The organism is Imperialibacter sp. (assembly GCF_048007035.1).
In the GTDB taxonomy this organism is placed as follows: Bacteria; Bacteroidota; Bacteroidia; order Cytophagales; family Cyclobacteriaceae; genus Imperialibacter.
Genome location: NZ_CP180355.1, coordinates 3422501 through 3883873, shown reverse-complemented (window position 1 = coordinate 3883873; position 461373 = coordinate 3422501). Strand labels below are relative to the sequence as shown.

Annotated in this window: 392 protein-coding genes, 2 tRNA genes, 2 rRNA genes and 5 pseudogenes (2 of these 401 only partly in view); 175 read left to right on the top strand and 226 right to left on the bottom strand. The window is 45.8% G+C overall.

The window, feature by feature from the left end:
- Positions 1-968, top strand: a protein-coding gene (locus ACMVP2_RS16740; protein ID WP_416864116.1) for an IS3 family transposase whose coding sequence is annotated in 2 segments (ribosomal slippage) — positions 1-142 and positions 142-968 — 1080 coding nt in all (it extends 111 nt beyond the left edge of the window). Because the reading frame shifts where the segments join, the coding sequence is not laid out codon by codon here.
- A gap of 132 nt (positions 969-1100) precedes the next feature.
- On the opposite strand, the gene ACMVP2_RS16735 is transcribed toward ACMVP2_RS16740, so the two are convergent.
- The 12 genes from ACMVP2_RS16735 to ACMVP2_RS16680 all read right to left on the bottom strand — a co-directional run bounded on the left by ACMVP2_RS16735 (position 1101) and on the right by ACMVP2_RS16680 (position 9310).
- Entirely contained in the window at positions 1101-1616 is a 516-nt protein-coding gene (locus tag ACMVP2_RS16735) for a hypothetical protein (protein WP_416864286.1), read from the bottom strand.
- 495 nt (positions 1617-2111) lie between these two features.
- The gene (locus ACMVP2_RS16730) at positions 2112-3038 is read right to left on the bottom strand and encodes a hypothetical protein (protein WP_416864285.1); all 927 of its coding nucleotides are present in this window, start codon (positions 3036-3038) and stop codon (positions 2112-2114) included.
- A 161-nt stretch (positions 3039-3199) separates the two neighbouring features.
- Complete coding sequence (locus ACMVP2_RS16725; RefSeq protein ID WP_416864284.1) at positions 3200-3829, bottom strand: NAD(P)H-dependent oxidoreductase; 630 nt, start codon at positions 3827-3829, stop codon at positions 3200-3202.
- 5 nt (positions 3830-3834) lie between these two features.
- Positions 3835-4281, bottom strand: a complete 447-nt coding sequence (locus tag ACMVP2_RS16720) for a DMT family transporter (protein WP_350097211.1) — start codon at positions 4279-4281, stop codon at positions 3835-3837.
- A 4-nt stretch (positions 4282-4285) separates the two neighbouring features.
- Positions 4286-5263, bottom strand: a complete 978-nt coding sequence (locus tag ACMVP2_RS16715; protein WP_416864283.1) for a cyclase family protein — start codon at positions 5261-5263, stop codon at positions 4286-4288.
- Between the two features lie 158 nt (positions 5264-5421).
- Complete coding sequence (locus ACMVP2_RS16710) at positions 5422-5724, bottom strand: helix-turn-helix domain-containing protein (RefSeq protein ID WP_416864282.1); 303 nt, start codon at positions 5722-5724, stop codon at positions 5422-5424.
- A complete protein-coding gene (locus ACMVP2_RS16705) occupies positions 5708-6049 on the bottom strand; it encodes a type II toxin-antitoxin system RelE/ParE family toxin (protein ID WP_416864281.1) in 342 nt (113 codons plus the stop codon). The genes ACMVP2_RS16710 and ACMVP2_RS16705 overlap by 17 nt, the downstream gene beginning before the upstream one ends.
- 108 nt (positions 6050-6157) lie before the next feature.
- Entirely contained in the window at positions 6158-6736 is a 579-nt protein-coding gene (locus ACMVP2_RS16700) for a Crp/Fnr family transcriptional regulator (RefSeq protein ID WP_416864280.1), read from the bottom strand.
- A 48-nt stretch (positions 6737-6784) separates the two neighbouring features.
- Positions 6785-7324: a hypothetical protein gene (locus ACMVP2_RS16695; RefSeq protein WP_416864279.1), complete on the bottom strand. Its 540-nt coding sequence runs from the start codon at positions 7322-7324 to the stop codon at positions 6785-6787.
- Positions 7317-7784, bottom strand: coding sequence for an N-acetyltransferase (locus tag ACMVP2_RS16690; protein ID WP_416864278.1), 468 nt, complete (start codon positions 7782-7784; stop codon positions 7317-7319). Before ACMVP2_RS16690 ends, ACMVP2_RS16695 begins: the two co-directional genes overlap by 8 nt.
- 106 nt (positions 7785-7890) lie before the next feature.
- Entirely contained in the window at positions 7891-9024 is a 1134-nt protein-coding gene (locus ACMVP2_RS16685) for a Gfo/Idh/MocA family protein (protein WP_416864277.1), read from the bottom strand.
- Between the two features lie 34 nt (positions 9025-9058).
- Positions 9059-9310 carry a hypothetical protein gene (locus tag ACMVP2_RS16680; RefSeq protein ID WP_416864276.1) on the bottom strand — a complete coding sequence of 84 codons (252 nt, stop codon included), beginning with the start codon at positions 9308-9310 and terminating at the stop codon, positions 9059-9061.
- 232 nt (positions 9311-9542) lie between these two features.
- Between ACMVP2_RS16680 and ACMVP2_RS16675 the strand changes: the two genes are divergently transcribed.
- Positions 9543-10127, top strand: coding sequence for a porin family protein (locus tag ACMVP2_RS16675; RefSeq protein ID WP_416864275.1), 585 nt, complete (start codon positions 9543-9545; stop codon positions 10125-10127).
- 81 nt (positions 10128-10208) lie between these two features.
- Positions 10209-10382, top strand: a complete 174-nt coding sequence (locus ACMVP2_RS16670; RefSeq protein WP_193217767.1) for a hypothetical protein — start codon at positions 10209-10211, stop codon at positions 10380-10382.
- A gap of 8 nt (positions 10383-10390) precedes the next feature.
- Here ACMVP2_RS16670 and ACMVP2_RS16665 read toward each other — a convergent pair whose 3' ends face one another.
- Positions 10391-10858, bottom strand: coding sequence for a nuclear transport factor 2 family protein (locus tag ACMVP2_RS16665; RefSeq protein WP_416864274.1), 468 nt, complete (start codon positions 10856-10858; stop codon positions 10391-10393).
- 192 nt (positions 10859-11050) lie between these two features.
- Between ACMVP2_RS16665 and ACMVP2_RS16660 the strand changes: the two genes are divergently transcribed.
- Positions 11051-11629 carry a Crp/Fnr family transcriptional regulator gene (locus tag ACMVP2_RS16660; protein WP_416864273.1) on the top strand — a complete coding sequence of 193 codons (579 nt, stop codon included), beginning with the start codon at positions 11051-11053 and terminating at the stop codon, positions 11627-11629.
- 138 nt (positions 11630-11767) lie between these two features.
- Here the strand turns inward: ACMVP2_RS16660 and ACMVP2_RS16655 are convergent, their stop codons facing one another.
- The 10 genes from ACMVP2_RS16655 to ung form a co-directional block, all read right to left on the bottom strand.
- Positions 11768-12727: an NAD(P)-dependent alcohol dehydrogenase gene (locus ACMVP2_RS16655; protein ID WP_416864272.1), complete on the bottom strand. Its 960-nt coding sequence runs from the start codon at positions 12725-12727 to the stop codon at positions 11768-11770.
- A gap of 39 nt (positions 12728-12766) precedes the next feature.
- The gene (locus tag ACMVP2_RS16650) at positions 12767-13459 is read right to left on the bottom strand and encodes a DUF4386 domain-containing protein (protein WP_416864271.1); all 693 of its coding nucleotides are present in this window, start codon (positions 13457-13459) and stop codon (positions 12767-12769) included.
- A gap of 94 nt (positions 13460-13553) precedes the next feature.
- The gene (locus ACMVP2_RS16645; protein WP_416864270.1) at positions 13554-13925 is read right to left on the bottom strand and encodes a DUF6567 family protein; all 372 of its coding nucleotides are present in this window, start codon (positions 13923-13925) and stop codon (positions 13554-13556) included.
- Positions 13926-14182: 257 nt separating this feature from the next.
- Positions 14183-15127, bottom strand: a complete 945-nt coding sequence (locus tag ACMVP2_RS16640) for a DUF4249 domain-containing protein (protein WP_416864269.1) — start codon at positions 15125-15127, stop codon at positions 14183-14185.
- 12 nt (positions 15128-15139) lie between these two features.
- Entirely contained in the window at positions 15140-17536 is a 2397-nt protein-coding gene (locus ACMVP2_RS16635) for a TonB-dependent receptor (protein ID WP_416864268.1), read from the bottom strand.
- A 222-nt stretch (positions 17537-17758) separates the two neighbouring features.
- Positions 17759-18154: an STAS/SEC14 domain-containing protein gene (locus ACMVP2_RS16630; protein ID WP_339794940.1), complete on the bottom strand. Its 396-nt coding sequence runs from the start codon at positions 18152-18154 to the stop codon at positions 17759-17761.
- Positions 18155-18163: 9 nt separating this feature from the next.
- Positions 18164-19258, bottom strand: a complete 1095-nt coding sequence (locus ACMVP2_RS16625; protein WP_416864267.1) for a glycoside hydrolase family 43 protein — start codon at positions 19256-19258, stop codon at positions 18164-18166.
- A 96-nt stretch (positions 19259-19354) separates the two neighbouring features.
- Positions 19355-19657 (bottom strand): type II toxin-antitoxin system RelE/ParE family toxin, encoded by a 303-nt coding sequence (locus tag ACMVP2_RS16620; protein WP_416864266.1) that lies wholly within the window; start codon positions 19655-19657, stop codon positions 19355-19357.
- Positions 19645-19827 (bottom strand): hypothetical protein, encoded by a 183-nt coding sequence (locus ACMVP2_RS16615; protein WP_416864265.1) that lies wholly within the window; start codon positions 19825-19827, stop codon positions 19645-19647. The genes ACMVP2_RS16620 and ACMVP2_RS16615 overlap by 13 nt, the downstream gene beginning before the upstream one ends.
- Before the next feature lie 63 nt (positions 19828-19890).
- A complete protein-coding gene (ung, locus tag ACMVP2_RS16610) occupies positions 19891-20553 on the bottom strand; it encodes a uracil-DNA glycosylase (protein ID WP_416864264.1) in 663 nt (220 codons plus the stop codon).
- Between the two features lie 91 nt (positions 20554-20644).
- Between ung and apaG the strand changes: the two genes are divergently transcribed.
- Together apaG and ACMVP2_RS16600 are read left to right on the top strand one after the other, a co-directional pair.
- Positions 20645-21031: a Co2+/Mg2+ efflux protein ApaG gene (apaG, locus tag ACMVP2_RS16605; RefSeq protein ID WP_151997133.1), complete on the top strand. Its 387-nt coding sequence runs from the start codon at positions 20645-20647 to the stop codon at positions 21029-21031.
- Between the two features lie 3 nt (positions 21032-21034).
- Positions 21035-21826: an O-methyltransferase gene (locus ACMVP2_RS16600; RefSeq protein WP_416864263.1), complete on the top strand. Its 792-nt coding sequence runs from the start codon at positions 21035-21037 to the stop codon at positions 21824-21826.
- A gap of 8 nt (positions 21827-21834) precedes the next feature.
- On the opposite strand, the gene ACMVP2_RS16595 is transcribed toward ACMVP2_RS16600, so the two are convergent.
- Positions 21835-22428 carry a methyltransferase domain-containing protein gene (locus tag ACMVP2_RS16595; protein ID WP_416864262.1) on the bottom strand — a complete coding sequence of 198 codons (594 nt, stop codon included), beginning with the start codon at positions 22426-22428 and terminating at the stop codon, positions 21835-21837.
- 98 nt (positions 22429-22526) lie between these two features.
- Between ACMVP2_RS16595 and ACMVP2_RS16590 the strand changes: the two genes are divergently transcribed.
- The 4 genes from ACMVP2_RS16590 (at position 22527) to rplI (ending at position 24629) form a co-directional block, all read left to right on the top strand.
- Positions 22527-23429 carry a chromosome segregation protein SMC gene (locus tag ACMVP2_RS16590; protein WP_339793215.1) on the top strand — a complete coding sequence of 301 codons (903 nt, stop codon included), beginning with the start codon at positions 22527-22529 and terminating at the stop codon, positions 23427-23429.
- 132 nt (positions 23430-23561) lie between these two features.
- Positions 23562-23921 (top strand): 30S ribosomal protein S6, encoded by a 360-nt coding sequence (gene rpsF / locus ACMVP2_RS16585; protein ID WP_339793216.1) that lies wholly within the window; start codon positions 23562-23564, stop codon positions 23919-23921.
- Complete coding sequence (gene rpsR / locus ACMVP2_RS16580; protein WP_151997139.1) at positions 23918-24172, top strand: 30S ribosomal protein S18; 255 nt, start codon at positions 23918-23920, stop codon at positions 24170-24172. The genes rpsF and rpsR overlap by 4 nt, the downstream gene beginning before the upstream one ends.
- 13 nt (positions 24173-24185) lie before the next feature.
- Positions 24186-24629, top strand: coding sequence for a 50S ribosomal protein L9 (gene rplI / locus ACMVP2_RS16575; protein WP_416864261.1), 444 nt, complete (start codon positions 24186-24188; stop codon positions 24627-24629).
- 297 nt (positions 24630-24926) lie between these two features.
- Here rplI and ACMVP2_RS16570 read toward each other — a convergent pair whose 3' ends face one another.
- The gene (locus ACMVP2_RS16570; RefSeq protein ID WP_416864260.1) at positions 24927-25154 is read right to left on the bottom strand and encodes a DUF433 domain-containing protein; all 228 of its coding nucleotides are present in this window, start codon (positions 25152-25154) and stop codon (positions 24927-24929) included.
- A gap of 88 nt (positions 25155-25242) precedes the next feature.
- On the opposite strand from ACMVP2_RS16570, the gene ACMVP2_RS16565 reads away from it, so the two are divergent.
- The 5 genes from ACMVP2_RS16565 to ACMVP2_RS16545 are packed head-to-tail and all read left to right on the top strand — an operon-like array spanning position 25243 to position 32316.
- Positions 25243-26205 (top strand): GSCFA domain-containing protein, encoded by a 963-nt coding sequence (locus tag ACMVP2_RS16565; protein WP_416864259.1) that lies wholly within the window; start codon positions 25243-25245, stop codon positions 26203-26205.
- On the top strand, positions 26202-28232 hold the full coding sequence (locus tag ACMVP2_RS16560) for a thioredoxin domain-containing protein (RefSeq protein WP_416864258.1): 2031 nt from the start codon (positions 26202-26204) through the stop codon (positions 28230-28232). Before ACMVP2_RS16565 ends, ACMVP2_RS16560 begins: the two co-directional genes overlap by 4 nt.
- A gap of 34 nt (positions 28233-28266) precedes the next feature.
- Positions 28267-30756 carry a replication restart helicase PriA gene (gene priA / locus ACMVP2_RS16555; RefSeq protein ID WP_416864257.1) on the top strand — a complete coding sequence of 830 codons (2490 nt, stop codon included), beginning with the start codon at positions 28267-28269 and terminating at the stop codon, positions 30754-30756.
- A gap of 2 nt (positions 30757-30758) precedes the next feature.
- Entirely contained in the window at positions 30759-31499 is a 741-nt protein-coding gene (locus ACMVP2_RS16550; protein ID WP_416864256.1) for a hypothetical protein, read from the top strand.
- Positions 31486-32316, top strand: a complete 831-nt coding sequence (locus ACMVP2_RS16545) for a DUF6048 family protein (RefSeq protein ID WP_416864255.1) — start codon at positions 31486-31488, stop codon at positions 32314-32316. The genes ACMVP2_RS16550 and ACMVP2_RS16545 overlap by 14 nt, the downstream gene beginning before the upstream one ends.
- On the opposite strand, the gene surE is transcribed toward ACMVP2_RS16545, so the two are convergent.
- From surE to dnaG, 4 genes are all read right to left on the bottom strand, one after another.
- Entirely contained in the window at positions 32313-33089 is a 777-nt protein-coding gene (surE, locus tag ACMVP2_RS16540) for a 5'/3'-nucleotidase SurE (RefSeq protein ID WP_339793226.1), read from the bottom strand. The genes ACMVP2_RS16545 and surE overlap by 4 nt on opposite strands.
- A gap of 6 nt (positions 33090-33095) precedes the next feature.
- Positions 33096-33725: a hypothetical protein gene (locus ACMVP2_RS16535; RefSeq protein WP_416864254.1), complete on the bottom strand. Its 630-nt coding sequence runs from the start codon at positions 33723-33725 to the stop codon at positions 33096-33098.
- Between the two features lie 35 nt (positions 33726-33760).
- Positions 33761-34981 carry a bifunctional 3,4-dihydroxy-2-butanone-4-phosphate synthase/GTP cyclohydrolase II gene (locus ACMVP2_RS16530; RefSeq protein WP_416864253.1) on the bottom strand — a complete coding sequence of 407 codons (1221 nt, stop codon included), beginning with the start codon at positions 34979-34981 and terminating at the stop codon, positions 33761-33763.
- A gap of 120 nt (positions 34982-35101) precedes the next feature.
- Positions 35102-37066, bottom strand: coding sequence for a DNA primase (gene dnaG / locus ACMVP2_RS16525; protein WP_416864252.1), 1965 nt, complete (start codon positions 37064-37066; stop codon positions 35102-35104).
- 159 nt (positions 37067-37225) lie between these two features.
- On the opposite strand from dnaG, the gene ACMVP2_RS16520 reads away from it, so the two are divergent.
- From ACMVP2_RS16520 to ACMVP2_RS16470, 11 genes are all read left to right on the top strand, one after another.
- A complete protein-coding gene (locus ACMVP2_RS16520; RefSeq protein WP_416864251.1) occupies positions 37226-37885 on the top strand; it encodes a DUF6962 family protein in 660 nt (219 codons plus the stop codon).
- A 128-nt stretch (positions 37886-38013) separates the two neighbouring features.
- On the top strand, positions 38014-39111 hold the full coding sequence (locus ACMVP2_RS16515; protein ID WP_416864250.1) for an Mrp/NBP35 family ATP-binding protein: 1098 nt from the start codon (positions 38014-38016) through the stop codon (positions 39109-39111).
- 3 nt (positions 39112-39114) lie between these two features.
- Entirely contained in the window at positions 39115-39381 is a 267-nt protein-coding gene (locus ACMVP2_RS16510; RefSeq protein WP_317489984.1) for a NifU family protein, read from the top strand.
- A gap of 59 nt (positions 39382-39440) precedes the next feature.
- The gene (locus ACMVP2_RS16505; RefSeq protein WP_416864249.1) at positions 39441-42470 is read left to right on the top strand and encodes a M43 family zinc metalloprotease; all 3030 of its coding nucleotides are present in this window, start codon (positions 39441-39443) and stop codon (positions 42468-42470) included.
- A gap of 67 nt (positions 42471-42537) precedes the next feature.
- Positions 42538-45225, top strand: a complete 2688-nt coding sequence (locus tag ACMVP2_RS16500) for a D-alanine--D-alanine ligase family protein (protein ID WP_416864248.1) — start codon at positions 42538-42540, stop codon at positions 45223-45225.
- 15 nt (positions 45226-45240) lie between these two features.
- On the top strand, positions 45241-46071 hold the full coding sequence (locus tag ACMVP2_RS16495) for a PASTA domain-containing protein (RefSeq protein ID WP_339793234.1): 831 nt from the start codon (positions 45241-45243) through the stop codon (positions 46069-46071).
- On the top strand, positions 46071-47975 hold the full coding sequence (locus tag ACMVP2_RS16490; RefSeq protein ID WP_416864247.1) for a T9SS type A sorting domain-containing protein: 1905 nt from the start codon (positions 46071-46073) through the stop codon (positions 47973-47975). The genes ACMVP2_RS16495 and ACMVP2_RS16490 overlap by 1 nt, the downstream gene beginning before the upstream one ends.
- Positions 47976-47983: 8 nt before the next feature.
- Positions 47984-48295, top strand: a complete 312-nt coding sequence (locus ACMVP2_RS16485) for a rhodanese-like domain-containing protein (RefSeq protein ID WP_339790843.1) — start codon at positions 47984-47986, stop codon at positions 48293-48295.
- Between the two features lie 569 nt (positions 48296-48864).
- Positions 48865-49785, top strand: a complete 921-nt coding sequence (locus ACMVP2_RS16480; protein WP_339790845.1) for a hypothetical protein — start codon at positions 48865-48867, stop codon at positions 49783-49785.
- A gap of 2 nt (positions 49786-49787) precedes the next feature.
- Positions 49788-50240 (top strand): hypothetical protein, encoded by a 453-nt coding sequence (locus tag ACMVP2_RS16475; protein WP_339790847.1) that lies wholly within the window; start codon positions 49788-49790, stop codon positions 50238-50240.
- A 106-nt stretch (positions 50241-50346) separates the two neighbouring features.
- Positions 50347-50787, top strand: a complete 441-nt coding sequence (locus tag ACMVP2_RS16470; RefSeq protein WP_339790849.1) for a hypothetical protein — start codon at positions 50347-50349, stop codon at positions 50785-50787.
- A gap of 131 nt (positions 50788-50918) precedes the next feature.
- Here ACMVP2_RS16470 and ACMVP2_RS16465 read toward each other — a convergent pair whose 3' ends face one another.
- Together ACMVP2_RS16465 and ACMVP2_RS16460 are read right to left on the bottom strand one after the other, a co-directional pair.
- Positions 50919-52142: a site-2 protease family protein gene (locus tag ACMVP2_RS16465; RefSeq protein WP_416864246.1), complete on the bottom strand. Its 1224-nt coding sequence runs from the start codon at positions 52140-52142 to the stop codon at positions 50919-50921.
- A gap of 3 nt (positions 52143-52145) precedes the next feature.
- Entirely contained in the window at positions 52146-52763 is a 618-nt protein-coding gene (locus ACMVP2_RS16460) for an HAD family hydrolase (protein ID WP_416864245.1), read from the bottom strand.
- 146 nt (positions 52764-52909) lie between these two features.
- On the opposite strand from ACMVP2_RS16460, the gene ACMVP2_RS16455 reads away from it, so the two are divergent.
- From ACMVP2_RS16455 to ACMVP2_RS16445, 3 genes are all read left to right on the top strand, one after another.
- Positions 52910-52983: transfer RNA gene (locus tag ACMVP2_RS16455), tRNA-Ile, on the top strand.
- Positions 52984-54035: 1052 nt separating this feature from the next.
- Positions 54036-55505 carry a hypothetical protein gene (locus ACMVP2_RS16450; RefSeq protein ID WP_339790855.1) on the top strand — a complete coding sequence of 490 codons (1470 nt, stop codon included), beginning with the start codon at positions 54036-54038 and terminating at the stop codon, positions 55503-55505.
- A 2-nt stretch (positions 55506-55507) separates the two neighbouring features.
- Positions 55508-56116, top strand: coding sequence for a hypothetical protein (locus ACMVP2_RS16445; protein WP_339790857.1), 609 nt, complete (start codon positions 55508-55510; stop codon positions 56114-56116).
- A gap of 221 nt (positions 56117-56337) precedes the next feature.
- On the opposite strand, the pseudogene ACMVP2_RS16440 reads toward ACMVP2_RS16445, so the two are convergent.
- A pseudogene (locus ACMVP2_RS16440) lies at positions 56338-56496 on the bottom strand (helix-turn-helix domain-containing protein); the annotation flags it as partial.
- 336 nt (positions 56497-56832) lie between these two features.
- On the opposite strand from ACMVP2_RS16440, the gene ACMVP2_RS16435 reads away from it, so the two are divergent.
- Positions 56833-57339 (top strand): hypothetical protein, encoded by a 507-nt coding sequence (locus ACMVP2_RS16435; protein ID WP_339790859.1) that lies wholly within the window; start codon positions 56833-56835, stop codon positions 57337-57339.
- A gap of 52 nt (positions 57340-57391) precedes the next feature.
- Here the strand turns inward: ACMVP2_RS16435 and ACMVP2_RS16430 are convergent, their stop codons facing one another.
- Positions 57392-58084: a hypothetical protein gene (locus tag ACMVP2_RS16430; RefSeq protein ID WP_339790861.1), complete on the bottom strand. Its 693-nt coding sequence runs from the start codon at positions 58082-58084 to the stop codon at positions 57392-57394.
- A 1286-nt stretch (positions 58085-59370) separates the two neighbouring features.
- On the bottom strand, positions 59371-59586 hold the full coding sequence (locus ACMVP2_RS16425; protein ID WP_339790863.1) for a helix-turn-helix transcriptional regulator: 216 nt from the start codon (positions 59584-59586) through the stop codon (positions 59371-59373).
- Between the two features lie 105 nt (positions 59587-59691).
- Between ACMVP2_RS16425 and ACMVP2_RS16420 the strand changes: the two genes are divergently transcribed.
- From ACMVP2_RS16420 to ACMVP2_RS16405, 4 genes are all read left to right on the top strand, one after another.
- On the top strand, positions 59692-59964 hold the full coding sequence (locus tag ACMVP2_RS16420) for a hypothetical protein (protein WP_339790865.1): 273 nt from the start codon (positions 59692-59694) through the stop codon (positions 59962-59964).
- 39 nt (positions 59965-60003) lie between these two features.
- On the top strand, positions 60004-60276 hold the full coding sequence (locus ACMVP2_RS16415) for a hypothetical protein (RefSeq protein WP_339790867.1): 273 nt from the start codon (positions 60004-60006) through the stop codon (positions 60274-60276).
- A gap of 168 nt (positions 60277-60444) precedes the next feature.
- A complete protein-coding gene (locus ACMVP2_RS16410) occupies positions 60445-61203 on the top strand; it encodes a metallophosphoesterase (protein WP_339790869.1) in 759 nt (252 codons plus the stop codon).
- Between the two features lie 90 nt (positions 61204-61293).
- Positions 61294-61758 (top strand): hypothetical protein, encoded by a 465-nt coding sequence (locus ACMVP2_RS16405; protein WP_339790871.1) that lies wholly within the window; start codon positions 61294-61296, stop codon positions 61756-61758.
- A gap of 442 nt (positions 61759-62200) precedes the next feature.
- Here ACMVP2_RS16405 and ACMVP2_RS16400 read toward each other — a convergent pair whose 3' ends face one another.
- The gene (locus ACMVP2_RS16400; protein ID WP_339790873.1) at positions 62201-62707 is read right to left on the bottom strand and encodes a hypothetical protein; all 507 of its coding nucleotides are present in this window, start codon (positions 62705-62707) and stop codon (positions 62201-62203) included.
- A gap of 114 nt (positions 62708-62821) precedes the next feature.
- Between ACMVP2_RS16400 and ACMVP2_RS16395 the strand changes: the two genes are divergently transcribed.
- The gene (locus tag ACMVP2_RS16395; protein WP_339790875.1) at positions 62822-63133 is read left to right on the top strand and encodes a helix-turn-helix transcriptional regulator; all 312 of its coding nucleotides are present in this window, start codon (positions 62822-62824) and stop codon (positions 63131-63133) included.
- On the top strand, positions 63117-64433 hold the full coding sequence (locus ACMVP2_RS16390) for a type II toxin-antitoxin system HipA family toxin (RefSeq protein WP_339790877.1): 1317 nt from the start codon (positions 63117-63119) through the stop codon (positions 64431-64433). Before ACMVP2_RS16395 ends, ACMVP2_RS16390 begins: the two co-directional genes overlap by 17 nt.
- Positions 64434-64479: 46 nt before the next feature.
- Here the strand turns inward: ACMVP2_RS16390 and ACMVP2_RS16385 are convergent, their stop codons facing one another.
- Both ACMVP2_RS16385 and ACMVP2_RS16380 read right to left on the bottom strand, forming a co-directional pair.
- Positions 64480-65037, bottom strand: a complete 558-nt coding sequence (locus tag ACMVP2_RS16385; protein WP_339790879.1) for a hypothetical protein — start codon at positions 65035-65037, stop codon at positions 64480-64482.
- 10 nt (positions 65038-65047) lie between these two features.
- On the bottom strand, positions 65048-66874 hold the full coding sequence (locus tag ACMVP2_RS16380) for a M12 family metallo-peptidase (RefSeq protein ID WP_339790881.1): 1827 nt from the start codon (positions 66872-66874) through the stop codon (positions 65048-65050).
- Between the two features lie 653 nt (positions 66875-67527).
- Here ACMVP2_RS16380 and ACMVP2_RS16375 point away from each other — a divergent pair.
- The 5 genes from ACMVP2_RS16375 (at position 67528) to ACMVP2_RS16355 (ending at position 73100) form a co-directional block, all read left to right on the top strand.
- Complete coding sequence (locus ACMVP2_RS16375) at positions 67528-67998, top strand: hypothetical protein (RefSeq protein WP_339790883.1); 471 nt, start codon at positions 67528-67530, stop codon at positions 67996-67998.
- Between the two features lie 98 nt (positions 67999-68096).
- Positions 68097-68684, top strand: a complete 588-nt coding sequence (locus ACMVP2_RS16370; protein ID WP_339790885.1) for a hypothetical protein — start codon at positions 68097-68099, stop codon at positions 68682-68684.
- Between the two features lie 534 nt (positions 68685-69218).
- Positions 69219-69785, top strand: coding sequence for a hypothetical protein (locus tag ACMVP2_RS16365; RefSeq protein ID WP_339790887.1), 567 nt, complete (start codon positions 69219-69221; stop codon positions 69783-69785).
- A gap of 17 nt (positions 69786-69802) precedes the next feature.
- Positions 69803-71950, top strand: coding sequence for a T9SS type A sorting domain-containing protein (locus tag ACMVP2_RS16360; RefSeq protein WP_339790889.1), 2148 nt, complete (start codon positions 69803-69805; stop codon positions 71948-71950).
- Between the two features lie 274 nt (positions 71951-72224).
- A complete protein-coding gene (locus tag ACMVP2_RS16355; RefSeq protein ID WP_339790891.1) occupies positions 72225-73100 on the top strand; it encodes an NmrA family NAD(P)-binding protein in 876 nt (291 codons plus the stop codon).
- Here ACMVP2_RS16355 and ACMVP2_RS16350 read toward each other — a convergent pair.
- Together ACMVP2_RS16350 and ACMVP2_RS16345 are read right to left on the bottom strand one after the other, a co-directional pair.
- Complete coding sequence (locus tag ACMVP2_RS16350; RefSeq protein WP_339790893.1) at positions 73097-74002, bottom strand: polysaccharide deacetylase family protein; 906 nt, start codon at positions 74000-74002, stop codon at positions 73097-73099. The two genes, ACMVP2_RS16355 and ACMVP2_RS16350, sit on opposite strands and share 4 nt — an antisense overlap.
- Before the next feature lie 25 nt (positions 74003-74027).
- Positions 74028-74738, bottom strand: coding sequence for a 3-keto-disaccharide hydrolase (locus ACMVP2_RS16345; protein WP_416864244.1), 711 nt, complete (start codon positions 74736-74738; stop codon positions 74028-74030).
- A gap of 599 nt (positions 74739-75337) precedes the next feature.
- On the opposite strand from ACMVP2_RS16345, the gene ACMVP2_RS16340 reads away from it, so the two are divergent.
- The 4 genes from ACMVP2_RS16340 to ACMVP2_RS16325 all read left to right on the top strand — a co-directional run bounded on the left by ACMVP2_RS16340 (position 75338) and on the right by ACMVP2_RS16325 (position 77967).
- The gene (locus tag ACMVP2_RS16340; protein WP_339790897.1) at positions 75338-76096 is read left to right on the top strand and encodes a metallophosphoesterase; all 759 of its coding nucleotides are present in this window, start codon (positions 75338-75340) and stop codon (positions 76094-76096) included.
- Between the two features lie 151 nt (positions 76097-76247).
- On the top strand, positions 76248-76922 hold the full coding sequence (locus ACMVP2_RS16335; protein WP_339790899.1) for a PAS domain-containing sensor histidine kinase: 675 nt from the start codon (positions 76248-76250) through the stop codon (positions 76920-76922).
- A gap of 72 nt (positions 76923-76994) precedes the next feature.
- Positions 76995-77333: a sensor histidine kinase gene (locus tag ACMVP2_RS16330; protein WP_339790901.1), complete on the top strand. Its 339-nt coding sequence runs from the start codon at positions 76995-76997 to the stop codon at positions 77331-77333.
- A gap of 349 nt (positions 77334-77682) precedes the next feature.
- Positions 77683-77967 (top strand): helix-turn-helix transcriptional regulator, encoded by a 285-nt coding sequence (locus ACMVP2_RS16325; protein ID WP_339790968.1) that lies wholly within the window; start codon positions 77683-77685, stop codon positions 77965-77967.
- Positions 77968-78281: 314 nt separating this feature from the next.
- On the opposite strand, the gene ACMVP2_RS16320 is transcribed toward ACMVP2_RS16325, so the two are convergent.
- From ACMVP2_RS16320 to ACMVP2_RS16310, 3 genes are all read right to left on the bottom strand, one after another.
- On the bottom strand, positions 78282-79028 hold the full coding sequence (locus ACMVP2_RS16320) for a nucleotidyl transferase AbiEii/AbiGii toxin family protein (RefSeq protein ID WP_339790903.1): 747 nt from the start codon (positions 79026-79028) through the stop codon (positions 78282-78284).
- Positions 79006-79374, bottom strand: a complete 369-nt coding sequence (locus ACMVP2_RS16315) for a hypothetical protein (protein ID WP_339815636.1) — start codon at positions 79372-79374, stop codon at positions 79006-79008. The genes ACMVP2_RS16320 and ACMVP2_RS16315 overlap by 23 nt, the downstream gene beginning before the upstream one ends.
- A gap of 557 nt (positions 79375-79931) precedes the next feature.
- The gene (locus tag ACMVP2_RS16310; protein ID WP_339790907.1) at positions 79932-80297 is read right to left on the bottom strand and encodes a hypothetical protein; all 366 of its coding nucleotides are present in this window, start codon (positions 80295-80297) and stop codon (positions 79932-79934) included.
- Positions 80298-80791: 494 nt separating this feature from the next.
- On the opposite strand from ACMVP2_RS16310, the gene ACMVP2_RS16305 reads away from it, so the two are divergent.
- Positions 80792-81283 carry a hypothetical protein gene (locus tag ACMVP2_RS16305; protein WP_339790910.1) on the top strand — a complete coding sequence of 164 codons (492 nt, stop codon included), beginning with the start codon at positions 80792-80794 and terminating at the stop codon, positions 81281-81283.
- A gap of 169 nt (positions 81284-81452) precedes the next feature.
- Here ACMVP2_RS16305 and ACMVP2_RS16300 read toward each other — a convergent pair whose 3' ends face one another.
- The 83 genes from ACMVP2_RS16300 to ACMVP2_RS15890 all read right to left on the bottom strand — a co-directional run bounded on the left by ACMVP2_RS16300 (position 81453) and on the right by ACMVP2_RS15890 (position 163675).
- On the bottom strand, positions 81453-82502 hold the full coding sequence (locus ACMVP2_RS16300) for a DUF5677 domain-containing protein (protein ID WP_339790912.1): 1050 nt from the start codon (positions 82500-82502) through the stop codon (positions 81453-81455).
- 266 nt (positions 82503-82768) lie between these two features.
- Positions 82769-83005: a hypothetical protein gene (locus ACMVP2_RS16295; protein WP_339790914.1), complete on the bottom strand. Its 237-nt coding sequence runs from the start codon at positions 83003-83005 to the stop codon at positions 82769-82771.
- A complete protein-coding gene (locus ACMVP2_RS16290) occupies positions 83002-83277 on the bottom strand; it encodes a hypothetical protein (RefSeq protein ID WP_339790916.1) in 276 nt (91 codons plus the stop codon). Before ACMVP2_RS16290 ends, ACMVP2_RS16295 begins: the two co-directional genes overlap by 4 nt.
- Before the next feature lie 188 nt (positions 83278-83465).
- A complete protein-coding gene (locus ACMVP2_RS16285) occupies positions 83466-84446 on the bottom strand; it encodes a nucleotidyl transferase AbiEii/AbiGii toxin family protein (protein WP_339790918.1) in 981 nt (326 codons plus the stop codon).
- Positions 84443-85171 (bottom strand): DUF6088 family protein, encoded by a 729-nt coding sequence (locus tag ACMVP2_RS16280; protein WP_339790920.1) that lies wholly within the window; start codon positions 85169-85171, stop codon positions 84443-84445. The genes ACMVP2_RS16285 and ACMVP2_RS16280 overlap by 4 nt, the downstream gene beginning before the upstream one ends.
- A 447-nt stretch (positions 85172-85618) precedes the next feature.
- Positions 85619-85957 carry a hypothetical protein gene (locus ACMVP2_RS16275; RefSeq protein WP_339790922.1) on the bottom strand — a complete coding sequence of 113 codons (339 nt, stop codon included), beginning with the start codon at positions 85955-85957 and terminating at the stop codon, positions 85619-85621.
- A complete protein-coding gene (locus ACMVP2_RS16270) occupies positions 85954-86772 on the bottom strand; it encodes a ParA family protein (protein ID WP_339790924.1) in 819 nt (272 codons plus the stop codon). The genes ACMVP2_RS16275 and ACMVP2_RS16270 overlap by 4 nt, the downstream gene beginning before the upstream one ends.
- Before the next feature lie 158 nt (positions 86773-86930).
- The gene (locus ACMVP2_RS16265) at positions 86931-87758 is read right to left on the bottom strand and encodes a DUF5712 family protein (protein ID WP_339790927.1); all 828 of its coding nucleotides are present in this window, start codon (positions 87756-87758) and stop codon (positions 86931-86933) included.
- Positions 87755-88321, bottom strand: coding sequence for a BfmA/BtgA family mobilization protein (locus ACMVP2_RS16260; protein ID WP_339790929.1), 567 nt, complete (start codon positions 88319-88321; stop codon positions 87755-87757). Before ACMVP2_RS16260 ends, ACMVP2_RS16265 begins: the two co-directional genes overlap by 4 nt.
- A 226-nt stretch (positions 88322-88547) precedes the next feature.
- Complete coding sequence (locus ACMVP2_RS16255) at positions 88548-88739, bottom strand: hypothetical protein (RefSeq protein WP_339790931.1); 192 nt, start codon at positions 88737-88739, stop codon at positions 88548-88550.
- Positions 88740-88741: 2 nt separating this feature from the next.
- A complete protein-coding gene (locus ACMVP2_RS16250; RefSeq protein ID WP_339790933.1) occupies positions 88742-89014 on the bottom strand; it encodes a helix-turn-helix domain-containing protein in 273 nt (90 codons plus the stop codon).
- Positions 89015-90863: 1849 nt separating this feature from the next.
- Complete coding sequence (locus ACMVP2_RS16245) at positions 90864-91349, bottom strand: heavy metal-associated domain-containing protein (RefSeq protein ID WP_339790935.1); 486 nt, start codon at positions 91347-91349, stop codon at positions 90864-90866.
- Between the two features lie 18 nt (positions 91350-91367).
- Positions 91368-92204: a hypothetical protein gene (locus tag ACMVP2_RS16240; protein ID WP_339790937.1), complete on the bottom strand. Its 837-nt coding sequence runs from the start codon at positions 92202-92204 to the stop codon at positions 91368-91370.
- Positions 92205-92214: 10 nt separating this feature from the next.
- The gene (locus ACMVP2_RS16235; RefSeq protein ID WP_339790939.1) at positions 92215-92619 is read right to left on the bottom strand and encodes a hypothetical protein; all 405 of its coding nucleotides are present in this window, start codon (positions 92617-92619) and stop codon (positions 92215-92217) included.
- 11 nt (positions 92620-92630) lie between these two features.
- Positions 92631-92984, bottom strand: coding sequence for a heavy metal-associated domain-containing protein (locus ACMVP2_RS16230; protein ID WP_339790941.1), 354 nt, complete (start codon positions 92982-92984; stop codon positions 92631-92633).
- A 460-nt stretch (positions 92985-93444) separates the two neighbouring features.
- Complete coding sequence (locus ACMVP2_RS16225; protein ID WP_339790943.1) at positions 93445-93627, bottom strand: hypothetical protein; 183 nt, start codon at positions 93625-93627, stop codon at positions 93445-93447.
- 80 nt (positions 93628-93707) lie between these two features.
- Positions 93708-93980 (bottom strand): thioredoxin family protein, encoded by a 273-nt coding sequence (locus ACMVP2_RS16220; protein WP_339815637.1) that lies wholly within the window; start codon positions 93978-93980, stop codon positions 93708-93710.
- A 66-nt stretch (positions 93981-94046) separates the two neighbouring features.
- On the bottom strand, positions 94047-94427 hold the full coding sequence (locus ACMVP2_RS16215; protein WP_339790947.1) for a metal-sensitive transcriptional regulator: 381 nt from the start codon (positions 94425-94427) through the stop codon (positions 94047-94049).
- A 292-nt stretch (positions 94428-94719) separates the two neighbouring features.
- The gene (merA, locus tag ACMVP2_RS16210) at positions 94720-96390 is read right to left on the bottom strand and encodes a mercury(II) reductase (protein ID WP_339815638.1); all 1671 of its coding nucleotides are present in this window, start codon (positions 96388-96390) and stop codon (positions 94720-94722) included.
- Between the two features lie 3 nt (positions 96391-96393).
- On the bottom strand, positions 96394-96600 hold the full coding sequence (locus ACMVP2_RS16205; protein ID WP_339790951.1) for a heavy-metal-associated domain-containing protein: 207 nt from the start codon (positions 96598-96600) through the stop codon (positions 96394-96396).
- A gap of 133 nt (positions 96601-96733) precedes the next feature.
- Positions 96734-97372, bottom strand: coding sequence for a mercuric transport protein MerTP (gene merTP / locus ACMVP2_RS16200; protein WP_339790953.1), 639 nt, complete (start codon positions 97370-97372; stop codon positions 96734-96736).
- Positions 97373-97449: 77 nt separating this feature from the next.
- Positions 97450-97824: a metalloregulator ArsR/SmtB family transcription factor gene (locus tag ACMVP2_RS16195; RefSeq protein ID WP_339790955.1), complete on the bottom strand. Its 375-nt coding sequence runs from the start codon at positions 97822-97824 to the stop codon at positions 97450-97452.
- Between the two features lie 406 nt (positions 97825-98230).
- A complete protein-coding gene (locus ACMVP2_RS16190; protein ID WP_339790957.1) occupies positions 98231-100729 on the bottom strand; it encodes a heavy metal translocating P-type ATPase in 2499 nt (832 codons plus the stop codon).
- Between the two features lie 14 nt (positions 100730-100743).
- Complete coding sequence (locus tag ACMVP2_RS16185; RefSeq protein ID WP_339790959.1) at positions 100744-101388, bottom strand: cation transporter; 645 nt, start codon at positions 101386-101388, stop codon at positions 100744-100746.
- Between the two features lie 11 nt (positions 101389-101399).
- Positions 101400-101816 (bottom strand): Fur family transcriptional regulator, encoded by a 417-nt coding sequence (locus ACMVP2_RS16180; protein ID WP_339790961.1) that lies wholly within the window; start codon positions 101814-101816, stop codon positions 101400-101402.
- 165 nt (positions 101817-101981) lie between these two features.
- A complete protein-coding gene (locus ACMVP2_RS16175) occupies positions 101982-103175 on the bottom strand; it encodes an efflux RND transporter periplasmic adaptor subunit (RefSeq protein ID WP_339790963.1) in 1194 nt (397 codons plus the stop codon).
- A 24-nt stretch (positions 103176-103199) separates the two neighbouring features.
- Positions 103200-107621 carry a CusA/CzcA family heavy metal efflux RND transporter gene (locus tag ACMVP2_RS16170; protein WP_339815570.1) on the bottom strand — a complete coding sequence of 1474 codons (4422 nt, stop codon included), beginning with the start codon at positions 107619-107621 and terminating at the stop codon, positions 103200-103202.
- Between the two features lie 317 nt (positions 107622-107938).
- Positions 107939-108259 (bottom strand): DUF6660 family protein, encoded by a 321-nt coding sequence (locus tag ACMVP2_RS16165; RefSeq protein ID WP_339795345.1) that lies wholly within the window; start codon positions 108257-108259, stop codon positions 107939-107941.
- Between the two features lie 193 nt (positions 108260-108452).
- The gene (locus ACMVP2_RS16160) at positions 108453-110468 is read right to left on the bottom strand and encodes a copper-translocating P-type ATPase (protein ID WP_339815569.1); all 2016 of its coding nucleotides are present in this window, start codon (positions 110466-110468) and stop codon (positions 108453-108455) included.
- Between the two features lie 22 nt (positions 110469-110490).
- A complete protein-coding gene (locus tag ACMVP2_RS16155) occupies positions 110491-111096 on the bottom strand; it encodes a DUF2911 domain-containing protein (RefSeq protein ID WP_339815568.1) in 606 nt (201 codons plus the stop codon).
- 48 nt (positions 111097-111144) lie between these two features.
- Positions 111145-113514, bottom strand: a complete 2370-nt coding sequence (locus tag ACMVP2_RS16150) for a multicopper oxidase domain-containing protein (protein WP_416864243.1) — start codon at positions 113512-113514, stop codon at positions 111145-111147.
- Between the two features lie 26 nt (positions 113515-113540).
- Positions 113541-114191, bottom strand: a complete 651-nt coding sequence (locus ACMVP2_RS16145; RefSeq protein WP_339795151.1) for a class I SAM-dependent methyltransferase — start codon at positions 114189-114191, stop codon at positions 113541-113543.
- A complete protein-coding gene (locus ACMVP2_RS16140) occupies positions 114191-114646 on the bottom strand; it encodes a nuclear transport factor 2 family protein (RefSeq protein ID WP_339795153.1) in 456 nt (151 codons plus the stop codon). Before ACMVP2_RS16140 ends, ACMVP2_RS16145 begins: the two co-directional genes overlap by 1 nt.
- 20 nt (positions 114647-114666) lie before the next feature.
- The gene (locus ACMVP2_RS16135) at positions 114667-115410 is read right to left on the bottom strand and encodes a hypothetical protein (protein ID WP_339795155.1); all 744 of its coding nucleotides are present in this window, start codon (positions 115408-115410) and stop codon (positions 114667-114669) included.
- A 28-nt stretch (positions 115411-115438) separates the two neighbouring features.
- Positions 115439-115894, bottom strand: coding sequence for a DUF2231 domain-containing protein (locus ACMVP2_RS16130; protein ID WP_339795158.1), 456 nt, complete (start codon positions 115892-115894; stop codon positions 115439-115441).
- Between the two features lie 77 nt (positions 115895-115971).
- A complete protein-coding gene (locus ACMVP2_RS16125; RefSeq protein ID WP_339795160.1) occupies positions 115972-116403 on the bottom strand; it encodes a nuclear transport factor 2 family protein in 432 nt (143 codons plus the stop codon).
- A 294-nt stretch (positions 116404-116697) separates the two neighbouring features.
- Positions 116698-117069 carry a hypothetical protein gene (locus ACMVP2_RS16120; protein ID WP_339795162.1) on the bottom strand — a complete coding sequence of 124 codons (372 nt, stop codon included), beginning with the start codon at positions 117067-117069 and terminating at the stop codon, positions 116698-116700.
- Between the two features lie 150 nt (positions 117070-117219).
- Positions 117220-118653 carry a multicopper oxidase family protein gene (locus ACMVP2_RS16115; RefSeq protein ID WP_416864242.1) on the bottom strand — a complete coding sequence of 478 codons (1434 nt, stop codon included), beginning with the start codon at positions 118651-118653 and terminating at the stop codon, positions 117220-117222.
- A 245-nt stretch (positions 118654-118898) separates the two neighbouring features.
- The gene (locus ACMVP2_RS16110) at positions 118899-119402 is read right to left on the bottom strand and encodes a DUF3347 domain-containing protein (RefSeq protein ID WP_339815565.1); all 504 of its coding nucleotides are present in this window, start codon (positions 119400-119402) and stop codon (positions 118899-118901) included.
- Between the two features lie 143 nt (positions 119403-119545).
- Complete coding sequence (locus ACMVP2_RS16105) at positions 119546-120034, bottom strand: HYC_CC_PP family protein (protein ID WP_416864241.1); 489 nt, start codon at positions 120032-120034, stop codon at positions 119546-119548.
- 145 nt (positions 120035-120179) lie between these two features.
- Positions 120180-120623, bottom strand: a complete 444-nt coding sequence (locus ACMVP2_RS16100; RefSeq protein WP_339790050.1) for a hypothetical protein — start codon at positions 120621-120623, stop codon at positions 120180-120182.
- A gap of 100 nt (positions 120624-120723) precedes the next feature.
- A complete protein-coding gene (locus ACMVP2_RS16095; protein ID WP_339790053.1) occupies positions 120724-121179 on the bottom strand; it encodes a 5-fold beta-flower protein in 456 nt (151 codons plus the stop codon).
- Positions 121180-121263: 84 nt separating this feature from the next.
- Positions 121264-121764, bottom strand: coding sequence for a DUF3347 domain-containing protein (locus ACMVP2_RS16090; RefSeq protein ID WP_339790055.1), 501 nt, complete (start codon positions 121762-121764; stop codon positions 121264-121266).
- Positions 121765-121796: 32 nt separating this feature from the next.
- On the bottom strand, positions 121797-122597 hold the full coding sequence (locus ACMVP2_RS16085; RefSeq protein ID WP_339790058.1) for a prohibitin family protein: 801 nt from the start codon (positions 122595-122597) through the stop codon (positions 121797-121799).
- Between the two features lie 320 nt (positions 122598-122917).
- Positions 122918-124747 (bottom strand): efflux RND transporter periplasmic adaptor subunit, encoded by a 1830-nt coding sequence (locus ACMVP2_RS16080; protein WP_416864240.1) that lies wholly within the window; start codon positions 124745-124747, stop codon positions 122918-122920.
- A gap of 34 nt (positions 124748-124781) precedes the next feature.
- On the bottom strand, positions 124782-126047 hold the full coding sequence (locus ACMVP2_RS16075) for a TolC family protein (RefSeq protein WP_339790063.1): 1266 nt from the start codon (positions 126045-126047) through the stop codon (positions 124782-124784).
- Positions 126048-126051: 4 nt separating this feature from the next.
- Positions 126052-129876 carry an efflux RND transporter permease subunit gene (locus ACMVP2_RS16070; RefSeq protein ID WP_339790066.1) on the bottom strand — a complete coding sequence of 1275 codons (3825 nt, stop codon included), beginning with the start codon at positions 129874-129876 and terminating at the stop codon, positions 126052-126054.
- Positions 129877-129975: 99 nt separating this feature from the next.
- The gene (locus ACMVP2_RS16065) at positions 129976-130422 is read right to left on the bottom strand and encodes an HYC_CC_PP family protein (RefSeq protein ID WP_339790069.1); all 447 of its coding nucleotides are present in this window, start codon (positions 130420-130422) and stop codon (positions 129976-129978) included.
- Between the two features lie 222 nt (positions 130423-130644).
- On the bottom strand, positions 130645-131910 hold the full coding sequence (locus ACMVP2_RS16060; RefSeq protein WP_339790071.1) for a hypothetical protein: 1266 nt from the start codon (positions 131908-131910) through the stop codon (positions 130645-130647).
- Between the two features lie 1018 nt (positions 131911-132928).
- Positions 132929-133981: a class I fructose-bisphosphate aldolase gene (locus tag ACMVP2_RS16055; RefSeq protein WP_339790073.1), complete on the bottom strand. Its 1053-nt coding sequence runs from the start codon at positions 133979-133981 to the stop codon at positions 132929-132931.
- Positions 133982-134097: 116 nt separating this feature from the next.
- Positions 134098-135333 carry an MFS transporter gene (locus tag ACMVP2_RS16050; RefSeq protein WP_339790075.1) on the bottom strand — a complete coding sequence of 412 codons (1236 nt, stop codon included), beginning with the start codon at positions 135331-135333 and terminating at the stop codon, positions 134098-134100.
- Complete coding sequence (locus ACMVP2_RS16045; protein ID WP_339790078.1) at positions 135333-137486, bottom strand: copper-translocating P-type ATPase; 2154 nt, start codon at positions 137484-137486, stop codon at positions 135333-135335. The genes ACMVP2_RS16050 and ACMVP2_RS16045 overlap by 1 nt, the downstream gene beginning before the upstream one ends.
- An 11-nt stretch (positions 137487-137497) precedes the next feature.
- Positions 137498-138229: a PPK2 family polyphosphate kinase gene (locus tag ACMVP2_RS16040; protein WP_339790081.1), complete on the bottom strand. Its 732-nt coding sequence runs from the start codon at positions 138227-138229 to the stop codon at positions 137498-137500.
- A gap of 3 nt (positions 138230-138232) precedes the next feature.
- Positions 138233-138865 carry a hypothetical protein gene (locus ACMVP2_RS16035; RefSeq protein WP_339790084.1) on the bottom strand — a complete coding sequence of 211 codons (633 nt, stop codon included), beginning with the start codon at positions 138863-138865 and terminating at the stop codon, positions 138233-138235.
- 43 nt (positions 138866-138908) lie between these two features.
- Positions 138909-139805, bottom strand: coding sequence for a ribose-phosphate pyrophosphokinase (locus ACMVP2_RS16030; protein ID WP_339790087.1), 897 nt, complete (start codon positions 139803-139805; stop codon positions 138909-138911).
- Between the two features lie 4 nt (positions 139806-139809).
- Complete coding sequence (locus ACMVP2_RS16025; protein WP_339790089.1) at positions 139810-141330, bottom strand: thymidine phosphorylase family protein; 1521 nt, start codon at positions 141328-141330, stop codon at positions 139810-139812.
- On the bottom strand, positions 141330-142700 hold the full coding sequence (locus ACMVP2_RS16020) for an MBL fold metallo-hydrolase (protein WP_339790091.1): 1371 nt from the start codon (positions 142698-142700) through the stop codon (positions 141330-141332). The genes ACMVP2_RS16025 and ACMVP2_RS16020 overlap by 1 nt, the downstream gene beginning before the upstream one ends.
- 19 nt (positions 142701-142719) lie before the next feature.
- Positions 142720-143574, bottom strand: a complete 855-nt coding sequence (locus tag ACMVP2_RS16015; RefSeq protein WP_339790093.1) for a restriction endonuclease — start codon at positions 143572-143574, stop codon at positions 142720-142722.
- A 111-nt stretch (positions 143575-143685) separates the two neighbouring features.
- On the bottom strand, positions 143686-144228 hold the full coding sequence (locus tag ACMVP2_RS16010) for a hypothetical protein (RefSeq protein ID WP_339790096.1): 543 nt from the start codon (positions 144226-144228) through the stop codon (positions 143686-143688).
- 11 nt (positions 144229-144239) lie between these two features.
- Positions 144240-145604, bottom strand: coding sequence for a dicarboxylate/amino acid:cation symporter (locus ACMVP2_RS16005; RefSeq protein ID WP_339790098.1), 1365 nt, complete (start codon positions 145602-145604; stop codon positions 144240-144242).
- On the bottom strand, positions 145604-146623 hold the full coding sequence (locus ACMVP2_RS16000) for a type II glyceraldehyde-3-phosphate dehydrogenase (protein ID WP_416868205.1): 1020 nt from the start codon (positions 146621-146623) through the stop codon (positions 145604-145606). Before ACMVP2_RS16000 ends, ACMVP2_RS16005 begins: the two co-directional genes overlap by 1 nt.
- Before the next feature lies 1 nt (position 146624).
- On the bottom strand, positions 146625-147182 hold the full coding sequence (locus tag ACMVP2_RS15995; protein WP_339790104.1) for an ion channel: 558 nt from the start codon (positions 147180-147182) through the stop codon (positions 146625-146627).
- 10 nt (positions 147183-147192) lie between these two features.
- The gene (gene nhaA / locus ACMVP2_RS15990; protein ID WP_339790106.1) at positions 147193-148521 is read right to left on the bottom strand and encodes a Na+/H+ antiporter NhaA; all 1329 of its coding nucleotides are present in this window, start codon (positions 148519-148521) and stop codon (positions 147193-147195) included.
- Positions 148518-149846, bottom strand: a complete 1329-nt coding sequence (locus tag ACMVP2_RS15985; protein WP_339790108.1) for an NAD(P)/FAD-dependent oxidoreductase — start codon at positions 149844-149846, stop codon at positions 148518-148520. The genes nhaA and ACMVP2_RS15985 overlap by 4 nt, the downstream gene beginning before the upstream one ends.
- A complete protein-coding gene (locus ACMVP2_RS15980) occupies positions 149839-150558 on the bottom strand; it encodes a lycopene cyclase domain-containing protein (protein WP_339790110.1) in 720 nt (239 codons plus the stop codon). Before ACMVP2_RS15980 ends, ACMVP2_RS15985 begins: the two co-directional genes overlap by 8 nt.
- A 10-nt stretch (positions 150559-150568) precedes the next feature.
- Positions 150569-150850, bottom strand: a complete 282-nt coding sequence (locus ACMVP2_RS15975) for a DUF5676 family membrane protein (RefSeq protein WP_339790113.1) — start codon at positions 150848-150850, stop codon at positions 150569-150571.
- A gap of 232 nt (positions 150851-151082) precedes the next feature.
- A complete protein-coding gene (locus tag ACMVP2_RS15970) occupies positions 151083-151571 on the bottom strand; it encodes a hypothetical protein (protein WP_339790115.1) in 489 nt (162 codons plus the stop codon).
- Between the two features lie 4 nt (positions 151572-151575).
- Positions 151576-152409, bottom strand: coding sequence for a universal stress protein (locus ACMVP2_RS15965; RefSeq protein WP_339790117.1), 834 nt, complete (start codon positions 152407-152409; stop codon positions 151576-151578).
- On the bottom strand, positions 152406-152750 hold the full coding sequence (locus tag ACMVP2_RS15960) for a P-II family nitrogen regulator (RefSeq protein ID WP_339790121.1): 345 nt from the start codon (positions 152748-152750) through the stop codon (positions 152406-152408). The genes ACMVP2_RS15965 and ACMVP2_RS15960 overlap by 4 nt, the downstream gene beginning before the upstream one ends.
- Positions 152747-152959, bottom strand: coding sequence for an SHOCT domain-containing protein (locus ACMVP2_RS15955; RefSeq protein WP_339790123.1), 213 nt, complete (start codon positions 152957-152959; stop codon positions 152747-152749). The genes ACMVP2_RS15960 and ACMVP2_RS15955 overlap by 4 nt, the downstream gene beginning before the upstream one ends.
- 151 nt (positions 152960-153110) lie before the next feature.
- Positions 153111-153473, bottom strand: a complete 363-nt coding sequence (locus tag ACMVP2_RS15950) for a DUF302 domain-containing protein (protein WP_339790126.1) — start codon at positions 153471-153473, stop codon at positions 153111-153113.
- A 35-nt stretch (positions 153474-153508) separates the two neighbouring features.
- Entirely contained in the window at positions 153509-154090 is a 582-nt protein-coding gene (locus tag ACMVP2_RS15945; RefSeq protein WP_339790129.1) for a hypothetical protein, read from the bottom strand.
- Positions 154091-154287: 197 nt separating this feature from the next.
- Entirely contained in the window at positions 154288-154632 is a 345-nt protein-coding gene (locus tag ACMVP2_RS15940) for a cytochrome c (RefSeq protein WP_339790132.1), read from the bottom strand.
- A complete protein-coding gene (locus ACMVP2_RS15935) occupies positions 154632-154943 on the bottom strand; it encodes a hypothetical protein (protein WP_339790134.1) in 312 nt (103 codons plus the stop codon). The genes ACMVP2_RS15940 and ACMVP2_RS15935 overlap by 1 nt, the downstream gene beginning before the upstream one ends.
- An 11-nt stretch (positions 154944-154954) precedes the next feature.
- Entirely contained in the window at positions 154955-156124 is a 1170-nt protein-coding gene (locus ACMVP2_RS15930) for a hypothetical protein (RefSeq protein WP_339790137.1), read from the bottom strand.
- A 12-nt stretch (positions 156125-156136) separates the two neighbouring features.
- Positions 156137-156580, bottom strand: a complete 444-nt coding sequence (locus ACMVP2_RS15925; protein ID WP_339790140.1) for a cytochrome c — start codon at positions 156578-156580, stop codon at positions 156137-156139.
- A 182-nt stretch (positions 156581-156762) separates the two neighbouring features.
- A complete protein-coding gene (locus tag ACMVP2_RS15920; protein ID WP_339790144.1) occupies positions 156763-157125 on the bottom strand; it encodes a hypothetical protein in 363 nt (120 codons plus the stop codon).
- A 245-nt stretch (positions 157126-157370) separates the two neighbouring features.
- Positions 157371-159467 carry a glycogen debranching protein GlgX gene (glgX, locus tag ACMVP2_RS15915; RefSeq protein ID WP_339790147.1) on the bottom strand — a complete coding sequence of 699 codons (2097 nt, stop codon included), beginning with the start codon at positions 159465-159467 and terminating at the stop codon, positions 157371-157373.
- Positions 159454-160068, bottom strand: coding sequence for a DUF4136 domain-containing protein (locus tag ACMVP2_RS15910; RefSeq protein ID WP_339790150.1), 615 nt, complete (start codon positions 160066-160068; stop codon positions 159454-159456). Before ACMVP2_RS15910 ends, glgX begins: the two co-directional genes overlap by 14 nt.
- 181 nt (positions 160069-160249) lie before the next feature.
- Entirely contained in the window at positions 160250-160828 is a 579-nt protein-coding gene (locus ACMVP2_RS15905) for a hypothetical protein (protein WP_339790152.1), read from the bottom strand.
- A gap of 508 nt (positions 160829-161336) precedes the next feature.
- Complete coding sequence (locus ACMVP2_RS15900; protein WP_339790155.1) at positions 161337-162086, bottom strand: AraC family transcriptional regulator; 750 nt, start codon at positions 162084-162086, stop codon at positions 161337-161339.
- Positions 162087-162164: 78 nt separating this feature from the next.
- A complete protein-coding gene (locus tag ACMVP2_RS15895) occupies positions 162165-162680 on the bottom strand; it encodes a hypothetical protein (RefSeq protein WP_339790158.1) in 516 nt (171 codons plus the stop codon).
- Between the two features lie 488 nt (positions 162681-163168).
- The gene (locus ACMVP2_RS15890; protein ID WP_339790161.1) at positions 163169-163675 is read right to left on the bottom strand and encodes a hypothetical protein; all 507 of its coding nucleotides are present in this window, start codon (positions 163673-163675) and stop codon (positions 163169-163171) included.
- Between the two features lie 522 nt (positions 163676-164197).
- Here ACMVP2_RS15890 and ACMVP2_RS15885 point away from each other — a divergent pair.
- The 7 genes and pseudogenes from ACMVP2_RS15885 to ACMVP2_RS15855 all read left to right on the top strand — a co-directional run.
- Positions 164198-164341 (top strand): annotated as a pseudogene (locus ACMVP2_RS15885) (hypothetical protein); the annotation flags it as partial.
- 137 nt (positions 164342-164478) lie between these two features.
- Complete coding sequence (tnpB, locus tag ACMVP2_RS15880; RefSeq protein ID WP_339790163.1) at positions 164479-164736, top strand: IS66 family insertion sequence element accessory protein TnpB; 258 nt, start codon at positions 164479-164481, stop codon at positions 164734-164736.
- 304 nt (positions 164737-165040) lie between these two features.
- Complete coding sequence (locus ACMVP2_RS15875) at positions 165041-165190, top strand: hypothetical protein (RefSeq protein ID WP_339790166.1); 150 nt, start codon at positions 165041-165043, stop codon at positions 165188-165190.
- A 63-nt stretch (positions 165191-165253) separates the two neighbouring features.
- On the top strand, positions 165254-165610 hold the full coding sequence (locus tag ACMVP2_RS15870; protein WP_416864239.1) for a transposase: 357 nt from the start codon (positions 165254-165256) through the stop codon (positions 165608-165610).
- Positions 165611-165656: 46 nt separating this feature from the next.
- Positions 165657-166106, top strand: coding sequence for an IS66 family transposase (locus ACMVP2_RS15865; RefSeq protein WP_339790172.1), 450 nt, complete (start codon positions 165657-165659; stop codon positions 166104-166106).
- Positions 166040-166206, top strand: a pseudogene (locus ACMVP2_RS15860) (IS66 family transposase); the annotation flags it as partial. The gene ACMVP2_RS15865 and the pseudogene ACMVP2_RS15860, both read left to right, overlap by 67 nt.
- A 60-nt stretch (positions 166207-166266) precedes the next feature.
- Positions 166267-166434 (top strand): transposase domain-containing protein, encoded by a 168-nt coding sequence (locus ACMVP2_RS15855; protein ID WP_339815572.1) that lies wholly within the window; start codon positions 166267-166269, stop codon positions 166432-166434.
- Between the two features lie 191 nt (positions 166435-166625).
- On the opposite strand, the gene ACMVP2_RS15850 is transcribed toward ACMVP2_RS15855, so the two are convergent.
- Positions 166626-167864, bottom strand: a complete 1239-nt coding sequence (locus ACMVP2_RS15850) for a site-specific integrase (RefSeq protein WP_339790175.1) — start codon at positions 167862-167864, stop codon at positions 166626-166628.
- A gap of 1113 nt (positions 167865-168977) precedes the next feature.
- Between ACMVP2_RS15850 and ACMVP2_RS15845 the strand changes: the two genes are divergently transcribed.
- Positions 168978-177746, top strand: a complete 8769-nt coding sequence (locus tag ACMVP2_RS15845) for a beta strand repeat-containing protein (protein WP_416864238.1) — start codon at positions 168978-168980, stop codon at positions 177744-177746.
- Complete coding sequence (locus ACMVP2_RS15840) at positions 177743-178336, top strand: T9SS type A sorting domain-containing protein (protein WP_416864237.1); 594 nt, start codon at positions 177743-177745, stop codon at positions 178334-178336. The genes ACMVP2_RS15845 and ACMVP2_RS15840 overlap by 4 nt, the downstream gene beginning before the upstream one ends.
- Positions 178337-178400: 64 nt before the next feature.
- Here ACMVP2_RS15840 and ACMVP2_RS15835 read toward each other — a convergent pair whose 3' ends face one another.
- The 6 genes from ACMVP2_RS15835 to ACMVP2_RS15810 form a co-directional block, all read right to left on the bottom strand.
- The gene (locus tag ACMVP2_RS15835; protein ID WP_416864236.1) at positions 178401-179741 is read right to left on the bottom strand and encodes a TolC family protein; all 1341 of its coding nucleotides are present in this window, start codon (positions 179739-179741) and stop codon (positions 178401-178403) included.
- A 4-nt stretch (positions 179742-179745) separates the two neighbouring features.
- Complete coding sequence (locus ACMVP2_RS15830; protein WP_416864235.1) at positions 179746-182844, bottom strand: efflux RND transporter permease subunit; 3099 nt, start codon at positions 182842-182844, stop codon at positions 179746-179748.
- Positions 182845-182852: 8 nt separating this feature from the next.
- On the bottom strand, positions 182853-183908 hold the full coding sequence (locus ACMVP2_RS15825; protein WP_416864234.1) for an efflux RND transporter periplasmic adaptor subunit: 1056 nt from the start codon (positions 183906-183908) through the stop codon (positions 182853-182855).
- A gap of 154 nt (positions 183909-184062) precedes the next feature.
- Entirely contained in the window at positions 184063-185487 is a 1425-nt protein-coding gene (locus ACMVP2_RS15820; RefSeq protein ID WP_416864233.1) for an MFS transporter, read from the bottom strand.
- Positions 185488-185633: 146 nt separating this feature from the next.
- Entirely contained in the window at positions 185634-186206 is a 573-nt protein-coding gene (locus tag ACMVP2_RS15815) for a helix-turn-helix domain-containing protein (protein ID WP_416864232.1), read from the bottom strand.
- A gap of 101 nt (positions 186207-186307) precedes the next feature.
- Entirely contained in the window at positions 186308-186841 is a 534-nt protein-coding gene (locus ACMVP2_RS15810; RefSeq protein WP_416864231.1) for a helix-turn-helix domain-containing protein, read from the bottom strand.
- A 402-nt stretch (positions 186842-187243) separates the two neighbouring features.
- Here ACMVP2_RS15810 and ACMVP2_RS15805 point away from each other — a divergent pair, with 402 nt between their 5' ends.
- A complete protein-coding gene (locus tag ACMVP2_RS15805; protein ID WP_416864230.1) occupies positions 187244-189118 on the top strand; it encodes a family 16 glycoside hydrolase in 1875 nt (624 codons plus the stop codon).
- An 18-nt stretch (positions 189119-189136) separates the two neighbouring features.
- A complete protein-coding gene (locus tag ACMVP2_RS15800) occupies positions 189137-191059 on the top strand; it encodes a DUF7133 domain-containing protein (RefSeq protein WP_416864229.1) in 1923 nt (640 codons plus the stop codon).
- 57 nt (positions 191060-191116) lie between these two features.
- Here ACMVP2_RS15800 and ACMVP2_RS15795 read toward each other — a convergent pair whose 3' ends face one another.
- Complete coding sequence (locus tag ACMVP2_RS15795) at positions 191117-191575, bottom strand: ankyrin repeat domain-containing protein (protein ID WP_416864228.1); 459 nt, start codon at positions 191573-191575, stop codon at positions 191117-191119.
- Positions 191576-191764: 189 nt separating this feature from the next.
- Between ACMVP2_RS15795 and ACMVP2_RS15790 the strand changes: the two genes are divergently transcribed.
- Complete coding sequence (locus ACMVP2_RS15790; protein WP_416864227.1) at positions 191765-192709, top strand: LysR substrate-binding domain-containing protein; 945 nt, start codon at positions 191765-191767, stop codon at positions 192707-192709.
- Positions 192710-192718: 9 nt separating this feature from the next.
- Positions 192719-192958 (top strand): CBU_0592 family membrane protein, encoded by a 240-nt coding sequence (locus tag ACMVP2_RS15785; RefSeq protein ID WP_416864226.1) that lies wholly within the window; start codon positions 192719-192721, stop codon positions 192956-192958.
- Positions 192959-192982: 24 nt separating this feature from the next.
- Here ACMVP2_RS15785 and ACMVP2_RS15780 read toward each other — a convergent pair whose 3' ends face one another.
- Positions 192983-194233 carry a TAXI family TRAP transporter solute-binding subunit gene (locus ACMVP2_RS15780; RefSeq protein WP_416864225.1) on the bottom strand — a complete coding sequence of 417 codons (1251 nt, stop codon included), beginning with the start codon at positions 194231-194233 and terminating at the stop codon, positions 192983-192985.
- A 167-nt stretch (positions 194234-194400) separates the two neighbouring features.
- The gene (locus tag ACMVP2_RS15775; RefSeq protein WP_416864224.1) at positions 194401-194838 is read right to left on the bottom strand and encodes a thioredoxin family protein; all 438 of its coding nucleotides are present in this window, start codon (positions 194836-194838) and stop codon (positions 194401-194403) included.
- A 522-nt stretch (positions 194839-195360) separates the two neighbouring features.
- On the opposite strand from ACMVP2_RS15775, the gene ACMVP2_RS15770 reads away from it, so the two are divergent.
- The 11 genes and pseudogenes from ACMVP2_RS15770 (at position 195361) to ACMVP2_RS15720 (ending at position 204651) form a co-directional block, all read left to right on the top strand.
- Entirely contained in the window at positions 195361-195969 is a 609-nt protein-coding gene (locus tag ACMVP2_RS15770) for a sigma-70 family RNA polymerase sigma factor (protein ID WP_416864223.1), read from the top strand.
- 26 nt (positions 195970-195995) lie between these two features.
- Positions 195996-196253, top strand: a complete 258-nt coding sequence (locus tag ACMVP2_RS15765) for a zf-HC2 domain-containing protein (RefSeq protein WP_416864222.1) — start codon at positions 195996-195998, stop codon at positions 196251-196253.
- Positions 196254-196364: 111 nt separating this feature from the next.
- Entirely contained in the window at positions 196365-196838 is a 474-nt protein-coding gene (locus tag ACMVP2_RS15760) for an OB-fold protein (RefSeq protein WP_416864221.1), read from the top strand.
- 28 nt (positions 196839-196866) lie between these two features.
- Complete coding sequence (locus ACMVP2_RS15755; protein ID WP_416864220.1) at positions 196867-197430, top strand: YceI family protein; 564 nt, start codon at positions 196867-196869, stop codon at positions 197428-197430.
- A gap of 122 nt (positions 197431-197552) precedes the next feature.
- Positions 197553-198059, top strand: a complete 507-nt coding sequence (locus ACMVP2_RS15750; protein WP_416864219.1) for a hypothetical protein — start codon at positions 197553-197555, stop codon at positions 198057-198059.
- 1 nt (position 198060) lies between these two features.
- Positions 198061-199011 (top strand): annotated as a pseudogene (locus ACMVP2_RS15745) (DUF6695 family protein).
- Positions 199012-199043: 32 nt separating this feature from the next.
- Positions 199044-201320 (top strand): efflux RND transporter permease subunit, encoded by a 2277-nt coding sequence (locus ACMVP2_RS15740; RefSeq protein WP_416864218.1) that lies wholly within the window; start codon positions 199044-199046, stop codon positions 201318-201320.
- Between the two features lie 75 nt (positions 201321-201395).
- Positions 201396-201758, top strand: coding sequence for a DoxX family protein (locus ACMVP2_RS15735; protein WP_416864217.1), 363 nt, complete (start codon positions 201396-201398; stop codon positions 201756-201758).
- Positions 201759-202039: 281 nt separating this feature from the next.
- Complete coding sequence (locus tag ACMVP2_RS15730; protein ID WP_416864216.1) at positions 202040-202483, top strand: YHS domain-containing (seleno)protein; 444 nt, start codon at positions 202040-202042, stop codon at positions 202481-202483.
- Positions 202484-202619: 136 nt separating this feature from the next.
- Positions 202620-203834 (top strand): alpha/beta fold hydrolase, encoded by a 1215-nt coding sequence (locus ACMVP2_RS15725; RefSeq protein ID WP_416864215.1) that lies wholly within the window; start codon positions 202620-202622, stop codon positions 203832-203834.
- Positions 203835-204045: 211 nt separating this feature from the next.
- Positions 204046-204651, top strand: a complete 606-nt coding sequence (locus ACMVP2_RS15720; RefSeq protein WP_416864214.1) for a DapH/DapD/GlmU-related protein — start codon at positions 204046-204048, stop codon at positions 204649-204651.
- A gap of 129 nt (positions 204652-204780) precedes the next feature.
- Here the strand turns inward: ACMVP2_RS15720 and ACMVP2_RS15715 are convergent, their stop codons facing one another.
- The 4 genes from ACMVP2_RS15715 to ACMVP2_RS15700 form a co-directional block, all read right to left on the bottom strand.
- The gene (locus tag ACMVP2_RS15715; RefSeq protein WP_416864213.1) at positions 204781-205986 is read right to left on the bottom strand and encodes a hypothetical protein; all 1206 of its coding nucleotides are present in this window, start codon (positions 205984-205986) and stop codon (positions 204781-204783) included.
- Between the two features lie 26 nt (positions 205987-206012).
- Positions 206013-206984: a Kelch repeat-containing protein gene (locus ACMVP2_RS15710; RefSeq protein WP_416864212.1), complete on the bottom strand. Its 972-nt coding sequence runs from the start codon at positions 206982-206984 to the stop codon at positions 206013-206015.
- Positions 206985-207422: 438 nt separating this feature from the next.
- Positions 207423-208745, bottom strand: coding sequence for a DUF4270 family protein (locus ACMVP2_RS15705; protein WP_416864211.1), 1323 nt, complete (start codon positions 208743-208745; stop codon positions 207423-207425).
- Positions 208746-208896: 151 nt separating this feature from the next.
- Complete coding sequence (locus tag ACMVP2_RS15700) at positions 208897-209586, bottom strand: carboxypeptidase regulatory-like domain-containing protein (RefSeq protein ID WP_416864210.1); 690 nt, start codon at positions 209584-209586, stop codon at positions 208897-208899.
- Positions 209587-209839: 253 nt separating this feature from the next.
- On the opposite strand from ACMVP2_RS15700, the gene ACMVP2_RS15695 reads away from it, so the two are divergent.
- Together ACMVP2_RS15695 and ACMVP2_RS15690 are read left to right on the top strand one after the other, a co-directional pair.
- Entirely contained in the window at positions 209840-210973 is a 1134-nt protein-coding gene (locus ACMVP2_RS15695) for a sensor histidine kinase (RefSeq protein ID WP_416864209.1), read from the top strand.
- Positions 210970-211686, top strand: coding sequence for a LytR/AlgR family response regulator transcription factor (locus ACMVP2_RS15690; protein ID WP_416864208.1), 717 nt, complete (start codon positions 210970-210972; stop codon positions 211684-211686). Before ACMVP2_RS15695 ends, ACMVP2_RS15690 begins: the two co-directional genes overlap by 4 nt.
- A gap of 2 nt (positions 211687-211688) precedes the next feature.
- Here ACMVP2_RS15690 and ACMVP2_RS15685 read toward each other — a convergent pair whose 3' ends face one another.
- Both ACMVP2_RS15685 and ACMVP2_RS15680 read right to left on the bottom strand, forming a co-directional pair.
- Positions 211689-213878 carry a PQQ-binding-like beta-propeller repeat protein gene (locus ACMVP2_RS15685; RefSeq protein ID WP_416864207.1) on the bottom strand — a complete coding sequence of 730 codons (2190 nt, stop codon included), beginning with the start codon at positions 213876-213878 and terminating at the stop codon, positions 211689-211691.
- Between the two features lie 60 nt (positions 213879-213938).
- A complete protein-coding gene (locus ACMVP2_RS15680; protein WP_416864206.1) occupies positions 213939-215366 on the bottom strand; it encodes a redoxin domain-containing protein in 1428 nt (475 codons plus the stop codon).
- A 122-nt stretch (positions 215367-215488) separates the two neighbouring features.
- On the opposite strand from ACMVP2_RS15680, the gene ACMVP2_RS15675 reads away from it, so the two are divergent.
- The gene (locus ACMVP2_RS15675; RefSeq protein ID WP_416864205.1) at positions 215489-215938 is read left to right on the top strand and encodes a 3-oxoacyl-ACP synthase; all 450 of its coding nucleotides are present in this window, start codon (positions 215489-215491) and stop codon (positions 215936-215938) included.
- A gap of 1 nt (position 215939) precedes the next feature.
- On the opposite strand, the gene ACMVP2_RS15670 is transcribed toward ACMVP2_RS15675, so the two are convergent.
- Together ACMVP2_RS15670 and ACMVP2_RS15665 are read right to left on the bottom strand one after the other, a co-directional pair.
- The gene (locus ACMVP2_RS15670) at positions 215940-219035 is read right to left on the bottom strand and encodes an ATP-binding cassette domain-containing protein (protein WP_416864204.1); all 3096 of its coding nucleotides are present in this window, start codon (positions 219033-219035) and stop codon (positions 215940-215942) included.
- A gap of 34 nt (positions 219036-219069) precedes the next feature.
- Entirely contained in the window at positions 219070-219879 is an 810-nt protein-coding gene (locus ACMVP2_RS15665) for a hypothetical protein (protein ID WP_317489847.1), read from the bottom strand.
- Between the two features lie 158 nt (positions 219880-220037).
- On the opposite strand from ACMVP2_RS15665, the gene ACMVP2_RS15660 reads away from it, so the two are divergent.
- Together ACMVP2_RS15660 and ACMVP2_RS15655 are read left to right on the top strand one after the other, a co-directional pair.
- The gene (locus tag ACMVP2_RS15660; RefSeq protein ID WP_416864203.1) at positions 220038-220730 is read left to right on the top strand and encodes a hypothetical protein; all 693 of its coding nucleotides are present in this window, start codon (positions 220038-220040) and stop codon (positions 220728-220730) included.
- Between the two features lie 18 nt (positions 220731-220748).
- Positions 220749-222146: a GH1 family beta-glucosidase gene (locus ACMVP2_RS15655; protein ID WP_416864202.1), complete on the top strand. Its 1398-nt coding sequence runs from the start codon at positions 220749-220751 to the stop codon at positions 222144-222146.
- Positions 222147-222218: 72 nt separating this feature from the next.
- On the opposite strand, the gene ACMVP2_RS15650 is transcribed toward ACMVP2_RS15655, so the two are convergent.
- Both ACMVP2_RS15650 and ACMVP2_RS15645 read right to left on the bottom strand, forming a co-directional pair.
- A complete protein-coding gene (locus tag ACMVP2_RS15650) occupies positions 222219-222611 on the bottom strand; it encodes a type II toxin-antitoxin system VapC family toxin (protein ID WP_151997191.1) in 393 nt (130 codons plus the stop codon).
- On the bottom strand, positions 222593-222823 hold the full coding sequence (locus tag ACMVP2_RS15645; RefSeq protein WP_416864201.1) for a hypothetical protein: 231 nt from the start codon (positions 222821-222823) through the stop codon (positions 222593-222595). Before ACMVP2_RS15645 ends, ACMVP2_RS15650 begins: the two co-directional genes overlap by 19 nt.
- Positions 222824-222918: 95 nt before the next feature.
- On the opposite strand from ACMVP2_RS15645, the gene ACMVP2_RS15640 reads away from it, so the two are divergent.
- Together ACMVP2_RS15640 and ACMVP2_RS15635 are read left to right on the top strand one after the other, a co-directional pair.
- A complete protein-coding gene (locus ACMVP2_RS15640; RefSeq protein WP_416864200.1) occupies positions 222919-224640 on the top strand; it encodes a M28 family peptidase in 1722 nt (573 codons plus the stop codon).
- An 81-nt stretch (positions 224641-224721) separates the two neighbouring features.
- Positions 224722-225288 carry a hypothetical protein gene (locus ACMVP2_RS15635; RefSeq protein WP_416864199.1) on the top strand — a complete coding sequence of 189 codons (567 nt, stop codon included), beginning with the start codon at positions 224722-224724 and terminating at the stop codon, positions 225286-225288.
- Between the two features lie 4 nt (positions 225289-225292).
- Here ACMVP2_RS15635 and ACMVP2_RS15630 read toward each other — a convergent pair whose 3' ends face one another.
- Positions 225293-225682: a DUF983 domain-containing protein gene (locus ACMVP2_RS15630; protein WP_416864198.1), complete on the bottom strand. Its 390-nt coding sequence runs from the start codon at positions 225680-225682 to the stop codon at positions 225293-225295.
- A 207-nt stretch (positions 225683-225889) separates the two neighbouring features.
- On the opposite strand from ACMVP2_RS15630, the gene ACMVP2_RS15625 reads away from it, so the two are divergent.
- Positions 225890-227608, top strand: a complete 1719-nt coding sequence (locus tag ACMVP2_RS15625) for a PQQ-dependent sugar dehydrogenase (protein WP_416864197.1) — start codon at positions 225890-225892, stop codon at positions 227606-227608.
- A 334-nt stretch (positions 227609-227942) separates the two neighbouring features.
- Positions 227943-228971: a sialidase family protein gene (locus ACMVP2_RS15620; protein WP_416864196.1), complete on the top strand. Its 1029-nt coding sequence runs from the start codon at positions 227943-227945 to the stop codon at positions 228969-228971.
- 476 nt (positions 228972-229447) lie between these two features.
- On the opposite strand, the gene ACMVP2_RS15615 is transcribed toward ACMVP2_RS15620, so the two are convergent.
- Positions 229448-230416: a Kelch repeat-containing protein gene (locus tag ACMVP2_RS15615; protein WP_416864195.1), complete on the bottom strand. Its 969-nt coding sequence runs from the start codon at positions 230414-230416 to the stop codon at positions 229448-229450.
- Positions 230417-230833: 417 nt separating this feature from the next.
- Here ACMVP2_RS15615 and msrB point away from each other — a divergent pair, with 417 nt between their 5' ends.
- From msrB to ACMVP2_RS15595, 4 genes are all read left to right on the top strand, one after another.
- Positions 230834-231124 (top strand): peptide-methionine (R)-S-oxide reductase MsrB, encoded by a 291-nt coding sequence (msrB, locus tag ACMVP2_RS15610; RefSeq protein ID WP_416864194.1) that lies wholly within the window; start codon positions 230834-230836, stop codon positions 231122-231124.
- A 214-nt stretch (positions 231125-231338) separates the two neighbouring features.
- Positions 231339-231734 (top strand): RNA-binding protein, encoded by a 396-nt coding sequence (locus ACMVP2_RS15605; protein ID WP_339794926.1) that lies wholly within the window; start codon positions 231339-231341, stop codon positions 231732-231734.
- A 142-nt stretch (positions 231735-231876) separates the two neighbouring features.
- Positions 231877-232794, top strand: coding sequence for a class I SAM-dependent methyltransferase (locus tag ACMVP2_RS15600; protein ID WP_416864193.1), 918 nt, complete (start codon positions 231877-231879; stop codon positions 232792-232794).
- A 51-nt stretch (positions 232795-232845) separates the two neighbouring features.
- Positions 232846-233316 (top strand): hypothetical protein, encoded by a 471-nt coding sequence (locus ACMVP2_RS15595; RefSeq protein WP_339794922.1) that lies wholly within the window; start codon positions 232846-232848, stop codon positions 233314-233316.
- Between the two features lie 6 nt (positions 233317-233322).
- Here the strand turns inward: ACMVP2_RS15595 and ACMVP2_RS15590 are convergent, their stop codons facing one another.
- The 7 genes from ACMVP2_RS15590 to ACMVP2_RS15560 form a co-directional block, all read right to left on the bottom strand.
- Positions 233323-235716 carry an ABC transporter permease gene (locus tag ACMVP2_RS15590; RefSeq protein ID WP_416864192.1) on the bottom strand — a complete coding sequence of 798 codons (2394 nt, stop codon included), beginning with the start codon at positions 235714-235716 and terminating at the stop codon, positions 233323-233325.
- Positions 235717-235788: 72 nt separating this feature from the next.
- A complete protein-coding gene (locus ACMVP2_RS15585; protein WP_416864191.1) occupies positions 235789-237141 on the bottom strand; it encodes a glucoamylase family protein in 1353 nt (450 codons plus the stop codon).
- A 6-nt stretch (positions 237142-237147) separates the two neighbouring features.
- Positions 237148-239145, bottom strand: coding sequence for a glucoamylase family protein (locus tag ACMVP2_RS15580; RefSeq protein ID WP_416864190.1), 1998 nt, complete (start codon positions 239143-239145; stop codon positions 237148-237150).
- 82 nt (positions 239146-239227) lie between these two features.
- Positions 239228-240499 (bottom strand): Ig-like domain-containing protein, encoded by a 1272-nt coding sequence (locus ACMVP2_RS15575; RefSeq protein WP_416864189.1) that lies wholly within the window; start codon positions 240497-240499, stop codon positions 239228-239230.
- A gap of 43 nt (positions 240500-240542) precedes the next feature.
- A complete protein-coding gene (locus ACMVP2_RS15570; RefSeq protein WP_416864188.1) occupies positions 240543-242057 on the bottom strand; it encodes a RagB/SusD family nutrient uptake outer membrane protein in 1515 nt (504 codons plus the stop codon).
- Complete coding sequence (locus ACMVP2_RS15565; protein ID WP_416864187.1) at positions 242057-245095, bottom strand: SusC/RagA family TonB-linked outer membrane protein; 3039 nt, start codon at positions 245093-245095, stop codon at positions 242057-242059. Before ACMVP2_RS15565 ends, ACMVP2_RS15570 begins: the two co-directional genes overlap by 1 nt.
- Before the next feature lie 240 nt (positions 245096-245335).
- On the bottom strand, positions 245336-247168 hold the full coding sequence (locus ACMVP2_RS15560; protein ID WP_416864186.1) for a 7TM diverse intracellular signaling domain-containing protein: 1833 nt from the start codon (positions 247166-247168) through the stop codon (positions 245336-245338).
- Between the two features lie 111 nt (positions 247169-247279).
- Here ACMVP2_RS15560 and ACMVP2_RS15555 point away from each other — a divergent pair, with 111 nt between their 5' ends.
- Positions 247280-247567 carry a YciI family protein gene (locus ACMVP2_RS15555; RefSeq protein WP_317489826.1) on the top strand — a complete coding sequence of 96 codons (288 nt, stop codon included), beginning with the start codon at positions 247280-247282 and terminating at the stop codon, positions 247565-247567.
- Between the two features lies 1 nt (position 247568).
- On the opposite strand, the gene ACMVP2_RS15550 is transcribed toward ACMVP2_RS15555, so the two are convergent.
- Complete coding sequence (locus ACMVP2_RS15550; protein ID WP_416864185.1) at positions 247569-248492, bottom strand: S1C family serine protease; 924 nt, start codon at positions 248490-248492, stop codon at positions 247569-247571.
- Positions 248493-248609: 117 nt separating this feature from the next.
- Positions 248610-248834: a hypothetical protein gene (locus tag ACMVP2_RS15545; RefSeq protein ID WP_317489824.1), complete on the bottom strand. Its 225-nt coding sequence runs from the start codon at positions 248832-248834 to the stop codon at positions 248610-248612.
- Between the two features lie 143 nt (positions 248835-248977).
- Between ACMVP2_RS15545 and ACMVP2_RS15540 the strand changes: the two genes are divergently transcribed.
- The 5 genes from ACMVP2_RS15540 to ACMVP2_RS15520 all read left to right on the top strand — a co-directional run bounded on the left by ACMVP2_RS15540 (position 248978) and on the right by ACMVP2_RS15520 (position 257348).
- Entirely contained in the window at positions 248978-249889 is a 912-nt protein-coding gene (locus ACMVP2_RS15540; protein WP_416864184.1) for a hypothetical protein, read from the top strand.
- Positions 249890-249993: 104 nt separating this feature from the next.
- Positions 249994-253032 carry an ATP-binding cassette domain-containing protein gene (locus ACMVP2_RS15535; protein ID WP_416864183.1) on the top strand — a complete coding sequence of 1013 codons (3039 nt, stop codon included), beginning with the start codon at positions 249994-249996 and terminating at the stop codon, positions 253030-253032.
- Positions 253029-255827 carry a prolyl oligopeptidase family serine peptidase gene (locus ACMVP2_RS15530; RefSeq protein ID WP_416864182.1) on the top strand — a complete coding sequence of 933 codons (2799 nt, stop codon included), beginning with the start codon at positions 253029-253031 and terminating at the stop codon, positions 255825-255827. The genes ACMVP2_RS15535 and ACMVP2_RS15530 overlap by 4 nt, the downstream gene beginning before the upstream one ends.
- A 4-nt stretch (positions 255828-255831) precedes the next feature.
- A complete protein-coding gene (locus ACMVP2_RS15525; protein ID WP_416864181.1) occupies positions 255832-256599 on the top strand; it encodes a YdcF family protein in 768 nt (255 codons plus the stop codon).
- A 350-nt stretch (positions 256600-256949) separates the two neighbouring features.
- Positions 256950-257348 carry a response regulator gene (locus tag ACMVP2_RS15520; RefSeq protein ID WP_416864180.1) on the top strand — a complete coding sequence of 133 codons (399 nt, stop codon included), beginning with the start codon at positions 256950-256952 and terminating at the stop codon, positions 257346-257348.
- 29 nt (positions 257349-257377) lie between these two features.
- Here the strand turns inward: ACMVP2_RS15520 and ACMVP2_RS15515 are convergent, their stop codons facing one another.
- From ACMVP2_RS15515 to ACMVP2_RS15500, 4 genes are all read right to left on the bottom strand, one after another.
- Positions 257378-257788: a DUF6691 family protein gene (locus tag ACMVP2_RS15515; RefSeq protein WP_416864179.1), complete on the bottom strand. Its 411-nt coding sequence runs from the start codon at positions 257786-257788 to the stop codon at positions 257378-257380.
- Between the two features lie 130 nt (positions 257789-257918).
- The gene (locus ACMVP2_RS15510; RefSeq protein ID WP_339793925.1) at positions 257919-258476 is read right to left on the bottom strand and encodes a YeeE/YedE family protein; all 558 of its coding nucleotides are present in this window, start codon (positions 258474-258476) and stop codon (positions 257919-257921) included.
- Between the two features lie 132 nt (positions 258477-258608).
- Positions 258609-259403 (bottom strand): sulfite exporter TauE/SafE family protein, encoded by a 795-nt coding sequence (locus ACMVP2_RS15505; RefSeq protein ID WP_339793923.1) that lies wholly within the window; start codon positions 259401-259403, stop codon positions 258609-258611.
- Positions 259404-259615: 212 nt separating this feature from the next.
- Positions 259616-260164 (bottom strand): thioredoxin family protein, encoded by a 549-nt coding sequence (locus ACMVP2_RS15500; RefSeq protein WP_339793921.1) that lies wholly within the window; start codon positions 260162-260164, stop codon positions 259616-259618.
- 302 nt (positions 260165-260466) lie between these two features.
- Between ACMVP2_RS15500 and ACMVP2_RS15495 the strand changes: the two genes are divergently transcribed.
- A complete protein-coding gene (locus ACMVP2_RS15495) occupies positions 260467-261369 on the top strand; it encodes a YybH family protein (RefSeq protein ID WP_416864178.1) in 903 nt (300 codons plus the stop codon).
- Positions 261370-261379: 10 nt separating this feature from the next.
- Here ACMVP2_RS15495 and ACMVP2_RS15490 read toward each other — a convergent pair whose 3' ends face one another.
- The 4 genes from ACMVP2_RS15490 to ACMVP2_RS15475 all read right to left on the bottom strand — a co-directional run bounded on the left by ACMVP2_RS15490 (position 261380) and on the right by ACMVP2_RS15475 (position 264387).
- Entirely contained in the window at positions 261380-261883 is a 504-nt protein-coding gene (locus ACMVP2_RS15490; RefSeq protein ID WP_416864177.1) for a hypothetical protein, read from the bottom strand.
- An 81-nt stretch (positions 261884-261964) separates the two neighbouring features.
- The gene (locus ACMVP2_RS15485) at positions 261965-263242 is read right to left on the bottom strand and encodes an amidohydrolase family protein (RefSeq protein ID WP_416868204.1); all 1278 of its coding nucleotides are present in this window, start codon (positions 263240-263242) and stop codon (positions 261965-261967) included.
- Positions 263243-263460: 218 nt separating this feature from the next.
- On the bottom strand, positions 263461-263958 hold the full coding sequence (locus tag ACMVP2_RS15480; protein ID WP_416864176.1) for a hypothetical protein: 498 nt from the start codon (positions 263956-263958) through the stop codon (positions 263461-263463).
- A gap of 84 nt (positions 263959-264042) precedes the next feature.
- The gene (locus tag ACMVP2_RS15475) at positions 264043-264387 is read right to left on the bottom strand and encodes a hypothetical protein (RefSeq protein ID WP_416864175.1); all 345 of its coding nucleotides are present in this window, start codon (positions 264385-264387) and stop codon (positions 264043-264045) included.
- 479 nt (positions 264388-264866) lie between these two features.
- Between ACMVP2_RS15475 and ACMVP2_RS15470 the strand changes: the two genes are divergently transcribed.
- From ACMVP2_RS15470 to ACMVP2_RS15460, 3 genes are all read left to right on the top strand, one after another.
- Complete coding sequence (locus ACMVP2_RS15470; protein WP_416864174.1) at positions 264867-265631, top strand: SDR family NAD(P)-dependent oxidoreductase; 765 nt, start codon at positions 264867-264869, stop codon at positions 265629-265631.
- Positions 265632-265807: 176 nt separating this feature from the next.
- Positions 265808-266602 carry a cupin domain-containing protein gene (locus ACMVP2_RS15465; RefSeq protein WP_416864173.1) on the top strand — a complete coding sequence of 265 codons (795 nt, stop codon included), beginning with the start codon at positions 265808-265810 and terminating at the stop codon, positions 266600-266602.
- Positions 266603-266695: 93 nt separating this feature from the next.
- Positions 266696-267034 carry a cupin domain-containing protein gene (locus ACMVP2_RS15460; protein ID WP_416864172.1) on the top strand — a complete coding sequence of 113 codons (339 nt, stop codon included), beginning with the start codon at positions 266696-266698 and terminating at the stop codon, positions 267032-267034.
- 70 nt (positions 267035-267104) lie between these two features.
- Here ACMVP2_RS15460 and ACMVP2_RS15455 read toward each other — a convergent pair whose 3' ends face one another.
- Positions 267105-268817: a M56 family metallopeptidase gene (locus ACMVP2_RS15455; RefSeq protein WP_416864171.1), complete on the bottom strand. Its 1713-nt coding sequence runs from the start codon at positions 268815-268817 to the stop codon at positions 267105-267107.
- The gene (locus tag ACMVP2_RS15450; RefSeq protein ID WP_339793902.1) at positions 268810-269184 is read right to left on the bottom strand and encodes a BlaI/MecI/CopY family transcriptional regulator; all 375 of its coding nucleotides are present in this window, start codon (positions 269182-269184) and stop codon (positions 268810-268812) included. Before ACMVP2_RS15450 ends, ACMVP2_RS15455 begins: the two co-directional genes overlap by 8 nt.
- Positions 269185-269439: 255 nt before the next feature.
- On the opposite strand from ACMVP2_RS15450, the gene ACMVP2_RS15445 reads away from it, so the two are divergent.
- The 7 genes from ACMVP2_RS15445 to ACMVP2_RS15415 all read left to right on the top strand — a co-directional run bounded on the left by ACMVP2_RS15445 (position 269440) and on the right by ACMVP2_RS15415 (position 275006).
- Positions 269440-269862 (top strand): hypothetical protein, encoded by a 423-nt coding sequence (locus tag ACMVP2_RS15445; RefSeq protein ID WP_416864170.1) that lies wholly within the window; start codon positions 269440-269442, stop codon positions 269860-269862.
- A 136-nt stretch (positions 269863-269998) separates the two neighbouring features.
- The gene (locus ACMVP2_RS15440; RefSeq protein ID WP_416864169.1) at positions 269999-270994 is read left to right on the top strand and encodes an NAD(P)-dependent alcohol dehydrogenase; all 996 of its coding nucleotides are present in this window, start codon (positions 269999-270001) and stop codon (positions 270992-270994) included.
- The gene (locus ACMVP2_RS15435; RefSeq protein ID WP_416864168.1) at positions 270991-271962 is read left to right on the top strand and encodes an NAD(P)-dependent alcohol dehydrogenase; all 972 of its coding nucleotides are present in this window, start codon (positions 270991-270993) and stop codon (positions 271960-271962) included. The genes ACMVP2_RS15440 and ACMVP2_RS15435 overlap by 4 nt, the downstream gene beginning before the upstream one ends.
- Before the next feature lie 127 nt (positions 271963-272089).
- Entirely contained in the window at positions 272090-272626 is a 537-nt protein-coding gene (locus tag ACMVP2_RS15430) for a MepB family protein (RefSeq protein ID WP_416864167.1), read from the top strand.
- Between the two features lie 51 nt (positions 272627-272677).
- On the top strand, positions 272678-273157 hold the full coding sequence (locus ACMVP2_RS15425; RefSeq protein ID WP_416864166.1) for a GNAT family N-acetyltransferase: 480 nt from the start codon (positions 272678-272680) through the stop codon (positions 273155-273157).
- Positions 273158-273273: 116 nt separating this feature from the next.
- Positions 273274-273846, top strand: coding sequence for a pentapeptide repeat-containing protein (locus tag ACMVP2_RS15420; RefSeq protein WP_416864165.1), 573 nt, complete (start codon positions 273274-273276; stop codon positions 273844-273846).
- 56 nt (positions 273847-273902) lie between these two features.
- The gene (locus tag ACMVP2_RS15415; RefSeq protein WP_416864164.1) at positions 273903-275006 is read left to right on the top strand and encodes a serine hydrolase domain-containing protein; all 1104 of its coding nucleotides are present in this window, start codon (positions 273903-273905) and stop codon (positions 275004-275006) included.
- Between the two features lie 15 nt (positions 275007-275021).
- On the opposite strand, the gene ACMVP2_RS15410 is transcribed toward ACMVP2_RS15415, so the two are convergent.
- Both ACMVP2_RS15410 and ACMVP2_RS15405 read right to left on the bottom strand, forming a co-directional pair.
- A complete protein-coding gene (locus ACMVP2_RS15410; protein WP_416864163.1) occupies positions 275022-277631 on the bottom strand; it encodes an ABC transporter permease in 2610 nt (869 codons plus the stop codon).
- Complete coding sequence (locus ACMVP2_RS15405; protein WP_339786547.1) at positions 277628-277954, bottom strand: PadR family transcriptional regulator; 327 nt, start codon at positions 277952-277954, stop codon at positions 277628-277630. Before ACMVP2_RS15405 ends, ACMVP2_RS15410 begins: the two co-directional genes overlap by 4 nt.
- Before the next feature lie 202 nt (positions 277955-278156).
- Here ACMVP2_RS15405 and ACMVP2_RS15400 point away from each other — a divergent pair, with 202 nt between their 5' ends.
- Together ACMVP2_RS15400 and ACMVP2_RS15395 are read left to right on the top strand one after the other, a co-directional pair.
- Entirely contained in the window at positions 278157-278339 is a 183-nt protein-coding gene (locus tag ACMVP2_RS15400) for a hypothetical protein (RefSeq protein ID WP_151997242.1), read from the top strand.
- Positions 278340-278386: 47 nt separating this feature from the next.
- On the top strand, positions 278387-278746 hold the full coding sequence (locus ACMVP2_RS15395; protein WP_416864162.1) for a DUF4180 domain-containing protein: 360 nt from the start codon (positions 278387-278389) through the stop codon (positions 278744-278746).
- A gap of 16 nt (positions 278747-278762) precedes the next feature.
- On the opposite strand, the gene ACMVP2_RS15390 is transcribed toward ACMVP2_RS15395, so the two are convergent.
- Positions 278763-280220, bottom strand: a complete 1458-nt coding sequence (locus ACMVP2_RS15390; RefSeq protein WP_416864161.1) for an amidohydrolase family protein — start codon at positions 280218-280220, stop codon at positions 278763-278765.
- A gap of 663 nt (positions 280221-280883) precedes the next feature.
- On the opposite strand from ACMVP2_RS15390, the gene ACMVP2_RS15385 reads away from it, so the two are divergent.
- Together ACMVP2_RS15385 and ACMVP2_RS15380 are read left to right on the top strand one after the other, a co-directional pair.
- Positions 280884-281603: a protein-tyrosine-phosphatase gene (locus tag ACMVP2_RS15385; protein WP_416864160.1), complete on the top strand. Its 720-nt coding sequence runs from the start codon at positions 280884-280886 to the stop codon at positions 281601-281603.
- 146 nt (positions 281604-281749) lie between these two features.
- Positions 281750-282685 carry an NAD-dependent epimerase/dehydratase family protein gene (locus ACMVP2_RS15380; RefSeq protein ID WP_339786566.1) on the top strand — a complete coding sequence of 312 codons (936 nt, stop codon included), beginning with the start codon at positions 281750-281752 and terminating at the stop codon, positions 282683-282685.
- Positions 282686-282690: 5 nt separating this feature from the next.
- Here the strand turns inward: ACMVP2_RS15380 and ACMVP2_RS15375 are convergent, their stop codons facing one another.
- On the bottom strand, positions 282691-284613 hold the full coding sequence (locus ACMVP2_RS15375) for an IGHMBP2 family helicase (protein ID WP_416864159.1): 1923 nt from the start codon (positions 284611-284613) through the stop codon (positions 282691-282693).
- A gap of 228 nt (positions 284614-284841) precedes the next feature.
- Here ACMVP2_RS15375 and ACMVP2_RS15370 point away from each other — a divergent pair, with 228 nt between their 5' ends.
- Complete coding sequence (locus ACMVP2_RS15370; RefSeq protein WP_416864158.1) at positions 284842-286458, top strand: hypothetical protein; 1617 nt, start codon at positions 284842-284844, stop codon at positions 286456-286458.
- A gap of 40 nt (positions 286459-286498) precedes the next feature.
- Here ACMVP2_RS15370 and ACMVP2_RS15365 read toward each other — a convergent pair whose 3' ends face one another.
- On the bottom strand, positions 286499-288667 hold the full coding sequence (locus ACMVP2_RS15365) for a molybdopterin cofactor-binding domain-containing protein (RefSeq protein WP_416864157.1): 2169 nt from the start codon (positions 288665-288667) through the stop codon (positions 286499-286501).
- Positions 288668-288672: 5 nt separating this feature from the next.
- Positions 288673-289140: a (2Fe-2S)-binding protein gene (locus ACMVP2_RS15360; protein WP_416864156.1), complete on the bottom strand. Its 468-nt coding sequence runs from the start codon at positions 289138-289140 to the stop codon at positions 288673-288675.
- A gap of 187 nt (positions 289141-289327) precedes the next feature.
- Here ACMVP2_RS15360 and ACMVP2_RS15355 point away from each other — a divergent pair, with 187 nt between their 5' ends.
- Together ACMVP2_RS15355 and ACMVP2_RS15350 are read left to right on the top strand one after the other, a co-directional pair.
- On the top strand, positions 289328-289729 hold the full coding sequence (locus ACMVP2_RS15355; RefSeq protein ID WP_416864155.1) for a hypothetical protein: 402 nt from the start codon (positions 289328-289330) through the stop codon (positions 289727-289729).
- A 4-nt stretch (positions 289730-289733) separates the two neighbouring features.
- On the top strand, positions 289734-289943 hold the full coding sequence (locus ACMVP2_RS15350) for a helix-turn-helix transcriptional regulator (RefSeq protein WP_416864154.1): 210 nt from the start codon (positions 289734-289736) through the stop codon (positions 289941-289943).
- A 53-nt stretch (positions 289944-289996) separates the two neighbouring features.
- Here ACMVP2_RS15350 and ACMVP2_RS15345 read toward each other — a convergent pair whose 3' ends face one another.
- A complete protein-coding gene (locus tag ACMVP2_RS15345) occupies positions 289997-290395 on the bottom strand; it encodes a TerB family tellurite resistance protein (RefSeq protein WP_151997251.1) in 399 nt (132 codons plus the stop codon).
- Positions 290396-290606: 211 nt separating this feature from the next.
- On the opposite strand from ACMVP2_RS15345, the gene ACMVP2_RS15340 reads away from it, so the two are divergent.
- The 6 genes from ACMVP2_RS15340 to ACMVP2_RS15315 all read left to right on the top strand — a co-directional run bounded on the left by ACMVP2_RS15340 (position 290607) and on the right by ACMVP2_RS15315 (position 295162).
- A complete protein-coding gene (locus ACMVP2_RS15340) occupies positions 290607-291209 on the top strand; it encodes an ACP phosphodiesterase (RefSeq protein WP_416864153.1) in 603 nt (200 codons plus the stop codon).
- Positions 291210-291218: 9 nt separating this feature from the next.
- A complete protein-coding gene (locus ACMVP2_RS15335) occupies positions 291219-291659 on the top strand; it encodes a hypothetical protein (protein WP_416864152.1) in 441 nt (146 codons plus the stop codon).
- Complete coding sequence (crcB, locus tag ACMVP2_RS15330; protein WP_416864151.1) at positions 291656-292024, top strand: fluoride efflux transporter CrcB; 369 nt, start codon at positions 291656-291658, stop codon at positions 292022-292024. Before ACMVP2_RS15335 ends, crcB begins: the two co-directional genes overlap by 4 nt.
- Positions 292025-292133: 109 nt before the next feature.
- Positions 292134-293180, top strand: a complete 1047-nt coding sequence (locus ACMVP2_RS15325) for a hypothetical protein (protein ID WP_416864150.1) — start codon at positions 292134-292136, stop codon at positions 293178-293180.
- Positions 293181-293183: 3 nt separating this feature from the next.
- Positions 293184-294059: an HAD-IIA family hydrolase gene (locus tag ACMVP2_RS15320; RefSeq protein WP_416864149.1), complete on the top strand. Its 876-nt coding sequence runs from the start codon at positions 293184-293186 to the stop codon at positions 294057-294059.
- Between the two features lie 56 nt (positions 294060-294115).
- Positions 294116-295162 carry an MBL fold metallo-hydrolase gene (locus tag ACMVP2_RS15315; RefSeq protein WP_416864148.1) on the top strand — a complete coding sequence of 349 codons (1047 nt, stop codon included), beginning with the start codon at positions 294116-294118 and terminating at the stop codon, positions 295160-295162.
- A 67-nt stretch (positions 295163-295229) separates the two neighbouring features.
- Here the strand turns inward: ACMVP2_RS15315 and ACMVP2_RS15310 are convergent, their stop codons facing one another.
- From ACMVP2_RS15310 to ACMVP2_RS15300, 3 genes are all read right to left on the bottom strand, one after another.
- A complete protein-coding gene (locus ACMVP2_RS15310; protein ID WP_416864147.1) occupies positions 295230-298325 on the bottom strand; it encodes a WD40/YVTN/BNR-like repeat-containing protein in 3096 nt (1031 codons plus the stop codon).
- Positions 298326-298387: 62 nt separating this feature from the next.
- Positions 298388-299113, bottom strand: a complete 726-nt coding sequence (locus tag ACMVP2_RS15305) for a hypothetical protein (RefSeq protein WP_339786591.1) — start codon at positions 299111-299113, stop codon at positions 298388-298390.
- Between the two features lie 153 nt (positions 299114-299266).
- Entirely contained in the window at positions 299267-301681 is a 2415-nt protein-coding gene (locus tag ACMVP2_RS15300) for a TonB-dependent receptor (RefSeq protein ID WP_416864146.1), read from the bottom strand.
- 549 nt (positions 301682-302230) lie between these two features.
- On the opposite strand from ACMVP2_RS15300, the gene ACMVP2_RS15295 reads away from it, so the two are divergent.
- Positions 302231-303226, top strand: coding sequence for a helix-turn-helix transcriptional regulator (locus ACMVP2_RS15295; protein ID WP_339786596.1), 996 nt, complete (start codon positions 302231-302233; stop codon positions 303224-303226).
- Between the two features lie 51 nt (positions 303227-303277).
- Here ACMVP2_RS15295 and ACMVP2_RS15290 read toward each other — a convergent pair whose 3' ends face one another.
- Positions 303278-303607 carry a HesB/IscA family protein gene (locus ACMVP2_RS15290; RefSeq protein WP_151997262.1) on the bottom strand — a complete coding sequence of 110 codons (330 nt, stop codon included), beginning with the start codon at positions 303605-303607 and terminating at the stop codon, positions 303278-303280.
- A gap of 4 nt (positions 303608-303611) precedes the next feature.
- Complete coding sequence (locus ACMVP2_RS15285; RefSeq protein WP_151997263.1) at positions 303612-304022, bottom strand: hypothetical protein; 411 nt, start codon at positions 304020-304022, stop codon at positions 303612-303614.
- 155 nt (positions 304023-304177) lie between these two features.
- On the opposite strand from ACMVP2_RS15285, the gene mce reads away from it, so the two are divergent.
- Genes mce through ACMVP2_RS15270 form a run of 3 tightly spaced genes read left to right on the top strand, consistent with a single transcriptional unit; the run spans position 304178 to position 306205 of the window.
- Positions 304178-304579 carry a methylmalonyl-CoA epimerase gene (gene mce / locus ACMVP2_RS15280; RefSeq protein ID WP_317489779.1) on the top strand — a complete coding sequence of 134 codons (402 nt, stop codon included), beginning with the start codon at positions 304178-304180 and terminating at the stop codon, positions 304577-304579.
- Positions 304580-304581: 2 nt separating this feature from the next.
- Complete coding sequence (gene thiL, locus ACMVP2_RS15275; protein WP_339786602.1) at positions 304582-305616, top strand: thiamine-phosphate kinase; 1035 nt, start codon at positions 304582-304584, stop codon at positions 305614-305616.
- Positions 305617-305653: 37 nt separating this feature from the next.
- The gene (locus tag ACMVP2_RS15270) at positions 305654-306205 is read left to right on the top strand and encodes a Uma2 family endonuclease (protein WP_416864145.1); all 552 of its coding nucleotides are present in this window, start codon (positions 305654-305656) and stop codon (positions 306203-306205) included.
- 70 nt (positions 306206-306275) lie between these two features.
- Here the strand turns inward: ACMVP2_RS15270 and ACMVP2_RS15265 are convergent, their stop codons facing one another.
- Positions 306276-307232 (bottom strand): 3-keto-disaccharide hydrolase, encoded by a 957-nt coding sequence (locus ACMVP2_RS15265; protein ID WP_416864144.1) that lies wholly within the window; start codon positions 307230-307232, stop codon positions 306276-306278.
- 203 nt (positions 307233-307435) lie between these two features.
- Between ACMVP2_RS15265 and ACMVP2_RS15260 the strand changes: the two genes are divergently transcribed.
- Positions 307436-307750 (top strand): nucleotidyltransferase family protein, encoded by a 315-nt coding sequence (locus tag ACMVP2_RS15260; RefSeq protein WP_339786610.1) that lies wholly within the window; start codon positions 307436-307438, stop codon positions 307748-307750.
- On the top strand, positions 307750-308094 hold the full coding sequence (locus tag ACMVP2_RS15255) for a DUF86 domain-containing protein (protein ID WP_416864143.1): 345 nt from the start codon (positions 307750-307752) through the stop codon (positions 308092-308094). The genes ACMVP2_RS15260 and ACMVP2_RS15255 overlap by 1 nt, the downstream gene beginning before the upstream one ends.
- Positions 308095-308138: 44 nt before the next feature.
- Here ACMVP2_RS15255 and ACMVP2_RS15250 read toward each other — a convergent pair whose 3' ends face one another.
- A complete protein-coding gene (locus ACMVP2_RS15250; protein ID WP_416864142.1) occupies positions 308139-311018 on the bottom strand; it encodes a PVC-type heme-binding CxxCH protein in 2880 nt (959 codons plus the stop codon).
- Positions 311019-311198: 180 nt separating this feature from the next.
- Between ACMVP2_RS15250 and ACMVP2_RS15245 the strand changes: the two genes are divergently transcribed.
- Entirely contained in the window at positions 311199-312011 is an 813-nt protein-coding gene (locus tag ACMVP2_RS15245) for a LytTR family DNA-binding domain-containing protein (RefSeq protein WP_339815046.1), read from the top strand.
- Between the two features lie 78 nt (positions 312012-312089).
- Positions 312090-313301: an intradiol ring-cleavage dioxygenase gene (locus ACMVP2_RS15240; protein ID WP_416864141.1), complete on the top strand. Its 1212-nt coding sequence runs from the start codon at positions 312090-312092 to the stop codon at positions 313299-313301.
- Positions 313302-313462: 161 nt separating this feature from the next.
- Here the strand turns inward: ACMVP2_RS15240 and ACMVP2_RS15235 are convergent, their stop codons facing one another.
- Both ACMVP2_RS15235 and ACMVP2_RS15230 read right to left on the bottom strand, forming a co-directional pair.
- Entirely contained in the window at positions 313463-314782 is a 1320-nt protein-coding gene (locus ACMVP2_RS15235) for a TonB family protein (RefSeq protein ID WP_416864140.1), read from the bottom strand.
- Positions 314775-315152: a BlaI/MecI/CopY family transcriptional regulator gene (locus ACMVP2_RS15230; RefSeq protein WP_416864139.1), complete on the bottom strand. Its 378-nt coding sequence runs from the start codon at positions 315150-315152 to the stop codon at positions 314775-314777. The genes ACMVP2_RS15235 and ACMVP2_RS15230 overlap by 8 nt, the downstream gene beginning before the upstream one ends.
- A 188-nt stretch (positions 315153-315340) precedes the next feature.
- Between ACMVP2_RS15230 and ACMVP2_RS15225 the strand changes: the two genes are divergently transcribed.
- Together ACMVP2_RS15225 and ACMVP2_RS15220 are read left to right on the top strand one after the other, a co-directional pair.
- Positions 315341-315808 (top strand): hypothetical protein, encoded by a 468-nt coding sequence (locus ACMVP2_RS15225; protein WP_317489770.1) that lies wholly within the window; start codon positions 315341-315343, stop codon positions 315806-315808.
- A gap of 60 nt (positions 315809-315868) precedes the next feature.
- Positions 315869-317143 carry a M14 family metallopeptidase gene (locus ACMVP2_RS15220; RefSeq protein WP_416864138.1) on the top strand — a complete coding sequence of 425 codons (1275 nt, stop codon included), beginning with the start codon at positions 315869-315871 and terminating at the stop codon, positions 317141-317143.
- Here ACMVP2_RS15220 and ACMVP2_RS15215 read toward each other — a convergent pair.
- The gene (locus ACMVP2_RS15215; RefSeq protein ID WP_339786635.1) at positions 317140-317502 is read right to left on the bottom strand and encodes a hypothetical protein; all 363 of its coding nucleotides are present in this window, start codon (positions 317500-317502) and stop codon (positions 317140-317142) included. The two genes, ACMVP2_RS15220 and ACMVP2_RS15215, sit on opposite strands and share 4 nt — an antisense overlap.
- 220 nt (positions 317503-317722) lie before the next feature.
- On the opposite strand from ACMVP2_RS15215, the gene ACMVP2_RS15210 reads away from it, so the two are divergent.
- Positions 317723-318766 carry a Fic family protein gene (locus ACMVP2_RS15210; protein ID WP_416864137.1) on the top strand — a complete coding sequence of 348 codons (1044 nt, stop codon included), beginning with the start codon at positions 317723-317725 and terminating at the stop codon, positions 318764-318766.
- Between the two features lie 28 nt (positions 318767-318794).
- Here ACMVP2_RS15210 and rlmD read toward each other — a convergent pair whose 3' ends face one another.
- Positions 318795-320195 carry a 23S rRNA (uracil(1939)-C(5))-methyltransferase RlmD gene (gene rlmD / locus ACMVP2_RS15205; protein ID WP_416864136.1) on the bottom strand — a complete coding sequence of 467 codons (1401 nt, stop codon included), beginning with the start codon at positions 320193-320195 and terminating at the stop codon, positions 318795-318797.
- Between the two features lie 62 nt (positions 320196-320257).
- A complete protein-coding gene (locus tag ACMVP2_RS15200; protein WP_416864135.1) occupies positions 320258-322504 on the bottom strand; it encodes a DPP IV N-terminal domain-containing protein in 2247 nt (748 codons plus the stop codon).
- A 179-nt stretch (positions 322505-322683) separates the two neighbouring features.
- Between ACMVP2_RS15200 and ACMVP2_RS15195 the strand changes: the two genes are divergently transcribed.
- Positions 322684-322908: a hypothetical protein gene (locus ACMVP2_RS15195; protein ID WP_416864134.1), complete on the top strand. Its 225-nt coding sequence runs from the start codon at positions 322684-322686 to the stop codon at positions 322906-322908.
- A 114-nt stretch (positions 322909-323022) separates the two neighbouring features.
- Positions 323023-325602, top strand: coding sequence for a gliding motility-associated C-terminal domain-containing protein (locus ACMVP2_RS15190; protein ID WP_416864133.1), 2580 nt, complete (start codon positions 323023-323025; stop codon positions 325600-325602).
- Here the strand turns inward: ACMVP2_RS15190 and ACMVP2_RS15185 are convergent, their stop codons facing one another.
- The gene (locus ACMVP2_RS15185) at positions 325603-328137 is read right to left on the bottom strand and encodes a DUF5686 and carboxypeptidase regulatory-like domain-containing protein (protein ID WP_416864132.1); all 2535 of its coding nucleotides are present in this window, start codon (positions 328135-328137) and stop codon (positions 325603-325605) included.
- Positions 328124-329284: a trans-sulfuration enzyme family protein gene (locus ACMVP2_RS15180; RefSeq protein WP_416864131.1), complete on the bottom strand. Its 1161-nt coding sequence runs from the start codon at positions 329282-329284 to the stop codon at positions 328124-328126. The genes ACMVP2_RS15185 and ACMVP2_RS15180 overlap by 14 nt, the downstream gene beginning before the upstream one ends.
- Before the next feature lie 308 nt (positions 329285-329592).
- On the opposite strand from ACMVP2_RS15180, the gene ACMVP2_RS15175 reads away from it, so the two are divergent.
- On the top strand, positions 329593-329940 hold the full coding sequence (locus ACMVP2_RS15175) for a helix-turn-helix domain-containing protein (RefSeq protein ID WP_416864130.1): 348 nt from the start codon (positions 329593-329595) through the stop codon (positions 329938-329940).
- Positions 329940-331235, top strand: coding sequence for a type II toxin-antitoxin system HipA family toxin (locus ACMVP2_RS15170; protein WP_416864129.1), 1296 nt, complete (start codon positions 329940-329942; stop codon positions 331233-331235). The genes ACMVP2_RS15175 and ACMVP2_RS15170 overlap by 1 nt, the downstream gene beginning before the upstream one ends.
- Before the next feature lie 12 nt (positions 331236-331247).
- Here ACMVP2_RS15170 and ACMVP2_RS15165 read toward each other — a convergent pair whose 3' ends face one another.
- On the bottom strand, positions 331248-331949 hold the full coding sequence (locus ACMVP2_RS15165) for a hypothetical protein (RefSeq protein WP_416864128.1): 702 nt from the start codon (positions 331947-331949) through the stop codon (positions 331248-331250).
- A gap of 108 nt (positions 331950-332057) precedes the next feature.
- Between ACMVP2_RS15165 and ACMVP2_RS15160 the strand changes: the two genes are divergently transcribed.
- From ACMVP2_RS15160 to ACMVP2_RS15135, 6 genes are all read left to right on the top strand, one after another.
- A complete protein-coding gene (locus ACMVP2_RS15160; RefSeq protein WP_416864127.1) occupies positions 332058-332264 on the top strand; it encodes a hypothetical protein in 207 nt (68 codons plus the stop codon).
- Between the two features lies 1 nt (position 332265).
- Positions 332266-333654 carry a sodium:solute symporter family protein gene (locus ACMVP2_RS15155; protein WP_416864126.1) on the top strand — a complete coding sequence of 463 codons (1389 nt, stop codon included), beginning with the start codon at positions 332266-332268 and terminating at the stop codon, positions 333652-333654.
- A gap of 100 nt (positions 333655-333754) precedes the next feature.
- Positions 333755-335116, top strand: coding sequence for a glycosyl hydrolase (locus tag ACMVP2_RS15150; RefSeq protein ID WP_416864125.1), 1362 nt, complete (start codon positions 333755-333757; stop codon positions 335114-335116).
- Between the two features lie 5 nt (positions 335117-335121).
- Positions 335122-336567: an NADH:flavin oxidoreductase gene (locus ACMVP2_RS15145; protein ID WP_416864124.1), complete on the top strand. Its 1446-nt coding sequence runs from the start codon at positions 335122-335124 to the stop codon at positions 336565-336567.
- A gap of 1 nt (position 336568) precedes the next feature.
- A complete protein-coding gene (locus ACMVP2_RS15140) occupies positions 336569-337345 on the top strand; it encodes a 3-ketoacyl-ACP reductase (RefSeq protein WP_416864123.1) in 777 nt (258 codons plus the stop codon).
- Between the two features lie 113 nt (positions 337346-337458).
- The gene (locus ACMVP2_RS15135) at positions 337459-338172 is read left to right on the top strand and encodes a 3-keto-disaccharide hydrolase (RefSeq protein ID WP_416864122.1); all 714 of its coding nucleotides are present in this window, start codon (positions 337459-337461) and stop codon (positions 338170-338172) included.
- On the opposite strand, the gene ACMVP2_RS15130 is transcribed toward ACMVP2_RS15135, so the two are convergent.
- The 6 genes and pseudogenes from ACMVP2_RS15130 to ACMVP2_RS15105 form a co-directional block, all read right to left on the bottom strand.
- On the bottom strand, positions 338169-339323 hold the full coding sequence (locus ACMVP2_RS15130; protein ID WP_416864121.1) for an RNA-binding domain-containing protein: 1155 nt from the start codon (positions 339321-339323) through the stop codon (positions 338169-338171). The two genes, ACMVP2_RS15135 and ACMVP2_RS15130, sit on opposite strands and share 4 nt — an antisense overlap.
- A 22-nt stretch (positions 339324-339345) precedes the next feature.
- The gene (locus ACMVP2_RS15125; RefSeq protein ID WP_416864120.1) at positions 339346-342114 is read right to left on the bottom strand and encodes a COR domain-containing protein; all 2769 of its coding nucleotides are present in this window, start codon (positions 342112-342114) and stop codon (positions 339346-339348) included.
- A 179-nt stretch (positions 342115-342293) separates the two neighbouring features.
- Entirely contained in the window at positions 342294-343469 is a 1176-nt protein-coding gene (locus tag ACMVP2_RS15120) for an FG-GAP repeat domain-containing protein (protein ID WP_416864119.1), read from the bottom strand.
- Between the two features lie 247 nt (positions 343470-343716).
- Positions 343717-346824 carry a PVC-type heme-binding CxxCH protein gene (locus ACMVP2_RS15115; protein ID WP_416864118.1) on the bottom strand — a complete coding sequence of 1036 codons (3108 nt, stop codon included), beginning with the start codon at positions 346822-346824 and terminating at the stop codon, positions 343717-343719.
- A gap of 175 nt (positions 346825-346999) precedes the next feature.
- Complete coding sequence (locus ACMVP2_RS15110) at positions 347000-348082, bottom strand: hypothetical protein (RefSeq protein ID WP_416868235.1); 1083 nt, start codon at positions 348080-348082, stop codon at positions 347000-347002.
- Positions 348083-348269: 187 nt separating this feature from the next.
- Positions 348270-349400, bottom strand: a pseudogene (locus tag ACMVP2_RS15105) (MBOAT family O-acyltransferase); the annotation flags it as partial.
- A 238-nt stretch (positions 349401-349638) separates the two neighbouring features.
- On the opposite strand from ACMVP2_RS15105, the gene ACMVP2_RS15100 reads away from it, so the two are divergent.
- The 4 genes from ACMVP2_RS15100 (at position 349639) to ACMVP2_RS15085 (ending at position 352441) form a co-directional block, all read left to right on the top strand.
- Positions 349639-349836 carry an acyl carrier protein gene (locus ACMVP2_RS15100; protein WP_416864117.1) on the top strand — a complete coding sequence of 66 codons (198 nt, stop codon included), beginning with the start codon at positions 349639-349641 and terminating at the stop codon, positions 349834-349836.
- 51 nt (positions 349837-349887) lie between these two features.
- Positions 349888-350966 (top strand): IS3 family transposase gene (locus ACMVP2_RS15095; RefSeq protein ID WP_416864116.1). Its coding sequence is split into 2 segments (ribosomal slippage): positions 349888-350140 and positions 350140-350966, totalling 1080 coding nucleotides; the frame shifts between segments, so codons are not numbered across the junction.
- Positions 350963-351223, top strand: coding sequence for a hypothetical protein (locus ACMVP2_RS15090; RefSeq protein WP_416864115.1), 261 nt, complete (start codon positions 350963-350965; stop codon positions 351221-351223). Before ACMVP2_RS15095 ends, ACMVP2_RS15090 begins: the two co-directional genes overlap by 4 nt.
- Before the next feature lie 3 nt (positions 351224-351226).
- Positions 351227-352441 carry a cytochrome P450 gene (locus tag ACMVP2_RS15085; RefSeq protein WP_416864114.1) on the top strand — a complete coding sequence of 405 codons (1215 nt, stop codon included), beginning with the start codon at positions 351227-351229 and terminating at the stop codon, positions 352439-352441.
- 185 nt (positions 352442-352626) lie between these two features.
- On the opposite strand, the gene ACMVP2_RS15080 is transcribed toward ACMVP2_RS15085, so the two are convergent.
- The 6 genes from ACMVP2_RS15080 to ACMVP2_RS15055 all read right to left on the bottom strand — a co-directional run bounded on the left by ACMVP2_RS15080 (position 352627) and on the right by ACMVP2_RS15055 (position 372839).
- Positions 352627-354159: a LuxR C-terminal-related transcriptional regulator gene (locus ACMVP2_RS15080; RefSeq protein WP_416864113.1), complete on the bottom strand. Its 1533-nt coding sequence runs from the start codon at positions 354157-354159 to the stop codon at positions 352627-352629.
- 156 nt (positions 354160-354315) lie between these two features.
- The gene (locus ACMVP2_RS15075) at positions 354316-360174 is read right to left on the bottom strand and encodes an Ig-like domain-containing protein (RefSeq protein ID WP_416864112.1); all 5859 of its coding nucleotides are present in this window, start codon (positions 360172-360174) and stop codon (positions 354316-354318) included.
- Positions 360175-360304: 130 nt separating this feature from the next.
- Positions 360305-361876, bottom strand: a complete 1572-nt coding sequence (locus ACMVP2_RS15070; protein ID WP_416864111.1) for a tetratricopeptide repeat protein — start codon at positions 361874-361876, stop codon at positions 360305-360307.
- Positions 361877-362102: 226 nt separating this feature from the next.
- Positions 362103-363305 carry a sialidase family protein gene (locus ACMVP2_RS15065; protein WP_416864110.1) on the bottom strand — a complete coding sequence of 401 codons (1203 nt, stop codon included), beginning with the start codon at positions 363303-363305 and terminating at the stop codon, positions 362103-362105.
- Between the two features lie 278 nt (positions 363306-363583).
- Positions 363584-371974, bottom strand: coding sequence for an MBG domain-containing protein (locus ACMVP2_RS15060; RefSeq protein ID WP_416864109.1), 8391 nt, complete (start codon positions 371972-371974; stop codon positions 363584-363586).
- 121 nt (positions 371975-372095) lie between these two features.
- Positions 372096-372839, bottom strand: a complete 744-nt coding sequence (locus tag ACMVP2_RS15055) for a hypothetical protein (protein ID WP_416864108.1) — start codon at positions 372837-372839, stop codon at positions 372096-372098.
- A gap of 99 nt (positions 372840-372938) precedes the next feature.
- Between ACMVP2_RS15055 and ACMVP2_RS15050 the strand changes: the two genes are divergently transcribed.
- Positions 372939-373011, top strand: a tRNA-Lys gene (locus ACMVP2_RS15050).
- 73 nt (positions 373012-373084) lie between these two features.
- Here ACMVP2_RS15050 and ACMVP2_RS15045 read toward each other — a convergent pair.
- The gene (locus ACMVP2_RS15045; RefSeq protein WP_416864107.1) at positions 373085-373888 is read right to left on the bottom strand and encodes a hypothetical protein; all 804 of its coding nucleotides are present in this window, start codon (positions 373886-373888) and stop codon (positions 373085-373087) included.
- Between the two features lie 3 nt (positions 373889-373891).
- Positions 373892-374113 carry a hypothetical protein gene (locus tag ACMVP2_RS15040; RefSeq protein WP_339786718.1) on the bottom strand — a complete coding sequence of 74 codons (222 nt, stop codon included), beginning with the start codon at positions 374111-374113 and terminating at the stop codon, positions 373892-373894.
- Positions 374114-374404: 291 nt separating this feature from the next.
- Between ACMVP2_RS15040 and ACMVP2_RS15035 the strand changes: the two genes are divergently transcribed.
- From ACMVP2_RS15035 to ACMVP2_RS15025, 3 genes are all read left to right on the top strand, one after another.
- Positions 374405-376990: a DUF7133 domain-containing protein gene (locus ACMVP2_RS15035; protein ID WP_416864106.1), complete on the top strand. Its 2586-nt coding sequence runs from the start codon at positions 374405-374407 to the stop codon at positions 376988-376990.
- Between the two features lie 27 nt (positions 376991-377017).
- The gene (locus ACMVP2_RS15030) at positions 377018-378127 is read left to right on the top strand and encodes a sugar phosphate isomerase/epimerase family protein (protein ID WP_416864105.1); all 1110 of its coding nucleotides are present in this window, start codon (positions 377018-377020) and stop codon (positions 378125-378127) included.
- 145 nt (positions 378128-378272) lie between these two features.
- Positions 378273-379058 carry a 3-oxoacyl-ACP reductase family protein gene (locus ACMVP2_RS15025; RefSeq protein ID WP_339786726.1) on the top strand — a complete coding sequence of 262 codons (786 nt, stop codon included), beginning with the start codon at positions 378273-378275 and terminating at the stop codon, positions 379056-379058.
- Between the two features lie 50 nt (positions 379059-379108).
- On the opposite strand, the gene ACMVP2_RS15020 is transcribed toward ACMVP2_RS15025, so the two are convergent.
- Together ACMVP2_RS15020 and ACMVP2_RS15015 are read right to left on the bottom strand one after the other, a co-directional pair.
- A complete protein-coding gene (locus ACMVP2_RS15020) occupies positions 379109-380437 on the bottom strand; it encodes a GntP family permease (protein WP_416864104.1) in 1329 nt (442 codons plus the stop codon).
- Between the two features lie 83 nt (positions 380438-380520).
- Positions 380521-381927 carry a purine-cytosine permease family protein gene (locus ACMVP2_RS15015; RefSeq protein WP_416864103.1) on the bottom strand — a complete coding sequence of 469 codons (1407 nt, stop codon included), beginning with the start codon at positions 381925-381927 and terminating at the stop codon, positions 380521-380523.
- Positions 381928-382257: 330 nt separating this feature from the next.
- Between ACMVP2_RS15015 and ACMVP2_RS15010 the strand changes: the two genes are divergently transcribed.
- The 4 genes from ACMVP2_RS15010 to ACMVP2_RS14995 all read left to right on the top strand — a co-directional run bounded on the left by ACMVP2_RS15010 (position 382258) and on the right by ACMVP2_RS14995 (position 394552).
- On the top strand, positions 382258-385698 hold the full coding sequence (locus ACMVP2_RS15010) for a ThuA domain-containing protein (RefSeq protein ID WP_416864102.1): 3441 nt from the start codon (positions 382258-382260) through the stop codon (positions 385696-385698).
- A gap of 396 nt (positions 385699-386094) precedes the next feature.
- Positions 386095-391431: a tandem-95 repeat protein gene (locus tag ACMVP2_RS15005; protein ID WP_416864101.1), complete on the top strand. Its 5337-nt coding sequence runs from the start codon at positions 386095-386097 to the stop codon at positions 391429-391431.
- Complete coding sequence (locus ACMVP2_RS15000) at positions 391432-392346, top strand: type IX secretion system membrane protein PorP/SprF (RefSeq protein ID WP_416864100.1); 915 nt, start codon at positions 391432-391434, stop codon at positions 392344-392346.
- Between the two features lies 1 nt (position 392347).
- Entirely contained in the window at positions 392348-394552 is a 2205-nt protein-coding gene (locus ACMVP2_RS14995) for a carboxypeptidase regulatory-like domain-containing protein (protein WP_416864099.1), read from the top strand.
- A 5-nt stretch (positions 394553-394557) separates the two neighbouring features.
- Here the strand turns inward: ACMVP2_RS14995 and ACMVP2_RS14990 are convergent, their stop codons facing one another.
- From ACMVP2_RS14990 to ACMVP2_RS14975, 4 genes are all read right to left on the bottom strand, one after another.
- Entirely contained in the window at positions 394558-394896 is a 339-nt protein-coding gene (locus ACMVP2_RS14990; protein ID WP_416864098.1) for an FKBP-type peptidyl-prolyl cis-trans isomerase, read from the bottom strand.
- 5 nt (positions 394897-394901) lie between these two features.
- Positions 394902-397535 carry a GH116 family glycosyl hydrolase gene (locus ACMVP2_RS14985; RefSeq protein WP_416864097.1) on the bottom strand — a complete coding sequence of 878 codons (2634 nt, stop codon included), beginning with the start codon at positions 397533-397535 and terminating at the stop codon, positions 394902-394904.
- Between the two features lie 122 nt (positions 397536-397657).
- Positions 397658-398620, bottom strand: a complete 963-nt coding sequence (locus ACMVP2_RS14980) for a D-2-hydroxyacid dehydrogenase (RefSeq protein WP_416864096.1) — start codon at positions 398618-398620, stop codon at positions 397658-397660.
- Positions 398621-398707: 87 nt separating this feature from the next.
- On the bottom strand, positions 398708-402601 hold the full coding sequence (locus tag ACMVP2_RS14975; RefSeq protein ID WP_416864095.1) for a PVC-type heme-binding CxxCH protein: 3894 nt from the start codon (positions 402599-402601) through the stop codon (positions 398708-398710).
- Between the two features lie 166 nt (positions 402602-402767).
- Between ACMVP2_RS14975 and ACMVP2_RS14970 the strand changes: the two genes are divergently transcribed.
- Positions 402768-403736 (top strand): phytanoyl-CoA dioxygenase family protein, encoded by a 969-nt coding sequence (locus tag ACMVP2_RS14970; protein WP_416864094.1) that lies wholly within the window; start codon positions 402768-402770, stop codon positions 403734-403736.
- A 15-nt stretch (positions 403737-403751) separates the two neighbouring features.
- Here the strand turns inward: ACMVP2_RS14970 and ACMVP2_RS14965 are convergent, their stop codons facing one another.
- The 3 genes from ACMVP2_RS14965 to ACMVP2_RS14955 are packed head-to-tail and all read right to left on the bottom strand — an operon-like array spanning position 403752 to position 405821.
- Positions 403752-404093, bottom strand: a complete 342-nt coding sequence (locus ACMVP2_RS14965) for a hypothetical protein (RefSeq protein WP_416864093.1) — start codon at positions 404091-404093, stop codon at positions 403752-403754.
- The gene (locus ACMVP2_RS14960) at positions 404090-404737 is read right to left on the bottom strand and encodes an alpha/beta fold hydrolase (RefSeq protein ID WP_416864092.1); all 648 of its coding nucleotides are present in this window, start codon (positions 404735-404737) and stop codon (positions 404090-404092) included. Before ACMVP2_RS14960 ends, ACMVP2_RS14965 begins: the two co-directional genes overlap by 4 nt.
- Before the next feature lie 52 nt (positions 404738-404789).
- Complete coding sequence (locus ACMVP2_RS14955; RefSeq protein ID WP_416864091.1) at positions 404790-405821, bottom strand: GntR family transcriptional regulator; 1032 nt, start codon at positions 405819-405821, stop codon at positions 404790-404792.
- Positions 405822-406062: 241 nt separating this feature from the next.
- Between ACMVP2_RS14955 and ACMVP2_RS14950 the strand changes: the two genes are divergently transcribed.
- From ACMVP2_RS14950 to ACMVP2_RS14920, 7 genes are all read left to right on the top strand, one after another.
- Positions 406063-408171 (top strand): bifunctional aldolase/short-chain dehydrogenase, encoded by a 2109-nt coding sequence (locus tag ACMVP2_RS14950; protein ID WP_416864090.1) that lies wholly within the window; start codon positions 406063-406065, stop codon positions 408169-408171.
- A gap of 89 nt (positions 408172-408260) precedes the next feature.
- Positions 408261-409553: a TIM barrel protein gene (locus ACMVP2_RS14945; protein ID WP_416864089.1), complete on the top strand. Its 1293-nt coding sequence runs from the start codon at positions 408261-408263 to the stop codon at positions 409551-409553.
- 1 nt (position 409554) lies between these two features.
- Positions 409555-410937: an FGGY-family carbohydrate kinase gene (locus tag ACMVP2_RS14940; protein WP_416864088.1), complete on the top strand. Its 1383-nt coding sequence runs from the start codon at positions 409555-409557 to the stop codon at positions 410935-410937.
- A gap of 223 nt (positions 410938-411160) precedes the next feature.
- Positions 411161-411901, top strand: coding sequence for a (Fe-S)-binding protein (locus tag ACMVP2_RS14935; RefSeq protein ID WP_416864087.1), 741 nt, complete (start codon positions 411161-411163; stop codon positions 411899-411901).
- Positions 411898-413262 (top strand): lactate utilization protein B, encoded by a 1365-nt coding sequence (locus ACMVP2_RS14930; RefSeq protein ID WP_416864086.1) that lies wholly within the window; start codon positions 411898-411900, stop codon positions 413260-413262. The genes ACMVP2_RS14935 and ACMVP2_RS14930 overlap by 4 nt, the downstream gene beginning before the upstream one ends.
- Positions 413259-413834 carry a LutC/YkgG family protein gene (locus tag ACMVP2_RS14925; protein WP_416864085.1) on the top strand — a complete coding sequence of 192 codons (576 nt, stop codon included), beginning with the start codon at positions 413259-413261 and terminating at the stop codon, positions 413832-413834. Before ACMVP2_RS14930 ends, ACMVP2_RS14925 begins: the two co-directional genes overlap by 4 nt.
- Before the next feature lie 81 nt (positions 413835-413915).
- Positions 413916-416534: a COR domain-containing protein gene (locus ACMVP2_RS14920; protein ID WP_416864084.1), complete on the top strand. Its 2619-nt coding sequence runs from the start codon at positions 413916-413918 to the stop codon at positions 416532-416534.
- A gap of 141 nt (positions 416535-416675) precedes the next feature.
- Here the strand turns inward: ACMVP2_RS14920 and ACMVP2_RS14915 are convergent, their stop codons facing one another.
- On the bottom strand, positions 416676-418133 hold the full coding sequence (locus ACMVP2_RS14915) for an aldo/keto reductase (RefSeq protein ID WP_416864083.1): 1458 nt from the start codon (positions 418131-418133) through the stop codon (positions 416676-416678).
- Between the two features lie 8 nt (positions 418134-418141).
- Complete coding sequence (locus ACMVP2_RS14910; RefSeq protein WP_416864082.1) at positions 418142-419638, bottom strand: APC family permease; 1497 nt, start codon at positions 419636-419638, stop codon at positions 418142-418144.
- A 319-nt stretch (positions 419639-419957) separates the two neighbouring features.
- Between ACMVP2_RS14910 and ACMVP2_RS14905 the strand changes: the two genes are divergently transcribed.
- Together ACMVP2_RS14905 and ACMVP2_RS14900 are read left to right on the top strand one after the other, a co-directional pair.
- Complete coding sequence (locus ACMVP2_RS14905) at positions 419958-420452, top strand: methylglyoxal synthase (RefSeq protein ID WP_317488151.1); 495 nt, start codon at positions 419958-419960, stop codon at positions 420450-420452.
- A gap of 101 nt (positions 420453-420553) precedes the next feature.
- The gene (locus ACMVP2_RS14900) at positions 420554-422032 is read left to right on the top strand and encodes a xylulokinase (RefSeq protein WP_416864081.1); all 1479 of its coding nucleotides are present in this window, start codon (positions 420554-420556) and stop codon (positions 422030-422032) included.
- A gap of 54 nt (positions 422033-422086) precedes the next feature.
- Here the strand turns inward: ACMVP2_RS14900 and ACMVP2_RS14895 are convergent, their stop codons facing one another.
- The gene (locus tag ACMVP2_RS14895) at positions 422087-423601 is read right to left on the bottom strand and encodes a hypothetical protein (RefSeq protein ID WP_416864080.1); all 1515 of its coding nucleotides are present in this window, start codon (positions 423599-423601) and stop codon (positions 422087-422089) included.
- Between the two features lie 280 nt (positions 423602-423881).
- Here ACMVP2_RS14895 and xylA point away from each other — a divergent pair, with 280 nt between their 5' ends.
- Positions 423882-425210: a xylose isomerase gene (gene xylA / locus ACMVP2_RS14890; protein ID WP_339791921.1), complete on the top strand. Its 1329-nt coding sequence runs from the start codon at positions 423882-423884 to the stop codon at positions 425208-425210.
- 106 nt (positions 425211-425316) lie between these two features.
- On the top strand, positions 425317-426402 hold the full coding sequence (locus tag ACMVP2_RS14885; protein ID WP_416864079.1) for an aldose epimerase family protein: 1086 nt from the start codon (positions 425317-425319) through the stop codon (positions 426400-426402).
- 90 nt (positions 426403-426492) lie between these two features.
- On the opposite strand, the gene ACMVP2_RS14880 is transcribed toward ACMVP2_RS14885, so the two are convergent.
- The 3 genes from ACMVP2_RS14880 to ACMVP2_RS14870 all read right to left on the bottom strand — a co-directional run bounded on the left by ACMVP2_RS14880 (position 426493) and on the right by ACMVP2_RS14870 (position 428459).
- The gene (locus tag ACMVP2_RS14880; protein ID WP_416864078.1) at positions 426493-426957 is read right to left on the bottom strand and encodes an RES family NAD+ phosphorylase; all 465 of its coding nucleotides are present in this window, start codon (positions 426955-426957) and stop codon (positions 426493-426495) included.
- The gene (locus ACMVP2_RS14875) at positions 426958-427449 is read right to left on the bottom strand and encodes an antitoxin Xre/MbcA/ParS toxin-binding domain-containing protein (protein ID WP_416864077.1); all 492 of its coding nucleotides are present in this window, start codon (positions 427447-427449) and stop codon (positions 426958-426960) included.
- 137 nt (positions 427450-427586) lie between these two features.
- The gene (locus tag ACMVP2_RS14870) at positions 427587-428459 is read right to left on the bottom strand and encodes an AraC family transcriptional regulator (protein WP_317488158.1); all 873 of its coding nucleotides are present in this window, start codon (positions 428457-428459) and stop codon (positions 427587-427589) included.
- Positions 428460-428714: 255 nt separating this feature from the next.
- Here ACMVP2_RS14870 and ACMVP2_RS14865 point away from each other — a divergent pair, with 255 nt between their 5' ends.
- The 3 genes from ACMVP2_RS14865 to ACMVP2_RS14855 all read left to right on the top strand — a co-directional run bounded on the left by ACMVP2_RS14865 (position 428715) and on the right by ACMVP2_RS14855 (position 434435).
- The gene (locus ACMVP2_RS14865) at positions 428715-432191 is read left to right on the top strand and encodes a PVC-type heme-binding CxxCH protein (RefSeq protein WP_416864076.1); all 3477 of its coding nucleotides are present in this window, start codon (positions 428715-428717) and stop codon (positions 432189-432191) included.
- Positions 432192-432343: 152 nt separating this feature from the next.
- A complete protein-coding gene (locus ACMVP2_RS14860) occupies positions 432344-433195 on the top strand; it encodes a sugar phosphate isomerase/epimerase family protein (RefSeq protein ID WP_416864075.1) in 852 nt (283 codons plus the stop codon).
- Positions 433196-433319: 124 nt separating this feature from the next.
- On the top strand, positions 433320-434435 hold the full coding sequence (locus ACMVP2_RS14855; protein WP_416864074.1) for a Gfo/Idh/MocA family oxidoreductase: 1116 nt from the start codon (positions 433320-433322) through the stop codon (positions 434433-434435).
- Positions 434436-434504: 69 nt separating this feature from the next.
- Here ACMVP2_RS14855 and ACMVP2_RS14850 read toward each other — a convergent pair whose 3' ends face one another.
- From ACMVP2_RS14850 to ACMVP2_RS14835, 4 genes are read right to left on the bottom strand one after another with little or no spacing between them, the layout of a single operon-like run.
- Complete coding sequence (locus ACMVP2_RS14850) at positions 434505-435698, bottom strand: hypothetical protein (protein ID WP_416864073.1); 1194 nt, start codon at positions 435696-435698, stop codon at positions 434505-434507.
- Between the two features lie 2 nt (positions 435699-435700).
- Entirely contained in the window at positions 435701-436573 is an 873-nt protein-coding gene (locus ACMVP2_RS14845) for an outer membrane beta-barrel protein (protein ID WP_416864072.1), read from the bottom strand.
- Positions 436545-438245 carry a DUF1501 domain-containing protein gene (locus tag ACMVP2_RS14840; protein ID WP_416864071.1) on the bottom strand — a complete coding sequence of 567 codons (1701 nt, stop codon included), beginning with the start codon at positions 438243-438245 and terminating at the stop codon, positions 436545-436547. The genes ACMVP2_RS14845 and ACMVP2_RS14840 overlap by 29 nt, the downstream gene beginning before the upstream one ends.
- A gap of 2 nt (positions 438246-438247) precedes the next feature.
- Positions 438248-440026: a DUF1800 domain-containing protein gene (locus tag ACMVP2_RS14835; protein ID WP_416864070.1), complete on the bottom strand. Its 1779-nt coding sequence runs from the start codon at positions 440024-440026 to the stop codon at positions 438248-438250.
- Positions 440027-440296: 270 nt separating this feature from the next.
- Here ACMVP2_RS14835 and ACMVP2_RS14830 point away from each other — a divergent pair, with 270 nt between their 5' ends.
- From ACMVP2_RS14830 to ACMVP2_RS14770, 13 genes are all read left to right on the top strand, one after another.
- Entirely contained in the window at positions 440297-441913 is a 1617-nt protein-coding gene (locus tag ACMVP2_RS14830) for a sodium:solute symporter (RefSeq protein WP_416864069.1), read from the top strand.
- A gap of 119 nt (positions 441914-442032) precedes the next feature.
- Positions 442033-443346: an L-fucose:H+ symporter permease gene (gene fucP / locus ACMVP2_RS14825; protein WP_416864068.1), complete on the top strand. Its 1314-nt coding sequence runs from the start codon at positions 442033-442035 to the stop codon at positions 443344-443346.
- Between the two features lie 10 nt (positions 443347-443356).
- Positions 443357-443710, top strand: a complete 354-nt coding sequence (locus tag ACMVP2_RS14820; RefSeq protein WP_416864067.1) for an L-rhamnose mutarotase — start codon at positions 443357-443359, stop codon at positions 443708-443710.
- On the top strand, positions 443703-444467 hold the full coding sequence (locus tag ACMVP2_RS14815) for an SDR family NAD(P)-dependent oxidoreductase (RefSeq protein ID WP_416864066.1): 765 nt from the start codon (positions 443703-443705) through the stop codon (positions 444465-444467). Before ACMVP2_RS14820 ends, ACMVP2_RS14815 begins: the two co-directional genes overlap by 8 nt.
- A 4-nt stretch (positions 444468-444471) precedes the next feature.
- Positions 444472-445326 (top strand): fumarylacetoacetate hydrolase family protein, encoded by an 855-nt coding sequence (locus ACMVP2_RS14810; protein WP_416864065.1) that lies wholly within the window; start codon positions 444472-444474, stop codon positions 445324-445326.
- Between the two features lie 12 nt (positions 445327-445338).
- Positions 445339-446172 (top strand): amidohydrolase family protein, encoded by an 834-nt coding sequence (locus tag ACMVP2_RS14805; protein ID WP_416864064.1) that lies wholly within the window; start codon positions 445339-445341, stop codon positions 446170-446172.
- A 10-nt stretch (positions 446173-446182) separates the two neighbouring features.
- Complete coding sequence (locus ACMVP2_RS14800) at positions 446183-446962, top strand: SDR family oxidoreductase (RefSeq protein WP_416864063.1); 780 nt, start codon at positions 446183-446185, stop codon at positions 446960-446962.
- A gap of 100 nt (positions 446963-447062) precedes the next feature.
- Positions 447063-448073, top strand: coding sequence for a zinc-binding alcohol dehydrogenase family protein (locus ACMVP2_RS14795; RefSeq protein WP_416864062.1), 1011 nt, complete (start codon positions 447063-447065; stop codon positions 448071-448073).
- Positions 448074-448140: 67 nt separating this feature from the next.
- Entirely contained in the window at positions 448141-449622 is a 1482-nt protein-coding gene (locus ACMVP2_RS14790) for a tagaturonate reductase (RefSeq protein WP_416864061.1), read from the top strand.
- Between the two features lie 9 nt (positions 449623-449631).
- The gene (locus ACMVP2_RS14785; RefSeq protein WP_416864060.1) at positions 449632-451284 is read left to right on the top strand and encodes a UxaA family hydrolase; all 1653 of its coding nucleotides are present in this window, start codon (positions 449632-449634) and stop codon (positions 451282-451284) included.
- 84 nt (positions 451285-451368) lie between these two features.
- A complete protein-coding gene (locus tag ACMVP2_RS14780; protein WP_317488176.1) occupies positions 451369-452409 on the top strand; it encodes a sugar kinase in 1041 nt (346 codons plus the stop codon).
- A gap of 66 nt (positions 452410-452475) precedes the next feature.
- Positions 452476-453132 (top strand): bifunctional 4-hydroxy-2-oxoglutarate aldolase/2-dehydro-3-deoxy-phosphogluconate aldolase, encoded by a 657-nt coding sequence (locus ACMVP2_RS14775; RefSeq protein WP_151999555.1) that lies wholly within the window; start codon positions 452476-452478, stop codon positions 453130-453132.
- Between the two features lie 27 nt (positions 453133-453159).
- Positions 453160-454917: a glycoside hydrolase family 9 protein gene (locus ACMVP2_RS14770; RefSeq protein ID WP_416864059.1), complete on the top strand. Its 1758-nt coding sequence runs from the start codon at positions 453160-453162 to the stop codon at positions 454915-454917.
- 46 nt (positions 454918-454963) lie between these two features.
- On the opposite strand, the gene ACMVP2_RS14765 is transcribed toward ACMVP2_RS14770, so the two are convergent.
- Together ACMVP2_RS14765 and ACMVP2_RS14760 are read right to left on the bottom strand one after the other, a co-directional pair.
- Positions 454964-456586 carry a sulfatase gene (locus ACMVP2_RS14765; RefSeq protein ID WP_416868186.1) on the bottom strand — a complete coding sequence of 541 codons (1623 nt, stop codon included), beginning with the start codon at positions 456584-456586 and terminating at the stop codon, positions 454964-454966.
- A gap of 87 nt (positions 456587-456673) precedes the next feature.
- A complete protein-coding gene (locus tag ACMVP2_RS14760) occupies positions 456674-459121 on the bottom strand; it encodes an ABC transporter permease (protein WP_416868185.1) in 2448 nt (815 codons plus the stop codon).
- 251 nt (positions 459122-459372) lie between these two features.
- Here ACMVP2_RS14760 and ygiD point away from each other — a divergent pair, with 251 nt between their 5' ends.
- The gene (gene ygiD / locus ACMVP2_RS14755; protein WP_416868184.1) at positions 459373-460197 is read left to right on the top strand and encodes a 4,5-DOPA dioxygenase extradiol; all 825 of its coding nucleotides are present in this window, start codon (positions 459373-459375) and stop codon (positions 460195-460197) included.
- A 7-nt stretch (positions 460198-460204) separates the two neighbouring features.
- Here the strand turns inward: ygiD and ACMVP2_RS14750 are convergent, their stop codons facing one another.
- From ACMVP2_RS14750 to ACMVP2_RS14740, 3 genes are all read right to left on the bottom strand, one after another.
- Entirely contained in the window at positions 460205-460360 is a 156-nt protein-coding gene (locus ACMVP2_RS14750; RefSeq protein ID WP_416868183.1) for a zinc ribbon domain-containing protein, read from the bottom strand.
- Positions 460361-460671: 311 nt separating this feature from the next.
- Positions 460672-460783, bottom strand: a 5S ribosomal RNA gene (rrf, locus tag ACMVP2_RS14745).
- A gap of 143 nt (positions 460784-460926) precedes the next feature.
- Positions 460927-461373, bottom strand: a 23S ribosomal RNA gene (locus tag ACMVP2_RS14740); it runs 2454 nt beyond the window's last position.

Here is a 461373-nt window from a genome sequence, read left to right as displayed (position 1 = left end):
TTTTATAAATGGCGTCAACGTTATGGAGGCATGGAACCCAGTGATGTAAAGAAGATGAAGGATCTTCAGGAAGAGAATGCACGCTTGAAGCGCATGTTTGCTGACCTTAGCCTGGTGCATGAGGCTTTGAAAGATGCTGTTTCAAAAAAGCTCTGACGCTTGATGAAAAAGGCGTACTGGTTCAGTTCATGGTCGAAGCGCATGGAGTGAGTCGGCGTCAAGCGTGTAAAGCAGTGAGTATGCCGAGAAGCACATACAGCTATGTACCCAAATTTAGGGATGACGGTGCGGTGATAAGAGAGCTGGAAGAACTGGTGAACAAGCACCCTTCGATAGGTTTTTGGCAATCCTATTACAGGATCAGGAAGAAAGGCTATGTATGGAATCACAAGCGTGTTTACCGAGTCTATACCGGGCTGCATCTTAATATTCGCCGCAGGTATAAAAAGCGGATTCCAGCCAGGGTAAAACAAGCTTTGTATAGGCCAGAAGGTATCAATCAGGTTTGGTCTGTAGACTTCATGAATGATAGTTTATGGGATGGTCGAAGGTTCAGGCTTTTGAATGTGATGGATGACTATAACCGGGAAGTACTAGCACTGGAAGCCGACACATCACTTCCAGCATCCAGGGTAATCAGAGTGCTAGAATACCTGAAAGAGTTCCGGGGCCTACCTAAAATGATCAGAGTGGATAATGGCCCCGAGTTTATCTCCAATCAGTTGGATCAATGGTGTCGGGGTCATCAGATCAACCTTACCTTCATCCAGCCTGGTAAGCCTATGCAAAATGGCTATGTCGAGCGATGTAACGGCAGCATTAGGAAAGAGTTACTAAATGCCAACGTCTTCCATAACCTCACAGAGGTGAGATATAAGATTGAAGAATGGCTCGATGATTACAACCGATACCGCCCCCATGAGTCACTTGGGTATCGATCTCCTGTCGAGCTATTACAAACAATATGAATACTATTTTTCCTTTTCAGCCGATGATCATTACCAAGGTGAATGCGCACAGCCTGTCAAGACCGGTTGATGCCATTGAAAATAAACAAAAATCAACCGCCTGCTTGGTCTTGACTGGCTGCCAGCAGGCACCTATTTTTGATCAGCCGGTGAAACGGAAAAGTCAACTTTTGAGTGGTCCAATTTTAGGGGGAGCTTACAGTAGAAGTAATTGAGTTCAATGAGTTTGAAGCTAGCTTCATTTAAATAGAAGATAGAATCATCTTTCTCACGATTCTTGTAACCTAATTTGATACCTCGAAGCTTAATAGTGAAATATTTGAGGCCGTACTCATAGAAATTGGAAGCCACAGTCATTCCTTTGTATGAATAATTGCAAAAATCTACGAGAATCAAATCCTTAGGGGAAATAGTTTCTGTTACCGTGATTCTATTGAGAATATTGTGCTCGTATTGGTGACTCCAATGCGCAAATTTATTATCCAACCTTTCCAGATCATTAAAGTAAATCTTAATCATCAGCTCTTCTGGCCAATTTAGTATGAGTTCGGCCTCATATTCATTGGTTACCGGCTCACTTTTTACGGGGTAGTACTTATCTAATTCGGGAATATCGAGTTTGATTCTGAAAAGTATTTTTTCTTCCATAATTGAATAATTCTAGTCGATAGTAGTTCTAAAGAGCATTACTGCTTTTGTCAACACAAAAACTGCACATCCAGATTTTAAGGCTCAGACCACATTTTTCCCTTAACAAATGAAGATAGTAAAAATGTATACAGCTGTGTTGGATTTCCAAGATGTTGGGTTGAGGTGCCCGTACGTTGCCTGCATTCCCACAGAGCTAATTTTCGACTTTTAAACTTGTAAAATACAAATATTATGAAGCTATTCAATACTAGCCTACTCCGCACCTTCCTCAACTAAAACCGCTTACTTAACTGTCATAACAAGGGTCGTCTCGAAACATGGCTACAATGAATTCCCATTGTAGCCATAATTGCCCTTCAACCTAGCTATGTTTCAGTCGTTTGCTGCGCTGCAAAGAAAAGGGGGGTATTTGAGAGAGAAAGGAACGAATGGCAACCGCTGCCTTCATTATATGCGAAATTTCCGCATAACAGGAAGCGCTAAGCAACTCGTTTATCGTTCAGAAAACCTGTTGACAGCAATCCGCTTGAAAGCATCGGGCTGTGTGGCCCATAGGTGCAATATTCCTTCGTTGTCCACTTGCAAGCCAGCAGCAGCACCAAAACTCACACCGCTTTTACAGTAAAAGGCTTTGGTAAGCACTTTTTCCATGAAGGGATCAAACGGCCCAGCCTTACTCACAAGGATTAAATCGGCGTAGTTACCATCGGTAATTTTGTAAAATCCAATGGCATAAATGGCCTCCTCACCCCTGATCAGGTTGATGGACTGGTAGCTCCCCCAATCGTCAGGAGCAGCAAAACTGTAGATAATGCTCCGGTCTACCCCGTTGGGGTCGAAGCGATAGAAATCCCAATAGCGGCTGTCCCAATTGCTGACCACTATCAGGTAGTCATTCTCTAGTGCCAGTATCCCCGTTGCACCGGAGGTTTTCAGCTGAGGCACTCCCTCCCTATCGATGGTAACGACTGGCTGGTCTTCGTAAAGGCCTTCGCCTTGGTAGTTGTACAATTGCACCTTTGACACGGTTTTCTTCACATTGTCTTCGATGCCCACACCGAGGTACTTGTCAGTCAGCTGAATGCCCCCAGCATGCCGGAGCGGCTCCTTCATCAATGGAATAAGCTTCTCGGTCTGACGTGAAGCCAGATCAGCCTGCAAAATATAGGCCTGCTTCAATGAGCTGCCCGACATCAGCAGCTTTTCAGCTCCGTCTTGCACCATTACCTGCACACCCTGCAAATGCCCGGACTTAGTGGGCACATCAATGTCATTCGCCAGCACAATGACCTCGGGTTCTGCGCTCAGCGCTTCAAAGGCAGCAGGCACATCTTTTACTTGCTGGGCCTGGCCAACGATTGGTTGCACGCTGATGAAAGCAAGCAGAAAGAACGGTTTCGCTAAATTATTGCTAAGCATACGAGTGTTGACTTCAAACAATTCACCAAGATGGCACTAATACAAAAATAACACACATCGCTGCGTGTTATTCTTGTTTTAAGAATTGTTCGTTGGATGAAAAGCAGAACACCGTGGGCACATTCAGCCTAAGCGCTTACACCCTCCTGATCATCAATCCTTCAAGCCATCTGGAACAATTCCTCCATCGACTTTCTTACTTTCTGCCGTTCCTGGGTCTCGTCTTTATCAGAGCGATAACCTACCGGCGCAATGACTGAGGCATTCAGTCCCAGTTCATCAAGGCCCAGGAGCCGGTTGTAGGCCTGCTTATCAAACCCCTCCATCGGGCAGGCATCGATCTTCAGCTCTGCACAAGCCATCAGCAAGTTGTTCAAAGCGAGGTAAGTCTGCTTCTCAGACCAGCTCTTTCGCTCTTCCGTGGGCATGCCAGCAATGGTCTTCTTGATAAATTCGCCGTACTGCTTCAGGCCGTCATCGCTTTTCCCCTGCAATTCAATGATCCGCCGGATATAGCTATCCACATGCTGGTCGTAGTTGCGGGTGTAGTTGCAAAAAACGAAAAGGTGAGAGGCATCTGTTATCTGGCTTTGGTTCCAGGAAGACTTCCTGAGCTCCTCTCTGATGTCATCGTTTTCGATGATGAGCACTTTGTAGAGCTGCAAACCATACGAGGACACCGAAAGCCTGATCGCTTCCTTCAGGAATGCCAGGTCGTGAGCGCTCACCTTCTTTTCGGGGTCAAATATTTTGGTGGCATAACGCCAGTTAAGTTTATCTATTAAGTTCATCTTATTTACGATTTTACAAGTACTACGCCGGCAATCATGACAAGCATACCGGCGATCTTTTTTATTGATACGGGCTCCAGTGGCATACCAAACCAACCAAAATGACTGGCGACAGCAGCGAAAATGACCTGGCCTGTGAGGCTGAAGGTGACTGCGGTAGAGATACCCACCCTCGGAATAACATAGTAAAACAGCGAGACGGCGATGAAGCTAAAAACGCCGCCTGCAAACCACATGTAGGCAGGAATCTGCCTCAGCTCACCGGCTGTCGGAAGCTGCCGTACAGTGGCTACTACTACCAGCAGCGTAACACTTGCACTCATCACCAGGGCGATGCCTGTAGCCACAAGTGAGTTGTTGAGCATGACACCGAGGCGGGAATTGATACCGCCCTGGATCACGACCATAATACCCACCGAAAACGAAAGGAGGAGTAATACAGGATTATTCATGGCTCTACTGCTTTGTCTGAATAGGAAATGCCACCGGACGCATGGGCGAAGCACTTGCCCCTCGCAGCTTCAGCGAGGCTGCAATAAAGACGAACTCATACACTTCGTTGGCCGAGAGCTCTTCCAGGAACATCTGTTCTATAAACATGGCCCCTTTTTCTGCCAGCAGGTACGTGTGCACAGGCACCCAGTTGTCGGTTCGCTCAGGTGGAAAAGCCTCGAAGCTCAGGTTGTCGGCGCCCAGCAGCATGATGTTCATTTCTTCCACCAGCCATTTCACAGCATCGAGGCTGATGCCAGGGTAGTTGTCGAGATAGTCAGCAGCATTTTCATAGTGCTGTGCCTGACCAGTGCGAATCAACACGACGTCGCCTTTTTGCAGCCGGACGTTCTGCTTCTTCAACACAAGCTGCAAGTCAGCGGCACTGATGCGGTAGTTTTTGGGAAGTGGCCCTTTGGCAGCTGCCACATCCAGCAGCACACCCCGGGCAATGATCGGCGGTATGGTTTCGGCACCCGTCTTTTTCCAGCCTTTGTCGCCAAGGTGTTCTTCAGGGGTGAAACCATTCCAGATCTTGCCATTCAGCCCAAAATGGTTCAGCGCATCAATGTGCGTACCCATGTGGGTGTACATGGATATGGCATCGCCGGTGTAGCTTACCTTTTGGTTCATGGCCTCCCCCAAACCATTAGGATTATCGACAACCGTACCGTGGGGTGTATGCGTGAGCCAGTACTGATAACCGGGATCGCCCAACGAATGGAAGCTCGGCATGCCAACGAAATAATCGACGCTGAGGTCGTAAACCTTGCCCGACACAATCTGCGAAAGCACCTGCAGTTGCGACGCCTCTGTCATCATGTTAAGGGTACCTATTTCATCGTCGGGGCCCCAGGGACTTTCACCAACTGCTTCTTTTTGCTGTGCCGTTGCGGCCGTAATGGTGAGCAGCGTGACCAAAATGAATGTTGTTGTTTTCATGACTTTAACTTTTTCTTACAAAGTTGGGCGTCATGAAAGCCGGTTGCCTTAAGGTATCTTAAGAACGACCCATCAACTCAAATTCTTTCTGAGGGCACTGCTCTTCGGGATGTTTCGCAGGGCATCCCAAGGAGATTCAAATGAATCCCGTTATAGATTTACAGCTTTATGGAAACGTCAACTTGTCCACCAAGACCGAGCTCCACAATTTTCTTTAAGGTCGATAGCCGAACCTCCTTTATATTGTTTTCAATTTTTGAAATATATGACTTAGTAGTTCCTACTTTTCGAGCAAGTTCTTCCTGAGTCAGCCCCTTTTCAAGTCTAGCCTCGTGGATTAGTGCTCCGATTTTAAAATTTTCGTAGCCTTCTTCCAGGTCATCTCGCTTCGGCGTGCCAACCTCACCAAAATGCTTATTCTTGAATTGATCAAGGGTCATTATATTACTTTTCTTGCTCATACTCTTGCTTAATTTTCAATGCCTTTTCGATCTCAGCCCTGGGGGTCTTTTGAGTTTTCTTCTGAAAACCGTTCATTAACACCACTAACTGTCCACCATCGAAGAAACAAAAGATTCTATAAATATTGCTTCCAGTTTGAACCCTCACTTCATACAGCCCGTCAGTTCCTTTGATGTGCTTCAGGTAAGTTTCAGAAATGCCTTTAATCTCTTCTATCAAGTTAATTGTCCAGATAATTTTCTTCTGAACTTTATCACTTTGCTTTAGAAAGAAGGATTCGAAATAATCTTTGTAGAAGATGACCTTTCTAACTTTGCTATCCACGTAGCAAATGTATCAAAAGTTTCACTTTAGTACAACTTCGCATCACGCCTCTGTCCGCATAGTTGCTCTGTCAGGCAGATCAAGCATGCACCTGACTGAACTTCCCCATCAACTCAAATTCTTCCTGATAGCACTTAAAAACTCGGGCGTTATTTTCAGGTAGGAGGCCACCATGTATTGGGGAACCCGCTGCTCGATGTCGCGGTATTTGGAGCGAAACTCCACATACCGTTCTTCGGCGGTTTTACTCATGGAGTTGATGGTGCGATCCTGCAGAGCCACATAGGCAGTTTCGAATTTCATTCTGAAAAATCGCTCGACAGCGGGCACCTCGTCATAAAGCTTGTTCAGGGTGTCTCTGTGAATTTGAAGAAGCACGCTGTCGTCGATGGCCTGAATAAACTGCCTGGCGGGCGTTTGAGTGAGGTAACTATACAAGTCGTTGATCCACCAGCCTTCGATACCAAACTGGATAATGTGCTCCTTCGTCTCCTCGTCCATGTAGTAGCTCCTGAGGCAGCCTTCGGCTATGAACCGCATGTGCGAAGAAGTTTCGCCTTTGAAGAGAAGCATCTCCTTCTTCTTTAAGGCCACTTCCTTAAAACTTTGTTTTACCAATTCCGCCTCGTTCTCCGTCAGCGGAATGGTTTCCTGCAGGTGATGTATGAGTTTATCGGATGCATCCACTTTTTATCCCGTTTTGATGCCTTGCCACAAACCTGGAGCCACTAGCTATCACACTTTGGCCAGTTTGCTGATCTTTACATGTTTCTCCACGTCAGGCCGCCATTTGTCCTGGCTGGCTATCACATCGCATATTTTCTCTTGAAAGTAAACCTGATGCCATGTTCTTTTGTGAAATTGACACACATGCTCGTATGTTTTTTCAGCATGTATCATTAGCCTTAACAGGAACTCTTCGTTTGGCTCCCGGTGGTTATTCAAAATCTGACTCAGCAAAACAGGAGTGACGTCAATGTCTTTCGCAAAACTATTTCTTCTGCTATAGATCGAATCGATGTATGAGGTTAAAAATTCGGTAAAAGCACTATGCGTGTGATAGACTGGCTCTTTAATGTATTCGTCCATTTTCAGCTTTAGCTGCAATAACTTCGCCTTGACGATTTGATCGGCCGACAGGTTTTTCATTCTCTGCAACCTGGCCTCCATTAATGCCTTGCCGTCGTCCAGTCTGTCTTTCTTTGAAGAATACCGTGAATCAACGCCATACTCTGCCCCTTCAATTTCCTTTATCTCCTTTTTTCTGCTAGTCATGGTCGTATGTCTCAATCAAATTGAAAATTTCCAATATCTCGATACTCAAAGTCAGACCCGTTACATTCATGCCGAATTTATCTATGTTGTGGCGAGCAATTAATCCGTTTGGCTTTAACGACACGCAAGCAAGCTCACCGTATTCTCTTACAGCAATTTTTGAAATAAACGTCAGTAGGTTGCCAGCAATGTTTTCAAATTTCTTGCTACTCCCTTTATTTTCTTTTGAAACGGTCAGCAGCCTAATACGCAACCTCCACTCTTCTGGAATTCTCTCTATAGAAACAAGGCCAAGTATATCTCTCGTGTTGGCTATTCTCAGCTTATACATCTCGAATTCCTTTTCTTGCTTCCAATCAAAGAAATACCTCGCCTTCGTCAGACTTGCGAAGTCACGATCGTCAACAGGCTCAATCTCTACCTTGTGGCTCGCTCCTGTTCCAGTATCAATTACTACCACAAATTAAAAATACGGAAAGTTTCCTAAAAACGTAAAGTTATTTACAAAAGTATCCGTTTTTAGGAAACAAACAGGTTGACTGCTAAGGGTATGCGAGTTGCCAGTGCTATTTCGTAATCACCAGCTTCTTCGCCTGATCCTGCGCTTTGAGTGCCAGCTCGGTGGCCAGGAAAACGTGGGCTTGTGGCAACGCCGTTTCGGTGCGGTTGAGCACATCATCCACAAACAGCTTACCAAATGGCAGCTCCACATCATTGCAGTCGATGTACCTGGTTTCTTTATGCGTTACCAAGTAGAGGTGGTTGCCCCCTTCGTGACCAGAAGCGATGTCAATATTTTTTCGTATTTCGATATAGCCTTCTGTTCCCAATATGGTCAAGCGCCCATCGCCCCAGGAGCCCAAGCCGTCAGGTGTAAACCAGTCGACCCGTACGTAGCCGGCGCCACCGTTACCTTTTACCATGGCATCACCAAAATCCTCAAACTGCGGGTACTGCGGATAGTGGTTGTTGCCTACCTGAGAGGCCACCACTTCGGCTGTGGTAGACCCTGTGAAGAAGAGGAACTGATCGAACTGATGTGATCCTATGTCGGTGATGATACCACCGTAGTACTTTTTATCAAAAAACCACTCTGGTCGGTTTGTGAGACCGATCCGATGAGGCCCCATGCCTATGGTTTGGATCACCTTGCCAATGGCACCTGACTGCACCAGCTCTCCAGCCTTCACAGTAGCCCTGTTCTCAAGCCTTTCGCTGAACATGATGTCATAGATGCGGCCTGTTGCCTTCTGCACCTTGCGTACTTCGGCCAACTGAGCAAGGGTGGTGATGCCCGGCTTATCGACCAGGTAGTCTTTACCGGCTTTCATTACCTCCACTCCCAGCGGCGCTCTGTCCACCGGGATGCCGGCGCTCAACACCACCTGTATCGACTTATCTTCAAGTATTTCTTTCTGGCTTTTAGCCAGTTTTGCTTCGGGGTATCTTTTCGAGAAGGCTGCCACCAACTCTGGCTCCGGAGCATAGAATGAAACAAGCTCGCCTCCTCCTCTTTTTACAGCTTCGGTCATGCCATAAATATGACCATGGTTCATACCTATGACCGAAAATCTGATCCTGGGTTTGTCCTGCATCATGGCCAGGGCGCTTTTTGGAAAAGAAGAAAGGAGGGCAACGCCGGTCGCTGCTGAGGCAGTGTTTTTAATGAACTGGCGACGACTGGATTGAGGATGTGTCATGTTGTAGTAGGGATTGTAGTTAAACAGGTATCGGTTACAATGACATAGACGATTTTAAAGCGATAAATCCTGACAAGCCATTGAACTTATGATAATAATACCGAAAAGAACCCAAACCGATAAGATATCCCACATGACTGGCTGCCCAACTATAAGCTATCTGTCCAAACCAAAATCGCCTTCGCCCACAAACGACCTTGCCGATCAGCGTCCTATGAAGGGCGTCATCCATGATATCGCCAACGGCAATGTAATCGCTGGTAATTTCCACTAACGTATGGGACATGGCAAAATTTCGAACACATTCAAAAGGTTGTGATACCTCTTCTCCAAATTCCCTGGAATGTGCTGACCATTTAACGCCAAGACCTCACCTTTCAACGCCGGGTGCCCCATCCGTGATATATGTAACTAATAGTTCCCCTTGTGCAACAATCCCATGGGCCATTGTGGTGAACTTTGCACTCACTTTGATGATCTACCATAATGTAATGGCGGACTCCACTCCCAAGAAAAATATGAAATCTTTTTTATTCGCACTTATTGCCCTTTTTCTCCTAACTGTTTCCACCCAGGCACAACACGTAAATATTGGCATAAAAGGCGGCCTGAACGCCTACACCATCCAGGGCGACAATAGCGGCAACTTCGACCCCAAACTCAGTTTCAATGTTGGTCTGCTGGGTCATATCCATATGGATAAGCAATTTGCACTTCAGCCAGAGGTGGTTTTTTCCGGACAAGGCACTCAATACAAAAGCGGTGGCAGCGATGTGAAGCTCAACCTGAACTATGTGAATATCCCGCTACTCTTTCAATACATGTTCGACAATGGCTTCAGACTGGAAGCAGGCCCGCAGTTGGGGATTTTGGCAAGTGCCAAGTCGGAAGTTGGCGACGGCAGCACGGATGTAAAAAACAATTACAAAAACACTGACATAGGCTTGGTTGTAGGCATGAGCTATGTGAAACCTTCCACCGGCTTTGGGTATGACCTCCGCTACGTTCACGGCCTAACGGACATCAGCGAGAACAATGCATCCAACTCTTTCAACAGAGGCTTACAATTCGGTATATTCTATCTCTTTCAACACAGATCATAAGATAAGGACAGGGTAATAGTCCGACTATTGCCCTATTCCTTTTTTTTCATGCAACCTTCCAATCTTAAAAAAACACCCAACATGAAAGCACCTTCAGCTCCTAAGAAAATTACCTGGATTATTGGTTTGATCAGCGGCATCCTTGGCATTATTGGTCACTACGCCCATGTACAGATTTTGAGTGAATACAATTACACCTTGCTGTTAGTGGGTTTTCTGGTGCTGGCCGCCGGAACGACTTTCAGAGAGATTTAAGTGCACAACTACCAATACTCGTAGATCCTGGCAATTTTTCCATCTCTGAACTCGAACAGGGTCATTTGGGGCTCGCCTTCTACTGCCTTTCCATCCTTTTTAGTAACAAAGCTTTTGCTCACGGCAATGGCGTTGAGCCCCACTATTTTGTTATGGATTTTGATATCAACGACACTCCCATCGTAGCCTCCGTTTTTCTGGTTACGCTGATAGCCTTCGTAGAGATCCTGCCTTGAATAAGTGCCTCCGTAGTGAGGGTGGATGTACTCGAAGTCGGCTGTTAAGAGATCAAAAATATTGTCGATGTCCTTTGGCCGGGAATTGGCTTGAAAAACCTTCAGGTTGAGTTCGTAGTACTTTTTGAGCACCACATTCAGTGAATCTTCATGAGTGAGTTGGGTTGATTGTGCACTGACTGTGCCTGCCACCAACATCGTAAAGAGGAACTGAAAAACGCATTTAGCTCTTTTTGTCATTTGTGAAATCATTGAGTTATAACCAAAACTAATTTTTGTCTGTACAATAAGTTGTTAATTCATTTGAGGAAAAGCCGGAACAACAGTCCAATGTTAACTTTTAGGACTGCTAAAGCGTAGATAGTTTTTATCTTTAACATATCATTAACAAAGGCATGCTCTGGCCGCCTGCTATTAACCAAACCAGAAGCCATGGTAAAGTACATCTCCGAAATGATCGGTCAGCACATGACCCTCACCGAAGAAGAAACCGAGGTACTCAACGACTGCATTCCTATTCGTAACTTCAAAAAAGGCACAATACTACTGAGAGAAGGCCAAATCGCCACTGAATGCTATTTCAACATCAAAGGCTGCGTAAGGCACTATTACCTTTCTGATGGTGAGGAAAAAACTACCCAATTCTATACCGAAGAGCAGTCAATTGCCTCCATGAACAGCTACCTCAACAAAGTGCCCGCCAACCACTATCTGGAGTGCGTGGAAGACACTACCCTGGCTGTGTTCGGCTACGAAAAAGAAAAGGAGCTGTACCGAAAGCACCCAAAGTTTGAATCGCTTTGCAGACTTTCGATGGAGGATGACTTTGGCAAGCAGCAGGAAATGCTGGCTAACTACATCATCCAAAGCCCCGAAGAGCGCTACCTTAATCTTCTCGAAACCAGGCCAGGCCTGTTGAACCGGGTACCTCAGTATCACCTGGCCAGCTATCTGGGTGTGAAACCGGAGTCGCTGAGCAGGATCAGGAAGCGGGTGGCGGAGAAGAGGTAGCATTCTTTTCGACTAAACGATCCCCTGGCCGACCTGGAGCAATCTAACAGATCGCTGCTGGGAACAGGCAGATTGCCACAGTCGCTCGGGCGACTCCTCACACAATTCAAATACAATCGACTCCTTCGCAATCACCGGTCAACTAACCTGTATCACGATCTTTCCAAACGGGTGCCCTTCTTCCATGTAGCTGATGGCTTTTGCAACATCCGCCAGCGGATAGCTTCGCTCAACTACCGGTCTCACTTCTCCCGCATCAACCATCTGCCTGATTGCCTCGAGGTCTTTCCTGTTGGCACTGGCCAGCATATTGATTATTTTCTTGCCTTCGGCGATGGCAATCCATGGCCCTAGAAACATAGCTCCGGGTGAAAAGGCAGTTGTTACGTACCTGCCATGCTTGTTAAGCACTCGCTTCAGCGCTGATACCGAATGATTGCCCACGACGTCAAAAATGAGGTCGTAGCGCTCGCCACCCTTTGTGAAGTCAGCCAGTTTGTAGTCAATGGTGTGGTCTGCACCCAGAATCTTCGCCAGCTCCGTCTTGCCGGTGCTGGCTACAGCAGTCACTTCTGCGCCAAAAGCTTTGGCTATCTGCACAGCAAAGGTGCCTACGCCGCCGGAAGCCCCGTTGATCAGCACCTTCTTTCCGGGACTGATCTGCCCCTTGTCACGAAGCCCCTGCAGGGCAGTAACAGCCGCCATCGGCAAAGCGGCGGCTTCTCCGAACAAGGCATTTGATGGCATGTGCGCCAGCGCTTTTTCGGAAACTGCTACGTATGCAGCAAATGCGCCAAAGCCGTAAGCCGACAGGTCACCAAACACTTTATCTCCAGGCCTGAAATAGCTCACACCTTTGCCAACGGTTTCAACCTCCCCGGCCATATCGGCGCCAAGGATGTTGTTCTTGGGCTTGAAAAACCCAGCCATCATTCGAACTGGAAACGGCTGCCCTCTCAACAGGTGCTTGTCTGCCGCATTCACGGAGGCTGCGTGCACTTTTACCAGCACCTCACCGGGGCCCGGCATGGGTTTTTGTACGTCCTTCAGTTCTAACACATCGGGCGACCCATATCGTTGATATACAATTGCATTCATTTTAAATAATGTTTTGAGTTTTTGACCTTGTTTCTAACATCAGGCTACGATGGCCTTCGATGTCATCTTTCTGACTGACACACCCTTGATCAGCAGCCACAGACAGAGTGACATTTCTGCCAGTACTGCCGGCCCCACCACTATATTATCGAAGAGCTCTTCATGTCCCGGAGCCAGAAAATTGCCGAAGCTGTTAATTAGGTAGCCCAAAGCGGCGATGATGATCATAGTCCCCAACCAGGCAGGAAAGCCATCGGATTTAATGATCAGGTAGCCAAGCAATACACAATGAAGGCCAAAGAATGCCCCTGCAATCAGGTAGCCGACCGTGTGCACATTGAGAAAAAACAGCGCCAAAGCGTTGAGCTGATCAGGGCTGAATACCGCCAGATAGTCGGAGCCATCGAGTAGCTGCAGGGCCATGTAGTGGTTGAGCAGGTTCACACTGGCGATGGCCGGATGGGCCAGCAACCGGAGTAGCGCTGCTGTGAGCGAAAGGGTTTTATTCACTGGCTTAAGCAGCTGATACAGCAGCACGGACACCACCAAATCACACAGGAAGGCCACGAGGTCGGCAGCAAAGCCGAGACGGAACAGCCCTTCAGCAGCTACAATGTTTTTAGCGGTCGCCGCAGCATCGCCCGGCACCATTACACCAGCACGCACATAGCCTTCGCTGAAACCGGCAGTAACGAAAATGATCAGATAAAGGAATCCGGCGATCCTAGTCATTTTTTTATTTGAGTTCATGGTTCAATTTTGTTGTTGTTGAAAAAAATGGGCGGGCTGCCTGAATCAAACAGCACCTACCCTTTTTAGCTTTTGACTATCTGTTGAATTCAACCACGTGGCCGCTAACGGTAATGGTTCGCTTCAAAAAGAATGGAGGCACACCGCCAACATGCTCTTCTGTAAGCAAATTCACCAGCGCTCTGGGACCGTCGATCAACCCTGCCGACTTCACCATTTCGGCGTACGCTTCGTTGTACATCTGCTGTCTTTTTCTTCCACCGATCAGCACCCAGTACTTTGCCTCAGCACTACCGCTGACACTGCTGATCACCTTAAAATTATTCTCCTTGAGATGCACCTGAGTGGAGCTTTGGTTTTGGTTGCGCATGATAGCCCTGCCAGCCCCACAAGAGCTGATAACCACTATCATGATCATTACTGCGATTGTTGAAATTGACTTTTTCATCTTCTTCTTTGTTTTGAGTTTTTGAAATTGATTTAACTGTTTTTCGTTTTTGAATACTCAAAATTAGAATGGTGAAAAACCGATTTCATTGACTTTAGTTAAGAAGAGAGAATACTTGTTTTTTTTTCAAAAGAGTGCCTGGAAAATAAATGAGCAACCCCTTTGAAAGGGATTGCTCGTTAACTAAAGCAACCAGCCTGACAGGGTCTGAACCCTATTAAAAATGAATCGTCAGTCGCCCCAGAGGAGAACCTTCACTATTTTCCAGCGTCCGCCTTCGCCTCGTCTGCAATTTGCCGGGTGATTCTACCACCTCCGGAGCTAACAGCCGACACATTGAAGAAACCCGCTACGTTGGTGTTCGAATTTTCATCGGTACTCTTCACGTTTGTGATCACATTGGCCAGGGGAGTAGCAAACAGCTCAGAGAAACCTCCCGGCCTGTTGGTCTGCAGAATGACGCCTGACAGATATTCAAACGTCACAGGGTCAATCGAGTGAATCTCCACATACAGCGAGTCACCTATTTCGTAAGGCGGGTGGTAATAGTTTTTTCTGTCGGGCAGCGGGTCCAACGGGTTCACAAAGTCACGGCGGATAACCTGATGGAATACTTCTCCATCCACCGACTGGCTTGGCGACAAGCCCGCATCGAAAGCAATATTGATCTCTGACGGTTTGCCCAGGTAGTGACCATTTTTCCACGCCTTGATCCAGTACGCATCGCCGGGCCCCACCGGATCGGTTGCCACAAACTCTGCAGAGTAGTACGATTCCAGTATATTGAAGTCCTTGGAATTGTACTTGTACAATATGGTATCCACTTCAGGCACACGCCCGAGCGTCGACAGCGCCTCAAATGTCTCACCGGCATAGGTAACCGCCAGTTTGTAAGTATGGCCTGCTTCGCCCAGCGGGGCATCGGCAGGATCCCAGTAGTAGGCATCGGCACCTTCCTGAAAGTTGTAAACGATTCCTGTGTTAAGGTCTTCCACCGTTACCAGCACTCCAGGCGTCAGGCTTGGGTAAGAGTTATCGAAATACGGCTGCGATCGTGACACCATCACTTTCTGTCTTTCCATTTTCTGAGTAAGCCAGGCGTCTATCACCAGTATTTCCTCAGCTTCCTTGAGCTCCGGCTGAATGGCGGTTTCGCAGCCAAAACCAAGAGCGATTAATGCTATGTATATGATCTTTTTCATTGTTGTTGAGTGTTAAAATTTGAAGTTGTAAGTAACGGCGGGAATCAGTGTACCTATGAGAGAAAGCTGCTTAGCAACCGTTTGCTGTGGAGCATCTCCCATTTGTCTGTCCCTGCCCTGAGAAAAGTAGATGCTGAAAGGGTTCTTTCTGGCGTACAGGTTGTACACGGAGAAAACGATGTGGTCATTGCCTGACCGGTTCTTTTTGCCCCTCCACACATTGTTGATGGTGAGTGACGCATCCAGCCTGTGGTAGTTTGGAATTCGGAAGTTGTTTCTCTCACTTCCGCTCACGTAGGGAATGACGTAACCTGCCGACATGTAACGATCGGTAGGAAACGTGGTCGGCGTGCCAGACATGAAGCTAAAGTTGGCGGAAAGGGAAACCCGTTCAGTCAGGTCGTAGAAGCCAGCCACCTTCAGGTTGTGGCGCTGATCGAAGCGGGTAGCGTACCAGTTGCCCTCGTGATTCGTACGGTCGTTTCCAAAATTGATCCCGTCCACCTTCAGCTCCGATTTGCCAAGTGTGTAGCTCACCCAGCCGGTCAGCCTCCCGGCATTTTTCTTCACATAAAGCTCCAGGCCATAAGCCCTGCCAACGCCGGAAAGCAGCTGAGAAGCAATGAATTCGTTGATAAACAGCTCAGCTCCATCAATGTAGTCGACCTGGTTTTTGTTCCACTTGTAGTACACTTCGGCAGAGGTCTCGAAACGCTTTCCGCCAATGTTCCTGAAGTAGCCCATGGCCACCTGATTACCCATTTGCGGGGCAATGTTGTTATCCGACGGTTGCCAGATGTCAATTGGCGTAGAAGCCGTCGTGTTAGATATCTGGTGGATATACTGGCTCATGCGGTTGTAGCTGGCCTTCACGGAGCTCGACTCTGAAAGCTGATACCTCAGCGATGCCCTCGGCTCAACGTTTTGATAAGAAACGATCGACTCCCAGTCGTCCTTTTCTGTAACTGATAGCAACGGTTTCTCCACACCTGCCAGGGTGTCGCCATAAGTCATTAGGCTACCACCAAGGTTGTTGAAGTAGCTGAATCGCACTCCGTATTGAGCAAACAGTTTCTTACTAAGCTTCTGGTCATTGCTGAGATAAACGGCTGTTTCCAGGGCTTTGCGTCTGTCGAGGCTGATATCTGTTCTGATGCCATTGTTCACTGTCGAGGCATTGGCTGGTTCGAAGCCGTACAAAATAGCTTCCCCTCCAAAGGTTAGCTCATTGTTCACATTCAGAAACCAGTTGAACTCCGGCTTGAAATTCCATGTGCTTACTTCGGCGGCCCAATCGAACTTATCCAGTTTGTTGGTGCCAAAGCTGAAACCATAATCGTAGTTGCTGTAAAAAGCCGAGATGTTGGAAAAGAGCTTGTTGCCATACAGGTGATTCCAGCGTACCGTGGCCGTACGATTGCCCCAGTCAAAACCCTGTGATTCGTCAAACGAAAAAACGTCACGCCCCAGGTAGCCGGAAACGTACACACGGTTTTTATCATTGATGTTAAAATTGGTTTTGGCAGTGAGGTCGTAGAAATACATACCTGCGCCGTCAGACAGCATATTGGTAAAAGGCCGCACCAGCACATCGGCATACGACCGCCGACCCGCAATAATGAAGGAAGACTTATCCTTTTTAATTGGCCCTTCCACCGCTAGTCTGCTAAACACGGTACCAACACCTCCGGCTACATCATAGTCTTTGTTGTTGCCTTCTTTCATACGGATATCCAGAATGGATGACAAACGACCACCGTAGCGGGTGGGTATGCCGCCTTTGTACAGCTTCACATCTTTCACAGCGTCAGGATTGAACACGGAAAAGAAACCAAACAAGTGTGACGACTGGTACACCGGAGCTTCGTCAAGCAACACAAGGTTTTGCCCGACGCTTCCTCCACGCACATTGAAACCAGCAGTGCCCTCGCCTACAGAACTGACACCAGGCAGCAACTGAATACTCTTGAGCACGTCCACCTCCCCGGCAAATGCCGGTAGCTTTTCAATGGCCTTCATTTCCAGCTCAATCGTACTCATTTCAATACTGGCCACATTTTCATCAATGGCCTCGCTGGTAATCACCACAGTTTCCAGTTCTGCGTCAGCCGACCGCAGTTCCAAATCCAGTCTGATATCCTGGGTCAGGTCAATTACCTTGTGTGTGTTGCCGTAACCAACATAGCTAACATCCAGGTTGTAGCTACCCTCCGCCAGCGTAATGGAATAAAAGCCATAGACGTTGGCTGTGGTGCCGCCCGATATCTCTCTGACAAAAACATTGGCGCCGATAAGGGCCTCACCATTGCTTTCATCTTTAAGGTATCCACTGATCGTGAATTGCTTTGCCTGACCAAAGGCGGTCAGGGCTAGCAGGAGACATAGTGCTCCGGTAAAGATTGCTTTCATAGTTCTTATTGTTTTGAGTTTGATGAGGCAAAACAAGTCACCCCAATGATGTGTTTCATTGACTTTAGTTAAGAAGCGCCAGCGCACATCAATAAACTCTCAACTCAAAAGAAAAATAAGTGTGGGTAAAAGTCGGGATTGAAAAAAGTTACAGCTTTTGTAAATGGAAGATTACAGGTTCCCGGAAACTGATGCCATTCAGGAAACGACCCAGGCAAAAAGTCATTTTGTTACCTTCTTCAACCACTTTTTCGCCTTTTCCGCATCCGTAAAACTTTTCATCGGAATGGGCGGTTTGCTCATGCTGAACAGCAGGTTCATAATGAACCTCGACAGGCCGGGTTTCGACACCATGGCCATGGCCGTATAGATCTCTGGCAGCATCTCTCTGGAAAACTTTTGCGTTTCCATGTCAGGAACAGGAGAGTTTTTGAGGTAAATGAGTAGTGGCACAGGTTTGCTATGAGCAATGTCTTTTACCAGTTCCACATTCCCTCTGATCAACTCCACCGTCCGTTTGATGCTTTTGGAAAGCGAAATAAGTATCTCTCCTTCAAACCAGTAGGTGGCGATTTCTCCTTCCCACGTAGGTCTGTCGGTGGGTATCTTTACTTCCATTAGCTGATTTTATTTTTTGGTATAAGGATCAATGGTAACGATGCTTCCATCGGGCCGGTGGGTCAGCTCAGTGACTTTGATGTTTCTTAAATGGGTTTGCCCGCCAGAAAGGGTACTATCATGGTAAAGCAGATACCATTTACCATCAACCTCCACAATCGAATGGTGGTTGGTCCAGCCAATTACAGGATTAAGCACAACGCCCTGGTAGGTAAACGGTCCGTAGGGATTGTCGCCCGTAGCATAGCAGATAAAATGGGTGTCGCCTGTAGAATAGGAGAAGTAGTATTTGCCGTTGTACTTGTGCACCCAGGCCGCTTCAAAAAACCTGCGATTGTTATCCTCTGCAAGCAATGGAGCTCCATTTTCATCCAGAATATCCACCTGTCTCACCTCTTCGGCGAAGCCCAACATATCATTATTCATTTTAGCCACCCTGGGCCTGATAGCTGGCTGGTCGCCGGCAGGAAAGGAGTCGTAGGGCACGTATTCGCCTGTCTCCCAGCGCTGTAATTGCCCACCCCAGATGCCGCCAAAATACATATAGGAGCTTCCATCGGCATCGGTAAATACTGCCGGGTCGATGCTGTAGCTGCCTTCAATAGGCTGATCCATTGGAGTAAATGGCCCTTCGGGTGTAGCGGCAACTGCCACTCCTATCCTAAACACGTCTTCTTTGTCTTTGGCAGGAAAGTAAAAAAAGTACTTCCCATCCTTGAGAGCAGCATCCGGCGCCCACATTTGTCGGCCTGCCCACGGAACATTGTCGATATGGAGCGCTATACCGTGATCTGTTACTGGCCCTCCAATTTTATCAAGGGAATAGACATGATAATCCACCATGCCAAAGTGGTCGCCGTCGTCATTGGCAGGAATGCCAGCATCAAAGTCGTGCGAGGGATAAATGTAAACCTTTCCATTGAAGACATGTGCCGACGGATCAGCTGTGTAGAGGTCAGTGACAAGCGGTTGGGAAATGGCCCCCAGGCTGTCTTCCTTAGTCTCCGTTTCTGACGATGTTGAAGTAGGCTTTTGATCGCAAGCGCTGACACAAACAACTGCACAAAACACAAGGTACTGATTGAGTTTGGTATGTAGTTTCATTCTGTAGGTATTAGGCTGGTGAAGTCAATTTATAAAATTTTCTTTTTCAAATTGTCACCAATCAACTTGGGTTTGCGGGCCAGAACTCCGAAAAAGCTAATCAAAAATAGAGATGTCAGACAAAGGCCTCAATCCATTATGAACAGCAAGAATGTCAATTTTATCCTCTGTGAGGATGGTATAAATGATCCGATAGGATTTATAAATTAGCTCTCTGATTGCCGGGTTGTCTATCTCAGGAACTACTCTCCCAATCTGAGGAAACTGTATTAAAATTTCTGCCTTCTCAAATATTTGATCTGTCAGTTGTTCCGCATATCTAAGTGACCTGGGTTCAAAATGCTCCCTCAATTCATGAATATTCTCAATCGCTTCTCTTGTCCAGTTTACTTTGACCATTGCTTAAGCATTTCCTTGGCCTCCTTTGAGGAATACACCTCCCCCTCCCTGGATTGCTTTAAACCGGCTTCTATCTTTTGGAGCAAAATCAACTTGTCCATCAGTTCATCAATTGAAAACTGATCTGGCATATCCTTTAAGCTTGTTATTACTTGATCCTTGGTTATCATTTCTGCTCCTTTGATTCAATATACAAAAATAGTTTTTAGAAAGGTTCAAACCTTACCCGAGAGTCACCAGTCAACTTCCCTTAACCCCTTCGATTTCAGGTACTCATTCGTTTTACTAAAAGGCTTGCTACCAAAAAAACCACTGTGAGCTGAAAAGGGTGACGGATGCGGTGATTCTATCACATAATGTTTCGACTTGTCAATAACAGCCCCCTTGCGCTGCGCATAAGCTCCCCATAAAATAAAAACCAAATTTTCCTTTTCAACCGAAACCGTCTTTATCACTTCGTCAGTAAAAGTTTCCCACCCCCGATTCTGATGCGATCCCGGGCTGCTGGCCCTTACCGTTAAAGTAGCATTGAGCAACAACACCCCCTGATCGGCCCAGCGCTCCAGATTGCCCGAAGGAGGAATATCCTTTCCAAGGTCGTTGGCCAGTTCTTTAAAAATGTTGACCAGCGACGGCGGCATTTTAATGCCGTCCTTTACCGAAAAACACAAGCCATTGGCCTGATTTGCGCCATGATATGGATCCTGGCCAATGATCACCACCTTTGCCTGATCAAAAGGACAGTGGGCAAATGCACTGAAAATTTCTTTGCCTGGAGGGTAAACAATATGCTTTGAATATTCATCTTTTACGAAAGAAGTAAGGTCGACGAAATAGCTTTTGTCAAATTCAGGTAACAATTTCTTCTTCCAGCTTTCTTCAATTTTTACATCCATGAATCATTTTTTTGATTTTCTTTGTATCTTAATAGCCTCCTGGCAACAACCAACCCTAATATAGGCATCCGCATTTAAGTCTTACAATTTCATGGTAACTGAAATTACAGAAGGGGTAAAAGTGAGCGTCATCACAGAATATCAGCCGGAATATTCCAATCCGAAGCAGATGCACTTTGTGTTTACTTACAAGATTACCATAGAAAATTGCGGAGACAATACCATACAGCTTTTGCGCCGCCACTGGTACATCCACGACCTCAACACGCAAGTGAGGGAAGTGGAAGGCGAAGGCGTGGTGGGCCAGCAGCCAATTCTGGAACCCGGCGAAACACATCAGTACGTAAGCGGATGCAACCTCCGATCGGGCGTTGGCAAAATGCTGGGCTCCTACCTCATGGAAAAAGTACTCGACGGTAAAAAATTCCAGGTGAAGATTCCCGAGTTCACCATGGTGGTGCCTTATAAACTCAATTGATTCTTGTCGCTTTCCAGAAGGCTTTATCCTGCAAAAGCATATTTTTCTTACTGGCTCAATGCTGTTGACGAGCAGTCTTTGCACAGTCCCTTTCTTTTCAAGTTTTATAATGAGGTACTAAAACCGAAAAGCCCATCTGCGCATTTCGAGCCTATTGAAAAGCTGCGAAGGGCTTTACTAAGAGACAAAAGACTCATCGACTTGCAAGACCCGGGAGCGGGCTCACTCATCAGTCGCTCGCAACAACGAACAGTAGGCAGCATAGCGAAACACAGCCTGTCGTCGCCAGCCTTTTGTTCCTTTTTATACCGGCTGGCAGAATTTCAGCAACCCGAACACAGCCTGGAAATTGGCACTTCTCTGGGCATTTCGGCTGCTTATATAAACAAGGCTTCTTCAGGACAATTAACCACCATTGAAGGAAGCCCGGCCATTGCCGCCATGGCTAGAGAGACTTTTGATCGGCTGGCCTGCCAAAACATAAAGCTTATAGAAGGTAGGGCACAGGAAACGCTCATGCCTTTTATTCAAACCACACCAAAACTGGACCTGGTCTTCATAGATGCGCATCACAGCGAAGAAGCCACACTTTCATTCTTTGAGACTTTGCAGGGGAGCCTGCACCAGCAAAGCATCGTCGTAGTCGGAGACATTCACTGGTCGGCGGGCATGGAGCGAGCCTGGCGGCAGCTAACCCAGCATGAATCGGTGACACTGTCGGTTGATATTTTTCATGCCGGCATACTTTTCTTCAACCCTGATTTGAGGAAAGAGACAGAGGTACTATGGTGCTAAACTGACCTCTAAGAAATGGTTTCCTTTTTTGTCAAATGGATAAACAGCTCCCTGCCAGCCCTGGGTGGAATTGAATTGTAACAGGCCTCAAATACCTTAAAATCAAACAGTGGCTCAAAATACGCCCTGTACTCCGCAGCATTGCCCCCAAAAGGTGGGCGGTCGCTATTGAGCGGGTCGTCAAACAAAACACCCACGAGCTTACCTCCCGACTTCAATAGTCCATGCATTTTCCCGGCATACCTTTGCCTCAGTGACGGATCGATTGCGCAAAAGAAAGTCTGCTCGACAATAATATCGTATTGGCCGTTATGGTCAAAAAAATCCCCCTCTATTAGCTGCTCTTGCGGCAAATCAGGTACTCTTTGACGAAGGTTGTTAAGCGGTTCACGACTCAAATCGATAACAAAAACGTTTTGGAAGCCTGTTTTGAAAAGGTATTCGGCTTCGTAGCTATTTCCCGCTCCAGGGATCAGAATCCTGGTTTGCTTGTCGGTGAGCTGATCAAAATAGGCCTTGAGAGGTGTGGTAATAGCACCGGCATCCCATCCAGTTGCCCCATCCCGGTATCTTTTAGTCCAAAAATCGGCATCCAAATTCATAAACTAGCTGTAATGACGGCAATTAACATTGTTTTAAGACATTAGTTCCCTAATTTTGCGGCTGTTTTGACATTCTGCACAAGTAATAGACCAATACCATGAGTGAAGGAGGAAGTAATAATAGAAAGCAGCAATCAATCGTCATAGCCCTGGCTATCCTTTTGTTGCTGGCTTTAGTGAAGATAGGTATCGACTACAGCACCAATAAATCGCTCACGGCAGACAATATGGCGAAGCAGGAGGAGCTTACCGAAACATATTTCAGTCTTGATTCGGTATCATCTGAGCTCGATAAACGCATCCAAACCATTACCGAACTGGGTGGTGAGATAGACACGCTTTTGAAAGTGAAAGAGCAGCTGGAGAAAGAAAAAGAGGCCATAAGAACCCGAAGCAACAGAGAAATTGGGCAGCTAAAAGCCAGGGTGGAAGGTTACCGTGAGCTGCTGGTGGCACAGGACGAAGAGATTACCAAGCTAAGGGCCATCAATGAGAAGCTTTTAACGGAGAACACAGGTCTGAAAGAAGAGAAAAATGAGCTGACAGCTTCCATAAGAGACCTCAATCAGTCCAAAAACAAGCTTGAAGAAAAAGTAGCCCTTGCCTCTCAACTGAAGGTGGAAAACATGGTAATAGCCGCTGTCAATAGCAGGGGGAAAGAAACTATCGGCGAGTTTAAAAATCGTCAGATAGAATCGATCAAAGTCACTTTCAATATAGCTGAAAACAAAGTGGCACCCGTAGACGGCAAGGATGTGCTGGTGCGCATAGTGGCTCCTGATGGAAACGTGCTTTTCGACGTTACGAGAGGATCAGGAACTTTTATGTTCGACAATCGTGAGATGTACTTCACAGCCAAGCAGGAGATTCTTTTCGACAACACCCGCCAAAAACTGTCCTTTCTTTACAACAAAGGCAGTGAATATGCGCTGGGCATTCACAAAGTGGAAGTGTACACTGACGGTTACCTGATGGGCGCAGGCTCTTTTACGGTAAAATAAGCCGTAACATCTCCACTACATTTCGAGTACGACAACACATAATCAGGGGGCCTGTCAACTTATCCGACGGCTCCTTGTCAATTACGATTCGATTACATACCTTTGCAGCCCATTTAATTAATAAGTTATACAATGCTTAACAATTACGAGACAGTATTCATTTTAACTCCCGTTTTGTCTGATACTCAGATGAAGGATGCTGTTGACAAATTCAAAGCCGTGGCGACCGAAAATGGTGCCGACATGGTCAATGAAGAAAATTGGGGCTTGAAAAAGCTGGCGTATCCGATCCAGCACAAAACCACAGGTTTCTATCACTATTTTGAATTTAAAGCAGCTCCTGGGGTTGTGGCAGCACTTGAAACCGAGTTCCGCCGTGACGAAAAAGTTATGCGTTTCCTTACCGTTGCGTTGAACAAAGACGCAGTCGAGTACAACAACAAGCGTAGGAAAGGCGAATTCAACAAAAAAGATAAGGAGGTCGCAGCATGACACTGATGAACGAGCCCATCAACAGGGACATCCAGAAAATCAAGAAGTATTGCCGTTTCAAGAAAAACGGAATCAAATACATCGATTACAAGGATGCTAACTTCCTGTTGAAATTTGTAAACGAACAAGGTAAAATTCTTCCAAGAAGACTAACAGGCACCAGCCTTAAGTTCCAGAAGAAAGTAGCCCAGGCGGTAAAAAGAGCAAGACACATTGCTATTCTACCGTACGTAACTGATTCATTGAAGTAAACCACCGAGGATCATGGAAATTATACTAAAAGAAGACGTAAAAGGCGTTGGCTACAAAAACGATACAGTTTCTGTAAAGCCAGGGTTTGGACGTAACTACCTGATTCCTCAGGGATTGGCCATTATCGCCAATAACTCCAATAAGAAGCAAGTTGAAGAAAACATCCGCCAGGCTGCTCACAAAGCAGAGAAGATCATTCAGGACGCTCGGGCGCTTGCTGCATCTATCGGCGAGTTGGTTGTAACTATCAACACCAAAGCTGGCGAAAGCGGCAAAATATTTGGTGCTGTTACAGCTCTTCAAATTTCTGACGCTCTTAAAGACAAAGGATTTGAAGTGGATCGTAAGAGAATCACTTTCAAAGAAGCTGTGAAGAACGTTGGTGAGCACACAGTACTACTTGATCTTCACAAGAATGTGAAGCACGAGATCACTGTGAATGTTGTCGGTGAATAATCCGAATACAAGATCATAAAGAAAAGGCGCTCTCAAGGCGCCTTTTTTATGCTTAAAACGTCACGACCGAGTAAATTTTTTACCTATCTCTATTCTTCGGGGATCGAATATTTAATCTCGGCTAGTAAATAAAAAAGCAAAACTGGTTCAATGCGTCCCGCTTGGACCTTTTGCTTTTTTATAACGCTATTAATTTGTATTCTTTAAACCTGCCCTTTTTAATATCCGCACTGTAGAAAAATTCAATCGGAAGGTATTTCAGAATTCTATGAGAGATATTCTGATCGAACAAGAATTTCATTGGGACACCTGATAAATCCTATTCTCCCTATCAGCTGCGTAACTTAAGGCTGCATATATATCCGTTTCTGTCAGTTCGTCGAAGTCAGCTAGTATTTCCTGAACAGTCATACCGGAGGCAAGCCAGCCAAGAATATCATTAACAGTAATACGCATTCCACGGATGCACGGCTTGCCTCCTCTCTTCCCTGGTTCAATTGTAATAATTTGTTTGTAGTCAGTCACAACTAAAGTATTAACAGATTAAATCTACAAAAATTCATGCATCTTAAATAACGATGCTTCTCCATACGTTATTTACTTATTTTGCGACATGTTTCGCACCGAAATTAGCATAACGCCACATCAGCATTTAATCACCCATCAGGATTCGATCCTGACCATAGGCTCCTGCTTTGCTGATGTCATGGGCAATCGCATGGCTGAAAGCAAGTTTTCAGTCGACATCAATCCATTTGGCACCGTTTACAACCCTGTCTCCATTTTCAAGCTACTTTCGCAAGCTGCAAGCAACACCAGTTTTACAAAAGAAGGAATCGTTGAAAGTCAGGGCATTTACCAGCACTTCGACCTGCATTCAAAGTTTGGGAAAGGAACCAAAGAAGAACTCCAGGCAGAGGTGCAACAGCTTGAGCAAAAAGCCACCAAAGCCCTCGCTGATGCAAAATGGCTCATCATTACTTTAGGCACGGCCGTAGTATACGAACGCTCAGGGGAAATAGTGGCGAATTGTCACAAAGTGCCTGCCAGCCAATTTTCAAAAAGGATATTGTCGGTTAAAGAGGTGATCAGAGCCTACGAAAATGTGCGGAACCAGCTTTTTCAGGTTAATCCTGACGTCCAAATGATAGTCACAGTTAGCCCCGTACGACATGTCAAAGACACACTGGTCGTCAACAGTCAAAGTAAGTCCATCCTGCGGGTGGCGGTGGCTGAAATGACCGCATTCCCTGAGGTTAGCTACTTTCCCTCCTACGAGATCATGATGGACGACCTGCGAGACTATCGCTTCTACGAGAAGGACATGATCCACCCCAACGAAACAGCGCACGACTATATCTGGGAAAAGTTCTCCGGGGTTTACTTCGATGAGCCCACCAGGCAGCTGATTCTTAAGTGGCAGAAGTTGAAAAAAAACCTTGAACACAAGCCTTTTCACCCGGCTTCGGCACACCATCAGGTTTTTTTGAAAAAGACACTGGAAGAAATGGAACAATTGAGTAGCCAATTGAATTTAGAACAAGAGATACAAGCCCTGAAAAAGGAAATTCTATGACCAAAGGCCCGCAGCCCAACAAGCTGATCAGTGAAACAAGCCCCTACTTGCTACAACATGCCTACAACCCCGTCGACTGGCATCCATGGGGAGAAGAAGCGCTGAACAAGGCACTGAAAGAAGACAAGCCTATTATTCTCAGTATCGGTTACTCTGCCTGCCATTGGTGTCACGTGATGGAACATGAGTCGTTTGAAAACGAAGCCATCGCCCAGCTCATGAACGACCATTATGTGTGCATCAAAGTCGACCGGGAGGAACGGCCCGATGTGGACCAGGTGTACATGGACGCCGTGCAAGCCATGGGACTGAACGGCGGCTGGCCCCTCAATGTGTTTCTTACGCCGGAGCAAAAGCCCTTCTATGGAGGCACTTACTTCCCTGCCAAAAACTGGGCTGGCCTGCTCGAGAATGTAGCTGAGGCATTTAGTAAACAGAGGCAAGAACTCGAAGACTCAGCTGAGAAGTTCGCTGACCACCTTGGTGGTAGTGTGCTGGAGCAGTTCAGCCTTTCTTCGCCGGAAAGCAGCTTTTCTCTTGCGGAAATCAGTTCTGCAGCTGGCAGATTGCTCCCAAAGTTTGATACCATTTGGGGAGGCCTGCAAAAAGCACCAAAGTTCCCCATGCCCAGCATTTGGCTGTTCCTGCTGCGTCATGGGCATGCTACCAACAGCCAGCAACTGGTTGATCACGTGCATTTCACACTCATCAAAATGGCTCAGGGGGGCATCTACGATCAGGCCGGCGGTGGCTTTGCTCGCTACTCGGTGGATGGCGAATGGTTTGCTCCTCACTTTGAGAAAATGCTGTACGATAACGCCCAGCTCCTCAGCTTGTATTCGGAAGCCTATCAGGTAACGGAAAATCCGCTGTTCAAAGAGGTGGTGTACCAAACGGTGAAATGGCTGGAGCGGGAAATGCTTCTCGAAGAAGGTGGCTTCTACGCTGCCCTCGATGCCGACAGTGAGGGCGTGGAAGGCAAGTTCTACACCTGGACGCAACCTGAGTTTGAGGCAATAGCAGGCGATCAAAAGCAATTCATCAAAGACTACTACAATATCTCAGACAGTGGCAACTGGGAACACGGTAGAAATATCCTGTTTGTTACCGCCCCTCTGGAAGCAGTGGCCAAGCGACATCAATTACCAATGGCACAGGCCAAGCAGGCTGTGGCTGCCTTCAACAAGCGGGCTATGCAAGTAAGGGCTTCTAGAATAAGACCTGGACTTGACGACAAGATCCTCACCGGATGGAACGGGCTTTTGATCAAAGGGCTGGCAGATGCGGCCATCGTTTTCAAAGAAGAAAGGTTTAGTAAGCTGGCGACCAACTGCGCTTCGTTTATCAAAGGCAAGGCGTGGAACAACGGCGTACTGCATCGTACCTACAAAAATGGTCAGGCCAAACTTTATGGCTATCTGGAAGACTATGCAGCTACCATCGACGGCCTCATCAAGCTGTATGAGGCCAGCTTTGATCGGGAATGGCTACAGTTTGCCTATTTGTTGTCCGAACAAGTAATGGATGGGTTCTTCGATACGGAAGAGCGGCTTTTTTATTACACCTCAAGCAAGGGCGAAAAGCTCATCGCCCGAAAGAAGGAAGTATTTGACAACGTTATCCCTTCCACCAATTCGATGATGGCGCACAACCTGCACAAGCTGGGGCTTTACTTTGAAAACAATCAATACCTCACACTCGCTGAGGAAATGACCGCAAGGTTAAAGTCGTTGATACTCACGGAACCAGATTACCTCACCAACTGGGCCATGATGGCAGGTCAGCTGGCCAAGCCAACGGCGGAAATTGCCATAGTGGGGCCAGGTGCATTTGAATCGGCAGCAGCATTGAAACAAACCTACCTGCCTAACAAAGTGGTGGCTGCCTCAGAAACGGAAACGGACGCACTGCCTATGCTGGCTGGCAAAAAGGTAGTGAAAGAAAAGTCTACGGTTTACGTTTGCTATAACCGAGCCTGCCAGCGACCGGTGGGCACGATAAAAGAAGCTCTTGCCCTGATAGTATAATCAGTGGCTAAAATTTCGTTTTTTTGTCTGATTGATGAGTAACACAAAGCTATCCTTCGCCGACATCCTCCTTCCTGTGCCTATCCCGAGGTTGTTTACCTACGAGGTAACGGCGGAGCATATTGATAAAGCCGAGCCTGGCAGGAGGGTGATTGTGCCTTTTGGACAAAAGAAAGTTCTAACGGGGGTTATCGTTCAGATTCATGGCACCAAACCACAAAATTACGATGCTCGTGAAATTCTGGATATACTGGATGACCAGCCGGCAATTGTAGATCAGCAACTCCAACTCATTCAGTGGATGGCAAGCTACTACATGTGCACGCCTGGTGAAGTACTCAACGCCGCCCTTCCGTCCGGACTAAAACTCAGCAGCAAGTCGATGGTGCAGAAACACCCGGACTTCGATCCCGATGATGGAGCCCACACCTATTCCGACTCAGAGTGGAAGGTGGTTGAAGCGCTGGAAGAAAAAGAACACCTGAGTTATGATGAGATTTCGCAGATCACCGGCGTTAAAAACATCTATCACCTCATCAAATCGCTATCAGCCAAAGGAGCCATCCTGATTTTTGAGCAGCTCATTGAAAAGTACAAGCCGAAAAAAGAAAGGCGGGTGCGGCTGCAGGCATCCCTGGAGAATGACCTATTGGCGCTGGAAGCACTCTTTCAAAAGCTCGAAAAGAAAGAAAAACAACTTGAGCTGGTAATGAAATACCTGAGAGAAGTGCCTGTGAATGAGCTGAAAGACAGAAACCAGCTGGGAGTTTCCAAAGGGGAATTCCTTGCATCAGGCCTTTCGACTTCGTCGCTTGGCACTTTAGTAAAAAATGGGGTTTTCGAAGAATTTGATAAGGTAATTTCAAGATTTGGTGAGCCAAAAAAGAAGGAAGCGGTTATTCCTGAGCTAACCTCATTGCAGGAAGAGAAACTATCCGAAATCCATGGCCTCTTCGAGAAAAAATCGACGGTGCTGCTCCATGGTGTTACCGGGAGTGGAAAAACGGAGATCTACATTCGCCTGCTCCAGCAAGTGCTGGACGAAGGAGCTCAGGCGCTTTATCTGCTTCCGGAAATTGCCCTAACAGCTCAAATTCTTCGCCGCTTGAAAAAGGTCTTCGGCGACAAAATCGGCATTTATCATTCCAAGTACTCCGACAACGAACGGGTCGAAGTTTGGAACGGCGTGCTTTCCGGCCGATTCCCGATTGTCGTGGGTGTGCGGTCATCAGTTTTCCTGCCCTTCAACAACCTTTCTCTTATCATTATCGATGAGGAGCATGAGTCGTCGTACAAGCAATATGACCCGGCGCCCCGCTACCACGCCCGAGACACAGCCATTATGCTGGGGCAGATTCACCATGCCAAAATCCTGTTAGGCTCCGCTACGCCGTCTGTTGAGAGCTACTACAACGCCGTGTATGAAAAGTACGGACTGGTAACATTGGAAACCCGGTTTGGTGAAGTGCAAATGCCTGAAACTGCACTCATTGACCTGAAAGATGAGCGAAAGAAAAAACGAATGCACGGCGACCTGTCGCCGGGGTTGCTGCAAGCCATTGAGCAAACCCTGGAAGAAAATAAACAAGTCATCCTCTTTCAGAACAGGAGAGGCTATGCGCCCTATCTTCACTGCGAAGACTGTGCCCACATACCCAAGTGTGCTAACTGCTCGGTGAGCTTAACGTATCACATGTACCGGCAGGAGCTGCTCTGCCACTACTGTGGTTTCCGTGAACCCCTTCCGTCGCATTGTGAGGCGTGCGGTTCGGCCAAAATAAAAACGATTGGTTTCGGTACGGAAAAACTGGAAGACGACTTAAAGGTGTTGCTTCCCACCGGCCGCATCAGCCGAATGGACTACGACACGACCCGCACGAGAAGTACTTACGAACAGCTCATCGAAAACTTTGAAAATGGCGAAATCGATGTGCTGGTAGGTACGCAAATGATCACCAAAGGTCTTGATTTTGACCACGTGGAGCTTGTAGGCATTTTGGACATCGACCGCATCATTCATTTTCCCGATTTTCGTTCTCATGAGCGGGCCTTTCAAATGATGACACAAGTAAGCGGCCGGGCTGGCCGGCGATCGAACAATGGAAAAGTGATCATTCAGACCAACAACCCGGAGCAGCCTGTCTTTCATTTAGTACGAACCAACGACTATAAGCGATTCTACCAGATGGAGATTTTGGAGCGGGAAAGCTTTCACTACCCACCATTTGTGCGAATGATAAAGGTGCTTTTCCGAAACCAGGACAAACAACTGGTTTGGGAAACCGCCAACCACTATTTAAAAAGTATTCAAACTTCGTTGGGAGGCCACAGAATACTTGGCCCCCAGGAACCGTTAATAGCAAGAATACGAAATCAATACCATCAGGAAATTACCATCAAGCTGGAAAAAGGAGGCATTTCTATCCCCAAGGCCAAAGAATTCCTGACTCAAAAGATGGAAGAATTGCAACAGGATAAAATATTCCGGCAGACATCCGTTATTTTTGATGTCGATCCGCAGTAGCTATGAAGCTGGGCAAAAACATAAACCATTGGCAAATTCTTTTTTTCCTATTGACAGGCCTCTTGCTGTGGTCTTGTCTTGGCGAGGTAGAGCCCTATGAAAAAGAGCCAGCGGTAAAAGTCAGGTTTTTCAACATTGACAGTCTGCAAAAAATTAATTCGGCCATTGCAGCAATCGACACTGCTGTGAAACATTTAACTGCGGAAAAGACAGCCCTTACTACTCAGCTTTCGGCACTCAACACCTCGCTAACTTCCCTCAACAAGCAAATTACTGAAGGCAACAATGATTTGATTCCGGAAAGAGATTCAGTGCAGGCAGCGATCACAGAAGCCAGGGCCAGGCAAACGGAGATTACGACAGAACAAGCCGCCCTTGCGGCAGCAAAGACACCACTCACTAAAACAGCTGCAGCTATTAACAAGGGCACAATTTTGATTACCAGCATCTCGGCCAATGGCAACAAAGTTTCGTATTCAGATAGTGCCAATACTTTCAGTCTACCGCTGAATATGAACACTACCAGTCAAGTATATTATTTCGAAATCGCAGGCAAAGTGGATAGTATGGAGCTTACTTATTCGTTTGTTGAAGACCTTACGGCCAAGAGCTACACCAGGCTTATTGGCACCAACATTGAAAGAACCGACGACAAGTTTTCATTTGACAGTGTGAAAGTATACTGCAAAGCATTACCTGATCCTTGCCTGAGCACAAAAACTACCATCAATGTCTATTTCTAAGGCTGCCATATTGTTGTTATTTGTGCTGGTCAGCCTGTCGGCTTACGGCCAGGATATTGGCAGGCCAAAACCACCAAGAACACGGGTGAATCCGGAAGGTCTGGCTGATACAACCAAAACCGCCAAACCGAATCCTCCCGCCATTGATGGTGAAGACGATGAAGAAGAGGAGCCTAAACCCGCCAAAATAAAGGACACCACCAACTATCCGTTTCTAACGGAGCTGCACCTCCTCCTCGACTATGGGAAGCTGCTTACTTTGCCCACTCCTTTCGAAAGCAAAGCCGAGGGTGGCATACAGGCAGTGTTTGAAAACAGGTATGTGGGCAGCATCAGCTATGGCTATGGCAACATCAACCCAACGGGAGCCTACAAAAACTCTGACTACAACGCCACTGGCACGTATATAAAACCTGGCCTGTTCTACCAATTAGCCATCAATCCTAAAAATAAATTACTGCTGGGAGCTCAATATGGAATGGCGTCTTTTGAAGATTCAGGCGTTACCACCATAGAAAGTGCCTCTGGTTTATTTGAACCATACGAAAGAGCTTTTGCACGTGGTGGCCTTAAGGCAAGCTGGCTGGAGCTTTCCATTCAATCGGAAGGAAACTTCAGAGGCAATTTTTGGCTGGGGTTCAGGGCATCTTACCGGCATTTGATCAGCATTGATAACCCTGGCGATCCGGATGTACTCATTGTGCCAGGCTACGGAAAAACGGTTGGTAGTGGAGTACCTGCTGTGAACCTGTTTTTGAAGTACAAGCTTAACTTCTTCCACCCTCCGGTAGTAGTTGTGCCTGAATCAGAAGATTAGAAATCCCATTCGTCGTTAAGGATAGGCAATGCATGGTGGGCAGTCAGGTCGTACTGGCAAGGCACAATAGAAATGTAATTGTTGGCAATGGCCCATTCGTCGTTGTCCTCACCCTTGTCGAAGTTCACAAAGTTTCCCGCCATCCAGAAATACTGACGACCGTACGGATCGTGACGCAAATCAAATTCCTCCTGCCATTTGGCGTTGGCCTGACGGCACATTTTGATGCCTTTTATCGCTTCGTTTCTCTTTGGTGGAATATTCACATTCAACGCCACACCCTTCGGAATCCCTTTTTCAAGGGCCTGCCTTGCTATTTTTAGAATGAATTCGTCCACATGAGAAAAATCTGCTTCCTGTGAATAATCACATAGCGAGAACCCGATGGCCGGCAATCCTTCCATGGCTGCCTCTATGGCCGCCGACATGGTGCCGGAATACAGCACACTAATGGACGTATTGCTTCCATGATTGATCCCGCTTACTACCAGGTCCGGGCGAATATCTTTCAATATATAGTGCTTGCCAATTTTCACGCAGTCGGCAGGTGTGCCGCTGCATTTATAAGCCTTTACATCGCCAAAAATATCGTCCGTATCCAGCCTCAAGGTGTCACCGATGGTGATGGCATGCCCCATCCCTGATTGTGGGCTATCGGGTGCTACCACAATTACCTCACCAAGTGTTTTCATCAGTTCTACCAGTTTCCTGATGCCACGACTGGTTATTCCATCGTCGTTGGAAACGAGAATGAGGGGTTTCTTTTTTGCCATTGTTAATTATTTCACTGAATTGTAAAAAGCTACGATACGCACAAGATCCCGGATTTTATCTGGCGATAAACGATTCTTTTTCATGAACGGCTTTACTTCCGACCACCTGTCACGCATAGCATCCTGAAGCTCAGGTTTTTTCCCGTTGTACAGTCTGATATTACCTTTTTTATCAAGGAAATAGAAACTATAGTCAAGTCTTTGCCTTGTTTGGTTATAGCCACTAAAAGAATAACTCTGCACCGACGGTACGGTTTCCTGAATAATTGACTCTCTGGTCAGCAAGGACAGCTCTCCTTCGTACAGCAGCTCGAAAAGCATCGGCACCTTGTAGTCGTAGTTAACTGCATACGGCAGCGAATAAAACTGCCTGTAGTTTTCGGTTGTCTTGTCGTAAAATTCTATGTAGAGAATTTTGCGGCTGGAGAAGGTGTTGATCCGATCCCGGTTTCTTACCTGCACTAAATCGTTAGGCAGGTCGTATTTGATCTCCCCTCTCAGGGTGTCGGCATCGTCATTCACTATCCAGCCATCGTGCCAATACTCAGAAGGAAAATATTGGGCATAGGATGAACCACTTGCTAAAAGAGAAAATAAAAAAAATAAAAAAACCGAGTACTTTCCCATCCTCCTCATACTACAATATTACATTTCCCAGGCAAAACGACCCACTATTTCTCTTTCAAAATCATATGACCCATTTTGTCCCGTTTGGTTGTGAGGTACTTCTCATTAAACTCGTTAGGAGCCACCTCAATTGCCAGATTGTCCACAATTTCCAGGCCATATCCCAGCAAACCCGCTCTTTTCTTGGGGTTGTTCGTGATCAACCTTAGTTTGCTGATACCAAGATCTCGCAGTATCTGTGCACCCACGCCATAATCTCTTTCATCCATTTTATACCCCAGGTGAAGGTTAGCTTCTACGGTATCCATTCCTTCCTCCTGAAGCTTGTAGGCTCTCAGTTTTGCTTCCAGTCCTATCCCACGACCTTCCTGGTTCATGTACAACACAACGCCTTTACCTTCCTTCTCCACCATTGTCATGGCGTTATGAAGCTGCTCACCACAATCACACCTGTGAGAGCCAAAGATATCGCCTGTAACGCAGGAAGAGTGCACCCTTACCAGGACCGGCTCCCCTGGCTCCCAGGTTCCCTTCACGAGTGCTAAATGCTGCTCGCCTGTATTTTTTTGCTTATACGCATGAAGCTGAAAGCTGCCATATTCTGTAGGCATTTTCACATCTACCAGTTTTTCGATCAGAGACTCCTTTTCAAGGCGGTAAGTGATCAGGTCTTTGATAGAGACAAGTTTAAGATTAAACTTTTCGGCTACTTTTTTCAGGTCCGGAAGGCGGGCCATTGAGCCATCCTCATTCATGATTTCAACCAACACGCCAGCAGGGTAAAGCCCTGCTAACCTGGCAAAGTCGATAGCAGCTTCTGTGTGGCCTGAACGGCGCAGAACACCACCTTTTCTGGCCTTAAGTGGGAAAATGTGACCGGGTTTGCCAAATTCTTCCGGCGCTGCATTGGGGTCAACCAGGGCCTGAATAGTCACCGACCTGTCTTTGGCCGAAATGCCAGTCGTTACTCCCCTCCCTCTCAGATCGACAGAAACAGTGAAAGGAGTTTCATGAAGGGCGGTGTTTTTACCAACCATCAGTTCCAGCCCCAGCTCTTCGCATCGTTCCTCCACTAAGGGCACACAAATCAACCCCCTGCCATGCGTAGCCATGAAATTGATAATTTCAGGGGTGACAGTTTCAGCAGCACATATAAAATCGCCTTCGTTTTCTCTGTCCTCATCGTCAACTACGATGATGATCTCTCCTCTTTTTATCGCCTCAATGGCGTCTTCTATTTTGTCGAGTTGTATTTCTTCTTGCATTGTGCTAATTGCACCCTCCTTTGGGGTGTCTACTGTTTTTTTAACACTCTTAAAATCAAAAGTATTCCGCAAAGGTTCATTTAAATATGCATACTGACAAATAAGAACCTCTCCAAGGCCTTAACCGACGGTGACAACACCAAGGATTCCAGCTAAACCCATTTCTACCTTCTTGAGTGCCTCATGGTGCTCCATTATCTCCACTTGCTCGGCCTCAGTTTCTACAGTTTTCAATTTGTCAAGATTCTCTTTGATCACTGCCCTGACTGTCCGAAGCTTAAGCCTGACAATATTGGCATAGGTAGCACCTTTCAGGTCGTTTCTTTCACTGTTTACTTTGATGTCGAACTTCTCAGTCCAATGATGGCTCACCTCATGCCGCTCAGTAATCAAATCGATCACTTCCTTCTTCATTGGTTCGGTGCCATGCTTCAACACATAGTCCGCATCTATCACGTCTCCATCTACCAGCTTGTTCTTAAACATATCAAGGATTTGCGCATACACAGGGTGACTGAAATGCACCTCGTCTGTTTCATGCAGAAAGTAATCGGCGAGCAGCTGATCTACTTCCTCGGTTCCCTTTATCACGAATTGACCATAATTGAGCAAAAGCCTCAGGCTTTCCCTTTCCTGAATCATTTTTGGATCAACCTCCGGCTTTGCGAGCGTTGAAATAGTCGCATCAGGTGAGCTCTCGGGTGCTGAACCGGAGCTGTCGAGGTCGAGCCGCTGCCTGGTTTGCTGCCGTTCCCTCTCCTTTTGCTGCTGCTGCCCCTGCTCGATGAGCATTTTGTTCATCTCAGCAACAATCACAGCCTCATCCATGTCCATTAGCTGGCTGCACTCCCTGGCAAAAACAAGCCGCTTAATGGCGTCAGGTATCTTCGCAATGCTACCCACAATCTCCCTGATGGTGCCTGCCTTTTTTATAGGGTCGCTGCCGGCATCCTTTAGGTACAGATGTGTTTTGAAGGCAATAAAATCTTCGCTGTTCTTTTCCAGGAAAGCTTTGAATGCAGAAGCACCAAGCTGCTGAGAGTAGCTGTCGGGGTCTTCTCCCTCTGGGAAAACGACCGCTCTCACATTGAGCCCTTCTTCGAGCAGCATATCAATGCCTCGCATACTCGCTTTGATTCCCGCAACGTCACCGTCAAAAAGTGTAGTGACATTCTGCGTAAAGCGGCTGATGAGTTTGATATGCTCACGGGTCAATGAGGTACCCGACGAGGCCACTACATTCTTAACACCGGCCTGGTGCATCGAAATAACGTCGGTGTAGCCTTCCACCAGATAGCAATTGTCGTCGTTCCGAATACCCTGCTTAGCCTGGAACATCCCAAAAAGGACATTGCTTTTATGGTAGACCGGTGACTCGGGGGAGTTAATGTACTTGGGTTGATTATCCGCCTTTTTCAGTATCCTGGCGCCAAATCCTATGACCTTGCCCGACGGATTATGAATTGGAAACATGACCCTACCCCGGAAGCGGTCATATTTTTTACCGTCGTCTTTGGCGAGAACCAAGCCCGCCTTTTCCATCATCTCCTCAGTGAAGCCATTTTTGGAGGCATACTTCATGAAGCCGTCCCACTTGTCGTGGCTATAGCCCAGGTCAAAGGCCTTGATGGTTTCGTCCGAGAAACCTCTTTCTTTAAAGTAGCTTAAGCCAATGGCCTGCCCTTCATCATCTTCCCACAAAAGCTGCTTATAATACCCTTTGGCATGATCGAGTAAGATCAGCAGGCTTTCTTTTTCATTGAATTCTTTGATCTGGTCGGGTGTGGCCTCCTCTTCTTCTACTTCAATGCCATATTTGTTGGCCAGGTGCTTGAGTGCCTCTACATATCCAAGGCCCTCAATATCCATGATAAAAGAAATGGCGTCGCCACCTTTCCCACACCCAAAACACTTGTAAATCCCCTTATTGGGAGCTACCGAAAAGCTGGGCGACTTCTCATCATGAAAGGGGCAGCAGGCCCAAAAGTTTTGGCCCTTTTTCTTCAGCGAAACATAGTCGGACACCACCTCCTGGATGTCCATCCGGGATTGTATTTCTGTTATGATGTGGTCGCTGATGCGCATGGGGGTTCGAAGTTACGAAGTAAATCCGACTCCGGTAAAGCCGTCAGGCCCAAAGTTGATGATCAATCCGTGTCTGGCGATACTTTCGGGTAAAAGGCATTGCTCCGTTTATCAAAGAGGGTGAAAACCTATTTTGAAAAAGATACTACTTTTGCCCGGATGGAGAAGATTACTGTAGAATGGGGCGGCCTGATCATTATGGAGCCGATGGCGATTGTTTGGAACTGGCTGATTACCATTTTTGGTGTGGTGGCTTATTTTAAGCTGCGTAAAAACACCTCTCCTCCATACAAAAACTGGAGTTTATTCTTCCTCATCCTTGGCATTTCAGGATTTTTCGGCGGACTTGGGCACGGGCTTTTCTACTACTGGGGGCTCACCGGAAAAATACTTCCCTGGACAACCGGCATCTTGTCAGTCTACTTTGCCGAAAGAGGCATTTACGCCTTTATCCCCGCCGAAAAAGAGGTTTGGAAAAAGAGACTACAGCTATTTTCCCTTTTGAAAATGATCATCATGCTGGCGGGCATGGCCTTCGTCTCCTTTGACTTTTCGTGGACAAAGAACAACTCAATTATTGGCCTTACCCTCATTGTGGGTCTGGGTGGCTACCTCCTGAGCCGGAAGTATAAAGAACTGGTCTATTTTCCTATCGGCATCCTTGTTCTTAGCTCGGCTGCTTTTGTTCACGGGTTCGACATCAATATCCACCCATGGTTCAACAGGGACGATTTCGCTCATCTTATTATGCTTGCCGGCATGAGTTTTTTTCTCGTCGCTCTTCAAAAATTTGATTTGAAGTCACCTCAGGCTAATTGAAAGGCCTCTGAAAACCCAATGCGCTCAATAAACTTTGAGCTTCCCCAACTTTATCGTTCTTCTCATTGTTACATGCTGGTATAAGCATTAATTTGCAACAGTTTTGCATCAGAACAGCCATTTTCTACATGTCCCAAATCAGTAAAGAACAAGTATTAAAGTCGTTGAGCAAGGTGGACGACCCAGATTTGAAGAAAGATCTGGTGACCCTTGGAATGATCAAAAACCTGGAAGTAGGTGACTCCAGGATCAGTTTTGCCGTGGAGCTTACCACGCCGGCGTGTCCATTGAAGGAGCTCATCAGGAGTCAGTGTGAGGACGTGATTTATGCTGATTTCGGAGAGGCTGTGGAGCTTTCTATTTTGATGACCTCCAATGTTACTTCGATCAGAAACAATGCGCCCCTGTTACCTGGTGTAAAAAACATCATTGCTATTTCTTCGGGAAAAGGTGGAGTAGGTAAATCCACTGTTACATCCAATCTGGCCGTAGCACTTGCAAGAAGCGGTGCCAGCGTAGGCATTATTGATGCGGACATTTTCGGACCTAGCATCCCTACTATGTTCAACTGCGAACATGAGCAGCCCGGCATCATCGAGAAAAATGGAAAGAATGTAATTTTACCAATAGAACAATACGGCGTAAAGCTGATATCGATAGGTTTTCTTACCCCTCCCGACAACGCCGTGGTGTGGCGGGGGCCCATGGCCAGCTCAGCGTTAAAGCAGTTTATTGGCGACACGGAATGGGGAGAGCTCGACTACCTTTTAATTGACCTTCCTCCGGGAACCAGCGACATACACCTGACTCTTGTGCAAACAGTGCCCGTTACTGGTGCGGTGGTGGTGACTACCCCTCAAAAAGTAGCCCTGGCTGATGCTCAAAAGGCATACTCCATGTTCAAGCAGCCTCAGATCAATGTGCCCGTGCTGGGAATCATTGAAAATATGTCGTACTTTACTCCTGAGGAACTTCCGAACAATAAATACTACCTGTTCGGCCAGAATGGCGGCAAGCTTTTCGCTGAGAAAAACAATGCTCCTTTCCTTGGTGAGGTACCGCTTGTGCAGTCGATCAGAGAGTCTGGCGACAGCGGCTACCCTGCGGTAATGAAAGATGGGATAACGGCTGATGCTTTCAATGGCATTGCACAAGCCGTGGCTCAGCAGGTGGCAATGAGAAATGCTGCCAAAGAAAAAACGAAAGTAGTTGAAGTTAATGTTTAAGAAATGATTGCTGACACACCTGAATATATAGCTTTGATGGAGCGCATAGAAAGTGCGCTTGATTCAATCAGACCTTATCTGGAGGCTGATGGTGGAAATGTTAAGCTGCTAAGCATTGATGAAGGGCATGTGGCAAAGCTTGAGTTGCTTGGCAATTGCGGGTCGTGCCCTATGTCGGCCATGACACTGAAAGCCGGCGTAGAAGAGGCTATTAAAAGAGCTGTTCCGGAAATAAGTAAAGTGGAAGCGGTGAATGTGGCTGTCGTTTAATGAAATAATTTTTATAGCATTACCTCGTTACCTCTCATCCACGTTTTTTAACATACTCAATGAGCAGGAGGTTATACCTTTTTTTAGACTTTGCTGTTTGCATTTTTTTATGCTTTAGCCACCCAGCTTTTTCACAGGAAAAGTGTGGCACCGTCCAGCTCGAAGAAAAATACAGACCGATTATTGGTGAATCTGTCAAAGAGTTTGAATCGTGGGTTCAAACCAAAAAAACTGAGCGTCAGCTTCGGTTGAGAAATAGCAGAACTGCTGAAACCGTTTACACCATACCTGTGGTGATACACATATTGCATCAGGGCGAGGCGTATGGAGAAGGATCGAACATTCCGCTGGAGCAGGTACTGTCTCAAATTGAGTTACTCAATCAGGACTTCCGTAGATTAAACTCAGACACAACCGACACCCGAGAGATATTTAAGCCTGTGGCAGCTGACGCACTTATAGAATTTGCGTTAGCCAAAAGAGACCCTGAAGGCATGCCCACCAGCGGCATTGTAAGGGCTCGTGCCGGCAAAGACTCCTACGCCATTGGAGAAGAAGACCTGCTTCAGAAGGTTAGCTATTGGCCGCCCGACAAATACCTCAATATATGGGTAACCAACCTTAAATCGGGCTTGTTGGGGTTTGCGCAATTCCCGGTATCAGACCTGATCGGCCTTAAACCCAACATTGCTAATAAATTTCTGCCTGACGGCGTCACCATTGACTATGAGTACTTTGGCCAGGGCTTCAATGCAAAGGAGTTTTCTACCGGACGGACAGCTACCCACGAAATAGGCCACTACCTTGGGCTGCGACATATTTGGGGCGACGGCGGCTGTGGATCAGACGATTACTGTTCCGATACTCCAGCGGCAGACAGGGCTAGTTCATCAGGCAGCTGCGAGTTGTCAAAGGCGAGCTGTGGGTCTACCGACATGATTGAGAACTACATGGACTACAGCCCCGACAAGTGCATGAATATTTTTACAAAGGATCAAAAAGAGAGGATGAGAACCGTGCTGGAGTTTAGCCCCAGAAGGAGGAGCCTCATAGGATCGGAAGCACTGGTTGCGCCAACGCTTGTGGCCAATGATTTGGGCATAAAAACGATCGTTAGTCCGGCAGGTGGTATCTGCTCTGCCAGGTTTATGCCAGAGATAGTAGTGAGAAACTATGGCACCAACATCATCACGCAATTTGAGGTAAGCGCTGTTATTAACGGGCTGGAGTGGGATTCAAGAACAATCTCCACCAACCTCGCCCCCCTGGCTGCCTACACCGTTACCTTCGACGAAGTACTGCTTGAGCAAGGCGGCTTATATACCACAACATTTGAAATCGGCAGTGTCAACCAGGCAATAGACAACAATGCCAGCAACAACAAAGTCTCGATAGACGCCAGCTACCAGCGACTAATTTCGCTGCCGATGCTGGAAACCTTTGAAGAGAACGGTTCTCAATTGGTCATGAAGGCCGACAACCCCGATCAGCCCTTTGCAGCCATCACGCTGGCACCGAAGGCCTTGGCCACCAACCTGGCCATGGAGTTTGACTACTTCAATGCCGACTCGACACAATTTGGCGACTGGGAAATGCTCCTGTCTCCAATAATAGACTTAACAAAATACCCTTCGCTCACCATCGATTTCGACTACGCCTATGGGCACGACGGCATTAATAATTCGGACGGCCTGCTGGTGGCAGTTTCGACCGACTGCGGCGCCACTTTCGGGTACGACGACATTGTGTTCCAAAGATTTGGCGAAGACCTTGCCACCACATATATAGAGCCCGGACAAGAATTTATTCCTTCAGGCCCAGCCGAATGGAAAAAAGCGTTTATCGCTCTCAACAGCTTCAAAGGAGCCGACAGAATACAGCTCGCCTTCATCGGACAAAACGGACTGGGCAACAACCTGTACCTTGACGACATAAAAATATCGAGTAATAACCTGGCCGACTACGATATCGGCATTAGTGAAGTAACTGATCTTTCCTTCATTTCGTGTATCAACCAGCCGGTACCAACGGTCGAGGTTAAGAATTTTGGGAAGCAACCCATCACCAGCTTTTCGCTTTCCTACACGGTTAACAACAGTTCAAAGGAATTGCAGGTTAACAATATCTTCATCAATACTGGCCAAACGATCAACGTACCATTGGAGATTGACGCCCTGGAAGATGGCACATATAAGCTTGAATTGGCCCTCGACCAGCCAAATGGCAACACCGACCAGCGAATCTCCGACAACAGCTTCTCCCAGCTATTTCATGTAAAAACAGCCACCGACGTGATCCCATTCAGAGAAACATTTGCTTCGAACAGGGGCGTGGAAGAAAATCTTTTGCACAGAATTACAAACACCGACGGACGCACCTGGCAAATTCAAAATGATGAAAGCCTCAGCCAGGGAAACAAAGTAGCCCGGATGACTTCCTATGACCTGACTGTGCTGGGTGATGAGTTCTGGTTGGCCACGAAAGTGCTGGATCTTGACGACGCCGATGAAGCGTCAATGTCATTCAAACTCTCCTATGCCAAAAGGGAAAACCGTTCGGAGCGACTAAGAGTGATGGTGTCCGTGGACTGTGGTATCAATTTCAGAGACGTCGTATATGACAAGAGGGGAAGTGATCTGGCTATTACCGAATCTGAAGATTTTTGGACTCCCTCAACTTCAGAGCACTGGAAAAGAGAAACAATCGACTTGTCAGCCTATGCAGGATACAGCAGTGTGGTGGTGGCCATTGTAGGCACCAACGGCAACGGCAACAATATGTATTTGGACGACATAGAGTTTTATCTGTCAGGTGAGCCAACGCCTGTTTTCCCTGTGGAAGATTTGATCAGGCTCTTTCCTAACCCGGCGAAAGAAGTAATTAACGTGGCCTTTAGCCTGGCTGAGAGGCAAACCGTGACGGTACGCATGCAGGATGTGAGAGGCCGGGTGTACTTCGAAAAAGAATACCCTAACACATTGAATCAGATTTATCAGCTAACCACCGTAAACGAAGCCAATGGCATGTACCTGATACAAGCGATAACGAAGGACAACGTAACTGCCCAAAGAGTCATTATCAGGCATTGAAAATCGTTTCGGTTGAGTAATTTTGTTACAAGTAGCCGGTGACCGCTGTAATTATTAAATTTAAAAGATGAGAGTAGGAATATTCTTTGGAGGACAATCCAGGGAAAGAGAAATATCCTTTGCAGGAGGACGTACAGTTTACGACAACCTCAATAAATCATTGTTTGAGCCAGTGCTCTTTTTCATTGACAGCCTCGGACAAATCATAGAGCTCGATTGGCAATACGTGTACAAAGGCACCATTCGGGATTTCTATCCTCCTGTGTCGCTGCTGCCGCCAAGCCCTCATCATTTTCAGGTATATATCGAGTCGCTGGCGGCCGAGGACCATAACCTTGCATTGAGTGCTGCCTCACATGTTGGCCGCAAAGTCAGCCCCGAGGAACTGCCAACACTTATCGACTTTGCTTTCCTTGCCCTTCATGGGCCTTTTGGCGAAGACGGCAATATCCAGGGGCTCTTGGAGTGGTACAATATTCCTTACTCAGGCTCCGGTATTTTACCTTCGGCCATTGGCGTGAATAAGGTTGTTCAAAAAGACCTTTTGGAAAAGAATGACTTCTCTGCGCCCGCTTACGAGTTACTTAACAGAGACTCGTGGCTGAAGGAAGCCAATAAAAAAGCAGTTTTCGATTCTTTAAAATCAAAGCTGAAGCTTCCGCTGGTGATCAAAGCACCCAATCAGGGATCGACCATTGGTGTGGCCATTATCGATAAAGACTCCGTGGAAGACTTTGTGGACGGCATGAACAGGGCTTTTTTCATTGAAGAGATTGATTTGAGCTGGTGGGCAACACTTGCCAACGAAGGGAAAAGAACAGAACTTATAAAACTTACAGACATCAGGGAAGGTATTGGTCTTCCTGTGATGATGGAGGGTGAATGGATATCTCACCCTGAAAAACTCTGGGTGAAACTCGACCACCTCGCTTCCACAAGAAAAGATACTATTCAGCTTACCAGTCAGCACGCTGAGGAAACAGTGCTGGTGGAAGCCTTCATCAAAGGCCGGGAGTTTTCGTGCATCGTTATTGAAAATGACAACGGTGCGCCGATGGCATTACCGCCCACCGAGATCAGAAAAATCAAAGACCTTTTCGACTACCGCTCCAAGTACCTGCCAGGGATTAGCAGGAAAATAACACCGATTGAATTACCCGACGGTGATATTCAAAGGATTCGTGAACAATGTGAAAGACTCTTCACCGCTCTTCACTGCCAGGTATACGCCCGCATAGATGGGTTCTACACCGAGGATGGCAGCATTTTCCTGAACGACCCGAATACGACGTCGGGCATGCTGCCATCGTCGTTCTTCTTTCACCAGGCGGCTGAAATAGGGCTTAACCCTTCGCAGTTTCTCACTTACATCATTCGCACCTCACTGGCCGCTAGAATAAAAACCGGCAAAATGATCCACCAAATGAAAGGGCTGCTCAAAAAGTTGGATACTGAGATTCAGCTTCTGGCAGTTTCAGAGGTGAAAAAAATCAATGTGGGTGTGATCATGGGTGGCTTCTCTTCTGAGAGGCATATTAGCGTGGAAAGTGGAAGGAATATTTTTGAAAAGTTAGCCTCCTCCACAAAATACCACCCTGTCCCTATTTTCCTCACTGGCAGCGAAGAAAACCATGAGCTCTACTTGCTTCCGGTTAATATCATGCTCAAAGACAACGCTGATGATATCAGAGAAAAGCTTCATGCGGCAGCCTCCAAAAATGAGCACCCGGTAATTGGGCAAATAAAATCTGAAGCTGGCACAATTACCAGCACCTATGCTCCTGGCACTATTTTGAAGTACAAGCGAATCAAGTACGAGGACTTATCAGGTTTGGTAGATGCAGTGTTTATCGCCTTGCATGGCAGGCCTGGCGAAGACGGTGCCGTGCAGGTGGAGTTGGAGAAGCTGGGCATTCCTTACAACGGATCGGGCGTGGACAGCAGCCGCATTACTATCAATAAATATGAAACCAATGAGCTACTGATGAAACATGGCATTTCAGTGGCCAATCACACGCTCGTTTACAAGGAGGAATACCTGGCGCATCCCGCTAAAACAATAGCCGAACTGGAGAAGGGCTTCACCTATCCGCTGATTGCCAAGCCGGCTGACGATGGTTGTAGTTCCGCTGTGAAGAAAATCAGAAACCAGCAGGAACTTTGCGCTTTTGCTGAAATGATGTTTAGAGACACGCCGGAGTTTTTGCCTGCTCAGCAGAAAGTGCTCAAGCTGAAGGACAATGAGGAGTTCCCTCAAAAGAGCTACTTTTTGCTTGAAGACTTGATAGACAGAAACGGTGCCACACACTTTTTAGAAATCACTGGCGGCATGCTCACAAGCATCAACGACAACGGCGACAGAGTATATGAGTTGTTTGAGCCTTCGGAAACCCTGGCCACTGGCGACGTGCTTTCACTCGAAGAAAAGTTTCTGGCCGGAGAGGGGCAGAACATCACCCCGGCGAGGTTTGGTAAAACACCTGAAGAAAATAAGCGGGTGAGTGAAAAGGTAAGAAAAGACCTGGAAAAAGTAGCTGAGATTTTAAACATTGAGGGTTACGCAAGAATCGATGCCTTTGTACGTATTTATGAGGATGGCAAGGTAGAAACCATTATTATTGAAATTAATTCATTACCTGGAATGACACCCGCTACTTGTATTTTCCACCAATCGGCCATCAATGGCTACAAACCCTACGAGTTCATTGATGCGATTCTGACTTACGGTATGCAGCGACAAAAACTAATAGCCTGACCTAAACTGTAGCAAATGACACTTTTTCAATTCAACTCATGGAGAGATGTGCTGATCCAGCTGGCCCTGATGGTGGCCATAGCCGTCGTATTCCTGCTCGGGTTCTTTTACGTCTATCTGCCCAACACGACCAACCATGGAGAGACCATTACCGTGCCTGACCTGGAAGGGATTCCTTTGGATGAACTGGATGAGTTTCTGACTGATCGGAATTTGCGTTTTGAGATCAATAAAGATTCTGGGTTTTCATCGCAATACCCGCCGTTGGCCGTACTCAAGCAGTTTCCACTGCCCAACTCGAAGGTAAAGGAAAATAGAAAAATATATATCTCATTGAATGCCAAGGAGCCACCCAAGGTAAGGATGCCTCAGCTGGTAGATGGCTCGGTAAAAAATGCACAGGTGGTGCTTAAGAGTTACGACCTTCTGCTAGGAGAAATCACCTACGCATCAGACATGGCCTTAAATGCGGTGCTTAAGCAGCTCTATCAGGGCAAGCCTATCAGCGAAGGAGCCTCCGTGCCAAAAGGAGCTAAAATTGACCTAATTGTAGGCGACGGGCTCGGCAACCAGGTGTTTAATGCCCCAACTTTAATTGGCCTTACATATGAAGACGCTGAATTTTCCGTTATTGGACAGGGCCTTAAGGTAGGCGACGTTCACTACGAAGAAGATGGCAAAGCGACGATAGAAGTAAAAAGTGCTGACGGCGCAGTTACCTACCAGGAACAGTCAATGCCTCTGGGCACCGTTTTTAAACAATCTCCTTCGGCTGACAAAAAGATCAAAATAGGCGACTACATAGACCTCTGGATAGTAGGCTCGGAGCCAGAAAGATTTAATTAATGACAAAAAAAGGGCGATGGCTACAAGGCATTCTCTTCCTGGCAGCATTTGTAGCTGGAAGCCACGGCGCTATTGCCCAGCTTATCCAAAAACCAATTGCCTTCCCCACCAATAGCAAGTATGCAGCTTCAGGAAGAACGCTTGACGCCAACGACACCATTCAGCTCCCCTTTTGGGACGACTTTTCGAGCTACACCGGTCAGCCGAGCAGCGAGTGGTGGGTCAGCAGCAACGATGTATGGGTAAATGCCACGCTTGGCCTGCACCCTCCTACCCTTGGTGTGGCAACATTCGACGGGCTCAATAGCAATGGCATCCCGCACAACCCAACTTCCAATTTCGTGGGGCCTGCAGATAGCCTCACCTCCAAAGCCATCGACCTCTCGGTTATTCCTGCCAACCTGCGTAGTACAGTTTACCTCAGCTTCTTCTGGCAAATAAAGGGCCTGGGCGAAATTCCTAACACTGAAGACTCACTGCGCCTTCAGTTTTTAAGCAGAGACAGCGTTTGGGTAACAAAATGGGTACTCAAAGGTGGAGAGGAAAATTTGAAGGATGACTTTACACAACAGTTTGTGCCTATTTTGCAACCTGAGTTTTACCATGAAGGATTTAGGTTTCGATTTCAGAGTTTCAACAAACAAACCGGGCCGTTTGATCATTGGCACCTCGACTACATTTACCTCAACCAGAACCGAAGCCCTTCCAATAACACCTACTTCGACAGGGCCCTCTCTGCTGCCCCATTATCACCACTGAAGGGTATTTACGCCTTACCTCCAAGCCAATTTCAGTCAGCTGCCGACATGCTATCAGGCACAAGTTCATTTGAGTTTTTCAACCTCGATGCTTTGCTGCAACCTGTGGAGTACAATATTCAGATTGTGGAAGCCAGCACCGGGCAATTGATTTCTTCAGTTGATAAAAACCAGGTAGTAGATCCAATACCTCAGGGGCTTGAAAGGCGAACAATAACAAGTTCGCCCGTCGACACCGAAGCAATCAAAGCATTTTTGCAAGACAAGGACTCGGTCGTTCTAAATATGGATTTGTTTCTCAAAACAGGAGACAAATACCTTATAAGCAGGGTTGATCCACTGACAGCTGACACCACCTACTTTGAAAACATCAACTATAGAAACAACGACACCACAAGTATTAGTCTTTCTTTTTCAGACTATACCGCCTGGGACGATGGCACTGCAGAATATGCCGCCGGCATCAACCAAAGCCGGGGGCAATTGGCCTATAAAGTAGCGGCACTGTCGCAAGACACGCTCACAGGGATTGATATCCACTTCCCCAGAATAGCACCGTTTGCCGATGGCCAGCCGCTGGACATCATAGCCTGGAAGACGCTGACAAATATCAATCCCACGTTGCTGGCACTACAGCGGGTGAGCGTGGAGTTCAGAGAGGAGCTTGATCAGTTTGTGCGCTACAAATTTGAAATACCAGTGGCGGTGAGTGACACCTTCTACATTGGCTACCGGCAGTACACCGACAACTTTGTGGGCATTGGGCTGGATAAAAACAACAATACCGGCGACAGAATCTACTTCAACGTAGGCAACGGCTGGGTGCAAAACGAACGAACAGATGGAAGCCTGATGATCAGGCCGGTATTCGAAAATGTGCCTTTCAGGTCAGTGACTGGCCTTGATGAAAATCCCATCGAAGAGCTAACCATTTACCCCAACCCGAGTGAGGGCATAGTATACTTCTCAGAAAAGCCGGAAGCTGTTTTCATAGCCGATGTTTCAGGAAAGGCTTTTCCTGTTCAATTAACGGAGAACCAGCGTCCCTGGTCAATTGATTTGACTCACTTGCCAAAAGGTCTTTATTTTGTGCAGTACATTTTTCAAAACAGAAAAAGTACATTTAAATTGATACTGACCAACTGACCCAACCAATGACAATCCTCCCTCAGGAGTTGAAGACCTTAATTGACTCCAAAGCAGACTTTCTGCTGTTGGACGTAAGAGAAGAATGGGAGTACGAAGAATGCCACATAGGCGGCCTCAATATCCCATTGAACAGTCTCCCTTTCAGGCTACAGGAAATTGCCTCGTGGAAAAGCAAAATGATTGTGATCCATTGCAAAGCAGGTGCCAGAGGCCGAACGGGTACAAAGTATCTACTGAAGCATGGGTTCAAGAATGTTAAGAACTTGGAAGGTGGCATTACTTCTTACTCACTTCTTTTAAGAAAATTGGTCTTATAAAAACTACTCTTCAACTTCTGAGCCTCCTACTTTTTATATTTTTTTAAAATATTCATTAAACTTTTACAAAAAATTAACCAATAATTACAGGATGTCCTATATTAGAATGATTGTATTTAATTGCATGCTCTTAATTGGGCGATTGAACCATATCTAATAGCTACTTTTTGGTTTAATATTTTGGCAGTGTTGGGAAACTTTTATAAGGTGATAAAAAAACTCTAAGCTCTGCTTATAGTGGCTCTTTGTTGAGGATTTGTATTCCAAACAAAAATGCTGAAGCAATGTTAACAGTCTCCACCAAGTACACTTTTGATGGAAATTACTACCTCACTCAACTGAACAAAGTGGGTGCGTATTTAAAAGAAAACCACCACCTTAAAGGCATTTCTGTAGCAGATAACTTAATGACGATTAGATGCCGGGTAAAATGAATAGCAATCTATTGGTAAAATAGAAAATCTTATATTTTTTATAAAAAATATGAATGACGATTTAAAAAATAATTCAACCACAAAAGAAGGATATTAACTATCTAAAATTATGAGAAATATATATTTTTTACAACTATGATGATAATAGTTGTCTCAACCGCAGCATATGCTCAAAATATCTCCCTTTCACAGGGTGACAAGCTGATATTTAAGAACGTCGCAGGAGTTAACGACGGAACTTATTTTGTTAGAACTAACAGCGACAATCTAGACCTAAACTACAAGGGAACTTTTGTTTTGCAGTCGCTTGACAATAGTCCATTTCAATTCTACAATTCCAACAATGAATTACTATTTGATTTCGATCCCTCAAAAGCCTGGACTTATCGTTTCTATAAAAACGTCAAAATGGATGAAAAGCTATCCATAGGACAAATATGGTCGGACAGTAAATTTGCCGTACTATTTGATACATCAACTGGAAATCGCAGCTTTCGGACATATGACAATTTGGGCGTCAGACTCCAGCGTGAGGGAGATGCAAGTTCATGGGACTTTAGTTACGGATTTCTTTCCAATGATGCGTCCGTCGACTGGAGAGGTTTTGGGGCGTATGGTTCAGGGAATTCGTCTTTGGACTTCTATTATATTGGTAAAAATCACAACTACCCAACGGCTGTTTTCACTGCAGACGGAAAAGTCGGTATGGGATCGCTCGATCCCGACCACGAGCTTGATGTAAGAGGAACAATTCACGCAAAAGAAGTCATTGTTAACCTGGACGTACCCGCCGACTATGTTTTCGATGAAAATTACCCCCTCACACCGCTAAACGAGGTGGAAGCTCACATCAAAAGCAACCACCACCTCCCAGGCATCCCTTCCGCTAATGAAATAAAGGAACAGGGCTGGCTTGTAGGTGAAATGAGCAACAAACTACTGGAGAAGGTGGAGGAGCTCACATTGTACATTATCGAGCAAAACAAAAAGAACCAGGAGCAAGAGACAAGAATCAAAGCCCTGGAGGAAACCATTAGCAAACTCAAATCCAACTAGAAGTGTCCGTTATAACCGTGAATATCACTTTGCTTTTAGCCTTGCTTTTCAGCCCCCTTCAGGAGGATGGGATTCTTTTAACGGATGTTGAAGAAGTTACTATTGGGTGTTTAAACCTGGACAAACTAGATATGCATTATGTCTTTAACAGTGCGGCAGAATTTACTAGGGCCATGTCCGAGTTTAGATCACCAAACTTAAACTGCGGAAAGACACAAATAGCTGCAATTGATTTTTCCAAGCGAACCTTAGTCGGGGTAAAACTAGAATCAGGAAGCTGTATGACATTCAACCACTCGTCAAGTTTCCATCTTGAAGGGCAAAAGAAGATTATATGCCAAGTAAGGTTTGATGATGGCAATTGCTTTGTATTGAGGCAAAAGATCTTGTGGTGGAGTATTCCAAAAACAGCCAAAGAAGATGTCAGTTTTGACGTGAGACCTTATGAAAACTAGCCGCTTCCCTTCTTTTTCTAATGTTGATTACGCTTTTCGAGTCGGGCACTCTCGCTCAAATAACTAGACCAGTGGCAAACTTGCCAATAACTAAAAGATACACAAAATGGCATTCAGCATCACCTTATTTATCACTCTCTTCTTAAGTCCCATTCAGGATGATGGAGTTCCAATGACAGATGTGGAGGAAGTCAACATTGGTTGTCTTAATCTAAATAAGCTTGAGGAAACCTACATATTCAATAGCGAGCAAGAACTAGAGGAAACTCTCTATTCGTTCAAATCCCCCCATCCTAATTGCAGCTATTTTCTTTTTTCAGATGTTGACTTTGCCACCAGAACGGTTGTCGGTGTGAAAATTTCGACCACCAGTTGTGACAAAATACAAACCCGCACCAGTTTTTTTAGGCGGGGAGAAGCCGTAATGTGTGAAACCAACATTTCTCCATATAATGGAGGATGTCGCATTAATACGATAAACGTGTTTTGGTTTAGCATACCGAAAACACCATCAAATCAGATCAAATTCAGAACTACCATCAAGTGAGCAAAAAGTATTTTTGGTAGTATTCTTGACAAAAATGAGAGTTAGCTTTCACGAAAAAAGTGGTGTGCTATTCGCAAAAGTGAAAGAAACTACCTTAAACATTATTTACACTCCCGAAAGGCAGTTCTCAACTAGGTCGTAAACGGATTCGGGCTCCAGCAAATCACAAAAATAATGAGGGCAATCCACCCCAGCACCTTGCGGTTGAAGTCGAGCGGCTCGTCGTGAGCTACCGGCGGATGATAGATGCCAATAAACCGGCCCAGAATGATTCCGTAAAGCAGCCAGCCACTGTAGCCTTCCACTGTTGGGAAGATAAATGAAACCACAAACTGAGCTGTAAAGATGCCTACGGCCACCATCCAGCGATTCATATCGTTGTCGGTCAGGCTTTGCATGACCCACTTCAAAAAATAGATATACACCGGAATGGCGAAGAGGTTAGGCACCGGCATCATGAAAAAAGTGGTTGTCCCACTCCAATCCATAAAAGGCGTAACTATCCCAAGCCCGGCATAGAAGATAAAGGCAATGTAGAGGCCGGCTGATACCAGCCTTGAGTTTTTGAGCCCGAGCAGGCCATAAACGATGTGCCCTCCGTCGAGTTGGCCAATGGGCAACAGGTTGAGCGCTGTGAAAAACAGCGCCAGGTAGCCGGCGAGTATCCATGGATAGTGAATGATCTCATTGGGGTGAGGCAGCAGCTCCGGCTGTGTAGTCACATGCTCCCTGAAGAAATCGAACAAGATGGTGTTGCCCAGGCCAATAGATGCGGTAGAATCGCTATAAACATGGTTAGGATAGTCGAGGCCATATTGGGCGTACTCAGGGTGAATCTGGAAAATGTCCTCTTGCGGCGGCAGGTGAGTGAACCCATACCAAAGCACAAATAGTGCTACAACAAAACCTGCCAGCGGCCCTGCAATGCCAATATCGAAGTATTGCTGCCTGGTTTTAATTTTACCTTTGATGTTGATGAAGGCGCCCATGGTGCCTATGCTGGGCGACCCCAGAAACCCCAGCCAAAGCGGTAGGTAGTAAGGCAGGGTAACTTTGATTTTATAGTATTTGGCGGTGAGATAATGCCCGAATTCGTGAAAGGTGAGGATGGTCAGAAACGGTATGGAAAACTCCATGCCAGCCACAAAATCAGCCCAGGTATATCCTTCGCTGAAAAGCAGGAACTTGTTTCTGCTCCACTCAGCACCAGCCAGGGTGGTACAAATAAACGTGGCAATAAAAAGACCGATATGAATAAAAAGCCGTTTCTGCTCCTTCTTTTTCTCCGCTATTTCCAACTCCCTAATTTGCTCCTGAAGTGACCGCTCCGGGCTGCTTCCCTCTAATTCTTCCATGCACTAAAACAGTTCTAACCAGCTATCCGGCGAAGGTACTAGAAACGTTTGTATTTTAAGCTTCTCAGCCCCTCTAAGGTTCTCTGGCTTGTCATCCAGAAAGAGCACCTCCCTGGGGTTTAAATTATTTTCTTCTAACACTGTCTGGTAGATTTCCGTTTCCGGCTTTCGCATTTTCATCACATGCGAAAAGTAAACTTTGTTGAAAAAATGGTCGAGTGTTGGCTTACCCGACGAATCGTTTAGAATTTGGTTAAAAGCCCGTTCGTGAATGCCATTGGTGTTGCTTAGCACAAAGGTCTGGTACGTGCCAGCAAGCTCCACAACCTTATTGATTCTGTGCATCGGAATGTCGCCCAGCATGGCATTCCAGGCATTGTCAAGCACCCTGTCGGCTACATCCACCCCACAGAGCTCCCGCAATCCGTCTCGGAACTCCACGTCATTAAGAAGGCCCTGCTCGTAATCAAGAAAGAGTCGGCTTTCATGTATCCCCTTCTCCCATTCACTCATTGGCGTGCCGGAAAGTTCTTCAAAAGCTTTGAATGTGGCTGGGATGTCGAGGTCGATGATGACACCACCAAGATCAAAAACGAGATGCTTAATTCCTGAAAGATTCAATGGATTCCTGTTTGTGTTATTAAAAGCAAATATCTAATATTGCAGTCCTTTTTTAGAGGAAGAGGATTCAAAGTTAATGGTTATTCGGTAATTGCTTTTCGGAAGCACGGTCAATAACCTTTTAACTGTGACAAAAAACCTTTAAAGGGCCTATAGCTCAGTTGGTTAGAGCACCTGACTCATAATCAGGTGGTCCCTGGTTCGAGCCCAGGTGGGCCCACAACTGATAATCAAGCACTTACGACATTATGTTGTAAGTGCTTTTTTTTGTCGCCAACATTTCGCCAACAAATTGGTTTGTTTCGAGGCCTTTGCTCTCAAAACAAGATTGACCGTCTAGTTCTTTGCTATATTGAGAGGAACAAATAGATCACTGGAAGAGCGTTAGATGAATCAGGGTGGAGGCTTACTAAGACTAGTTAACCTGAGTTCTATATAAGAATGTAACAAAACATTACCGGGGGCGTCATTGTGGAAATTTTCTTCAGATATTTTTCCCATCTGAAGAAAATTTCCACAATCTCCGCTGCAAGACATATGAGATTCCGGATTAATATTGGCCCATTTTGATTTTAGGCCAATATTTTCCAGAATGACGACATTCTTATGTCGAACTCACGTTAGTTAAGATATTGCTATTCTAATGCACCCAAGTGAAGAGATCTGCTTGTGCGACCTTGAATCTTTAGCCTCCAATGCGAGTGTGCATCCTCCAAGGTGTAGGTGTTGTCCGTAGGGGGCTATGTTATCGATTGATTATCAATCCTTTAATAATTTTTAAGAAAACATATAGTAAATTTTTTTGCCCCTTTTTAACCTCAGCTTCAGGCTTTTGTATTCAAAGAAAACGGGAGAGGTTGAATGGAGTCACCTAGAATTTTCTGAATTTTTTGCAAGCTCATGAGTTTAAAATATCCTTTGTCAGCTGCAAAAAACCTAAGTAATTGAGATTTTCACCATAGTGGTTGAGACTAAATTTTCTTATGTACGCCAATCTGACTCCCATCGTTGGAACTGCCCTTTTCGCCCACAAAGGCCGCTACTGGTTGGCCTATCTGAAATTAACCAGAAGGATTTTCTGCTACTTCCCGAACACTTTCAATTCCCAATATAGGCATCCTTAACTACCCCCCTATTAAGCCGTTTCCTTTTTGGGGCCTTCATTCATTACACAGGAACTTCGCAGAATAAAAAAACTAAAATCTCACGTTGCTAATATGAATAAAAAAATTTACCTTTTCTTTAAATATTAAATTATTAAATATTACAGCTATGAAAAAATTGCTTATCAATTTCTCTATTTTAATTATTTTAATGTCCTGTTCTGATATATCGAATGAAATTAATATCTCAGACATTAAAACAACTGTAGATGAGTCTTACACCTTTCGAAAGGTAAATTATCACGGAGTAACTCATAATCTTGGCTATAAATTTGCCTCTGATTCTACCTTACTCTTTGTCGACCTAGAATCAGAAAAAGCTTATAAACTAATTTCGAAAGCGGTGGATCAACACGATGAATTTGTTTTTTCGTATTCGATGCAGGATACGACTACTTATCTATTTGACGATAAGGAATCCAATGAAGTCTTTTTGAGAGAGAGATTTGGATTCGGAAAGAACAAGCCTAAACAATCAAAAGTGCTAACTAAAGACAGCACTGGTAGAATCAATGAAGCCATTTCTGGTATTTATAAGAAAGATTCTGCTGGGTTTGTGGGCCAAGTCCAAAGCTTTCAAGACTCCTTAATCATTTTTGATGAATCATATTTTCTAGGGATTAATCCTGGTGCATCCAGCGATAATTCTTACAGTAGCGCTCGACGTGTAAGCGGGGTTGTTAGGGTACCAGGTTCGGAACTTATTTTTTATGAACATCCTAATTACGGTGGGAGTAGCTATTCCATACTAAATTCTAGTCAAACCTACCAAGAATCTTTGGGTTATACCGTTAATCTTACGTCTTTCAATGACAAAGCGAGTTCCATGAGGATGACCAACGAATCGACAAGATACATGCTTGTGAGTGTCTATCAAGATTATAATAGAGGTGGGAAGACGCACCAATTTATAATTAACCCAAGAAATGGGAGTAACTATTATGGGTTTATCCCACATAATCTCGGAGACTGGAAGTTGTGTGGAGATATTTTTTGCACGAATATGGACGACAAAATTAGCTCAGTAAATTTCTACTGGACAACATACAATGACGCAAGTCCCGCCATAACCGTCAACAATCTGGTAAATACACAATTTTCTACTACAACTGAGGGCCAGGGTCAGCCCCTAACTTCCTTGCAAAAGACAATTGGAACATATAACTGGGATTCAGGCGCCTCATCCTACACCTACATTCACGGTGCTGATAATTTATTTTCTGGAACTGGTTTCTATGAGTTTGAGATTACTAGCAAGACCACAAATATTATGGTTGGCGCATCAAGCGGCCCTCCAAATAATAATGCTAGCTGGGATACTATTGAATATAATTTATACGTATCACACTATAATGGAGATGTGTTGCAACTTTATAACAACGGAAGCCTGGTCATGACATATCCAGGAACTTATGATGTCGGCGACATTATCACTATTTATCGCCAGGGTTCCTATGTCAATTTTTACAAGAATGCAAGCTACATTGGCAGAATACCAAGTGATCCAACAACTGATTTATACTTTGACTGTTCTATTTGGAGCCCGTATGCATATATTTCGAAAGTAACCGACTATTAAAAATGAGGGTTACTTCTCAGATAATATTTTCAGTATGTTTTTTTTGTGTAGTGACGTTTACTTATGAGGTCAGGCCACAAGGAATTTCTATAGTTCCATCCTTTGGAATTAACACAGAAAATGATACGCTGGCACCAATCAATTCGTCGCAATTTGTTGTGAAACGCGAGATCTTAGGTGTTTCTACATTTGGTCTTGATTTGGAGGCTCCAGTCGGAAAACCACTCAAAATTGGTATATCATACATGTATATGAAGGCTTTATTGCTTCCGATCACCGCAACTGGTATTACGACAATCAATAGAATATACTTTAATACCTTTGGGCTATACGGGAAATATATTTTTTGCAGTGACTGCAAACTCCAGCCTTTTATTTATGTATCAACCGGCTTTAAAGTTGGTTACCCGGAAAGGGCAGACTTAAATTCCTACGTTAAGTCAACAAGTCAATATTTAGATCTTAATGTTGGGGCAAACTATAAAATTAAGGAAAGATTTCTGTTATTACTTCAGGGGGGTATTGGTAGGACTCAGGCTAGAGTTGGGATATGTTACTTGTTAATAAAAGCTAGGGATGGCAAAAGTGAGAATAGTCTGCCGAATGATTAGACGGCAGTCAGAATGGCGATGACCATAGTGTCAAATTACATTTGCGACCTTGGTTCTGAACTCTGAACCAAGGTTGCATTTGAAAAAAACAGATGCGTTCTTTTTCGAGCAAAAACTTGGTCTAGTCTAGATTGACTCACTAGGTTTGCCGCCGAGGGGGTCTAACCAGGCTAGCGAACAATCGAGAGCTTCGGCTGCTTCCGTGAATGGTCACACTATCGTCACAACGTTTTTGAAATTTCAACAATAAAATACGCTGGATTCACTGCAAGAATTTCGGCAAGTCTGAATATCGTGGTAAGCGTGGGCTGCTTTTGGCCATTTTCAAGTCTGGAGATGTGAGTAGGATGGGATCCAACTTCAAAAGCCAGTTTCTCCTGGGAAAGACCTCTCTACTCTCGGAGTCGTTTTTAAGACCGGCCAAGGTGATTTTTTGTTCGTTGATTATCAACGCTTTCTAAAAACTAACAAAGAAATCTATAATTATATCCTATGTTTTGTTATCAATTTATTGCCTGGAGCCCGACAGATCACCCCGGCTCCGGAGGATCAGCATTAATAAATGGCTGACCTTGTAGAAGTTCTCGTGACGTTTCAAAAAGTCTAAAATCGGACTATATCGTTTAAAATATAACCCGGAGTAGTGATGAATTCAGCGACTAAGAGAATTTTTTTATATTGTTAGGCTTTCTTGAATTGTATACAACTTTAAAAGTATGAAAACCCAACTTTTTGTCTATCTAACTTTAGTTTTATTATCCTATTTATCCTCGTGTAACACTATACCGGAATGTGGTGATGCAGAAATTAAGATCGCAGCTCAAGAAATCTTGATTAGAGAAATTACTGTTGGTGATGCCGCTCTTAAACTTCTACAAGACCTTCGATATGATTCAAAAGCTAATTATGACGCCGAAAGAATTGGTGCCAATAACTATTATGAAAACGTGAAAGTAGAATTCAGAAAAAAATATGCCGATTTGAATTCATTAGATTCCACCCTGAGCGAGAATAAGCATATTCTGGATTCTTACAAAGTCTTTAAGGGGCTTAAGGAGGCTAAGTTGGCAAATGCTAGAACCACCGCCGTCTACGAAGAACTGTCCAAATGTGAATGCCTGGCAGAGGTTGTTGCCAAATCTGGAAAGAAAATAGATATCACATTTGCAGCGCAAATGAATGAAGACGGAGAAATTTATGTAGAGGTGGCTTTCGCAAACTAAGCATGTAAAAGCTGGCTAGGAAAGCGGCAAACTATGATGATTAGGCTGCCAGCTATTCATCTAGAAGGTTAAAGAATTTAAGAAAGTAATAGGACGGCGTTGGTTTTCCGTCAAGCCCTACTACCCTGTTTACCCAAAATACTTTTATTTCGCTCAAGGCTTTGTAATTGTTTGATTCAAGCTCAAAATCAACACCATTAACCTTCATATGAACTATATTATTAAAGCTTGTCTGGATGAACCCGTACCGGTTCATAGAATTATTCGAATAGAACTGGATCCAATCTCCTTTTTTATCAATTAATCGAACCACGTTTCGGAAGCCGATTATCTCATTATCAAGGGCGTAACCGTCCTTAGCAGCACTTATTTTTATTTGGGCAAGAACCGAAAATAGGTCTTCAATTAGTAAAACACTGACTCCTCCATCACCATAAACTTGGGTGCTCCTTTGGTGTTGTTTATACTTACTCTGTAACAATGCTGAGTCAGCATCGAAGTCCACAATGAATCTTATAAAGTTAATTTGCGAGTCTTGGTAGATGACTTGCAATTTCACGGATTTGGTAGCGGAAGTAATCCCAAGTTTATTTAGGGCATCAGGTATTTGTTCTGATGCACTTCTAAATTTCTGTTCGTATTCCTCACTAAGCCCCTCTACATAAATTTCAATGTCATCAGAGGTGATCTGGCCGAAAGCGGCATTTAAACCAAAAAACAAGACAGCAGAAATAATTACTTTCATTTGTTTGGGAACTGCTATTAGAAAATGAATTTATGTGTTGGTTCCGGCTTATGCAATACCGTCCCAACCTCGATCCCAGATTCTCAACGTGCTGTCACGGAGATTCGTCAGATTCGAATGTTTTGTTATCAATTTTTTTCCTGCAGCCAGGCAGATCACCCCGACTCTGGAGGATCAGCACTCCTTTTTTGATAACCATGGCCGGGTATTTCCTGTTTTTGTTGCCAATCTCATGTTTTCGGACACAATCGCTTGTTATCTGGTAATTGCCCATATGCTTGGACGTATTTTTTTGCCAAGCTTACTGTTAGTGCTAGCTAAGCTTACAATTACTGTCAGCTTGAAAAAAGCTGTCCTAACGATACCGAAAAAAATAAATCACTCATGACGACATAGTGAAAACTTCCACTCATGGAATTACCTATACTTCTACAGCAAGGTGAAGAAAATTGTGTCCTCTGAAAATTTGAAGAGAATTATTACCCTTGAAGATAAAAGATTCCTGTACCTATGCTTTTGTGAAAAATGAAACTATTTATCAAAAACGGAAAGGAGGTGATATGATCCCAAAAACAGAAAATGGGAGCCAAAGAGATGGCCCCCATCAACCAAATGTCAAGGTAACCTTAGAGGTTGATACCAAGACAATCATTAGCGTAATTTTCATTGTGGGAGTACTATTAAAGGTTCTTTTCCTTTAATAGCCTATAGACCCTCCTGGTGGAACAGGAGGGTTTTCTTTTGCAATCTTACGAATTTCCCCAAGTTATACCATCGTATCAATAATACCTTTCATCACAGATACCAACCAACGCTGCTATGTTTTAGGAAGGAACACAAAAATTAACCTTGCTGCCGGATTCTCCACCTTTAGTCTCCGTGAGTCCGATTCGCCTGGACTCCTTCGGGCCTTCCAGATATCGAGACCACAGATAAGTTTCTCTATTTCTTTCTGGGTAATGCGCACATTGACTATGGTTTCCTTGGTGGAATGTGCCCCAGCATTTGACTGACTGTAATTCCTCTCTGCGCCTTATCCTTTGTATAGAGCCAGATTTGGCCGTTCAGTGGGTCGATCTTGCTGAAATTGATTTCCAGATTTTGATCACCATGCCATTGAAATTGATCTTTTGTTTAGTTCATATTTGAATAGGAACACATCGGTTTCATACCTTTCGAATAGCGAATACCGAATGGTCTAAAAAGATTTTGCCTTTTTTTCATTCGTTACAGGACTGCTCTTCCCAAACATTTCGACAAAGCCTGTGGAAAGGATTCAATCATGGTTAGCCATCAATCAAATCACTCACCTTCACCTCCAATGCCCTGGCAATCTTTTCAAGGGTAAGCATGGTTACATTCTCCTCGCCTCTTTCAATAGATCCAATGTAGGCACGATGAATACCTGACCGGAAGGCTAGTTCTTCCTGACTGTACTTTTTCAACGCCCGTTGCTCCCGGATTTTACCGCCAAGCCTTTCTAGAATTGTTGGTGTCGGCATAGGCCGCAAAATCCTAGGCTTTTAAGCGCCTAACAACTAGTTATATCTAGCAATTTTGCAGTGGAATAACTAGATTTGTTTAAGTCCAAAAGTCAAATTCTTCTTATGTCAAAAATTGAAATAGTCACCAGTAAAGAGCTTGCGCCCTTTTTCATCGATGTAGTCACAAAAAATGTTGCCATATGGCTAGCCAAATCTCATAAGATTTCAAAGGAAAAGATTGAGGAATACGATGCGGAACTAGAGGAAAGCCGAGAAAGGCTGATGGCAGCGATCTCTGCTTTGTATTTAGATGATCAAAAATCAGTAGACCTGTTAAATTTTGGAGTGAACCTCTTCCACCTTCAAATACAGCTTACGGGGCAGTCAAAAAACTAGTGCAATAGCCAGTAATGACAATAATTAAAGAAACAATGTATGGACGAAGCCGAATTCTTTAAGGTCGTCAATGACGAAAAATATGCGCACCTGTTCCTTGACCTGGCCATGACAAGGATGGCCTTGCGGTTAGCCAAGGAAAGGAAATTAAAACGAATCGGCTTCTTTGAGTGGGAGCATATCAGAAGTCAGGGAAGGTTAATCGAACAGCTTGAAAAGTTAGACCTATCGGACGAAGCTCATTTATTTATTCGCACCTACGGGCCTGATGCCTATCTTTTGTCACCGATTGAACCAGCCAATGGAGAGTGAAATCAGGCTCAAAAAAGCACCTATTTCCTGCCAAACTCAGAATGCCGAAAATTGCATTTTGGTTAATTCGTGTTAGAGATATAATATTATTTTAACCAAAATAGCAGCATTATTCTTAGGCCCCCGTTTACTATTTCAATTACTATCTACCACACCAAAACGCTATCATTGAAAATCCAATTCGCCTCAGATCTTCACCTGGAAATGGCTCCCAACTCTATATGGATGGAGGAAAATTCGCTCATACCGTCAGCCGACATTCTGATCCTGGCGGGTGACATTACCCACTTGCATGAAGACTGGTTTAGAGAGCCATATTTTGATACGCTTTCAAGCCAATTTAAGAAGGTGTACATGATAGCTGGCAACCACGAATTCTACAGATACTCCTTTGACATTGAGGGCTTGTTTCCATCAATGAAGATTCAGGTAAGGAAGAATATCGTCTATCTAAATAACCAGGTAATAAAACAAGGCAACGTACGGTTGCTTTTCACCACGTTGTTCACCCACATTACTAATCACAAGTTCATCGATCCCAGGATGAATGACTTCAGGGTCAGTAAATACAAGGACGAAAGGTTCAGTACGCATGAGTACAATGAATGCCATGCACTGTGTCTGGCATTTTTGAAAACGGCGTTGGCCAAGCCATTTGAGGGAAAAACGGTCGTAGTCAGTCACCATGCCCCCTACCCTCCATACTATTGTGACTACCCTGACTCAATGTCTCTGAACGAGGCCTTCCATACAGACTTGCTGTGGCTGACCGAGAAGAACAAAATTGATCACTGGATCCACGGTCACACTCACCATAACCAGGTGCCTTTAACGATAGGGAAGACAACATTTCACACTAACCAGCTTGGTTATACAGTGGCCAATGAGCATGGTGCCTTTCGAAGAGATATGGTTTTGGAGATTTGAGGTGAGTAAAACAAACCACATTACCATGGAGAAATGAACATCCTGTCAATCAAGCCTTTAATTATTTGGTTGGATTAAATAAATTGAAGCGTGAAAACTCAGATTATCATCAAAAACACCTCAGCATGGGCGGTGCGGATTATTACCAACTACCAGCGGTCGCAAGGCTTTAATTCGCCTTTAACACAGAGGGCTGAAACATTAAAAATGAAACGGTTGGTTGCTGCGGAAATTAGTCAAAGCAGGGCGGATGAGAATGACTCAACGGTTGAACCCCCGGCAATAAGACTAAAACAACTCCGTTCCTGGAAGCTTTATTTGAAAACTAAAAAAGCGATAGATATTGATCACACCACTAAAGACTCGCTTGACGACTACACTAATGAAGAAAAAGCGCTCCTGGATGAGATGCAAATTGTATTAACCGAGTTCAACAATCTCATTCCAGAAGAATACGAAGGTGAAATCGAATTGCCAAAATACACTAAAGCGCAAATATGCGCCCATAGTCATTATTGCCAGTTACGGATTGCAGAACGGATAAGAGGTATCTAAATTAAATTGACCAAGTGCTTTCACTAAAGGCTTTGCTTTGGGCACTTCATCGATCTATCGGGAGACTTTTTTGATACGGTACATTTTCCCCCATCGCTAAAAGAATATCCGTTTAAGGGACGAGGGGTGTATCTGATGGAAGGCAAAGTCGTTGAAGAATTTGGTGTCTATGCGCTCGATGTGCAGCGCATGGCCAAGGTGCCGTTTATTGCCGATCTGAGGTATTAGAAGTCATAACCCGAATTTATTTCTTCCTTTTAGTGGCTCTCAACTCCTTCAATTTAGCATGGTCAGCCAATACCAATTGGGTAACGTGTTGGGTAATCCTGGTAAAGGTTTCACCAGATACCTCAGCTGCAGTGTGGTAACCTTGTTTCTTAAAAATCTCGGATTGCTCTTTCGTTCCTATAAGATAAATATAGCCAATTCGCCTTACAAACAGCTATTTTTGTTCGGGTGGTGTTCCCAAGAATTCTAGAAGTGTTGCCCAATCGTTCAAATAAGGCATAACCTGTTCGGAGTATATCATATTACTTTGTACCTTTTTCAATCTAGAAAACACCAATTTGTAGACCAACTTTTTGTTGTTGTTAGTCTTCGTTAATTCCGATGTTGGCACGATAAAAAAATCATTGTAGTCAATCCAGTAACCGATTAGAAAATTTGAATGATTCCACTCGTTCTCTGTTAATGTAAAGTGACAAGTATTCTTACTCTTTTCAGCGGTGGTCGTAACCAAATGTTGTCTTGTTTTGACTTCAATTTTGACTTTTTTGTTTAAATGAGTATTTCTTATGCCAATGTCATACCCAGGCTCTGAATAGTTCTTAAATATTTCCAAACCGCTGTTATCGTGAATGATCGAGTAAAGCTTGAATAAGACCATTCTTTCACCGATTTCACTGACTAATGCGTTTATATTTTGAGGGGTTTTATTTGAATCTTCCATACTTGTAGGTTAACTACGATATTGGCTGGTTGCTCCCGAAGGGGAAAGTCGATTTGTATTAAATATCAAACATAATAGCCTAAATTTACGTATAATGTATTAAAAGTGATACACATGGATTATCTTTTTGCCTCAGATACCGATATCCTTCAGGAATTAGGCCAGCGCCTGAAGGTGGCTCGTATTCAAGCTGGCTTCACCCAGGAAGAGTTGGCCCAGCATTCCGGAGTCAGCAGGCCTACTGTGGCCAGGCTTGAAGGGGGTAAGAATATCTCCCTTGTCAACTTCATCACCCTACTTCGCTATGTCGACGAGCTTACCACTTTTTCACAAGTGCTCAAGCGGGATCTTCGCCTCGATCCCAAGCTAATTTACGAAATGGAACAGAAACAACCACAACGGGTAAAGCATGGCACTAAAGGTTAAAATATGGGGCCAGGATGTGGGCTTCCTGGTTTGGGATCAAACCACAAATTCAGCCAGGTTTAGGTACGAAGATAATTTCAGGATGATGGGGGTTGAAATATCCCCAATTCACCTGAAATCCAGTCCTGCGGTTTTTTCGTTTCCCGGCCTACCCTTTGCTTCCTTCAAGGGCCTTCCCGGTGTTTTTGCAGATTCCCTGCCCGACCGGTTCGGTGAAGGACTCATGAATTCTTATTTCAAAAATAAGGACGTCAGCTTTTCTGACCTCACCCCCCTTGACCGACTTGCCTACATTGGTAGTCGTGGCATGGGCGCTATTGAGTATCACCCGGCAAGGGAAGTACAGGAAAAGCGTTCCCGAATTTCCATCGATGAATTGGAGCAGCTTGCAGCCTTTGGAGTCAAGCAAGCGGGAAAGCTGACTACTCACCTGGAGCCAGACAGGGCAGAAGGCTTTCAAGACATCCTGAGCATAGGCACCTCAGCAGGCGGTGCCAGGGCAAAAGCGGTGATCGCCTGGAATGAGGCTTCCGGAGAAATACGGTCTGGCCAGCTGGACCATGGCCCAGAATTTAAACAATGGCTCATAAAGCTCGATGTTGGCGCCGGCACCAATCACCTGGGCGATTCGGCCGGCTTTGGCCGCATCGAGTACGCTTATTCTCAAATGGCTAAAGATGCCGGTGTTAAGATGCAGGACTGCCGGTTGATGGAAGAAAACGGCCGGGGCCACTTTATGACGGCCCGCTTTGATCGGCAACATGGCAGCAAGCAGCACATTCACACCTTGTGTGGAATTCGTCATTTTGACTACGAAGATGTAAGCAGCCACACCTACGCTCATTTGTTTGAAACCGCCAGGTACCTAAAGCTACCCTACCCTGACAGGGAACAGCTCTACCGCCAAATGGTTTTCAACGTGCTCGGCGTTAACTGCGACGACCACACCAAAAACTTTAGCTTTCTTCTTGATCATAACAAAGACTGGAGAGCAGCACCCGCCTATGACGTTTGCTACAGCTATGATCCGGGCAATCCCTGGGTAAACAGCAATATGGCAGTGAATGGAAAGAAAACCGCCATTACCAGAAAGGATCTGACTTCTGAAGGAAAGAAGAATTCAATCATGCGTCCGGAAAGGATCATCGACCAGGTAGCTGAAGTCGTTTCCCGCTGGCCAGACTATGCCAGGGCAAGCCAGGTTAACCAGGACTTTGTCGGGCTGATCCAATCCAGAATTGAAGAAAGGCTAAAGACGATGGCCACAGGCCAGTCAAAAGGCCGAGAGCTGGGCATCTAGCCGTTCTTTCCCCCATTGATTTCTCAACCATTTTCATAAATGAAAATCAATCAAGAGTCAAATTAAAACTACCATTCGTGATTCGGATAGTATCCGGAATAGCATTCTCTTCGTGCCCCCAATTCATAATGAAGCTCAAACTAAACCGTCCTGAAACCGTTTTAGTGTCCTCATCGATTTCATCGATGGCAATCCAATTATTCTCCAGTTCTTCTTGACTAATATCATAAGTTGCAGCTAGAAGATCGTCAGAAAACTTTGAAAAAAAAGATACTCCTGGGTTTAGAGATTTATTGCAACCGACTATTCCAAGTACTCTTTTACCAGGCTCAAGGGTCAATTTATCAAAGTAGAAACTTTCATATGTAGGAATATTATCGTTGACTTTACGCTCATAATTATCTATTCGAAAAAGGTAACTATCAAAGTCGCAGAATTTGGAGTCTGGGGAGCTGTTCAACTCGAAATAGACATTAGCGGTTTTCTGATTTACACCGTTTAGATTATACTCAACTTCTCCAGAAGAATTCGGTGAAATTGCGTCGTCGCTCTGTCCACATGCCACCAAGATCAAAGCAAATAAAGAAATAGAAATATTTTTCATAGCTGTAATTTTATTTTGAAACAATCAATTTCCTTGTGAGTCGTGATTCTCCGTTATTGAATATCAACAAATATATGCCGTTATTTAATTCCCTTGTGCTAACCCTCACTTTATGATTTCCGGACAGATAAGAACCATCTCCGACTTTTTTGATTGTCTTGCCGCTTAAGTCTGACAATACTATTTCAACAACCGCCTCCTTACTAAGGCTAAATACTAAATCGCTAAAGTCGCCAGCGGGATTTGGGAATAATTCAATATCTCTAGTACCGGAGCTTTCACTTGATGTTCTATAGTATCCACCAATATTAGCATATACTGTTTGTATACTAATAGATTCTGTGCCATCGCTTGAGCCTACCCTAAGGCGTAAATAGAAATTTTCCGAATAATTCACGGGCCTTGTGTAGATGGCAGAAGTACTCAATACGGCGCCAAAAGTAGTCCCGTTAGTGCTATATCGCCACTCGTAGGTATAGGGGGATTGCCCGCAACTCACCACGGCCTCCCATGAGTAGTTGCCAGGACTGTAAATGTTTGTAGGGCCATCAACATAGCATGCGACGTCCTGACCAAGCCGAAAAGACGCGACGGTTAAAGCCTGTTCATCAATTTGTCTTGCATTGTCTTCATGAGCTGAAGTTCCAGTGGCATTTCCATTCCATTGAATATCTGGATTTGAATATCTTCCAATTCTTGTATACCCTTCATAATATTCATGCATTACAGTCCGTCTTTTGTAGGTGTTAAACAGTCCATATTGAAAGTTGTATCCATGCCGATAGCCGCTGATAGTGTTGACACAATTAGTTGTATTGGCTATGTCGCACCTCTGATGCCTTGCCCCGAAGAGATGTCCCATCTCGTGAGTAAATACATAATCAGTAGTTGCTTCAGGGATTTCCACTACAGCATAAGCTTGTGCAGCATCAGGACCTTCGTAAGAAATTCCTGTAACTCCTGTATAGTTACCATTGACAAATAGTACAACAATATCCGCATTTCGTTGATTCCGTAGTGTTGCAATTGCAGCATCATTTCTAAGGTTTATCAAATTGTTGTCTATTTGAGGTGTTTCTACAACATTATATTGAACGATATTGCTCGCTTTGAGGGTGGGAATGGCAAGTGAGGACATTCCGCTTGAATAGACCACATTAGAATATTGGCTCATAGCGGAAATAATGGTTTGTACGATTGACGGATCGGCGGCAAGAGCAGCGGGGGTATACAATGCTAACAATTGTATTCGTAAATTACAGGATACAATCCTTCCGTCTTCTGAACCACCGCCCGGTAACTCGGGTTTATCATTGCTGGGCGAACCTTCCCCAGCTTCTAGTGTGCTACAAAATTTTCCTTCAAGAGTAGACTGGTCAAATTCTGCAATAGCCTGGATATTCTCATCCAATGTGTAAATCTCAAATACTCGGCTATCGGTGAAGATTTGCCCCCGATAAACACCATCATATAAAATCAAGTTGATTTCGCTAAATCCTACCTCGCTGTGGCCGTGCCAGATAATTTCGCCACTTTCCCCAAATTCTACCCTGTCAGGAGTGAACATAATAGCTTCATTCGTGCCTGGAAGCCTAAACTCCATTTTTTCCGTCCTTTTGGACATATCAATGTGACGGATCTTAACTAGGTCATAGCTATTGAAGCCGAGTCTAGTTTTGATTTTCGCAAGGGCGTTTTGCTGTTTGGTATTTAGATTTGTGTTTTTAGAGAGGGCGTCGTAGAGTTTTCTCGTCGATTCCTGAGATTTGGCATCTAAAACGATAGAAAATAAGAAGCCAAATGCAATAATTTTCAAGGTAATGTCTTTGTTCCACATAGCTGAAATTTTTTTTGTAATCTATACTAAATATAGCTTATCTTATGATAAAAGCAAATACTTCAGCCCATCAATTGACCTCATTTAGTACCATGAAAGGTCTTTCAAATGGTTTAGAGAGAGAAAAAATGCCCGGAAATTCGCTGCCAGCTGTGTTATATTCAATTAAAGCACCCATGTTGCTCTCATCCAATCCAGAATTGAAGAGAGGCGGAGGACGCTTGCCACAGGCAAGTCAAAAGATAAAGCCATGAGCTTCTAACCTTTCTTTTCCCATTACTTTTACTAACTTAAATTCAAAGCTTCACCGATCATGGAACCTCACACGCCCAAGAAAAAGATTACAACTACCTGCCTTCTACCCAACGGCATGAAATCTACTTTGTCCTGGGATCATTTTAAGAAAAAAGGTAAAAAACGATAGGTGAGTTGCTCCAAGCCACCAGCATTCTTGTAATTTGAAAGCGTCATTGGATCGGGAATACCAAAACAACCTACCGGTTTTGATCTTAGTTTTACAAAACGAAAATCAACTTAGGATGGCAAAACGCACTGCTGTTTCTTCCATCTAATCAAGGATATCGTTGAAATCACTTCAAAAATGACTAAAAAAAGCACCAGTATATCACTTTAAAGGCTCGAAATACGTCGTCTTGGATGAGGTTGATAACCCCATGGGTTTTTCTAGGTGGCTTGACAGGCAAGCCTTAGAAAAGTGTGGACAGTCTCCCTACTACGACGAGTGGAGAGCAAGTTCTGATGGCGTCAATTTCGGTTCTGTGCTTAGCACTTCTTCAACTTACAATCGAGCCATTACAAGTTCAGGCACGATCTATCTGAGGCTTAAAGTAACCTCTAGCGAGACATCGCCAGCTCTCCCCACCCAAAGTGTATACACCCATCAAGTGACTGCAAATATTAGTGGCGGATATTATCGGACAATAGAAACTGTAAATAACGATATAGAATTGGTGGTCTTTCCAAATCCTTCCAATATGTCAACTACTGTAAAGTTTAAACTGGATAAAAACTCAATTGTGAGCTTAATCTTAACCGATCTGTCAGGAAAAATTATATGGTCGGACGAAGATCAACATTACATCAAAGGATCTCATGCATTTTAGCTCATAAATAACGAAATTGATGAGGGCATGTACCTTTTAGGCCTTCAAATCGGGAAGAAGCGGTACACACAAAAACTTGTAATTAAACATTAACAGCTATGAGAACGATTTTTACCACCCTAATACTCTGCTCGCTCTTCTCATGTGGAAGTGAAGAGGATCAAACGCCTGGTGCAAGTTTTGGATCAGTCACAGCAGTATTCAATGACTCCGGAAACTGGGTATCAGACGAAGTTTACACCGCTACACCCAGGCCAGCATTTGGAGAAGAACCTTGTTCCCCGAATCTGATTGATGTGGGTATTCGCAAATGGAATGAGAAAAGCCCGGAGTATGTGAACATCAGTAATCCGGAGTATGTCAACATCCATGAAAAATTGGTCATCTCTTCGATTCAGCTCGAGCCAGGCACTCAGGACTTGAATAAAACCATTGGTTGTAATGGTCGAACAAGGTTCTACACCAATGTCGGTGGTGATATGCTTGCTGATATTTACGAAATTGATACCTTGGAGGCCAACTGGATAAGAATTGAGGATATCGACGAAGTAAACGGGGAGGTCACCGGTAGGTTTGAACTGCACTTTCAAATCAGCTCCATGAGGAATCGGCAGCTCCCTGAGTGGCCTGATAAAGTAACTTTGAGCAGTGGCGTATTCTCCTTTAAATTGCCCTCGAATATGTGAAGCTTCGGGTTTCTCAATAACCACCCTGTAAGCTGACGTGATGGCTTCAAGGTGGGCTGTCTGGCACTCGGTGGGGGGGTAGCTAAAACTTTACCCCTCCCTTTTTTTCGGCTTGCCTCCCTTCGAACAGACCCCGCGCTCAAACGACAGCAATTCTGTCACTAGGCTGGATCCAGAAACCCTCAGTATTTGTTGGTTTCATTGGCCGTGGGTGCTATGGTTGGGATTCTTCCAACTCAAACTTTCCTCTTAGGCTTGAGGTTGATTAAATAACGGTTAATAAAAATAATATCCGGCTTGTCCGATTTTTGATCCGGTTGATATTACGATTTTTCAACTTCGATTGTCAAGAGCCATAGACAAGAATGAATCGAAACCAGACTATCTTCCTCAGCATGCTGGGTGGAATATAGTTGTAGTATATTTGGACTACTCAGCTCTGAGATAATAAATAAACAAAGTATCTTTTGTATTATAGACTATTTTATTGTATATATTTGAATTAATATTATTGTTATACTACCAGCTAATATCATGAAAAATAGAATTATTCAATTTATATGGGTAGTGATTCCGGCGATCTGTTTATTTGCTTGTGGACACGATGAAAACCCCGAAATTCCAGTAACGATTGATTACCAACTCCTTAATTCTGAAGGAAGTCCTTCCACTTCTTTTCATGAAGGCGAGAATTTTGTGTTCAGTCTGCAGATAACAAATAATTCAGATCACAACATACTTTTTGTGACTGACGATATGGATACAGAAACCTTTCTAGAAGTATTTTCATTGGATAAAAAAGACGAAAACGGAAATGAGATTTCTTTCGGGAAGCCCTACGATTCTATTTTTTTGATAAAAGTTTACGGAATGACAATTTATCCCAAAGAGACATTACGCATAGAGATTCCATGGAACGCATATCCCTGGATCATGGGTGTGCCTCGTTATACCGGTGCCTTTGTTGTGAATCAAGAGAGAGAACCACTACCTGGTGGAAACTACACGACGGAGTTTTCTACACCCTTTAGTTTTGCTGTTGAAGGTGAAGAATTCACGTCTGATGTTAAACACTTCCGAGCTTCCTTCTCAATTGAGTAGCCCTTTTTCTCAACATTATGAAAACAATCTACTTTCTGGCTGTCTGCCTACTACTAGGCAACAGTTTTGTTTTTTCACAGCCCTTGTCACGAGCGACTGAGCCTGGAGAGGTTTCTCAAACCGGTATATTTAAAAGTAAGGGCGGTGCTGTCAAGTCAAAAAATATGCCGAGCATTGATTTAAAGAAACTGCTGCAAGAAGACAGCATAAGCGATCTCAATGGAGATCTCTTTCGATTCGGAGCAAAAATACCAGTATCAATAGGACTTTCAGAAGGGAGCTGGGAGAAAGTAGAAGGTGGAAGAGTATGGAAGATTGGAATCAGGAGCAAGAAGGCATATTCAATAAATCTACTTCTTGATCAATTTTTTCTTCCGCACGGTGATGTGTTATATATCTATAATGAAGATCGTTCATTTATCTACGGCCCAATCACTGATAACGAAAATAGCGTAAGTAAGAGTTTTGCCACAGATGTAATTCCTGGCGAGGGATTAATACTTGAATTATTTGAACCAGAAGAAGTTAGTGGACTTACTGAAATAAACATTAGTACTGTTGTTCATGGGTATAAAAATATTGTCCAAAAGTCTTTTGGTGACTCAGAAAGCTGCCTTGATGATAATAATACAATCTGTGCCGCATACAGCGCATGGGCTGCACAGTCCGATGCTGTTGCGATGATTATATCAGGTTTAAATCGCATTTGTACTGGCACATTGATGAATAATGCATGTCAGGACTATACTCCATATATACTGACTGCCTGGCATTGTATGGATTCTGACCTAAACGGCAGTCTAAGTCAAAGTGAGCTTGACGCTGTCCCAAACTGGGTATTCCGCTTCCGATACAAAAGCCCAACGTGTTCTCCAAGTAGTGAAGCAACATCTTGGACGACAGTTTCTGGATCAAGTATCAAGGCACAGTCCAGCGTAACAGACTTTCTTTTGGTTCAGATGAACGGCGCTCCGTCAGTTTCCTCTGGCGTGAAATATGCAGGCTGGTCAAACAGTTCGACAGCCCCAACTTCTTCCGCTACGATCCATCATCCGAAAGGGGACGTAATGAAAGTTTCACTTGATAACAATGCAGCTACCACACCTACCTCAGGAACACCGGGATCGGCCTACTGGGAAGTTGGTTGGGATGATGGTTTAACACAACTTGGATCTTCAGGTGCAGCCTTATTTGACCAGAATAAAAGAGTAGTAGGTCAATTGTATGGAGGTACTTCAACTTGTACTGGTTCCGGCACTGATTTTTATGGTAAAGTCTCTATTTCATGGAATGGGGCAATGACAGATGAGACAAGATTGAGTACTTGGTTGGGCAAAGGTTCTAGCTGGACAACGACCAACACAATTGGCATCCCATATTTAGCCCTTGAATTTTACCCTGTTTGTTATAGTCCGGGTAAGATTATGACGCTCTATAATGCTCCTAGTTCTGGCTCAACTATTGTTTGGTCAACCTCAAGCAACATTACGATTACAGGAGGCCAGGGAACAGCTAGTCTATCGTTTAGAGCGGCAAATTCTACGGTTAGTGGATGGGGCACAGTAACTGCAACTCTAACTGGGCAAGGCACAGGTGGCTGCACCCCCAAAATGTTCTCACAAAGTATCTGGGTGGGAAAGCCTAATAATGCGAGTGCCATAAGTGGAAGTAGCTCTGTTTACAGTGGCTCATCATACTCCTATAGTGTTTCTTCAGCGGGAGGTGGCGCAGCCGCACAATATCTTTGGACCTGGCCATCTGGCTGGTCTGGGCCTTCAAGCACGACAGCCACATCAGCCTATGCAACAGCCGGCAGCAGCAGCGGGTACGTTACTGTAACTCCCTCAAACCTTTGCGGTAATGCATTAAGTTCATCAAAATATGTTACAGCAAACGCTTGCGGTGGGTGTAGACAAATAACGATCTCACCAAATCCATCAGAAAAGGAGGCTTTTATTAATGTTCTTTCAGAGAATGAAACGCAAGAAGAAGTATGCGACTACAAGGTTTTCGACCTAAATGGAAAACTAGTAGCTATGTTTGAAAGCGTTGTAAGTTCCGACCCTAGAATCATTAACACTTCTAATCTTCCCAATGGGATCTATATAGTGCATGTTGTGGTAAATGATAAAATCATACCACATCGCCTGTTGGTTAGACGATAAGACATAGTAATTGTAAAATATAAAGCACTTTGATGGCCCCAAATTGAATTCAACAACATTTTTAGAGCAAGTTTTCTGCGAATATTTGGCCCTGATAGAATATTCCTAAACGGAACCATACTTTTTCAGAGATATTTCCTTTGATACAACCCTACCAACACCAAGATAATGATGGCCGCCATTCAATTAAACGTTTGTAGTGAGAGTTCTCTGACTTAGTTGCATGATTTCGCTATAATTGCTCCGATTTTTTGTGATTGGACAATTTTAAAGGATGAGAAAAATACTCATAACGGGAGCAACTGGAAACATAGGCCGAGAGGTGATACACTCTCTCAGTGAATTGAATATGGATGCTCAAATTGTTGCCGCCGTTCGAAATGTTGAACGTGCCGAAATAGAGTTTTCCGAGTACCCTAACCTATCCTTTCAACAGTTTGATTTCGAAGACTCAAAATCTTTTGAATCTGCATTTGAGCAGATCGATACACTATTTCTTCTTAGGCCGCCGCATATTTCACAAGTTGAAAAATACTTTCAACCTCTTTTGTTGTCAGCTAAGGAAAATGGCATTGAAGAGATCGTTTTTTTATCGGTTCAAGGCGTGGAAAAGAGTAGCATTATTCCTCACAACAAAATAGAAGCTCTTATACGGAGAAATGGTTTCAAGTATATTTTTGTCCGCCCCGGCTATTTTATGCAAAACCTAACAACGACCCTTTTATCCGAAATCCGGGAGAGCCGCACAATCACTCTTCCATCAGGACATGCCAAATTCAATTGGATTGATGTAAGAAACATCGGTGAAGCAACGGCGCTCCTAATAAAGTCATTCACGAAGTACCAGAATGCTGGCTACGATATTACCGGCACTGAAAACAAAGATTTCTACCAGGTCACTCATCTGATCAGCAAAGTGATCGGTACAGAAATTCACTTTAACAGCGTCGATCCGATAAATTTTTACTTTAAAAAGAGAAATGAAGGCGTCCCAAAAGGTTTTGCTTTAGTGATGGCAATGCTTCACTTTTTACCCAGGTTTCAAAAAGAGCCCGAAATCTCTGATAATTTTGAAAAGTTAACTGGCAAATGCCCCACCAGGTTAGTTGACTTTATCGAACGAGAAAAAAAGAATATGACCCTGCCTTAAGTCGGTGAGCGTTCGGTGCTGTTAATCAAATTTTTGATATCATTCCACGAGATCAATTTAATGTCATTTTCCAAAAGTGCAGTTCTGCATCGTTGACTGGAAAAATATTCATAATCGATCTGTCTCCATTCTGACCCGAAGTTAGGGTGGTTGATGGCAATGCCCTGCATCTCATGATTATCGATGGCTGGGTGGATCAAAATGACGTTCAAACCAACTGGTAGTTCTCTCAGTACTTGTTCATAAAAGTCGGCAAGACGGCCTTTTTCGAAATCTGAAAAAGTGCCGAGGAAAACTCGATCTACAACCAGATCGTCTTTGCGAATATGCAAGCTGGCATCTAATCCAACCTCTTCCATCATTTGGCTATTGATCAACGTCGGAAGGCAGTAAAAACGCCCTAAACCTCTGTAGATGTCCAGAAATTCAGCACGTGCGCCAACACTGTACATGTGTGAGTCCAAATGAGAGGGTGTCAAACCAAAATCGAAGGCTCTTTCAACCTGAGCCTTCAGTTCTTTTTGTACCTCGTCGTTTACGGCATGCTGGGCAAGTAACTTTCTGTTTGGGTGAAAATATCCGTGCTCGTCGACCAGGCTCGGGACTTCATGAGCAGGAAGAACCGGGCCAAACTTATAGTCCTGCCATTCACAGGTTAGTGTTAGATGGATACCGTAGTCAATGCTTGGCTGACGTTTTGCATATTGTGCCATCTCTGTAAACCAAGGGCACGGTACCATCATACTGTAGGAGCTGACCATTCCAGTTTCCACTGCCTGTATTGTAGCTACATTTTCAGCATGACAAAGACCAGCATCGTCGGCATGAATAATGAGCAGCTTACTATTCTCCGAATAGCCTAGAGCTTTTACAAGTTTTAAAAAAAGAGAACCGGTTTTCAACACAGGGGTAGCTTGGACTTTTCTACTATAATTCTCTGATTTTGAGGTTCCTGTAAACTACCTTCCCTGCATTCTGCAGTCCGATATGGCCTGATTTCGCTTTGCCGTAATTGGGAACATCGGCCCATTTTCCGGATGCTTTTCTATTTTCCCAATCTTCGCTACCAAAGTCATACTCAACCACTTTTACTCCATTAAGCCAGTGCTCAACATGGGGATAGTTGACAGTGATTCTAGTAGTATTCCATTCTCCCGCAGGCTTCACTTCAGCGCCTACAGGTGCATGCATTGCATAATTAGCAGCGGTATATTGATTGGGCTTCATTTGCTGCGGCCATCCTTTATCATCCATCACCTGGTATTCCGGGGCCGACTCGTAAATTGGCTGATCGCTATTATTCTGAACATAAAAAAATATGCCTGAACTATTTTCAGGAGCAACCTTCCATTCTAACGATAAGTCAAAATTGGCGAAAGTCTCTTTAGTGATAATGTCCTCACCTGCGTCCCAACCAGCGCCCGAAGCGTGTAGCTCTCCATCAATCAGGCTCCAGCCTTTTATGCTATCCTGGCTATACATTTGCCATTGATCCAGCGTACTCCCTGCCAAAAGCAGCATCCAAGTTTCCGGCTGGTCATTTGTAGGTGTTGTTTCACTTTCGTTGCGTTTTCCACTGGTACAGGAAAATAGGGAGAACGCCGTAAAAACTAGGGTAACGGGTATAATCTTTGTCATATTCCAAATTCATATTGTGGAACCGCAAATATAGTAGATAATCTAGTTTTGCACGGATTAGACTTAGGTTCTCATTGGTTTAAACTCCGGACTACCACAAGGAAAAGTAATTCTCTTTTTTCAGTGGGCAGGCAGATTTTTTGGTTGTAGCGGCGACATGTAGGCTCGACGGAAGTGTCGCTAAAATATTGGACTTCAAAGCATTGGAAGGAAAGTTATTTTGCTTTGGCGTGAGCGAGGAAAAAATGCGGTTAAATTTAGCCAGAAGAATTGCGTTACTCTGCTGCATTTATTAGGAGAAGACACGTATTTTTAGGAAATTAGCTTACCATCTCAGCTAACTATTTCGCCAAAAGATTTATTAGCACAGTTTTAGGCGTTGCCAGGCAACTGGCAGCCCTTAAAAAGCCTAGTTAAACCCCCAAGTCGGCAAAGAATGCGTTGGAGAATAGCTCAGGCTCAATTCGATTTCCCCCCATCTCAGTAAATTATCCTCATGGCGTGGAAATAATAACCTCATACCATCAAAATTTGACTCATTGCATAGGTCATTGGAACAAAGATAACTATCTTAAGAAACCACTAAGTGTACGTTTCTTTTGAAAATCCAATACGCCTCCGATCTTCATCTGGAAATGTTGGCCAATGCTGCATGGATTTATAGGAATCCATTTATTCCGTGTTCAGAAATTTTGATTCTGGCAGGCGATATTACCTACCTGACCGAGTTACATGTCAACTCACCTTTTTTTGATACTTTGTCGAATCAGTTCGAGGCAGTTTACATCGTCCCAGGCAATCATGAATTTTATAGTTGGTCGTACGATATTGAGAGAACATTTCCATCATTTAGGCTACCAATCCGAGACAATATCTTTTACCTCAACAACCAGGTGATTGAGTTCCCGGGTATGCGAATTTTATTCACTACACTTTTTTCCAAGATATCTAATCATTCTTACGTTAAATCGAAGATCAATGACTTCAGTAACTGCATTTACAAAGGAGAAAACTTTACAACTCTAGACTACAACGATTGTCATGCAAACTGTATCGACTTTTTGGAGAAGGCTCTCGCCATACCTTTTCTCGGAAATACGATTATCGTAAGTCACCATGCCCCCTACCCCCCAGAATACTGCGGCTATCCCAAACCTACCGCCCTGAACGAGGTATACCACGTAGACCTGCTTTGGCTGACCGAGAAATACAAGATTGATCACTGGATTCATGGCCACAACCACAACAACCAGGAGTCGTTAAAAATAGGGAAGGCAACCTTTCATACCAACCAACTGGGGTACGTGGCTCGCGATCAACATAAGACGTTTCGAACGGATGTGGTTTTAGAAATATGAGTTGCCCGGACCTGATCGTTTCTTAGTTAAGCCTTAAAGGATTGACCTGCCTTGAATTCTAATATTTATTGCGTATATTATTTTAGTATGCAATTCTTTTTGAATTCAAAATTGAAATGCAGTGGTATCACCGTGAGCTTTATATCGACCAATGGAGAGGCACATTACTTTAGAAAAGATTGAGGCAATTGCGGGCCTTGGGAGCTATGAAACAGACCTCACGAATGGAACATGGAGAGGCTCCCGAAACTTCATTAGAATCTTCGGGCTCCCGCCTAAGGATAGGTACACTGTTGAAGAATTTCAAGCGCTAATCCACCCGGACGATTTTAGTAAAGTCATGGCCTATTTTTCAGAATGTTTGAAGAATAAAAAAAATTTCGACTATGAGTATAGATGTGTCAACTCTTTAAAAGAAACAATTTACGTAAGCAGCAGAAGTGAGATTATATACGCACCTGACGGCACACCATTAAAGGTTTATGGAACTAAGCAGGACATTACCGAGCGGAAACTTGCCGAGCTCAAGCTCTCTGAGTCATATGAAATTAATGAACGGAAGAATGCTGTCCTTAAGCTTGTTGCTCATGATCTTAGAACTCCCATTACTCAAATTCAAATGCTTAACGAGTTGATGATGGGTAATGCAGATGGCGTAAGTCGGGAATATCTGAACTTGAAAAACGACATATGTAGTCATTCAGAAACGATAATTGCTGAATTAATAGAAATGGCAGAACTGGACAGTGACAAGCAGAGGTTGGCATTGGAACCATTTGATATCAACGAGATAATCCGAAACAGCTTGCAAATTTTCAGTATATAGGCCAGCGAGAAGGCTATTTATCTTAAAACTGATCTGTGTGACGACGCCAGCATTCCATGCAATAAAGAAAAGTTGAGACGAGTTGTTGATAATCTTTTATCCAACGCCATAAAGTTCACGCCAGACGGCAAGTGTATTGTAATTGAAACCAGGGCGCATAGTGACAAAGTGCTTTTTCAGGTAAACGACGAAGGGATCGGCATCCCAGAACAGGCCCTGCACTCTCTTTTTAAGGAGTTTTCCAAAAACATCCGACGCCCAGGGATCAGAGGAGAGAAATCAACGGGCCTTGGCCTAAGTATTGTAAAGCAAATCGTCGAAATGCACAAAGGAAAAATCTTGGTTGAAAGCCAAGAGAACCACGGAACAAAGTTTACCATTGAATTTTCAAAGAATGGCATTTCCTCCTAACTTACCTTTAGGGGGGTATCAGTCTAACGAGCATTGTATGGGTCAATATTACTGTAGTGTTCCATGCGCTGCATCTCTACTTCCAAGTGGTATCTGTTTTGGGCATTCAGCCAAAACTCGACCGACGTATTAAAAAATTTTGATAGTCGAATACAGGTGTCGGCCATCGAAATTCTTTAGATTAACAATTTTTTGACGGAAGATTAACAATTTTTTGACGGAGTATGAAAACGGACCGTACAGATTCTAAAAAGCCTTTCCTGCTGAAAGTCCAAAACAAATCGCACCGGCCTCGTCCTGAATCATAAATATGAGGGGTTAAAGCTGCGCTCCAGAAAAATTCACTAGAATACAGGCCAATTATTCACAACAGGAATTATCAGTGTACACTGGCATTAGCAGGCCTACCATTGCCAGGTTCGAAGCGGGTGAAAACATCTCCCTGCAGAACTTTATTTCCCTGCTACGATATGTCGACGAGCTTACCGTTTTTTCGCAGGTACTCAAACGTGATCTTCGTCTCGATCCTAAGGTGATTTACGAAATGAAACAAAACAAGCTGAACAAGAGAAGGGGAAAACATGGGAAGAAAGGCTTGCCAAACATCGCCTTTCTTTCCCCTTGTTTTTGCTAACTTTAAATTAAAAGCTTCATCGAACATGGAACCTCTCCCGACCAAGAAAAAGATTACATCTACGGGCGTTCTACCTAACGGTATGAAATCCACTTTGTCGTGGGATCCGAATATTGATCCTGAAACAGAAGATAGGATAGCGTTTTTGAAATTGTCCTACTCAAGGCGCTGGAATGATTTAAAGGCTCTTATTGAATCCCATAACCTGGCTACAAACCCACCAACAATAAAAAACGCATAGAGTGGAAATAAAGATTCTTAAGTTCCAAAGTAAATTAAAGGGAAAAGGCTTGAGCTTATAGCCTTAACAAGGTCTAGATTGATTGGCCTTTCTTTTGACTCCTTTGACGTTTTTTCAACAGCTCATCAAAGTTCAGCTCAAGGTTAAAGTTTTCAAATGCATTGAAAATGTCAATGGCGGAAATAATATACTTCGGCTTCAGCTCCTTGAAACTTTTCTCGTCATAGTTTTTCTCAAGCCATACTTGGTTTTTCAACTTATTGTGGACTGTAGACTTAAATAGTTTGATTTTTTGAGACTTTGATCCGCAATACTTCGAGCTAATTATAGAGGTAAAGCCGTCGAAAAAGTCTATTTCATTAAATTCCTGTCGAAGGCTATACAAATCATACAAATCCCTGGATGCCGTACGTAACGTGACGGCTATGAGCTTCATGCCTGCGAGAGATTTTTTGTCCGGCAGCCGGATCGAGCCTAAGTCGGTGTAGTTCTTACTTCTGTGAAAATTGTTTTCAGAGAAAAAATCAACTTTTACTCCGTCTACCCGAAGCTGCACAAACGTATCCCCTTCCCGGAACATGTACTCAACATCCGAAAAATCCCCCTTGATTTTTTCCAGGATGGCATTGATCCTGGGCAGTGGCAGCTTTTCACCGGGGTACTGGTTGTAATAGAAAAGGTCTATGTCCTCGCTGAGTCGGTGGTTGGTCAGCAGAGCCAGTGCTGTGCCTCCAACCAGATAATACTGGTCGAGTTCTTTATAGGTTTGAAGTTTCGAAAGTACTCTTTCGGTGTTTTCAGGGACTGCTCGCAATAACATTGGCTAAATGTTGCTTTCTGGCCTCTATTAAAAATTGTTCCGGATTTTTGATATCGAAAAAGAACCTGGCCATCTCAATTTGCTTCTGGTGATATCTCTCTGACGGCACAATGTTTTCTATCCAGTGACTATAGAGCACTTCTTTTTCATAGACCTTTTTGAGCTTTTCCCAATCCTCAACACTGCCCAGGAGAAGGTACTTTTCAATAAGAAGCCTATCTGGCACGTTGGCTCTGTCAGCCTTTTCCAGGTCATAAGACCACAGCCACACACTATTCTCATTGAAGAGCTTTTCAACAAGCTCTTCTTTCAACTGTACATTTCTTATTGACTCAAATACCCTCATATCAAGGCGCTTAATCAAATTTAAACAAATTTTAGCAGGAAAATGTTGCTTCAATGATGATTAGCTACTGACTACCGGGGTTTACCACCATTTTCAAATTACCGCCCTTTCACTATCATAACGGTCCACCAGGACAGCGGACTGAAGTCGCTTTCACACATAGCCAAGGCAGGTGCGTTTTGATTGAGAGTGAGAGCGGCTTGGCTTGTGTAGCCCTCCATATTTGTACAACCTGCCTCTTTTTTTTGGAATGGGCCACCTTTTGGTTTAACTTTTAAAATATGGACTTACAGCCATTTAAAGAGCATAGAATGAAGATCGAGGCCAGGATGGCACTCATGGGTTCGAGAATTAAGTCTGTACAGGAGGGGATCAAAAATTTAGCCGACGCTCACAAAGGCTTTCAAGATGACATGAATGATTTTATGGCATTCATTGGCCATAGGCTTGCTGATCACGAGCAAAGGATTTCAAAACTGGAACGTAAACGTAGAATGAGGTAAGGCCTTCGGTAAACAACAGAAGATTAGCCGGGCCTTCATACCCACTTACGGTCGTCAATTGAGGTGCTTCTTGAAACTACCAACTATTTGCGTTTCCGGCTTTTCTGGAAAGATCGATTGCGTTTTTGTCGAATGATAAACGGAGCGATCTAAAATAATGTTTTTGGCATACTCAGGATAGCATAGCAGCAGATCGAAAGGACTATAAGCACGGATAGATTTCACAGTGCCTATCGGCTCATTTTCCTCGCTCGCATTCTTCACGAGTGCAACAAAGAAGGAACCGATTTGGTAAAAGTCCATGACATCGGAATTGCTGTCGCAAAAACGGCATTTGTATACACCTTCCTTGATTGCCAATTCTACTTGCCCAACCTGGTTCAATGCGCAAAAAGTATTGATGTGTACTTTGGTGTCCATGTCTCTGAATTCAAAGCAAACAAACTAGCAGATTCGGAATTAGTGCCAATAGTTGGTAAACTTATTTTAGTGGTAAAAGTAAACTCTATTTCAATTCCGAAAAATTAATATTAAGTCAAACCCAAAGAATGGTAAACCAAAGTGAAAATTGCTTACCGGCATGGGCGCATCGGCTGTAAAAGAATCAGCCTACATAAGGCTTAATTACCTCAAGTAGAAGCTTAAAAAGGTCTACTAGAGTCTGTATTTTATCTGCTTTTTCATAAATAATTCGAGTGTGTCTTGATATAGTTAATAATAAAACGACTCCCTGGTAAACTTCATTATTTGAATTACTCCACCGACCATCCCTCACTGCACTATCAGAATTCAGCTAAAGTTCTCATTTTAGCTAATACCTTGAAAAATTTACCACATGTGAATCGTGAAGAATTTAGCAGGCGAGATGGATTTGTTTTAGTAATTTGAGGCTTTTCTAACACCCTACTAGCTATATGTTTCCGCTCGAAAAATTTATCTGTTCTTATGAAGTCGCTTTGAGGCTGAAGGAGTTACATATTCCACAAGAAAGCTTGTTTTATCGCAATTCTGAAATAAAAGTCTCACGAGACCAAATCCCTACTTTTACGGGCGAAGTAGGCTCGCTTTGTTCGTCATTTACAAGCGAAGAGTTGCTCCAATTTTTGCCTTTGAGTATTCCTATTGATAAAGGGATTTTTGTTCCGAACGGTAAAACTTATGAACTGATTTCTGATGAAGACTTGGAAGAGTTTCGATCTGAGGGTGCTCTATTAATTTCGTTACGAACTGTCGACGATTCAGAACCTTTTTTAACCAAGTACGCATTGGGTGGTAGAATGGTAATCGCTATGAAACTGCAAAAGGGAATGTTTCACAATCTTTTGACTTGGGGCGAAACTGAGGCTGATTCCAGGGGCAGAATGGTGATTCAGCTTATTGACGATGGAATACTCAACTTTTCATGAATTCATGCATAATCTGCTGCTTCTCTTCTTGCCTAAAACGGTGAAACTATACGACAGTCGCAAGACGTGCAATTCGACACTGTGGTTTTTACTATATCTAGCCGAATGAAGCCAACCTCTTAACGGATTGGAACTACCAAGATTTACGTTGACACTCGACAGCTGTTTATCAACTATCTTTGTCCTCTTGCTTAGAAAATTCTTGGACAACCTCTTCTCCAAAAAATCTTAAAAGTTCTTCAAAAATCTTGTTGAACGTGGATTTTTCCATTGCTAAAAGAGTGTAACTCATTTCTGACAAAGAATTAACAGTGAATTGTATGGGATCAAGGAATCCGTGGTCGTTGGGGCCTGTCAAAAAATTGTATTGTTCACTATCTCTTAGGCTCAATTTTTCAGTTATTCCGGCCACTCCTGCATGCACATTATCGCCTGCCCATGCATAAATTGAGCGAAAATGATCCATGCCAACATATTTCTCAATTTCTCTGATATTCCTTCGTCCTTCGGGCAATATATCCATGGCCCATCCGTAACTCTTGGAAAAAGCCTTCCCTCGGCACTGAACGATCCGCTTCTGTTCACTTTCCAACTCTTCCAATTCATCATTCGGTATTGGATCCCAACCCAGCCTTTTATAGCTATTCTGATATTCGACGGCTTTCCGCCATTGTTCGATAACAAGGTAATCCTTGTACATACTTACTAGCTCATAGTCTCCATCATACAAAAAAAGAAAAGTAATACACACCTCGTGAAGTGTTCTCCATCTGGCATGAGCTCCATCAGCAAAGCCCCCAAAAACTAATATCCTTATTTCTGATGCAATTTGACAGGCCCTAACGTGTAACGCAATGAGTGTATCCAGCTTTTGGTGATCCTCCAAAGTGGTGAAAAGCTTGTAGTATTTATTGTAAGTTATAGAGCTAATTTGAGTGTTTAGTTCGATATAGCTTGTGAACAACTCTAAACCGAGGCTATATCTATTTTTTATCTTCTTTCCAATCTGCTTCTCACGTCTACGAAAATCGCTTTTGGGGCTAATACAGTAATCCGTAATCGATTTGGCAATACCTTTCGAAATTGTGAATACTAGTTTCGAGAATTCTTTGTCAGTTTTTTTATCGAACTCCTCGTCTGTCCCTTTAAAAGAGGCCTTGCGTTCATCTAGCCATTTCTTAATTTTTCTTTCCAAGAAGAACTCTTCCTCCGATATCATATACTAATTATGTAAGACAAGTCTGATGGTTACCTACATTCTCCTGCCCCTCCAACCTTGTGGAACATTCAATCTATCCTCCACGGGCGACTAGATGGATATTGTGTCTAATGACTAGGCAACCTTGGAAGAGCGTTTCGTGCCTTGAGATCGCATTTAAGGCTCCTCTCAATCGATTTAATTCTTCCAGTCACTGTATGAAAGCAGCATTGCAGCCAATTTATTGGCACCCCGTCCAGCGGAGACTCGTGTTGAGGACTGAAGCCCTATTCAGTCAATTTACCCAATAAGTATCCCAATAGAACAATGCCCCCAATCACAACCGCTGCATTGACAATATCGTCGACATTTCTGTTAGATTTGTAGTCACTATACTGCTTTGCCGTAATGGACTTATTCTGCAACAATAAGCTCATATACTCATCTGTTTGGTCTTTAGTTGCTTTCCCGGACTGCACTTTCTGGCTCAAAGAAAGAAGTTTTTGAAGGTTAATATTGTTCATTTCTTCCCCTTTTTATCTTTTAAAATTTCAAATAAGTCAGGTAGATGATCGAGAATTTGCTTCTGAAACTGATCAATTATCTGTTGCTGGTTTTCATCTTTCCCTTTTAATCGTTCAATCTCTAATTCTAGAGACTTGATATTCTCTTTTAGCGTTTCCTTTGCATGCTGAATTTTATCGCTCAGATTGTGCTTCGTAGTAAGGAAAGTCACAACACCTGTAAGCAGAATTACCCCAATGTAGGTTATATCCCTTAATGTCATTGGCTCCATATAAAAGGTTTAAATTATATCGATAGTTCAATTAGCATTCAAAAGCTAAACAATTTTGAATATAATCATTTCAATAAGACGACCTAACTTGAAAGAACAAAGATGTTGGCAACTAGTTATCTCAAAGCAGCTCAAAAGGTCAAACTGGCTTTTTGTTGACAGACCTAGTAATACCAGATCGACCAAGGCTATGAATCAACTGATTGGAAACTATACCCCTCCATAAAAGCTGATATTTCTTTCAGCATGGCAACTATCTGGTCGGTTGTCGGCAAGGCCTCAGTAGACCAAACCAGGCGAGAAAGCTCCCTTTGATAAGTCTCTTCCAAAGTACTCCAAATCTCGTTTATATTACCAAGAAGAGGCGACTCGGCCATGGGCTTTTCAATCCAGTCCCCTGCAAAGGTGCTGTTCACATAGTCATCGTTTAGCACCTGCGTGATCAACTCATGATTCTCTGCAATCAACAATTGCCCTCTTAGGTCATCAAGCTGTAGCAGCTCATGGAGGTCGTAAAAATGTCGAATTTTCTCTCTCAACTTTTCAGGGCCTTCATAGGAAAGTCGAACCAAAGACATCAGCTTCTCAAAGAAGGTTCTCTCCCTCCTGAGCACGTTCATAGAAAATCCATCAAGCTGAAACTCCTTAATGAGTTGATCTTCTCCCCTGAGCGCTAAAAATTGTGACAGATAGCTATTTAACTGTTTCTCCTCAAAAGGTACTGGATTGGTGAAACAGTTGATTTCGAGCTGGATATCGCTTTTTACCGGACTGGTTCCATCATCGTCAAAAATGACTTTTTGATAGCTGTAAAAAGTCCTCCGGTTCCTTCCTCTTTTCTCCTCATTAGGATGCTCGAAGTAGCTCAAGTCTCCAGTAATTTTTCCTTCAACCTCCTTAATTAACTTCTTCAATCGATTATCAGACAACCCTTCTGTGTTTAAGATGGCCAAATCGATGTCCTCAGAAAACCGGTCAATACAATTAAAGGCTTTCGAAAGTGAGGTACCTCCTTTAAAAATAACCTTGTCCCGAAATTCCGATTGCGACAAAGCTTTCAAAACGAAAGTGACCCAATAGTCTTTTTCTATAAAGATGTCTCTTTGCTTGAAATGGGCTGCGGCCGCACGAACAGCCGGCTCAAATTCTGGTGACAGGTGAAACGTCATATGATGCTCCAGCTGGCTTTCTTGGGCAGAAGCAGTACATCAATTCCGATGTTGTACTTTGTTAGTCCGTTCAAGGAAGAGCTTATGCTTTTCAACGAAACGTCCGATCCTATTTGCACCAAAATTGCGCCAACCAAAGCCCTGGTAGCTGGATTGTAATAAGACGCTAATGATACCAGCCTACCCTGTTCTTTCCTTGACAAGTCCCTCACTCTCTTCATAACCACTTTTAAAACATCATTGGGAGATGCATCAGGTATACGCTTGATATCCTTTACAGCATCGAGCAGCTGTAGCAAAGGAATGTCCATCTCTTTGATGGGCAGGTTCCTTATCTGATATTTGATTTTGTATCCTTCAATGTCCCTTGAAGGAAGTTGCTTGCTGGTGGCAATTTCCAGGACATTGGATACCTGAGAGGTAAGTCCAAGCCGGTTGTACACCGACAGGCCGGTTAAATAGCCAAACTTCTTGCCATTGCGAGTGGTCATTGCCTCAACAACGGCCGATTCCCTGGGCCTCAGCCTCCCAAATCTTGATTCCTCAGGCTTGTAATACTTCCCCTTCGCCAAACGAACAATCGCTCCTTCGCTGCTTAGCCGACTTAAAGTCATGGCCAAAGCATTTTGGTCAATGTTCTTCGAACTAAACTCCGTGTAGCCAAAAACTGACCCAGGATCTAGCTTATCTATTTGCTTTCTTACTAAAGATGCTGCTGTTGGCATAGGTAAAGTACTTGATACAGGAATTGCTCTAACAGAAGGTTTCGATACTTCTATAGAAGTATTTACTACAACACAAATATATAAACGTAAGATATATAATATAAGTTTTTAATATTATAAACTTAACAAATAGGGTATCCTTTCTTGAAAGGGCAAGAAGGCATTATCTGAAAATTGAATACTCAGCTGAGCAGTAGTGAACAATCCGTTGATGACCGAAACCTTTTACCACTCTGAGAGTAAAAGAGGGGTTTTACCCTCTCCGTCGAACAATAATAGCGACAATGAATAGAGCAAGTGAAACAATTGCCAACACCTCGCTGATCTGCACAGAAGTTAATTTTGTAGTTCCCATGGGGTTTTAATTTAGTTAAGCCCAAAGGTGCCACGAAGATTAAAGCAAAAGAGCAATCCGTTACCAACTATTTAAAATTTGTCTCACAAACGCTAAAGGTCAAAATCCTTATTCCCTTTCTTTCTCCTGCCGGTAAGTTTTTTTTCTCGCTTCTTCAAGTCTTCTGGTCGTTCTGCAATCTCACCAACACTTTCAAAAAACCTTTCCAGCGCCTCGTCAATTACTTCCCCCTGGGATATGTAAGGAAACCCTGCAAGTTTTTGTTGATGGACGTAATTCTTGAGCTTTTCAATATTAGATTGTTTGATCCGAAACGTATGTACTTTAGCGTCATCAGCGTCTGCCTTTCCGTCGTTCTTAAGTTCGCTTATCTTTTCATCAAACAAGCCTCCTCCCCGAGCTGAAAGTGCCTTGAATTTATCCTTGCTCATATCGCCAATTCTTTTTGCCCTAGCCTATCCAGCAACTCGTCAGTCAATTGAGTAAAATCTTCAAACCCACTGAATTTATTTGGGAACTTGCCATCCGCCAGTTCTTTGGCGTATGTGACTATCTCCTGCCCCAAATGAGTGTTCTCGGCCAACTTAGTATTCACTCTAATCTTTGTATTGAACATCAGGTTGGGGAAGCTTTCCAGGCACAGCTCGTAAACGCCACGGTGAATGTTTAATCTTTGATCAAAGCTATTCATCAAGACGCCCACTGGCGCTAATTCAGGATTGATATCCGACTCGCGGAACTTCTTAATGAAATCAACAATCGACCATGCCCCATTGACGGCAAACGAATGGGCGACAATGGGGATAAGAACATGGGTACTCATAGCCAGCGCATTTTGAACAACCAGGTCGAGGTTGGGTGGGCAATCAATTAAAACGAAATGTATATCCTCTCGAACAAGCAGGGATTTAAAGACGCTCTTCAAAACGGTGATTGGGTGCATCAAAGAATACTCGTCCTGGATTTTTGTCTTGAACTTAGTGGCAGCCATTTTACTTGACCCAGGTATGAGTACCAGGTTAGGATTGACATTGACGCCAGTTACTTTTTTAGTCTCAAACAGAATGTCATAAATATTGGTGGCCTCGTCTGCTTTTTTGCATGCTAGTGTCAAATCCGCCTGCGGATCCAAATCCAGCATGACCACTTTAAATCCTCTGCTGGCCAGGATGCTACCAAGTGAAGAAGTGGTGGTAGTCTTGCCAACCCCACCTTTTTCGTTGAGAATACTGATTATTTTGGTCATGGTAATATATTGTAGTATGGAGTAATATGATATTTGTGAGTATTAGTGAATATTTCAATCATCAGTCTCCTCTGTGTCGCACCCCTCTATCGCAGTCATGTAATATTTAGTAATATGGTGTAATACTATATTTCAGAATATTAAGAGCTATTACACTCCTACATTTGAAACCCCAGATCCTCCTCTTCACCTCGCTCCCTGCGCCTTCTCCGTTTTGCCTCCTCACGATCCGCCTCGTCGCTCACCTGAGCCAAGGCTGCTGATATCTTACCCAATAGAATAGCCCCACTTCTACTGGACACTGGGTTGTGAACAGTTGTAATTGTCCTAATTCGATCCTTTTCCCTCGTAGAGCCGTTTTTAAGAGTGTTTTGATACAGAAATGAGTCCTTCCAGGCCCTCTCATATTGGAATAGGTTATCAAAAACCTCCTCGCTTCGCTCCCTAAGCACGTTTCTGTCAAAACCGCCCTTCACTGCCCCCATTGTTGTGTTTCTGTGGTTGCTTTGAGGGGAAAGCTTATACATTTGCTGTTTATCCCTCCTTGAGACTATCACATGCACATGCCAATGCAGCCCAGGCTTCTGTATTTTCGTCTTCTTATCAACTCTGTGCTCCTCTATTTTGCCAAACCAAACCAAGTCCTCTCCTTTTAAGCCCTTATTGAAGTTGGCTGCGTAAGCGTTCATCACTTCCCTTGTGTAGTCCCTCAGCGCCTTTTCATTGCATTTAATATGTCTTAATTCATGCTCTGAGGGCGATAAAGTGAGCATAAAGAATTTTGAATCGGTCTTGGAAAGCTTGCGGTGGTTGGAATCAATGGTCGTTTGGACTTCATATCTGGTCACCATGTCTTCGGTGTGCGAAAAGAAGTGACGGTAGGTATCGAAGTCCTTGTTTTCATTCTCCTTGTTTAAATAATCAACCAATTGCTGGCTGGAGCCCTTGTTATTGCCTTTTTCGGATGACGAAACCTTAATGTTCATCTAGCGAATTCGGTCATCGTTTTTATTGTCTGCTCTTCCAATTCTTTAATTTTCTTTGAATCGAGCATACTATTCAGTTTCTCCCGTTCGAACAGATAATTCTTAAATACCCGAATAAGGTTATTGGCCAGGTCAATTCTAGTACTCCTTACCCAGTTAAACCCCTTCTGAAGCGTTTCCAAGTGCTTGTTTTGACTTTCACCAATATCTCTCAAAAAAGCTACCTGCTCCTTTATTAAATGCACATCTCTTTTCGAAGGGAGGTCTCCCATTACACTTGAAACCTTCTGCGAGGCAATAGATAGTTTATCCAACATAGGATCAAGCTTCGTCTTCTCCTGAGTCCTTATAAATGCCACCAAATCGTTTCTCAGGGCTTTGATGGCCTCAGTTGGATTACCATCGGTAGGGTTTGACGGGTCGATTTTGAGTTTTTCAACATAGATGATACACAACTCAAGAAACCGTCCCAATGGTACTTCGTAACGTTGACTGAGCTTGACCAGTTTGGCATGGCTGACTTCCGAAATTGCAACGGTTTTTATCCTTTCTGGGCTCCCCATTATAACCTGTTTTATAGTTTTATGACTTGATTATCAGTCACTTGATTAGTATTTTATATTTCTACTTATAATTTGGGGGGAGTGAATCGGCCTAAAAACCCGTTTTAGGGGGTTTTCAAGTTGCGAACGGTGGCTCTGCCCCGTTCCCACTTGCTTACTCCCCCCTCCTTTCCTCAGTACCATGCTAAACGCTCGCTGGCACTTCATCCCACAAATGGGTATACCGTTAAAAACTCATCCCTTTATTTTTGCCTCTATCCTTCCCGTGGGCAACCTCCATCCCCTTCACAAGCCCAACTCTATAGGGGCTTTTTACGTCTCGAATCGAATCCAACAACTCTTTCAAAAAGTTTGGATTCTCTGTAGCTAGCATGTAGCCGTGGTTAAACCCTTTGAGGGTTAATTGGTATTCATCCATTTCTAGAATCGGTTTAGTGCTTGGTCGTCCAGAAACTGCAGGATTGAATTGGAGTCATAGAGGATGTGCTTAAGCGAGAGCCTGGCGGCCCGAATCTTACCTGTGTCTTTATACTTCAGAAGCGTGGTGACTGAGCTAATCCTTAGCAGCCGCATGGCTTCTTCCGGAGATACCCACAGGTCTTTTGGTTTTCCCTTATAAGTTGGGCAAGTTTGGTCTATAACCTGTTCGGTAAGTTTCACCAGGAACAAGTCTTGAATACAAATTAATGGCATACCCCCTATTTAAATATTTGAAGAATGAGTTAATTTCTACATCAAATGGAGGACAATAAATCAGACTTGTCAATATTGATTTTTTAGTTAATTATGCTATATTCTATTGTAATATATTTTACTATACATTTTACAAATATTTTAACAAATGTTATTACTAGACTTTATATTTATATAGAACAGTATTGTTTAGCTAAATTTTGCTTTCAACATTCTTGAAGGGGCTGCTTCTCTTAACACCCCCGTGAAAAGGCTTCTATTTCGAAAACATGCAAATTTGCTCGTAAATGATGAAAAATTACTCCGATGCACTTGACCTAAGGGACAGATCAAAGCTTCACTAACCGACTTCTTTCAAACCCCACTGCATCTTCCAAAGTGTAATTTGTACTCAAAGTGGTATTAATTTATTTAAGCTAAATTTGACCGATCTGACAAACCGGTTTGAGCACCCTCTGGAAAAGTGCTATTTTCGGCATGCTTTTTTCTTTGTAAAAAATTTTAAAAGTCTTCCAAAAGTCTTTCAGTAGCGCTTCGTTTCGAGGTGCGCCAAAAATCTTTTAGTGATTTTCCGCCCTTAACTACAACACGTTTTTAAGCCAATTTACCTGCTTGTGCATTGACCATTGTTTACTCACCCATTTACTCTTCCAATAAAATCAAGTGAGCAAGAGGCCTTGATATGTAGGCCATTTTGTAGGCTTCAAACCATGATCTTCAGTATTCTAAATGGTAGGCACTCTCATCGGCCATCGCAAGAAACAAGCTACCGATGAGGGTCTCATATCCAATAAAAGATAAAATGAAGATCACAGGAACTAAGTCGACTATTTCTCCCGCAATGAAACAGCAAACCATATCACCACAAATCTCAATAGTCCTGAAATAGAAGAGTGTCATGACAATTGGGTGCGGAGTGGGCCAAGGGAGCAGATGAATGTAATTTCTTTTGTTAAGCCCAGTGGAAGGGTAGCTGTCACCAGCCGCCATTTAGGTCTTAACAAGTTCATTATCAATTAATTAAAAGCATTGTAAATTGGCTTTAAAACATAAATCAGGACAAAACCGCAATAGATTGAAATTCAGCAACTTGGCCTTAAGGAAAAATTGGGGCGAAATCGCAAAACGCTTAATAGGCCCGGTGTTAGGTTTCTTGAAATGTCCGCCCCGAAGGAAAAGTGAATAGTTAGGATAAACCTTTTCGATTGCTAACTATAATATCTTGGGCCTGGCTCTATGACCGTTATGTTTCAGAGAATTCTAAACCGCCGTGGCTGTGGCCTTTTCCTTCGGTACTTCAAATAGAGGTCATAGTCCCAAGCATAAGCTGCTTCTACGTCCGGAATGCCAGGGATCGCCTGTGCATCAAGCCACCTGGGAAAATCCGCAGAGTTGCCAACTTGATCGACAATTACGTATTTCAAGCCCTTGAACTTGTAAATTGGGGAACTTTTGGTCGTTGGAGCGATTAGTAATCATATATTTGGGACTCAAAAGCCACTAATTTCATAAAAATAATTGCGAAGAACTAGAAGATTTGCGTTTGTCAACCTTAACTTATCCACGCATTACCTAATCAAATATTTAGCACAGTGAAGCGCTATCAGGAAACTGGTAGCGCTTTCTTAATTTAAAGTAGCGGAAAGAAAACAATAATATTGATCGATACCATAAATTGGGTCAAATAGGAAGATTAATGTGGGCGACCGCAAAAATCCCATTGGAACGCGTGGTAGCCAAAAAAGGCTAAATGATGACTACTCAAGCAGAACGTAAACGGAGTCAGGGATTTCTACAGAGGTTAGACCTAGACTTAACAAAGCATTTTTCTTTATAGGGTTCTTTCTAATTATAAGACTTCAGTTATTCTAATTTTCCATTTATTACTTAACCCACCATCCACCTCGTCTTTTACCCACCCCATCAGCTTAAGTTTACCGGGCTTAAGCTTTGTAAGTATGTCATCAGAAGTATCTGAGGTGACTTTGAATGTTTCTCCGTTTACGCTTACATTCCACTCATTTCCATCGTTCACCAGTTCTCCATTTAACGTGACTTCTGCATTTCTGGCTGAAAACCCGTTATTCTTTACTTCCATTTGGATTTCTTGTAAGGACAAATCATTATCTACAGCTAGCTTAAGATATGCCTTCCCATCGTTGAGGCTTACTTTGACACTTTGCAAGCCATCCATTTTTTTTAGTCCACGCTCCAGCCCATAGGCACAAGGGGCGCAGTCCATTCCAAATACCTCCTGATCTACTTTTATCAACTGACCTATTGCACTAGAGAAGCTGAATATGCTCAATACTACTATTATTCCTATCTGTTTCATATTTCTGTTTGTTTAATGTTACAACCAATAACTAATATTTATTGAGAGTCTATATTTTTCATTTGATCCCTGGTTCACTTCCTGATAAGCAGGGAATAACGCTCCAAAAGATATACCCCAAGCTCCGTAGAGACCTAAAAATGAAGGGCCAATCATTACTTTTTTCCCTCTTTTGTCCATCGGAGACAGTTGGCCTTCAAAGGTGTCGCTTCCTGGAAACTCAGCCAGAGATTCCACAAAAATCCGCCAATCGGGTTTTGGATAGTCTCCCATGAAGATGTTGGGACGATAGCCTATAACCAAACTTGCGTATGGCAAATCGCCCACCTGATCATTTGCTTCTTCAAAATAATACTGATAGCCGCCACCTACCCAGGCGTACCAGGTTCGGGAAGCATACCCGGTAGAGATCGCTCCATGAATTGAATTACTAACTTTAGTCTGTCCTCTGGTTTTCTCAGTTGGGGTTGAAACACTCAAAATGGCCGTAGATTCAAATCTTTTCCCCACGCCAAATGCATTGGAAAAAAAACGATACCATACCGAAGCTTCAATATCCCCATTGGCTGGCATATTGCTATTTCCCCTAGTCCTAGGCGGATCTGAAAGCCGATTGATCACTGTCGGGGTAGTGATATTTAGCTGTAGGTCTTCTGTAACACCATAAGACCAGATATACCTGAGCATGAAAGACTGACCATATTCTGTACCAAGACTCATAGCCGCAGCATTAAAATCTACTCCTCCCTTGGCCAAAGTAGGGGTTTGTAGTCCGAAGAGCGGGCCGTGTCCCTGAGCGTAGGTTTTTGAAAGTGCCAGCATGGCAACTATTACAATTAATACTGTTTGCTTCATCTTTTACTTTTTAAATCCCTAAAAATTCTTGCAGCGGAAGCAGCAAATACGCTGAAAACAAACCAAGCGTATAAAGCCCAAAGGATATCCAGAGGATGATCTTACTCCACCGGGCAGCTGTATCGCAGGCAGTTTCATTTCCATATTCATCTATTTCGCAAACCTGATTTTTCTTTCTGCCATAAAAGACCCAGAAATTGAAACCAATCAATAATCCAGCCCCGAGAAAAGTCCATTCCTTGTATTTACTTAGTGCGATCAGAGCAGGGAATTCAGATACTATTCCGGCCACCACTGCACCCATACCTATTGCTACCAGCAGTGATGGTAAAGCACAGCACAACAGGGTAGATATCGAAGTGAAAAGGGAAGCTATGCTGATGAAATCGTCTTTAAGTTTTATAAGCTTTTGCATACTGGGAACAATTATAGGTTCTCTCCATGTGGGGCTTGTTTAGCTTTGACCTTATAGCCTCGGTCTTTAATCATCTCTATCAATTCTTCTTGTGTGATAAGTTTTTGATTGTACCAAATGACTGATGACTCTGTTGCATATGTGGTTTTGCTTTTCTCAACGCCGCTTTGTTGTTTCAGCATGTTATCAATCCCATTGGCACATCCGGCCTGGCAACTCATGCCTTTTACCTGAAGCGTCAGCTTAGTGGGTGTAACTAATTCTTTTCCCGCAATTGAATCTACATTTTCGTTTGTCTGAGCAAGAACATCCACACTCATGGAGAGTCCACTAAGCATCATTGCTATGATAATTATCTGTTTCATAATGGAACTGTTTACTGTTGTTTTTCACAATCTAGATGGGGAGTAGGGGTGGTCACCTAAACTTTTACAAAGTTTTTTTTCTATCCTTCCTTGGGCCAAATAGTGGGACTATATGCCAGTATGATAATATTCTTCATTGCATATTGACCTTGGATGGTCAGTGCAAAAGGAAAATTCTCAAACATTAAACTAGAAAAAATGATGAATGTAATGAACGCACCAAACATGTGGATAAATAATAACTATCAAAACTGGCTTTAACAACTTACTGGAGATTAGTAATAAGCCGGAAAGACTTTCAAAAAGGCAAGTAAATTGGTACAAACCAGATGAGAGAGACATAGGGTCAACCCCACTAACTCAGTGACCAGTTAAAAGCCTGAGAACAATTAATTACGAAGAGGCCCGGGCTAAAGCTGTCAATAGGATAAAAGCGATAATGATACCTTAATGATTTTTCCTATTCCACCCGGCCTGAAATCCTTCTATAAAAAAGTATAGAAATACCGGATACAATCATAAAAGCTGGTACGCCAAGACCAATCTGCGGCTCAGGTCCAAATACCTCCGATAGTCTCGGGATAAGCGGATCCATCATATACGCCTGAAAAAAATCAGGGAAGCTGCTAAGAACTGAAGACATACTATTTTCTTCTTATCTGTACGAGTCATGATTAAAAAACACTCAGGTCTGCTGCTGGAGTTTGACTAAATGGCACACATTTATCTGCCTTGACCAATTCCAGCTTTGATTAGCTGTTCTCTGGAAATACCTTGATTTTGACAGCAAGACAGAAGTACTCCATCTACTGCAACTGCTGGCACTTTCTTGATAACATAAGCTGCAACTTTATTCAGGCATGTTTGATCATCGCATTGCTTTACTAAATCATAGATGGAAATCTCGTACTGATCATAAGCAAGCTCTTCTACCATTTTGACTACCGGATCACAAACTGGACAACCCGCAGTAAAAATTTCAACTGTTCGTTTCATGATTTTTTTATTGAATATTGATGAAACAAACCTAAGACTTCGGGTGGGGTGGGCTCCCAGTAAAAGTTAAAAAAATTGTATTTTATCCGGTTGAATGAATTGATCGAGGTGTTTTTTAAGCTGGACTATTTCCTTCATTTTTACAGTGAGGTCGTCCGCTTCTATAGCAGGAAACTGTTGGCGCAGAATTTCAATTTTCTCCTCATTTCCACAATTCCCAGGACAAGCTTCCGAAGTTTCAGAAATCTTAATTGCCAGGGATTTTCTAAAGGTTTCGTTCAATAATAAGTAATGAGCCGCATCTAAGCCGCTCTTTGCTGCTTTGAACTGTACAAGAATCTTTTCAGGATCTTTTCCTTCATCCAGCATTTTGATCAAACCTTCTATCTGACCTTTGATACTTTGAAGGCGATTTTTTACGTCTTTCGTTAAGTCTTTGGGAAGCATTGTTGATTTAATAGGTTATCGTAAATAGATTGGAATATCTCAATATGTTTTTCCATTTCTCTAGATTATATGAATGATAGACTGAGAAGATACATGTTACAAATGTCTGACTTCTACCACAGTTCTTGGGTAACCAACCTGTGTATCGCATGTTGGCAGTTGTCATCCTTGTATATTAATTGTTAAATTGCAATAGAAGTTTCCTTGGCGCAAAATAAGTTATAAAAACGCCTAACAAGCTACCATTATTCCAATTCTGTCACACTTGTTGATAGCTCTTGAAAATGTTCATCTAGCTCGCACAACAGCTCAACTCTGACACGTCTTTATCGAAGGTGATGGCGGCTAATTTCACCCCTTCAGAAAGTGTCAGGTAGGGATGAAACATATCGGCCAAGTCATGCACGGTCATGCCCGCCTTAATTGCCAGGCTAATTTGCATGGCCAACTCGCCACCCTCCGGCGCTATGATCCGACCGCCGATCAGTTTATCTGTTTCACTGTTTCTAATCAATTTGATAAACCCACGTGTGTCCAGTGCTGCTTGTGCTCTCGGTATCTCGCTCAACGGCATCACACTGGTTTCGTAGGGAATACCAGCTACTTCAGCTTCGGCCTCATCCATGCCTGCTCCGGCAATCTGAGGGTCTGTAAATACCACCCAGGGTAGGCCGGTATAATCCACCTTGTCACCAGCACTTTTGAAGGCATTGTTCACTGCGACTTTGCCTTCTTTGGCTGCTGTGTACACGAAAGCCGGGGTGTTGGTACAATCACCAGCGCCGAAGATGTGCCTCACATTGGTCTCTTGCCGGTCATTCACCCGAATATGGCCGCTTGTCTCTGTTTCTACTCCAGCTTTTTCTATATCCATGCTGAAGGTGTTGGCTTTCGTTCCTGTGGCCACCACCACATGAGTAGCTTCTACAATTCCTGTATTGGTGTGCGCCAGCACTTTATCTCCTTCTTTGATAAATTCTGAGATTGATACATTCGTACGAATATCTATTCCTTCGTTTCTGAAATGGCTGGTCAAGTCGTCAGTAATGTCCTCAGTTTGCTTCCGAAGAATTCGTTCTGAGCGGTGAAGAATCGTGACTTTAGTACCAAACCGATGGTACGCCTGGGCTATTTCCAAGGCGATATATCCTGCGCCCAACACGATGAGGTGCTTAGGTTGTTCCTCCATTTCAAACAGACTAACATTGGTGAGGTAGTCAATTTCCTTTAACCCTTTAATATCGGGCACGTTGGTCGTCGCCCCGGTAGCCAACAAAAACTTCATGCCTTTGTATTGCTTGCCATTCACTTCGATGGTGTGAGGGTCTACGAATTTTGCCCAACCTTCCAGAATAGTGATGTTTTCCAATCCATCTACCACGTCCAGATATTTCTTTTTTTGTAAAGCAGACACCAATTCTTTTTTCTGCTGGATGGTCGCCTTAAAATCAAACTTCGGATTGGCACCCGCCACGCCATTGAATGGAGAATGCTGCGCACGATGAATCTGCTCAGCAGCCCTGATTAGATGTTTGGAAGGCACGCAACCTACATTTACACAAGTACCTCCAAAGTCCAATCCGGCATTCACCATGAGCACGGTAAGTCCCAAATCATTGGCCGTAGTGGCTGCAGAAAATGCCGCAGAACCACCGCCTATGATGATGAGATCATACTGATTGGATTCGGAAGAGCCACTGGAACCGTTTGTTCCCAAAACAACTTTATAGTGTCCTCCTCGATTAATTGTATCTATAATACTATCCTTGCTGATACGATCAGGGTTATAGCTAAACGTACCTTTTCCCGCTTTATAGCTTACCTCTTTAGATAGAATACCTATTTCCTTCTCGAAACGTTTTTCGATAGACGTGGCACAATGGTCACAGGTCATGCCTGTGATTTCAACTATCATTTCTTCAGCTTCAACAGGTGGCTTACGCTTCATTAGATTTTTGAACATAACTTATGATTTTTGCTTTTCTGCTTTGTATCCTAATTTTTCAATTACATCAATGATGGTCTTCTCATCAGTCTTTTTTGCATTGTAAGTGATCGTGAAGGTGTCTCCGGGATAAACCACATCGTCTTCTATCACACCGTCTGTTTTGGAAAGGGCTTTATGTACCCCACTGCTGCATCCGGCGCAGGTCATACCAGTGATTTTCAGCACAACTTTCTTTTTTACAATCTCCTGCTTTTGAGCTTTGGAAACTTCTTGAGCTTGTAACTAAACGGAAAACAATATTCCGACAATGGCCAAAATGATAAGACTAAACTTTTTCATATTAGTTATTTGATGGGATTCATTTACTTGATTCTTTAATGGATTGAGTACCAACTACTGTGTAGCCAGTGGCATTAATTGATTCGGTCAGCGTGTCGAGGCTGAGCACTGAGGCATCGTACTCTACGGTAGCTTCTCCCTTCTCCCAAGAAGCATCGACTCGCACAATTCCGGCATTCTCGCTCACAGCATGTTTGATGTGCTCAGAGCAACCCTGACAAGTCATTCCTTTAATATCGAAATGTACTTTCTGGATATTGGAAACTTCAGTGATTACAGCAGTGCTTTCTGTTTCAGGGTAGAAAATGTGTGCGTAGTTAGGAAAGGAAAGCATCGCTACAGCAAAAATCGTGATGATGCTCAGGAAGGTTTTTGTTTGCATAAATGGCTTCTTACCAGGCGTTAATTCGCACCCACAATCATCAGCCGCTTTTACCGGCTTCAACTTCTGATACCAGGCAAAACCCAACACCAGCACCGTAACCCCAATAAGGTAGGGGCGAAAAGGTTCCATCCATGAGAAGGTAGCTGCAGCTCCGGTAGAACCAGCCACTAAAGCAAGTACCGGGGTGATGCAGCAAAGCGAGGCACCTATGGCTGCCAAAATACCTGTGGTAACAATTCCTTTTGATTTCTTTGAACTTTCTAAATTTTCCATGACTTCTTTTTACTTTTTTATGACCGAAACAGTGCTGTCAGTATAATTTTTGACGCATAACTTTGTTTTGACGGGCGTCACACCAATGGGCTTGCCACTTTAGCAGATTCGAGCTGATTGAAAAATGGCTTTAGTATTTCTAAATTTTCTTCTATCAGCGAATAGAAGACCGTTTGACCAACCTTCTTGTCCACTACAAGGCCTCCGTCTTTGAGCTTTCGCAAGTGCTGCGAAACTCCGCCGACTGAGATTTCTAAAATGTCACTCAAATCACAAGGGCACATCTCGCCTTCCCGCTTTAGTAAATAAAGAATTTTGAGACGAGCAGCGTTGCCGGATAAATTAAAAAGCCTGGTCAAATTTTTAAGGGTACCTTCCAGTTCATTTAGTTCATCCTTGCATTCTTGAATTTGGACATGATCCGCTAATACCCTGATACACGTGTTGCTCATACATTTTAGTGTTTTAGTATATACTTAAACACTAAGATAGAAATAAGGTTTAATTATTTTAGTAAAAACTAAAATAAATAAGCCTCAAAATTGCTCCATATCAATTCAAAGCATAAAACTGTTACCCTCTCGAATCTCCCTGCTGCCACTGAGCTATTCGAAAAAGATAAAGTTGGTCTTCAGACAGCCCCCCGGAAAGACGGCTGTTAACATCTCCATCGAGCATATCACTAGGTGATATTGAGTAGCTGCAATACCAGGGAAGTTTGATGGGCCAAAGGAAGGACAGCTAGACTGGGTGGCCACACAAATCGCATTGAAACTCACGATAGCTTAAAACGGCCAGATGATCACTCCTCAAGCATAACGAAAACACTGAGTATAGGGCTTTCTTGTTAATGACAAACTATCTTTTATGAGCCAACAAACGCAAAGCGTTAAAGACCACAACCAATGTAGATCCCTCATGGATCAAAACTGCTGGTCCTATAGTAGCAATACCGGAAATTGTAAGTGGAATCAGGACAGCCACTACTCCCAGACTCACCCAAAGGTTTTGCTTGATAATGCCTTTGGCTTTTCTGCTTAAACCGATAGCAAAAGGTAAGGTTTCCAGCTTATCGGCCATCAGAGCAATGTCCGCAGTTTCCAGAGCCACATCACTTCCTGCCGCTCCCATGGCTATGCCCACCGTACTGTTGGCCATGGCCGGAGCATCGTTCACGCCATCGCCTACCATGGCTACTTTAGATTCCTTTTCCTTAAGTTTTTTAATGGCTTCTACTTTTTCTTCCGGCAGCAGGCTGCCCCAGGCATCTGTAAGGCCAATTTCTTTAGCTACCGCATCGGCCACTTTCTGATTGTCACCGGTGAGCATGATCATGCGTTTGATACCAATCTTTTTCAATTGCGCTAAGGTATTTTTCGCTTCTTCTCTTGGCGTATCCATCAGGGCGATGATGCCTATGTAATCGTCATTCTGTCGGATGAGCATGGTGGTATTGCCATCAGACTCTAAGGACTTTACTTTTTCTTCTATTTCCTTTGATGGCTTCTTATCATCCAGCGACTCAAACAGGTCCAGGTTGCCAATGTAGACTTTGTCACTTCCCAATGTGGCTTTGATCCCTTTCCCAAGCACTGCCTCCAGGTCTTTCGCCTCAGGTATGTCAGCACCCTTCAGTCGCTCCTTCCCGTCACGCACTACGGCCTTTGCCAGTGGGTGATCACTAAGACCCTCTACCGCAACTGCTATTCTCAGTAGTTCTTCTTCTTTCACATCCTCCAAGGCTACCACCTCCGTTAACTTAGGCTTACCTTCTGTTAGTGTTCCGGTCTTATCAAAAGCCAGGGCAGTAAGTACGCCTAAATCTTCCAATGGGCGGCCACCTTTGATAAGTACCCCACTTTTGGCTGCCCGGGCTACTCCACTGAGCACCGCACTCGGGGTGGCGATAGCCAAAGCACAAGGGCTCGCAGCTACCAGTACGGCCATGGCGCGGTAGAAGCTTTCGCTAAAGGTCTCGTCAATGACCAGAAAAGCAAAATGGAGCAATACTACCAGTACCAATACAGCAGGCACAAAGTATTTCTCAAATTTGTCTGTAAGTTGCTGGGTAGGCGATTTCTGGGTCTGGGCTTCATTCACCAGTTTCACCAGGCGGGAGAGCGTAGAGTCCTTCGCTACTTTTATCACTTTAATTTCCAGTGTATTATTGCCATTGATCGTACCGGAAAAGGCACGGTTCTCGTCCTTAATGTCTTTTTCCTGTGACCAGTCTTTATCGGGATCATCTACAGGTTCTTTATCTACGGGCACACTTTCCCCGGTAATAGGTGCTTGATTTACGCTACTCCGACCATCTACTACCACACCATCGGCTGAAATTTTGCTATTAGGCTTCACTACGATGATGTCTCCAATGCTCAGTTCTTCTATACCTACTTCTTCTGTTTTTCCATTTCTCTTGAGCAAGGCCGTTTTAGGGGCCAGTTCTGCCAAAGCAGCAATAGATTTACGGGCCTTGTTCATGGCATAATGCTCCAGAGCATGGCCCATGCTGAACAGGAACAGCAACAGAGCACCTTCTGCCCATTCACCCAGAATAGCCGCACCAATAGCAGCAACCAGCATTAGGAAATCTATCTCAAAGCCACCTTTGGAGACGGTTTGAATAGCTTCTTTGGCCGTAAAAAAGCCTCCAAAGAAATACGCTGCGATGTAGAGCGTCAAGCTTACCCATGAAGGTATAGCTTCTATATATGAAAGCCCAAAACCTATTCCAAGCAATGCCCCGCAGATGATGGAAAAGATCAGCTCTGTATTTTTGCCGAAAATACCACCGTGTGAGTGGTCATGATCTTCACCTTCTTCATGAGAATGCTCATCCTCTTTTTCTTGGGTTTCCTGTTGTTCAGGTTTCTTGGCTTGCTGAAGAAATCGCTCAGCACTTACCTGGGTATCGGGTATGTCAAGGCCCTCTTTTCTTAACGATTTCAGTATCTCCGCTTCATCTATTTTGGTGGTATCAAATTCCAAACGCACCATGCCGGAACCTGAGACAGCCGCTTCCAGAATGCCCGCTTTGTTTCTAAGGTTTCGCTCTATGTTACGGGCATGGCGTGTATGCCTTATTCCCTCTACTTCTATGAGTTTATGGCCAAACTTTTCGGTGATCTCAGCCCCGGTTTGCTCCGCCAGTTTTTGGATCCGGTCAATAGAGATCAACTCCGGATCATAATGGAAGCAGAGTTGTGGTACACCATTGTCGGTTTCATCAGCCACATGTACTTTTTCAAGTCCATCTTTGTCCTGAAGCTGTATGATGAGCCTATCTACACATCGGTCTTTCTCATCAGGTACTTCTGGAAGTATCAAGGGTATTTTTATTAGTAGCTTTTTCATTTCCTTATTTATCGTTAGCAACAATTACTATCACATGAAAGGCGTTTTGTTTTGGCCTTGTCAAAAGCTTCTTTTCCTTCTTTCAAAGCGAACCAAGAGATACCCAGGCTTCCGATAGCATCTACATACGGTATTCGCCAAATCACATAAATTAGGCTGGAGGCAAGCAGGATGAACGAGAGGTAAAAGCAGGTCAGTGTGCAGCGTGCGTCCGATGTGATCGGTTCACTATCTAATTGCTTGCCTACTTTCATTTTTTCTCGGTAGAGAAAATACATTGTTGCAATTGAAACCACAGAAACAACAACTCCAGCTCTTGTCGTTTGTGGTTCGGACTGGTAAAAAATAGAAAGTGCGGCACCCACCACAAGTCCGGCCACAAGGATATACAGGGCCACACCCGTGACTTGAAGTGCTCTGACCTCAAAATGGTCACGTTGTTTCAATTCACTTCGCTGCATTCGCCAAATCATGTGCGTTATGCCTATCCCCGAGAGCACTTCTGCGAAACTGTCGACACCGAAACCAAATAAGGCCAGCGTATCATCAGTAGCCCCGAAAAAGGTAGAGATTATTCCTTCAATGGTATTATACCCTACCGTGATAAGACTAAGAATAAAGGCAAACTGCAACCTTTCTTGAATAATCTTCTGCTCCATAATATGTTTACTTACAATTTACAGTCTGAACAAACGCCCTTTACTACAAGGTTGGCTTCCTCAGGCTCGTAGTTTATCGGAAGTTCAATTTCCGGTATTTTGTAACTTGTAAGACATTTGGTCTGCCCACATACTCTACAGTGAAAATGCAGATGGAGGTCTCTTTCTATTTCGCAATTACACCCTTCTTCACATAATGCATACTTGGGCACGCCAGTACCATCATCAATACTATGCACCATACCGTATTCTTCAAATACCTTCAAGGTTCTGTAAAGCGTGGTTCTATCCGACTTTTCAAAGGCCTTATACAGCTCGGTAAGTCCGATTGCTGCCTCCCGACCCAGCAGGAATTCTAATACCAGTAACCGCATTGCTGTGGGTTTGATATTGTGAGATTTCAGGTTTTTTTCCAGCTCTTTGATCATGGCTCTCTTTCTTTATTGTTTAAAGATTTCCCGGTCTTTATACGAAATCCAATTGCTATTGCTGAGATATAGCTTTAATTCTTTTAGTTTTTGGCGTTGTAATTGGCTATTTTGGAAAGCAGGCAGTGACAATCTCTTGCCAACTGCCTATGCCTGTCACTAGATTTAGTGATCATGAGAAGTCTGACTTTTATTCATTTCTGATATCAAGTAATAGGCATTGTTCCATGCTACTTTAGTACCTTCCGGAAGTGGCATTAGCAATTTGATCTCTACCCATCCTTCATCTACTAACCCAGTTCGAATTTCAACCGCTTTGAAACCCCATTCTGTCTGTCCATCTTCCTTATGGGCTGCCGCCGTGAAGATAAAGGGCTTACCATCTTCCTCAATGATAGCAGATTCAGGTAAGGCCAGGACCGATTTTTCTCCTGTATGGATTCTTCCATTGATGTACATACCTGGTATAAGAAAATCCTCTTTCTGATCAATTTCAGCGTGCACGTGAACCGCTTTTGGATTTTGCTCAAATTGCTTACCTACAGAGTAAATCTTAGCTTTGAGCGTAGTACCGGGAACAGACTCTACCGTGAAGAAAATATCCTGTCCCTTCATTACTTTGTAAACATCCTTTTCAAAAACCATCAGGTCGGCGTGAATGTGATCATTGTTGACAATCATAAACATGCCTTTTTGAGGATCGACAAACTGACCAATCTGGACTTCCACTTTCTCGATGAAACCATCTATTGGGCTAACCACTGGAACATTCTGATATATATTGCCACGTTGCACCTTTTCAACGTTCAAACTGAGTTGGCGTAGCTGAGCTTCATAACCTTTGGCTTCGCCCTTCATTGATAGATAATCTGCCTGAGTTTGTTCGAAGGTTTTGCCAGACCCCACTTTTTCTTCGTATAGCTTTTTCTGTCGTTCATATTCTTTTTCAAGGTATTGCATCTGGCTGTAGACTCTCACATAGTTCATTTGCAATTGGGATAAGTCTGGATGCGCCAGCGTAGCCAATGTTTGGCCTTTCCTCACTTTATCACCTTCTATTACCTTAATCGTTGTCACGTTTGCCCCCAATATGGCCGTGACAGTAGCTTCATGCTGGGGCGGCACCTCTAGCTGCCCATTGGCTTCAACTACTCCCGACAAAGGTCTTGTTGGTATTTCGTCGACCTTTATGCCGAGGCTGTTAAACTTGAGTTGAGATAAATGGACTTCTCCTTCTCCACCTTTAATCTCTTCCTGCGGTTGTTCATCCTGCTGGCCTTCATCTGCCTTATTTCCACAGCTGGCAAGGAATGTTGCCACAAATGCTATGGTTACGATATATATAAAATGCTTTTTCATTTCTTTATTTTTTGAAATATTGAATTATTGTCCAATGAGGAATTCCAGATTGATTACAGCCTGGTTGTACCCGTTTAGTGTATTGATGTAATTGAATTTGATGCTGAGTGCCTGATTGATGTTTTGAAAATACTCTACATAGTCTATGGCTCCATTTTCAAAGCTTTTTCTGGCATTGTTTAAAATCAAATTGGCTTGAGGAATGGCTTTTTGCTTATAGTAATCAAGACTTCCCTGAAATTTTGTAATCTCCTCCATTTGCTGCCGATACTGGCCCTGAAGTGCTGTAAAGTAGTACTCCGAGTGGGTATTTGCCATCTGTGATCGCAATTGAGCAGATTTAACGCTTGCCTTATAGGAACCATAAAATAGAGGTATGGAAATACCTCCTTGTATTCCCCCAAATCGATCAGAAGAAGTCGCAATTCCACCGTTCTCTGTTTCGCCTCCTATCAATGATTGATTGAAATAACCGACAAAAAGATCGGGCATCAGCCTGGCTGACTGAACAGATTTTTCTGCATCTGCAATAGCTACTTGTTGTTTAGTCAACCCAAGTAGCGGGTTGTTCATAATCAAAGCATTGTCCTGTATGTTTATGACATCCCTTTCTATAAGGTCGGAAGGCTCGAAACGCAAACTAGATGTATCATTCAACAGGATTTGGAGCTGCTTTTCCTGAATGACAATGTCGGCCTCCAGCAACTTCAGCTGATTTTGAACTTCCATGACACCTGTTTCAGCTGCAGCCTTCTCAAGATAACTGGTTGCCTCGGTCTCGTACCGAATGGTAGCCGCATTTAGAAATCGCCCATATACTGTATCTTGATATAGCAGCAAGTTGCGCCTTTCGTGCAGGAAGGACAGTTCATACCAGGCCTGACGTATCTTCCATTTTAGATCATTTTCTGTAACAGCCAGCTGCTTTTGACCACCAACTACCTGTTCATTAGCGAGTTGCTTTTGCTTGGCATAAACGGTGGGAAACTCAAATGACTGGCCAACACTGATGGAGAAGTCATTCTCAAAGCTATTGTATTGACCGTATTGAACGCCAACACTAGTTTTTCCTAAATTAAATGCTGTCTTCCTTCCTTGCTCCTGAAGTTCTATGTTGGTAATTGCAACTTGAACATTGCCATTGTTGGCCAACCCCAGTGTGATCGCCTCATCCAAAGTAGTAATTGATTTCTGTTCCAGCTCTTGCGCTCGTGCCTTGGACGGAATTCCAAGAAGCAAACCACATACAATTAGAGCCATAATTGCGTTGGCCGCCGAGCCGGTATTTAGATTAACTTTTATAGACTTACGACCTTCAATGTAGGAATAGAGGACTGGCAGAACAATCAGCGTCAGCAGTGTTGCGCTGATCAGACCGCCTATTACTACAGTGGCTAATGGCCGCTGCACTTCAGCTCCTGCAGAGGCTGAAAATGCCATGGGTGTAAAGCCCATAATGGCGGCAGTAGCAGTCAACAATATAGGTCTAAGACGTTCTTGTGTTCCTGTGATAATTCGTTCTTTTATGTCTGTCATCCCTTCGGTTTTTAGTGAATTGAAACGACTGATTAAAACCAGTCCGTTAAGAACAGCCACCCCGAAGAGGACGATGAATCCGACTCCCGCAGATATACTAAAAGGCATACCTCTCACGGCCATGAAAAACACTCCTCCAATGGCCGCAAGTGGGATCGCCATGTAGATCATCACTGATTGGGGGAAAGATTTTAAGGCAAAATAGAGTAGTATAAAAATAAGAAAGAGGGCAATCGGCACCACCACTAACAATCTTGCTTTGGCTCGCTGCAAATTTTCAAACTCTCCTCCATAGGTGATATAATAGCCCGGTGGCAAGTCCAGTTCCGCATCCAGTTTTTGCTGAATATCTGTCACAACAGATTCTACGTCTCTACCTCGAACGTTTACACCCACGTAAGTCCTTCGAAAAGTATTGTCCCTGGATATTTGCATGGGGCCTGGGACATATTCGATATCAGCAACTTCCTTGATTGGCACTTGAGTACCATCAGGTAAATCTACGTATAGAGTTCTAAGATCCTCGATGCTTTGGCGATGTGATTCATCAAAACGAATGACCATTTCGAAGCGTTTTTCACCCTCAAAAATGACCCCAGCTACACCTCCCGCAAAAGCTCCGCTAACGTACTCATTCAATTTTTGAACATCCAATCCATATTGGGCCAGTTTCTTACGGTCGTATCTCACAGTCATTTGCGGCAGACCAGCAGTACGTTCTGCATTCACATCTCCAGCGCCCGGCACTGTTTGGATGATGGCAGCCATTTCCTGTACTTTTTGCGTTAACACGCTTAAGTCTTCACCGTACAATTTCACAGCTACATCTTCTCGAACTCCTTCAAGTAATTCATTGAACCTAAGTTCTACAGGCTGAGTAAAGACGAGATTAACGCCCGGAAGTATGTCTAACTTCTCTTTGATCTTCTCAATAAGCTGTTCTTTCGAATCTGCGGAAACCCATTTCTCTCTATCCTTCTCTAGAATTAGATACATATCGGCTATGTCTAAAGGCATGGGATCTGTTGGTATGTCGGCAACTCCAATTCTGGCGACTGCTGTTGTTATTTCCGGAAAATTTTCTTTTAATATGTTTTCGATCTTAATGGACACATCAATAGCTTCACTGAGACCACTTCCTGGTCGAATAAGGGCTTGCATTGCTATGTCGCCCTCATCGAGTTGGGGAATAAATTCACCCCCCATTCTTGAGAAAATGAGCCCCGCCCCGACGAGTAGAGCCAAAGCAATACCTATAACCGCTAATCGCAGTTTCAAGGCACCAATAATCAACGGATGATACACTTTATTTAAAGCATTGATGATCTTCTCGCTGAACTTGTTTATTCCGTTTTCTAACCTTGCAAACCAATTTTTTGGATTACTTATTGGACGCATTAGCAATGCAGTCATCATTGGCACATAAGTCAGGCATAGAATAATTGCACCTAGAACAGCATACCCAAATGTGTAGGCCATTGGAGTAAACATTTTACCCTCAACACCTGTTAAAAAAAGGATAGGGGTGAATACGATGAGAATGATGAGTTGTCCAAAAAAAGCAGCGTTCATCATGGTGCTCCCGGATTCATAGGCTATTTCGTCCATTTGAGCCTGATCAAACTTATTCTTGCCAGCCCTTATCCCCTTTTCAATTTCATGAACTGTGCCTTCAACTATAATCACAGCACCGTCCACGATGATTCCAAAATCAATGGCTCCGAGGCTCATCAAATTCGCCCAAACCCCGGTGGCTTTCATGAGAATAAATGCAAAAAGTAAAGAGAGTGGAATTAATGACGCAGTGACAATGCCACCTCTTAAACTTCCCAGCAGCACAACAAGAACAAAAATCACAATAAGTGCTCCTTCAATTAAATTTTTGCTGACTGTGCTTGTAGTCCGCTCAATTAGAGAGCTCCGATCAAGATATGCATTAAACTCAAGGCCTTCAGGAAGGGACTTTTCAATTTCAGTCATTCGCTGGATTACATTTTGAATGACCGCATTGGGGTTCGACCCTTTCAACATCATGATGATTCCCCCCACAGCCTCATGACCATCCTGAGTGAAGGCACCATATCGAACCTGATGCCCGAAATGAACTTTTTCAGCTACATCTCTGATGAGTATTGGAATGCCATTTTCGTTACGGACTGAAATATTTTCTATATCATCTATGGTGCGAACCAGACCTTCACCCCGAATGAAATTGGCCATTTTGCTTTTCTCAATATAGGCACCTCCCGTGTTGACGTTGTTGCGAGCCAATGCCTCATAAACCTCAGAAATACTAACGTTCAGAGCATTCAGCTTTTCCGGATTAATGGCCACTTCGTACTGCTTAATATAACCACCAAAGGAATTGATTTCTACAACTCCTTCAAGCAGCGTTAGCTGTCGCTTAACAATCCAGTCCTGAATAGTACGGAGCTCCATTGCTGAATACGCTGTGTCATATCCTGCTTTGGGCTGAATGGTGTATTCATAAATCTGTCCTAGCCCTGTGGAAATAGGCCCCATTGAGGGGCTACCAAATTCCTGAGGGATGGTTTCTTTCAGTTCATTGAGTTTTTCCTGCACCAATTGTCTGGGCAGGTAAGTACCCATATCATCTTCAAAGACAATGGTGACAACAGAAAGACCAAACCGAGAGATAGACCGTATTTCATCAACACCTGGAAGGTTCCCCATCGCCAACTCCACCGGATAAGTGACAAATTGTTCAATATCCTCTGTTGCAAGGTTCTCGGAAACAGTAATTACCTGTACTTGATTGTTAGTTATATCCGGGACTGATCCCAGATTAATGGTGGACATTGAGTAAATACCGACCCCAATCAGCGTCAGCGTTAACAGGCCCACAATGAATTTATTCTTTATTGAAAAAGAAATGATTTGATTGATCATATGACTATTAAATTATTAGACGTGGAAAACAATGAAGTGAATGAGCCTGACAATCGTAGCCAAAATGAGTATTGCGCTAATGAGAGCAATGAAAATCCATTTCAGCACGATTTTGACAGTCACCTTCTTACTTCCACTTTCCCCCCGTTTCTTTCGGGTTTTATTCAGTTTTTTCAAGCTGGACAAATAGAATTGAGCAAGAATAAAAGGTTGCTTTATGAGAAAAGCACGTGAGGGGTGTTTAGCAAACTTTCAGATAAGGTGTGATGAACCAAACTTTACCAGTCTGGCATACTTATCCCGCTAAACAATTGACATTATGATCTTGGAGGTTTGAGAAAGCCGGAGATTTCAATACTCATGAAATCCTGAAGATAGGAAGTATATACGTTGGGAAGTTTAGTTGGATGAGTAAAAACTAATCCCAAAACAGATACAAAGTGAACATGACAACAGTGACATACACAGAGCAGTGAGCAACCATCCAGGCCGCTTTCCTGTGAGTGGCCATGATTACTATCATTAGTACAACTCACTGACACGGCATTTTGTGAGCGCTCTACGGGTACCGTATCTGTGCATGCTACCCCCACAAGGGATATGAAATAAAAACTCAATATGTAAGAGGCAATTTTCACTGAATGCAAATATACGCAAATGTGTGATGCAAGGCTATTGCAAAGTTTGGATCAAGAGCTTTGTAGTTTCTTAAACAGTTTTATAGTGAATGACAAGACGTTTGTATTACTGAGGTTGGTTCCAAACATCTATTTTACGGAAATCTTTTTTCCTTTTTCAAGTGCTGCGGCAAGCGGCCAGCCCAGCTCACTACTACTTCATCGACCGTTTAAGAAGCTGCGCATTGATAGCGACTATCACAGTACTCAGGCTCATAAACACAGCACCAATGGCTGGACTTATCACCATGCCGGGAATAAACCCAGTCGCTAACGGCAATGCAACAGCATTGTAACCCGTAGCCCATACGAGGTTTTGTATCATCTTTTTGTAGGTGGCCCTGCCAAAAATCACCAGGTTAGCTATGTCCTTAGGATTGCTATTCACCAAAATGATATCTGCTGTCTCTGCTGCCACATCAGTCCCGGACCCTACAGCTATTCCTACATTGGCCTGAGCAAGGGCGGGCGCATCGTTGACACCGTCGCCTGTCATGGCTACAAAGTGCCCTTCCTTCTGCAGCTTCTTAATGATGTCGACCTTTTGGTCGGGCAGCACCTCGCTGTAATAGCCATCGAGGTCCAGTTTTTCACTGACCGCCTTGGCCGTCTTTTCATTGTCGCCTGTTGCCATGAAGAGCTTCATTCCTTTCGCTCTGAGCGTTTTGATGGCCTCAGCACTTTCCTCCCTTATTTTATCCGACAAAGCTATAAACCCAACCAGTTTGTCTTCCCTGATCACGAATACGATCGTTTCAGCAGCGTCAGAGCCAGCCTCTTTCGGAATATCAATATTCTTTTCTCTTAAATAACCCGGGCTTACTACTTTCCAATTTTTACCGTCAACACGTCCCTGAATACCTTTCGATGTCAGCGACTCAAAACTCTTTACGTTCTTCAGTTTCAGTTTTGCTTCTTTGGCGGCTTTCACAATGCCCTGTGCAATAGGGTGCTCGGAGCTTTGCTCTAACGATGCCACAGCAGCCATCATCTCTTCTTTAGAGAGGCTCTTGGTCTTGCTTTCGAACCTCGAAACACCGAATTTACCTTCGGTAAGAGTGCCTGTTTTATCAAAAACAAAGGCAGTAATCTTTCTTGCATTTTCAAAGGCAGTTCTGTTTCTGATCAGCAAGCCCTTGCCTGCCGAAACAGCCGTGGAAATGGCAACTACGAGAGGAATGGCCAATCCCAATGCGTGTGGACAGGATATTACCATCACGGTCACCATGCGCTCCAGGGCATAGTCCATTGGCTTGCCCATGGCCAACCATACGATGAGCGTAATCGCACCGGCGCTTATGGCCACATATGCCAGCCACTTGGCGGCCGTATTGGCCAGGTTCTGCGTTTTAGACTTCGCCTTTTGTGCGTCCTGCACAAGTTTAATCACCTTATTGAGGTAGCTCTCCTCCCCCGTCTTTTCTACCTTTACTTTGAAGGACTGATTGCCATTCACAGATCCCCCAATGACCTGATCGCCTTTTGCTTTCTTAGCTGGTTTGCTTTCGCCAGTCAGCATGCTTTCGTCAAGGTAGCTCTCGCCCTCCACTATGATACCATCAGCGGGAAGCTTTTCGTTGGCCTTAATGAGTATAATGTCATTCTTCTTTAGTTCAGACACTTTCACGTCCATCACATGATCGTCGTGAACAAGGTGCGCCTCCGCTGGCATCATCTGCACCAGAAGCTCCAGCGCACGGGAAGCACCCATCACCGACTTCATCTCTATCCAGTGGCCCAACAACATAATCACAATTAACGTCGCCAGCTCCCAGAAAAAGTCCTTTCCCTCCAAACCGAATACGACAGCCGAGCTATACCCATAGGCCACTGTAATGGCCACTGCAATCAGCAGCATCATGCCAGGTGTCTTCTCCTTTACCTCATCAATAAGCCCTTTCAGGAAAGGCCAACCCCCGTAGAAGAAAATGAGCGATGACAGTCCGAATAAAACATATTGATCGCCTGCAAAACCGAATTCAAATCCCAACCACTCCTGAATCATTTTGGATAGTGCCAAAATAGGAACGGTAAGGACAATCGACACCCAGAACCTCTTCTTGAAATCCTCTATCATGTGGGCGTGGTGACCGTGGTGACCCGAACCGCTGTGTTTAGAATGTTCGTGAGCATGATGCTCTTGATTGCTGGTATGATGATGATGTTCCATTGTGCTGATTTTAAGTCTGTTACTATTTGTCGCTGAACTCCAGAGTCACACCCAGTTTCTCCCACGTCATGGTAATAGCTCCCTTGCCATCTCCTTTGTCCTCAATATTATAGTTAAGCCTTTCCTGGAGCGGAAGATCAATTTGAGGTACTACTTCAACACGTACCACGTCTTCGGCTGCGGAATAATCATCCGCCAAATGCTGTTCCCAATTTCTATTGATAATTATCTGCCAAGAGTCCTTACCGGGAATGGTGAATAAGGCATATTTTCCTTCTGGCACTGTTACCCCACCTATTTCTACATCTTTCGAAAAGGTGATGCTGGTAGCACTGTGAGCACCCGTCACCCACACTTCGTTGAAAGGCACAAGTCCTCCCCATATCACCCGTCCTCTGGCTCCGGGAGCGTGGTATGCCATAGAAACGTGGACGCCTCCCACTTGTCCATGGGCTTCCTTAGGGATGCTTTTTTTCAGGGTATCCACCGAAGCAACCGCAGGCTCGGTAGCCTGATGCTGGTGCTCATCCATGGAAGATTTCTTTGACTCGCAGGCGGCTGTTAGCAGCACCAGCGCTAATAAAAGATAACTTAGGTTTTTCATTATGGTTGTTCTATAGTAATTCATTAAATAAATGTTTGTATGCACTTAAAAATATGTATTCAAATTAACCCCTTAAAATCTGACTGTTAACCCACCGCCAGTGCCAAACCGGTTGTCATGACTAGCTGTCAGTGAGAAATTTTTTGATATAATATAGTCTACCCCAACATTCCATACCTGTTCGGAGCGATAAGTCGCCACAGGGTCAGGAGACTGAAAGACGCCAAAATCAGGTCTGAATTCGTACCTCCCAAAAATAGCAACCCTTCTGAAAATGAGGTATTCAGAAGACAGCCGTAATTGTGGTCTTAGCTGATTGTCAATTCCCAGGTCGGCATTTATGAAATAGGGGAGCAAATAACGAACACCTACCTGAGCAACAGTATTGAACTGACTCAAATCTCCACTGGTCGCATTTTCTGTATTCAGCCCACCATACACTCTAAAATAGTCGCTCAGGTAGTACTCGTACGACAAGTCAGACTCAATATTGTTGTTCCAGCCGTACTCCACTCCGAAATTAAATTGACTGCGTACGTTGGAGGTCGTTACTTCTACAGCCGACATATGACTTGCTCCGTAAGCAACTCCCCAGAAATAATATTTGTTTGTCTCCTTAATAAGTGCGGACAGCGGATATCTGTTCAATTTTGGGTCACGGGGTGTGCCGTAGCTAAACACCCTTGCCATACCACCTTCCATGTGATATAAAATATGACAGTGGAAAAACCAATCTCCATATTCGTTGGCATCAAACTCTATAGTGATGCTTTGCATGGGAGCCACATTCACTGTATGCTTTAGTGGCGAGTAATCACCATTTTTATTAATTACCCTAAAAAAATGACCGTGCAAGTGCATAGGGTGATTCATCATTGTAAGGTTATTCATGGTGATACGGACGATTTCTCCCTGCTTGATTTCTATCTTATCAGCTTCATCCAGAACCTTACCGTTCATGCTCCATATGTACCTCCACATATTTCCATTCAGATTGAGTACCATTTCCCGAACAGGCTGGTCACCTGGGAAGCTGGTTGCCTCGGGTGACTTCAAAAAATCATACCCCTGATCAGGCCCCATACCAACCCCCGTCAGTACAGACTCCTTCTGGCCCTGCGGCAAATTCATCTGCATCTTGCCGTGCTGCATGGGGTTCGCTGTTGGGGTAGGTAGTGTATCCGTCGGCGATTGTATTGGCATATCCATTCCCTCGTGCATGGAACTTTCACTGGGAGTAGATTTATCTCCCATGTCCTTATTTTCCATCCCGTCCATCTTCATTCCCGACATATCTCCCTTCATCTGCATCCCATACCTCTCCATCTTCTCAAGACCTTCATTGGTAGACGGGTTGAAAATCATGGCTGGCGCTCCCATTTTCATTTCCATTTTCGCCATGGCTTTCATTATTCCTACATAGTCAGGTTTCGGTACGTCAGGTGCCGCAATGATAGATCCTGCACCTAAAAACGCTGACGTTTTCCCCGCACCATCCATAGAGGTAGCTCTGATTTCAATCTTACCATTTTCCGGAACAGTAACCAAAAAATCGTAAGTCTCCGCCACTGCGAAGAGGGTTTTGTTACGTTTCACGGGAACAACGTCAACACCATCAGAAGCGATCAAAGTAGGTGTCTCACCACCAAATGTCAACCAGTAATAAGTAGAAGCAGAAGCATTAATCATTCTGACCCTCACCTTTTGACCGGGCTTTAAATCAGGGTATTCCTGCTCTTTAGCACCATTGGTCAAAAAGGCGTTATAATACACATCAGCAATGTCGGCACCTGGCATTCGCTGCCTCCAGAACTTAAGCTGCGCCCCTAGTCCTCCACGGCTGATGACCCTGGCCAGCGGAGTGACGGTATTTCTTTTGATTGAATACCATTCGTTCCTTCGCTTAAGATTCTTCATCACGTGCATGGGGTTTTCGTCTGTCCAGTCGGAAAATACCAACACAAGATCTGTATCGTATTCTATTTTTCGTTGACGTGGTTCAATTACTATCGACCCGTACACTCCGAGCTGCTCTTGCAGGCCAGTGTGCGAGTGATACCAGTAGGTCCCACCTTGCCGCAGTGTAAACTCGTATTTCTGCGTTTCTCCCGGCTCTATCGGAGGGGTGGTGAGGTAGGGAACACCGTCATAGTAATTGGGTAATATGAGTCCGTGCCAGTGGACAGAGGTCTCTACATCAAGGTCGTTTTTGACATAAATCACAGCATATCCGTCCTCTTCAAACCGAAGAGTGGGGCCGGGAATTTGTTGATTGATGGCAAGTGCTTTTCTGTCTTTCCCAGTCAAATTAATCGTTTTCTCGCTGATTGTCAGCCTATATTCTGTTGTATCAACCTGCGCATAGGATTCCTCCAAAGGGGACAGCACAATACAAACTGCTGAAATCACTTCTATTAATAATTTTCGATGATTGATCTTCATTTCAATTGTTTCGTTAATAAATCTATTTAGGTGCGTGAGCAGACATGATATGTAAAGGTGCCCAGCATAGAATTAATATATTCAGCCTCCTGAACCTCCGAAAAACCTGCACTAGAGAGATATTCTGGGATGAGGCCGTTGACATTGTCGTTGGTAGTGGCAAAGCCGTCGAGGAATTGAACCATGTAAAATGCATTGCGCAGGGTTTTTGTTTTCGCCTTGCCCCAATCGCCAAGAACGAATCTTCCGCCAGGTTTAAGGAGCCTGTGAATTTCCCTCATGGACCATATTTTAGAAGCTTTATCAAGGTGGTGAAACACAAGGCAACTGTATACTTTATCAAAGGTTCCTGACTCAAAGGGAAATTCTCCACCATCATACAGTTCCAGTGGGATATTGAATGAATGCCTGCTTAGCTTTTTGGCGGCGATCTCACGCATTTTTGGATCAATATCCAGCCCAATGAGGTGGCAATCAGAACAGCGATTTGCTGCAACAAGCAGGTTGGTACCGGTACCAAAACCAAACTCCAGAATATGCTCCCCAGCCTCTGGGACCAGGTGGTCAACCAGCTTCGCTCTAATCCTTCGTTCAGGCATGGTCACCTTTATGGCCAGATCGTACCAGTCGCTCAGGGAGGCAAAACCTAATGCCGGGGTATATCGCTTGCTTGCCATTATTTTCTAGCCCTCGAAGAGTTGTGGGTCTTTATTATCTTCCAGTTGCCGTCTATTTTCTGCAAAATTGATGTAGCAACAGCCTTTCTCTCCACCTTTTTTCCATCTTCCTTGAACACAAGAGTATATACATACGACTCAGTCGTGAAAGCATAAGGGAGGGCCACAACAACCTCAATTTCGTATTCACTGAATGTGAAAGACGAAAAATGTCCAAGTTCTGGGCCTATGTGATGGGCTATATAATCGGCATAAGTGCCTTCTATTTTCCCAGACTCCACTACCTGTGAGTCATCCGAAAACAAGGCATAAGATTTGGAGACATCCAGACTTTCCAGCACCTCTTTGTACTTTTTCATGACTTGCTTCACCTGCTCGGTGTCAGTTTGAGCCAAAGCGGGCTTTGCTGAATAAAACAACAAAAAGACAAAAATGTATATCGTGTAATTTTTCATAATGATGTGTGTGAGATCTACTATTCGTTTGACAATGGTGAAACTTCAATAGACTTGATAAGCACGGTTCCAGATCCTTTGAGCATGATTCCTACAAAACCATCCTCCATGACATCTCCATGCCCATGTGTGATTGTCTTATCTCCTATATACCCTTTGTAGTGCGAACCGGCGGCGGAAACTCTCAAGTCTAGCCATCCGGTACCTGGCGAATATGCTTTCTCATCAAAGATTTTCTCGGCGCCATTTACGGTTCGGCCAAGCCTCATTTTTTCACTTGTAAGCTCCACAAACTCAAATTTGTCTTTGTCCTGAGCGTGATGAATCAACCTGAACGAGCCCTCGAATTGCGAGATATTCGTCGAGACAACCACCCCTACACTGCCGTAGGCGGCATGAAAAACAAAACCAGCTTGCTTACCATTTGGAGTTAGTTTCAGGACTTTACTTTCACCTTCGTTGACTACTTCAGGGCTAACATCATTGACACTGCCGGCCAGAAAATGGAAATCAGATTGAAGAATATTTTCATCAGTGGCACCCGGACGCCATATTTTGGCGTCGCCATCACTGGTAGCAGAATCATTATGGCCTTCATGCATTTCTGTCGCATGCTCATGTGCTTCTCCCTCTTCATCGTGCGCAGTGGCAACTTCATCATGCGCTTGCTTTTCTGACTCACTTTTATTGACTTGTGAACAAGAGGCTATCATGGCCAAAGCTAGAAAGGCCATCATATACGTCACTTTTTTAGAAAATTTCATATCATCTTTTGTGTAATGTGAATACTAATTATTTGCTCGTGCCTACCCCATATTTGTAGACCAGCTTTCCTCCAAGGTCGGCTGTTTTGGCTACCACGGCGATGCCAGCCAGCCCCACAGCAAAAAGGGCAACCGCTATTATCCGCTTCTTGTCCCACCTTTTCCAAAAAAGACCTATCCGGGCTGTAGCGTACGCCAGAAAGAAATAGAGCGTATAATGTCCCCAGTCGGAATGGCTACCGGCTGTCATCTCCCCCTGGAATGAAATAGCCACATTATCTATGGCCTGCTCACCACTGAAGAAGGCTGCCAGAGCCGAAACTGCTGCCAAAACATACAAAGCCAATGTTGCATTTCTCAGCTCCCAACCCTGCTTGATAAGGGTGAGGAAATCAAACAACACGGCCACCAGCCAAAGAGCGATGGGGAAGTGGATAATTAACGGGTGCACATTAGGCGCCCAATCAGGAATTAATGTTTCCATTTTAATTGTTCATTTTTTTTAGTTTCATACAAGTGTGCATCTGATTTCTGAAATGGAGTCTTTCGATGGACGCTTGATCAAAATTGGCGAAAGGAGTTATGGCAGTGAATAATCCTCCACTCTCCGTTGTCAAATTTCAAGATGGTGGTTGTTATACCACTTCCTGAAATACCTTGCAAACTTCCATTGCTTTCAATCTCATACCTGAACTCCTCGATCCCCATTGCCATGTCGAAATGAGTGTGGATGCTTACAGAGTAGTCTTTAAAATGAAGCCGACAGTCGCTTGACGAATCTTTCAAAAAACCACTAAATGGCATGGCCCTTCTTCCAGAGTCCACAAACAAGACATCCTTGCCATATTGGCTCTCAAAGGACTGGAAATCAAACCTTTCAACTAAAGACCTGCAATGTTTCAGAATAGATCTCAACTCCGACTCAACTTTGTCTCCCTTTCCTCCCGAGGTGAGAATTTGAAGGTACCTGAACACCAATAATAACCGGCTCATAATAGAATGATTGTACTACGTTTCTCATATAGCATGCATGGAAATAGCTGTTTCTAGCCAGTTGCCCACCATAGGGGTATACTGCCCGAAAACAACTCAAGGTTCTGATGGTTTCTCTCTTGATGGCATAAGTTTGACGTTACCGCTGAAGCAGTCAGTGATCACACGCAACGCAGCTGAGAGTGTTAGAACCCAATTATCACCCAAGTTTAGGGCATGGAATAGCAATGCATTCCAATTGCAGCGCAATTGGTAACGATAAATTGCAAACAGCGTAAACTTGAAAGTTGTTGGTTATGAAAACTTAGGGGGATGAAATATGCACCTGGCGCTCGAAGTAATCACACTGAAACAATAGGGCTTCAGCTTTTTCACCAAGGACGATTCGCCTGGCATATCCAAAAGTTCGGCTACACTATTTTGAACGCAAACAGGATTATTGGCGCTCAAATTAAAATGGTCAGCTTCATTTTCACTAAGGGGATAATGGCTTGGGTCTTCCCAATCATGCACATAGTGGCCTAGTAAAGCTACAGCAGAAGAGTGGTCTGAACTGAGGTGATGCAGACTATGGCTAAGGAGAAATCCTATCTTTTTCAAAGGGATATATTGAAAACTTTGCCCCAAGAAAGCTGCAACAATAAATATGGCTATTATTCTTTTCAATTCAAGTAAATTTAACATTTTCCAATGAACTAGCAAAGTTCTTTGCCCCTCAATTTCGCACAAAACCGCTCACTTTCCGGCTAAAAAAAACCTAGTTAGAATAGCAAAGTTTCAGGCATGCTGGCAATTTTCAATCTCCACTTCGCACAACTATACAATTTCAAAGTTGAGCATCATGCCATCATCCTCATGCTCCAGATTATGGCAATGAAATACAAATTCACCAGGCGTATCTGGGAAAGTCATAATAAGTCTGACCTTTTCCTTCGGTAAGATCAAAACGGTGTCCTTCCATCCTTTCTCCGAGGGGATAATGCCATTCCTCCCCCCGGTTCTCGACAATATTTGAAACTGAACTGCGTGTATGTGGATCGGGTGTATTTCATCGCCTGCATTGTCAAACTCCCAAATTTCCGTGACCCCGGCTTTCACTGTCTCGTCAACTCTGCCTCTCTTATAAGACTTTCCATTGAAAGTATGCATAGCTCCACTGCCCATCATCCCCATCCTGTTAATCTCAAAGTTCCTGACTTTAGTTGCTTGATTTTCAGGAATCTTGTCGATGACCGAAAGAGAGCCGGGTGGCTGAAAGGTATCACCGGTTGATGCCCCGATAATAAATTTCATGATTTTGAAGCTCTCGGCTCCTTGCGACGATCCCCCATTGAACTTTTTGCTTTCCAAATAGACTTCAGAGCCTACTGGTTCTGCCGAAAAATCTACCAAAACGTCCAGTCGCTCGCCAGGGCCAAGCAAGACTTCATTGACATCTTCAGGCGCACCAAGCAGACCACCATCGCTCCCAATTATTTTCATGCCCAAATTGGGGCTCAGAGCAAGATTATAAACCCTTGCAGTAGATCCATTCAATATCCTCAACCTGTACCACCTCCCCTGAGCTTCGTGAAAAGGTGATGCTACGCCATTCACCGTGATCGTCTGGCCAAAATACCCGGTCATCGTTTCCATCATTGACGGATCATAGACCAATTTTCCTGCCTTCAACCTTTTATCCTGAATGACCAGCGGAACCTCGAAGTCGCCAGCGGGAAGTCCGAGTGCCAGTTCTTCGTCATCATTGATAATAAGTATTCCGGCCAGGCCATTATGCACTTGCCTTGCAGTGGCGCCATGCGGATGCGGATGATACCAGTGGGTTCCGGCTCTTTGATCAATTGGAAAACTGTATTGAAATGATTCTCCAGCTTTTACAATGTCGACGGGATTGCCATCCATGTTAGCTGGCACCTTCAACCCATGCCAGTGTACGTTTGTTGGCTCGGATAGAGCGTTTTGCACGCTGGCAGTAAGCATCTCGCCCCTAAAAGCCCGAATGGTTGGGCCGAGAATATTGCTCCTGTAGGCGAACGTGCTGGTTGTTTTGCCTTCTAAAATGCTGGTTCTTTGGCTACCTGGGCTCAAATCAAGAGACGCTCCAGCTTCTTCCGGCAATGGCAATGGCATATCAAACCCCGTGTCTACGATGCCTACATTTCCATCCCTGTCGTGGAACATGCAGTTCTGAAGAACCATGGGTAGAACTACAGAACCAGCGGAAAGCTTTACAAAATGTCTTCTCTTCATACCACGTGATAATTTAAAAGTTTCTTTTTGGCCCTTTTAAGCTTTTTACTTTTTCGCACATACGTATCCGCAGCGTCACGACAATGGCATCCTATTTAAGTTCGCTGCCTTTGGTGCCTGCGTCAATGGCTGAAATACTCAAAAGAATTCAAGTACTTCAGCCTTTAATAACAACCTAACCAGTGGCGATTGAGCATTTGAATGATCAGTTCTATGTATGATCATTATTAGTTTTGGCCTGTCCCCTATTCAATCGTCTCCTTCACGCTGCCGCAGGAAAGCATCTTGCTCCCGTAGTAAGGATTCTTTATTTCCTTGTCGTTAGAAAGCCAAGAACCCTTGGCCATAGGACAATAATCCAAATAGATAGTGCCCATTGAAAGCTTAGCTCCCTTCACCAGGGCAGTCATCTCATTGCTTAAGCCCACAAAAGCTTTGCGCTGGTCGTCCAGCGTAGCAGCCTTGGCTACTTTGGCTGCTTCGGCAAGCGCAGACTTACTATTGTCTACCGCTGCCAGTGACTTTTGAAGTCCAGCTGCCGCAGTGGTTGCGCTTTTTGATTCCGAGGCCACCAATGCCTCTTTCAATTGAATGTATGCGCCATAGGCAAGACCTATGTTCTGATCTTCAAACATTGGTGCCATTTGTTTACTTGTTGCCTTTTCAGCGGTGCCACTGGCGTGGTCGTGTTGTGCACTTGCAGAGAAGCTTACCAAAGCAAGCCCGAACATTAGCATTGACTTTTTCATAATGATTGATATCTATTGCGGCGATTGGCCGCTTTTAGGTATAACAGTTAATAAATAAATTCTGTGGAAATAATATTGAAGGGGTGAACCAATACCAGAAAGTATTGTGTCGCTAACTTAAAACTCCCAAATTGATCAGGGGCCTAAATAAGAAATGACTGAACGAGCACTTGAATATCTCGATCTATCAACGGGGGGCAATAGTTTTTGTATGAAGGGCCGTCGACTATAATAGTTTCAAACCATATGTAATCCAACGGGGCAACAATAGCCGCTAAATGAATTTCTGAAAAGGCGACAATACTATTTTCAATAACTTCATTCTGACCGTCAATTAATACCTTCTGATCTTGACAGCAGCTATTTTCATTGGTGATTCGGTGATGCTCATCACTAATATTGGATTGATTCGCACCACAAGAAGGCCTTTCCTGAATCATTTGACACGATTCAGCTTTTCCAATTAACGACACTGTCTCCAGTTCGCCCATACAAAAGTGCATTGCAATACTAAAGCTACTCGAACTGAATAGCATCAGAATTGACAATAAAATGGACAATATTTTTCTAAAACGGTTCACAAAGCAATAGTGATCTACAGGTAGTAACGAATATTGAGTACAATTGTTCATGCTCGATCCCTCGCTTTTGCAAATGCGATTCGGTGAGGAATTCATTTTCCATATAAGAAACCAAACCATAATGTAGGTGGTAGAGGTTTACAGGAATCGCCGGTGAAACTCGAAGATTGGCCAAGCATTGTATGATTTCCATCTTTTATTGGGTCTTAGAAAATTCCGTATAATTTGATTCCGATTCAAAATAGGCAACAACTCCCTGTTGATTAAGCAGCACGATGTAGGCTTCTGATTTGTCCACAGGATTACCGCTGAAAGGGTCAATGGCGATCCTTGTACTTTCCAGGTTGTTGAGCTTATCTACACATCCCTGGCAGCATCCATAATAGGTCTTTCCATTGACAGGCACAGGGATTTGTGGCTTTCCCATGTATGCGTCGTTGACCATGCACACCAAATTTGGATCAATTGGTTTTTGAACTTCTGTAAAGCTGAAGCTATCAGATGGGCTTTGCTGGAGATAGTTGATCCAATACGCTAGACCAGCGGTGGTCACTACCAGGGTAGCTAATACGAGGTAGACATACACCATGATTTTGGTGGATGTCCCTGGATAATTTTTATTAAATTTCTTTTTCTTCATGGCATTGCACATTTGGTGCCTGCAAGAAGAGTGGAGGAGGGACTGGTCACCGAAACGATATCCAATCTAACTTTCCACTCTTCAAAACAGGACTTTATGTTTACTTGTCCTCTTCTTTATTCATTTCCTGTTCTAAAAAGAAGCAGTGTGCGGCACATGCATGAAGTTTGTAGTTTTCATGAACTGTACCCTTCTTGTGACCTTCCGGATCCAGGATTTCGCACTTGTCTCCAATGGTTTTGGTACTCAAAATGAAGACTCCATCATTGTTGTAATAGCGGCCATCTTTTTTAGCCTTACCCAAGGAGTTACCTTCAGCATCATATACTTTACCATTTTTGATAAAGCCCAGTTTTTGCCCTTGATTATTGAAAACTATGTCTTCCTTACTGATGTATCCGAGTTTGGTGCCACCGTCATCCGATACCTCACCCTTACCATTTATATGGACCAGGCGCTGTGCTGTTTTGTCACTGGCGGGCTGAGCCACCAGTACTTGTGCTGCCAGCAGTATTCCTGCCAGGAACGCCATGCTGAAAATGATGTGCTTTTTCATTTCTCATTGTGTTTTCGCCTGGTGTATGGATCGGGTTTGACCATATGAGTTGGTCCAATCCGTAGTGTCAGGTCTTATGTTATGTTAATTAATTGTTTCTTTCACGCTCCCGCACTTCAGCATCTTGTTGCCAAGGTAGGGGTTGCTAATTTCCTTCTCGCTAGAAAGCCAGGAGGCTTTGGCCATGGGACAGTACTCCAGGTACACTTCTCCCATAGAAAGTCCGCTGTTTTTTACCAAATTGGCCATTTCCTCACTCAATGCTGTGAAGGCTTTACGCTGTTCGTCCAGCGAGCCGCCCTGGGCTACTTTGGCAGCTTCAGCATGGGCTTTGTCAGCATTCTTCATCTGATGAAGCGCTTTCACCAAAGCTTCGGAAGCGGCTGCCACTTCTTGCCGATCAGATGCTACCAAAGCATCCTTTAGATGGGTGTAATGCGAGTAGGCTGTACCCACTGCCTTGTCTTTGAACATTGGCTCCATTTGTTGCGTACTTGATTGTGCTCCATGCGCAGCATGGTCGTGCTGTGCGTAGGCTCCCATTGCTGCAATGAGGGCCAGAATCATTATTACTTGCTTTTTCATTTTCGATCTATCAATTTTTCTTGTGCCACATTTTAATTTCCTCCACCAGTATCCACGATCAGAGGAAGCCCATCCTTACCCATCGGCACAAAATAGAACTTGGTATTTGGACTGCTGGTCAGCTTGTCCTGCACTTCCAGCGCTTTGTATTGCAGATACCTTTGGGTTAGTCCCGCATCTATAATCTGCTGTGCATCACGTTGGCCTTTAGCTAGAATACGCTGAATTTCTGCTTGCTTCTCAGCTATCTTTATTTCATAGTCTTTTTGCTGTATGTCTTGCTCTACAGCTAATTTTCGATCTACCGCAGAGGTCACCACCTGCGGATACTTAATGTGACTGATCGTTACATTGTCGATTTCAAGGTGTTTCCCCTCAATTTTAGTAACTAGTTGCTCGTATATCGAAGTTTCAATCTCAGGGCTTTTAGGCGAAACTACTTTGTATTCATAGCCTGAGAAACTGTTCCTGGTCAAGCTTACGAATTCAGGCCTAACTACATTCTGGTAATAGTACTGCCCTACCTCTAGTTCAAGTTGTGCAAGCTCTGCTTCTATAGGCCTTAAGGTAACCGAAACTGTAATTGGAATATGCAATTCGTCTTTAGTAAGGATGGACACATCCTCCGTAAATGTTTGCCACTGGGTACTGTATCGTACCACGTTATTCCAAGGCAAGCGCCAAACTACTCCGTCTTTATAGATTTTCTGGGTCTGAAGCCCTTTTCCATAGGGCTTCCATTTCATGGCCTGCGTGCCGGGTTTCACAACTGAACAACTTATTGCAAATAATGCAATGACAGCTATACCAAGAATACTGATTTTTGCTTTCATGATCTTAAAAGTTTTAATTACTACTATAGATCATTACGTGTCATTTTGAATCATTTTTTATGGCAGGAGGACTATGATTTATGAAATCGTGGTGTGGCTCCAACTTTTGGACGCCCAGCGCATCAGCCACTGCCAAGCCAAGTACTACCAAGATCAGTAAGCCCCAGAAATGCCTTTTTAAAACCTTCCCTTTTCCAAAAGGTCTTTTATCTCCCACATTACAACACTCTTTCATTTTTTAGTTTTTTAATCAAAATTGAATGAAGTCCCCGGTATGGTCTCCAGTGACCGGGGACTCTTCCAACCTACCTACTAACTAGTCAATCTATTATTTCCCTATTTTCACCACAAGTCAACATGGATTCTCCGTAATATGGGTTTTTTATTTCCTTTACTGGGCTTAGCCAAAAGGCACCCTCCCCATTTCTAGCCATAGGGCAGAACTGGTAGTATATGGTTACCCCCGTTGATCCGAACATTTTTATTGCGCTATATAAGGCATCATTAAAATCGGCATAAGCCAGTCGTTGCTTTTCGATATCACTGCTCCCTTTTATTTTGTCCAGTGATGCATTGAGTTCCTTTAGACCTTTCATCCAATGATTATGCATTTCACCTTTAACCAGACTCATGTCCACTTTCTCAATAACTGCTTTCACATCGGCCGCACTAGTTTTTGCTTTTGAGGCATCGGTCGCCAGGAATGCATCCTGAAGCTTTAGGTGGACTTTATATACCTCAGCCAATTGTCTCCTGAAATCTTCATCCACAGACATGTCCATTTTCATGCTACTTTCTTTTGTTCCGGTATCATGTCCTTCATGTCCTTTGCTAGAGGTCGGTTCTATACCGGAGGCTGGCTTTTTGTCACCCCCACCCATGTCCATTCCCGCATGGCCCATTTGTACTTTTCCACCCTCAGGGTTCATCATGCTTTTTTCGCCTTTGAGCTGAGCAGCTGCATCAATTTTAAAGACACCATTTGAAGCGACCATCTCACCTTCCAGCAATCCTGATCTTACGACATAATACTCCCCCGCGTCGGCCCCAAGTTCTATTTCCCGAAACTGAAACATGTTATTATGATTTTCGGTCATAACATATACTACCGCTTTTTTGCCTGTCCAGAGTACTGCCGATTTGGGAACCACTAGTTGATCAGAGGAACCCGGCAACATCGTTTTTAGCACTCCTGTAGCCAGCATTTGGGGTTTGAGCAATTCTTTTGGATTATCTAACTCTGCTCTCACACCCGCCACTCGAGACATGGGATCCAATACCGGGTCAATGAAGGTTACCGTTGCTTCAAAGTCCTTGGAGGGTATTGATTTGATCTTGAATTTTATCTTGTCCCGCATTTTGATCCAGGGAATGTCGCTTTCATAGGCATCAAACATGACCCAAACGTGGCGCAAGTCAACTACCTCGAACAGCGCAGATCCTTCTTTTACGTAGTCGCCAAGAGTGACATGACGCATGGTGACCGTACCTGTGATCGGAGACAATACATCGAAGCTAAAATCAACCTCTCCTGACTCTTCTATAGCAGTAATCTGTTGATCAGTTAAATCCCAGAGTCTTAACTTGTTACGTGAGGCCTGGTAGTAGTTAGAGTTGGTTTCCTTAAACTTTATGGCCTCAAATAGCTCTCGTTGAGCAGTGACCAACTCCGGGGAGTAAATTTTGGCCAAAACCTGACCTTTTCTTACTTTTTCGCCTGTGAAGTTTACAAAAAGCTTTTCGATCCTACCGGGATATCGTGCAGTCAACTCTGCTATGTTCCGCTCGTCCGCCATAACTTTCCCCGGCAAATACACTTCTTTATAAGGCGCTTTCTTTTTGATAGTACTCATTTCTACTTCCGCTATTTTCATGGCAGCATTAGAAAGCTTTACTGAAAATTGTGCATCTCCATCGGAATCATCTTCATCTGACGCCAATGGAATAAGTGTCATTCCACATATTGGGCAACTCCCCGGTTTATCCGCCCGAATCTGCGGGTGCATGGAACAAGTCCATACAGTGCCCGCTTTATGGTCATCCATTGAATGTCCATCAGAAACCACCTCATTTGAAATCGATCCTGACCCTCCAAAAAAGAGCCATCCCAAAAGTAACCCTAGGATCAATACGCCTATATTGATCAGCACTTTGTTGTTTTTTAAGGCATCTAATATTTTCATCTTAAAGTTGTTTTCCTGTTAGATAATTAATGTAGGCAACGAAAGTATTTTGGTCGGCACGAGCTTTTTCAAGTTCCAACTCATATCGCAACAACTGGCGTTCCATGCGCAGCACTTCTTCGAAATCGCTCCCTGCCGTGGTGTATTGAGCGATCAGTATATCACGTGACTGATCGGCATATCGAACCAGCCTCTTATAGAGGGAAACTCGTCGGACTGCATCGGAATAATCTCTCCAGCCTTTCGCTAAATCTGTTTCCAGTTGATTTACTTTGTTTTCCTTTCTATTTGAGACAGATGTGGAAAGCAACTCCTTTTCCTTTAACATGCTTTGATACTTGTTTCGATAAATTGGGATACGAACACCCACTTGAGGAAAGATCAGTGCGTCTTTGCCATTGTCGGGCATGTTCACGTCCGTGCGGGGTGAAATATTGGTATAGGCAAAGCCTAAGCTAAAGGAAGGCAACCCCATTTTCCGGGCAACATCTTGCTCGGCTTCAAGGGACAATATCTCGTAATCCAAACCCTTAAGCACAGGGTTTTGTGCGATGATCGAGTCCAGAAGGGTGTTCTTACCTTCTTTAAAGGCTATCGTAGCCAGTGTGTCCGGCACTTGAATGGCCATTGGAGTTTCGGTGTTTAACAGCTCATTGAACCTGGCTTGGATAGGTAGCCGGGTATCTTTGAGGTACAACAATTGGTTGTTCAGTTCATCCAAGTCCATCTCTACCCGAAGAAGGTCTACTGCGCTACCCTTTGCTGCTTCCAATCGTACATTGGCCAGCTCTTGATATGACTCCAATATATTAATATTCTCCTCTGTAATTCTGATTGCTGCCTCCAATACGTACAAGTCAAAGTATTCGGATCGGACATTGAAAAAGAGCCTATTCTTGGTTTCTTCAAAAGCCTCATAGCGGGCCTTTGCCAATTGTGCCACAACATTTTCCTGAGATTTCAACTGGCCAAACCACGGAAATGCTTGACTAAGCGAGATGCCAGCTTTTTGTGCACCTACTCTTGTTTCAACCGGACTGGCAAAAATATTGAACATTGCTGTTGGATCGGGGAGTGCCCTAGCTTGTGGCATTCGCTCAAGTGTTGCCAGGTACTGGTTAAAAATTGACATTAGCTCAGGATTGTTTTGTGCGGCTATTTTGAGGTATTCGTTAACTGGGTCTAGTGTTTCCTGTGCCCTAACTCCCGTGACAGCCAGAAGGAGTATAAAGAGCCAGCTATAGATATTTGTTAAAATAGTTTTCATCGTATTATCGTTTAGCTTGTTTTTTAACCACTCTTTCCTGCCACGCACAATAAAGGGTAGGCACCACGAACATAGTGATCACCTGAATAAGCATTCCTCCGAATGAAGGGATAGCCATTGGCACCATAATGTCAGAGCCTTTTCCCGTAGAGGTTAGCACCGGTATCAATGCGATTACGGCAACCGCAGCCGTCATCATGGCTGGTCTCACCCTTTGTTGTCCGGCATGCATAATCGCTTCTCTCACAGCCGCAACATCTTTAGGTTTTTCCCTATCGAATGTTTGCTTGATGTAAGTCCCCATGATTACGCCATCGTCAGTTGCAATACCAAAAAGGGCGATGAATCCTACCCAGACAGCTACACTTAAATTAATCGTGTGCATGTCAAATAAGTCTCGCATGTTTACACCAGCCACAGCAAAATCCATGAACCAACCTTGACTGTACAACCAAATCATAATAAAGCCCCCAGAAAAGCCAACAAATATTCCCGAGAAAACCATACTGGTTGTCTGCACATTGCCAAACTGGAAATAGAGAATCAGAAAGATTGCTAAGAGTGATATTGGGACTACAATGGCAAGGCGCTTTGTCGCTCTGATCTGGTTTTCATAGTTGCCCGTGAACTTATACGAAACGCCAGCCGGTAACATAAAGTCGCCAGCATCTATTTTGGCCTGGATAAATCGCTGTGCTTCTTCAACAACGTCCACTTCTGCCTTGCCAGGCTTTTTATCAAATATGACATAACCATCAAGGAATGTATCCTCACTCTTGATAATCTGCGGTCCCCTTCGATAGGTGATTTCCGCTAGTTCACCCAAAGGTATTTGTGCCCCTGAAGATGTAGGAATAAGAACATTCATCACGTCATTGGGGTTATCCCTGAACTCACGTGCATATCTTACACGGACAGGAAAACGTTCCCTCCCTTCAACAGTGGTGGTCAACTTGATACCACCAATTGCCACTTCTATGAAGGTTTGAATGTCTTTCATGGACAGACCATAACGAGCAATCGCATGTCGATCAATATCGAACTCCAGATAGGGTTTACCCACAATCCTATCTGCAAAAACGGATGACGCTTCTATACTAGGTACTTGTTGTAGGATTTTCTCCAACTCAAGGCCAACACTTTCAATTGTTTTCAGATCAGGCCCAAATACCTTAATGCCGACTGGGGCACGCATGCCTGTAGACAGCATTATCAACCGTGTTTGGATGGGCTGCAATTTTGGAGCAGAAGTCATGCCTGGAATATTAGTCGATTTTACAATTTCTGCCCAGATATCGTCTGGCGACTTGATATGATCCCGCCACTGGCGAAAATATTCACCATTCATTTTATCGAGTACCAGTTCGTTCATTTCAAGCTTCTTGAAACCGTCTCTAGCGGGGTTGTGAGTTGTCCCATCCTTTAACACATAATTGCCATCCTTGTCGACCTTAAACCGCAATCTATGTCCGTCCTCATTGACCATGTACTCTGGCTTGTAGTTTATCGTGTTTTCAAACATCGAAATAGGAGCTGGATCAAGGGCTGAGTTCACTCGTCCCCATTTACCAACAACAGACTCTACCTCCGGTATTTGTGCCACATAAGCATCTACCTTTTTTATTACATCTATATTCTCCTCAATCCCTGAGTGTGACATAGTGGTAGGCATCAGTAAATAGGAGCCCTCATCTAGCGGCGGCATAAACTCCTTGCCAACTCCGGGAAATGTTTTGGATAATGATTGCCAGGCGTTTGTTTGGCGTAAGTTCATGCCCATTGTCTCAGATCCATTCGCCACAAAACCAAAGAGTTTATCAAACCCCTGCATAGCGAGCAAACCGAAAATCACAATGGAGATTGGAATTGTGAAAAACTGCCACTTGTGGGAAAGACACCAACCCAGAAGAATAGGGTAGAGATGTACAATAATCATGAGTACTCCAAGCACAGTACCGACAATACTGATCACAAAAAGATAGTTGATGATGAAACTATTCTGAACGCCCAATGGCACCCATGCCCCTGTAAGAAAATAGACGACCGTTAAAAGGATGATCAATGTATTTAGCCGGGCGGTCCATGTTCCTAATTTCTTCGGCCATTTGCTTTCAAAGAAGTTATTGATACTGAAAAGGATCAATGCTATGGCTGGGATACTGCTATATATAGTAAGAAGAACCAGGCCAAGTCCGCCGATTACAACAGCCCAAATTTTCTTGGTGCGTTGTTTGTTAAAACTTATTGAAAAAACGACATGAGCGAAGGCAGGAACAACAAGTAGTCCAAGTATAAGGGATGACAACAAAGCAAATGTTTTGGTGAACGCCAATGGACTGAAAAGTTTACCTTCTTGTGCTTGCATTGCGAATACAGGCAAGAAACTGACAATGGTGGTAGCCAATGCCGTCATAATCGCTGAGGCTACTTCTACAGAAGCTTCATATATGATAGTTAGCAATTTCTGACCTTTGGCCCCACGATTTTCTTCCATCTCCAAATGCCGGACTATGTTCTCCACAAAAACCACCCCCACATCTACCATAACGCCTATGGCGATGGCAATACCCGATAACGCCACTACATTGGCATCTACACCGAAATACTTCATCACAATGAAGGTCATCAAAACACCAAGAGGTAATAGTCCAGAAATAATGATAGATGCCCTGATATTCATCATCAGTACAATCACTACAATAATGGAAATCAGGATTTCATGCTCCAGGGCTTCTTCCAAGGTGCCGAGGGTTTCTTTAATCAAACCACTCCGATCATAGAAAGGCACTACTGTCACTTTTGAAACCGTGCCGTCAGGAAGTACTTTAGACGGTAAACCGGGAGCTATTTCAGCGATCTTTTTCTTCACATTGTCGATGACTTCTAAAGGGTTGGCACCATAGCGGGCAACTACTACCGCACCAGTTGCCTCTGCCCCACCTTTATCTAATCCACCCCTTCTTGTGGCCGGTCCGAAGTTAACTTTGGCGACGTCTTTGATCCGGATGGCAGTATTATTGTGCTGTGTGATCACTGCCAATTCCAAATCTTCCAGATTTTCTATGTAACCCAGGCCTCGTACCAAGTATTCGGCATTGTTGACCTCCATCGTTCTTGCCCCTACGTCGAGGTTACTTTCCTTGACGGCTTTCATGATTTGTGCAATATTGACGTTATATTTTTTCATGGCTGCCGGATCAACGTCAACCTGATACTCTTTCACATACCCGCCGATGGCTGCTACTTCTGATACTCCTTTGGCGGAGGTAAGTGCGTAACCCAGGTAAAAATCCTGTATCGTTCTAAGCTCTTGAGGATCCCAGCCTCCTGTTGGCTCACCTGTTTCAGGGTTCCGCCCTTCCAGCGTATACCAATAGATTTGACCCAGAGCAGTCGCATCAGGGCCCAATGCGGGCTGGACTTCTGATGGGAGTATTCCTGCCGGGAGGGAATTCAATTTTTCAAGGATTCGGGTTCTTCCCCAGTAAAATTCTACATCATCCTCAAAAATTATATAGATAGTGGACAGCCCGAATATGGAGCTACTTCGGATGGTCTTGACCTTTGGGATACCTAACAGGGCAGTGGTTAATGGATAAGATATTTGATCTTCGATATCCTGAGGGGATCGTCCCATCCAGGTCGTGAAAACAATCTGTTGGTTTTCACCAATATCGGGGATAGCATCTACGGGAACGGGGTTACGGGGAAAGTTCTCCATTTCCCAGTTGAATGGTGCCGTGGCAACACCCAAACCAATAAAGATGAGAACGACAAGGCCCGTAACGAGCTTATTCTCAAGAAAGAATTTTATGATTTTATTAAGCATGATTTCATTCAATTTTCTATATGCTGATCTGTTAAAGGCATAAACAAATGCCCTTTTGGAGATGGAGTAGCCATCTTTGCACTACACCGAATGAGATGCTTAAATAAGGAAGGACTGAACGAGCACAGGTATGTCCCGCCCAACCAAAGGAGGAGAATAGTCTTTGTAGGAATAATAATCAACAGTAGGAGCGCTGGAAATGAACGAGACAAGTGCGTAAAGCACCGCTACCATGTGAAAATCCGGCATGGAAACGGAAGCCGCAACCTGGGCAAGTTCATCTTGTCCTTCTACCTGCAATAAGTGATCTTCGCAGCAGCCTTTTTTAGCCGTATGTGCACGGTTATGTTCACACTCCCGAGATCCATTATGGTCATGGACGCAAGGTGCAGGTTGTGTAACCATTTCACAGGGTTTGGCCTGCTGAAATAGTGCAATGCTTTCCAACTGGCCCATGCAGAAATGCATGCTAAAGGTGAAGCTCGTAGAACTGAACAGCACCAGCATGGATAACAGAATGGCCGATATTTTTCTAAAACGTTGCACTTTTTTTTAAAGACACTTTGCTAGTGTACAAAATTTTTCCTATTGAGTTTGATTCCCTCTTGATGAAATTTGGTAGCAAAGGAATGCTATGAAGCCAAATTATCAGTTGTAGTAAGCATTTCAGTCATATTAAAAAGGTTCGTAAAGAGTAATATTTCTTTGAATAAAGATAAAATGAAGAAAAGTGCCGAACCCAGTCATCCGGCACACTCTTCACCATCCCTAGAAGCTGATCACAGCTTCAAGGTTTACCCCGTTGAACTCTCCGCCATTATACTTGGTGGATGTCCAACCCTCACCATCATATTTTTGGGTAACATATTCTACTTTGGCCATCACATTGTTGGTCAGGTACCAGCCTCCACCGATATTCAACCGGTTGATCTCCTGTGTGAGGGAGTTTTCAGTCATTTTTCCAGATACGGTGTTGTACCTGCCGCCTAGGTAAAACTGCTCTGTGCCGCCAAAGCGATAGAGTAGCTCACCCGCAAGCTGAGTGAAAGACCCAGTACCCTGGTCATCGCTGTTGGAAGCCACTTCATAGATTCCGAAAAACTCCAGGCCTTTGAATTTGATGAATGGGGTTACTTGTATGGCGGTCAATTGTTTGAACCGTGGATTGAAACGACCCTCAAAAGCATTGCCATCTCCGTCCAGCGTCTGCATCACATTATAATATCGTGAACCTGCCCGGTCTCCACCAAAAAGGTAGGTCCCAGTAGTGGTGCCCTTGTTGATGTACCATGAGCCTGTGAGACGCACCCTCAAGTCATTGCTTAGCTGGTTATCATAGCCGAGTTTTCCGAAAAATGAGGCTTTGTTGTCAGAATTGTCATTGACTACTACACTCTGGTTGAGCTTACCATTTGTTACTCCAAGAACTCCGAGAAAACCGCTTTTCTGTATGGTCACTTCTCCAAACGCTTCAGTAGAAAAAGCGTCCATAATATAATTGCCAATGAAGGGATTGAAAATAGCCCTTGCATTGTCGCTCCTTCTGAAGTGGGCATCACCGTAGTTAAACTCATCCATACCAATGGTGACCCTGGTTACTTCCATCAAACCTTCCAGAAAGCCGGATTTGATAAAATCGAGCTTGTCTATTTGCATGTAGCCTCCTTTCACCCAGGATTCGTTATGATTTTTAGATGAGAGGTAGGTACGCAGGTGCATCCTGACCCCATCATACAACTGTACGTCCAGGTTTAAGTTGGCACTAGGCAGGTTGAAATTGGAGCCCAGCTCCACGAGGCTGTCCAGGTAGTTCGTTTGGTTGAGGCCCTGGAACTGCATGCCAAAATCACCTCCAACCCGGACTTTGAGGCCGTCAAATGCTACGGTATCCTGTTTGGAGGGTTCGAATACGTTGACCCCTGCTTTGCTATTGGGCCTGAAATACTGCAGCGCAGGCTGCTGTGCATATACTACGCCTGATACCAAAAGCATCAGTGGGAGTATGACTAATTTGCTAAAACTTATGACTTTCATGATTAATAGAAATTTAATGTTTGTGTATTATGTTTTTGGCTCTACGGCCCCCTCATATTTGATCACAATGCCATCAACAGCCTTCATTTTAAATGCCAAGCAACCTCCATTCACGAACTGAGAACATCCTTAGGACAGTTTTCGAGCGCTGTTCAGGAAACTTGAGCGTCAGCGAAAGGGCGTTAACAGAAAAATATTCTTAAAGAAAAATGGCACTTAAGAATTCCATACTGCTTTAAATTTTATTGCTACGTAAATTTACGGAAGAGGTACGCCAATCTATTATTGAAATCTTGTGGAAGGTTTATGATATTCTGACGTTCCTAGTCTCTCTATTTCACTTTAATTTTTATCTGGTCGCTAGCTATTCCAAAAACGTTCGAGAAGTTTATTGCGTAACTAACCCGATAGTCTACAATGATTTTCAAAATGTATTTTTCTGTAAATTTCTTAAGTCCATCTTTATAGGTAATACTCGCCGTATTCTGCGAACTCAGACAGCTTAATGCATATCCGATGCTATTTTACGGAAAGTAGGTACCAGAAACCTTTACACAAATTGGCTCTGTTTTTGTAACCGAACACAGTTTAGGCTTTTACACCTCAGCTATCAACTTAAATTGACTCAGAATTGTATCAATCTGATAATCGGCCATTTGACCAATCCCGCAAGCCTCCCTGCATTGCATCATAGTTAAGCATGGAAATTTATGCTTTGGCAGGTATACTGTAACTAGCTTCAGGTGTTGACCTATAGCCATTATGTCCACAAATGGCCATCACGATAGTGCTTCCATGACTCATCAATGGGTTCTTGTTCATAAATCTTGGCTTTGTCCGAGACCACTGCATTTGAAGGTTTCAAATTTTTATCATTTACTGAACGTACAAATAAGTCCACCACTTAGTTACCGGGGTGTCCCTGTTTTCCGGAATCATCGCAAGCCTATATGAACACTGTTGCGCCTAAAATTAGGATGATAAATCGTTTCATCTTTACAGGGTGCTATGTTAATCATTAAGCAATCGTAATTTTTTCATCCAGGTACACCTGCTGGATCAGGTTGAGCAGTTGAACACCTTCTTTCCTTGGTCGCTGGAATGCCTTTCTTCCCGAAATCAAACCCATTCCACCTGCTCTTTTATTAATCACGGCTGTTTTTACTGCTTCGGCATAGTCCGATTCTCCAGAGGAAGCTCCTCCCGAATTGATCAAGCCTATCTTGCCCATATAACAGTTGGCTACTTGATAGCGACACATATCAATGGGATGATCGGAAATATACTTGCCGTACATTTCTTCAGAGGTCTTACCAAATTTCAACTCTCTGAAACCACCATTTGTATCCGGCAGTTTTTGTTTGATGATATCTGCCTGAATGGTTACTCCCAGATGGTTGGCCTGTCCGGTAAGGTCTGCAGCTGTGTGATAGTCGTTATCTTTTGTTTTAAAGGATTCATTTCGGGTGTAACACCATAAAATGGTAGCCATTCCCAATTCATGCGCATAAGTGAAAGCATCTGAGATTTCACGTATTTGCCTGTTTGATTCGGGGGACCCAAAATAGATGGTTGCGCCAATCGCACAAGCTCCCATGTTCCAGGCGTCCTTTACCGTCCCAAATAAGATCTGGTCATATTTATTGGGGTATGTAAGCAACTCATTGTGGTTGATTTTTACGATGTATGGAATCTTATGGGCATACTTTCGGGCGGTAAGCCCTAATACGCCAAAGGTAGAGGCAACACCGTTACAACCTGCTTCCAAACCAAGTTGTACAATATTCTCGGGGTCAAAGTAGTCGGGATTAGGGCCAAAAGCACTCCCTGCCGTATGCTCAATACCCTGATCCACCGGAAGGATGGATAGGTAGCCTGTTCCAGAGAGATTGCCACTGTTATACAGGCGTGAAAGTGCATTGAGTACTTGTGGATTTCTGTTGCTATTGACAAAAACATTATCCAGATAATCTGAACCAGGTAAAGTAAGTCTTGTTCTATCAATCGTTTTACAAGTATGTTGCAGAAGACATTCCGCCTGATCTCCTAAATATTCATTTATTTTTTTCATGTGTATGTAATTTTTTTAGTTGCCACATGGAATTCGCATCATCAGCATTCATCACTGGTTGGTGTTTGCCAAACATGCTCATTTCATAGCATCTGATTTTTATAGTTACTATTGTCTTATGTCATTTTTTGGCTTTTAAATCTTAAGTTCGGAATTATGAGAACGGCTACAAGCGATAACACCGTGCCAATCACCGGATAAGGCCATGAGCTACCGATTGTGTATAACCATATGCCTAACATCGGTCCCAATACCTGACCAATACTATTCACTGATGTTTGTAAAGACAGATTCGCCCCGGTATGGTTTTTATCCACCAAAGAAATCATGGTAATTAGGTTGGGAGTGACCATTGCACCTCCGATCGCAAAAATTACAATCATGGTATATACGTAGATATTGTATGTCCAAAAAGAAAAAACAATCATAGCAAAAGCAGCCAATGCAAAACCGATAAAAAGTTGTGTGTTTACAGAGATAGTTTTGGCATCTACATTGGCAAATAATGGCTGTAAAACGGCCATAACCAGGCCACAAAGCATAAACCCAAGTCCTACCTGGGAAGTGTCAAACAAGAGAATGTCTTTGGCATAAACAGAAAACACCGTCTCAAACAAGGTTACGGCCAGTCGAAGAATTAATGAGAGAAACAATAGTAGAACAAAATCACGTTTCACATTTGACTCTGGCTTTTGGCCTGCTTCTATGATGTTAAGACTTTGTGCTTTGGGGTTTTTGAGCCAACCGAATGCAAGCAACAAAATAATTGTTCCTAGTAAGGCGACTGCAAGGAACGGGATACTGAATCTATCCAATAGCAAGTGTCCCATTCTCGTGTCAAAATGTAAATTGGTTTGTGCCAGGTAACCACCAATCATAGGCCCGGTAATCACACCTGTACTGACAGCCACCCCCGACCAGGCCAGTACTTTTCTACGCTGCATGCTGTTGGTAAGGTCACTGAGAAATGCATTGCCCACAGGTATAACCGAAGACGAGAATATACCACCTAAAATACGGGCTACATACAGCATTAACAAAGAAGTAGACAAGCCTGTTAAAACCTGCATAATAACAAAGCCTGATAACCCCATAGTGATCAGCATCTTGCGACCAAAACGGTCGGACAGTTTGCCCCATATAAAAGCAAAGAGTAGCTGAAAAAACGGGTAAATGCTGGTGAGAATTCCAATGTGATAGTTGATATCCTCCTCTGCTATAATGCCGGATTTTAATGCAAGCCTTTCCGTATAGTAGGGCAAAACGGGAAGCAATACACCATACCCACTCATAACTACAAAAATACTTAGCAGGATAATGATGATCCTGCCAAGGATTTCGCGATTACCCATTATTTGTTACCGATTTTCTTCTTCAGTAGCTGTGCATTGATGGCCACTATGATCGTACTCAAACTCATAAAAACCGCACCAACTGCCGGACCTAAAACGAAACCAGATGTGTAAAGCACCCCTGCTGCCAAAGGAATTGCAACAGTGTTATAACCGGTAGCCCATATCAGGTTTTGAATCATTTTGTTGTAAGTGGCCTTCCCAAATAAAATCAGGTTGGCTATATCCTGCGGGTTGCTGTTTACCAAGATTATGTCGGCTGTTTCGGCTGCTACATCTGTTCCTGAGCCTACCGCAATACCCACATTGGCTTGTGCCAGAGCAGGCGCATCGTTCACGCCATCACCGGTCATGGCGACAAACTCGCTCTTAGACTGAAGCTCTTTTACTATTTCCACTTTTTGATGTGGCAGTACTTCTGAATAGTAGCCGTCCAGGCCTAGTTCTTCACTTACTGCTTTGGCGACTGTTTCATTGTCACCGGTGGCCATCATCACTTTGATGTTGTTGTTTTTGAACACTTTAATTGCCTCGGCACTTTCCGGTCTGATCTCATCTGCCAGGGCGATGTACCCGGCCAGTTTATTATCCACGAGAACAAAAACGACTGTCTCGGCTGCACTGCTGTAGGCACCATCAGGTATGGAAATATGCTCATCTTTCAGATAGCCGGGGCTCACTACTTTCACATCTTTCCCTTCCACTTTTGCTTCAACCCCTTTACCGGTAATGGCATTGAAGTTTTCAGGCTTGGGAACCGCAATGTTTTTCTCTTTCACTTTTTTAATGATGCCAACGGCAATAGGATGCTCCGAACTTTGCTCTAATGCACTGGAAAGCCTCAGTAATTCATCTGGTTCAAATTGCTGATCTACCGCCTCTACACGGGTAACACCAAAATCACCTTTAGTTAGTGTTCCGGTCTTATCAAAAACAAGGGCCGAAATCTTTCTGGATTCCTCAAATGCCGTTCTATTGCGTATCAATAATCCATTCTGAGCAGAAACTGCTGTGGATATGGCTACTACTAATGGTATGGCCAAACCTAATGCATGAGGGCAGGCAATAACCATCACCGTCACCATTCTCTCCAGGGCATAGACAAATGGAAAACCTAAAAACAACCAGGTAGCCAGCGTCCCAAAGCCTATCGCTAATGCGATATAGGTAAGCCACTTGGCGGCACGGTCTGACAAATTTTGCATTTTTGACTTAGACTTTTGCGCCTCTTGTACCAGCGTAATTACTTTATTAAGGTAGCTGTCTTTTCCGGTATGCTCCACCTTTACTTTGAGTGAACCATTGCCATTGAGCGAACCTCCGATTACTTTATTCTCCATACCTTTTTTGACAGGTTTGGATTCCCCGGTCAGCATAGACTCGTTCAGATAGCTTTCCCCCTCTACGATAATACCATCAGCCGGAACTTTTTCACCAGGTTTGATCAGGATAATATCTCCTTTTTGCAGGTCTTCCAGTTTCACATCTTCTACAGCATCGCCTTTCACCCTATGTGCCTCCGAAGGCATCATACTTACCAACAATTGCAGCGCTTTTGAAGCTCCCAGAACCGACTTCATTTCCAGCCAATGGCCCAGTAGCATGATATCAATTAGGGTGGCCAGTTCCCAGAAGAAATCCTCCCCTTCAAGGCCGAAAACTGTTGCGGAACTATAAAAATAGGCTACACTGATGGCCATAGAAATTAAAGTCATCATGCCCGGGGCACCCTCCTTCAGCTCATCCTTTAACCCTTTCAGAAAAGGCCAGCCCCCATAAAAATAAACGATGGTAGAAAGCCCGAACAAAATGTACGCATTGCCCGGCAGCAGCCATTCATAGCCAAAAAAGCCCTGGATCATGGGAGAAAAGACCAAAATCGGAATCGTCAAAACAAGGGATATCCAAAAACGCTTTTTAAAATCCTCAATCATCATTTTGTGATGGTCATGGCCCATTTCTCCATGTCCGGCGTTATGACCGGAATGATCACCATGTCTCCCATGAGATGAATGATTCATCGCCTTCTCATGACCGTGTTTGGATTTTTCTGCTAAGGAATCTTTCACCTCTTCTTTCTTATCTCGTGCCTCTTCTTTGGAGGTATTGCTGTGATGATGGTGCTCGTGATTATGTCCTTTGTGATTTTCCATATTTACAAAATTTAGATGTTGGGGTATTCCAGGTTAAGTTTTTCAAGTTGATCAGCTAAAATTTTCGCTGCGGTATAATTACGATACCAACGCTTGTCTGCAGGGATGATATGCCAGGGCAAGTGGTCGCAGGTATTCAGTATGTTATGGTACACCTCCCGATAATCATCCCATTGGTTGGGTACGAGTTCATCTTCTTTGGCATATTTCCAGCGTTTGTGTGGTTTTGTTTTCCGATCTTCTATACGCTTTACCTGCTCATCAGCTGAGATATGCAAGTAAAACTTTAAGATCAAAGTATTATTTGCGAGCAGGTGATGCTCCAATTCGTTAATCAAATTGATGCGATGCTCCAACACATCCTCTGACAAGCTTTTGTTTGTCGCTGGCACCAAAATGTCTTCATAGTATGATCGGTTAAATACCTTGATCATCCCTTTCTCAGGAAAGTGGGGATAAATGCGCCACAAAAAATCGTGTTTGAGCTCGTCAGCTGTAGGCTTTTTAAAAGAAGTAACCTGCACACCTTGCGGGTTCATACCACTGAAAGCGTGACGGATGGTCCCGTTCTTGCCTGAAGTGTCAAGGCCCTGCAAGATGATAAGCATACTGTATCTGCCATCGGCATAGAACTTATTCTGTAGCTTAAAAAGCTCCTTACGCAGTTTTTTAAGTGCCTTCTTTGTTTCCATTTTATCAGCTTCTGCTGGCGGCAAGGTGGTTATATGATTTAAGTCTACCATTTTCTACTCTTTATTATTTTGCTCATAGGCCATGGTAAAATATGCTCCGTCATCCTCCGTGAATTTCTGACGTTGTAATACTAAACTCTCAGTCAGGTATTCTTCAACCGTGTAGTTGATGGTCTTTATCTTTAGGCCCATCACATAGGCTTCAACTACAGCATCACTACTAATAGTTATCTTTCCATTTTCTTTTTTGCTCTGCCTGTTTTTTATGGTAACCAGGCTTTTAGAACCAAAAAAACTGAGTACGCCCGATTCAACGCTCATCTTCAAATAGATATCTTTCAACTTACTGCTACTTTGTAAATCATATAACTGCTTAAAATCTTCTGAGGTAACATCCACTTTTGTCTTTTCATCTCCCGGATCGGTAAAAGGAAATACATTGACCAGCACATCAAATTCTCTGGGGTTACACTTGTAAGTGGTGGTATATTTTTCATCCAATTGGTTATTTTCATCATACAACTCCACCAACACTTCTACAGTATAGGTTTCACTTTCCCGCTTTAACTCTCCGGTCAGAAAAATTTGCATGCCTTGTGGTTTTCCATTTTTGTCAAAATTTTTACGAACTATTTTTTTTCCAGCAATCTGCTCAATCAACATTTCCTTTTCCTGACCATAGGACATGCCGGGAGTAAATTGCAGAAATATCAATATGAGGAAGAGGATATTACGCATGGTGCTTCATTAACGCTTTAATCTCCATTGCCAAAGTTTCAGAAAGATCAATAGCATTGCTTTCATGAGGGATGGTGTTACAGGTTACGATCTGCTGTACGCCTGAATTTTTGAGGTCTTGAAAAGCAGAACCTGCAAACACCGCATGAACTCCCACACATACAGGAGGTCTCATGTTGGCTTTTTTTAAGTGGCCCACTGTCTCAATCATAGTCCTTGCAGTGGAAATAATATCGTCAACCAGCACCGGGGTGTGGTCTTTATATTTTGCCACATCCGGTATGGATACTTCTACATCCCGGTCACCATGTCGTACTTTTTCTAACACGGTAAAGGGCGCACCGGCTTCTTTTGCTACCTTAGAAACCCACTGCTCACTTTCGCTATCCGGGCCGATGAATACCGGCTTTTCTATGTTTTGGCTCACCCATTTTGAAATGTGTGATGCCGCATGCACTGTGGTATTAGGTACGCTATAGATTTCGCTTAACGAGCTTCTACGGTGCAGATGTGGGTCTACTGTGGTAAGTGTTTCTGCGAATCCGGAAATTAATTGTGCAAAATACGTTGAGGTGATCCCTTCTCCAGGGTTAAATTGTTTGTCTTGCCTCATGTAGGCCAGGTAGGGTGCTACAAAGCAGGTACATGCGGCTCCCAGATCTTTGGCTGTTTTACTTAGAAAATATAAGGGCAGCAACTTAGCGTCCGGTTTATATAAGGTGCAAACCATCACCACGCATTTTCCTTTTACGTCAGAATGTATCTGTACAAAGCTCTCTCCATCGGGAAACTGCCGGATGGTTGCCTCACCCTTTTCAGCCTGAAGGTGTCCGGCAATTTTTTCAGTAAGATCTTCGTTGCCCGGTAAGGCAAAAACTATCATTTCCATATTTCTATGTCTCTTTTATTTTAATAATTTCTTTTTGTGTATCCAGATAAGAAAGGGCGTACTCAAGCTCTCCTCGTGACTCAGCATGGATTTCAAACAGGGTATCGTTTTCTTCCACCTGAGTATTCAAAGGCGTAAGAAGCAAAATGCCTGCTGTCATCGCTCCCGGAGCACCAGCCAGCTTAGCCACTTTCGCAAGTCTGCGATTATCAATTTCTGAAACTACCCCAGTCGTTATGGACTTGATCTTGTGCTTATGGGGGGCTACTTCAGGTTCCCTGAAAAAGCCTTGTGCCTGGCAGATAGCGGTAAATTTTTTGTAGCCCTCTCCACTTTTCAAAATCCTCAAAGCTTCAAGAGCGCCTGCCCCTTCGGCTGCTTTTCCTCCCATTTCAAGTAACCTGCCTGCCAGTAGTACTGCTCTTTCGCGTAGGTCATCAGGTGCATGGTCTTCATTTCTTAAGACGGACAAAACATCCCTTGCCTCCAGTGCAGGGCCGATGCCCCGCCCTACAGGTTGCGATCCATCGGTTAATATAATATCAATATTCAGTCCGATGGCTTTGCCTACGGCAACCATCTTTTCTGACAGATGCTCAGCAGCTTCCCGGGAGCGCACTTTAGCCGTTGGGCCGACAGGAATATCAATCACAACATCAGTAGAACCTGCTGCCGCCTTTTTTGAAAGCACGGAAGCGATCATCTGCCCTTCGCTATCAATATCTAATGCTTTTTCCACACGGATGAGTATATCATCAGCCGGACTTAACTGTACTGATCCGCCCCAGGCCAGGCACCCCCCTTCTAGCTCCACCACTTTTTTCATTTGCTCGGTGGTAAGATTTACGTTGGTAACTACCTCCATGGTGTCAGCGGTGCCAGCCGGAGAAGTAATGGCACGGGAAGAAGTTTTAGGAATGGTCAGCCCCGCTGCGGCAACAATAGACACTACCAGTGGGGTAGTTCGGTTACCAGGCAAGCCACCTATGCAGTGTTTATCATAAACCTTATCTTTACCCCAATCCAGTTTAAAACCCACATTAATCATGGAACGGGTCAGGGCAATCACTTCTTCCTGATTTAATGCATTCCCTGTGCTGGAAGCCAGAAAAGCTGAAAGTTGAATATTGGATAAATTCCGATTGACGATATCGCCAATGATCCTGTCAAAAGCTATCTGGTTCAAGCGGTGTCCATAAATTTTCTTACGGACGTCACTCATGGAATCCAAGGCATCCAAATGACTCAAGGTGAGTTCATCCCCAGCATTTGCTCCCAATGAATCAATGGCTGCTTCTGATAAGCTTAGTTGGTCATGAGTCAGATGTTCTTCATTGTCCCAAACGATGAGTGAGGCCACGATGGTTTTATTTCCTTTTGAAACTTTTATACGATTTAAAGCCTCAAATCCTTCGGACACACATACCGGACAATTCTTGCGCATAAATACCATGTATTCATTGCGTGCATCAATGCCTAGTCTTACTAATTTTAATACGTTATGGCGGGTATCCTTTGCTTCCATCACAATTCTACCGTTTGATTAAGTTGAGGGATATGTGTTTGCCATCCTTTATTATCTTCCAGGGCTTTTGATAAAGCTTCTGCCTGCGCTGCTTCCCCATGAATAATGAATACCTTTTCGGGTTGTTTTTTAATTTCAGAGAGCCAGTCAATCAAATCGTTTTGGTCACCATGCGCACTCAGTCCTTCAATGTGTTCCATGTGCATTTTGAATGGTAGCCATTTGCCATACACTTTAATTTCTTTCGCTCCTTCCAGCAGTTTTCTTCCTCTGGTTCCTTCTGCCTGATAGCCTACAAAAAGTAAGGTGTCATTACTATTGCCTGATCTTGTTTCCATATAGTTCAGTATTCGTCCGCCCGTCATCATTCCACTTCCGGCAATGACGATCTTGGATTTGTTGTCTTCCCTCAGCGCCAAGGTTTTCCGATAGTTGCTAACTACCTGAAAATGAGAACACATTTCATCACATTCTTCCGGTTTAAGCTTATGCCAATCCCGCGAGGCATGGAAGAGGTGAAGTACATTGGCACCCATCGGACTGTCCATGATCATGGGTATTTTTGGTATCTTCTTCTCTTTCAATAACCGCCATATCATCAGCATCATCAATTGCGTGCGCTCTACCGCAAAGCTCGGTATGAACAGGCTGCCCCCCCGTTCAATGGTTTCATTGATGATACGTTCCAGTTCAGGAACTATAGTTTCCTCTTCCGGATGCACCCTGCCGCCATAGGTGGATTCAATCAGCAGTATATCTGCCTTTTCAGGCTTTTTAGGAGCATATAGCAGCAAATCTTTTTTGCGTCCGATATCACCAGAAAACACCAGGCGACTATCGTTGATCTCTACTTCAATAAAGGTTGATCCTATAATGTGGCCATTGTATTGCCACCTAACCTTAAAGTCTTCTTCTATCACATGCCACTTTCCTTCTGAAACAGGGTTAAAAAGTGGGCTTGTTTTTTCAACGTCTTTCAGGTCATAAAAAGCCTCTGCCGGATGGTGTTTACTATATCCTTCTTTATTGGCTCTGGCAGCCTCCTCTTCCTGAATTTTAGCACTGTCTTTTAGTATAATTTCAGCAATCTTGAGGGTGGGCGCACTTCCATATATTTTGCCTTTGAAGCCTAATTTCACCAAGCGGGCCAGGTAGCCTGTGTGATCAAGGTGCCCATGGGTAAGTACCACCGCGTCAATAGATGCCGGGACATACTCGGGTGGCTCCCAATTGAGCAGTCTCAGTTCTTTTAATCCCTGAAAAACACCGCAATCCACCATCAGCTTTTTACTTCCGGTTTCAAGCAAATATTTGGATCCTGTAACGGTACCAGCCGCACCTAAAAATTTTATGGTTATTTTTCCTTTCATCTTTAAATACAAATCATTTTTAATAGACGGCCCTGCTTGAACAAATTTCGTTTCCTTCTTTAAGTATCCCTCTGATCCGTTTATCAGATATTCCTATTTCATTAAGCACCTTTGGCTTGTCACAAAGCTCTTTGCAGAGTACTACCATCTTATCAATCAACTGTTGCTTTTCGGATTTGGTAAGCGTAGTGAGGCAGGTGATAGGATGTAAACCGGACAAGTTAATCCGGTCACTTAAACTTCCTTGTTGGGGATAATCCCAGCCTACGAGAATCAAACCGGAACATATACCATATTGAATGGCATCTTCGGTGAACCGGGTATTGGTCACCACCCAACCCTGATGAAACTTAGTAGCATGATCTTTACGTTTCTGCCATTGCTTTTTTACATCTTCAAACCGGGATTTTATATAGAGTGGAATTTTTACATCGCACTTATAACCTTGCCGATTATGGAATTTGCACTCTACCATAAAGTGCTTATTATCCTTTTCGGCCTCCACATCTATTTCGTGAGTCACACAATGGCCCTGAATGATCACACCTACTTTAGTGCGGTATCCCTGGTGTTTGAGAATTTCACCAATGAACTTTTCAAAGGGGTATCCTGATGGTCCTAGCTCTAAAATAGCCTGCTTGATTTTGTACCTTCCTGCGACAGGTTTTGAGTACTTCCTGAGCATGGAAAAGGCCTGATTGTATATTTTTTTTGTAGACATTCCATCAAATAGCTGCTTCTCAATTTCGCTCACAATCCGATCTGTTACAGCCAAATCTGCTCCGGCTCGTTCCAGCGATTGCCTTAATTTTTCTGTTGAGAAAGCGGCTCTTTCTCCTGAAGCTTTTGTGATGAGAACGGTCTTTTCTGACATTTATACTACTTTAACAATCCAATGTTAAAGTTAGAATATTACACCTCGGAGGTATTTACGATATCTCACTTTAGATGTATGAAATTATGATACTCAAAAACTTTTCTGAGGTTATGAGTCAAAGCTCTTTTCGCAGTAATAATTGATGAGGTAGTCCTGATAAATCCAAAAGAATTTACTGATATCAAAGAAGTTTAAAGGAGCCATGCTAAACTTTGATTTTATCTCATGCACCAACTCACTGTATTCCAAATAATCGGATGGCAATAAAGTCTTGTGGTGATAACTTTGAATTACTTTCAATGAATATTTATTCCATAATGGAAAAAACATCGGGGCATGAACGGCACAATATCTGGATGCAAATGCTATAGTTTCATTATCAATACCGCTATGCCCATTTTGAGCAAGGCCAATGGCAATTGAAAGGTCGCTTTTGGTCAGAGGTTTATCAATTTTTAGCCTTTCAATATGATCATGAAAGCCGCACATGATGAAATAATCAACCCTGTTATGATCGGCTACTGCCATAACCTTCTCTTTGATGACATCAATATCCTGATTACCGGGACGGTTTTTGATGAATTTGATGAGTTTTCTATCGGTAAGAAAGTAACCTCGAATTGCTTTTGTGTGATTAACATATTCCTCCATGACTCTCGGAATCATTCATTTATTACTTCCACGGTTTTAGGAGCTATGACTACTTGACGCATAACTGTACCATACCATTGATTGAAAACCACACAGGCAGTCAAATCTCCGGTGACATTAACCGCTGTACGAAACATTCCCAATAATCGCTCTACACCGATAATGATGATGATACCTTCTGCCGGAATACCTGCACTGCCCAAGACAGATGCAAGAATTACAACTCCTCCTCCCGGAATGGCCGGTGTACCTATTGACGCAGCAACTATAGTTATAACCACAACGATAATATTAAGCAAACTCATTTCCAGCCCGTACGCTTGGGCAATGAACAAAGTGGTTATGGTTTGATAAAGAGCTGTGCCATCCATATTGACAGTTGCCCCGATAGGGATGATAAAATTACTGATCGCATGATCCACTTTTAATTCTTCTTCTGCTGTTTGCAACGAAAGAGGCATTACTGCAGCAGAACTGGTGGTGGAAAAAGCCAGGAGTTGAGCGCCTCTGATCTTTCCCAAGAATTTTAGCGGGTTCCTGCGGCCTAACAAACTCACCATCATCAGGTATATGCCTACTAAAATTAGTAAACCTGCCAAGACTACTATCACGTAATAACCTAGTCCGGCAAGGGAGCTTAGACCTACACTGGATGTAAGCTGAGCCATGAGACCAAAAACTGCTATGGGTACTAAAATCATGGCCCACTTAACTACTGTCATACAAATTTCCTGTACTGCACTCAGCAATAACTTCACAGGTTTCAGCAGATTATCTGGCAATGATAATACTGCCACTCCAATAATAATGGTAAAGATGACAATGCTCAACATTTCCCCGCTTACCATAGAGGCCAGCGGGTTTTCAGGCAGCAGATCGGTAATGATGCCCGGCATATCATTGATGCCAAACGATAATTCAGCATTTTCTTCGCCTGCCGCCAGTACTGCTTCATGCTCGGCAGCTGCCTGTTCATGCAGGTAGCTGCCCGGTTTAAAAATGGTGGCAAGAAGGGTTCCTATACTCACGGAGATAATGGTGGTAGCCACAAAATAAAGTAAAACACCACCTCCCAGTTTTTTCAGGTTGTCTTTGTCATTACTGGCGATACCAGTAATGATAGAGGCCACGATTAACGGGATCATGATCATTTGCACGAGCTTAAGAAAGAGCATGCCGGGCAGGGCCAGCCAGTTACCTAAAACATCGGCAGTGGCTTTGCTCACCCATCCATTTTGTGGGCTTAAAAGAAGGCCAAAACCCACTCCTAAGAAAAGTGCAATGAGTACCTTTAACCAGAGCTTGCCTGCTACCAGTTTTTGAAGATAGGTATTAAGTGATTTGAGAGATTTTATTTCTGTATCAAACAAGCTCATTATATGATCCTCAAACTTTCATTTGTCTTTTTAATTGATCTCTCGGCACTTTCTTCTATCCCGGTCAATGCCCTGATCGCATCAATGGTCTCCGGGATTACGATGGCCTGGTTGTCCACTACATAGGCGTAATAGAGCTCATTACCTTCTACTTTTAGCATGTCTTGCCACAGTGCTACCTCGTACATATCGCCCCAGGGTCGTCCCATATCCAGGTATCTTTCTTTGATCGTATTATTGGAAACCAACCCATCGTTATAGCTTATCAACGTGATTCGTGTAGATGTCTGAAATGCCTCTATCACTTCCTTTTTATCAGCTTTTCGGGTAAGTCGCACATTCCAGTAATGTAGATGGCTCAGGGTTTGAGGAACTTTCACCGCCATAGTAACTACATCCAGCTCAGGGTCTACACTTTGCGCATCAGGTCCCTGATGGCTGGGGATGTCTTTTTCAGGTACCAGAGTATTCATGATGCCACCGAGATGGCTTTCCCAGGGGTCGGTCGCTCTACGAAGCAAAGTACCACGGGCACTTTCTAACAGTCCGGCTCTTTTCAATGCAGAAAGTGTCCTGACAATTGAAGTGGTGTTACACGAAACTACCCGAGTACTGTCCCGGTTTAGGGCGGAAGCATAATTGTTTTCTGCGCTAAAGGAATGTCCGGTAGTTTCGTGTTTTTCACCTCCTTGAAGGATAAATTTGATTTCTCGCTCTTTGTACGTCTGCACGTTTTGGACAGCTATCTTCTTGGGGGTACAATCCACTACTACATCTGCTACATCTAAAAGGTCAGTCATGTTGCCTGCCGGGGAAATATCTACCTGCTCCATGTCGCTTTTAGCTTCTGGAGTAGCAGCATAAATAGTATATCCTTTGCTTACCGCTGCTTGAATGCGCCAATCACTGATCACATCACAAACTCCGGCCAATTCCATATCCTCTTGCAGTGCAATAGCATCCGCTACTCTTTTGCCGATTACACCATATCCGATAAGTGCTATTTTCTTTTTCATAATGTTATTGCGTTTTAATTTTGGTATGAATATTATTTATGTTGGATAATCCGAATACGATCAGTACAAAGCTTTGAGCGATCTCCATGATCACCAATATCCTGGCAGGATACGTTAAGGGTACAATGTCTCCGTAACCGATTGCCGCAAAAGTTACCACACTGAAATAGAAGAACTCAAATAAAAAGCTGAGATAACCCATGTTGTCCGATGTGTTAAATCCCTGAAATGAGCCTGTATTGGCAGCAGCAATACAGCTATAATCTGCGGCATAGGAGAAGATAATCAACAGTACCAGTAGCCCGAAAATCCAGAGCAATTGCCCAAAGGAATGACACTGGCGAATGGATTTATTTACCTGTTTGAAAGTAAAAAATGTAAAATATATGGTTTTGGTCAGGGCAAATAAAACCACCAGGTAAGGTACCCAGCTTATTTTATGATCAACAAATTGCATGAGGTATACATAAACGATGGCCACCAAAGCCACCAGTATCACAGCCGGACTCAGGCGCTTGATCAGTTGTTTTAAGAAACTATCATAGTCTATTTTGTTTACCATTGTATATAAGTCAATTGTTCATTGCCGGTTTAGTTGTAGATTCTGTTCTGCCATACAGACGAAGTATAATTGCACCAATGACACCGGCAAGCACTGAAGCAAACAAAATACTTAGTTTGGCAATGAATGTATATTCCTCTTTTTGGAATGCCAATTCAGTGATGAATAGTGACATGGTAAAGCCTATTCCGGCTATCATGGCTACTCCCGAAAGGTGTCTCCAGGAAATTCCTTCTTGTAACTCGGCCAGCTTAAATTTCACCAAAAGCCAGCTTACTCCTAAGATACCGGTAAACTTGCCAACCAAAAGCCCGAAACCTATCCCCAGGCTAATGGGATGACTTAAAATTTCTACTAAATTTCCATGAATGTGAATCCCGGTATTGACCAGGGCAAATAAGGGCAGAATAAAAAATCCTACAATAGGTGCCAGGTGATGCTCTATTTTTTGCAAGGGAGTTTCAGCATCATCTGATTTTTGCTTGATCTCTTCCAGAATACTGAGTTGTTTTTCTGAAATGAAGTTACCCTTAATAGGAGTTGCCTCTAAGAATTGCAAATGAAGTTTTTGGAGATTTTTTAAGTAATCTTCTTCCTTGATCTTAACCTTACCAGGAATGGTGAAAGCCGTGAGAATGCCTGCAATGGTCGGATGTACCCCGGAGAAAAAAAATGCCAACCAAACCCCACCGATCCCAATGAGTGCATAAAACCAGGCTTTGCGAATACCTAAATAATTACCTCCTACCAGTACTAAAAAAAACAAGATAGCGTGCAAAAGATCCATGTATGAAATAGCAGAAGTATAAAATATAGCTATAACCAAAACCGCCCCTAAGTCATCAACTATAGCCAGGGCCACCAAAAATACTTTGAGCCCTACAGGTACACGATCTCCAAAAAAAGAAAGCACTCCAATGGCAAAGGCTATGTCTGTAGCCATTGGGATTCCCCAACCGTGCTCGGTAGCAGCATTGAAGTTGAAAATAAGATAAATGGCTGCCGGAACTACCATGCCGCCAATAGCTGCTCCGATAGGCAAAATAGCTTTTCTGAAAGAAGACAGTTTTCCTCCTATAATTTCCCTTTTCAACTCCAGGCCTACCTGTAGGAAGAAGATCGCCATTAAGCCATCATTTACCCAAAGTAATAGTGACTCTGACAAAGCAAATTCCCCAACCAAGAGCGAGATTTCAGTGTGAATAAAGTTTTGATATACTTCCCCGAATGGGGAATTAGCCCAGATCATGGCTACCAGTACAGCCAGAAAAATGGCAATCCCTGAAGCTGATTGGTTCTTTACCAGATTATTCAAAAAGTTGTTTAGGCGGGTAATCATTTGGACTCCTCCTTTTCTAAGTCCTTGTTTTTGTACTCCCGGATGATTAGCCGATTGCCTTTGTCATAGGTGAAATAATTCCACACCCAGTTCAGTGCTACCATCAGCTTATTTCGGAAACCGCTAATGGAAAAAAGATGTACTACCGACCATAAAAACCAGGCGATATACCCACCAAACCGAAATTTACCCAGATCGGCTACCGCCCTTCTTTTACCGACAGTGGCCAGTGACCCTTTATCCAGATAACGAAATGGTTTTGAATATTCTCTACCCGCAATTCTGTACTTAATCACTTCACCCAGATACTTACCCTGTTGGATGGCCACCTGTGCCACCTGAGGATGGCCTTTGGGTGTTCTTTGGCTGACTACTGCAGCTATATCGCCAATGGCAAAAATATTGGTGTACCCTTTTACCAGCAGGGTGTTATTCACTTGAAGTCTGTTTCCCCGAACAATACTTTCTTCTCCAATACCTTCAGGAAAATCTCCTGTTACCCCGGCAGTCCAGATCAGATTCCTAGCGTAGAGTTTCTTTCCTGAATTTGTTGAGACAGCCGATCCATCATAATATTCTACTGCTTCCTCAAGCATAACCTGTACGCCCAGCCGGGTCAAATATTTCAGTGCCTTTTCTGAAGCTTTGTCAGACATGGATGCCAGCAATTGATCACCTGCCTCCAGCAGATAGATATCCATTATTTCGGAGGAGTATTCCGGATAATCTCCCGGTAATATATATTTCTTGAATTCTGCAAGGGCACCTGCCATTTCAACCCCGGCAGGGCCTCCACCCACTATAATAAAATTGGTGAGAATGTCTTTTTCATGTTCATCACAGGTGATAGCTGCTTGCTCCAGGTTCTGGATCATGGTATGGCGAATATTCAGGGAATCCTGAATGCTTTTCATGCCCAAGCTCCACTTTTCAATATCGGTCAAGCCAAAAAAATTGGTTTTAGTCCCAGTGGCTATAACCAGGAAATCATAGTCAATGATACCTTTATTGGTTAATACCCGGTTTTGTTTTGCTTCTATTTGCTGAACTGTGGCGTACCTGAATAGTGTATTTTTATTACCACTGATTTGTTTGCGAAATGGGAATACGATGCTATCCGGCTCCAGGCCACTGGTAGCCACCTGATAAAATAGTGGCTGGAATTGATGAAAGTTATGTCTATCAACCAGCACAACCTGTATCCTACTTCTCTTTAATGCCTTAGCAAGAGCAAGTCCCGCAAAGCCTCCTCCAATAATGACAAGCCGGGGCATATTGGTTTCCGGTAAGCAAACCATCTCATCTGTATTACAATATTCATTCATAAACATGCATTTTTAAAGGGTGTTCTTGTAATTTTTGCCAGTACAGATGCTCAAACAGGCTTGACCAATACATGCCAAAGGTGAAAGCAAATAGAAGTTCTTCCAGGGGTACTCCCAATATGAGTATATGCGTCAAAGCATCAAGGTTCCAGTAGAGGTTCACATACTCGGGGAAAAATGGTAAGATGCTACCGAAATAAATAAAGTACAACAGGGTAAATAGAAAACCACCGATCCATATCTTGCCTTTAAGATCAGGGCGACAGTATAAGGTGGCAATTGTACCGGTAAACATGGCTAAAATGCCACAATAAATATGATTTAGACTGGTGAAATAAGCAAGGATGAGAAATACTACCGGAGGAACAAACAAGATATACCGATGCATCCGATGGCGTCTATGCGTGCGTTCTGATAAATACATTTCAACAGTTACTTTTTTAAAAACCAACTGATATAGCACTGAACCTATGCCTCCGATGGCAAACGAAAAGATCAGGCTTTCCATATCAAAACCTGTACGCTGAGCCAGATCAAAAAGTGAAGGAGGGTTCCAATATTCAGGAACAAACAAGGGTTCTGTCAGGCCAAAAGGCATAGTGATGAGGCTCATTTTGAGCATCACCTTTCTGTAATCTTTTCTAAATAAAAAAATCATTCCCCATACTGCAAGAATGGTCAAAGACCAAATCAGCCATACATAGTCTATCATCCTTACTAAATCATCGGTATTTTTTATTAAAAGATATATTGTAGACCGTAGCTATGAGTGCGCCAAATAACCAGCCCAGTATGAACATTTCTACCAGTCCGATGAGTGCTTCGGTCCAGGGTACGTCCATTCTGATGATGGGGCTGGTGTCAAGTCCGTGGAGCAAACTGTTAAAAAACAGGATGGTACCTTCACGGCCTACAGTGGCCATCAGTATAATACAGCCCAGGTAGAATACCACACCTGTTACCCCCCAGGCCAGTGCGAATCTTTTAATGTTTATGTGTTGCATGATCATTTTCGTTTTTAGATTGATTTTCCTGATTGCTACCATGGCCGCGATGGCCTCCGTGTCCTCCATGACTTCCCATCATAAATAGGTGGGCCACGAAAAAAATAATGAGGAAGATAAACAGCGAATTTGTCCCGTTGAAGCCGAAAACCGGCAACAGGAATAGCAGTAGGAATAACCCCAGGCATCCTACCAGCATCCAAAACATGTGATTTCTCATAACTTCAGGTTTTTAGTGGTGGCCGGGATGGTTTTCTTTCCCCATCTTTACTTTGTTTCTCATCATCGTTTCCTTGTCCATAATGCCTTCTTTGTGCATCATTTCCATCATCTGTCCCATCATATTGGGTTTATCTTTCATCATAGTCATCAAGTGTGCACACATTGATGAATCTGCCTCAGCCATATTCATCATATTGCTCATCATGCCGTGCATCATTTCCGGATTATCCTTCATCATGGCCGTCATGTCTTCATTCTCTGACATCATCATACCCATCATTTCCTGGTTTCCTTTCATCATCATTTTAGTATGATCATCTTCCATCATTTTAGTTATCAATTGTTCAGCATATTCATGATCGGAAATGATGGTATTAAATATTTCATTTCGGGTGTCATGTTTTTCTAACAATGTGCTTACATCCTTCTGTTGCTGACAGGCAGATAAAGCCGTGATCAATAAAGTAAGTGTCACCATTGTTTTTAAAATATTTTTCATATCGTTATCGGTTAAGGTTAATGCTTAGTATTGGTATATCTGCATGGTTTGCCAGGTTTTCGGTAATGCTCTTTCCTATCAGGTTAAAAAAGCCGGACCTACCATGCGTAGTTAAAGCAATAAGGTCGGCATTTACAGATTCGGAAAACTTTAGAATGCCGCGTTCTTCATTTAACGAGTTGTAGATGTTGGTTGTGCAGGTTCCTCCGCGAGGACAGCTTTTATGAAAAGCATGCATTTTCTCAAGGCTTCTGTCCGTCTCCTCAAATGAAAATGGCACATTGACATAAAGTAGGTGAATGCCGGATTCATTGAGATCGGCAAACTCCACCACTGTTTTGAAGGGTTCTTTTACATCCTCTTCAAAATTGGATGCAAAAACTACGTTTTTAACAGGCCATTTAGACTTTTCTTTGATGATCAACACGGGAACGGTAGCGTCTCTCAATACCTTTTGAGCATTGGATCCGACAAACAGTTCTTTTGCACCGGATGCACCGTGCGAACCCATCACTACAAAATCGTGGTGATGAAAGGGAATATGTTTGAGGATTTCCTCTCGACCTACATCAAACACGAGAAACTGCGCCGCCTTCAACCCTTTCGCTTCCGCTTTCTTTACCAGTTTATTAAGCTCGTTCTTCGCATGCCCAATTTCCTTTAATGTTTCGGGAAATCGCTGCTCCTTCTCCTTATCAAGTTCGACCCAAGGCACAGGCGTGATCTGTAAGTGCAAAAAATGAATCTCCGCACTTGATTTCTCTGCTAAGGCAATGGCAATATCCGCAGCCCGGTTAGCTGTTTCTGAAAAGTCAGTTGGAACTAAAATATTTTTCATAAGTCTCTGTTCTCCAAGTCGGGTTCTAAAGTTTTAACTTTCACCATGTCCATTACCTCTGTTATGTAAATGATGCCATCTCCGGAATGAGCCGTTTTTCCATATTTATGAATGATCTCCATTGCTTTGTCCACCTTCTGGTCGGGTATTACTACTTCTAGCTTTTCAATTTTGGCATGAGAAAATGGGTGTCGTAACGAAGGAAAGTCTTTACGCTCATCAGTATAATGTCCTGTACCTTCTCCTTCAAAAACGGTTAAGCAACAAAACCCTTCTTCTCGCAGATGATTTACGATATCTGATAATCGGTCCGGCCTGACGAAAGCTTTTATTTCTTTCATTTTTGCAGGCTCTTTTTTATGTCTTCATACTCTTCTTTGCTGATTTCTCCTTTGGCGTACCTCTTTTTTAAAAGGTCTAATGGTGTCTCCTTTTTTGTTCTTTGTCCGGGTATGTCCCACGGTGTAGCAAAAATCCAAATGATAAAAATCACCCAGATTACCCACCAGATGATGTGCATACCCCAATAGTGTCCTTCAAACCAATGCATAATATGTGCTTTTTAAATTTTGAAATATTGTAATCTGACCGTATCAAACCATTACTGATTTGCACTATCCAAAATTAGCACATTGTCACGCTTCCCATTTTTGAAATCTTGTCTTTGATGTATGATATTTTGCTTTCAAAACATCAATAGCTTAGTGTAAAACATCAAGTAATTTCTGGCGAATGTGCAAAGACACTATTTCAAGATTTTCGTTGCAGATGGCCTGCATGGAACTAATGGGATCAACTACAGAAACTTCAATATACCCCTCCATGAGATCCTGAACGATGACGTTGCAAGGAAGCATGGTCCCAATTTTATCTTCGGCCTTTAATGCCTTGTAAGCATACTCAGGGTTGCAGGCACCTAATATTTTATAGTGGCTGAATTCAATATTGAGTTTATTTTTCATGGTCTCCTGTACATCTACTTCTGTAAGAATTCCAAACCCTTCTTTTTTTAGTTCTTTAACCACTCGGTCGATCACTTCTTCAAACTCTGCGTCTTTGATCAATTTACTGTGATAATATTCTCATGAAACCTGATAGTTTATAATGTTTGATCTAACACCAGCTGGTGTATATGAACTTTGATATTTTCGTTTTCCAATGGCTTACTTTGAAGAAAATCGGCTTTAAATCCAAATGTCAGACCCAGAATGCATTTCAAGTGTGATCCCCCTTCGATATGTTCCAGGGAACCTGTTCCCGTTACGGGCAGATTAGTTTGCTTGTAGCTCATCTTTGCACTGAACTCAAAAGTCATGGGAGGGTGCTTAGATGTATCTATTTTATCCTGGCTATCATTACTGTTTTCGATGTATAGCTTACCCACAAGTGTAACCTCTTGATCTTCCAAGGATGAAATGATAGTATCTAGTGAATCTGCTCCTGAATGCAGCGAAATGATGGGTAGCTTCATTTTGAAGTTCGCCTCCTTATAATCAAGTTCCACTAAAAGTTTCTGCGAATGAAGGTTGATTACTGAATCACCTACCGGAACTGTCAATATCACGCGACCATTTGTAGTGTGATATTGATTTTGAGCTTTTGCCAAATTAATATTTGAGAAAATCATAGCAATAACAGATGCTAGGAATAGTGTAGTTTTAACCAAAGAGCTACTTCCCATCTATGACCGTGTTGTGAAATATATTAAAACTAAAGCAGTCACTATTGCCAGCGTAAATGACCAAAACATCAATCTCTTGTAAGGATGATAGTAGTCCAATGATTTTTTATCAGGGTGTAACACCGAGGCATTATTTTCTTTTGCAGTGGGTTCCGGTTGTTCAGGTTCAACTGTTGCTGTCACAGTGCTCTTTGATTCTATATAGTCCAGTATTGCTTTAACTTCATCAACTTTAAAAGGAAAATCACCATAGGTACCATGTTGTACTGCTGAAAGGTGGCTACAGCCTGTTCGTCACCAGCCTTTACCATCGTCTGAGAGGACTGAATAAACTTCAAAAGCCAGCTTTCCTCATATTTTTCTGAGACTCCTTTGAGATCAGGACCAACCAACGGCCCACCGCCAATGGTATGACAGGCGGTACAGTTTTGAGTAAAAAGTAGTTCTCCATTTTGCGAGAAGGTCTTCGTTACTGTAAGAAAGAAAAGGCTTAAGAGTATAATCTTAACTGAAGAAACCGAATATCCCGATAACAGTCCCATTAGTTGGCTGACTTTAAGAACTCCACAACCTTTTCTGCCTCCACCCTGGTTAGCTGTGCCCGTATCTCCATATGTTTAACCGCCACGTCCCATTGCACATCACTAAAGGTGGCTGGAGAGGCAGTATTGTGACACCTGATACAGGACTCTGCCCATAGCTGAGCACCACTTTTCTGTAAAACGTACTCTGGTACCCCTTTCGTGGCACTACCAGCACTTATAACATTTTGCTGCGAGGCACATTGTGTAAAAACTATTGCTGTAAAAGCCACAACGGACATTAAGAGTAGTATTTTATTTATATCCTTCATCTTCTTTGGGTTTAAAAGCCAATTGTCCATTGAATATAAAAAGTGTTCACATCCAGTGCTTCAGGTTCCTCACCATCTTCAGCGTGTCCTCCGGTCATACTGTCCATTTGGTAAGCAAACTTGACGGCCGTCCTCCAATCAATCCAATAGTTTAGTCCTAATGCCAATTGTGTATTCTCTGACGCCCAAGGTGCTTCTTCAGGCGTATTTAACGTGGAATAGCGCCCAACAAGCTCCAGATTCTTAATGAATTGGCTTGGTCCAAAAGTGGGACGATAGCCAAGCTGAAAGAAGGTTGAGTTTGACTTGTTTTCGAAGGTATAGGACTCCATCACGCTACCTTCTTCAATAGTGTATGTGTGATCGTCAATATTGATGAAGTTGACTTGTCCTTTAAGATCGATAACTCCACCTAGAAAGGATACTTTTCTAACGTACGTCCAGTCAAAGGCATAGAGAAGGGCACCTAGTTCTTCCAGTTCTGATCCACGATTGCCGAGCTTAGCTGACTGAGCAGAAAAACCAATTTCAAGTGATTGATCCCTAAGAGGGAATATTCCTAAACGCCCTCCTATTGCCTTGTTATTGTTATTATCCTCATTCCCTTCGTGCACTATCATCCCTACTTCTTCTGCTTCATCCTCCCCATCCTCAATTCTCGGACCATTGGTAACATATACTGAGTAGTTAAACTTCACACCCCCAAGGTATGATGCACCTCTGATTTCTGCTCCCAAGTCAGAAGTGGGCAGTGTACCATCATGACCATACCCAAGTGGAACGGTAGGTAAACGATTAATCCAAGATGGATGCAGTCTATCGAAAAATATTCCAAATGGAATTAGAATTTCACCTGCTCTTAGGTTTAAATTAGGAGCAAGGCTATAGTTAACATTTGCGTATTCCAGAGCAACTTTAACCTCACCGTCCTCAACTTCAAATTCTAATTCTCCTTCGAAGAACAGTTTGTCAGATTGTTTGTAGAGAAACAGGGGTACAAACCGTGCATTCCCAAAGGTAGTTTCTTCATCATTGGACATAAACGTTGCATCAGAATAGCCACGCAGTAAAAATCGGCTGTTGCCTGGTTTGGGGTCGAGTATCCCAGATTGATTCTGTGCGTTTGATTCAACTAACACCAGTATGATCAACAAGGAGCTTAATAAGTATTTGTATTTCATAAGTCCAAAAATTTATTGTTTCAGTGTTCGCAAGTAACTGACCAATTGCCACCTTTTCTCTTCAGAAAGTGTGGCTTTGTAAGATGCCATTGGCGCTCTTCCCTCTGTGATTTTCCAGAAAATAGCTCCATCACTTTGAGCATGAAAGGTCGTTGTTGTCAAATTGGTAGGTTTTGGATTAAGTGCTGCTCCCGCTACTCCATCACCTTTGCCTTTGTCGCCATGACATATGGCACAATATGTTGCAAAAAGTTTCTTTCCTTCTTTTATTGCCTCTTCCTGCCCAAGCATCGGGTTTTTAAGTGTATCTGCCTCTACAGGTGCTTTCCATGGAGTTTGCAAAAATGCAAATAGTCCGACAATGAAAATTGTTAATATTCCTTTCATACCCTTCCTTTTAAAAATGCTACTTAATAATGATTTTTTATGAATCAACCATGTGATAAACTTATCCATAAAAAGCTCATGTCAGTTTACCTTATTTTGACTATGATTCAAGAAATCATGATAAGAAGTGAATTGCCAATCTTTTAATTTGTGTGATTCAGTTTCGGTCTCATAGCAACCCATTGTTGCCAAAAAAAAAGTGCCAGAAAGTCTGTCTTCCAGCACCGACAAGAAACAGACCAACAAATTTATCAATTAGATGTTTTCTCTTCTAAACCTTTGGTAGTGGCTAGCTTTCCTTCAGGTGTAAATTTAATTTCAACTTTCCTTCCATCCATTTTGCCGATATAGCTATAGTGTAATGGAATCGCCCGTGATGTTCCAGCAGTCCCCTGATCGGCCGGCTTATCCACGGTATGCTCAAAGTGGGCATACCATGCCCCTTTTTGGATATCGTTCTTGACTTGGCCAAACTCTGTCTCAAATGTTTTAAGTACTGCTGCAGGAACCTGGTTATTTTCAATTTTTTCGAACATGGTCATCGGAATTGTTTGTGCATATGACCAGACTGCACTAATTAACAGCATAGCAATTGTCAGTTTGAACGTTTTCATATCTGTAAAATTTGGTTTAAAAATTTATTGTAAAGACTCTCACCACCCGACGTGAAAGGTAGATTTCTAATTGATACATTCTCTCATTATTTTGTCTCAGTTAATTCTTTTTTTTTGAAATTTAAGAATACGGATCATTACTTCGTTTACCATATTTTGGCTATTATTTAAGGTATTTATTGGCTGGTAAAAGCAGAAATTCTTAAAACATAATGCAGTGTTTTTCTATTCATTCGAGGAGCCCTTCAATAAAGTTTTGACATCAGAATGGTCAATGAGCCTTGCATGACTTTACAGGTATTTTCGACCACCGGGCTCCTCCCAAACGGGCTAAATGAATCATCATGAAATGTATCTACGATCCTGTACCACTGATGATCGGTTTGGGGTAATTCGAAAGTCAAATGTTGGTGCCAGGCATTGACCATGAAATGGTATTGATAGTCTCCAAACTCTTCTTTGAGTTGATAGGCTAAGGAATGGGAATGGTCGCTCCAGTCCGGCCCAAAGAGTTTCACGCCATGCCAGGTGATGCATTCACTCCCTCTTTCAGGCTTTTCCCCCCAGAATCTTTCCATTCTGAATATCTTTTGGGACTGGTTGAACCGAATCAAATGCTGTACAAAAGTGAGCAAATCCTTGTTTTTCTCCACCAGGTTCCAGTCAAACCAACTCAATTCATTGTCCTGGCAATAGGTATTATTGTTTCCGCCTTGCGTACGTCTTACCTCGTCTCCCATTGAGATCATGGGTGTGCCCTGAGAAAACAAGAGTAACACCATAAAGTTTTTGATCTGTCTCAGACGCAAGGCTTCAATTTCAGGATCACAAGTTGGCCCCTCCACCCCATGATTCCAGGAATAATTCTCGTTACACCCGTCCCGGTTGTTTTCCCCGTTGGGCTCATTGTGCTTATGATTATAACTCACCAGGTCATTGAGCGTAAATCCGTCATGACACGTGACCATGTTGATGCTCCGGTTTGGATCCCGAAAGGGTTTGTTGTAAAGGTCAGGACTGCCAGCGATGCGATTTGCAAAATCACTGACAGCTCCATTGTCTCCTCTCAGAAAGCGCCTGATGTCGTCCCTGAATCGTCCGTTCCATTCGGCCCATTTGTCGCCGACGAATGATCCTACCTGGTAGAGTCCTCCTGCATCCCATGCTTCAGCTATGATCTTCGTGCTAGCCAGCACAGGATCGGATTCTATTTCCCACAGAATCGGAGGATTTTTCATTGGATTTCCATGTTCGTCTCGAGACATGATCGAGGCCAGATCAAAGCGGAATCCGTCGACGTGCATTTCGACCACCCACCTTCTCAAAGTGTCCATAATCAATCGGCGCACTACAGAATGATTCGTATTTAGGGTATTGCCGCACCCAGTAAAATCCATAAAACATCCCGATTCGCGATTTAAGATATAGTAGGTGTCATTTTGAAGGCCTTTGAAGGAGAGTTTTGGTCCAAACTCATTTCCTTCAGCGGTATGATTAAATACAACATCCAAAATCACTTCAATATTTGCCCTATGGAAAGCCTTTACCATATTTCGAAATTCATCCGCTATCACATTAGGGTGGTCACAAAAGCAGTACCCATTGTGTGGTGCGAAAAAAGCAATCGGGGAATAGCCCCAGTAGTTGGCGAGGGACTCGTTGACGGTATCCTGGCTATCAAACTGGACGACGGGCAATAGTTCAACCGTAGTGATACCCAGTTTTTTCAGATAGGGTATTTTTTTCACGATGCCCGTGTAAGTGCCTTGTTTCGACTTTTCTATTTTAGAATTTGGATTACGAGTAAATCCCCTCACATGCAATTCATAGATAACTGACCGTGAATAGGGGTGGTGCACATGTTGGTCACCATTCCAGTCAAACGCTTTCGGGTCAACTACAACGCATTTCATGCTCCGGCCATATCCTGGTTCCATTTGCCCAAATTCAATAAATGATGATCTGCGATATGTTTTTGGTGTAACAACTGCCCTGGCGTAAGGATCTAGCAGCAACTTGGACGGGTCAAACCTGAGCCCACTAGCGGGTTCAAAAGGCCCATGAACTTTGTAACCGTAAAGAGTACCCACAGGCAAATCGCTGATAAATACGTGCCAAAAATGGAAACTATGATTTGCGGAGGACTTAAGAGAGACTGTTTGAAAGGGCTCTCCATCGTCCTCGTTTTCAAAGAGGCACAGATCAATCCTTACCGCATTTTTGGAGTAAATACTAAAATTTACACCTGACATTTCCACTGTCGCTCCCAATGGGTTCGGATCTCCTATCGAAACCTCGTAGTTGGTCACCTTGTCTTTTTTCCTTTTGTCAATTGTTATCATTTTCCAGGACTTCTAATGGAAACTTCCTCATCATCTTGTGAATGGCTGGATGTAAATCCTCATATATTACCTTTTCGCCGTACAAATCCCCTTGAGCAACCCCTTCCCATATCACCTGGTTGGTTTGCCTATCGATGACCGTGAATTTGACGCCACCATGTATATATTGAAAACTTTCGGGTTTTAAATATAAATTCGAATGACCGGCTTTACTGGTGAGCTTTCGGCCAGTGTAATCAGGAGCCGGACCATAGTAATATCCAACATCGAAGAACTCCGGCAGATCATAAATTGGAGGTAAATTAATTTCTCTGGAATGACTGAGCCATTCGATACTCAGCAAAAGCTGGGGATTAACTGTGTCGGGTCTAAGAGCACGTTGGCTAATGCAGTGCCGAAAATAATTTCGGGTTCTTTTTCTAATAAAATCGTCTGCAGTCGCAGTATCACCTGGTTGGTCCGTTTCAGGTAGCCATGCGAATGACTTATATTGTCCAAAATCAACTTCCTTATTTTGGAAGACTTGGACTTCTTTATAAACATTGCAGGAAACGACCACCGCAACGATACCAACTAAAATGAGGCTATTTTTATAGATCATACTTACTTGATTTATCTTTTACATATCTCAAGAAGAATTAGCGAAAACCAGGCTAATTCTTCCTCAGTATAATGTATTTCCTTTGCTTGATTAACGGGCAGAAGCTGCCCATGTCTCATGAAGTTTTGACTAAAGTTTAACGAATTTCAACCCTACAAAAGCTTATCTTCAGCAAGCTCAATTACTTCATTTCAGTGACCGGTGCCAATTTTGCTGCCACTTGAATATTGATCACGGGATAATCGGAATGCTGCAAAAACCGATCTCCCATCCATTTGCTATCGATGCCGAAATACAGGTGAAAATCGAATGTCTCACTGGACTCGGCTTGGCTGAAGTCAAACTTTCCAGAGAGGCTCAGTGATTCTCCTTTCACCTTATTGAATATCCGTCCGTTCAACGAAAGCTGTAATACCTCTTCCTTATCGTAAAGAATTCCTGTAAGTGGGATCACAGTTTTTACGACAAACTCATGCCCGTTTTTCCTAAAAAGATGCCGATCTATTCTCCTGTTTCCAGTACTGAGGGCTGAACAACGGATAGTCACCCAAATCGTTTTAGAATCTCGATTGAAAATAACCTCTGCTTCATTGCTAGCCGCCCCTTCGAATGTGTCATGATATTTAAAATATGCATGGACGTTTCCCTTTTCGGTTGTATAATATTTCTGAGCAAAACAACCCGATAAAACCAGGGCAAACAGACCCGTAGCTAAACATCTAGTGAGCATTATTTGATGATTTTTATGATACAGTTTCATAGTCATCATTCACATAGCCACAATAGTTTGTTGAACTCGAAGTAGTCTAGTGCTTCACACCCATTTGTTGATCTGCATTGATCAATTTTTTCCTTCAATTCATTGTAAGAGGTGACTTCTCGTCGTGCCTCCCATTGAAAAATCTGGTTTCTTCTGGAATCCCAAATTGGGAAGATCAAGGGATCGTGAGCACATAGGAGATACGAGACGACGTACTTTATTTCACGAATGAATGACAAGTCCTCACACAAAATGTCAAATAGCTCAATTGTTTGTTTCTCAATCCCGGTCCGTACATCATCTCTAAGAAACCTCTCCTGGACCTCATTCAATCTGGTGTCAGGAATATGGTTGGTTAAATGAAGTGTACCAATTTTTGAGATGACACTTGCTCGGTCCCACAAACATCGATTTAATTGGATAAAGTGGAGCGTCCTGCGATCAGCTATAAAATAGCCCTGTATGGATTGAAATGTCTTCAATCCTGCATTTAAAGTCTTCATTTTAGCTATAGGTTTACAAAAGCATTATACTCCCGATGGCCTTCATGCATCCTCCCCAATCCATAGCTCCCCTTGGTACGCAAGTCAAGTGGTGCCAAACCTATTTCCTTTGGGAGTTCAGCTTGAGCCTCACCACAATGGCATTCCCTGCATCCGCATTCATCGGGCACTGGTTTTTCAGATATTGCCTTAGTAAAGGATTTTCTGACCTCTTCTTCCCATTTCGTTCTGTACTCCGTAAGGGACAAACCGGTGCATTTTTTGAATTGCCCGGACAGGTAGTAGATACTGCTGCACCCCACGGTGATGGCGATCTGACTAAAGTTGAGCTCACCCTGCTTGATAAGTTCCTTAACTTTATTGGTTCGCAGATCAATAAAGTACTGCTCAATGGTGATGCCGCAATATTGGCTGTATAGCTTGCTAAGCTGGTGATAATTCTTTCCGAGTTCTTTTGAAATGTAGTCGGAGAGCTTTTCTTTTCGGCCCAGCAAGTTGATATTCTCCATATAGCTACGGGCAGCCTCAGTGATCCCTTTGACGGTGAGTGCATTCTGGTTCCTGATCAAGCCCAGCTCAAGCTTCTCCAGCTTTTCATTGATCCGGTCAAGGTCAGGGAGCTCATTAGTTTTGAGGGTCGCATAACCTAGATTCACTTCAGTGAATGGTATGCCCATCTCAAGAAGGATCTGCTTAACCGCATGGATGCACCTGGGGCACACCATGTTTTTTATTTGTATTGTGATAGTTTGCATGACAATATTGATTTAACTAAAAAATGAGACATAGAATCTCCTACTCCGGAGGAATTCCGAATAATCAATATTGCTTATCTAGCAGAGGAAGGACTGATACAGAATGCGCCTAAAAGCCCCTCTTATGGGCGGGGAAAGCGAACTGTTTAGTTGAAAAAGACTTATGTTCTTATTGACAGAAAAAATTGTAAACCTGACGTCGCAGACGGCCACATAAAGTAATACGGGGACTTTCTCGGTTTCAAATTTCTGTACGTCATATTTGACGAGGCTGGCCAGCAGCAGGCTTGTCTCCTCATCACAGCATTCATCTTTGTCCTGCTGTTGTTGCAGATCGCTTTGATAGGCGTGTTTATCGTTATGATTTGCGTCATCTGAGCTGTGATCGGCATGGTGATTACTATTAATATCCGTATGACCATGACCACCTGTTCCTTCATGGTTATGGGCTACATCGGTGGATTTGCCTGAGTGCATTCTTATATCCAGAATGCCGAGATCACAGAGAGAATTGCAGACAAATACTCCCGAAAGAGCGACAACCAGGCTAAGAGCCAGTTGCATTTGTGCTTTACGTAATTTTCTAATGATCATGGATAATGCAAAAATTTAAAGAATTTATCAGATCGGTAAAATCCAAATTGATTGTAATGAGAGGGGTTCGTTGCTAATTAGGCTGCCTTTAGTATGAATGACTTGCTGCGATTTCCTCCAACCCATTGCATTTCAAATGTAGCGAGTCATTTTGCGGCATAGTATGACGTGTTTTGGCTGAGAAAATGATTTATATCATATCTAGGCAGGTCAGAGATTACGATCGTTGTCGGGGTATTATTACCTCAGTTGCTTGCAGGGGTTGTTGCAATCTGTTGCTGCCTACCCTGACCCATTCCACCAAAATGTAGGATGATAGAGAGCAAAAATAAGTATTTGAAGGTAAGCAGCGCATTGATTGTTACAGTGACTGATAGAAATGTGCATCACAAAGCAATTGCTTTGAGTTGATTTTCGTCCCTTCAAGGAGCAGTCTAAAATTACAAGCTCTGCTTACCGTTTAAACGTTTGCCGTGAACGGCTCCCGGTTATCTTTGGCCAGTGAAATACTGCGAGTAGCCCCCATCAGCACTCAGAAAATCAAACGTGTAGTTGAATGTCCTGGATTTTATATCGAAATTGCCGAAGTGCTCATCGCCGACGTCATGCTCTGCTGTCATATGCTGTTGCCAGGAGGTCCAGTTGCCCAGTCTTCCCATCATGTGATGATTGGCCGATATGTTGTGACCATACCGATTGCGGAAATCGCTGTCCGTGAAGCATGATCTCATAATATCTCCGTCGGGGTATAGTTCAAGGGAAAATGTGGTATCAACATCAGCACTGTAACAGTGAACCTCAATCGTATAATCATTAATTGAAGTAATTTCAGTCGTTGCCGACATTTCGGTCTGTAACAAGCTTGATCTCAGCGTCCCATTGTAGGTACCTGCCACTTGGCCCGATAGAACAGGGTGGTCTAGTTCATTGTTCATATGGCAGGAAACGATAGTTGATGCCGCCACAATAGCTAAAGCAATTTTTAAGGCTTTCATGTGCTTTGTATTTGATATTACATTTAAAATCACTAGCATTATTGATAACAAATAGGCCATGGATGCTTATGTTTACACATTGGAGCATACTTTCATGAATTCATTTCGTTTGCTCTTTCACTCGTCCGGTTGTTTTCTACTCCTTGCATGAAAATAACATGTCATCGCCATCTACTAAGCTCAAAATTACTAAGAATGTAAGCCCTCGTTTGTGACGAGGGTCAAATGCCGGGCATGATCTTGATCATTTTTAAAAGCAGTTTTGGCGTTTTGTTGGGCAATAAACATCAACCAAAGTTGAAGCACATATCTTGATATATGCGTTAGCTAGTTTGTTTCGATTACCTGTATCGATCATTTCCTGACCTTATCCATTTTTCTGACATTAACAATCGAGCCTCAAGGTATCCGTCCGATGAATCGCATATTTCAAAATTAGGCTAGTCTGGCTAATCTTGTGCCATGAAAAGGCATGACGACGAGCAGATGCTTGGCCTCTATGATCAGTAGCAGGAGTCTGGAAAAAGCAAGGCAGAGTTCGCAGCAATTCCGGGTATCCCTCTGGCAACTTTTTATTACTGGATCAGGAAGTTTGAAAAGGCTCACCTTGCAGACAGGCTCAGCTTCAGGTTTTCATCCCCTGCCTCCACCATCTTACAACAATAAGGGGGAGTTAATGGCCGCCATTCAGTATCCTTCCGGAGTTCGTCTGGAATTATACAGTTCTTTTCAGAATCTGGGCAGTTCCTATATCGGGCTACTAAAAAGCCTGACAGAGTCTACCAGACTGACAGGCAGGTAGTATGCTGGCTATATCCCATAGCTGTTGTTACTTTTTGTACCGATCCCCCAGTGACATGCGCTTCGGGATCTACTCTCGTGCTGGCCTGGTTGGCAGTGAGCTAGGCCGTGATTCGCTGAGATGTTTTTGTTTTCTGGGCAAGCGTGGTAATCAAGTTCGTTGGCTACAATGGGACAGGGACGGATTTGCTCTTTACATCAAAAGACTGGAGCGGGGCACTTTTGAACGGTCTGCCGCTGCGGTGGCCGACGGGCGATAAGCCAGCCATTACAAGCCATTAGCTGACCCTGCTCATGGAGGGGGTAACGCTGAAAACAGTGCGCCTACGCAAGCGTTACAGCGCCTTAAAAACAGCGTAAAAACAGACTAAGTTTTAGTATTAAAAAGTGCCTATAAATAGCTGAAATGCCGTTTTAGATGCATGGAAAACACAGCGACAGGCCCGGTCGGAGACTACAAAAAACTCTACGAAGAATCGCTGTTGATCATCTCCAAAAAAAGAGGAAGAACACCTCCAAATTGTCTCTTCTAAAGACAAGCAGATCACCCAGCTTCGTTTTGAGTTGGATAAATTCCCCCGATACCTTTTTGGCAAGAAGAGCGAAAAGCTTCCAGTGCAGGATGCTGACCTTTCTCAAATGAACCTCTTTGACCTGGGCACCACACAGGAGCAACAAGAGGGGCATTCCGGACAGGCAGTAGTTGTTGCTTAAAAGAAAGCCCCAAAGAAGCGAGCCAAGGGAACAGGCCGTATGCCATTGCCTGAAAACCTGCGTATGGAAACCATCGTCATTGAGCCATCAGAAGTTGTAAGTGGCTGTGTTAAAATAGGTGAAGAGGTCCCCGAGGTGCTTGACCTTGTCCCTGCAGAGTTTTATGTAAAGCGTTATGTACGCCCTAAATATGCCAGTCCAAACGGCCAAGGCATTGCATTAGGCCAGATTCCAGACCGGGTGGTTGAGAAAGGCATCTCTTCAGACCGGGTTATTGCTCAGATGATCCTTGATAAATACGTATACGGCTTACACCTTCACCGCCAGATAGACAAATACCTCAGACTGGGGGTCAATATCCCAGCTTCTACAGCTTCCGACTGGATGATGAAAGGGTGGAAGCATTTGGCTCCGATCTAGGAGCGAATCAAGCTACTGGCGATCAACCAGAAATATCTACAGGTAGATGAGGCATCTATTAAGGTGCAAGGGTAAGCAGGACAAAAACGGCATCCACAAAGGGTCCATGTGGGTCTATATTGCTCCTGCCGAAAAATTGGTGTTGTTTGATTACCAGAAAGGCCGTGACAGAAGCGGCCCCAAAGTGGTGCTGGCCGGATATTCAGCCGTTATTCAAACTGATGGTTTTTGGGGGTATGAAAGCTTGTACAGCAATCATGCTCAGGTTATGTTAGAGTATCGCATGGCTCATGGCCGACGTAAGTTGTTGGGGGACGCCCAGTCATGCGCTGAGCTTATGAGCCAACTCTATAAACTAGAACAGAGCATGCGTGATGAAAGCCTCCCTTGGGGCAACGCACAGAGCGGAGGCAGCAAGAGGCTGTCCCAGTGCTCAACAAAATTGAAGAGCGGACGAAAGGGCATGAGCAAACCATTTTGCCCAGCAGCCCGTTAGGCCAAGCCATCGCCTACAGTTTGTCCAGATGGAAAGGCTTATCTGCCTATGCACAACATGGGCAAATAGAGATTGAAACAATCTTGTGGAAATTGCCATCAGAGCAGTGGCGGTAGGCAGAAAGAATTATCTATTCGCTGAATCACATGATGCTGCCGATATGACCGCTGCCATGTATTCCTTTATGACCACCTGCAAGAGGAATGCGATCAACGAATTGCTATGGCTCACCGATGTGCTCGAAAGAATTCAGTCGCAAAAGCAAAAGAACCTCTACCAGCTCCTGCCTAATATCTGGGAAATGTACAAACCCACCCAGTCAGCATAGCTAATGGGTTTACTGGACGGATACGTTGGACTAAATTTATTTGCTGTGGGTAGCTGAGATACTAGTATTACTAACCCCGCCCTCAAATACGCACAAACAACCTCCAGCAACCCACAGGCATCGGTTTCGATTGCCTTTTGTAACGGATGGTAGTCAAAAAATGCAAACAAGCTCAAATTCTTGCGGTGTGGCTATAGATTTCCAAAAACCATATCATTATACCTGTCTAGCACTTCGCTACCAAAGGAATCAAGATAGGTCTGAGTCTGCTGCTCTGTCGCATGACCGAGGCCTTCTTGAATACCTGCAGTAGGTATGCCTTTTCTTTTGCTGAGCGTTGCCCAAGTATGGCGGGCGGAGTAAATAGTGAAAGTTTTTATCTCAAGTTGGCCTGCTAATTCCTTTAAGGTCTTATTTAGCTTTCTTCTTCTGTTCTCAATCTTTAGAGGTATCCGGTTGCCTTCATCCTCCGGCTTAAGGATGGGAAATAGGTACTGATTTGATTTGTAATTAAGGTCGCCATTCAGGTTTTGAAGAATCTGCCTGACTTGCGGAATAACCTTAACACTAAATGGCTTGCCTGTTTTGTGCCTTTTATAATTAATGCGCTCAAAATCTCCTTCTATATCGCTAATTTTCATTAGGGCCATGTCCATCCAGTTCACACCTCTTAAATAGATACTAGCCAAATAGAAGTCCCGAGCTTTCGAAAGGGCACTCCCTTTTTTAAGATTAGCGCCAATGATCGTTTTCAAATCCTCTTCCTGGAGTGCTCTGCGAAATGGCTCTGATTTCCGGATAGTATATTGCTTAAAAGGATAAAGTTCCTCTTTCACAATACCATGCTTTATCGCCTTATTGAAAATTGCTCTGAGTGTTCTCATGTAAACTCCCAATGAGCCCCTGTTGGAACCTGCTGCCAAGTGGGTCTTCTCAAGATTTCTCAAAAATGCATAGTTGATGTCTGCAAAATGCAACGCACTCTTGCTTCCGTGAAATTTGATGAGTTTGTTCTTCAGGTCTCGCAAAGTTCTCGCTGTTCCCACTCTCCCCTCCTCAATCAGACTTTGCATCTCCATGTCAATAAAGGATAAAACAGTGTATGTCTCACTAGGCTTTGCATAAACAAGCTCCTTGATATCAACAGCCCTCAGCCCGTGAAGCTTTCCGGCTGTCTCAAGCCCAACAATCTTATCCATTAGCTCTGCTTTGTCCTTGGCCAGCTTATTATTGAATCTTGTCGTGTTAGTCAGCGTTGTGGAGGTGCTTCGCACAATCTCCTTTTTTTGATCCCACTCTTCTTTAGTTAAGTGAAACCCTGTGGGAATAAAGGAGTCGGACCTGTTATAAATTATCCTTAGTCGAAGCTGGTACTTTCCGCTCTTGAGTTTGGTTCGTGTATCAATACTATACCTTAATGTGATTGCCATATTTTTTCGCCAACATTTCGCCAACAATTTATGATTTCATTTGGAAAGAAGAAAGTAAAATATTGGTTTTAATAGAAATTAGAAGGAATTTATATCCAGATGAAATCATAAAATACCTGACTCATAATCAGGTGGTCCCTGGTTCGAGCCCAGGTGGGCCCACTAAATTTAGAAACGAAAGCACTTCTTCATTGAGAGGTGCTTTTCTTGTTTTGTACATTACTCTGGGCGAGAAGTCTATCCGCCCACCGGCGGAAGCCCAGGTGGGCCCACTAAATTTAGAAACGAAAGCACTTCTTCATTGAGAGGTGCTTTTCTTGTTTTGTACATTACTCTGGGCGAGAAGTCTATCCGCCCACCTGCGGAAGCCCAGGTGGGCCCTCCGCTGATAATCAAGCACTTACAGATGAAAATCGTAAGTGCTTTTTTATTGTCGCTATCAATGTGCTAACAATTGGGGGATTTTGGGTCGTCCGAGCACCTGACTACAGTTCCCAAAATTATTCCAAGGTGTAGGTCAGACCCCCACGTTGTGAAGGCTTACCAACCTTTCGCCACCTCCCTCAAGGTTCCCAACAGCTTAGACCATTCATGGTCTCCAATAATTCAAAAGCATCCTTATCTCCTCAAGTCTGCCAATGACCGCTCCAATCACGGCATTTTCTCTGAGTCAAATTCACCTACAAAAATAACTCAGCGATATGGAGGTGTACTTGGCTAATCCCAGGTAGAAATAGTCCCATTGGCACACAATCGGCATAACACCAAATGACACATGTAATATTTTCCTTACTTTTCTAATAAAAAAAACAAATGGTAGTTGACCCAGAGATTGAACAATACCAACGGTAGTTAGTTGTCTAGTACAAAATGTAGTATTTACACGAAAAACTATGCCTCAACCGCCTCTCCAGAGCCTTTTACCTCCTACCGCCATCAAAAATCAATTAGATGTACTTTTTTTTAAGGAAATTCGACGAATACCGAGTATTCTTCTACCAAATATTCCTGCGCTGTATTAGAATTGTCTAATTTTGAATACAGTATTATAAACTTACTCTCTTATTCCACTTTTGATACCATTTCCTATTTAAGTAAGTCATTCTAGCCTCTATGAGAAATGTTTTTGTTGCTGCCGCCTTCCTTTCATTGTTTGGCGCATTTTCCAATACCTACGCCCAAACCGGCCCGGCGGGCATTGGTAGTGGCGATGGCTCAGTTGCTCCACGAAATGTATTATGGTTAAAAGCAGACGCAGGCGTTACCCAGTCGAGCGGTAAAGTAAGCGCATGGGCTGACCAGTCTGGCAACGGTCTCAATGCTGCCCAGGCGAATGGCACATGGCAACCAACCTATACTGCAAGCAATGCCAACCTGAATAACAAGCCTTCCATTAACTTCGGGCCAACGGGCACCACCAACTATCATTTGGCGGTAAACGACAATTCACTGCTGGATTGGTCGTCGGCTATGAGCTTCTTTCTAGTAATAAGAACTGAAAACAGCGGCGTCCAGGGAATTTTAAACAAAAGAACTGGCGTTGGAGCCAATCAGTCTTACCGGCTATTTAGAAACTCCGGCAGCATCAGTGCCGATATCAGCGACGGCGGCACTTCCAATGTAAGCGTCACTGATAACACCAATTATGTTATCTCAACCACTTACGACCATACGCTTTCAGGAAATAAATTCTTCCTCAACAGAAACTCTGTAACAAGCAGTGGAACCAATGTAACTACTCCTTTGCCCGACAATGCATCACCATTATATATCGGAAATTTCAACCTGAGCGACAACCGAAGCTTTCCAGGTGATATTGCCGAAGTCATCATCTACAACGGAGCAGTAAGTGCGCCACAAAGGGTCATCGTCGAAAACATGCTTGGTCATAAATATGGGATCAACCTGACCACAAATGATATTTTTGGCAACCTGGGCACCTACAACACTTCTTACTTCACGCAATACAGAGGACTGGGAACAGTAGACAGCACGGTTAAGGTGACGTCGGCCACCTCCGACGCATTGCAGATTAGAGAAGTAAACAGTTCGCTGGACGCCGGAGAGTTTGTTGCTTTTGCTCACGATGGCACAGCACATGCCGATGGGCTTGCTACGCAAATTGGAGCTGGTGTTACTTCACGTTGGGCGAGAAGCTGGTACACAGAAGTAAGCCAGTCTGGTGTGGTCAACGGAGGCGGCGTTAATGCAGAGTTGCTTTTCGACTTTAGCGATGCCGGACTTACCTACTCAGGCAACCTCAACGAATATGTTCTGCTTTACAGAAGTGATGTCTCCGCTAATTTCACGAGCATATATGTGGACAAATACTCTCTTGAAAGCGGTGATAAAGTCGTAGTTTCTATTCCGGCCTCAAGGTTTAAATCGGGGTATTACACACTAGGGAAAGGAACTCAGCTCACATCTAAAACATGGTATGTGTTTCAGGACGGCGACTGGTCGAATTCAGCTACCTGGACGCTAGACGCCTCGACAGCACCTATCGTAAAGAACCCCGGCAACAACATCCCCGGCGCCGAGGACGACGTGATTATCAGATCGGGCAGAACGGTGACCATTCAGCCAGCCACAAATAACATAACCGTCAATTCTATGGAAGTGCGTGGCAACCTGTATCTTACAACTTCTACTGGTCACAACTTCAAAACGATAAACGGCAACGGTCAGATCAGGCTTCAGGGAAACGGCGGCACCGCCAACTTTCCAGCAGGTATCACATCAGGAAATATCGGCTTTTCTGACCCCGACAACGGCGGAACTTTGATAGTGGCAGGTGCCGGAGATATGACGCTTGCTGTTTCCAGGACCTTCAAGAACCTTCGGATCGACAAAACAGCGGCTACCGACAAAGTCATTCTCGCCTCCAACTACAGCCTTTACGGAACCCTCACCGTTAGAAACGGAAGGTTTCAGTTTGGCGACGGCACTACCACGGCCAGAAGCCTCACCGTTGGCGGCGACGTAATAGTGGAAGACAACGGCAGCACCAGGGTCGGAAGCATTGTTACTGCAAACGCCAACGCTACTCACTCATTTACCATTTCAGGCAACTTCACCAACGGAGGTCAGGCATATTTCACCAACCGGACAGACTTTGCTTCCGTGGCAGCCAGATACAGCCCATCGACAGCTTACTACACTACGGACGATGTAACAGGCAGGGTCAACACCTTTTTCAATAGCGCCACAAAAGATCAGACCGTCGATTGCAACAACCTTACCTATTTCTCAAGAATTGTTATCGACAAAGGAACAGACGAAACCTTCACACTTTCCATTCAAGCGCCAGACAGTGCCTATTTCCGATTGCTGGGAAGAGCCAATTACGATGTCAACTCGGATATAACTGCGGCAACCTCCAACCTGAACGCCTTCGCTCTTATCAAAGGAACCGTAAAATTGGGAGTTAACGTGGCAGTGCCTGTAATTAACACTACCGGAAATTATTCGATCCCGAGTACTACGAAGCTTCAGATTGATGGAGGTTTTGTCGCCAAAACGGGTGGAACTGCCATAGTGCCGTATGGTACGGTTGAAGTCACATCAGGAAAGCTAATAGCTTCTGTTGGAAGCGGCTTAACTCTGAGAGACGCCGGAAAGTTAAAAGTCGATGGTGGTACGGTTTATATGGCAGCGTTCAGAACATCGGTAAATGGTCTTTCTGCCCAGGGAACCTACGAGCAAAATGGCGGCACCGTCACCATCAATGGAGGCGGTTCAGTCAATGCCGACTACGCCTTGTTCTCTCTTACCTACACAGGCAACGTATTTGTAATGACCGGTGGCAATTTGATCGTTAACGGCAGAAACAATTTAGGTACTTCCAGCCTTAGAGGGAATATATTCATCAACTGCGACCCTGGTAATCAGGTGGTAACTGGCGGCACGGTCACTTTCCAATCCAACACAACCACAGAATACCGAGTCACATCCAGAGCTCCTTTCTACAATGTAAAAATGAGAGCTACGGCAGCTTCGGTGGGTAATATCGTCCTCATCGGCACCACATCAGGCACCGGAGGAGGCTTAGACGAACCATCTGTCGCTGGGCAGCCTCTCGTAGCACTCAACGATCTTGTGATCCACGGGTACAGCGACACTCATTACAACAACCCGCTGGGGGACTATCCAATTGTGTTTGCGCCGACTACATCTGCTATCAATGTTAATGATATCTATGTTGGCGGTTCCTTCTACGTTGGACGAAACTCGACCTATCAGGCTGTATTTGGCGGTGTTGCCCCTTACGATGGCATTGCAGACCTCCCAACAAATTTTAACACAACTTATTTCAATCAAACCATCGGCACTTCCGCCATCGACACTGTCTACTACGGAGTTACAGCCGGAACAGGACAGCTTGAAGCAGGCAGCGTAGTGCTCAACAGAACCAGCGGCAATGAGCTAAGGCTGGTCGCCAGAACCGGAAATTCCGGGAGTATCCGATTGGACGTCAATGGTAACATATCGGTGTTATCAGGAACAATGGATCAAAATGCCTATACGCTGAGGATTTGGGGTAGCATTACAAACAATGACCGCCTGGGGACTTATTTCAGTGCAGGCCCATACCCAACTGCTACAGGTACTCCAGACCTCGCACAGATTCGTTTCAGAGAAGACCCCCCAGTTACCATCACTACGACAGATGATGCGGTCTTTGGAAACATTAGATTCAACGTAGGGGCGGCTACTACTGTGGAATTGAATAGCGACGTTCTTTTCGAGAGAGTAGAATACCTCAACGGCAGAATCTATGTAAAAAACCACACCCTGACCATTGATGAGATATGGAACATCAACAATGGTGGCGGAAACTTTTTCAATAGTGACGTAGCCAACACAAGCGTCATTAGAGTTAACAACGAAGGCATCACAGGAAATATCCTCGTATTTACCGATGGAAACCCCAGCGACGGAGGGCTCAAACTCAAGGTAAAAGGCAACACAGTAACGGAGGATGTGACGTCAAGAATAAACAACACGTCCCCCATCACCTTTCCTGTTGGGTTTACGCTTGATGGCGGCACTACCTTCTACTCAAGACCAGCTCAAATGAAGGTGAAAGACTTTTCCGACGATGGCTATGTACAGATTAACGTAGTCTCAGGCGAACTGCAATTAACGGACCTTGCTGGCGGACAAATGCTTCAGCACTACTGGCGAGTGAGGCACTCTGATTTTACAACGGTGCCAAACGTAGCATTTCGCTTCTATTACAGGGCATCAAACAGCGTAATTGCTGGTGTGGACAGACCTAGCTTGGAACCTGCGGGCCTAGAAGAAAACTATGTGCCTGGCTATGTTCTTGATGAAACTCCGTTTACACGGGCCTACGAGTCCAACCCTGTAAGTGACCTGACAGACATCGTTACATCCGCCTACCAAAACACAAACCAAAACAATGCTACCCGGTACATCACTTTTAATGGAACAAGCACTGGAGGAGAGTTTTCTCAAGCTGGTTTCGTAGGATTCCCTCTGGCGAACGCCAATTTTACAACAGGCCAGGCAGCAAGGTTTGTCAATGCTCCATTGATCTATTACACGAAGGGTCGTGACCTGACAGGGAACCAACCACTCTGGACAACTGCCAATACGTGGACAAGAAATGACCAGCCAGGTTTCAACGCCGCCAATCCTCACTTGAGTACAAATCCGGATTCGCCTGATACACCTGGTGCAGGAGATATTGCTGTGATTGGCTTCTTTCCGTATGATGACCCTAAAACCACCTACCGAGGCTACTCGCATTCTGCAAGGGTCGACGGGGGCGACGTGGTTGCAGCCCGACTGATATTTATCCAAATGACCGATAATTTGGGCAACGCACCTGTCGTCAGAAAACCATTATCTCAGCTTGGTGGGTCTAACGATTTTCAGTTTAGACCAACGCTCACCTGGAATTCTACAGGTAATATTCTTGTCAATGTGGTAGAAGGTGAAGGAACCATCCGTGTCAGAGGTGGCAGCACCAATCAGAATCAAAGGGATCCCAGCTTTGCAGCGGTTGATTTAGGCCTTTTCACAGCTCAAGATTCGTCTACGCTGTTGTATGAGGCATTTAACGACTACACCATCAACAATATTCCAGATGAAGTCCCTACCCTTTTTATCACCAACGACGGATGGGGAGCAAACAATCGTACTGTAACTATTGCTAAAAACTTCACAACTAATCAAAACCTGGAAATCAGTGGCAACTCCAATCTGGCATTAAGTAGTGCCTCCGGAGGAAATGCGACAGTCAATGCAAATCTATATTTACGACCATTGGTTGACGGTACTGGCGGAGGAGAACTTCGGCTGCCCAATACGGGAATCCCCTGGAACGTTACAGTAATTGGTGATGTTTACGTCGGAAATCCCACAGGGACTGCGGCAAGTGGTGGCAACGTGATCAGAGTTGCAAGCGGAGGCTCGGTTAATCACAACTTGTTCGTGGGCGGAGATATTGTCATAAATACTACCGGCAGCAATACAACAATTGCACCCAATGGCAATGGGTTGATTTTTGGAGGAAACGCTGAGTCAAATATTAAGCTCACGCTAAATGGGAGTCTTTCTGGCACATTCAACACAGTTAGTGGCGATGCACCACAACTGTACAGAATTACGCTAAATAAAAAGCTGAACAACGCAGCAGAATTTACATTCAACGACGGTTTCACACTTACTGGCCTGACCAATACCGCCGACAAGGCCATCGAAATCGTCAATGGCACTTTGGTACTTAACGATCCGTCAATCGACATAACACTTTCAAGCGGTGGTGGCAACTTCCTTCTGCCAAATTCGCTCAATACTGAGGCAACCTCCGGGTCTGGTGGCTTAGAAATCCAACAAGGTGTAGCCAGGGTAAACGGCGCCAACACTGGTATAATACTTGACGGGCCACTCGTTATCAGTGGCGGTTCACTGAACATGGATGGCGGTGTTGGAGTCAACAACTTTATAGAGTACTCGGCGTCTGGAAATGCATCTATTGAACTTTCCGCTGGCACTCTGACCGTGGGTTCTCAGGTACGAAGGAGTACCGCTTCAACTTCGGGTATTCTAAAGTACACGCAAACAGGAGGTGTAGCCGTATTTGGAAAGAACGCAGTTCCAACCGCCACAAGGGGAGTGTTTGAAGTGATCAACCCTGGCAGCGAGTTCAATCTCGATATTGACGAAGGCGCAGGAGAGTCTTTCACAGTAGTTCGCCACCTCAACTCAACATCAGTACCCACTGTTCGTCTTTCGCCAGCAGCAAGCAGTATAACCGACGGCTCAATAATAACGCTCGGAAATGCAGATACGCCTGCCTCGCAAACGAACTTCGGCATTTACTCCAGCATCAATCTTGAAACGCTGCGAATCGGGTCCGCCAACGTGACTGCTAAAATATACACAGCACCGCTTACCGTTGACAACCTGTCCATCACTACGGGGAGTACATTTAACGCCAATGGCCTGGATCTAACAGTAAATGAGGGCATTGTAAACGATGGTACATTTGTTTCAGCTGGCACGATTGCCAACAACCAAACGACTTTCTTCCCAACCTCTTCCACCGGAACGATATCGGGCTCTGGAACTACCACTTTTTGGAACCTTGAAAAGTCAGGATCTGGCTCACTTGTACTTGCAAAGTCCGTGACTGTTGCAAATAATGCCGACATCCTGGCTGGCACGCTGAACACTTCCACTTACGCCTTCAACATTAAGAAGGATCTACTCCACGACGCCACACATATAAGCGCAGCAGCAGGGCCTGGAATAGTTTTCAACGGAACAGAGAAACAAAACCTTGGCAGGTCTTCGTCAGGACTAAGCTATTTTGGTGTTGTAAACCTTAATAACGCAGCAGGGCTGATCATCACCGATACTGACGAAAACTTTCAGGTTGACCAAAAGCTCGTTCTCACCACCGGAGTACTTGATATCGGAGGTAACCTTCTTATCATTCCTGAGACCTCAACCATAGAAAATGGAAGCGGTGGAAAAGCCTATACAGACTTTAACGTACACAGGATGATTCAGACCAACAGCTCCATTAAGGACTTTGGCTTGAGGAAGATTTTTCCAACAATTACAGCAGGCAACTCCACTTTCACCTTTCCAGTCGGTCTTACATCATATACGCCAGCTGTGATAACGGTGAACGATATTTCAGCCAGCTATATTACCCTCAGGCCGGTTGCGGATTTGGCCCCGATTGCCGAGGATGCAGAAACGGCTGGAGCCTGCACCGATCCCGAGATAGTTGACTCCGACAACGTGCTGCAATACTATTGGATTATCAAATCGAGTGGCGTAACAGGCCTCAATGGCACGCTGGAAATGTATTATGACGCAGCCGACTTTTCGGTAACCGCCCCCTATACAGTAGCCAATTACGGGCCTGCAAGACTTTATAACCTTGGATCATTCTGGGACAAAGTATTTACGGAGTCTGAATTTGACGAAAACAATTTGAGAATCGCCTACCCTCTCAATTCCAATACTGACGGAACCCTTGAGGGTATATATACTGCTGGTGTGACCTTACAGAACAATGGCTCCTCATTGCTCTGCGGAGCCGCCATACCTGATATGGTTCCGACTTTTACAACTTACGAGCTGGCTTCGTCTGGCAATTATTACAGCGACGCCTCCTACCAGGAAGGGACGTCACCAGCCCCTGGCTCCTCGTCAGATATTGTCGTTAAGTCTGGCTACACCCTGGTTCTGAATTCCAATAATATCCGGATCAGAAAAACGACAATTGAGGCGGGTGCAACGCTGGAAATTGCCTCAGGTTTTTCCAACCACAACCTCGGCTTTGTAACCGGTGCCGGCACCTTAAAGCTCACTTCCAATGGTAGCTCTGTGGCATTCCCGACAGGAGACTATGAGGAATTCTTTCCGGATGCCAACTGCAGCGGTGGAGGTGGTCTTGAGTTCGCTGGCAACGGCTCTTATGCCGTGCTTAATGACATACCAAATGTCAGAAGGCTGGTTTTTTCTGGCGCTGGTGACAGAACTGTACCCAATAACAATACGCTTAAAGTGTGTGAAGATCTGGAGATACTGGGGACAGTTAAAGTGGTGGTTCCGGATGGCAATAATTCGACCTCAGTGTATGGAAACATATACAAGTCTGACGTTTCAAGCTTCGACAATGGTGGTGGGGCAAGCAAAATAGTACTGAGAGGCCCTGCTGCCCAGAGTGTGTCAGGCAATTTCACTGGAACCAATGCATTTAATAACCTTGAAATCAATAATGCAAATGGCGTCACCATTGTCAACAACGCCGACGCCTCCAGGGGAATTAGTACCAATGCAGATGTGGATGTAGATGGGCAGCTTATCTTCACAAATGGGCTCATAACTACCAATACCGACAATACGCTGAGACTAACGCTTAATGGCACATTGTCTGGGTTTAGCTCAGCCAGGTACGTGAACGGGCCGTTTGTAAGAGTATTGCCGCCAAATGTTTCGTCGTATACCTTTCCTGTGGGTAAGGGATCCAGAAGCGGTGAAATGCAAATCAAGGCCCCAACTGGTTATGTAGGCACAAAGGACTGGATTGTTGAATATTACAACGGAGGAGCGTCTGCCATTGGCCCCGTGACAGCAGTTGACCCTGCCGACGGTATTGTGAAAGTGAGCGAGAATGAATACTGGATGATCAGTGTACCCTCCCCGGCGAGCTCAAGTGTAAAGCTAAGTTGGAACAGCGGGTCGGACGTTCAAAGCACCATTGCCAACCTTCGAATGGCATTTTGGTCTGGAACCCTTTGGGACATGATCACCACCACAAGCGCTCCGAGTGGCACGCCAACAGGAGGCTCAATGACTGCCGGCCCCTTAGTTACAGTACGAAGTTCGTGACTTTTGGCACGACCGACGAAGACACAACCCCGCTCCCAGTCGAATTTTTAAGCTTTAGCGCTACTGAGCTAAATGGCGTTGCGATACTTGACTGGGCCACAGGCTCAGAAACTAACAATGATTTGTTCGAAATTGAGCGCTCTGAGGATGGCATGGTGTATCAGAAAATTGGCGAAGTAAACGGCGCTGGCACCACGAACGACAGGCAGGATTATGCGTTCACTGACTTCCAGCCATTCTGGGGAACATCCTACTACAGGATCAGGCAAATTGACTTTGATGGCCAGTATGATTACAGCAAGATTGCCTCCATCAGGATTCAGAAGGAGGCTCCTTCCATCAATGCCTACCCCAACCCAATCCAGTCGGATATCAATGTCGCTGCCAGGGGTCTTGAGAAAAACTCGCCGGTATTCTATTATATGACCGACCTCAATGGAGCTTTGATCGTGCGAGGCGAAGGGTTAGCCGACAGACGTGGTGACTTTTTCAGTGCTATACTTCTGCCGGAAAATCTCAGTGCAGGCATTTACGTTTTAGTACTCGAATCGAAAAACCAAACGCAAAGATTCAAGCTGCTTAAGAAATAGCTAAAGGCTGTCTCAGTTGCCGAAAACGAGACAGCCTCTTTCTATATTTCAGTTTGGGCATCAATTATTCTGACAGCAATCCCAGTGCTTGATCGTATTCAAGTTTAGCGATTCTCACTTTGTAAAATGCCTGTAGCTGGTTCATTCTCGATTCTGTCAGGGCCAACTCAGCATCAGTCAACTCCAGCCTTGAACTGAGGCCGGATTGAAAGCGTTCATTTACCATTGCAAAGTTAATTTTGGCAGCCTCAACTGTTTTCGCATGAATTTCCAACTGTCTCAAGCCCTCCCTCAAGCTATTTTCGTGGGTGGCCACTTCAATCGCTGCTTTTTCCGATAAATCTTTCAGCGCTAGCTCGCCTTGTTGGAGCCTGATACTCGATTTACCCAATCTGGAATTTATTCTGTTCCCGGAAAAAATGGGCACATAGGCCTGAATACCTAAAAAAGATGTGCCCGGCCATCGGCTGAAGCTGAGGTCAAAAGACTGAGCCTGTAGTTGATAGGCACCCATCACCGTAACTGTCGGTAGTTTTTGAGCCTTCGTTTGACTCACTAAACTTCTGCTTATTTCGACACTCAGCTTTGCCTGCAGCAGGTCAGGTCTGCTGGCCGTCATTTCCGCTTCGCTAAGGGGTGCTGTGTCAAGGTACCTGATAGCGTCATCCAGCCCAAGTTTGTCAGTCAGCACGATGGTCTGTCCCACCTCCAGTCCAACTACTCTGGCCAGATGTAGAAGTGTTGTCTCATACTGGCTTTGAAGGTAAGAAATGGAGGACTTCAAATTTTCGACTGCAATAAAGCTTCGCAAGGTATCCACCTTCAAGCCCTTGCCTTGCCTGAAAAGTGATCGACTGTCTTCCAATGAGAGTATGTTACGCTCCAGGCTTTGATGACTTAGCTTAAGCGACTCGCTGATCAGCAAAGCCCGCAGGTAGCTGGCCGTTACGTCCGCAACCATTCTGGTCTTAAAGGCTCTGGTTTCCTGCTCCTGAAAAGCTTCGCTAAGCTTTGCCGTCCTCACCTGCCTGCGGGCAGATTCCAACAATAAAGGCTGCTGAAAAGCCAGGTAGGTATTCACTGCGTTTTTTCCTCCAACCGTTACATCTACTACGGGCTCGTTCTCATTGCCAACGAGAGCCCCAGGCATAAAAATCACCTGCCTGTCGAAATAATGTGTGTAACTCCCCTGTGCCGACAGAGTGGGCAACAATTCGCCCCTGGATTCCGACGTTTCCATTTTGGAGACCTTTTCCTCCAGCAACTGAACTTGCATGGCCTTGTTATTCGTCTTTGCGAGCACAAGTGCCTCACTCAGTGAGAGCTGTAGCTCCTGAGCTTTAGCGGGCAGCACGATGCCTAGCATCGCAATGGCCGCTATCAATGATCTATTATACTTTTTCATAAAATTAACTTTTTGAGATCACCATATTTGCCTCCGTCTCATCCACTACTTCCTTTCTCCTTTTACCTGAGGCGAGATAAGAATAGACCGCCGGGATGATGAACAAGGTGAGTATGCCAGCGAATATCAGCCCGCCTACTACTACAATCCCCAGTGATTGACGGCTATTATGGGTCATCGCAATGGGCAATGCACCAAAAATCATTGCGAGTGAAGTCATCAGAATGGGCCTGAATCGCTGCTCTGCGGCCTGAATGGCAGCGTCAAACTTTGACAGGCCAGTGTCCTTTAGGTGATTGGCAAACTCTACTATCAATATGCCATTCTTTGTTATGAGACCAATAAGCGTAATGATGCCGATTTGGCTAAATACATTGAGGCTTTGGCTAAACCAGTCCAAGCTCAAAAGCGCCCCGGTAATTGCCATTGGCACTGTCAGCATGATGATCAGGGGATCACGAAGACTTTCAAATTGCGCTGCCAGTATCATGTATATCAGCACCAGTGCCAGTATCAGTGTGTACGAAAGGCTTCCCTTACTTTCCACGTAATCACGAGATTGCCCGGCTAGCGTCGTTCTGAAATTATCGCCCAAAACCTCGGACTTAATCCGCTCCATTTCTTGTATTCCTTCACCCAGACTTACGCCAGGCGCCAGGCCAGCCGAAATGGTGGCTGAGGTGTATTGATCGTACCGGTAAATGGTAGCGGGGCTTATTCCATCCTCAATAGTCACCAGGTTGTCCAGCGAGATCATTTGCCCATGAGCAGACCTCACGTGGATTGCACGAAGGTCACTTATGTCGTTGCGGTTGATGCGCTCAACCTGACCAATTACTTCGTACTGTCGGTCATTTTTCATAAAGTACCCGTAGCGCTGACCGGAAAACGAAAGCTGCATGGCCCTTGCCACCTCCTCGATAGACACACCCATCATAGCGGCCTTCTGTCGATCAATATTAATTTTGAGCTCAGGCTTATTTATCTTAAGGTCGCTGTCAACGAACATTAGCTTACTGCTTTGTCTTGCCGCTGCCAGAAACTTAGGAAGTACACTGGCGACGCTGTCCAGATTAGATGTTTGCAGCACATATTGCACGGGCTGACCTCCGCCGTATCTGGTACCAATGGTAGGCGGCATATAGGGGAAAAGAAGGATGTTTCTAAATTGCCCTGAAGCCGCCCCATACTGATAATACAGTTCCTGGGCAGTAACACTTCTTTCCTTGGGATCTTTCAGATAAATACTCTGCACGGCCACGTTGATAGGTGCCGGAGCGGGAATAAATGAAATAGCCACCATAGAGTAGGTCTGATAGAGGCCTTCAGTATTGTCGTTGACATAATGACCTACTTCCTCCATATTCTCCTTCATGAAGTCGTACGAAACTCCTTCAGGTGCTATGGCAATGAGCATCATATTAGACCGGTCTTCCAAAGGCGCCAATTCTGATGGCAGCCTCTGCCCCAGCACATATATTACTACCCCACCTGCGATCAGGAAAATCCACGACAGCCACCTGAACTTCATAAAAGCTTTCAAGAGCGACGCATAACCTCCATTAAGGCTGAGGAAAAATGGCTCGGTAACTCTATGGAGCCAGTTAGGCTTCACATGCTGCTTCAGCAGGTAGGCGCTAAGCATAGGAGACAGGGTGAGTGCCACAAATGCCGACACGATCACCGATCCCGATACCACGATCGCAAATTCCTTAAAAAGCTGGCCACTTATGCCACCCATAAATACTATGGGCAAGAAAACTGCTGCCAGTGTGATGGTGGTAGAAATGATGGCAAAATAGATTTCTTTGGATCCAGCGAATGCTGCCTGAATAGGATTGGCTCCGTCTTCAATCTTTTTGTAGATGTTTTCAAGTACGACAATGGCATCGTCGACAACCAATCCTATAGCCAGCACCAAGCCCAAAAGTGTCAGGACATTGATAGAAAAACCTGCCAGGTACATAATGAAGAATGCCGAGAATATTGACACTGGAATGGCCAGCACCGGAATGATGGTAGACCTCCAATCACGCAGAAAAAGAAAGATAATGATGACAACCAAACCAAAAGCGATGAAGAGCGTCTCCACCACTTCTGCAATTGACTCACGAACTGGTTTGGTGAAATCAAACCCTACAATCAACTTGTAGTCAGCAGATATCTCTTTGCGCAATTCATCGAGGCGGCGGTAAAATTCATCCACAACTTCGATAGCATTTGCTCCTCTTTGTATTTGGATGGCAACGCCAACGCCCACTCTGTCTGCTTTGTTGGTACCGTTAATGATTGCATTGCGTTCATTCACTTCCCCAAGTTCTGCATAGCCAACGTCCTTCAGCTTTATCACTGAATTAGCAGTTTGCTTAATAATCATGTCATTGAATTCGTCGGAAGTAGTAAGACGTCCCAGGGTTCGGACACTCAACTCATTTTTCTTTCCCTCAATCCTTCCGGAGGGGAGGTCTATATTCTCTCGGTGCAAAGCCTGGCGAATGTCCTCTGGAGTTAAATTATAGGCTGTCAGCTTGATAGGGTCGAACCTTAGTCTCATGGCGTACTTATGCTCACCGACTATACTTACACTTTGAATGCCGGGGATAGACTGCATTCTTTCCTTGATAACTGTTGAAGCCAGATGGCTTACTTCCTTTATGTCTCTTGAATCACTCTCCACTTCAAGGAATGCCACCAGATTATCGGGGGAACTCGCTTTTTCAACAATTGGAGGGTCGACGTCCGAGGGCAGCTGGCTTTTTGACTTCGCCACTTTGTCACGCACATCGTTGAGGGCATCTTCAAGGTCTAGCTCTCTGTTGAATTCTATTGAAATGATGCTAACCTGCTCTCTGGACTCCGATGAAATAGTGCGAACGCCATTCGCTTCGGCTATAGATTCTTCTAAAGGCTTCGTGATTTTAGAAGCTATTACATCGGGGCTGGCCCCGGGGTAAAAGGTAACAACCGCAATAACTGGTGGCTCGGTTAACGGGAACTCACGTATCCCAAGATATCGCCACCCAACCATTCCCGCAATCACTATAAGGGCGGAAAACACACCTGCCAAAACAGGCTTTTTGATACTTAATGATGGTAAACTCATGGCTCCAATTATTTAGCAGTGACAACTTGTACGGGAGTACCATCACCGGTGCGAAGAATGTTGGAAACCAAGACTGAATCGCCATCGGCGAGACCTGCCGTAATCAGCGCATCGGACTCATTTCTGGAGAAAACGGTCACCGGGCTGAACCTGGCCACACCCTGCCTTACCACAAAGACACCAAATCCATTGGCCCCTGGAATGAGGGCTTGAGTGGGCAGAGTAAGGCCCTTTGAGTTTTCGTCAGTGACAGAAAAGTAAACCCTTGCCGACATCCCTGGCACTAGCTGATTGTCACGATTGTCGGCCACCGCCTGCACTGTTATACTTCTGCTGGAAGCGTCTATTCTTGATTCCGTCGCAATTATGCGAGCCGCTATGCTGGAACCACCGGTGGGTGCCTGGAATTGTATTGTCTTTCCACTTGTCACAAATGCAATGTATTTTTCAGGAACTGAAAATTGAATTTTAACGCTTCCTTGTTCCTGCAGGGCAACCAAAGGCATTCCTGGTGAAACCCAAGAACCAACTTCCACTTTACTGATTCCAATTTTCCCGGAGAAGGGGGCATGAATGGAGGTCTTGTCCAGCTCATTCTTCAGTAAGTCCTCCGTTGCCTGGAGCAACGCAAGTCTCGATTGCGCAACGTCGTATTCTTCCTGCCGTACCGCTTCACTTTTCAGCAGCTCAGCCAAGCGACCTTCGCTCAATTTTGCCAGGCCAAGTTCGGCCTGATTTTGCTTCAGTTTGGCAACAATTTCGCCGTCCTCCAGCTTGTACAGCAGCTGGCCTTTGTGTACTACGCTGCCTTCAGTAAAAGATACGGCAACGACTTTCCTGGATACTTCGCTGGCGATCATTACCTCACGAATAGCAACGACAGAGCCAGCAACGACTTCTTCCTGGGTGACAGCGGTTGATTTCACAACCTTGACATCCACTGGCAGTCGGCTAATGGGCGCACTGCCTTGATTTGAGTCATTGTCTGTACCTGAGGTGCAGGCGACAACAATCGCACCGATGATCAGGAAACTCAAATAGCTAAAAAATTCATTTGTTTTCATTTGTTTGAAGTTTGATTATGGATGTAAAAAACGGGAATCCAACACACCCTGATTTGCATTTAAACCGGAGCTATTTATAAAGTTTACTGAAAGCAAAAAGTCTGGCGTTCGGCCAGACTTTTTGTATTAAAAAATAAGAAAATTAGAAGGTGCCTTACTGTGGCCGTTGCTGCTTTATACCAAACACAGCGATCAAAATGCTAAGTCCACTGATGCATGCTGCTGCTTTAAATGCAGCCTGAAAACCAACATTCAGCGCTTCTGTAGTCACCCCCTCTTCGGCGGAGAAGTTGTTGGTAGTACCGATGGCGATGGCAGCGGCTATCGCCAACCCAATGGCTGACCCCACCTGATAAGTAGTGTTAACCAAGCCAGATGCCAGGCCCGACTCCTCAGGTTTTGCGCCCGATATTGATGCGATGGTGCCTGGAATATAGGCCAGTGACATACCAAGGGCTCCCAGCAAGGAGGCCCCAAGCACATCGGAGAGGTAATTCCCGTTTACTGGAACTTGCGAAAACCACAGCAGTGACCAAGTAAGTGCCACGAGCCCTGCAATCAATGGCTTTTTAAAGCCAAATTTTGCGATGAGCTTACCAGTGACACCCACCATAAGCACCATGATTACTATAGTCATTGGGAGTAAAGCCAAACCGGAAAAAAATGCAGTGTAGCCCAGCGACTGCTGTAAATAAAGATTAAGGTAAAACCACAGAGGTATCCATGCGCCAGCCATTAAGGCCATAATTAAATTGCCGCTTGAAAGATTTGGCGCTTTGAATATTGAAAGTGGCAACAATGGAGCCTGCACCCTTTTTTGTGCAAACACAAAAGCAATAAACAAAGCTAATGACGTTGCAAAGAGGCCAATGGTGTGCGTGGTCAGTAATCCATTCTTGTCGACCATAACTAACGAGTAAACCAGTACCATAGTGGCCAGCGTCACCAATACTGCCCCCAAATAATCTATTTTCCCCTTTCGTCTATTTCCGCTCACCAGAAGCATTGCTCCGGCAATCATGACGAAAATGCCCATGGGTATATTAATATAGAAGGTCCATCTCCACGAGGCATAGTCGGTGAGCACTCCTCCCAAAAATACACCCGCCGAGCCGCCAGCAGCAGCCGATGCTCCCCAGAACCCAAATGCTTTGGCCAGTTCTTTCGGGTCCGTAAAAATGGTCATTAGGAGAGAAAGAGCAGAAGGTGCTATCAAAGCTGCTCCAAGACCTTGCAGGGCTCTCCCAATATTCATCGAGGTTTCGGACCAGGCCAGCCCGGTAAGAAGCGAGGCAGCAGTAAGCACAGCAAACCCCCAAAGAAATACTTTTTTGGGGCCATAGAGGTCAGAAAGCTTTCCGCCCAAAAGAAGCACACCGCCAAAGATTATTACGTAGGCATTGAATATCCACGACAATTCAGAGGGCGTGTAATTCAATGCTTCCTGAATGGCCGGTAATGCCACACCAATAATGGACGTATCCATTATTACCATAAATTGTGCTGTGCACAAAATAGCCAAAGCGGCCCACCGATTGACTTTGAGCTCACTTGTTTTGATTGTTGTTGTGTCAGACATATTTTGAGTTGTTTATACAGGGACAAAGTTTCTCGAAATGCCTGACCTTCTTCTACATTTAAATGGGTTCGATTTATATAATTCCATGGCGGTCGGCAACCGGCGATTGGACTTGCCTGATGTGAGTGCAGGAAATCACTCGCCTTTCAGTAGCAGGTGGCGTTGAGCATTTCGGGTACTGCCTTGCGGAAAAAAGTAGGCGCATGGCCCTGGTGCTCTTTAAATTGATGGGACATATGATTCACGCTGCTATACCCCGTCATGTAAGCTATTTCCGTTGCCGACAAGGTGGAAGAAGTCAGCAGGATCTTTACCTTTTCTATCCTTGTTGAGATAAAATATTGCTCAAGGGTTATGCCTTCGTGTTCAGAAAACAGCTTACTGATAGAGCTGTAATTTAGCCCCAGCGACTCGGAAATTTGCTTTGAGAATTTCATTGGTGCGCCGTAATGATAATTTGACTCTAAAGCTTGATGAATCACAGACTTGACTTGCGATATTAGCTTATGTTGTCTGCTGGAAATAACCTGAAGGTCTGCTTCAGAGAGTATTTCCTCAAGCTGCGACTGCTCAGCAGGCGTAAGGCTTTTATTTATTGTTACACTCCCAAGGCTAATTTTCTGCACTACAAAACCCATTTGCTCAAGTTTCGTTTTCACAAAGAGGATGCAACGATCGCAGACCATGCCCTTTATTTGAATTTGGTACTTTTGCTCCATACCGAAATGCTTTTGGAACAAAGTACATGCTATGCATGCTGGGCGTCTTTACACAAATGCCGGAATGTGTTGTAGAATTCCTTTCTTCAGGATCGAAGCTCCTACTCAGATATATGATCCAGGGATTTCCGTTCCATATCAATCTCCCTGGATTTCTTTAGGGCGGAAGGGGTGAAACCAGTCATCTTTTTAAACTGTGCCGACAGGTGAGCCACACTGCTATAGCCAAGTTTGTCCGCAATCTCGCTGAGGGTGAGCTCATCATAAAACAACAACTCCTTCACTCTTTCAATTTTTTGCTTGATGATGTATTGCTCCAATGTGACTCCCTCAACAGACGAGAACAAGTTGCTTAGGTAATTGTAGTCAAAATGCAGGCTCTCCGAGAGCACAGTTGACCAATTGTATTTCCTTTCAGATGATTCCTTATTGTGGATGAATTGAATAATCAATGACTTCATCGACTCAATAAGCTTCGCCTTCCTGTCATCAATGCGCTCAAACCCCATGAGACTCAATGAAGCGTCGAGCCTGTCGAATTGCTCTTTTGAAAGTGACTCATTTTCCAATTCGACTTCGCCCAACACGATGCTTCGTACCTGCAGTTCTTGCTTCTCAAGCTCCTGCCCGATCATCAAGATGCAACGATTACAAACCATATTTTTGATGCTTATAACCATAGGCAACTGGCACTTATCCCTTTATAAAAATAAGTCAACACTGCGAATCACCATAAACTTGAGAGATTTTATTTCCTCAGCGTTCGCCAGTTGGTTATTTATTTCGAATAAAATTCTGGTGAGTGAACACGTGAAACTTAGCAGGCAATCCTCCAAATACTTACCCTCACACCACAGCCACCTTGGCACGCTGCCAAGATGAATTTTAGATATTTCAGCCACCATTTCCCTCCATTCTTTGCCAAAATTCATATTTCAGCCTAATTTCAGCCCCGCCTATTGGACACATACAATGGCTTGTTTTATGGGCTAAGTAAAGCCGCTTTTGCTACTCTGAAATTATAACCACTGATACATATGATGAAACGACTCGCATTCTCACTGACACTCTGGTTGGCTGCATACGCTGGCTGGGCTCAGGAAGGATACAAAACACTCCCGTTAAATGACCTGTCATCGTTCAAGGCTCAGGCCGGCAACTGGATGATAGTTGGCGATGTAATGATGGACAGAAACCTATCCATTCACCATGAGGCACCGCCTGTTGAAACAGGCAAAAAGAAGAAAAAGAGTAAGGCCGCACCTGAACCGGAGCATCCAGTAAAGTATACTTCCGGGCAGAGCATCCTCCTCAATTTCAACGGCGATCAGAAAAAAGACAACCTGGTCACAAACTGGACCCACGGAGACATTGAGCTGGAACTTGAGGTGATGATTCCCAAAGGATCCAACTCCGGCATCTACCTTCAAGGCAACTACGAAGTACAGCTCCTTGACAGCTGGGGGGTGAAAAATCCAGGCTTTGGAGACATTGGAGGTATTTATCGCAACTGGGAAAATGAGCCAACAAAGGCTTATGCCGGGAAGGCACCCCGGGTAAATGCTGCAAAAGCCCCTGGCCTGTGGCAAACAATTAAAATTTCTTTCCAGGCCCCCCGATTCAATGCTGCTGGTGAAAAGACAGAAAACGCCCGGTTCGTATTTGTGGAGCTAAATGGCGTACGAATTCATGACAACCTGGAAGTGCCACGCCTTACGGGCGGCCCGATTAATGACAAGGAAGTAGCAGAAGGCCCTTTGATGATCCAGGGAGACCATGGCCCGGTGGCTTTCAGAAACATCCGCTACAGATTGCTAAAGCCAGCTAACGTGGCGCTATCTGGTATCAACTACGAAGTTTTTGACGGGCATTTTGAAAGTGAAAAGGATTTCAAAGACCTGAAGCCGACTTCGATAGGCTCAACGGAACAACTCACCTGGGAAGTAGCGAAGAAGGACAATGAGTTTGCAGTAAAATATTACGGAGCACTGGAAATACCTGTGGAGGATACCTACAAGTTCAACACAAATACCGGCAATGCGATGAAGTTGGTCATTGATGGGCAAACGATTTCCAACTACTATGAGCGAGGTGGAAAGCCCGTAAAGCTTACAAAAGGTACCCATTCGGTTGAAATTACCTACTTTAAATATGTGAGCTGGGTGAGTCCAAACATGGGACTGTGGGTGGAAAGCTCCAACAGCTACCCTCAGGCATTGCACGCCTTTAGCTCTTTCCCTCCTGCCAGCAACGTAGCCTCTCCGATTATTGTCGAAACTGGCAATAGTCCAAGGCTGTTGAGAGCATTCCTTGACTACAATAGAGACAGAAGCCAAAGGCTTACGCATACCATCGCCGTTGGTGATCCTGCGGGCCTAAACTACATCTACGACATGAAAAGTGGCAGCGTAGTATGCCTTTGGAGAGGCGGTTTCATTGACGCAACACCGATGTGGCACGACAGAGGCGATGGCTCATTCAGGCCGATTGGGGTAGTAGAGTACCTGACCAGCAAGCCAACACTGGTATTGCCTGGACAAAGCAGTGCCAACTTTGAGCTCAACAAACTCCCTGATTTCAGAAGCAGTGGGTACACCCTTGATGGCGATGGCCTTCCAACCTTTCTCTATACTTACAGCGGGGCGAGCGTGAAAGATAAGAGCAAGCTGGTGGAAGAAGGAAAAGTGCTTCAAAGGGAAATATCTGTTGAAAATGCGCCGACAGGCAGCCAGGTCAGAATAGCCGAAGGCAGCCAGATTAGAAAACTGGATAATGGAGCCTATGCCATCGACGGCTTTGACTACTATATAGAGCTGAAATCAGCACAGGAGGCCACTATTGCTGACAAGGGCGCTACGAAAGAGCTCCTGGTGCCAGCAACTGGTTCGGTTGTTTATCAAATTGTTTGGTAATAAAATCTGAAAGAAATCATGAAAAAATATATCTCATTAATAGCCCTGCTTGTAGGATTCAACGCTTTCTCGCAGGAAGCTGAAGAAAGCGACTTCTACAAGATCATTACCATCCCCACACCGGAGACCATGCTCCTCGAAGTAGGTGGCATCACAACGCTTCCTGACGGAAGGGTGGCTCTCGCTACCAGGCGAGGTGATGTTTGGATAGTAGAGGATCCGTACATGAGGAACAGCAACTTGCCTTCCTTTACCCTTTTCGCCAGCGGCCTTCACGAGCCACTGGGACTGACTTTCAATGAGAATGCCCTATTGACAGCACAGCGGGGTGAGCTCACAAAGCTGCAGGACACCAACGGCGACGGGCGAGCCGATGTGTATGAAACCATCTACGCCTGGCCCGTATCAGGTCACTACCATGAATACTCTTATGGCCCTAAAATAGCCCCCGACGGAAGCATGTTTGTATCAGGCAATGTGGCTTTTGGTGACCAGGAGTGGTGGAGAGGCGAAAGCAGAGTGCCATGGAGAGGCTGGATCATGCGTATTTCACCAGAAGGAGCAATGGAGCCATGGGCTACTGGCATGCGATCACCAGCCGGACTAGGAATGATCAACGGAGAACTATTCTATGCCGACAACCAGGGTGATTGGATTGGCTCTGGAGGTATATGGCACATCAAAAAAGGAAGCTTCACCGGGCATCCAGCAGGTTTGAAATGGGCCGACAGAGCGGAATCTCCCGTGACTGTTTCCGCTAAAGAGTTCTTTTCCAAAGTACATGAGGAAAGGGAGCAAGTGGATGGCAGGTACCTCAAGCCTGAGAACAACGCCGATGAGAAAAACCCGGAGATGCTGTATCATGCAAAAGAAGCGGTACCTGAGATTACGCTGCCAGCGGTATGGTTGCCACATGGTATCCTGGGCATTTCGAATTCAGAAATTCTTGAGATAGGTGAAGAGGCCAGCTTTGGCCCGTTCAAAGACCAGCTTTTGATTGGCGACCAGGGTCAAAGCAAAATCATGAGGGTAAGCCTTGAAAAAGTAAACGGAGAGTACCAGGGTGTGGCCTTCGACTTTATCAAAGATTTCCAATCGGGGGTGCTTCGCATGAGCTGGGGCCATGATGGTTCGCTCTTCGTTGGAGAAACCAACCGAGGCTGGGGTTCGGCGGGAAGCACTACATCTGGCTTTGAACGTGTGGTGTGGACGGGCGAGACTCCTTTCGAAATGCAAACTGTGAAGGCCATGCCCGACGGTTTCGAAATTCGTTTCACTCAGCCAGTAGACAAAGCCACTGCGGAAGACCTCGACTCATACGCCGGCCAGTCTTTCATTTACAAGTACCACTCTGTTTATGGTAGCCCGCCTATTAATACAGAAAAACTCGGCATCAAAGGAGTGAAGGTTGCGGATGATGGCATGAGTGTAAGACTTGTGGTTGACAACCTGCGCCAATACTACGTGCATGAGATCAATCTGCCCGGAATAAAGTCTGCAAATGGATCATCGGTGCTCCACGGCACTGGTTACTACACCCTGAATAATATTCCCGCAGGCACGAAATTGAACATGACGGAGGTGAGCACCAAACGGTCATCGGCTTCTAAAAAGGTAGCGCCTAAAAAAGTCGCTGCAAAACCAGCAACTCCTAAGGCTTCAGCCAACGCTGTGCTGACGACTGAGGAGATCAAGCCAATTCTCGCAAAAAACACTTGCCTTGCATGCCATCAGGTTGACAAAAGGCAGGTTGGGCCGGCTTATAAAGACATTGCGGCCAGAAGGTATACGGCGAAGCAAATCGTTGATCTTATCCGCAACCCGAAGGCAGAAAACTGGCCAGGCTACTCCACGGAAATGCCCCCAATGCCACAAGTGTCAGACGAAGATGCGATGAAAATAGCCAACTGGATCATTTCATTGCAAGAAGAAAGACCCTAGGCGGCTGGAGAACAGAATGAAAGAATAAAGGCTTCCAGAGTTAATCTGGGAGCTTTTTTATGCGAGCAGTTTCACAAGCGCTTCCGTTCCGTGTGCCTGAGCGTGGATCAGGGCTGTGTTCCCTTTGTTGTCCTTCAAATGCTTGTCGGCCCCAGCATCCAGCAAGAGCTTTGCAATTTCAATCTGACCAAAGGTGGTGGCATAAATAAGGGCAGAGGCTCCTTGCTTGTTCTGAATGTTTACATCAGCTCCATGCTCAAGAAGCAATTCCACTATTTCAGCATTGCCCTTAAAGCAAACGCCCATCAATGCAGTGTTACCGGCAGCGTCAATAGCATTTACATCGACACCACTTGAAAGTAGAAACCTTGCGATTTCGATCTGGTCGCTATAGGTCGCTAATACAAGGGGCGTAAATCCACGGGCATCTAGCTTTGTCAGCAGCGAACTTTCCGCTGTTGCCATCGCATTCACACCAGCAAGATCACCTTGTCGTATCGACTGAAAAAAATCCATTCCTTCTTTCCTTTTTAGTGAAAAGGAGTAGCCGGTCGACTACTCCTCATAAACACCTACTCTATTAGCTGGGTAACTAATATCATCTATGTTTCTACAGCACAAATGTACGGCTGATACAGTTATAATTCAAACTGATTCTTTTTATGATTAAATAGATATAATCTATATTGCAGGAAACATGATTTAATGAATCTACAACAACTTGAGTACATAGTAGCACTCGATAACGAGAGAAGCTTTTCAAAAGCGTCAGATCAGTGCCACGTCACTCAGCCTACGTTGAGCATGATGATCCAAAAGCTGGAGTCAGAATATGACATAAAAATTTTTGACCGTAGCAAATACCCTGTGGTACCTACTGAAACGGGTAAGAGCCTGATTAGTCAGGCCAGGCTTATTTTGCAGGAGGTACACAAAATACAGGAGTTGGTGCAGGAAAAAAAGAACACGATTGCCGGCGACTTGCAAATTGGCATCATCCCTACCATTGCTCCTTACCTGCTTCCACTTTTTATCTATGAGTTTACGATCCGGTACCCTCATATCAAGTTGAAAATCTCAGAGCATGTCACAGAGGAAATACTTGAAAAGCTGGATGAAGGAAAGCTGGACGCCGGCATATTGGTTAGCCCAGACGACACTAAGCTTTTCAACGCCTTCCCCCTCTACTATGAGCCCTTTGTAGTGTACTCAGCCAGGAAGTTTGACAAAGAGCTTTTGCTGGCAGAAGACATTGACCCCAATGAGTTGCTGCTGCTTGAAGAGAGCCATTGCTTCCGCTCGCAAATCATTCAGTTCTGTGAGCTGCGGGACAAGAAAGAAAACACCCTGGAGTTCACGTCTGGCAGCCTGGAAACACTGAGAAACCTGGCGGATAAAAACCTTGGGATAACGATTTTGCCTGAGTTGAGCACTTTGCAACTCAGAGAAAGCGATACCCTGAAGCTCAAACGTTTCGCTGCACCTGAGCCTTTCCGGGTCATTAGCCTGATGACACGGCGTGACTTTGTGAAAAAGAGAATGATAACGGCTTTTATGGAAGAGATCAAAAAACACATTCCGGAAAAGTTTCAAGCACCTCAGGGGCAGGAAATTGCCTATAGACGAAAAGAAAAGAAGGTTACTTTTTAATTTAGACTCGTGAAAAATATACTCATTGAAGGATTGGGCTGGGTGGGTGCTGTTCTGCTATTGGCTGGCTTTGCGCTAACAAGCTACGGTTTTTTGGAGGGAGTATCCTTCGAATTTCAGTTGCTGAACCTGCTTGGAAGCGGCTTGTTGGCCATTTACACCTATGTCAAGAAGGCCTATCCTAATACAGTCCTCAATATCATCTGGATAGGGATCAGTCTGGTGGCAATTTATCGCACACTTTTTTAACCAAACGACCTGTGGCAAATACGGCTAAATGACCTTTGGGGGAGCCTTACCCAGCTCCCTTAGATACCTCAACCTGGTCTTTAGCTCAGACTGCGTGTCTCTCGAAAGCTCCATGTAAATTCGAAAACTTTCGTTTGCAAGTAGTTTTTCATCTATAAGGAGTTGAAATGCCTGATTTAGGTGTTTCCGAACTTCAGATAGACTTAAAATGCACTCCTCAGTGGTTTTGAGCGAGGGCACTTTGTTTTTAATATCAAGTGTGTATCTGTAGAACACATCCACTCTATCTTTCTTTCGCTGCGAGTTCCACTTCGCAAATGACCTGAGCCCACTGTATGTCGCCACCAGCAAAGTGAAAGCCAGTGCTATCGACTCCGCATAGCGCTCATAAAAAGATGGTTCATCTCGCTCCAGATAAACCCTGGAAGCTGCGTGCAGCGGAAAGTTTAAATCATCTGAGTTAAAGTCCTCCGACATGCGGGAATAAATAAGAGGACTTATCTTGTTCAAGTCCTGGTGATTTTCAAAAACTGCTTTAGTAATATCGTAAACCACATCATCCGGTAGAAAACCGCTTGCAACTAGTACAGCATCCACTGCCAAGGTGAACACCGGTGTCGGCGTCATTTTTCCATAGGTATATCTTGGGATCGTGAAAGTCTTCATTTGAGGATGCTTCATACAAATACCTTCAGTCACTGAACCAAGTCCCATTTGAGACTGGTCATCAAAACTGTATAGTTTAAACCCCTCCAACCCAATTAACTCCTCTTCCTTCAACAGATCAGTAAATCCACAAAAGACGTCAGAAGAAAAAATGTCGTCAGTCAATTTTACTTTCGACCTGTCTATTTCAAAAAATTGAAACAGCGTGACCATAAATTCATAACTGCCACTCCCCTCTTGTCCTATGTAAGCTGTCTTTCCATAAAAAAGATCCTCAAACGAGTGGATGGCCGTATCGCTCTTATACAGAATATGAAGAATCTCCGGGAAAATTGGCGCTATAGCAAAGACGCCTCCACTGAGAGGGGTATTGTTTTCAACAATAGTCAAGTGGGCTGCGCCTGTCGCCAGGGAATCGTACGCTGCCAATGACCCATCGCCAATAACCAACTCTACCTTATATCTTGTGTGTTCTTCAATAATCTGCTTAAGCACGCTGGCAATTTCTCCCTTTGGTTCATCCACGGAGTAAATGATTTTGACCGTCTCGAGTTCACTTTGACAAGCAGCCAAAAACAACAGCAAAGTGGCAAAAATTATATTTCTCATATTGAAAGGTTGGTTAGGTAGTATTGGGTCTTGGGGAGCCTTCTGATCAAGTTTGTAGCCTTTGGGGATTCACCGGGCCTTGTTGTCTAGTTCCCTTTTCTGGCTTAATACTGTGGCACGTTCTACCCACAAACTCAAACCCTTTTCCCCGGCTCCAGGTGCCTCAATCACTTTACATTTTTACTTAGCGATAGAAGCTGATCCGTGGTATGATAACCTTCCGCTCCCCCCACAAGCTTTTCATCCGCTCCCACAAACAATAAGGTGGGGTACGCCCTTACTCCAAATTTTCCTACCAGCTCCAGACCTTCGGCGGATTCACCATCAACGGCAATGTTGACAAACCTTTGATTGAAAACGTCACCTGCCTTTTCATCCGAAAAAGTTCTGGCTTTCATTGCCTTGCAGGGGCCACACCAGGTAGCGTAAACGTCGATAAAAATTAGTCTATCTTCCTTTTTCGCTGCTTCCAGCGCCTCTACCCAGGTAACCTGACGAAACTGTATTCCCTTTTCACTATTCTTTTCAAAATCAACAGCTGCGCTATTGGAAGCGATAAGAATTCCCGTAACGGCTATGCCAAGCAGTAAAATCAATTGTTTCATGTCGTAAAGATTTAGATCAAATATTTCTGCAAACCATCTCTCACGGCTCACTCACTCTATAAAAGGGAAAAGTGGCCGGTGCTTGCAGATGATTACTTAGTCGGCTAACGGCCCTAATCCTGACAAAATATGTCCGGGATTTTTTTAGTCGTTTTTTCATTGAAAAAAATAGCCCTGCCAAGAAAACAAGGTGCTGGTGTTGAGAATCGGGCTTTGAGCGGTGTGCGCTTACCGGCCAGCAGCAAATGTCGATGCAATGCCGATTCCTAAGTTCGTAACAGGGCAAATAGGTCAATGGTATGCCCAGGCAGCGACAAAATCGAAAATCCAGCTCATGGAGAACTAATCCGAGCCAGGAATTCTTTTAAGAAAAGTCTGCTGCTAGAAACAAAGAAAAATCGTTCTTGATAGCGTGTCGGTCGATTGCAGAGTGGTGATGAGCGACATGCAAACGGAATATTTAGTATTTTCATCAAAAAATATCTAACACGCTAGTTCAGACATACACTACATTTCCTCTTTATGGAATCAGCCAAAAAAAGCCCGGAAGAGGTGTCAGCAATCATAGGAGATTGGGTCAACTTGCACACCGACGATTTACTCCGATGGGCATTAAATAAAACTAACAACCAGGCCATCGCTGAGGATCTTGTTCAAGAAACATTTACTGCAGCGTTCAGTTACATTCATGGCTTTAAGTATGAAAGCCAGCCAAAAACCTGGCTCTTCTCCATCTTGAATAATAAGATCATTGACTACCACCGCAAAAAATTTAAGAATATCGTTCTAACGCAATCGCAACTGCAGCAGGATGGGGAGTCTGGAAATTTATTAGAAGAGATTTACGACGAAAATGGTCGGTGGCGTAAAAATAGCAGGCCTCAGGATTGGGGAGAAGGAAACAGCCATTTGCTCGACGATGCTGATTTCAGGCTGGTTCTTCAGTTTTGCCTCGATGAATTGCCCACAAAATGGTTCTCGGCAGTCCATCTCAAATACATGGATGAAAAAGACGGACAAGAAATCTGTAAGGATTTGGATGTTACCCCGTCCAATTTCTGGCAACTGTTAAGAAGAGCCAGGTTACAACTAAGAGCCTGTCTCGAAATTAAATGGTTTAAATCAGTATGACTATGTGGCGAATAATAAATTTTTTAATGCTCTCATGTAAAAAGTCTTCAGAGCTGATTGAGAAAAAACTGGATACAGGTTTAACAACTGTTGAGAACCTCCAGTTGAAAATGCACCTGAGCATGTGCTCCGCTTGTAGCTCCTACCAAAAACAGTCTACAAACATCCACAACACACTTAATAACTTCCTGAAAGAACCACAGGACTCACCCCACACCAAGGTGAGCAATAGCTCCACCGACGAGTTAAAATCCAGAATTCTTAAAAGCCTGGATAAAAAATAACATATTCTTTCTGCACATCACTGTCAGGTTTCTCCTGACCATGCGTCTATTGTTTTGTTGAAAGAGTTGGGCGAGTGTCCACAGCTCTCTGGCATACCAAAACAATAGAATGTGAAAAATAAACTTATCAAGCGAGGTATTATAGTAGTAGCTATCGGACTCGCAGCTGGCGTATTATATGCAGTATATCTCTTCAATATGCCGCACCGGGACGTGCAGGCTTCAAATGCGGATTTCGAATTAGAAGCCGGTGAATTGGTTTCGGAATACCTGGCAAATCCGGAGGCTGCCAACGAAAAGTACTTACAAGAGGAAGGAGAATCGAAGATTCTTATCATATCTGGCACCATTGCCTCCATCGATACTGATATGAACAACCTCCATGTGGTGCTGCTGAAAAAACCTACAGACAAAGCTGGCGTTAGCTGCACATTCATGACAAGCACGGATGAAAAAGCTGCACAGCTGAAAGTGGGGCAAACAATCTCGATAAAAGGAGTAATCCGGGCCGGTGCTGGCTACGACGCAGACCTTGGCCTTTACGAAAATGTTATCCTTGAGAAGTCTGATATAGTGTCAAAATAATTCCTTTAAAACTTATAAAAAGAACAAAATGAAAAATTCAGTTAAACTTTTATCATTGATACTGACATTTGTAGTGTCAGCTGCTTTCGCACCCAGATTCGGTAAACTGGTAAGCAATACCGGCCACATCAATTTCTTCTCTCACACCGCAGCCGAAGACATCTCTTCCGACAACTTCAAAGTCACAAGCACACTGGATACCGAGACGGGTGAAGTGGTGTTTTCGGTTCCGATGCAGAGTTTTGAGTTTGAAAAGGCACTCATGCAAAAGCATTTTAACAGCAATAATTTCCTTAACACGAAAAAGTATCCGAAGGCAAAGTTTGTAGGCAAAATTTCCAATGTGAGTGCAGTCAATTTTGACAAGGATGGGGTGTACGAAGCCAATGTGGAAGGCAACCTCACTATTAAAGCTGTAACCAATGCATTCTCTAACTCAGGAACGGTAACGATCAAAGGAAATGAAGTTAGTATAGACACAAAGTTTGACGTTATACTAAAAGATTTCGAAATCGCTTTTGAAGAAGGTAAGCCCTCCACCAATGTGGCCAAAGTGGTAGAAGTAACGGTAAAAACAATTTACAAAAAGTGATTATTGATTTTACCAAGAGGTAACCAGAGCGTTGCTACCAATCGATTCTATCCTGGGAATGGGGTTACGCTCTGGCCCCTTACAAGATCTTGACAACACCTTTCACTTTATTTTCCGGCATCATGAACTTTACGTTTCACAATATTGCAGATCTTGAAAGCATTCAAAAACTGCTTATCAATACCCCAAGTCATTTATTCACGAAGCAGCTACCCCTGATCAATGATGCGACCATTGGCCAGCATGTGCGACACATTCTTGAGTTCTACCAACAGTTAGTGCTGGAAGAAGCCAGCGGAAAAATCTGCTACGACAATAGAGTGAGAAATACCTCAATAGAAACAGACCCAAATTTTGCTATTCAAGTGGCACAGGGTCTTATTTCCAAGCTTACAAGGCTTACCAAAGACAAAGCTCTGTTGCTCAGAGCCAGCTACTCAGGCGACGAAGAGGAAAAAGAGGTCATCAATTCTTCCCTGAAAAGGGAGCTTGCTTATGCACTGGATCATAGTATTCACCATTTGGCAATAATCAAAATTGCCTTATGCGGCGAAGGGTTAAATATTGACCCCAAGCTTGGTCTTGCTCCATCAACATTAAGGTTCAAAAACAGCACTTACCAGAATTAATATGGAATCAGGGTTCGCCATTACAGTAGCCTGGCCTGAAACTCACTGCAAGCAAGCAGGGGCATGGTATGATCGGCTCATGTCAAAAACGGGGTTCAATAAAAATGGCTTCTATAAGGTTGGGCATGCGGCCGTGATTCTTATTTCAGATGCAGATCCCATCTGCGAATATTTCGATTTTGGAAGGTACCACGCTCCGAGGGGGTTTGGCAGGGTAAGAAGCCGACATACCGATCATGACCTTTCGATTAAAACCATTCCAAAATTTTCAAGGACAAGCCATAGTATTACAAACCTGGGAGATATTATGAAAGAACTTCATGAAAATCCCTCCTTTCACGGCGATGGGCCAGTATTCACAGCAGTCAAGCGAATCAACTTTGGCAAAGCTATGTGCCGTGCTTTGAAAGTTCAGGGAAAAGTTTTTTTGCCCTACGGCCCATTTATTGTCGGCGGGAGCAACTGTTCAAGGTTCGTTAGCAATGTCTTGAAATCGGGTAGCAGGTCCCTTTTATTTCGCTTAAAACTACAACTACAAGTGACGATCACCCCAACGCCCATCGGGAATGTGAAAGTGATTGCAAGGCAGCCCTATACCTACGGGCTTTTTGAAGAAGTATCGATATAGAGAAAAGAAAATATGCGAGAGCTTCCTGAACTATTGCCGCCACCCGTGTTTCCCGATCACTTGTCAAAAAACATTAAGTGGCTGGCTGGCGAGGGCGCTGGCTCCTGGTTCGAATTAACTCCAAAATCATCCGGGCTTTTGCAGTTGGTAAGGTATTCCCCGGACGGACGAGTGGAATGTAAATCGCTTCTGCAAACTGACGAAACGCTTGACCTCTCGGCCAGCTACTCGGTGGTGTATCCCAGTCATTGTAGCCTGGTCAGTGTGAAGCAAGCAGAGAAAATAATTACGCTAAGGCCCTGCACAGATGGCAAAACCCTCTGATTGGGCAGGAACAAAAAATACAGAAAAGAACTGTGGGGAGAAAAATATTTGAGTATTTGAATACAGGGGGCCTCCCTATTGCTTCGCTGGTTTTAATTATTCTGGTTACCCTTCTTTTAATCCCTTCACTCAAAAAAAATTCCTTCAATTATGATATCGAAGCCTTCTTTGCTTCCAACGATGAGGAAGTACAGGCGTATCAGAACTTTAGGCAGACGTTTGGGAACGAAAACGATGTGCTGCTAATAGGGGTACAATCGCACCAAAGCTTATTTGATGAGCCCTTTCTTAGCAATGTAGATACCCTTTCAAAATTGCTTTCGGAAGTCAAGAACGTCAAACGGGTACTATCACCTACCACACTCAATGACTATATAGAAACCCCGCTATCCGGGCTTCTGCCAATCCCCGTTGTCCACACAAATGATCCGACGAGGTATCCAGCAGATATCAGGCGGATATATGGCATAGGCGATTATACAGGCATGTTTTTCTCCAGAGACACGAGCAGCATCAGCCTGGTATTGCTGCTTGCTAACAACTTGTCCTACAATGAAAATGAAGCACTGCTCCAGGAGCTGAAAGATGTAATGCGAAGTGCCGGAGGATTTGACTATCATCTGGCGGGAAGGATACATACACAGCATCACTACATTAACAAAATGAAATCTGAAATGCTAATGCTATCAGTATTGGCATTCTTGCTATTCGTTGGCTCTCTGTTCTTTGTATTCCGCTCCTTTGCTTATGCGCTAATTCCAATAGTAGTCATCGTTATGTCGCTCATATGGCTTATGGGTGGTATAGCCATCAGCAATATCAAGTTGGACCTTATGCTGACCTTGCTACCCACACTTGTGTTTGTACTCAGCACCTCATTTTGCATTCATTTTTTAACCAGGTTTAGGGAAATATACAGATCTGCAGAAAACAAAGACGACGCAATTAAAGAGGCTTTTGTTGAGACACTCCTGCCAAATTTTCTTAGTGCTTGCACCACTGCCCTGGGGTTTTTGTCTCTCGTGTTTATACCGATACCCTCGATCCAACAGTTCGCAACACTTGCGTCGATTGGAATAGTGCTTTCATTTGCGATGGGTATGATCCTAATTCCATCGTTCCTTAGATTCATGCCCATAGCCCCACCACAGCGGCACGTCATCACAAAGAAAAAATCATTGATTGAAAGGGGTGTATCAAAGGCAGTCCACCATCCGTTGACGGTCATTGGTCTTTTTTCCCTCCTTGCTTTATTGAGCCTGCACTTCACTCTTGAAGTAAAAATAAACAATTATTTTCTCGACGACCTCGATCCAAAAAGTCCTTTAAAAGCTGACCTTCAATTCTTTGAGGATAAATTCAGCGGAGTAAGACCCTTCGAGATAGTGATGCAAACGACGACCAGGAATGGGTCTATCCTCGACTTTGAAGCACTTGATGAAATACAGCAACTAGAAAGCTTTTTAAAAAACGAATATGGTGCCGGCTACCTGTCAAGCCCACTTCACATTATCAGGTCTCTCAACCGTGCAAAACATGGAGGCGTTGCAGGTTCCTATGAGGTACCACTCAGTAAGCAAAAACTCAAGAACCTGGCAGCTCAAGCCAATAACCATCATATATGGAGGCATGCGAGTGAGCTAATATCGAACGATCAAAAAACCGCACGAATCTCAGGCAGATTATTGGACTTAGGCAGCGCCGTGTACAGGGAGAGGAATATTGGTCTTCAGCACGTCTTTGATTCCATTGGACATCACTTATCCTTTCGGCTAACCGGAACAGCCCATCTCATTGACAATGCAAACCACGCCGTTAGCAAGTATTTTACAAGGGGAATCCTCACTGCAATCTCTATTTCGTCGTTGGTTGTTTTGCTTTTTTTCAGGTCAATAAAAATCACGGCCATTTCGCTGATAGTTAATATGCTACCCCTGCTAGTGGCCAGCGGAATGATGGGACTTTTTGGTATCGACCTGAAGGTATCTACTGCCCTGATCTTTACCATAGTTTATGGTATCGCCGTAGATGACACCATCCACTTTCTCAACAACTATCGAAAGCATCGACGAAGCCAAAGTCATCGGAAGGCGATCCTCTCCTCTGCGGCTGAAATGACCAACCCAATGGTATTCACGTCTGTGGTTCTAATGTCAGGCTTTCTGATTTTGTCCGCTTCATCCTTTCAAAGTATTCACACTATGGGCATCATGATCAGCTTTTCCATGGTCGTTGCAGTCATCGCAGATCTTTTACTGCTGCCTGCTCTTTTGGTTTTAGGAAAGGTTCGTAAAACCAAAGTTCACTAATAAATAAAGTGGCTGTTGTCAGGATTTCAGAATCTCACGTCTAATCCCCAAACAAACATTTAAATATCTCAGACTATGAAAGGTTTCAAAATTGGTTACTGGATTGCGCTGGTATTATTTTCCGCATTTATGCTGATGTCAGCATTCAACTTTCTTTTCAATACGGACGTTACCGCCACGCTTTTTAAGAGCCTTGGCTTTCCCTCGTTCATAATAATTCCCCTGGGCGTCGCTAAAATACTTGGTGTAATTGCCATTGCCTCCAGGTATTCTGAAAAGTTAAAAGAGTGGGCATTGGTTGGCTTTTTCTTTGATTTCAGTATGGCGATCTATTCCCATATCAATGCCAACGACGGCATGTTTATGATGCCTGTGCTGGCATTAATTATGCTCCTCGCTGTCTTCTTCTTCGAAAAAAAGGCATTTGAAGCTGCATAGGGCTTTACTGACCACAGTCGGCCCTGGTGTGGCCGCTGTCCAGTCAGAAAACCGTCCCGATGACTTGCCCAAGATTTACTTTCGAGGTGAGCTATCAGGATATAGACAGTGTGAAATGAAGGAGGCGGCAAACGTGCCCGCTCTAAAAATGGGTTTCAAGCAACTTGTCAGCCTTCAGAGGTCAAATAACCTGACTCAGCATGCACAAAAAATCACGTAAAAAATGTCAGAAATCAACGGCGACCTTGTCAAATAGCTGCCAATTAACTCACAAATTCGTCATGAGAAAAATTCTAATCCTGTGCCTGGCTTTGATTTCATTTAGTAGCTATTCGCAACAAAAATTTGCTACAAAGAGCGGCAAGCCCCTTTTCGAAGGTTATGATCCGGTTAGCTATTTTAGCGGAACGCCGACACCGGGCAACATTCAGCACTTTTACCTCCTCGACGAGCAAATGATTTACTTTTCCTCAGAGAGCAACAGAGAAAAATTCGCTAACAACCCGTCAAAATATTTGCCAGCATATGGTGGTTGGTGCTCCATATCAATGGCGGAAGACCATTTTGTCATTCCTGACTACACGATGTACAAAATTCAGGACAACCAGCTTCACTTCTTTTCGGTAAGAGCATTTTTCAACGGGCTCACAGCCTGGGAGAAAGACCCCATCGGCAACAAAATAAAGGCGACAGCAAATTATACCAAACACTTTCAAGCGAACTAAAGACAATACTAAATCTATAAGTTGATCAGAACATGTGAACCTGAAAACAAAAAGATTGATCTGGGCATTAGGCTTGCCAAAGACAATTGATTAATTAAGGTTGACATAACAACTCATAAATACCAACATGAAAAAGATGAGTAGACATGAAATAACATTCCCAAATAAAGAAGGCATAAGGCTGTCTGCAAAGCTCGAGCTGCCAGCCGGAGGCCAGCGTCATGGCTATGCCATTTTTGCACATTGTTTTACCTGTAGCAAAAACCTCCATGCGGTCAGGGCAATTTCAAGCGCCCTGACGCTAAATGGTTTCGGCGTGCTTAGCTTCGACTTCACGGGTCTTGGTAGCAGCGAAGGTGATTTTTCCGACACCAACTTTTCATCCAATGTCGATGATCTTGTTTATGCCGCTAAGTTTTTGGAAGCAGAGTATGAGGCTCCCACTCTGCTGATAGGGCATTCACTTGGGGGTGCTGCCGTTCTTTATGCTTCCATACAAATGCCATCTGTCAAGGCGATTGCCACCATTGGAGCCCCCTCCAACCCAGCCCATGTGGCACATCTTTTTGAAAATAGCATCGACGATATCGAGGCTTCAGGTGAAGCGAAAGTTAATATTGGGGGGCGTCCATTCACAATAAAAAAACAGCTGGTCGATAACCTGCGTGAGCATCAACTTCCTGAAGTGATGAAGGGCCTCAGAAAATCTACTCTTTTTCTGCATTCCCCTCAAGACACCACAGTGGGAATCGAAAATGCGGCGGCACTATATGCAGCAGCGCACCACCCGAAAAGTTTTATTTCTCTCGAAGGCGCTGACCACCTGCTTAGCAGAAAGGCAGATGCCATATATGCAGGAAATGTTATCGCCTCATGGGCCAACAGGTATATTCCTTTAAAAGATGAGGAACCGCTCATGTCCGACGCTGCGCTCGTAGCAAAAATAGGTGGAAAGAGTTCGGCCTTCGCTACACAAATTCAAGCTGGCAAACATTCATTTACTGCCGACGAACCTGAGAATGTAGGAGGTTTGGATACCGGCCCTTCTCCTTATCAACTGTTAATGGGCGCACTTGCGGCTTGCACTGTAATTACACTGCGAATGTATGCTGATCGCAAAAAGTGGCCGCTTAATGAAGTTTTGGTGCACATAAATCATAGCACGGGGCACATGGACGATTGTGAAAAATGTGAAGACACCACAGGGAAAACAAGCAAGTTCGAGCGGATAATCGAACTTACCGGACAACTCGATGAGTCTCAGAGGGGCCGACTCCTTGAGATTGCCAATAAGTGTCCTGTTCATAAAATGTTGGAAGCAGGAGCAGTTGTTGAAACCAAACTCCAATGAGTAACATGAGGTAACCGAATACTAAACGAAATGGAAGCGTAAGGTGTGTTACTCAATCTGGAAACGCTAACGCCACATACTCATCACCCGACTTACTCCCACTTCCCCAATACTGTTTTGAACATTATTTGGGCTGGAACAAGCGCCGTTGCTATATTCGACATCCTTATTTAATATGTAAGCGGCCTCCCCGAATCAAAAATGAACAGGAATGAAAGTAGCTCCCTTTGTTTCAGCCTTTGAAAATAGTTTTGCAGAACATTCGCATCTCTCTCCCTGGGAGATCACCTCAAGCCTGACAGAAATAGTGCTCTCACTGCTGAAGAGTTGTAAGGATGATTTCAACATTCAAAACGGTATTGCCGTGCACAAAACAGCAACTATTGAAGAAGGAGCCATCATCAAAGCGCCAGCTATTATTGGCCCAAAGTGCTTTATTGCAGCCCATGCCTACCTGCGTGGAGGGGTTTTCCTGGGACAGGGTGTGACCATCGGGCCTGGGTGCGAAGTGAAATCAAGCATCATTTTCGATCACAGCAGCCTGGCTCATTTCAATTTCGTTGGCGATAGCATCATCGGAAGTAATGTGAATTTTGAAGCAGGTTCCGTCATAGCCAATCATAATAATGAAAGACCGGACAAGCAAATAAGAGTCCTGCATCAAAGCAGGGTTGTTGAAACCGGCAGCACAAAATTCGGTGCTCTGGTAGGCGACAACTGCAAGGTAGGGGCCAATGCAGTGTTGTCGCCCGGCACTGTGCTTGAGAAAAACAAAGTCGTGAAGCGACTAGAGTTGGTTGAGCAGGTTATAGAATGATTTGACGAAGAAAGCCGCCCTCCTTGCAAAGGCTTTAAAAAGAAAAACCACCGTCATGTCACAGTGGTCTTTGCAATTGAGTAAGGGTTTGAATAAAACTTTACTCGTTGTCTACAAACTCAAAATTTTCTAGTCGTAGGCCCGCTTCTGAAACCATTTGTCATGCAGGCTCAGGCCAACACTTACCGTGTACACTGACTCTCTTCCAGTGGCACTTGTCCCCATTTGTTCCCAGCCAAAGCCCAGATTAATTCTTGACATATAATTGCTCAGGGGGAGGCTTAGTCCGCCGGTTATCCCGTAGCCAGCCAGCTGCTGCTGGGTTAACTTCCAGGGTTTTGTTTCATAGAAGAAGCCAGCCCGCACAACTGCTCTGCCAAAATAGGATTGACTTGCCGGATTGGGCATCCAGTCGACGCCTCCGGAAAACCTCCGGGTATCAAGCATGGTCACCTCGTTACCGAGAAAAGCCTTCGAATAATCCTTGTAGAGGAAATCGCCACTGACAGCCACCTTGTCGAATAGAGATACCTCCAGTCCCACCCCGTATTCATCCGGAGTTATGTAATCGTCAGGGTAAGAATCCCAGCCGATGAGCAGACTTGATGTTTCGGCGTTGATCAGCTGATTGGTTTGAACAGTTTTCAGCTGAGTGCCTTTTTTCCATATGCCTCCAGCGTTGATATAACTATTCTTCCCGAATTTCTGCTGATACTGCATGCCAAAGTCAAAAGCAAAGTTGGCAAGAGACAGCCTGTCTCTGGCATAAGTTTCGTCCAGCTCGTCCAGCTGCACCTTCGTTTCCCGCTGCAGCGATCCAAAAAGGTAGTTGGCATTGAAGCCGAAAGAAAGTCGCTTCCAAATCGTGTAACCAGCCCCAACATAGTAGCGATTCACCCCTCCTGTGCCTTTGTTCAACACATCGTAATTGCCATAGCCAGCCAGGTTTTTTACCTCGTTGATATTGTAGCCCATTTTTGAGTAGGGCGACATGCCCACCACCAATCCCAGATTATTCATTGGCTTGAACCACATCGTTAGGTTGGTAATGGAACTTTCTACCGAATTATAGTGGCTGCTGCTGTAGGTAAAGTCATGAAATGAAAAAGCATAATCGGCCAGGAAAATATAATTTGACGGAACAATCGGGCTTGTATAGGCAGCCGGGTTGGCGGTATTTAAGTCGTACCACGGCCGGCTGCCAATACCCGTTCCTCCTTTGGCTGTATTGATGCCTGAGCCCTGTGTTACCAGCTGGCCGATGCCATAGTAACTATAGGGCGAGCCATAAATATCCTGCCCCGTAACGGCAGCCAGGGTGCTAAGAAGTAACACAAATGTTAGGATGACGCCTTTCATCATCAAAGATCTTCGTCGTAGACTTCTTCAGGTTTGAACTCCCAAATGTCATCCAACCTTACTGTGGAGCTCCGTCCAGTGGTTACAAAAATTCTGCTGCCTGCCACAAATGCGACTGCATCCTCCCTGGCGGGGCCTTCTATACCCGTATATTCTGACCAAAGGTCGGTGACAGGGTTATATTCCCAGGTGCTTACCAGCAAGCCGCTAAAGTTACCCGTCGTGATATACCCCTTGCCATCTCTGCTAAAAGCAACAGCATTGTGCCTTACCACCAGGTAGTCGTCATCATCGTCAAGATCCAGCATTTGCTGCCATGTCCCGGCCACCATATCATAGGCCCAAAAATCGTACTGATAAACACCATTGTTTCTGCCAGTGCCTACATAAGCCTTGTTGTCGATAGTGAATGCTATTGCATCCACCCGCTTGGATCCACCTATGCTGATCACCTGCGTCCACTCATTGGCAGCCGGGTCGTAGGTCCAAAAGTCCTTAAGGTCATTGCCGTCGTAGCCAGTACCCACATACCCGTTTGTTGCAGAACTAAACGCTACGGCACCGTACCTGGCTGAGCCTCCGAAATCGGTCACCTGAGTCCAAGTGTCTGTAGAGGGGTCATATTCCCAAAAATCATCTAAATCATTCAACCCGTCGTAACCCGTACCCACATAACCTTTTCCGTTTACGCTAAAAGCCACGGCGGCACTTCTTTTCACTCCAGGAAAATCTGCCTTTCTCAACCAAAAGTTCAAAGACGGATCATACTCCCACAAGTCACTAAGGTATTCTGTGCCGGTGTAGCCGGTAGCCACATATGCCTTCTCTCCTATGCTGAAAGAAACAGCACCACTTCTTGTTACTCCTTCAAAATCAGACACCTTGGTCCAGTTTCCCTGTGAGTCGTCGTCTTCGCTATCATCGAGACATCCGGTGGATATAATACCCAGGCCCAGGAAAAGAAGCCATTTCATTTTTAAATTCATCCCTTTCATGTGTATAAATTTTGATTTTCGGCGGCCACATGGAATAGCCAATAGCATTTCGGAAGTGATAGTCGACTGTTCTCCGACTTTATTCATTTCCGCTAGGTATGGCTCTCCTTATGGCTATTTCATGTGTATAAATTTTGATTTTCGGCGGCCACATGGAATAGCCAATAGCATTTCGGAAGTGATAGTCGACTGTTCTCCGACTTTATTCATTTCCGCTAGGTATGGCTCTCCTTATGGCTATTTCATCTGTATAAAGTTTATTTTTTTAGTGGCCAGATCGGTCGCTCGGCGAACCGCCGCCGAAGCGGGAATAGCCAAAACCTTTTGGAAGCGATAGTCGACTATTCTCCGACTTTATTCATTCCGCTGGGTATGGACTTTCCTTACGGCTATTTCATCTTATTAATCTATGTGTGTTTAATTATCATCTGTATCTAGCGGTATATAGTATACCTGGAGCTTCATTCCGTTGGCCCAGTAGCCGTCCTTCAGGTACACCCTGCCGGCGCCGTAAAGCATAATATCCTCACTAAGACCCAATAGAATCGAATAGTCGTTTGACTGATCAGTGTCGAGCAGGTTGTTCACCAGATCGGTCACTTCAAGGCGGTAGAAAGTATCTTTCCCAAATTCGTCGTCAAGCACAAACTCACTACTGGTGTCAAATACACCGAGTGGATAATTGTCAATACTTCCATAATATCCCGCAATAGAAGTTGGCAGATTGGTATTGGTCCCGCTTCGGTAGGTTCCTGCTACCGGTCTTATCACCAGGTCAGCATGGGGTATGTACACACTACCGGGCAGGATAAGAAGCTCCTGGATGTATGGAATTTCCACCTTTGTCATTATGTAGGCACCCGCCTGAATAAACGAATAGTGATCGGTTAACTCCGAGCTCAGCTCATCCAACTGGCTCTCCAGGCCACTCAATGCTGTCGATTTTGGCTTGAACGTAGTCTTATTGAAGCAAACCGTACCCTGGCTTACAGGGAACTTATTGGTCAATTGCGTGGGTGGTATATCTGTGTAATCAGAATAATAGAGTTTGAGGCTCGAATTAGCTTTTGTAAATCCCAAAAAGCCCTCACTGTCAGCACCCGGAACCAACGCAAATCCTTTCAGAAAGTCGGTGAATAGTGCAAGATTAAATAAGGCGCTGTTACTTGTCAGTCCCATCTCAAGCAGCTCCTTGCCCAAAGCATCGGGCAGCCTTATTTCTAAAGAATCAGTCGCATTTGGCCTTGGCTTGAAGGAGTATGACCTAAGTGGCGTTTTTTCGAGACCAAAGCCTGCCGTATTGTAAATAGTCCCATAGGTATTGTACTCCATACTTTCAGCTAACCTGTAAACATCGATGGTTTGCGTTTGAAGGGTATCAAAATAGTTGTAGTCGTAATAGAGCACCAGTGTCAGGCTATCGAACCGGGAAGCAGCAGGCGGGTAAAACGAGTAGTCCTGGTAGGCTACTTCGAAAAACGAGCTCGACGTAATTTCCCCAATATATTCATCCTGATGGCGGCCCACCAGTAAGCGTTCGGTGTCGGATGTTACAAAAGAATCGAGACGAACGGTGGACACATCAAGTGTGAGCGTGTCAATAATTATAAAGTCAGGGGTAATATCATCGATCAAATCTACCGACACAGGCAGAAGGTCATTCTCTACGCAACTGGCGATTGCCACGGCAATACCAAGCAGCAGAACCACAACTTTTAACTTGCTAGCTATTTTCTTCAAACCCATACCCTTTTCTCACTCCTACTACAATTGGAAAATTGAAATCTTAAGTAAAATTGATGCTGAAAGCCCGGGTGCCGAAATTTTTTCAACCAACCATCCGAAATTCTCAACGACCAGTATCAGCTAACTCATTTTAGAATCCGCTCCGTTACTGTTCGCTGTCCGAATACCTCACCCACTTTTCATATTGCGATGCTGTGAGCAGTTCCTCCAGTCGTTGGTTTCTGGACTTTCTAACTTGGTATAATCTGGCGTTGAAGGTGCTGTCGCCAGGGTTTGATTGTAGCTCAATGACCCGGGAAAAATACTTTTGGTTGGTTAGCTCAATCACTGCTTCCTGCGTGGGTGTCAACTGAAGTCTGTTTCTCATCTTCCTTGTCATGGAGTTGGCAAGTGCCATTGGGTCGTTTTCTTTGCTGCGATAGAACTGTTCCCCAGGCGTGTCCACGACAGCCAGCCGCAAGCCGCTTCTACGCTTTTTCCTTTTAACTTTCTTTGCTTTCCCTCCATCCAATATCAGGTCTGCTGAAAGTTCGATGTTCATATTATCCCCACAATCACTACCGGTGATTCGGTTGTTAAAACTGACATACCCGGGAAAAGAGACGCAAAGTAAAAAGTCTCCGTCAGCGGGAAGTGCTATGGAAAATGCCCCGTTAAAGTCCGTGATTGTACTGGTTTTAACTGCTTTATCGTGGTATGCGCTCAAGCTGACAACGGCTCCAATCAATGGGACGTCTATGCAGGCATCCTTCACCGTACCTGTGAAAAAAACCTGTTCTGCCCGACTTGTAATGAAACCGAAAAATAGACCAATCAAAAGCATCGTCTTTTTCATTCACCCTCCTTTATGAATTGATATGGCGAAGTAGTGATCGTTCTTGCTGTGAAGAAAATTTATTCAACCAAGCCGTGCTATTTCTCAACAAACAAGCCTGAAACGAAAAAAGATTACCTAAAACAAGCCATAGATAAACTTCACGATGATAGGTATTTACGATGTGTTGGGTGATAAAATCGATGCGTAGGTTGAATAGGTTTGAGTATAATAGGTGGGGTGGGTATCTTTCGATCCTATTTAAATTGCTACCATGCCAAAACCGATTTCTCTTAAGACATATCTATCACATGCCGCCTTTTGGTTGGGGTTTCTTGCTTTCTACCTCTTTGTTCTCAACGGCCCTTTCACATTTGAAAAGGCACTTATACAAAGCGTAATCAATCTCAGCATTATCATACCGCTTTCATATTTCAACATGATAGTGCTTACTCCCAAATATGTAGGCAGTCAGTCAAAAGCTGCTTCCGCCTTGTTGATTATCCTTCTCATCGTGGTTGGCGCTTCCATCCTCACATTCTTCCATCAGGTCAATCTGTTGGATGCCTACAAGCCCGACGGCTTTGCCGAAGGAGCAAGAGGATTCAGGGGGCCGGCGCCGGATGAAAACATGCGAATGCCAGATACTGAGAACGACGGTTCCTGGTCACTGAGAGGACGTGGCAGGCCTGGTGCTTTTGGTGTGTTTATGTGGTTTCCGATGTTCGTTCAAACCGGAACCGTTATTTTGCTAACCACCATTTACAAAGTGACCCAAATTGCCAGCGAAAGGCAAAGAGAAACCCTGATGCTGAGAAGTGAGAAGCTCGATTCTGAGCTGAGATTCCTCAGGTCACAGATCAATCCGCATTTTCTTTTTAATGCGATGAACAACATCTATACACTCTCTCTCTTAAAATCAGATAAAACAGCGGAGGTAGTACTAAAGCTCTCTGACATGCTGAAATACAATATTTACGAGAGTGAAAACAAAGAGCGTGTGCCTGTGTCGAAAGAGGTTGCCTATATCAACAACTACATTGCCATTTATATTCTCAAAGACAACAGTATCAAGGATAACATAAAGTTTGAATACGACACACCCGAAGATGTTGACATTGCGCCCATGCTGCTTATCCCTTTTGTAGAAAATGCCTTCAAACACGGCAATATTGAAGATGCAACTAAGGGGAGAATCAGCATTGACCTGAAGGTAGAAGCTGGCCTGCTCACCTTCAGATGCCAGAACAGCCTTTCGGCAAACAAGAAATCGAAAGACAAAGAGGGTGGCATTGGCATCACAAACGTAAAAAGAAGGCTTGAGCTTATTTACCCTGGACGGCACGAGCTAAAAACCCAGGAGACTGCCGAAGGGTTTACCGTCGAGATGAAAATATTAATATCATGAGCACTCAACAAAAAATCCGTTGCATCATCGTCGACGATGAAGAGCTGGCCAGGGCACTGATCAAAGAATATGTGTCCAAAATCCCGACCCTGGAGCTTGTAGGTGCTTACAAAAGCCCACTGGAGGCGATGGAAGTGCTGCAGACAACTCCAATCGATCTCATGTTTCTCGACATTCAGATGCCAGAACTTACCGGCATCCAGTTTCTGAAGTCCCTGGAGAAAAAGCCGGTCGTGATCTTTACCACAGCCTACCCAGAATATGCGCTTGAGGGATATGAGCTCGACGTGGTCGACTACCTGGTGAAGCCTGTAAGCATTGAACGATTCATCCACGGCGTGAACAAAGCCACAAAGATCCTCCACAATAAAACGGGTAATTCAGGCACCACCAGTCAACCGGATTTTATTGTAGTACACGCCGACCACAAGATATACAGGCTGCCACTGGCAGACATCCTGTACATTGAAGGGTTGAGAGAGTATGTATCTTACTTTACTGCCGATGGCAAAAGAATCATAGCCCTTGAATCGCTAAAAAAGCTGGAAGAAATACTTCCCTCCCACATGTTTATGCGGGTTCATAAATCGTATATCGTGCCCATCAACCGGGTGCGTGTGATCGAGGGCAATATGGTGATGATAGAGAAAAAAGGCATCCCTATCGGTGCCAGCTACAAAGAAGCAACGCTCAAAGCCCTCATGCCTGGCTAGCCTTAGTCAGGCAGCGCAAACGCCACGTACTCATCGCCCGACTTTGCCCCTATTTTTCCGCCACCGCAGGCAATCACAACATATTGCTTGCCATCCACCATATACACTGCAGGAGTAGCGAAGCCAGATGCTGGCAGGCTGGCCTCCCAGAGAACTTCGCCAGTCACCTTGTCAAAGGCTCTGATTTTCTCATCCTTGGTAGCTGCAATAAACACGAGGCCTCCTTTGGTGGAAACCGGCCCTCCATAGTTTTCGGTGCCTGTCGGCGGAATACCCTTTTCAGTCAATTCTTTCAACTCTCCCAGCGTCTTCTTCCACAGTAGCTTGCCCGTGTTGAGGTCAACAGCATTCAGCGTTCCCCACGGCGGTGTAATGCCGGGATATCCGTTTTCGTCTATGAAGCGATTGTAACCAGTCATCCTGAAGGGGATCTCGGGTGTCCGGGCCTGAATTTCATTGCCAGCCACTTCCGGCACTGCCTCTTTGTCCTCCAAGTCGAGCACAAACGCCATCAAGGCTTCCTGCTCCCCATCAGGAATTTGTTTGAAGGCGGGCATCATATTTTTGCCGGTGGCGATGAGTGTTGATAGCTGTGCTTTGTTGTATCGTCGGTTCAAATCAACCAACGACGGATAGGCCGCTCCGTTGCCCTTTCTCTCGGGCCCGTGACAGGACATGCAATACTTGTTGTAAACACCCTGACCAATGCCCTTCAAAGAAGAGCCACCGGTGCTACTGGCGGGAGCCTCCACCATGTGCAAAGCCCAGGGCATTTCGCTGGAATTCACATACAGGATACCCGACTCAGGGTCAACCGAAGCCCCACCCCATTCTCCGCCGCCATCATAGCCGGGAAAGATCCACGAGCCCTCCTTGCTTGGAGGCGTAAATGCCTCACTATATTTTACTGTCTTAAATTTCTCCAGCAGATACGCATGGGCCTCTGGAGTTGTGCCATACACATCTGCTTCAGTGAACGATTGCCTGGCAAACGGCTCAGGCAGGGTGGGCACGGGCTGCGTTGGCCAGGGCGCTTCACCGTCAAGTGCGAAGGTGGGTACCGGCACCTCCTCAATCGGAAAGATTGGTTCTCCTGTTTCTCTCTCCAGAAGAAACACATAACCATGCTTGGTAATCTGCGCCACGGCGTCCACCATTTTTCCTTCATGCTTGACGGTGGTAAGGATCGGATTGGTAGCCAGGTCCCTGTCCCATAAGTCGTGGTGCACCACCTGATAGTGCCAGATATACTTTCCTGTGCCTGCTTTCAGCGCTATAATACAGTTAGCAAACAGGTTCTCGCCCTTGCGAAAGCCTCCGTAAAAATCAGGGTTGGCAGTGCCAGTCGAAACGAAAACAATTCCCCGCTCTTCGTCCAGCGACATGCCTGACCAGTCGTTGGCCCCTCCTATTTTTTTCCATGCATCAGGATCTTCCCAGGTTTCGTAGCCCTTTTCCCCTGGGTGAGGAATCGTGTGAAAGATCCATTTCCTTTCTCCCGTTCTCACATCAAAAGCTCTGATGTGGCCGGGCAGAGCATCGGGCCCTTCCGACAACCGCATGCCCATGATGATTAGGTCATTGAAAATAACCCCAGGTGTAGTGCCCGAGGCATACGTTTTGCTGATGTCCAGGTCGGTATCCAGCTGCTCTCTAAGGTCAATATGCCCGCCTTCCCCAAAGCTTTCAACCAACTGGCCTGTCTCTGTATTTACGGCATACAGGTTCTCTGCAATACTGTAATAAATACGGCTATCGCTGCCAGCCTCATCCGCCCAGTACATCACTCCCCGGTTCACCGCAAACCAAAACCTGTCTTCGGTTAGCTGCTCCCGGGTCTCCTTGAAAGGATCAAAAACCCACTTCTCCGCACCAGTGGCAGCGTTCAGGGCAAATAGCTTTGACTCAGCCGAAGTGCCATACAGCACCCCGTCTACGACGATTGGATTACATTGGATTTGCGATCGGTTTTTTGGGTCTTTATCTCCCGTGCTGTAGCGCCAGGCCTCCTGCAGCTTACTTACATTTTGCTTGTTGATTTGATCATTGGAGGAATACCTTTCACCCATTTTGGATCCGGCGTAGGCAGGCCAGCCGCTGTAGTCGCTGGAAGCTTTTTCGCACGATGAAAGAAGAATGAAGATGAGACTAAATGAAGCAAAACAGCTTATAAAGTAACGGGGAGTTGTCATTTTCAGTAGGTTTCAGCCAAAAATTTAGCGCAAAAAAAACCTAAGCACAACTAATACTATTTAATCCTCCCCGGCAGGCCGCTGTACAGCCCGGTATTGCTCAATAAACCCTGCCAGCTGTTCTACCTCCAGCTTCTTAGCAATGATCTTTTTATTTTTATCGAGTATATAAACCTGAGGAGTGGTTCTTACATTGTAGTCTCGGCGCATGTTGCTTCTGTAGTAGGGGTCAGCGGCATTGATCCAATCGAGCTCATACTCATACACAAACCGGCGCCACTCCTCAATATCTGTGGATATGCAGATGCCCATCACTTCCACCCCACTGTCTTTCAGCCGATGGTATTCTTCTAAAAGCACAGGAGTTGACTTCTTGCAATGCCCACAGTTTGGGTCATAAAAAAAGAGAATGGTGAACTCTGCCTTTACCTGACTCAGGTTGATGGGTGATAGCAAGGTATCCAGCAATTGAAGGGTGGGAGCCTGCTTCCCAACAAGGTTGGGGCTCACAAACTCCACTTCCTCAGCAAGTTTTTCTTTGTCTTCATTGCTCAGCCAGTCTGCCTTATCGGTCAGGTAATACTTTTCTGCCAGGTTCACCATCACACCATCCATGCCCATGATTTTAGACTCCTGGTATTTTTTGAAGAGCGTAACCAGCCAAAACCGGAACGCATCGGGCTGATCAAGCACTTGGGTCATTATTTTGTCGACATACACGTTAATGGTGTCCGGATGCTGAATCACCACCTTGTCGAGAAAGTGTATAACAGGCGACTTCAATACGGGTGTCCTGAGCAGTCCCGAATCATCAAAATCGATGCTTTCGAAGTACTTCCTTTTGTAGTACTCGTATTTCAACCTTCCCCTTTCCAGGTCATCGGTCACGTCGCTGTACTCAGGAATGCCCGGCACATCGGGCAATGCCATCAAGCGTACAAACTTCGCAACAAATGAATCGGGATACTTGGCAATGAGGTTTTGCCTGAAGTCATTGAGTTTCTCATTTACCTGCTTGTCTTCTTCAAAAATAGCCGAAGAGTCGGCTGCTGTGGAAGCCTGCTCCAGCTTCTTTCTTATGGCTTGCTTCTGGGTTTGAAGCTCCACCATTCCCATTTGAAACTCTTTGAACACCAGGTTCTCCGGTGATGATGTAACCTCCATGGTTCGGAAGGCTCCCTCTTTGGTAGTCTTCAGGCTGAACTTCTGCTCCTTCACTATCAACTCTAGAAAGTAATTAGGAGTATAAAGAAAGTAGATGCCTGTAGGCAGCTCCTTCGCTCCAGTAAAACGATACACGCCGGGAGCAGTTGCCCGGGTGGTGTCAGTCAGAAACCGCTGATCGCCGAACACATAGCCCAGGTAGGCCACGCTATCCTGCATACCTTCCACAGATATTTTTATATCATACCCCTGGCCAAACGTTTTTATGTTTAGCCCTAAAAAAATAAGAGCGGTGAATGTGAATCTTATAAGGGTTTTACTCATAGTCAGTTGCTAAACGCCAAACCAAAGGTAATGAGCAATCCAAAGTTTAAAAACGTTTAATTCTATTTACATTTGAGTTCTCCCTTAAAAAATATCTGAAATCAATACTTTTCCTTCACCCTATGGAAGTCAAACAACAGCTTTTGCAAACGTGCATTGACCATGTGAAGTCAAGGATTGACACAGCCAATAGTGCAATTGCGGAAGCAAGAGAAGCTGCCAATTCAGAAACGAAAAGCAGCGCCGGCGACAAATACGAAACTGGTCGGGCCATGATGCAGCAGGAAATTGAAAAAAATGCGACACAAGCAGGTGAAGCCCAAAAGCTGTTGCAAGTATTAAAATCTATTGATCCATCCAAAACGCCCGGCACTGTCCAGTTGGGAAGCATGGTCAAAACGTCGCTTGGGTACTATTACTTTGCTGCCAGCCTTGGCAAAGTATCACTCGATGGAAAAGACTACTTTGTGATTTCACCAGGCTCACCACTGGGACAGGCATTTTTTGGTAAGAAGCAAGGTGACAAGGTCACTTTTTTAGGGCAAATGCATGTTATTGAAGAGTTAAGCTAGGCTATTCCTTGCGCAGCCTTGTGCGCCATACGCCTTTCATCGCCCTGCCAAAGAAATCTTTAACCAGGAGCACATAAAGCAGTCCGGTCATGCACCAGAGCACCATCAGGTTGAACCAGAAGGTATCAATGCGGTAGCCAAAAAAGATTTTCACCGGAGCGTAAAAATGTGCTCTTCCCAGGTTGGACTCAGGCTCCATTAATACCGGATCCTTCTTTTGAATCAGCTGGTCGGCTCCATAATAGAGTACCTTAATTTCATTCCTGTTCAATAAAATGTCGGACAGCGCCTCGTTGAAGGATGATTTTTTGAGAACCAAAATCTCATCCTTTCCGATCTTGCGGGATAATCCATTGTAAATACCCTCCTGTTCATTGGCGGCATCTTCCATTTTAACGGTGAATGCCCTCGTCAGCGATTCGAGATAACTCAATACGTTTTTCCCAATATTTTGCGTAAAACTCCTCGGCGTCAGGTTATTAGCAAATGTAAAAGGCTGCATCTCTGCCTTTTTCCCCAGCCGGTCCAGTTCGTTTCGAAGGATATCGAGCCTTGCCTCAAAGCTCTCCGATTCTTTGTCCTCGTCCTGCATCAGAGAGTTGGTGATGACCTCCAGTTCTGGAATTTTAAATGAGATATTGAATGAAGCAGCACTGATCTTTTTCTCCGCTTCAAAGAAATGCTTCTCATAAGCATTCTCCTTGAACTGTGCCACTGCAATGGCCTCATAAGCCCACCGTGATGCCATCACATCTCCAATAAGTGGAACATAAACCCTGTTGGTAAGCGACTTGTGAAGGTCATCGAACTTGATCATGGCCCCCCCAAGCAGCAACTGCGGCACCAGTATGAAAGGAATCAAAATGTAAATGGTGATCACCGAGTTGAAAGCGGACGATATGGTAAGCCCCACCAGATTGGCAAAGCAAGCCGTTGAGAAAAGCAGCAGCCAGTAGTAGAGAGAAAGGCCATGGATTTCCAGGATAAAATTGCCTATGACCACAAATGTCAGCATTTGAAAAGCCGACAGTGTGAATAGAAAACTCACCTTGGAATTGATATAACTGAACCGGCTAAGGTTGAGAAACGACTCCCTCTCAATAATCTTTCGGTCTTTGAAAATCTCCTCTGCACTCACCGACATCCCAATAAACAAGGAAACCACCACCGCCATAAAGAGATACACCGGCAGGTTCTTGTTCTCTGCCAGGTTATACTCAAGTCCGCTTGAATACTTTGAAAAATATCCGAGGATAAACGCCAGCACAGGGGCCTCCAGGAGGTTGATAAGGATATACTGCTTATTAGCCACCTTCGACAGCACGTTCCGCTTGCTGTAAATCAAAAACTGCTTGAGCGAGCTGGGCAGCCTGAAATTGGACTTGGGGATGGACGTGTCATGACGCAGCTGAGGAACAAACGGCTCAATCTTCTCTTTGTACTTATGAAACCAATCGCTGGGTTTGATTTTCCTTTCCGATGTAGGGCGACCGTCGTCATCAATAGTTTTAGTTTCAACGATCTGAAGAATCTGCTCGGGAATCACATTACCACAATGCGGGCACTCGCTTTCGGTGGCGTTTACCTGCGTACTCTCGCTTTTGAAATAAACAACCGCATCAATGGGGTTGCCATTGTAGATGGGGAAACCACCCCTGTCCAGCATCCACAGCTTATCAAAAAGCTTGTAAATATCCGACGAAGGCTGGTGAATGATCACAATAACAAGCTTGCCTTTGCGGGTCAGGTCTTTAAGCAGCCACATCACCTTCTCAGAGTCCATGGAGGAAAGCCCGGAGGTTGGCTCATCCACATACAATAGCGCTGGCTCACGCAGCAGCTCAAGAGCAATGTTTAGTCTCTTTCGTTGTCCACCTGAAATAGACTTGTTAAGCGGATCGCCGACCCGAAGGTCTCTGATCTCATACAAGTCGAGCTCGTGAAGCACTTTGTCAACGGTTTCCTCAAGTTGCTCTTTGCTAAACTCGCTGAAGCACATTTGCGCATTGAAGAAAAGGTTTTGGTACACAGTCAGCTCCTCAAACAGCAGGTCGTCCTGTGGCACAAAGCCTATCATTCCATAACGGGCGGCATTTTCCATGCTAAAGCCGTTCAGAGTCACTCTCCCCTCAGTCGGCTCAATTTTGCCATTCAGCAGGTTCAGCAGTGTCGACTTCCCCACGCCACTGCCACCCATTACGCCCACCAGGGTGCCCGACTCCTCCGAAAAGTTGAAGGGATGAATGCCATTGTCGCTGTTTTTGAATTGGAAGGTGAGGTTCCTCCCGGTCAGGACAATGTGTCCCCGCTTGTGGTCTTCGAGAAACTTTTTGGTGATTTCAGTTTCGTAAATCGGCTTGATCGTCTTGCCTTTGATTATAGACCCGGGCTTGAGCTGATACGATTTACTTTTGACAATTTTGTTGCTTTCTACATAGAGATTGAGGGGGCCGTCGTACCGGAAAAAGAAGGTGTTGATGCTTGCAATATGAAGCACAAGTATCTTCCCAAACATGTTTTCCACCCGCATGTGATGAAACTCAGTGGCCCCGGCCACTTTCTTCTTTTTCATCATCCAGGCTATGTCGTCCGACCACTCTGTGGCACGGTTGTCAATCACCAGCCCCCGCTGGGTGTCCATGCCCTTGCCATCTTTGTTAAGCACAAAAGCCTTGATGTCATTTACTTCTTTGCTGGGTATGCTGAAGTTCATACCCACCAGCATAACAAACTGCTCTTCCCGGTCGGTTACTTTTCCGTCGGCAAAAATGAGCTCCAGAAGCTGGAGAAATACAATGATACGTTCATGCTGAAGAAGCTCCTGATTGAGCTGATTGCAGATTTTGGTAACCTGCAAAATACTCTCTACGTCAGTGGCCAGAAGTGCTTCCTCGTCGCCTGTTCGGGGTTGGCTTCTGTGAAAAGAGAGGTAATTATTGTAGAGGTCAAGATATGCTTGAGTTAGCTCCTCGTTGTTCAGGCTCCTGTTAAGATAAGGCTTAATCACTAATTGAACCGAGTCAAACTGATCGTCCTCTTTGACACTCTCAATGATGGCGAACAGATGCATTAAAGCATTTACAATCGACTCGGTCATAGCCGGGGAATAGGAACTAACTCAAGCAATTAAATTATGGTGTAACTATCTGCGTACGGATTGATTCGATGGCTACCTGCAAGTCATCAAATTGCTCAGCTGTGAGCTTATCGCCGACTTTGCTATACGCTTCTTTGATTCCCTGAAGAGCTGGAAGCACCTTTTGCACATTCTCGTCGTCAGAAAATTCGCCAAGTAAATCAACCAGCTTCGACACTTGCGACTTTTGCCCAGCGATAACGTCCAACAGCTTTTGGTCATAGCCACTGCTGATAACCAGGTTTGATGAGATATACAATCCTTCCACCACACTACCAGCAAGCACTAGCAGCGACGTTCTTTCCTGTGAGCTGCGGTTAAGGAAAGTGTAGGTGTCGTAGAAAGCCTCAGTGATAATGTTGATCAGTGAGTCCTTGTTTTGAAGATTGTTCTCCACCCGGCGAGCCATTTCCATGCTAAAGCCAGAGGAGATATTGAGGCTTTGGATCAGTTTTCTGGAAGCATTAAGAAAGTCCATTGTCTCTTGCTGACGGTTGTAAGTACTGGCGTAGCTCAAATCGGCACCATAAACGCCCAGATTCACTGCCTTGCTATATGCAGTAACATACTGATCAGCATTTTCAGCATCATTGGTTATTCCCAACACAAATCCTGCCTGCGCATCCTGAAGCATTTTAGTTACTTCGAAAGAGGTAGGAATAGGGTAGTTAAATTCTTTTTCAACTTTGTCAACGGCGGTTTCCTTAGTGGCTTCTTCAGCAGATGCAGCCTTTTTGTCGCCTGAGCTACAGGAAACAACGAACGGAATTACTGCAAGCAAAAGAAGTGATTTCAGGTTTTTCATAGTTATTAGTTTTTGGTCTTATCTAGAAGGCTTGAATTTATCGGATTATTTGAACAAATCTAAATGTTTAGTTTGAATTACATCTACTAAACCACAGATGGCTTATATTGTAGATCAGCATTGAGTTCCTCAAAGCTTAAGTGCGCTAAATTAATTCAATGATCAATAATCCCAACTATCCTCTTCGCAGTCTTGGGCTTTTTATTTTACCGTTGGTCGTTTGCCTCGGACTCATGAGGAGTGTTTCGCTGCCCAACGAAAAGGCTTTACAGCCCTACAATAGCCTGATTATAGCCCTCGAGTTTGTGCATTCGTCATCGGATGTCGTCAACACACTGGAAGTATTGGACAAAGAAGAAATTTTTGGGCTGGACAGAGTAAATTATTTCGACTTCATTTTCATGGCCGTTTACAGTTCTTTCTTGTCGCTTTTTATTTATAAACTCGGCGCTATCTCTAACCAGCCTGTTGTAAAAAACATGGCCTGGGCAGGGCTTGTCATATTCACCAGCGACCTGTTAGAAAACATCATGATGCTTCGCATTACCTCCAGGTACATGGAAGGCGGAATGAGCTTTAGCCCCTACATTAATTTTCTCCCATTATTCACCTGGGCAAAGTGGGGGCTGCTGGCTGCTGTGTTTGGCTGGCTCGGTACACTTCTTATCCAAAAAGGTTCCCTTTCAAAAGTGCTCTCACTCATTCTTTCCCTCCCGGGCATCCTTCTGGCACTTTCTATAGTTGATTATTCGAGCTGGATCAACAGGTTTACCACTTCCATATTTTTGGGCTTCATAATCCTCCTTATCTTTGCCGTTTGCTACAGAAAAACCGAACAATATCAGGCATAGCCAAGTCGATCCACAAGAATGCTAAACAAGGGCACAACAAAAACAAGCGGCAGTCATGAGCTTTTGGAAGACGTCCGACCCTTCAGCCGGGCCGATTTTGGCAATGACTTCACATGGGGAGTAGCCACCGCCGCTTTTCAAACTGAGGGTGCCTGGAACAAAGATGGCAAAGGCGAGTCGGTTTGGGATCGGTTTACCCACACCAAAGGCAAAATCAAAACCGGTGACCATGCCAACGTAGCCACCGACTTCTACCATCGCTACGAACAAGACATTGACCTGGTGAAGCTGATGGGGTTCGACTCCTTCAGGTTTTCAATTGCCTGGCCAAGGTTGCTTCCCAACGGCACTGGCCACGTCAACAGCAAAGGTGTCGACTTCTACCACCGGGTGATTGACTACTGCCTGGAAAATGGCATCACTCCGTGGATCACGCTCTATCACTGGGACTTACCGCAGGCACTGCAAGACCATGGCGGTTGGACCAACCGGGATATTATTGGGTGGTTCACCGAGTATGCAGACCTGGTGACCAGGCAATATGGCGACAAAGCACAAAACTGGATGGTACTCAACGAGCCCATGGCTTTCACCGGGCTGGGTTACATGGCTGGCTATCATGCCCCTGGCGTAAAAGGGCTGGACTCGTTCCTAAGCGCAGCGCATCACACAACGATGTGCCAGGCCGAGGGCGGGCGAATTGTTCGCTACAATGTACCTCATGCCAACATAGGCACTACTTATTCCTGCTCCCATGTTGACCCGGTCGACAAACTGCCGTGGAACGTAGAAGCCGCCAACCGGATGGACGCCGTTTTCAACAGACTGTATGTGGAGCCAGGGTTGGGACTTGGTTACCCAACAAAGGCTGTTCCTATCCTCAAACGGATAGAAAAATTCATGAAGGCCGATGATGAGGAAAAGCTCTCGTTCGAATTCGACTTTATCGGCATTCAGAATTACTTCCGTATCGTTTCCAAATACTCTCTGTTTTCGCTTGGCCTTTTTGCCAAAGAAGTGCCAGCGGCAAAGCGGAATGTAGAAATGAACTCGATGAATTTCGAAATTTTCCCGGAAGGCATTTACCACATGCTCAAGCGCTTTGGCAGCTACGAGGGTATCAAAAAACTAGTGGTGACGGAAAATGGTGTTTGCCTGCCAGACCAGGTCAACAATGGGGCAGTGAACGACCACCGCCGCATCAAATTCTTCGAAGAATACCTGCTGCAAGTGCTCCGTGCCAAAAAAGAAGGCGTTGACGTAGACGGCTATTTTGTGTGGACCCTCACCGACAATTTCGAATGGAGTGAAGGCTACGAGCCTCGCTTCGGGCTTGTGCATGTCGACTACGAAACGCAACAACGCACAGTGAAAGACTCGGGTTGGTGGTGGAAGGAATTACTTCTAAGCGACTAATTCTTCAAATCTCTTTGCTTTGATACGGGTGTGGTGTTTCGGTTTTTAAAGTCCGATTCCACACGCCCAAAATCAATCTGAAAGTAAGTCAAGATTCGGGATGTGAACAAAATGCTTCTTGTTTGACGTATCCAAAGTGAGTTGATGAACAATTGCAGTGGCTGCAATAAACAGGTCGGGCTTGTCAATGCTTTTGCGCAGGTGCTTCAGTTGTTTTACGATTTCGGCCGCCATTCGGGCCGCTTTACTGTCAAATTCAAGGATCGTGATTCGCTCTAGCATGCGATCCCAGAATGCTGTATGATCCGGTGAAGCGCCATTAATTACTTCAAACTCGGTTACACTGGAGATGTAAAGCCGATCGTATAATTTGAAATGATTGACAAGACGAGAATTGCTCTTGTTCGTCTTGCGAAAATAGTCTATCAGGATTGTAGAATCCAGCATTAGCCTTTTGTCCGCCATGCTGCAATGCTTTTTCTGTTGGATTCAATCACTTTGATTTCTTCTTTTGAAAAGACAGGCCCATCAATTAACATCTCGACAAATGATGACTTGTCATCTTTTTCCACCATATCCTCCTTGAGCTCATCCCTCAACTTGGATTTTTCTGCCGGGGTCAATGCCCGCACTGCTCTGAGAAGCTGCTGAAAGGGTATTTTTACTTTCATTTCCATAAACCAAATTTAATGAAATTGATTGAAATTTCGACGGAGCCTGGAATGGCAACTAACATTTGTTTAATATCTACTCCCATTTTTTACCTTTGATTATGAAAAACATTGCCCTGCTCCCGCTCACTTTCATTTTACTCAGTTGCGCTCAACCAACCGCCGAGCCGCCAAATCCTTCAGCAGCCTATTTTGACATGGTAAGACCGGAAGTAACGGGCGACCTGGCGTACGAAACTACTGCCTACGTCGAACAATTCTGGCGACTGGCTGGCAATGCAGGCTTCGACTCCAGTATCTACAGAATTGTGTCTGAATTGCAGAGAGCAGGCTATGTGCTGGAGGAAAACGCCACAAAGGACAACAGGCTTGTTTACCGTATCGAGAAAAGGGCATTATCCAAACCCACCTGGGAACCAGTGGACGGGGAATTGTCAATCAAAGGCGACGCCAGCCCATTACTTAGCTTCGCCACCAACAGAAACATGCTGCCCATCTACTCCACCAGCACCCCAGAAGCTGGCATCGGCGGCGAGGTCGTTTTTGTTGAAGATATTGAGGGAATAGCAGCCGGAAGCTTAAAAGGAAAAATTGCCCTGGCAGATGCCAATCCCCGGCAGGCGTTTGAGCAGGCCGTGCAAAAAGGAGGAGCCCTGGCTTTGCTTACGTACAACAATCCGGATTACCTACAGCCCGAGAAAAACGTCACGTCCATCCAGTTCAGAAGCATTCCTTATCAGGAAGGCAAAGATGCCTGGTGCGTGGCTTTGTCGTGGGAGGCAAGAGAGAAGCTGAAGAATGCTATGGCTAAGGGAAAGGTGGAGCTGAACGTGAAGATTGAAACAAAGATTTATCCTTCCGAAGAGCTTACAGTGGTGGCCAATGTGAGAGGCTCGCAAGTGCCCGATGAAAGACTGGTATTCAGCGCCCATGTGCAGGAGCCCGGTGCCAACGACAACGCCTCAGGCACAGGCACCCAGGTGGAAATGGCTGCTGTAACGGCAAAACTGGTGAAGGAGAACAAATTCGATCCGAAAAGAACCATCACGTTTCTGTGGGGCGACGAAATAGTATCCACCCGTCGCTATATTGAGGAGGATGCAGCGAGGGCGGCCAACATCAAATGGGGCATCAGCCTCGACATGGTGGGAGAAAACACAGCGGTGACAGGCGGCTCCTTCCTGATCGAAAAAATGCCCGACCCCAGCGCCATCTGGACAAGAGGCAACGACAAGCACACCGAATGGGGAGCTGGCGACGTGACCCTGGCCGATATGAAACCTCACTACTTCAACGACTTCATGCTCAATCGTTTTATGGAGCAGGGCAAAGCAGCCGACTGGCAGGTGAGCTACAATCCCTTTGAAGGTGGCAGCGATCACGTGCCTTTTCTGGAAGCCAACATCCCGGGTTTGCTGCTTTGGCATTTCACTGACCAGTTTTACCATACCGACAACGACAGGTTAGACAAGGTATCCAAAGAAACAGAACGGAACGTCGCCACCGCTGCTCTTGCCTCTGCTTTCACCCTGGTCAACGCAGATCACCAAACTGCCCTGGCTATCAACAGCGAAATAAAGAGTGCGGCCACCAACAGACTGAATGCCGAAGCTGAGTTGAGCAAGCAAGCCGTAAAGAACGGAGCCAGTGCATCAGAAGAAACTCAAATCCTCAGCGCCTGGGCCGACTGGTATGTGAAGGCACTTGGTAGCGTGAAAGACATGGAAGTGGGTGGTGCCAGCACCGAAGTAACTGAAGCGATTGAAACTTCACAAAAAGAAATTCAACAGCTTTCAGAAGAAATAATCGGGCAACTGCGCTAATTGGCAAGATAATGGCACACACCGTGGCAGTAAGAAAATAACTGATTCAATAAGTCGTTCAGTTAAAAGTTTAAGCTAGCCATGTCTAAAATATTCATCCCATTGCTTTTTCTGGCTGTTTCAGTCCAGGCACAGAAATATTCCACAGCCCTCGGCGTCCGCTTTGGCAACGAACACTATGGCGTCACTGCAAAACAGAAGCTGTTTGCTAAAACAACACTCGAAGGCATTTTCGCAGCTTACCCCAGCCAGTACAGCAGTACGCTGCTCATTGAACAACATTTTCCTTTGATTGGTAAAGGCTTCAATATATACACCGGAGCCGGCATGCATTTGGGAGAGCAAAAAGAACAGGGAAACTATTATGGCTACGACGCCATACTCGGCGCCGAAATGAAGCTCCCGGGGCTACCGATTGTCATTTCAGCCGACATCAAACCCGCCTATGAAGTCAATCACTCTGATTGGTTCACTTTTTCAACGGGCCTCTCTGCTCATTATATCATCGCCAAAGACACGAAAAAGAAAAGGCAAAAAGCCCGGGAAAAGAGAAAGCGGAAAAAAGAGCGGCAGAAGCGCAGAGAAGAAAAAGCTGAGTCAGATGACAACTCAGGCCTTTTGAAGTTCGATCTTTTCAAGAAAGGCTGATTGCCTATTCTTTTTTTGCTGCAATCCCTTTGTACTTTATCATCATGTTGATCCAGATGCTTCTGGAAAAGCGGTAGTTGAATGGCAGCAGCCCCACAACGATCGTGACAATGGCCACCATCATCATGGTGAGCGTTACCTCATCGACAATCAGAGCGAGGGTCACCCAAACAGCCACAAAAATAGCGGAGTTGATACCGTAGCTAACAAACATGGCCCCATAGTAATAACCAGGCTCCGGCTCAAACGACTGGTTGCAAACCGGGCATGTCTTGTACATATGGGTGAATTTCGAAAAGCTGAAATGGTTGCTCCCGGGAAACAAGTCACCTTCATGGCACCGGGGGCATTTCATTTTGGTGATGGCGTAAAACTTTGATCCTTTCTCACTCATGCGATACCTCCTTAAATATATTGACGCAAAGTTACGAATTGGTAGGTGACTGGGAAGGAAATTTCGTCCTAGTGGTAAATCAACGAAACAAGAAAATAGCCCGCCCCTTTGACCAACTATTCTTTTCCCCTTTGATGATCTTTAACTAATATAGACCCGCATTATTTATTTGATACTACACATACTTGCCTACAAACTATTTTACGAATGAAAACAACCTCCCTTCTAAGCTTCAGCTACCTGCTTTTAATCTGGCTGATAGTCACTTCCTGCGGCGGCGAAACAAAAAACAACAACAATATTTCTACTGATGAAACCGTGATTGCTGCTGGGCAGTCCACATTTGAGATGACCTGTGGGGCTTGCCACAATTTTATGCAGGCCGGCATCGGCCCTCAGCTGGGAGGGCTCACCAAAGAAGTATCGGCAGACTGGATCAAAAGCTTTGTGAAAAACCCTCAGCAAATGATTGACTCGGGCGACGAAAGGGCTGTCATGTTGTTTAAGAAATTCAATTCCTACATGCCCTCGTTCTCGTACTTATCCGATGAGCAAATTGACCAGGTAGTTGCTTATATCAATACGAAAGAAGCACCCGTATTTGGTGGAGGTGCTGACAAAGGAGAAGCGCTGGAAAATCCTATCCCCGACACTATCCAAACGTCGGACATAGTGGTGGCTATGAAGGAAATAACAGGGCTCCCTGCGTCAAATGACAAGCAGCCGATTAACAGGATGACCAAAATGGATCAGCTGCCCGGCACCAAAAGGGACTTCGTGGTGGATTTGAATGGTAGATTGTATGAAATGGTGAACGGGCAACCAAAGCTGTACATGGACATGGCTGAGCTAATGCCAAACTTCATCAAACAGCCTGGCCTGGCCACCGGGTTCGGCAGCTTTGCCTTCCACCCTGAATTCAGCACAAACGGCCTGCTTTACACCACCCACACCGAGCCAGGCACCAAACCCGCCGACTTCGCCTACGCTGATTCTATTCCGGTGAAGCTACAGTGGATACTAACGGAGTGGACAACCGATCCTGCTGCCAAAGCCCCTTTCACTTCTACCAGGCAACGTGAGCTGTTCCGCATCAATATGGTCACGCAAATTCATGGCGTGCAGGACATCAGGTTTAATCCCCTGGTGAAGAAAGGCGACCCTGACTATGGCCTGATGTATATCGGCGTTGGCGATGGTGGAGCGGCAGAAAATGGCTATGCCTTCATCATCGACAACCTGCAAACAGCCTGGGGCTCTATCTTCCGCATTGACCCTGCAGGCACCAACAGTAAAAATGGAAATTATGGTATACCAGCTTCCAATCCCTTTGTGAGTGATGCCAACCCCAATACGGTAAAGGAGATTTATGCCAAGGGCTTCAGAAATCCACACAGATTGACGTGGCTACAGTCAGGCGAAATGCTGGCTTCTAATGTTGGTCATCATAGCATTGAGTCTCTTTACATGATTCAGCCAGGCCGTAACTATGGTTGGCCTTACAGAGAAGGGACCTTCGTGATCGATCCCTACGACGATATGTACAAAGTATTCGCCAACACCATTGGGCCTAACGACCCCATCACCTACCCGGTGGCACAGTACGACCACGACGAGGGCAATGCCATCCTGGGTGGGTACGAGTACCTGGGATCGGATGTGCCTGAGCTGAAAGGGAAATATGTGTTTGGCGACATTGTCCAGGGCTGGCTGGCTTATATCAACATAGCCGATCTGAAGCTTGGACAGCAGGCGACGATCAAAAAGTGGCAGGTGAGCATGAATGGCAAGACGGTGAACTTCAAAGACATTTGCGACTGCAAAAAAGTGGATTTACGACTGGGCACCGATAGCGACGGCGAACTATACATTTTCACGAAAACAGACGGAAAAGCCTACAAACTAGTGGGCTCAAAGGCGATGTGATCTTAATTTAGAATTCGATACACCGTTAATGCCATCTTTTTATTAGCGAGGTTTCTTATTCGAGCAGCGCCCAACCAGGAGGGAGGGCGAAAAATGGCGGCCGGGTGCGTGTAATTGGCTAGTGCGTTAATTTTTCGATGATTTTTGGTTACTTTTCATCTAGGAAAAGTAACAGCCCGTCCGGCTTGAGGACAAAAAGAAACTTTAGACAACCTATGCTGCTTGATGGTATAAAGCTAACCTAGATGGCAGTAACTTATTCCGATCCCATATGAGCACTATCTTCCGAAAAAGCATCCAAACAACAAGTATCCTTATAACAATTTTGACGTTTATGGATTCTTGCAAACCAGAAACAAAACAAACGGCGGAAAAACAACCCCAACCCACCGTCACCCCCCTCACCTCCGACTTCGTTTTCGGCGACGACCGTGACTTCGCCCAGGCCCACGCCTCCACCCTCGTTCGCACCAACGACGGCAATTTCCTCGTAGCCTGGTTTGGCGGCACCCACGAAAAGCACGACGACGTAGGCATTTGGCTGACCAAAGGCAACGCAGGCAGCTTCTCAAGGCCCGTTGAGGTCGCCAAAATTCGTGAAGATGCCCATTGGAACCCTGTACTTTTCAAAGAAGCCTCCGGCAGCATCATCCTCTACTTCAAAGTAGGCAAAACCATCGACAACTGGGAAACCTGGTGGATCCGCACTACGGACAACGGCACCACCTGGTCAGCCCCTGCCGAGCTGGTAGCAGGCGACAAGGGAGGCCGGGGTCCGGTGAGAAACAAGCCCATCACCCTGGCCGATGGCACCCTGCTGTCGGGCTCTTCAAAGGAAACGAACAGGGTATGGGATGCCTTTATCGACCGCAGCACTGACAACGGACAAACCTGGACTAAATCTGACTTCCTGCCCCTCGACCGAACAGCCATTGAAGGTGAAGGCATCATTCAGCCAACATTGTGGGAGTCGGCTCCGGGCAAGGTGCACATGCTGCTAAGGAGCTCGGCTGGCGCTATCTGCCGCAGCGATTCTGAAGACGGCGGTGTTACGTGGTCGCCGGTGTACAAAACTGAGCTCCCCAACCCCAACAGCGGCATCGACGTGGTGAAGCTACCCGGCGGCACGCTGGCCCTGGCCTTCAACAACACCTCGGGCAACTGGGGCTCCCGGTCTCCGCTCTCGTTAGGCGTTTCCACCGACAACGGCACCACCTGGCCCACCATCGTCGATATTGACAAGGGCACGGAAGAGGAGGAGTTCTCCTACCCCGCCATCATCCAGTACGGCGACACCGTAGCCGTTACCTACACCTGGAAACGCCAAAAGATTGCGTTTAAGAGCTTTTTGGTGAAAGACTAAAGAGGTTGCTCTCTACGTCCCTGCACATGTAACGCTTTGAACTAAAGAGGTTACTCTCTCCTCCCCCTGCCGATGTAACCTCTTTAGTCTGAAACGTATCGACTTCGAAGATTAAAGAGGTTACTACTTTCTTTGAGGCTAGAGTAACCTCTTTAATTTGGAGCAGGTGCAACCTCTTTAGTCAGTAACCGATCGTTCTTAAATATTAAAAAGGTTACACTTTCTCTGAGGCTAGAGTAACCTCTTTAATTTGGGGTTTGAACTAAAGAGGTTACTCTCTGCGTCCCTGCCGATGTAACCTCTTTAGTCGGTAACGAATTGTGCTTCGAGGATTAAAGAGGTTACTACTTTCTTTGAGGCTAGAGTAACCTCTTTAATTTGGAGCAGGTGCAACCTCTTTAGTCAGTAACGAATCGTTTCCTGAAGATTAAAGAGGTTACGACTTTCTCTGGGGCAGAGTAACCTCTTTAATCTTTCTACTCAAAAACCTCAATACTATTCAGCTCGGGGCCGCCGCCACGGTTACCGGAGCCGGCCACGGTGTATATCTTGCCTTTTACGTTCACAGCACCAGTGCCATGGCGGCCTTTGTTGAGCATCGGCAGGATCTCCCACTGCATGGTTTGCGTGTTGAAAGCCTCCACGTTGGCATGCGACTCTTCCTGCGCATCACTTTCGCCCCCCATGATCAACACCTTTTTACCCAATACCACCGAAGAAGCACCCGCCCTTTTTGTGGGCAAGTTCTGCGCCTCGCTCAGCGTCGACCACTGGCCTGTTTTAAAGTCATACACATCCACAGCGGGTTCTGTGAGGTTCAGCACCTGCTGGATTTTAGCTGTCGAACGACGGCCCCCGGCCAGGTAGAGCTTGTCGCCTACCACAGACGCACCCACGTGGTCACGGATATGAGGCGCATCGGCCAGCCTCCTCCATCTGTCGGTCTTTGGGTCATACTCATCAAACCAAGCGTTGGTGCCGTCCCAGTGGCCGTCTGTCTCTCCGCAAATGATGTAAATCTTGTTCTTGTACACGAAAGCACCGGCTGCGCCCCTGCGACGGTCTTCGGGAATGGATGGCCCCTTGCGCCATTCATTCTTTTCGATGTTAAAAATATACACATCGGGAATGGGCACCTCGTGTGGGTAGCCGCCTGTAAAGGCTCCTATTACCCACATTTCGCCTTTGTAGTTGATGGCCTGAAAGTGACTCATCTCCAGGGGCGTCTCCACGTGCTTTGTCCACGTGTTGGTTTTTATATCAAAAGACTCCACGGGCTTCACGCCCCTGCCTCCTACCAGCACCAGCTTGCTGCCAATGGCGGTGAGTGAGTTCTCGTGGCGGTTGGTGCATTCGTTAGTTGGTGTCACTTTTTGCCAGCTTTGCGCCAATGTGCAGGTGGCCGACATAACAACTATCACGAGGAAGGACAGCATCTTTTTCATAACCAGGGAAAATTTTTGTTTAGCGTTTCAGACAACGGTTCAAAAGTAAAGATACAAGATTGGAGATATGCTTCGCCAGCAAAAAAAAGAAAGAAGAGCAAGATTCTTGAGTTAGCAGCCTGGGTCTGACGCCTGAAAGCGCTCAGAGAAGGGTTGTCAGGGGACAGCCCTTGGGGCTCTTTAATTTATATTCGCTTTATTGTCTTCAAAACTATTCCCCTCCAATTGCTGTTACTCAATCATCAAAAAGAACCCTCCTATGATCAAGTGGACAGACATAACAAGCTTCGCCAAAAATGGAAACCCCGCACCTGATAGAAAAGTAACACTAACCGAAGCCGAATGGAAGGCAAAGCTTACCCCTGAGGAATACAGGTAACACGGCTGAAAGGAACAGAGCGGGCGTTTAGCTCCGACATGTGCAGCCTTTTTGAGCCAGGCCAATACGGCTGCGTTTGCTGCGGCACGTTGCTGTTCGATGCGGCTGAGAAGTTTGAGTCGGGCACGGGCTGGCCGTCTTTTACTCAGCCTGTGAAAGAAAACAGCATCGCCTATATCGCCGATAAGAGCCACGGAATGTACCGCATCGAAACTGTTTGCAACACCTGCGACGCTCACCTTGGCCATGTGTTTCCTGACGGCCCTGCCCCTTCAGGCCTGAGGTATTGCATGAATGCCGTTGCTTTAAAAAAACTAAAGGAAGCCTGAAAAACCCCTGATTTCCGGTTTTTGGAAGACCTTAAAGCTAAGGTGAATCAACACATGCTGGCGGCAGCAAGGCCGTAACATATTGTTGATTTTGTAGCCTATTTTCCTCTAAGTGAATTTTTTCAAAATACATGCACTTAGATTAAGTTTTCAAAAAACTAGTATTTCGTTTTAAATCCGCTACATTTATAAAAATTTATTTAACTAATAAGGCATGAATATTTTCGTTGGCAGTCTCCCTTACAGTATTGAAGAGGCTGAATTAAAAGGTTATTTCGAAGACTACGGTGAGGTTTCTTCTGTGAAGATTATCACAGACAAATTCACGGGTAGAAGCAAAGGGTTTGGTTTTGTTGAGATGCCGGATGATGAGGCTGCTCAGAAAGCGATCAAAGAATTAAATGGCGCCGAAGTAAAAGGAAGAGCTATAGTGGTGAATAAGTCAGAGCCGAAACCAGAAGGCGAAAGAAGAGGCGGCGGTGGCGGCGGATTCAATCGTGGTGGTGGCGGAGGCGGAGGCTACAACCGTGGTGGCGGTGGTGGCGGAGGCTTCAACCGTGGTGGTGGCGGAGGCGGCTATGGCCGTGGCAACCGTGACTCTGATTACTGAGAACTATTAATCGCCTAAAGAAATTAACAAAGTGGTTCAGACAATGAACCACTTTTTTTATTGTCTGTTGTTAAGAAAGTCTGGCAAGTTTGGCTAGCCATCTTGTTTAATAGTTATCAGTCTTTAAAGATTATTGTTGAAAATGCCTGAGCCCTCCATTAAAACCCCTCATTCAGAAAACCAATTTGCAGACTACCGGAATTTCTGGTGGAACAAGGGCTTTATCGATTTGATGGCCAAAAGAATCAAGCTGAGCAAACACACCTCCCTGCTTGATGTGGGCTGTGGCCAGTGCCACTGGAGCAAGATCCTTACCCCTTACCTCGGCAAGCCTGCCTATGTGGTGGGTGTAGACAAAGACCCCACCTGGGCAAAAGGATCGGCGGAGCTCAAGCGGTTTTTTAAAGACCAGGCCGCCTGGTTCGAACTCTATCAGGGCGATGCCATGAACCTTCCGTTTGAGGATGCGTCCTTCGATATTGTCACCTGCCAAACGGTGCTGATCCACGTTGGCAACCCCACCAAAGCGGTAGAGGAAATGAAGCGGGTGCTGAAGCCCGGAGGCACTATTCTCTGCGTGGAGCCTAACAACAGGATCCAAAGCCTGCTGAGAACCTCCGAGTCGGAAAACACCTCCATCGACGAGATGGTTGACCATGTGAAGTATGCCCTGATTGTGGAGCAGGGAAAGAAAAGACTGGGCTTTGGCGACAACTCCCTTGGCGACCTGCTGCCCGGCATGCTGTCGAAGCAGGGCTTTGAAAAGATAGACGTTCGCTTGTCCGACAAAGCCATTGTGATGGTACCACCCTACGACACGCAGGAACAAATGGCCACTGCCAAGCATTGGAAAAAAGGCAATGCCGGCGATGCTATGAACAATTCGGATCTTTTTTACTTTGAGGCGTTTGGCGACAAATACCTGTCCTTTTACGGCGAGTACCATCAAAAATACGAAGGCCACTCAGAAAGGATCTTTGAAGCCCTCAAAAACAACGACTTCCATTCGGCAGGCGGAGCGCTGATGTATTTGGTTTCTGGCAAAAAGCCCATCCACTGAGTTACAACTTTCTCTTTTGATTAAGGGTCTTCTATCCAAACAGTCAAACTTATGAGAGCCATTCTACTTTTTGTTACAGCTGCTATTATTCTGGGAGCCTGCGGTAGTGAGGACGAAGAACTTCTTTCCGTGAAGCTAAAGTCGGAAAGTGAGTACATTAAAACCGGCATTTCGTGTGGGCTTTGTGCGGGCGTATGTTTGGACTCCCTGGCTGTAACACCCAATAAGCTCATCTACAAAAGAACCACCTGGGGAGCTGGCGACCCAAAAACAGAAATCATTGAACAGGCCTTTACCCAAAAGGGCTGGGAAAACCTGATCGGGCTGGTGCCACTACAGGAGTTCGCAGCACTGGAATTGGAATCCTGCGCCCGCTGCTACGATGGTTGCGACTACTGGCTCGACATCAAATCGGGAGGCATTGAAAACTCCATCTCTTTTGTCTGGAACGAGTTTCCCCCGCAGGTAGACTCCCTCACCAAAGCGTTGAATTCCATCAAGGCGCAGTTCAACGACAACTAAGCGCTTTCATTCTTCCCGCAGCACTTCCGCTGGATTGGTAGCTGCAGCTTTGTTTACCTGCCGATATACTGATGTTGCCATAAGTGCACCGATCAATATCGCAGCTGCTGGCACATACCACCAGGAGGCGCTTACATGAAAGGCAAATGAGTTGAGCCAGTTGCCCAAAAAATAATACGAAACAGGGGCACCCACCATAAGGCCAACGGCCAATACCCCGGCAAACGGACGCCCCATTTGGGCCATGATGTGCCACAAATCTGCCCCGAGTAGCTTTCGGATACCCATTTCCTTCCTCCTTGTTTCCAAAATAAACGCTGCCAGCCCAAAAACTCCCAGCAAAGCAATAAGCACAATGACACCAGCTGAGACACGGATGAAAAAAGAGAGTCGGTCGTCTTCTCTGTAGGCCATGTCGAGGGCGTCAGTGAGTGAGGTGAATTCAACCTCCTGCGTAACACCAAGGTCGTTCCACACGGCGCTTAGCTTTTTCTTTTGCTCCTCCACGTCGCCATCTTCCAGCTTCACGGCAAGCAGGTTGCGGGAAATTGTCGGGACAATTTGCCAAACCATAGGCTCTAGCTCCTGGTACAGCGACTGAAAGTGATAGTCTTCCATTACCCCTATGATGGTGCCTGTGTTCAGGGAATCAGTGAGCAATTTAGATAGTGTTTGGCCAACGGCAGCCTGGGGAGATCGGAAGCCGAACGCCTCAACGGCCTTTTTGTTGAGCACAAACGCACGGCCGATGTCAGACGCAAACTCTTTGGAGAAAAACCGCCCGGCCACAAGCTTTACTTGATACACCTCGTCAAAATCCGCATCAACATAGTTCGCATTCATCATCGGGGTGGCTCCGGTGCTGTCTGCCCCAAGCCGGAACTGCGCCCTCACATGGTCGCCGGTAATGGGCGTGAGCGATATGGAGGAAGCCCTAACAAATGACTGCTGCAGAAAAGCCTGCTTGATGGCGTCGGCTTTGGTATTTACCTGAGGATCGGTAATGCTCATCGTTACCACCTGTTCTTTGTCGAAGCCAAGGTCTTTGCTTTTGATAAACCGCAATTGCTCATCCATGCCAAGGGCAATCACTGCAAAAAGTACAGAAACGATCAATTGAAGCCCCAGGAGACCATAACGAAGGCTCAATTTTGAGTGACCAGTTGCCGCTCCCTTCAGGTTGGTGACAGAAATTGTGCGGGATACTAACCAAAACGGAATAATGCTCGAAATACCTGCCACGGTGATACCAAAAAAGAAAGTGAACAGGTAGTAGCTGACGCCTGTGAAGAGCCCGGTTCTCAAGGTGATGTTGAGCATGGCTTCAATTTCAGGCACCAGAAAGAACGTAAGCACATTGATCAAAAGGATGACCAGCGACAGCATGCAAACAGATTCTACAAGCAGCTGAACATACTGCTGACCAACAGGCTCCCCTATGATTTTGCGAATGGCCAACTCCTTGGATCGCCTCATCAGCAAGGCAGTGGCCAGGTTCACATAGTTGGCAATGCTCACCAGCAATAGAAAGGCAGCCAGCACGCCCAAAGCCAGGTCGTTGAGCTTGCTTCCTTTTCTCCCGGAGTCAAATTGGTGGCCATTGGTATAGTGAACTTCAGTGAAGGCCACTGGAAGCAGGCTCATTACGTCCCTTATCCCTTCTGGAAAATGTTCTTCTGTAATGGTTGCAAATTCCCCGGCAAGCCTGGCTTCATCAATTCTCGCCTTCATCAGCAGGTAGGTAAAATTGCCGGGCACCAGAGCACCGAGGTTGTCTCGCATGGCATTTTCGACATGCGAATAGCTTGTGGCCATGTCGAAAGCAAAAGACACATTTTCGGGGTAGTCCCTGATAACAGCTTTTACATGTGCCGAGAAGCTACCGGCTGGTGTTTCAAGTGATACGGTCTGTCCGATAGGGTCGTCCTTTCCAAAAAATCTAATGGCCGTTGTTTGGTTGATCACCAATCCATCAGGTGTTTGCAGTGCTGTTACAATATCTCCGGCAACAACCTGCGCAGAAAACACATCAAAAAAGCCCGGGTCAGCAAAAAGCGGGTAGCTCTGCCCCAGGTTTTGGTCGCCCAGGGTGACGGAAGCGGGCATATACCGGTACCTGACTACCTCTTCCACATCGGCCATTTGCTCTTTCAACAGCGGCGCCAGCGACTTGGAAGTGGCGGCATAAATCGAGGTTGATTCCGGCAAGCTCACTTTGGTGCTTACCCTGACAATCCTGTCGGCCCTGTCGTGAAACTTATCAAAGCGCATGTGGTAGTACAATACCATTAGCACGGGTATGAGGGCACCCAGGCCAACTACAAAACCAAGGATTTGCAGAAAAGCAGTGGAGCGAAATCTCCAAAGGCTGCGAAGCGAGAATAAAAGTTGATGACGCATAATAAACTAATTTATTAGTCAATAAACTAATAAATTAGTTTTAATGCAAGTGACTTCCTGTTTTACCGTAGGTTAATAGGTGAATCCTAGTTTGTCCAGACCACTCTGCACTTCAGGCGCCGACATAAACAAGTCCCACAGAAGGCCCGATCTGTAATTTTCGATCATCACCACTTCGGGGCCCTGATCGATGGCCAGGTACCAATTCACATACCAGTCCTTCTGCTCGCTGAAGGCATCGTAAAAGCCATACTCCCCCCACACCTTGTCGCCCAGGTCGAAGTAAAGGTGCTTCATTACCTTCATGCTTTCTTCGGGTGTGTAAGGGAATGACGAAAGCGCCGCCGTGGGAGTAATAACCCCGAGGTCTTCATCCATGGGGCGGTGGGCCGCATAGAACCCTGTAGAATAGCTGGCGGTAAGGCCCCAGCAGTTTTCGCCGTACCCTTTGTATCCCTTCGGATTTTCGATGCACCACTGCCTGTTGATCAGCGTATGGTTCCTGTTTTCCTGCCAGTAGTCGGCATACTTGTCTTTGAGATTGCGGGGATCTAACCCGACAAATGAATAATGAGCCCAGAAAAGCGGCCCACCATATTGTTGTGCGTAGTTGTGCTTCAGGTTCAGGTGGTAACCGTATTGCGAATGGGTAGAATCGTTGAGAATGGCGCCACTTCTGGCCCAGCCATTGTGATACACTTCTGCCGGGATGCCATGCGTGGGTGATGATGCCGCCAGCACATACATGATCAGGCACTCGTTCCACCCTTCGACCGGGAAGTTCATTTTCCAACCTTTGTCGGGCGACCAGTGCCAGTACAGCACGTCCTGGTCACCATTGCGGTACCAGTCCCATTCTACTTCCTTCCAAAGCGTGTCGATACGGGTGGCCAGGGCCCGCTCCTCGTCGGTGCCTTCGTTGAAGAATTGACGCACTGCCAAAAGCCCCTGCACCAGGTAGGCCGTTTCCACCAGGTCGCCCCCGTTATCATTTTCACCAAAGGGCTTTACCTTGCCCGTTTCACCGTTGATCCAATGCGACCAGGCACCGTGAAAGCGGTCGGCAGTTTCCAGGAAACCTACAATTCTGGTCATGCGCTCCAGCCCCTGCTCCCGGGTGATGAAGCCCCTTTCGATCCCCACCAGAATAGCCATCACCCCAAAGCCGCTACCGCCGGAGGTAACGATGTGCTTGTCGTTGTCAGGGTAGTTGCCATCGGTATGGAACCGCTCCCTGGCCATGCCTGAGTTGGGCTCGGCGCCGTCCCAGAAGTACTGAAAGGTACGGTACTCAACCAGCGTCATGAGGGAGTCGTCGCTAATGGTAGCCTCACCTGTGGTGGTATCCCTGGCAGGTTTGTTTGGGGAACAGGCGCTCAACCCTAAGACGGCCAGCACGATAACAATAGAAAGGTTGTTTTTCATAGTCGTTTATCTTTGGGAGGTAAATCCAAGTTTGTCAAGCCCGGGCTGCACTTCCGGGGCACTCATAAAGAGGTCCCATAGCAGCCCGGTTCTATAATTTTCTATCATCACCACAATTGGCCCCTGGTCGATAGCCAGGTAGGAGTTGGCCGTCCAGCCCTGAGTGATATTGAAAGCATCGTAAAAGCCATTTTCACCCAGCAGTTTGTCACCTAAGGTGTAGTAAAAAAACTTAAGCGCCTTCATCGACTCCACGGGGGTGTACGGGAAGGAAGAAAGGGCCGCAGTGGGTGTAATCACCCCGAGGTCGTTTGTAGGAGAATGGGCCGAGTAGCCATTGTGGTTGTCGCTGGCAGTCAGGCCCCAGCAAAGGTCGCTGTAGCCGACAAAGGCTTTGGGGTTGGCTACGCAGTAGGCCTGATTGACACGGCTGTGGGCCACGTTCTGCGCCCAATAGTCGCCATAAGTGTCGCTCAGCCCACTAGGGTCTAACCCCAGGAAGGAATAGTGAGCAAAGAAAAGCGGGCCGCCGTAGTCGTAACCCAAAGGAAGCTCAATGTCGTAGAACTTGCGGCCGTTTTTGATGGAGCCGTTACCGGCCCAGCCGTTGTGATAAACGTCGGCGCTTACTGCATGCGTTGGGGAAGCGGCGGCAAGGAAATAGGTAATGAGCGCCTCGTTGTAGCCACGGATTTGGTGGTTCATTTCCCAGGCGAAATTGGGCGACCAGTGCCAGTACAGCACCTTCTCTCCGCCCTTCGTGTGCCAGTCCCACTCTACTTCCTCCCACATGGTGTTGATGCTGCTAATCAGGTCAGCTTCGGCAGCATTGTCGGCGTTGAGGTATTGGCGAACTGTGAGCAGCCCCTGTACCAGAAAGGACGTTTCTACCAGATCACCACCGTTGTCTTTGGTGCTGAAAGGCTGCACGGCACCGGTGTCACCATTGAGCCAATGAGGCCAAACCCCATGAAATCGGTCGGCGGTTTCAAGAAAGCCGATGACTTTAGCAAAATGATCGATGCCTTGCTGCCGGGTGATAAAACCCCGTTCTATGCCCACAATGATGGCCATCAGGCCAAAGCCAGTGCCCCCAGTGGTGACGGTGCTACCAGACGAATTTCTTTCCCGGGCCATGCCGCTTGCCGGGTGGGCATCGTCGTAGAAATACCTGAATGTCTTTTGTTGGATCAGCGTTAGCAGCGCTTCATCGCTTATTTCCGGAAACGCCGGTGTGGGGTCGTAGGTGGTGTAAAAGTCCTTTTTGTAGAAATTGAATATTTCCCCCTCTTCTCCTTTGATGGCTTCGTATAGCCAAACCTGGGTTTTCTGAAGGCCCTTCAAAGCAGTGGAAGGCACAATGGTTAAGCTAGTTTTATCTTCAGAAAGCGTGATGGCGGAGGACAATAATCCGCTGGAAGAAAAAATGCGGACATTGGCATCTGTGATAGTGGATGCATCTACCGGAGAAGAGAAGGTAATTTCAAAAGAGGGCGTTAAGCTGATATCAACGATCCGCTCTGCTGAGAGGTAGTCCACTCCATCGATGAGTAGCTGGGTTACATTAATTTCTTTGGGAACAGTTTGGAATGACACGGTTAGCCCGCCAAATTTTTCATTGCTGGTTCCTCTTAGGGTGTTTTTTATCTCAAGGGTATAGTTTTCGTTGCCCTTGAGGTCATTTTCGGTGGAGGCAGAAAAAGTTTTGTCGTCATCGAGAAAGGAAAAATCAAGGGTGACGACTACGCCCTCACTGTCTTTGAGCGCCACTGACGACGCCACGGTGGACTGTTCCAGGGGAGAGGTGAATGTAAAAACCAGGGGTTTATCAATTGGGGCATCGATGTTTTCGTCCGAATTGTTCAGGTTCAACGAGTACGTACCAATATTACCTTTGGACAGCTGCAAGACAAGATCGGGAGTCGTTCCAGCATCGTCATCTCCTGCGCAGGAAGTCAGGACTAAACTGAGTACTAAAAAGAAGGGAGTAAGTTTATTGTGCATCAAAGTTTTGGGGAAAATGAGAGGGTTCCCAAACGGGAACCCTCATTTACTAAACCAATTCAATCTACTTAACTACAAATTGTTATTTTTCTGAATCGTACATAAGCTTAACCTCTTCAGCTGTGATCGCTGCGGAGAATATTCTTACGTCATCGAGTTTGCCTTTGAAGTGATTTGCCGTTGGGAAGTTGTAGCCGCCCCATGGCTCATTTTGCCACAAAGTGCCACCTCTGGATTGAACAAAACCAAAAGCCAGCACGTTTTTCACATCGGCCGCATCACTATTGAATTTCAAACCAACTACGGTAGGCTCTTTTGAATCAGCTGGCCACAATGCGAATTCCTGACGGACTACCAAAGCGCCATTGATATACATTTCTCTATACTTGCCACTAGCGCTAAAAATGTAGGTGTAATGCATCCAGGTATCCTTTAATGTAGATGCCAAATCAGAATTCGTCTTGTTGAAAGTCGTGCCCTGCCATCCTTCATTGTCCTTAGTTTTTCCATCGCCATTCCAAAAGAGGTCTCCACCGGTTCCAAGCGTTCCGTCTCCATACTCCATCATTGCGGGCATTTTTATAAACTTGTAGTCGCCGCCAATTTCAGTTTGAAAACCGTTGAAAGCACCAAGTCCCATCACAAAATGACCAGTTGGGTTTCCATCAGCATTCACGTGCCCCTCGGAGTTTGTCTTAACCCAATATGCAAGAGTAAATTCTGCGCCATCCATCAGCTTATCACCATTAGGCACTTCTATGATACTAACGTCCCCATCAAATGTGGCCGCTTTACCAGCTGCCGCATTTCTTGAATCAGTGTAAGTGATGGAAATTTCAGCATTGGCATCAAAATCACCCACCTGGTCCTCTGCATTGCCCTCAAACGTCCAGTGTGCCACAACATTTTGAGGAGTGAAAGTACCAACGGTCGTAAAATTTCTGGTGAGATCCGTTCCGAGTGTTTTTCCTTTTGTCGAGGTCAGGCCCGCCTTAATGGTCAAAATGTAGAGAGAGCCTCCGAACAGCTCTTCATCTGGTGTAATTTTAAGAGCTCTGCCATCTGCAACGACAGTAATCTCTACTTCTGTGTCGTCGAAATCACTCACCAAAGTCACGTTGGAAGACGCTGTTGCCGGATCAATGTCTGTTGAGAAAATACCAGTAATAACTGCCGAAGTCGAAACGCCATCCGGGCTCGTGGCACCATTCAGGTCATCATCCCCAGCGTTCAGACTCACTATTGTGAGTTCAACAGCCGCTTCTTCATCGCCTCCACAGCTTATCAGAAAAGAAACCGTAGCCACCATAGCCAGCGCCCACAGTGAGTTGAAAATTAATTTTGCCTTCTTCATAATGATGTAGTTAATAATTATTGAGGTTTAAAATTTAAATTCTTTAGTATTCAGGGTTCTGCCCCAGCGTCCCTTCCGACAGGTCTACCTCGGTTTGAGGAATAGGGAGCAGTTCGTGCTTTCCAGCCACAAAACCCAGGGGACCAAGCACTTCCGATGCCTTGCCCGTTCTTACCAGGTCCCAAAAGCGATGCCCTTCCATGGCCAGCTCATGTCTTCTTTCTTCGATAATGAGCTCCCTGAGTTGATTCTTGTCTGTGACAGTAATGTCGGGTAAAATAGAGGCATTGCCTCCCCTGGCCCGGGCTCTTACCATGTTCAGATAGGTTAATGCCTGCGCCGCCTTGTTATTTTCGTTGAGTGCTTCAGCAGCCACGAGCAGCACATCGGCATACCGCACAATGCGTCGGTTGTGCCCCCACGACGTGATGGTGTTGCTGCCCTCGGTCCACACCTTTTGGTTATAGGTTTCTATCTCAATCAGGTTTCCATTGGAATCACGGGTTTCGTCAGGTGTGGTGCCATCGCCGATCGTTACCACGCCACCCAGCACATCACCCAGAAAAATGATGGTAGCATCCATGCGTGGGTCGTTGTTTTCGAAAGAATTCATCAGGTCTATAGATGGGCGATTAAAGCCCCAGCCTCTATTGGGAGACCCTCTGATGCCCTGTACGTTGGAGTACTGATTGCCGCCGTTATTTGTACCCTCATTGCGGCGTGCACCAATTTCGAAGACTGATTCCACGCCATGTTCTCCCGCTTCGCCAAAGGCATCGTTAAAATCAGGTTCCAGGTCATATTGGCCAGAGTTGATTACCTCAAGTGCATAGGATTCAGCCTTGACGAAATCGCCCTGAAACAAGTAAACCCTGGCCAACAGCGCTTTTGCAGCACCTTTGGTTGCCCGGCCGAGGTCTTCGGTGGCTACCTCACTTTTCTCCGGCAGAATACCCGCAGCAAAAGAAAGGTCGCCTTCTATCAGTGAATAAACATCTGCCTTGCTTGCCCTGGCCGCTCTTAACGGTGGGGTTACTGTTGTGATGAGAGGCACGCCACCCCAGGCACGCACAAGGTCAAAGTAAAACAGGCCACGCAGAAAGCGGGCTTCAGCTACGTACAAATCAATTTTAGCCTGATCCATCGCTATTTCAGGTACTTTTTCAATGACGACGTTGGCTCTTTTCACTCCTTCGTAAAGCGCAGCCCACCAGCGATCCAGGCCATCGGCTGTGGTGTTAAAAGTAAAGGTATCGAAGGGGCCGAGCGTTGGGAGCTGATCGTTCGGATTGCTGCCTTTGCGGGCATCGTCCGACATGATATCCAGTATTGGATAGCCACCCGAATGATAAGACCAGTTGCGAAGGGTGCTGTAGGCAGCATTGGTAGCCAGCAGTGCATCAGCGGCCGACTGTGGAAAAGACGCCTGCGTGAGATCGCCCTGGGGACTAATATCAAGAAAGTCCTGACAAGCAAAAGGAACCAGTACAAGCAGCACCAGTGCCCCTTTTTTTACTATTTGGTGTATATGTTGTGCAAAATTCATTTTGTAACTCATTAAAAGGAAATGTTTAAACCGGCTGAATAAATGGTTGACACAGGATAAGCCCCTCTGTCGATATTGCTGCTCAACACATCTTCACTGCCAAACTCGGGCGAATAGCCTGTGAATTTGGTAGCAGTGAATAAGTTGGTGCCTCTCACATACACCCTTACCTGGTTCATGTTGATCCGCTCAAGCGCTGCTTCAGGGATAGTGTAGCCAACGGTCATGTTACGGAAGCGAAGGAAGGAGCCATCCTGAATGAATCTGGTAGACGGTGCGAAGTTGATTCCTCCAAAGCTCGCTCGGGGCTCGGTAGTGCTCGTGCCTTCTCCTGTCCAGCGGTTAATCACATGCCTTTCGAAATTGTAGGGATCGGGCCGCACCACCTCCTTACCATTGAAGATTTTGTTACCCATTTGCCCCTGAAAATCGACATTGATATCGAACCCCTTGTAAGAAGCCTCCAGGTTAAACCCATAAATGAATGTCGGGATGGGTGAGCCCATATAGGTGCGGTCGGCGAGGCTAATTTTACCGTCTCCGTTCACATCTCTTATGATGAGGTCACCCGGCCGGGCCTGAGAATCGTGCGGATAGGCATCTAACTCAGCCTGGTTTTGGAAAACACCGTCTATCTGATAGCCATAGAAAGCGCCGATAGGCAGCCCCTCCCTGCTCAATGTCACCGGACGGCCGTCGCCGAGGTAGCCACCTACCAGCGTAGAATCGACACCGCTGTTACCGCCTACGCTCAGCACTTCGTTGTGCACTGTAGACCCCAGAGCACCAATACGGTACTTTATTCCCTGAATTTCGTCGGACCAGCCCAGGTTAAACTCAAAGCCGCTATTCAAAACGGAACCAGCATTATAGGTAACTCTTTGCCCCTGCCCGTTGCCCAGGTGCCCAGGCGTGAGGAGATCGACCAAAATATCCTGTGTCTCCCTCCGGTAGTAGTCGAGTTCACCCGTTAACCGCTGGTTGAGCAGGCCAAATTCAAGGCCCAGATCAGTTTGGTAAGTAGTTTCCCATTTCAGGTCGGGGTTGCCGGTTACGCCATAGCTTGCACCCGGGTTCAGGGCCTCTTCCACACCAAACACTGGATTCAGTTCATTCTGCACCAAAGAAAATTGGCGGTTGTACCGTATTTTTTCGTTTCCGATAGCGCCCCAGCTGGCTCTCACCTTCAGGTTGGTTAAAGCGGTGATGTTTTGCATGAAGCTTTCATTGATCACGTTCCAGCCTAGTGCCAGCGACGGGAAACTTGCATACTTGTTGCTGTCAGTAAACTTTGAAGAACCATCTCGCCGGAACGTTCCCGTAAACAGGAAGCGCTCGTCGTACGTGTAGTTGACCCGGAAAAGAACGGAAGCCATGGAGTAGTACTGCCCGGCGTCCACGCCATTGGCAATGCTGTTCAGCGTATTGATGTTATTGCTTTCGTCCACGATATAGCTGGGTCTGAGATACCAGAAGTCCTGTCCGTCTCTGAGGATGTTTTCACCCCTGATGCCCAGGTATTCGGAAGTAGTTTTCTGGCTGGTGAATCCAGCAAGGCCTTCTACCCGGTGTTTGCCGAACTCTTTATTGTAGGTCAGGGTATTTTCCCACAACCAGGTAAAGTTCTCTCTATTCTCTTTGCTCAGGTCGCTGTACAAATTCTGCTGCTGTGAGGCAGTGCCGTCAGCATTGTAAACTGTGTAGGCGGGCGTAAAGCTCTTATTTTTGTTGTAGGCCATGTCCACCCCAAAGCTTGACCGGAAGGTGAAATCCTTGAACAGTTTGATGTCGGTAAACACATTGCCCACAGTTCGCAGGCCCTTGTTGAAGTTGTTGGAATTCTCCAGATCGGCGAGCGGGTTGCCCACGTTGGGTACAACGCCAAAGCTGCCGTCGTCGTATCGTGGAACAGCGACAGGCTGCGCCCGGTACACCTGGTACACAACGCCTGGCGCTACCTGCTGAGAGTAGGGAGCCACGGTAATATTGTTGCCCAGCCGCACATTGTCGGAAAACTTATACGTATTGTTAAGCTTCAACGTAAGTCGCTCATACTTTGACTTGTCGATAATGCCCTGCTGGTTGAAGTAGCCGAGGCCCACGTAGTATTGCGTCTTCTTTGTGGCTCCGGTAGCCGACACCTGGTGGTTCTGTATAGGCGCCACATCAAAAATAAGATCCTGCCAATCGGTGTTGGGCACAGCGTCCACATTGTTGTAGGAGCCGGGGTTGATGTCATTCACCACGGTGGCAAACTCTTTGCCATTCAGAAGGTCTATCTTTTTGGAAAGCTTCTGAACGCTGTATTCAGTATTGACGCTAAACGTAGTCTTCTCGTCGCCTATCTTACCTTGCTTAGTGGTGATAATAACAACGCCGTTGGCACCTCTGGAGCCATAAATGGCAGTTGCGGAGGCGTCCTTCAGCACTTCCATTGACTGAATATCAGAAGAGTTAAGAAATGAGATGTCGCTGAGAATGACACCATCTACTACATATATAGGCGAGGAGTCGTTGAACGTGCCCACGCCCCTTATTCGAACAACTGGCGCCGCACCAGGCTGGCCTGAGCCGCTGCTTACCTGCACACCGGCCACTTTGCCCTGAAGTGCCTGCATGGGGTTAGCCGCCGGAATCTTGGTAAGGTCGGCACCACGAACTGAGGCCACGGCTCCGGTAACATCGCTTTTGCGCTGCACACCATAGCCAACCACCACAATCTCCTCCAACTGCTCTATGTCTGGCTCCATCACCAGGTCAATTATCGACCGGCTGCCAACGTCCACCGTCACTGTTTTGTATCCGATGAAAGAATAGATCAGTTTGCTGTCTCCGCTTTGAAGTTCTACCGAATAGGCCCCCTCAAAATCTGTTACGGTACCACGGCTGGTTCCTTCCACCTGTATGCTCACTCCGGGTAGCCCCTCCCCATCATCCTGCGAGGTGACTTTGCCTTTGACCACGCTGGCCTGGGCCACAGCAGTTGCCTGGCTACCCATGGACATAACGATGAAAAGCACTACAGATGCTAATCGTAAGGTGTGTTTCATTTGCAGTTTATAAGTAGATATTTAATGTTGCTTTTGAACGATAGTGAAAAGATACTAGCATCCGCAATCACTTGTTAATTTCTGAGGTGAAAAGAAGTTGTAAGAGCACGCTATAATAAGGTATTATCACCTTATTTATATCGCTTCAATATCATTAAAAAATGACGTATAGTGCATTTACTGACACCGAAAACGATTCCGTATCACGTTTCAGTAACAAGCTTCATCAATTCGCTTGTTTTAATTGGAATGCACCATAAAAAAGTTTCTCAGATAGTCTTTCTCAGGCTTGTCAACAGTGCTAAGCAGTTCCTCAATTTTCTTCTTAAAACTCCATATCGTATTGCGCCGCAGGTCCAGCATTTCAGAAAGCTGATCCAGGGTGAATCGCTCACTTTGGTTGTTGGTTACGTACAGAATGTAAAAGGCCTTCTCGATAGGGAAACGGATGCCATGAAAAATGGTGTTGCTGGTGACCGACTCGATATAGCCACAGCGGCTGCAGCGTCGGGAAAAATGATCCTTGCCGGTGATGTACTTGTCATTGTTGCACTTGTTGCATTTGAACGACTCCTCCCACTTGATCCTCTCCAGGAACCTGTAGCAACTCAATTTGTCGGGGAATATGCCATTAAACTCTTCCAGGGTAAGGTTTTTGTTGACAAGCCTGTTTTGCAATATCTCCTTGATGTTGTTTTTCAGTTTCCAGTTGTCAAGATCCAGAATGGAGTTGATTTGTGAAATCTCCTTGGTTTGGGCAGTGAGCTTCTCATTCACCTCCCTCAACAGGTTGTTTTTGTCTTCCATCTCAATGGTCCTCAACCTTATCCGCTGCTCCAACTCCTTGTTGACCTTGTCTTTCAGGCTCATATTTTCCTCATGCTGCTTAATGATCCTGAACAATGCCCTGTCTCTCATACTTTTCAAAATCCTCACCCTGTCGCTGAGTGCAAAAGACAAAAAGAGCATTTCTACAACAAACGAAACATGCAGACTATAGTACGACGGAATGCTGATGGGGATAACAGACAGCATCACCATCGCCTTTACCAGGAAGCCTAAGAACAAAAACCCGTAAGCCACCACGAAGAATCTGGCAGGCTTGTAGCCCCTTGCCCAAACATATATGCTTGCATAGAAAATAATGGAGAGTGGTATGATCTCAATATTTCGAAACTGAAATAGCTCATGATCAAACACTAGCGCAAACAAAAACCACAAGCTTCTCAGGATAAGGACAGCATCAATGATTTTGGTCAGCTTAGGTGCCCTGGCCGTGACGTTGAGAAACTTCCTTGAAAACAGAATAGACCAGAAAATAACTGAGAAAAGAGCGACGCCATGGGCCACCTGGTTCCATTCGGGCCAGTTAGACCACAGGTACTGGTAAGCAATCCCATCCACACACATGGCAAACACCCCCACACTCAGGATGTAAAAGGTGTAGTAAAGGTTCTTGATTTCACGAATGGCTATGTAAATGAGGATGTTGTACAAAATGATCATCAGGATCATGCCATAGAAAATCCCATACAGGAAGTACTCATTGAGGGCGTAGTGCACAAACTGGTTGATGGTGCTAAGCACAATGCGTATATCAACATAAGCGTGTGACTCTATCCTGAAGTAAAAGGTTTGCATTCCTTCAAGGCGGTCATTAATAAGCACTTCAAAGTTTTTGTGCTCAAACGTTTTCTGCTCAAAAGGAAACTGGTCGCCGAACTGGAGCAAGCGATAATCACCTTGCACTGTGGGGACGTAAGCCCTCAGGTTATCAATGGTTTGGTCATAAAACTCAATGAGCCATTGTTCCTGATTATCTTTTGGGATGTACAAACGCACCTTGACCCAGTAGGCCGATGAGGGGTTGTAGTCTCTGGGCTGAAAGGAGGCATTGGTATGGAAGCGCTGCTCCTTTACTTCTTCAAAGGTCAGCGATCGTGTGCTGTCCTCAATGTATTCCAGCTCCTGAATAAACAGGATTCTCTCCCCGTCAATGGTGCTAATATCATAAACCGGTGGATAGGAAATCCAGTTGGTGAAAAATGCAAACAGGAATGAGAAAACAACCATGAGCTGGAATTTGAAGGCTTTGCAGGCTTTAAAGTTAACATTTTTCAAGCCACTTGATAAGAAAACGTGCAACCAGTTGCTCAATTACATGCTTCGGGCTTACCTTTCGAAATGGACTTTCAAATCAACGCTTACGATTTCACCGATGCTGCCGCCATCGACAGGCGCATGGCCGCACGTCAGGCACACCTCGACAACGCCAAAAAGATGAAGGCAGCCGGCCACCTGATTGCGGGCGGCGCTATGCTGGATGCTTCAGGCAAAATGATAGGCTCCACGCTCTACCTCCGGTTCGATACCCGAGCGGAGGTAGATGCTTATATCGCCTCCGACCCCTACACCACCGGAAAAGTGTGGGACAGGATAGAGGTCAAGACGATACGCTTAGTGGATTTATAGGCTATCGCTTCAGAGGCACTACTTCCACCTCTTTCAGCGTCCGGTAATTTCGCACAATGGTGAGTTTCACTTGCTTGTCTACCTTCTCGTGCGAAAGCTTTCTGAAAAGATCTGTCGATGAGGTGATGTCTTCACCGTCGAGCTGGAGAATAATATCGCCTTCCAGCAGGTCGGCACGGAAAGCCGGTGAATCCCTTTCAATTTTTGTCACCATCAGGCCTCTGGTAGATTCCAGCTTATAGAAATTGATCAATCGTGGGTGCAAATCAATTTCCTGAATCAACACCCCCAGAAAAGCCTTTTCCACCTTGCCATGCCGGATGAGCTGGCCGGCAATGTCTTTGGCCAGGTTAATATCAATCGAAAAGCTTAGCCCCTGAGCCCTGGCGATGATGGCAGTATTTACCCCAACCACTTCGCCGCTAGTGTCAATCATAGGCCCGCCGGAGTTACCGGGGTTAAGTGCGGCATCGCTTTGTATCACGCTATCAATCAGCCTTCCACTTTGAGTCCGCAGCGACCGTCCTAAGGCGCTCACTACCCCTGCTGTTACAGAATGCTGGTAGCCTAATGGGTTGCCAATGGCAATAACCCACTGCCCGATATTGAGCTTCGAAGAGTCGCCGAGACTGACAGGCGTAAAGTTGCCCCCGTAAATCTTTCCTACAGCCAGGTCGGCATCCGGATCTTCTCCTACTACAAAGCCTTCTTCCCTTGTTCCATCCAGCAATGTCACTGTAAGCTTATCGGCGCCATGGATCACATGGCTGTTGGTGAGAAACAGGCCATCGGATGAGAAGATGAAGCCAGAACCTGAGCCCCCGGGCTGTAGCTTCCCGTCCTTCTTTTTTTGAACGTCGATTTTTACTACAGCATTTTTCGCCTTGTTCACGGCGTTGTATATGAGTTTTGAAAAATTATCCATGCAAGTATCCTTTCGTTTGGCTTAGCTATCACAAAAGAATATCCATTTGGTATAAAGCTGCCAGAAAGGCCAACTCGCAGACATCAAGCGACACTAACCAGGAAAAAATGGCAGCCGCTACCTTTCGATAATGGAAAAGTCGTTGCCCCGTCCGAACCTCAAAAGATCCGACATAAAATATTCTTCCAGGGTGTGAATATCTTTTAACCTGAACTCGTGTCTGTCCACTATCTCCATTAGTTCAAAGTCAAAAACCTCCCGATAATTCACCAGTCTGTATTTTTTGCCGACCCTTAAGCTGTTGAACGCAATGCCCATGGAAGAAGAAAAGAAATTTTGCAAGAAATCACAAGATTAGGACTGCAATTAGATTTAGCCAAACTATGGCAAACATTAAGTAATGTGATATTTTAATAAGAGGTCAAAAAGTATTAAAATTGAATAACCAATTCTACCTATCGAGCGAACCGTTCACTATGCAAACCATGAAAACTAACCTTACCAAACTAGGGGCTCTATCAATTATAGTCTCATTTTTTCTTTTTTCAACGTCATGTGGTTCTTCCGATAAATCGAAAGACAATGCTGAAGACCTGGCTGCCGCAGAGTTTGATGCAGCAGAGCAGGAACTCGAAAATGAAATCGACAAAGTCATACACGACCTGCCTTCTCCATCAGAAGTACCCTTTCTTCTGGAGGCTACTGGTGCTGATTTCAGGGCAGAATTTGTCAACGACCTGGGCAAAATAGAGAGCTACCTTACCTCCAACGATAAGTCCGCTCTTAACCTCGGCGTCTACGCCGCCGATATAGGCTATCTTTCCTCATACAATCAGGCCCAGGAGGCGCTGGACTACATGGAAGGCTGCCAAAAAATGGCCGACAAAATCGGCATTGCTTCGGCGTTTGACATGTCGCTCCTTGCCCGGTTTGAAAAGAGCATTGGAAACAATGACTCATTGGGCCTCATTATCAATGAGGCCATTAAGGTGGCTGAAGAAAAGCTGGAAGCCGGCGACAGGCTTACCATGGCAGCCCTTGTTTTGGCAGGTTCATTTGTGGAAGGCCTGTATATTTCTACTCAGGTAATTGAACAGTACCCAGCCGACCAGCTAAGCGAGAGCAACCGGGACTTGATCCTTGAGCCGCTGATGAGGATAGTGCTGAATCAAAAAATAGCGCTGCTAGATCTTATTTCCGTTCTCAAGCACGTAGAGCAAGACGAAACCATTGCCAACGTGATCTCCGAAATGAATATCTTGAGGTTTCAGTATGAAGAGTTGGCCGAACTGGAGCAAAAAATAAACAATAACGAAGGAGGCGTGGTTCTGCATCAGCATGACCTTCAAAAACTTGCCACTGAAATAGAAAGGGTGAGAAAAGACATTACCGGTTAATTGAAAAAAACTTAAAGTTTTGACCCTTCATCAAAGCATTGAACATTCCATTCAATGCTTTTTTTATATTTAGAGGCGCCCCGACCACAACCGACAATTTTGCCATGAGCGAACAACTACTTAAAGCGATTATACACCTGCTGGCAATTGTAGCCAAGGAAGACGACGTGACGGACGACGAACGGCTATCCATCCTGCAGTTTCTTGAGGAAAACATAAGCAGGCAGGATCAGGACAAGTACATGAACTTTTTCGATAGCCTCACAGCCGAAATGCTTCAGAAAGAAAATTTCGACGACAAAGCCGAAATCATATCGCTTACGGAGGGCATCAACAAAGAGCTTACCCAATCGCAGAAAATAGTAGTAATGATTGACCTCCTGGAGGTAATTGTGGCCGACGGGGAGATCAGCGAGCGGGAGAAGGAGTTGGTTTATTTCATTGGGGATCGGTTCAATATTAAAGACCCCGCTATTGATCTGATGAAAAAGTTTGTCATGTACACGGATCGCTCCAAGCTTGACAACACCAACATATTAGTGGCAGATGATGGAATGGAGATTAGTCCTGCTAAATCTCATCACATTACACTGGACGGCCTCCCCGGCTTTATCGCCATCCTCCGTATTCCTGTCATTGAAAACTACTTCATCAAATATGTAGGAAAGGCATCTCTGCATCTCAACGGCATCCACCTGAAGAGCAACAGGATACAAGTGTTTTCTTCAGGAAGCAGTGTGCGGAGCAGGATATCGAAATCGCTTTACTACAGCGATGTGGTGTCAAAATTCAGAAACGAAACGGCTTCGACCAAAATCAGCTTTCAGGCAGACAACGTGTCCTTTAAGTTCAGGAATGGTAAGCTGGGCCTGCAAAATATCAATATAGCAGAAGATGGTGGAAAACTCATTGGCTTAATGGGCGGCAGCGGCGCTGGCAAATCCACGCTGCTAAACGTGCTAAACAGTACCGAAAAACCTTCTGAGGGATCAGTGCTGATCAATGGCATCGATGTACACAAGGATGGAAAAAAGATAGAAGGCGTTATTGGCTACGTGCCACAGGATGATCTGTTGATAGAAGAGTTGTCAGTTTATCAAAACCTCTTTTATGCAGGCAAGCTCTGTTTTACCGACAAAACCGACGAGCAAATTGACGAGTTAGTCATGAAAACGCTCCAATCGCTGGGCCTTATCGAAACCAGGGATTTGAAAGTGGGTTCTCCTCTTCAAAAAACAATCAGCGGCGGACAACGTAAGCGGCTGAATATTGGCCTGGAGCTACTCCGGGAGCCTTCTGTGCTCTTTGTGGATGAGCCAACCAGTGGACTGTCTTCAAGAGACTCCGAGAACATCATGGACCTGCTGAAGGAGCTCTCTCTAAAAGGGAAAATGGTATTTGTGGTCATCCACCAGCCATCGTCGGAAATCTTCAAAATGTTTGACAAGCTGGTGATCCTCGACGTGGGCGGCTACCAGATCTACTATGGCAACCCTGTGGATGCAGTGATCTACTTCAAAAACATAGTGAACCTGGTAGATGCGGAACGAGGCGAATGTATTGAGTGCGGCAACGTAAATCCCGAGCAAATTTTCAACATCATTGAAACCAAGGTGGTGAATGAGTACGGGCACGTCACCGACAAACGAAAGTTCCAACCCCTGGACTGGTACAGCTTTTTCAAAAAGCATATTACACTCCCCAAAGTAAAGCCAGAACCATCGCTGCCCGAAAAAACGCTCAGTATACCCAACAGGCTTAAGCAAATAAGAATCTTCGCTACACGAGACCTTCTGTCAAAATTTTCTAACCAGCAGTACCTGGCCATTAACTTGCTCGAGGCGCCTCTGCTGGCCGCCCTCCTGGCCTACATCGTGCGGTACTACGACCCCGCCAAATCATACAGCTTCTATGAGAACCTCAACATAGTGGCCTTTTTCTTCATGAGTGTGATTGTGGCGCTATTCATGGGGCTCACGGTAAGCGCCGAAGAGATCATTAAAGACAGTAAAATCCTGAAACGGGAGGCCTTTCTCCACCTGAGCAGAATGAGCTACCTGGTTTCCAAACTGCTGATACTTTTTTCATTCTCTGCCATCCAAACCCTGTTCTATGTGCTCATAGGCGACTGGATCCTCGAGATTGACGGCATGACCTGGTCGTACTGGCTGGTGCTCTTCTCAGTATCCTGCTTTGCCAACGTGTTGGGCCTGAACATATCATCTGCCTTCAATTCGGCCATTACTATCTACATTATCATTCCCATCCTGCTCATTCCCCAGCTGATTTTAAGCGGTGTGGTGGTGAACTTTGACAAGCTCAATCCAACGTTTGCCAATAACACCAAAGTGCCAATCATTGGTGAAATAATGGCCTCACGGTGGGCCTTCGAGGCCCTGGCTGTCACCCAGTACAAAGACAACCCCTTCACCAGCCAATTCTACCAGTTTGATAGAGACATGGCCCAGTCGGAATACAAAACGGTGTATTGGGCTCCCAAGCTGGAAGCAGCACTGGAGTATTGCCACAACGTGACCGACAAGGAGAAATATGCCGCTTCGCTCGAAGAGAGATTTACACTACTCCGCAACGAGTTGGGCAAAGAACTCGACATGATCGGCTACGACAAACTACCATCCTACGAAAGGCTGAACATAAAGGACTTCGATGAAGCCACTTTTGAAGCAAGCATGGACTTTATGAAAGCCATGAGAAAGTTCTACAACAATCGATACAATAAGGCTTTCAAAGAAAAGGATGAAACAGTTCAGTCACTTACGAAAACCGATGAGGAGAGGCAGGAGTATATTGCACTGAAAAATGAGTACGAAAATGAAAGCATTGGTCAGATGGTGAAAAACACCGCCGTGCAGGAAAGAATCATTGAAAAAAGAGGCCACCTTATCCAAAAAATATACCCTATTTATAGCAGGCCGCAGCCGTTGCACCCGTTCGACTTCAGGGCTGGGTTCTTTGTGCCGGAAAAGCACTTTCTGGGAACATACTACCCCACCCTGTATTTCAACGCTGCCATTATCTGGGCGATGAGCATCATCCTTATCATCACCCTTTATTTTGATATACCCAAAAAAGTAATGAAGGGATTCAGTGGTGTCCCCTCTATGCGAAAACCAAGAAAATGATGTACCGTAGTTTCAAAATTTGTCTGTGCCTGGCGGTAGCTTTTGGCACTTCTGATCTATTGGCTCAAAAAAGAGCGCTGACACACGACGATGTGGCAGGTTGGAAAAAAATTAAAACCGAAGACCTTTCGCCCGATGGCAAATGGGCCGAATTCATTTTCGGTCCTGATGAAGGTGACAATACCCTTGTTATTAAAAATCTAAGTACCAAAGCTGACTTTATTATTCCCCGTGGCAGCAAGCCAAAGTTCACTTTCGACTCAAAGCACCTCATCGCCCTGGTGGAGCCACAGCTGGACTCGGTTAGAGCCCAGAAACGGCTCAAGAAAAAGAAAGACGAGCTCCCAAAAGACTCTCTGGCCATCTACAAACTCGCCGATGGTTCCCTTGAAAAAATAGCAGAAGTAAAATCCTTCAAACTTCCGGAAAAGAACGGAGAGTGGCTGGCCTATTTGTCGGCAGCGAAACCAGATAAGAAAGACTCGACGTCAAAAAAAGCGAAAAAAGTAAGCGACGATAATGGCTACACACTGCATGTGCTCAAGCTGGCCGATGGCGCCCACCAAACTTACCCATTCGTAACCAGCTACGAGTTCAGCGAAAACGGCAGCAGGCTCGCCTTTCAGTCGACTGGTGACGACAAAGGCTTTTCGCCAGGCATTTATTCGGTGAGCAAGAACGACCTGGCCATGAAACCGGTGTTTCGCAGCAAGGGAAAATACGATGGTCTCAGGCTGTCAAACGATGGCAGCAGACTGGCCTTCCTTTTTGATAGCGACACATTGAAAAAACCTTTTCAAACGTACGGCCTTTTCCAATGGACGCCGGGCCAGGACAGCGGCAGGGTGATCGTAAAAGCCGACGATCCCTTTCTGATGAAAGAGTGGCAAATGGCCCCTCAGGACTTGAAGTTCAGCGATGACAATAAGCGACTGTTTTTTGGCACTCAACCCAAGCCTCTTGTGGGAGACACTACGCTGCTGGATGAAGAAAAAGCCAAAGTGGACGTGTGGCATTACAAAGATGATTATCTGCAGCCAAGGCAGAAAGTGTTGTCGGACGACCAACTCAAAAGAGGCTACCTGGCCGTATACCATTTTGACAGCAAGAAGCCCGTGCAACTGGGAAACCTCCAGCTGCAGGAGGTGAAAATAACGAAGGAAGGTGTTGGCAACTTTGCACTTGGAGGCTACGAATCGGCTGAATACCGGGTGGTTTCTCAGTGGGAAGGATCACCCATCAATCAGGACATTTACATTATCAATATCAACACTGGTGCCGCTAAACTGGCAAAGAAAAAGGCCAGGGTGATGGAAAATATTTCACCCGCCGGCAAGTTTGGCTACTGGTACGCTGTGGCCGATAGCGCCTGGTATAGCCTGGAAATGACAGCCGGCACCATTCGCAAGCTAACCGATAACTCAAAAGTCCTTTTTTCGGATGAGGAAAACGACTCCCCCAATTTCCCTTCTCCTTATGGCATCGCTGGCTGGCTGGAGAACGACAGCCACATCCTTGTTTACGACCGGTTTGATATATGGAAGATTGACCCCTTGAACCCTGCCACCAAAGAGCGGATTACCCGCAACGGCCGGGAAACTTCCGTTACTTATCGCTACGTGAAAACTGACCCCGAGGAAACGTCGATCAAGGCCAATGCTGAGATCATTCTAAAAGGTTTCCAGAATGAGAAAAAACAACACGGCTTTTTTGCACTTAAGCTCAAAGGAAGCGCCGATCCTTTACAGTTGATAATGGAAGATGCCCAGCTTCAATTTGAAAAGAAAGCTTTAAATGCTGACACGTGGCTCGTTACCCGGGAAACCTACCGTGAGTTTCCCAACCTGCAGCTCACCAGCGGCAAATTCTCGAACTTAGAACAAATAAGCGACGTAAATCCGCAGCAGCAGAATTTCCTTTGGGGAACGGAAGAATTGTTCAACTGGGTGTCACTCGACGGCATTCCGCTGGAAGGGATGCTCTTTAAACCAGACAACTTTGACCCAAAGAAAAAGTACCCTATGATGGTCTATTTCTACGAGCAAAATGCTGATAACTTTCACAATCATATCACTCCTGAATTTGGGAGGTCAATCATCAACTTCACCTTCTACACATCGAGGGGCTATGTGGTGTTTGTGCCGGACATCGTTTACAAAATTGGCTACCCTGGTGAAAGCGCCATCAATTGCGTCATGCCCGGCGTTACATCGCTCATATCGCAGGGCTTTATCGACAAGGACAGAATTGGCGTGCAGGGCCATAGTTGGGGTGGATATCAGATAGCCTATATGGTTACCAAAACCCAGCTGTTCAAAGCAGCCGAAGCAGGCGCCCCTGTGCCAAACATGACAAGCGCCTATGGGGGTATTCGCTGGCAAACGGGCCTGAGCAGGATGTTCCAATACGAACACACCCAAAGCCGTATAGGTGGGTCGCTATGGGAGTACCCGTTAAGGTTCCTGGAAAACTCCCCATTATTCTGGCTCGACAAGGTCAACACACCGCTGCTGATCATGCACAACGACGCCGACGGCCATGTTCCCTGGTATCAGGGTATAGAACTGTTCTCAGCTCTCAAAAGGCTTGGAAAGCCCACCTGGATGATCTCTTACAACGACCAGCCGCACTGGCCGTTGAGGTATCCTAACAGAAAAGACTGGACTACACGTATGCAACAGTATTTCGACTATTTCCTGATGGACGCCCCCGCCCCGCTTTGGATGACTGAGGGTGTTCCAGCAGTTGAAAAAGGCATTAATTATGGGCTTGAACTAATCGACGACAACAAGTAAAACCATGTTTTTCATCCTCTCCAAAATTCTTAGCTGGTTGCTTACGCCCGTCAGTTGGGTAATGCTCTGCATGTTGCTGCCTTATTTCATTAAAAGAAAAGCATGGAAAAAAAGGCTGAGGCTAATTGGGCTTTCTCTGCTGATCTTTTTCACCAATCCGGCCATTTCAAACTTAGCTATGAAGCTGTGGGAAGTGAACCCTGTTTTGATCAGCAGTCTTCCCGACCACGTTGCCGTAGGAGTTGTTCTCACAGGTGTAACCAACCCTATACAAGAACCAAAAGACAGGGTACACTTCAACAAGGGGGCAGATAGGATCGTTCACGCTATTCAGCTCTACCATGAAGGCAAAATAGACAACATCCTGATCACAGGTGGTTCTGGTTCCCTGCTCCATCAGGAAGTATCCGAATCGGAGGGGCTGAAACAAACAGCGCTAATGGCTGGCGTTGCTCCCGACCACCTCTTCGTTGAGGGAGATTCCCGCAACACCAGAGAAAACGCGCTTTACAGTGCTGAGCTTATTAGAAAACATTGGCCAGAAAAGCCGTTTCTGTTAATCACCTCTGCTTTTCACATGCGGCGATCACTGGCATGTTTCAACAAGGTTGAACTCCAGCCTGTGGCGTTCAGCACCGATCTTTACTCAAATCCCTGGGAATGGAGCCCCCTGGATTTAATAATTCCATCGAGCGGGAGCCTTCGCACCTGGGAAGTGCTGATTCGGGAATGGGTGGGAGTCATTAGCTACAAGGTGGCTGGCTATGTCTAAATTCGCCTAAAACAAACTAAGGCCACCAGTCGGGTTTCGTCTGAAAAAAACTGGTATATTTAATGTTATTATCAGCAATAATTTTGTTGTTAAAACATATTTCAGCCTGGCTTTTTCGGTACACGATTAACAAAAAAGAGCTAGTGAAAATCTTCTTCTCCATCAAAATCAACTCTCTACAAGCGTTCGTTAAAATTTAAAGTAGATACATACAAATAATTCAGCCTTTCAGTTAGATTAGTGAACAGTCATTTAACACCGATTGTTATAAGAAGGTGTCAATTTGCAGTCCATCAGTTCTTAAAAAATCAATAGTACAAACTTACTGAATACACATTTTCTGGTTCTCTATGAAGCGAGTGGTAATAATTGATGATGATGAAATTTTCCAGTTTCTCTGTAGCAAAGCGCTGGAAAACATCGGATGCACTGACGAGATTAAACAGTTCACAAACAGCCAGAAAGGGCTTGACTACCTAACCAAACAACTGACCGAGGAAAGTTATCCGACTATGTTAATGGTTGATATCAACATGCCTTTGCTTGATGGATGGGAAATAATTGAGGGCATAGAAAAAGCAGGATCCAGTTTCATTAAAAACTGCAAGGTTTTTATCCTTTCTTCCTCAGTAGATGTAAAGGACAAAGAGAAAGCACTGTCGTATAAATCAGTAACCGGATTCATCATTAAACCATTATCTGAGTCTAATCTCAGAAATATTGCCAAAGAACACTTTGGACTTGGCTGAAGGTGGGGTTCTGTGTTAATCCAATCTTCTTAATGGGGGAGTTTCTTTTGGAGGGCTCCATACGTCCATGTGCCTAGCAGGGCGCTGCCAAGCCCTACTATCATCACCGTGGTTCCACTTCCGACCAGCGCATACAGCGGACCCGGGCAAGCGCCTGTCAAAGCCCAGCCGAGGCCGAAAATTGTGCCGCCAATCACTACACCCTTGTCCATTCTCTTGGCCGGAAGGGTGATAGTTTCCCCGTCAATTGTCTTCAACGAGAGCCTTCGAACGATGAATACAAGAATGGCTCCAACCACCACCGCCGAGCCTATTATAGCGTACATGTGTATGGACTGAAACCGGAACATCTCCTGAATCCTGAACCAGGAAATAACCTCAGCTTTGGTTAGAATAACACCAAACACGATCCCTAAAAACAAATACCTTATATTTTTCATGTGTATATAATTGTTTTTCAATGGCCACATGGAATAGCTGAACCGGTTTGGGATTGAACATTTCTTGTGTTAGAGGCATATTCATTCTCGTTGGGTATGGTATTCCTTATGGCTATTTCATGGCGTGGTTTTAAAAAAGAAAGTCAAACAAGAAATGAGTCATAATGAGGCCCCCGACAAAGAAGCTGATGGAAGCCACAAGGGAAGCCATCTGAAAATACGAAAGGCCAAACATGGTGTGACCTGAGGTGCATCCTCCGGCGTACCGGGTGCCAAAGCCTACCAGAAACCCACCAAGAATAATGAAAATAAATCCTTTGGTAGTCAATAGGTTGGACCACGAAAAAAGTTCTGCCGGTACCAGACCCCGGAAATCGGAAATGCCGAGGGCCATTAGCTCACTCTTTGTAGAATCAGAAATAGCAACAGGTGATCCGTCAGAAAGAAAATGACTGGAAAGAAATGCGCCAATCACAATCCCGGCAACAAACACCAGGTTCCAAGTGCGTTCTTTCCAGTTGTATTTAAAAAGCTCAATCCCGGAAGGAAAGCACGCAGCGCAGATATCCCGCAGGGACGACGATATGCCAAAGGTCTTGTTTCCCAGCAAAAGGAAAGCAGGGGTAATCAGCCCAATCAATGGGCCCGCCACGTACCACGGCCATGGCGACTTTAACCATTCCATCATAAGTTACTCTTTCAGGTGTTGAAGTTGCTGCAAGAAGGTGTTATTGTCCGGAATTCCATTCTTCTCGCAGATTCGAAAATAACGGTTCTGCCTCAAAATAGTTCGTGTAGGTACACCTTTAGTTTGAAGACTTCAGGAAAGAAAGAGCTCCTTAGCAAAAATCAGAACAGCCATAGTGAGTACAAACCAGCCAAAACCCTTTTTCAAGTGTTTACCATCTATTCTCTTACCGAGGAAGCTTCCAAACAGCATCCCGGCAATAGAAATACCACAAAAACCTGCAAGAAACTGCCAGTCAATTGCCTGATTGGCCACATCGCCGAGAAAACCCAGTAGCGTATTAATACTTACAATGAAAAGTGATGTACCAATGGCATGCTTCATCGGCAGCTTCATCACAATTACCAGAGCGGGCACGATGAGAAAGCCCCCGCCTGCTCCCACCAAACCAAAGAGCACGCCTATGGCTGCATTTCTTAGAACAAGTATAAAATAATTGGTGATCACGGTTGGGCCTGCTTCCTCTTCGGGTTGCTCATTCCTTATCATGGAAAACGCACTGAAAAACATCACGATGGCAAAAATAGACAGCAACATTGCCCCCTTGGTAAGTTGAAATCCACCAACTTCAAAAATCACGGGAGGGATGGCCGGAATTACATACATGCGGGTGAGGAAGATGGTGGTGAGCGAGGGCACAGCAAACAGCATGGCGATGCGGAGGTGCATAATAATGAGCTTGTACCGAATTGCCGCCCCGATAGAGGATGTAACGCCGACGATAAACAACGAGTAGGCTGTTGCCAGCATTGGATCGATGCCGAAAAGATAAACCAACACAGGCACAGCAAGCACAGCGCCTCCTGCCCCTATCAAGCCCAACACCAGTCCAATAAAAACAGCCGCAACATAGCCCGCTACAATCATCTTCTCGCTCCCTTAGTGAGGCATAAAACTAGAGGAATTTGACCACAATGCGCATCAGATATTGGATTAATCAATACTATAAACCCGGGGAACCGCTGATGTGAATTTAGCGTGGGTGGGGGCGTGAGGAAAGCTATCCGGGTATCTCATGGTGAGTACCATCGATGAACCAAGCGGATCAGGTACAAAAAGGTCGAAGGATCCGAAAGATCCTACAAATTGGACTGGTAAGACTTTTGCCACTCTTCCCAGGAAACTTTTTTATGACCGTTTTCACCAAAATACTTAATAACCGTGTCGAAAAATTTGGCCTCCTGAAAGCCTGGCAACAGGGTGAGTATTCTCATTTCCTCATCCATAAAAACGCCCATTGGGTAACTCAGCTTGCCTTGAGTAAGTGTGGCGGCGAGCTCGTGGTAGCCATTGCGACCGCTGGCGACAAACTTAAAAGTGTGACCATCGAAAATTACATCTTCCTTCTGCTCTGCATTGAATTTCACTGCGTAATAGTTGGCGTTGACATAGGACGAAATAGCCTCAACAGAAAAGGTTTTCTTGTCCATTACCTTGCACCACCCACACCAGTCAGTGTACAAATCAATGAATATCTTTTTAGGCGCCACTTTGTTGGCAGCAACCGCTTCTTCGAAGGTCATCCACTTAATGCCTCCTTCTTCGGTTTTTCTTTCGGGCATGTTAAATGAGGTAAATGCCACGAAAAGTGCCAAAAGAACTACAGATGTCTTTATCCTAAAACTCATATTCAAGTAAATTACTTTGCCAATTTATAAACTTCCGGCCAAAAAAGTAACCACTCAACCATAACGTTGCAACATGCCGTTAGGTTCTTTACAACCCGTCAACTCCCACTTAATTTAGGTTTACAAACTAATTATCAACGAATAAATTAGCTATATTCATACATGAAGCGCCTAGAGGAAACATGTAATCGGGCGAATCAAATAGGTGGTGTGCCTGATAAAATGTGGAAAATAGCAGTTTGCGATAAATAGGGTTAAGGGTAATTGGCGGATAGATGTTTATTGATTTCAAACTCAAACATATGCACGTAAAAGTAGCGTCAGTATCGAGCGTGATATTTTTTGTTGCCTTACTTGCGCTGCCCCAAAAAACAGCAGCACAGGATTCCGTCGAGGGGCTCATTCAAGTGGAAAGGGACTTTGCAGCTTTTTGTGGCGACAATGGTCTGCCAGAGGCATGGGTTAAGTTTTTCGCACCTGATGGCTTGGTGTTCCAACCACACCCAAAAAATGCTCAGGAAGTTAACTCGACAAAAATCCCTTCCCCTAAGCCCGCCGCCAGCACACTTTACTGGGAGCCCTACCATGGGGCCACGTCCATTGGCGGAGACCTCGGCTTCAACACCGGCCCGTGGAGAATTACATCAAACACTTCAAATGGTCAGCCTCCCCAATACGGTTATTTCTTTTCGGTGTGGAAAAAGCAGCCTTCGGGGGAGTGGAAAGTGCTGCTTGATTTGGGCACTACGGCACCTGCAGCGGGCCCTGAGCATGTGTTCGGCGCTGAATATGACGTAAGAAAAAGGGAAGCTGACAATGGCAAAAGCAAAGCAGAGAGCCTGGAGGAAGCAGACTACCTGTTCAACGTGATGGCCACTAATGGCATCAAAGCAGCCTACCAAAAAATGGCCTCCACTAATCTCCTGTCAACCATCAATGGGTTTCACCCCTTCTACAACAAACGCTCATTTTTATCCTGGATATCTTCAGAAGCGTCGCCCTATATGAAGGGCTCCGCTATTTTCTCCACCATCGACTCCGGGACATCTGTGTCGCAGGACTTGGGGTATAGCTACGGCAGTTATGAAATAGATGCGTTGATGAAAGAAAAAGGTTATTTCGTCAGAATTTGGAGGCGAAACCCGCAGGGATACTGGTACCTGGCAGCGGAAATCCTGTCCGACAACGTTAAAAGCAGATCTTAAATTAAAGGGGTTACCAGCTGGCACAATTGGCTACGTTAGCCGCATTGGCAGTGGCAGGGTTGCTGCCGATGTTTCCGTAGACCAGGATCACGCTTTTGTTGTCGCCGTCACCCAAATGCACTTTGATGTGCCCATCAAAATTGATAAGTTCTGCATACGAAATCTCGTCGCCATTGGCTAGCTGTGTGAGTAGTGTTTTGCCCTCGCCGGTTGCCGCATCCACCGGATTTAGCATAGCTGCCATGTCTGCTTCAACACTGTATTGCCCAAAGTGAAGGTGTGCAGGAAACTTTGATGTGCCTGTGGGGCCGTCGAGTTTGATGCCTATTACAGCCAGGCCATCGTTTCGCTCAGAGAAAGTTACCTCTCCCTGGTACCCCCAATCGTTCGAGCCTGTAAAAAGCGAATAGGTAACACTTTTACCTGTGAGTGCCGTAGGATCAGCTTCCTCGTCTTTACAAGAGACCATGGCAAGCATTCCAATGGCCAAAACTAAAATGTGATGATTTTTCATGACAAAAAGGGAGTGCGTTTATCAAATATAACATCCAATAAACGCTTTTCCCCATCTTTTAATTTCCTTTGACGTTAAAATTTACTCGCTTTTGTAAACAGCACCAGCCTTCATCACAAACTTTACATCCTGCAGTACTTTGATATCTTTCAATGGATCGCCTTTCACGGCAATAATGTCAGCAAAGCCGCCTGTTTGCACAGCACCCAGCTTTTCGTTCTGAAGAATACCTGCATTGATTGAAGTAGCAGCCTTAATCGCTTCCATCGGCTTCATGCCCCCACCTACCATAAGTTCAAACTCACGGGCATTTTTGCCATGAGGGAAAACTCCCGCATCGGTGCCAAAGCCAATCTTCACGCCCGATTTGTAAGCCTCCGCAAATGTACCCTGAATCAGCGGGCCAATAGTTCTGGCTTTCTCAGCCACAATAGCCGGATAAAAGCCTGGAATCTCCGCATTTTCAGCGGCAGAAACACCAGCTATGATGGTGGGGATGTACCACGTGCCATATTGCTTCATCAAATCCATCGTCTCTTTGTCCATATAGGTGCCATGCTCAATGGTTGTAACACCTCCCTTGATAGCTCTCTGCATACCTTCCACTCCATGGGCATGGGCGGCTACATGCATTTGCATGTCAGTGGCCGTATTGACAATAGCACTGATTTCATCCTGAGTAAATGAGGGTCCCGAACCATCTTTTGCAACTGACAGTACTCCACCAGTAGCAGTAATTTTAATAAAATCGGAACCATCCTTATAGCGCTGCCGCACCGCTTTGCGGCCTTCTTCGGGGCTGTTGGCTACACCTTCTTTTGGCCCTGGGTCTCCCATTTTGTCGAAAGGAAGCCCATTCGTAGGGTCACCATGCCCCCCTGTAATTGAGATGCCCTTTCCAGCAGTATAAATCCTTGGCCCGTCGACAGTACCGGCATTAATAGCATTGCGAAGAGAAATATTGACTCCGGAGCCACCGCAGTCACGCACGGTAGTAAAACCAGCCATCAATGTCTTTTTCGCATAAACTGTGCTTTCGAAAGCTTTGTCGGCTTCATTCTGAGTGAATCGCTTCACATAACCTGCCCTGCTGGCCTCGCTTTCCATGTGTACATGCATATCTATAAAGCCTGGCATTACCGTATAGGCTTTCAGGTCAATCACCTTGTCATTTTTGCCCCCTGCTTTGTAGCCGTTCTCCACTGCCACAATCATGTCATTTTCAATGGTCACCGTCACCTGTGACCTGGGTGAGTCACTCAACCCGTCGATGAGCGTGCCACACTGGATCAATGTCTTTTGCGCCTGGGAGTGCAAAGCCATCCCGGCTGCCAACGTAAATAATAGTATCCTCTTCAACATATCAGTGAAATTAAGTTCGACTGGAAAAGTAGTCGATTGAAGAAGAATTGCCTGCTAAAAAGTAGCCAGTGGGAATACCTTTGGGTGGGTGGCATATTTTGGATGCCCGGTGCGACGAAGACGACGCATAAAAGAAAAACCACATGACAACCAAGGCGCAAAATTCCTGGTCATCATGTGGTCTATTGGCTTTCAACCCCTTGATCTACTCTGCACTAAGCATGGTTTAGCACAGGGCGTTCCAAAATGGTTTTCTTCCATTTACGAGACAGCTGATAGTGAATGTTGGCGTGAAAAGGCCCGTCCGAGTTTACATCAAAAAAGGAGAGCAATATCTCCCCATTGTCTTTGGAAGAGCAAATAAGCTGGAGCACGATAGTGTTCACATTCGCTGGATCAATAGTCTTTTTGCTGTCTGCTGCCTTTTTTCCATTGACCAGCACATGCGCATCAATAACCTCGTCGGCCTGAATGACCTGAGTAATTACCTCAGGCTGACTGTTGTTGACAAACACCAGGCGATGGGTGGCTGCATCAAAAGCCATCCCTCTGTTTGTCCATACATCATACTGGGCGGGAAGCTTTCCAGTAACTGCTTTAATGCTTTTTAAAATGAGCCTGCTTTTACTTGAGGCTGTTCTTGCAAACCACACCACTGGTGCAACGCACGCAATGATGATGACTGCATACATGATTATTTCTTTAGTTTCCATGATTTGTTTTCAATAAAGTGTAGAACAATGCTTTTTCGAAAGACTAGCTCCCACAAGATTACCTGAGGGTAACTAATTGTTCTTTTATGAAAACTCGTGGGCAGGGTACAAAAGAGCGGTCACTTCGGTGATCCACCTTTTGTTATGATCAGAGGTTTGAGAAAAACTTACAAGCCGGAGTCCGAGCGCTGTTGCTTCGTCGGCAGCCAGGCCAATCTGGAGACCCGGGAACTTTGAAATGGGGAGCTTTACGAAACCAACGCCTGTGCCTGACTCGAAAACTGAAACATAAGGCTGAAGGTAGTCGGCGTGGCCACTGGCAAGAAGTGCATGCCCCGACGCTATGCTCGACTCATAAACGTTGGCACTGGCCCCTTGAGAGAAGGCCATGACAATGAGCAAAAACAAGGCTGCAACGCTTCTGTACATACTGTCAAATGACAACAGCAAAATTGATAATTAGTTAACGATTATTTTCAAGCGATGACCATAAATATTTTCGTTTTCTTTGAACAGGAGAAGCGCAAATTTAAGCAGCATTGTTCCCTTCGTTTTGAACCGGCAAAGACAAAAAAACAGATTGAAAGCGTTCTCTTGAATACCAAATATCGAAAGAAGGGGCGCCCAATATGGAGGGGAGGAGAAAAATGGCGGCAGGTTGCGGGTAGTTGGCTTGTGCGTTAATTTTTCTATGATTTTTGGTTACTTTTCCTTGATGAAAAGTAACAGCCTGTCCGGCTAGAGGACTAACAAGAAATTAGAAAACAAAGTCTGGATTAGAAACGAACCGCCTACATACAGGCAGTTGGCTCTAATCTACCACAGCGTAAAGGTGATTTACTGCCTTGATTTGAGTCTTTTATTAGAGCTTGAGTTTTCTCTACAATATCTAATCCCAAGAATAGATTATGCAACTCAAAGAAAAAACAGCCATCGTCACAGGAGCCACCAGCGGCATGGGCCGGGCCATAGCACTGGCTTATGCAAAAGAAGGAGCCAACGTGGTAGCCAGTGGCAGAAACGAAACGGCTGGCCGGGCGCTGGTAGATGAAATTAACGGCCAGGCGGGCAAAGCGATTTTCATAAAAGGAGATGTGGCCGACCCGGCCGTCAATGAGGCCCTGGTGAAAAGAGCCTTGTCTGAGTTTGGACAATTAGATATTGTATGCACCAACGCCAGCGACCTGGGGCTCGGCAGGGTGACAGAGCTGCCCATCGAATCGTGGCGGCTAACGCTGGATGTGAACCTGAGCTCGGTCTTCTACCTTCTGAAATATGCGCTTCCCGAAATGATGAAGCAGCCGGGTGCTTCCGTGGTAGTGAATGCTTCTATTGCGGCCTTTAAGTTCTTCCCCAATCATCCGGCCTACTGTGCTTCAAAAGCTGGCCTGGTGGCACTTGCCAGGCAGGTGGCCGTAGACTACAGTCCCAACGTACGAGTAAATATCATGTGCCCCGGCCCGGTAGACACGCCCCTGATCCACGACTCAGCAAAAGCATTTCCCGACCCGGCCTCCGCAGTTGAAAATGCAGGCAAGGCAACCCTTTTACAGCGACTGGGCCAACCCAGCGACATCGCCAACCTTGCTTTATTTCTTGCGTCCGACGCTTCTTCATGGATGACAGGAGCGGTGATTCCGATTGATGGCGGTGCGCTGACAGGAGCCAAATAGAAAGAAGAGAAGAAAGGATCCATCGCTGAACACGGAATCTCTGCCATATCGGAACGGAGATATCTTCTACTTGAACCTAAGCCTCACCGTTTACAAAAAGACACCGAGGATGGTTTATTGAAGGCCTACAGTATTCAAAACGCCTATTTCTCAATTCTTATCCGTACCTTTTTAGAATGAAATCCCTAATAAAAAAACTAATCCATTTAGCAGCGGCAGGCATTTTCATTGCCAGCCTGACTACGCCTGCCTTCTCGCAGGAAACCAAACTCACCTCCAAAGTTTACACCTGGGACGAGCTGCCAGTAGAAACCGGCAAAAACGGCGAACGTCGGCAGATTGCTGAAGGATCGACTGATCACCTAAAGTACTTAGAGCTGCATACCACGTCGGTGGGCGCTGGCCTGGCTTTTCATGCTCCGCATTCTCATGACGACGAGGAGCTGGTGATCATCAAAGAAGGCCAGGTAAAAGTAACCGTGGGCGACCAAAGCAAGGTGATGGGCCCTGGCAGCATTGCCCTGATCCAGGCCGGAGAACAGCATGGCATGACCAACGCCGGCACCACTCCCGCTACCTACTACATCATGCGCTATCACGACAAAGAGCCGCATGACGCTGCCCGTGGAAAAGCCAACGGTGGGTCACTACTAATCAGCTATAACGACACAGAAGCCAAACCTACAGGAAAGGGCACCCGCCGTGACTATTTTGACCGGCCTACCAGTGCCACGGAGAATTTCGAAATGCATGTGACCTCGCTGAACAAAGGCGAAGACAGCCACGCACCACATACCCACTTTGTGGAAGAAATCATTGTGATCATGAAGGGCAATACGCAGATGCATATCGACGGGCAGCTGGTTGACGCACCACAAGGCTCGCTTGTTTATCTGGGTTCAAATGTTCCTCATGCACTCAAGAACCTGACCGACGGAAGCTGCGAGTACTTTGCCTTTCAGTGGAAGTAGGCATAAATTCACCTTGCAATACTTTTTTAAGCTGTGATGCATCAATATCGGTATGCATTACACAGATCAATTATATCAAACTAATCAAGCCTAATGGAAGAAGTAGTAAAAAACAATTCTGGTTTTGAACAAGTAGGATCAAACGCCTCTTTGCACAGAAAGGTCATCCACCTCGACAAACTAATGATGACGGTCATAGAATTCACCAATGGCCCGATGGCTGTGCCTGACCCACCGCATAAGCATCCGCACGAGCAAATCTCGTATGTAGCAGCAGGCTCTTTGAAGCTGTTCATTGAGGACAGGGAATACCTACTGAATCAAGGAGACGTTTTCAAAGTGGCGTCTAATCTCAATCACTGCATACAGACCTTGACTGAAAAAGTAACGCTGGTAGATGGGTTTGCACCGATAAGAGAGGATTTTTTATAAACCGCCCATACATAAAAAAAGAGCCCCATGAGGGCTCTTTCTTCTTCACTTAAATTCTCCAAACTTTAATTTAGTGCTCGGCTACTGAAATCGCTCTTGGTATGCCCTGGCGAACCGCCTGATACTGCTCCTTGTTGTTGGCAGCGATATCGTAAAAGTCTTTTCCAAACATCTGCTGCGACCTTTCCTGATAGATTTGGTTAAAAGCCTCCTGGATATAAGCCAAATTCACCAGGTACTCGCTATAGGTGTCGTCGTCGTCAAAGCCTGCGCTGATTACGTAGTCGGAAGACCCTTTCTCCATTTGTCCTTTTACGAATTTATACACCATCTTTTGATTATCCATTCTCGCATTGTCACCCAGACGAATCCTCATAATTTCCATTTTCCCCTGAGCCGCAAGCTCCTCCACATCAGGTTGCTCAGGAATTCTATTTCTGGCAGCATTTTCAGGTGTAGGGGGCAACAAAAACGGCATCTCGAAACTCTTGCCGGAAACTGTTTGACCCATATAAAGAATCTTTCTGCGCTCAACCTTTCTTAGCTCAGTTTGCACGTCCCTCACGAATGCCATCGGCTGATCCCTATCCACCCTCAAAATAATGACCGCATGGTCTGATAACTTTGCCTTTTCAACTGCGGAAGCAATATCGCTGAGGTTGTAAGCCTTTCCGTCAATGCTTAGCTTGTTGTCCGCTATGCTAAAGTTCAAAGCATCGGATCTGTTGCCATCGAAGGTATATCCGTTATCCGGCAACACCGGCAAATTGACACCCGCTCCAATGTCAGCGGAAGTTTCTGCTGCCAGGCCAGACTCGGCCACTGACTCATCCATTTTTGAATTGCACTGCACAATAATGGCGCTAAAAAGCACTGTGCTTGCTATGGCCATGGCTACTTTCACTTTGCCCGACCATCCTGATTGTTTGTTAGTCATCATGGTTATTCTTTTTTTGATAAATGATAAGTTGAAATTGTGTACCAACCCGAATGAGTTGTTGCTGATCAACTGCTTCAGAAGCAAAGTCTGGTACTCAACCAAGGAATAACCCGAAGTAATTATATTCTTATCTGCTATGTATTCATGTGTAGTTTTTAGGGATTTAATCAGCTGCCAGATCACCGGATTGAACCAGAGAAAGGCCGCTAAAAGTTGAACAATAAGTAAGTCGATGGAATGCCGCTGCTCAATATGCGTTTTTTCGTGCGCCAGGATCTGCTGAAACTCCGATGAGTCCACCAGCGAATCGGCCACAAACACATAGTTGAGAAACGAAAATGGCGAAATAGGCTGCGGAAGCTTGACGACCTTCATCCCACCCAGTTTCTCATGCGGATGGTGTGCGATCACTTTCCAGATCCAGCGAAGCGACCAGAACGTTCTCGACAAACAGACCACCACCCCTATGGCATACAAGAGCAGTATCCCGCCAATCGCCAGGCGAAGCCAGTCTGCACCAGCGCCTGCCACTACGCCAGGCTCGGCTACAGCTTGCGTTGAGCCCGCAGCGCTGCGTGCTTCAAACTCCCAGGCAGCCATGGCCTCGTAGTACGATATCCTGGCCTTGCTGATTTCAGCAATGGGTCGCTCAAGTGCCGTCACTTCCGTTGGGCTGAAATCAAAACTCACCAATGGGAAAAGCAGGGAAAACGCTAAAATTCCTAACAGAAAGAAGCGATTGAGACTGAAAAAAGTCTCTTTGCGCAACACCAAAACATACAGCAGGTAGAAGAATGCCAACAAAGCACTCGACTCCAATAGATACATGATGAGCTTAGCCATTTTTCTTCTTTTTTAAGTCTTCCAGCATTTTCATTGCTTCATCCAGCTCCTTTTCGTCCAGCTTTTTGCTTTCGGAAAAAAAGTTGACCACCTGGCTCAGGGAATTGTCGTAATAATCTTTCACCAGCCTCGACAGTTGCCCCTTACTGTAGGCTTCCTTCGAAATCAGAGGATGGTACTGATGCGAATTGCCGTAAGCCGTAAAGCCTACAATTTCTTTTTGCACCAGCACCCTCACTATCGTCGACACCGAATTGTAAGGAGGCTTAGGGTCGGGATACTGATCAAGGATATCCTTGATAAAACCTTTTTCAATATCCCAGAGGATCATCATGATCTTCTCTTCTGCCTTAGTTAAAGTGACCATTGCTTTGAGTTTTGTTAATCAGCAAGACAAGCTTACAACTTAATGTTAAGTTTGTCAACTTATTTTTAAGTTATTCTATTTAATGTTAAGTTACGATAGGTGGGTTTTCGAAAAAAGCTATCGTCAATTCATTGTTTATCAACATAATACGGATTGCAAAACTTAGTTCTACGAAAATTTTCACTATTTTACAGTTGAAACATTCGAGCGCAGAATTTTCTTGTTTTCCTTAAATTCGACAAACACTACTGAGGAATGAAAAAAAAATGGAAGATAGTCGGGCTCATTGCGCTGGCAGTCTTGCTTAGCCCTATTTTATTGCTGTATCTATCGATATACAATTCCAGAGATTGCAGCCAATTCGTTATCGACAGCTATGAGCTTCATTCAGGCATAGACATTCCGAAAGTAACTTTTGTGAACTGCTATTATGATGAAAGCACTGGCACAAGAATTTCCGTTTACAAATTGACTTCAGCTATTAACTTGCAAGAATTCAAACAAGTCACCTCCAGGGACAATATCTCCCGTCTGCTTCAGGGAGAAACACTTCTGTCAACCTACGACAAACCACCCACTGCCAGTTTATATGTCGCTTCCGGAGAGAAGTGGGGTGCAAAGTGGACTTACCTCGTAGATGCCCAGTCTAAGAAACTTTGGGCTGAGTTGGCCTATTGAATACAAAAGCGACAAAAATTACCTGCTTGCAACATCGTCAGCAGGCCTTTTTCGTATTAACAAAGTGATTTTCGGAAAGTCATCGGTTGCAGCAAGCCTCCGGTTTCTATCGAAAATTCTCCACGAGATTTATTAAATGAAAGCCATCGTCACCACAAAATACGGATCACCCGACGTACTGCAATTGCAGGAACTAAAAAAGCCAGTACCTAAAGCAGGCGAAATACTCATAAAGATTCATGCCTCCACTGTGACCGCCGGCGACTGCGAAATGCGGCGGTTCGACATGCCAGCCTTCCTCTGGCTGCCGTTGCGTCTATACTTTGGAGCTTTTAAGCCAAGAATCAAAGTGCTGGGTCAGGAGCTGGCAGGTGAAATTGAGGCCATTGGCAACAGCGTCACCAAATTCAATATTGGAGACGCCATCTTTGCCCCCACCCAAATGGCACTTGGTGGCCACGCCGAGTACATCTGCTTGCCTGAGAAATATGCCATAGCACTGAAACCCCAAAACATGAGCTTTGAAGAAGCTGCTACTTTGCCAACAGGCGGGCTCAATGCCCAACACTTTATTCAAAAGGGGAATGTTAAAAAAGGAGATCGGGTGCTCATAAACGGAGCAGGCGGCTGTATCGGTACGTATGCCGTGCAAATCGCCAAGTCGATGGGAGCGGAAGTAACGGCCGTCGACGGCACTGGCAAATTGGAAATGCTATCGGCACTTGGTGCTGACCACGTGATCGATTATACCAAAGAAGATTTTGGGCAACTTGTGGCCGACGAACGCATTAAGCCCTTTGATGTAATCATTGATATTGTCGGAAAAAAATCATTTACCCGGTGCGTCCAGGCGCTGGTCGCTGACGGAGTTTGTGTGATGGGAAACCCTCGGGTGTCGGGCATGTTGAGAGGATGGATCAATGGGAAGCGCAGTCGACAAAAGGTAATAGCCGCCATTGCTCCTTATAAAGTCGAAGACCTAAACCGCCTCAAAGAACTTGCTGAAAAAGGTGAGATCAAAGCAGTGATTGACAAAACCTATCCCCTGGAAAAGGTGGCCGACGCTCACCGCTACGTTGAGACCGGAGCAAAAGCAGGTAACGTAGTTATCACGGTAAAAAGCGACCAATGAAAGCGATGGTTTATACCCAATACGGCTCTCCAGACGTGCTAAGGCCGGAGGAAGTGGAGAAGCCCATTCCAAAGGAGGACGAGGTGCTAGTAAAAGTGCATGCGGCATCTCTCAACTCATGGGACTGGGACAGGCTCACGGGGAAGCCCCGTATCTACAGGCTGTTGAGCGGCATCGGAAAGCCAAAGCTCCCCATCCTTGGTGCCGATGTGGCCGGCGTGGTGGCAGAAACCGGGGCCAAAATCACAAAGTTCAAGCCTGGCGATGAAGTCTTTGGCGACTTGTCTGCCGGTAAATGGGGCGGCTTTGCTGAATATACCTGCGCAAAAGAAACAGAACTGATGATCAAACCGGCTTCCATGACGTTTGAAGAAGCCGCTTCCATTCCTCAGGCGGGGTGCATGGCTTTGCAAGCACTGACAGAAAAAAGAACGATCCAACCAGGAGACGAAGTGCTCATCAATGGCGCCGGTGGCGGCGTTGGCACTTTTGCTATTCAAATTGCTAAAAGCCTGGGTGCATACATAACGGCTGTGGATTTGACAGAAAAACACGCTATGCTGCAGTCGCTGGGCGCAAGCCGTGTGATCGATCACACCAAAGAAGACTTTACTAAACAAGACAGGCAATATGATTTGATCGTCGATGTGATAGCCACCCGGTCGATATCGGACTACAAAAGAGCCTTAAAACCCGGCGGGGTATATACTATGATTGGAGGCCGTCTGGGCACCATTTTCCAGGTGGGCTTATTGGGAGGCCTTGTATCAACAAAGGAAAAGCGACTAAGTATTCTTATACAGCAACCAAATAAGCCCCTGGGTGCTTTCATCAAATTATTTGAGGAAGGCAAAGTCAAACCGATCATCGACAAAGTGTATCCATTGGAGGAACTGCAGGAAGCGTTTCAAAGAATTGGTAATGGAAGTGTAAAAGGCAAAGTAGTCATCACTCTTCACGCCGGGTAAGTCATTTGGATGTAAACAATTGGAGGGGTCGCTTCAGTGAGAAAGCTTCATCTGCTCTTTAATGCTCTAACTTAGGGCCTCCTATGACTTCATTTCTTTGAAAATTAACGAGTGAACACCTGGCTAAATGACACAGCAAGAAACAATATCAAAGCACGGCAACAACTCTTTTTCAGACATTAAGAAACGAGTGTATGATGAGTGCTTACTTCATCTCTCGAACCTGCAAATGGAAGACGAGAGTAAGGAGTATGGTGCTTGCACTTTTACGGTCAACTCCTTAGTGGTGATCGGCAGGGACGCCAAACAAACGCCGAAAAAAACGGGGCAGTTCGTCACTATCTGGAAAAGAATGGACGGTGGCCCTACCCAGCCATTTAGCGCTTCGGACGCATTTGATTTTTTTGTCATCAACACCAGAAAAGGAGATCACTTTGGGCAATTTGTTTTCCCGAAAGCAGCACTAATAAAGCATCGGATTGTCTCTCAGTCCTCGACAAGGGGGAAACTCGGGATGCGTGTCTATCCTCCGTGGGAGTTGGCGGAGAGCAAGCAGGCAATGAAAACGCAGGGCTGGCAACTGGAGTTTTTTCTCCGCATTCCCAGGGACAGCACCGTCGATGTTGAACGAGCAAAGTTGCTCTATGCTAAAACGCCCCTTTAAAGTCACAGCAATCGGTTATAGAAAACAGTTTTAAGGTTAAATTGGGACGACATGTCACGCATTCAACTTTCTCCCTTAAACACAACCCATGCGCCGTTCATTATTGAACTCGTCAACTCCCCTGGCTGGCTGGAGTTCATAGGCGAGAGAAATGTAAAGAGCCGGGAAGATGCCGAAGCCTACATCCGTAAGATTGAAAGCAATCCAGCTATTGACTACTGGATTATTGAACTGGTCACCTCCGGGGAGCCGGTCGGTATAGTAACGCTTATACAACGAGACTACCTGCAGTCACCCGACATCGGGTTTGCGTTGCTTCCTGCGTTTGAAAAACAAGGCTATGCCTTTGAAGCCGTTTCGCTATTTCTGAACGACTTCTTCAGCGTTTCGGCAAACAAAGAAGTTCATGCTATTATCCTGGAGCACAATCGGTCATCAATTCAACTCGTCCAAAAGCTGGGCTTTGTGTTCGACGATGAAATTGAGGTGAATGGCGAGAAGCTTTCGCTTTATTCAAAAAATTTGACCTGACAAGGCTCAAAAAGTTGGCTGCTTCCGGGCAAAATCCTGCTGCTCTTTTTAAGTTCGTGAGGTGAAAGGAGTAGGCACCAAATGGCGCTGCCTACGGATAACTTAAGAATAAAATCATGTCGAAGGGGTTTGTTGAAGACCAGCATTTCAAAGGAATCAATTTTTCGGAAGAATCATTGGAGGGCACCGATTATGAAGCCTGCCACTTCTCCAACTGCCTTTTCACGGGAGTCAACCTCTCGCACATCAATTTTATGGAATGCGTATTTGAGAATTGCGACCTGAGCATGGCAAAGCTAGGTAATACATCATTCAAAGATGCCACCTTCAAAGGCTGTAAGCTTCTGGGTCTCCGTTTCGAAGACGTGAATCCTTTTCTGTTAGCACTGAGTTTTACTGATTGTCAGCTTAACCTTTCTTCGTTCTTTAACCTTAATTTGAAGAAAACAAGGTTTGCCAATTGCGGCATGAAAGAAGTTGATTTTAGCGGTGCAGATCTGTCACTGGCCGTGTTCGACAACTGCGACCTGCTTGGGGCTGTATTTGGCAACACCATGCTTGAGAAAGCAGACTTTCGGACCGCCTTCAATTACTCGCTGGATCCTGAAGTTAACAAGATCAAGAAGGCGAAGTTTTCCCTATCGGGTTTGCCCGGCCTGCTCGGCAAGTACAATATTGACATAGAGTAGTTTGCAACGATAATCCTTCGCCAGGAGTCCTCGCTTCGTTAACCGGCTGTCAACCTATGAGAAAAAACCTACTACCTGCCCTTGGACTGCTACTCGTCACTCATTTTGCAGTGGGACAAAAGGTGTATCAATATGCAGTGCCTCCTCAGCAAATGGACGGATGGGAGACGGAAAACCTTTTGCAGGAGATAGCAGATACCACGCTGCTATTTAATTTCTTCAACAAGATGATCAACGAGGATCATCAGGTGCACAGCATCCTGTTGGTGAAAGATGGAAAGCTGGTGCTTGAAGAATACTTTGGAGAATACAAAGCTGACCAAACTCACGACCTGCGCTCTGCCACAAAAAGCATCCGTTCACTTTTGGTTGGTATTGCCAAAGATAAAGGCTTTATAGAAAGTGTTGACGATCCCATCTCGAAGTACCTTAAAGACCTGAAGCCTGAAAAGAACCCAGACCCAAGAAAAGAACAAATCACTATTCGGCACCTGCTGACAATGAGCACCGGCCTCGACTGCAACGATTGGGATAAATCCTCGAAAGGTCAGGAAGACAAAGTGTATAAGAAAAAGGACTGGTTACAATACACCCTTGATTTGCCCATGGTACGAGACCCCGGTGATTCGGCTCTTTACTGTAGCATGGGTGTTGTATTGGCGGCGGAGGTAGTGAGTCAGGCCTCTGGCATGTCTATCGACGCATTCGCTGAAAAGTATTTATTCACTCCTCTGGGTATCGAAAACGTGCAGTGGGGCCACACGACCACCGGTCGGGATATAATTCCGTCCGGCAAGCGGCTGTACATGACTTCCCGTGATTTTGCTAAAATCGGGCAGCTGGTCATGAACCATGGTGCCTGGGGCGATCAGCAAATAGTATCTACCGACTGGATACGACAAGCGACAGAAAGACAAACCAACCTAGCCGGTCTGGACTACGGTTTTCTGTGGTGGAGTATTCCGTTCCAAATAGGCGACGAACTGAAAAAAGAAACCGTCGCAACAGGAAACGGAGGGCAATACCTCATGCTGTTCCCTGAACTGAACCTAGTAGCTGCTTTTACCGGCGGCGCATATAACTCTGACGACGACAAGTTCCCTTTTGCGATTATGAACAGGGTTTTGTTGCCACTTTTTATCCAGCCAAGCCACAAGTAGGACGTAGAATTGTCCCTAGTCTTCCTTTAAATATTTAACCGGATTAGCTGATGCAGCCCTGATGGCCTGGTAACTCACCGTCAGCAAAACTAAAGTTGTTATCACCGCTGCTGTAAGTAAAAACACTGTCCACGAAATATCAATCCTATAATGGAATTGATCGAGCCAGTCACGAAGGAAAATATAAGCCAAAGGCAAGCCGATCATAAGGCCGCCAGCAATCCAGGCAGAAAAATCCCGTACGATCAACAACACGATATTGGACATTTCTGCACCAATTACTTTGCGGATGCTGATCTCCCGGCGTTTTCGTTCTATCACAAAAATGGTCAGGCCGTAAAGCCCAAGCACGGCAATAAGTATGGAGATAATGGTGAACAACCCGACGAGCCTGAGAAACCGCTGTTCTGAAGTATAGAGCTCAGCCATGCTGTCGTCGAGAAAATTATAGGTAAATGAATTTGTGGCGCCGAGTGTACCCCATTGCTCTTCCAGCACTGACAAGTGGTTCGAGATGTCTGCCATCTCCATTTTGCAGACAATATATCGGTGCACCGGATTTTCAGCAGTACGGTGAAAAATAAGCGTTGGCTTGATCTCTTCCCGCATCGATTCGTAGTGAAAGTTCTCCACAACACCTACCACGTTCAGTCGGTTCTCACCAATCAAGATAACATTTCCCTCTGCCTTATCGAAGCCGAAAGCCTTCGCAGCCGCCTCATTGAGGATCACGGATCCCCGCTGGTCACCTTCCGAGTCTGGAAGGAAATTGCGACCGCCCGTGAGCTTTATGCCCATTGTTTCAAGATAGTTGGCATCCACATAGGACATCCCCATCCGCAGCGGATCGCCTTCCCATCCCTCGGGCCTCACAAAGGTGAAGCCAGCGACCCAGTTGGAGGGGATGGAATAGGACAAACTGGCGGATTTCACAAAGGATTGCGCCTTCACCTCATCTCTGAACGTCTTCAGGCGTCGGCTGGCTTCTTCACGATCGGTGAAATCTCTGCGAGAGGCATTAATGATCACCACAGCGTCCTTCTCGAATCCCATTTTAGCCGACTGCATATAGGTCAACTGATTGCGAACAATAAGGGCACCTGTTACCATAAACACGGCCAGCGAAAACTGCACAACAACCAGCCCGTTTCTAACTTGCCTGCCGCCTTTCGTCTTGAAAATGCCTCTGATCACCTCCAGTATGCTGATTTTCGATAGAAAGAAGGCAGGGTAACTTCCACTCATCAATCCCAGCAAAAGGACAAACCCTGCTACAAAACCGACACTCAGCACCGGCGGCCCAATTTGTGAAAAGGCGATTTCGATATCAAAAAAGTCGTTGATCAATGGCATGCACAAGGCAACAATACCAATCCCCGCCAGCGTGGCAAAAAAGCTCAAAACGAGGGCTTCTACCAGAAATTGGCCTCTTAGCTGTCCACTGAAAGCTCCCAGCACCTTTCGCAACCCTATTTCCTTCGCCCGGTGCACCGAATGCGCTGTAGAAAGGTTCATGAAGTTGATGGCTGCCATGAACAGGATGCCAAGAGCAATGAAGATAAGTATTTTCGCATCCTGCTGGCTTCCCAAAAATGTGTTATAATATTCATCGAAAGGCAGGAGCTTGAAATTTGTCCTGCCAGCTATTTCTTTGTCCCAAATCTTTTCAACAAAAGCAGGAAAGGCATCCAGCAGTACATATTGGGAGGTGGGGTCATCCAGCATCACATAGTTATCAATAAAGCTTCCTCCCCATAAGTTTTTTACCCCTTCATAAAACGGAAGGCTTTCAAACGCAACAATCATATCAGGTTCTAGCGAAGAGTTCTTGGGCCAGTCCTTCAAAACAGCCGTTACTTCGTAGCGAATGGTGCTGTCCTCTCCTGGATAGTAAACACTTAGCTCCCGCCCTACTGCCTGCAGACTGCCAAAGTATTTTTCGGCATATTGATTGGAGATAACCAGGGCATTGGGGCTCGAAAAAGGGTTGGTTGAATTTCCTCTCGCTACTTCAAACGAGAACATTTGCAGAAACTCAGGGTCAGCAAAAGTGATTTCTTCCTCGATATATACTTCATCCTTTTTCACTTTTCCAGTCATTCCATACCTTCTCGAGCTGGCCACTACCTGAGGGTACTCCTCTTTAATCATCGACTTCATAGGTACCCAGGTGTCGTAGGTTGGCTGAATTCCATTGGGAGTAATGCGCTCTTTGTAAAGCATAAAAATACGGTCCTCGTTGGTATGGAAATCGTCAAAGGTGAGAACCTGCCAGGCATACATGAAAATCATAAGGGAGGCTGCCACACCGACTGACAGGCCGAGGATATTAATGACGGAATAAGCCTTTCGCTTGTAAAGGTTTCTGAAGGCGATTTTGAGATAGCTACCGAGCATCATGGTATTGAGGTTAAAGTGATAAAAAGGTTTTAGGTGAGTGAAGCGCAAGGAAAGCAGCGCTTCAAGGACAAACTTGAAAGCCGCCTTGCGATGACCCTTCTCCTCCAGGCGCCAATAGTAGGCCTCATGCAGGTCGCCCAGCACCTCATCAACGTAGTCGGGCCGACAGGCCCATTGCAGCAGTCGTTCAGCCCAGCGTGGTGGATGTGACAACTGCTTTCTCACAATGGCGAAAAGTTAAGTTTGGGAACAAGGCCCCACATCCGGGTGCGGTTGTCCTGCAACGACTTGGCTACCTGAAAGCCCTTGCTTGACGCTTTGTACATTCGTTTGCTCCGGCCACCCCTTTCCGCAGTTGCCTCACCCATATACGACGACACCAGTCCTTTGCTCTCCAGCCGCTTCAGCACCACATGAATAGCCGGAAGCGAGATAGATTGACCCAATTGCTTTTCATACTCCTGAGCAATGTCGACCCCGTAAGTTTCCTGCTTCATCAGGAGCAGAATAAGGATCATTTCTTCAAGCACACCGAGCTGTAAGTTCATTAGATTAATATTTGTTTAAGTAACGAATACGAATATAATTAATATTTGTTTAACTAATTACTCTTGTGTTCCTCAAAAACGCTCAGAAGATTACTGGCTTACTAATGCATTTAATCATCTCTTCCAGGCCTAACTCACTGACGTTCATCATTGAGCGGTGAAATTAATCTCCCGAAATTGGCTACGGTTAAATACAAAAAATATGAAAGAATCAATGCAACGAAATGCGCCCAATGGAGCTGTTTACGGCCTCGGATTTATCGGTGCTGTCATTTACTACATCTCCAACGCTACAGGCTTCTGGATGGGCGTAGTTGGATTTCTGAAAGCGATGGTGTGGCCAGGCTTTTTGGTGTACGAAGCGCTGAAAGCATTGGGCGCCTGAGAAAATAAGAGACATTGTTATATTGCACCTTTACACTTAATGAAGGAATGGATATTGCAATTAGCCAACACAACGGGGTCGACATTGCTGAAGTGATTTCCAATGAACTGACCATAAAGGATGCACAAGACGCTCTTGATGTGTTGGCCAACTGTTCTTACCAGGGAGCCGACAATATCATTTGGCATGAGAAGAATATTGCAGCCGACTTTTTTGACCTGAAAACCGGCCTGGCCGGTGAGGTGTTGCAAAAGTTTTCCAACTACCGGGCAAAGCTGGCTATTGTGGGTGACTTTTCGAAATACGAAAGCAAGGCGCTGCGAGACTTTATCTTTGAAAGCAACAGGCAGGGGCGGATTAGCTTCGTTGCTTCAGTGGACGAAGCGAAAGAGAAGTTGAGCAAATAGGCTAGGTAGGCAAAGTCTATTCTGTTTTTCTCTCTTCGTCGAGCTTGCCTTTGATCACCTGCACCTGCTGTAGCAGTTCGTCCAGCTTTTCTCTGCTCAGGTATTCGCCATCATTCACAACAGCAAAAATATCCTGCGTGGCGCTGATGTCTTCCAAAGGATTGCTGTTAAGGATCACCAGATCGGCCTCCATGTCAGGAGCAATGCTCGCCAGCTTGTCCTGCACATTAAAAAACTTCGCTCCATTAATCGTAGCACTTTGCAAAATCGTGAGTGGCTCAAGCCCCGCCTCCTGAAACAGCACCAACTCTTCGTGAAGCGACTGCGCAGGGTACACAAAAGTGTTGAGTGCGGCGGCATCGCTGCCTGCCAGAATAGTAACGCCCGCTTTGTGCAGGTAAGGCAACTGCTCAGCAATGAGCTGGTAGCGGTCTTTTCTTCCCTGTTTCTGCTCAGGAGTTTCGCCAGCCATTCTGTCGATTCTCCACTGGTATTTGGACGTAAACCTGTCCGTCAGATACTTCAGATAGGCATCGCTTTGGTGGTCATTTTCATCAAGGTAGGCAAGTTGCTTTCCTCCAATAAGTGTCGGAGTCACCGCCACACCCAGCTCGGCCAGCATTTTGTACCGGGTAAAGGCACTGTCCTGGTTAAAAGTGCTGCTGTACACCTCCCCAGCCTTACTTCTCGCCAGCTTCCCTGACCGGACGCTATCCACAATGCCGCTGTCATCGCTACCAAGCCTTAGCATGTAGCTGGCGTGCTCTATGGCAGAAAATCCCGCAGTCGCCAGTTCCTCGACCGACAGGTCATAAGGAACATGTCCTGTGACTTTATAGCCACGCTTTTTTGCTTCCTTCACACTTGTCAAAAACAGATCACCGGGCAACGTATTTTCCGTGATTTTCACAAAGTCCACATTGTATCCATCAAGCTTGTCCAGCATTTGCCGGAGCTCTTCTTCATTGGCTATTTCGAGGTCGCCTTTCCAGATGGAATTGATCCCTTCCAGCTTCCTACCGGCTGTGAATATCTGTGGCCCAAACAACTGGTCATTGTTGATGGAATCCCTCCAGGCAAGCACCAACTCTCCCAAATCGCTGGCGCAATCCCGCACTGTCGTAATTCCATAAGCAACGTACAGCGGCAGCAGCGCCCTGTTATCCTCCACAAGGTCTTCCCTTTCAATGTGCACATGCATGTCCCAAAGGCCGGGGATGACATACCTGCCCCCGGCATCAAAAACATCATCCTTTCCTACCAAAGCCGACAACTCACTGCCATCTCCAATACTTACAATTTTTCCACTGTCGATTAAGAGAGCTTTATCCTCCGCTATCTGCCCGGTAGCAACATCAACAACATGGGCATTGGTAATAAGAATGGCAGTGCCCGATACATTTGATTCTGTAGGCTTACATGCGGCGAAAACTGCAACAACCAGCAGAAAAATGAAGACAAAAGGATTTTTCATTTGACAATATCAGTGAATCAAATCTACAAATCACTCTGGTAGAGAAAAGATCATTTGTCCGTTTGGTTCCTTTACCTGTTCAACGGCCTCGAATTGTCGACAAATCAGCCTTTTTTGGGTTACAGCGACCGAAGGCCAACGTTTACCAGTAAACAACTCCAGGGTAGTTGGCAACAATTAGGCTAAGCGTTAAACGGACGTCGTCCAGCTAGTGTTAACCAGGATGCTAACCCAATCAGCAAAATTGTGTGCGCCGCCGCCTGCAAATGCGATAGGAATAGCCATTTCTACGGCCTTTCGGGGAGATCTGAAAAATTTAACTTTTCCTTAATACTCAAAAGTGTTTCTCAATATCATTTAATCGTAATATTGCAATGTACAAAACAAATATTAAAGGGATCGGAGCAGTCCTGCATGACATGGTCATTGTTCTACTGAATGTACTCTGAGCTTTATTTGTGCTTGCGTCCCCAATTGTCAGCCATGAAAACCCTCATAGGACATTCCAGAGATGGGCTGAAATTGGATAAGCAAAAAAAAGAACCATTCAGGTAGCGTCTGTTTTCCAACCGGCAATGGCCTCTTTCTAGAAGGAATTTTTTTTCAACTCATTAATCGTAACATAGCAATAAAACGAATTACCCCCATTTCATTTAACAACTCATGAAAAAGCACCTATCAGTATTTCTTATCATCACTTCACTCTTCCTGATCGCCGTGAATGTTGACGCACAAAAGCTCGACAAAGATTTGGTTCGATATTGCCAAAACCTCACTACAGTAATGGTTGAAATTTCAAACGAACGCAAAGAAACGCTCCGGGAAATTGGAGACTACCTTGCCGGTGAGTTAATAAATGACAACAAAGCAAACCTGATCATCATTTGTACCCACAACTCCAGAAGAAGCCACATTGCCCAGATTTGGCTACAAACTTCCGCCACATACTTCGGCATCAACGGAATCAATGCATTCTCCGGTGGCCTGGAGGTAACCGCCTTCAATCCCAACGCTATCGACGCTTTGAAAAGAGCCGGCTTTGCTATCAGTAATGTGCAGGTAAGCGACAACCCAGTCTACACGGTGTCTGACGGTGTCAATAAAACCATCTCCTACTCCAAAAAATATAGTGATCGACAAAACCCCTCCGAAGACTTCGGCGCTGTAATGGTATGTTCCGATGCAGATCAATCTTGTCCACTAGTGGCAGGTGCCTCAGAAAGGTTCTCACTCCCCTACGAAGACCCAAGGTACTACGACGGCACAGCTTCGCAAGACATAAAGTATGATGAAACAGTTCGGGAAATCGCACTTGAGATGCTTTTTCTGATGGAGTACACCAAGAAAAAGCAGATAGCCCAAATAGAGGCTGTGAGACAGTAGATACGTGAGAGCCTTAACACGAAAGCGATCCTAGGTCGGCAGCTTGCTTTCAAGTTGTTTCACTGGCTAAGCGACTCCTCGTAAGGGATTACTCTTTTTGGAACTGACAGATCAATCCATTAGCTTTTAGTTACAAAAAACCGATCATGCAAACCATACTCGGAGCCAACGGTGCCATTGGCACAGAGCTCGCCAAAAACCTGACTTCATATACCAAAGACATCAGGCTCGTCAGCCGCAACCCAAAGAAGGTCAACGAAAAGGACATCCTTCATCCGGCTGACCTGACAAAACGAGACGACGTTTTTGAAGCAGTGAAAGGCAGCGAGGTAGTGTACCTCACCGTGGGCTTCAACTATGACATTAAAGTGTGGAGAGCAGTTTGGCCGCCGCTGATGAAGAATGTGCTGGATGCCTGTGAAGAGTATGGCAGCAAGCTGGTTTTCTTCGATAATATTTACGCCATCGGGAAAGAATATATCCACCACATCACGGAAGACTGCCCGATAAGCCCATGTAGCAAAAAAGGAGAAGTAAGGGCCGAGGTCGACAGGCTGGTGCTCGCTGCCATGGACAAAGGAAAAGTGCCCTCTATCATTGCTCGAAGCGGCGATTTCTTCAGCACCATGCGAGGCACCAGCATGATGATGATCATGGTGTATGACAACCTCATCAAGGGGAAAAAAGCGCAGTGGTTTTGCAACGCAAAAGCAAAACATTCGATGACCTACTGCCCCGATGCAGCAAAAGGCACCGCCATGCTGGGTAACACGCCAACAGCTTACAATCAAATCTGGAACTTACCCACGGACAAAAATGCATTGACGGGGGAAGAGTGGGTGAAGCTATTTTCGACTATCATGGGCACTTCCGACAAGTATCAGGTGCTTCCCGGTTGGGGAATAAAGGCCCTGGGCATTTTCATGCCTATCATGAAAGAGCTTCATGAAATGAGCTATCAGTTTGCATCGGACTACTTCTTCGACAGCGCCAAGTTTGAAAAGTTCTTTAACTATACGCCCACCAGCAATGAAGATGCGGTGAGAGAGACGGTGGCAGCGCTGAAAAATATCAAGGGATAGGTCGCCTAAGAATAAATCAACTCAAAAGCACTCTGGTACGCATCGGCGGCCGTGCAATGCTCCACTAACTGGTTGTAGAAATTGTTAGAGCCGAGTGTGGCAGAGTCCCCTATCATGATGAGTTGGCGTCGGGCCCTGGTCATGGCTACGTTGGTACGGCGAATGTCTTTGAGAAAGCCGATCTCACCATCTTCATTGGAACGGGTGAAGCCAATGAAAATACTGTCTCTTTCCTGCCCCTGGAAGGAATCGACTGTGTTCACATCAATCAAGTCCATTAGCTCTTTGCTAAGTCCCTTCTCCAGCAAAACCTCTCTCAGCAGTTCAATCTGGGCTTTGTAGGGTGCAATCACGCCAAATGTAATTTGGTTCGAAAGCACATACTCTTCGCCGATGGTTTCAATATTGGCAAGCAACTGATCGATCAGCAACCGGCCTTCCTCATCGTTATAGGTACTTCTCGATTCGGGATTGACCTTTTCCTGATAGCCGCAACCAGCGGTATCGATGAACTTCATAATGGCCACATTTGGCAGGGCCTCTCTATCAATGGCAGAAGGAGCAGCTTGCAACTTATCGTTGTAGAAGAATTTACTGGGAAAAGCCATGATCTCTGGCTTCATCCGATACTGTTCTTCCAGCATCACATCAGTGGAATGATAGCCAACGTTCTTTTGAAAAAGGGTGTTCTCAAGTCCTTCCCTGGCCGCCTCAAACGACTTTACCGTAGGCGGCAACTGCTGGTGATCGCCAGTCATAATCACCCTGTTCGCTTTCAAAATAGGAATCCAGCAAGCAGGCTCCAGGGCCTGCCCGGCCTCGTCAATGAAGACAGTTTTAAACACCCGGTCTTTCAGCAAGTAATGATTACTACCCACCAACGTGCAGGCGATTACCTGGGCATTGTCGAGCAGCGAACTGGTGATGTAGTTCTCCAGCATGTCGGCCTCGCCCCTGAAGCGGCCAGCTTCCTGCAGTAAAAGTTTTCTCTGCTGGCGCTCCGCATGGCCAAAGTTTCGTTTGTATTTAAAAGCCACATTTCGGTACTCCTCGTACTTCTTGCGCACAGTCCGCAATTCCTTGAAGCTATCGTGTGCGGCTATACGGGCATCGAGGCTATTTTCTATTACTCTGTTGGTTACTCTGGCCGGGTGGCCAAGTCGAAGTACATTGATGCCTTCCTCCGCCAACTTTTCTACCATCACGTCCACCGCTGCATTGCTTGGTGCCGTCACCAGCACCTGCTTTTCCAGCTTCACCACTTCCTTCACCGACTGAATGAGCGTGGTGGTTTTCCCTGTCCCCGGAGGGCCGTGGACGATGGCCAAATCCCTGGCCTCTATTATTACTTCAAGGGCCTTGTTCTGAACGGCGTTTAATGAAGGCAGCACTGGCGCAAAGGCTGGCTCCCGCTGTGGCGACTTTTTGCCCAGTAAAATCTCTGTAAGTTCAAATAGTCTCCCGGCTTCTTGTCTACCCAGCACTTTAAGCGTTCGCTCCATTTCCCTGTAGGAGGCTTCATCGAACATCAGGTCAATGCCCAACTTGCCATCATTGATCCAATCAGGCAGGTCATCGTCGTTCAGCACGATACCCATCTTACTTTTGCGCACATACTTAATCACACCCGTGATGGCACTACTGCCCTTGTCCTTTTCACCAGTGTTCGCATAAAAACTCACCGTGCCACCACCCTGGAACATATGGGCTTGCTCCAGGTCTGTCGTTTTCTCCAGCTCCAGCACAATCTTTTCGCCCGTGCCAATGTGGTGTGAGTTCATCACTACCGGATACCAGCACACCCCCGATTTCTTCTTCTCAGGAATAGCAGTGTAGAGGATTTTGTCTTTGTACTGCTGAAGGTCTTCCTGCCATTCTTTTTTGAGGAGAGATATGAGGTTAGTGAAGTAAGATTTGGTGTCAGTCATTGAAACGGGGTTGAGAGGGCAAAAGTAGTGAAATACAATAAGGTGCTTAAACAAAACACCAATTGGAATTGGTCCAAATTCTCGCATACATCCAAACAGCAATAATTCTCCCGCAACGCAACTAACAGTATTTTTTACATGTCATTTAAATTAAATTCCTAAAAAAAACCTCATATTTAATTTTCATAAATAATATCAAAGCACATATTGCGCTCTAAATAATCGGCTATGAAAAAATTAGTTTCATTTGCAATCACGCTCTCCCTGCTTAGTTCGTGCGGACTAAATGAACTTGAGGATGACATATCTAGCATCAACGATAGATTGTCGCAACTAGAAAAAGATGTTGATGTTCTTCAGAAGGATGTTGAGTTGCTAAAATCTGAAGTCCAACAATTGGGAGAGGATGGTAAGCTTTATGCTTCTGAAATCAAACATCTCAATTTGGTCTTTGATCAACTCTCGCAAATACTTGAAATCTCTCAAACGGGGGATTCGTTATCATCTGGAACGGTTGACGGACTCAAACTACTCCTCACAGCATTTCTGGAACACAGCGATACAGAGAACCTAAATGCAACACTATCTAACTGGATAGCTCAAATTGACCTAGCCACATCAGGTGTCGACTCCTTAACGAGTGCCAATAACGCCATAAGCTTAAACATCGAAGTGATCCAGGAAATGGTTGATGGATTGAATACTGAGATCAACACATTGAAAGTAGTTTCAGTAGATCAAACTCTGAATGGCAATGTATTCAAAGGGCCTTTTATTAAGGGCTCTCTTCTAACTTTCTACGAAATGAATAATGAGTTCTTTTTGACAGGAAGATCTTTTACCTCAGCCATAAAAGACGAATACGGTTCATATGAGCTAAAGTTTTCTAATGCGAAAGGAAAACTATTTCAAGTTGTAGTTGACGGATTTTATTGGAATGAAGTAACTGGCTTTAACTCCAGCTCGAAGATTAACTTGTCTGGCGTATTTAGAATGGACTCATTAACTGCCATCAATGTCAATATTTTGACTCATCTGGAAAAGCCACGTGTGGAATATCTTGTTGAAACAGGGTTGTCGTATGACTCTGCAAAGCTCCAAGCATTGAATGAAGTTCTTGGCATTTTCGAAATTGAGAACCCAGGCGCATCAAGAGCAGAAGATATTGATCTTTCCCAGGCTGGAGAAATCGGTAAAATTGCATTTTCCGTTTCAACCCTTTTGCAAGGCTTTAGGACAGAATCGGAAATATCAGAGATTCTCACGGACATGAGTAATGATTTGAAAGAAGATGGTGTGATAAGCGACATTTCGCTAGGAAATGATCTAATGACTCATTTGTCTTACATTGACACCAGCTCCGTAAAGCAAGGCTTTATCAACAAATTTCAAAATACTATTGATTCTCAGGTACTATCGAAACTGGATTTCTCTTACCTCACACAATTCGCCTCCAAAACCCTCTATGTAAAAGACTATGATTTAATCAAATATGATCAATACCTGGTATTATACAATAGGGTCAATCTGCTATATGACGGACTAAGTAATGTAAGTTCAAGCTCGTCCGTCGGAATAGGCAGCAGAGTTTTATCAGACGGAATGAGTCTAAAGGTAACTATCGAAAAGGCATCTGACGGAACCTATCCAACCAATTGGTATTTTGGGGCTAGCGAAACCTGGACATATGACATTGTGGATGGAATTATTTTACCAGTATTTTATGTAACCGGGAAAGGCAATCATGAACTCGAGGTCTACCCAGCCCCAGGAAACTATATAGTCAAATATTATGAAAGAGACTCTAGCACTCCAACCAGGACTAAGACATTGATGGTAAACTAAATTATTATACCTCAGAGTTCGAGGTAGGATATTGAAGCTTTCATACCAAAGCCCCCAAACCCAACGGTAACTTCCTCACTCTCACCCCTGTCAGATCAAAAATGGCATTGCACAGCGAAGGCGCTACATTGGCAAGACCTGATTCACCGGCGCCTTCGGGCTTTTCCTCATTTTGAATAATATAGGTTTCGCAAGGCGGGCATTCTTCAAACGTCAGCATGTTGTAATCGTGGAAATTGGATTGTGTCACCGCCCCGTTCTCCAGCCTAATGCCGCTTTTGTAAGTAGCCGTTAACCCCATCACAATAGAGCCCTCGGTTTGGGCCCGTACCGTGTCCGGATTGACGCAGATGCCAACATCCACCACAGTGGTGATTTTCACCGGCTTCACTTTTCCATTTTCCTTTTTCACCTCAATAACCATCCCGGTAAATGCGCCTGACCGCTCAAGAATAGACACTCCACGTCCGCCTCCTTCTTCCTTTGGGCCGTACCAATTGGTCTTTTCAGCCAGGGTTTGCAACACTTTCGTGTACCGGGGGTGGTTTTTAAGCATGTCAAGTCTGAAATCCAGTGGATTCTTGCCTGCGGCTATGGCCAACTCGTCGATAAACGATTCATGAGCAAAACAGTTGGTGGTGTGATACACCGCCCGCCAATAGGTAATCGGCACATAGTGTTTCTGAAGCACACCACTTATCCGGAAGTTGGGAATCTCATATTCTGTATTGATGCCCCCCATGAGCTGTCGGCCGGCTTCCATTTTGTCGCCAGTCTGGTTTTGTATTTCCTGAGCCACCACTTTATGCTCCAGCACCACAACTTTACCACCTGCCACTGTACCCCGGCAAACATTCAAAGACGCTGCCCGGAAAGGCCCTTGTGTAAGGTCGTCCTCCCTGGTCCACACCACTTTAACCGGCGCTCCTACTTGCAGCGAAATATCAGCCGCTTCCTCAGCCACATCGGTCATCGACCGGCGACCAAAGCCTCCTCCCATAAAGGTGTAGTTAATGGCTACATTTTCAGGGTCAATATTGAGCTGCCGTGCCAGTTGTGAGCGTATGCCATTAGGGTTTTGCGTTGAGCCCCAAAATTCGGCTTTTCCTTCCATCACGCTCACTGTAGCATTCATTGGCTCCATGCAAACATGGCTCTGATAGGGTGTTTCATAAACAGCTTCTACCACGGAGGCAGCGCCACTCGATTTGCCTAAGTCGCCTGCTTCCGCCAACGAAACTCCTTTTTTGGCGGCATCGGCTTTATACTTCTTGAGGATAGTAGCTGATGAGTTGTTCTCAAGACCGCCGGTGTCCCATTTGACTTCGAGGGCTTTCCTTCCCTGGTTCGCTGCCCAATAGTTGTCGGCCACCACGGCTACACCTTCTCTGGTATGCCCCAATACATTCCTTTGCGTTTTCACCACCGCCTTTACACCCGGCACCGCTTTAGCCTTTTCGTCATTGAAGCTGATTACCTTTCCCAAAAACACTGGTGACCTCTCCACGGAGGCGTACAGCATCCCTGGCACTTGGATATCAAGTCCGTAAACAGCAGCGCCGTTGGTCTTGTCTGGAATGTCTCTTCGGGCTGTGGATCGTCCAATGACTTTGAAGTCACCGGGTGCTTTCAACGGAGGGCTTTCCGGCGGCGTCAGTTTTGAAGCCTCCTCCACCAGCTCTCCGTAGGTGAGTTTTTTGCCAGAATTATGGATGATCTCGCCCAGGCTGGCTTTGCATTCGCTCACCTCCACCTGCCACCTGTTAGCGGCAGCCTGTCTGAGCATTTCACGGGCGGCAGCTCCCATGTTTCGGAGGTTAGCATATTCGGTCTGAATACTTCTGCTGCCGACTACCATTTGGCTGCCATATCTTTTCTCATCTGCCGCCGACGGCAAAATTTCGATTTGCTCCACATCCACTTCCAGCTCCTCGGCCAGTATCATGGGAATGGCCTGAAACGTCCCCTGCCCCATCTCTGGCCGATGGTTGTAAAGCAGTACCCGCCCGTTTGTGTTGATGACAACAAACTGATTGAGGGATATGTCGGAGCCCCCGGCAGGGTCAATCGTCGTCACCTTATTTTCGCCACCTTCACCAGGTGAACAGCCGATCGCTAAAAAGGCGCCTGAAACGGCCGTTAGTCTTAAAAACTCCCTTCTTGGAAGCTTTCCTGACCTTTCTTGCGTGTTAGTTGATATCGTTTTCATAGGGGTTAGGCTTTCTGGTTGATGGCTACAGCTTTGTCAATTGCCCTTTTCACACGAACATAGGTGCCGCAGCGACAAATGATGGGGGACATATAAGCATTGACCTGCTCCTCGCTGGGCTGCGGATGCTTGCTCAACAAAGCCGCAGCCGCCATGATTTGGCCCGACTGACAGTAGCCGCACTGTGGCACTTGCTCTTCCTGCCACGCTTGCTGAACCGGATGATCGTTATCAACTGACAAACCTTCGACAGTCGTGATAGATTTACCCGTGGCACCGGATACTGGCGTAACACATGAACGAACCGGTTCGCCATCGATATGAACGGTACAGGCACCGCACTGCGAAATGCCGCAGCCAAATTTGGTACCCGTCAAAAGAGCGAAGTCCCGAATAGCCCAGAGGAGAGGCATTTGTGGATCGACCTCCATGGAGTAGTCTTTGTTGTTGATGCGAAGGGTGAGAGATGCCATAGTCAGACTTTTAGTATGCTTTAAGTTAGCTATTTAACCGGAGAAATTAAAAACCACCGCCATCCAGTAGCTGCCCCTCTCTTTCAGCGTTCACTCGTGCTTATTACAAGAAAAAATCAAATTTACTTGTCTTTATGTAAAGTTAACTTTACTTTTAGTCTTCTTTTAACGACTAAATATGTGAATCATGCAAAAATCGATTGTTCCAAGTTTTCTATATCCGCATTGGACCAAAGCCCTCGGTGGGGTCACCATACTTTTTGGACTCATCGTCTTCTTTCGCAGACTTACCGAGTATCAAATAATGGATTTTGCAGGACTTAGTTTTCCTGTAGCTATGGGCCTTATTGTGATTTTTTTCTCACGGGAGAAGGTATATGATGAAAGGATAGCTTATCTCAAATTCAGGTCATTGGCCGCAGCAGTTCCTTTAGGCGCCGTGGTAACAATGCTTATTAATTATGTTCAAAACTACGAGGGCTATTCCATTGAAACTGATAGCTGGTATTCCATTTCGGCCTTTGAATACCTGTCTATCACGCTCATAATTGCTATTGGGTGGTTTCAATATTTAAGGGTGAAGGAATAGCCATATGACAAACTCAATAAAAGTAGAGCGAGCCAGGAACAATTTCACCCAGGCCGATCTGGCTGACAAGGTAGGTGTTTCACGACAAACCATTAACTCCATTGAGACCGGGAAATTCATCCCTTCTACGCTCCTTTCTCTTAAGATTGCGCACGTTTTCAATGAGAAAGTTGACACTATATTCTCCCTGGAGGACGACGACTGGGAAGTATAGTACCTTACAGGCCAGCTACTTAAGAGTATCTCGAGAGAGATGAATCGGGGACACTAATCCTTAATCAGGTACTTCTGCACTTTCTTCTTCAATGCATCCTTGTCGGCCGATACGTGGGGGTCGGAGTAGATTTTGGTGATCAGGTGATACAACACATCTTCGTTGTAACCCATTTTAGACGCCATCTTAGCACAATAGGTAATCTCTTCTTTGTAGAGGCGGCCGTCAATCTTCATTAGCTGAACCACCCGGTACATATACTCGTACTTTTCGTCATCGGAGAGGTCTGCCAGATTGCCTACTTCATGAGTCTCGTCAAAAGCCGTGGCAATATCTTCCTCAGTAAGACCATTGGCTTTTCCAACTTGCCTTATCAGGTCGATTTCATCCTGCGACACCACCCCATCTATTTTGGCCAGCTGCACCAAAATCTGGAGCTGTGAACGGGACATATACTGACTTGTAACTGTGCCCATGGTGAATTGACTAATACTACTTAGGTCGAATTAACTCGCTTCTGAGTTGTGAACCAGTAAAAATAGCAAATAATGTGAAATTAACAGGATATAACCGATCAGGAGCTCGTAGTTGTTTTAAAAATGCTTTTCTTTATTTATTAAGTACAAAAACTTATCTGGTGATTCAATATAATCGGTCAATAAAATGAATTTTCTCGCCCACATATACCTTTCTGGCCCCGAAAGCGACATACAGTTGGGTAACTTTATTGGCGACTTTGTGAAAGGCAACCAGCTTGCCGAGTTTCCCAACCCCATTCAGGCAGGCATCATACTCCACCGGCACATTGACACCTACACCGATACCCACGAAGTGGTGAGAGAAAGTAAGCTAAAATTACGGGGAGACTTTGGACACTATGCCCCCGTCATTGTCGATGTGTTTTACGACCACTTTCTGGCAAAGGATTGGCAAAAGCATCACTCACAAGATTTGAAGGCATTTACTGAAGATTTTTACAAGTTGGCCAAATCGAGAGGGGCTGACTTACCACCAAGAGCGTCAAAAATGCTGAGTTACATGAGCGCCGATAATTGGCTGTACAACTACCAATTCGTTGAAGGAATTAAATGGACACTTACCGGCATGTCGAGAAGAACTTCGTTCAATTCGCATATGGAGCTTGCCCACAAAGCACTCGAAGCGCACTACGCCGCTTTCGAAAAAGAATTTAACATCTTTTTCCCTGATCTTATCCATTCATCGAATCAATTCCTTGGGGAGCTCAAAAACAGGTTTTCCTTGTAACTTTACCCCATGATTGTTTGCAAACCGAAAATCAATACCTATTTCAGTATAGCCGTTTTTGAAGTAGTCGCCGGCGGCCTCCTGTGCCTTATCTATTACCAACTACCCAACATGGGGCAATGGAAATGGCTAGGGCGCCTGCTGATTCCTATTCTTATCGGCATTATGCTGGCTATCCTTGTCAAAGTTATTTGGTCACTCAAAAACGTGAAGGTGGCCAAAGAACGTTTTGAGGTGTTTTTCCCGATCAGGCGAAAAAAATTAACCTACACAGGTAAAAACCTGCAGAAATGGAAGGAGGAAACCATCAAAACTGCCGGAGGGGTTTACAAGGAAGTAACGCTTATATTTGATGACGGCAGGAAAATAAGCGTGAGCCAGCAGGAGCACACCGACTACGCACAGCTGCTAAAATATATGCATCAAAAATTCAGTAAAGTAAAGGCATGAAGGAGGTGCTACTTGTGGGCGCAGGTGGCTTTGCCGGAAGCGCAGGCCGCTACCTTTTGACACTGGCAGGCGCCAAATGGCTGCCAATGAACTTCCCCCTGGGAACCTTCACAGCCAACGTATTGGGTTGCCTCGTCATTGGCGTGCTCATAGGAGCAGGCGTAAAGACGGAATGGATGACAAGGGATATATTTCTTCTGCTTGCCACGGGATTTTGTGGCGGCTTCACCACCTTTTCAACCTTCTCCGCTGAAAACATCAACCTCATTACCACCGGACATTACCTTCTAGCTGCTTTTTATTTCCTTAGCAGCGTGATACTAGGTGGCCTGGCAGTGCTTTTGGGCATGTGGTTGACTAAGTGAGTTGTCTTGAAACTATCTAAGGCAATTACGTTATTACAGTAATACATGGCCGTCGATAGCCTAATACATAACCGAATACCATTATAAGAACACATAACCCCTGATTCAATTGCAAAAGCTTTTTGATTTTACAACGATTATAAGAGAGGCCTGGCACGACTACGATCCCAGCCAATGCATCAAGTCCATTTCGGATATAAGTGCAAAAGTCTCTACCAATTATGTATACCGGGTAAAGCTAGAAGATGACAGCCTGGTGATTGCCAAGCTTTCTTATTTCGGGCGTTACCAGCACTTTGTAGAGGATCATACCATCATCAACGCCCTGGCCAACAACCTGCCCGATCCTTTTGAAAACTTTGTCGCAAAGTCGCTCACCAAGCACGGGCAGCTATTTACCTACCGGTATCAAAACAGCCTTCTGGATGCATGGGTTGTCTTTTATAACCCCATTAAAATAGATCAAAAGCCCCCCAAAAGACTAAACGAAACGCAGATTGGTATTCTAGGTGAAGAGCTGGCCAAATTTCACAAGGCCTGTAAAAAAGTCAGAAATACGCTACCCCGCAACTTCAAGCAAGCCAAGGACGACCTTGACCAGCTGGTGGAAATACTGGACACTGCCCCTGGCCGCTTTGAATACCGTGGTCAAAGAGACACCATTCTTCAGCAATGCGAACTGCTCTATGAGAACAGCGATAAGCTGAAAGCGCACAACTTTGATACGATTCCTGTTTTTATCGACTGGAACATCGGAAACTTCTCCGTCACCAAGGACTTTAGGTTTTATTCCCGTTGGGACTACGACTGGTTTAGGATGAGCAGCAGGGTCATGGACTTCTACTTTTTCAGCCGGGTAACGTCAGATATCGGAGATCGTACTATATTTAGCTATCTGATTGATCCGTTGATGGAAGATCGTTTCTTGATTTTCCTTAAGGCCTATCATGCAATTTACCCATTATCCAAAGATGAAGTTTTATTCATGAAGGAAGCCTACCGTTTTTTTATCCTCAACTATGTGGTAAAAGATGGTCGCTATTTCTTTCATGAGCTTTATTCCAGTCGCCTGCGACAGGAAGCCTTCGAAATCTATTTTCCCCGCCTGGACAAGACCTTTGATGCTGATAAGATCTTCCGGGCTTTAAACCTGTAGTTCATGCGCATTAGAAGCTTTAAGTCGGTTGTTTCAAAATATAAAACGGTCTTTTTCGATGCATTTGGGGTATTAAAAAACCACAAAGGCCTTATTCCGGGTATTGAAAACACATTTACCTATCTGGAAGAACAAGGCATCAATTATTTTATCCTTACCAACGACGCCTCCAGAAGCCCGCTGCAACTGGCCGAAAAATATCAAAAAGTTGGGATACCCAGCATTACTGAAGACAGGATAGTATCGTCAGGAATGCTCGCCAAAGAATACCTAACCCTGAAGGTGAAAAAAGGGTCAGTTGCCTTTCTAGGCACCGAAGAGTCCGCCCACTATATCGAAACCAATGATTTGAAGACAGTCCCCATCTCAAAGCTGGATATTGCCAACGCCGACGATATCAATGCGCTGGTGTTTCTCGACGACGAGGGCTTCGACTGGAATCACGACATCAACAAAGTGGTGAACTTGCTGAGAATGAAAAACATTCCTGCCATTGTCGCTAACACCGACTACGCCTACCCGGTGGCCAAAAACGAAGTAGCTATTGCCGTGGGGAGCCTGGCAGATATGGTGGAAACCATCGTAGGGAAAAAATTCATTCGTTTCGGGAAGCCCGATGCTCAAATGTTCAATTTTGCTTATGAGCACTCTCTCAACAATGGAGTAAAGCCGGGAAAAGAACACATACTAATGGTGGGTGATACGCTCATTACAGACATTATTGGCGGTAATAAGTTTGGACTCGATACAGTACTGGTTCTCACGGGTAACACATTGCCAGAGCAAGCCGACTTGAGGATCAAAACGACGGGCATTATCCCGACCTACGTTTGTGAGTCGGCGGTGATAGAAAAAGAAGAATATCCGAACACTCCTTAGTGAAAAATAAAGTAAAACCGACCTTTGATCGTCTTCATAAGTAAAACATTGTTAGCATGATAAAAAGCTTCGGTAAGGCTCCCGAAAAAGAGGTAATCAATCGATCAGATCAATACCAGAAAGGAAGGTTTCAAAACCCGGTAAGCACCACGGCAGCTTCTCTTAAGGACATGCCCCAGGTAATGGGGCGTTACATGAGGCGGAAGACCGAGAAAGCCCCTACTAACGCTTACAAATTTGAAGAGGCCAATCGTGACATCATCAATGTGCTTGACAAGACCGGCATTTACCTCAACTGGCTTGGCCATGCGGCTGTGCTCATTCACGCCGGAGGTAAATACTTTCTGCTTGACCCTATGCTGGGAGAAAGGGCTTCACCCTTCCAGTGGATGGGGCCGAAGCGCTATGCGCCGTCGCCCATCGACCCGAAAAAGTTACCAGCTATAGAGGCAGTCGTACTCTCACATGACCACTACGATCACCTTGACTATTCCACTATACTGGCACTGAAAGGTAAAGTGAAGAAATTTATTGTGCCGGTTGGCGTGGCATCACACCTGAAGCATTGGGGCGTGCCGAAAGAAAATATTATTGAAAAAGACTGGTGGGAAAGCCACGAAGGCGATGGTTACACCTTCACAGCTGCGCCCGCCCGCCACTTCTCAGGCAGGCTGTTTACCAGAGACAATACCCTTTGGTGCTCATGGGTATTAAAGTTCGGAGAAAGCAATATCTACTTTGCAGGTGACTCCGGTTATTTTGATGGCTATAGTGAAATCGGGCAAAAATACGGACCATTCGATATGTCGCTCATGCCAATTGGCGCCTATGACCTAGCCTGGCAAGATATTCACCTTAACCCGGAAGAGGCTGTAGAAGCATTTCTTCAGCTTCAGGGCGGGCAGTTCTACCCCACCCATTGGGGCACTTTTGACCTGGCCCTGCACAGCTGGTATGAGCCCATTAAATGGCTAAACGAATTGGCCGACACGCACAAAATAAAAACCGTGACCCCGGCTCCTGGTGAATGGGTGCATTTATTCGACAACCCAACCGATAAGAATTGGTGGCGGAAATACTCCAGTGAGCTAAGTTTAAAGTGAGAAAAGAAGACTAGTGATAAAAAACTGCCCTGTTTTCACTTTTGGAGCAAACAGGGCAGTTTTTCATTTATTCACTCGCTTTGAATGCCTCAAAGCTCTGCACTTTCAGTGCCTCTGCTCCTACTTTTTCAATAGCCGAATTTAATTTCTGTAGCTCTTCGCCAGTCAAGGCAGCAAACTTCAACTGTTCAACTTTAAAATCAGCTTCCAGCGTGGCTATTCTATCCAGGTGAGACTGTGAAGGCCTGCCTGGGTAGCGGGTGATTGTGCCGTAAATTTGACTTATCTTCTCACTGAGTCGTTCGTCCTCATTGACATAGAAATCCCCTCCAAGAAACACCAGATTGTCTTTAAATGCCTGAACCGACCTGGCGTAGGCTGTTGCCTTCTTTGCCAGCTTAGGCTTGCTTTTGGCCAAATCTTCAGCTTGCTGCTGCAACTTCGAAGACACATCGTACACCCAGGCCATCTGCTCTGTCATGTCATAAAGTTTCCGCACAGTTTGCTCCTGCAGCTTTCGGTCTTCCACAGAGTGCGGCGACTTGGGGTCGTAGCCAACAGTGTAAGTAGTCTCAAACGTTTCCTTGCCCTTCGTCACCACTGCCCTATAGGTGCCGCCAGGCAGGTCAGGTCCAAAGACATTACCAATCAGCGACATTCGGTTGTTGGTAGGCGCTGCCTTTGGCTTGTCCATTCTGGTGGGCATGTCCACAATATTGACACCGGCCGACTTGCCAGCCGGAAGTTCCTTTATCATATCACCCGCCTCATCAAACACCTGAATGAACATTTTGCCGAACACATGCCGCTTCTGCTGAAAGTAGATGATGCGAGGAGCTCCATTGGGGTTCTGCCCTACAAATTCGCCTGCCCCACCGAACCAACCACCACCGAAATCAAAGTCTGAAGTATAGGCTTGAGGACTATCAAAAAAAGTAAAAGGTTTGTCCATGACCTCCGGAGTCAGTGCTCTCAGCGCTGACAAGTCATCGATGATGATAACACCCCGACCATGGGTTGCTAAAACCAGGGCATTGTCCCTTGGGTGAATCACCATGTCTCTAACGCCAACTTTCGGCACGTTGTTGGAGAACCTACCCCAATTTGATCCACCGTCCACTGAAATGTAGAGCCCGAATTCAGTACCAAGAAATACGAGATTTTGATTCACTAAATCTTCCCGCACCGACAAGGCATAGCCAGAGATGTCAGGTGTTGCAAGTGAAACCCATGTTTTACCAAGATCAGTGCTCTTAAACAAGTAGGGCTTTATGTCACCCATACGATGATGATCGAATGTGACATAGATCGTGTTTTTATCAAAATGGCCAGGCTCCACACTTGTGCACCAGCTTTTAGCGGGCAATCCTGAGATGTTGGGAGAAACATTTGTCCATGTAGTTCCTCCATCGGTTGTTACCTGCAGGTTGCCGTCGTCCGTGCCTGCCCAAATCAGCTTTTCATCGAGCGGAGATTCGGCAATAGCGTAAATCGTTGTATTGTTTTCAGCCGCTGAGTTGTCGGTAGATAGACCTCCGGACTGCTTTTGTTGCTGCCGGGCTGGGTCGTTGGTGGTCAGGTCTGGAGAAAGTCGCTTCCATGATTCTCCTTTGTCTTCCGACATAAACAAGAACTGGCTGCCAAAGTAAAGTCGTTTCGGGTTTGACGGGCTTTTGTGAATCGGCGCATTCCAGTTGAAACGAAACTCCGCTTCGCCAACCCTTGGGTAAGGTTTGATGTCCTTGCTATCAGCAGAGAGCAGGTTCACCCTGCTTATTTCACCACCCTGAGCTTCGGCATACACTACATTTTTGTCTTCTGAATCGACATGGGCCGCAAAGCCATCCCCACCAAGCACAAACTGCCAGTCTTTGCTGGCTATACCTCCCTGACTTTTGGATGGCCCTCTCCATGAACCATTGTCCTGAAGCCCACCATAAATATTAAAAGGCTCCTCCATATCAACACTGACATGGTAGTATTGTGCCAGCGGCAGGTTCATGAACATCGTGTATGTATTCCCATTGTCGAGCGTTCTGTAAAGCCCGCCATCAGTTCCTGCCAAATTGAACTTTGAATCGGTGGGATGAATCCACACAGCATGGATGTCAGAGTGCATGCCGCTGTCGATGATTTTAAAGGTAGCACCGCTGTCTTCCGACATGATCAATTGCAGCCCGCATTTATAAACAATTTTTTCGTTGGAAGGAGAAACCGTTAGTCTCGCAAAGTAGAAAGGCCTCACTTTATTGTTAAAATCGCCATTGACAAGGGAAAATGATTCACCTGCATTATCAGACCGGTAGAGTCCCTTCTCCTCCTCCTTGTCCGCCTCCACTGATAAGTAGATAATATTGCGATTAGACGGCGCAATTTCCACTGCCAGCCTGCCAAGTGTGCCCTTGGGCAGGCCCTGGGTGACTTTAGTCCAGGTCTTGCCGCCATCGGTAGTTTTATGCAATCCGCTTCCCGACCCTCCTGATCTAAACGAATACGGCGTACGGCGGAAGTCCCACATGGCTGCATACAGTGTATTCGGGTCTTCGGGATCCATTGTAAGGTCAGCGCAGCCAGTTTGAGGATTGACGTAAAGCAGCTTTACCCATGTTTCCCCGCCATCGGTTGTTTTATAAACCCCACGCTCTTCGTGGTCATTCCATAGGTGGCCCAGCACACCCACATACACGGAGTTTGAATTGGTGGGGTCAACAATAATATCACTGATCCTTTCGGAGTCTTTCAGTCCCATGTTTTTCCATGAAGAACCTCCATCGGTGGTTTTGTAGATGCCATCTCCCACTGACACACTGTTTCTTACCCAGGTTTCGCCCGTTCCTACCCACACAGTGTCGGGGTGGTTTTGATCAATGGTCACCTTGCCAATTGACTGGGTATGCTCGTCAAAAACTGGTGTAAACAAAGCCCCGGCACTCTGCGATTTCCATACACCCCCGCCGGCTGCTCCGACGTAAATAACTTCGGGCTTGCTGTTGACTACGTCGATATCAGAAATTCTTCCGCTCATAAGCGCCGGGCCGATGTGGCGTGCCCTGATGTCTCCAAAAAGGTCACTGGTTTTTATGGAAGGCTGGGCAAATAGAGAAAACGGAGATATGATAATGGCCGCCAGAACAGGCAACCACACAGATATAATTCTTTTCATAGAAATGGGGTTAACTGAATGCAGAAGATAAAGAGGCCCGCTGGAGTGCAGGCCTCCGGGTATTATTTAGGAAGTGCAAACACCGAATCGTCCAATGTGGCATTCAGGTCATAGCTGTCTACAACTATCTGCATCACAGTTTGACCTTGAAACTTAGTCGTCATCGAAAAAGGAAGCATGAAATCACCAACGGCATCATAATCACTCATGAAAGTTTCCACCGGTTGACCTTCCGTGGGCCCGGTTTTGGCGAAGGTTCTGACCATAATTGGCACATTATTGTCCTTATCGAAAAAGTGATATTCAATATCCCCACTTTTCTTCGTGAGCTTCACTTTAAAGCAATCAGTTCCTTCAATGTTCTCCTCTCCATCCAGTGCTACAGCGTGTCCTTTGCTTTTGTAGTCAATGAATTCATCCTCCATCTGGTTGTCCTCCATTTCTTTCACTTCTTCGGCAGTAAGCACTTTGGGTTCAGTAATTTGGGCCAGTGGATTGATCATCCATCCTTCTTTTCCGTCGTAAGCCTGAATGATCTTCTTTCCCTGAATGTCAATATCCATTCTAAACTTGTTGGGGTACTTCTGCGACATAATAGCTGGGAACTCAAGGCCACCCTGCAGCATTTTACCGGTCATTTTCATGCTCTTCAGGTTTTTCCAGTTGCTAAGCCCGCCTGTGATTTCGAAGTAGCTGGCCAGTATATCGTCAACATTCTGGGCCTGAGCGGTTGAAATTCCGGTGCAAGTGAGGGCCAAAATGATGACCAGATAAGATAAACGTTTCATAATTAATTTGATTAATGGTTCAGTATATTGAATTAGTAGCCTTTAAATAAAGGATATTACAGTTCAAAAGCTATTTTTTCCGTTTATACCAACTCAACAATTTGTTGCCAGCCTTAGACAAAACCCATCAGCCGCTGAGCACGGTTGCTTCGATTAAAGCGAAAAATCTACCCGATAGTAAAACAGCGGTAAAAACCCGAGTTGATATTCCCTGCGAATGGGGTCAGCAGAAGGGTCGGTTTGATCAGGCGCCCAGCTTAACTTCAGCACATTTTTGATGCCCAATACATTGACAAGGTCCACTGCAATCTCGTGGCTTAGCTTTGGTCTGTTAATGCGGTAGTTGATGCGAATATCGGCTCGGAAATAAGGCGGAAATTGAAGTGAATTTCTTGTTTCGTCAACATAAATCACCTCTTTTTCTCTTTCTGAAGCCACAGGATCTGCCGGGCCATACCTTCTGCCACCAGCTGTAGTGATTTTGCTTCCCAAGCCAATCAAATTGTCTTTTCTGGTCGTCCACTCTTTTGTGAAAAGTGCGTTGACTGCATAATTCCCATTAAAATCAGTGTCTCTCAGCACACCATCGCTGCCTTTGTATTTTGATTCAAACAGGGAAGTGGTGAGCATGAAAAAATAACCACCTGTAAAAGCCCTGTCGAGTGTAAATTCAATGCCATAATTTCTACTCTTTCCTGTGTTTACCAGGGAGTCGGGGAAGAATCGGGAAAAGCCTGCCCCTGTGTTGACCAGAGAAAAAGAGGAGCTGTTTCTCTCAACAGGAATATTAAACAAGTACTGATAATACACTTCGGTTTTGAACCGGATATTGGCAGTGACCATCTTAGCATACGAAGCCACATAATGAATACTCTTTGTAAAGTCCATCTCCCGATTGTAAAGACCTGAAGCTCCTGGCTTGGAGTAAAAGTAGAGGTAGGTTGGCTGTATTTGGCTATGAAGGCCTACTCCTGCATTCAGGCTCTGACCTTTTCCCATTTGCCAGGCCACCCCTGCTCTTGGCTCAATGGGTGAAAAGCTTTTGCTGAGGCTAAAGTATTGGCTATGCAGTCCCGACACCAAACTCAGTCTGTCGTTGAACTTGTGCTTCCACTGCACATAGGGCTGGAGAAGGAGAGCTTGCTCCTGTGAATTCCACCGTGTCGTAAACTCGCTGAAGTCGACTCCATTATCCTGAAGCACCCTTGCGCTGTCAAGAAAATTGAAACTGTACAGGTCGTTATTGAAGCCGTAAACAAGGGAGTTTTTTGCGTTCAGCTTTTGGTAAAAGGTGAGAATAGCTGAATATTTTGCCTGGTTGAACTGATAGCCAAGAATCTGAGGCAGGGAATCGACAGCATAAAATCCTTCGGCATCCACGTGCCTGTAGATATAATAATGCTGGGCATCCTGACTACCAGCAGAGGCTGCCAGCGTAGCTTTCATTAAAGTGTTGCTGCTAAGCGGCTTTGTATAGCTGAGTCCCGTTACGCCCATTTTGGTACTGAAATACTGATCCCGGTCGTTTTCTCCATACAGATTGCGCTCAGGCTTTTTCTGCTCGCTGATCAGGATATCAATGTCGCTGTCGCCACCAATGCCAAAAGCCGAAATACTTCCACCACCAGCCAGGGGAAAATTAAAGCGAAAGGCCATGTCCTGGTATTTGGGGACTGCTGATGTGCCGATATCAATTCCCAGGCTGCTGAACAGCGACAAGGTGGAATACCGGTAATTAAAAAGGTAAGAAGAAGTATGCTTCTTCGAAAGTGGTCCTTCCCCGAAAACCTCGGTGCCTAAAAACCCTAGCTGCCCGCTGAACTCGTGCCTTCGGTTGTTTCCATTTCTCATTCTCAGGTCAAAAACGCCGGCAATGCTATTACCGTATTCGGCCGGAAAAGCCCCGGTATAGAAATCGGAGTTGGCCAGGATCTTATTGTTAATGATGCTCACCGGCCCACCGGCAGTGCCCGGAATGGAAAAGTGGTTGGGGTTCGGGATATTGATACCCTCAAGTTGCCAGAGTACGCCTTGTGGAGAATTGCCTCTGATGACAATATCATTCCGTGAGTCGTCAGCACCCTGAACGCCGGCAAAGTTGGACGCCATTCGGGCCGGGTCGCCCCGGCTACCGGCGTACCTATCGGTTTCTTCTACAGTAAAAGCCCGGACGCTGACTACTGCCATATCGTTCATTGGCTCGTTGCTTGCCGATGCCTGAATCACAATTTCCTGCAGCGCTTCCACCGACTCCTCCATTTCAACAGCAAGCGAAAGTTCTTTACCGGAAGTAACCAGGATGTTGTTGAGTGATGTCTCTTTATAGCCGATAAACGAAAACCTGAAAGAACGCCTGCCAAGCGGCACATTTCTCAAAATAAACACCCCATTCAGGTCCGTGACGGTGCCTATAGCTCCAAGCGTATCCGCCAGCAAAACATTGACACCAGGAAGTGGCAGTTTGGTTTCTTTCTCAATCACTGTCCCAGTCACAGTTTGTGTAATCTGCGCTTCAGCAAGCGTCACACAAAAAAGCAAAGACAGGGCGCATAGCAATTTCTTTCCCATTCAGATGGCGTTAAAATAACCCGTATACAATAATAAATGAATTTATGCGGATTAGAGCTTTGTCCTCTGGTCAATACTTGTTAGAAAAACAGCCGGTGAATTTTGAACAACCTGGACAGCTGGTGAAGAAAAAATCCCTGGGGAAAATGAAATTTAACTACAAGCAACATAGCCATCGCAGCCAAAAAGTAAAAGATCGTCACTACCGAAATATCATAATTAGCTTCCATAATATTTTTGTTTAGTAGCCCGAAACAAAAGGTGCCGGCGGAATAGCTGATAACCTAAGATGGCGGTTTTAAAAAATAAGTGTGGGTTTAAAAAATAACCACTCCACCGGCTTCCTTTTTTTGTTTGATGATATCAAAGTAAGGGAATAGCGAAATGAATGTCATCCGGTTGTGCGCTGACAGGAAAAGAATGATTTGCAAAAAATCCAACAGCAGGAGTCAGCAGGAGATAGGATTTGCATTTTTTGCAAATCCATCCCCAAATGGAGATATTAGAGGGTCGAAAACGACAATTTCAATACTTATCAGCCTTCAAACCTTGAGTGAAACACCCAACATACAGGCGTCGTTCCTTGGACAAATCCGACTGAAGCTCCCGGCCAATATCGCCTTTGCCGAAGAACTGGCCGATTTGCTAAATATCAGCAGGGACAGCGCCTACAGGAGAATTCGGGGAGAAACTTTGCTCAGCATTGAAGAAGTCACCCTGCTTTCCAATAAGTTTGGCATTTCGCTGGACGCCCTGCTGGCTCAGACGTCAGAAACTGTCATGTTCCACGTAAGGCAGGTATCCACCACGGGCTTTACATTTGAGAAATATCTTGAAAGCATAAAGGGCAACCTGGAAACGATCAACAGTTTCCCCGATAAGGAGTTAGTGTATTGCGCCAAAGACATTCCCATCTTCTATTATTTCCCCTATCCTGAGCTGGCGGCATTTAAGATGTTTTTCTGGATGAAAACAGTGCTTCGCTACCCCGAGCTCGAAAACAAGAAGTTTTCTTCTTCCCATGTTTCGGGTGTGCTCAAGGGAATAGGCGATAAAATCTGGTCGCTATACGCCAGGATACCCAGCACAGAAATTTGGAGTGATGAAACGATCATTGTCGTGATCAAGCAGCTTCAGTTTTATCTCGAGTGTGGGCTGTTCGAGGACAGCAAGTCTTACAAAGTCATTCTTGGCCAGCTCAATGATATGATAGGCAACATCAGGCATTTTGCGGAGATAGGATCAAAATCGACTAAGCCTGGCGAACAGGGAGGTGCCTTCAGCCTCTATAAAAATGAAATTCTGATCGCCGACAATTCTATATTTTTCAAAATGAGCGACAAGCGGGTGGCCTTCCTGACGTACAACACTTTCAACATCCTTTCCACGTCCGACCCTTCTTTCTGCCGGTCTACTGAAGATCACCTGGCCAATTTGATCAATAAGTCCTCGTTGATCAGCAGTAGTGCTGAGAAAGAGCGAAGTAAGTTTTTTAATAGAATGGAAAAAGAAATAAAACTGGCAGAGGAGCACTTGGAGGAATAAAAAAAGCCGTCAATTAACGGCCTTATATTTTCACGTTCCAGAATCAAAGGGCTAAACAGCGAAACTCTCCCCGCAACCACAAGTGCGGGTCGCATTGGGGTTCACAAAGTGGAATCCCTTGCCATTTAAACCGTCGCTGAAGTCAAGCGTGGTGCCTATCAAATAAAGCAGGCTGCGCTTGTCGACAAGAATTTTAACTCCCTTGTCCTCGAAGATTTCATCAGTTGGTTTCAACTCTGAGTCAAACTCCAGGTTGTACATCAAACCCGAGCAGCCACCACCCTGCACTGCCACACGGATGTTGTGGTCGTTAGTGTGTCCTTCCTTTTCACGGAATTCAACAATCTTATTTTTGGCTATGTCAGTGATACCTATGTTCATAATTTTAAGTCATTGGGTTCAAAACGCAACTGTAAACTGTCATTGTGTTCACATCTCGTCCGTAATACAATTTGTCAAGCGCATCATACATGTTTTTGGCCCGGAAGTAAGAAGTTTGAAGCTCACGCATTTCCTTGGAAACCCACTGAATGGTGTAGCTGTACTCCTTTTCCCGATAGCTCTTCACGTAGTCGAGCATTTTGATGAGAGCCTCTACTTTGTCAAGCCCAATCTCTGTGCGAAACAGAAACGACTGATTGTGTCGGGGGTTGACGGTAATAAGATCCAGTTTGGCCTTACCTCCCTCCAACGTAGTATACTCAAAAATCAACTCGCTGCTTTTGAGGCCAAGGTAGGTCTTTATTTCATTTTGTACCCTGGCGGCATCGGCATGCACATCGGTTCTTATTTCCATCCAAACAACAATGTTTGATACTAGCTCCTAACGCATTTTTATAGCAAGTGATCTATAAATCAGCATTACTAGAAACTTTTCCGTAAGAAGAAAAGTTTCTTCAACTTTGCAAAAGTAATCAATCGGCCATCGGTTTCAAACAACCCTCCACCTGAATGACCAACGTAGAACATATTGGAATTGCTGTAAAAAACCTCAGTGAGGGGAACGCTGTTTACGAAAAGCTTTTGGGTGTTGCTCCGTATAAGAGCGAAGAAGTGGCCTCCGAAGGTGTAATGACCTCGTTCTTCAAGGTAGGGAGCACCAAAATAGAACTGCTTGAAGGCACTAACGACCTGAGCCCTATTTCAAAGTTCATAGAAAAACGAGGAGAAGGCATTCACCACGTAGCTTTTGAAGTGAATGACATAAAAACCGAGATGGAGCGCCTTCGAAAAGAAGGGTTTGTGCTATTGAATGAAGAACCAAAAAAAGGCGCTGACAACAAGTTGGTGTGCTTTGTACACCCAAAAGGAACAAACGGTGTGTTGGTGGAGCTTTGCCAGGAAATAAGATAATCATGAGTGAACAACCCAAAAGAACAGAACTAGGGGAGCTAGGCGAGTTTGGCCTTATCGACAGGATCAGCGATCGGTTCAAAAATAACAATGCATCAACCTTGAAGGGGATTGGCGACGATGCAGCTATCGTCAAAACGGGTGACAAAGTGATGCTTGTGTCTACTGACATGCTGATGGAAGGCATCCATTTTGACCTTTCGTACATGCCTTTGCAGCACCTTGGCTATAAGGCGGTGGCGGTAAATGTGTCGGACATTGCGGCTATGAATGGTATTCCCACGCAGATCACCGTCAACATTGGGCTAAGCAACAGGTTTTCGCTTGAGGCCATCGATGCGCTTTATGAAGGCATCAGGATGGCATGTGAAAACTACAAAGTTGATTTGGTAGGCGGAGACACCACGTCGTCGGCATCGGGACTAGTAATTTCTGTTACGGCAATTGGAGAAGCCGACCCGGAAAAGGTAAGCCTGAGAAGCGGCGCCAAAAAGGGCGACATAGTATGCACCACAGGCGACCTGGCAGGTGCTTATATTGGCCTGCAGGTGCTGGAGCGGGAAAAACAGGTTTTCAAAGCCAATCCGGATATGCAGCCTAACCTTGGCCCCTACGATTACATCGTCAAGCGCCAGCTTAAGCCGGAAGCACGCATGGACATTATTCATGAATTGAGAGAGCTGAATATCGTGCCCACTTCAATGATCGACATTTCAGATGGGCTAGCGTCGGAACTTTTTCACCTCTGCAAGCAATCGGGGCTGGGCGCAAAAATTTATGAGGACAAACTGCCTATCGACACGCTGACCTATAACACAGCCGTAGAATTCCAGCTCGACCCCATTACCTGCGCTCTAAATGGTGGGGAGGACTACGAGCTTTTGTTCACCATTAGTCAGGAGGATTTCGAAAAGCTGAAAAACCACATGGACATCCACTTCATTGGCTACATGACGGACGCCAAAGAGGGCAGGCATTTGATTACTAAAAATAGCAACGCAGTTGAGCTGAAAGCACAAGGCTGGAAGCACTTTTAGATGTTTGCATCGTTTTGTATCCTAGGTGCTATTGATTATGGAAACAGCAAAGATTGATAAAACGAAAGATTGGACTGTCGATGATTATCTCCTTTTAGGGGAGACCAATACTCCATGCCAATTAATCAATGGAGAACTGATCATAAGCCCATCACCTGCCCCTTTACATCAAATTGTGTTGAGCAACCTTAATGATGTCATTAAGGCTTACGGCAAGAAGGTCGATGGCTTGGTCTTATTCTCGCCGCTCGATCTTTATATTGACAATAGAAACGTTTTTCAACCTGATCTTATTTTCCTCTCAAAGAGGCAGATTGCCTATGTGACAGAGCGGGGTATTGAAGGGCCACCTGAGCTTTTAGTCGAAGTTATATCACCTTCCAATAGCTATACAGACAGGTACGAGAAAAAGAACGCCTATCAGAAATTTGGGGTTCTGGAATATTGGATTGTTGATCCCGCCAACCAAACACTGGAGATTTACTATTCGGCAGACTGGGTAAAGCCCACGCTTTACCTGGCAGGGGAAGGTGTAGTTACTTCATCTGTACTCAATGAGTTGAATTTTAACCTGAAGGATTTATTCTGAAGTAAGAATAAAAAGGCCGTTTCCCTGATTTGAGAAACGGCCTTTTTATAACCAACCAAATTTAGTGAGCTTATTCTGACTTTTTTCCTTCCACCCTGGGAGTAATAATGATGTTTCTGAATTCAATAGCTCCATGATCTCCCTGAAACATTAGCGGGCCTGGGTCAGCCTCGTTGTTATCAAGAGCGCCCCCGGTCATGCCGGCAATGGCTTGGTCGCTGATAATTGTTTTGCCATTGAGCACTACTGTCACCCTCCTGCCTATTAACGTGATATCGTACGACTGCCACACGCCTGCGTCCTTTGCCACCATTTCATTGGGAGTGATAAGCCCATAAATGCCACCCAACAAGCCACTCGACGGCTCCATTCCTTTGCTGTCAACTATCTGAACCTCGTAGCGGCCACGTAGATAAACGCCGCTGTTGCTTCCTTTTGGGTAACGAAACTCGAGATGCAGTTTAAAATCGTTGAATTTTTGGTCTGACACCAGGTTGGCACCTGATTTTTCACTTGTCAGTACTCCAGACACCACCTTCCACTGGTTTTCTCCCATTGCACGCCATCCACTCAGGTCACGACCATTGAACAAAGTAATGGGCTCACCCCACTCTGGATTGTCCACGTAAGCCAGCTTTGGTGCTCTCGTCCCCACCCAGCTATATTTCTTCCCATCGGTAAACCGCATGGTGCCTTTCAGTTGATCGCCTGTCAATTGACCTTCAAAGGCCATGTCTCCTTCTCCCGGCTCCCATTGCACGGGAATAGCAAAGTTGAACTTCCCGTCCTTTGCCTTCACTTCAGCAATTGGCCGGGCGCTCCCGGAAGCATAACAAAACCTGCCCACCAGCGTGTGATAACCTGAATGCTGAATCTCTAACCAGGAAGGAAGCTCCGCCCCGTCTTTGGTGATCGTAAGGTTCCATCTTCCTTCAAGCGGATTGGCTTCCTGGGCGTAGACAGTATCAATAGCTACGAAGAGCACAAAGCTCAATAGCGATAAAGTAAATTTCAATAGCGTATTCATGGCGAATTATGTTTTAGAAAGTTGTAGCTGTAGAGTGTCGAAGTTATTGATGGCAGAGAAGAAATCAAACAAAGAAGGGCAGTTGTGAAGGATCATAGAAACAACAATAGATCAGAAACGTACTGCCTGTAAAAATCGGTCAGCAAAGTTGGCTTGAGTATAAATGTCAGCGCCAAAACAATTTCGGCATACCGAGTAATCCATTGATAGCGACAGAAAATTCTTTAAATTGGGAAGTGATAACTGCCAACCAAAAACGAATTATTAAAGAAATAACGGGTAAGTATAATCCTACCCTGCTTGGTATTTTTGGCTCTTACGCACGAAATGAACAAATTCCTAAAAGCGATATAGATATCCTCATCGACTTTGATAAGACGGTCGATTTGCTTCAGTTAATTGGGTTAGAGCAAGAATTGTCTGAAGTTCTGGGGGTAAAAGTAGACCTTATTACTGTCAAATCCCTCAACGAGAAATTAAAACCATATATAGAACAAGATTTGATAAGAATCCTGTGATGGCCAAAAATTCACTCATTTATCTTGAGCATATCTTAGATGCCCTTGCAAAGGTTAAATCGTATACTACGGATCTAAATGAAGAACTATTTTTAAAGAACCCTTTGGTTCAGGATGCCGTGATTAGAAATTTTGAAGTAATTGGTGAGGCCACCAAGCAAATTGATTTGGGCATAAGGGCGAAATACCCTGATGTTGAATGGAAGAAAATTGCCGGGATGCGGGATAAATTAATTCATGATTATATTGGAGTAGATCTGAGGGCTGTTTGGGCTTTAGTTGAAAATTTGGTACCTGATCTGGAGAAAAAAATCAAAGAGATTGTGAAAATAGAGAAAGGATGAGAGAAAGAATACCAAACACTCAATTCCCATAGGCTGCCCAAATTTTACTTCAATGCTAATAAATAGCTGGTCAGATCAGCCAGGTCTTGCTCATTCAATCCCAAAGCCTGGCCGCTGGGCATAATACTGGTAGCCATAGGCTTTTTGGAGACCACCTCTTTCGAGTCAATAACAGTCTGCTTGCCTGCTACGTCTCTCAGCACGGTCGTTTCTCCTTCCGACACCAAAAATCCGAAATACGAATTGTCGTCTTTGGTTTTCACTTCCACCATCGTATAGCCGAAAGCCAGGGCTGCGCTGGGTTCCAAAATAGCATTGAGCAAGCCGCTTTGATCAAATTTTGACCCTATCTTACTCAAGTCGGGACCAACCTCCATGCCAGTACTTCCTACTTTGTGGCAGGTGGTACATTTCTGCACAAAAAGCTCCCTCCCTCTTGAAACAACTCCTCTTAATGCAGTTATCCGCTCATATGAAATTTCAGAAGTAGCTAATTCTTTGAAATATTTCCCGGCCATCGTTCTCACCGACTGGTCAGGGTTGCTGAATATTGTTTTGCCAGCCTCCACCATCAAAGGCGTTGTGAGTTTGGCGGCCGATGCAAGGGCAATGAGGATTTTTCCGCCTTCAGCATCTCCGGCAAGCAAGCGGACGGCCGCCTTTTTTTCGTCCAAAGTTTTTTCTTCAGTAAGAACTATTGCCTTCTGGTCAAGCATTGCCTGGCTTTGCGCAGGCAGTATTTCTTTCTCCAGTTCGTCCCAATTCACCAATGAAAACCAACTATTGGACTTTCGGAAATTGAGCAGCCATTCTGCCTGTTCAGCCACTTTCTTCGGCTGTGACCCCGCCAGATCAGCCATGAGATTGACCGCTTCAATAGTGTTGATGTAGCTCAATGCCACCAGTGCTTTCGATCTTTGATCATCAGCAAGCTCAGGTGCCAACGCCCTTTCAGCAAAGGCAGTTGCCGCCACATCAGGATGCAACCTCCAGGCTATATTAGCAAAATCAGGCGACCAGTTGGCTGCGACTGGATTTTGACTCTCAAGCAAGGTCATGTACAAGTCGGCTTCTTTGCCAAGCGCTCCAATACCCAATGCCTCCAAATAATAGGCATCCATTCCGTCGTATCGACTTGCAAGCGGCACCAGAATTTCCTGAGCCTTATCCCATGGCATGTCTCGCATAGGAATGGCCACCTCTCTCAAAACTGCGGCAGAAGGGTCATCGAGGGCAACCTTTGCGTAGGACATGGCTTTGCTTTCATCTTTCTTCAGTGCTCTGTAGGCTGCCACACGAATCTGTGGGGATGGATGCGTGGCCAAAATATTCTCAACCTCACCCACGCCCTGGTCACCCAATTGGGTCATCAGCCAAACAGCCCTCGCTTGAATGAATGGGTTACTGTCGCTAAGAAGTTGCTTCACTTCCGGCAATACCGATTCGCCCTGCTCCACTAGTTTGACAAATCCCTGATTTCGCACATTGATGGCTGGGCTTTTCAATACTTCAATTTGGCCAGCGGTAGTGGTCAAATCATACACTGGCTTGGTAAGTTTTTTTCCCTTGGGGGCTATCCGGTAAATTCTGCCATAGCCTTTTTCGTCTGTCATCTGATGACCTCCAACAATGCGGTCATACCAATCAGCAACATAAATGGCTCCGTCGGTACCTATTGCCACATCGCTGGGGCGGAATAGCTTTGTTTCGTCAGGCCCTACGTCATTCCACACGTAATCTTCGGTTGAGGTGCCGATGGAAGAGATCAGATCTTTTCTGTCGAAAGCATAGCCCGCACCTGCTGGCTTGGGCTGGTATGCGAAAACTTCGTTCCTGCCTGCATCAGCACTCAGGAACATGCCCCGGAACGTGTCTCCAAACGCATCGCCTTCGTACATCACCACGCCAGTTGGCGCACCTGCTCCTGTCCGGTCACCCACGGGAAGGACTCCAGGGTCTTCCTGATGCCAGTGGGCTGTAAAAATCTCCTGGTCTGGTCTTCGGTCTGCTTTCCATGTCCGGCTGCCGTCGGCGCTGAAGTAGCCGGCATTACTGCCCTCCATCACCCAGCTTACCCTGCAGGCCACTACCTCATCATCGTTGTCGTTCTGCCACATATTGCCATAAGAATCGACCGCCAACTCGTAGGAGTTTCTGAAATTATGGGCCAGTACCTCCAGCCCTTTGCCGTCGGGGCCAATTCGCAGCGCCAAACCGCCTACCCACACCTTGCCGTCGTCACTTACCTGAGCTGGCTTATTTTCTTTGTTGTAGGGTGTGCCTCCTGTGTAGATGCTGCCCGACCGAAGCGCCCAACCAGTCTTGTCGGTCACATGGTGAGGTCCGGCATTCCCGGTATTGAAATACCAACTACCATCCGGGCCAGCGACAACGGAATGCAGGCTGTGATCGTGGTCCAATCCACCAAAGCCTGTAAGAAAGATTTCCTTTTTATCTGGCTTGTCGTCGCCATCCTCATCTGTATACACAATGATGTTGGGTGCGCAGGAAACAATCACTTTGTTACCTATCACAGCAATGCCTAGCGGAGCCACCAGGTCTTTGTCCTGCACAAAAACCTTGGTTTTATCAGCCTTCCCGTCGTCGTCGGTGTCCTCAAGGATAACCACCCTGTCGCCCTCTTCAAAGTGAAGGTGCGATTCCGGGTCATTATTGAAGTTTCTATAGTTCACCGCCTCTGTCACCCAAATACGACCTCTGGCGTCAACATCCATATTGGTGGGATTATAAAACTGCGGCGATTCTGCCCACAAGGTAGACTCCCAGCCTTCTGGCAGGAATAGCTGTCCATCAAATTTGGTTTCGAAAGTGAGGGGCGTGTAGGGCTCTTCCGCTTTACGGGTATCGGTGCAGGAAAAGAAAATGACCGAAAGGACGGCTGGAAGCAGTTTGTAGGTGTTCATCGCCAAAAGTGTTGAAACATAAGATAGATCGCTTTCTTACTAAATAAAAGTGCCAGCAGAGCGAAAGCATTTTTTTTGAACAGGAAAGTTCACTTTGAGGCACTTGGTTCTCCAATTTAGGCGAACGTCTGCCATTTTATTTTTACCTTACTCCGAATGTTGAAAACGGTGATTTTTGATATGGCATCATCAGAGGGTGATTTTTGGGCTTCACAGCGCTGGAAAATAGTGAAGGTCGCAGGGCTGCTGATGGTATTTGCGGTGCTCCTCAGGCTCATACAGGATTACCTTCATGCTTATATAAATGACTACCACTTTTACTTCTCGGAGTCCATCCTTCATAAAGGCTTTTGGTTCGTTTTCTTTCCGGTCTCCGTTCTACAAGGCTACGTTATCGGAAAATTTTCTAACAGATTTTCCAGAAAGGTCAAATTAGCTTTTCTCGCAGTCCTGACCATCCTGGCCACCCTGGTACACCTTGTGTCTTTTGCATTCATCATCTCAACAGCATATTCCATTTTCCTGAATCATTCTTATTCGTTTATCAACCTGCTCAAATATTCATTTTCTGAGGATACCTACCTGTGCCTTCTCATCTATGGCATTTCAACGCTGGTGTTCAGTCGCCTGGATGGAGAGAAGCCAAAAGTGCCATCGGAAAATCGCTATTTATCCGTTGTGATGGTAGGCAGTGGCGCAAAAACAACAGCAGTAAATGTGAATGATATTTTTTACATCAGCAGCGCAAGCCCCTACATCGCACTACACACAGCCACACGGAAGTTTCTTCATTCCGAAACGCTAAAAGCGCTTGGTGACCAGCTCAATCCGGGGCAATTTGTCCGAATTCACAAGTCCACCATTGTCAATATAAAAGAAGTTGAGTCTTACCAATCACGCCTGAATGGTGATTACGATATCACGCTGAAGAATGGTGAGGTAGTACGAATGAGTAGAAATTACTCGACATCGTTCAAGAGTCAATTCAAATAGTCCACGGGTTGAATCAAAAAGTCATCAGGTTAACGTATTCAGGTTTGTTTCCCGGAAAAGGCACATGAAATTGTGGCTATGAAAAATAAAACTTTTTGCCAGGTACTAATAGCGACAACCCTCACAATGGGGTTGTTCAGCTGCCAGGGTCAGCCCAACGTTAGCGGTCAGAAACAAATTGCTAAAAAAGCCATTGTAGGAGGTGGGTGCGACGGGTGCGAGCTTATGTTCGTTGGTATGCCAGCATCCATCGACGCATCCGACACCAGTGCTGGCTGGTTCGAGGAAGGGCAAAAGCTGCTCGTCACCGGCAAAGTCTTTAAAGTTGATGGCATCACTCCTGCTGCCGGGGTTGTTATCTACTATTGGCAAACGGACAATCAAGGTTTTTACGCTCCGGTTGAGGACATGCCCGCAGAAGCAAGGAGACATGGACGTATCCGGGGCTGGGTGAAGACAGACGAGGCCGGCAGGTATTCGATCTACACTGTGCGGCCCGCCCCCTATCCGGAGAGAGACGAGCCAGCCCACATCCACACCTCGATCAAGGAGCCTGCAATCGGCGACGAATATTATATTGATGCATTTGTTTTCGACGATGATCCATTGCTAACAGGTGCCAAAAGAAAGGAAATGGAAAACAGGGGCGGGAGTGGCGTGCTCCGGGTGCTACTTGACAAAGACCTACAGGTTGCTGAACATAATATTATTCTTGGTCGCAATATTCCCAACTACCCAACCAATGAGCAGCCAGCGGAAGCGTCCGGGCTGATGATCGGTGAAGACAGCCCCTCGTTTACACCTTTTCATGCCTGGGGGCCTGACAAGGGAACCAGGACGTGCCCCGTTTGTAAGTATGGACGTTATCATGGCATTCTGTACTTCGTGGGCAACAAGCCTGATTGGGATGATATAAGAAAGTGGCTGACCTTTCTGGAGCAGGAAAGTGTGGAACGAGGCAAGTATTTAAAGGTCTATTTCGTGTATGGAAACGAAGCAGCCTACAGCAAAGAAGCAAGGCAAAAGGAATTGGAGAGTATCGGAAGAGAACTTAATTTGAAAAATATCGCTGTTACATTCGTTCCCTCGCTGACCGACAAGGCTACTGAAGTAAACCTTAACAGCATCAACCCGAACGTAGCAAACACATTCATTGTTTACAGACAGCGAGCTATCCAGGCCAAGTTTGTCGGCCTTGAAGCATCGGCTGAAAACTTCAGCCTTATCTCAACAACTCTTGACAAAACAAAAGGTGAGTATTTCGACTTGCCCGAACCAGCGCACAATTAGTCGTTGAGTATGCAGTAACAAAAAATCCTCTGCCAATGATGGCAGAGGATTTTTGATGCTTACAAACACCGAGAACCTGCTTCAAAAAGCTGGTTCTCCGGAAACAAACTTACGTTCTAAACTCCTTTTGTGAGGAGGTGAATCCGATAAAGCTACGGAGCTTACTTACTTGGATAAGACACCATCACTACCTCATTCAAATTCGGTTCCTCAGTGACTTTAATATCGAGATCACCTACTACTCTCTCCTCCCCTTCAGGGTGAGCCAGCTTAAAGCTGATCGGCAAAATCATTCTTGTCTTCACCGCTCGTCCTCCATGTCTTCCAGCGTTCCATTTCGGCGAACCAGCTATCACCGTTTCAGACTCCAGATCGCAACCTGCCCCTATGCCCTTGATGGTTTGGATGTTGGATATCGACCCGTCCTCTTCGACAACGAACTGCACGAAAACCCTCCCTTCAACTCCCAACCGCCTTGCTTGTTGCGGATATCTAAGTTCTCTGGCAACATAGGTGTAAAAAGCTTGCATCCCACCGGGAGGGGATGGCATTTCGTCGACCTTGACAAAGACATCTTCTCCACCGGAATGCGAAACGGCCGCAGCCTGAATATTGATTTGGTCTTCTTCTATGCCAGGAAGTTCACAGCTCACTACCCCGAAGACCATGACCATGGCCATTACCGGTAGCACAAATTTACCCCAGTACACATTGTTGTTTTTGTTTGTAAGCATACGTAATCGTTTTAGTGTTTGCGATTGATTGAAATGGCTGCCTAGCTCCAACCCATACTGGTTGAGTACCTGCCTGGCCAAAAGTTTTTGATAAGCCTCTATGTCCCTGCCCTCGGTAGCCTTGTCGTCAGCTTCAAACTCATGAGTCATTACAAGTGCATGCTTGATAGCATAAACTATTGGATTGAACCACATGATAGCGTGAGCTATTTCGATGAAAAGAATATCCCCCGAATGCTTCCTGCGGATATGTGCCAGCTCATGCTTCAATATTTGCTGTTGTTCCCTTTCTCCAAGTTCCTGGGTATCGTCCCAAAACAGGTAATGCATAAAGCTAAAGGTGGGCAGCTTGCCCTTGGTTCTGACCAAAACATAGTCGTGATGTGTTTCCTTCTCGGCTGAGGTGATCAGCTTCGCCACTGAAATTACTTTCAACACCAACTTGGCAACGAAAAAAACGATACCAACAGCATAAACAACTTCCAGCCACGAAACGCCACTGTAATAGTTAGCATAAGGATCCACAACCATTTCCGGAAGTGTAATCACAGCCGTTACTTCCCTGCTCAAAGCCCATGGCAAATCCACCTTGACCAATGGGAAAATAACAGAGAAAAGTACAGAGGACAGCAGGTAGTACCTATTGAAAGCATAGCACGACTCGTTGCGCAGCACCAGGTAGTAGATAGCATAGAAAACCAGGCTACAGGCTACCGATTGGAAAAGAAATAGGAGTAGGTTAGTCATCGTCTTTATCTTTAATGTCTTTTTCTACATACTTCATCAGCTCCTCCATGTCCTTTACATCCAGCTTGTTTTCATTGGCGAAGAAGGAGACGAGCTTCTGAAACGATCCGTTGAAATAATTGCCCATAAAGTTTTGAAGGAAGAAGCTCTTGTATTCATCCTTACCCACTTTGGGGAAATACTGGTGCGTTTTGCCAAATGCTTTGTAGCCAACAAAACCCTTCTTTACCAGTATCCTGATAATGGTAGACACCGTGTTGTAGGCAGGTTTAGGTTCGGGCATTTCTTCAAGCACTTCGTTCACAAACCCCTTGTCAAGCTTCCATAGGATTTGCATGATTTGTTCTTCGGCTTTGGTCAGTTCTTTCATAATGTTCTATACGTATATTCAAATGTAAAACGAATAGTTTAGTTTAACAACTAATAACTTAGTTTTTATTTTTATTGACTAATTCATCCGCTCAAAATAGCATTTCGTCGTTTCCGGGATTCAATGTTTGCTTGCGACTAAAATTTAATTCAAATTTACTAGTAACCACCTACTTAACTATCGTTTGAATGCTTTCAATTGCTTCTCTCATTAAAGAATCTAAAACCTACCTTGACAAACCCTACATCAAGGTGGCGTGGCATCCACAACTCAATTTAATCATTCATGACTGGAAAGGCTTTGCGACTTTCGAGGAGATTCTGGAGGTAGGTCAAAGGACACTTTCAGCAGTTCAAATGGAGCATGCCACAAAAGTGCTGTACGACACCAGGGACATGGAAGTGCTTGACGACAGGTCCAGGAACTACATAGCAGGAGAGTTTACAGTTAAAATGATACGGGCAGGCATCCACTACTCAGCCACCATTCTGCCGGAAGATCCCTTTGCACAATGCACCATTCAGGCCATTAAGGGCAGCATGGAAAGGCATTTGCCAGAAAGGGTGCGATACTTTAACGCTGTGAACAAGGCCCTGGATTGGGTAGTTTCTCAACAAGTTATCCCAAAATCCGGCGTTCGCCTGGTGCACCAGTAAATAATTTCGATTTTATTTCTCCCCTCTATTTCGTAGCCTAGCGTACTCAAAGCAAGGCTCATGCAAATACGTCTCCTTCTCATCTTTCTGGCTCTTCCACTGATTGCCTACCCGCAAGAAAAACAATTTCGTTTTCAAGGTCAGGGGCCAACACAAATCGTTGAAACTTCGTCAAAAGCTATCCATCTTCAGGAAAGAAAAGTTTGGCTATTTGAAGAGGAGGGGATTGGCTTCAGCAATGACTTTAGAGGGGCAAGGCTGAATAACGCAGTGCCCACTAACGGTTCAACTTTCCAACTGACCATTGAGGCAGAAAACTACCCGGTCAATCCGAGCCCCTGGTACGCCTTCAAAGTATGGAGCAGCACCGACAAGCAAGTCACGCTGTCGTTCAACTACCCGCAAGGCAGACACCGCTACTTTCCAGTGGTGAGCACTGATGGCAAAAGCTGGGCTAATCTTGATTCCGCCCGTTTCATAGCCAAGTCGGACACCACCATCGCCTTTTATAATTATCGACTGCTGCCGAAAGAAGCCAGTATGGTGCTTGACCTGACTGCTGGCGACACCGTGTGGGTGGCCGGGCAGGAAATGTGGACTTCCAAAGAGGTATATGCCTGGATGGACTCCGTGGGAGAGGTATACAAGCTAAAACCAAAGACAATAGGGAAAACCACGCTTGGCCGGGACCTGAAAATGATGCGGGTGTCGAAGGGGAAAGACAAAAAAGTGGTAGCGGTCATTAGTCGACAGCATCCGCCTGAGGTAACGGGTTTCTTTGCCATGAAGGCCTTTATTGAAAGGGTACTGAGGGATGATTCCCTTTCCAATGCATTTCGGAAACGATATGACGTACTGAACGTGCCGCTGATGAACCCCGATGGCGTGGATGAAGGCCACTGGCGGCACAGTGCTGGCGGTGTGGATCTCAATCGTGATTGGGAAGCACAAAACCAGCCGGAGGTAAAACAGGTGGCAGACTACTTCAAAGCGTACATGAAGAAAAGGAAGGGCACCATGGTATTTTTTATGGACTTCCACAGCACCTGGGACGATATCTATTACACCATCGACCCCAGTCTTCCGACCAACACACCTGGGCTTACTACCAACTGGTTGGCGGGTATTGAGGCTGGTATCCCAGGCTACTACGTCAATCACCGCCCGTCAAAAGTGGACAATGGCGTTGTGTCGAGAAATTTCTTTTACAGAACCTTCAATACAGACGGACTGGTCTTTGAGTTTGGCGACAATACCAGTCGTGCTTTCCTGAAGCTGAAAGGCACTGTTGCCGCCGAGGTATTGATGAGGTTGCTTCTTGAAGAAAAGGGTTAATCCTCAGGATAGGGAACAAAAACGAAACTGGTCAGCTTTTCGTCCACCACAAAAAGGCAGCAAAATTCATCAGGGTCTTTGTAGGCAGCTTTGAACTCGTCTATGCTTTCAATCAGCTTCCTGTTAACAAACTCATCAATATAGGTGGCGTAGTAATTCCATGACAAGTTTAAATCTTCTCTGGGGATCAGCAGTTGACCAATGGGAATTTCCACCTTGGCAATGGGGAAAATAGGAAATTCTGAAAACCCTTGTTTGCGTATCTGGTAAGAGGCTTCTTTAATGCTATCAGCTACCACCACGAAGTCTTTGGTGATGGTGCCAAGGTATTTGCCACTTAGTTCGGGATCGTTTTGCATTTTACCTGCTTTTCAAAATTATTTGACTAACCGCAAAAGTACGACATTCTTCAAAATGTATTTGCTGATTCAAAAGTCGCCTGTACTGTACCAACGGGCTTGAAAATAACGCAGGTCAATCGATGTTTTTAGCCAAGCAACTAAACCTATCATTTTTCTAACTTAATCCTATCACTTATGATAGGATTAGGCTATTTTAGTGATAGAAAAAAGCATCGTGATGAATCTTACTCCACGCCAACAGGAAATAATTGATATTATAGCTACCCAAGGGCGGCTATCTATATCAGCAATCAAAGAGCTGCTTGACAGGGAGCTAAGCATCCCTACACTCAACAGGGACATGGCAAAACTTGTTGAAGCCAACTACCTGAAAAAACTAGGCGCAGGACGAGCAATCACCTATGTTATTTCTCCCGATTATCAACTGTTTGCTCCAGTCGATACTTCTGACTATTTCGACCTTGATCCTGACAGAAGAGGAGCCAGGGTTTTCTTCAACCATGAACTTCTCCAATCATTAAGAGATGTTCGCCTATTTACTGACAAAGAGATGGCTGGTCTTCAAAAGTTAAGGGATGAATATAAACGTAATATCGCAAGCCTTTCGCCAACACTCTACCAAAAAGAGCTGGAACGACTAACTATTGAGCTTAGTTGGAAATCTTCCCAGATTGAAGGAAATACTTATACTTTGCTGGAAACGGAAAGGCTATTTAAGGAGAAAAAGGAGGCCGACAACAAGACCAAAGAAGAGGCCATCATGCTACTGAACCATAAGGAGGTTATTACATACCTGATGGAGCATAAAAACCTTGCCCAGGCCCTTACTTTACGCACACTGGAAGAAATTCATTCACTACTTATCAAAGATTTGAATGTTGGTCGCAATATTCGTTCCCGTGCTGTAGGGATTACCGGAACAGCTTATAGCCCTTTAGATAATGAATACCAGATCAGGGAAAATCTCGAACTGATGTGTGGCCTGATCAATAGCAAGGACAATGGCTTTGAAAAAGCGCTTCTTGCTGTAGTGCTGATTTCATATATACAGCCTTTTGAAGATGGAAACAAGCGCACGGGCCGGATGATTAGCAACGCCCTGCTCATCGCAGATGATGCTTGCCCTTTGTCTTACCGTAGTGTTGACTCGCTGGATTACAAAAAGGCAATGCTACTCTTCTATGAGCAAAATAATCTGACGGCTTTTAAAACCATATTTATAGAGCAAAATGAATTTGGGGTCAAAAATTATTTCCGTTAGAAAGCTCGACGCCTGATGGAAATTCATTTTAGTCTCTCAACCTCAATAAACAAACATTCTCCACATGATGCGTATGCGGAAACATGTCTACCGGCTGCACTTCAACGACTTTATACCTTTCTGCCAATAGCTGGATATCCCGTGCCTGGGTGGCAGGATTACAGCTTACATACACAATCCTTTCGGCTCCTGAGTGGTACAACGCATCAGTGACGTCGGTGTGCATTCCAGCCCTTGGTGGGTCGGTAATAATCACCTGGGGGCGGCCATGTTTTTCCATAAATTGCTCCGTCAACAGGTCTTTGATGTCGCCAGCCTGAAAATGCACATTCTCCAGGTTATTCAATTTCGCATTGATCCAGGCATCCTCAATGGCGGGCTCCACATACTCCAACCCTACTACTTTTGCGGCACTTCTTGCTGCAAATTGCGCCAGTGTGCCTGTGCCAGTATAAAGGTCATACACCAACTCGTGCTCCTTAATGTTGGCCATATCAATAGCCACTTTATAAAGCCGTTCGGCCTGCTTGCTGTTAGTTTGATAAAATGACTTTGGCCCCACCTTAAAATGCAAGCCGTCCATTTCTTCCATGATGTGATCTTGTCCATGAAAAAGCTCCACTTCCAGGTCCTGGAAGGTATCGTTGCCCTTGCTGTTAATCACATACATAAGCGAGGTGATCTGCGGAAATGCCTCCTTGATCTTACCGAGCAGGTTATCCAGGTCTTCGTTCTTGTAGGCCACTTGCAGAATGACCATTAGCTGCCCGGTGCTGGCGGTGCGAATGATCAGGTTGCGCAGCCAGCCTTCGTGGGTAAGGATATCGTAGAAAGGATAACCCGCCTTCATGGTTTCTTCCCTCACAAATGTCCTGATGGCGTTGCTGGGATCTCCCTGCAGGTAGCAGGTTTCGACATCCACAATTCTATCGAAGCGCTTGGGCACGTGAAAGCCCAGAGCGTTTTTCTCTAAATCGGCACCTGATTGAATTTCTTCGTCAGTCAACCAGCGGTGGTTGGAGAAGGTAAACTCCAGCTTGTTGCGATAGTACTGCGTGTCGGGAGAGCCAAGAATAGGATTGATTTCGGGCAAAGGTACTTTGGCTATTCTTTCCAGATTGTCCTTTACCTGCTGCCATTTGAATTTGAGCTGCTCGTCATAGGGCAGGCTCTGCCATTTGCAGCCTCCGCACGTGCCAAAGTGGGAGCAGAAAGGCTCAACTCTTTTAGGAGAAAGTGTATGGAATTTAATAGTTCTGGCTTCCATGAAGCCCTTTTTCTTACGAAAAACAAGCAAATCGACAACGTCGCCGGGCACTACCTGCTCCACAAATATTACCTGCCCTTCATGCCTGGCAATGCATTTGCCTTCTGAAGCTACTGCCTCAATCGTGATGTTTTCCAGTATTATGTTCTTGCCTCTGCCCATAGGGCCGCAAAATTACGCTTTGCCCAAAAGGAAAACTAAGGATGTAACGAAAATTGACAGCTTTACCTTGGCCCGGCGGGAAGATTGTTCTTCAGGTAGTTAGTCAGAATTTCTCTGACATGCCTGCTGGTATTTATCCCTTCGTAAATCCCGTGTGACCGGTTGGGGTAGCTCATCATAGAGAAAATCTTGTTGTACTTTATCAGCTCATTCACCAGCACCTCGGTGTTTTGATAATGCACGTTGTCATCGCCGGTGCCATGCATCACCAGCAGGTTGCCCTTCAGGTTTTTGGCAAAATTAACCGGCGAACCTTTCTCATAGCTCTCCGGCATCAGCTGAGGCACGCCTGAGTAGCGCTCCTGATAAATATTGTCGTAAAGACGTTGATCCGCCACTGGAGCCACCGACATGCCTGTGTGATAAAGATCCGGGTAGCGAAACATCATATTGAGTGTCATGGAGCCACCACCGCTCCAACCCCAAATGCCTATTCTGTCTCCATCTACAAACGAATATGTCTCCTTGATTTTGCGGAGCGCTGCCGCCTGGTCTTCAGAAGAAAGTACGCCGATCTGGCCGTACACACACTTACGCCATTCTCTTCCTTTCGGGCCAGGCGTACCCCTGTTATCGACGCTCATGATGATGTAGCCCTGCTGAGCCAACATCAAATGCCACAAATAGCCGCTGCCACCCCATGCGTCACGCACGGTTTGACCAGCAGGCTCGCCATACACATGAAAAAGTAAGGGGTACTTTTTAGACGGATCAAAACCCACCGGCTTGATCATGTAGGCATCCATGGTAACTCCATTGTCGCCAGTTACCTGGAAGAACTCAGTTTTGTTTTTGCTCAGTGCCTCCACTTTGGCTGTGAGTACTTTATTAGTCACAAATGTTTTGATGACCTTATGATCGGGTAACGACACCAGGTCCATAATGGGAGGCACACCTTCGCTAGAATATGAATGCTGGGCATACTTGCCATTGGGAGCAACCTCATAACTGTGAGTACCTGGTTGATCAGCAGGTGACAACCTTTCGGCCTTGCCCTTTCCACTGAGCCTCATTCTGTAAAGGTAATTTTGAGTCGCATTGTCGGGCGAAGCCATGAAATAGAGCCAGCCTCCCTTTTCATCGATCTGCTCTATATTGATCATATCGAAATCTGCTGGTGAAATAAGCTTCTCCTCTGATCCCGTAATCAAATAAGCAGACCGCCAACCGCTTTTTTCACTCACCCAGGTAATAGACTTCCCTTTGTTCATTAACTGAAAGTCGTCAACGGCATCGAGCCAGGCTGGGTCTTTTTCTTCATACACTTTCTCTACCCTGCCATCGGCCACAAAGCACTTAAGCACCTGGTTGTGGTTTTGCTGACGGTTTAGCTGCTGCACCAGCAATGATTTTGAGTCTACGTTCCAAATCATGCGAGGCACGTAGTTATTAGTGGGGTCGCCGGCAATGTTCATCCATTGGGTTGGCCCACCTGCTGCACTCACCACCCCAATCTTTGCTTCCGAAGGCTTCTCACCTGCCTTTGGATATTCCACTGGAATGGTATAAGAATATATTGAGTCCGTATTGTTGATCATTAGGAAGTTGCGGATGTTTCTGGCATCAATTCGCCAGTATGCTATCTGGCTTCCGTCGGGGCTCCACTGAAAGCCATCACGGCAGCCGAACTCCTCTTCGTACACCCAGTCAAACGTTCCGTTGATAATGCGGTCAGTGCCGTCGGTAGTAAGAGCAGTAATTTTGCCATCCGCCAGCGATTCCACATACACATTGTGCTCTCTCACATAACCCACTTTGCTGCCATCGGGAGAGAATTTGGCGAACATCAGAGTAGAAGGCTTCGCATCTTTCCCCCCAAGCTGAGTCAATTTTTTGGTAGCAAGATCAAGCACCCAGTAATCACCTTTGGTATTGAGCCTCCACACCCTGGCAGAATTGGTGTAGATAAGCAGTTTGCTTTTGTCGTCAGACCAGGTATAGTCTTCCACTTCGAGTGGCTGCTGACTTCCGGCAGGCACCAAATCAGATGCTTTTACGAGCACAGACCTTTCGCCAGTCGCCGTGTTGTTTTTGACTATCTCATATCCTCCGGGCACAGCTTCCGACTGCTCCAATGTGGTATAAGCGTTTCCTTCCTCAAACCAGGTAAGCTGCCCAAACCACTCGCCTCTGAATTCATTAGAACTAAATATCCTTTCGAGGTTGAGCGTCCTAGCGTCCTGGGCTTTCGCAGCAAACCCGATAATCAGGAGCATTGACTGGAAAAGCGCACCAACTAATTTCTTCATGGCAATTCGATTTAATGACTCCAAAAGTAGGAATATTCGACCAACAGCAAATGCCAATGATGTAACAATAGCATCTCAATCTTTTAATTTAGATTTAACTAAATTAAATATTAGCTATAGCTAAACAAAATAACACGTTGCTCGTAAATACTTTAAAAAGTTCAAACAAAATGAAGGCAATGAAGAATCTTTCCCGTAACACCGTACTTCTAATGGTGGGCTACATCGTTCTCAAATGGACAATCATCATCAGTGCGGGCACGTACTTGTATTCGTCCGAAAACTGGAGAAATGAGTACTTTCTCGTCTTCCCCCTGCTGGCAGTAATCGCTATTGGTATCAAAAACAGAAAGCGTTTGTTTGGCAAAAAGAAGGCAGTGGCAGAGAGCGACCAGGGTCGATAGTTACTGTTTAACACAGAGGGGGCGAAAAGCTTTCTTCAACTATTGGTCATTATTTGTGGTCTTTCATATAATTTTAGGTACAGGGGATTCGAAGAGTAGATTGTTTAGCAACTGATGATTAGACGTTACCGCACAGTAAAACTCGCAATAGTTCTTTTTACACTTCTTTGGTGGCTATGTGGTGGGTCGTCATTAGCCAACCACATCGTCGGCGGCGAGTTGGAGTTGGTTCACGTGCAGGGCTTCAGGTACAACCTCAATCTGATCCAGTACTTTGACCAGGCACAAAGTGCTAATCCAGGGCCCGAGCCAGGACTGCTGGCTTATATCTACAGAAAGTCGGACAACGCTTTCATGAGAAGAGACACACTCTTCCTCACTGACCGAGCCACCGTACCCTACACCAATATCGAGTGTTCGCTGGATGAACTGAAAACCCTTCGGGCGTTTTATACGAGAGAAATAGAGCTGTTGCCGGAAAACTTCAGCGATCCTGAAGGGTATTATGTTGTGTGGGAAAGGTGTTGCAGAAATGCCGGAATTGTCAACATCGTTAATTCAATTGGGGCTGGGCAAACTTACTACCTTGAGTTCCCACCTGTGGTGAAAAATGGCCAACCTTTCGTTAATTCATCGCCATCTTTGTTTCCGCCATTGAGCGATTACGCATGCGTTAACCAATTATATTACACGGATTTTGCTGGTGTTGACCTGGATGGGGACTCATTAGCCTACACACTTGTGACTCCCTTGAACAGCTCTGCCTTACAGGCGTTGCCGATCCCCCAGCCAGCCCCGCATCCAGAGGTGATATGGTCCCAGGGCATAGACCTGGCCAATGCGATACCCGGCAATCCATCATTAAGCATCACCAACAAGGGATTCATTACTGTAAAGCCGGAGAAAATTGGCTTATATGTATTCTCAGTTTTGTGTCAGGAGTTTAGAAAAGGGGTGAAAATCGGCGAGGTGAGAAGGGATTTTCAGATGCTGGTGGTGGATGGGTGCAACCCGGAGCCCCCGCCAAACCTTAAAGTCCGTGTGCCTGGCTCCCTAAGTTTCAATTCCGTGATAAGAGACACCCTGGTATTCCGGGCGGGCGACAACAAATGTTTTGACATACAGGTGACTGACCCTGTTGGGGATAAAAATATCAAAATGAGAGCTGTTGGGGTAAACTTTGAAGGTCAGGTAGAAGGCATATTCACCCTTAAAGAAGGCTATCTGGCTACTGCTGACGACATTTTCAACCTGCAGGTGTGCTTGTCAAAATGTCCTTACGTTAGTGAGGGCCCTTATTTAATCGATATCATTGCGGCTGACGATGCCTGTCCACTGCCACAAATGGACACAGTCAGGCTGGCAGTGATTATGGAGCCACCACCCAACCAGGCCCCCCGCTACGTCAACCAGACAAGCAAAATGATCAACCTGACACTTGATGAGGGAATTAGCTACAGCCTGCCATTGGAGGGGATTGACCTGGATGACGAAACGATGGTGCTTGACATTGTGGCAAGTGATTTTGACCCCGAAGAGTGGGGCATGCAAGTCGCTATTGGTAAAGATGAAGCAGGGTCGATTGAGGCAGTATTTGAATGGGAAACTGGCTGCGGAAGCTTTCCCTTCGGGGTGAAAAATCAGTTTGATTTCACACTTCGGCTGTCGGACAATGACTTCTGCATGGACAACTCCCGGGATGAAATCCGCATGTCACTCACTGTGAATTTACCTATTAACAATCCTCCCAAACTCTCAACTACGCTGGGCTCTTACGACCTACAGATTCCTGTCGGCACCAACTTATCCTTTCCCGTGACTGCTACCGACGCAGATGGCGATGTGATCGACCTGATAGCAGTTCCCGTGAACTTCAGCTTCGAGGATTACCTGATCAACTTCACCCCCGTGTCCGGGCCTGGCGAAGTTAGTAGTACATTCAGTTGGAACCTGGGCTGCGACCTGGTTGACACGGAGGTGCAGGACTACTTTGAATTGAATTTTGTTGCTGCAGATAATGACTTTTGCCTGCAAACGGAAACTGATGTCATTAGCCTCAAGATCAATGTGTTTCAGGAAACCAATGAATCGCCAGTGATTACAGTCGCTGGAATTGAAAACGACAGGGTCACCATCAACAGCCTGGAGTCTATTGAACTGGAGGTAACCTCCACAGACCCTGATAATGATTTTCTTTCCATCGACCTGCTCGATGGTGTGCCTTTGCCACCATCAGAAACATTCGAATTCAACCGTGTGGAAGGGCAGGGCCAGGCAAAAGGTTTCCTCCGCTGGGCACCGGAGTGCTTTCTCTTTGATGAAGCCAGGGAGGTTTCCTACAAGGTTTCCTTCCTCTCCTGGGATACCAGGTGCCCCAACCCAAAATTTGACACTTTGTCGATTTTTATCGACCTGATTGACCGTGAAAGTCCCAGCGAATTTCTCCCAGCCAATATCTTCACCCCGAATGGTGATGGTATTAACGACACTTATTCAATTCCTGACCTTCCGGTTGACAACTGCGATGACCAGTTTCAATTTTTTAAAGTGATGACCAGAGAAGGCACCAACGTGTATACGACGAGGCAAAGGGATTTTGTCTGGAACGGCGACAAGCTGCCCAGCGGCGTCTACTATTACATGGTCAAGTATTCGCAGCGATCCTTCAATGGTGTGCTGTCTATCGAACGCTGACTAGAAACCCAGCCCGCCTTTGAAACCGATAGCCTGGTGTTCTCTGCCAATAAAAGAAGTGTAGAAATCTACCCTGAGAATTTTTAAAATATGTTCAAGGCCGATGCCGATTTCAACGTAGTTGTCGACCGTGCCGGCACGCAGGTAATTGACCGAGCCTACTGCTTGTAGTTTAGTTTTACGAAGAAGGGGAAGTTTATTGACAATGAAGCCGTCAAAGTGATGTTCATACTGGCCCATAAAGTAGGGCTTCAGCGAGCTGTATAGATAGTAATCAAGGAGTTGGAAGTTGCCAGGTTCAAACCTGGCATAGAGCGTTGCGTTACCGTTGAATTGCCTGTAGTCCATGAAGTAGGCTACTTTTTTGCCGGGGAAAAAGCCCGATTCGAGCGTCAGCCTTCCCATGCCAAACAAGCCTTGCGAAATTTCATCGCTGATTTTGGCTGACACCCTGTCGTAGTCGACATCCGATCCCAGCAATCCATTCAGACCCTTCACGTAATTGAAAGTGAAAGATGGCCATTTGTTGACCAACAATACTTTTTGATCGGGTCGTGAAATATATCGCTGGCCCGGGTGATAAATGATAGACAAATCGACAATGGCTGCCTCATGCGTGGGGAAGCTCGTATCGGCCAGTTCCAAATTTTTAGGAGCGTTCGGGGTAAAAATACGATTCTCTTCCTTCAGAATGGAAAGGAATGAGGTGTTGTACAGCTGTACCCTCTTTTCCCAACTAAACCGGCCGGTAAACAAAACGCCATTCCACAACTCTGTGCGGTATCTCGTGCTTACATAGGTCTTTTCAAATAGCTTTATCAGGTTCCTGCCACCTACCAATGTCTCGGCGGTATTTACATATGAAACTATCGGATCGGCCTGATTGAATTGATAGACAAACTGTCCAAAATCCACCTGAGCGCTGGAAAATTTCTTTGGATCATAATAGTAGGTCGCTCCCAGTCGCCCGTAGAGCTTTCCTGAGCTAAATCCGTACCTGACGGCCGGAGTGATTCGGTAAAATTTGTTGTTCTCATAGTATCTGGTATAGTTCACATCCAGATTGGTTACCACGCCTTCAACTGTGTTGTACTGAATAGCTTTGATTAGCGGATCAAATGAAAGGAAATCTCGCTTGTAGCTTCTGTTGTATCTGTAACCTGAAACAAAAAGTTTGACAAGATTAAGATTGTTTCTTTTGTCATCCATAGAGTCTTTAAATGGCTTTGACTCTTTTATCACCAGCAAGCTGTCCTTGATTTTATAGTCCTTCTTTTCGTAGTCGTTGAGGGGTATGGGCCTTATTTTCTCCCAGTACACATCCTCCCGTTTATTGGCATCCTCCTCTATCACCAGCACCTCCTTACCAAAACTCTTTTTTGGCTTAGGAAACAGCTTTACATCATTTTTTGGGAGCGTATCAACCTGTTCGACTGTTGGGCCGGTCAATTTATTTACAGCGTCGAGCTTGTACCGTGGCTCTATCTTATAATTGGAGTACACACCAACAAAATATCCGTTGCCATGAAAACCGAATGCCCCTATTCTAAAGTCAAATCTTTGAGACAGCATCATCCAGATACCCTGATCCAAAGGTGCGTACTGCTGACGGATGCGAAGACTGTCTACAAATTCGATCTGTTTCTTCTGTGGTAGCACAAGGTCAATGCTATGAATGCTCCAACTGTCTTCCACGATATAAATAAACCCACTAAAAACTGGGTCATTTGCCCTCTTCGGTATTACCTCAATCTTATTGATGAGATAATCTCCCTCCTGAAAAGCGCCACGAAGTTTATAGTCATAAAAGAAAAAAGCATTGCTGGCAATGGGTGAAACAAAGCCTCTTTCGGTAAGGCCCTCCATTCCGAGCAGGTTGTTGTAGAAGTTGACATACATTTCGGAGGCCATATTGAAGCTGAAGGCCTTACTTTGCCCACTGACCCTCGAGGAGATCATGCGCTCACTGTACTTGTCCGGATAGATGTAAGACAGATCGGACACGGACTCCGACAAATAAACGATACCGGTGTCCAGAGGCACTGTGTAGCCCAGCACGCTGTTGGGTATGTCGTCGAGGTGCTGATTGCCTTTGATATAAACCCTGCATGAAAATGCGTTGACCTCAGTCAAATGATATTTCCTTTTCCTGATAGCCTCCCTTATTACAGCATATGCCGGGTCTCTGTCCTTTGAGTTGACCACCACCTCCCTCAGCTGATAAGCTTCCGGAAGAAGCTGCACATTCAACATGTAGGTCTTCCCGGGAATGACAACAACCTCCTGGATCTGGCGTTTGTAGCCCACATACTGGAAAACGATGTCGTAGGGGCCAGGCGCCAGAGAAAGCTCGTAGTCTCCATCCTGATTAGTAGAAACCCCGGTAGAAGTGCCTCCTACATAAATGGTGGTAAAAGGCAGTGGCTCACCTTTCTCGTCGATCACAATTCCCTTGATGCTTTGGGCATACGATGCCCCGCCAATCAGAAGACTGACTCCAACAATAAGGAATGCCAGAAAGCTAAATTTTGTCAAACGCTTGTTTTAGGTCAGCTATAAGATAATCAGTTTCTTCCAGGCCGACATAGAAACGAATCATGTTCAACGGTGTTGTGGCGTTCTTGTAATTCATTGACGTGACCATGGCAACGGCCGGAAATATCAATGACTCGTGCCCACCCCATGAACATGCAAGGTAGAAAGTCTTCAAGGAGTCGCAAAAGCGAATAATCTCATCAGGATTTTCCGTTTTCAGTTGAATCGTAAACTGCCCGGTTCCTTGTTTCATTTGCTTTTTGGCCAACTCATATTGCGGGTGACTGGGGTGGAAGGGATAGTATATTTTGCCTACTTTTTCGTGTGAGGCAAGAAAATCAATGATGGTGGCAGTTGATTTTTCCGTCCTTTCCATGCGGATAGGCAAAGTGCGAAGGCCACGCAGCATGAGCCAGGCATTCATGGGTGAAATAATCCCTCCAAGTGTCATGAACTCTGACTTGAATATCTTGGTGGTCATTTCCTTAGTAGCACAAAGTACGCCGGCCACCAGGTCGCTGTGTCCATTGAGGTATTTGGATGCTGAGTGGGTGACGATATCAACGCCCATCTCGGCGGGGTTCATATTGATGGGAGAAGCGTAGCTGTTGTCGATAATGGTCAGCAGCCCGTGCTTCTTGGCTATTTTCACCACTGCCTCAATGTCTTGCAATTCGAATGTCCAGGAATTGGGGCTTTCGAGATAAAGAATTTTCGTGGAGGGCCTGATAGCCCTCTCGTAATTTTTGGGGTCGGTGCCATCTACCATGGTAGCGGTTACACCAAAGCGGGGAAGCAACTGGTTGAGTAATTTGTTTGTCCAGCTGTAAGGCTTTTCGACGCACACCACGTGGTCGCCCTGACTCAGGTTAGCCATCACTGCAGCTCCAATGGCAGCACTTCCGCTGGCAAAGATGAGTGCATCTTCCGTCTTTTCCAGCGCCGCAATTTTCTTTTGTAAAATAGCCGTAGTCGGATTTACCCCACGGGTGTAGAATGGGATTTCGTGTTCAAACTCCAGGCTTTCCTGCATGTCTTTGATGTTGTCGAAACAAAAGTTGGACGACATCATGATGGGTGGCGACACGGAACGGTAATAGTTTTCTCTGTCTTCGCCTAGTTCGTTGATGATATATGATAAATCCATGGAGCTTAATTTTGGGCTGAAGATAGGAAAAGGAGGTGGGGTTGGAAAGGGGAAATTAGTGTAGCGAAAATAAAGGCCATCGTAAGCTCTCATCCTTCGCCAATACTGCAAATCTCAAGCCCCAAAGAACCCGGCGGCGGTTTCCATTGTTCATATGGCAAACTTCCCGCTTGTTGGTTATAATTAACATTAACTTAAATTATTTACCTTAATGATGCATAAAACCAACACAAAATGCTTTTTCATTTAAGGAATAGGTACGTATATTTGTTGTGCATAAACGACATTATAATTAATATAAAGTTACAATGATGGATAAAAACAACATTAAATCAAAATACATGAGCGACGCAGCTTTGCTGTCCACCATTGGAGAGTTTGTCAGGCACCATCGGCTGGAGCAAAACAAAACCCAAAGCCAGCTTGCAGAAGAGGCTGGCATCAATCGCACGACCCTTGTAGAATTTGAGCAGGGCAAACGGTCCAATACCCTCACTCTTATCCAATTGCTTAGAGCATTGAATCAGTTGCAGGTACTGGAGTTGTTCAAGGTAGAGAAAAAGCTGAGCCCACTTCAGCTGGCAAAGCTGGAGCAAACCCAGCGCCAGCGAGCATCTAAAAGAAAAGATCCAGAGCGCTCCTCATCCGACTGGTAATGGTAACAACAGCGTTTGTCAATATCTGGGGAGAAAGAGTGGGTGCCATCGCCTGGGATCCAACCAACGAGATAGGAGCGTTCGAATACGAGCCTGGCTTCCTGTCGAACAACTGGGATCTGGCACCGGTGAAGATGCCACTTCAGGAGGCGAAGGGTCGGATATTTTCATTTCCAGAACTACGAAATACCAGCACATTCAAGGGGCTGCCCGGTTTGCTGGCAGATATTTTGCCCGACAAGTACGGCAATGCGCTGATCAACACCTGGCTTACCCGGCAGGGGCGCCCCACCAATAGCCTGAACCCTGTAGAAACTCTTTGTTTTATCGGCTCCCGAGGCATGGGCGCTTTGGAAGTGGAGCCAGCCTTTCCAAAGGCAGACGATAGGGCCACAAAAATAGAGATAGAAAGCCTGATAGAAGTGGCAGAGCATATTCTGTCGGGGCGGCAAAAATTTGGTACCAACGTAACTACTGATGAAGAAAAGGCGCTGGTCGACATCCTTAAAATTGGGTCATCAGCTGGTGGAGCCAGAGCAAAAGCGCTCATCACCTATAACTCATCAACAGGTGAAATCAAGAGCGGTCAAACTAACGCTCCCAAAGGGTTCACGCACTGGATCATCAAGTTTGACGGTGTGACCGACACACAATTTGGCTCATCCAGTGGATATGGCCGGGTGGAAATGGCCTACTACCTGATGGCCCTGGATGCCGGCATAACAATGACTGAAAGCAAGCTACTGGAAGAAAACGGCAGAGCTCATTTTATGACCAAACGGTTTGACCGGATACCGGATCAGGGCAAAGTGCATGTGCAAAGCTTTTGTGCGATGCGGCATTTCGACTTTAATGAGGTGACGATGTACAGCTATGAGCAGTTGTTTGAAACCATGAGGTTCCTGGGATTGCCTTACCCACAAGCTGAGCAGCTGTACAGAAGAATGGTTTTTAATGTGATGGGGAGGAACTGTGATGATCACACCAAAAACTTCGCTTTCATGATGGACAAAACCGGGCAATGGGCATTGTCGCCGGCGTTCGATGTTTGCCATGCTTATAGGCCCGGCAGCGACTGGGTAAGCCAGCACGCCCTGAGTATCAACGGTAAAAGAACAGATATTACCAAAAGCGACTTGCTATCAGTGGCCTATCAAATGAACGTAAAGAAAGCCAACAGCATCATACAGGAAATTGCAGAAGTAGTCAGTCATTGGGATAAATATGCCGAGCGGGCTGGCGTGGAAGATGTGCTACAAGCAGGCATTGGCAAAACCTTGCAGATCATCCGCTGATCGACCAGCTTGTCAGCTGGTTATCCGATGAGTAGGCGTTGGAAAGCCCGGCTGGAAAAAAGCAATATTCTCTTCCGAGATAATGGCACCGGCTGTTCTCAGCAAGTCAAGCTCAACCTCCAACAAACCTCTAAGAACTTCGGGAGTTGTTTGAACCCGGGCATTCACTGTAAGGCGCAATTCATTCGAGTCTCCAAAAAAAGACTTGAGTTTATTGATTTCGGCGGCGGATGACACTGTGGTGAAACTAATTTTTCTCTGCTTATCATTCGACGTGATCATCAACTTAAGATGCCCGATAGGAAGCTGCTCTCGTTTGAAGCCGCTAGTAAGACCTTCGATGAAATCGATCGCTACATTTGTTGCCGTGCCGTCGGATGTTTTGATTGTGATTTGCTCATCCAACCAGGCTAGCTCAGCTTCGCCCTTGCCATATTTGGCATAGTCGAGATCAAGTGATGCGAGTTCATTGGGGTCATCGTCCGTATCCAACGCATTCAGACATTCACGAACCGAGCCCTCGTGAAGCGAGTTTTGGAAACGAAACTTTTTATCGGGGTATTTCGCAGTCAGCGCCAGCCCGAAAGCCGGAAAATCAAAGGTTTTAACCAGGTCAATTTTGTTGACGATCACATTCCCATTTGCCCCTTCCTTTAGAATGGCGACGATGGCAAGCGCCAGCTCTTCGAACTCTCCTATGTATGACTTACCCATTAGCTATGAATTGCAAAAGAGATATTAATTTAATTTTGTCCCGGTACAAATTGCAAAAGCCCCTTTATTTGCCAATCTTCATCCGCTTTAAAACCTACTTATTATATAATGAAATCATATACCCCCTGGCGAGTCGTTGTCGCCGCAGCCATTTTGCTTGTTCTTCTGAGCTTTGGCGTAGTCTTCAAACCCGGCAATGCCGAGCCGTTTTTTCTTTCCCTGCCTTACGTATTCTGGAGTAGTATCCTTATTACGGCGCTGCTGGTGGCACTTACTTTTATAGGAACCCGGGTTTTCCCACATAAAGAAGATTGATATGACCACCTGGCTGATTATTTTCTTCATCATTTTCATTGGCCTGCTGGTGTTGGCCTCTGTTAAATCCTATCAAAAAAACCGAACTTCCGACGAATTCATGCTAGCGGGTTCTGCCATAGGGGCCTTCCTCGGCTTCATGACCTTTGCTGCCGCATTGTTCAGCGCCTTCACATTCATGGGCATGCCCGACTTCTTCCGTAACCACGGGGTAGGTGCCTGGATCTTCCTGGCTTTTTCGGATGCATTGATGGTCTTCTTTATCATATGGTTCGGCTACAAGCTGAGGAAGCTGGCGAAAGCAAGGGGTTTCAAGGGTATTGCAGGCCTTCTGGCTAAGTGCTACGAATCGCCCTGGGCAGGTTATTTATTCTTCCTAACTGCCTTTTTGTTCCTGATTCCCTATGTCGCCATACAGATCAGGGGCATTTCTATCTTTCTCAACGCCGCCTTTCCCGACGCCATTCCTTCGTGGGGCTGGTCGGCAGGTACAGTGGTGATTATGCTGATTTACGCAGAAATTGGTGGCCTCAAAGCCATTGTCTACAGCGATGCCATTCAAGGCATTTTGCTATTGGTTGTGATTTGGATCATTGGATTAGCCTGTCTGGAAATGTCTGGAGGACTTGGCCAAATGATGGCGAATGTAGGCTCGCAGAATCCTGACCTGCTTACCCTACCCGGCCCAAAGGGTTTGTTCAGCACTCAGTTTCTCATTGGCTCTGCTATAGCCATTGTGATGATACCCGTGACACAACCTCAGCTCACTACCAGACTCATCGTGATGAAAGACCTGAAGTCGGTACACAAAATGACATACGCAGTCGGGTTGTTTGCTATTCTGGTGATTCTCCCTACGGCGTTCATTGGCTTATATGGCGCACTAAAATACCCTGACGTTTCTACTTCAGAGTTTCTCTCGTCGGCCCTGCTGTTTGACCAGGCTAATCCTGTTGCTGCCCTGGCAGTAGTTGGGTTGTTCGCTGCCTGCCTTTCGACTACCAACGCTCAGATATTTGCGCTCGGCTCGGAGCTCCGGTCATTGCTTTCCGGAGAAGACAAAACAGTGATGCGGTATACAAAAATCTCGCTACTGGTATTCTCATTAGTAGTGCTGGTTTTTTCCATCTATATGAGCGACCAGCTCGTGTTACTGGCCAGGCTAAGTTTTACCGGCACGTCGGTGATGGCTCCGCTGGTACTGGCCGCCGTGATCTTTGAAAACCCACCAAAGGTCCTTATTCTCACCTGTGGGCTGGCGCTGATAGGCATCATTCTCAACATTCTCTCGGTGATACCCGCACAAATTGCAGGTTTAAATTTTGACATCGTGTTGTACATGGTGCACGGGGGAATCAGCGTCTTGATAATGGCAATGCACAAAAAATAAGCAGGCCACAGCAGGAAAGCCCGCACAGTTTAATTTTGGAACTTTACTGACCTTGGGAGAGGATACAATCCTTCTTGTGATTTAAACTTATACGAACAAAATGAAAATAGACAACCAACTGAAGGTTGAACACTTAGAAAAAAGCCTGAATCAATTTTGGGACTTGTCAGGTCAGAAAATAAAAGCCATCGAGAAGCAGTATGACGGACAGTCCGGCACGCCAGTTTTTACGGTAGAAGGCAAATACACCACCCGTGGCTGGACGGAATGGACGCAGGGCTTCCAGTTTGGATCGTCGCTGTTGCAGTTTGATGCTACGGGAGAAAAGGAGTTTCTGGAAATAGGCAGAAAAAATACAGTGGAAAAAATGGCACCACACCTGACCCACAAGGGTGTACACGACCATGGTTTCAACAACATCAGCACCTACGGCAACCTGCTCAGGCTGATGCACGAAGGCAAAACCGAACACAACGAGTGGGAAAAGAATTTCTACGAGCTGGCCATCAAAGTAAGCGGTGCCGTGCAGGCCATGCGGTGGACGACCACCAAAAATGGGGGCTTCATCTACTCCTTCAATGGGCCGCATTCATTGTTTGTGGACACGGTTCGCTCCTGTCGCATCCTCATGATGAGCCACGCACTGGGTCATTCGCTGATGGCGGAAAACGACGAAAAAATCAGCTTGTTAAAGAGAACTGTGCAGCACCTGATCTCCACTGCCAACTATTCAGTGTTTTATGGCGAAGGTCGTGACCTGTATGACCTTTGGGGACGCACGGCCCATGAAAGCATCTTCAATACTAACGATGGCAATTTCCGCAGCGTGAGCACACAGCAAGGCTACACCGGCATGAGCACCTGGACCCGTGGACTGGCCTGGGCTATGTGCGGTTTTCCAGAAGAGCTTGAGTTCTTCGAAAAAGTACCTGAGTCGGCACTGGAAGGCGTTATATCCAAAAAGGAGCTAATGGCATTGATGCTGAAGGCAGCCAAAGCTACCTGCGATTTCTATATTGAAAATTCATGTACTGATGGCATCCCTTACTGGGATACAGGAGCCCCTGGCCTGGTACACATGGGCGATTACTTGTCAAAACCTTCCGATCCTTTTAATGCCCACGAGCCGGTAGACAGCTCTGCAGCCGCCATCGGTGCACAAGGGCTTCTGAGGCTTGGCAAGTACCTGAACGAACCAAAATATACGCAAGCGGGGCTAACGGCCGCAAAGGCGCTTTTCAGTGAGCCTTATCTTTCGACTGACCCGGCACATCAGGGATTGACATTACATTCTGTTTACCACCGCCCCAATAATTGGGACCACGTGCCTGCGGGACAAAAGGTGCCCTGTGGCGAGTCGAGCATGTGGGGGGATTATCATGCCAGGGAATTGGCCCTGTACCTGACCAAGCAGCTGAAAGGTGAAGAGTATTATACGTTTTTTAATGGATTAATGGCTTAAGATCAATGGCTACGAAAAGCAGACCGGTATTTAAAAGAGTAGCGCAGCTCAAAACTGCCGAAGACCTTACCAGCTACCTGGGAGAAATTGGGGCAGACATTCCATTTGATGCTGACTTGGCGACCACCAATTCTCCGTACGGCCAACCCTATTCGCTGAATTCGGGCAGAACCGTCGGCAACCGCTTTTGCATCCTGCCGATGGAAGGCTGGGATGGCACTACAGACGGAATACCTTCGGAGCACACCAAAAGACGCTGGCATCATTTCGCCATCAGTGGTGCTAAACTGCTATGGGGCTGTGAGGCGGTGGCTGTGCATCCGGAAGGCAGGGCCAACCCCAATCAGCTAATGATCAACGATGATACCTTTCCAGAGTTTGTTAGTCTTTACGAGTCGTTAATCAAAGATCATCAGGAGCAGTTTGGCAGCGCCGACGACTTGGTTATCGGCCTACAGCTGACCCACTCTGGCAGGTTTTGCAAACCGTTCGACAAAAAAAAGCTACAGCCAAAGATACTCTACGCCCACCCTGTCCTGAACAAGAAATTCGGCCTGGGCGACGATTATCCTGTAATGAGCGATGAGGACATTGACAGCCTCATTGAGGACTTTATCCAGGCGGCTGTGCTGGCACAAAAGGCGGGGTTCCATTTTGTAGACATCAAACATTGTCATGGCTATTTGGGTCACGAGTTTCTGAGCGCCATTGACAGGGGAGGCAAATACGGTGGTTCCTTCGAAAACAGAACCCGCTTTCTCACCTCGATTGTAGAAGGCATTCGAAATGAAGCGCCCGGATTAGAAATTGGCGTGAGATTAAGCGCCATTGATTTGTTGCCGTTTACACAAGCCGAAGACAAAGTGGGCGAGCCTTACGAAGTAACAGGCAACTATAACTATGCCTTTGGCGGTGAGAAATCGGGACTTAGCTACGACCTGACAGAAACAAAAAAGTTTCTGCATTTGCTGGAGGAGCTCGACATCGAGCTGCTTTGCATCACTGCCGGCAGCCCGTACTACAATCCCCACGTAACCAGGCCTGCTCTTTTCCCTCCTTCCGACGGCTACCTGCCACCAGAGGATCCACTTGTAGGTGTTGCCCGTCACCTTGAGGTGGTAGCGGCGCTCAAAAAGGATTTTCCCAATCTCGCCATTGTTGGGTCAGGGTATTCCTACCTGCAGGAGTGGCTGCCCAACGTGGGGCAAGCTGTACTGAAAAATGGAGATGTCGATTTTGTGGGCATTGGACGGATGGTGATCTCCTACCCAGAAATGCCGGCAGATGTATTGTCAGGCGAAGGGATGAAAAGGGCGAAAGTTTGCCGTACGTTCTCCGACTGCACCACCGGCCCACGCAATGGCATGATCTCGGGCTGCTTCCCGCTTGACCCGTATTACAAGCAGATGGAAGAAGCCAAGCTGATCAAAGAAATCAAGAAAGAGCTCTGATATGTCGGATAGAAAAGTAGCACTGATCACCGGAGGAACACGAGGCATTGGCTTCGGTATTGCGAAAGCCCTCGCTGCTGCGGGCTATGACCTTGCCCTGAACGGCATGCGTCCGGCAGAGGACATCAAAGAAGTGGTTGGGGAGCTGGAAAAGCTGGGAGCGAAAGTCGCTTATGTGCAAGGCAACCTGGGTGTGAAGGAAGACCGGGAAAAAATGATATTTCAGACCCTGGCTCATTTTCAAAGGCTCAATTTGCTGGTGAACAATGCGGGAGTGGCTCCCAGGGTTCGTAAAGATGTGCTGGAAATTGATGAGGACGACTACGACTACATGCTCGACATCAACCTCAAGGGCACCTTTTTCCTTTCCCAGCTGGTGGCCAACCAAATGCTGAAAGAAAAAGCCTCCGCACCTGCATTTGAAGGGAGCATCATCACCATTTCCTCCATTTCGGCCGAAGTGGCGTCTATCAACCGTGGAGAATACTGCATGGCCAAAGCTGGGCTGGGCATGATGACTAAGCTGTTGGCCACCAGGCTGGGGGACGCTGGCATACCGGTGTACGAAGTACGCCCCGGCGTAATAGAAACTGACATGATCAGCAAGGTGAAAGGCAAATACGAAGACATGATTGCCAACGGTCTCACTGTGGAAAAGAGGCTGGGCCAGCCAGAAGACATTGGTCGCATTGTAGCCTCCCTGGCAACCGGCGGAATTCCTTATTCTACTGGCCAGGTGATTATGGCTGACGGAGGTTTAACGTTGAGAAGATTGTAGAGAATGGGCTGGTGGGGACAGCCCTGAGAAAAGGCCAACGCCATCACTACATACAGGATATGCGATAAAAAGTAGTTAACTTTAAGAAAGCTTGTCCTTGATTTAAAACTACCATGAAGAAATTACTCCTTTTTCTAATCCCTGCCGCTCTAATCTCAGCGTGTACTGAAACTAAAAAAGCAGAACAAAACGAAGTCTCAGAAAATGAATGGGTAGTTCTGTTCGATGGAACATCCACTGATTCGTTGAGAGGGTATGGAATAGATGTATTTCCAGAGGGTGTTTGGCTGGTTGAAAACGGCATGTTGGTCACCAACCCGGATACTGCTAATCGTGATCTGCTGACCAAAGGACGTTACAGAAACTTTGAGCTTGAATACGAATGGGCGGTGGACACCGCAGCCAACTCGGGTGTGTTTTTTCATATGCAGGAGAACCTGAGCATGGAAGCTGGGAATGGCAATAGCCCGAACTGGCTCGATAACTTTGAAATTCAGGTATTGGACGACATCTATTTCAACGATACCGCAGCGGTAAGATCGGCCGGGTCTCTTTACGACCTGATCAAGCCCACAAATAAAAAACTGAAGCCCATCGGTGACTTCAATCAAGCTAAGCTTATCCACAACAACGGACATGTGGAGCACTGGCTCAACGGCGTCAAAGTGTTGGAGTTTGAAATCGGGAGCCTTGAAATGACAAAATTGCTGGCCGAAAGTAAGTTCTCAAACAACCCCGGCTACCACTCCGACAAGGAAGGCCACATCATGTTTCAGCACCATGGGCAAAGGGTGTATTATAAGAATATCAGGGTGAAGAGGCTTTAGGGCCTCTTGTTTCTCTTCAAGATGATGGTAAATTGTTCGCCATCTTGATCATTGATCAACTCCGTGGCAGGGTGATTTCTGATGATCCGAGGTATACCTGAGCCTATACCTGAGTAGGGCAAAATTTTAGTGCCAAATGACGCCATTAAAGGATTCCTCATAACAGAGTTGCCGCTTTTAATATTCTCTACAGAAAGATGGTTGGGAAGTTTTCCCGGAGAAACAATCTCCACCCGATCTTTAAATACCAAAAGACGAATCACACCATTTTTACTGTAATCCCGGTGAAGTAAAGCATTTACCACCGCCTCTTCCAAGGCTCTTTCATCGATCTCAAGACTTGGCTTGCTATTGAATGAAGTATCGGTTTGCACCCGAGATAAATTATTTTTCAAGAAGGTCATCGCCGACCTGAACTGCTCGTCCAGCGAGCCCATGCAATCTCTCTTGTCGTTAAAAACGTCGTCACTTATTTCGCTACCTGGGTACGCAACCGCCCTGATCAAACAGAATGGCTTCACGGTCTGCGGATTTTTACCAAACAAAAGAAGCCCTGCCAAAGTAAGTTTACCGCCCCTGGCCAAGTTCATATTGGGCAAGACCTGATCCAACCAAATCTCATCGGATCCAACTTGCTGGCTGTAGTTCTTTTCAAAAAAGGTGTAAAACTTAGGGAGGTCTATTTCATCGATGTTGGCAGTAGTTGCCGTTTCATCAATTTGAATTTGACCACTTTCTTGAAACATTCTCGCAAGCTCCTGTGGCGAGGCTTTTCTTTTATCACTTCCGCTCTTTATCCAGTAAATCCCGTCCTTATCACAATAAGGTTTGGAAACTCCTTCAGACAGGTGAATCAACATTACAGGCTCTCCATCGACCTCAATCGTCTGAGTTCTTGGATAAACTGGTGGCTTAATATGTTCATTGGCAGCAGCAGAAATCCATTGATTGTAGGTTTGAATTTCCTTAGCCTCTAATCCTGAAATGGTGCCGTCATCTTTAACCCCAACGAAAATGATACCACCTGTGCTATTGCTCATAGCACACATTTCAATAGCTATCTGAGTAGCATTATTCAGCTTTTCCTTGAACTGACGAGAAGAATCTTCTCCCAACTGAATTACATTTATGATCTCGGCTTCTGTTTTCACGCAGCAAAGTTACACGGTAAGATCAAATTCCAATTGGAATATTGCCTAACAAGGACACTACCTCAACAAGGTCAAATTGCGCAGCGAGCTCTTTCATGTTTGCAAAAATCTCCTGAAGCGTTTCCTTGCCTTCACTAATATTCTTCAATTGCCCACCTGCGTCTGATAGCGTATTGATCACCCCTTTCAACTTCTTGCCCCATCCCTTTTCGACTACATCACCACTGTTCTGCGCTTTCTTGGCATCCTCAGCAAATTGAATGGTCTTTGTCAGAGCATCCGCCAAAGGACTGCCTTCACCAAGTTCACTCAATAGATAGTCAGCATCACCCCTCAGTGAGCTACTAGTTTTCTGGACGACTGTAATGTCTATGTCGACATCGATTGTTATCTGGGTATTGACATTGGTGCTAACAGTTGGACTATTGTTGTTGAGAATATTAACAACAAATGGAGGCACTTTCTCTTTCTTAGGAGATCTACGAAACTCCCGCTCATCCAACTCAACAACACCGCTCTTAAACTTTTCTAGTGTATCCCCCTTGTCTTCAAAAAGCCCCATCAGGTAGCCTACATTAAAGTCTCTTCTAAGTTTTGGATGAAAAAAAACAGCCTTTCTTGCCTTGATATGGCTGAGAAGATCATCGTAGTCAACCGTGCTTTCCGATTTTTCATCCAATGCCATCAGCTCACTATAAACGATATTGGCGTAGCTCGATGCTATCGAATCAATATCTCGCCTGATGTGCTCCCACATGCCCAGCTTGGAGTCGCCCTTTATGCGCACGTAAATACGTTTAGCCTCTTTATCGGCGTGTACCATGGACAGCGTATCACTTTTTGAATCTTTGACTACTATGCCCGAATACCAATAGTTGCTTTCAAAAACATCAGAAAGGTTCTTAGCAATGAACCTGTGAATAATGGCCGGAGGCATATAATCTTTGAATTGCAGGATATACGTGCTCACTCCCTCCCCTCGAAACTCACGATACTCTAGCCGGGGCTCCTTACCAAAAGCGGATGGGATCAAAATATTCTTATCATCCGGTGCATAACAAAGATCAAATTTCTTCATCATGCTTAAGATATATCCATAATGATTTTCATCGTAGGTGAAGTCCTTTTTGTCTGCCGGGTAGAGCAACTCCTTGAAATCATCAATACTTATCTGTCCATATAGCTTGGCTGTCTTTTTAGACGTTATAATCCTATAAACTCCCTGGGTAATCCAGGCAGGACTTAGCACGTGCATGAAATTGAGGTAGGTATCTCCAAACCAGGTTACCACCCCGATGGTTGTGAAATACTTCAGCAACAACTTTTGTATTTCCTCCGTTTCAGCGTGGTTTTCTTTGCAAATAGCCTGATAGACCTCATAGCTCAAATAGTGTTGCGACCCAGTAGTCCTTTCCTCAATGGCTCTTTTGATATTAAACCAGTTGTTAGGCAACCTTTCATGAACCGTCCGAAGCTTTATTGTTTCCCTTTCAAGGTCTTTTTTGAACTCGTCGATTCCAAACCCAGACACGCAGCTTGTTTTGTAAAAAGATACAATACTAGGGTATTTCTCCTTCAGGAATTTACGGTCTGCAATTTCCGAGGCATTTTCATCTTGTTTGTTGAAAACCACCAACACAGGCGCTCCACCACCTAAACTTTCAATTTGTTGAAGCCAATACTCAGGCTCTTCTTCCTTCCGATTGTCCAACACTAGAACATAGAGGCACCCTTCAGTAAAGAAGAACTTGTGAACGGCATGCTGTATTTCCTGACCCCCAAAATCCCAAATATGAAAAGTAAGTGGCCTTCCATCGAAAAAAGGAAATTCCCAGTTTTCTATTTTGATACCGTTTGTTTGTTTTTTACCCTTTTCGAAAGTATTATAGAGTACCTTTTCTATCAAGCTAGACTTACCTGCACTACCATCGCCAATTACAATAATTCTGCCTTCAGAAAGCGGTGCATCTCCAAACTCACCTGCCATTTGGTAGTAGTTTTCCACTGTATTGGGCCCAGACTGAATAACGGAGGGGGGTGGAAACTCTAGAGGATTACCATTCAAATTAATACCTAGTCCGGGCTCTTCCTCGTAGTGGTATTTACTAGAGAGCCAACCAAACTTTTCGGCATAACTTCTGTGAATTTCTGTAATTGAGTTCTCTCCTATGTCCAACCCTTCTACTCTTAGCAAAGCTGGATGAACAGGAAGTAGACTAATTTTATTATGTCGTAACATTAGTGACCTTAGCTTCCCCAACTCGCCAAGTCCAACAATATCATTGATAGAATTATAATCTAGGCATAGCTCAACAATGTTAACTAGCTTATTGGTAAAGGATAAATCTTCAATTTCGAGTCCTTGAGCAAATAATTCCCTAAGACTGATCAGTTCACCCAAAGGTGAAATATCCCGAACGGGATTATGCCACAAAACAAGCCTTTTCAGGGTGCCCGATAATGTTATGAGAGGGGAAATATCAGTTATCCTATTGCCTCCGACATACAGCGCCTCAAGTTTTTTTAAAACAGAAAGGGGAGAAATATCCTCAATTTCATTGTCCTGGACTTCTAGAAGCTCCAGACTACTGATTTTAGAAATTAGGTTTAAATCAGTAATTGATCCACTACCAAAAACAAGCGATGCTACTTCCCCGTGTTCGTTCAGTGAATATGACTGAGACACAAGAGAATAGTAGCTATCATCAAATCGCTCAGAGTAGGTCAGAATAGTTTCAAATTCTTGTTCAATATCCAGAATGACTTGAGGCTTTTTTTCTTCAAAATTCATCGCTTGAGACATTAGATAGATTTACATTTCTTTATAAGCCTGAGCCAAAATACACGACTCACCTCAAAAAAAACAATAAATGAAGATTAGCCCACTTTTGGATTCATAAAAAATGACTCACAAATAAATATTATACCCGGAATTGCCAATGACTTACAATCTCCAAATAGGCGATAAAATCATTTCTTCTCCTGCTCAAACACAAATATCCCTTTCTTATTAGCAATCACCACATCAGTCAAGCCGTCTTTGTTGATGTCCTCAGCCACCACGTTCAAGCCTACGCCTGAGTCGTCATCGATTTCATGTGCTATCCATTTGGGCTCTTTGCCTGGCACGTATTCAAACCAGTAGAGGTAGGCTGGTTCCAAAGCACCTGTGCCCTGGCGCATGTGGGCATAGTAGCGCTTGCCGGTGACAAAGTCCTTTTTGCCATCACCGTTGACGTCAGAGAAAGCTACGGCATGAGTCTCTGACATTTCCTCCGTAAGTATATGCCTTTTGAATTTTTGGTTACTGCCGTCTCCTTCATTTTCATACCACCAAATACCTCTTTCGTGGGCCGATGCTGAGAAAACGTCTAGATGGCCGTCGTGATTGAAGTCGGCTGTGTACATATGCGAGCATGGCTCGCCAAGGTTGGATGGATGCCAGAACCAGGCCGCCTGTGTAACATCGCTCGGCGCTTCCCACCAACCCTCTCTGATGACCACGTCTTTGCGGCCGTCACCATTCACGTCGGCATGGCCGAGGCCATGGGAGAAGTTTTCAGAGCCAGGTGTGCCCGGCAAGCTGATGGTGTGTTTTTTCCAGTTGGTATCCCCTTTTTTGCTGGGCGACTTCAGCCAGATCATTTGCTTGTTGGTTACATCTCCGCACAAGATGTCCTTTCGGCCGTCACCATCCATGTCATAAAATCCGGGCGATTCGTTGCCCACGGTTTCATGGATCATGTACTCCTTCCAGTAGCCTTCCTTTCCCTGGGGGTTCTCATGCCAGTAAACAGCCTTGCCCGGAAAATCGACCCGGATGAAGTCGATCCAGCCATCCTGATTGACATCGAGGGAGAAGTTGAGCATGGAGTTGCTCCATTCCTTTTCAGCGACATAAAGCTTGGGCTCGTAGATTTCGTGCCGGATCCAGTTGGGAGCTTCGAACCAGAACGGCCCGGCCATGATGTCGGTGAGGCCGTCGTTGTTGACATCGCCTACGGCCACTCCTTCAGAGACGAATTTGTCGAAGAGAATGGTTTTTTTGAAGGGGATGTCGTCGGCCACGACGTGGTCTTTCATGAGTTGGGCATGCGACTGCTCCGATACTAATAAAACGAAGGCTGAAATGATGAATTTTCTCATATCGTTGGTGATTTTTCTCTAAAATCTAATTACCCTCAAGCCGGGTGGGCTCTTACTTTTTACGGACAAAAAGTAAGCCGCTTCGGCGGACCGAAAAGTCCCCGAAGAATTAAACGCACTGGCCTTTATGCGCATCGGCCCACCAATTCTTCCCCTGCCCTCCTAATTGGGCGCTGCTCGAAACGGAAATCTGTCACAAAATCGCCGATCACTCAAAAACCCCCAAGGCTGTCCCCTGACAGACCTGTTACTTCTGAGTCAGCAAATAACCAAGCAGCGCATCAAAGTCTGTTTCGCTGATGGACTCACCGAAGGCGTCGGGCATCAGGGTGTATTGGGACGCTTTTTTCTCCTTGATATCGGTTTTGCTTAGCGTAAATTCCTGGCCGGCGGCATTAGCATACACTTCCAGCTCGCCTTCATCCCGTCTGAACAAGCCGCTCACCACTTTGCCGTCATTCAAGGTAACTGTGTACGTTTTGAATGCCTGCGAAATGTTCCTGTTCGGATCTAGAATCTTTTCTGCTAATGCCCTTCTGCCCCAGTTGCCAATGCCATCGAGCTGCGGCCCGATCACGCCGCCATCGTTGTTGATTTGATGGCAGACGTTGCAGTTGTTCATAAACACCGCCTTACCCAGCTCCACATCAGGCTTAGGATCAAACCTGGATAATCTGGTATCGATCAGTTTTTGCCTTTCTTCCAGTACGGACTCCAAACCAGCAGTTAATGCATCATATTCTTTTTTCTGAGCAGCAGTCAGCTTTGACAGTAGCTGTTCGTTCACTCTCCTGTCCATGAGTATCCGGGGTGGGATGAAGCCATCCTTCGCTGCTTTCAGTAAGCTGGCTCGGCCTTCGGCTGAGTTCACAAACACCGAAGCGATGGCTACCTGCAATCCGCTGGGCGCATCTTTCAGCGATTTATTCAGCAACGGCGTTACACCGGCATAAGATGATGTGCCAATGGTTCTGGCCAGCTCTTCCCGGAAGGCAGGCTCTTCCTCAGCGCTGATTAATTTGGCTTCTACCATATTAACATTGCCTTTGCCGTTAATGTCCAGCAATGCTTTGGCCGCAGCCGCCCTGGGTTTGCTTTTGGCCCACGAGGCTTTCAGCAGGTCACGCAGACCTTGTTCATAGCTTGTCAGTTTATTTTGGCTGGCAATGTTCGCCGCAAACACCTGACGCTGAGAAATCTCCTCAAAGTACTCATACTCCTCATCAGCATGTGCTGACGGCTGGTCAGCCACCAGCTGAGGCTTTGTCTCCAGATTTTTCAGGAAGTCACCGGCAAAGCTTGTCGCCCAATCGGTCATTTGCCTGGCATTGGAAGAACCACCCCGCTGCCCAATACCAGTTTGGATCGTGTTGTACAGCGTATATTGACCGGCCGCATTGCCTTTGAATTTCTCTTTAATAAAATCAATCGCCGAAGTAAGCTGCGCTTCCGGAATGAAACGCCCTACGTGCTGCAGGTACACCACCATGCGGTCGTGCGGGGCATCGTACTTCTTTATGTTGACGTAGATGAAACCTGAGGCGATGGCAGAAGGCACGTCGGTCAGGGCGTCCATCAGGACTTTTGTTTCCGCTTCGTTCCAGGTTTGTCCCACAGCACCACCAAGGATCTCAGCATTTTTGAGATGATCACGGAGAGCTATCATCAAAGTGTACCGAAGGTGGGTGTCGTTCGAGGGCACCGCCAAAGCCGCCGTAACAAGCGGCTTGATGTTGGCGGCATGATGATGTCTCACCAAAACACCAGCCGCCGCTCTCTGCGTGTGAGGATCACTATGTTTTAACCCATCCAGCGCCAGAGATCTCATCTCATCATTCAACGATTCATATTCTGTCAGGATACGATAGGCGTGTACCCTGACCTCCTGATCGCTTCCTGTAGCAGCACTTTTTAACTCTGTGTCCGACAGCGCTTCAAGCCTCTTTAGCGCCCACATGGCATGCACTTTCTGCTTGGGAGAAGCTTTACCATCCGCCAAAAGTGCTTTTAGCGGCTGCGCCGCCTCATCAGCCTTGTAGTCTACCAGTCGGTTCGACGCCATCATCCGCTGCAAAAAAGTACTCTGACCAAGACCTTTGATCAGCTCGTCGAGGCTAGCTTTTGACCAATCCACCGGGTCAATTGTCTCCCCTTTGTAAGTAATTCTCCAGATACGACCGCTCTTCCTGTCCCGACCGGGGTGATCCAACGGCACCTCGTAGTGACCAATGATGCGGTTGTAAAAATCTGCGATATAAAGGGCACCATCAGGGCCAATTTTCACATCCACAGGGCGGAACCAAGGGTCTTCGCTCACCAAAAAATCTTTTTGAAGCGTTGCTACTGGCGTTGACCCACTATAAGTAATCGTATTGCGACTCACCCGGCAGGCTACCACATCACCAGAGTAAAAGCTGTTTCTGTATTCCTCAGGGAAAGCTTCTCCGTTGTAGTAGTCCAGTCCGGAAAGGGCAGTGGAACCAATCTGGTAGTTCATCATCTGCGGTCCAAAGCCGAGGCCCGGCGGCTTTTTGCCAAAGTGCGGATAATCACCCTGACTGATGATCTGGTAAATGGGCATGGTGTGGCAGTCGGCAGAGTAGACGTAGCCGAGATCGTCCACAGCGAACCCAAAAGGGTTGACCCGGCCAAAGGTAGTTTGTTCCACCCGGCTGCCATCAAGACGGAAGCGGAAGGTATTGCCGGAGGTCATGCTAATGGAATCCTTGTCTGCTCCCGACACTTTTGAGCTGTTTCGAAAGCCGTGCGAGGAATGGATCCAGCCGTCAGGTGCCCGAAGGAAATTATTGATCATACCATGGGTGTCGACATGATCGAATGGGCCAACCAGCACCGTCTTCTCGTCGTATTTGTCGTCTCCGTCTTTGTCTTCAAAATAGTAGATATTGGGAATACTATAAGCAATAGCGCCGCCCTTTACCGGCATAATGCCAATAGGAATATTGAGATCACTGGCGAAATCAGTGAATTTATCTGCCTTCCCATCGCCGTTGGTATCTTCAAGAATAGTGATCTTATCCTGCCCAGAACCTGTAGACGCCTCATTAGGATATTCGATGGAATGCGTCACCCACAGCCTGCCCCTGTCGTCAAACTCCATGTTGATGGGCTTGGTGATATCGGGTTCAGAAGCGTAGAGGTTGATTTCAAACCCAGGAGGCAGGTGAAAGCCCTTCATTTCCTCCTCAGCGGTTTGGAAATCAGTCACACGAATGTGGTCTTTAAAAAGCTCCGGGTCAATGAAGGAGTCGGGATCGTAAGGCTCTTCATTTTTATTTTCCTGACAGGACGACACAAAAAGAAAACAAAGGAATAGTAGTAGGTAGGCTCTCATAAAAAATTGAGTACATTAAGTTTGGTTTAATTTACACCCTCCTTACCCCTCCGCACAAAATCAGGTATAAGTTATTTTAAATAGTTGGAATCTCAAGTGGGTTTTTGTGAGGCGGTTGGAAGAGGACAAACCAAGGCAGCCAAGCTATCCCAGTTTTAACCTTAACGGGTATTGGCTAATTGTCCCGCTTTTTATGATCCGGCCATTTAGAGAGGTGCTCATTCAGTTTTTCTCCCAGGATTTGAGAGAAAATAACAGTTCCTTCATTGTTAAGGTGAAAATAGTTTTTCCTTTTAGTACTGTCCATTACCAATGCGGCAAACTCTGCTGAATAAACATTCAATCTATACTCCTCAGGAAGCTCATAGAAAGCCTCATATATAAAAGTCGCCTCGTCTTCATCTTTGATTAATGGCGGTAGAATATAAATAATTCTAACTCCGTTGGCATTTGCCTTGTCGATTGTTTCTTCCAAATGGTATTTGCTTTGCAACTTCCGCTGCGCATAATTCCCCGAATGCACATCTAATGTCAACCTGGAGTTTATAAGATTTGGCAGTTTCTCCTCGTCCCTCAGGTTATCAGGGTATGGTAAGTATCCGTTTTGTCGTAGACCTTTATGTGAATGATATCTGCCTGCAAAATTGACTATATTCAGGCGAGTACTCAGTATCCCTTTCAAGCTTGTTGCCATCTGCTGAGATAAGAATAAAATATCAGAAAATGAATTTTCTGTGGTATTCGATCTCATAAACTCAAACCAAGGGCCCATATTTCCAAAGTCTAGGCCTGGGCCCGTCAGCTCCACCAGCAAACAATCGACTCCTTTCTCTGTCACAATCTGATTTGAAATAACATTGATATAAGGAAAAGTAAGGCTTTGAAATCCAAGGTTTAAAGATCTCAAATGATGGCGGGCCGTCAGGGAGTCGACAATAGAAGGGTCAACACCTCTCTCAACTCTGCTTGAGCCCAGAATGACGGTGTTAAAGCTCTCGTTTGTACTCAACAATGTCCTTTTTTCATTGAGTGCCGATTGCCGGTCCTCCAAAGGGAACATGGTACTTATGACTTGCCGTATCACAACCAAAATTAGTACAAACAGAAGCGCTTTAAGAAGGGCCTTTTTCATTCTAAAATTTAAAATAATAAAACTCGTTGCTGACAATCCCAAAGTTGAGTATTGCCTCAACAAGTACAATGTAAATTGCCCATCGAAGTAGAAAGGACTTTTTGCCAATCCATTCGCTAAAATCATTCAATTTCATGCTCACGTTAATAATGTCCATTAAAACAAAGACAGCCACACAAAATCCAATTTCTTGAACCTCCTTGAGCGTAAGTGGGCTTTTTCCAATATTCCCCCAATCCAGACTATATCGCAATATTTTAACACCAGCCTCCCACGATTCGGACTTAAACCACATGGCAGTAAAAGAAGTAGATAAGAAGATAAACGCTATACAAAAAGAGTTAAATATTGCTGGGAGACGAAGCAATCCAAATCGGTCAAATTGCCTAAACCGCCATTTGTAAGTCAGGCGCTCTATCACTATCCACATGCCGTTTAAAGTCCCCCAAATCACGAAGCCCCAATTTGCTCCGTGCCACAAACCGGTTATGAAAAATACGAATAGAAGACTCAGGTAAAAGCGAGTTTGCGTTCTCCCTTTTCCCAAAACAGCAAAGAAAAGGTAATCCCGGAACCAGTCACTAAGTGTAATATGCCACCCTTTCCAAAAATTTGCTTTAGAGTTAGCGAAATACACCCTGTTGTGAAAATTGTTGGACAGTTTGACTCCAAAAAGCCTGGCCGAGCCAATTGCCATGTCGCTATACCCTGAGAAGTCGCAAAAAATCTGAACAGTAAAAAGACACGAGCCAATCATGAGCGGCAACCCTTTATACGTCTCGGGGCTCCCATACACTAAATCAACCAACTCCCCGATACGGTCTCCGACCACCATTTTTTTGAATAGCCCCCAAAGGATGAGCCGTGCACCTGCCGTTATGTCCGTCGAGCGCAAAGCGGTCAACCCATTTAATTGAGGAAGCAGGGCTCTTGACCTCTCAATAGGCCCGGCAAGTAGTTGGGGGAAAAGCAAAACGTACAGGGAGAATATTCCAAAGTTTCTTTCTGGCTTTCTGAAGCCTTTGTAGACATCTATCGTATGGCTTAGAGTTTGGAAGGTATAAAAGCTGATACCTATGGGAAACGGAAGTGAATTTTTGGGAATCGAAATAGCTATGTTCAATGCGCTGAACACGGTATTTATATTCTCAGCAAAGAAATTGTGGTATTTGAAAAAGAAAAGGAGCCCAATATTGGAAACTATGCTTGACCAAAATAAGGCTTTTCTTTGCCACTGAAGCTTTGAGCTATAGATCGCAAGTCCACAGAGATAATCTATCAGGATTGAAATTCCTACTACAATAAGAAAGAATGAATTCCAGGTCGTGTAAAAGTATACGCTTGAGGCTAAAAGCAGTATCCACCTCCAGGATTTTGGAGTAAAGTAATAAAACACAAGTAACAGAATCAGAAAGACCCCGTAGCCGCTACTATTAAAAAGCATTCAATACAAGTAACATCAACAACAGTAACTTAAATTATCCCCTTTGCAAAAAGTAAGTTTTGGCAAATATTTCTACGCTTGAGGGGTAAATTAACAGGATTTTAGTTTCGCTGTTATTGAATCTCCATAAATACTTATAAATTGAAATATTCTATGACGACTTGCGTCATGAAACGCTCAATAATTCCTCAGTTACAATTTTTACTATTGATCTTACACCCATTCATGACTTCCTAGTATGACGAGCCAATCTGAAATAGCTGATTTCATCAAAAAACTAATTGCGAAGGAAATTGGAAAAGAAGTCACCACGATTGATGATGCTGTGGCATTTAATGATCTGGGGCTGGATTCGGTGAATTCAATTTTCTTACTGGGAGATGTTGAGGAGCATTATAAAATTGACATTGACCCTTTGAGTTGTAAGCTCCCCTGAAGTTCGACCATTTAAAAGTTGAGAAAAAATAATCAACTTTAAATGGTAGATATGAAAAAGTCACGATTCACAGAAACACAGATTGTAAGTGCGATTAGAGCGCACGAAGCAGGGCGTAAGGCCGAGGACATTTGCCGGGAAATGGGCGTCACCACAGCGAGCTTTTATAAATGGCGTCAACGTTATGGAGGCATGGAACCCAGTGATGTAAAGAAGATGAAGGATCTTCAGGAAGAGAATGCACGCTTGAAGCGCATGTTTGCTGACCTTAGCCTGGTGCATGAGGCTTTGAAAGATGCTGTTTCAAAAAAGCTCTGACGCTTGATGAAAAAGGCGTACTGGTTCAGTTCATGGTCGAAGCGCATGGAGTGAGTCGGCGTCAAGCGTGTAAAGCAGTGAGTATGCCGAGAAGCACATACAGCTATGTACCCAAATTTAGGGATGACGGTGCGGTGATAAGAGAGCTGGAAGAACTGGTGAACAAGCACCCTTCGATAGGTTTTTGGCAATCCTATTACAGGATCAGGAAGAAAGGCTATGTATGGAATCACAAGCGTGTTTACCGAGTCTATACCGGGCTGCATCTTAATATTCGCCGCAGGTATAAAAAGCGGATTCCAGCCAGGGTAAAACAAGCTTTGTATAGGCCAGAAGGTATCAATCAGGTTTGGTCTGTAGACTTCATGAATGATAGTTTATGGGATGGTCGAAGGTTCAGGCTTTTGAATGTGATGGATGACTATAACCGGGAAGTACTAGCACTGGAAGCCGACACATCACTTCCAGCATCCAGGGTAATCAGAGTGCTAGAATACCTGAAAGAGTTCCGGGGCCTACCTAAAATGATCAGAGTGGATAATGGCCCCGAGTTTATCTCCAATCAGTTGGATCAATGGTGTCGGGGTCATCAGATCAACCTTACCTTCATCCAGCCTGGTAAGCCTATGCAAAATGGCTATGTCGAGCGATGTAACGGCAGCATTAGGAAAGAGTTACTAAATGCCAACGTCTTCCATAACCTCACAGAGGTGAGATATAAGATTGAAGAATGGCTCGATGATTACAACCGATACCGCCCCCATGAGTCACTTGGGTATCGATCTCCTGTCGAGCTATTACAAACAATATGAATACTATTTTTCCTTTTCAGCCGATGATCATTACCAAGGTGAATGCGCACAGCCTGTCAAGACCGGTTGATGCCATTGAAAATAAACAAAAATCAACCGCCTGCTTGGTCTTGACTGGCTGCCAGCAGGCACCTATTTTTGATCAGCCGGTGAAACGGAAAAGTCAACTTTTGAGTGGTCCAATTTTAGGGGGAGCTTACAGAGTCTCTACAACAACCCAACTGTTTCTTCCTTTACCGAGCACGTTTACAAATTGATAAATGGACGTAACTAAGCTTTGGCAACCATCGAATCCGGGGTTTATTACTAACCCCTTTCCAGTATATTCCAAAATATTGGCGCATGCACCTGTATTCCAATCACCCACTGGGGACTTCGTAGTAATGAACTATGATGGCGTGAAGCATGTGCTTTTTGCTAAAAATTTTCAGACAGGAGCCAGAGCGGAATGGATTTATAAAATGACTCAATATGCCACGGGCAGAAACATAGACTTTGGCTCGATTCGGCAGGCAGTGACTGGAATGCCTATACAACAAAACCCGCCAATACATAGTCTTATTCGGTCCGTTTTGGCTAAAAACTGGCCTTCAAAATCTTTTCTTTCGACAAAGTCTTCCGAGATTTGTGATGAAATCCTGGCAGATATGCCACCATCATTTGACCTGGTCTCTTTTATTGCCAAGAAGCTACCAGTATGGATGGTTTGCGATGTGCTTGGCATGCCGAGATCTTTAGGAGAAGAGCTTCAAGCAGATGGCTTCAAGCTGGTTCAACTCCTTGATCCCTATTTGACTTTTAAAGATTTAAAGAATATCCAGGTAGCCTCAACAAACCTTCGGGCATCTTTTGATCTTTACTACAGCAGCCTTGATAAGGAGTCGGCCGGATTGGCTGCTGCTGTCAAAAAAGCTGCAGAAGGCAACCCTGAATTTAATGCTGATCCCGTATCGCTCATTATTTTTCTTTTCATTGCTGCCTTTGAAACAACCTCCAGCCTGATAAGCATTTGCCTGCAAACATTAATTGAGGACAAAGAACTACTACGCAAACTTGATGACGACGCCAGCATTGAGCGCTTTGTCCGGGAGATATTACGTTTACACTCACCTGTGCAGATAACAGGCAGGTCGAACCCAGAACCTATTGCCCTTTCTGGCGTTGAAATTCCCGCTAATAGCACCATCACTCTTTGCCTTGGGTCTGCCAATCGTGACCCAGGTCATTTTGAAAACCCCGATCAACTAATTATCGACAGAAAGGTAAACGATCACCTTTCCTTTGGCTATGGTATGCATCATTGTCTGGGAAGCCAAATGGCAGTAGTTGAAGCTGCTTCTGTGGTCAAAGCTTTCCTACCGAAGCTAGAGCGTACCAGTATTGTTGGCAAACCAGTTTGGGAAAACAGGCTAATGATCAGGAGGCTACTTTCTATGGAACTGGCAATTTCAAACGAAAAAGCTATGTCAGTTTAAATGATAAAAAAAACCGATATTTGTCTCTTAACTGTGATTGGATCCCATTTCGAAACAATATTTCCATTGGTCAATGGGGTAATTAACTCTGATCAGCACTACTAGTTCAAGATGTTTGCTTGTGAAATTTGTCGGCGATATAGCGATAAACACCGGGCACCAAACCTCTTGCTTCGCCAACAGAACTACCTCCTCGAAGCAATAAACTTCACCACCTCGCCTCGGTTATTTACTCCCAGCTTGTCGTAGAGGTTTTTTAAATGGCTTTTGACAGTATTGATAGAAAGGAACAACTCATCAGCTATTTCCTGGTTGGTCTTTTGCGTGAAAACCATTTTTAACACATCATACTCCCGTTCGGAAATTGGGGTCGACAGTCGATCATTGAGCTCCTCCAATGACACGCTAAAGTCTCCTTCATATTTCCCCAGCATTTCATTGAGCCTTATCCGGTATTCGTTGAGCTGACCTTCCAGAATCTCATGTCTTAGCCTGGCTTTTTGCCGTTGATTATAAATGATAAGCACCAGTATAACAATTGCCAACGTGGAAGCGCCAACCAAAAAAAATTGCACTTGCTGCTTGCGTGACAATTCACTTTCTGTCAATTCTTGTTGCGCCACCAGCAACGCTATTTCCTTTTGCTGTTCTGCCTTTTCGTATTTCGATTCAATTTCCTCGATTTGGGCCACCGTTTCAAGTCTGAACAAAGAGTCCTTCAGCGCCATGTATTCTTCGTGTGCCGACAAGGCCAATGCTGTTTGATTTGACTTCTTCAAAAGGGAATAGTAAAATTTTATGGCTTCGATATGTTTGGGCAGCAAACCATACTTTTTAGCGGCGTCAATGCCCTGCTCGGCATAAGCAATGCCGGTTTTGAATTGCCCCTGCTGCTCTGCTACCTCCGCCAGATTGGAAAAGCAACTTACGTACACCTCGTACTCCTGAACTGCCCACGCTACATCTTTGGCGTTCAGGTAAAATTTTGTAGCCTGTTTCCAGTCTTGCTTTTGGTGATAAATTGATGCAATATTTTTATACGCATATGCGAGGTACGAAGAATCGCCATTCTCCAGAATGATATCCAACACTTTCAGGTTATGCTCCATCGACTGATCCAAATTTCCAAGGGCACTGTGGGCAAAAGCGAGAATCAGGTGCCCGAAAAAATACCTATCAGCTAATTTATACTCCTCAATGACTTGAAAACTTGCCTGTGCATATTCAAGTGATTTCGAATACTGCTCCAGCTCATTATAGATGCCTCCAATATTTCCTAAAAGACGTGATTTGAGAGAAGCTGCTTCCACTGTGGTCAAATCTCCTAGCTCTTCCAGGCCCGCATTGTAGTATTTCATCGCCTCATCAGTGGCGCTCAGGGTCAGTGAAGTATTGCCCATGCTATTGTAAATCTCTCCCTTCAGTAAGTAAAACGGCTTGGAGCCAACCAACTGTAGCGATTGATTCAAATGATTAAGTGCAGTGTCGTTTGAATAGGCCTGGGCGTAGGCGTTTCCCAATTTTTGATAGTAAGCTGCTTTTATAGAGTCATTGGAATCAGTTTGCAGATCTTTGGTGGACAATAAAAAAGTGATCCTCTCTCTTGAATTCTGCACTTTGTCTGCCTGCTCCAGTTGGGCTATTGACTGACTGTTTTGAGCGTTAGCGGTACCAATGGTCAACAGACAAATTCCCAGCCAACAAAATTTAAAAGCCATTTACTGAGTGATATGAATTCCCGACAAATAGCTGAAAATAATTATTGTTTCGGTTAATCGATCATAGTTCGATGAAATTTAGTAAAAAGAAAACCGGCCTCGTCCGATGAAGCCGGTTTTTCACAAGTAATAAATCCTGTTGTTGTGGGGGATCTACTATTTCTTTACCATCCTTTTGACAGTCGACCTTCCTTCTTCATCAACCAGGTAAAGGAGATAAACACCAGGCACCAAATCAGGAATAGTAAGCTCTATTTTGTCGGTTGCGGCTCTTTCAAGCATTAGCTGCCCATTCAGGTTGTGTAAGCGAATCGCACTGAGGTTCTTGCCTTCAATTTTGATCGCTTCTGTAAATGGGTTTGGATAGACCAACACCTGGCTTAGTTCATCGTCCACACCAGTCTCGACCGCCTCGGTTAATTCAAATACAGCTTCTGCGATGCCCTGGTAATTGGTGTCACTGATAGTCGCCACCACCGTGTAGCTTCCGGCAGCGACAGGAATGATTGCCTCTCCATTAAAAGTGAATACCACTTCCAAACCAGCAGGATCAGTCACGGCGGTCGGCATCTTCGGTGCACCATCTGCTTCCTGCTCCAGATCCGACAAGGTGATAGTGGCGGTGGCTTTATTTACAATAAAGCTTTGAGTCACATTGGCCGCTGCATTGAAGCTATCATCACCCGTCTGGCTTGCTGTGATCGTGACACTGCCTGCACCTGTGATTGTTGCAGTACTTCCGCTAATGGTGGCAGAGCCGGTTACAGTGTAGCTTACCGGCAACCCTGAGCTGGCAGTGGCCATCAAATCGAAGGCTGGGTCACCAAAAGTTTTGTCGCCTATGGCTTCGAAAGTAATCGTCTGATCCTCTTTCACAGGGTCAACAGGAGTATCATCGGTTACTGTGAAGGTCCTCGGCAATGCTGTCGCTGCCATGTAATTCACATTCCCGGCCTGACTGGCAGTTACCGTGATATCTCCTGCCCCCGTGAAGGTCAATGTTGTTTCTGCTAATGTCGCTGGCCCGCTTACCTCGTAGCCAACAGTCAGTCCTGAGCTGGCAGTTGCAGTTAACGCTATGCCGCCGGCACTAAGCAAATGGTTTTCTATTGCTTCGAAAGTGATGCTTTGCCCTGCTTTGTTGACGGTAAGCTCCTGCGTTGCTTCTGCTGAATTATAATTGATACTGCCTGCCTGGGCCACGGTGATGGTGGCGTTGCCTGCACCTACTATGGTTACTTTGCTGCCATCAATTGTCGCTACTGCTTCCTCTGAAGCGCTGTAGGTTAGCTCCAGGCCAGTGTCAACCGTGGCGCTCAGTTCGAATGACGCATCACCAAATGTTTTGGCCTCCAGCGCCCCGAAGGTGATGAGCTGATCAGCCTTGCCAATGGTAAGGGTACCCTCCACGTAGTTCAGTTCGTAGTTGTCGGCACTACCACCACTCACGGCAATGGCATAGTCGCCTGCATCGGATGAGGCTGAAGCTTCTGTTGTTGCTTCTATGCCGCCTACTATAACATCGGCCGTTTCGCTGTTCACAAAACCAGTAACGGTATAAGTGAGGTCGGGCAAGGTTCCGCCGTAGGTCATTTGCTTGTTCCCGGCTGTTACTGTCAGCATAGCTTTGCCTACTTCAAAGCTTCTGGTGACCTGAGCGGCCGGGTTATAGTCGTCATCACCAGCCTGAGTAGCCTTCACTGTTACAGTACCAAGTCCTGTGAGTGTCAGTTCGCTTCCATTCAACGAAGCAGGGCCTGACACCAGTTGGTAGTCGACTGCAAGCCCGCTGTTCGACGAAGCACTTAGCGTAAATATGTCTCCGTAGGTTTTGTCACTAATTGCAGCGAAGGTGATCGTTTGGTCTGTTTTTGCCGGGTCTGTGACCAGAAAAGTCAACACCTTGTTTTCAGCCGCCAAATAGTTCGCATTGCCTGCCTGGGTTATTGTGACCGTTACCTCACCAGCCACGCCGGTGAGTGTTATCTGGTTGCCCACGTTGGTTGCCGGGCCGCTGACCACAAAGGTCAGCGGGAGCCCGGAACCTACTGTCGCTGAAACAGCAAAGGGAATATCCATGATGGTTTTATTACTGATTGGATCCGCACTAATCGCTTGACCAGCTTTATTCACCATAAACGTCCGTTCGACAGCAACAGCAGCCTTGTGATCTCCATCTCCAGCCTGAGTGGCCCGAACGGTAACCTCTCCAGCCCCGGTAATGGTAAGAATACCGTTTAGCACAGTTGCATTTCCTTCGATCACACCGTAGGTAACAGGAAGGCCTGAACTAGCCTCGGCATTGAGCGAAAAGGCAGCGTCGCCAAAAGTTTTATCATCGATGATGGGAAATGTAATTGTCTGCTCCTGCTTATCAGTCGTAAACCTCCAAAATGTATTGTCGTTATTCCAGGGGGGCAGCTCATTGCCTAAAGCATCAGTTACAAACACATTGTCGAGACTATAAGCTCTTACCCAGAACTCCGTGTTAGCTGACAGCGGTTCAATGCCTGTAATACTTATCTGGTTTCCATTCACAACTTCCACATGAGAGGAGCTCCAGTCGATTTGCTGCTCCAAAAAGTTGCCAGAAACGGTTCGAATCTGAAAGAATGCAGAGCTACTTGCTGTATTGAGGTCAACGTCCTCATTAAAGGTGATAAGCAGATTAGGCTGAAAAGCTACAGCGGTGGCGCTATTGACCGGGCTTAGCGCTGTAATAACAGGTGCGTCCTCATCGGTACTATTGATAGTGATCAATAGGGCCTGCTCTACAAACAATCCACCAGCATCTGTTGAGCGAACCCGCACTGAGTAGCTGGACTTCGTCAGGTAAGTGAAGACGATATTAGCCTTTAGTGCATTGCCTACGATGCTGAAGCTTGCATTGTTGGTATCGCCACTACCCGATTGTAAACTATACGTGTGGCTGTCACCATCATCAAGATCCACGGTAGAAAATGTGCCTACAACGTCTCCAACCGCATTCCCCTCATCAATCGTGTGGCTCGACAGGCTATAATTGATCGGGGCCTCGTTCACATCATTGACTGTAATAGTAAAAGCCTTCTCAAAATTTGCCGATCCATCGCTGGATCTTACTCTTATGCTATAGCTAGACTTTATTTCATGGTTGAATGCGGCGCTTGCTCTCAGTTGATTTCCTGAAATATTGAAACTGGCATTATCTGTGCTGCCTGTGCCAGACACCAAACTGTAAGTATGGCTATCACCTGGATTTGCATCGGTACTGGTTAATGTACCAATCACAGCATTGATCGCATTGTTTTCATTGATGGAAGTAGCACTAAGTACAATGTTGGTGGGCGCTGAATTGGGTGCTGACTCTGTAGTAAAACTCCATGTCTCAGTATCGGCAAAGCCTCCCTCAAAGTTGTTCCCCGCCAAATCCCGAACCGCTCCATTGTCAATAGTGACGTAATATTCTGTGTTGTAAGGAGGTAGTGCATAGCTGGAGTTTGACAAATGTATGATCAACTGATTTCCGGAAACCGTAAATTGTTCGGTTTGCGTAATGGGATAGCCCGAAGCAGCCGGAGTTCCCCCTCCTACTCTCAACACCTTTACAAAAGAATAGTAAGGCTGAACAGGCTCACTAAAAGTCACCACCAAATCAGCATCACGAGCTACACCCGTTGAGTTGTCTAAAGGACTAAAGCTCAATATCGTTGGTGGTGTCACGTCTGTGTCTGCCAGGTTGTTAATGGTGATAGTAAACTGCTTTTCAAAAGTAGCTGTGCCATCACTGGTACGAACTCTGATGCTATAGCTGGTCTTCGTTTCGTAATCAAAAACTGCGCTGGCTCGAAGTTGATTTCCGGAAATATTGAAACTGGCATTGTCCGTGCTTCCTGTACCAGTCACCAAACTGTAAGTATGGCTATCACCTGGATTTGCATCGGTACTGGTTAATGTCCCAATCACAGCATTGATCGCATTGTTTTCATTGATAGAAGTAGCACTAAGTGCAATGTTGGTGGGCGCTGAATTGGGTGCGCTTGCAGTGGTGAAGTTCCAGAAAGTTTGGTTATTAAGTGTGGTCACCACATTGCCACTCATATCTTGAATGTTTGGGTTGAAATAGATTGCATATGCGGTGGCCGATAGCAAATCAACATTGAGATCAATGGTTAAGGTGCTACCGGAGATATTGACAAATGGTGAATTGGTGCCTAAGGTAAAATCCAGTACACCATTCTTAAAGAATCCAACCAAAACTGTTGCGGGTATAAGACTGATAGGCTCATTAAATGTGATTACAAAATTACTGTTCACTGGTATGTTGGCAGCATCATCAAGGGGGCTTAGACTTACTACAGCAGGTGGAGTCAAATCTTCGGCCACATCATTGATGGTAATCGTAAAAACTTTGTCAAAAGTAGCCTCCCCATCATTGGTGCGTACTCTTATGCTATAGCTTGACTTGGCTTCGTAGTTAAAAGCAACGCTCGCTCTCAGTTGATTGCCGGAAATATTGAAACTTGCATTATCAGTGCTTCCTGTTCCAGCCACCAAACTGTAGGCATGGCTATCACCCGGGTTTGCATCCGTGCTTGTTAGTGTCCCTATAACCGCATTGACCGCATTATTCTCATTAATGGAAGAGGCACTAAGTAGGATATTGGTAGGGGCGGTATTGGCTATACCATACCTGATAAATATGCCATTCCCAGAAACACCACTGGGGCCGCTACCGTAGTTGTAATTGGAAACTGAGTTATTAATCCAACGAACATTTCCATTATCATACTCGGCTACAAAACTTTTATTGGCAACTGTGCCGTCTCCCGAGACAAGCGTTGGAGCTATTTCATACGCAATCACATTAGCCGAACTAAGCTTCAAAAAACGCAATTCAGTATTTGTACGAGCCACCAATAACTCATTGTTGGCGTTGATGGTAAAACTATGAGCATACCCTAAATTCCGATTCCAGCGATCTGTTCCGGCATTGGTTAGTTTGATAAAATTGTTGCCAACAGCAGCATATACATTTCCATTTCCATCCAACTCAATTTCAGTTCCCTCGGAAGCGGTGCTGTATGTCCTTACCCAGGAGAGGGCGTTGCTGCTGGTCCATTTGGCGATGAAAGCATCTTTTAAATTCACAGAGTTAATGATATTGGTGCCAGCACCGGGATCAAAGTCAGCGTTTTGACCGAAAAATCCTGTGAGATAGATGTTTCCAGATTCATCAACAGCGATAGCATTACCTCGGGAATTCCTATTAGCATTGTAATCCAATGCGCCAGTGGGACTTTGTATCATCCACCCTTGATTGATACGCACTCCCGAGCTATTGAATTTTGCGTAGTAAGCATGTAGTTGCGGACCTGAGTAATTGCCATTAACTGTTCCCGCTTGATGCCCCGTAATAAAAACGTTACCAGATCCATCAACGGCTATTCCTTCACCACTAGAATAATCAATATTAATACCGGCTCCATAAGTATTTGCTGCGCTAAAAATGAGCGAACCCGTTGGATCCAGCCCTCTGACAAATGCTCTTGTAAACTCTCCAGCTGTCAATCGCAAACCGGTTACCTGTGCTCCAATTCCATCAGCGGTTCCCTTGATATCCCCAATAAAGTATACATTTCCATCGGCTCCAATGGTAATGTCGTTTAGAAAAAGCAAGGGGTCAAGCTCTTGACCACTATGCGAAATCATCGGCCCCCTTGTCCACATCGCTTTCACCCAAAGTAATGCGTCTGTGCTGCTATACTTTGCTATGAATGCATCGTTATAAGTGTCTTCAGCCTGAAAATTAACCGGGTCAGGTGCATTAACCACATTAGGACCTGGATCGAAATCCACAGCACCATTAAAATACCCGATAATGTAGTAGTCGCCATTGCTTGCCACTACGCCCTTACGTATACCTATCCATCCACCATTGAGATTTAACGACGGAGTGATGGACTTAAACACTGGGGTTTGAGCAATGCCTTGAACAGCACTGCTCAGTAAAAAGAAGAGTAATAATTTTTTCATGGTTTCAGCGATTTGTGAAACCAAATTTTCTCTTATTCACTCCCTTCCTCCTCACCCACCACGGGTGAAACAGCTACTAGCCGGGTGGCTAGTTTTTTCAAGTAACTGAAAACGAGCTTATTAAAAAGGACTATTTCGTTGCAATGAACTTGAGGGCGGCCTGGCGGTCGTTCACACCCAGCTTTTCGTAGATCTTGCTTAGATGGAACTTAACGGTGTGAACCGATAAAAAGACCGTCTCTGCAATCTCTTTGTTATTCATATCTGACACGGCCAGCCGCAGTATTTCAAACTCCCGCTCAGTTAACGGCGAGGTCAGCTTACCATTTACAACTTCCATGGACAATTCCCCCTGGCTATCTCCCGGGGCCAGCAATAAATTAAGCTGATTACGCAGGTTGGTAATCTCTTCGTTGAGCAGTTTCCGCTTCAGCTGCGTGTTCCACACAAACACAAAAGCGCCACCCACCACTAATACTACCGCCGCCAGAGCCAGGTAAAGCTGGCTGCGGGTTTTGTCGAGCTCAAGCCCCGCAATTTCGTTTTCTCTGGCCAGTAGAATGATTTCCTTTTGCTTTTCTTCAGTTTCGTATTTTTCTCTTAGCTCGTCGATACTTTTCTGCCGATCGGCATTAGTGAGAGAATCATTCAGGCTCATATACAGCTGGTAGTATTCCAGTGCCTTTCTGTAATCGCCCACCCCCTGGTAGCTCTGAGCCACCACCTGCCGGGTGTCCCTTACTAGTCTTGGTTCCTGTGCATAACTCAGCGCTTCCACACTGTACTGCACCGCCCTGCTAAAATTACCCAACGCCAGGTAAGTATCAGCAAGGGAAAGCACGTCGTTGGCCAATCCCAGCGTATCCTGCAGTTGCCTGTCGATGGCAATAGCTTCCTGGTGATAAAAGATAGCAGAGTCGTTTCGTTTAAGCTTTAGCTGAATGCCTGCCAGAGAATTGTAAGTGGTGGCAAGGCCTTTGATGTTGTTGTATTTTTTCTTTACCCGAAGGCTCATCCGAAAGTAGTTGATGGCCATGTCCACATTGTCGAGCCTGTAGTAGAGCCTCCCCAGGTTATGGTAGCTGGTACCGAGCAGCGCCTCCTCTCCTAACTGCTGTTTCAGGTCAATGGACTTTAGCATATAGTCAATGGCACCTTGTGTATCATCCATATAGCTCACCAGGTTCGACAGGTTGTTGTAGATAAACGCCTGACCTCGAACGTTTTTCAATGCCTGAAACATAGGCAGTGCTTTGAAAAAGTTTTCCAGCGCCAGTGAATCCTTCGATTGATAGTAATACAAGGTGCCGAGCTCAAAGAAGGATTGCGCTAAAAGGGTACTGTCTTCCTGCTCCAAAAATATCTTGCTGGCCTCTTTCAGCAATACTTCAGCGGAGTCCATTTCCCCCGTGTACAAAAGAAGCTGGGCAAGCGTGATGTTGGTTCTTCCTGTCAACCACTCATCGTCGTCCGCAAGCATCCTTGCTCTGCGTGCAAGCCTGAAAGCGATGGCGGGCTCACTGGTTCTGAAAGCGTAGGCCACTTCGTTGAGGTAGGTAACTTTCTCCCTGATGGATGTTAGCCCACTCAGCTGGGCCATGACGCTATCCGGAATGGTTTCGGTCTGCCCAAAAGAGGAAAATGATACAAGGCAAATGACAGCGGGCAAGCAGGCCAGGGTCAAAAGTCTTCTTTTATACATAGGGAATCGGCAGCTACGGGCATTAAAAAAGGTAAGAGGAATAAATCTATACAAAACGAAAAGAAAATGGTAGTAAAATCTATCCGCATCCAATCCCTAAACCGAGATGAAAGCTTTGCAGCCCTTCAGGATACACACCAGGCCCCGGGAAGTGTTCTTTTAAGCTGTATATGAAAGAACCCGCTGAAAAAACGCATCAACTTCAATGTATCATAGCCGCTCCAGATCACTCCAGCCTGCCAAACATAATTCGCTCCTTCCTGCTCGCATCTGTATCTCCCTGGGTCACGGTAAGCCACACACTGCCCTTATGCTCCACAAAGCTCGGGTACTGAAAAGAGCTTTCGCACTCGAAACGATACTTCCTTTCCCAATGAATACCATCCGGGGAAACATCAATATTAAAGACGCTCCGAAAGGCACCGTTAACCTTGGTCGACTCCTGCCAGCCTAAATAATAAATGCCTTTGAACTTATCAAAGGTTGGTTTTGAGTTAGTTCCATTGGGAACAAACTTCCGGTGATCAGCTTTCGTCCAAACCCTACCATTCGTGCTGGTAGTGAAAGCATAGTTTAAACTTCCCGACTCCGTTCTGCAAATAGCCAGCCAGCTACCATCAGGCAGTTGGTTAACCGCAGACTCACTCAGCTTCAGGTCGTTGGGTTCATTGTAATGCCCAAGCAACTCAAACGTATCGAACTTCTTATTGAGCACAGCAAGCCCATTTTGCCTGCCCGGAAAGTTATTAAGTACGGCGTATATTTTTCCATCAATTTCCTTGAATTCAAATACATACAGCCCATAATCGACCGGCTTTCTGATCAGCCCATTAGCGACAGCATCTTCGTAGTAGTATTGCGGCTGCATATCAAAAACGCCAGCGGCTGTCTTGATTTTGGCTTTATATATTTGACTTCTGAACCCTTGCTTTTTGAGATCAAAGTCAATGTACCACACCTGCGACTGCCGCTTGCCCGGCTCTTCACTGGCGAAAAAACAGCGCAAGTACCTTTTGCTCATTTGTATGATTCGGGGAACAAAGCATGCTCCTTCAGGTAGTGTGGCATTGTCGAAAGCCTGCCCTCCTTTTACGAACGGAATAATTCGCTCAACCTTTTGCGTCTCAATATTTACAATTGAAAGGGCATTGTAAACGTAGGGCCATTCCGGGTTTTCGCCTGGCCGCACATCGTTGATCATGGTAGCTATGTAAGCGTGGCTCCCTACCATCACAAAGGAGGCATCATGAGCTCCTTTCGCCTCCGGGCTGGTGACTTTGATTAAGTTGGCCATCACCAAATCAGCCGCTAGTTTGGGGTTCCAGTCTGCAGGCAGAATGGGCTCATTGACATTTACCTGGGCTGTTTGACCGGCAACACTCAGAGCGCCAATCAGTAACAGGGCGACAACGTTCATCACTTTCTTCATGGAGAATCAGGGTAGTTATTCACATTCATCAATGCTCGACAGGGATTTGCGGTGCCGGTCAGCGGCAGCCACCCTCCCTTTGCATTCAGCAAAATATCAAACACATGAGTAAATAACTACTTCGACCAAAAGCAGCGGTCAAAAGATACACTTAAGAGAAATCTACCCCAACCGCTTCAAGCTCCCACTCCGCACATACACTTCGGCATCGTGCCAGAGGATCTTGGTCCAGATTTGGCCGGCATCGAGGGGCCAACTATTCAGATGATCGTGAGCAACTACTCTTTTCTTACTTTCATTTGTTTCAAGACATCGCCTCTTTCGTTTTCAATTACCAGCAGGTAGATCCCAGCAGGCTGATGTTGTAGATTTAAAACAGTTCTTTGGGAAGTCAACGCCTTTTCCAGTCTTCTCCTACCAAGCATATCAAAAAGGTAAATCTTACCGCTCATCTCAGCCTTGATATCAATCGTAAGCTCTTTTGATACAGGGTTGGGAAAAACGACTATATATTCCTCATCAATCCCGATTCCTGTTTCAATTTCTTCGAGGACAAGCACACCTTCAGCACTACCCTGGTAGTTTTCTTCCACAATGCCAGCCGCCACATCGTAGCTGCCTGCTTCCGACGGTGCTTCAGCCGACCTATTGTACGTAATCTCAACATTGAGTCCTTGTGGGTTGGTGGAAACCTGCACACCTTTCGGGGAACCGTCGGCCACTTGTTCCAGTTGAGACAGTGTGACTTCAGCCACAGCTTTGTTCACCACAAAAGTTTGGCTTACAGCGCTGGCCGGATTGTAAACCTCATTTCCTTCCTGGTTTGCCGCAATAGTAACCGCACCAGCACCTGTAATGGTAACAACAGGCCCATCAACTGTGGCGGGGCCATCACTCACCGAAAAGACAACTGACAAACCAGAGCTGGCAGTAGCTGAGATTTCGAAAGGTGCGTCTCCAAAGATTCTATCTCCCATCGCATCAAATGTGATAGTCTGATCTTCTTTCTCAGGTTCTACAACAGTGTCGTCAATCACCACAAAACTTCTCGACACCGACTCAGCTGCCAGGTAATTTGCGTTGCCCTCCTGGTTTGCGGTTAGTGTAATGTCTCCAGAACCTGTAAAGGTGAGGCTAGCTCCATCAAGAGTTGCAGGGCCTACCACGTCAATAGTAATCACCAGTCCTGAGCTTGCAGCCGCTTCAAGAGTTATGCTACCTGTGCTCAAAACCTGATTTTCTATATTAGCAAAGGTGATGACCTGCATTGCTTTGTCTACTGTCAGGGTTTGAGCGACATCTGAAGCCATAGCATAGTTAGCGTTGCCTAACTGGCTGGCCGTGATGGTTGTTTCTCCAGCCCCAATGATCGTCACTAGCGAACCCTCAATTGTTGCCACGGCTTCATCTGAGCTAAGAAAGGCGACCTCAAGACCCGAGTCACTATTTGAAGACAGTTCAAAAGATTCATCTCCAAATGTTTTACTCGATAATTCTCCGAAAGTGATTGTCTGTGAAGCCTTGCCAACGGTAAAGACCCGCTCCACGGCACTGGCGGCCTGGTAATTGTCGTCACCGGATTGTGAGGCTGTAATAGTGGCTGCGCCAACCCCTGCTATTTCAACTTTTGCGCCTACAACTACTGCTACTGATTCATCAGAGCTCTGAAAAACAACTTCCAGCTCCGACGTCGATGAAGCCACAAGCTCAACATCATCTCCTCGATAAACAGCTGATTCTGGCTGATAGAAGGTGATCGTTTGGGGCGCTTTATCAACAACTAATGACTGTTCGACTTCGGCGTCACCGTACCGATCATCGCCTGCCTTATGCGCAGTGATGGTCACTTCACCTGCCCCAACAATTGTTGCTATACTACCTCCGATGGCAACTATACTTTCATCTGAACTTGAAAAAGTAATGTCTCCTTCGATGTTAGACGCAGCCACAAGCTCAAATGCTGGATCTCCAAAGATCTTATCATCAATTTCATCAAAAGTTATGTCCGGCTGTAGTTTCTCAATGGTGAGGGTGCCTGTTATATATTTGAACGAATAATTGTCTGCCTCCCCACCCGACACCTCAATCACGTACTCGCCAGGTATATCTCCCTGAACAGCTGAAGTGCTAACTTCGATGTTGCTAGTCAGCAAATCTTCCGTGTCGTCAAAAGCAAAGTTGGTAATGTTGTATGTAAGATCAGGGATGGAACTCCCATAGGGAATTGCTATATCATCCGCTGTCACAGTCAATTCTCGCTTGTCAATGATCAGATCACCGTTTTGAAAAAACAGGTTATAATTTGCGTTGCTCGTCAATCCACTGGGCACTATCGCATCTTCATATAGGCCTCTTTCCACTTGGTCTATTTGTTCGAACTCAAGTTGACCCCACAGCGTTTCATTACCGTTTGAGTCACCATTTTCATTGTCGTCATAAGCGAAGCCATCGTATGTTACCGACAACAAATCGTTAACATCATCCCCATATTGGACGGTGATATCATTGCCAATTACATACAAATTTTTTGCGACGACTCGAAGATCGCCATATTGATTGTGGATGGCATAATTATTAGATGTGACGCCACGAGGTATTATTCTATTTGAATAGAATCCCACATCCGGACGCAGGACAATACTGAAACTTTGGGCTCCAATCAAATTACTCTGGTCTTCCCCGTATACAAAGCCTTCATATACCACACTGAAATGATCATTGGGATCAACGCCGTATTCCAACTCTATATCCTGCGCTATTATTTCCAACGGGGCTTTCTCGATAATGAGCTCCCTTCCTTCTTCAGTGTAAGGGTTTAAAGCATCTCCTTCCAACACAGCAAATAGTGTTACCTTCCCCGCTCCATTAATAGTGACGGTACTGCCTGATACCTCGGCAATATTTGTGTCTGAGCTTGCATATGAAACTGCGTTTTCGGCCTCCGGGGCACTTGCGCTAATTTCGAAAGGAACATCTCCATATGTTTTACTTTCATCAATTTCAAACACTATCTGCTGAGCAGTTTTTTCCTCAAATTTCGCCAGGAATATATCCCCAGTATTATTGATCGTTGAAAGGTTGGACTGCTTTAACGTAGGATTGAAGTCAACCGTATTAGCGAATTGCCCCGTCACCCAGACTTCGCCGTTTGCTCCGATGGCAATGTCGTTGCCTGCGTCATCCAAAATTCCGCCCATCGACTTTGCATACACCAGATTTCCATTCTTATTAAATTTCGAAAGAAAAATGTCGTAGCCGCCCTTAGTCTGCACCTCCAAAACACCTTCTCCCGGATCGAAATCAGGCACGCTATTGAAGCGACCGGTAATATAAATATTATCGTCGCCGTCCATTTTAGAAGATAAAAGTTCAGTTAGACCTAATGATTCAAGGTTGCCTCCTATTATATCGACTTTAATGAACTCACCCTGGGAGCTATACTTAGCAATAAATACATCCTCCAGGCCTTCATTTGCAGGCCCTTCTCTACTATTATCTACCCAAAATCCTACCGAAGAAGTGCCTGTGATTATTATATTATCATCAGAATCTACCAATACATCCGCTGCTCGCATACCTCTATAGCTTCCCATGTTGCCAGCAAGTTTGAAGTTGCCATCCTCATCATACTTGGCAAAAAAACCATCTGAAAAAAACTGATTTGGGTTAAGTTTAGTCAACGAGAAAACTACTTCGCTTGGATCAAAATCAATGCTACTGCTAGAATAAAGCCCTGAAATGATGATATCATTTTCACGATCAACGGTCACCGAGTGCCCCCACTCACTTCCTGTTCCGCCGACTTGTTTAAAAAAAACCATTTGCCCATCTGTGGTAAACTTTGCAAAAAAGACATCGCTCCCGCCAAAGGAAGAAAAAGAGGCCAAGTCATCCTCAATTTCAACAGTTACAGAGCTGCTAAAGTATCCTGCAATCAAGACATCACCGTTATTGTCTAAACTAAGGGCATTTCCTCTGTCATAGCCGGTTCCTCCTATGTTTTCTGCAAACAGAAAATCTCCAGCGCTATTATATTTGACTAAAAAAGCATCGTCACTTCCGTGAGATTCTATCAAATATTCCCCAATCCCTAAGTCAAAATCTTTGGTTCCATTAAAATAGCCTGTAATCCAAATATTTCCCTGGCCGTCTATTACCATGTCTTCAACTTCAGAAAAAGAGACGTCGTTCTCCTCCGCTTTTGCAAAAATCAGATTCCCATGCTGGTCATATTTTGAAAGAAATTGGGCACGCATCACTTTGGTATTTAGCTCTTCAATACCTGGCCCCGGGTCAAAGTCAGTCACCCCACCAACATACCCAGCGACGTAGACATTGCCCTCACCGTCAATTTCAATTGCCTGTCCGGCATCGTCACTCCATACTGCAGAAAGGTCATCCAATTGAATAACAGATTCCATTTGCCCTTCCGGAGAATATATTCCAATAAAAGTGTTTACAGCATATTTTTGAAGCTCACCACCGTCGTAGACAGCCTCATCTGGATCCATATCCACATTTCCTTCTCCATAGCAAACCAAAATTAGACCATCATCACCAAGTGTCTTAAAAGAAGTTAATTCAGCCAACTGCTCTGTTTTGATTTTGGCCGCATATATGAAGTCTATATCAGAATTATATTTGGCAAAATAATAATTAGTAGAGAACAGGTCCTGGTCGAACACAAAGGAGCCCGGCCCCGGATCAAAATCCATATCAGAATGCAGGTAGCCTTTGATGTACAGATTTCCACTCTGATCCAGGGTAATGCCATCAACTGATTCACCACTATTTCCACCGATACTTTTTGCTTTTGTCAACTCCCCCGAAAGCGAGAATTCGGCAATGAAGATATCAACCCCTCCGGAGGCCGTCAATAAAAATGATTCGGCATTTGGGTCAAAATCGACTGTCCCACCAAAAGTGCCTGTCATCCATAAATTGTCGTGGATATCAACGGTAATAGAACTACAGTAATCAACTCCGCTGCCACCAATCCTTTTAGCAAATGCAAACTTTCCGTTTTCATCAAACTTTGACAGAAAAACGTCGTAATTTCCGGCTGAGACCAGATTGACTACTTCCGGGCCAGGGTCGAAATCAATGGTGCCCTTAAAGTTGCCCGCTACAAATGCATTTCCATAAGCATCAATGGAAAGCGATGAAGAACTGTCATAGTCATAACCGCCAAATTTATTCCCATAAAGAAGTGCTCCTGAAGGAGAACACTTTACCAGAAAGACGTCTGTATTGCCTGTTGATTGAAGAATCTTTCTTCCTTCAGGATGGGTGATGTCCAGTGTTCCTGAAAAGTTTCCCGTCAAAATCGCATTCCCAAAGCTGTCAACTTTCAGTTCGACGTCATTAGATGTTCCCTCTCCACCATACACGTAGCCAAACAAGAGTTCTCCCTCGCTATTATACTTGGCAATAAAAACCTGATTGTTTGCCGTCAAAGGATAGACCCCTTCCCCTGGATCTATGTCTACTGTTCCATTTATTGTTCCCGAAATCCAAAAATCCCCCTCATTAGTCAGAGCTATATTATTTCCATAAAGTGAGTTTATGCTACTTATCGATTTTGCGAAAAGGAGACTTCCTCCGTGAGTATACTTAGCAACAAATATGTCACGGTTGCTTAACGAGGTGAGGAAAAATGTGCCTGGCCCTGGGTCGAAATCGGCTGACTCACTAAAGTATCCTATGACATAAATGTTTCCATCAGTGTCGATATCGACGTCCCATGCCTTTACCTCACCTCCAGAAAGTTGCGTATCCCTAGCGTTGAATGCAAATTGAAACTCAGGCTCCGTTTTCCTCACAACAAGGGTTCTCTCTACTGGTTCAGCGGCTTGATATACACCATATCTAGCCTGGGTGGCCTTGATCGTTGCTTCCCCAACTCCTACAATTGTTACCTGGTTTCCCTCGATCGTTGCTACCTCTTCGTTGTTGCTCGTGAAAACAATTGGCTGCCCTGACCCTCCTCCTGAAGCTACCAAGTCAAACGTTCCATCGCCAAACTTCTTTACAGGAATCTCATCGAATGTAATCTCCTGAGTCTCGGTGATGATGGATAGCTTCCAGAGGTCGTTGAGTCGACCATGCTGCCCATTTCCATCCATCCCACGACCACCAAAAAGCCAGAAGTCGCCTTTAGAGTCAACGAAAGAGACAGAATACCATCTGGCACCTGGTATATTCATCGGGTCACGGGTTCCAAGCATACCGTAGTTGCCGCCAAGGTCTGATATCTCGCTTCCGCCAAACCAAACCCAATTTTCTTGATCCCATTTCCAAAAGTCTCCAAGGCCTTCATTAAAGTCGGTTCCTCCTCCCCCAAAAAGCCACAAGTTATTCCTATTATCCACCCAATTTGCAGGAACGCCTCTGCTTCCTATTTTATTAGTCTCTGACGGAACCCCATAACTTCCATAAACAGGTTCGATATTCAACAGATTACTGCCGTCGACCCAAGTCCACATTTCTCCATCCCATTTCCAAAGATCCGAGAAGTTCCCTTCGTTTCCATTCCCATCACTACCGGCCCCGCCATAAAGCCACAATTGGTTGTTGTCGTCAAACCATATGACAGTATTATTTCGACCACCAGGGTTATTCGACAATGACGAGACTCCTATTTCTCCGTATGAACTAGGTCGGTTTCTCAACTGGCTGCCACTTATCCAAGTCCATTCAACGCCATCCCACTTCCATAAATCCTCTAAAAGACCAGTGTTGCCGTCTCCATCAATACCATATCCACCATACATCCAAGAATTTCCATGGCGATCTCGTGTCACTGCCATCCCATATCTTGCCCCAGGTAAATTTGACGGCGATGGAATACCTTTGGCTCCATAATTCCCACCCTGATTTCTTTCGCTAGAGCCATTCACCCACATCCAAGACGCCCCATCCCATTTCCAGAGATCGTTCATATACCCAGACGAGAACTGTCCCCCAAAGACGTAAAAATTGCCTGCATCGTCTGTCCAATACGTTCCTCCTGACCTGGCTGGTGGTAAATTGTTAGGAGAAAAACTACCAAGTTCTGAATAACTCCCGTTGTCATATACTTTGGTAGAGCCATCTAAAAACTCCCAATTTGAGCCATCCCACTTCCATAAATCGTTCAATCTGCCAAGATTACCATTCTCATCGCTTCCGTAGCCGCCAAAAATCCAAACATTATTGTCACTATCTATCCAACCATGAGAGTTTGATCTACCCGACGGAGCCGGTTCGTAGTTAAAACTATTGTCATTGGTTCCATAGTTACCCTTTCTATTAAATAGGTGTTGTCCACCAACGAAAGTCCAGGAATCTCCATCCCAAGTCCAAAAGTCATTCAAACGCCCTTCTGCCTCATCTAAGTTTTGTCCGAAACCCCCATACATAAAGATGTACGATTCCTTCTTCCAGACACTCGCACCGTATCTTCCTCCAGGAAAATCCTTAGCCGAGCCTAGATCGTCTCCGCCGAGGATTGTCTTTTGGTCGATTGTAGTGCTTCCATCTACCCAGGCCCAGGCAGCCCCATCCCACATCCATAGGTCATTCAAATTACCGACTTGAGTGGTTTCTGAATAACCTGCACCCCCATACATCCATAGGTTGTCAAATTCATCTGTCCAAGCTATCGCTTGGTTTCTTCCGCCTGGAAAGTTCTCAGGAGATGGGGTTCCCCGGATTCCATAGGTTCCTGGCTGATTAGCATCCTTTGGGCCAGAAAACCAAGTCCACAGCTCTCCATCCCACATCCACAAATCGCTAAGAACACCAATAGTTCCAGATTCGGCATACCCACCTCCTCCAAATAGCCAAAAATTACCTGAAGAATCTTCCCAGCTCACTCCACTACTCCTTGCTCCAGGAAAGTTTTCTTCACCAGAAATCCCCTTTTCTCCGTACACTCCCCTAAGCCCAGGTACGTTCCCGCCGCCGACTAGCTCCCATTTTGTTCCATCCCATTTCCAAAGATCATTAAGTCTTCCACTTGTAGCAGCACCAAAGCCGTCTCCTCCAAACAACCATAAATTGTCTGCGCCGTCGACCCACGAGAAAGCTGAGCTGCGACCACCCGGGCCGTTGTTATCAAATGCTTCACTGAAATCCCCTGGCTGGTTGGCCAAATCACTCCCAGCCATCCAAGTCCACATACCTGCATTCCATTTCCAAAGATCATTGAGTGCTCCTAACTTTCCCTCCGAGTCATATCCGTTACCACCAAAAAGCCAAATCTCGCCATCGGAAGTTACCCAGACTTCCGAATACGATCTGGCTCCTGGAGTATTTGAATCATCAGCAACGCCTAGGGTACCGTAATTTCCCGCTTGCTGACGAAGGTTAGAACCAGACCTCCAAGTCCAACTTTCCCCATCCCATACCCACAAATCATTCAATTGCCCTACGTTTCCTCTAAGATCGAAGCCATATCCCCCAAAAAGAAACATATTCCCATCCTGATCTGTCCATGTAACCGAGCCAGCTCGGAAGCCAGGCCAGTTAAGGGGCGAACCAACATTTTTTTCTCCATACCTTGGATTATTTGATGTATACGACTCTTTCTCCCCAGCCATCCAGGTCCAGGAAATTTCCTGACAAAAGACGGCCTCAAAAGAGAGAAAAATAAGAAGGGCAATAAAAAGGGTATATTTTCTGCTCATATTGGATCAACTATGAGCTAAAAATAGTACAGTCGACACATATTACAAACAACAAATTGCTGGCATCAGTATTTGTTGACAGTCAAGAAACAACTTGATTAGACAAACAAAAAGTAAGCAATCACCCCAACCGCTTCAAGCTCCCACTCCGCACATACACTTCGGCATCTTGCCAGAGGATCTTGGTCCAGATTTGGCCGACATCGAGGACTTTCACTTTGTGACCCTGGGAAACAATTTCCAGCATGGGGGCGCCGGCAGAAGGGCCTTTCATGAGGTAAGTGGCCGGTTCCACAATAATAGCCTCCGGTTTTGAGAATGGGTAATTGACAACAACAGCGAGGAACAACCCGAATATCAACTGCCAGGTCATGAGGCCTGTTGAAAAGCCTTTCTTTTTAAGGAAACGATAAACTTGCAAAAGCAGCAGCACAAAAATCACCGACATCACTACCGTAAGAATGAGATCGTAGTACAACGAATACCACGACATAATAAAGTCGGCATCGGTCACGTCGTAGCCAAGTAAGCCCTGCTTTTCGGCGATTTCATTGATCTTTTTAAGCACAAGATTATTGTGAGTGAGATCGTAGTACTTCGTCAGGTAAAAAAGTGCCTCGGGGTACTCGTCGAGCCCCTCCTTGATAAACGCCATCTTCATCAGCATTTGGGGAGAAGCCAACCCCTGCTCAAAAACAGTCTGATATTCGTCGAATGACTCAGTGTACTTCTTTAGTTCAAACAATGAATCTGCTTTCAGCAAATCAGCGCTAACTGATTGAGCAGAAGAATATTCTGGCGTCAGAAATGTGCTTACGAAAAAACAGAAGAAAATTTTTATATGCCAGCTTTGCAAATTATTCATAGAGTACTACCTTTGCAACCTCATTTACGGGCGCAATTAAGGAAAGGCTGCCAAATAAAGCAAAATTCCTCCTTATTTGATGGTTAATAAATGTTAAAAGATTCCGTAGCTCAGCTGGTAGAGCAATACACTTTTAATGTATGGGTCCTGGGTTCGAGCCCCAGCGGGATCACTCAAAAAGCTCAAGATTAATTTCTTGGGCTTTTTTATTTTCTATCTCACCAAGTCGCTGTCGGCCAATATACTCAGTTAGCGATCACCTCTTCCTTGTAAGAGAACTCAACCTCATCTTCTGGCGTGAGTTTATCGACGGTTACCCAGTGCCAACGGGCATATCCCACCTGGCAAAGACCGTAGCTTCTGACGCCTATATGTAGCCGAAATTGATGTTCGGCATCCTGGATGAATCTACGAAATTCAAAATGGCCTCCCGGCCAGCATCCGCCTACCATGATCTTATAGCCAAGCAGCGTTTGGCTTTCAAAATCTACAAGGCCCCCCATGGTTGCACCTGTTTGTTGGCTGACCGCCTCCCACTCCGAAGTTGAATTGATGACGTAGCCAGTATAAAACGGACCTTTAACTTGCGAAATGTTAATATCAGCAGTTGACACACCGTCGCCGTTTCTCGGGTCTTTATCCAATTGATCTTTTAAGAGCGCCACTTCAACCAAATCAATGGTTGAGACACTGAGACTGGTCTCGCCTACCGTTTTGTCAGAAATGGTTACCAGCAATTCCAGGCCCTCCTGTTTCAGGCTATCCGGGAAGCCATTGCAGACATAGGGCATCCAGGCACCTACATATTGCCGCATGCGGGTGGTGTCTACAATACCTGGCTTGTAAATGAAACCGCCGCCGTCGGGTATATTTGATACTATAGCATATAGATCTTGCTTCAGCTCTCCGGAATGTAAACATTGCTCGGCTACGACGTTAACCGAGTCTTGGTCCTGCTCACCACTTTCAGTATTGTCATCTTTTTCACCGCAAGCGAAAAAACAGGATGAAGCCAATAAAAGCCCTATCGCTTTGTTTATCAGGTTCATATATCATCGGTTAATTATGATTTTACTTTGTTCAGATAATCCATCGCCATGAACTTCCAATACATAAATACCCAGTGGCATGTCTTTAACATCCAACTCAACAAAACTCCTATCCCGGTTAATGATTGTGGAGACAAATACTTCTCTTTTTAATCCAATCAGACGAACCAAAGTAGCTTCTGTGCCTACCTCATTTGATTGTTTTACAATTAAGTTTTTGTCCACCGGATTGGGGCTACACTGTAAGTGCCTGATTAAACACCAAACGATATGTCACGATAATCCTAACACAGACTGCTCTTAACCACAGTCACCCTCAATGTAAATATCCCATAACCTGTAACAATTATATTACAGAAACTATCTCATCAAGTCGTCGCCACCTTACCCACACCACCATACCGTTATTGTAAAACATACTTGTGTATCCAGACAAGATGTATCAAATTGTAGCTAACCATACAACAATACATTTGTGTGGACGGTTATACCTGCTTAAACATAAAATACATTTCCTTGAGAAAGTTTTGCGACACAACGCCTCTGGCTCGTTTGTTCTCTTTTGCCATTTCACTCTATTTCCTCGCAGCTTGTTCCAGCACAAACAAGCCCGCCAACAAAGACGATTCATCAGTAAAAACACCAGAAGAAGAGCTGGCCACCTTCCAGCTGGAGCCTGGTCTGAAAATCCAACTGGTAGCCAGTGAGCCTATGGTTCAGGAGCCGGTATTTGCGGTATTCGATGAAGACGGTAAACTTTGGGTAGCTGAAATGCGTGGCTATATGGTTGACATCGAAGGCCACGATGAGACCAGCCGCCTGGGAAGAATTTCTATTCTGGAAGATATTGATGGAGACGGCTCCATGGACAAAAGCACCATTTATCTCGATAGCCTGGTGCTGCCAAGGTCCATAGGGCTGATAAAGGGCGGAGCACTGATTTCTGAAAACAAAGCGCTTTGGATTACCCAGGACACGGACGGCGACTTCAAGGCCGACACGAAAATCCTGCTCGACTCTACCTATTCCAGCAACGGCCTGGTGGAGCACTCAGACAACGGGCTTTTGCTCAACACAGACAACTGGTACTACAGCGTCAAATCAAGACTTCGGTACCGTTTGGTAAACGACGAGTGGGTAAGGGACAGCACCGAATTCCGGGGGCAGTGGGGCGTGAGCCATGACGACGAAGGCCGGCTTTTCTACAACTACAACTGGTCTCAGCTTCATGGTGACCTTGTGCCACCCAACTACCTAAGCCGAAACAAAAACCATAAGCCATCAACTGGCATAGACCACGGCCTCACTATCGACCGCAGGGTATACCCCATCCGTGCAACACCTGCAGTGAACAGGGGCTATATTCCAGGCACGCTCGATGAAAGCGAAAAATTAATTGAGTTTACGGCTGCATGCTCACCATTGGTGCTCAGAAGTACTCTTTTCCCCTCTGAATACTATGGCAATGCATTTGTGTGTGAGCCTGCCGGCAACTTGGTAAAGCGAAATGTGGTTACAGAAAGCGGCGTAATATTAAGCGCAAACGACCCCCATCCGGGCACAGAGTTCCTGGCATCGACTGACGAAAGATTCAGGCCGGTAAACGCCATGGCAGGCCCGGACGGCGCATTGTACATTGTCGACATGTATCACGGCATCATTCAGGATGGAAAATACGCCACACCTTATTTAAAAGAAAAAACATTGGAGCGCCACTTGGATCAACCCATCCATATGGGGCGCATTTGGCGCATTGTTCCTGAAGACGGGCAGCCTGTCAAAAACCAAAAACTGTCTTCCGCATCATCCACAGAGCTTATTGACTTGCTTTCTCATCCTGATGGCTGGCAAAGAGACATGGTGCAACGGCTGCTAGTGGAAAGAAGTGACCTTTCAGTAGTGGCTGATCTTATCAGCTTTGCAAAAAATGATGGAAACGACCTTGCTCGCTTCCATGCCCTGTGGACACTGGAAGGTCTTGACCAAACCAACACTGATTTACTTCTCAGTTTATTATCTGACAAAAGCCCACTGATACAATCAACCGCACTCCGAATTCTCGAGCCTATTGCCGAGAAAAACCCTGGAATTCAAACGAAGCTGGAAACCGCTCTGCTCAATAGCAACCAATCAGCAGACATTAAGCAGGTGCTACAAATAGCGCTTAGCGCCAGTGCTCTTACGTCGAATGCGGCTCAGCAAGTTTTGGAAGAAATAGCAGCAAAGCACTCCGATTCGCCACTGATTCGTGACGCTGTGATGAGCAGCCTGGAAGATCAGGAATTTGCCTTTCTGCAGCGGCTTTGGAAGTCACCCAACTGGAAGGGTCAGTCGCAGCCGAAAGAAATATTTCTTGAAATGCTCGCCACCTCCATCGTCAATAAAAGAGATTCAAAGGAGCTCGGCGCACTCCTGGCGATGCTGAATGTGAACGAAGCAGCATTCGGCTGGAAGGAAAACACCGTACTAACTGGCTTAGCCATTCAACAAAGCAGTGCCAGCAAAAAAGGGCCAATAAAGCTGGCTTCCGCCCCCATCATTCTCACCAAGCCTCAGACTGTCATCGAAGCGTCAAAGCTTGCCTCACTAAATGTCATGTTTGAGTGGCCGGGACATAAAGTGGAAGCCATAGCACAAGCTGCAGGAAACACGTTAAATGATCAGGAACGTGAAGCATTTGCTCTTGGTCGGCAAAATTATCTGACCACCTGTGCCGGTTGCCATGGCACCGACGGTGCCGGAATAAGCCGGTTTGCTCCGCCTCTTGCTGGCTCCGAATGGGTGACGGGTAGTGACAAGCGCCTGGCATTGATTATATTACATGGCATTGAGGGGCCCATTGAAGTAGCTGGAAAAACATACAACACGCCTGAGATACTGCCTGTGATGCCCGCACATTCGATCCTGGACGACAGAAGCATTGCCACTATTTTGACCTATATTAGAAATGAGTGGGGCAATAGCGCCAGTGCGGTCAGTGGGCGCTTTGTGGGAGGAACGAGAGTGACTTCACAGGGTCGTGTAGTGCCATGGACAGCTGCTGAGCTAAATACCCATATAGAAATGCTCGAACAGGAAGAGGCAAAAACAAAAGCTCAATAAACCTACTGACACTTACACCCTACTGCCATGAAAGTTTATGAAAAAATTCTAGATCAAAAATCCGCTGGAGAGCCCTCCAGAAGGGAATTTCTCCAAAAAGCGAGCGTTGGCGCTCTGGCATTTAGCATTCCCTTTCCAGCTATGCCGGACTTTCTAAAAGATGTTCCTATGGGCGTCGTGGTTCATTCATATGCAGCCCGGTGGAACTCTAAAACAGACAGCAAGAAGTATCCACCCATGACTGATGCTATTCAGCTCATGGAGCACTGTGCCAGCATAGGGGCCGGTGGCGTGCAAACAGTGGTTCGTGGTTGGACATCCGACTTTGCTAAAAAGGCCAGAGACAGAAGAGAAAAGCTTGGGCTCTACCTGGAAGGATCAATTGGACTGCCCAAGAAAGCAGAGGATGTAGCTGACTTTGAAAAAGAGGTGATCGCTTCAAAAGAAGCTGGAGTGAGTATTTTAAGAACTGTTTGCCTGGGCACAAGGAGGTATGAAAGCCTCCACTCACAAAGCGACTTTGATGAATACACAAAAAACTCTCTTGCCTGGGTAAGGTTGGCCGAACCGATAGTTCGCAAGCACAAAATGAAACTGGCCATCGAAAACCACAAGGACTGGATGGCCCCGGAGCTGGTCGACTTCGTCAAAACCATCGATAGCGAATGGGTAGGTGTAACCGTCGACTTTGGCAATAGCATAGCGCTGATGGAAGACCCGATGAGTGTTGTAGAAACTCTGGCACCTTACGCTTTCTCCACCCACGTGAAAGACATGGGTGTGATGGAATACGAAAAAGGATTTCTGCTTTCTGAAGTGCCGCTCGGTACAGGCATTTGCGATCTGAAGAAAATGGTGGATGTTTGCAAAAAGCATAATCCCGACATCAGGTTCAACCTGGAAATGATCACCAGAGACCCCTTGGAAATCCCATGCTTGACTGACGAATACTGGAATGTTTTTGAAGGAGTTTCAGGCAAGTACCTTGCAAATACTTTACGTATGGTGAAAGAAAAGACTTCCAAAACGCCTTTACCAACCGTGGCTGGACTCACGGCCGAACAGAGGCTTGCATTTGAAGAAGAAAATAACCTGGCCTGCCTGAAATACAGCGCCAGCAATTTGAATATTAGATAGGTACATGGTTCTAGTTTGCAACGAGAACTTATGAGGCTTGCGCTTGAAGCGCATTACATAAAATATTAATCCTCACTCAATGCCTCCTGAAAGAGGCCCTGAGGCAAGTGTTTTTTGATCATTATTAAAACTTGACAAATCTCTGATGACTACAGAAAAACTACCCGGTATTAAACTATTCGATCTTACAGGCAGAACCGCTATCATCACAGGAGGCTCCAAGGGCCTGGGGCTGGCCATGGCGGAAGGCTTAGCCTCAGCTGGTGCCAACATCGTGTTGGTGAACCGCACCGAAAAAGATGGAGAAGAAGCCGCCAAAACAATCAGCAGCTCCTACGGTGTCAAAGCCATTTCATTTGCTGCCGACGTGACCAACCAGGCGCAAACTGAAGCCATGGCTAAAGCGGCTATGGACACCTTTGGCCGCATCGATATATTGATCAACAGCGCCGGTATCAATATCCGTGGCCCCATCGACGAGCTTTCACTGGCCGACTTCAACAAAGTGATGGAGGTAAATGTAAATGGCACCTGGCTTTGCAACAGGGCGGTGACACCCTACATGAAAAAGGCGAAAAGAGGCAGCATCATCAATATGGCCAGCACACTTGGCCTGGTGGGGGTTCCTAACCGCACGCCCTATGCTTCAAGTAAAGGAGCCATTGTACAAATGACACGGGCACTGGCGCTTGAGTTTGCACCATTCAACATCACAGTCAATGCCATTTGCCCAGGACCTTTCCTCACAGAAATGAACGCTCCCATTGCGGGAACTGAAGATGGGAAGAAATTCATTATCGGCGCCACGGCCCTTGAGCGCTGGGGCGAGCTGAAAGAAATCCAGGGAGCAGCCATTTTCCTTGCCAGCGATGCCGCCACTTATATGGTGGGCTCTTTGATTGCTGTGGATGGTGGATGGACAGCCAGGTAGATCATATTTCAACCCTCCAAGGTTTGAAACCACTTGGAGGGTTGATAGTTTTAGATAAAGAGCGTAATCAAATAAATCATCATTATGGCCGTAAACGACATAATGAACGTGCCCAGGCTGTGTGACTGATTCCCTTGTTTAATAGTCATGCCTGAGAGCTGCGTCATGGCCCAGAAGAAGCTGTCGTTGGCGTGAGAGATGGCGATGGCCCCAGCACCGGTAGCTAGCACAGCAAACACCCGCATTTGCTCAGTATCAAGACCAAGCGTACCCAATAACGGCGCAATGATGGAAGCTGTGGTGATCATGGCCACGGTAGAAGACCCCTGCGCCGTTTTCAAAGAAAAGGCGATAAGGAAGGGTAGGAAAATCCCCCAGCTGGCTCCACTCAACCCTGTGCTTACAAGGTCGGCAATGCCTGAGTTCTGCAGCATCTTTCCAAACACACCTCCGGCACCTGTTATCAATATCACCGGAGCAGCAATCTTCAACGCCTCACCAATCCAGCCAGTCGAGGACAAGACCTGCTTGTCAAACTTCTCCGGCAGCGCAAAAGACAAGAAAGCTCCAAGCAGAAGTGCAATCACAGGACTTCCTATAAATAAGATAACTGTGATAACTGCACCTTCACCCAGCGGTTTGGTAGGGTAATTGGCTATGGAGGCCAATACAATTAGCAATAACGGAATAACAATCGGCAGAAATGACTTGATAGCCGACGGGTGCTTACCAATTTTCTCCTCGGTTTCGCTGGCTGCAAAAACAGGCTCCAATGGAATCTTCACAACAAACTTCTTCACAAAGAAGTAGCTCGGAATCAACGTGGTAAGGCTGATGATCAGTCCCCAGAAAATGACCATGCCTAAATCAGCATTTAGAATGCCGGCTGTAGCAATTGGACCAGGTGTGGGTGGCACCAACGAATGGCTCGCTGTTGCACCTAACGTAAGGGCGACAGTTGTGGCGGCGTATGGCACCTTTCCTTTAAAGGAGAGCGACTTACTTATTGGGTTCATCATGATGAACGTGCTGTCTCCAAAAACTGGGATCGACAGAATATAGCCGCAAATCATCATGGCCAGCATGACCGACTTTTCTCCAATCCAGGAGAGTATCTTTTGAGCTATCACCAGGGCCCCGCCCGTCTTCTCCAGAAAGGTGCCGATCATTACTCCTAGCAGGATCAATAAACCAATGCTCCCGAGCACTCCTCCAAAACCATCGGTGATGGATTTCAGGATGAGGTCGGGCGACATACCAGACAGTAAACCGTAGCCAATGGCACCAACAAAAAGCGCAAGAAAGGGGTGGATGTCAAACTTTGTGATGGCAATCAGTATGAAAGCCAGCGCCACCAGAATAATCAGTAGTGTAAGCATGTGTAGGTATAGGGTATGTGTTTTGTTAACAACAAAATCTCAAAATACCCTTTCCCACCGTACTACGCAAGCCGCCCCTCAAATCACAAGCCTTTCTTCTGTGTTAGCTTACTTATGAACAAGTAAAGAAAACCACAAAGCAACCATGCAGGAAGTGTCAAGAAGCTAAGAAACACTCCTTTTTGAACAGATATAAAATAGAACAAGCCGACACTAAATACCCATGCAACAAATACGGCAACATTGAACCCAATACCCGATTTTTCAGCATAGAATGTTTGTATGTCCCAATTTTTAGCAAAAAAGTGTTCAAACACGATGATTGCTCCTACCGGTGCCAGTATAAATCCGTAAACTGCCACAAAGTCCAGCAGCTTCATGGCAAATGCAGGAAACAGGCCGGCAATTGTTGCCAGTGCGCCTGCCAGGATAGTCACCCAGAAGGTTGACACTTTCGGCATGATCGCCTGAAATGCCAGTCCGGCTCTGTAGATGGTGGGGTTAGCTGTCGTCCAGCCAGCAAGAATAACCACGATGACGCCAAAAACACCAAGTGCATTGTAGGCCAAGGGCCCGGGCGCTACCGACGGCGCCTCGCCACTAGCCAAAATGGCCTGTGTTTCAGGTGCTCTCAAATACACCGCATAAAGCAAGCAAGCAGCAATCCATGCCATGTAGTGACCCACGTACATTCCTGCCGCAGTAGTCCAGCCTGAGCTTGCCTTTTTCGCAAACCTGAAAACTGTAAGATCTGACATGCCAATGTGCACTGCAGCATTGCAAAACCATGACCAGATGGCTACGTGCCAGAAAGTATACTTGATTTGGCCGGGGAATGGCTCAGTGCCTTCTCCCCAAATATTCCAAAAGTCTGAAAAAGAATTTACACCAAGCTGGTTGGCAGCCACAATGCCCGCTGCCACAAAACCCAGCACAATCACCGGCGACATCCAGTTGGCCGCTTTGGATACTGTGTTATAGCCCTTGGCAGCAATCAAAGAAATAACGACACCCAGACCTACCACGATTACCACCCACGTGATTCCGTTCGGCATCGTGTCAGTAAGTTTGGGCATGTCCATATCGAAAGGAATACCTACAGCGGTGGCCGACACAGTAATCATGGAGCCGGCCAGGAAGCAGAACAGAATACCGTTGGCCAGGTTGTAGACAATGACCAGATTTCTTCCACTTATTTTCTCCAAATGGAAATAAAGCGTGGTGCGGTATTTCACCGCCAGCTCGGCAGTGAGATAACGCCAGCTCATCACCGCCATGAAGTTGCCCAGCAGTAGGCCTATGAGCAGATCAAAAGCGCTAACCCCAGCTGTAAGAAACAAAGGGCCGATGACAAACTCTGTGCCTGCGGCATGCTCCCCGGCATACATTCCCAGGAAGCTTGTCCATCCCTTCTGTGCCGATGCAGGTACTGGCTCTCTTTCGTATTCCTCAGAAGCTGCAGCCGGCGTCGCCTTTGATTGATTCGTCATAATGTAGGTAGGTGTGTTCTAAAACTTTTGAAGCTAGAAGATAGAGAATTTGGAAGCATCCTGCACTATCCTGACGGGCAGTCGGCAAGTATTTACTTTCAATGCTTAAAAAACATTTTTACCTAACAGAATGTAATACCGCAGAAACTTGATGAGCCACCCTGAAAATGTCACCATTTGTAAAAAAACCGTTTTGTGAAATGCAAAAACGCCATTTTTACGATCCTATCTTTTATCTTGGGAAGTTTTTATACATAATTTCGGTTTATTGTGTTGATGAAACATATTAAGCTAAGTTCAATCGTCTCATACCCATAAAAATTACGTTCGATGAAACACCCTTTGTCTATCATAAAAAGCCTTTTCCTGGTGGCTTTTTTATCGCTGACTGTCCTTTCCTGCTCAAAAAAATCAGGGCCTGCGAAAGTTTTAGTCTTCAGTAAAACCGCCGGCTGGCACCACACGTCCATTCCTTTTGGCATAGCAGCCATCCAAAAACTGGGTATTGAAAATGGTTTTGAGGTGGACACTACCACCAATGCGGATTACTTCAACGAGGACTCACTGAAGAACTATTCAGCTGTTGTTTTCCTCAGCACCACTGGTGACGTGCTCAATCACTACCAGCAAGCTGATTTTGAAAGATATATCCAGGCCGGCGGAGGATACATGGGTATCCATGCCGCTGCCGACACTGAATACGACTGGCCATGGTACGGCAGATTGGTGGGCGGCTACTTCCTCGATCACCCAGGCATCAATGACAAAAGCCCCAATGTGCAGGAAGGTGTACTCAACATCGTCGACAAGTCGCACCCAAGCACGAGTTTCTTGCCTGAAAAGTGGACAAAAACGGATGAATTCTATAGCTATAGAAACCTGAACCCCAACACTCATGTGGTGATGACCATTGACGAGGATAGCTACGAAGGCGGTGCAAAAATTGGCAACCACCCTATGGCCTGGTACCACGACTATGACGGAGGCCGTGCCTACTACACAGCCCTTGGCCATACAGATGAGTCCTACACAGAAGAACTCTACCTTAAGCATATACTGGCTGGCATACGATATGCCATTGGCGACAACAGCGAACTTGACTACTCAAAAGCGACCAGCCTGAGAGCACCCGAGGAAAACAGGTTCACAAAAACAATGCTTGCTGAAGGTGGTGTTTTTTACGAACCTACTGAAATGACCATTCTCCCTAACTTTGACATTCTAATTGCGCAGAGAAGGGGTGAAATACTGCTCTACAAAAACAGTACAGGAAAGGTTACTGAGGCGGCTAAGCTTGACGTTTATCATCAGAGTGGCGTGAAGGGAGTAAATGCTGAAGAAGGCGTGTTGGGCATTCAGAAAGATCCCAATTTTGCTACAAACAATAATGTGTTCATTTTCTACAGTCCGAAAGACACATCGGTCAACAGGCTGTCTCGTTTCAAATTTGTCGACGATAAAATTGACGTGGCTTCTGAAAAAGTAGTTTTACAGTTTTACTCTCAAAGAGGCATTTGCTGCCACACCGGCGGCTCAATTGCCTTCGACAAAGACGGGTTACTCTATGTTTCGGCTGGTGACAACTCTACACCCTTTAATGAACCAGGTGGTAAATATGTAAACAATGGTTTTGGCCCGCTCGACGACAGACCAGGGCATGAGCAATATGATGCAAGAAGAAGCTCAGGCAATGCCGATGACCTGCGTGGAAAAATTATGCGTATTCGGGTGAACGAAGATGGCTCTTATGAAATACCTGAAGGCAATCTTTACCCTGTAGGCACTGAAGGTACCCGGCCGGAAATTTATGTGCAGGGCAACAGAAACCCTTACAGAATATCGGTCGATCAAAAAACCGGCTTCCTCTATTGGGGCGAAGTAGGACCTGACGCTGCCAACGACAGCATGGAAGTGCGGGGCACACGTGGTTATGACGAGCTCAACCAGGCCCGCAAGGCCGGAAACTTTGGCTGGCCAATGTTTGTAGGTAAAAACTACCCGTACAGGGAATATGACTATGCCACAGGAAAATCGGGTGAATTGTTTGACCCCGAGCATCCGGTGAACAACTCAAGAAACAATACCGGCATCAAAGAATTGCCCCCGGTAGCACCACCATTTATCTGGTATCCATATGCTGCTTCAAAGGAGTTCCCACAGGTAGCCACCGGTGGAAGAAACGCAATGGCCGGGCCCGTCTATTATACTGACATGTTCCCTGCCGCTACGAGATACCCTGACTACTACAATGGCAAACTTTTCATCTACGACTGGATCCGTGGTTGGATCAAAGCTGTGACCATGTACCCTAATGGCGACTATGAGAAAATGGAGCCTTTCATGGAGCATACCAAATTCAATTCACTCATTGATATGGAAGTAGGGCCCGACGGAAAATTTTACTTGCTTGAATATGGCAACGGCTGGTTCGCAAAAAATGCTGATGCTGCACTTTCCAGAGTGGACTTTAACGGCGGCAATAGAGCGCCTTCGGTAGAGCAAATAGCCGTTAATAAGAGCTCCGGCACACTGCCGCTGGAAGTAACTGTAACTGCAAAAGCCAGCGACCCTGAAAGAGACAAGCTTTCCTATACGTGGGATTTTGGCAATGGAGAAACGAAGCAGACAACGGTTCCTGAAGTTACTTATACTTACTCAAAAATTGGCGACTATGCCATCACGGTAGAGGCGAGTGACCCGGCAAAGCTGACGGCGAAGAGCAATTCAATTTCGGTATATGCTGGCAATGCTGCCCCTGACGTAACAATTAGTGTGAAGGGCAACAAGTCATTCTATTTCCCTGGAAAAAATGTGGAGTATGCAGTAAGCGTGAGCGACAGTGACGACTCTTCAGAACCAGATATGGCAAGCCTGTTTGTTTCGGCAGATTACATCGAAAGCACCGACCAGGCAGAGGCCACACAAGGCCACCAGGTAATTTCCGAGAACATGATAGGAAAGAACATGATGAACTCCCTGGACTGTAAGGCCTGTCACAAAGAGGCTGAAAAATCGATTGGCCCAGCCTACATGGATGTGGCGAAGAGATACAAGGACGATCCGGATGCCATTAGCAAACTGGCTCAAAAAGTCATGAACGGTGGCTCAGGCGTATGGGGTGAAACTGCCATGGCAGCTCATCCCGGCCTTTCAGAAAGTGATGCGAAAACCATCGTTTCATGGGTGCTTTCTCTTGCCGATGGTGGCAAGACAGCCAAGTCACTTCCTGCAACCGGATCGCTGAAACCTACGCTGGACAAAAAGCCAATGGACAATGGGTCATTGATCATTAGGGCCAGTTATACCGACAAGGGTGGTGCCAACATCAAACCCCTGGTTGGTTCATCTACATTGAGACTGAGAAGCAGTAAATTGGATTTAACAAAAGCGAGTAAGCTTGACGGCTACACAACCATGTCATTCAATGGTATGAACCTGCTTCTATTGCCTAATGCAGCAGGTTCTTTCAGCCTTAGCAAGATAGACCTGACCGATGTTGCCGGCGCCGACTTCATGACTGGCAGCCAGCAACCGATGGCCAAAGGCTATACGTTCGAAGTTCGCCTTGATGCAGTTGACGGTAAAAAAATTGGCGAAGCATCGTCAACATCAGGAACCTCATCTGCGGCTGGAATGAACGCCAGCATGTTCACGATCAACTTCGAACCAGTAACGGACGGAAAGCTTCATGACTTGTATATCATAAGCAAGCCAAACGACGGAGAGGACGTAACTGGTGCAGTGGTTGGCATAACTTTAACCTCCAAATAGTTATTAGTCATTTATCACTACGCATTAAAAGTCCCACTTTTCCTAGTGGGACTTTTTTTATGCTTACGGGGTAACACTTGAGTACTCCCCCATAACTTGCCGGTTTGATTAAAATTATCTACCTTTCACTGTATGTACACCAACTATTGCGATTGATTTTCATGAAAATCTCAGTAGTTGGCGAATACAACTGGTAATATTTATAAACGGACTGGCTGGAATATTAATTCGTTTTTGTTCACCAAAATCTCACAGTCGTTGAACCTCTGATTCTTTTCTGATTACTAACACGAAGAAGCTGCAATAAAAGGCTTCAGACTGTTTATGTATGAGCAGATTTCTGCACAGGTAGAATTCGGGGAAGAGACATTGTGCTAGGTGTAAAGTGATGACTGAATGTTCCGCTATAAGATACTTTTGACCTCGGCATTCTTTTTGGAATGCCTGATTGCACATGCCCAGTTTGGCCAAATCGAGCTGCACGGAAACGACGCTGTCTTCGATCCAAATGGTGACGGCTATGTCTCGGCCACTACTGCTGGCTTCGATGCAAACGCTGGTTACACGCCTGACCAGTTTGAGTTTGCTATGTTTGGTTTGCCCAAAGTTGGAGATGGTGACGTGATTGGTGATGCGGCGGGCCCTTCCTGCAGCAACACCGATTTGACTCCAGATTCGCAAGGCTACTCGGCTTACGCAATTCTCAAGGACGGCAACCTTATTTTTCGGTTTAGGGTAGCAAACAACAAGCAAAATGTTCCGGGTTATTCCGTGCTGATCGATACAGACGGGCTTCTCGGCCCCTCTGATCCGGATTATGTGGCGGGTTCGAGAAACCCTGGTTTTGAAATAGACATTACACTAATAAGAGGCCCATCTGCTAATGCTCACGGCGTAAGGGTGTACAATATTGACGGAGGCAACAACAATTGCTCCGCTGTGTTGTCTTACCCAATTGGCACCTATCACCAAAGGGCCATCGGCGATATTGTTAGTTGTAATCAATATTCTTATTTCTACGATTTTTACGTCCCTTTCGCTGACCTGACTACTCAGTTTGGCATTACCACTGCCACAGAAATCAGGTTTATTGCACTAACAAACAACAACGCTACCTGCGCCATGAGTGGCAACATTTCGGATATCGGCGGAGTGAATGATGATGACTATGCGTCGCTATTTGATGCGATGACAGCATTGTCAGAGAACCAATGCCCTACCAACCTTGGCAACCTTTCCGAAGGTGGAGGAGGCTTTTTGGAAGGAGTAACAGAAAAGCCTGCTTTTGATACCCCAATCAGGGAAGGAGATGACTTTATCACAGGCACTGCCGAGCCAACCGCCACAGTAACCATCAAGCTCTATCAGGATGCTTCTGCCAACACTCCTCTTGACACCAAAACTGCCATTGCTGATGCCGAAGGACTATGGTCTATCACATTTGACGATCCGTTGGTAGGAGGCATGTTACTTTCTGCCGTCGCCCAGCTGCCAGGCACTTGTGGCTCCAATACCAACAACACCGATCCTGACAATGAAGTAGTGTTGGTAGAAGTGGTGGTTGTACCCAATTACCCTCCTGTTTTGACGGCCAGCCTCACTGGTGCCAGTTTCACAGAAGGAGATGCAGCCCTAATCATCGATCCGGCCATGGCGGTATCGTATCCTCCTGAAGCCGACTACCCTGTCGGAACCACCGTCATGGTTGACGCCCAGGTAACTATCAGCGGTAATTACGTGAGCGGAGAAGATGTTCTTCAGTTTACAAACCTCCCCGAAATTACCGGGGTTTTCGATGGGGGCAGCGGTGTCTTAACGCTTACCTCATCCGAAAAGGTAACGCTTGACAATTATGCTGCAGCCTTACGAAGCATTAAATACTTTAACGGCAGTCAAAACCCTTCTTCGGCCACAAGAACAGTACAATTCGTGATCGACGATGGTTATCCTGGTGGTGTGAGCAACACAGTTCAAGTTGACATTGCACTGGTGCCGGTAAATGATGCCCCGGTCACAGGAGGCAACAATCCAAATACCATCACCTATCCATCCGGGGGTGGGACTATCCAGGCAAACCAGTCCGTCACAGTTTCTGATGTTGACAATACCACGTTTGAAAAAGCAGAAATAAGGATCATCAACGTATTAGACGGCGCTTTCGAAGAACTCCAGTTCACTGACATCAACGGCATCATCAACGCAACCAGTTTCTCCGGCGGAATTTTGACAATTGAGGGAACCGCCTCAATAACGGCCTATCAAACCGCACTTCGGGAGGTTGTCTACGTCAACACAGCTGCTGTAGTAACCCAAGTCGCCCGACAGCTTTCCTTCAGGGTCTTCGACGGCCTTGCCTGGAGCAATACCTATTCAAACAGCTATATCAATTTCGATGGATACAACAACCCGCCGGTAGTTTTGGACGAAGACGGCAACTCCGTAACTGAGCTATTTTTTGAATTTGATGAAGACTCAGCGATAGAGATTTGCCTGGACATACAGGATCCTGAGTCCGATTTAGTTGTAATCAATTCTAATACTCTTCCTGTCAATGGCCTGGGGGTAGTGACTAATCACCCATCAAATTCCCTTTGCCTGATTTACACCCCAAATGACAATGTAAATGGCACAGATCAATTTACAGTAAATGTATGCGACCAACCGACCCCGGGTATTGATGGTCAATGCATTGATATTACAATTCACATTACTATCAATCCTGTCAACGACCCACCGGTGGTTGTGGAGAAAACGGTAGATGTAAATGAAAAGGAAACCACCAGCATTTCATTCAACGTAACCGACCTGGAGTCTGATCCTCTCACTTTCACCTCCGCCACTTCCGCCAATGCCACAAGCACTATTACAGGCAATTTTTCTTTTGACTATACCCCAAACAGCGGCTTCCTTGGCAACGATGAGGTAACTGTGAAAGTGAGCGATTCGGGGGATGCAACTTTGTTTGACGAAGGCATTATCACCATCAACGTGTTGGATGTGCCTGAAGAGCCCGTTATCCTCGGTGATGATGGGGTGGCTGGAGAAGACCTTAACGTTACAACAAACAAAAATCAATATGTGGACTTTTGCTTCACCTCCAAAGATCCCGATGCCGGTGATATCATTTCGTTTGCAAGCGCTTCACAACTCACAACGGACGCTTCAACGGTTGAATACCTCTCTGGCTTTTCGGGGTCGCCTTCAGCAAACAGAACATTTTGCTTCAGGTTCACCCCCGAAACCGGCTTTGTTGGTCAATCAGAATGGACTTTGACAATCTGTGATGATAGCGATCCAGTCACTCCAAAGTGTGGTGAGATCAAAGTCATTGTCACTGTGAATCCATTCAATTATCCACCGGAGATCTTGATCAATGGCAGTACTGACCTTAAGGTAGAAGTGCCGGAAAAAACAACCTCCTCTATTTGCGTAGAGGTTGATGACCCGGAAGGTGACGATCACTATGTTACCAGTGGGTTGTCGGTGGGAAGCATCGGCACAATCGGCCTTGGAACGGCTCAGAGCTTATGTTTCGACTATACCCCTCCTACCGATTTCATTGGCGAAGACGAGGTAGAGGTAATAGTGTGCGACATACTCGACAATTCGGTATGTACAACGGCTTACATTACAGTAATTGTGGTTGATGTCAATGAACCCCCAGTTCCCGAGGTCAATTCGTTGCCTGTGGAGACACTAAACCTGACAACCCCGGAAGATGTACCTTTGCTGCTGTGCTTCGACGCTACCGACCCTGAAGGTGATAACATTTCTGTACAATCCGTGTCAAATACTTCAGGAGGAGGCACACTGGTGGCAGCCGAGGGTGAGGGTTTCTGCTTCACATTTTCACCAGCCGTCAATTTTTCCGGCACCTCAACATGGGACATCGAAATTTGTGACGATGCGTCCCCATCGCTTTGTGGCACACTTCAGGCAATTATAGAGGTAACACCTGTCAACGACCCGGCTGTGCTCGTAACCCAGGAATTTGAGGTTAACGAGAAAGTGACCACTCAAATATGCATTGAGGTAACCGATGTGGAAGGAAATACAAATTACCTGACTGGCGCAACCTCCACCGGCGCTATCGGAACAATTGCTAATGGGGCATTGGATGACTTGTGCTTCGACTACACGCCGCCAGAGGGCTTTATTGGTGAAGATGAAATCGAGGTAACCATCTGCGACGAATCGGATAACTCCGTTTGCCTGGTGGCCCCTATAAAAATCACCGTTGTGGATGTCAACGAGCCGCCCGTTGAGCTGGTCAATGGCGTTCCGGCAGACACTTTGTTCATCAGCACTCCCAAAAACATCCCCGTGGACTTCTGCTTTGAAGTAGTCGACCCGGAAGGCAACAATGTGGCGCTTCAAAGCATTACCAACAAAGAGGGCGAGGGTTCTCTCGTAGCTAATAACGCCGGTGCTTTCTGCTTCACTTTCTCTCCTGTGACCGAATTCATCGGCCGTTCGGTATGGGATGTCGTGATTTGCGATGACGGGGTGCCTTCTTTATGTGGCAGCCTCATAGCTATTATCGACGTTACCCCCGAAAACACCCCCCCAACTGTGATAAGCAAAACAGTAGATGTGCCAGAAAATGTGACGACACCAATTTGCATTGAAGTAATTGATGAAGAAGGCAATACGCATGTATTTACTTCAGGCAGTTCGGTAAGCTCAATCGGGTCGGTGAACAACGGAGTTGCGAATGATCTTTGCTTTGACTACACCCCGCCTCAGGACTTTATCGGCGAAGATATTGTGGAAGTCACTATTTGTGACACGGCCGATGCTTCGATTTGTGGCACTGGGCTGATTACAATAAATGTTATAGAAATTAACAATCCTCCTGTGGGTTTGGTTAATGGCGCTCCTGCCGACACGTTAAGGGTGTCCACACTGGAGGACATAGCAGTCAACTTTTGTTTCGAGGCCCTGGATCCGGACGGAGATCAGATTTCCCTCAATCGGCTCGACAACATCAGCGGCGGTGGTGCGCTGACCAGGTCTGGCGCTGCTCTGTTCTGTTTTGACTACATGCCCTCAGCAGACTATAACGGCACGGCCTATTGGGAGGTGGAAATGTGTGACGATGGAAACCCGGTTCTGTGCACAAAGCTAGTCATTGAAATAACAATTGCGCCAGTAAACGACGTCCCCCTGGCCAACAGAGACACGCTAAGGGTACTGCGAAATCAAGACTTCTCTATCAACATTCTGGAGAACGATATTGACGTGGAGGGTGATGATATTCTCCTGAGCACAACTCCTGTAGTAGAGCCGGGCAACGGAAGCCTGACTATGTTCCAGGATGGTTCAGTATCATACCGATCAAACTCAACATTTATGGGTATTGATTCGCTTGTTTATCAAATCAGTGATACGGCCGAGCCAAACAACTTTAGCCAGGGTGTAGCAGTGTTTATCGTTGAAGATCTCCCCTTCACTGTGTATGAAGCTGTTTCTCCCAACGGAGACGGCATTAACGACTATTGGCGGATTGAGGGGATTGATTTCTACATCAACAATCAGGTCAGGATATTCGACCGATTCAACAACATAGTTTTCGAAACAACCAGTTACGACAATAACGAACGGGTATGGACGGGGCAATCGAACAAAGGGCTTGGAAGCGGCAAGCTCGCCGACGGCACCTATTTCTACGTGATCTCCCTTGGCCAGTCCGGTAAAACTTACAGTGGATTTGTAGTTCTGAAGAATAATTGATTGAGAAAAGTCATCTATATACTCGGTTCCCTGCTGTGGTCATTTGGATCATTGCAAGCGCAGCAGGCGGCCTCCTATGCGCAATATATGTTCAATGGATTGGCCATTAACCCTGCTTATGCAGGCAGCCATGAAGTGCTTAGCGCCACGGTCATTTCCCGGTTTCAAAATGTTGGGCTGGAAGGCGCCCCCAATACCCAGACTTTTTCAGGGCACGCTCCGTTGTTTAACAAAAACGTCGCTCTGGGAGCGCTCTTCATTCACGATAAATTTGGTGTAATCAGTCAAACGGGCGCACACCTTGCTTACGCTTACAGGATAAAGTTCGGCGACAGAAAATACCTGTCTATGGGCGCCCAGGCTGGGCTGATTTCCTACAGAGCCAATTACAGCCAGCTAAATCAGTTCCAATCATCTGATCCGGTATTTCAGGAAGACATCAGGCAAATGCGCCCCAATTTTGGACTAGGAGCATTTTTTACAGATGAGAAGTATTATATAGGTCTCTCAATGCCACACCTTGTCAACAACGTCTTTGACAGGGGCACAGACTTAAAGACTGTGTACCAAAATTTTCCTATCATTTTAACGGGAGGTTATATGCTAACACTTACCAACCAGATAAAATTTAAACCCAATTTGTTGTTTAAAATGTTAGATCAAAGACCAATTGAGCTTGATGTGAATGCCAACTTTTTGTTCGACGAAATCCTTTGGGCGGGACTTTCTTATAAAATAGGCAGTGCATTGAATCTCATCGTGCAGGTGCAGGTGACCGACCAGCTAAGTGTTGGCTATTCTTACGCTATCACCACTAGTCCAATCAGATCAGTGGAGCTGGGATCTCATGAAATGTTACTCAATTATCGATTTAAGTATAGAAAATATGGCGTAATCACGCCACGATACTTCTAACATGAAGCACCTAGCCATCACCATCGTTTTGATAAGCTGCCTGACGCAATTAATGGCGCAAGGCGCTAACATCTCTTCACTGTTTAAAAGCAACATGTCGAAGGCTGATGAAGCCTTTCACTACCTCGACTACCGGACAGCGCAATATTACTATTTGAAGGAGCTTGACAAAGTTCCTGGCAATAAGCAGGCGCAGCTGAGAGTGGCGGAATGCTACCTGAAGCTGGACGATTCGTCATCTGCCGAATCATGGCTGGCAGGGCTCGTTGACAGTGCGGGCACCGAGCCGACAGTGAAGCTATTATACGCCGAAGTATTGAGAAAGAATGGAAACTATTCGGAAGCAAAAAAATGGTATCAGCGAATATTGGACAATCACGGAAATATGATGGGAAGTGCGCTTAAGCTTGCCTTCCTTAATAACATTGACTACTACCAAAGGAACCCCGAATTGTACGAGATAAGCAACCTAACAATCAATTCCGCCCAGTCCGAATTCTCTCCACAGCTCAAAGGAAACCAGTTAGTCTTTGTCTCCTCCAGAAAACAAGAGACAATGATTCAATACCAGCCCTCCACCGCTCACAACGACGACGAGGTGATGCTCAAATACTTCGAAGTACCGCTCGACTCTATCGAAATATCAGAAAGCGTCCACCCCCTGGCATACGGAGACCTGCTGAAATCAAAGTTTCATGATGGCCCCATGTGGTTTTACAGTGAGAAAAAAAAGGTCGCTTTTACAAGAAATAACCCTAAAAACACCTCCGTAAAAAACGGTGCCAGGCTCATCAATCTTGAAATCTTTTTTGCCGACTGCAATGCTGACGGCACCTGGGCCAACGTCCAGGCATTTCCGTTCAATAGCGAAGATTACTCAGTAGGCCATCCTACCCTGAATGCCAATGGTACGAGCATCTACTTCGCCTCCAACATGCCGGGTGGATTTGGAAAGTCCGACATCTATGTCTCGCATCTGAGAGACGGGAAATGGTCAGCTCCTGAAAACCTTGGGCCGGAAATCAACACGGCAGAAGAAGAGTTTTACCCCTACCTGCACAACGATTCCACACTTTTCTTCGCCTCAACAGGCCTAGGAGGATTTGGAGGTCTCGACGTTTATATCAGTTACAGGCAACATGGCTCGTTTACCAACGCCGTAAACATGGGGGCGCCACTCAATTCCGCCCACGATGACTTCTCGATTCTGATTGATGACAGCGGTAGAAAGGGGTATATCGCCTCCAACCGTCCGGAAGGTGCTGGCCTCGACGATCTTTATGCCTTTACAACCAACTACTACTTTGTTACTGGCAGTGTGTACGAACTTGTTGACAGTGCCAAAACAGTTTCAGGTGCCAGCATCTCAATTTCTAATGCCGAAGACAACCAATCGACCAATATTACTACCGATGAGAACGGCGAGTTCAAAATTGATTTGCTTTACGACAAAAACTACACGTTCACAGTGAAAAAGGATGGATATTCTCAACTGGAACCGCTTGTATACTCAACATACAGCAAAGGAATTGGCTACGACAGCATCAAACTGAAACTCTGGAAGCACGAACTGTTTGTAAAGGGAAAAATTTACAGCAACGAGTCACAGTCGGTCATTGAAGGTGCTCTGGTGACAATAACGAACACTGCCACAGGCACCCAGCAATCAGTACAAACGGGTACTGACGGAGTGTATGCATTTTTGGTTTATCCGAACGAAAAATACAGAATAGATGCTACCAATGAAGGCTTCCTTCCCGAAGGGTATAACCTCAATACAGATAATATCTACTATGGCGAGCTCCTCAACGACCTGGTGCTCGAAGAAGTTTTTGTTGATAAAGCCACAGTATTCTTCGACGTTGACAAATACCGATTCAGCACTGAAGCTTACCCAGAGCTTGCTGATATACTAAAAACGCTCAAGCGATTTCCTAAATCAACACTTAATGTGACAGCCCACGCCGACTCCCGGGGAACGGTAGAATACAACCAAAAGCTGTCCGATCGCAGGGTTGCCACCGTACTCAACTATTTTGCTGCGAATGGTGTCAACAAATCCCGAATGAAGGGTAAAGGATTTGGTGAGTCTCTTTTGCTGAACACTTGTTCTGATGGCGTGGATTGCGGCGAAGACGACCATTCCAAAAACAGACGCGCAGAGATCAAAGTACAAATGGCAGCTCCTCCTAATGAAGTGCAATAAAAACGCTACCAGCAATCGCATTCTGGGCCACAGCTCGTGTTCCCATTTATCTCTTCAGGTTTTCCATTTGCGATCTCATTATCGGTAGCTTTTCGTACACCTTCAACCACCACCTCAAAAAAATAGGACACCGATGAGCTACCGAGCTCTGTGGAGAAGCTGAGGTTAGCCACGTCACCGGGTGCCATTCCAGACAGGTTGGCTTCGAGCTCCGGCAAGATTTCTCCTGAACCATATAGAAATTCAACAGGCCTGCCGCTCATTCTGTCCTCCAGCAGCACCCCCTGATCATCCTTCATTGTGTAGCGCAGGGAAATAATATGTTCTTTCTTAACAGTCAGCATCCTTACTAGTCCAATGTCCCTTCTTTACCCGATACCATCACCTTATCCACTGAAATCTCGCCATAAACTACGTCCAGAGACGGCTGGCCACCCTTTAAACTAACAGTACCAAAGCCCTTCTCTGTTGAAAGGAAGCTGGTAAAATCACCAACCCTGGAATCCACATAAAGCGTTTTGTCCACAGCATCGTAGCGCACACCTGTCAGCCCCTGAAGCATGCCATAGCTTGAGAGCGCCCTGGCGTACCAACTACCACATTCATACTCATTGAATGGATTCCGCACCCGGCCATCGTACCTGTCACGGCATGTACGGACGACCTCAAGCCCTTCCTCCACGGCGCCCATTTCCATCAGGTGAGCGGCCACCTGGTATTCGATACCCGTCCACACCTCGTCGCTGTAGACGAAAGGAAGTGAAAGCTTCCCTCCCTTTGGCCATGAGCACAGTAGCAAGCCCCCATCGTCACCAAGGGCAAAAGTAGGGCGCTGTGGGTTGGCATGGTCGCTTAGGTTGTACTTCAGGTTGTACTTATGCACCGCCAGCAAATGGCTCTTTAGCTTGGCAGGATTAATGGGGTCATTGAGCCCACACACCCTGGCAATCCAAGCACCCAGTACACCATCCGAAAGGCAGCCGCTTCCATATTGATACTTCGGCCCCTCCTCTTCCAGTAGTTGTCTGGCCTCATCAGAGTATTGGCCTCCCATACTGATCGCCGAAGCTTCAATAGGGTTCGGGGCCTTAAGCCCATCCACCTTTATTTTTTGAATAAAATATTCTCCATCGTACAATTCACTTTCCATGAAGGCCTTCCCCTGACTGGCCAGTTGTTCATACTTTCCAACATCTTTGCCCAGGAATTTACCCATTGCCACCAGCGCATTGAGCGCCCCCACATAAAAGCTCATGTGCATGCCATCCGGCCCCCAGAATTCAATATCGTAGGTGTTGTGGTGCGGCTCTTCCAGTATCCCTTTTTCCGATGGATCCCACGTACGAATACAAAAGTCCATACTAGACTTCACCAGCGGGAACATTTTGCCAACCCACGCATTGTCTCCGCTAATGCGCCATTCTCTGTACACTTTCATAATGCCTCCTAGCTGGCCATCAGCTGCCGCATGGAAATTATGATCATTTATCCTAATAGGTGATGTTGCCCGAAAATTCTGATGACCCTGGGCATTTTGATTTTCAAAGAATTCTGTGTGCCGGAGGCTTCTTTCCAGCGCTGGAAAAAGATGTGGGATGGCCTGTGCGTAGTTCCACACGTGGGTGCAAGAACCGTGACAGCAACCCCATGAATCGCCACAACCTTCGAAATTCCAGAGGCGGCCATCGAATTGCCTTTGCACTGTAGGCGATTTGAGAATGGACAGGTTTGCTGCCACCGCTTCAACCACCTCTGGCGGCAATGTGCTGGCATAAAAAGCCTTTGTGAACAAATCGGACTTTTTGTACAGGTCATCGTAGTTGTCCTTCCAATAGCTGCTCACCTCATTTACACTTGAGAACCTGCTACTATACCAGGGCTTGAAAAACTTTGCATCAAAATTCTTATCGTATTTATCCAGCTCATCAGGTGAATCAGCGCATCCATCTTCGGGCAAGCACTCTTCCGCACGAATGCCCATTTTCCCAAAAGACTGATCGCTGTCAGGGCTGTACCATGCCATCATTACCTTGATCGTCTTTTCCTGCCCTGCTGCGAGGGAAAAAGGAACGTACAACGAAGCACCGGGAGCACCCGATTCTACGGGCTTCACCGGCCTCACTTCAGCATTTTTTATCGTGTTCCAGGCGATAGTCAAAGGATCCCACCAGCCTCCACGAAACCAGCAATGATCAACAACTGTCGCTGTGTCGTTTGTAAAAATAGCAAAATCACACTTTTTGGAAGGCTCCTCTTTCGTGCCGGCTTCCGACAGCACAAATCCATTCGTGATGGGCTTCACTGTGTTGGTACCCTTATCTACCTTCAGGAAGTTCTTTGAATTAAACGAGAACACAGCTTCTACTGAATTAGTACCTGTGTTCTTTAACTTGTATTCAATGGCGCCTATTGGCAGGCTGGAGTTGTCATCATCGCCGGGAATAAAAGGGCTCCAGCCAGTGATCTGAACCTTCAGTGGCAAATCGCCATCTTCAAGTTCAATACCCGCAAATGGAAACCGGGTTTCAAAAGTAGCCTTCTTGAAGTGCGGCAACCCGGTAATTGCTCCGCCAAGACCATTGCCTGCATCCCTCAGCCCAAACTTTTTCCAGTCAGGAACCGGGCCTTCCAACACTTTGGCTCCTTTGTCCATTCCTTTAATAGCAATGGCGGCAAACATGCCCGGCTCATTGAATATATCAGGCTTGTTTCTCACCGACACATGCGAAATGGCACCTGCACCTTCCAGACAAAACATGCCAGCCCCCATGCCCCCAATCGGCATGGCTATTCGGCTCAAATAATCGTCACTATACTTGTCATTGTAGGCCCTGGTCGAACGTTCGCCAATGGGCTTGTTATTTTCGGCTATCCCCTTCCTCTCGTTGGGAGCACACGACATTTCGGCTGAGAGCAGGCCTGCGCCTACGCCCCCCATTCCGAGGTTCTTTAAAAATCGACGACGATCGGCTTTAGTTTTCATAGTAGGTATAGGTAGGTCAGTTAAAAATTCTCCTTTTCAATACTAAAATTTACACATTTGAAAAAACAGATCACATGATCCAGCGCTTAATATTCACAGCATCAGCCAATTAGAAAGATTGTTCAACTTTTTAAATAACCCTGATTGACTACATGAATCGGATTTCCCTTCAGTGCCGCCTGAATATTTTCCACCGTAGTAGCCATCATTCTTTTCCTGGCTTCAAAACTCAACCATGCATTGTGAGGGGTGATCAGGCAATTTTTCAGGCCCACAAGTGGATGACCCTTTGGCGGCGGCTCCTTGCTAAGCACATCCAGGGCAGCCCCGGCAATTACACCCTTCTGCAAAGCGTTGGCAAGAGCCTCTTCATCAATCAACTGCCCTCTGCTCGTATTAATGAGGAAAGCTTTTGGCTTCATGGTGGCAATCAGTTGTTCATTGATAAACTTCTCGTTTTCGCTGGTCAGTGGGCAATGGACTGATATGAAATCGCTTTCCTTAAAAAGCTCCCCGACTGTTCGTGATTTCCAGCCCACCTGTTTGGGGCTTCTGTTGTGGTAAATGACTTTCATCCCAAACGCTTCTGCCATTCTCGCTACCTGCTCGCCAATTCTTCCCAAACCCACAATGCCAATCGTTTTATCCAAAAGCTCAATCAATGGGCCGCTTGTGAAACACCAGTCTTTAGCCGCCGACCAATCACCTTTGCTTACCCTCTGAGAGTTTTGTCCCACCCTGTTTGTAAGCTCAAGAATCAGTGCGAAAGTATGCTGGGCCACTGAATGCGTCCCGTAAATGGGGACATTGCAAACGGGCACTCCAACCTTTCCGGCCGCCTCCACGTCCACAATATTGTAGCCAGTGGCCGTTACAGCAACTAGCTTCAAATGTGGACAAGCTTTTATGGTCTCGGCTGTCACCGGCGTTTTGTTGGTGACAATGACATGAGCCTCTTTGCACCGCTGAATCATTTCCTGAGGCGACGTTCGATCATAATATTTCACTTCACCCAACTGATGAAGTGTATCCCAGTTAAGGTCGCCGGGATTTAGGGTATATCCATCGGTAATGACTATCTGCATAACTTTTTCTTCTATTGACGGAGATGTACCAACTCCAACATTCCTTTATGTATACCAAAAATGACTACTGTGCCCAAAAGAAAAAGATCACTCGGCACTGGGAGCTATCTGCTGTAATGTTCTCAGGTAGCCCACCAAATCGATGACCTCTTTATCGGTCAGCGTCTTGAACAATCCCGGGGGCATCATTGAATTGGCCGATTCCTCCCTCGATTGTATGTCCGACTTATCGATCACCACCGCATCCTGTCCCACAACTCTAAGGGTTAGTTGCCGCTCATTTTCCGCATTCACGTTGCCTGAGTAGGTGCGCCCGTCTCTGGTGGTGATGACCACCATTTTGTAGTCATCCTGAATTTCGCCGCTAGGATCGAGGACATTGCTCAGCAGATAATCCAGGTTGGCCCGGTTGGAACCTGTCAACTCTGGCCCAATGCTACCTCCTTCGCCGTACATTTTGTGGCAGGCACTGCAGGTGCGCTGAAACATCATTTTACCATTGGCAACATTGGCTCCTCCAATCGCTTTTTCAGTCAATAAACCAGTGTATTTCTTATAATCGGCGGCAATATCGGAGCCTAGTTCGTCAATGGGGCCCCACACCTCCACAAAGCCGCTTCCAACCACACGCCTGAGCTGACGAGCCACATAGGCTGGCACGTCGGGTTTGGGGATCTTTTCGCTTTTTAATGCTTGTGTGAGCGACCATCCATATTCAGGCCTGGAAGCCAGCGCTTGCACAGCTTCCAGTTTCTCCAGCCTGTTGAAGCTTGAGTACTTATCGATGAGTAGCTGGCCCAATGAGTTGTCGTCAAAGGCAGCCACGGCCCTGATCACATCGATCCGCAAAGCCTCCTCATTCAATAAAGTCGGGATTTCCCGAACAAGTTCTTCTCGTTGCTGATCGGCGAGAGAATTTAACGCTTTCAGTCGCTGGTCAATAGGTGTGTTTTTGTTTTTCAGCGTGGCCAGGTATTGTTTGGCTGCCTCGGTGTCTCCATAGAACTGCGCTACCTCCAATGCCAGTTGCTTCACCTTCTCAACCCGGGAGCTCTGCAAGTTATCATACACTTTCTGCCAGTTGGCCGGCGCACTCAAATCGGTGCGTCCCTCCAACCCATTGCGCATGCCTTCCAGCATACTCATCGTTGTCTCAGGCTTCTTCCCAATGGCTGCGATAAGTTTCTCTGTGGCGTCCGCATCCACCACCCTTCTGGCGATGTATTCTGCCAGCATTGGGATTTTGCTTTTTGCTGCAAGCTGGAGTGCCCTGTCAGGATTTTCAGCGACGAGGGGCTCCGTACCAAACCAGATCATTTTTGGCAGGTTGTGGTCTTCCACGTCTTCAGCGTGGCCCATCAAAGCTTCAGCAACTGCCCACTTTTGTTCTGGCTGAATGCGCTGAAGCGCCGAGGCAAGGTAAAGCCTCACCACAACCGATTTATCTTTTTCGGCCATGGCCACAAATTTCCCCACGGCTTGCACCGGAGCCTTGTCTTCGCTTAGCAATTGAACAGCCCAGCCACGCACGTATTCATCCTTATCACCCAACGCTTCTATGAGCTGAGCTTCGGTAAAGCCCCTGGTCACGTGCAAGGCCCACATTGCATTTAGCCGAAAATCTATGCTAGTATTAGTCTGGTATATCTTTCGAAGCTGGTCATGCACTTCCTTTGCCAGGGGTGCTTTTGCTGCTCTTCCCTGAAGAATAAGCCTGGCTCTTCTGGCATGCCATGAGCTCTTGTTCGTTTGAAGCGCCACAAGCTGAGCATCGGTCATTTTGCTCAGGTCACTGTATCGTCCTTCCCAGTTTTCTGCCAGCGACTGCTTCGGTGCGATCCTGAAAATTCGACCGGTTTCTTCATTGAGCACCTCCTTGCCACAGATATCTGCGTCGTGCCAGTCGAGGACATAAAGTGCTCCTTCCGGCCCCAGCTCCATGCTGAAACCCACCCACTGCGCATTGTTGGCCATCAAAAACTCTTCACCATGGTGGCCAACGAAGCCAGAGCCTTTGGGCTCCAGCACATCCGACAACACGGCATGCTCATGGATATTGGCCATGAACAACCGGCCCTGCTGTTCCGCAGGAAAAGCGTCAGATTGGTATATTCTCAGGCCACCATGCGCCGACCGGTGTCTGTGATCAGCAATGGTTTTTATGTCGTTGTAAACGTAGGGATTGAAATGCTGCCCGCCCTGGCGATGATATATACCGCCGGGAATCACATGCCAGAGGTGTGGTATAACGCAAGCACTAATAAACAGCTGCCCTTTGGCGTCAAAGTCGATCCCCCACGGGTTACTGAACCCATGTGATACTACCTCGAATTTGTCCTTCGTAGGATGGTAGCGCCAAACGCCGCCGTTGATGTCAGTTCCCTCTCCTTCGAATATGTCTTCAGGAAAAGGATCATTGTGACCATATATCCTGCCTTTTCCTTTCGCCAGTTTCACTTTAGAGGGTGTAGCAAACCCCTGCAAGCCGTAAAGCCAGCCATCGGGACCCCAGTGCAGACTATTCAATGTCTCGTGTCTGTCACGGATGCCCCAGCCTGTCAACCGAACTTCGATGTCATCCATTTCGGCTTTATCATCATGGTTTTTGTCAGGCACAAAGAGCAGGTTCGGCGGTGCACCAACAAACACCCCATCGAAACCCACGGCTATTGCCGAAGGAAATGCAATGCCTTCCAGAAACACCTTTCGGCTATCAGCGACACCGTCGTGATCGGTGTCTTCCAGGATCAATATGCGGCTGTTTCCCGCTTTCGAAAAGCCATAGCCCCTCGACTCATAGTCTTTGTTCTCCGCAATCCACAGCCTTCCCTTGTCATCCCAGCAAAAAGCCATTGGCTGCGACATCATCGGCTCGGCTGCCCACACATTTACATCATAGCCATCTTTGACCGTCATCGCCTCCACTGCCTCTTCGGGCTTTAGGAATTTGGCATTGCGCCCCTCCTCTTGCGCTATGCCCCAAAGCACGGCCGTGGAGTACATGTTGTGGTCGCCCACATAGTCTTGCCAGGTTTCGGTCATCTCAACGTCATTCAGCTCGCCGGTGTAAACCACCACCTCGTGCTTAATGGTCTCTGTTTCTCCCTTTGCTATTGTCCAGTCCCCCATTCTCGCCCGAACTGGCCCAATCCCCAGCTGCGCATCAACTCTCCACGTCTGTGGAAAGCCTTTATTCTCTTTATGATCCAGAATGGCAATGTGTGCGAGGTCGTCTCGTCCTTCCACCTGCATACCAGCGTCTACCCACATGGCCCGCTGCCCTTCGGCTTTTTCATTTTTCTGACGGGCAGCATTCACCACTTCTCCTTTGATGCCTTCAACCCATGGCATCCGAAGGAATAGTCCGCCGTAGTCATACTCGCCAATGGTCACGTCTGTTTTGCCAAGTCCGCTCCATTCAAGGTCAAGCAAAAACTTGCCTCCCGTTTCCCTCATCGACCAGTTTTGAGTCTCGGTAAGCACAGTATTACCCTGTTCATCGAGCAGATCATAAACGGTTTGCCACTTTACCACCTTGCCCTCTGCTTCAACAACGCTCGACGACACTTTTCGCCAGTAGTCACCTTCGGGATGATGGAAGTAGTCCCGGCCATTTACCCTGGTAAAGCCCCAATAGAGCCCCGTTTGATGCTTGTGGTGCCCCGGGCTGTATTCCGTGAGCTGACCCTTGCCGTCGGGGGCTACAATGGGATGCAAGTAAGGGCGAAAATCGGGTCTTACATTTTGTGTAACAATGGGCTCGTTTTCTCCCTCCCGAAATATGGAAATGGTATTGGCTTGATTGTCCTGCACCACTTTTAGGATGGTGGAATCAGCGGTGGAAACAGTTGTGTCCTGATCTCCTTTGGTCTGTGGCTTACAGCCCTCGATCAGCAGCATTCCAAGCAACAGAGCCGTCAATATTGGCAAATAGGGAGCAAATGAGCCAGTAGACGAGGCCCTGTAGTTTTGTAAATTCATCGCAGGTATGCTATATAGTTTAGGTAAAGTCAATTTAGTGATTTCTACGATCAATCATAACAGGCATGGTGAGCAGCGGCAGAACACGTGCTGCCGGCGAATGATTGAACAACAAAAATCACCTCAATGAAAAGTTTCGCAATTTCTTCTTCGTATCTTTTCAATTATGCAGTCGCTCGCTCCAAAAAATGCACAACCTTTTGTTCCCGACGACGGAGAACAGAATAAGTCCACGGCTATCTACGAAGAATTTACCCTTAACGACCGGTCTGCCTGGCAGCCATTGAAAGTGCTGAGTGAAGACGATTGGAATTTTTGGGTGCGCAACGGCTACATTGTAATCAAACAGGCCGTGCCAAAAGCGCAAGTTGAGCGGCTGGCTAAACTGATCTGGGAGTTTGAAGAAAAAGACCCTGACAATCCAAACACATGGTACGCCCCGCCGAGGGCACTGATGGAAATGAAAGAACTGCAACATAGCGGCATGGTGGAAATCTTTAATCACCAGTACCTGTGGGACAACCGGCAAACTCCGAGGGTATACGATGCTTTTGTAGACATTTGGGGAACAGAAAAGCTTTGGGTCACCATCGACAGAGCCAACCTTAACCTGCCTTTGCGACCTGGCCACGACTTCAAGGGATTTATGCACTGGGACTACGACCCCGAAACCAAGCCTCAGAATGTGCAGGGTGTGCTGGCTCTTAGTGACCAAACCGACGAAAACATTGGGGGCTTTCAGTGCGTGCCGGAGCTTTTCCGTACTTACGAGACCTGGAAGCTTACACAGCCAAAAGACAGAGACAGGTTCAAACCCGATATATCAGGGTTTGAAGTCGTAAAAGTGAAGCTTGAGCCTGGCGATTTGCTGGTTTTCAACAGCCTGCTCCCTCATGGCATCCGCCCCAATACGAGCGGCAACAAAGTACGGATAGCACAGTACCTCTCTATGATGCCAGCGAGGGAACACGATGAAAAGCTCAGACAATGGCGCATAGCATCATGGGGAAAACGCAAGACACCAGAAGGCTATGCCTTCCCGGGAGACCCTAGAAAATTTGAAGAAAAACACTATGAAACAGCGAAGCTTACCGAGCTGGGAGAGAAATTGCTGGGGCTAAAGAAGTGGAGCTGACGTCGGAGACAAAATCTACTTACTGACAAACCTGAACAGAAACGACAAGGCGAGACAAAAAAGGCCGAGAGTTGGATAGGTGAAGGCTTCGCTGATTGAACCAGCCACCAAAGACGGACTAATATCTCCGGCACTCTCAATTGCCTCCATAGCCTCCCTGTATTTTTGGATGAAAGCTATTGCTCCTATCACCACGGCAGCAGCCCCTAAATACACAATTCTGGCGGGGTTGTCAGGATAATTGACCTTCCTTATCCTTATGAAGAAAAATGCTTTTATCCCGAGATATATAATATAAAATAGGAAAAGATAAAGAAGTGGAGAGAACCCGAGCTCGATGATAGGTGGAAGTTTCATAGTTGTTGGCGACTTAGTGTATTCGTTGTTATTTGTCCAATCTCATTTCCATGACTCACAATCATCAAATGCCCACCACCGCTAATCGTAAAATCGGCTGTTTTTAAAGGCAAAACCCTGTCCTTATCTCCATGAATGTGGCTAACCATTTTTAGATGAGTCTCATTCCTCCAGTTAACAATTTTATCAACAGCCCATCGGAAAAAATTGTCGTCTGTCTCCAAGATAATTTCTCTCAATAACCCCTTCTCTCTTTTTGTCTTTGCCCCAAAAAACCAGTAAGTAAGAGCATTGACCTTTTTGAAGAGATTAGTTGGCATAAGACTATTGATATTTAGTCGCCCAATCAACCTAAAATAGAAGGGAATATCAAATCTCGTTTGAACTGAAGACACAAGAACTATTCCCTCACAATCAACTAATTTACCTATTTCAATTGCCATTATTCCTCCAAAAGATACTCCTATCAAAATAGGTCGGGGCGTATTAATCTGGGGTAAAAGCCGTCTTGCATAGTCTTCAATTGCCTCGTTACCCCGAGGCTGTATCCAGTCGATATGTTTGACTTTGAAGGTAGAAAAATCAACAAAATCGAACACTCTCTTATCAGCTCCCAGCCCGCTTAAAAGGTAGACTTTTTTCATTATCTTTTTTCCAATTGACAGTCCAATGCAGAACTAAAATAGGCCTAAGAAGCTACACCGACTTCCGCTCAATAAACCGAAAGTCGTTCTTCACCTCAATGGGCTTGTTCTCCAGCATGGCCTTCGCAGCCAGCTGGCCCATTTTGCGGAAATCGGTCGTAATCACAGAAATGCCGTCGCTAAGCACTTCTTTAAGCGGGGTGTCATTGTACGAAATGATGCCAACATCTTTGGCTAGTTCCATTCCATTGGCTCGCTGAAGCTTGATGAGGTTCACAAGATCGCTTTCTTCAATGACTACATAAGCCGTGTTGCTTTCAATCACATGTTCGGAACCCACTTCACTGATAATCTCATGGGGCACATTGCTGAACCCACAAAATCTCCGGAAACCTGTGACAATATCTCTGGTGTAGGGATATGTTTCGTTTTCAGGAAACACAAGAATAAGCTTTTTGTAGCGGCTCAGCTTTTCTTTGGCTTCCGACAGGGCATTATATATGTCCATTTTGAAGTCCTGATAAACGCAGCCACTAAAGTGATTTACTCCTTCTATGCGGTTATCCAGGATAATTATTTTCTCCCTGGGTATTTTGGATAGCAAGGAATTCAGCTTTTCCACATTCAGATCAGCAAAATGAGGCATTAGCACAAAATAGCTGTAGCCAGTGAGGTGCTCGGTAAGTATCTTCTCGAAAAGTTCGAAATCGCAGTGGTAAACAAAAAAATCGATGTGCGCTTTTTCTCCCAACCCCTGTGCAATAGAGTTGTATATCTCCTTCTTGTAAGTGCTCAACTTATTGAAGAGCATAAGCACCTTAAGTTGCGATTTAGGTGCCGAGTTGCTGATATAATACCCCTTGCCCTTCACAGCCGCTATCACGCCAAGCTCTTTCAGTTCATTGTATGCCTTCTCCACTGTATCCCGGGCAAGAAAGTAATCGTAGCTCACTTGATTGATAGATGGCAGCTTCTGTCCATACTTAATTTTGCCAGCTTCAATACTGGAAATAACGCTACCTACAATCTGCTTGTACTTAGGCACACTCGACTTCTCTCTGATATCCAGCAACAGCTCTTCCAACGCACTAATAGGGTTTATTCACCAACAATCAATGTTACAAATATATTAAACACAAAAAAACCACCCATGCAGTATAGTGCATGACAGTGATACCGCCACGGATATTGACTTTTGATGTATAATGTCCCGGAACGGCTGTCATGTTGGGCCTGTCGAAGCATTTTCTTCACGACAGCGCTTGCGGCAAACGAAAACGACATTACTTAATTTGTTTGTATCAAATCACACAATTCGAAATACAATGAGTGCACCCACAAAAACATTCAAGCACGTTAACTACCTATGGGACGACGCAAAGGCGGCCCAGCTAAAAGGCGATGAAGTCGCTCTCCTCCTCTATCGCTCCAACATTCTCGGAGCCGATCTGCGCATCACCAACTACGGCGGCGGCAACACCAGCTGCAAAACCATGGAGAAAGATCCGCTAACAGGCAAAGAAGTAGAAGTGATGTGGATCAAGGGATCCGGCGGTGACATTGGCACGCTTACCCGCAGTGGATTGGCCGGGCTGTACAACGACAAACTCAGGTCGCTGGAAAATGTGTACCGTGGCCTGGAATTCGAAGACGAAATGGTAGCACTGTTCAACCATTGCATCTACGACCTCGACTCCAAAGCACCTTCTATCGACACGCCACTGCATGGCTTCCTTCCATTCAAACATATCGATCACCTGCATCCAGATGCCGCCATTGCCATCGCTGCATCGAAGGACGGTGAAAAAATAACTAAAGAACTTTTCAAAGGCCAGATTTCGTGGGTGCCATGGCAGCGTCCTGGTTTTGATCTGGGCCTTCAATTGAAACAGTCGCTGGCAGATAATCCTGGCATAAGAGGCATCATGTTGGGTGGCCACGGGCTGTTCACCTGGGGCGACACCGCCTATGATTGCTACATCAATAGCCTTGAGGTAATCGACATGGCCAGCGAGTACCTGGAGCAGAATTATGGAAAGAAAAGGCCGGTTTTTGGAGGTCAGATCATCGAGTCTCTTTCTCCTGAAAAAAGAAAAGACCAGGCAGCACAGCTTGCTCCGGTTTTGAGGGGCCTTGCGTCAAGCTACGACCGCATGGTTGGCCACTTTACCGATGATGAAAAGGTGCTGCAGTTTGCCAACAGCAAAGATCTTGAACGCCTGGCGCCGCTCGGCACCAGTTGCCCGGATCACTTTCTGAGAACTAAAATCAGGCCGTTGGTGCTCGACTTACCGAAAGACGCAGATCTTTCTGACAAAACTGCCATCAAAAAACAGCTGGAGCCTTATTTCCAGGCATACAGAGAGATGTATGCGAAATATTACAATGAACACAAGCGCAGCAATAGCCCGGCCATGCGTGATCCAAACCCGGTCGTTATTATCTGGCCTGGCGTGGGCATGTTCTCTTTTGCCAAAAACAAGCAGACAACCAGGGTGGCGTCGGAATTCTACATCAACGCCATTAACGTAATGCGTGGAGCAGAAGCAATTTCTGAGTACGTGGCCCTGCCGCTTCAGGAAGCTTTTGATATTGAATACTGGCTATTGGAAGAAGCCAAGCTGCAGCGCATGCCAAAAGAACAACCCATGTCTCGTAAAGTGGCACTTATTACAGGAAGCGCTGGTGGCATTGGAAAAGCAATTGCCGACAAGCTGGCAGCAGAAGGTGCCTGTGTAGTCATCACTGACATCGACGAAGACAGGGCTTCCGCAGCCAATAAAACTTACAAAAGAGACGTGTCGACCTACGCAAAAATGGACGTCACCAATCCTGAAAGCATCAAAGCGGCATTCAAAAAAGCTTGTCTGGAGTTTGGTGGCGTCGATGTAATTGTGAATTCAGCAGGACTGGCCATCAGCAAATCGATCACCGACACATCTGAACAAGACTACGACCTGCTAATGGACGTGCTTACCAAGGGACAGTTTTTGGTATCTCAAGCGGGTGTCGACATTTTGCGGGCCCAGGGACTAGGTGGCGATCTGGTGAATATCGTCAGCAAGAACGCACTGGTTTCCGGGCCAAACAACGTGGTGTATGGCTCTGCCAAAGCAGCCCAGGCCCACATGACCAGGCTGCTGGCCGCAGAACTTGGACCTGAGAAAATAAGGGTCAATACTGTAAATCCTGATGCTGTCATTGAAGGAAGCAAAATATGGGAAGGCAAGTGGGCTGAAGGCCGTGCAAAAGCTTATGGCATCACGGTTGAAGAACTGCCTGCTTTCTATGCCAAACGCACTTTGCTCAACGAAATTATCGGCACAGTGGACATTGCCAATGCAGTCTTTGCTTTTACCGGCGGCTTGCTTAGCAAAAGCACCGGCAATATATTGAACGTCGACGGCGGCGTGGCTGCTGCTTTCGTCAGATAAAAAAGTGAAACCCTCCAAGTGGTTAACAACCCTTGGAGGGTTAGCAAATCGACATTTCGAATTAGGCCTTTCCAACCAATCCCGTAGGGATGACATATTGGTACACCATGATCACAAAAAACGATATCCTCGAAAATAACTCACAACAAAAAGCGCTTCACCAAAAGCGCTTCACTCCATTAGCCGACACCCTCACCGACCAGGGCATCGACGTGGAATCGGTTTTGAAAAAGCTAGACACCTTCCAAATTGCTGTCCCGAGTTGGGCGCTTGGCACGGGAGGCACCCGCTTCGCACGTTTCCCTGAAGGAGGGGAACCTCGCTCCCTGGAAGAAAAGATAGAAGACGTGGGTCTGCTGCACCTGCTCAATGCTTCCAGTAACGCCATCAGCCTCCATATTCCGTGGGACATTCCGAAAGATGCGACAGCCATCAAGCAACTCGCTTCTTCTCACGGACTGCTATTTGACGCCGTCAACTCCAACACCTTTCAGGACCAGCCCGACGCCAAAGTGTCTTACAAATTTGGTTCGTTGTGTCATGTCGACAAGCATGTAAGAGACGAAGCTGTTGCGCACAACAAAGAAGTAATCGATCACGGTGTGGCGCTTGGATCAAAAGCCCTGACGGTGTGGCTGGCAGACGGCTCGTCCTTTCCCGGCCAGTTGAATTTCAGAGAGGCACTACAGCGCACGCAGGATTCCCTGCAGCAAATCTATGACCACCTTCCGGCCGACTGGAAAGTGCTGGTTGAATACAAACCTTACGAGCCCTACTTTTATTCGATGGTGATACCAGACTGGGGCACCTCGCACTTGCTGGCCAGCTCTTTAGGCGAAAAAGCTCTGAGCCTTGTCGATCTCGGGCACCACCTCCCCAACACCAATATCGAGCAGATTGTGGCCATTTTGATGATGCAGAAGAAGCTGGGGGGCTTCCACTTCAATGACAGCAAATATGGCGACGACGATTTAACCGTTGCCAGCATCAAACCCTACCAATTCTTTCTTATCTTCAACGAACTGGTAGACGGTATGCAAAACACAAAGAACCCCGAGCTCTCCTGGATGATCGACGCCAGCCACAACTTGAAGGATCCAATCGAGGATTTAATTCAGGCTATTGAAGCTATCAAAATTGCATATACTCAGGCGCTCATTGTTGATAGAACAGCATTGAAAAAGGCTCAGAGCGTCAACGACGTATCGGCTGCGCAGGAGGTGCTTCAAAACGCCTTCCGTACCGACGTACGGGCCCTGGTGGCAGAATCCCGCATGCGCATGGGGGGAGCTTATGATCCGTTAAATTCTTTCAGAGAAAATCAGATACGAAAGCAGCTTATTGCAAAACGTGGATTAAAAACGGTAGCAACCGGCCTCTGATATGGGAAAGCCAGTCACCCTTATATTCGATATTGGGAAGACCAACAAAAAGCTCTTCTTGTTTGACGAAGATCTCTCCGAAATCTCGCATGAATACATCAGGTTTGATGAGATCCCTGACGAGGATGGCTTTTTGTCGGAAGACCTCACATCCCTTGTTAAATGGGTGAAGGAGAGCGCCAACAAAGTCCTTCAAGACCCCACTTACGACGTCAAGGCAATCAACTTCTCGACCTATGGTGCTTCCATGGTACACCTCGATGAACAGGGAGAGCTGGTTACTCCCTTTATCAACTATCTGAAGCCATTTCCTGATGAATTATCAAAAGACTTCTTCAGCAAATATGGCCCGGAGGAAAGGTTTTCTGTGTCTACTGCCAGCCCGTCCATGGGAATGCTTAATTCTGGCCTACAGCTATACTACCTGAAATATGCCAAGCCAGAAGCGTTCAAAAAGCTCCACAGGAGCCTTCATTTCCCCCAGTACCTCAGCTACCTGTTTACAGGTGAAGCCACCACAGACTTCACCAGCTTAGGCTGTCACACAGGACTTTGGGATTTTGGGCAAAACAAATATGCCGACTGGCTGGAGAAAGAAGGACTAGTTCAGTTTCTCACTCCCATCGAGGAATCTACAAAAACTACCCATATCGACATCAAAGCCAAGCTGATCCATGTGGGCATAGGCGTGCACGACAGCTCTTCTGCCCTCGTGCCCTACATTCAGGCCAATGATGATCCTTTCGTACTCATATCAACGGGCACCTGGAGCATTTGCATGAACATCTTCAACGACAAGGTGTTGACGGCCGCTGAGCTAAGCGCCGATTGCTTGAATTTTTTCAGCGCAAAGGGCATTTCAGTCAAGGCTTCCAGATTATTTCTGGGAAAGCATCTTAGTAATCAGGCAAAGCTATTAAGTGAGTTTTTCGGCATCGACTATCAAACTTACAAGTCCGTTGCCTGGAAAAAAGAATTCAAGTCAAAGAGGAAATCAAGCAAAGCACTTTTGTTCGATCATAGTGTACTGCACCCGGAGCGATTAGGCTTTGCAAACAACCCGAACCAGGATCTTTCTATTTTCGGGAGCTATGAAGACGCCTATTTTCATCTTATCGATGAACTAACGGATTTGCAGATTGCCTCTCTCAAGCTGGCCATTGGGGACACAGATATCAAAAGAATATTTATTGACGGCGGCTTTAGCTCCAACGAAGTGTTTGTAAAAATGCTGGCCAACAAACTGCCCGCTTATAAAATTTATTCCACATCTTTTGCTCTGGGCACTGCTCTCGGCGCTGCATTATTGGTAAATTACCGAACCATCACCAACGAGTTTTTGAAGAAAAACTACAATGTCAAAAAGCACTTGCCCACTAAATAAAGTACTTGAAAAGAACAGAAACATTTGACGATGAATTTTCCAATTTGACCAAAGATATTAAAACGATTAAGCGCCCTCTTCGGCGGGTGGAGGAAAAATTGGCGGGCTGGTGAGCGAAAAGGCCTGTGCGTTTAATTTTTCAAGGACTTTTGCCTACTTTTTGTCCTTAAAAAGTAGGAGCCTGCCCGGCTTGAGGGCGATAAACCACGAGCAATAAGCTTCTATGAAAATTGCGCTCTTCATTCCCTGCTACGTCGACCAATTCTACCCTCAGGTTGGCATTGCCACTTTGGAGCTACTGGAAAAGCTGGGCTGCGAGGTGGATTACCCAAAGAACCAAACCTGCTGCGGTCAGCCAATGGCGAACTCAGGCTATGAGTCAAAAAATGAAAAGATTGACGAGCTGTTCATCGATAATTTTGCAGGATACGATTACGTCGTTTGCCCCTCAGGTAGCTGCACCCTCCACGTGAAAGACCACCTGCATTCAGCTAGCAGGGAAACTGAAGCTGGCTCGATTAGAAACAATGTGTACGAGTTGGTAGAATTCCTGCACGACATTCTGAAAGTTGATAAAATTGAAACCGCCTTTCCCCACAAAGTGGGACTTCACGCCTCATGCCATGGGCTGAGAGGCTTAAGAATTGCGGCAGCTCCGGAGCTAAATATTCCGCCATTTAATAAGACTGCCAGCCTCCTTCAAAAAGTGGAAGGGCTTCAGCTGGTTGACCTTGACATGCCAGGAGAGTGTTGTGGCTTTGGCGGCACGTTCGCAGTTGGCGAGGAGGCGCTGTCTGTGAAAATGGGAAACGACAGAATTAAAGACCATACGAGCCACGAAGCTGAGTTCATCGTGGGCAACGACATGTCGTGCCTGATGCATCTGGAAGGCATTATCAATAGAAACAAACTGAGGGTGAAGGTAATGCACGTGGCGGAGATCTTAAACGGAGTATCTTTATGAGCCACAGTACCAACACCGAAACTTTCCTCAAAGACAATAAAAAAGTCGATTGGCACAACGAAACGCTATGGTGGGTGCGGAGCAAGCGTGATGTGTCGAGCAAGCAGATCCCGGAATGGGAGCAGCTGCGGGAACTGGCATCAGGCATCAAAGACAGCGTACTTTCCAATCTTGCCAGCTATTTGGAGGAGTTCGAAAAAAATGCCGTAGCCAATGGCATCAATGTGCATTGGGCGGCCGACGCCAAAGAACACAACGAAATAGTAACCTCGATTCTTCAGAAGCACAACGCCCAAAAGCTGGTAAAAAGCAAATCGATACTCACGGAAGAGTGTCACCTCAACGAGCACCTGGAAGAGCATGGTTTTGAAGTAGTCGACACTGATTTGGGAGAGCGAATCATCCAGTTTGTGCGGCAGCCTCCCAGCCATATAGTGATGCCAGCCATCCACCTGAAAAAAGAGGATATTTCAGAAATATTCCACGAGCACCTACAGACAGAAAAAGGCAACAACGATCCCCAATACCTGACGGAAGCCGCCCGGCAGCACCTCCGCAACAAATTCATAGAAGCGGACATCGCCCTGACTGGTGTCAACTTCGGCATTGCAGAAACAGGCGGCTTCGTTGTTTGCACCAACGAGGGAAATGCTGATATGGGCGTTCATTTGGCTCCTGTTCACATTGCCTGCATGGGCATCGAAAAGCTGATCCCGAAGCTGGAGCATCTCGGTGTTTACACCCGACTGTTGGCCCGCAGTGCCACAGGCCAGCCCATCACCAACTACACCAGCCATTTCCACAGGCCAAGATCAGGCCAGGAGATGCATATCATTCTGGTAGACAATGGGCGCACGGAGCAGCTCAGTCGGGAGAAGTTCCGCAACAGCCTGAAGTGCATACGCTGCGGTGCCTGCATGAATACCTGCCCGATTTACCGCCGCAGTGGTGGCTACAGTTACGACGCCACCGTGCCCGGGCCGATTGGTTCCATCCTGTCGCCAGGAGTGGATTTAAAGAAACATCAATCGCTTCCTTTTGCCTCTACGCTGTGTGGGTCCTGCAGCGACGTGTGTCCCGTGAAAATCAATATCCATGAGCAGCTGTACGAGTGGAGGCAGGTAGTGGCCGATGAAAAGCTGGACGGAGCTGGAAAGAGAGTTTCGATGACATTAGCTGCCAAAGTGCTCTCTTCGCCGTCGCTCTACAATATGATGGGGAAGCTGGCCAGAAAGTCGCTGGCACTGCTGCCAAAGTCTCTGATCAACAACCCCCTCAATGCGTGGGGCAAGCAGCGAGACTTGCCTGATCCTCCCAGGGACAGCTTCAAAGAGTGGTACGCCAAAAACCGGAAATCATGAGCAGCAGAGAAAAAATACTGGGCAACATCCGCAAGCTGGGACTTGAGCCAAAGCCACTGCCTGAAATTCCAGCATTTGAGGTAAGTAAAGACCTTGAGGCTACTTTTACCACTTCACTGGAAGCCAACCACGTAACTGTTATTTCATGCAGAAGCGAAGAAGAAGTCAAAGCAGCAGTTGCGGAACAGACCAGGGCCTATCAACAGGTGATAACCACACTGCCTGACCTTTATTCCTCAGGAATAGACCTTTCTACAGTTAAAAAGCCCTCGGATCTGCGATACGTTGAAGCTGGCATCATTAAAGGCGCTTTTGGCACAGCAGAAAACGGAGCTATTTGGGTGCCAGAAAATCTTGCAGGCTTAAGAGCCTTACCTTTTATTGTGGTGCATCTAATTGTGCTAATTGATCGCAAAACGCTGGTAGGCAACATGCACGAGGCGTACAAAAAGATTGAAGAAATCCCCGGCTTCGGCGTATTCATCGCCGGCCCTTCCAAAACAGCTGATATTGAGCAGTCACTAGTAATTGGAGCCCACGGGCCGAAAAAGATGACGGTGATGGTTCAATAACTATGCAACTGCAACTCAAACATTGTTAAATTATTCAAATTAAGTAATTTGTGCATATGTCCTCCAAAATAGGTATGCAAAATGGAACTTATAGATTCCGATCATTTAACCGAAATCATAAAAGAATCTCATGTAAAAGGCTTCAGCGATCTAAATTTTAGCTATTCTGACCTCTACAACATTCCTTTTTTTCTGTTGGAAAGACCAATCCTGCTTTCTTCTGAAAACGAAAGTTATATCACACTTGAGCTGAGTCATTTAAAATTTCTCAATCTCTCTTCAAACCATATAAAGAAAATTAACCCCAAGGTTTCTACTTTCTCTTCTCTCGAAATACTCAACCTTTCTAACAATAAAATAGAGCATCTCCCAAGACAAATTACCGAGCTTCGTAAGCTAAGAGTCTTAATCTTGTCAAACAATCCTCTCGTCAAAGTGCCAGAAAAAATAGCCTCTATGCAGAGTCTAGAGCATTTAGACATTTCCAACACGGGAGTTTATGATTTACCTAGCAATTTCAAGTTTCTTAGTAATCTCAAGAGCCTAGATCTTTCTAACTGCGCCATAACATTTCTACCCAAAGAAATTATAGAATTACCCTCCTTAGAACGAATTGAGTTAGCCGGGAACCCACTAATCGACCCCCCGATCGAAATTGCTGTGAAGGGCCTAGATGCGCTAAAAAAGTATTTTGAAGAGCTCGGAACTGCGGACGAAAAAGACTTCCTCTACGAGGTTAAGCTACTTTTGGTTGGCGAAGAAAGGGTGGGTAAATCTTCTTTAACGAAAGCCTTAAGTGATGAAAATTATTCATTTGATCTATATGAAAAAAGCACTGAAGGTATCGACATAAAAAAATGGCTTATCCAAAAAGCAAAACTCAACCACGGAAAAGACTTTCAAATCAATATTTGGGACTTTGGAGGGCAAGAAATCTATCACGCTACCCATCAGTTCTTCCTCACCAAAAGATCAATCTATTTTCTAGTTACTGAAGCTCGAAAAGATCTTCGGCATGATGACCTCTTCTATTGGCTGAATCTAATAGAGGTTCTAGGAGGCAAAAGCCCAGTCGTTATTGTTGTTAATAAAAGTGACCAACCCTATACTTTCTTTGCGTCGGACTCATACAAAGAAAGGTTTCCGAATCTTTTGCAAGTGGAAAATGTGAGCTGCGTTCCTGGTCATAGTGATTCAATTGACCGTCTAAAATTAACAGTTTATTCGATTCTCAAGGATAAAAATCTAATGCCAGACATAGGAATCGAACTACCCAAAGCCTGGGTTAACATTAGAAGAGATTTGGATATTTTAAGAGACGAAGGAACAAACTTCATAGATACAGCGAGGTACTTCAAAATTTGTGAGAAATATTCTTTGAATAAAGAAAGAGCTTTATTCCTGAGTGATTATCTACATGACCTTGGAGTCATATTACACTTCAGACAAGATTTTCTTCTAAAGGATACGATTTTTCTAAACTTTGAATGGGTGACAAAAGCAGTCTATTGCATTTTGGATAACCCAAAAGTCATTTCGCAAAAAGGTGAGTTTACGAGCGAAGATTTAGAAAGCATATGGAAGGACAATGGGTTTACTAGCAAGAAAAATGAACTATTAGCACTAATGAAAAACGATAAATTCGATATCTGTTTTGAAATAGTAGCTAACAGATACCTAGCACCGCAGCTACTACACCCCGATAAGATCAAAACAAATTGGCCTGCTTCCGAAGATTCGATTCGGTTCGAGTATTGGTATGAATTTATGCCCAAAGGAATTATATCTAGGTTCATCGTTAAATGCCATCAATATATTTTCGATGATGTCTACTGGAAACACGGGGCGTTATTTCAATACAATGATACCAAGGCACTTGTTGAAGAAAAATATTTTGAAAGCCCCAAAAAGATAAGTATAGAGGTTACTGGTGGCGCTAAAAAGGAGATTCTTGCAATATTTAGAGGGGTATTAGAAGATATTAATACAAGTTTTAATAAACTGGTTGTCCGTGAGATGATCAAATGCTGTTGTAAAACGTGTAGGAATCATGTCACCCCAACATTCTTTGACCTTGGCGAACTTTCAGACCGTTTAAAAAACAGTAGATATTTTATAGAGTGTCGGCTTCCTCCATATGAAAGAATAAGTATCTCAGATATGGTAAATCATATCTTATCGGACATAGAGTTCCCTAATCTATCAACGGTGCCTCTGGGCATGGAGGATTTTGAACTAAAAAAGACTACTGAGAAACTGGAAAAGTCGAACGAAAGGCTCACCTCGTTGAAAAAGTTAAATGCAGAGATTAGTTCAGCTAAGGTAGAATTGCAAGAGATGGAAAGTCAAAAGAATGAGTTAGATGCTGAAGCAATAGAAAAAGCTAAGAGAATAGGGTGGCTTTATGTCTTATTAAACATTTCGGTTGTTTCAATTTGGCTATTTTTTATATTTCACTTCGGCTGGGACATCATGGAGAAATGGACTTTTATTTCAGGATTGGTACTCGCAGTATGTAACAGTATTTTTTTCATAGCAAGGCAATATACCTTCAATCAATCCGATATTTGGAAAAGAAAACTAAATTCTATTCGGGATAGCCTGTATAAAAAGAATCGATTTAGCCTGGACAAGTATGCCAAAACGAAAAAGCAGCTAGAAAAGCTTGAGGAAGAATATCAACACAAATTAAATCAATGACTTGACACAGTTATTGTAACACTCTCTTCCGACCTGTGATCGACTCGATCATCGGTAAATTGAGCTAATCCCAGCCGCCACTCTTCACACGGTCTTGCGACCAGCTAGCGCTGTGGGCACGACACTCCTGTCCAGAAGCACCTACTCCACCATCGCCTCAGCTTCTATCTCCACCAAATATTCCCTTCCAACCAAATTGGCCTGTACCAGTGTATTGGCCGGCTGAATGTCTTTGAAGCGCTTTCCGTGAACTCTGGCCACAGCTTCCCAGTCATCTATATTTCTGACAAAGATTCTGGTCCTCACTACCTCTTCCAAGGTTGCGCCCAGCGACTGCAAGGCACCTTCTATTTTATCAAGTGCGAAGGTGGCCTGCGCTGCGGGGTCATTTCCACCTATAGCCTTGGCCCCATGAGTAGCAGTCGTGCCTGAAATCAAGATTCTGTTTCCTTTTTTCACTGCACGGCTAAAGCCTGCCAGGTCTTCCCACTCCGTGCCACTCAATGCTTTTATTCTTCCATCACTGCCTTCGGTGGTTGGATATGGAACCGGGATCGCCTCCACATGATGGCTAAGATCCCCTGAAGCTGTTAAAAACGGTGGCTTCCGGTACTCATCGCCACAATCGCCTGGAATAGGACTGAACCCTACAATTACATTTTCAATAGCTTTCTTGCTGTCAGCATCCAACCGGAAGTCAAACAACCTGAGGTTGTCCATCACGTGCTCACTTTCTCCCAGTCTGGCACCGACGATGACCCCACCCACGGCAGGCTGCTCGAGCATATAGCGGGTCGCTACATTGGCCATTGACACATGGTATTTTTCGGAAAGTTTTGAAAGCACCTGTAGCAAATCCTGCAGTTTCTTCCAGCCTCCAGCCACATCCACAAATCGCTTGTATTTCATTTGAGACCAGGTCAAACTTGCCTCCTGCTTGGGCTCGGGCTTACCCAGCCACTTCTCGGTCAGGAAACCGCCGGCCAATGTGCCAAATGCCAGGATTTTCACTCCATGCTTTTCACACACAGCAGCCATGTCTCCTTTTGCTCTTTGATCTAGCAAAGAATACGATATTTGGTTCGATACCACTTTTATCCCACTTTCCAGCACCATATTCAAATGGGCTGCATCGAAGTTCGTGAGGCCAATTTGCTTCAGCAGCCCCTCTTCTCTCAGCTCTTCCAGCCAATAAAGACAATCGAGCCAGATCGGGTCAGCGTAGTTCCAGGCATGAAACTGCATCAGGTCAAGCTGCTCCATATTCATGCGCACAAGCGCAGTGGCCACAGCCTCTCTCACGTCCTTTTTTGTCACCTGACCAGGACTGGGCACCCATTTTGTCAGCAAGTTCACCGGCCGGTAGTCGGCATATTTCTTTTTATAAATCCCAGCAATGATTTCGGCTGAGCCATAGTGATCCGCCATATCGAAGGTGACCAGTCCGGCATCTCCATAAGCTTTCATCGACTTGGCAGCGGCCTCAAGATCCAGCTTTTTGCCGTCTCTTTCCATGTCGGCTACCTGCCACAACCCCGTAAGAACTCTCGATATCTTAAGGTCAGGTGCCAATTCACAATATTCCACTCTATTACTCATAGCTAATCTTATTCAGGGGGTAGTTGCGAAAACCTCTCCGACAGGTTGACGCCCTGTTTGGTGAGTTTTCCTTTTTCACGAAAATAAATCATTGTAGCGACAATCATCACCACTATCCATATAAAGGTAGAATGGAAATACCATGCACCGGGACTGCTTGCCAGGTCTTTGACGATATGTACAATGAGCAGGCTGCCCAGCAAACCAGCACCGGCAACAGCAATAAAAACCTGCTTCCATCGCTCCTTCACCACCACAATGCCTTTTGCCAGCGTTGGATTTCTTTTCTGCAAAGTGTAAACAGAGATCACCATCAAAAGGAAGTTAACGAGCATGGACGTCACCATAATATCTATCCCTAAAAAGAAGTCGCTCGCCAGGTGGCATCCCAAGATCCCGATCGAAGCCATAACTCCGCTGACGACAATGGCCATTGCCGGAGTTTTCCGCACGGGGTGCACCCGAGCGACACTCCTGGGGAATATTCCGTCCTCAGCCCAGGCAAACATAAGTCTGGAAACCGACAGGATCATGGCCGGCAAGTCGTTGATCAGCGCAATGGCAGCGCCAGCCAAAATAAGCACACCCCAAACAGGGGGCAGCACATAGCTCAACAGACCAGGCGCTGAAATATCTTTTTGCATAGATTCAGTGGCAATGAAATCCCACGGCACGGTATGATAAACAGCCCATGTGAATAGGAAGTAAAACGCACCCACAGTCAGAATGGCGATAGCTATCGCAATGGGCAGCGACTTGCCCGGATTTTTCGCTTCTCCTCCTGCCTGCGCTATCGAGTCGAACCCGATAAAGCTGGAAAACAGCAAGGCCGAGGCTGTTACAAAAATCTTCCAATCAAATGCCTTGCTTGCCGCCTCTGCTATTTGCCTGCCTTCTTTTACCTGAATGGCAGACACGAAGTCGGCCTGGTCATGTGCAAAGCCCACCACAATTACAATAGCACCGAGACCGAACATCAAAAACATCAGCGGGATCAGTGTACGCTCATAAAGTTTAATGCCCTGAATATTGACAAGAACAAAAATCCAAAGGAAAGCAAATGAAATAGCCAGGCGAACCAACCCCAACTCCAAAATTTCTCCTATTTCCGGCCACCCAAGGCCAAAGGCGACATCTCTCAGGAAAGGAACGCCCACGTAAGACACAACGCCGATGGCCACGGAAAGGCCAAACCATTGGGAAAAGCTTGCAACAAAACCCAGATATGGATTGAGGGATCTACTTACATGGACATAGCTGCCACCCGCCCTGGGCATAGCCGAACTGAGTATGGCATAGGCCATGGCTGCAAGAATGGCAGGCACTGCGGCCACTAAAAAAGCCGGAAGCACATAAGGGCCGATCCCCGGCACATTTCGCTGTATCATGAAAGGCACCACGTTGATGCCCGCCCCCATCATCGAGCAAATACCAGTAGCTGCAAGGCCCAGAATGCCCATTTGCCTTGTCAGTCCTGTTTTCACTCCACCATCTTTTTTTGCCATCTCACATCATTCAAATCTACCGTCTCCTGAGGATATAGTTAAACCTTTTGACGGTCACCACAAAATCATTTTTGATGATGCACCTTCGATGTTCCCATTTCAGTGAAAAATCTTTTTCAGGAAGGAAATTTCTCTGCAACGGTTTGTTAAGAACTTTGCAATCGATTTCTCCGAAAAACACAACCTCTAATGGCCTGATTACGTTGCAATGAAACGAATCTTTTATTAAGAAAAAGGGTTAAATTTGTACAAATCATTGAGAAGTTGACACTGCATGGTGTTTGAATGGAAATTGATTGACTTGAAAGTTGACACAACAATGGATACGATAGATAAAAAGAATATAGCGCTTGTTGCGCACGATTATAAAAAGAAAGACCTGATTGAGTGGGCACTCTTTAACAAGGGTGTATTAGCTGGTCATTCTCTTTTCGCCACCGAAGCTACAGGGAACCTTGTAGAAAAAGAGCTTAACTTACCTGTGACCAAGGTAAAAAGTGGCTCTATGGGTGGTAATCAACAAATAGCCACTAAAATTTCCGAAGGAGAAATAGATATTCTCATCTTTTTCTGGGACCCTTTGGCACAATTGCCAAGCGACCCTGAAGTGAAGGCGTTGCTGCGAATAGGCATGGCCTGGAACATTCCCGTTGCCTGCAACAGAGCAACAGCGGACTTCCTTGTCTCATCTCCACTGCTAAATTCCTCTTATCAAAAACAACAGCCCGACTACAAAGCGCAGGGAAAGGAAAACCTTTCCGAGTCTTTCTTCTCTGACACTGACGAGAACTACGGCCTGCTGTTGACCATTTAGTAGCTTACATCACCGAAACTTAATCAAACACCCGATCCGTAAAATGAAATGGATTTGGGATAGGTTTGCTATTTTAGCACACATTTAATCAAATTTGCACCATGTTATTATTAGGTATAGATATAGGAACTTCTTCCGTCAAAATTTCTGTAGTGGACGCCCAAACGCAAAAATGCATTGCTTCCACTCATTATCCGGAAACAGAGGCGACGATTTTGTCGCCAGAGCCTGGTTGGGCGGAACAATCCCCCAACATGTGGTGGGAATACACGCAGCAGGCCATTACCAAACTCAACGCTACCAAAAAATATAACCCCAAAGACATTGGGGCTATTGGCATTGCCTACCAAATGCACGGGCTGGTGATAGTGGACAAAGACCAAAAGGTACTGCGTGACTCAATTATCTGGTGCGACAGCCGGGCGGTAGAAATAGGCGATAAGGCGTTCAAAGCCATCGGCAAAAGCGTGGCCCTTTCGTCTCTGCTCAATTCTCCCGGTAACTTCACAGCTTCCAAGCTGGCTTGGGTCAAAGAAAATGAGCCTTTCTTGTACGACAAAACCTACAAGCTCATGCTCCCAGGTGACTTCATTGCCATGAAGTTCACTGGCGAAATTACCACGTCAGTTTCCTCTCTTTCTGAAGGAATTTTCTGGGACTTTCAAAAGGACGAGCTTTCTGACCCGGTATTCAACTATTTCGGTTTTTCAAAAAGCATGGTGCCCGACATCAAGCCTGTCTTCTCGGAGCATGGCACAGTAAGCTACGCCGTTGCCGAACCGTTAGGCTTGAAAGCTGGTATTCCTGTCACCTACAAGGCCGGAGATCAGCCCAACAACGCCCTGTCACTCAATGTATTTGAGCCGGGCGAAGTGGCAGCCACCGCAGGCACCTCCGGTGTTATCTATGGTGTAACTGATCAGGTAAGCTACGATCCGCAGTCGAGGGTAAACACGTTTGCCCACGTAAACTACGCCAGTGAGAAAAAGAGGTTGGGCGTGCTGCTGTGCATCAACGGTACGGGCATAATGAACCGCTGGATAAAATCGGTGGCTGGACAGCATCTGACCTACGAACAAATGAATCAAGAAGCAGCCAAAGCCAAACCTGGCAGCCGGGGCCTCTATGTGATGCCTTTTGGCAACGGCGTGGAACGAATGCTCGAGAACAAACTAATAGGTGCCCACATCCACACCATTGACCTCAACACTCACGGCCCACACGAATTGTTCAGGGCAGCGCAGGAAGGTATTGCCTTCTCGTTCCGTTACGGACTCGATATTATGAGAGACAATGGCATGAGCCCTAAGGTGATCAGGGCTAGTTATGCCAACATGTTCCTGAGCGATGTGTTCACAGAGGCATTTGTGAACGTAACAGGCGTGCCTGTAGAGCTCTATGAGGGTGATGGCAGTGTGGGCGCCGCTGTAGGTGCCGGCTTGGGCGCTGGCGTTTACGCAGACCAGAAAGACGCCTTCAAGAACATGAAAAGGCTTCGGGTAGTAGAACCTTCAAAAAATATCGATTATGAGCCACATTATGAAAAGTGGCTTGGAATTCTGAAAAGCCATCTTGGTTAATAGAAAAGGGCTGCTATCGTTAAACAATAGCAGCCCTTTTAGTTATTTGGCCCGTTAGTTTTCGTATTCGTAAACAGTCTTTGAAGTATACGTGGCAGTTGGATTCTGGTAGCCAACATACTTCACCTGCTTCTCCATAGGGTAGCCGCTTTGATAAGTATAGGTGTACTGGCCAGGCACATATATTGGGAAGCTCCCGGCATAACTTTGAGTCTGACCATTCACGTTGTTCTTACTTGACTCACGAAGGAAATAGTCGGTAATTCCCAGCAAATAGTGTGGGTTGATAAAAGAATCGTAGTGCTTTTGGCTGGAACTAGATCCCGCTGTACCACCCACACCCGAATATTCAGAAACGATGTTTCCTTTATCAAATTCGTAGTGATAGGTGAAAAAATTCCCATTGTCAAAACTGTACCGTATGCCAGTAAACGTATCCGTTTGCGAGTTATATAACCAGACAGCTTCCTGACCTCCGTTTAATCCTGTTTGCACAACTTTTGAAACCTTGCCATCGCTTCTGTAATAGTACTGCTGCGTATCAAGCAGCGTGTTGTCCATAGTCCTTTTGACGTTATCCAGTCGGCCGTTCTTATACTCGTACCATGTGATTAGCTGGAGTACCCACTCATTGGTATCGTGATCGAAGTGATAAAAATCTCTCCTGGCTAGCTTGCCTTCCTCATTGTAAATGTAATCTACGTGGCTTTCCAGCTTCGAACCCTCAGCCAGCAGCATAAACTCAGTCTCACTCTTCAGCCTTTTGGCTGCCTTTTGCCCTTCCAGTTTCACTGCACGCTTCTCAAAAAGCTCCTCTCTTGTCAGCTCTCTCTCGTAAATATCGCCCCAGTGCGTCCAGCTAATGTAATAATTGTCGAATCTTGTCGGAATACTGATATTCTTCACGCCTTCAATATCTCTGCCAACTGACCACGAATTACCTTCGTCGTCGGTAGCCGTAATTAATACCGACGGCTTGACATCGTCATAAACAAACCCACCAACATTGACAGATGCACTAAAAGAAACAAGGGTCACTTCATCGCTCTTTCCGCCAAAAACCTCGACAGCGTAACCAAAGTCAGCTGCATCCTCCACCACAAAGACCTGGCCCACTTCTGTGTTAGCCACAATTGCACCCCCTGCTTTTCCGTCAACCACCAGTGGCAAGCCCATCTGGAGCTCCCCTCCCTTCAGCGATCCTTCGTGCGGAGTTGCCAGCACCACTTTATCCTCTGCATTGAAAACTACAAAGCTGGAAAGCCGGTACGTGGCCGAAGGCATTTCAAATTCCTCAGTGAAATAACTCCCTGCCTTGAGGGAAAGTGTTACTTTCTTATTGCTCACCACCTCTACCTGATTGTTGTCCGTCATGGCAATTACAGCATATGCTGGTTGCCTTTCGGAAGCGTTGAAAAGTGGAGGCGGGTTAAAAGAAAGCTTTATTGATGCTTTTTGACTTCCTGGGTTTTCATTTTCACCTGGAAGTGCATCGTCGTCGCCAGAACAGGCAGCAAACATACCCACCAGGGCAGTGGCTGCAAAAAAGTTAAGAAATTTGACCTTCATGTTTATTTGAAAATTAAAAATATTGCTACTCGCTTTAAAAAATTCACCCGGTAGAAGTTTCGGTCAGTAGATGTGGATGGTAAAGCTGAAGAGTAGACGGAAATCGAAATCGAAAGGTTGGAGATGCCACAAACAATTTTTCATCATGACGCAATTGACGCTACCATTCCCAGCGGAATAACAATTGGGAAAAGTTATAAAATGGAAAATATTTCGCCTTCATCTCATTATTCTGCTAACTTAACGCCCTGTTTTTTAAACCCCTAAAAACACTTAAAACATGGCAATAACTCTTGGAGAAAAAGAATTTTTTAAAGGCATAGGTCAAATTAAATTTGAAGGACAGGGCTCCGACAACCCTATGGCCTATCGCTGGTATGACGAAAATAAAGTAGTAGCAGGCAAAACTATGAAGGAGCACTTGCGGTTTGCAGTAGCCTACTGGCACTCCTTTGTTGGCAGTGGTGCCGATCCTTTCGGAGCACCTACGCATATTTTCCCCTGGGACGTGAAAGGCGATGCAGTAGAAAGAGCAAAAGACAAGATGGATGCTGCTTTCGAATTCATGACAAAATTGGGCCTTCCGTACTATTGCTTCCACGACGTGGACGTGGTTGACTATGGCAACAACGTGGTTGAAAATGAAAAAAGGCTTCAGGCCCTTGCTGAGTATGCCAAGAAAAAACAGGCGGCCAGCGGCGTAAAATTACTCTGGGGCACAGCTAATCTTTTCTCTCATGTCCGGTACATGAATGGCGCTTCTACCAACCCGGATTTCCATGTGCTGTCACACGGTGCAGCGCAGGTAAAAGCCGCTTTGGATGCGACAATCTATCTTGGAGGCGAAAATTACGTGTTCTGGGGAGGTCGTGAAGGCTACATGTCGCTACTGAACACGGACATGAAGAGAGAGCAGGATCACCTGGCGATGTTCCTTCACAAAGCCAAAGACTATGCCCGTAAGCAAGGCTTCAAAGGCACCTTCTTCATTGAGCCTAAGCCATGCGAGCCCACCAAGCATCAGTACGACTACGACTCAGCCACTGTAATTGGTTTCCTTCGTCAGCACGATTTGCTCAAAGATTTCAAACTGAATATCGAAGTAAACCATGCTACATTAGCTGGTCATACATTCACCCATGAACTACAAGTAGCATCCGATGCAGGCTTGCTTGGTTCTATTGATGCCAACAGAGGCGATTACCAGAACGGCTGGGATACTGATCAGTTCCCTAACGATATCACCGAGGTGACCGAAGCTATGATGATCATTCTGCAAAACGGAGGCTTTGGTGGTGGTGGCATCAACTTCGATGCTAAGATCAGAAGAAACTCTACTGACATGGAGGACTTGTTCTATGCCCACATTGGTGGCGTCGACATCTTCGCCCGTGCACTGGTAGCTGCCGACAATATTTTGCAAAAGTCGGAATACAAGAAGATTCGCAAAGACCGTTATGCCTCATTCGATAGCGGAAAAGGCAAAGAATTTGAGCAGGGTAAGCTCTCTTTGGAAGATCTTCGCAACTATGCTGCCGAAAACGGAGAGCCAGCCATGACCAGTGGTCGTCAGGAATATATCGAGAACCTGATCAACAGGTACATCTAGACCAAAACCAGCCAGAGTATCAAAAGCGATGCTCTGGCTTTACCTCACCAATATGAAACCTACTATACTACTTTGCTTATTGGCCCTGGGCCTAAACGCTTGCACAATGCCTACTAAAGAAAAGACCGAGGAGACTACAACCGCCTCCCACATATCTGCTGCAGATTGGGGTGAGGTAGATGGCAAAAAGGTTCAGCTATTCACGCTGACTAACGACGCCGGTTCTGAAGTGAAAATCACCAACTATGGCGGAATTGTTACTAAGTGGAATTTCCCCGACAAAAATGGAAAGGTTTCTTCCATTGTCTTGGGCTTCGATAGTTTGAAAACATACCTGGCCGGCCATCCGTTTTTTGGGGCAATCGCAGGCCGATATGCTAACAGAATAGCCAAAGGTCAGTTTACCATTGATGGAGAAACTTATACTCTGGCTAAAAACAACGGAGAGAATCACCTTCACGGCGGCAAAAAAGGCTTTGACAAGCAAGTGTGGGTGGCCAAGGCAGTGGATGGAGACGAGCCTTCGCTGGAACTCAGCTACTTGAGTGCCGACGGCGAGGAAGGATATCCTGGCAACCTGCAAGTGAAAGTAGTTTATACTTTGACTGCCAAAAATGAGCTAAAGATCGACTACACAGCCACTTCTGATAAAGCTACTGTTCTCAACCTCACTAACCACAGTTACTTTAACCTGACCGGGAGCCCCGCCAACACCATCTTGAACCATGAGTTAAGGATTAAAGCACAAAAGTACACACCTGTGGATGCTGGGCTAATTCCTACCGGTGAATTGGCCCCCGTGGCAGGAACACCGTTCGACTTTGGCCCGGCCATGAAAATTGGCTCCAGAATAGCAGATACTGGTGGCGATCCTTACGGCTACGATCACAATTTCGTAATTGACGGAGAGCCGGGAAAATTAAGACCAGGGGCCATCGCTACCGACTCTATTTCTGGCAGAAGGCTCGACATGGCCACCACCCAACCAGGCGTCCAGTTCTATACCGGCAACTTCCTGAACGGCAGCGTGAAAAGTGACGATGGGATACCTTACAGTAGAAATACTGGCTTTTGCTTGGAAACGCAGCATTTCCCTGACTCACCCAACAAGCCTGACTTCCCAAGCGCCCTGCTGAAACCAGGGGAAACATACCACGAAACAACCGTGTACAAAATAAGCCTGATGGAGTAGTGACCACATTGGTGCAGAAACAAAAAGCACTGTCCTTAGGGCAGTGCTTTTTTTCTATAAAACTTCTCTAAACCCACCCGAATTTTCTGATCAGCCCCATTCATTCAACTCGAATGACACCTCTTCTTTAGCTATAATCTTAATTGATTTCATAGCTTCCGGGTGCAATGGGTTGATCAAGAGGTTATGCTCCGCCGAATAGCTGGACAATGGAATACGGCAAGAGGGCACCTTCAAAAAGGGTGACATCATACGCTGCGCCCAATTGGTACCAAACGCCTGAGTGGAGGTCGGGTAAGGGCGACGACCCCAGTCAGGCGGCAAATCCTCCGACATCAGGTGAGGTGCGTCTGCATTTATCTGAATGGTGATCAATACCCATGACCCGTTCGCCACTACTGGCCCCTTAATAGCCAGCAGTTCCATAAACGTGATGGCGCTGACGTTGCTGGCATAAATAATGGGGGTGCCGGGGAAATTCCACCTGCCGCCAGCCCTTCCATAGCCCAGGGGCGTTGAGGCAAATATCTTATTGATTAGTCGAAAGTATTTCACCTACAAAACGTTGCCCCACAACAGCGCCTCCATAGCATTGTCAACCAGCTCTATTCCATAGGGGCTTTTGATTAATTCAATAGGCTTTTGATTGCCCAAGGCCTGGTTGACAGTAGAGAGCCATTCTTTCAATTGCTTCTCCGACCCAAAAACCTTCACCCCCTTAGCAATGATGTGGTCAATATCATACATGGCTTTGGATCTCATTTTACCTATCGTTTTATCACCTTTATCCCACCTGAATAACGTGCTGGGATCAACTTCCAGCACACCAGATAACTCCTGCTGACTATAGCCCAGGTATTGCACCATTGGCTTAATGCGTTCATAAACAAGCTCCGGCTCTTTGGCCATCAACGGCGGATCATCATTCTGAGCATAAGGCTTGAGAAAATGGTACGCTTCCGTGTCTACATTAATTGTAGCCACTTCGTTATTCACGTTTGCTATCCGCCACGAACGCTTTTCAGACCTATTGCTTTCCTCAGCCATAAATTGTTTTCTTTTCGCCCACTCCAACTGCTTACCTACTTACATCAGCTTATGGAGTTATTGCATTTGCAATACTAATATACGCTTTTTGCAATAATTTAGTTACAACAATGTAGCTTTTTTCAAGAGACTCCTGGTTAAATCACTTTCCGATACTCTTTTCTATACTCCAGCGGAGCCATGCCCGTGATCTCCCTGAACTGACGATTGAAGTTGGAAAGCGTTTTGTAGCCACATTCAAATCCAACGGCCGCCACGGAAAGTTCACCGTCCACAAGCATATGACAGGCCTGCCCCACTCTTACCTCACTTACAAATGAGGAGAAGGTCTTGTTCGCCCTCGTTTTAAAATACCTGCTGAAGGCGACTGGGCTCAGGTTCGCCAGCGATGCCGCTTCTTCAAGCGTAATCTTCTGTCTAAAGTTGTCAATGACGTAGTGATGAACCAGATTCATCCGGTCTCCGTCAGACGCTTTCAATTGAAAACTGGCCGGGCCCGACGACACATATCTGTACTCCTTCGAATGTGCAAGTGCACTGAGTATCTTCAAAAACTGAATAACGCTTTCGATCCCCTCCGAATTCACCATTTTGAGCATCCACTCTTTTACCTGACTCCGTGTATGTCCATAATATTCCAGCCCTCGCTTTGCTTTTTCGAAGAGATACTTCAAACCAGCAAGTTCCTCTTTTTCCAACATTTGATGGCCTAGAAAATTCTCATCGAAGTAAATAACAATACCTCTTGTTGACAGCTGACTGTCCTTGGCAAAATAAGACTCATGGCACCGCCACAGATGGGGCAGATTAGGACCAGAAAGTAACAGGTCGCCTTCCTTGAAGGGCTTGATCGTATCCCCGACAAACCTGGTTCCATGGCCCTTGAGCACGACAAAGAGTTGATACTCCGGGTGAAAATGCCAGTTGGGGTCGAAATACGCATCCTGCAGGTCTTTGATAACAAATACCCTTGAATCAGGAATGGCGGATTTTTGAATAGGAACTCTCATGGGTGAAATGCGATACGGCTTGGTTTCAGTGCCACAATTTTCTCATAAAAAAGAATAAATGACTGATAAGTAAGTTAAAATAAAGTCAGAACAGGTCAAAAAAGTGAGAGCATTAGTGAATTCTATTTTGCAATATTGATAGTCAAAAATGAACTGTGTTGTCAGATTGACAGATCACATGCATTTTAAATACGCCTCATTGTTGAATAAATAATAATCATCCAAGCGTAATCGGTAGTCGAAAACAACTAAGTAATGAAATACACAATACCTACTTTAACCTCCGCCAGAGCAGTTCTCGGGCTTCTCATTTTGGCAATCACCCTGTTCTTTACCTCATGCAGCAATGACAGTGGCCCAAGGAGGCTGGAAATCCTTTTTCTGGGACATGCAAGTGAGCACCATCCTTCAGAAAAATATGCTCCTATCCTGGCGCAGGCCGTCGCACAAAAGGGCATTAACATTTCCTACACGAACGATCCCAATGATTTGAACGCCACCAACCTGGCCAAATTTGATGGACTTATCCTTTATGCCAACCACGATTCAATTACTTCCTCACAGGAAAAAGCGTTGCTGGATTTTGTTGAGGGCGGTAAAGGCTTCATCCCCATCCATTGTGCCACCTGGTGTTTCCGTAATTCGCCAAAAGTGGTCAATCTGATGGGGGGACAGTTCAAAACGCATGAAACAGGCGCTTTCACAGCCGACATCCTGATGCCGGAGCATCCCGTGATGCAAGGTCTATCGACTTTTGAAACATGGGATGAAACCTACGTGCACGACAAGCTCGCCAGCGACAACACCGTTCTGATGGAAAGAGTGGAAGGCGATCATCACGAGCCATGGACATGGGTAAGAAACCAGGGCAAAGGCAGAGTGTTTTATACCGCTTACGGACACGACGAGCGCACATGGAATAACCCTGGCTTCCAGGATCTTGTAACAAATGGGATTTTTTGGGCTGTGGGCGACGAGGCAGCACAGAAAGCCAAACAATACAAAATAGCCAGGCTCAGCTATTCAGACGCCGTAATACCCAACTACGAAAAGAGAGACCCGGCACCAAAGCTTCAAGCACCCTTGTCTCCCGATTCGTCAATGACACATATCCAAATACCTCCGGGGTTCGAGCTGTCGCTTTTCGCATCGGAGCCTGATATCATCAACCCAATTGCCATGGCCTGGGACGAAAAAGGCCGCCTTTGGGTGGTTGAAACCGTTGACTACCCCAACACCGTGCGTGACGAAGACGGTGTGGGTGACGACAGAATCAAAATTCTGGAAGACACCGATGGTGATGGCAAGGCCGACAAGTTCACAGTATTCGCCGACAAGCTCAACATACCAACCAGTATAGTATTTGTGAACGGGGGCATCCTGATTTCGCAAGCACCATTGTTCTTGTTTTTGAAAGACACCGATGGTGATGACAAGGCAGACGTAAGAGAAGAAGTAATGGGAGGCTGGGGAGTATCTGACACTCATGCCGGACCATCCAACTTAAGATACGGGTTCAACAACAAAATTTGGGGCACCGTAGGCTACTCTGGCTTTGAAGGTAAAATTGGCGACGATGATTTTGAGTATGACCAGGCAGTCTTCAACCTCAGCCGTGACTTCAAACACATGTCGCACCACACCCGCACAACCAACAACACATGGGGACTGGGCTTCACCGAAAACAACGACATTTTTGTTTCGACCGCCAACAATACCCACACGGCATATGTCAATGTACCCTATGCCTTCACCAAAAAAGTGAAAAACTTCTCGAACGACTTCGCCACCAAACTGGACGGCCACTACGCCATGCATCCTGTAACCAAAAACTACAGGCAGGTCGATGTGTTTGGCGGATTCACAGCTGCAGCCGGGCACAACTTTTATACTGCCCGTCGCTTCCCGAAAGAATATTGGAACAGGGTTGCTTTCATAGCCGAGCCAACCGGCAAGCTGCTACACAAAGGCATATTTGAAGTAGACGGCGCCGGCTTCAAAGAAAGCGACGGCTGGAACATGATGGCGGCCTCCGATGAGTACATGTCACCTGTGCATGCGGAAGTGGGCCCTGATGGCAACCTGTGGGTACTCGATTGGTACAACTTCATCATTCAGCACAACCCTACCCCGACTGGCTTCGAAAATGGAAAAGGAAATGCGCATGTGAACCCACTACGTGACCGCACCCATGGCCGGATTTACAAGATTTCCTACAAAGGTGCCCCGGAGGCCGAAAAGATCGTTCTCGACCGCAAAGAACCAGCTTCCCTCATCAAAGGCTTGAAAAGCAGCAATATGTTTTGGAGGCTTACTGCCCAGCGTCTGATTGTTGAGGAAGGTGACCAAAACATCCTTCCACAGCTTTATGAATTGATTGGCTCATCCAAAGAAGATGAGATAGGCGTAAATGCACCAGCCATTCATGCCATTTGGGCAATTGAAGGCCTTGGCGCACTGAATGGAACAAATGAGGAAGCTACACGAATAGTGACCAACGCCTTACGCAATGCAAATCCGGGCGTTAGGAAAGCTGCCATTCAGGCTTTGCCAAAGAATGCTACTACATTGGAATCATATTTCAACGCTGGGTCATTTAATGACCCTAATCTTAACACAAGACTCGCTGCATTTATCGAGGCGTGTTACATGGCTCCTTCCAACGAGCTGGGTAAAATGTTCTTTGAAGCTAGCCTCAACGAAGAAAATGCAGCCGATCAATGGCTATCCAAGGCTGTAAGGGCCGGGTCGCTAGCCCACAAAAACGGTTTCATTGCAACCTACCTGCAAAACACAACCGAACTTAAGCCCGAAGGACTCACGGAGCAAATCTATTCCAGCACCAGCTTCACGCTCCTGAACCTTGGCGGCACCAAGTATGTAGCTGCAGCTGACTTCCCTTCAGTGGTAGGCAAAGAGATTTACCTCAGCGGCAATATCTGGAAAGGCAATACCATACTCAACGGGATGCTTATCCAGCACGGAGACAAGGTTAACGGCTATGGTGTATTTGCCGACAACGATGACTTCATTGTCGTGGTCAACCAGAATGGGAAAACATATACCGGAAAAGGTACGGCCGATATGCCGGTGAGCTTCAAATGGGAGTTTCAGCTAACCGAGGCAGGTGCCACTTTTATCGTGAATAATGTCCCGGCGGTTTCTGTAAAAACCGGAGGGTTGTTTGACAAGGAGCTAAAACAGGGGCTGCGCATCGACAAGGAAGCTGATGGCATGACCGGGGTTAAAAGCGGCACCATAGAACGCTTCACCCGGGGCATTTACAACCTGGTGGCAGAAGTGGGCGGCGACAATAACCTATCGGCTTCTCTTGACGCCGACAAGGTGATCGTGCTGAAGACAATTCCAAACAAAATGGAATATGACCTCAAAACACTTGAAGTAGAGGCAGGCCAGACCATCGCTATTATTTTTGAAAACGTCGACTTCATGCAGCATAACCTGCTCATTGTGAAACCAGGCACACTGGAAACCGTGGGAGCCGCTGCAGACAAAATGGCGGCTGATGCCAACGGCGCTGAGAAGAGCTACATACCTGATGTTCCGGAACTGCTTTACTCAACCAGGCTGGTAAATCCGGGAGAAAAAGTAGTGTTGACCTTCACTGCACCATCGGAGCCAGGCAACTACCCGTACCTGTGTACTTTCCCGGGCCACTGGAGGATCATGAATGGCATTTTGAAAGTAACAAACGGCAAATCAGCCGACTAAATTGAAAATATCAAACTCACGTCAAGGCACTTGCTTCAGACGTGAGTCTTGATTTCCTTTATCCATTACCAAACTTACCTACCGGTCTCAGAACCGTCCACCCCGGCAAATGCCGGGGTGGAACCTGAGGCTTCTAAAAGAATTAAAGGCTAATGAATGTACAATTTGCAGCAAGCACCTGGCTTTGGACGAGTCCTTTCAGCTCCGATTCTGTATCACTTTTTCCGAAAATCCGAAAAATAGGTTTCGATGCCGTAGAAATTGCCGTGGAAGATCCTGCGTTGATCGATACCGGCATATTGAACCGTGCCCTTAAGGACAATGACATCAGCCCAATTATTTGTGGAGCGTTTGGGCCAACGAGAGACTTAACCAACGAAGATCCTGCCATTCACAAAAACTGCTTCAATTACATAGAGCAATGTTTCGATATCTGCGAAGCCGTAGGAGCCAGGTTCGTAGCCGGGCCCATGTATTCAGCGGTTGGAAAAGCACGCCTTGTGTCTCCCGAACAAAGAAAAAAAGAATGGAATTTGGCGGTTACTAATTTGCGAAAGGTGTGCGAGAGTGCTCAGAAACGAGGATTATCAATAGCATTGGAGGCACTAAACCGCTTCGAAACCGACCTCATCAATAATTCGGAGGATCTGATGAAGCTGATCAACGACATCAATCACCCGGCGGCAAGGGTATTGATAGACAGCTTCCACATGACCATAGAAGAAAAAAACCTGAACGATGCAGTGAAAACGGTCGGTGATAAGCTCATTCACGTGCAGGTTTCAGAAAACCACAGAGGCATTCCGGGCACTGGCATGACCAATTGGAATGATTTGAAAACTGGACTTGAAGCTGTTGGCTACAATGGTGTGATTTCGATAGAAAGCTTCACTCCCAATGTGCAGGAACTTGCCGGTGCCGTTTGCATTTGGAAGCCATTCGCTCCTACACAAGACATCTTTGCAGAAGAGGGGCTGAAATTTCTTAGGCAATGGGCGAAATAATTTTACTCTTTCTCGATAATCGTCTTCCGGAGTGTCATATCTGCAAGACCTGGAAGGGAAGGCAGGTATCCCAAGTAATCAAATAGTAATTTTTGAGATTTACTCAGTACAAACACATACAATCATGGCAAATAAACCCATCAACATCGCAATCATAGGACTCGGCTTCGGAGCCGAATTCATCCCCATCTATCAAAAGCTGCCAGGCGCCAACATGTATGCCATTTGTCAGCGCAACAAAGAAAAGCTGAATGAAATCGGCGATGCCTTCGGCATCGAAAAGCGCTACACCGACTACGACGAGCTGCTGAAAGATCCAAACGTTGACGCAGTGCATATCAACACGCCTATTCCAGACCATGCAAAGCAGTCAATTGCGGCACTCAAGGCTGGCAAGCACGTAGCCTGCACAGTGCCCATGGCCACCACTGTGGACGAATGTCGGCAGATTGTGGAGCTGGTAAAGGCAACCGGCCTCACCTATATGATGATGGAAACGGTGATCTACAGCCGTGAATTTCTGTTTGTGAAAGAAATGTACGAGAAAGGTGAAATGGGCCGCATCCAGTTCCTTAGAGCCTCGCACCAGCAGGAAATGGCTGGCTGGCCTGGCTACTGGGAAGGTTTGCCTCCCATGTACTACGCCACCCACTGCGTTGGCCCTGTGCTGGCGCTCACCAAAGGGGAGGCTGAGCAAGTGTCGTGCCTGGGTTCAGGCCGCATCGACGAGAAACTAATTCCTGTCTACAACTCTCCGTTTGCCATTGAAACCTGCCATATCAAATTCAAAGATTCCGACCTGGCAGCTGAAATCACCCGTTCTCTCTTCAACACTGCCCGCCAGTATCGTGAGAGCTTCGACGTGTATGGCTCCAAAAAGTCATTCGAGTGGACGCTGATTGAACACGAACAAAGTGTGATTCACACCGGTGAGACGCCAGAAAAAGTGACTATACCTGACTATGCACATTTGCTCCCGAAAGAAATCCAGTCGTTCACCACTGCTGGCGTCTACGACTCCGACGACAACCAGCACCTGTCCTTTATACAGGGCTCTGGTCATGGAGGCTCTCATCCCCATCTGGTCAACGAATTTGTCAATGCCTTGCAGGAGAAAAGAGAGCCGTATCCAAATGCCCGTCAGTCAGCTAATATCACTTGTGTGGGTATTTTGGCGCACGAATCTGCTATGAAAGGCGGCCAGCCAATTAAAATGCCGGACTTCACGCTGTCAAAGTAAAATTAATGCACAAATAAAAAGCCTTACCCGAGTGATCAGGTAAGGCTTTTTCTTGTGCTCTCCAGAGAGTTACTCCTCCGTTTTCAGCACCCTCTTCTCCATATCAGTCTCAGAAATCTTCTCCACAAATATTCTTCTGAAGCGACCCGCAACGTACGTCGTACCCAACACCACCAAATGATTTTCATCATCAACAGTTAATGAAGACAGGGTAAACGGATTGGCATAACCAATGTAGGTAAGGCCAGCAAAGTTGCCCGAGTTCTTCTCGTACATGTACAGGGCTATTTGCCTGCTCTTGGTTTCCGCTGCGTAAATAATGTACTCAACTTCGTTCAGCGTATAGTTCTTCAGCACAACTGGGGTGTGCGGTCTCCATTCCGCCGCATTGCTGGTGTACAAATCAACGCTCGAAGAAAGACCTCCCGTGCTCAGCGTGACGGATGGATAAATGTAATTGTCGTCAAACTGGTAGCCCGAAATGGCAAACGTACTTCCGTTTATTGGGAGCACGCTTCTGATACCGGCGTCGGTAAACTGCCCCTGCACTACACCAGCCGGGTCGCCCGAGAAATTGGAGAAAACCAGTGACATGCTGTAATTAAAAAAGCCGTTGAAATAAACCAGCGAACCGGACACCTCGCCACAGAAAAAGGGCAACGACTTACCGTCTGGTTGTGTATAGTGATTAATAATGGCTTCTTCCACATCACTGCCGGGGCCAATAGTATAGGCTGCGCTTGAGCCAACACTTCCGGTTCTGTCTACTTTTGAAATTACCGATAGCTTGTCATCAGGATTGTAGCTCAACAGCAAAAACTGATTGTCGGATGTTAATGAACCCGCCAGCGGATAAAGCAAACCATTCAATGGTGTAGCGGTAATGTTTCCGAAACCCGGAGTAAAGGAAACCAGACTGGCCTGAAGGCTTACCGGATCCATGGCGAAGAAATAGAAGAAAGTATCGATTTTCATCAGATCAGAAGTGGGAGCAATGGTGTTTTCTGAAAATTCGTAACTGCTCTCAAACTCCCCTTCTTTGTCAACCTGCACCAGCTGAACGCCTGGAAACTGAGTTCGATCCAGCGTTGTGGTAGCAAGGATCACATAGCTGTCCGTGCCCTCTTCCACGTCAAGCGGCCTGTAGTCAACATTATAGTTGCTATGATCGTAAATCCGGGTAAAAGAAGTAACCGGAACCTCATCATCCTTTTTGCAACCAAGCAATACCAGTAGAACAATTAAGTAGTATAGTTTCTTCATAATCAAAGGGCCTGGAATTGTTTGTCGATAAAGCGGAGCGGGAATACAAAGCTCACACTGCCCACAATATGACTCAAATGGACATCATCATTCTGGTCGCCCAGTGACGACAGCTCATTTTGGCTGGTACCCTCCCGGGTCACGCTATTAAGCGATTGGTTGTAGGTGATCTCGATCACTGTGCGAATGTTCCAGTAGTCAAAGCTGGCACCACCGCCAGCCACCCAGCCATAGTAGTTTTGAAAAGCGTCTTTCACTCCAAGATTAAGCGTACCACCATCGATGGTTTGCGGTGCCCCGAACGAATAGTCTGTTTGGGTGATTTCTATCTGGCGCTCAGCACCTACAAGGAACGAGTAGAAACCTCCTCCAAGCACAAACGGCCGTAGCTTTCCGTTCTGGATAAGGTCATACTTAACAAAAATCGGCACATTGATCACATCGACTCTTTGCTCCGACTCATAGATAGTGGCAAATCTTTCTGACTCCTGCTCTCCATTCCATTCAAGACTATTCGTATACCGGTACCTGCTTCTTTGATACATAGGATGAAGCCCAACAGAAAAGCCCCGGTGGTAAAAGGTCATCTCAATGCCTGCCTGCCCACCCGGTAATGCGTAGCTATCATAAGTCTTCGTCAGCCTATCCGACGGGTAGTCAATCGGGCTGAAACCAGAAAGCTGCGACTGCGCCATGGGATTGGCAAAGTTGGTTCCAAACTTAACACCCAGCCAGAACTGTGTATCAAGAAACCCATACTTGGGTTTGTTAGGCTTCGGCTTTTTCACAGGTTGCGCCTCGGCTACTGCCATAACAAACAGTAGCAGCCCGGGCAACAACAGCCACCTAATTGATAATGAGTCTTTTTGCATCATTCAATTTTTCAGAATTAACTTTTATAAGATACACCCCGGGCGACAGCTTGGGCAATTGCACTTTTATTTCCTGCGACCCCGGCGCCAAACGCTGCGTGAAAGCCATAACCGTGGCGCCAGTTTCGTCAATAAGTTTGAAAGCTGCCTCCTGCACATCGTTCACTTTCACTTTCAGGTTCACCACATCAGATGCCGGATTGGGATAAACGCTCTCAATTTTAAAGTTAACAGAAAGATTCTGTTGAGCGCCAAGAATCACCTCTTTGATAAGATCCATCGGCTCATAGTTACCTCCCGTTTCCTTGGGGCCTTCTATCAGGTCTTCAAAAAAGATATCGTTTGCTACAACACTCTTGTCGACACCCATCCATTCATGCAGGATATTAGCATAGATCTGCCTGAAGTCGTGCTGCATTTCCACATTACTCTTGGTTAAATCCGGGTTTGTACCATAAACACCCGGTTTCACCCCGCTGCCAAACATCATTACCGGCCCACCTGTACCATGGTCGGTACCGTAACTGCCATTTGAGCCAATTCTTCTGCCAAACTCCGATAGCGTCACTGTAAGTACCTTATCCTCAATGCCTCGGGAAAGCAGGTCTCGCTGAAAGGCCCTGATGGCTGAGGTAATATGGTACAATAAAGCACCGTGCACTCCCATGGTCGAGTCATAGTCCTCCACCTGATTAGCATGGCTGTCGAAACCACCAATTTTCACAAGGAACACCTTTGTTTTCAGCCCACCGCCAAGCAACCTGGCTATGAGCTGAAATTGCCCACTCAACGGATTTCTCTTGCTGCCGCCAGGTGCATTGAAGGGATACCTTTCCGGGTAAGTAACGCTTGTTGCCGATGCACTCTCGTAAATCTGTAGTAGTCGTTTAATATAGGTTTCTGATTTATCCTCAAGGCTGAGTATCCAGTCCATTTCCTTTCCGTATGGCGAAGTTCTCAGGAACTCAGGAGGAATACCCCTTGGGTCTATTCCCTGATCCTCAAACCCTGAAAGCTGATCTACAAGATTGGCCAAGCCGGTGGGGCTTCCCCCCAGTCCTATCGATGTCGGAATGTTGCCGTCCTGGTGAAAAAGCAAGGATACATCATTGCCCATTTCAAGCGCCAAAGGGTCTGGCATTGCCGCATTCGGGAAATCCTCCGGATACTTCTGCGGGCTATAAAGGCTGGTGAGATAACGTCCTGCCCAACCTGAATTGAAGTAATCGTCGGATGTGCCACCCATCATCCAGATGTCGGTGCCCCTGAAGTGAGACCCATTATTATTCTTGTAGGACACCCCCTGAAACATGGCAGCCTTCCCAACATCGTACATATACTTAAAGTCCAGCATGTCCGGATGGAGCCCCACCTGGTCTGGAGACAGCAGCGTGCTATCGAGAGGAATAAGCGTACGGTTGCCAACTTTGTTAGGTATAGCAATATTGGCTCTCCGGCTATAGTATTGATCGTATTGCTCTATGGGTATAAAAGTGTTGAGTCCGTCGTTACCGCCGTTCATTTGCAAAATAATCAACACCCTGTCGTTGTCGCTTTGCGCTGCCAGCCTTTGAAGAGGTTCGTAGGAAGCAAGCAATTTGATAGGTACACCCTGAAATGCGATGGGCATTCCAGCTGCAAAACCTAGTTTCCTGATAAAATTTCTCCTCCTCATAATTACATCAATTGATACTCCGGTGACTGCAACATGGCATTCAACAGATTGGTGAGCTGGTTTGAAATCACTTCCGTATCCACTCCATTTTGCCACCTGAAAGTCCAGGAAGCTTCGGGGTCGGGGTCGATCTGCGGACTAAAAAGAAAAGCATTCATAAAGAAATTGAGGCGTTCCACAGTTATCTCATTGGTTGCATTGGCATCAAAAATTAGGTTTTCAGACATCGGCAGAAAGTACCCAGCCAGCGCAATGACCAAAGCCCTGGCATTGGCCGCAGTAGCATTTGGTATATGGGTCTGCACAAATTCAAGTGCATTGACCTCGCCAAGCTCCATGGGGGTTTCCATGGTAAGGTGTTGCCTGATAAAGTTGTACCTATTGGTCAGGTAGTTGGTAGTAATCCAGGCCCGGTTGAACAAAGGAAACTGGTGATACGCAGAGTAGCCAGCCACCTCGAACGGCTCGTAGTAGTCCATTCCCTGCACATCCACGCTACCTAACAGAGATCCTGTGAATGAGTAAAACCCTTCAAGGTCAGTGGCATAGTCAGGAGCTTGCACACCAAATGAGCGCATGAAACCCACAACCATGTCTAAAGGTGACTTGATGATACCACCAAAGCTATCATCGTCAACACCATCTGCGGCCTCGTAAAACTCCCTGCTTGTGAAAAGTGTCTCCAGCGTTGGCTGTAGCTTGAAATCATTGGCCGTAAAAACATCGGCGATGTCCTGAATTACCCCGCTCTGAGTCCCGGCGTTTATTTCGTGGTAAATAAAGAACCGATAAATCTTCCTGGCGATATTTCTTGCCGTCTCCGGCTGGGCATAGATCATTTCAATCAGCTGATCTACCTCGTCGATCATGCTTTCCTCGTTGGGTTGCCCGTTTGGCTGAAGAGTTATGTCGGGCTGAATGGTGGCTCCCCCCATTCTGGCACTAAAAGTCTTAATGCCGTTGTCATGGCTACCGCCACCGCCTTTTATTACACCTCTCGGCAAATTTGTGTCCACATCGACAGTTAAAAAGCTGTCGTCAGTGTTGAAGCCAGAAAGCACTCTTGCCGCCTGCTGCACGTCTTCCTCGGTGTAGTTAATGTAGTCACCCTGAAATTCCGCTTCAGGCAATGTTCCTTCCAGGCCTCGCCCAATAGAGTACAGCTCCATCAATTCCCTGGCATAGTTCTCATTAGGGCTGCCCTTTACGTTCAGTCTGCCATCCAGAAACACCAGCATGGCATTATCAAGGCAAATCTTTTTGGTGAGTCCTTTGAAGCTTTTAACCAATATCCGATCAGGGATAACCAACTCCGGGTCGCCCGGCACCAATCTATCTTCTTTGTCGAAAGCGTAGAACCTAAAGAGTGCATTCTGGAAATAAAGCGCCCGGCTGCTATTCACCACCGATTTCTTTGTGGTAAAGTGAGTGTGCATAAAAACCACCAATCGTTCCCTGAAAGCATAGGCCAATGATTGCTCATTGGATATACCTGCGCTGAGCATTTGGCCTATATGCCATCTTAAAAAGTACTGTTCAAGCTCGAACCCTTCGCTATTGGCATCGGTAGTGCCTGACACCACCCACTCCTGCCCTGTCAAAGGGTCTACTGGCAAAGGAGGTTCTGGAATATCAGTCATAAATAACCTGCCAATCGCTTCCTGTGCAGTAAGACTGGCATATTCATCCACCTGCGTCAGTGTAGCACCAAAACAGGCCCTTCTCAGTAGGTGTGCAGCCCTTTTCTTGCCCAGCGTTCCTGATAACGGTGTTAGCGCCATATACTATATTGTAAACTGGTTGTTGGAGTAAAACTCAAATTAGTTATAATTCTTATTAGATAAAGTATACTTGGGAAAATTAAACAAAGACATAACATTAACTATTCACTGTTTCACATGCTCAAGGGTATTGCATCAGAGCCAGTCTGACTCTAACTTTTGATCGGAAAGTGCTTTCCAATACACATTTTAAGCATTTAATTTTACTTTCGCTCACTACTTATAATTAAAAAGTGCATTTTAACATTTACACTCTACTTAAACCTACTTATGAACAGTTTTGAAACGCTAGACTGGATAGTCATTGTCGGCTATTTTGTGGTAATCGGTGGCCTGGCCGCCTGGGTCATTTCCCGAAAACAAAAAACTACAGAAGACTACTTCCTTGCAGGCCGCAACATCGGTTGGTTTGTGGTTGGCGCTTCCATTTTTGCTTCCAACATCGGTTCGGAGCATGTGGTCGGCCTTGCCGGCACAGGAGCCGGTGACAAAATCCCTATGCTGATCTATGAGCTCCATGCCTGGATCGTGCTCATGCTTGGCTGGGTATTCCTTCCTTTCTACATCCGCAGTGGTGTTTTCACCATGCCCGAGTTTCTCGAAAAAAGATTCAGCCCGGGAACACGATGGTTTCTCAGCGTCTTTTCGCTGGTGGCCTATGTACTCACCAAAGTCTCCGTAACGGTGTATGCCGGTGGAATTGTGATCGCCTCTTTATTGCAAATTGATTTTTGGTTTGGCGCCTTGATGACAGTTATTCTTACAGGCATCTACACTGTGCTTGGAGGCATGAAGGCCGTGGTATACACCGAAGCACTGCAAACTATTGTGCTTGTTATTGGTGCAGGCACTCTTACTTTCATTGGCCTCGATGCCGTGGGTGGATGGGACGGCATGCGGTCAGCGCTGGAGCCAGGCTACCTCAACATGTGGCGCCCACCCAGCGATCCTGACTTTCCGTGGCCAAGTCTGGTTTTCTCCAGCACCATTGTCGGCATTTGGTACTGGTGCACCGACCAGTACATTGTACAAAGAGTGCTGTCTGCCAAAAACATCAAAGAAGGACGCCGGGGTACCATTTTCGGCGGGTTATTAAAGTTGCTTCCTGTGTTTCTGTTTCTAATTCCAGGCGTGGTTGCTCTGGCCTTGAAAAACCGTGGCGAGCTTTCGTGGGACACACCTGACCAGGCCTTTGCCACGTTGTTGATGGCCAAGATGCCGGTGGGCCTCAAAGGACTTGTGGCAGCAGGCTTGCTGGCCGCCCTGATGAGTTCACTTGCCTCAGTGTTTAATTCGTGCTCCACGCTTTTCACGGTTGATATTTACAAAAAGCTAAGGCCCGAAACCCCAGACGACAAGCTCCTGAAAGTAGGCCGGATAGCCACTGGGATTGTCGTTGTGCTGGGCATCCTGTGGATCCCGATCATGCAGAATATTTCGGGTGTATTGTATGAATACCTGCAGTCGGTACAATCGTACATTGCGCCACCAATTGCGGCTGTGTTCTTATTGGGCATCTTCCACAAAAGAATCAATTCGAGGGGCGCATTAACTACACTTATCGTTGGTATGGCTGTGGTTTTCATCAGACTCTCACTGGAGCTGGCAAGCGATTCGCTTAACCCTGACAGCTTCTTGTATGCCTTCGGAAACGTGAACTTCCTTACGTTTTCATCGTGGTTCTTTTTGTTCTCCATTTTGGTTTGTCTGGTCGTCAGCATGACTTCTGCCGCACCATCGGCCGAACAAATAAAAGGGCTTACGTTTAGCACTTTGAGCGCTGAACAAAAAACCGAAAACAGAGCCAGTTACAACGCCTGGGATATTGTTTTCTCGCTGGTAGTGCTGGCCATTGTGGTCTATATCATGACCAGCTTTACGGGATAATTAGCCATCAACCCCATTTTATGAACTTATACAGGAAAAGCGCTTCGAAAGAGGCGCTTTTCTTAGTATGTTAGAGAGGCAGATCAGTTAGCTGCCATTTTTATTACACCTACCTATTTATGTCGAGCAAGCAAAACTACACCCTGGGGTTTGTCTTAGTGACTTCCCTGTTCTTTTTGTGGGGCTTCCCCAACGACCTTACCAACCCAATGGTTGAGGTGTTTAAAAATGTGCTAAACATTTCCAATGTAAAAGCCTCCTATGTCCAACTCGCCTTCTACGGAGGCTACGGCACCATGGCCATCCCGGCAGCACTGTTCATTAGAAAGTACAGCTATAAATCGAGCATTATTCTCGGCCTCTTTCTTTTTATGTTGGGGTCGCTGCTCATGTATCCGTCGGCGCTGCTTGTGAGCTACAACTTGTTTCTAGTATCATTCTATATCCTCACGTTTGGCCTGGCGTTCCTGGAAACCACAGCTAACCCAATGATCCTTGAGCTGGGGCCAGCAGAGACAGCCACGCAGCGATTGAACCTGTCACAGGCTTTCAACCCAATAGGTGCGCTCACAGGACAGGTGATTGCACGGATTTATGTCGTCGACAGGCTTGATACAAAAATTGGCGCCGATGCCCCCACTGAATTACTGTCTTTAGAACAGAAACAGCAAATCATTGAGCATGACCTCTCCATTGTAAGCACTCCTTATATAGTGCTTGGTTTCGTGGTGCTCGCTATCATGATTTTGTTTATGGTGGTGAAAATTGACGATCCCGCCAGACATGTGGACAAGCTCGATTTAAGAACGACATTCAAAAAACTATTCTCTAACAAGGACTACTACGAAGGCGTTTTGGCTCAGTTTTTCTACGTTGCCTGCCAAATCATGGTGTGGACGTTTATTTATCAGTACGTGACCAATTTGAACGAGTCACGACCGCTGGATGATCAGCTAAATGCAACGGTTTATGTGGTAGCTTCCACCATCTTGTTTCTGACCGCCCGCTGGATATGCACATTTCTCTTTCGCTATATCAACTCAGCCAGACTGATGCTCATTTTTGCTATGCTTGGGTCTGTGCTTTGTATCGGCGCCATACTTATTAATGGCATGGTAGGCTTGTACTGCCTGGTAGGTGTTTCCTTTGCCATGTCGCTGATGTTTCCAACGATCTATGGCATTGCCCTCAGAGGCATGGGCGATGAGGCAAAGCTAGGGTCAGCAGGACTGATACTGGCCATAGTGGGTGGTGCTTTGATGCCACCTCTTCAGGGAGCCATCATCGACTGGGGAGGAACTGGATTAAATGACTTGCAATTGTTTGGCTCCATTCCTGAGGTCAACTTTTCTTTCATCTTACCGTTATTCTGCCTCCTTTTAGTAGGCATCTATTGCCTGAGAGTAATGAAAAGAAATAAAGCACTTTCGTAAACGACTGAAGATGCAGACTTTCTACCTGACACTTGACCTGAAAGATGATCCACAACTCATAGCTGACTATGAAAGGCATCACCAGCATGTGTGGCCGGAAATTTTGGACAGCATCAAAGAAAGTGGAATAGAGCAGATGGAAATATACCGCTCAGGCAACCGGCTCTTTATGGTGATGAATGTGAATAGTACTTTTAGTTTCGAGAAGAAGGCTGCGATGGATGCCACAAACCCAAAAGTACAGGAATGGGAAAAATTGATGTGGAAGTACCAGCAGGCGCTGCCCACAGCTAAACCTGGCGAAAAGTGGCTTTTAATGGATAAAATATTTTCTTTGACTGAACAACTAAGTAAGGATGTATAATCTTAAAAATAGAACAGCCGTCATTACAGGAGGTGCCAGTGGTATTGGAAAAGCTACCGTTTTCGCTTTTGCAAAAGCCAGTGCTAACGTGCAAATCATTGACGTGAACCAAACCAATGTCGACGCCACCCTCGCCGATTTAAAATCTGAAGGGCTTACTGCAACTGCTCATATCTGCGATATCAGCAAACAAACTGAAGTAAGAAAGCTTTTTGCAACCATTGGCGACATTCATATCCTGGTGAATAATGCCGGCATTGCCCACGTTGGTAGGGCCGACACAACCAGCGAAGACGATTTCCAACGGGTGATGGATGTGAATGTAAAAGGCGTCTACAATTGTGTTCATGAGGCTATTCCAATCATGAAAAAACTTGGGGGCGGTGTAATTCTCAATATGGCCAGCGTGGCTGCGCAAATGGGCATTGCTGATCGTTTTGCCTACTCCACCAGCAAGGGGGCTATCTATGCAATGACATTGTCTGTTGCCAAAGACTACCTGGCCGACAATATCCGGTGCAATAGCGTTTCTCCCGGCAGAGTGCACACACCTTTTGTGGATGGGTTTTTAGCCAAAAACTACCCAGGCAAAGAGCAGGAAATGTTCGACAAACTTTCAAAAACACAGCCGATAGGCCGAATGGGCACACCTGATGAAGTTGGCCATCTGGTCTTGTATTTGTGTTCCGATGAGGCTTCTTTTATTACCGGAACAGATTACCCAATTGACGGCGGATTTATAAAACTTAATACCTAGATACATGCAACTACTACGATTTGGCCCGGCGGGCAAAGAAAAACCAGGTGTAGCCATCGACGGCCAGCACTATGACGTATCACCCCTCGGCGAGGACTATGACGAAAAATTCTTCGGAACCGGTGGGTTGGAAAGGCTAAAGGGCTTTGTTGAAAGAAATAAGCCTTCTCTTGACAAAGTGCCGGCAGGTGCCAGAATTGGCAGCCCTATTGCCCGACCCTCCAAAATTGTCTGCATAGGCCTCAATTACGCCGATCATGCCAAAGAATCTGGTGCCAAAATTCCCGAAGAGCCCATCCTTTTCATGAAGTCTACAACATCACTTGTCGGGCCAAATGATGACGTAATGATTCCTAAAAACTCGGTAAAAACTGACTGGGAGGTGGAACTGGCAGTCATCATAGGAGCGAAGGCAAGCTATGTGTCAGAAGCAGATGCCATGAAACACGTGGCTGGCTACTGCTTGCACAACGACGTATCGGAACGGGAATTCCAGCTGGAGCGTGGTGGCACCTGGGACAAAGGCAAGGGCTGCGACACATTTGCCCCCCTCGGGCCCTATGTGGTCACTCCCGATGAAATAAAAGACATCAACAATGTGCGTCTTTGGCTTTCCGTCAACGGCAAAATGATGCAGGACGGCTCCACCTCAGACCTGATCTTTAAGGTGCCATTCCTCATCTCTTACCTGAGCCAGTTCATGACCCTGCTTCCAGGTGATGTTATTTCCACAGGAACACCTAAAGGTGTTGGGCTCGGTTTCAATCCACCGATTTACCTGAAGCCAGGCGACGTGATGGAGCTGGGCATCGACGGCATGGGCGTGTCGAAGCAGAAGGTAGTTGCATGGAAGGCCTGACTGCCTGCAACGATGCCAAAAATTGACGCTCATCAGCACTTTTGGAAGTACGATCCGGCCCGACATGGCTGGATCGACGACTCCATGAAGGTGATACAGCGGGATTTTATGCCCGATGACCTTGAGCCGGTGCTTCATGCGCACGGCATCGATGGCTGTGTCCTCGTACAAGTCGATCAAAACCAGCAAGAAAATGAATTTCAGTTGGCGAATGCACAAGCCAACGATTTTATCAAGGGCGTAGTGGGCTGGGTGGATTTACAAACGGAAGACATAGAGCAGCAGCTCGCCTCGCTTAGCAAGCATAAAAAATTGAAAGGGTTTCGACACATCCTGCAGGGAGAAACCGACGACGCTTTTATGTTGCGACCAGCTTTTCGAAATGGGATCGGAAAGCTCAGGAAATTTGGATTGACGTATGACATTCTCATTTTCCCAAAGCACCTGAAAAATGCCTGCGATTTAGTCAAAGAGTTCCCCGATCAGCCTTTTGTGTTGGATCATCTTGCCAAGCCGTACATCAAGGCAGGCAAGATTGAGGAATGGAAAAAGGACATTGGTGCGTTGGCCCAGTTCAACAACGTTATGTGCAAGGTATCTGGCATGGTCACCGAAGCCGATTGGAAAAACTGGCAGAAGGCTGACTTTCGCCCTTATCTTGATGCCGTTGTTGAAGGCTTTGGAATGAATCGTCTCATGTTCGGCTCCGACTGGCCCGTTTGCCTTTGTGCAGCCGACTACACGCAGGTGGTCGACCTCGTCGACGATTATTTTTCCGGCTTTTCAAAGAGCGAGCAAGCAGCTTTTTTGGGGGGGAATGCAACGAGGTTTTATCATTTGGATTGAGCAAAACATTATGAATCTACACCTAAAAGACAAAGTAATCATCGTCACCGGCGGCGGAAGAGGCATAGGTGAAGCCATTTCCAAAACCCTGGCAGAAGAAGGTGCCATTCCTGTCATCATAAGTCTTGATGAGCAAGACAACCTGAGGGTGGTGGCCGACATAGAGAAGTCAGGAGGGAAAGCTTGCCAGCGCTCGACGCAATTGACCAGCCCGGAAGAATGCGAAAAAGCCGTGCAATTTGCTTTTGAAAAAGCTGGGCGGATTGACGGCGTAGTGAATAACGCCGGCGTTAACGACAGTGTGAACCTGGAGCATGGTAGCTACGAAAAGTTCATGGCAAGCATCCATAAAAACGTGGTGCACTACTATATGATTGCTCATTATGCCCTGCCCTACCTTAAGGCGGACAAAGGTGCCATCGTGAACATCGTGTCGAAAACCGCCGAAACCGGCCAGGGTGGCACCTCTGCCTACGCAGCGGCCAATGGTGGACGCAATGCCCTCACCCGGGAATGGGCGGTGGAACTGCTGAAATACGGCATTAGGGTCAATGGCGTGGTGGTGTCTGAGTGCTGGACACCTATGTACGAATGGTTTGTGGCCCAACAGCCCAACCCAAAAGAGTACCTGAAAAAAGTAACAGACCGAATTCCGCTGGAAAACCGAATGACAACACCGGAAGAAATCGCCAACGCAGTTGCGTTTCTACTTTCTGACAGATCGAGCCACACCACCGGACAACTCATTCATGTCGATGGCGGCTACGTTCACCTCGACAGAGCACTTTAATTCGTGAGCGTCTGCAATCAAGTAAGGGACAACGCCATCTATCTCGTCATCTACTCGACAACCCTATGGACTCTTCTAAACTGAAATAGACGATCACTAAATGAAATCCCTCATTTGCACCACACCCGGCCAGTTCGAATATAAAGACATTGTAGAGCCTCTGTTTTCCAAAGGCAACACCATTCTGAAAATCAAAAGGATAGGCATCTGTGGTACTGATCTTCATGCCTATGAAGGCACCCAGCCCTACTTCAATTACCCGAGAATCCTGGGGCACGAACTAGCAGCTGAGATAGCCGAAACAGACGCTCCAGGCTTCTCAAAAGGCGAGCAGGTTACCTTCATCCCCTACTTCAACTGCGGCACCTGCATTGCCTGTACTTCTGGCAGGCCCAACTGCTGCGAAACCCTTAAAGTAAGTGGTGTGCACATCGACGGCGGCATGGCTGAGTACCTTTCTGTCCCTTCTTATTCTTTGGTGCATGGCAACGATCATACCTTAGAAGAACTGGCTCTTGTGGAGCCGCTGGCAATCGGAGCCCACGCAGTAAGACGGGCGCAAATAAGAAAGGGCGAATTTGCGCTGGTGATTGGTGCCGGGCCTATTGGGTTGGGCATTATGGAGTTTGCCAGAATAGCCGGTGCCAAAGTCATAGCAATTGATATCAACGACCAGCGACTAGCCTTTTGCAAAGAAAAAGACATTGTGGCCCTTACGGTTAATCCTTCAGAAGGAAACCCTGCCGAAACCATTAAGGACATCACAGCCGGTAGCATGCCAACTGCGGTTTTCGACGCCACTGGCAGCTTGTTTGCTATCAATAAAGCTTTTAGCTACATGGCACACAGTGCCCGGTACATACTCGTTGGTCTGCAAAAAGGAGACATCACATTCAGCCACCCCGAGTTTCACAAACGGGAAGGCACCCTGATGAGCAGCCGCAATGCCAGCCGGGAAGACTTTGAGCATGTGCTGGCCTCCATGAAAAGTAAACTCATCGACCCGGGTACCTATATCACACACCGGGTCGCCTTTGATAAAGTAAAGAAAACTTTCGACTCGTGGCTCGATCCAAAAACAGGCGTCATCAAAGCTATGGTGGAGATGTAAAACCCGTTTTTCAGCATTCTCTAAAAATATGTAACTAGGGGCCGTTTTGACCTCCCAACCGATTTCAATGAAACTTACCAAACAAACCCTTCAAGAAATTGAATTCCCGAAAGGAACCGCTGTGCCTCCCTCCAACGTCTTTACCCTCCCGGAAAAAGTGCTCCAGTTTGGCACAGGCATTCTGCTTCGTGGACTTATCGACTACTTCATCGACAAAGCCAACAGACAAGGGCTTTTCAATGGTAGAGTTGTCGTTATTAAGTCTACCGACCGGGGAGGCGCCGACGAATTCCAGGAGCAGGACGGACTATATACCCATGTTGTCAGAGGCATTCAAGAAGGAAAAACTGTTGACCAAACAATTGTCAACAGCAGCATCAGCCGGGTGCTTTCCGCTAAAAGCGAGTGGGAAGAAATCATGAAATGTGCGGTCAATCCCGACATAGAGGTCATTGTTTCCAACACCACCGAAGTGGGAATTGCTTTACTTGACGGGGATAAAATCACGGCCAAGCCTCCAGCATCATTTCCAGGTAAGCTGCTGGCCATATTACAGGCTCGCTACGCTGTCGGCCTGCCAGGGTTTGTCATCGTGCCCACAGAACTTATTGTCGACAATGGACAAAAGCTGAAAGACATCGTGCTTACGTTGGCACAACAAAACCAGCTGGATACAGCTTTCATAAAGTGGATTTCCGAAGCCAACCACTTCTGTAGTTCTCTTGTCGACAGAATAGTGCCCGGAAAACTTCCCGATACTGACCGCAATTTCGACTACACTGATGACCTGGCCATTCTTTCTGAACCTTACAGCCTCTGGGCTATTGAGGCAGCTCATCAAAGAGTCGCCGAAACGATTTCTTTTGCCAAAGCAGACAAAGGCGTTGTGATTGCACCAGATATCACAAAGTACCGGGAACTGAAGCTGCGACTGCTCAACGGAACGCATACCCTTTCAAGTGGCATAGGAGTGCTCGCTGGCATCGAAACGGTGAAAGAAGGCATGAAAGACAATGCACTGTCCGGCTTCATTGAAACCCTCATGATGCAGGAGCTGGCACCGGCCATCAGCGGCCCATCGCTTTCGGTAGACGAAGCCCGAAGCTATGGACAAACTGTTCTTGATCGCTTCCGCAATCCATTTATCCAACACAAATGGCTGAGCATCACCTTGCAGTATTCTTCCAAAATAAAGATGAGGGATGTGCCTATTTTGCTCAAACATTACGAGCATAATTCGGAAGCGCCAAAGTTGTTCGCCCTTGGCTTTGCGGCGTTCATTCGTTTTATGAAGTCAGAAGCAAAAGGGGAGGAGTACTATGGAAACGCCAATGGAAAAGAATATATGATTCAGGATGACAAAGCTGGCTACCTGAGCGATCTTTGGAAAAAGCATGGTGAGGAGAAAATAGCCAATGCCGTACTCAGGGACGAAAGCCTTTGGGGCACCGATCTCACCAGGCTACCAGGCTTCGAAAAAGACGTCACCGAAAAACTCTCCCTTATTTCTTCCGGCGGAATGAGGGCTGCACTGCAAACTGTTTTGTAAATTTCTGCCATGAACGCTAAAGTCCTTAAAGTACACCCAGCCGACAACGTCATCGTTGCCCTCACCGACCTTGCCCAGGGCGACACAGTGAGCCTGGACGGAGCCAGCTACACCCTCAAAGAGCCTATTGCCGCCAAGCACAAGTTCACCATGAATGACATGGCTCAGGGGGATAAAATCAAAATGTACGGTCTTGTTGTGGGCACTGCTAAAAATCCCATTGCAAAGGGCATGAGAATTTCCGTCGAAAATACCACTCATGCGGTGGGCGACCTTCATGCCAGAGAGAAAAAGACCAACTGGATCGCCCCTGATGTTAGCAAATGGAAAAGCAAAACGTTCATGGGTTATCACCGGTCAGACGGCTCCGTAGGCACCGCCAACTACTGGGTAGTGGTGCCAATGGTTTTTTGTGAAAACAAAAACGTTGACTCTTTGAAAGAGGCACTTCTGGAGGAACTCGGCTTCTCCAGTCCAAAAAAATACAAGCAGTTCACAAAAAGACTAATTTCCATGTACCAGTCGGGGCAGAGTGTTTCCGACATACAGGAAGTGGCTTTTGACGAAACCACCATTGGCGTTAGCAACAACCCACTTTTCCCCAATGTAGACGGCATCCGCTTCCTCACCCACTCCATGGGCTGCGGTGGCACCCGCCAGGATGCGCAGGCACTTTGCGGCTTGTTGGCTGGCTACATCACCAACCCCAATGTCGCAGGCGCAACGGTGCTAAGCCTTGGTTGTCAGAATGCACAAGCCAGCATTTTGAAAGAAGAAATTGACAAGCGCTCCCCTCAGTTCAACAAGCCTTTTCAGGTGTTTGAACAGCAGAAAATGGGTCGTGAAGCAGACCTTATTGGTGAGGCAGTGAAACAGATCTTTACAGGACTGATCATCGCCAACCAGTCACATAGAGAGCCCGCACCGTTAAGCAAACTTTGCGTGGGGCTGGAATGTGGCGGTTCTGACGGATTCTCAGGCATCTCGGCCAATCCGGCTATTGGCTATACTTCCGATCTCATATCGGCCCTGGGTGGCTCAGTCATCCTTTCGGAGTTCCCTGAACTTTGCGGAGTAGAACAAGAGCTTTGCGACCGCTGTGTTGACGAAGCCACAGCCAATCGATTTGTCGACCTGATGACTCGCTACAACCAACGAGCCCACGAGGCAGGGTCTGGCTTCGACATGAACCCCTCCCCAGGTAATATCAAGGATGGTCTGATCACTGATGCCATCAAATCGGCAGGAGCGGCGAAAAAAGGCGGCACTTCGCCGGTAATGGATGTGCTCGACTACCCCGAAAAGGTGCGCAAGCAAGGCCTTACGCTACTTTGCACACCTGGCAATGATGTGGAATCAACAACGGGCATGGTTGGCTCCGGCGCAACAATCTGCCTCTTCACAACAGGTCTGGGCACGCCTACAGGCAATCCGATAGCCCCGGTCATCAAGCTGTCGAGTAATACCAAGCTGTATGAAAAAATGCCTGACATCATTGATATCAATACAGGCCCCATTATCGAAGGCAGCGAAACTATCGAACAAGCAGGCGGGCGCATCCTCGATTACCTGATCAAAGTCGCTAGTGGCGAAGAAAAATGTGCAGCTGATCGAAATGGCCAGGAAGATTTTATTCCCTGGAAGAGGGGTGTTTCCCTTTAATTTCGTCTAATAACCAGATGGCCATATCAGGCATTAGAATAAAGAAAATGTTTTAACTTTCATCCGAATTAATTCACTCCTACAATGAAAAAAGTAGTAACATTTGGCGAGATCATGTTGAGGTTATCACCTCCGGGTTTTCTTAGATTTTCACAGGCCAACTCCTTCGACGTGGTTTATGGAGGCGGCGAATCAAACGTGGCCGTTTCACTGGCCAACTATGGCGTACCTGTTGACTTTGTCACCAGGCTCCCCAAAAACGATCTTGGCGAATGTGCGTTGATGGAGATGCGCAAGCGGGGTGTGAATACGCAAAACATCATTTTCGGGGGAGATCGTCTGGGGATTTACTTCCTGGAAACCGGCGCCGTGAGTCGTGGCAGCAAAGTAGTCTACGACAGAGCTCACTCTTCTATGGCCGACATCAAGCCGGGCATGATCGATTGGAAAAAGGTATTTGAAGGAGCTGGCTGGTTCCACTGGACTGGTATTACGCCCGCCATTTCGCAGGGCTCAGCCGACGCTTGCCTTGAGGCCGTTAAGGTGGCCAGCGACATGGGCATCACTATTTCTACTGACCTCAACTACAGAGCTAAACTTTGGAAATATGGTGTGCCTTCCGAGCCCATCATGACGGAGCTTACTTCCTATTGCGATATCATTCTTGGCAATGAAGAGGACGCCGAAATGCACTTTGGCATAAAGCCAGAAGGACTGAACGTGACCACGCAAGGACATGAAGTAACAGCTCAAGCCTTTCTTTCGGTGTGTAAGCAAATGATGGTGAAGTTCCCAAAGGCTAAGAAAGTAATTACTACGTTGAGAGGTTCTATCTCTGCATCACACAACTCTTGGGCTGGGGTATTGTACGACGGCAAAAAGATGTTCGAATCGAAGCAATATCAGATCACTCACATTGTTGATCGTGTCGGCGGTGGCGATTCCTTCATGGGCGGTCTGATCTACGGGTTGCTGCAGTATCCTGACAACGATCAGCATGCGCTTGATTTCGCAGTTGCCGCTTCGTGTCTGAAGCATACCATCGTTGGTGATGCCAACCTGGCTACCAAAAGCGAGGTGGAAAAACTCATGGGAGGCGACGCTTCCGGTAGAGTAGCCCGTTAGTAAACGTGCCGTTTCGGCGGCACAATTTTATTTCTTTGTTTTACGCATCCATATCAAAAAAGAGACATGTCCAATAGACCAGACGCCATAGCCGCTATTAAGGCCCAAAGAATGCTTCCACTATTTTATCATTCCGACAAAGAAGTGAGCATCAGAGCCATTGAAGCCCTTTATAAGGCTGGTATTCGTACGATAGAATTCACCAACAGGGGAGCGGAAGCTTTCGGTGTTTTCGAATACCTGAAGAAGCAATCGTCGAAGGATTTTCCCGGGCTGCTCCTCGGCATAGGAACCATTAAAGATGTGGGAGCCGCTCGCAGCTTTATCGGCATCGGCGCCGACTATATCATCTGCCCCGCCATGAACCCAGATGTGGCAGAAGTAACACACAAGGCTGGTTTGCAATGGATCCCTGGCTGTATGACACCAACTGAAATCGCTGGCGCAGAGCTAAACGGTGCAAAGTTGGTAAAACTGTTTCCGGGCAACCTCCTTGGCCCCGAGTTTGTATCGGCAGTCAAAGCAGTTTTCTCCGATCTTCTCTTTATGCCAACAGGTGGTGTAGAGGCTGAAGAAAGCAACCTCAAAGGCTGGTTTAAATCAGGTGTGTGTGCCGTAGGCATGGGCAGCAAGCTGGTAAGCAAAGACCTGCTGGATGCAAAAGACTATGCAGGTTTGGAAAAGAAAACAAAGGAGGCGATTGAGCTGATTAAGAAGATCTAAAATTTCACCCCTGAAAACAGGAACTGCATGAAATACGCCGGAAGTGTCCTGAACCTTATTTTGTTATTGGCCATTTCTTTAGCCTGTCAGCAACAAAATACGTCAGAGCCCGCCGAGGGCTCTGGTGTTTACCTTAACCAAATTGGGTTTTACGTTGGCGCTCCTAAAATCGCCATCATTAAAGGTGCAACGGCGGAGAAATTCACTGTGGTTGACCTGACCTCGAACAAGGCAGTTTTTGAAGGACAGCTTGGTAAGCCGAACCAATCCTCATTTGGCAACTACACCACTCGTGCTGCCGATTTCACGATACTCGACAGGCCGGGTCGCTATGTTATTCAGGCGGATGGCCTAGCCGACTCCTATCCCTTTGAAATAAAGCAAAATGTCCTGGATGAAGTCAGCAAAGCTTCCATAAAAGGCTTTTACTATCAGCGCATGTCAATTGACCTGCTGGAAATTTATGCTGGTAAATGGGCCAGGGCGGCTGGTCATCCCGACACCGCCGTATTTGTACACCCCTCGGCGGCAACATCCGAAAGGCCCACCGACTTCAAACTGTCGGCCCCCAAAGGCTGGTACGATGCCGGCGACTATAATAAGTACATTGTCAATAGCGGCATTACAATGGGTACTTTACTGTCCGCTTATGAAGACTTCCCTGCCTATTACAGCAAGCTTGATCTGAATATTCCTGAAAGCAACAATGATATTCCGGATCTTCTTGATGAAACGCTCTGGAATCTTCGCTGGATGCTGCGGATGCAAGACACCGACGGTGGGGTTTACCATAAACTGACCACAGCCAAATTTGAGGGCATGGTGATGCCTGAAAACGCTACCAACAAGAGGTGGGTTGTGCAAAAAAGCACCACTGCCACGCTGGATTTCGCTGCCGTAACCGCTCAAGCAAGCAGGGTTTTTGCAAACTTCGAATCTCAGCTGCCCGGTCTTACCGACAGCTGCCTGACCGCCTCCAAAAAGGCATGGAAGTGGGCACAGCAAAACCCGGAGGTACTTTACAGTCAAGACGAAGTGAACAAGGCCCACGATCCGGACATAACTACCGGAGCCTACGGCGACAAGTCAGTAAGTGACGAGTTCATTTGGGCAGCGTGTGAACTTTACATTACAACAAGCGACGAGGCCTATTATTCCGCCATCAACCTATTTCCTGACGAGAATCTGTCTTTACCTTCTTGGGGAAATGTGAGACTAATGGGCTACTATTCGCTCGCCCGCTTTATCAATAAACTTCCGCACACCAGCTTTTCGGAAATAACTGCTTTAAGAGCTCAGTTGATAAATTTTGCAGATGGGTTGTTAAATGGGTCAGCTGCCTGGCAAACGGTAATGGGTGGTTCGGAAAAAGATTTTGTCTGGGGTAGCGGTGCCGTAGCTGCGAACCAGGGTGTCGCATTGCTTCAAACCTACCGATTGACCAACGACAAAAAGTATCTGGAAGGGGCCCTGAGTAACGTGGATTATCTGCTTGGCAGAAACGCAACCGACTATTCCTTTGTAACGGGCCATGGCGACAAGACCCCAATGCATCCTCACCACCGACCGTCAGTTGCTGATGGGATAGACGAGCCTGTTCCCGGCCTACTTTCTGGCGGTCCCAACCCCGGACAACAGGATGGCTGCGAAGGCTACCCTTCAAATATTCCCGACGAGTCGTTTGTCGATGCTGATTGTTCTTATGCATCAAACGAAATTGCTATTAACTGGAACGCTCCTTTGGTTTACCTCCTGGGGGCCATGGAAGTTCTTTACAACAACTAATCAGCCCCTTACCACCCACTCAGTTTTGCCCCCGCTCCGGACAGAATTATAAGCGATCTCCGCCTATGAACTCCTCACCCCGTGTTAAGTCAATGATCTCGGGCTGTTCGTTCAGCTCAATCTGCTTTTCCATCAGTTTGGCTTTCAACTCTTCGACTACATCCCCATATTTTGGATCATCAATGAGGTTATTCATCTCCTGAGGATCTTGCTGTAAATCATACAGCTCCCAGGTGTCTACATCATGGTAAAAATGAATAAGTTTATACCTGTAGTTTCTGATGCCATAGTGCCTTTTTACTTTGTGCCAACCATGAGGATACTCATAATAATGATAGTATACCGACTCACGCCATTCGGGTCTTTCACCCCTTGTCTCAAACAAAGGCCGCATTGACAGGCCCTGCATTTCTTTTGGTATCTCTACTCCAGCGTAGTCAAGAAAAGTCGGCGCAAAATCAATATTCATCACCAACTCCTCAATAGAGGTTCCTGACCTGATCCCCTTCGGATATTTGATAAGCATAGGCGTTCTGAACGATTCCTCGTACATAAACCGCTTGTCGTACATACCATGCTCCCCCAAATAAAACCCTTGATCCGATGTGTACACAACAATGGTGTTCTCCGCCAGTCCCTCCGCCTCAAGATAGTCGAGCACTCTCCCAACATTTTCGTCCACAGACACAATGCACTTCAGGTAGTCTTTGATGTACCTCTGGTACTTCCAGTTCCATAACTCTTTTCCGGAAAGATTAGCCGACTTGAAAGCCAACCCAACAGAGTCGTAGTAAGCGTCCCAGGGCATTCTCTGCTCTTCAGTCATTCTATTCAACATCGCTGCATAGGAGGATTCCGGGTCAGAAGGGCCAACAGCGCCACCCGTGCCGGTTTCTTCTTCATAATAATCTGGCGTCAATTTAAGGTCGTTAGACAGCCACATATTGGTGATTTGCTGATCTTGCTCAGCCAGGGCTTGCCTGCCTTTGTAGTCATCATATAGCGTCGCAGGAATAGGCAGATCTTCCTCAAAAAGCCGCAAATGTTTGATGTTTGGCTGCCAGTTTCTATGCGGGGCCTTGTGTTGAAGCAACATAACAAAAGGCTTTGACTTATCTCTGCTTTGCAGAACCGAGAGCCCCTCATCAGTAATCACATCTGTGGTATAGCCGTTAACAACTGTGGTATCATCTTCAGTGACCAGTCTCGGGTTGTAATACTCCCCCTGATCGATAAGTATCTTCCAGAAATCAAATCCCTGTGGCTTCGATTTCAAATGCCATTTCCCTATCAGGTAGGTTTGGTAGCCTGCCGTTTTAAGCAGCTTCGGAAATATCATCTGACTACCATCAAACTCATCCCGGTTGTCTCTCAAGCCATTCAGGTGGCTGTATTTTCCTGTCAGAATGGCCGCACGACTGGGAGCGCAGATGGAGTTTGTAACAAAGGCATTTCGCATCAGCGCACCTTCCTGAGCAATCCGATCAATATTTGGCGTCCTGATAAGTTCTTTGCTATAGGCACTAATAGCCTTCATAGCGTGGTCATCGGACATGATAAAAAGAATATTGGGCTTCGGCACTTCCTCCTTGCTCTCCTGCGTACTGCTTTCATTTTGAGAGCAACCAAAGGCTAATACAGACAAGAGAGGCAGTAGAAATCGTTTCATAATTTTTGAGCTTCCTTTAATGGAAGCTCAAAATACGAATGATCTTAAAAAGATGCTGCATCAGCAGAAAAAGGCAACTGCTTTTCTTCACTCATTCCTAAGTGATCTTACAGGGTTGGCCGTGGCTACCTTCATCGTTTGGAAACTAACTGTAAGTACAGAAATCACCAATACGGCTAAACCAGCCAGTGCAAATACATCTATGCCGATTTCCGTTTGATAAGGAAAGTCGTTGATCCAGTTCTGCATGAGAAAATAAACAATCGGAGCAGATGCAACAATGGCAATTCCAATGATGATGAGATAGTCTTTTAGTAGTAAAAAGAAGATGCCCGCCACTTTCGAACCGAGCACTTTTCTTATCGCAATTTCTTTGGTGCGCTGCTGGGCAGTGAAAGTAGCCAGGCCAAGCAGACCAAGGCAACCAATCAGCACGGCTAACACGGCAAAAGTGGTGAAAAGCTTGCCAAACTTTCGTTCATTTTCATACTGTGCATTGAAGTAGTCGTCAAGAAAAAAATAGTCAAAGGGATTGCCGGGAAATGCCTTCGTCCATGCCTCTTGCACTTCCTTGATTGCACCCTGCAAGTCATTGGTCACCAGGCGCACGGAATAAAACTCCCCGCCATATAATGTGCAGTAGAAAATGCTTGGCTCCAGGGCGTTCTTGAATGACTTTTGATGATAGTCATTCACCACACCCACTATCTTGGGTGCCCAACGAAACCCTGGTATGTCGACAAACTTCCCTACTGCATCTGTCGGAGAGCTGAACCCAAGCAGTGACACCGCTGACTCAGTAATAATAACCGAAGTGTCTTGGTCTGCGGTGAATTCCCTTGCGAAGTATCTGCCTGCTATCAGAGAGGGTTCAAAGACATCCTGATAATCGTAATCCATACTATTGAAACGCAGTGGCACAATGTTGTCGTCCGACGTTCCGTATTTTTTTACTCCCACTATGTAATCTCTCTGCTTCCCCGGAACCGTCGCCGTCGTGCTTACAGCATTCAGCGCAGGGCTTTGCCTTATTTCATTCCTGAACACGTCGATGGAAGAATTGAATGCTTCCCTGTCCCTTGGAGCTATCCCCGGCCTCTCTACAACAAGTACCTGATCAATATTAACTCCAATGTCCTGACTCGTCATGTACTTGAGCTGATTAAACACGATCAGAGTACCTGCAATGAGTGAAACAGAGGCAACAAATTGGAGCAAAACAAGTCCTTTCCTAAGCATGACACCACGCTGGCTGGTCGCCAACTTTCCTCTTAAAACTTCCACCGGAGCAAAAGACGACAAAACAAAAGCAGGGTAAAAGCCGGAAAGAGTGGTACCAACGAGCCAGATAACTGCCACCAGCAAAACAAACCAGCCTGCCACAAAATAAGAGGCTGTAAGTGACAAGCCAGACACATTGTTATAAATACCCAGGCAAGCCAGCGAAATGATTAACGCCAGAACGAGTGCAATCAGATTTACAATGGCCGACTCAACCATAAACTGAGCAATAAGTTGATTTCTATACGCCCCCATTACTTTTCTGATGCCTACTTCTCTGGCTCTTTCCAACGCCCGGGCCGTTGCAAGATTGACGTAATTAATCCACGCAATTATGATGACGAAAACACCAATTAAGCTGAGAAATAAAACAATATCCGCATCACCGTTCGTCTCCGGCTCGTCCGCTAAATTGCTATGGAGGTGAATATCTTGCAGTGCCTGGAGACTTAGTTTATCTTCTACTGCTATAGTCTGATCCTTGGGCTTGTACTTATCAACAACAGCAGGAAATTTTGCCTCAAGTGTTTCCAGGTCGGTTCCTGGCCTTAGCTTTACAAAAGTGTACATATCCTTTCTAGCCCAACTGGTATTATATCGCCCGGGAGCATATTCTCCTCTTGCATATAATGTTTTATAGGAAAAAAGCACATCAAACTTTAGATGGGTATTTGGAGGAAGGTCTCTGAAAACGCCAGTCACCTCACAAAGCTCATTGTTGAAATCATCATCCTGCATCCGTATCAACTTCCCGATAGGATTATCGTTCCCAAAATACTTTTTCGCCTGTGTTTCAGAAATCACGGCCTTAAAGGGCTCAGCCAATGCCATGGCAGCGTCGCCTGACACCATCTCATATCCCATCAACGACAGAAATGAGGAGTCAGCATAAAGAAACCTACGTTGCTTGAAAGCCACCGGCTCGCCCGCCTGTGGCGTATAGGTGATAATGACATTATTCTTATAGCCCAAATTGTAGAGACGGGCGTAATTTGTCACTTCAAAAAATTCATGAAGAAACGCAGGCCCGGCACCAGGATAGTTCTCAGCACTAGAAATTATCTGTTCACCGTTCCTGAACACGTCAAGCTTGACCCTGTAAATATTATCGGCTTCTGGAATAAAATTTTCGTAGCTCCGTTCAAAGTGGACGTACTGAGCTATTAACATGAAAACCGCTACACCAATTGAAAGGCCAATGATGTTGAGTGCCGAAAAGAAACGGTTTTTCAGCAGGCTTCTAAACGAAGCCATAATGAGATTTTTAACCATGATTGATTAGTCCTGATAAACAAAAAATAAAAAGCCTGTTGATGAATCAACAGAAGAGTTTTTGCCCAATGCATTGTTAATTTAGTAAAGACTTCATTTCAGGCCAATGGTTACTAGGAATATTAATATACTACAGGTCAGTGATTTATGCGGAAGACGCCGGGAACCAATCAAGGTAACTTCATGTATATACATCAAAAGTCGTTTAAGAACCGTCAACCAATTCCGTTGCCATGAAAAGTTTGAATGACCTAAGGAAGTTTAGCGGAGCACTGAAAGCTTCAGAAAAGATGCCAGTAGTTTTCGTTGGGCATGGCAGCCCAATGAATGCCATTGAAGAAAATGCGTACACAAAAGGGTGGCACTCGCTTGGTTATGAGCTACCGAAGCCAGCCGCTATCCTTTGTATTTCAGCACACTGGGAAACAAAAGGCACTTTCGTAACGGCGATGGAACACCCAAAAACTATTCATGACTTTGGAGGATTTCCAAGGGAATTATTTGCCGTTCAATACGCAGCACCTGGCAGCCCCGAACTCGCAGAGGAAACAAAAAAACTTGTTGAAAAAACCGACATTTTATTTGACCATGATCACTGGGGGTTAGACCATGGCTGCTGGAGCGTGGTCAAAAATATGTACCCGGATGCTGATATCCCCATTATCCAGATGAGCATAGACCACTTCAAGTCGCCGCAGTGGCACTACGACTTGGCCAAAGAACTGGCTACCCTGAGAAAAAAGGGCGTGCTTATTTTGGGCAGTGGCAACATGGTACACAACCTGCGCCTTGTCAACTGGAATGACATGTTTGCCAAATATGACTGGACGGAGTCAATCAATGCTCAATTCAAGAGCCTCATATCGGATAGAAACCATGCCCCGTTAATCAACTATCAATCTCTGGGGAAAGAAGCCCAACTGGCTATTCCCACCCCTGAGCACTATTTACCAATGCTCTACATATTGGGCTTGCAGGAACAAAAAGATGAGATTTCATTTTTCAATGATGATTCGTGGGGCCCTATCAGCATGACCTCATTTAAGATCTCCGGCTAATAATGCCTTAGATAATCAAATAGAGGAGAAACAGAAGCACCAGAAATATAGCCGTCCATTTAACCACAGGGGAATATTGCTCAAACTTGTGTCCGCAGAAAGGGCATACTTTACTGCTCCTATCAACATCCATGGCACACGATGGACATTCTTTCTTTTTCATCCTAACGCTTTTCGTTGAAGGTAATATAATCATCCTAAACGCAAAAAAGCCTCTAAGATTACTCTTAGAGGCTTGTAACAACCTTACGGGTTGTTTGATAAAATCAGGCAACGACCTACTCTCCCACCTTGCACACAGGCGGACGGCCAGTCTACCATTGGCGCAGACAGGCTTAAATTATACTCTTTCACGATACTCCCCATATTTTCCGCTTGATCTGGTTTTTCGCTTGGTTCTAAATCCTTTTAAACGCAAAAAAGCCTCTAAGATTACTCTTAGAGGCTCTGACAACCCGTGGGTTGTTTGATAAAATCAGGCAACGACCTACTCTCCCACCTTGCACAGCAGTACCATCGGCGCAGACAGGCTTAACTTCTCTGTTCGGAATGGGAAGAGGTGGACCCCGTCGCTATAGTCACCTAAAGCTCGTTGTTCGATTGTTATCCTTATGGATAACTACTGAACGTCATTGGACTTACTCCAACAACAAATATCTTATGACATACCAAGAGAAAATACATTCAAGCTGTTCCAGGCCCCGGAACAAGTCCGGGGCACTCTCTTCAATAAAAAAGCGTTCGGGTAATTAGTACTGCTCAGCTTTGACATCTCTGCCTTTACACCTGCAGCCTATCAACGTCGTCATCTACAACGTCCCTTTATAGAAGCCTCATCTTGAGGTGAGTTTCGCACTTAGATGCTTTCAGCGCTTATCTCATCCCGACGTAGCTACCCAGCAGTGCATCTGGCGATACAACTGGTACACCAGCGGTCAGTCCAACCCGGTCCTCTCGTACTAAGGTCAGGTCCTCTCAAGCTTCTTACGCCCACAACAGATAGGGACCGAACTGTCTCACGACGTTCTGAACCCAGCTCGCGTGCCACTTTAATGGGCGAACAGCCCAACCCTTGGGACCTTCTTCAGCCCCAGGATGTGACGAGCCGACATCGAGGTGCCAAACCTCCCCGTCGATGTGAGCTCTTGGGGGAGATCAGCCTGTTATCCCCAGAGT

What these genes read in the sequence shown, in the direction of transcription:
- ACMVP2_RS16735 (WP_416864286.1), bottom strand. Translation starts at nt 1,616, where the DNA reads ATGGAAGAAAAAATACTTTTCAGAATCAAACTCGATATTCCCGAATTA.
- ACMVP2_RS16730 (WP_416864285.1), bottom strand. Translation starts at nt 3,038, where the DNA reads ATGCTTAGCAATAATTTAGCGAAACCGTTCTTTCTGCTTGCTTTCATC.
- ACMVP2_RS16725 (WP_416864284.1), bottom strand. Translation starts at nt 3,829, where the DNA reads ATGAACTTAATAGATAAACTTAACTGGCGTTATGCCACCAAAATATTT.
- ACMVP2_RS16720 (WP_350097211.1), bottom strand. Translation starts at nt 4,281, where the DNA reads ATGAATAATCCTGTATTACTCCTCCTTTCGTTTTCGGTGGGTATTATG.
- ACMVP2_RS16715 (WP_416864283.1), bottom strand. Translation starts at nt 5,263, where the DNA reads ATGAAAACAACAACATTCATTTTGGTCACGCTGCTCACCATTACGGCC.
- ACMVP2_RS16710 (WP_416864282.1), bottom strand. Translation starts at nt 5,724, where the DNA reads ATGAGCAAGAAAAGTAATATAATGACCCTTGATCAATTCAAGAATAAG.
- ACMVP2_RS16695 (WP_416864279.1), bottom strand. Translation starts at nt 7,324, where the DNA reads ATGACTAGCAGAAAAAAGGAGATAAAGGAAATTGAAGGGGCAGAGTAT.
- ACMVP2_RS16685 (WP_416864277.1), bottom strand. Translation starts at nt 9,024, where the DNA reads ATGACACATCCTCAATCCAGTCGTCGCCAGTTCATTAAAAACACTGCC.
- ACMVP2_RS16680 (WP_416864276.1), bottom strand. Translation starts at nt 9,310, where the DNA reads ATGTCCCATACGTTAGTGGAAATTACCAGCGATTACATTGCCGTTGGC.
- ACMVP2_RS16675 (WP_416864275.1), top strand. Translation starts at nt 9,543, where the DNA reads ATGAAATCTTTTTTATTCGCACTTATTGCCCTTTTTCTCCTAACTGTT.
- ACMVP2_RS16670 (WP_193217767.1), top strand. Translation starts at nt 10,209, where the DNA reads ATGAAAGCACCTTCAGCTCCTAAGAAAATTACCTGGATTATTGGTTTG.
- ACMVP2_RS16665 (WP_416864274.1), bottom strand. Translation starts at nt 10,858, where the DNA reads ATGACAAAAAGAGCTAAATGCGTTTTTCAGTTCCTCTTTACGATGTTG.
- ACMVP2_RS16660 (WP_416864273.1), top strand. Translation starts at nt 11,051, where the DNA reads ATGGTAAAGTACATCTCCGAAATGATCGGTCAGCACATGACCCTCACC.
- ACMVP2_RS16655 (WP_416864272.1), bottom strand. Translation starts at nt 12,727, where the DNA reads ATGAATGCAATTGTATATCAACGATATGGGTCGCCCGATGTGTTAGAA.
- ACMVP2_RS16650 (WP_416864271.1), bottom strand. Translation starts at nt 13,459, where the DNA reads ATGACTAGGATCGCCGGATTCCTTTATCTGATCATTTTCGTTACTGCC.
- ACMVP2_RS16645 (WP_416864270.1), bottom strand. Translation starts at nt 13,925, where the DNA reads ATGAAAAAGTCAATTTCAACAATCGCAGTAATGATCATGATAGTGGTT.
- ACMVP2_RS16640 (WP_416864269.1), bottom strand. Translation starts at nt 15,127, where the DNA reads ATGAAAAAGATCATATACATAGCATTAATCGCTCTTGGTTTTGGCTGC.
- ACMVP2_RS16635 (WP_416864268.1), bottom strand. Translation starts at nt 17,536, where the DNA reads ATGAAAGCAATCTTTACCGGAGCACTATGTCTCCTGCTAGCCCTGACC.
- ACMVP2_RS16630 (WP_339794940.1), bottom strand. Translation starts at nt 18,154, where the DNA reads ATGGAAGTAAAGATACCCACCGACAGACCTACGTGGGAAGGAGAAATC.
- ACMVP2_RS16625 (WP_416864267.1), bottom strand. Translation starts at nt 19,258, where the DNA reads ATGAAACTACATACCAAACTCAATCAGTACCTTGTGTTTTGTGCAGTT.
- ACMVP2_RS16620 (WP_416864266.1), bottom strand. Translation starts at nt 19,657, where the DNA reads ATGGTCAAAGTAAACTGGACAAGAGAAGCGATTGAGAATATTCATGAA.
- ACMVP2_RS16615 (WP_416864265.1), bottom strand. Translation starts at nt 19,827, where the DNA reads ATGATAACCAAGGATCAAGTAATAACAAGCTTAAAGGATATGCCAGAT.
- ung (WP_416864264.1), bottom strand. Translation starts at nt 20,553, where the DNA reads ATGGATGTAAAAATTGAAGAAAGCTGGAAGAAGAAATTGTTACCTGAA.
- apaG (WP_151997133.1), top strand. Translation starts at nt 20,645, where the DNA reads ATGGTAACTGAAATTACAGAAGGGGTAAAAGTGAGCGTCATCACAGAA.
- ACMVP2_RS16595 (WP_416864262.1), bottom strand. Translation starts at nt 22,428, where the DNA reads ATGAATTTGGATGCCGATTTTTGGACTAAAAGATACCGGGATGGGGCA.
- ACMVP2_RS16590 (WP_339793215.1), top strand. Translation starts at nt 22,527, where the DNA reads ATGAGTGAAGGAGGAAGTAATAATAGAAAGCAGCAATCAATCGTCATA.
- rpsF (WP_339793216.1), top strand. Translation starts at nt 23,562, where the DNA reads ATGCTTAACAATTACGAGACAGTATTCATTTTAACTCCCGTTTTGTCT.
- rpsR (WP_151997139.1), top strand. Translation starts at nt 23,918, where the DNA reads ATGACACTGATGAACGAGCCCATCAACAGGGACATCCAGAAAATCAAG.
- rplI (WP_416864261.1), top strand. Translation starts at nt 24,186, where the DNA reads ATGGAAATTATACTAAAAGAAGACGTAAAAGGCGTTGGCTACAAAAAC.
- ACMVP2_RS16565 (WP_416864259.1), top strand. Translation starts at nt 25,243, where the DNA reads ATGTTTCGCACCGAAATTAGCATAACGCCACATCAGCATTTAATCACC.
- ACMVP2_RS16560 (WP_416864258.1), top strand. Translation starts at nt 26,202, where the DNA reads ATGACCAAAGGCCCGCAGCCCAACAAGCTGATCAGTGAAACAAGCCCC.
- priA (WP_416864257.1), top strand. Translation starts at nt 28,267, where the DNA reads ATGAGTAACACAAAGCTATCCTTCGCCGACATCCTCCTTCCTGTGCCT.
- ACMVP2_RS16550 (WP_416864256.1), top strand. Translation starts at nt 30,759, where the DNA reads ATGAAGCTGGGCAAAAACATAAACCATTGGCAAATTCTTTTTTTCCTA.
- ACMVP2_RS16545 (WP_416864255.1), top strand. Translation starts at nt 31,486, where the DNA reads ATGTCTATTTCTAAGGCTGCCATATTGTTGTTATTTGTGCTGGTCAGC.
- surE (WP_339793226.1), bottom strand. Translation starts at nt 33,089, where the DNA reads ATGGCAAAAAAGAAACCCCTCATTCTCGTTTCCAACGACGATGGAATA.
- ACMVP2_RS16535 (WP_416864254.1), bottom strand. Translation starts at nt 33,725, where the DNA reads ATGAGGAGGATGGGAAAGTACTCGGTTTTTTTATTTTTTTTATTTTCT.
- ACMVP2_RS16530 (WP_416864253.1), bottom strand. Translation starts at nt 34,981, where the DNA reads ATGCAAGAAGAAATACAACTCGACAAAATAGAAGACGCCATTGAGGCG.
- dnaG (WP_416864252.1), bottom strand. Translation starts at nt 37,066, where the DNA reads ATGCGCATCAGCGACCACATCATAACAGAAATACAATCCCGGATGGAC.
- ACMVP2_RS16520 (WP_416864251.1), top strand. Translation starts at nt 37,226, where the DNA reads ATGGAGAAGATTACTGTAGAATGGGGCGGCCTGATCATTATGGAGCCG.
- ACMVP2_RS16515 (WP_416864250.1), top strand. Translation starts at nt 38,014, where the DNA reads ATGTCCCAAATCAGTAAAGAACAAGTATTAAAGTCGTTGAGCAAGGTG.
- ACMVP2_RS16510 (WP_317489984.1), top strand. Translation starts at nt 39,115, where the DNA reads ATGATTGCTGACACACCTGAATATATAGCTTTGATGGAGCGCATAGAA.
- ACMVP2_RS16505 (WP_416864249.1), top strand. Translation starts at nt 39,441, where the DNA reads ATGAGCAGGAGGTTATACCTTTTTTTAGACTTTGCTGTTTGCATTTTT.
- ACMVP2_RS16500 (WP_416864248.1), top strand. Translation starts at nt 42,538, where the DNA reads ATGAGAGTAGGAATATTCTTTGGAGGACAATCCAGGGAAAGAGAAATA.
- ACMVP2_RS16495 (WP_339793234.1), top strand. Translation starts at nt 45,241, where the DNA reads ATGACACTTTTTCAATTCAACTCATGGAGAGATGTGCTGATCCAGCTG.
- ACMVP2_RS16490 (WP_416864247.1), top strand. Translation starts at nt 46,071, where the DNA reads ATGACAAAAAAAGGGCGATGGCTACAAGGCATTCTCTTCCTGGCAGCA.
- ACMVP2_RS16485 (WP_339790843.1), top strand. Translation starts at nt 47,984, where the DNA reads ATGACAATCCTCCCTCAGGAGTTGAAGACCTTAATTGACTCCAAAGCA.
- ACMVP2_RS16480 (WP_339790845.1), top strand. Translation starts at nt 48,865, where the DNA reads ATGATGATAATAGTTGTCTCAACCGCAGCATATGCTCAAAATATCTCC.
- ACMVP2_RS16470 (WP_339790849.1), top strand. Translation starts at nt 50,347, where the DNA reads ATGGCATTCAGCATCACCTTATTTATCACTCTCTTCTTAAGTCCCATT.
- ACMVP2_RS16465 (WP_416864246.1), bottom strand. Translation starts at nt 52,142, where the DNA reads ATGGAAGAATTAGAGGGAAGCAGCCCGGAGCGGTCACTTCAGGAGCAA.
- ACMVP2_RS16450 (WP_339790855.1), top strand. Translation starts at nt 54,036, where the DNA reads ATGAAAAAATTGCTTATCAATTTCTCTATTTTAATTATTTTAATGTCC.
- ACMVP2_RS16445 (WP_339790857.1), top strand. Translation starts at nt 55,508, where the DNA reads ATGAGGGTTACTTCTCAGATAATATTTTCAGTATGTTTTTTTTGTGTA.
- ACMVP2_RS16435 (WP_339790859.1), top strand. Translation starts at nt 56,833, where the DNA reads ATGAAAACCCAACTTTTTGTCTATCTAACTTTAGTTTTATTATCCTAT.
- ACMVP2_RS16430 (WP_339790861.1), bottom strand. Translation starts at nt 58,084, where the DNA reads ATGAAAGTAATTATTTCTGCTGTCTTGTTTTTTGGTTTAAATGCCGCT.
- ACMVP2_RS16425 (WP_339790863.1), bottom strand. Translation starts at nt 59,586, where the DNA reads ATGCCGACACCAACAATTCTAGAAAGGCTTGGCGGTAAAATCCGGGAG.
- ACMVP2_RS16420 (WP_339790865.1), top strand. Translation starts at nt 59,692, where the DNA reads ATGTCAAAAATTGAAATAGTCACCAGTAAAGAGCTTGCGCCCTTTTTC.
- ACMVP2_RS16415 (WP_339790867.1), top strand. Translation starts at nt 60,004, where the DNA reads ATGGACGAAGCCGAATTCTTTAAGGTCGTCAATGACGAAAAATATGCG.
- ACMVP2_RS16400 (WP_339790873.1), bottom strand. Translation starts at nt 62,707, where the DNA reads ATGGAAGATTCAAATAAAACCCCTCAAAATATAAACGCATTAGTCAGT.
- ACMVP2_RS16395 (WP_339790875.1), top strand. Translation starts at nt 62,822, where the DNA reads ATGGATTATCTTTTTGCCTCAGATACCGATATCCTTCAGGAATTAGGC.
- ACMVP2_RS16390 (WP_339790877.1), top strand. Translation starts at nt 63,117, where the DNA reads ATGGCACTAAAGGTTAAAATATGGGGCCAGGATGTGGGCTTCCTGGTT.
- ACMVP2_RS16385 (WP_339790879.1), bottom strand. Translation starts at nt 65,037, where the DNA reads ATGAAAAATATTTCTATTTCTTTATTTGCTTTGATCTTGGTGGCATGT.
- ACMVP2_RS16380 (WP_339790881.1), bottom strand. Translation starts at nt 66,874, where the DNA reads ATGTGGAACAAAGACATTACCTTGAAAATTATTGCATTTGGCTTCTTA.
- ACMVP2_RS16370 (WP_339790885.1), top strand. Translation starts at nt 68,097, where the DNA reads ATGAGAACGATTTTTACCACCCTAATACTCTGCTCGCTCTTCTCATGT.
- ACMVP2_RS16365 (WP_339790887.1), top strand. Translation starts at nt 69,219, where the DNA reads ATGAAAAATAGAATTATTCAATTTATATGGGTAGTGATTCCGGCGATC.
- ACMVP2_RS16360 (WP_339790889.1), top strand. Translation starts at nt 69,803, where the DNA reads ATGAAAACAATCTACTTTCTGGCTGTCTGCCTACTACTAGGCAACAGT.
- ACMVP2_RS16355 (WP_339790891.1), top strand. Translation starts at nt 72,225, where the DNA reads ATGAGAAAAATACTCATAACGGGAGCAACTGGAAACATAGGCCGAGAG.
- ACMVP2_RS16345 (WP_416864244.1), bottom strand. Translation starts at nt 74,738, where the DNA reads ATGACAAAGATTATACCCGTTACCCTAGTTTTTACGGCGTTCTCCCTA.
- ACMVP2_RS16335 (WP_339790899.1), top strand. Translation starts at nt 76,248, where the DNA reads ATGGAGAGGCACATTACTTTAGAAAAGATTGAGGCAATTGCGGGCCTT.
- ACMVP2_RS16320 (WP_339790903.1), bottom strand. Translation starts at nt 79,028, where the DNA reads ATGTTATTGCGAGCAGTCCCTGAAAACACCGAAAGAGTACTTTCGAAA.
- ACMVP2_RS16315 (WP_339815636.1), bottom strand. Translation starts at nt 79,374, where the DNA reads ATGAGGGTATTTGAGTCAATAAGAAATGTACAGTTGAAAGAAGAGCTT.
- ACMVP2_RS16310 (WP_339790907.1), bottom strand. Translation starts at nt 80,297, where the DNA reads ATGGACACCAAAGTACACATCAATACTTTTTGCGCATTGAACCAGGTT.
- ACMVP2_RS16305 (WP_339790910.1), top strand. Translation starts at nt 80,792, where the DNA reads ATGTTTCCGCTCGAAAAATTTATCTGTTCTTATGAAGTCGCTTTGAGG.
- ACMVP2_RS16300 (WP_339790912.1), bottom strand. Translation starts at nt 82,502, where the DNA reads ATGATATCGGAGGAAGAGTTCTTCTTGGAAAGAAAAATTAAGAAATGG.
- ACMVP2_RS16295 (WP_339790914.1), bottom strand. Translation starts at nt 83,005, where the DNA reads ATGAACAATATTAACCTTCAAAAACTTCTTTCTTTGAGCCAGAAAGTG.
- ACMVP2_RS16290 (WP_339790916.1), bottom strand. Translation starts at nt 83,277, where the DNA reads ATGGAGCCAATGACATTAAGGGATATAACCTACATTGGGGTAATTCTG.
- ACMVP2_RS16285 (WP_339790918.1), bottom strand. Translation starts at nt 84,446, where the DNA reads ATGACGTTTCACCTGTCACCAGAATTTGAGCCGGCTGTTCGTGCGGCC.
- ACMVP2_RS16280 (WP_339790920.1), bottom strand. Translation starts at nt 85,171, where the DNA reads ATGCCAACAGCAGCATCTTTAGTAAGAAAGCAAATAGATAAGCTAGAT.
- ACMVP2_RS16275 (WP_339790922.1), bottom strand. Translation starts at nt 85,957, where the DNA reads ATGAGCAAGGATAAATTCAAGGCACTTTCAGCTCGGGGAGGAGGCTTG.
- ACMVP2_RS16270 (WP_339790924.1), bottom strand. Translation starts at nt 86,772, where the DNA reads ATGACCAAAATAATCAGTATTCTCAACGAAAAAGGTGGGGTTGGCAAG.
- ACMVP2_RS16265 (WP_339790927.1), bottom strand. Translation starts at nt 87,758, where the DNA reads ATGAACATTAAGGTTTCGTCATCCGAAAAAGGCAATAACAAGGGCTCC.
- ACMVP2_RS16260 (WP_339790929.1), bottom strand. Translation starts at nt 88,321, where the DNA reads ATGGGGAGCCCAGAAAGGATAAAAACCGTTGCAATTTCGGAAGTCAGC.
- ACMVP2_RS16255 (WP_339790931.1), bottom strand. Translation starts at nt 88,739, where the DNA reads ATGGATGAATACCAATTAACCCTCAAAGGGTTTAACCACGGCTACATG.
- ACMVP2_RS16250 (WP_339790933.1), bottom strand. Translation starts at nt 89,014, where the DNA reads ATGCCATTAATTTGTATTCAAGACTTGTTCCTGGTGAAACTTACCGAA.
- ACMVP2_RS16245 (WP_339790935.1), bottom strand. Translation starts at nt 91,349, where the DNA reads ATGAAACAGATAGGAATAATAGTAGTATTGAGCATATTCAGCTTCTCT.
- ACMVP2_RS16240 (WP_339790937.1), bottom strand. Translation starts at nt 92,204, where the DNA reads ATGAAGCAAACAGTATTAATTGTAATAGTTGCCATGCTGGCACTTTCA.
- ACMVP2_RS16235 (WP_339790939.1), bottom strand. Translation starts at nt 92,619, where the DNA reads ATGCAAAAGCTTATAAAACTTAAAGACGATTTCATCAGCATAGCTTCC.
- ACMVP2_RS16230 (WP_339790941.1), bottom strand. Translation starts at nt 92,984, where the DNA reads ATGAAACAGATAATTATCATAGCAATGATGCTTAGTGGACTCTCCATG.
- ACMVP2_RS16225 (WP_339790943.1), bottom strand. Translation starts at nt 93,627, where the DNA reads ATGTCTTCAGTTCTTAGCAGCTTCCCTGATTTTTTTCAGGCGTATATG.
- ACMVP2_RS16220 (WP_339815637.1), bottom strand. Translation starts at nt 93,980, where the DNA reads ATGAAACGAACAGTTGAAATTTTTACTGCGGGTTGTCCAGTTTGTGAT.
- ACMVP2_RS16215 (WP_339790947.1), bottom strand. Translation starts at nt 94,427, where the DNA reads ATGCTTCCCAAAGACTTAACGAAAGACGTAAAAAATCGCCTTCAAAGT.
- merA (WP_339815638.1), bottom strand. Translation starts at nt 96,390, where the DNA reads ATGTTCAAAAATCTAATGAAGCGTAAGCCACCTGTTGAAGCTGAAGAA.
- merTP (WP_339790953.1), bottom strand. Translation starts at nt 97,372, where the DNA reads ATGGAAAATTTAGAAAGTTCAAAGAAATCAAAAGGAATTGTTACCACA.
- ACMVP2_RS16195 (WP_339790955.1), bottom strand. Translation starts at nt 97,824, where the DNA reads ATGAGCAACACGTGTATCAGGGTATTAGCGGATCATGTCCAAATTCAA.
- ACMVP2_RS16190 (WP_339790957.1), bottom strand. Translation starts at nt 100,729, where the DNA reads ATGAAAAAGCTACTAATAAAAATACCCTTGATACTTCCAGAAGTACCT.
- ACMVP2_RS16185 (WP_339790959.1), bottom strand. Translation starts at nt 101,388, where the DNA reads ATGGAGCAGAAGATTATTCAAGAAAGGTTGCAGTTTGCCTTTATTCTT.
- ACMVP2_RS16180 (WP_339790961.1), bottom strand. Translation starts at nt 101,816, where the DNA reads ATGATCAAAGAGCTGGAAAAAAACCTGAAATCTCACAATATCAAACCC.
- ACMVP2_RS16175 (WP_339790963.1), bottom strand. Translation starts at nt 103,175, where the DNA reads ATGAAAAAGCATTTTATATATATCGTAACCATAGCATTTGTGGCAACA.
- ACMVP2_RS16170 (WP_339815570.1), bottom strand. Translation starts at nt 107,621, where the DNA reads ATGATCAATCAAATCATTTCTTTTTCAATAAAGAATAAATTCATTGTG.
- ACMVP2_RS16160 (WP_339815569.1), bottom strand. Translation starts at nt 110,468, where the DNA reads ATGGAACATCATCATCATACCAGCAATCAAGAGCATCATGCTCACGAA.
- ACMVP2_RS16155 (WP_339815568.1), bottom strand. Translation starts at nt 111,096, where the DNA reads ATGAATTACTATAGAACAACCATAATGAAAAACCTAAGTTATCTTTTA.
- ACMVP2_RS16150 (WP_416864243.1), bottom strand. Translation starts at nt 113,514, where the DNA reads ATGAAGATCAATCATCGAAAATTATTAATAGAAGTGATTTCAGCAGTT.
- ACMVP2_RS16145 (WP_339795151.1), bottom strand. Translation starts at nt 114,191, where the DNA reads ATGGCAAGCAAGCGATATACCCCGGCATTAGGTTTTGCCTCCCTGAGC.
- ACMVP2_RS16140 (WP_339795153.1), bottom strand. Translation starts at nt 114,646, where the DNA reads ATGAAAAATTACACGATATACATTTTTGTCTTTTTGTTGTTTTATTCA.
- ACMVP2_RS16135 (WP_339795155.1), bottom strand. Translation starts at nt 115,410, where the DNA reads ATGAAATTTTCTAAAAAAGTGACGTATATGATGGCCTTTCTAGCTTTG.
- ACMVP2_RS16130 (WP_339795158.1), bottom strand. Translation starts at nt 115,894, where the DNA reads ATGGAAACATTAATTCCTGATTGGGCGCCTAATGTGCACCCGTTAATT.
- ACMVP2_RS16125 (WP_339795160.1), bottom strand. Translation starts at nt 116,403, where the DNA reads ATGAGCCGGTTATTATTGGTGTTCAGGTACCTTCAAATTCTCACCTCG.
- ACMVP2_RS16115 (WP_416864242.1), bottom strand. Translation starts at nt 118,653, where the DNA reads ATGAAGAGAAGACATTTTGTAAAGCTTTCCGCTGGTTCTGTAGTTCTA.
- ACMVP2_RS16110 (WP_339815565.1), bottom strand. Translation starts at nt 119,402, where the DNA reads ATGAAAAAGTCAATGCTAATGTTCGGGCTTGCTTTGGTAAGCTTCTCT.
- ACMVP2_RS16105 (WP_416864241.1), bottom strand. Translation starts at nt 120,034, where the DNA reads ATGAACAATTGTACTCAATATTCGTTACTACCTGTAGATCACTATTGC.
- ACMVP2_RS16100 (WP_339790050.1), bottom strand. Translation starts at nt 120,623, where the DNA reads ATGAAGAAAAAGAAATTTAATAAAAATTATCCAGGGACATCCACCAAA.
- ACMVP2_RS16095 (WP_339790053.1), bottom strand. Translation starts at nt 121,179, where the DNA reads ATGAAAAAGCACATCATTTTCAGCATGGCGTTCCTGGCAGGAATACTG.
- ACMVP2_RS16090 (WP_339790055.1), bottom strand. Translation starts at nt 121,764, where the DNA reads ATGAAAAAGCAAGTAATAATGATTCTGGCCCTCATTGCAGCAATGGGA.
- ACMVP2_RS16085 (WP_339790058.1), bottom strand. Translation starts at nt 122,597, where the DNA reads ATGAAAGCAAAAATCAGTATTCTTGGTATAGCTGTCATTGCATTATTT.
- ACMVP2_RS16075 (WP_339790063.1), bottom strand. Translation starts at nt 126,047, where the DNA reads ATGAAAACTATTTTAACAAATATCTATAGCTGGCTCTTTATACTCCTT.
- ACMVP2_RS16070 (WP_339790066.1), bottom strand. Translation starts at nt 129,876, where the DNA reads ATGCTTAATAAAATCATAAAATTCTTTCTTGAGAATAAGCTCGTTACG.
- ACMVP2_RS16060 (WP_339790071.1), bottom strand. Translation starts at nt 131,910, where the DNA reads ATGAAAGTCATAAGTTTTAGCAAATTAGTCATACTCCCACTGATGCTT.
- ACMVP2_RS16055 (WP_339790073.1), bottom strand. Translation starts at nt 133,981, where the DNA reads ATGAAAAAAATAAATGAATATTTAGGAGATCAGGCGGAATGTCTTCTG.
- ACMVP2_RS16050 (WP_339790075.1), bottom strand. Translation starts at nt 135,333, where the DNA reads ATGGGTAATCGCGAAATCCTTGGCAGGATCATCATTATCCTGCTAAGT.
- ACMVP2_RS16045 (WP_339790078.1), bottom strand. Translation starts at nt 137,486, where the DNA reads ATGGAAAATCACAAAGGACATAATCACGAGCACCATCATCACAGCAAT.
- ACMVP2_RS16040 (WP_339790081.1), bottom strand. Translation starts at nt 138,229, where the DNA reads ATGGTAGACTTAAATCATATAACCACCTTGCCGCCAGCAGAAGCTGAT.
- ACMVP2_RS16035 (WP_339790084.1), bottom strand. Translation starts at nt 138,865, where the DNA reads ATGTCCTATGGTCAGGAAAAGGAAATGTTGATTGAGCAGATTGCTGGA.
- ACMVP2_RS16030 (WP_339790087.1), bottom strand. Translation starts at nt 139,805, where the DNA reads ATGGAAATGATAGTTTTTGCCTTACCGGGCAACGAAGATCTTACTGAA.
- ACMVP2_RS16025 (WP_339790089.1), bottom strand. Translation starts at nt 141,330, where the DNA reads ATGGAAGCAAAGGATACCCGCCATAACGTATTAAAATTAGTAAGACTA.
- ACMVP2_RS16020 (WP_339790091.1), bottom strand. Translation starts at nt 142,700, where the DNA reads ATGAAAGGAAAAATAACCATAAAATTTTTAGGTGCGGCTGGTACCGTT.
- ACMVP2_RS16015 (WP_339790093.1), bottom strand. Translation starts at nt 143,574, where the DNA reads ATGTCAGAAAAGACCGTTCTCATCACAAAAGCTTCAGGAGAAAGAGCC.
- ACMVP2_RS16010 (WP_339790096.1), bottom strand. Translation starts at nt 144,228, where the DNA reads ATGGAGGAATATGTTAATCACACAAAAGCAATTCGAGGTTACTTTCTT.
- ACMVP2_RS16005 (WP_339790098.1), bottom strand. Translation starts at nt 145,604, where the DNA reads ATGAGCTTGTTTGATACAGAAATAAAATCTCTCAAATCACTTAATACC.
- ACMVP2_RS15995 (WP_339790104.1), bottom strand. Translation starts at nt 147,182, where the DNA reads ATGGTAAACAAAATAGACTATGATAGTTTCTTAAAACAACTGATCAAG.
- nhaA (WP_339790106.1), bottom strand. Translation starts at nt 148,521, where the DNA reads ATGATTACCCGCCTAAACAACTTTTTGAATAATCTGGTAAAGAACCAA.
- ACMVP2_RS15985 (WP_339790108.1), bottom strand. Translation starts at nt 149,846, where the DNA reads ATGAATGAATATTGTAATACAGATGAGATGGTTTGCTTACCGGAAACC.
- ACMVP2_RS15980 (WP_339790110.1), bottom strand. Translation starts at nt 150,558, where the DNA reads ATGATAGACTATGTATGGCTGATTTGGTCTTTGACCATTCTTGCAGTA.
- ACMVP2_RS15975 (WP_339790113.1), bottom strand. Translation starts at nt 150,850, where the DNA reads ATGCAACACATAAACATTAAAAGATTCGCACTGGCCTGGGGGGTAACA.
- ACMVP2_RS15970 (WP_339790115.1), bottom strand. Translation starts at nt 151,571, where the DNA reads ATGAAAAATATTTTAAAAACAATGGTGACACTTACTTTATTGATCACG.
- ACMVP2_RS15965 (WP_339790117.1), bottom strand. Translation starts at nt 152,409, where the DNA reads ATGAAAAATATTTTAGTTCCAACTGACTTTTCAGAAACAGCTAACCGG.
- ACMVP2_RS15960 (WP_339790121.1), bottom strand. Translation starts at nt 152,750, where the DNA reads ATGAAAGAAATAAAAGCTTTCGTCAGGCCGGACCGATTATCAGATATC.
- ACMVP2_RS15955 (WP_339790123.1), bottom strand. Translation starts at nt 152,959, where the DNA reads ATGCATTGGTTTGAAGGACACTATTGGGGTATGCACATCATCTGGTGG.
- ACMVP2_RS15945 (WP_339790129.1), bottom strand. Translation starts at nt 154,090, where the DNA reads ATGGGAAGTAGCTCTTTGGTTAAAACTACACTATTCCTAGCATCTGTT.
- ACMVP2_RS15940 (WP_339790132.1), bottom strand. Translation starts at nt 154,632, where the DNA reads ATGGGACTGTTATCGGGATATTCGGTTTCTTCAGTTAAGATTATACTC.
- ACMVP2_RS15935 (WP_339790134.1), bottom strand. Translation starts at nt 154,943, where the DNA reads ATGAAGGATATAAATAAAATACTACTCTTAATGTCCGTTGTGGCTTTT.
- ACMVP2_RS15930 (WP_339790137.1), bottom strand. Translation starts at nt 156,124, where the DNA reads ATGAAATACAAATACTTATTAAGCTCCTTGTTGATCATACTGGTGTTA.
- ACMVP2_RS15925 (WP_339790140.1), bottom strand. Translation starts at nt 156,580, where the DNA reads ATGGATAAGTTTATCACATGGTTGATTCATAAAAAATCATTATTAAGT.
- ACMVP2_RS15920 (WP_339790144.1), bottom strand. Translation starts at nt 157,125, where the DNA reads ATGAAAACGTTCAAACTGACAATTGCTATGCTGTTAATTAGTGCAGTC.
- glgX (WP_339790147.1), bottom strand. Translation starts at nt 159,467, where the DNA reads ATGATAACAATTGACAAAAGGAAAAAAGACAAGGTGACCAACTACGAG.
- ACMVP2_RS15910 (WP_339790150.1), bottom strand. Translation starts at nt 160,068, where the DNA reads ATGATCTATAAAAATAGCCTCATTTTAGTTGGTATCGTTGCGGTGGTC.
- ACMVP2_RS15905 (WP_339790152.1), bottom strand. Translation starts at nt 160,828, where the DNA reads ATGAAACTGTATCATAAAAATCATCAAATAATGCTCACTAGATGTTTA.
- ACMVP2_RS15900 (WP_339790155.1), bottom strand. Translation starts at nt 162,086, where the DNA reads ATGCAAACTATCACAATACAAATAAAAAACATGGTGTGCCCCAGGTGC.
- ACMVP2_RS15895 (WP_339790158.1), bottom strand. Translation starts at nt 162,680, where the DNA reads ATGATCATTAGAAAATTACGTAAAGCACAAATGCAACTGGCTCTTAGC.
- ACMVP2_RS15890 (WP_339790161.1), bottom strand. Translation starts at nt 163,675, where the DNA reads ATGAAAGCCTTAAAAATTGCTTTAGCTATTGTGGCGGCATCAACTATC.
- tnpB (WP_339790163.1), top strand. Translation starts at nt 164,479, where the DNA reads ATGCTGGCTATATCCCATAGCTGTTGTTACTTTTTGTACCGATCCCCC.
- ACMVP2_RS15870 (WP_416864239.1), top strand. Translation starts at nt 165,254, where the DNA reads ATGGAAACCATCGTCATTGAGCCATCAGAAGTTGTAAGTGGCTGTGTT.
- ACMVP2_RS15865 (WP_339790172.1), top strand. Translation starts at nt 165,657, where the DNA reads ATGAGGCATCTATTAAGGTGCAAGGGTAAGCAGGACAAAAACGGCATC.
- ACMVP2_RS15855 (WP_339815572.1), top strand. Translation starts at nt 166,267, where the DNA reads ATGACCGCTGCCATGTATTCCTTTATGACCACCTGCAAGAGGAATGCG.
- ACMVP2_RS15850 (WP_339790175.1), bottom strand. Translation starts at nt 167,864, where the DNA reads ATGGCAATCACATTAAGGTATAGTATTGATACACGAACCAAACTCAAG.
- ACMVP2_RS15845 (WP_416864238.1), top strand. Translation starts at nt 168,978, where the DNA reads ATGAGAAATGTTTTTGTTGCTGCCGCCTTCCTTTCATTGTTTGGCGCA.
- ACMVP2_RS15835 (WP_416864236.1), bottom strand. Translation starts at nt 179,741, where the DNA reads ATGAAAAAGTATAATAGATCATTGATAGCGGCCATTGCGATGCTAGGC.
- ACMVP2_RS15830 (WP_416864235.1), bottom strand. Translation starts at nt 182,844, where the DNA reads ATGAGTTTACCATCATTAAGTATCAAAAAGCCTGTTTTGGCAGGTGTG.
- ACMVP2_RS15825 (WP_416864234.1), bottom strand. Translation starts at nt 183,908, where the DNA reads ATGAAAACAAATGAATTTTTTAGCTATTTGAGTTTCCTGATCATCGGT.
- ACMVP2_RS15820 (WP_416864233.1), bottom strand. Translation starts at nt 185,487, where the DNA reads ATGTCTGACACAACAACAATCAAAACAAGTGAGCTCAAAGTCAATCGG.
- ACMVP2_RS15815 (WP_416864232.1), bottom strand. Translation starts at nt 186,206, where the DNA reads ATGGAGCAAAAGTACCAAATTCAAATAAAGGGCATGGTCTGCGATCGT.
- ACMVP2_RS15810 (WP_416864231.1), bottom strand. Translation starts at nt 186,841, where the DNA reads ATGATCGGGCAGGAGCTTGAGAAGCAAGAACTGCAGGTACGAAGCATC.
- ACMVP2_RS15805 (WP_416864230.1), top strand. Translation starts at nt 187,244, where the DNA reads ATGATGAAACGACTCGCATTCTCACTGACACTCTGGTTGGCTGCATAC.
- ACMVP2_RS15800 (WP_416864229.1), top strand. Translation starts at nt 189,137, where the DNA reads ATGAAAAAATATATCTCATTAATAGCCCTGCTTGTAGGATTCAACGCT.
- ACMVP2_RS15795 (WP_416864228.1), bottom strand. Translation starts at nt 191,575, where the DNA reads ATGGATTTTTTTCAGTCGATACGACAAGGTGATCTTGCTGGTGTGAAT.
- ACMVP2_RS15790 (WP_416864227.1), top strand. Translation starts at nt 191,765, where the DNA reads ATGAATCTACAACAACTTGAGTACATAGTAGCACTCGATAACGAGAGA.
- ACMVP2_RS15780 (WP_416864225.1), bottom strand. Translation starts at nt 194,233, where the DNA reads ATGAGAAATATAATTTTTGCCACTTTGCTGTTGTTTTTGGCTGCTTGT.
- ACMVP2_RS15775 (WP_416864224.1), bottom strand. Translation starts at nt 194,838, where the DNA reads ATGAAACAATTGATTTTACTGCTTGGCATAGCCGTTACGGGAATTCTT.
- ACMVP2_RS15770 (WP_416864223.1), top strand. Translation starts at nt 195,361, where the DNA reads ATGGAATCAGCCAAAAAAAGCCCGGAAGAGGTGTCAGCAATCATAGGA.
- ACMVP2_RS15765 (WP_416864222.1), top strand. Translation starts at nt 195,996, where the DNA reads ATGCTCTCATGTAAAAAGTCTTCAGAGCTGATTGAGAAAAAACTGGAT.
- ACMVP2_RS15755 (WP_416864220.1), top strand. Translation starts at nt 196,867, where the DNA reads ATGAAAAATTCAGTTAAACTTTTATCATTGATACTGACATTTGTAGTG.
- ACMVP2_RS15750 (WP_416864219.1), top strand. Translation starts at nt 197,553, where the DNA reads ATGAACTTTACGTTTCACAATATTGCAGATCTTGAAAGCATTCAAAAA.
- ACMVP2_RS15735 (WP_416864217.1), top strand. Translation starts at nt 201,396, where the DNA reads ATGAAAGGTTTCAAAATTGGTTACTGGATTGCGCTGGTATTATTTTCC.
- ACMVP2_RS15730 (WP_416864216.1), top strand. Translation starts at nt 202,040, where the DNA reads ATGAGAAAAATTCTAATCCTGTGCCTGGCTTTGATTTCATTTAGTAGC.
- ACMVP2_RS15725 (WP_416864215.1), top strand. Translation starts at nt 202,620, where the DNA reads ATGAGTAGACATGAAATAACATTCCCAAATAAAGAAGGCATAAGGCTG.
- ACMVP2_RS15720 (WP_416864214.1), top strand. Translation starts at nt 204,046, where the DNA reads ATGAAAGTAGCTCCCTTTGTTTCAGCCTTTGAAAATAGTTTTGCAGAA.
- ACMVP2_RS15710 (WP_416864212.1), bottom strand. Translation starts at nt 206,984, where the DNA reads ATGAAATGGCTTCTTTTCCTGGGCCTGGGTATTATATCCACCGGATGT.
- ACMVP2_RS15700 (WP_416864210.1), bottom strand. Translation starts at nt 209,586, where the DNA reads ATGAAAAAGACGATGCTTTTGATTGGTCTATTTTTCGGTTTCATTACA.
- ACMVP2_RS15695 (WP_416864209.1), top strand. Translation starts at nt 209,840, where the DNA reads ATGCCAAAACCGATTTCTCTTAAGACATATCTATCACATGCCGCCTTT.
- ACMVP2_RS15690 (WP_416864208.1), top strand. Translation starts at nt 210,970, where the DNA reads ATGAGCACTCAACAAAAAATCCGTTGCATCATCGTCGACGATGAAGAG.
- ACMVP2_RS15685 (WP_416864207.1), bottom strand. Translation starts at nt 213,878, where the DNA reads ATGACAACTCCCCGTTACTTTATAAGCTGTTTTGCTTCATTTAGTCTC.
- ACMVP2_RS15680 (WP_416864206.1), bottom strand. Translation starts at nt 215,366, where the DNA reads ATGAGTAAAACCCTTATAAGATTCACATTCACCGCTCTTATTTTTTTA.
- ACMVP2_RS15675 (WP_416864205.1), top strand. Translation starts at nt 215,489, where the DNA reads ATGGAAGTCAAACAACAGCTTTTGCAAACGTGCATTGACCATGTGAAG.
- ACMVP2_RS15670 (WP_416864204.1), bottom strand. Translation starts at nt 219,035, where the DNA reads ATGACCGAGTCGATTGTAAATGCTTTAATGCATCTGTTCGCCATCATT.
- ACMVP2_RS15665 (WP_317489847.1), bottom strand. Translation starts at nt 219,879, where the DNA reads ATGAAAAACCTGAAATCACTTCTTTTGCTTGCAGTAATTCCGTTCGTT.
- ACMVP2_RS15660 (WP_416864203.1), top strand. Translation starts at nt 220,038, where the DNA reads ATGATCAATAATCCCAACTATCCTCTTCGCAGTCTTGGGCTTTTTATT.
- ACMVP2_RS15655 (WP_416864202.1), top strand. Translation starts at nt 220,749, where the DNA reads ATGCTAAACAAGGGCACAACAAAAACAAGCGGCAGTCATGAGCTTTTG.
- ACMVP2_RS15650 (WP_151997191.1), bottom strand. Translation starts at nt 222,611, where the DNA reads ATGGCGGACAAAAGGCTAATGCTGGATTCTACAATCCTGATAGACTAT.
- ACMVP2_RS15645 (WP_416864201.1), bottom strand. Translation starts at nt 222,823, where the DNA reads ATGGAAATGAAAGTAAAAATACCCTTTCAGCAGCTTCTCAGAGCAGTG.
- ACMVP2_RS15640 (WP_416864200.1), top strand. Translation starts at nt 222,919, where the DNA reads ATGAAAAACATTGCCCTGCTCCCGCTCACTTTCATTTTACTCAGTTGC.
- ACMVP2_RS15635 (WP_416864199.1), top strand. Translation starts at nt 224,722, where the DNA reads ATGTCTAAAATATTCATCCCATTGCTTTTTCTGGCTGTTTCAGTCCAG.
- ACMVP2_RS15630 (WP_416864198.1), bottom strand. Translation starts at nt 225,682, where the DNA reads ATGAGTGAGAAAGGATCAAAGTTTTACGCCATCACCAAAATGAAATGC.
- ACMVP2_RS15625 (WP_416864197.1), top strand. Translation starts at nt 225,890, where the DNA reads ATGAAAACAACCTCCCTTCTAAGCTTCAGCTACCTGCTTTTAATCTGG.
- ACMVP2_RS15620 (WP_416864196.1), top strand. Translation starts at nt 227,943, where the DNA reads ATGGATTCTTGCAAACCAGAAACAAAACAAACGGCGGAAAAACAACCC.
- ACMVP2_RS15615 (WP_416864195.1), bottom strand. Translation starts at nt 230,416, where the DNA reads ATGAAAAAGATGCTGTCCTTCCTCGTGATAGTTGTTATGTCGGCCACC.
- msrB (WP_416864194.1), top strand. Translation starts at nt 230,834, where the DNA reads ATGTGCAGCCTTTTTGAGCCAGGCCAATACGGCTGCGTTTGCTGCGGC.
- ACMVP2_RS15605 (WP_339794926.1), top strand. Translation starts at nt 231,339, where the DNA reads ATGAATATTTTCGTTGGCAGTCTCCCTTACAGTATTGAAGAGGCTGAA.
- ACMVP2_RS15600 (WP_416864193.1), top strand. Translation starts at nt 231,877, where the DNA reads ATGCCTGAGCCCTCCATTAAAACCCCTCATTCAGAAAACCAATTTGCA.
- ACMVP2_RS15595 (WP_339794922.1), top strand. Translation starts at nt 232,846, where the DNA reads ATGAGAGCCATTCTACTTTTTGTTACAGCTGCTATTATTCTGGGAGCC.
- ACMVP2_RS15590 (WP_416864192.1), bottom strand. Translation starts at nt 235,716, where the DNA reads ATGCGTCATCAACTTTTATTCTCGCTTCGCAGCCTTTGGAGATTTCGC.
- ACMVP2_RS15585 (WP_416864191.1), bottom strand. Translation starts at nt 237,141, where the DNA reads ATGAAAAACAACCTTTCTATTGTTATCGTGCTGGCCGTCTTAGGGTTG.
- ACMVP2_RS15580 (WP_416864190.1), bottom strand. Translation starts at nt 239,145, where the DNA reads ATGCACAATAAACTTACTCCCTTCTTTTTAGTACTCAGTTTAGTCCTG.
- ACMVP2_RS15575 (WP_416864189.1), bottom strand. Translation starts at nt 240,499, where the DNA reads ATGAAGAAGGCAAAATTAATTTTCAACTCACTGTGGGCGCTGGCTATG.
- ACMVP2_RS15570 (WP_416864188.1), bottom strand. Translation starts at nt 242,057, where the DNA reads ATGAGTTACAAAATGAATTTTGCACAACATATACACCAAATAGTAAAA.
- ACMVP2_RS15565 (WP_416864187.1), bottom strand. Translation starts at nt 245,095, where the DNA reads ATGAAACACACCTTACGATTAGCATCTGTAGTGCTTTTCATCGTTATG.
- ACMVP2_RS15560 (WP_416864186.1), bottom strand. Translation starts at nt 247,168, where the DNA reads ATGGTTGTTTTCTCATTCCTGTTTGCATTTTTCACCAACTGGATTTCC.
- ACMVP2_RS15555 (WP_317489826.1), top strand. Translation starts at nt 247,280, where the DNA reads ATGGACTTTCAAATCAACGCTTACGATTTCACCGATGCTGCCGCCATC.
- ACMVP2_RS15550 (WP_416864185.1), bottom strand. Translation starts at nt 248,492, where the DNA reads ATGGATAATTTTTCAAAACTCATATACAACGCCGTGAACAAGGCGAAA.
- ACMVP2_RS15540 (WP_416864184.1), top strand. Translation starts at nt 248,978, where the DNA reads ATGAAAACTAACCTTACCAAACTAGGGGCTCTATCAATTATAGTCTCA.
- ACMVP2_RS15535 (WP_416864183.1), top strand. Translation starts at nt 249,994, where the DNA reads ATGAGCGAACAACTACTTAAAGCGATTATACACCTGCTGGCAATTGTA.
- ACMVP2_RS15530 (WP_416864182.1), top strand. Translation starts at nt 253,029, where the DNA reads ATGATGTACCGTAGTTTCAAAATTTGTCTGTGCCTGGCGGTAGCTTTT.
- ACMVP2_RS15525 (WP_416864181.1), top strand. Translation starts at nt 255,832, where the DNA reads ATGTTTTTCATCCTCTCCAAAATTCTTAGCTGGTTGCTTACGCCCGTC.
- ACMVP2_RS15520 (WP_416864180.1), top strand. Translation starts at nt 256,950, where the DNA reads ATGAAGCGAGTGGTAATAATTGATGATGATGAAATTTTCCAGTTTCTC.
- ACMVP2_RS15515 (WP_416864179.1), bottom strand. Translation starts at nt 257,788, where the DNA reads ATGAAAAATATAAGGTATTTGTTTTTAGGGATCGTGTTTGGTGTTATT.
- ACMVP2_RS15510 (WP_339793925.1), bottom strand. Translation starts at nt 258,476, where the DNA reads ATGATGGAATGGTTAAAGTCGCCATGGCCGTGGTACGTGGCGGGCCCA.
- ACMVP2_RS15505 (WP_339793923.1), bottom strand. Translation starts at nt 259,403, where the DNA reads ATGATTGTAGCGGGCTATGTTGCGGCTGTTTTTATTGGACTGGTGTTG.
- ACMVP2_RS15500 (WP_339793921.1), bottom strand. Translation starts at nt 260,164, where the DNA reads ATGAGTTTTAGGATAAAGACATCTGTAGTTCTTTTGGCACTTTTCGTG.
- ACMVP2_RS15495 (WP_416864178.1), top strand. Translation starts at nt 260,467, where the DNA reads ATGCACGTAAAAGTAGCGTCAGTATCGAGCGTGATATTTTTTGTTGCC.
- ACMVP2_RS15490 (WP_416864177.1), bottom strand. Translation starts at nt 261,883, where the DNA reads ATGAAAAATCATCACATTTTAGTTTTGGCCATTGGAATGCTTGCCATG.
- ACMVP2_RS15480 (WP_416864176.1), bottom strand. Translation starts at nt 263,958, where the DNA reads ATGGAAACTAAAGAAATAATCATGTATGCAGTCATCATCATTGCGTGC.
- ACMVP2_RS15475 (WP_416864175.1), bottom strand. Translation starts at nt 264,387, where the DNA reads ATGTACAGAAGCGTTGCAGCCTTGTTTTTGCTCATTGTCATGGCCTTC.
- ACMVP2_RS15470 (WP_416864174.1), top strand. Translation starts at nt 264,867, where the DNA reads ATGCAACTCAAAGAAAAAACAGCCATCGTCACAGGAGCCACCAGCGGC.
- ACMVP2_RS15465 (WP_416864173.1), top strand. Translation starts at nt 265,808, where the DNA reads ATGAAATCCCTAATAAAAAAACTAATCCATTTAGCAGCGGCAGGCATT.
- ACMVP2_RS15460 (WP_416864172.1), top strand. Translation starts at nt 266,696, where the DNA reads ATGGAAGAAGTAGTAAAAAACAATTCTGGTTTTGAACAAGTAGGATCA.
- ACMVP2_RS15455 (WP_416864171.1), bottom strand. Translation starts at nt 268,817, where the DNA reads ATGGCTAAGCTCATCATGTATCTATTGGAGTCGAGTGCTTTGTTGGCA.
- ACMVP2_RS15450 (WP_339793902.1), bottom strand. Translation starts at nt 269,184, where the DNA reads ATGGTCACTTTAACTAAGGCAGAAGAGAAGATCATGATGATCCTCTGG.
- ACMVP2_RS15445 (WP_416864170.1), top strand. Translation starts at nt 269,440, where the DNA reads ATGAAAAAAAAATGGAAGATAGTCGGGCTCATTGCGCTGGCAGTCTTG.
- ACMVP2_RS15440 (WP_416864169.1), top strand. Translation starts at nt 269,999, where the DNA reads ATGAAAGCCATCGTCACCACAAAATACGGATCACCCGACGTACTGCAA.
- ACMVP2_RS15435 (WP_416864168.1), top strand. Translation starts at nt 270,991, where the DNA reads ATGAAAGCGATGGTTTATACCCAATACGGCTCTCCAGACGTGCTAAGG.
- ACMVP2_RS15430 (WP_416864167.1), top strand. Translation starts at nt 272,090, where the DNA reads ATGACACAGCAAGAAACAATATCAAAGCACGGCAACAACTCTTTTTCA.
- ACMVP2_RS15425 (WP_416864166.1), top strand. Translation starts at nt 272,678, where the DNA reads ATGTCACGCATTCAACTTTCTCCCTTAAACACAACCCATGCGCCGTTC.
- ACMVP2_RS15420 (WP_416864165.1), top strand. Translation starts at nt 273,274, where the DNA reads ATGTCGAAGGGGTTTGTTGAAGACCAGCATTTCAAAGGAATCAATTTT.
- ACMVP2_RS15415 (WP_416864164.1), top strand. Translation starts at nt 273,903, where the DNA reads ATGAGAAAAAACCTACTACCTGCCCTTGGACTGCTACTCGTCACTCAT.
- ACMVP2_RS15405 (WP_339786547.1), bottom strand. Translation starts at nt 277,954, where the DNA reads ATGAACTTACAGCTCGGTGTGCTTGAAGAAATGATCCTTATTCTGCTC.
- ACMVP2_RS15400 (WP_151997242.1), top strand. Translation starts at nt 278,157, where the DNA reads ATGAAAGAATCAATGCAACGAAATGCGCCCAATGGAGCTGTTTACGGC.
- ACMVP2_RS15395 (WP_416864162.1), top strand. Translation starts at nt 278,387, where the DNA reads ATGGATATTGCAATTAGCCAACACAACGGGGTCGACATTGCTGAAGTG.
- ACMVP2_RS15390 (WP_416864161.1), bottom strand. Translation starts at nt 280,220, where the DNA reads ATGAAAAATCCTTTTGTCTTCATTTTTCTGCTGGTTGTTGCAGTTTTC.
- ACMVP2_RS15385 (WP_416864160.1), top strand. Translation starts at nt 280,884, where the DNA reads ATGAAAAAGCACCTATCAGTATTTCTTATCATCACTTCACTCTTCCTG.
- ACMVP2_RS15380 (WP_339786566.1), top strand. Translation starts at nt 281,750, where the DNA reads ATGCAAACCATACTCGGAGCCAACGGTGCCATTGGCACAGAGCTCGCC.
- ACMVP2_RS15375 (WP_416864159.1), bottom strand. Translation starts at nt 284,613, where the DNA reads ATGACTGACACCAAATCTTACTTCACTAACCTCATATCTCTCCTCAAA.
- ACMVP2_RS15370 (WP_416864158.1), top strand. Translation starts at nt 284,842, where the DNA reads ATGAAAAAATTAGTTTCATTTGCAATCACGCTCTCCCTGCTTAGTTCG.
- ACMVP2_RS15365 (WP_416864157.1), bottom strand. Translation starts at nt 288,667, where the DNA reads ATGAAAACGATATCAACTAACACGCAAGAAAGGTCAGGAAAGCTTCCA.
- ACMVP2_RS15360 (WP_416864156.1), bottom strand. Translation starts at nt 289,140, where the DNA reads ATGGCATCTCTCACCCTTCGCATCAACAACAAAGACTACTCCATGGAG.
- ACMVP2_RS15355 (WP_416864155.1), top strand. Translation starts at nt 289,328, where the DNA reads ATGCAAAAATCGATTGTTCCAAGTTTTCTATATCCGCATTGGACCAAA.
- ACMVP2_RS15350 (WP_416864154.1), top strand. Translation starts at nt 289,734, where the DNA reads ATGACAAACTCAATAAAAGTAGAGCGAGCCAGGAACAATTTCACCCAG.
- ACMVP2_RS15345 (WP_151997251.1), bottom strand. Translation starts at nt 290,395, where the DNA reads ATGTCCCGTTCACAGCTCCAGATTTTGGTGCAGCTGGCCAAAATAGAT.
- ACMVP2_RS15340 (WP_416864153.1), top strand. Translation starts at nt 290,607, where the DNA reads ATGAATTTTCTCGCCCACATATACCTTTCTGGCCCCGAAAGCGACATA.
- ACMVP2_RS15335 (WP_416864152.1), top strand. Translation starts at nt 291,219, where the DNA reads ATGATTGTTTGCAAACCGAAAATCAATACCTATTTCAGTATAGCCGTT.
- crcB (WP_416864151.1), top strand. Translation starts at nt 291,656, where the DNA reads ATGAAGGAGGTGCTACTTGTGGGCGCAGGTGGCTTTGCCGGAAGCGCA.
- ACMVP2_RS15320 (WP_416864149.1), top strand. Translation starts at nt 293,184, where the DNA reads ATGCGCATTAGAAGCTTTAAGTCGGTTGTTTCAAAATATAAAACGGTC.
- ACMVP2_RS15315 (WP_416864148.1), top strand. Translation starts at nt 294,116, where the DNA reads ATGATAAAAAGCTTCGGTAAGGCTCCCGAAAAAGAGGTAATCAATCGA.
- ACMVP2_RS15310 (WP_416864147.1), bottom strand. Translation starts at nt 298,325, where the DNA reads ATGAAAAGAATTATATCTGTGTGGTTGCCTGTTCTGGCGGCCATTATC.
- ACMVP2_RS15305 (WP_339786591.1), bottom strand. Translation starts at nt 299,113, where the DNA reads ATGAAACGTTTATCTTATCTGGTCATCATTTTGGCCCTCACTTGCACC.
- ACMVP2_RS15300 (WP_416864146.1), bottom strand. Translation starts at nt 301,681, where the DNA reads ATGGGAAAGAAATTGCTATGCGCCCTGTCTTTGCTTTTTTGTGTGACG.
- ACMVP2_RS15290 (WP_151997262.1), bottom strand. Translation starts at nt 303,607, where the DNA reads ATGAACATAGGTATCACTGACATAGCCAAAAATAAGATTGTTGAATTC.
- ACMVP2_RS15285 (WP_151997263.1), bottom strand. Translation starts at nt 304,022, where the DNA reads ATGGAAATAAGAACCGATGTGCATGCCGATGCCGCCAGGGTACAAAAT.
- mce (WP_317489779.1), top strand. Translation starts at nt 304,178, where the DNA reads ATGACCAACGTAGAACATATTGGAATTGCTGTAAAAAACCTCAGTGAG.
- thiL (WP_339786602.1), top strand. Translation starts at nt 304,582, where the DNA reads ATGAGTGAACAACCCAAAAGAACAGAACTAGGGGAGCTAGGCGAGTTT.
- ACMVP2_RS15270 (WP_416864145.1), top strand. Translation starts at nt 305,654, where the DNA reads ATGGAAACAGCAAAGATTGATAAAACGAAAGATTGGACTGTCGATGAT.
- ACMVP2_RS15265 (WP_416864144.1), bottom strand. Translation starts at nt 307,232, where the DNA reads ATGAATACGCTATTGAAATTTACTTTATCGCTATTGAGCTTTGTGCTC.
- ACMVP2_RS15255 (WP_416864143.1), top strand. Translation starts at nt 307,750, where the DNA reads ATGGCCAAAAATTCACTCATTTATCTTGAGCATATCTTAGATGCCCTT.
- ACMVP2_RS15250 (WP_416864142.1), bottom strand. Translation starts at nt 311,018, where the DNA reads ATGAACACCTACAAACTGCTTCCAGCCGTCCTTTCGGTCATTTTCTTT.
- ACMVP2_RS15245 (WP_339815046.1), top strand. Translation starts at nt 311,199, where the DNA reads ATGGCATCATCAGAGGGTGATTTTTGGGCTTCACAGCGCTGGAAAATA.
- ACMVP2_RS15240 (WP_416864141.1), top strand. Translation starts at nt 312,090, where the DNA reads ATGAAAAATAAAACTTTTTGCCAGGTACTAATAGCGACAACCCTCACA.
- ACMVP2_RS15235 (WP_416864140.1), bottom strand. Translation starts at nt 314,782, where the DNA reads ATGACTAACCTACTCCTATTTCTTTTCCAATCGGTAGCCTGTAGCCTG.
- ACMVP2_RS15230 (WP_416864139.1), bottom strand. Translation starts at nt 315,152, where the DNA reads ATGAAAGAACTGACCAAAGCCGAAGAACAAATCATGCAAATCCTATGG.
- ACMVP2_RS15225 (WP_317489770.1), top strand. Translation starts at nt 315,341, where the DNA reads ATGCTTTCAATTGCTTCTCTCATTAAAGAATCTAAAACCTACCTTGAC.
- ACMVP2_RS15220 (WP_416864138.1), top strand. Translation starts at nt 315,869, where the DNA reads ATGCAAATACGTCTCCTTCTCATCTTTCTGGCTCTTCCACTGATTGCC.
- ACMVP2_RS15215 (WP_339786635.1), bottom strand. Translation starts at nt 317,502, where the DNA reads ATGCAAAACGATCCCGAACTAAGTGGCAAATACCTTGGCACCATCACC.
- ACMVP2_RS15210 (WP_416864137.1), top strand. Translation starts at nt 317,723, where the DNA reads ATGAATCTTACTCCACGCCAACAGGAAATAATTGATATTATAGCTACC.
- rlmD (WP_416864136.1), bottom strand. Translation starts at nt 320,195, where the DNA reads ATGGGCAGAGGCAAGAACATAATACTGGAAAACATCACGATTGAGGCA.
- ACMVP2_RS15200 (WP_416864135.1), bottom strand. Translation starts at nt 322,504, where the DNA reads ATGAAGAAATTAGTTGGTGCGCTTTTCCAGTCAATGCTCCTGATTATC.
- ACMVP2_RS15195 (WP_416864134.1), top strand. Translation starts at nt 322,684, where the DNA reads ATGAAGAATCTTTCCCGTAACACCGTACTTCTAATGGTGGGCTACATC.
- ACMVP2_RS15190 (WP_416864133.1), top strand. Translation starts at nt 323,023, where the DNA reads ATGATTAGACGTTACCGCACAGTAAAACTCGCAATAGTTCTTTTTACA.
- ACMVP2_RS15180 (WP_416864131.1), bottom strand. Translation starts at nt 329,284, where the DNA reads ATGGATTTATCATATATCATCAACGAACTAGGCGAAGACAGAGAAAAC.
- ACMVP2_RS15175 (WP_416864130.1), top strand. Translation starts at nt 329,593, where the DNA reads ATGATGGATAAAAACAACATTAAATCAAAATACATGAGCGACGCAGCT.
- ACMVP2_RS15170 (WP_416864129.1), top strand. Translation starts at nt 329,940, where the DNA reads ATGGTAACAACAGCGTTTGTCAATATCTGGGGAGAAAGAGTGGGTGCC.
- ACMVP2_RS15165 (WP_416864128.1), bottom strand. Translation starts at nt 331,949, where the DNA reads ATGGGTAAGTCATACATAGGAGAGTTCGAAGAGCTGGCGCTTGCCATC.
- ACMVP2_RS15160 (WP_416864127.1), top strand. Translation starts at nt 332,058, where the DNA reads ATGAAATCATATACCCCCTGGCGAGTCGTTGTCGCCGCAGCCATTTTG.
- ACMVP2_RS15155 (WP_416864126.1), top strand. Translation starts at nt 332,266, where the DNA reads ATGACCACCTGGCTGATTATTTTCTTCATCATTTTCATTGGCCTGCTG.
- ACMVP2_RS15150 (WP_416864125.1), top strand. Translation starts at nt 333,755, where the DNA reads ATGAAAATAGACAACCAACTGAAGGTTGAACACTTAGAAAAAAGCCTG.
- ACMVP2_RS15145 (WP_416864124.1), top strand. Translation starts at nt 335,122, where the DNA reads ATGGCTACGAAAAGCAGACCGGTATTTAAAAGAGTAGCGCAGCTCAAA.
- ACMVP2_RS15140 (WP_416864123.1), top strand. Translation starts at nt 336,569, where the DNA reads ATGTCGGATAGAAAAGTAGCACTGATCACCGGAGGAACACGAGGCATT.
- ACMVP2_RS15135 (WP_416864122.1), top strand. Translation starts at nt 337,459, where the DNA reads ATGAAGAAATTACTCCTTTTTCTAATCCCTGCCGCTCTAATCTCAGCG.
- ACMVP2_RS15125 (WP_416864120.1), bottom strand. Translation starts at nt 342,114, where the DNA reads ATGAATTTTGAAGAAAAAAAGCCTCAAGTCATTCTGGATATTGAACAA.
- ACMVP2_RS15120 (WP_416864119.1), bottom strand. Translation starts at nt 343,469, where the DNA reads ATGAGAAAATTCATCATTTCAGCCTTCGTTTTATTAGTATCGGAGCAG.
- ACMVP2_RS15115 (WP_416864118.1), bottom strand. Translation starts at nt 346,824, where the DNA reads ATGAGAGCCTACCTACTACTATTCCTTTGTTTTCTTTTTGTGTCGTCC.
- ACMVP2_RS15110 (WP_416868235.1), bottom strand. Translation starts at nt 348,082, where the DNA reads ATGATTTTAGCGAATGGATTGGCAAAAAGTCCTTTCTACTTCGATGGG.
- ACMVP2_RS15100 (WP_416864117.1), top strand. Translation starts at nt 349,639, where the DNA reads ATGACGAGCCAATCTGAAATAGCTGATTTCATCAAAAAACTAATTGCG.
- ACMVP2_RS15090 (WP_416864115.1), top strand. Translation starts at nt 350,963, where the DNA reads ATGAATACTATTTTTCCTTTTCAGCCGATGATCATTACCAAGGTGAAT.
- ACMVP2_RS15085 (WP_416864114.1), top strand. Translation starts at nt 351,227, where the DNA reads ATGGACGTAACTAAGCTTTGGCAACCATCGAATCCGGGGTTTATTACT.
- ACMVP2_RS15080 (WP_416864113.1), bottom strand. Translation starts at nt 354,159, where the DNA reads ATGGCTTTTAAATTTTGTTGGCTGGGAATTTGTCTGTTGACCATTGGT.
- ACMVP2_RS15075 (WP_416864112.1), bottom strand. Translation starts at nt 360,174, where the DNA reads ATGAAAAAATTATTACTCTTCTTTTTACTGAGCAGTGCTGTTCAAGGC.
- ACMVP2_RS15070 (WP_416864111.1), bottom strand. Translation starts at nt 361,876, where the DNA reads ATGTATAAAAGAAGACTTTTGACCCTGGCCTGCTTGCCCGCTGTCATT.
- ACMVP2_RS15065 (WP_416864110.1), bottom strand. Translation starts at nt 363,305, where the DNA reads ATGAAGAAAGTGATGAACGTTGTCGCCCTGTTACTGATTGGCGCTCTG.
- ACMVP2_RS15060 (WP_416864109.1), bottom strand. Translation starts at nt 371,974, where the DNA reads ATGAGCAGAAAATATACCCTTTTTATTGCCCTTCTTATTTTTCTCTCT.
- ACMVP2_RS15055 (WP_416864108.1), bottom strand. Translation starts at nt 372,839, where the DNA reads ATGAATAATTTGCAAAGCTGGCATATAAAAATTTTCTTCTGTTTTTTC.
- ACMVP2_RS15045 (WP_416864107.1), bottom strand. Translation starts at nt 373,888, where the DNA reads ATGAACCTGATAAACAAAGCGATAGGGCTTTTATTGGCTTCATCCTGT.
- ACMVP2_RS15030 (WP_416864105.1), top strand. Translation starts at nt 377,018, where the DNA reads ATGAAAGTTTATGAAAAAATTCTAGATCAAAAATCCGCTGGAGAGCCC.
- ACMVP2_RS15025 (WP_339786726.1), top strand. Translation starts at nt 378,273, where the DNA reads ATGACTACAGAAAAACTACCCGGTATTAAACTATTCGATCTTACAGGC.
- ACMVP2_RS15020 (WP_416864104.1), bottom strand. Translation starts at nt 380,437, where the DNA reads ATGCTTACACTACTGATTATTCTGGTGGCGCTGGCTTTCATACTGATT.
- ACMVP2_RS15015 (WP_416864103.1), bottom strand. Translation starts at nt 381,927, where the DNA reads ATGACGAATCAATCAAAGGCGACGCCGGCTGCAGCTTCTGAGGAATAC.
- ACMVP2_RS15010 (WP_416864102.1), top strand. Translation starts at nt 382,258, where the DNA reads ATGAAACACCCTTTGTCTATCATAAAAAGCCTTTTCCTGGTGGCTTTT.
- ACMVP2_RS15005 (WP_416864101.1), top strand. Translation starts at nt 386,095, where the DNA reads ATGTTCCGCTATAAGATACTTTTGACCTCGGCATTCTTTTTGGAATGC.
- ACMVP2_RS14995 (WP_416864099.1), top strand. Translation starts at nt 392,348, where the DNA reads ATGAAGCACCTAGCCATCACCATCGTTTTGATAAGCTGCCTGACGCAA.
- ACMVP2_RS14990 (WP_416864098.1), bottom strand. Translation starts at nt 394,896, where the DNA reads ATGCTGACTGTTAAGAAAGAACATATTATTTCCCTGCGCTACACAATG.
- ACMVP2_RS14985 (WP_416864097.1), bottom strand. Translation starts at nt 397,535, where the DNA reads ATGAAAACTAAAGCCGATCGTCGTCGATTTTTAAAGAACCTCGGAATG.
- ACMVP2_RS14980 (WP_416864096.1), bottom strand. Translation starts at nt 398,620, where the DNA reads ATGCAGATAGTCATTACCGATGGATATACCCTAAATCCCGGCGACCTT.
- ACMVP2_RS14975 (WP_416864095.1), bottom strand. Translation starts at nt 402,601, where the DNA reads ATGAATTTACAAAACTACAGGGCCTCGTCTACTGGCTCATTTGCTCCC.
- ACMVP2_RS14970 (WP_416864094.1), top strand. Translation starts at nt 402,768, where the DNA reads ATGCAGTCGCTCGCTCCAAAAAATGCACAACCTTTTGTTCCCGACGAC.
- ACMVP2_RS14965 (WP_416864093.1), bottom strand. Translation starts at nt 404,093, where the DNA reads ATGAAACTTCCACCTATCATCGAGCTCGGGTTCTCTCCACTTCTTTAT.
- ACMVP2_RS14960 (WP_416864092.1), bottom strand. Translation starts at nt 404,737, where the DNA reads ATGAAAAAAGTCTACCTTTTAAGCGGGCTGGGAGCTGATAAGAGAGTG.
- ACMVP2_RS14950 (WP_416864090.1), top strand. Translation starts at nt 406,063, where the DNA reads ATGAGTGCACCCACAAAAACATTCAAGCACGTTAACTACCTATGGGAC.
- ACMVP2_RS14945 (WP_416864089.1), top strand. Translation starts at nt 408,261, where the DNA reads ATGACATATTGGTACACCATGATCACAAAAAACGATATCCTCGAAAAT.
- ACMVP2_RS14940 (WP_416864088.1), top strand. Translation starts at nt 409,555, where the DNA reads ATGGGAAAGCCAGTCACCCTTATATTCGATATTGGGAAGACCAACAAA.
- ACMVP2_RS14935 (WP_416864087.1), top strand. Translation starts at nt 411,161, where the DNA reads ATGAAAATTGCGCTCTTCATTCCCTGCTACGTCGACCAATTCTACCCT.
- ACMVP2_RS14930 (WP_416864086.1), top strand. Translation starts at nt 411,898, where the DNA reads ATGAGCCACAGTACCAACACCGAAACTTTCCTCAAAGACAATAAAAAA.
- ACMVP2_RS14925 (WP_416864085.1), top strand. Translation starts at nt 413,259, where the DNA reads ATGAGCAGCAGAGAAAAAATACTGGGCAACATCCGCAAGCTGGGACTT.
- ACMVP2_RS14920 (WP_416864084.1), top strand. Translation starts at nt 413,916, where the DNA reads ATGGAACTTATAGATTCCGATCATTTAACCGAAATCATAAAAGAATCT.
- ACMVP2_RS14915 (WP_416864083.1), bottom strand. Translation starts at nt 418,133, where the DNA reads ATGAGTAATAGAGTGGAATATTGTGAATTGGCACCTGACCTTAAGATA.
- ACMVP2_RS14910 (WP_416864082.1), bottom strand. Translation starts at nt 419,638, where the DNA reads ATGGCAAAAAAAGATGGTGGAGTGAAAACAGGACTGACAAGGCAAATG.
- ACMVP2_RS14905 (WP_317488151.1), top strand. Translation starts at nt 419,958, where the DNA reads ATGGATACGATAGATAAAAAGAATATAGCGCTTGTTGCGCACGATTAT.
- ACMVP2_RS14900 (WP_416864081.1), top strand. Translation starts at nt 420,554, where the DNA reads ATGTTATTATTAGGTATAGATATAGGAACTTCTTCCGTCAAAATTTCT.
- ACMVP2_RS14895 (WP_416864080.1), bottom strand. Translation starts at nt 423,601, where the DNA reads ATGAAGGTCAAATTTCTTAACTTTTTTGCAGCCACTGCCCTGGTGGGT.
- xylA (WP_339791921.1), top strand. Translation starts at nt 423,882, where the DNA reads ATGGCAATAACTCTTGGAGAAAAAGAATTTTTTAAAGGCATAGGTCAA.
- ACMVP2_RS14885 (WP_416864079.1), top strand. Translation starts at nt 425,317, where the DNA reads ATGCCTACTAAAGAAAAGACCGAGGAGACTACAACCGCCTCCCACATA.
- ACMVP2_RS14875 (WP_416864077.1), bottom strand. Translation starts at nt 427,449, where the DNA reads ATGGCTGAGGAAAGCAATAGGTCTGAAAAGCGTTCGTGGCGGATAGCA.
- ACMVP2_RS14870 (WP_317488158.1), bottom strand. Translation starts at nt 428,459, where the DNA reads ATGAGAGTTCCTATTCAAAAATCCGCCATTCCTGATTCAAGGGTATTT.
- ACMVP2_RS14865 (WP_416864076.1), top strand. Translation starts at nt 428,715, where the DNA reads ATGAAATACACAATACCTACTTTAACCTCCGCCAGAGCAGTTCTCGGG.
- ACMVP2_RS14860 (WP_416864075.1), top strand. Translation starts at nt 432,344, where the DNA reads ATGAATGTACAATTTGCAGCAAGCACCTGGCTTTGGACGAGTCCTTTC.
- ACMVP2_RS14855 (WP_416864074.1), top strand. Translation starts at nt 433,320, where the DNA reads ATGGCAAATAAACCCATCAACATCGCAATCATAGGACTCGGCTTCGGA.
- ACMVP2_RS14850 (WP_416864073.1), bottom strand. Translation starts at nt 435,698, where the DNA reads ATGAAGAAACTATACTACTTAATTGTTCTACTGGTATTGCTTGGTTGC.
- ACMVP2_RS14845 (WP_416864072.1), bottom strand. Translation starts at nt 436,573, where the DNA reads ATGATGCAAAAAGACTCATTATCAATTAGGTGGCTGTTGTTGCCCGGG.
- ACMVP2_RS14840 (WP_416864071.1), bottom strand. Translation starts at nt 438,245, where the DNA reads ATGAGGAGGAGAAATTTTATCAGGAAACTAGGTTTTGCAGCTGGAATG.
- ACMVP2_RS14835 (WP_416864070.1), bottom strand. Translation starts at nt 440,026, where the DNA reads ATGGCGCTAACACCGTTATCAGGAACGCTGGGCAAGAAAAGGGCTGCA.
- ACMVP2_RS14830 (WP_416864069.1), top strand. Translation starts at nt 440,297, where the DNA reads ATGAACAGTTTTGAAACGCTAGACTGGATAGTCATTGTCGGCTATTTT.
- fucP (WP_416864068.1), top strand. Translation starts at nt 442,033, where the DNA reads ATGTCGAGCAAGCAAAACTACACCCTGGGGTTTGTCTTAGTGACTTCC.
- ACMVP2_RS14820 (WP_416864067.1), top strand. Translation starts at nt 443,357, where the DNA reads ATGCAGACTTTCTACCTGACACTTGACCTGAAAGATGATCCACAACTC.
- ACMVP2_RS14815 (WP_416864066.1), top strand. Translation starts at nt 443,703, where the DNA reads ATGTATAATCTTAAAAATAGAACAGCCGTCATTACAGGAGGTGCCAGT.
- ACMVP2_RS14810 (WP_416864065.1), top strand. Translation starts at nt 444,472, where the DNA reads ATGCAACTACTACGATTTGGCCCGGCGGGCAAAGAAAAACCAGGTGTA.
- ACMVP2_RS14805 (WP_416864064.1), top strand. Translation starts at nt 445,339, where the DNA reads ATGCCAAAAATTGACGCTCATCAGCACTTTTGGAAGTACGATCCGGCC.
- ACMVP2_RS14800 (WP_416864063.1), top strand. Translation starts at nt 446,183, where the DNA reads ATGAATCTACACCTAAAAGACAAAGTAATCATCGTCACCGGCGGCGGA.
- ACMVP2_RS14795 (WP_416864062.1), top strand. Translation starts at nt 447,063, where the DNA reads ATGAAATCCCTCATTTGCACCACACCCGGCCAGTTCGAATATAAAGAC.
- ACMVP2_RS14790 (WP_416864061.1), top strand. Translation starts at nt 448,141, where the DNA reads ATGAAACTTACCAAACAAACCCTTCAAGAAATTGAATTCCCGAAAGGA.
- ACMVP2_RS14785 (WP_416864060.1), top strand. Translation starts at nt 449,632, where the DNA reads ATGAACGCTAAAGTCCTTAAAGTACACCCAGCCGACAACGTCATCGTT.
- ACMVP2_RS14780 (WP_317488176.1), top strand. Translation starts at nt 451,369, where the DNA reads ATGAAAAAAGTAGTAACATTTGGCGAGATCATGTTGAGGTTATCACCT.
- ACMVP2_RS14775 (WP_151999555.1), top strand. Translation starts at nt 452,476, where the DNA reads ATGTCCAATAGACCAGACGCCATAGCCGCTATTAAGGCCCAAAGAATG.
- ACMVP2_RS14770 (WP_416864059.1), top strand. Translation starts at nt 453,160, where the DNA reads ATGAAATACGCCGGAAGTGTCCTGAACCTTATTTTGTTATTGGCCATT.
- ACMVP2_RS14765 (WP_416868186.1), bottom strand. Translation starts at nt 456,586, where the DNA reads ATGAAACGATTTCTACTGCCTCTCTTGTCTGTATTAGCCTTTGGTTGC.
- ACMVP2_RS14760 (WP_416868185.1), bottom strand. Translation starts at nt 459,121, where the DNA reads ATGGCTTCGTTTAGAAGCCTGCTGAAAAACCGTTTCTTTTCGGCACTC.
- ygiD (WP_416868184.1), top strand. Translation starts at nt 459,373, where the DNA reads ATGAAAAGTTTGAATGACCTAAGGAAGTTTAGCGGAGCACTGAAAGCT.
- ACMVP2_RS14750 (WP_416868183.1), bottom strand. Translation starts at nt 460,360, where the DNA reads ATGAAAAAGAAAGAATGTCCATCGTGTGCCATGGATGTTGATAGGAGC.